We start from the raw sequence: 461,373 nt of genomic DNA on the forward strand, positions 1-461,373 counted from the left end.
GACAGGAGAAAAAAGAGCATCACGACTGTTGTCAGTGTCATCACACCTGCCCGTGGAAAAAAAACCATCAGCGCGCCTGCAATGATCGCAATCGCTGACAAGCCAATGCTTAGTAGGAATCCTCTCCAGCGTGGAATGGAAAATGACTGCAACATCTGGGCGATACCGGCTACGAACAATAAGAGACCGACGATGATATCGATGGACAGCGCCGCGACCCAAGGAAAGATCATCGCCGCGATGCCGAGTAGCAGAAAAACGATGCCTAAGCCCGTAAACCAGCCTCGGTGACGTTTGATATCCCTGATCAGTGTGTCTTGGATTCGGATTTCAAGCTTGTTCGTCGAATTAACCATGACGTCTTCCTTTTAATGCCGCGTCGATGTGAATGGGGATTGATAATCAGGAAATGGGCTCCAGTATCTGTATTTCAACTGGAAAGGTGTTTCCGAGCGTCAGAGCCAGCTTACAAAGGGCTAACTGCACGTTTCACAGGCAATCAGGCTCGTCTCGGTCAAGGGGAAGTGAAGTCACGAGCTTTCGCCTGCACAGCATCGCTCCTAGGTGAAAGATTTAGGATGGCCCCAGAAAGGTAAATTAGCCCTGAAAATAGTGGTATTAATGAGTGATTATAGAAGAGCTTTGACACATATGCAGAAGTGCTGAAAGATCGCTTTTGGCCCTGGCTATCCAGGAACAGCACGCTGAATACCTCGTGCTCGTAATCCTGCGAATCAGGATGTCGTTGCGGTAAGCGCGCTTGAAGTCGGTTGCGCCCAAAATTGGCTGTGGACCCACAGACATTGCACGGTTGGATTGCGCAAGCAACCCACCGAGGATCGTGAGCGTATGAATATTCAATCTGGAAGTCGGAAACTGCCTTTAAAAATTCACGATAGGCGCGAATCTTGAATTCCAGGGAGGTGAGGCGAGGCTTTTCTTGATCTGAGTCATTTCAGAGCGACTTTGAATTTTTGAGCACTGCTAACTTAACTTAGATCAATTCACTCCTAGTTTAGGGAAGTTACCTTGACGACATGGGGTGACGAGCAAGGATACGCTTGATATGGCCAGGAGGCCTTGCCCCATACCTGTTTCCATTGTCCTGTTTCCATTGTCCTGTTTTCTAGCCTGCCCGCAGGGCGATTTTTATTTCTAGCTCCTCTCAGCTATTTTCTCCCGACTCTAGGGAACGTTCATGATTGACCAATCCGTTCGCATTGACCTCGCTGATGGGACTTCCTGGTACTTTCCTTCGGATACCACGTTGAAGGAAAGGGCCGGCCTGGTGCTTTCACATATTCATGCCACGCTCAAAGATATTGAATTGAACTACGATAACGTCCGGCATATAACCGACGATCGACGGCGTCAGCTGCTCAAAAAACTTACCTATGAAATGGACTTTGCTACGGGACTGCTGGAAGAAGCAGCCTGATTCCTTTCTGTTTGTTCTCCTTGATTATCCACCTCAGTCAACCATCAGGCCGTTTCGGATGCTTCGGTGGCATCGCCAGTGACGTGTCGCCATGTCTCATCCGTTCGAAATGCCGCAGTTCTCACGTCCTGCCTTCGGAAATGTTGCACTGCACAAAAAACCCTGCTATTGTGCACTGCAACAGAGCGGGAATCTCCCGTTCCATCGCATTCAGAACCCGGAGGTTCTCATCATGACCAACGCATTTGACACCAAGCAGATCACCAATCAATTCGAATCCATGTTCTTCGGTCCGGCTCGCGCCTACGCCGAGCTTTCCGTGAACTACACCGAGAAGCTGGTCAACGCCCAGCAGGACGCTGTCAAGGCTTACTCCGAGACTAGCCTGACGCAGCTGCGCAACCTCATGAACGTCAAGGATGCCGAAGGCCTCCGCGAGTACATGGAAGGCCAGCAGCAAGTCGCCAAGGACCTGACCGAGCGCCTGAAGGGCGATGCCGAGAAGGTCGTGGCCCTGCAGCAGGACTTCGTCAAGGATAGCCAGAAGCTGACCGAAGAGAACGTCAAGCAGACCCAAAAGGCTGCTGAGAGCACCGCCAAGACCGCTAAATCTGCCTGATCCAGGCACCGGCATGGCCGGCGCACTGAAAGGGTAATATCAAGGGCCGCCGATCATCGATCGGCGGCCCTTTTATTGGTGAGCGCAAAGGGGTGAAAGCAAAGCGGTCTCAAGTTCCAAGTGCAGCGCTATTGAAGGTAAGCGCCGCTAAATCTGCCCACTTGACCTAAACATATTGAGCCACTTTTTTGCGACGGAGGCCATATACGTCAACAGTGGCCATGCATGGCTTGGCTTATGACGTGGCTCTGCACCAGGACTGTCTCGCTCAACAGCAAGGCGAGCGAGTGGAGGCTCTGGCCGAGGCGCCGGTGGCCTTCGGCTGCCGATTGCGTGAGATCATCCGTTTCGGTGACCAGCCCTTGGCCGGCAACCTGGTGCTTGCCGAGGTGGTCTCGATCCACGTCGACGACGCCGTCTGGAACGGTCGCCACGTCAGCGTCGAGGGCCTGCGCCCCCATCGGATGCATGGCGGGCAGTGACTATGTCCGCACCACCGACCTCTTCGCCTTGGAGCGGCCAGGCTGAGCGCGCAGCCGCTCAGTAGCCTGCCGGCGTTGGGTACCACCGGCGCCAGCCCCATTTCCTTGAGCATCCGGTAGGTGGGGCATGGGGAAAGCCTCGACGGTTCAGCGGTAGGTATCTTGGAACTGCTGGCGCAGCTGGTTCTTTTGCACCTTGCCCATGGTGTTGCGCGGCAGGCTGTCGACGAAAAAGACCCGCTTGGGCTGCTTGTACTTGGCGAGGCGGCCCTGCAGGAAGTCGAGCACTCGGGCCTCGTCCACTTGGGCATCTGCTCGCGGTACCACCACAGCGGTGACACACTCGCCTAAATCGGGGTGCGCCAGGCCAATTACCGCGGACTCCTCCACCTCGTCGAGCTCGTCGATCACCTGCTCAACCTCCTTGGGATAGACGTTGTAGCCTCCTGAGATGACCAAGTCCTTGTCGCGACCGACGATGTGCACATAGCCGTGCTCGTCGACAATCGCCAAGTCGCCGGTGACGAAGAAGCCGTCCTCAAGTAGCTCCTCGCGGGTCTTCTCGGGCATGCGCCAGTAACCGGTGAAGACGTTGGGGCCGCGCACCTCGAGCATGCCAATCTCGCCTTGGGGCAGCTCCTCATGGGTCTCACGGTCGGTGATGCGAACTTCTACTCCCGGAAGTGGCAGGCCCACGGTGCCGGCGCGACGTTCGCCATCGTAGGGGTTGGAGGTGTTCATGTTGGTCTCGGTCATGCCGTAGCGCTCGAGGATGGCGTGGCCGGTCTTCGCCTCGAAGGCCTGGTGGGTCTCGGTGGTGAGCGGGGCCGAGCCGGAGATGAACAAGCGCATGTTGGCGGTCGCCTCAGGGGTGAGGCGATCGTCGGCCACCAACCGAGTATAGAAGGTGGGCACTCCCATCATCACTGTGCCACGGGGAAGTTCCTCGAAGATCACCTCGACGTCGAACTTGGGCAGAAAGAGCATGCTGGCGCCCGCCATCAGGGTGACGTTGCAGGCCACGAAGAGGCCGTGGGTGTGGAATATCGGCAGCGCATGGATCAGCCGATCCGTCTCGGTGAAGCGCCACACCTCGGCCAGCGTCTCGGCGTTGGAGGCGAGGTTGCGATGGGTGAGCATAGCGCCCTTGGATCGCCCGGTGGTGCCAGACGTGTAGAGGATGGCCGCCAGGTCGTTGGCGTCGCGGGGCTCGATCGCCTCCCGAGGCTCAGCATGAGCGGCGGTCTCCATCAGGCTGCCGTCGGCATGGCTGCCCAGGGTCGCCACCTGGGGACAGCCGGTTTCGGCGGTAATGCGCTGGGCCTCGTCGAGACTACCCGGGCGGCAGACAAACAGCGCTGGCTCGGCGTCGCCGAGGAAGTAGCGAATCTCCTCCCCAGTGTAGCCGGTGTTGAGCGGCAGATAGACACCGCCCACCTGTAGGCAGGCGAGATAGAGCAAGACCGTTTCCGGGCTCTTGTCGACTTGCACCGCCACCCGGTCTCCCGGGGTTACCCCCAGCTCGGAGAGGGCAGCGGCTAGATGAGCGGTGGTCGCCAGCGCCTGAGCATAGGAGTAGCCGCGTGCCTCGCGGGTGGTGATGAAATCAGCGTCGCCGCGCTGTTGCATCCGGCGGGCGAAGGTAGCAAAGAGGTTATGGTTCATTTGACGGTGTCTCCCTTGAGCAGCTTGCGGGCCCTGCGACCCAAGTCGCGCACGCCTGAGGAACGGGCGATCGTGCCGTTGGTGGTGTATTGCTCGTGGTTGCGTTCGATCTCCTCGAGCACATAGAGGTAATTGACCATCAGTCCGGCGGACTGCTGCATGCCCTTGCGCGAGGTGTCGCCCAGCCAGTTGAGGCGATGTAACTCGGCACCGTTACCCAGGTGGAAGCGAGCAACGGGATTATGCGGTAACCCTTTGGCGTTCTTCTCGTGAAGCAGATAGTAAGCGGCCAGCGGCATGATAAGCTCGCGCAGCTTGGCTGAGCGCTCCGGATCATCGGGCCAACCAGGGTCGTCGAGCTGGGCCAGCAGCGCCCGTGCCTCGGGCTCCAGGGGGCTGTCGTCGCCACGATAGGCGCTCTCCAGCCACTGGCGGAAGCCGGGCACCGGCGACAGGGTGACGAAATATCTCAAACCGGGCAGTTCCTGCTTGAGCTCCTGCACGACCTGTTTAATCAGAAAGTTGCCAAAGGAGATGCCGCGAAGCCCCGTCTGGCAATTGCTGATGCCGAAGAAGGCGGCGGTGTCGGCGGCCTCGGCGTCCTCGATATCGTGGGTGTCGCTGTCGAGGATCGCCTGGATCTGGTCCGGCAACCCCTTGTGCAGCGCCACCTCGACGAAGATCAGCGGCTCGTCGCCGAGCGCTGGATGAAAGAAGCCAAAACAGCGGCGGTCGCGGGAATCCAGGCGTCGGCGCAGGTCGTCCCAGTCCTGGATCTCGTGAACCGCCTCGTAGCGGATGATCTTCTCCAGTATCGCTGCCGGGGTAGTATTCCAGTCGATGCGCTTGAGTACCAAAAAGCCACGGTTGAACCAGGAGCCGAACAGGTGGGCGAAGTCGGCATCCAGGGCCCTGAGTTCGGGATTGTCGCGCAGTAGCCCCAGCAGATCTTCGCGCATGCGCACCATCTCGTGGGTCCCGCCGCTGGTGAGGTTGAGGCGGCGCAGCAATTCCTGGCGACTGGGTTCGCAGGCATCGAACAGCACCTGGAGGTCGCGGTTGTCGCGCGAGTCCCGGTAGGCGGCGTAGGCCGTGTCGACGCGCTCGGGGTCGGCGGAGAACTCCACGGTCAGTCGCTCGAAGAAGCGCTGCTTCTCGGTGACGTCGAGCCGCGCATAGATAGCCAGGACGCGGCTGGCCAGAGCGATACTGGATGCCTCGCCGTCGCTGTTCAGAAGTGCGTGACACGCCTTGAGCAGGTGGGTGTGGTCGAAATGAATACGATCGTCGGTGCGTCGCCTGAGTAGGGCATCACGTCGGGTGATGCTGCTGAAGAGCTCCTGCAGGAAAGTTATGTTCATGTTCGAGTGTTCTCCTTCAGCCCATGAGTAGATTGGGTAGCCACAGCGCAATTTCCGGGAAGAGACACAGCAGCAAAATGGCCAGTACCATGCACAGCGCATAGGGCAGGCTGCCCATCAGCACGTCGCGCAGCGAGATGTCCGGCGCAATGCTGTTGATGATGAACAGGTTCAGCCCCACCGGTGGCGTTATCAGGCCGATCTCCAGGTTGATGGTCAGTATCACGGCGAACCAGTAGGGGTCGAAGTTGGCGGACAGGATGATCGGCATCAGGATCGGCGCGGTCATCACGATTACCGCCACGGGGGGCAGGAAGAAGCCGGCCACCAGCAGGAAGACGTTGACCACTCCCATCAGTACCCAGCGGTTGACCTCGAGGTCGGCGATGGCGCCAGCCACGGTCTGGGTGATGAACAGCGATGACAGGGCATAGGCGAACACCTCGGCGGCGGCGATGATCAGCATGATCATTACGCTTTCGCGTAGAGAGTCGCGCATGATCAGTTTGATGGGCTTCACCTGCCACATGCGATAGATGATGATCGCCAGCGCCAGACACAGGAAGGCACCCACGCCGGCCGCTTCCGAGGGCGTTGCCACACCGCCGTAAAGGGCGAAGAGAATACCGATCACCACGCCCAGAAAAGGCAGTACCCGCACCAAAGCCTTGAGATTGGCATCGACGTTCTCGCGGACTGTCTTCTTGATGCTTTCGGAGGCGATCTCCATGGGATTGCCGTAGCCGCCAGCCAGCTTGCAGGCGATCAGGGTCCAGACCATGAACAGCCCGGCGAGCATGAAGCCAGGGACCACGCCGGCGATGAACAGTCGTCCAATCGAGGTCTCGGTGGAGATGCCGTAGATGATCATGGTCACCGAAGGCGGGATCAGGATGCCTAGGGTGCCACCTGCGGCGATGCAGCCGGCGGCGACGCCGTCGGGATAGCCGCGCTTGCGCATCTCGGGGATGCCCATCTTGCCGATGGCCGCGCAAGTGGCGGGTGACGAGCCAGAAAGGGCGGCGAAGATCGAGCAGGCGCCGATGTTGGAGATCGCCAGTCCGCCGGGCAGCTTTCCCAGCCACAGGTCCAGCGAGCGATAAAGGTCGCGTCCGGTGGGCGATGATGCCACGGCCGCCCCCATCATGATGAACATGGGGATGGCGACGAAGCCGAACTCGGCAATGCGATCGAAGAAGGTCTCGCCGAAGTAGGTCAGTTCAGACACACCGCGGTCGGCGACTAGGGCGATCAGCGAAACGCCGCCTAAGGCGAAGGCGATGGGCGTACCGATGGCCATCAGTACGACTAGGCCGATGGCAACGGCGATGCCGGCAGTAACAGGATCCATGGTCAGACCTCCCCGCGCATGATTTCGGCAACGTACTGTAGCGTTAGCAATGTGCTGCCCACAGCCATGGGCAGCACCGCCGGCCACAGAGGAGGATTCCACACCGTGCCGGTGGTCCAGCCACCGTGCCAGGCCTCGGCAACATAGACCCAGGAGGCGTAGGCCAGGGCAGCGCAGAAGCCGAGCCCGACCAGCGAGGCGGCTAGTCGCATGAGGCGGCGCGGCAGACCCGAGAGGCTGTCGGGCAGCACAGTGACGGCGACATGGCCGCCGGTCATCAGGACATAGGGGCTACCCAACAGCATGGCGGCGGTCACGGAAAAGACCGTGAACTCGGTCTGCCAGCTGGTACTCTCGCCGAGGATGTAGCGCACGAACACCATCTGGCAGACGACCACTACCCCGGCGATGAACAGCACCGCGGCGAGATAGGCGGTGGCGCCGGAGAGCCTGTCCATCAGGCGTATATAGCCGCCGACGAGCCCGCCGGGCGTCGTGGCGTCAGTGTGGGAGTGTTCCATGAAGCCCTCCGATATAACGGGATGGCCGCCCTCGCAGGGCGGCCGGTCGGGTCCGAGTGGATCGCAACGTCGGCGTCATTCCACCGCGAGGGCGGCGTCGATAAGGGCTTGGCCGTTCTCGACATTATCGGCGAAGTTCTTGTAGGAACTCTGTTTGGCTATCTCCAGCCAGGCGTTGTAGTCCTCCTCGCTCATGCTGACCACCTCGACGCCGTTCTCCTCGAATACCTCGACCATCTGCTGGTCGATGGCTGCGGCCTCGGTGGCGAAGAATTCCTCGGCCTCCTGGCCGGCCGTTTTCAGGGCCTGTTGTTGCGCCTCGTCGAGCCCTTGCCAGACCTGCTCGGAGATCAGGACCGGCTCGTACATGAACCACAGGGCGTGCTCGCCGGGTTCGGTCAGGCAGTCCACCTGCTCGTAGAGGCGGTAGGAGATGAAGGACATGGAGGAGGTGTTGGCAGCATCTAGCACGCCGGTCTGCATGGCGGTGTAGATTTCGGAGGAGGGCATGGAGGCGATCGAGGCCCCGGCGGCTTCCAGCATCTGCTCGAAGGCGGGCCCGGCGGCGCGGAAGTTCTGGCCTTCCACGGTCTCCGGTGAGGTGATGCAGTTCTGGCTGGACGCGAAGGCCCCCGAGAGCCAGGCATCGGCCAGTACCCGGGCGCCGCCTTCCTGGATGACCTCCTTGATCATGTCCATGAACTCGGAGTCGTTGAGGCGCTGAGCGTGCTCATGGTTGCGTACCAGACCGGGCATCAGGGTGGCAGAGAACTCGGGATGGCGACCGCTGGCGTAGTCCAGCGGCAGTGCGGTGATGTCCAGGCGTCCGCGAACCAGCGCGCCCCACTGCTCCTTGGCCTTGAACAGCGATTGGCCGGGGTAGACCTCGATCTCCAGGCCGACATCGGCCTCGGCAACCTTGTCAGCCATCATCTGCACCATTTCGTCGCGCACGTCGCCCTGGCCGCCAGGGAACTGGTGGGAGGCTCGCAGCACGGTCTGAGCGGAGGCGGCACTACTGAAGGCGATGGCAGCCAAGGTCAAGGCAGCGATAGTGGGGGTGAGTGAACGTGTCATAGTATCTCTCCAGTGCATTGTTGTTGTAGTGTTGAAATATCTATCAGGTAGTCTGATATATACATCAATACACCGTGGATTATACTAGTGTCAATTTCGATGGGTTAGACAAAGGTGTAAATTTGGCCTTGCCCGGCATGACACAATAGGACAAGAAAAGAGGGACGATATGAAACGATCCAGTGCTCAGCGGCTTCGGGATGCCTTGGAGGACGACATTATCAATGGCCGCCGCCTCCCCGGCGAGCGGCTCGACCCGGACGCCCTGTGTCGGGAGTTCGATGTGTCGCGTACGCCGGTGCGCGAGGCCGTCCAGCAACTGGTGGCCAGCGGTCTAGTCACTGTCTCGCCCAAGAAGGGCACCTTCGTGGCTCGGGTGGGTCTCGACGAGCTGGTTGAGATGTTCGAGGTGATGGCCGAGCTGGAAGGGATGTGTGGGCGACTCGCCGCGCGGCGCATCACCGAGGAAGAATTCGCCAAGCTGGAGCGGGCTCACGCGCGCTGCGAGGCCGCTGCCTTGGCCGGCGATACCGACGAGTACTACTACGAGAACGAGGGCTTCCACCAGGCCATCTACGCGGCGAGCCACAACCGCTATCTCGCCGACGAGGCCAGCCAGCTCAAACAGCGCCTCAAGCCCTACCGACGCCTGCAACTGCAGGTGCGACACCGCATGGGCACCTCCCTGGCTGAGCACCGCGGAATTCTGGCCGCCATCGAGAACGGCGACACCGGAGCTGCAGAGCGTCTTATGCGCAACCACGTGCTGATTCAGGGCGAGCGTTTCAGCGACTTTGTGGTCAGCGTCAAGCGCCTCGACGGTGCCTTGACAAGGACCGATTGAGTGTCGTGCGGCGATGTCATCCTTTCGTGTATTGGCGCACGGTCCAGCGCATGACAGCAAGGAAGGCTCGGCGCTGATGGCGATTATATGGGCTTTAGTGAAACGAGAGTTTTCTTGATCTGAGTCATTTTTAGGTGAGGTTGAATTTTTAAATGCTGTTAACTTAACTTGGGTTAATTCGCTCCTAGGTCAGGGGGATTATCTTGAAAATATGGGGTAACGAGCAAGGATACGCTCGATATGGCCAGGAGGCCTTGCCCCATACCTGTTTCTATTGCCCTGTTTTTTAGCCTGTCCGCAGGGCAATTTTTATTTCTCGTCCTTTCATTCGAAATCGCGGTTCCCACGCCCTGCCTTCCGAAATGTTGCACTGCACAAAAAGCCCTGCTATTGTTGCACTGCAACAGGGCGGGAATCTCCCGTTCCATCGCATTCAGAACCCGGAGGTTCTCATCATGACCAACGCATTTGACACCAAGCAGATCACCAATCAATTCGAATCCATGTTCTTCGGTCCGGCTCGCGCCTACGCCGAACTTTCCGTGAACTACACCGAGAAGCTGGTCAACGCCCAGCAGGACGCTGTCAAGGCTTACTCCGAGACTAGCCTGACGCAGCTGCGCAACCTCATGAACGTCAAGGATGCCGAAGGCCTCCGCGAGTACATGGAAGGCCAGCAGCAAGTCGCCAAGGGCCTGACCGAGCGCCTGAAGGGCGATGCCGAGAAGGTCGTGGCCCTGCAGCAGGACTTCGTCAAGGATAGCCAGAAGCTGACCGAAGAGAACGTCAAGCAGACCCAAAAGGCTGCTGAGAGCACCGCCAAGACCGCTAAATCTGCCTGATCCAGGCGCCGGCATGGCCGGCGCACTGAAAGGGTAATATCAAGGGCCGCCGATCATCGATCGGCGGCCCTTTTATTGGTCAGCACCTGATTACGCATGTTGATCAGCTATCATGCCGCCCCGGGGCTATATTGGAATCATATGGACGGTCAAGGAGTTAGTGTCATTGCTCAAAATCCCATTCAGTGTCATCACTGCCATCATCAAACCTCGCTCACCGCTGGTACCATTCTGGCCGAGGTTCGAGTACCGCTTCAATCGGCGCTATGACCTCAAGGCCATGTCCCGCGCTTTCTGACAGTGGCGGTGAGAACATCGCCGATGTCGTACCGGCTCTTATGGAGACCTTCGATGCCCCGGCCGTTGCAAAACCTCGAAGAACTGCTCGATCGAATTGGCGAATTGGCACGCGACAACGATCAGGTCTCTATCGGGATGGTCGTCGAGTCGATTGGCAGTCGCTCTTTCGGGCCGCTGTTGATGCTCATCGGTATCACCCTTTTTTCACCGCTGAGTGGTGTGCCGGGCATGTCGGTCTTCATGGCGTCGTTCGTATTGCTGATAGCCGTACAGATGCTGATTGGCCGAAAGCAGTTCTGGTTGCCACATTACATCCTCAACCGTTCGGTTGAGCGTGGCAAGCTGCAGAAGGCGCTGGACTGGCTCAACAAGCCGGCGCGGGGCATAGACCGGGTTCTCAAGCCGCGGCTGACATTTCTGGTGCATAATAAAGGCGGCAGCTACGGAGTTGCCGCGCTATGTGTGGTCGTCGGCCTGTGCATGCCGTTCATGGAGCTGGTACCGTTTTCAGCCTCGGCCGCTGGCCTGGCGCTGCTGACACTGGGGCTTGCACTAGTCGTGCACGACGGCTTGTTGGTACTGCTTGCGCTTGTGGTATTGGGCACAACTTTCACGTTTGTCTTTGTCAACATACTGTGATTCGCCCCACCTGCTGACCGACGCGATATTTTTCAGTTGTAGCCTCTCTCGTCAAAGTTTTCATGATGCTTCTCATGCCACGGTAGGCTAATGAACATATGGAAATTCCCCGCAGGGAGTCGGCATGGTGACTGGCTGAATGACCTTTCCCGCGCCCTGTCACCCAAAGATAAATTCGATGGGTATCTTGCCATGGATGACACACCATGAATCGGCCGCTCGGGCCGATAATTGCTTGTGGAAAATAAATAACCATAGGCGATTAAGATCATGATTGTCAGCTCATTAAATTATATACGCAGCGCTGCCCAGTGTTGAGATGCTACCGCCTGTCGTTCGGTGGCGCTGCGGAGGGTCCGACCCCCACCGATGGCCGCAGGGATGATGACTGACCCAGGAAACCGAACCGGGAGGAGGCTTATTCGCAAGAGCAGGACCAAACGGCCTGCGCTTGGTTAACAATTGGCCTGTTCAGGCTTATTTGTCTGTGGTTTTCAGTCCGCATTGTAATGCCAGGTGCGGTTATAGTTGGTTTTGCCGAATATCAATGAGTTCGCGCAATCAATTGAATGCTACAACAAGAAAGGTAACCAGCATGGCAAATGTTACGTCAAGAAAGATAATCAGCATGGAAAAAGAAGATGATTTTGGCTTCGGAACACAGATCCGAAAGTCCCCCTACTTTGACGCAACAGTCCGTTGGGGGGCAAAAGGTTTTTCAGTATACAACCACATGTATATCCCGCGTGACTTCGGGGATCCGGAACAGAATTTCTGGAACCTCGTGAATGAGGCTATCCTTTGCGATGTTGCCGGCGAACGGCAGGTAGAAATCACCGGCCCGGATGCGGCGAAATTCATGCAGAGCCTAACCCCGCGTGATTTGTCGGAGATGGCTGTTGGGCAGTGCAAATATATACTGATCACCAATGCGGACGGTGGCATTCTGAACGACCCGATTCTGCTACGGCTGGCAGAAAATCACTTCTGGATCTCTCTGGCTGACAGCGACATCCTTTTGTGGGCGCAAGGTGTTGCGGTTCATGCCGGGCTGGATGTGAGTATTCGCGAACCTGATGTTTCCCCCTTGCAATTGCAGGGTCCGAAGTCGGGCGAGGTGATGAAGAAACTCTTTGGCGAGAGCATCATGGATCTGCGCTACTACTGGTTGCGCGAGGTCGAACTTGACGGCATCCCACTGATTGTCTCGCGCACCGGCTGGTCGAGCGAACTGGGCTATGAACTTTATCTGCGTGACGGCACTCGAGGGGACGAACTCTGGGAAAAGATCATGGCTGCAGGTGCGCCCTTTGGGTTGAAACCTGGTCATACCTCTACGATTCGCCGCATCGAAGGTGGGATGCTTTCCTATCACGCTGACGCGGACATCAACACCAACCCTTACGAACTTGGGATGGACCGTCTGGTGAACCCCGACATGGAGGCCGAGTTTATCGGCAAGGCCGCATTGCAGCGCATCCGTGAAAATGGCGTGAGTCGCAAGCAGGTCGGACTGTGTATCGACATGGCGCCCCTCAAAGGACCCAACACTACATTCTGGCCGCTTAGCAAAGATGGCGAAACAGTCGGCAAGGTGACGTCTGCGGTTTATTCCCCACGTCTTGAACAGAATATTGCTCTGGCCATGGTTGCTATTGAACATGCCAGGATTGGCAATGAACTGGAAGTTCAAACCCTATCCGGGCCAGTGCAAGCTGTTGTTGTCGAAAAGCCTTTCTTCGACCCCAAAAAGAAGATCGCTATATCCGCTTGAACGCCAGCCCGTTATGCGGGCGCCTGAGTGTGTGCTCGAGTACGACGACAGCGGCAATAATTGGCTCCACGGCGGTGCTGCCGTGGTAGGAGAGGCTTGTGTATTCTGTTCGTCTTTGGGCCGTGCGGCACGCGAGATTTTTTGAGGTCATCTACCGAATATTCGAACCGGTGATCGTCAAGTTGCACCCGCTGTGGAAGTCGGTAGGTTACCAGCGCGCCGAAAAGCCGGTGGGCATGCTGGAGAAGCTCAGCAAGGGGTTGCTGTTCGACTGCAAGATGTGTGGTCAGTGTATCCTCAGCTCTACCGGGATGTCCTGCCCTATGAACTGCCCTAAAACTATGCGCAACGGTCCCTGTGGGGGAGTACGCGCCAACGGCAATTGCGAGGTCAAGCCGGAAATGAAATGCGTCTGGGTCGAAGCCTGGGAGGGAAGTCAGAAGATGAAAGGTGGCGAACAGATTCAGGTGGTGCAACTGCCGGTTGATCATAGTCAGAAGGGCAGTTCGTCTTGGTTGCGCGTGGCACGTAGGGCGTCGGATCTAAAACAACAAGAACATAAGGGGGATTCAAAGTGAGCTTTAACGATGGAGCTGATGATTGCAATCCAGTATCAAGGAAGCCGGGCTATAGCTCTGCCGGACGGCTGGAACGGGTGCTGAGGACCGGGCATTTTGCGGTCACCGCCGAACTGGCTCCGCCTGACTCGGCGAACCCGGAGGAGGTCTACGCCCGGGCCCGAGTCTTCGACGGTTACGTAGACGGCATGAACGCCACCGATGGTTCCGGCGCCAACTGTCATATGTCAAGCGTTGCGATGTGTGCGCTGCTGTCACGGGTAGGTTATGAGACGGTGATGCAGATCTCCTGCCGCGATAAAAACCGGCTTGCCATTCAGGGGGATGTGCTGGGGGGGGCAGCACTGGGTATCAACAACATCCTCTGCCTGACGGGTGATGGTGTGCAGGTGGGGGATCATCCGGAAGCCAAGCCGGTTTTTGATCTCGACTCCATTTCATTGCTGGAAACGGTAGCCAGGTTACGCGATAAGAATGAGTTTTGCAGCGGTCGAAAGATCAGTGATCCGCCGCGGGTTTTTCTCGGTGCGGCAGAAAACCCATTTGTTCCGCCCTACGATTTCCGACCTCATAGGCTGGCGAAAAAAATAGCAGCAGGTGCTCAATTTATTCAGACACAGTACTGCTTCGATCTACCGCGTTTCAGAACGTTTATGGACCGCTCGCGTGATCTGGGGTTACTGGAGAAGTGTTTTATCCTGCCCGGAGTGGGGCCGTTGGCCTCAGCGCGAACAGCAGTCTGGATGCGTAATAATGTCCCGGGAATTCACATTCCGGATGCAGTGATCAAGCGTCTGGAAGGCGCAAAGGATCAGAAAAAAGAGGGGCAGAAGATCTGTATCGAGCTCATCCAGCAGCTGCGAGAGATTGAGGGGGTTAGCGGTGTCCACGTGATGGCCCATCGCCAGGAAGATACTGTAGCAGAAATTATCGAAAAATCCGGAGTGCTTGATGAACGACTGCTATGGTCTCCCTCCTGCGACGAAGTGCTTAAGAGAGACCACGCTTAAATAATTAGTGTTTATATTCCCGGTTGAAAAGTGAATAACTCGCTAAACAATTGAGTCTGAAATTCCACTGAATCAGATGAGAGTGTTCAGGTTGTTGTCTAGCGAATCGAAAAACAATCATTAATATTTATAGGCTTTCTGTTATGACAAAAAATCTGGACCACACTAACCAATTTGTTCTTACCGTCAGCTGCGAAACTGGGCCTAATATTGTTGCCGGTATTACATCTTATCTGTCAGAGCATGGTGGCTATATCTACGAATTATCTCAATTCGATGACAAAGTCACCGGCCAGTTTTTCATGCGTACTGTGTTCAATACTCTTCCTGATTCCTGCTGCTCCTTTGAAGAGATGCGCACCGGGTTTGCTGACCTTGCAGATAAATTCGGCCTGAAGTGGGAGATGCATGAGGCCCACCGCCCGACAAAAGTCTTGATCATGGTATCTCGGTTTGATCACTGTCTGGTTGATCTTCTCTACCGTTATCACAAGGGCGAGTTAAACATCGAGATTGTCGCGGTGGTATCCAACCATCTGGACCTTAGACCGATAGCCGAGCATGAAGGCATTCGCTTTATTTACCTGCCGGTGACAAAAGAAACCAAACCGGAAAAGGAAGCTGAGCTGCTCAATATCGTCAACCAGACCGGCACCGAGCTGGTGGTGCTAGCGCGGTATATGCAAGTGTTGTCCGATAAGCTCTGTGAGAAGTTGCACGGCCGGGCTATCAATATCCATCATTCCTTCCTGCCCGGCTTTAAAGGCGGCAAACCTTATCATCAGGCGTTTGAGCGTGGCGTTAAGCTGATCGGTGCCACTGCGCATTATGTGACCGGTGACCTGGATGAAGGTCCGATTATCGAACAGGCCGTGCAGCCGGTTAACCATGCTTACTACCCGGACGAACTGGTTGCTCTAGGTCGGGATACCGAAACGATGGCGCTGGCACGCGCGGTGAAATTGCATACAGAGCACCGCGTCTTTCTCTCGGGTAACAAAACCGTTATTTTCAAATAGAAGTAGAGGGAGTCATGGCTCAATTAATTGACGGAAAACAGCTCTCGACTCAGGTTCTGCAAGATGTTGCTTCTGAAGTCGAATTGCTCAGGGCCGAGTATGGCATAGTGCCGACGCTGGCTGTGGTGCTGGTGGGCGAAGATCCTGCCAGCCAGGTGTATGTGAGAAATAAGGTAAAACGGGCGGAAGAAGCGGGGGTGTGTTCTATTGCGCACCGCCTTGACGCCGAATGCACCCAGGATGCCCTGAATCAGCTAATCGATGTTCTGAACAATGATTCTCAGGTGCACGGCATTCTGGTGCAGCTGCCACTACCCTCGCATCTCGATGAGGAGGAGGTGATAGCTGCCATCAATCCGGTCAAGGATGTTGATGGCTTTCACCCGCTAAATGTTGGAGCACTGGCTGCCGGGCGAGCGTCGCTAGTACCGTGCACGCCACAAGGTTGCATGATCATGCTGCGTCAGGTCCATTCGGATCTTAGTGGTAAAAATGCCGTGGTGGTGGGGCGCTCTAATATTGTGGGGAAGCCGATGGCTGCGCTGCTGTTGCAGGCAGACTGTACTGTCACTATTGCACATTCACGAACGAAGAATATCGAATCACTTTGCCGCAATGCCGATATTGTGGTGGCGGCGGCTGGCCGGGCGGAACTCATCAACGCTGACTGGATCAAGCCTGGTGCAACGGTCATTGATGTCGGTATCAACGCCATTGATGTTAATGGCAAGAGAAAGCTCATGGGTGATGTGGCTTTTGAATCGGTTGCCCGGGTCGCTGGTGCAATTACGCCGGTACCTGGTGGCGTGGGCCCGATGACGATCGCCTGCCTGCTTTTGAATACGACACGCGCAGCAAGGCGTCAGTTGGCCTGACCTTCAGGTCATGCCCTGATCGATTCCGACGCCGCCAAGGCGGCGTTATAGGCGAGGATCTGGAGCAGACGCTCCTTCCGGTTCAGTTCCCTGGGTCAGTCATCAGGTTAGCAAGATTGGGTTGGGTCGATTTGATCTCTCTGGTTGCGATGTAAGTCATGTAGCGGTCGATCCCCAGCTCCGCTGAAAGAAGTTCTTCCATCACGTGCTGAAAAGCGGGAAGGCTGGGCGTCACTACTTTCAAGACGTAATCCATGCCACCCCCCGTCGCTATACATTCGACGATCCCATCCACTTGACCGATATGATTCTCAAAGCGGTCGAAATCCGATTTGCGATGCTCCTTGAGCGAAACTGTGACAATCACCTTCGTGACAGCCGCGATTTTATCGAGCGCGATGTCCGCATGATATCCACGTATCAGCCCAGCTGCCTTTAATCGGTTGAAGCGAACCCAACATGGCGTCGGAGAAAGATTGACTAGCTCTGACAGCTTGATTTTGCTGAGCTGCCCATGCTGTTGCACTGCGCAAAGAATGCGAATGTCCGCAGCATCAATAGCAATTTTTCTCATTTATTAGCAGCCTTCATTGTGATCCCAAAACCCAGCACGGTCTTGGCCCCGTTGAAGGCGGGGATCTGCGCGCTGGCACGGCCACTGACGGTGATGAGGCGCCCATGCTGGAACTGGATGAAGTTACGGGCCATGGCGCTAAATCCTTGACTGACAAGAGGGTTCCAGTATAGCTCAGACTGTCGTAATAGCATGATCAGCAAGCGTAATCAGGTAACGCCTGCGCTTTTCCCGAGCGTCGATCAAAACATCCCGCAACAGCTCTTCGGCACTGGGATGGTAAATTGGCATCGATAGGACTTGCTCCGCCGTCATGCTGTGTGTGATGGCTAGGGCAAGCAGATGTGCCAAGTGTTCAGCCTGGTATCCCAGCAATTCGGCTCCTAGAATGACGCCGGTTCGCGCGTCCAGGTAGACCTGAATACGCCCTTGGATCTTGTTCCAGACCACATGGCGGGGACTGGTAAACGGCAGGTCGCCAATGACAATCTCCTGACCTTCAAGTTGCCGGAAACTCTGGCCGATGATGGCGATCTGAGGATCGGTGAAGAATACCATCAATGGCGGTCTACGCTGTGCAGGCACCGCTTCCGGGTAGTTCAGCGCATTATCGGCGGCGATACGTCCCTCATCGAAGGCTTCGTGCCACACCGGCAGGTGGTCGGTCGCATCTCCGGCAATAAAAACGGGATGGCCAGAGCAGCGCATCGTCTGCGGATCGACTGTCACCACGCCGGCTTCATCGAGTTCCATGCCGCTATGCTCCATGCCCAATCGGTCTACGTTGGAGACCCGCCCCGTGGCGACCAGTACCTTGTCGAACACCTTGATGACCCGCTGGCCATTCGACTGCTCGTACTCGATCCAGGCGCCTTCAGCATCCTCCCAGGTGCTCATCACCAAGCCGCTGGGGTAGATATCCAGTTCGGTGGCGAGGCTACCAAGCGCTTCCTGCTGCATGGCCGGGTGGGTGAGGGCGTTGATCGTTCCGGAGCGGCCATAGATTGTCGTTTCGACGCCCAGTCGATGGAGTGCCTGCCCAAGTTCCAGCGCAATGACGCCCATGCCGATCACGGCTATCGAGCGGGGCAGGTCCTCCAGCTCGAAGACCGTATCGCTGGTGAGGACGCGGGCCATCACGGGCTCGAACACCTCGTTGACCGCAGGCCGGGAGCCGCAGGCGAGGATGAACTTCTTCGCATTGACCTCGACCGATTCGCCCACCCTGAGGCGGCCCGGTGCGATGAACCGGGCGCGTCCTTCCAGCTTGTGGTGGGCCGGAATCTTGTCGACGTAGCGGAGGTTGTTGGCGACGAATCGATCATCCCGCTCCCGGCGCAACCGTTCGAGGACCTTGCGGCCATCCACGCGACCCGAGGCTGGCACCCCGAAAAAATCGCTGGTGGCCAGGTGGTGCGCGTGATCGGCAGCGGTGATCAGTAGTTTGCTGGGCATGCAGCCGACCCGTGCGCAGGTGGTGCCGTAGGGACCGTCCTGGATCATCACCAGGCTATCGGTCTTGCGGCTGATCTTCGAGTAGGCGCCCAACCCCGAGGTGCCGGCGCCGATGATCGCGTATTCAACATTCAGGGTCTGCATACTAGATTCACTCATGGGACTCCTCGTCTTTTTATTGGGTGTTGTCGGTTTTGGCTTCGTCTCCTGTTTGAATGAACAAGAGCAAGTACAGACTGGCCGGGGCCTTTTACGGGGTAAAGCGATCATTTCTAAGCGTTTGACTTACTTTTCGTAATCCATGGATTGCTGCTTGGCCGGTGGGCCTCCTTCTGACCTCGTGTGAGGATACCAGCCCGCTGATAAAGCAGTTTGCAAGATTTCACATTAGCCAGACTAATCTAGCTGCTTAGAAATCGTCGTTTTACAGGTATTCCCCGGATCACTTACGGTGACGTCATTCGTAAGCAGGAGACTTATCCATGTCAGTTCATCAGTCCGCCATCAGTTGGCAGCGCAAACCCCACGAAACCGATGCAAACACCTTCTCGCGCAATCATCACGTCACGTTGAATGGTGGCCAGAAGGTCAATGTTTCCGCATCGGTCGAATTCAAAGGTGACCCGAGTTGTGCCGACCCGGAACAAATGCTGATTAGCTCGGTGTCCAGTTGCCATATGCTGTTTTTCCTGGCCATCGCCGATTTTCAGGGGTATCAGGTCGAATCCTATGAGGACGACCCAGTCGGCCATCTGGAGAGCAATGATAAAAAAGGCCTGAAGATAACGCGTATTGAATTGTCGCCCCGAATTACTTTCGGTGGTGACAAGATGCCGGATCAGAAGGCGATATCCAGAATCCACGCCAACGCCCATAAAAACTGTTTTATTCGCAATTCGATCACCGCCGAGGTGACGATCAATCATCTTTAACCAGCCATCTCTGGCGGGAGTCATCTATGAATCACAGTCAAGCGTCGGAAGACATTCTTCTCAGGGAGGACAAGGATGGGGCCGTCTATCTCACATTGAATCGGCCGGATAAATTCAACACTCTTTCCGAAACGATGCTGGCCGCCTTGCAGCAGGAGCTGGATGCGATCGCCGCCGACCCCGCTGTCCGCTGTGTGGTGATCGGTGCCAAGGGGCGGGGATTTTGCGCCGGTCACGACCTGCGGGAAATGCGTGAAAATCCCGACCACTCCTATTACCAGGCGCTGTTTCGTGGCTGCAGCCGGCTGATGCAGAGTGTCGTCGCGCTGCCGGTGCCGGTCATCGCCAAGGTCCAGGGTATGGCCACGGCGGCCGGGTGCCAGTTGGTGGCCAGCTGCGACCTGGCCATCGCCGCCCGATCGGCCAGCTTCGCGGTGTCGGGCATCAACGTGGGCCTGTTCTGCTCGACCCCCGCCGTGGCGCTGTCACGCAATGTCTCTCCCAAGCGGGCGTTCGACATGCTGGTATCAGGCCAGTTTATCGATGCGGATACTGCCCTGGAGTGGGGGCTGTTAAGTGATGTCACCGCTGACTCCGATCTGGAGGCTGCCGTGGCCGACAAGGTGGAACAGATCCTGAGCAAGAGTCCTGCGGCGGTGCGCTTTGGAAAGTCCATGTTTCATCCCCAGCGTCAGATGGCACTGGCCGACGCCTACGACTTTGCCGGCGAGGTGATGGCCGAAAACATGCTGAGTCCTGACGCAGGCGAGGGGATCGATGCCTTTCTCGGAAAGCGTAAACCCGTCTGGGCACTACCGGGCCGCTAGCGAATATGTCGCACAATAAAAACAACAGGGGAAAGACCATGAATGATATCTGCGATTTCAATGAGGCCCTCGAAAAGACAACGGCCAATTATGTTCCGCTGTCGCCCTTGAGCTTTATCAAACGGGCGGCCGCCGTTTATCCCGACCGGACGTCGCTGATCTACAACGAGAGGCGTTATAGCTGGCGGCAGACCTACTCCCGCTGTTGTCGACTGGCATCCCTGTTGAAGCATTTCGGCATTGGCCGGGGCGATACGGTGGCCGTCATGCTGCCGAATATCCCGGCCATGTACGAAGCCCACTTCGGCGTGCCCATGGTTGGAGCGGTATTGAATGCGATCAACATCCGCCTTGATCCGGAAGCCGTGGCCTTCATTCTCGATCATAGCCGCTCGCGCCTGCTGCTGGTTGATCCCGAGTACGTGGACGTGGTCGAAAAGGCCTTGGCCCGGTTAAAAGGACCGGCACCCATGGTGATCAACGTGTCCGACCCGAGTCAGGGCGAAGAGCGCTTTATCGGTAACCTGGAGTACGAGGCGTTGCTGGCCGAGCAACCGGAGCGGGACGACTGGCAGCTGCCGGCCGACGAGTGGGATGCGATTGCGCTGGGCTACACCTCCGGCACCACCGGCAACCCCAAGGGGGTCGTCAGCCACCATCGCGGCGCCTACCTGAATGCGGTCAGCAACGTCCTGTCCTGGACGCTGCCCCGGGAGGTGGTCTACCTCTGGACGCTGCCGATGTTTCACTGTAACGGCTGGTGCTTCCCGTGGACGCTGGCGGCGATCGGCGGGACCAACGTCTGTCTGCGCCGGGTCGACCCGGAGGTGATCCTGGGCCTGATCAGGCAGCATAGGATCAGCCATTACTGCGGTGCGCCCGTCGTCCACGCCATGATCGCCGATGCCGCAGTGGCTGCGCGGGAACCGATCGAGCACAAGGTGTCGGGGCTGATCGCCGGGGCGGCGCCGCCCGCATCGGTGCTGGAGCGGATGGAGAAGATCGGTTTCGAACTCACCCACGTCTACGGCCTGACCGAGACCTATGGCCCCGCTTCGGTGTGCGCCAAACAGGATGGCTGGGATCAACGTCCCCTGGAGGAGCGGGTCCGGCTCAACGGGCGTCAGGGGGTGACCTACCCGCTGCAGGAAAGCATCGCGGTGCTGGACATGGTCACGCAGGAACCCGTCCCCGCCGACGGCGAGACGGTGGGCGAGATCATGTTCCGGGGCAATATCGTCATGAAGGGCTACCTGCGCAACCAAGCCGCCACCCGCGAAGCCTTTGCCGGCGGCTGGTTTCACTCCGGGGACCTGGCCGTGGTGGAGTCGGATGGCTACATCAAGATTCGCGACCGGCTGAAGGACGTGATCATCTCGGGCGGGGAAAACATCACTTCTCTGGAGGTCGAGGACATCATCCAGCGCCACGGCGACGTCGAACTCGCGGCCGTGGTGGCGATGGCTGATGCCAAGTGGGGTGAAGTCCCAGCGGCCTTCGTCCAGCTGCGGCCCGGCAGCGAGTTGAGCGAAGCCGCGCTGATCGCTTTCTGTCAGGAGAATATCAGCCGCTTCAAGGCGCCCAAAAAGGTGATCTTCGGGCCGTTGCCGACCACCTCGACCGGGAAGATCCAGAAGTTCATGTTGCGCCAGCAGCTCGAGGCCAGTCTTTCCGCCTGAGTCGGTCGGGAAACAGAGCTTGAAACAGGGCTTGAAACAGGGCTTGAAACAGGGCTTGAAACAGGGCTTGAAACAGGGCTTGAAACAGGGCTTGAAACATAGCCATGGGGTAAGCGGTATGGCTTACGCACCAGCAGCGATTATAGTGGCCCTCAACGGGGTCACTTGATCGCGTGCCCCACCGCCATTCTTGCGAGTACTGGTCATGTTACGACGCCCACCCCTGATCGCACTCTCCTATTTCGAGGTCGCCGCGCGAACAAAGAGTTTCGCCGCGGCCGCCAAGGAGCTCAATGTCACGCCGGCGGCGATCAGCCACCAAGTCAAGGCGCTGGAGGAATATCTCGGCGTCGATCTGTTCGTCCGCCACCACCGGCGGGTCAGCCTGACCCCGGCCGCGCGCCTGGCCCTGCCGGAGCTTCAGGAAGGCTTTCAGACGCTGGGTCGCGCGGTGGACAAGATCCGCGCCTATGGCGAGGAGCGCCTGATCGTCACCGTCTGCGCCGAACCCCTGTTCGCCACCAAATGGATCGTGCAGCGCCTGCACCGTTTCTACGCCCGTTGCCCGGAGGCCGAAGTGCGGCTGCAGGCGAGCCTGCATACGGTGGACCGCACCCGTGATAGCGGCTTCGGGGTGGCCGAGCTCAAGCGCGCTGGCATCGACGTTTCCGTGCGCCTTGGCTACGGTAGCTACACGGACTTAGAGCCTCAGCGGCTGATGAGTTTGGAGCTGGTGCCCATCTGCGCACCGGAACTGGCCGCCAAGGTGGACGGTGTCGAGACACTGCGCGGGCTGCCGTTGCTGTGCGACAGCACACTCAACCGCTTCGACGAGCCCTGCGGCTGGAAGGAGTGGTTCAGGCAGCAGGGAGGTGAAATCGGCGCGTTCCGGGAGCTGCGGTTTGGCAACGGGCTGCTGGCGCTGGAGGCGGCCCTCGCCGGCCAGGGCGTCCTGCTCGGCAGCCGGGACCTCCATCAGGCGGAATTGAGTACAGGAAAGCTGGTGGTAGCCTTCGATAGCCCGCTGAACTGCGACCAGGCGTACTACGTGGTCAGCGCGGGCGCGGGCGCAGGCCTGGAACGACCCATCGCCGGACAGTTTCGTGAATGGTTGTTGGATGAGGCAAATATGCTTGCCTGATACTGCCGTCGTAACTCAATAAGCCATAACGGTGGTCGGGGTGACCAGGCTCTCGACCTGGCGATGGTGATCTATCCACTGGTTACCGGGACCCTGGAGCTCGCAGATCTCCAAGCGAGTACCTTTCTTGAAGGCACCATCCACGCCGGGGCCCAAGTCGTGGGGGCCGGCTAGATGTTCTCTGCGCCACCTCATAATCATAGCCCGACTTTTTAGTTCGGTTGACAGAGCAATTGCCTACTGTTTCTCAGTCAGCTTTACTCACGCCTTGACAGCTGGGTCATTGGCTCGCCGGTGACAGCTAATAGCCTTGCGTGACCCCACCAATTGATGAGTAGCGTCTGGTAGATAAGTACTGTCCAGAAAGGGAGCAATACGCTAGCCTCTAGTAGTTCCGTCATTTTTTGTAAACGACAGAGCTACGCAGAAACTATCAAGGGAGATTCCAAGAATGAAAAAGGAAATTTACGCGTTCATGTTGCTAGGCATGATTTCTAGCCCCGCTTTTGGGGAGGCCGCTGGAACTAGCTATGCAGGATTACAGTACGCAAAGATTAACTATGAAGATGTCTATGGTGGTGAAACTGAGCCAAGTGCAGTGATAGGCAGGGTGGGACATTTTGCGAATAATTATTTTGCCATCGAAGTTCGGGCAGGTATGGGCCTTGACGATGATGACGTAGAATGGAATGGCTATAGAACAGACGTAACGGTTGAATTAGATTACTTGTATGGCGTGTACGGCGTGGGTCACTTGCCGCTTACCGATATGCTCTCTGTCTATGCCCTAATTGGATATACAGGCGCAGAAGCGACAGCAGAGCTCTATTCCATGTCAGAGAGTGATACCGATTCAGACTTTTCCTATGGCTTAGGTGGGCAGGTGCAGTTTAATCCAATCGTCTCTGGAACGATTGAGTATGTCTCCTATTTAGACAAGTCAGAATTTGAAGTCACAGCCCTAAGCGCGGGGCTTAATTTCAAGTTCTGAAATTAATCAGAGGCAAGCCGCCTGAATCAGTTTCTTCTTAATCTCTTAAAGAGCCAGTCAAAAGCTGGCTATTTAATTACATTAACAGCCTAGACCTCAACAGCCCCTGGAAGCTTGCAGGATTTCTTACCGGCCCTCTTCGCGATCGTGCTATAAGCGAGAGACATGAACTGAATTGTCCTGACCTATGCCCATAGACCTGCAATCGCTCTACCCCAAGCTGATTCATCTAATGCTGGACACCGTCTTCGTGGTCGATGGTGACCACCAGATCGTCTTTGTGAGTGATGCCTGTGAGTCACTGCTAGGTTACCGTGCCGACGAGCTGATCGGCACCTCGATCACCGACCACATGCATCCTGACGACCTGGCGGTCACCCAGGCCTCCATTCTGCGGGTCATGAACGGTCAGCCCCACCTCGATTTCCGCAACCGCTATCTGCGCAAGGACGGCAGTATCGTACATATCCTGTGGTCTGCGCGCTGGTCCGAGGAGGAGGAGGTGCGGATCGGTGTCGCGCGGGACGTGACGGCCCTTATGCAGGCCGAGGCGGAATTGCGCTTTCTCGCCCATCATGACCCCCTGACCAAGCTGACTAACCGATCGCTGTTCTACGATCGCCTGGACTCGGGGCTGAGTGCGGCCCATCGCCACCAGAACGGCCTGGCGTTGCTTTTCCTGGATCTCAATGACTTCAAATATATCAATGATATCCATGGCCATGCGGTGGGTGATGGTGTGCTCTGTACGGTGGCACGTCGGCTGGAAAGTTGCGTACGTGAGACAGACACGCTAGCCCGCATGGGCGGTGACGAATTCACGGTTCTGTTGACCGACATCCAGTCCGCGGATGCCGTTTCGAAGAAGATTGAGCAGATTCACATGGTCATGGCCGAGCCGCTGGACGCTGAATTCGGCGGGCTCAGAATGCCGTCCTGCAGTATCGGTGTGGCCAGTTATCCCGCTGATGGGGAGGATGCCGCTACCCTGCTGAGCCGTGCGGATGACGATATGTACCGGATGAAAAGGCTCCGTTCGGTAGCGAGATGACTGCGCCCCTTGCCCCTTCCCGACTATGCGTTTTCGCGCATCCCGCCTGCCTGTGCAAGATCCTTCTATAGTGTTGCAAGATAATTCAAGCGTAACTGCTCCGTAACAGCGATGATCAATCACGTGAGCGTTCGGAAAGGCCGGCGCTCCTCAACGAAGTAACTCAAGTTGATTGGCAAACGCCTGGGAGAAGTGACATGAACAAGTTGATGCAAGGAATCGAGCGTTTCTGGAAGGATGAAGAGGGCGCAGAGACGGTGGAGTGGGTGTTGGTCTGCGCTCTTCTTGTGGCCGGGTTTGTGGCGGGTTATGCAGCACTTGGTGAGAATATTAGCGGCGTATTTACAGCAATTGCCAATAAACTTAGTACGTCAGCTACAGCTATTGGAGGATGATTTTAGTTGTTGATATTAACAGGGCACCGAAGGTTGGTGCCCTACCTTATGAAGCTACAAATTTTGGATTTTGAAAACAAAATGATAACAGCATTCTTGGTGCTTTTTATAATGCTTTGTGTTGCTGCAGCTTGGGACATTAGGCAGCGTCGCATCCCCAATTTTCTTGTTCTGTCCGGAGCTGCTGTGGGGTTTCTTCTCCAGGTAGCGCTGGCAGGCCCGGCCGGTGTTCTGGTCGCCATGTATGGATTATTGGCGGGCTTAGCGATCTTGATGCCCGGCTACCTGATGGGCTTTACCGGCGCTGGGGATGCCAAGCTGATGGCGGCGGTGGGAACCTTTCTAGGGCCATTGGGGGTCTTTCAGGCGGCATTGGCCAGTATTCTGGCGGGCTCATTGATCGCTATTGGGTATATCGTTTTTGCCGTTTTGTTTCGCCAGACGGCTTCGCCCATGGCGCGCTATGGATTGATGGCTAAGACCTTGGTAACGACGGGTAGGCCACTCTATATCGCGCCGGAAAAAGGCGAAGTGATGGGGCGAAAATTCCCCTTTGCGGTGGCCATAGCCATCGGCACAACGGCCTGGATGATCTGGCAATGGCCGCTGGGCTAATTACAACAAAAACTAGTCACGATAAAGATTAAAAGCTCAGTGATCATCGCCAGGCCATCGGATTTCTTATTTTACAATTTGTAACAATAATGCGGGGTCGACCATGCTTCAGGAAGAGGCGCTAAAATTACAAAGCGTTACCGAAGGCCAGGCGGCTGCCCGGCGGGCGCCACGCCCCGGTACGGTGGCGGAAACCGGACTGTCGCTGCTCTATCTGGGCGATCTGCTGGTCAAGCACCTCTTCGAGCAGGGCGTGCTCGACCTGCACCAACTCAGCCGCGAGAGTGCCTTGGCCGGCAGCGTGGTGGAGGAGGTGTTCCGCTTTTTGCGCGAAGAGGGGCGCGCGGAGGTGCGCGGCCAGGGTGCCAGCGGGGCGCTGCGCTTTGGCCTTACCGACCGCGGCCGTGCTTCGGCGCTGGAAGCATTCAACCGTGACGGCTACAGCGGCAAAGCGCCGGTCACGTTAGAAGCCTACAACGAGCGAGTGCGCGAACAGGCGCTCTCCAACGTGGGCATTCGCCGCGACACGGTGATGAAAGCCTTTGCCGACACCGTAATCGACCCGGCGCTGCTCGACCAGCTCGGGCCGGGACTGCACTCCGGCCGGGCCATGTTCATTCACGGCCATGCCGGCACCGGCAAGAGCTATATCGCCCGGCGCCTGGTGCGGCTGCTGGAAGGCGAGGTACTGGTGCCCCACGCCATCCTGGTGGGCGGCAAGGCAGTACGCTGTTTTGATCCCGCCGTGCACCACTCCCTGGAAGACCCGGCCGAGACGACGCCCGCCGTGCAGCTCTACCTGGAACAGGGCCACGATCCGCGCTACGTGCGCTGTCATCGCCCCTGCGTGATCACCGGCGGCGAGCTGACCCTGGAGCGCCTCGAGGTGCAGTTTGATTCTGCCACCCATATCCATCAGGCGCCGGTGCAGCTGCTGGCCAACAACGGCATGCTGGTGATCGACGACCTGGGCCGCCAGCGCATGTCGCCCACCGAACTCTTCAACCGCTGGATCGTGCCGCTGGAGGAACACCGCGACTTCCTGTCGCTTGCAAACGGCTATCACTTCAGCGTGCCTTTCGACGTGGCGCTGGTCTTCTCCACCAACCTCGACCCCCTGGCGCTGGCCGACGCTGCCTTCCTGCGCCGCATCGGCTACAAGATCCGCTTCGCGCCGCTCGAACGTAAGGCCTACCTGGCCATCTGGCAGCAGCAGTGCCAGGCGCAGGGGCTGCCCTTCGAACAGGCGCTTGCCGACTTCGTCATCGACGAGTTGCACGCCCGGGACGAGGTACCGCTGCTCGCCTGCCATCCCCGCGACATTCTGAGCCTCGCACAGGACCAGCTCGACTATCAGGGGCTAACGGCCCCAGACCGCGAGACCCTGAGCTGGGCCTGGCGGACCTATTTCGGTGACTTCTCCGACGCCGCGAACAAGGCGAACGGGAATGCCGCCAACAACCGGAGGGCCGCACCATGAAACGCAAGGGTATTTTTGCCATGTTCGCGATTTCGCTGATCATGGCGCTGGGGGCCGCCGTGGTGGCCATGAGCTGGATGCAGGAGCAGGGCGGCGACGACGAGCGCGTGGATGTGAACCAGGTGGTGGTGGCCGCGCTGCAGGTGCCCTTCGGCACCACGGTGGAGGCCTCCGACCTGAAACTGGTGAACATGCCGAAGGATGTGGTGCCGCCCAACAGCTTCACCGATATCGAAAGCGTGGTGGGGCGGGTCAGCAACCAGGTGATTTATACCGGCGAGGTGGTGCTCGAAGGGCGGGTTTCCGAGCACCTGGGCGGCAGTGCCCTGGCGGCGCTTCTCGACCCCGGCATGCGGGCGATGAGTGTGCGCGTGGATGACATAGTGGGGGTGGCTGGCTTCCTGCTGCCCGGCAACCGGGTCGACGTGGTCTCTTCCAAGCGCAACGGCAGCCGCAACAACGTCGAGTCGAAGACGGTGCTGCAGAACCTCAAGGTGCTGGCCGTGGATCAGATCACCGGCCAGGAGCGCGATGGCCCGGTGATCGTGCGCGCGGTCACCCTGGAGGTAACCTCCAAGCAGGCCGAGACCCTGGTCAATGCCACCCAGGAAGGCAAGGTGCTGCTCACCCTGCGCAACCCCCTGGAGAAGGAAGAACAGGAAGACATGATGGCGGCGCAGCGCTCGGTATTGAACCTGCCGACGCTGGAGAAGCGTGACGAACCCACACCGCCACCACGCCGGCGTGCCGCCCCGGTGCAGCATCGGGTGAGCGTGCTGCGCGGCACCCAGATGAGTTCTGTCAATGTACGTAACTAGACTAGACTAAGAATAACAGCCCAGGAGGGCTGAACAGGGGAGCATTACCATGATCATCAATAACAAGCCCAAGGGGCGCCACGGGGCCATGAAGGGGCTGGCCCTGGCGCTGGTGGCAATGCTGGCGGCAGGCTGGGGTATGCAAGTTCCGGCACAGCAGCGACCGGACATGGATAATTCCCGCCGCGTTTCCATGCCGCTGGAAGGCCGGGCAGTGTCGGTGGCCGTGGCGATCAACAAGGGGCAGGTGCTGGAGTTTCCTCGCCCGGTGCGGGTGGTCTCGGTGGGTAACCCCGAGATCGCCGACATCGTGGTGATGGGCTCGCGGCAGCTTTATGTACTGGGCAAGTCCACCGGCACCACCAATGTGGTGCTGTGGGACCGCTCCGAGAACCTCCAGGGCGTGCTCAACGTCACCGTCACCCACGACCTCGAAACACTCAAGAGCCACCTGCATGAATTGCTGCCTGGCGAGCGTATTCAGGTGCGTTCGGCCGAGGAGGGCATCGTGCTGAGTGGCGAAGTCTCCAGCGCCGCTCGGCTGGAGACCGCCATGCGCCTGGCCAACCGCTTTGCCGGCGGCGAGGAGGACAGCGTGCTCAACCTGATGCAGGTCGGCGGTGCCCAGCAGGTGATGCTGGATGTCAAGGTGGCGGAGGTGTCGCGCTCGCTGGTCAAGCGGCTCGAAGCCAATTTCAACGTCTTCAACGTCGGCTCCTCGGCACTGCGGATCGGTGGGGTCAGCGGCGGGGCCAGTTTCCCGGATGCGATTTTTGATGATTTTGATGGCGTCGGTGGCGGCCGAATGCCGGCTTTCGGTGGTGGCACACCAGTTGGGCCTGTCGTGGATGAGTTTGCACCGGCCACCGCCACCATCGCAGATACCGGCATCTTCGCCAGCTACCAGCGCGCTGACTACCTGCTCAACCTGGTGCTGGACGCGGCAAGCCGCGAGGGGGTGGCCAAGATCCTCGCCGAGCCCAACCTCACCACGCTCACCGGCCAACCGGCGCGCTTTCTGGCCGGCGGCGAGTTCCCGATTCCCGTGCCCCAGGGCGATGGCCAGGTGGCCATCGAGCACAAGGAGTTCGGCGTGGGGCTGGGCTTTCTGCCCGTGGTGCTGGACTCCGGCATCATCAATCTCAAGGTGGATGTCTCGGTTTCCAACCTGGTGTCGGCCAACAGCCTTCAGGTGGGGGTGGGAAGCGGTGTAGACACGCAGTTCTTCGTGCCGGCGCTGACCAAGCGCAGTGCCAGCTCCACCTTGGAGCTGGCCTCCGGCCAGACCATCGCCATCGCCGGCATGCTCAACGAGAGCCTGCGCGAGAACGTCTCCAAGCTGCCGGGCCTGGGTGAAGTGCCGGTGCTGGGGGCGCTGTTTCGCAGCCAGGAGTTCATCAAGGAGCAGACGGAGCTGGTGATCTTCGTCACGCCGCGCCTGGCGCGCTCCTTCAATCCCGAGCAGGTGCGCCTGCCCACCGGCTCCTTCGTGCCGCCAAGCGATCTGGAGTTCTATCTGCTGGGAAGCTTCCAGCCCGTCGCGGAGGGCGTCAGCCCGCGGCCGAGACCTTCGAGTCTCGACCTGGAGCTGATGTCAAACCGCCAGGAGGGCGGAACCGAGGGGCGCTTCGGCCATGATCTCTGATCACCCACAGGTTTCACCACTATGTCGATACAGGGTATACGCCGGCACAGGCTACGGCCCAGCCAGGGAGAACACACCATGACGAGCTTTGACACGACCAGAACGACTGCCCCGGCTAGGGGAGCTGCCAGGCGGGTCACGAACCGCGGATTCGGCGGATTGAGCGGATTGAAGGCATTAGGTGTAGCCGCCCTTGCCCTGGCGCTGGCCGGTTGCGCGCCGCGCCCGGGTGCCGACCTGCCCGCCTACGGCGACAGCGTGCGCCATACCAAGGCGCTCCAGACCTACGAGCCCGGCGACAAGGTGCCGCTGCTGCATGGCGCCAAGGCGGCCGATGCGATGCGCACCTATCGCATTTCGCCAGCCGGGGGCGGTCAGGCACCCAGTTCCACGCAGTGACCGATTCACTTTTTGATGACAGACAGGTGACATGATGCGCAAACGGCTCAAGATACTGCTGGCAGGAAGGGGGCAGGAGGAGTTGAAGGCTCTGGAGGCGCTACTATGCAGCCAAGGGGATATAGAGGTGAGTTCACGATTGATGGTCAACGGCAGTGTCGATGCGCTGCAGGGCATCGACTCCCTGCCCGATGCCCTGGTGCTGCTGGTGGGAGAATCTCAGTGGGAGGCCGAGTTGACCGCGCTCTGCGAACGCCCGGCCAGCGCGCGCCCGCCACTGATGGTGGTGGGACCCAAGGGCAATGTGGAATTGATTCGCCTGGCCATGCGCGCCGGTGCCCGCGACTTCTTCTCGCCGCCCATCGACGACAGCGAGATCATCCAGTTCCTGCGTGAACTGACTCGCGATCGTCCGGTGGAGCCGGGGCGAGCGGCGCGTACCACGGCGGTGATCAATGCCAAGGGCGGCTCCGGTGCCAGCCTGGTGGCGGCCAACCTGGCCCACCGCCTGGCCCACGATGGGCACAACACGGTGCTGGTCGATATGGACGTTCAGTTCGGTTCTTTGCCGCTCTACTTCAATCTGGTGCCCGAACATGGCCTGGTACGGGCGCTGGAGTCCGCCGACAGCCTCGATGCCCTGGCGCTGGAAGCCTACCTGAAGCGCCATGAAAGCGGCCTGGCGCTGCTCGCCTCGTCGCCGGGCGATCACCTGGGGCTCGGCGAGGTGCCCGAATCGAAGGTCGAGCAGCTACTGCAGGTGCTGGGAAGCGCCAACGAGGAAGTCGTGGTCGACCTGCCGCGCTGGCTCAACGGCGCTACCGCCTGCGTGCTGGAGCGCGCCGACAATGTGCTGATAGTGATGCAGCAGAGCGTGGCCCACCTGCACGATGCCCAGCGCCTGCGCGACATTATTGTCCACGAGCTGATGATTCCCGCCTCGCGGATCAGCGTGGTGGTCAACCGCTTCGATAAGAGAAGCGACATCGGTCTCGCTGCAATCGGTGATGCCCTGCCGGGGCTGACGCTGCGCACCCTGCCCAATGATTTCAAGCGTGCCAGCCAGAGCATCAACGTGGGCAGCCCGCTGCGCGACCTTGCCCCCAAGGCACCGCTGACACGCCAGCTCAAGGCACTTGCCGAGGCGCTGGAGGCCCCATCGCCGAGCGCTGAACCCGTCAGGAAGCGCTCATTTCTAGGCTGGGCCCTGCCGGCGAGGCACTAGCAGGACCACGAATCATCCATCAGGTCATCCATCAGGAGAACCGCCATGAACCTGCACGAGCGCACGACACCGCAAACCGATGGCGAACTGCGCGCCAGCTGGGCCAGCCGTGGCGCCGGGCGGCTGTCCCAGGAAGAGCAGGAGTACAAGCAGCAGCTCTTCCGCAAGCTGGTCAAGGTGATGGATCTCACCCTGCTGAGCAGCCTGGCTGAGCGCGAGGCTCGCCAGCAGGTGCAGCAGGTGTGCGAGTCGCTGATGAGCAAGGACACGCTGCCGTTCAACGCCGGGGCGCGCCAGCGTATCGTCACCGAACTACAGGATGAGGTGTTGGGCCTGGGCCCGCTGGAGACGCTGCTCGCCGACAAGACGATTTCGGACATCTTGGTCAACGGCACCACGCCCATCTACGTTGAGCGCCGCGGCAAGCTGGAGCAGACGGCACTGCGCTTCGACAGCGATGCGCATTTGATGAGCATCATCGACCGCATCGTCTCCGGTGTCGGCCGGCGTATCGACGAGTCCTCGCCCATGGTGGATGCGCGACTCAAGGACGGTTCGCGGGTCAATGCGGTGATTGCGCCGCTGGCCATCGACGGCCCCATGCTCTCCATTCGTCGCTTCGCCGTGGAAACCCTGGGTGTCGACAGCCTGATCGATTACGGCAGCCTCTCACCGGAGATTGCCCAGTTGATGGAGAAGGTGGTCAAGGCGCGGCTCAATGTGCTGGTCTCCGGCGGCACCGGCGCCGGCAAGACGACGCTTCTCAATGTGCTCTCGAGTTTCATTCCCCACAACGAGCGCATTGTTACCATCGAGGACTCGGCGGAGCTGCAGCTCCAGCAGCCCCACGTAGGGCGCCTGGAAACACGCCCGCCCAACATCGAGGGCAAGGGTGAGATCAGCCAGCGCGACCTGGTGCGCAACAGCCTGCGCATGCGTCCCGATCGCATCGTGGTGGGCGAGGTGCGTGGTAGTGAAGCCTTCGACATGCTGCAGGCCATGAACACCGGCCACGACGGCTCGCTCACCACCGTCCACGCCAATACCCCGCGCGACGCTCTCACGCGCATCGAGAACATGGTGGCCATGAGCGGCTATCAGCTGCCGCCCCAGGCGCTGCGTTCACAGATCGTCTCGGCCATCGACGTGGTGGTGCAGATCGAGCGCCAGGAAGATGGCGTGCGCCGCCTGGTCAGCGTGCAGGAGGTCAACGGCCAGGAAGGCGAGATCATCACCATGTCGGAGATCTTCCGCTTCGAGCGCGAAGGCCTCGATGCCGAGGGCAAGGTGATAGGCCGCTACCTGGCCACCGGCGTGGTGCCGGGCTTCCATGAACACCTCAAGCGCCGTGGTCTCGACCCGGGTCTGGAGATCTTCCAGAACACCGGGGGAGGCCAGCGGCCATGGATCTGAGCAGCCTGCTGGATATCGAGCTCTCCGACCGGATGATCGTCATCGGCATGGTGTTCATCGCCGTCTTTCTGCTGATGCAGAGCTTTCTGGTACCGGCCTTCGGCGAGAACCGCCAGGCCCAAAAGCGCCTCAAGAAGCGCCTGCGGGCGATCTCCAGTGAGGGTCAGCAGAGCAGCAGCTCGTTAATTCAGAGCAAGTACCTGAGGAAGCTGTCGCCCCTGGAGCGGATGCTGGAGCGCCTACCCGGCATGGAGCGCCTGCATCAGCTTATCGAACAGACTGGGCAGGAAATACCTGCCTATCGCGTGGTGCTCTACTCGGTCTGCCTGGGAGGCATCAGCGGGGTGGCAGGCTACCTCTTGTTGCCTCAGCCCATGCTGGGCGTGCTGCTGGGGTTGGCCGTGGCGGCGTTTCCCTTCATGCGTCTGCTACGTGCGCGGAAGCGCCGTCTGGCTCGTTTCGAGGAGCAGCTTCCCGATGCGCTGATCATCATGGCCCGTGCCCTGCGTGCCGGGCATCCTTTCAGCGATGCCATGCACCTGGTAGCCGAGGAGCTGGCCGAGCCCATCGCCGGTGAGTTTCGCATCGCTTTCATGGAGATCAACTACGGCGGTGACGTGCGCAATGCCCTGCTGGGGCTGCTGCGGCGCGTGCAGAGCGTCACGGTGATGATCTTCGTTACCTCGGTACTGATCCAGAAGGAGACCGGCGGCAACCTGGCCGAGCTGCTCGATGGTCTCGCCGCCGTGGTGCGCGACCGCTTTCGCTTTCAGCGTAAGGTGCGCACTCTCTCGGCCGAGGGGCGGATGGCTGGCTGGATTCTCTCGCTGCTGCCGTTCGGCATGGTGGGGCTCCTTACGCTGGTCAACCCGGATTTCATACCCATGCTGACCCAGGATCCCTTGGGTCGGCAGTTGGTAATCGCGGCTTTCGTGATGGTGGTCATCGGGATTCTGTGGCTGCGCAAGATCGTCCGCGTCGAGGTGTAAGGAGGAAACGAAATGGAAATACTCCTGGTATGGCTTCAGCCACTGAATGACTGGCTGGAAAACCCTGCAGCGGCACAGATGGGCTTTGCCGCTCTGCTCGGGCTGGCGATCTTTGCCCTCCTGATTGCGCTTACCATGGTGGTGATGGGTGCCTCCGATCCGCTGCGCCGGCGCCTGCGCAGCCTGGAAGCGGGTGGCACCGATGCCACGGCGAATTCGGAATCGGGCCTGCATGAATGGCTGGGTCCCATGGGCGAGCGACTGGTGCCCACCAAGGAGGAAACCCGCAGCCGCACCGCTCAGGAGTTACGCCGAGCCGGCAAGCGTTCTCCCGGCGCGATCAACCTCTTCTTCGGTGTGCGTCTGTTGCTCACGGTGGGGCCACCCCTGGTGATGTTGCTGGTGCTACCTTTCCTGCGTATTCCGCTCAACGTCGGGGCCTTGCTGATTGCATGCCTGGCGATAGCGGGCTATCTACTGCCGCGCTTCTGGCTGGAGCGAGCCATCAAGCAGCGCTCGAAGCTGCTCAGCCGCGGCCTGCCCGATGCCCTCGATCTGCTGGTGGTCTGCAGCGAGGCGGGGCTGGGCCTGGGGGCGGCCATCCAGCGCGTTGCCCGCGACCTGGAGATCAGCCACCCGGAGTTGGCTGATGAGTTGAACCTTTACACTCTTCAGACGCGTGCCGGCATGGACAACAGGACGGCACTGCGCGACCTGGAGGAGCGCACTGGTGTCGACGATATTCGTGGCCTGGTGACTACCCTGCTGCAGAGCATGCGCTTCGGTACCAGCATCGCCATGACGTTGAGGCTTTTCGCCGTGGAGCTGCGCGACAAGCGCACCCAGCAGGCCGAGGAGCGGGCCGCCAAAGTCAGTACCAAGATGCTCTTTCCTCTGATTTTCTGCATCCTGCCTAGCTTCATGCTGGTAACTCTGGGGCCGCCGATACTTGGTGTGATCGCTGCGTTCTCGCGGAATGGGTTGTGATTTTCAAGTGATCATTGCCATGACGGGGTGAGTACTTAAGGAGTTATATGATAATGAATAAAATTAACAAAGCGGGCTGTGCTGTTCTTCTGATGACCTTGGTGCTCAGTGGCTGTGCGACGACCAACCAGCAGGCAGGTTCGGATCCCTACGCGGCATTGGGCAGTGGCGGCTCTTCGGTGGAGTACAGCACGGCTTTCCCCGTGGCCTCGCCAGAGGAGGCCTACCGCAACGGGGCGACGGCGCTGCGCGCTCGAGACCCCGACCGGGCGCTCTTCGAGTACCTGCGAGGGTTGCGCATGGAAAGAACGCCCAAGGCCGACCCGCTTTATCGTGTAGGGATCATCCATCACGGCCGGGGTAACCATGATCTGGCCGAGAAGGCCTACCTCTGGGCGCTGGAGATTGATGGCAGCCACGTGGGCGCCCGCACGGCGTTGGGGGTTGCCCTGCTTGAGCAACAAGCCTTTGATGCCGCCGAGCAGCAGCTGCAGCCACTGGTTTCACGGGGCAACGCTCCCTGGCAGGCGTATAACGCTATGGGGGTGATTGCCGACATGCGCGGTGAGTACACGCTGGCACAGAGCCATTATGAGAAAGCGCTGGAGGCAAGCCCCGGCACCCCGCTGGTACTCAATAACCTAGGCTACTCGCGATACCTGGCGGGCGACTGGGAAGAGGCCCGCCGGGCGCTGCGCCGTGCGGTAGGTGTCAACCCCGGCTATGAACTGGCCTGGCGCAACCTTGGCCTGGTCTATGCCCGAGGAGGCGACTTCGAAACCGCGGTCGAGGCGGTGGCGCGCAACGGCGATCGGGCCAAGGCCTACAACGACATCGGCTATATCTCGATGCTGGAAGGTCGCTATAACGACGCCATGGGTTTCTTCGAGGAGGCGATGCGGCTCTCGCCGGCGTACTACGTTACCGCCAGCCAGAATGCCCAGAATCTGGATAGTCTGATGCGGCGCAACGGTAATAAGCTGTCTATCAACTAGTGCACAGAGGGGAGGGGCGGTCATGAAAAGGATACGGTCGTTACACAAGCAGCAAGGGGCAGAAACAGTCGAATTCGCCATAACATCAATTCTGCTGTTTATCATCCTCTTCGGAATTATCGAGTTCAGCGTGGCGCTGTATGACAAGGCCGTTTTGACTAATGCCAGCCGGGAAGGGACCAGGGAAGGGATCCTCTTCAAGCCCGGACCCCGGGATCTGACGGCGGAAGACGCCGCCATCAAACAGGCGATTCGCGACTACGCCGAGCAGTACTTGATTTCTCTGGGTGGCCCTGCAGAAATGACGATTGATATTTTACGATCCGATACCAGCATGTCACCTGGAAGTGAGGTGATCGTTACTGTTGATTACCCCTACCGTTTTCTTCTCTTGCCGGGATTTGTTGGTACCTTGGGCGGCATTATTGAGATACAGGCTATAACCAGCATGCGAGCGGAATAAACATGAAAACTTACAACCATAACGTAAGGAATAACCGCTTGGGGGGAAGCAAACATCAGCGAGGTGTGTCGACGGTGCTGGTGGCTGTTTCTCTTCTCGTGCTGTTGGGTTTTGCAGCGTTGGCGATCGATGTTGGCAATCTCTATGTGGCGCGAAATGAGTTACATAATGCCGCGGATGCGGGTTCCTTGGCAGGTGCGCGGTTTCTCTATTGCGAGGACGGTAGCAGTGTCAATGACGGGACCTGTGTCGAAGCAATATCCAGCGCCGATCAGATCGCAACTACAGCGGCACAAGCCAACCAGAGCCAGAACAGCACGGTTGAAGTCATCAGCGCGCGGCGGGGCCACTGGAGTTTCACTACCCGAGAATTTACGGCCAGCTCTTTGACAACGCCACCTGATTTGACCCAGTCAACCGCAGACTTGGATCTGAATCTCAACTTTATAAATGCTGTTGAAGTCGTCTCGGCGCGCCAGCAAACACCTGTAGAAACCTTCTTTGCCCGTGTCCTAGGTATTGACGACGTTGACGTCATGGCTCGCTCGGTCGCCTATATCGGTTTTGCCGGGGCGCTCCGCCCCGAAGATGTCGACCAGCCGATTGCCATGTGCCGCCAGGCCCTGCTTGACGGTGACTCATACTCCTGTGACGTGGGGCGGTTCATTCCCGAGGGAGACCAAACCGGTGGCTGGACGAATTTCGAGCATGACGATAGCGGTGCGACGAATGCCAATGACCTCAAGGAGCTGATTTGTGGCGATGGCAACCCTAATGAGTTGCACTTTGGAGAGGATATCGCCACTAACAATGGTCAGGTTCAGGCGGCTTTTCAAGCACTATACGATTGCTGGGTCGAGGAAACCGACAAGGAACGCCTGTGGAACCTGACACTGCCGGTCGTGGATTGTGAGGAGGGTATCGCTCCGAGTAATCCGCTGGTGGGCGCGGTAAACCTGAATATTGCCTGGATCGTCGACCAAAGTAACAAGATCGACGACGATGCCCCCTTGCAAATGGAGTTGCCCCCGGAAGACAGCGATGGGATCTCTCCCGGTACCTGGAGCAATACTGCTCCCGATGGCGTGACACGTTGGGATGATTTCGTGACCGCGATGAATATCCGTGATTCCGATGGGGGCTTGGCAACGTGGAGTAGTGATTCCCAGGAAAGTGGTTGGCGTCAGAAGAGCATCTACTTCCTGCCTAGCTGCAGCTATCACGAGCCCAAGGGCCAGACGGGCGGCGAGAACTTTGGCATTCTTGCCGAGATACCGGTACTGGTGGATTGACCAGCAGGCAGACATGCCCGTTCAGCAGAGCGCCGGCGGAGTCTTGCTCCGCCGGCGTTCCTGTTGTTTCGGCCTTTTCCGCGTCGCTTGGATGCTTGCTCTCAGGGGATGAGCGATTTCAGCAGAGGGGAGAGTTCGGGCAGTGCTGTTGGTGGGGTGGCAAATGCAGCCTTCGCCCGTGCGGTTGCCAATTCGGTGGCCTCCAGCCGGTAACGGGAAGGGGGTTTGCCGACGTAGCGCTGGAAGGTACGTGTGAAGTAGGAGAGATCGCGAAAGCCTACCGTGAAGCAGACGTCGGTAATGGAGACCTTGGGGTTGGCCAACAGCCGCATCGCCTCGCTGATGCGCCGGTGCAGCAGGTATTCCTGAAAGGTGATGCTGGTCAACCGCTTGAAGAAACGACTGAATTGAAATCCGCTCAGCCCACAGAGTTCGGCGACCTCGCCTTGGGTGATCTTGCTGTGAAGGTTCTGGTCGATGAAGGAGATGGCGCGCTGCAGACGCGCTTGCTCGTCGCCAAGTCCCGAGCAGTGGAGTCGTGCCTCTGGCGGGATGTGATTCTTGACCTCGACAACAGCGCGCTGGAGTGCCTTGGCTTTTTCCGGCAGGCGCATGCTGTAGAGCGTGCCCAACACTTCAAGGAAACGCGTCATCTCGAAGGGTTGGACGAAGTAGTCCCATACCCTGGCGCGAAATGCCCAGACCGCGAGGGACTCGGAATGGGCCTGGGTGACCATCAGCAGGGGAATGGAAGGAAATGCCTGTTTGGTTTCACGCAGGCTGGCGAGACCGTCGAGGTCCGGATAGTCGTACTGGAAGCAGGCGGCGATGGGCGGCCTGGCTTTCATCAATGGAAGCGGATCCTGTCCGGGGGCAACGATCTCGAGGTGGTATCCCTGCCGTTTCAGGGCATCATGGTATCCATCTTCGATCGGTTCCTGCAGGGTTCGCAGTACTATTAGCATGTAGTTATGAGCGATCATGAATGTTCCCCCTTGCTCACTCTATCGCTGTACGGCAGGGTGAATAATGCTTTGCTCAGCATAGTACCAGCACGCATCTGTGCGACATTTCTTTAATTTTTTTAACATTGATGTGGAAGATGGCCACTTTTCTTTTTATTTCAAATGCTTGAAATAGAAGTGTTACGCCTGTGATTCTCCAATGTTGAGAGCAAGCTCACTCATTATAGTGTAGCCATCCTGACAAGTAGTGTAGACGCCTTGACAAAAAACATGCGGTATCTGATGAGAAAGCGTGAAAATAAAGTGTGGTAAAGCTGCTTTATATAGACTTATGTATCTATATTGGCCGAGGTTTCACGTAATATAACAATACGGTTGGCTTGTGTTTGCATGAAAGCTGCCTGGACTGCCTGGAGCGACACACCCCAGCGTCATCAAGCTTTCGTTGTCTCCCGTGGCCTGGCTTAGGACGCCAGTCAGCGCATCCAGTCATGGGATGGGCAGTCTAGCGGTTGTTGAATTATGTAAGGCAGTGTCCCGCAGTGAGCTTTTGCAGCATGTCTGGGGCACTAGTTATCAGGGAGGCAGCAACGTGGTCGACGCCGTTGTGCGCACCTTGCGCCGCAAACTTGGCAGCCAGGCTGCGCGGATCGAGACGTTGACCGGCGTGGGTTATCGGCTGCGATGATCGATTATCGTCTAACATGATTTGTGTGCTTTCTTTATCAATGCCTGTGAAGAAAGCAAGGGGTTTAAACTGACTCAGTCGCTTAGCTTGAAGAGCTAGAAGGAGAACATTGTGTTCAGGACAATATTTATCTCAGCGGCGATAACCACAGCGCTCGCCGGTGCTGCTCCCGTCCTTGCGCAGCAGGACAGCCAAGGTGATTACAGTACTCAAGGAGGAGAGCAAAACTCTCAAGGCGTAACGCAAGATGCCGAAAGCTGGGATCATGAGCCAGGGCGCGAAAGCCGCAATCCAGGCCCTGATATTAGCGAGGAGGCCGAGTCGCAGCTGGAAGGCTCTCGTGAAGGAATGTCGCAAGACACCGAAAGCTGGGATCATGAGCCAGGGCGCGAAAGCCGCAATCCAGGCCCTGATATTCAAGACGAAGCCGAGGCTCAGCTGGAAAGGTCTCGAGAAGGGGTAACGCAAGATGCTGAAAGCTGGGATCATGAGCCAGGACGCGAAAGCCGAAATCCAGGCCCTGATCTTGGGGAGGAAAATGAGCCGCAAACTGAAATCCAATAAGTGACATCTATGCTCAGTAGTACCTTGAAGGCTCAGCCGAGCTCTATAAAAGGCGCGCAGAATAACTATGCGCGCCTTTTTATTGGGTGCTGAGAAGCTGGCGTAGATCGGCAAGCACGGCGTCTCTTGGATCACTTTCTCGCATCAGTAGCTGCGCCTCTCCGTCACGATTGAAGGCAAAAACCGCACTTGAGTGCGACACATCGTAGTTGCCGGCATCGTCCTTGGCTCCATAGCCGTAGGTAACGCGATAGCGGCGCGTCAGTGTTTCCAGCTGAGCCTTGTCACCGGTAAGGCCGATGAATTCAGGGCCAAAGGACTCGGTATATTCGCGTAATGTCTCAGGGTCGTCTTGGTCCGGGTCCACTGAAACAAACAGTACGCGCAGGTCATCGCGCAACTCTTTCTCCAGCTCTTCTTCCAGTTCATTCGAGACTGACGCAAGGGTGGCGAGCGTCGTCGGGCAAATATCCGGACAGTGGGTGAAGCCGAAAAACAGCAGGATGATTCGGTTTTGATAATCTGCAGCACTGACCGTTTCTCCTTGCTCGTTGGTAAGCTCGAATTCAAGCGGAGGCATGAGCCCGGAGATATCCTTGGTTTGCCAGCTTGGCTCGGAGCAGCCGCCAAGCAACATGATCCCCGCGAGCAATAGAAATTTTCTACCCCTTTGTCGGCTAGTTCGCCGCATCTTCTGTTCTCCTATCACCTTGGATAATCGGGTAGCCAGTGGAAAGCATAGCCAGTGGAAGCATAGCAATATGCCGAGAAAGGCACGCCATGGCTGGATTAGCATTCTTGGCTAGACTGACATCATAGCGTATCGACACATGCGCCTTTTTATACGCCGAAAATGGAAAGGGAATGATTCCAGGGACGCGCTCAAGGGCCATCGTAATACTGGGGGCTGGCATTGCCACACTGCTATCTGGCTGTTCCGGTTCGCAGTCGGCTCTCAATCCTGCAGGGTCGGCGGCCGACCTGATCGCGAGGCTGTGGTGGCCGGCCCTGGTCGTTGCCAGCCTCGTCACAATGCTGGTGCTCGCACTGCTGCTGGTGGCCATCTTTCGCGCCCACAAGAAAGGCGCCGCTCTTCCGCTCAGTGCACGTCAGAGCCGTAATCTGGTGATCGCCGGCGGCATCATTCTCCCGCTTGCAGCGACCATCCCCTTTGCCCTATCCAGCTTTTCCATCGGGCGCGAGATTGATGCTCCGCTTCCCGATGGCGCCCTGACCGTGGAGGTGGTGGGAAAACTGTGGTGGTGGGAGGTGCATTACCTGGACGAAACGGGAGGACGAATCGCCACGACCGCCAATGAGATCCATATCCCCGTGGATGAACCGGTTCGGTTCCTGCTGAAGTCGGACAACGTGATCCATAGCTTCTGGGTGCCCAACCTTCAGGGCAAGACGGACATGATGCCGGGCCGTACGAACGTCACCTCGGTGACGGCGAACCAGCCCGGCATTTACCGTGGGCAGTGCGCAGAGTACTGCGGTACACAACACGCCCTGATGGCGTTCTTGCTGGTCGCCGAGGAGCCGGAAGTATTCGAGGCTTGGCTGGAGGGTCAGCGACAACCGGCGATGGAGCCGGCAACGGCTCAGGAAATGCTTGGGCGTGAGGTGTTTCTAAACGAGGATTGCGCTGACTGTCATGCCATTCGCGGCACATCGGCAGAGGGGCAGGACGGCCCGGACCTGACGCATATTGCCAGCCGTCGGACGTTGGCCGCAGCCACGACTCCCAATCGTATCGGCCATCTCGGCGGCTGGATCACCGATCCTTAGCACATCAAGCCCGGCAATCAGATGCCGTCGACCGAATTGTCGCCAGCTAATCTACAGGCACTACTTAGCTACTTGGGGAGCCTGGAATGACCCTCCATAAAGCCGCCGAGCAGCGCGACATCATCGATTCGCCGGAGGAAACGGCACATCTGGCCAGGACATGGTATTCGCCTCGTGGGTTTCCCGGCTGGTTTACCCAGGTCAACCAGCGAATGATTGGTAAACGCTTCATCATCACTGCCTTCATCTTCTTTCTGCTGGCAGGGATTCTAGGCTTGCTGATGCGGCTCCAGCTGGCCGCACCCGAGCAACAGCTTCTCGGGCCGGAGCTCTACAATCAGTTTTTTACCATGCACGGGACGGTGATGATGTTTTTCTTCGCCATTCCGGTCATGGAAGGCGTTGCGATCTACATCGTGCCGCTGATGGTCGGTACCCGCGACATGGCTTTTCCCCCGGCTCAATGCCTTCGGTTATTACGTTTACCTGATTGGCGGGATTGTGCTGTTCGGGTCGCTATTGCTGGGCATGGCACCGAATGCCGGTTGGTTCAATTATGTGCCCTTGGCGGGAAAGCTCTATTCGCCCGGCTATGGGGTGGATGTCTGGACCACCATGATCACCTTTATCGAGGTCTCGGCGTTGACGGCGGCAGTGGAGCTGATCGTGACCATTCTGCGAATGCGCGCGCCGGGCATGTCGCTGAACCGTATGCCGCTGTTCGTCTGGGCGGCACTGGTGATGTCTTTCATGATCGTGTTCGCCATGCCCGCGGTGATCGTCAGTAGTACCTTGCTGATTCTCGACCGCTTGGTGGATACCCAGTTCTTTATTGTCGAAAGCAGCGGGGAGCCGCTGTTGTGGCAGCATCTCTTCTGGTATTTCGGGCATCCGGAGGTCTATATCATTCTGGTGCCGGCGTTGGGGATGATCTCGACGATCATTATCACCTTTACCGGACGCCCGATTTTCGGCTACACGGCGCTGGTGCTCTCGGTGGTGGCGATCGGCTTCGTGAGTTTCGGCCTGTGGGTGCATCATATGTTCACCACTGGTTTGCCGCAGCTCGGCATGAGTTTCTTTACCGCCGCCAGTGCGACGATTGCGATTCCCAGTGGCGTCCAGATATTTTGTTGGATCGCCTCCTTGTGGGGGGCCAAGATTCGTTTTCACACCCCTATGCTATGGGTGCTGGGTTTCTTCGCCATCTTTGTTATCGGCGGGCTTACCGGGGTGATGGTCGCCTCGATTCCCTTCGATACTCAAGCACATGACACCTTCTTCGTGGTCGCGCATTTCCACTACGTCCTGATCGGCGGGGCCGTGTTTCCATTGATCGGGGCGGTTTATTACTGGTGGCCCAAGATCGTCGGGCGGCTGATGAACGAGACGGCGGGAAAGTGGAGTTTTTGGCTGGCGTTCATCGGTTTCAACATCACCTTTTTCCCCATGCATCAATTAGGGCTCGAAGGCATGCCGCGCCGCATTTACACCTATGCCGACGAGATGGGGTGGGGGGATCTCAATATGCTGGCGACGATTGGTGCCCTGGTGTTGGCGGCCGGTTTCGGCATTACGCTGATCAATGCGCTCTGGAGTGTGTCTCGCGGCCAGCAGGCCGGCGCGAATCCGTGGACTGATGCGCGTACTGGAATCCGTCGATGTGTCGGGAATGAGCCGCTTCAATCCGGATCGGCGAGCGCCGTTGTGGTGGGGAATTCTGGGTCTGATTACCATCGAGTCGGCCGTCGTCCTGACGTTTTGCGTCAGTTATCTTTATCTGGCGGCCTATGCCGAGACTTGGCCACCGACAGGAAAGGCGCCACCGATACTCTGGCCAAGTATTAACCTGGGACTACTGTTGCTCAGCAGCTTCACCATGTATCTGGCCGGGCAGGGAATCAACCGTGGTGACAAGTGGGTTCTGGCGATCGGGGTCACTACCAGCGTGTTGCTGGCCACAGTTGTGTTAGTGCTGCGTTCGCTGGAACTCATGGCTTACGAGTTCAGCTGGAAAGATCATGCCTACGGTTCGATCGTCTGGGCCATCTCCGTTTTTCACTACGTTCACGTAACCTCCATCGTGGTGGGTAGCGCGGTGGTCGCCATCCTGGCATGGCGTGGCTACTTCACCAGGGAGCGGCAGATCGGCGTCGTGGTGGATACCAATTATTGGTACTTCGTGTGCATCGCCTGGATTCCGTTTTACCTACTACTCTATTGGGTGCCTCGTCTTTATGTCGGCTAAAGCGCGAAAAGGAGTGACTCGCCATCCCCTGCGGTTATGGACCGGCTGGGTAGTCGGGATCATCGCTTGGACATTGCACCTGATCGCAAGTTACCTCCTGGTGTCATGGGTATGTGCCACAGGCAATTACTGGGCATTGCATGGCGTGACATTAGCGACCCTGGCGATGAGTGTCGCCGGGGGATGGGTGGCCTGGCGGCAGTGGAGCGAGGTCGGACGACAGTGGCCGGACGCTGGCGACCCCCAGGCCCAGACATCAAGGATACGTTTCATGGCAGTGGGAGGCTTGATGATAAGTGGGCTATCGGCACTGCTCATCGTGGCCGAAGGCATCCCCAATTTTTTCTTGAGTGCATGCCTATGACGACGAAACCTGCTTTTTCTGTTTTGCTCATGCCCTTGTTCTTCGCCGTGGGCTGTAACGAGAGCGAGGTGATGTCGCTGCCGGGTGACCCGGCGAAAGGCAAGATGGCAATTGCCGCCTACGGCTGTGGGAGTTGCCACGCCATCCCCGGTATTCTGGGAGCGAATGGCCGTACAGGCCCGCCTCTTGAGCGTATCGCCGAACGCACTTATCTGGCGGGGGTGCTGCCGAACACACCCGAACAGATGATGCGCTGGATACGCATCCCTGAAGCGATAGATCCGCTTACGGCCATGCCGAACATGGACGTAAGCGTAAACGACGCACGCGATATCACTGCTTATCTGTACACACTGAAATGAATGATCGAGTCCCTAAGCGTTTAGTCGACCGGGCCCGCCATCGCCTAGTGGTCCGTCTCACCATCATCGGAGTGGCAGTAGCCATCGCCATGGTGGCAGGCGCGGCTACGTTCGTGTTTTGGGGAGCTTATAATGTCTCTGCATTGCAACAGCACACCGAGCCCGTTTATACCTTGCTCAATACGGCCTTGGATCGCTCCATACGTCAGCGGGCCGAAGACATTGAAGTGCCGCCTCTGGACGATCCGGCAATGGCCGAGCAGCGGCTGCGTTATTATCGGGAAAAATGCGTGCAATGCCACGGCGCTCCTGGTATCAGCCGGGACGACGTGGGTAAGGGCATGACGCCTGTTCCTTCCAATCTGGCCCATACGGCGCGCAGCCGGAGCCCCGCTGAAATATTCTGGACCATTAAACACGGTATCAAGATGACCGGTATGCCGAGCTGGCAGTTCATATTCACCGATGAGGAAATTTGGCAACTTGTGGCTTTCCTCATGCAAATGCCAAGGCTCTCTCCGGCCGACTACCAGGCATGGGTTGCCGAGGCGAGAAAGGAAAGCACCTTCGCTGCAGCGCCGGTCTCTACACCTGACCCTGAGCGCGGCCGACTGGCAATGTATGGCTATGCCTGTATCGCCTGTCACCGGATTCCGGGCTTGGTCGGGCCGCAGGTCGATGTCGGCCCCCCGTTGGAAGGCATTGGTGAGCGCCGTTACATTGCTGGCGTATTGGCCAATAATTTCGACAACATGGTGCACTGGCTTCAGCGTCCCACTGAGGTGGATCCCCTGACAGCCATGCCGGATCTAGGCGTTACCGAACAGGACGCGATGAACATCGCAGCCTATTTGAGCTTATTGGATTGAACATACGTTTATCCCTACAGGTCACTTCCCCCTCGCTGAAGCCCACGTAAGCGCGCATGAAATAGCCAAGCTGAAAAGCATCGCCATACAGAAATATGACGATGCATTAGTGCGTTTAATTTATATTTTTTTCTGTATAATCGCGCCCCTTCATTAATATGCCCCAATTAAAAACATAATTGCAGGAAGGAGTGCCCCTTGACGAACCATCCGGAAAATGCCAAGAGTAACTTGTGGCGACGTATCCCTTTGTGGCAAAAAATCCTTGCTGGCCTCGTGCTGGGTATCCTGGCGGGTGCCTTGATGGGAGAAAACGCCAGTGTCTTCAAACCTATCGGCGATATCTTCATAAATGCCATCAAGATGCTTATCGTGCCCTTGGTGTTCTCCACCCTGGTGGTGGGCATCACGGCAATGCGCGATCCGCAAAAGATGGGGCGTATCGGCGTTCGCACCATCGGGCTTTATCTAGTCACTACCGCTTTTGCGATTTCCATTGGTCTGCTCGCCTCGCTGATCTTTCAGCCTGGTGTTGGCCTGGAGATGAGTTTCGAATCCGGGGTAGAAGCCAAGGAAGCGCCGAGTCTGATTGAAATTCTGGTTGGCCTGGTGCCGCAGAACCCAATCGATGCTCTCGCCAAGGGAAACATCCTCCAGATCATTGTTTTTGCCATTGGTTTAGGCATTTCCTTGACGTTGATTGGAGAGAAGGGCGAGCCGGTCATTCGTGTTTTTGAAAGCTTCGCCGAGGCTATGTACAAGCTGACCAGCTTCGTCATGGCGCTCGCGCCGTTCGGCGTGTTCGGCCTGATTGCGCATGTCTCCGGCAGTTACGGGCTTGAAGTATTGTTGCCGTTGGCCAAGGTCATCGGCGTGGCTTATTTGGCCAGCGTGCTGCACGTATTGGTGGTTTATACCGGTTTGCTGTCATTGATCGGCCGGCTCAATCCGGTGCGTTACTTGCAAGGGATTCTCGATGCTCTGGTTGTCGCCTATTCGTCGGCTTCATCCTCGGGCACGCTGCCGGTCTCTCTGCGCTGTGCCCAGAAGAACCTTGGTGTCTCGGAAGGTGTGGCCGGTTTCGTATTGCCGGTGGGTGCCACCATCAACATGGACGGCACCGCCATCTATCAGGGCGTGGTGGCGGTATTTATCGCCCAGTTGCTGGGCGTCGATTTGAGCCTCATGGATTACGGGATGATCATTCTCACCGGTACCTTGGCGTCCATCGGGACCGCCGGTGTTCCCGGTGCAGGTCTGATCATGCTGTCCATCGTGATGGCACAGATCGGATTGCCGCTGGAAGCGATTGCGGTGATTGCGGGTATCGACCGTATCCTGGATATGGCACGTACCAGTGTGAACGTGGCGGGTGATCTGATGGTCACCACTCTGGTCGCCAAGAGCGAAGGCGAGCTCGACGAAACGATTTACAACGCCCGTCACAAGAGCTGAACCCATGCCAGCAGCACCGGTGCAAGGCCGGCGCTGCTTTTCTTGTTACTGATTTTCTTGCTGATTTCTGACCGATGTCATCGCCCGGCAAGCGTTTTAGGCGCTGGGCGGTTTCGTCTCCGCATCCGTTTCGTCTTTTTCCGGCTTGGCCGACCCTTGGTGTTGCAGGGTTCCGGCCTGGTCCAGGCGTGGGTGGTTATCCAAAAATTCACGCTGAAGGTCGGGCAGGGCATCCAAGGCCTGGAGGGTATATGTCAGCGCGTGAACGGCTGCCAGTACGTCCTGAGTATTGCCGGTTTCGGAGATGGTGTGCATGTTGCGGATCGGGAAGCCAATGGAGGTGGCGGCGCAATCCACTGCGGCCAATACCCCGGCCATGCCATCGGTGCCGGTATCCGGCCCCACCATGTCGCGCTGCATGGGAATGTCGTACTTCTTGGCGGTAGTCTCGATGATCCGGTTCAATTGCTCGCTGGCGATAGAGCCCACCGCCATGGTGAAGCCTTTGCCCATTTCCAGCGGCTGCATGCGCTTGTCACCAATGCCGGGTGCCGCCACATAATCGTGGTTTACATCCACCCCTATCACCACATCCGGCTTGAGTTCACCGGCCAACACGCGGCTACCGAAGCGGCCAATCTCCTCATAGCTTGCGATGGCGAAGAGAACGCGTACCTGTTGCGTGCCGCCTGCCTCGGCGATCAGACGCGCCACTTCGGTGGTGACAAAGCAACCCAGACCGTTATCCAGATAGGCACCATAGAAAGTGTCGGGGCTGAAGCCCGGGCGGATGGGGCGGTCCAGAATGATGGAGTCACCCGGGCGAACGCCGAGGTTCAATATCTGTTGTTTCTTGTTCTCTCCATGAATCTGCAGATCCAGGTAGATCTGTTCTTTCTTGATACCTTTATCACCCGCGCGAACCGACGGGTCGGCAAAGTGAATGGCGCCCAAGGCCTCCACCGTACCGCCTTCGATCACCCGGTAGCTGCCGGGTTGTTCCGGGTCTTCGCTGAATAGCTTGACTTCGTGGCCGACAAGCACGGTCGGCAGAAAAGAATCGGTGTTGATCCAGATCTTGCCGTCTTCGCTGATGCTGCGTACCTGCATGCGAATCTTGTCTGCATGACCGATGAGCATCACTTTGAACAGGTCGTCGCGATCCGGATGAGTATCCAGTACCACGCCGGCGCTTCCCTTGTACTGGTGCATGTGCCAGTCCTTGGGCGCGAAGGTCTCGAAATAAGGTTTGAGCACGCCGTAAGTCATGGCGCCTTCCAGGCCAACCGGGCTTGGGGCATCCAGAATGCTGCGCATCAGATTGAACTGTTGCTTCGGCATCGGTTGAGTCCAGGGCTTTTTCGCTTCGCTCATTGGGCTTACTCTTTTCGTTGATTCAGGAATAACTAGACGTTAATAACTATGCGTTCAGTTTGCCAGATTGCAATGGGGTCTGGGAGACCCGAAGGCGGTGCGCACCGTTTGAGCAGTTATTGTTTGGCAAGCAGGCACAAAAAAACCAGGCCCGCATAAGCGGGCCTGGTTTTTCGAAGCCTTTCGGCTCGAAGCTCGTAACTAAATGCTAGTTAGGCGAGCTGGATGTTTGAAGCCTGGAGGCCTTTTTTACCTTGGGTCACGTCAAAAGAAACGTTTTGACCGTCTTGCAAGGATTTGAAGCCTTCAGCTTGAATTTCTGAGAAGTGAGCGAACAGATCGTCGCCGCCGTCAGAAGGAGTAATGAAGCCGAAACCTTTAGCGTCGTTAAACCACTTAACTGTGCCAGTTGCCATGTGATAATTCCTTTGCGCTTAGCGCTGTATACAAGTTGCCGGGTTTTGCCCCGAAAAGTGTAGCGGGTAAAACAAGGGGATATGACCAGGCCACCGAAAGAATCGACTACAACTGACAATATTCACTTCTTGCTAACCAACTGCAAGTAATAGTCCCACATCTGTGGGGTGATGTCAACTTTATTGAAAGAGGACCTGACGCTGTCTCGCTGATAAGCTCTGGCTCAGTGCCGTAAGCCGCATTACGATGGCCGGTGAGAAGAGCCGATACCTGGTTGGCCGAGCGGCACGCCACGCCAAGTGAATGGCCCGCTTGGCTATTGATGAGTGGTGCTCAGATCTACGCCGATGATGCGGCAGCCTCATGCTGGTTGCCATTCATGCGCTGATACAACGCCTGGAACTGTTCGACGAACCTTTAGCCGGCGCCACGGTTGATGCTCATGATATTACCGATGATTGGAATCTGACCCCGGACTGAGAAAATGCAGCCTATGGTCATCCATTTTCGAAACGGATTATCAATCAGCGCGGAAAACCTCGTACTTCTAGTGCGAGGATGGATAGCGAGGCACCCGCCAGGGTGCCTGGTGGTTGACGCTTACAAACTTACAAAATATTTCCTATCCTGTAATCCATGATAACCGAACGCGCCTACAAATACCGATTCTACCCGACGCCCGAGCAGGCAATCCTGTTGGCGCGGACGTTTGGGTGCGTGCGGTTTGTCTGGAACGCGGTGCTGCGCTATCGCACCGACGCGTTCTATCAGCGTCAGGAAAAGGTCGGCTACAACGATGCCAGTGCGTTCTTGACGCAACTGAAAAAGGCACCGGACACCGCGTTCCTGGCCGAGGTCAGTTCGGTGCCCTTGCAGCAATGCCTGCGCCATCAGCAAACGGCGTTCAAGCATTTCTTTGCCAAGCGGGCCAACTATCCCCGCTTCAAGTCAAAGAAGCATCGCCAATCGGCCACCTTTGCCAGCTCGGCGTTTGCGTATCGTAACGGCCAGATCATGCTGGCCAAGTGCAAGGAACCCCTCAACATCTGCTGGAGCCGCGAGCTTCCGTCAGCACCCAGCGCCGTCACGGTATCCAAAGACGGGGCGGGCCGCTATTTCATTAGCTGCCTGTGCCAGGTAGAAACCGAATCACTGCCCATCACGCCGAAAATGGTGGGTATCGATCTCGGGCTAAAAGATCTGTTCGTGACCAGTAACGGCACGCGCGTCAATAACCCGCGCCACACGGCGCGTCACGCGCACAAACTGGCGCGGGCGCAGCGGCAGCTGAGCAGTAAGCAGAAGGGCTCCAACAACCGTGCCAAGGCGCGGCATACCGTGGCCAAGCGCCACGCGAAAATCGCCGATACCCGGCTTGACCACCTTCATAAACTCACCCGGCAGATCGTCAACGAGAACCAAGTGATCTGTGCTGAAAGCCTCGCGGTGAAAAACATGGTCAAGAACCGGCATCTGGCAAAAGCCATCAGCGATGTGGGCTGGGGGGAGCTGGTGCGCCAGCTTGAGTACAAGGCCGAATGGGCGGGGCGCCAGTTCGTCCAGATCGACCGCTGGTACCCCAGCAGCAAGCGCTGCCATGGCTGCGGGTTTGTGATGGAATCTCTGCCGCTCAATGTTCGCACCTGGGATTGCCCTGAGTGTGGCACCCAAGGCATTGACCGCGACGTCAACGCAGCCCGCAACATTCTACAAGCCGGCACCGCGCTGTTAGCCGGTACCGAAAGGTGAGGAGTACCGTGGGGCACACGGGAATTTACGCCTGTGGAGTCTGTGTAAGACCGGCAATGCCAAGGCATTGAGGCAATGGGCGCTGAAGCAGGAACCTGGGAGGTAACGACCAGGGGATCCCCTTCCTTTCCGCCGCAAGGCGGCAGCGCAAGCTGAGGGAGGGGAGGATGTCAACGGTAACGCTCTAATGGGCTATCTGCTCTGCCAAGGGTGGGGAAATGACCCGGACCGGCTCGCTGAACCGATAAATGAAGCCAGACACGCTGAGCACGTTGCGCCATCCCCTTCTATAGTGAAATGGCTATCGCCATTTACATGGGGAAAGTTTCAAGGAAAGTTCCGCACAAGCCGATTGGCGGTAGGTAGAAGGAAGCCTGTTATCACCGCCATTATGGATCAATAAGGAGGACACCATGTTGCCGTCCACGACGTCTCGGGTAGAGCGTAATACCGCTGCAAGCGTCAACCGGGAAATTCAGCAGAGAACAGAAGAAAATATAGCCTATTTCGCTGAAAATCCTCATAAAATAGAACTGAGGCTCCATGAGCTCGAACAAGAATGGGACATAGAACGCACGCTTGAAGCCAATGCGTCCACGCTCAATCTGGTGGGCATCACCTTGGCCGCCGCGGGCTACCGACGTTGGTTAATACTACCCGCCGCTGTCTCGGGATTCTTGCTGCAACATGCATTGCAGGGGTGGTGTCCACCTATTGTGATCCTGCGAAAGCGAGGCATTCGAACCTCCTCGGAAATTGATCTTGAGCGCTATGCGCTAAAGGCGTTACGCGGTGATTTCGGCGGACTGGAAGATACCACGACGTTGAGTACCGAGGAGCGGGTGCGAAAAGTGCTCGTGGCCTTGGGCAATAAAACGACTTTTTAAGCGCTGTCTTTAAAGAGCATTTTCCACAGACCATTTCCAGCTGTTAGCCAGTCTCTTCCATGGCGCCTAGCGTGCCAGCCACAAGCCGACCACAATGGCGCTGGTCACCGCAATCAGGAAAACCAAGTTACGGACGCGGGTATCGCGGTGTTTTTTCATGGGAGGCACCGGTGGCGAAGGGATATATTGGCTGCGCATGGTAACGCTTTCAGGCTGGTTTCGTCACCTTGAGGCCGTATACTGAAAATTTTGCAACCGGATAGTATGCTGATGATGTCGTTTCCCGAGCCTCTTCCTCTTACCTTGTGTCAGGGGCGTTTGGCGGCACTTGCTTGGGGTGATCCCCAGGCGCCCGTTTGGCTGGCGCTTCACGGCTGGCTGGATAATGCTGCCAGCTTTTCCCGTCTGGCCCCCCGATTGGCTACCCGGCTCGGGGTGCGTATCGTCGCCCTGGACTTTCGTGGGCATGGGCTTTCCCAACCGGCCCCCGAAGGGTCTGATTACGCTCTTTGGGACTATTGCCACGATCTGTTGGATGCCATGGAAGAGCTAGGCGTAGCGCGTGTGCCACTTCTGGCGCATTCCATGGGCGCAGCAGTCGCTTGCCTGATTGCCGCAGCCTTTCCGGAACGCACCGAAAAACTGGTATTGCTCGATGGGTTGGGTGCATTGAGCACGCCGGCGACAGAGACCCCTGCGCAGTTACGCAAAGGGCTTGTCTCCCATCGACGCCCGCTGTCTCTCCCTCCGCATTATCCTGATCTTGATACCGCGATTGCCGCGCGTGTCGCCGGCGGTGTCACGCCTATCGACTTTGATACCGCAGCACCTCTAGTCAAGCGTAATCTGGTGGTAGAAGACGCTGGCGGTGTCAGGCTGCGTTCCGATAGCCGATTGCTCAAGCCGTCGTTGGTACGTTTCAGCCCAGAGCAGGTGAATGGACTATTGGCAGCAATTGCCTGTCCAGTACTGTTGATCGAAGGTGATAGCGGTATTTTGGGAGAGCGCGAGTCAGCGCAACAGGCACGCCGAGTGGTCACTCGCTTGACCCGCCACGTGATGAAGGGCGGCCATCACCTACACTTGGAAAAAGGGATAGTCGATGCGGTCACGGAAGTGATCGAAGCCGATCATCAGGCGGCATTGCCGATGTGAAGCGTTTGAGCAAGGAGAGGGCATGGATAAGCTGATGGCTCCCGAAAAAGGAAATAAGGTGGCGCTGGTGTTAGGCAGTGGCGGAGCGCGCGGTTATGCCCATATCGGGGTGATTGAAGTGCTCGAAGAGCAAGGCTACGAAATTATCTCCGTGGCGGGGTGTTCCATGGGGGCGTTGATAGGCGGTATCTATGCCTCGGGAAAACTGCCGGCGTATCGTGACTGGGTGTGTGGGCTGGACTATTTCGATGTCCTCAAGCTGGTGGATGTGACCTGGAGCCCTATGGGGGCCATGCGAGCCAGCAAAATAATGAACAAGCTTGAAGCCTTGGTGGGTGATGTCTTGATTGAAGACTTGCCTATACCGGTGACCACGGTAGCCACGGATCTGGTCCGTCAGCGCGAAGTCTGGTTTCAAAGCGGACCTTTGTTGCGTGCCATTCGCGCCTCGATTGCCGTGCCTGGCGTGATCACGCCGGTGCATCTGGGCGATCAGGTGTTGGTGGATGGTGGGCTGCTCAACCCCCTTCCCATGATGCCGGTGGGGGCCGCTCATGCAGCGGACTTTGTAGTAGCGGTCAACGTCACGGCACATACTCCACAGCCGGTGATGCTGGAAGATCTGTTGCCGGATACCGACTCCCTGGCCAGCGAAGCCGAGCTTGAAAAAATGCGCCCCGTTGGGGGCTGGGTGAACGATGCCCGGGAAGCCACTAAACGATTGTGGGAAGGGTTTGGAGGCAATGGGGGCTCCCAAGATAAAGGCGAAGTCGGCAAAGAGGAAGCGCCGGAAGCTCGCAGCAAACGCGAGTGGAGCAAGCTGGCAATGATTCTTGAGTCATTTGATGTCACTCAGGCGGCGTTGGCCAAGTACAAGGTGGCCGGCTATTCCCCGGACATGCTGATTGAAATACCCAGGACGGTATGTGGCGCTTATGAGTTTCATCGCGCGAATGAGCTGATACGTCTAGGGCGCCATTTGACCGAGCAGGGGCTTTCGCGGCATATGCCGAAAGTAAAGGTAACATCTTGAAAGTTAGCGTCCCGGCTTGCGCAGTAATACATAAACCGCGCCGGTGCCGCCGTCCATGTCGATGGCGGAGCAGAAAGCCAGTACGCCGGGCCATTCGCGCAGCCAGGTATTGGTATGGCTTTTAAGTACCGGATAATCGGCAGTGGTGCCCCATGCCTTGCCGTGCACCACCAGTACGCAGCGTAATCCTTGCCCCACTGATTCACGCAGGAAGCTTTCCAGCTCGATACGCGCTTCTTCCAGGGTATAGCCGTGCAGGTCGAGCCCCGCTTGCCAGGCAGTCTGGCCGCGCTTGAGTTGGCTTAACGTACGCCAGGGCAGGTCGGGTACACTGAATTCCAGGTATTCCGAAGGTCGTACGGCTTCCACCCGGCCATCTGAGGTGCGGCCATTGGCCTGAAGCGTATTGGCTTCGACAGCAGCTTGGCGGCGCACGGCATGTGCCGAGCTATCTTTTCTTGGCTTGCCCGGGTCGGCACGGTTGGAAGGCAAGCGACGCACCCCGGCGGCTTGTAATGCCTGGCGAAAGGCATTGATCTCATCATCGTCGGGTAAAGGGGGGCGGCGTGTCATGGCAGGCTCTGGTGTAATGATTGAAGTGTCAGTGGTTCGGTCAAGTTTGTGACAAACGTGAGCGTATTGGCTCGCTAAGTCCTTCAGTCAAGTGCTTCAGTATAGCGGGCTGAGCGTAGCTGTGAACCGGGCAGCGTGAAAGGTACAATCATTGCAACCCTCATCGTTCATCTCCCCTTGGGGAGCGAGCATCCACTTTCGACTTTTGCAATGCAGGATATCCCGTGGCCGCGCCTTCCGATTCTATTTCTTCCGGTTCTATTTCTTCCGGTTCTGTCTCTTCTAGTACCGATGCTAATGCTGAACCTTGTAACGCCGGCATGTCCGCCGCCTCCACGTTGAACCTGGACGAGGCTGACATCACCAGTGACTTGATTACCCTGCGTGATTACCTGCGCTGGCTCGCCAGCGAGTTTCATCTGGCCGGCTTGCATTACGGCCATGGGACAGCCTCGGCCTGGGATGAAGCGGTAGCATTGACCCTGGGGGCGCTGCACTTGCCCTGGAATGTCGACCCGGCGGTGCTGGAAGCTCGCCTGTTGATGACCGAACGTCAGCGGATCGTGACACTGGCGCGAGAGCGTATCACTAGTCGGCGTCCTTTGCCGTATCTACTCGGGGAAGCATTTTTCGCCGGCTTCCCGTTTGATGTGGATGAGCGCGTGCTGATTCCGCGCTCACCCATCGCCGAGCTGATCGAAGACGGTTTCGAAGCCTGGTTTCCTGAGGAGCCACCGGCTCGGGTGCTGGACCTGTGTACCGGCTCGGGCTGCATCGGTATCGCCACGGCCTTGCATCTGCCTGGTTGCGAAGTGGACCTGGCCGATATCAGCCAAGATGCATTGGCCGTGGCTCGCCGCAATATCACTCGCCACGCTGTGGGAGAAAGAGTCAGAGTGGTGGCGTCAGATGTATTTTCGGGGCTGGAGGGACAACGTTATGACCTGATTGTCTCCAACCCGCCCTATGTCGATGCGCGTGATTTGCGAACCATGCCGACGGAATTTCAACACGAGCCGGCATTGGCATTGGGTGCTGGCAACGACGGACTGGATATCGTTCGTCGTATTTTGCGTGAAGCACCCGAATATCTTACCGAGAATGGCTGGCTGATCGTTGAGGTCGGCAACTCCGATCACCACCTGGAGGCCGCCTTCCCCGAGGTGCCTTTCATGTGGCTGGAATTCGAGCGTGGCGGCCAAGGTGTATTTGCCTTGAGCGCCGCTGAACTCGACGCCCATGCGGCGTCTTTCACACAAGGAAAATAACCCAGATGTCAGGCAATACCTTCGGCAAGTTGTTTACGGTGACTACATTCGGCGAAAGCCATGGTCCGGCACTGGGAGCCGTTGTGGATGGCTGCCCACCAGGGCTGGAACTGAGTGAAGCCGATCTGCAACACGATCTCGATCGTCGTCGTCCGGGTAGCTCACGCCACACCACCCAACGCAAGGAACCGGATCAAGTCCGTATTCTTTCCGGGGTGTTCGAAGGCGTTACCACCGGCTGCCCGATTGGTCTGTTGATCGAGAATACCGACCAGCGCTCCAAGGACTATTCCAAGATCAAGGACCAGTTCCGCCCGGCGCATGCCGACTATACCTACCATCATAAATATGGGGTTCGCGATTATCGCGGAGGAGGCCGCTCCAGCGCCCGGGAAACCGCCATGCGTGTTGCCGCCGGTGCCATTGCCAAGAAATACCTGGCTGCCAAAGGAATTCAGGTGCGTGGCTACATGAGCCAACTCGGCCCCTTGCCTATCGAATTCAAGAGCTGGGAGGCGGTGCAGAACAATGCTTTCTTCTGTCCTGACCCGGAAAAAGTCGCGGAACTTGAAGCCTTCATGGATCAGCTGCGCCGCGACCAGGATTCCGTGGGTGCGGAAATTACCGTGATTGCCGAGGGGGTGCCGGTGGGGCTGGGTGAGCCGGTATTCGATCGTCTGGATGCTGATCTGGCACACGGCTTGATGAGCATCAATGCGGTAAAAGGGGTGGAAATAGGGGCCGGGTTTGCCTGCGTCAGCCAACGAGGAAGTGAGCACCGTGATGAAATGACCCCGGATGGATTTCTTTCCAATCATGCGGGTGGGGTATTGGGTGGAATTTCCACGGGACAATCCCTCATTGCAAGATTAGCGCTCAAGCCTACTTCCAGCATCACCACGCCGGGCCGTTCGATCGATGTGCACGGTCAGGCGATAGACGTGATCACCAAAGGCCGCCACGACCCTTGCGTGGGCATTCGTGCCACACCGATTGCCGAAGCGATGATGGCGCTTACGTTGATGGACCACTGGTTGCGTCATCGAGCTCAAAATGCTGAGGTAAGCGTGGATACGCCGCGTTTGGAACAGTACTCGAGATAGTAGCGAGCCAACTTTCGTTGTTAGCGGATACTGCTACACTTTGATTATAGGTTTAAGGAGCTGGCCATGAAGATCAACGTTGAGTTCGATCTCACTCCTGATGAGTTTCGTCAGGCCTTGGGACTGCCGAATGTGGAAGCATTTCAGCAAAGCCTACTGGAGCAGATCCAGCAACAAATGGAATCGGGCGTGGAAGGTTACGACCCGATGACTTTGATGAGGCCTTTCATGCAACAGCCCGCGTTGCAGCAGGGTCTGTCTCAAGGAATGACCAACTTTGGCACCTACCAACAGATGATGATGGATATGCTGAAAAAGGCAGGAGCGAGCAGCTATAGCTCAAAGACTGAGAGCTCCGATAATGAAAATCCCGATGCGCAAAGCAGGCAAACCTCTGGCCATACCTCCCGGGATTCTTCAACCGACAGGAGTTCATCCACCGAAAGTGGCGGTACGGAAAGTGCTAGTGGCGCGCACAATGCCAAGGCCAATGAAAAACCTAAGCCGGCAGCGGCATCATCGCGTAGTAAGCGAAACCCCTGAACTGAGAAAGACTGACGAAAGTGTAGGCAAAGTAAACCTTAGCGCTATTGCAAAGTCTTAGGTGACACACTAATCTTTTTGCGGTGCAGCAAGTCGCTTGGTTGCAATATTTTCAGAGCGGGATTTTCAAGAGCGGGCTTGTTGTCAAGAATGAGCGTTAAGAACGACTGTCAATAACGAGTTTCGATGATAGGGCTGAGTGATTGGCCTTGAATATTGCCAGCTACTAGAGGTTGGCAAATGGTAATATTGATAATAAAGAAGGAGCCACCATGCAAGATAAAATGACGGAAGCATTCAACAACCAGACACGCCAGCTATTCGAGCCGATGCGTAAGCTCAATTCGCTGATGCTCAATAACATGGAAAAAATGACCCAGTACCAGCTGGAATCCATGAAACGTTACAGCCAAATGGGTACGGAGCGTATTCGTAGTGCCACGGAAATTGAAGATGCCGAAAGCATGCGCGACTTTGGCACGCGTCAGGCAGAAATGATGAATGAGCTTTCCCAGCAGATGCAGGAAGACGCTCGCGTCATGGGCGAAATGAGCCTTCAGTTCAAATCTGAAATGGAAAAACTGTTCAGTGAGGCGGGTCAGAAAATGACTGATCAAGCCAATGCTGCCGCCAAAGGGGAGCAAGCCGGTAAAAGCGAACAGCCTGCCAAAAGCGAACAGCCCGCCAAGTCCACCAGCCAAGGCTCACGCAAGAGTTGAGCCATGAAACAATGCGCGGCGCTTTATGCATGCGCCGCGCATTGTTTCATGTTGATGACAGGTTATGCGAATGACAGGTCAGGTTGCCTCGGCGTAATACCGCACGCCATGACATGCTAGGGGAGATAGGGTATGCAGCCAGGGTGGGATACTGCATCACAGGCTGATTTAATCGCCTGGAATGTACAGCTCAAAGAAATTGGTGAGCAATATCAAGGTTTAATGCAGGATTTTCTGACCCGAATGGAGCCTAATCAAGGTGATAGTTCCGTTCTCAAGGACATGCGTGAGAGCTTCAAGGCAGGTGCTTACTCTTTGATGCAAAATCCCGTGCTGTTATGGCAAACCCAGGCTCGTCTGGCACAGGATCAGTGGTTGCTATGGCAGCAGAGCATGCGGGCGATGGCGGGTGAAGAGGTCGAGCCGTTGATAACCCCGGCCAAGGGTGATCGTCGCTTCAATGATGAGGCATGGGTGAAAGACCCTCAGTATCTGGCGATCATGCAGCAATATCTGTTGTTTTCTCGAACCGTCGAAGAACTGATCAAGAAGCTGGATGGTCTGGACGACAAGCAAAAGCGCGACTTGGAGTTTTATGCGCGCCAATTGGTCAATGCTGTGGCGCCGACCAATTTCGTCACGACCAATCCCGAAGTCATGCGGCTTACCATGGAAACGCGGGGACAGAACCTGATTGATGGGCTGACACGCTTACGCGAGGATCTGGCCAATTCCGCAGCCGGAATCAATGTGAGTATGACCGACCGCGAGGCGTTCAAGATCGGCGATAATATTGCCGTGACGCCCGGCGCGGTGGTGTATGAAAATGAACTTATCCAGCTGATTCAATATACGCCGACCACGGAAAAAACGTTCAAGACGCCGCTACTGATCGTGCCGCCCTGGATCAACAAGTATTACATTCTCGATTTGCGTCAAGACAACTCCTTGGTCAAGTGGATGGTCGAGCAAGGTCACACGGTATTTTTGATTTCCTGGCGTAACCCCGGCCCCGAGCAGCGTGACCTCACCTGGGCTGATTACATGCAAATGGGCCTGATTGAGTCCATTGAGGCGATTGAGAAAGCCACCGGTGAAAAGTCAGTAAATCTTCTTAGTTATTGTATCGGGGGCACATTAGCGGCTTCCGCCTTGGCGTACCTGACCAGCACCCATAGAGGAAGAAAAGTTAAGTCAGTGACTTACATGGCCACGTTGCAGGATTTTCGTGACCCGGGTGAGCTCGGGGTCTTCCTCAATGAAAGGGCTTTGAGTGGCATCGAGAAGACCTTGGAAGAGAAGGGTTACCTGGATGGACGCTCGATGGCGTATACCTTCAACCTGTTGCGTGAAAATGACTTGTTCTGGTCGTTTTATGTAATGAATTACTTGAAAGGTAAAAAGCCCGCGGCCTTTGACCTCCTGTATTGGAACACCGACGGCACCAACTTGCCGGCAGGTACCCATGCCTGGTATCTGCGCCATATGTATCTGGAAAATCGATTGGTACAGCCGGACGGAATCGAGCTTGATGGGGTCAAGATAGACCTGCGCAAGATTTCCACGCCAAGCTATTTTGTATCGACGAAAGAAGACCATATTGCCCGTTGGAACAGTACCTATTACGGTGCCTTGTTGCCCAAGGGCCCGACTACCTTTGTGCTGGGAGGCTCCGGGCACATTGCGGGCATCGTCAATCCGCCCCACAAGAACAAGTACGGCTTCTGGACCAATGACGAATTGCCCGAGTCTCACGAGACCTGGCTGGAAAATGCTGACTTCAACGAAGGGTCCTGGTGGCCGCACTGGCAGCAGTGGGTAACCTCGAATGGCTATGCCGACCCGGAGAAAATGGTGCCGGCTCGTCAGCCTGGTGAAGGCGAACTGGCTATCATCGAACCGGCGCCTGGTCGCTATGTGCAACAGACTATTCCTGAAGTGCTGGGAGAAGTCGCAGAGAAAGCGTCGGCAAAAGCTCAGCAGCCAGCTGAGGAGAAAAAGGCAGCATCTTCGCAGTCCAAGTCCAGTGAGCGGTCTTCCTCGCCACACAAGCAAGAAGCTCAAGAAAAGAAGAATCTGGCTAGTGAAAAACCAACGCCAGTTGCAGACAAGCCGGACATGAAAAAAGCCACTGCAAAAAAGCCGAGTACTGAAAAGCAGGGTGCAAAAAAGCCGAGTACTGAAAAGCCGAGTACTGAAAAGCCGAGTACTGAAAAGCCGAGTACTGAAAAGCCGAGTACTGAAAAGCAGGGTGCAAAAAAGCCGAGTACTGAAAAGCAGGGTGCCGAAAAGCCGAGTACTGAAAAGCAGGGTGCAAAAAAGCCGAGTACTGAAAAGCAAAGCCCTGAAAAGCCGAGTACTGAAAAACCAGATATCGAAAAGTAGAAATGCCAACTTGGTAAATGAAAAAGGGCGATTTTTATCGCCCTTTTCATTTTTTGATACTGGATTTCAAATGCCGGATTTCAGGTCTTGTGCTTGACGAGCTTTTTGCCCTCGAAAAAAGCAAGGCTCGGTATCATCATGAGGGTGGCCAGTAGCCACACTGGCCAGCTGCCCAGCCGAGTAAACGGCGTCATGCCGTGCATGGCATGAATATCGCCGACCAGGACGGTGGTTTCAAACTGCGGTGCCCGTGTCACGAGCTCGCCCTGGGGATCGATAATGGCGGTGATGCCGTTGCTGGTGGCACGAATAACGTAACGTCCGTTTTCCAAGGCTCTCAAACGTGCCATCTGAAGGTGTTGAAGTGGACCGATAGAGGCGCCGAACCAGGTGTCATTGGAGACCGTGACCAGTACGTTACTGTCACGTGCACGATTGGCAACCAGTTGTGGATAAATAATTTCATAACAAATCGCATTGCCCAGTTTGAGGCCGGCAGCCTGCATGGGGGGTTGGTCGGTATCGCCAGCGGTGAAGCTCGACATGGGCAAATCGAAAAAATCAATCGCACCACGCAGCACGCTTTCCAGCGGCAGGTATTCACCAAAAGGCACAAGATGCTCTTTCTGGTAACTGCCTTGCGTATTGCCCACGCCGATCATGCTGTTGTAGTAACGCCCCTCTGCGTTGCGCTGAACGATTCCGGTCACCAGTGCCGTTTCCGAAGCAAGGTTGGCCTGCACCCGTTCGAGCACCGGTCGTGCCTGGGTCTCCATCATGGGTAAGGCGGTTTCCGGCCATAGGATCAAGTCGATGTCGTCATCAAGATCGCGGGTCAAGTCACTGTAGGTATTGGCGGCGACACGCTGGCCTTCCGAGGTCCATTTGATCAGCTGAGGCAAGTTGCCTTGGAGCAGGGCGACACGGGCGGGCTCAGGGCCGGGTGTGGTCCACTGGCTGGGCAAGGCGAAAGGCACAAGCCATATTGCCGCCAAGGGCGCCAGAGCCCACCAGCGTGCTCGAAGCAGCTCGACGCCTAAGGCACCGCTGAGGGCGACCAGCAAAGAAAGCAGGTAAACGCCACCTACCGGCGCCCAGGGAGCGAGCGGAGAATCCACGAGCCCGGTGCCCAGCAGCAGCCAAGGAAAACCGGTAAACAGGTAAGTACGCAGGACCTCGCCTAGCACCCAGGCCCCGGCAAAAGATAGCACCGCCCAGCGTGGGCGGGTCAGGCGGCGATACAGCCAGAACGTGGCCGCGAAGAACAAGGCCAGACAACCCACGAAGAGCAGAGTGAGAAATACCGCCAACGGCACTCCGGTATAACCGTAATCATGGATCGAGACATAGACCCAGGATGCCCCGGAACCAAACAGTGCCACGCCATATAACCACCCTTTGAAAGCGGCCTGGCCGGGAGTGAGGTTATGCACACCGGCATACATCAGCCCAGCAGCAACAGGTGCCAGCCACCACAGCTCGAAAGGCGAAGCGGTCAGGGTGGTGAAGCCTCCAGCTATCAAGGCCGCAACATAGTTGAGCACTTGGCTAAGGCCGGGGTTAAGACCGCGGGAGTCAAACGAAGTGAAAAAAGCAGCAGTGCGCGACATGTGCCTCCATACCAGACGTTACGTGGGTAAGCGGTGAGTTGTTAGCTGCTCATCGAAAGGACTAATCTTCGCGTTGAGAGGAGGAGTCACGCTGCGCTTCGAGAAGCCGGATTCGGCGGTTATCGGCATTGAGAACGGTAAAATGCCAACCCCCGAAGGAAGCATGTTCGTCGCGGCGGGGAAGGTGGCCGAATTGCTGCATGACCAGACCGCCGAGGGTATCGAACTCGTCATCGGAAAAGTTGGTGCCGAAACGTTCGTTGAAGTCCTCGATCGGGGTCAAGGCACGAATGGCGTAGCGGCCGTTCTCCAGTTCACGAATATCTTCTTCTTCGTCGATATCGTGCTCATCTTCAATATCGCCCACGATCTGTTCCAGAATATCCTCGATGGTGATGATACCGGCAGTTCCACCGTATTCATCCACCACGATAGCCATGTGATTGTGCGTGTCACGAAACTCCTTGAGCAAGCTATTCAGGCGCTTGGACTCAGGAATGAACATGGCCGGACGAATCACATCGGATAGCTGAAAGTTATCGCGCTGTTCCTGGGTCTGGGAAAGCAACGGCAAGAGATCCTTGACCAGCAGAATCCCTTTGATGTCATCGAGGTTTTCACCGATAACCGGGTAACGTGAATGCCCGGTTTCATGAATCAGCGGAAGATAGCCATCGCTGGTTTGATCCAGGGCGATAGCATTGACCTGTGAGCGGGGTATCAGAATTTCACGCACCTGTTGGTCGCTGATCTGCAGGGCACCTTCGATGATCATCATGGCATCCTGGTCAAGCTTCAACCGACTGGCGGTGTGGCGAAGGAACTCCATCAGTTCATCGCGAGAACTGGGTTCTTCGTTGTCTCCGGTAAGGGCGCCAAAGAATTTTTCGAGCCAGGATTTTTGCGTTAAATTGCTCGATCGGTCTTCGCTCATGCGTCGGTTCTCTTGTCTTTGTCTGCGTGCGTGCGAGTCATGGACTGGAGCGCTGGAATACGCCTCTCAGTGGCTTGGGTCGTCAGGAGGGAAACTCCCGCCATCCTCGGCGGTATAAGGATCTGGAATTCCCAATGTAGCCAAAATATCGCGTTCCTGCTGTTCCATGATCTCGGCTTGATCATCTTCAATATGATCGTAGCCCAGTAAATGCAAGGTGCCATGAATCACCATGTGCGCGTAATGGTGTACCGGCGTCTTGTGTTGTTCACTTGCTTCACGATTCACTATGGCAGGGCAAATCACCAGATCCCCAAGCAACGGCAAATCAATCTCCGGTGGGCTTTCAAACGGGAAGGAGAGAACGTTGGTGGGTTTGTTTCTGCCACGATAGGTGTGGTTAAGTTCACGGCTCTCATCGTCTTCAACAAAACGGATGGTCAGTTCGCCGCGTAGCTCGTCAGGATGCTGCTGCAGCACAGCGCTCACCCAATGGGTGAGCTGATTTTCAGTGGGCAGTGCCGAGGCAGGTGGTTGCTCAGCACAAGCAATTTGACGATCCACTACAATCTCGCGGTCCACTGCGTCCGTATTCTCCCTTGGGTCCATATCGCTCATTCGCGAGAAGCTCCGGATTGCCTGTTGTCACGCGCCTGAAGCCGTGCTTCGCGCTCTTCCCGACGAGCATCGTCGCGGGCACGTTCTTCGACTTCCTGCTGGGACTCGAACATATCGTAGGCTTCGATGATGCGTTGCACCAGGGGGTGGCGTACCACATCCTTGGCGGCAAAATGCGTCACTCCGATGCCTGGGGTGCCCTTGAGCACATCAAGCACCTGAATGAGCCCTGAACGCTGGCCACGCGGCAAGTCGACCTGGGTGACATCACCGGTGATCACCGCTGTGGAGCCGAAACCGATCCGCGTCAGAAACATCTTCATCTGCTCGGGAGTGGTGTTCTGACTCTCGTCCAGAATGATAAAGGCGTTGTTGAGTGTGCGCCCGCGCATATAGGCAAGAGGAGCAATTTCGATAACTTGCCGTTCGATCAGCTTGGCGACTTGCTCAAAGCCGATCATCTCGTACAGGGCGTCATACAGCGGACGCAGGTAAGGATCGATCTTCTGGGCCAGATCGCCGGGCAAAAAACCCAGTTTTTCGCCGGCTTCCACCGCCGGGCGAACCAGAAGAATACGCCGTACTTCCTGTTGATTGAGGGACTCCACAGCAGCGGCAACGGCCAGGTAGGTCTTGCCGGTGCCGGCTGGCCCGATACCGAAATTGATGTCGTGAGCCCGGATACTTTGCACGTAACGCTGCTGATTGAGACCACGCGGCTTGATCATGGTTCTCGGGGTACGCAGCACCACTTCATCGCTATCTTCCGGGGTCTCTTCATCGTCCAGGGCTTCAAGGCCGGATTCCTGTAAAAACAGGTGAACGGTGTCGGGTGAAAGTTCCTCGGCGCCCGTTTCGCGATAGAGGTGCTCAAGGACGTTGGCCGCAGCCTTGATACGATTGGCGGGACCCGCCAGTTGAAAAATGTTGCCGCGGTTGCGTAGTGTGACATCCAAGCGGCTTTCAATCAGCTTGAGATGCTCGTCCTGCTGGCCGCATAGCCCGGCAAGACGCTGGGGATCGTTGGGCTCAAGGCTCAGGGTAATAATGCGGTTGGCCTGGGTAGATGGCTGGCTCAAGACAAGGAAACCCGTAAGTTGGTGTATGTGACACTCAGCTTACTGCCCCGGCGGGTGCCGGGGCAATCATGCTGATTGATCAATAGCGCTCAGGAGAGGCAAGCTCACCGCGCAATGAGTTGGGCAACGCCTCGGTGATTTGCACATCGACAAAATAACCGATCATTTCGGTCGGGTTGGCGGCGCGAAAATTGACCACGCGGTTGTTTTCCGTGCGTCCGGAAAGCTGCCCCGGATCGCGTGGAGAAAAGCCACTCACCAGTACGCGCTGGGTACTACCCACCATGCGCCGGCTGATCTGCATGCTTTGCTGAATAATGCGGTCCTGCAGAATCGCCAGGCGCTGCTTCTTGATGCTTTCCGGGGTGTCGTCCGGTAATGCCGCCGCCGGCGTGCCGGGGCGTGCGGAATACACGAAGCTGAAGGAGTGATCAAAACCGATACGGTGGATCAGGTCCATGGTCGCTTCGAAATCTTCTTCGGTTTCCCCGGGAAAGCCAATGATGAAGTCCGATGAAAAGCTGATATCCGGGCGTTGTTCGCGGATACGCTCCATCTTGTCGACGTATTCTTCAGTGGTGTGGCCGCGCTTCATTGCGCTGAGGATACGGTCGGAGCCGGATTGCACCGGCAGATGCAAGTGGCCGACCAGTTCGGGGATCTCGCCATAAGCGTCTATCAGGCTGTCGGTGAACTCCACCGGGTGAGAGGTGGTGAAGCGTACCCGGTCGATGCCATCAACGGCGGCGACGCAAGCAATCAATTCGGCAAGGTCGATTTCGTCACCGACAAGGTTTTCGCCGCAATAGGCATTCACGTTCTGGCCCAGAAGATTGATCTCGCGCACGCCCTGGTCAGCCAGGTGAATGACTTCATCCATCACGGCTTCAAAGGGGCGAGAGACTTCTTCCCCGCGGGTATAGGGCACCACGCAGAAGGTGCAATACTTGGAACAGCCTTCCATCACCGAGACGAATGCCGTGGCTCCATCGGAAGAGGGCTTGGGCAAGTGATCGAATTTTTCGATCTCGGGGAAGGTGACATCCACGGCGGCAATTTGATTGTTGCGCCGAGCATCGAGCATCGAAGGCACTCGGTGCAGGGTTTGCGGGCCGAAGACCATATCCACGTGAGGGGCGCGCTTGCGCAGTGCCTCGCCTTCCTGGCTGGCCACGCAGCCGCCCACACCGATTACTAGATCCGGATTGGCGTCCTTGAGCTTTTTCCAGCGCCCTAGTTGGTGAAAGACCTTTTCCTGGGCTTTTTCACGAATCGAGCACGTATTCAGCAGAATGACATCGGCTTCCCGCTCGTTATCGGTCAACTCAAGCTGATGGGATACGCCGAGTAGATCCGCCATACGGGAGGAATCGTACTCGTTCATTTGGCAGCCGTGCGTTTTGATGAAGAGCTTCTTCGCCATCGGTACCTGTCGTCTGTGAGTCGTCAAAGGACGAGTGATGAATTTGCCTGCTTTTGGCAGCAGGCCGTCAACCAGGATTCGGGTGGCTTTTCGCCACTGATATGGAGATGCGCTATTATACGGACAGGGGCGATAGGGGGCCAGCATTCGAGGTCAATGAGGCTTGACCCCCAGGCTACAATACGTATACTACGCACCGTGCTTAAGGCAGATCCCCGATAGCTCAGTTGGTAGAGCAAATGACTGTTAATCATTGGGTCGCAGGTTCGAGTCCTGCTCGGGGAGCCAATTTCAACAGCACATGATGCGGATTCCATTGTTCCTCGATAGCTCAGTTGGTAGAGCAAATGACTGTTAATCATTGGGTCGCAGGTTCGAGTCCTGCTCGAGGAGCCAAGCACCGCATTTTTCTGCAAGTCGCTTAACAGCAAGTCTAGTTCACGTCAGCATAATTCCTCGATAGCTCAGTTGGTAGAGCAAATGACTGTTAATCATTGGGTCGCAGGTTCGAGTCCTGCTCGAGGAGCCAACGTGACATGTACGTCCCTTTCCGTCGCTAATCCCGCTTTTCTGATGTGATGCCCCTGGCGCTTCTCGAACGTCACCAAGTTATCGTTTACCTTCTCGCGATTGCCGTCGGCTTGTCTTATGGTGCTTTCCATCATGTGCCTGACGCTTTCGATGCTTTGTTATGGCCGCTGCTGGCTGCCTTGCTCTACGCCACCTTTAGCCAGATTCCCTTGATTCGATTGGCCGCTGCCTTCAGGGACCGCAATTTTTTCGCGGCCGCTCTGGTGGGCAATTTTGTGTGTCTGCCATTCGTGATTGCAGTACTTTTGTGGCTGGTGCCGGACGACCCCGCCTTGCGCCTGGGTGTTGGGCTGGTGTTGCTGGTGCCTTGCACCGACTGGTTCATAACGTTCAGCCAGTTGGGCGGCGGGGATACCCGGCATGCGATTGCCTTCGCCCCCTTGAGTCTCTTGCTTCAGCTGATGTTGCTACCGTTTTACCTGAGTTGGTTAGTCGGGAGTGATGGTGCGTTGGACCTCGCCCTGGGAGACACCTTTCAAGCATTTGCGCTAGTGATCCTGGTGCCCCTGGGGTTGGCGTTCCTGACCCAGCGCTGGGCGGCGGCTGGACGACACCCCGAACGAAGCGCTGAACGAGCAAAATGGCTGGCACGGCTGGGCTGGCTGCCGGTGCCGCTGCTGGGGACGGTGGTGGGAATCATCGCCTTGACTCAGGTGAGTGTTGTCCTGGAAGCAACGACACAGCTACCTCGCTTGGCGCTCGTTTTCAGCCTCTTCTTGCTGGGAGCCGGGTTTCTTGCGAGGGGCTTGGCGTGGCTTTTTCGCTTACCTGTCGCGCAGGGACGCGTGCTGGCGTTCAGCTTGGGGACGCGCAATTCCTTCGTGGTGTTACCCATCGCCCTGGCCTTGCCTGCGGGGTTCGAAATGACCGTGATCGTGGTGGTGTTTCAATCGTTGGTCGAATTGCTCGGCATGGTGGGATACCTTTATTGGGTGCCGAAAAAGCTGTTTCCGAAACCCTGTAAATAAATTTCAAGTGACTGACGATAGATAACGGTCAAGTGACTACCGAGCCGTGGCCGCTTCGCGTAGATTATCGTTTCTGGCTGTTGGCCCTTGATGAGGCAGGAGAATCCCCCGCGTGGTAACCACTTTCCGTTTTTTTAAATGCCTGAGCGACGAGACTCGCTTGATGCTGACCTTGTTGATTCGTCACGAAGAGCAGCTTTGCGTCTGTGAAATGACCCACGTGCTGCAGGAGTCCCAGCCTAAGGTCTCGCGGCATCTTGCGCAGTTGCGCAACTGCGGACTGTTGCTCGATGAACGCGAAGGGCAGTGGGTGTATTACCGCCTAGCCCCCGATCTGCCCGGCTGGGCCCATACGGTTCTGGAGGCCGCCGCGACAAGCGAGAAGGACAGGCTTTCCCGGCTACAAGCGCGACTTGGCAAGATGGGCAGCCGCCCTGAGCGGCGTGCTGCCTTGTGTTGAATGCGAATTCACTCGCTAATCAATTCTCGCATAGTGCTTGATAGGCTTCGTCCTGGGTCACTTCATGGCCAGAGGGCAGTGAGGCGTCGGGGTTTAGCAACCAGGCAAGCATATCCATCTCGGTACGTTCGCGCTGGGTGTAGCGCGTCAGCATATGATAACCCTCCGGATAAAATGCGATCCGAAACGCGTCTCGCTCCGGTAGCTGGGCGAGAAGAGCGCAGATCGCTTGCGGTGGAATGATGTCATCGGCATCACCGTAAAGAATCAGGGCCGGAGGAGGTAGGTCCGATGCGCGCTTGAGCGCTTTATCCATGGTGTGGGTTAGTCCATGCAATGTATCGACGCGGGCATGGCGCAGTATCAGTGGATCTTCAGCCAGCTTGCGCTTGATTTCGGGGTCGTCGGTGGGCTCGATACCCAAGTTGCGTACCCAGTCACCGGAAAAACGCATTGACGGAAATAGGTGTACGCCTAACCACAGCCCCAGGCGCTGATACCAGGGCATTGCCTCCCATCCCCAAACCGCCGGAGCAATCAAGACGCTACCCGCCATCGGCGGAGCATCGTCACGGCTCAGTGCCAGAATAGTCACCGCCGCTCCCATGCTCTCGCCGACCAGGTAGAGTGGAGCGTCGGGATGGCGCTTGCGTAGCAGCTCGGCAACCAGCATGGCATCGTCAACCAGGCGTCGGTGTCCGGGCCAGATGCCCCGTTGCCGGGTAGCGCCGAAGCCGCGCTGGTCGTAAGCATAGACCTCGATCCCATGAGGCGTTAAGGCGTCGGCGAGTATCGAAAAACTACCTCCATGATCGTTGAAACCATGTATTCCCAACACCACCGCTCGTGGCTGTGTTTTTGCTTCGCCGGCACGATCTTTCTCTGTTTGCCACTTATTCGATAGATCTGCATCTGCCCAATGATGCAAGGGGAGCCGGTAGCCATCTTCAGCGATGACCTGCTGCTTTTCCATGCGCGCCTTCTCGGTACCCGGCCCGGGGTGTTGTCGAGCGATTTGCGACAAGCAACCGGCCAGGGTAATCGTCATCATTACGACGGGTATCGAGAAGAGTCGCTTCATCTTATCGCGTGATGACATCTTCGAGCGCTTCATGGTTTTTGTTATTGGATATCATTCCCTTACCGACCGGATATGCGCAATGATAGGTCTCTTGCCGTGCTGCTGCCTTTCAACCTCGAACACAGAGTACTCAGGTATTGGTTGCCAGCGCTCGCTGGTTAGCGGTTCCGAGGCGAAGAGCAGTGCGTGATAGTCTTTTGTGTCTCCATCGGGAGGCTGTCCGCAAATTTCGGTATCGCGCAGTTCTGTGCGCTGAAGCATCCACAATGGCTGCTGCCAGCGGACGCCGAAAAAGCGGTTGCCGTCGCTCAACAAAAAGCTTAGCCCGAGGTTCTTGCAGGGCCCAGCGGCGGCACACCAGTCAGCCACGTCGCGAATTACTGCGGCAATGACCTCGATCGGGGGCTTGCCGGGCTGCGCGTCCAGGCGGGTGAGTAACAGCTGGAAAAGTACTTCACTGTCGGTGTTTCCACGTATCCGTGTTCGGTAATCGGGGAAGATCTCGGGCCACATCATCGCCTTAACCTGTTCGTTGAAATGGCGGATGGTGCCGTTGTGGACAAACACCCAAGGGCCCTGCACGAATGGATGGGTATTTTCAAAGCAGACATCACCGGTTGTGGCCTGCCGTACATGCGCAATCACCTGTCGCGCCCGGATCGTACGAGCAAAATTGCGATAGTCCTCGCCTTCATGAGCCGCAGCAAGGTGACGCATGACCGAGACACCGTCTTCGCCCCACTGTGCAATGCCCCAGCCATCAGCGTGGGCGAAGCCCTCAAGGTCTTCGATGCTTTGAACCAGTAACGAATGGGGCGCATCGACCAGCGCGCAACTGAGCGTGGTGGGATGGGTGGCAATGAAGCCAATCATTCGGCACACGGCGTGGCTTCCTCAGTGGGGAGAGTGGTGGGGAGAGCCGCCATGAGCGGATGATGGTGCCTGGAAGTGGCGATTATGCATCGCCATCTGCACCATGCCATATCGCCCCTCTTCTTCAAAACCGTGTCGCCGATAAAGGTCTATTGCTTTACTGTTGTCGTCGTGCACCTCTAATTTCAACTCGGGCAAGCCGAGTTCGTCAAAGCAGTAACGCTCAATGGCCTCCAGTGCCCGGTCACCGATGCCACGATGTTTGCGGGCGACCACGATACGGCGGAGAAGTACCGTCTTTTCGGGACGCTGTAACCCTTCCAGAATCGCATAGCCGGCCGCTGCCCCATCCTCATCCTCAATGATAAGGTGCTTGCAGTGCGCTTCGTGAAGAACGTCGAGGTGCTTGTCCGCGGGCCATTGCTCGACAAGATTCTGGTTCTCTGGCGCCGACTCTACCTCGCGGACGAAGGCGATATCTTCCGGTCGGGTGAGGCGGAGGCGGATGCCGCGCGCATTCACGACAGGTGACAGGGTTTTCGGGAATAGCGCCGGTGCTTTCCTCGGCGCGGCGCGGCAGCGGGCGCTACTTATAATTTGAACCAGAAAGTCCTCGTACTGGAGACCCGCAAAGCCCGCCATCTGGGCCATCATGCTCTCTGCTCCCCACTCCGGATGCGCATTCGCATCAATCAGTCGCGGCGTACCATGATCATCGGTTCGGAAATCGAAGCGAGCATAATCATGGCAACCCAGGCGCTGGTACATCTGAATACAGTGGCACTCTACGGCTTTACGGGTATCCTCCGGTAGTCCCGCTGGTACTATCACCAGTTGCTGCCAGTATGGCGAGGTTGAGTCCGCTTTTGAGTCGTGCGTCATGATTCTGGGCAGGCTTTCAGGCAGCTTACTGAAGTCGACTTCCAATGCCGGTAGACAGAATGGTGGCTGGCCAGGCTCCGAACTTCCCAGTACGGCTACGCTGAACTCGCGGCCGTCGAGGTATTCCTCTGCCACCACCCACTCGGAGTGCGGGCTCTCCCGAGCCAGTTTCGAGAGTCGTTCCGAGGCTTGCTGCTGATCTCTAACCACCGAGCCGGTGGAAATGCCCATGCTGCCACTGCCCTCATTGAGTTTCAAAATGGCGGGATAGCGCTGCGGCAGGTCAGCAGTGCTCAGGCGCAACAATTCCATGCCTGGAACCGGGATATGAAGCTTCGAGGCTGCAGCATTAATTGAAGCTTTGTCATGGCACTTCGCCAGGCAGGTGGCATCCGCTCCGGCGAACGCCAGACCGAACATTTCCAGCAACGCTGGCACATGCATCTGTAATTCGGGCTGGTTGCCGAAACCGGCATTGCAAAAGTTCAGAACAAGATCGGGATTGATCCGACGCAGCTCGTCGACCAGGAAACGATGATTGTCCAGGTAGGTGATGTGATTATCTTCGATCAGCCGGCTCATGGCTTTTTTCAGCCGCAAAACATCGCTGCGGTCGTGCGCCTTTTGCGCCTCGTTTGCATGGTAGGGATTGTCAAGCCGGGGATCAGCCAGCACGATGACGAGATTGAGCTCGTTAATCGACAGAAATTTGTCGTCCATGTATGTTCCCCCTACTCCTGGTCCCGTGCTGCTATCGAGTGACTTTTGAAAAGGCTAGACCGGTTCACTGTTTCGTCAAGTTTGCTCGCGCTTCGCTATCCTGTTCGGTCTGGGCCGCGCCGCGCTCACCATCGAAAAGTTGTATTTCGACAGTATCGGCTTCTGAATTGACGGCAATGACGTGGAATCGTTGGCCTTTGCCCTGCTTTGAATAGAACAGCGAAGCCGTCTACTTTTAAAATACAAGATAAGTGGAAATATAAGCGGAAAGACTATCTGAACTTGTCGGCAGTATGGAGGCAACATGACTTGGAATGTTTTCGTAGTGGGATATGACGACTTGGGCAAGGAATTATTGCCCAAGCTGCGCCATGTGGAGGACTACCATTTCCGTGGTCTATTGCCACTGGATGAAGTGGCACATGCCGCCGAATATGATTTCGATCAGCTGGTAGCAGATGCCAGGCGGGAGCTGGAAGATTTTTCCGGCGTGGTGGATGCCATCGTGGGTTACTGGGATTTCCCTACCAGCGCCTTACTCCCGGTACTCCGAGAGAACTTGGGACTACCGGGACCCTCGCTGGAGGCAGTGTTAAAATGCGAGCATAAGTATTGGAGTCGTCTTGAGCAGTCCAGGGCTGTGCCGGACTGCGTGCCGCCGTTTCAGGCGGTCGACCCCTTCGATGAAAATGCTGTCGATACCATCGAGATTGACTATCCGTTCTGGATAAAGCCCGTGAAGGCGCACTCGTCATACCTCGGCTTTCTGATCGAAAATGCCGAGCAGCTTGAATCCGTGCTGCCCACCATCCGCAAGGGAATTGGTAACTTCGGAAAGCCGTTGAATCAGGTGATGAAATATCTCGACTTGCCCGATGACATCGCGCCGGTGACAGGGAATCAATGTATCGCCGAGGGGATTATCTCCGCTGGCTGGCAATGCACCTTGGAAGGGTTCGTGCAAAATGGCGAGATCCAGGTGACCGGAATGATTGATTCTGTGCGGAAGGGTCATCGCTCGGTGTTGCTGCGTTACGAGTATCCCTCTGCGCTTCCCGATGACGTCCAGCAACGGATCATCGACTATGCCCGGCGGGTGATGACCCAGATTGGTTACGATAACGCCCCCTTCAATATTGAATTCTACCATGACCAAGAGAATGACAAACTCTGGCTCCTGGAGATCAATTCGCGTTTATCACGCTCGCATGCGGCGATCTTCCAGTTGGTGGATGGTGCACCGCATTTTCAGGTGATGGTTGATCTGGGAGTGGGCATAACGCCGCGGATGCCTCGAGGTGAAGGCCGCTACCCGTTGGCAGCTAAGCAGATGCTGCGGGTTTTCGAGGATGGCATCGTGCGTCGCGTCCCCTCGGAAGAGGAAATCCAACGGGTCAAGCAAGCATTTCCGGGCACGATTTTCTATCTTAATGTACGCGAAGGCGTGCGCCTGTCGGAGCTTTTTCACCAGGATTCTTATTCTTATGAGCTTGGCGTGCTGTTTATCGGCGCCGAGAATCGAGACGACCTGGAAGAGCGGATTGAACAGTGTCGCGATATGTTGACGTTTGATATCGAGCCGTTATAGCAGGAGAAAGCTCAATGAAAGAGGTAACTGACTTTCCCCGTCGCGTTGAGTGCCGTGACCCGGTATGGATTCCCATGAGTGACGGGGTCCAACTCAATGCGCGCCTGTGGCTACCGGAAGATGCCGATGAGCGGCCGGTGCCTGCGATTCTCGAGTATATTCCTTATCGTCTGCGCGATGGGTCCGCGCGACGAGACGCCATGCACCACCATTATTTTGCTGGGCATGGCTATGCCTCGATTCGCGTCGACTTACGGGGCAGCGGTGATTCCGGTGGTTTGCTGAAAGACGAATACCTCGAGCAGGAGCTGCTCGACGGGGAGGAAATTCTGCGCTGGCTGGAAAATCAGCCTTGGTGCACCGGTCGTGTCGGAATGATCGGGATTTCCTGGGGTGGGTTCAATGGCTTGCAGCTTGCCGCCCGGCAGCCTTCCGCACTCAAGGCGGTAGTCAGTATCTGTTCTACCGATGATCGTTATGCCGATGATGTGCATTACATGGGGGGCTGTCTGCTGGGAGATAACCTTTCCTGGGCCTCCACCATGTTCGCTTATAATTCATTGCCTCCCGACCCCTCGGTGGTCGGAGATGCCTGGCGTGAAATGTGGCATGAGCGCCTGGAGGGCAATGACCCCTGGTTGATCACCTGGCTCAAACACCCTCACCGCGACGCTTACTGGAAACATGGTTCCATTTGCGAAGACTTTTCGAAAGTGAAAGTGCCCGTGCTGGCTGTCAGTGGATGGGCGGACGGCTATTCGAATGCCGTCAAGCGGCTGGTAGAGAACCTGCCCGAATTATGTAAAGGACTGATTGGCCCATGGAGCCACAAGTATCCGCATCTGGGCGAGCCTGGCCCGGCCATCGGCTTTTTGCAGGAATGCCTGCGCTGGTGGGATCAATGGCTCAAGGATGAAGAAACCGGGGTCAAGGAGGATCCGGCGGTCAGGGTCTGGATGCAGGACAGCATGCCACCCACCACCAGTTACGGCCACCGCCCTGGTCGCTGGGTGATGGAGCCGAGCTGGCCTTGTCCTGAGATTACCACTTGGTATTTGCCATTGGCACAAAGAGCATTGTCCATTGACGGCACTCGAACGGATGAAGAAACGGCGCTGACCGTACAGTCGCCGTTGAGCTGTGGACTTTTCGCTGGTAAGTGGTGCTCTTATGCGGCAGGGCCTGATTTGGCCCATGACCAGCGTGAAGAAGACGGGGGAGCCTTGACTTTCGATAGCCCGCCACTGGAGCAGACGCTGGAGCTCATGGGTGCGCCGGTGTTTGAACTGGCATTTTCGGTGGATCGGCCGGTGGCTATGGTGGCGGTGCGCCTTTCCAATGTCGCGCCTGATGATAAGGCCACGCGAGTCACCTACGGCTTGCTCAACCTGACTCACCGAGAAAGCCATGAAACACCCACGCCACTTGAGCCTGGCCGTCGTTATACTGTGCGGGTCAAGCTCAATGACGTGGCTCAGGTATTCCCTCGCGGCCATCGGCTGCGTCTATCGATTTCTACCTCCTATTGGCCGCTTGCTTGGCCACCCCCCGAGCACGTTCGTCTTTCGGTAATAGAGCGCGATAGCACCCTGGAATTACCGGTGCGAATGCCACGGGCGGAGGATAAGCAGCTGGCCTTTGAAGAAGCCGAAGCCGCTCCCACGATTCAGGCGAAGCGTCTCGAGCCCGACCATCATAATTGGTATATGCATCGTGACTTGGCCGAGGATTCCTCTACGCTTGAAGTGATCAATGACAATGGGGTCATCCGTCTGGAAGACTCGGGTCTTGAAGTGCAGACCAAAGCAGTGGAGTGCTACCGTTCGAAAGACGACGACTTCGACAGTGTGGTAGGGGAGGCACGTTGGGATCGTTCATTAAAGCGCGGTGACTGGGAGGTTAGAACCGTCACCCGGACGATACTCACCTCGAACTCGAAGGAGTTTATAGTGCATGCCACGCTGGATGCCTACGAGGGAGAGCAGCGTGTCTATTCTCAAAACTGGGATGTCAGCATACCGCGCAAGCTGGTCTAGGTAATGCCCGGCTCATCATTAATGTTCGGCTTGCAGCGTGGCGGATTCGAGGATTTCCAGGGATAACAAGTGGGGAGGAAGTAAGCCACGTTCAAGATGTTGCCAGCGAATCAAGGCGTCAGGGTCAGCACTGTCTTGCGGATAATGAGTGATATTGCTACTCGTGGTGACTTTCAGCCGCTGGCCTTCGATGGTGAAGGGCAGGCTGATAGCGTCCGCCAAGCCGCCACGCTTTAACCCAGTCGCGGGCTGTTATCCAGTGATATATCGCGGGTAACTGGTCAAGTTTGATGATGGCTTCACTACAGCAAGCCTCAAACTCTGGGATGGCAACGAGTGGCTATGGCACGACGTCGCCATCAAGGCGGTGCGCCAGCGCCATCTTCTTGGCACGGTGAAATCTCCCACGCTGGTTATCAACCGCCGCTGTCATCTTGCGGTGCAGATAAACACGCCGCATGATTCGTGGGTGCATTCACTTGGTAGGTATCGCTGAAAGCTTGCTGGTGGTCGATGACTTGATTGAACCCTCCGCCGATTCATTCACAGAATAGAGTCGCGGATTCTAATCCCTCTCACGCGCTCTGTTGCCAGAGCGTGGAGAGGGTTACCGGGGTTCTCGGTGCGTGGGTCGACGTCTGCGACCTCACACGGGCGGTCTGCTTGCGCTGACCGCCCTGGAAGTAGACATGGCCGCGAGCGGCGATGTTATAGGCGGCATTAAGATCGGCGTGATACCGCTTGCCGCTTGAAAACGTGCATTGACTGTAATTGGCAACGTCTCGTTTCACTGGCCCCGAGCCATCAAACGCTTGCCGCGACGTGCCACGCGCATACACGCGCACACGCTTTAGGCCGACTTCTTCTGCCTTGCTGTCGATACGATTAACCAGTTGGCGGTGAAACCAGCGGTGAAAGCGCGCTTTCATCGGCGTGCGCTTTTTGCCTGCTTTCGGGCGCCAGCCTTTGAGGTCTTCGACGGCCATGGCTTGGCAGTCATGATTGAGCGCCAGGTTCACCAGCTGTCGACTGATCTGATGGGCTTGGTTATCAGCCAGGTAAGTTAAACGCTGGTGATCCTGACGGCAAAAGCCCACCGGCAAACGGCACCCGTGGCGGGTGTGTTTGCGCGCAGCACGACGGATGCGTTGCATGAGCCGATACTCACGGTCTTTATCCGTGCGCGAGATAAACCCGCGTGCATGGACAGTGCCTTGAGCATCGACCACGGCCCAGGTGGCCGCCGTGTTGATACCGACATCGACCGCCAGCACCCGATTAGGCGTGCCTTTGGTGGGCGTCGGTGGGTTTTGAACTGTTCGGGTAACGAGAGCTGCCAGTGGCGACCGTTATAGGTCAGCAGCGGTGATTTCGCTTGGCCCTTGCCGCGAAAGCGGCATTGGCCCTTGAGCTGAAAGCCCATCCAGATCCAGTCGTTCTGCCAACGCACCTTAATGAAGGCATGCGTGGCCTCAGCATTCACTTTGGCGCACTGGCTGCCGTAAAGGCTGGGGAACGTATGGGTGCGGGTGGTCAGGCGTGGCGGCTTCGCGTGGGAGTGCTTGCGCTTACCGCATCGCCACTGATCGAATCGAGTGCCAAATGAACGCACTTGGCCCACGGCATCCATAATAGCCACGCGGCGAAGGTACGAAGGGAATTTGTAGTAACGTTTGGCGAAATAGGGATAGCGTACTTGCGGCCGCTGGCGGGTCGGATGAATAAGCCCTTCGATCACCTTAACGACGTCATTGCCTTTGCCAGCCCCCCCACCATCGGCCAGTGGGTATAGGCCACGGTCATCAGATCGCGCACCAGCCGTCGATACAGCCTTAGCGTATCCGCCAACGCCTGCTGCTGATCGGCATTAATGACCTGAAGAGTGAGGGTGTCAGAACGAATGATGGCCATCGGATAACTATATATCCATACAGCACTAAGAGCAAGCAAGGCTAACGCCTTGCTCTGCCTTAACTGACGCTTCATTCAGAGAATCGAATCGCAGAATGTGGCAGGATTTTGTTCAATGCCTGTAATCGCTGGGGCTCATTGGATGAAAAGATGCCGGGAGCATACGAAGCCTGTGCAGTAGCGTGCATGTTTTTGCCTACTTTCCATTAAGTTGCAGGTACTGTCTAGCCTGTCGACAAAACTGAGCGAACGGTGGAGTATGGCATTTTGCTTACTTGCGCGAGAGCTTATTGATGAGCCTGGTCGAACTTTTTTCTCGTACTTTGGATATCACTCTACCGGTATTTGCCATGGTGTTTATCGGGCTGGGGCTTAAAAAATTAGGTTGGATTGATGGCGCCTTTGTGTCCACCGCTTCGACCTTGGTATTCAAGGGAACATTGCCGGTACTGATTTTCCTCAGCCTGATAAAGGCGGACCTTCAGGTGGCTCTGGATGTGAAGCTGTTGCTGTTCTTTGCTTTTGCCACGCTAGGCCAGTTCCTGCTGAGTTGGGGTTGGGCGCATTATCGAGTGCCCGCGGCTGACAGAGGCGTCTATGTGCAAGGCGCATTTCGTGGAAATTGCGGCGTGGTGGGGCTGGCGCTAGCGGCGGGCATGTATGGCAACTATGGGCTTTCGACAGGTAGCTTGCTCTTGGGAGTGGTGATTTTGATGTATAACATTCTCTCGGTAATCGTGCTTTCCAATTACCAGCCTGAGCAGTCCACGAATTGGCGCAGCCTGTCATATAGCCTGGTGAAAAATCCCTTGATTCTGGCAGTGCTGGTGGCGCTTCCCTTTACCGCCTGGGAAATTCCATTGCCTAGTTGGCTGATGACCTCCGGCGATTATTTTGCTTCCCTGACGCTACCGCTGGCACTGATTTGTATCGGTGCCACGCTCTCGGTTAGAGAGGTGCGCAAAGGCCAGGCAGTGGCGTTCAGCGCCGCCAGCATGAAAATGCTGGTGCTGCCGATAGTGGCCACCATCGCCGCCCGGCTGTATGGCTTTTCGGGGCGCGAGTTAGGGCTGTTGTTCCTGTTCTTTGCCAGCCCGACGGCAGCGGCAAGCTTCGTGATGGTGAAAGCGATGGGGGGCAATTCAGCGCTTGCGGCCAACATCATTGCGCTCACCACCTTGATGGCCAGTCTCACGGTTACCTTGGGGATTTTCGGATTGAGCCTGCTTGGCTGGATCTAAGGCAGTGGTTGGCCTGGAGAGGGCAAGAAGTTATACTACCCGCCCGCCTAAGTCCCTGTAGCTCAGTAGGATAGAGCAGCCGCCTCCTAAGCGGCAGGTCGCAGGTTCGACTCCTGCCAGGGACGCCAGAATTACATAGCGAGGAAAACCGGAAAATTTTCCCGCGATTCCGCTTAGATAAAGAAAGGTGAGTGTCAGAGCTCAGACTGCGACCTCTCGCCTCCATCCGTGGCGATGATCCGTTGATCGCTACAAAACTCAAGATTTTCCACCTGTCGCTTTTGCCTATTGCCCAATCAGTTCGACCAGCTGTCTGGCGGAGGCCTTCACCTCTCGGATCGCCCTCTCGGTATCCAGATCATCCATCGCCACCACCCCGACGCAGGCTTCGATCCCAGCGCGCAGACGAGCGGTGGCGATGGGGCTGGCTACTCCCACGGCTCCGCGCTGTAATTGTCCGCGGGTGAGGCTGTAGCCTTCGGCGCGGGCCTGGCATACCTCGGGACTGTCATCATCCTGCGGGATTCTCCCAGCCAGGATCGCAATGCCAGCTGCGCCTTGGGTCAGCGGATGGCGGCTGCCGACTCGATAGCTCACCCGCAGCATCCCCTCGTCGGGCTCGGCGACCAGCGTCACTACGCACTCCTCTCCTTGGGCGATGGAGACGAAGGCGGTGGCACGAGTCGCTTTGGCCAGTGTTTTCAATAACGGCTGCGCCACGGCGTGCAGCTGCGGTTCGAAGCGTGAGGCGAGCAGGGTGATGCCGGCGCCTAGCCGCACAGGGCCCTCGGGGGTGCGGGTGAGCAGGGCGTGTGCCTCGAGGGTGGTGACGATGCGGTAGGCAATAGCCCGGTGCACTCCCAGCTGCTCGGCGAGCCCGGCGATGGTGATGCCCTCTTTATGCTCGGAGACGATTTCCAGGGCGAGCAGGCCGCGATCCAGGGTTTGCAGGGTGGAAGACATCGGTGGTGCACCTCGTACTGGCGTAAGAACGTGGATGGTTAGTGGTCGGCAAGCATGGCGCAGTGCATACGGCCGCAGGCATGTATTGACGACGCAGGTGACTTCGCCTATTTTGCCTATGTGCGCTAAAAGATTTTAAGTGTGCGATAAAAGTAACAAGAAAAAAAGCCCTGGCAAGCAGACTGTCCCTTGGAGCCATCATGACGATACCCTCCCATCAACCCGAGACCATGGCAGAAGGCTGCCCTTTTCATCCGCCGGGTCATGCCGACGACCAGGCGACGATGAAGTCGCCTACCGGCTGCCCGGTCTCGCCCGAGGCGGCCGCCTTCGACCCCTTCGGCGCGTCCTACCAGCTCGACCCCGCCGAGGCGCTGCGCTGGTCCCGTGAGCAGGAGCCGGTGTTCTTCAGCCCCAAGCTTGGCTATTGGGTCGTGAGCCGCTTTGATGACGTGAAGGCGGTATTTCGCGACAACATTACCTTCTCGCCATCCATCGCGTTGGAGAAGCTCACTCCGGCACCGCCCGAGGCAACGAAAATCCTCGAGAGCTACGGTTTCGCAATGCGCCGCACCATGGTCAACGAGGATGAACCGGACCACATGGAACGCCGCCGCCTGCTGATGGATGCCTTCCTGCCCGAGAATCTCGAACAGCACGAGGCATGGGTACGTGAGTTGGTGCGTGACTATATGGATCGCTTCATCGATAAGGGACGTGCGGATCTGGTGGGTGAGATGTTTCGGGAAATTCCCATGACCGTCGCACTGCGCTTCCTTGGTGTACCCCATGAAGACGCCAAGGAGCTTCGCAAGTTCTCTGTCGCTCATACGCTTAATACCTGGGGCCGCCCCTCTCCGGAGCAGCAGCTTCAGATTGCCGAGGATGTCGGCCGGTTCTGGAAGACGGCTCAGGATATCCTCGACCGCATGTATGCCGAGCCTACCGGCGAGGGTTGGATGTACGATTCGATCCGCATGCACAAGGTGCATCCCGCCATCGTCCCGGAGAGCTACCTGCGCTCGATGATGATGGCGATCCTGGTGGCTGCGCATGAAACTACCGCCTTCGCCACCACCAATGCCTTTCGTACCTTGCTATCGAACCGTGAATCCTGGAACGATATCTGTGAGAATTCCGCGCTGATTCCCAGCGCGATCGAGGAGTGTCTGCGTGTTGCCGGCTCGGTCGTGGCCTGGCGTCGTATCGCTACCGACGACACTATCGTGGGTGGAGAGAAAATTCCGAAGGGTGGCAAACTTCTGATTGTGCAGGCGTCGGCCAACCGGGATCAGAGCCACTTCGAGAATCCCGACGACTTCGATATCTACCGCCATAACGCAGCGGAGCACTTGACTTTCGGCTACGGTGCGCACCAATGCATGGGCAAGAACATTGCCCGGATGGAGATGCGTGTCATCCTCGATGAATTTGTCCGCCGTCTACCGCATGTGCATCTGGTCGAGGATCAGACATTCGAGTATCTGCCCAATACTTCGTTTCGTGGACCCACGTCGCTGTGGGTGGAATGGGAGCCGGCACAGAATCCTGAGCGGCGCACCCGCTCGGTGCTGGAGAACCCCACGCACTTCCACATTGGTGCGCCTATCAAGGATGACATCCTGCGCCGGGTCGTGGTCACCGAGGTGGAACGCGAGGCCGAGGCGGTAATCCGCATTGATCTGGTCGATCCACATGGACGTGATCTGCCCGACTGGTCCCCCGGCTCGCATATCGAGCTGGTCTCCGACGAATGGCGCCGTTACTACTCGCTGTGCGGGTCACGCGGGGATCGTAGCCGCCTGTCCTTCGCTATCCTGCGCGAGCCCGAGGGGCGCGGCGGCTCGGTACATTTCCACGATACGGTCAAGCCGGGTGATGTGCTGCATATTGCCGGTCCCAAGAACCGCTTCCATCTGGACGAGACGGCAACGCGCTATACCCTGATTGCCGGTGGTATTGGTATTACGCCGATCCTTGCCATGGCCGATCGACTCAAGGCGCTCGGCAAGCCCTATACGCTTCACTACTGCGGCGCCGGGCGGCGAACCATGGCCTTTCTTGATAGGGTCGAGCGTGACCACGGCGCAGCGCTGACTGTCCATGCGGGTGATGAAGGCTGTCGACTCGATCTGCCAAGGGTACTGGGCGGGCTATCCGAGGGTGAGCAGGTCTACTCCTGCGGCCCGGAGCGCATGCTGGAGGCGCTTGAGTCGCTGGCGGTGAATTGGCCCGAGGGGACGTTGCATGTTGAGCATTTCACCGCCCGCTCCAGCATCCTTGATCCCGCGAACGAACATGCCTTCGAAGCGGTGCTTGCGGACTCCGACCTGACGGTACAGGTCGGCAACGATCAGACCCTGCTCGAGGCGCTAACGGCGGCCGGCGTGGATGTGCCTAGCGACTGCTGCGAAGGCCTGTGTGGTACCTGCGAAGTGGCTGTGGTCGAGGGCCACATCGATCACCGTGACCTGGTGCTCAGCCGTACCGAGCGCGACGCCAATGACCGTATGATGGCCTGCTGTTCGCGCGCCAAGGACAAGCGCCTGGTGCTCTCTCTCTAATACCGACAATAATCAAAACGCCCCGAGGCGTACGCCAAACCTGAAGTGAATAACAAAGGAAATCAACAATGAAAAAATTGGCAACACTGACGACATTCTCCGCCCTGATGACCCTAGGGGCCTTCCAAGGCGCCACCGCCGCCACCGAGCTGCAGGTCAGCACCTGGGCGGGGCCTAATCACGGCGTCAATACCATCGTCTGGCCGACTTGGGGCAGTTGGGTGGAGGAGGCTACCGAGGGTCGCGTCACCGTCAACGTGATCCACGACCTGGGTCCGCCCGATGCCCAAATGGAGCTGGTGGCCGACGGGGTGGCCGACGCCACTTGGCTGTTCCACGGTCTAATGCCGGGACGCTTCGAGCTGACCAAACTGCCCGAGCTGCCCACCTTCGAGGACTTCTCCTCCGAGGACGCCTCGGTAGCCTACTGGCGCACCCATAACGATTACCTGGCCGAGGCCGGTGAGCACCGCGGCGTCGAGGTAATTGGTCTCGGGGTGCACGGACCCGGCGCGCTCTACCTCGACGAATCGATCGACAGCCTCGATGATCTTGACGGCAAGCGCGTGCGCATCGGCGGCGGGACCATGGCCGACATCTCCAACGCACTCGATCTCACCGGTGTGGCGCTGCCTCCGGCAGGCACTTACGAGGCCGCCACACAGGGCGTCATTGACGGCGCCATGCTGACGCTAGAAGGGCTCAAGAGCTTCCGCCTGGCCGAAGTGCTGCCCTACACCGTGCAGATGCCCGGTGGCTTCTACCGTGGCAGCTTCTCGCTGGTGATCAACCCCGATACTTGGGCGTCGCTCTCCGAAGAGGATCGTAAAGCCATCGAAGAGGTCTCGGGCGAGCGGCTTTCCCGCCTGTTCGGCTACATGATGGATGTGGTGGACGAGCGCGGCGTCGAGTTCGCCGAGGAGCAGGGCAACACCTTTATCGAGCTGCCTGACGAAGAAGTGGAACGCTTCCAGCAGATGGTGGCGGACCTGCCGGAGCAGTGGGAAGCCGAGGCCGGTGAGCGCGGTGTTGACGGTGAGGCCGCCCGCGCTTTCTTCCTCGAACAGCTCGAGGTGGTGGGCAATGAAGAAGGCATGAGTGAAGACGACTTGGTCGATCAGAGCACCTAAAGCTCTGCATCGCGCCATACATAATGGGCCTGACGCGAGCACGGTACCGCCGTGCTCGCTGTCGTTACGCTTGCTAGGTCGTCATAAGGGTGAATGTCTTGAGTTATTCTGTGCGACTCACGTCATAGATACATTTTCCCGCCACAAACGTCTGCTGCGGCTGTAGTTCACGGTCGAGTAGCGTCACATCGGCCTCGAAGCCGATAGCTAAACGTCCCTTGCTGGCGTGTAAACCGAGTACCCGGGCCACGTTGGTGGAAATCAGACCCAAGGCCGATTCGAGAGGTAGTACACCTTCACGAACGAGACGTTGCCAATCCGCAATCAAGGTCGTATTTTTGGCTACCTTCATTCCCAGGTACGCCCCATCGGCATCGAATTCAGGCAAACTGCCATTGCAATCGGAGCTCATGGTGATGCGCTCCGGGGCTACGCCGCGCTCCAATAGCCGAGACACCGCGTCGAAACCGGAGAGGCCGTCGCCAGCATCTTCAAAGGCGGTAACATCGACACTGGCGTTGAACGCCAAGGCATAGTCGGCGGCTTCCTCGAGCAAGGCAGGGTGGCGATTCACATGGGTGGGAATCACCTGATCGGCGGGAATCTCGGTCTCGGATAGCAATCTGCGCAGCGGCTCCAGTCCTCGCTTTCCGTCACCGATATGGAAATGACAGATACCTCGCTTGCCGGCCAGCATGGCACCGATGCGTGTATCACTGACGAGCCGTTCGATTTCATCCTGACGTGGCTGGCTCGAACGATGGTCCGAGATGGCGATTTCGCCCAGGCCGATGACTTCAGGAATCCAGGCCAGATCGCGCTGAATGTCGCCGGTCAGGGTGGGAGGTGGAACACGATACGCACCGGTATACATGAAGGCCGAGATGCCTTCGGCCCCCAGCCCCCGTACCTTGGCCAGCAGATCTGCCGGGGAGCGGCTGATGCTGTCAGTGCCAAGCACACCCACCACCGTGCCAATTCCCATCGCTGCGATTTCCCGAGCCGTAATCTCCGGGCAGCGGGTACCGCAACCGCCTTCGCCTCCGCCTCCGGTAACATGCACATGCTGGTCAATGAAGGCGGGAACGGCGATAAGGTCGCGGGCCTCCACCACACGTATAGGCCAGTCCTTGGGAATACTGAAGTCGTTTCCCAAGGCGATGATTTTTCCTCCCGCCATGAGGATATCGGTTGCCTCGAGCCGTTCGGGCGAAAAGACGCCGCCGACACGCAGCAGGGTCATGAGCCCGGGACTACACGCATTGCGGGATGTCATGGTCGGTCACCTGCATCGCTACCCGGCGCCGGTGTATCCGGCAGGAACCGGCGTCCACGCAGGCGTTCGGTGGCGCTATCGATGTCATCGATCAGCAGTACCAGCAGATCGCCTTCCCTGGCCTCATTGAACGCTCTGTCGACGGCGTGATGTTCTTTCATGACCACCTCGACTCGGCAGGTGCCGGATCCTGACTGCGCCCCAGCGCGCAGCAGGTTGACGGTTTCACCGGCGGGGCGGCCTCGCGGGTCGGTTTCATACAGAACGACAATGTCATGCATGCTGGCAAGCTGAGCGCCCAGGCTATACAGATCCTCGTCACGCCGGTTGCCCGGGGCGCTGGCCACGCAAATACGCCGCTGCGCGGGGATACGGCTCACGAGTTCGCTCAAGGCTTTAAGCGCCGGCACGTTATGGCCGTAGTCGATCAGCACTTTTATGTTGCCGGCGTCGATAAAATTGGTACGTCCCGGATTCTGCCCCGGCGTCGGGTGGAACGTCTGCAGGCCCAGCTGGATATCGGCAATGCTTAGCCCCAAGGCATAGGCCGCGGCGCTGGCGGCCAGGGCATTGGCAACATTGAAAGGGGCATGGCCTTCGAAGGTAATAGGGGCATCCACCACCGAAATGATGCTAGCTTCGACATTTCCTTGGCGCAGCACGATGCAGTCGTCATGAACCGTGAAAGCGACCCCATGGGCTTGCACATGCTGACGGACAGGCGCTGAGTCGGGATTCAGAGAAAAATAGATCACATTTCCTCTGGCCCATTCCCTGCTCGCCAGCACGCGCGGATCATCGGCATTGAGCACAGCCGTCCCTTCGGGGCTGACCGCATCGACAACTACGGTCTTGCAGCGTGCCAGCTCATCCAGGGTATGGATGTCGTTTTCCCCCAGATGATCGCTCGCAATGTTCAGCAGAACGCCGACCTGGCATTCATCGAAGCCCAAGCCGCGACGCAAGATGCCGCCTCGTGCGACTTCCAGAACGGCATACTCGACGGTGGGCTCGCGGAGCACGGTCGTGGCCGCTTGCGGCCCGCTATAATCTCCCCGCATGATGGTGTGGTTGTCGATCTCGATGGCGCCTGTGCAGGCCGTGCCGACACTGCGTCCCGCCTGGCGGAGCAAGTGCGAGATCAGGCGCACCGTGGTGGTTTTGCCATTGGTGCCGGTTACCGCAACGATGGGTATCCGCCCGTTGTCTTCGCTATCCGGAAAAAGCATCTCGATGACGTGATGACCGACATCCCGGCCCGTGCCATGGGTCGGCGAAAGATGCATCCGAAACCCCGGACCAGCGTTGACCTCGACCACCGCGGCAGACTGTTCCTCCAAGGGCATCGTCAGAGTCTCGGCGAGCAGGTCAATGCCAATGATGTCCAGTCCGACCAGGCGGGCGATGCGCTCTGCCGTGTACCTCACGTCAGGATGGACATCCTCGGTGACATCCGTCGCAGTGCCCCCGGTGCTCAGGTTCGCCGTGGACTTCAGATAGATGACCTCATCTTTCGTGATGACAGTCTCCAAGGTCAGATTCTGCTGAGCTATCAGCCGGTGCGACTGCTCGTCCAGGTGAATCTGTGTCAGCAGGTTTTCATGACCGATACCGCGGCGCGGGTCCTGATTTTCCCTGTCGATCAGTGCCTGCAGCGTCGCCTGTCCATCGCCGACCACATGTGCCGGGCGCCGCCTGGCGGCGGCGACGAGCTTGCCATCGATCACTAGCAGCCGGTGATCCTCTCCCTTGATGAACCTCTCGACGATGATCGATGAATTCTGCAGGGAGGCGATGGTAAACGCCTCCCGCAATGCCGGTTCGTCGGAGATGTCTGTGCTGATACCGCGGCCGTGATTGCCGATCAGCGGTTTTACGACAACGGGATAGCCGATATCGTGAGCGGCCTCGAGCGCTTCCTCGATCGAGTGGCAAACGCGCCCGAGCGGCACGGGAATCCCGGCCTCGCCGAGCACTTGCTTGGTCCAGTGCTTGTCATCGGCGATGCCGTGACTGATCAGGCTCGTGCGGCAAGTCACCGTCGCTTGGATGCGTTGCTGACGGCAGCCGTGCCCCAATTGGACATAACTGCTGTCCTCGTCAAGGCGGATGCAGGGAATCCCTCGGCGCACGGCGGCATCCACGATCGATGCCGTGGATGGCCCCAGCATATGCGCATCGCGCACCTGCTTGAGACGGGTGATTGCCGAGGCGATATCTATCTCGTCGCCATTGAAGAGCCGGGCGACGATATCGACGGCTTCCACGCCGGCCGCCAGACCGCAGGCCTCGTCCCGGTAACGATAGACGACGTTATAGATGCCGGTTTCGTAGGAATCGACCGTCTTGCCGTAGCCCACCGAAAAGCCGATCAGATTCTGTAGTTCGATCGCGACATGTTCTACCACATGGCCGGCCCAGGTGCCCCGCTCGAGCCGTTCCAGAAACCCGCCGGCCCGCCCCACCGAGCAGCGGTGTTCGTATAGGGTCGGCAGAAGTTCGGTGATGCGTTCTGCGATGCCGGGAACGGTATCGCTTGGCCGCTCCTCGAGCTCACCAATGTCCAGTCGCATGAAGATTGTCGGATAGCGACTATAGAAATTCGGACCGCGTAGCGCTCGATGCTCAAGAATGTTCATCGACTCTCCGCGAGAATGGCGCCAAGTTCATGAGGAACGAGATAGCGCCGGGCCTCGACATCGTAGCCTTGGCCGCTAACCAGCGCATGGAGGATCATGTGCTCGACGGACACCGGTTCACCCATGGCCAGTTCCGCGATATTGGAACTCGCCAGTTCCCGGCTATCGATGAGGATGACATGCCCCGGCCCGATGGCTTCGAGAATGCCGTGGGGATGGATGATCACGCCGGCATCCTCACCCAGGCCCACGCCTAGGTGTTCCGGGTTGCTGGCGCCAACCTCCATCAGCCGCGTAAAGCGCCCGCGCTCAAGGAAGTGGCTGTCGATGATCAGGCCTTCGATGAAATCCAAGCCAAAGGTCATGTTGACGGCGCCCTTGCGCAGGGCGTCAGCAGCGGCACCGTTATAGATCATGGTGCTTGGCATGGCCGCGGCGCCGGCACTGGTCCCAGCCACGACGGCGCCGGCCCTCAACCGCTCGCGGATGGCCTTCAGAACCGGCGAGCCGCCTAGCACATTGGTCAGGCGCAGCTGGTCACCGCCGGTGAAGAAGATGATGCCGCTCTGCTCAATCAGGTGCACCGTCTCGGCATCGGCTGCCTCCTGGCGGTCCCGGATCCCCAGCGAATGGACCTGGCTTGCGCCCAGGCGAGAGAAGGCCGCTTCGTATTCAGGCAGGATCTGGTCGGGAATGCCACTGGCCGTGGCAATGACCGCGACCTCCTGGTTACCCTCGGGGGCCAGGACGAAGACCTTCTTTAGGATTTCGAGATTGGAGGTCCTGTCCTCGGCACCGCCGATGGCGACGAGGTGGCCGGATGCCAAGAAAATTGGAGAGGCCATATTCCTTTCGTCGCCCAGCGACGCTTTTGAGGGACGCTAAATCATTACCGATACCGGCAATGTCGTATCGTATGATGCTTTAACCCGCCTCTTCACTTATAACAGCTGAAAACCGCCCTAGCCAGATTAATAATGAACCCTCGGCCTAGCTAAATCCCTCCTGTGGAATAAGTGGAGTTCCTGCTCTTTTGCGTATTTTTGCGTATTGCCCCAGCGCAGCAACGATAACCCGCTATGCTTCGATAAACGGCCTTCCCTAAGCCTTGACCGAAGGTCAGGAAGGTAAGCGCCAAACCTGCTGCGCTTAAGCGGCGAGGGCTGCGATAGCCGAGCTTGCGCCAGGAGGCGATCATGAGCGTACGGAATATTTTTGTAGTCGGGCTGGATGAATACAATCGTAAACGGCTCGAGCATTTACGTGGGGCCGAGAAGTACCGGTTCCATGGCGTGATCGAGCCAACGGAAGTCTATGATACGGAAATCTTTCCTATCGAAGAGATGCTTTCCAGAGCCGAAACCCAGTTGAAAGAATTCAGTGAGCCTATCGATGCTGTCGTTGGCTACATGGATTTTCCCGTCTCGACCATGCTGCCGCTGCTCTGCGAGCGACTGGGGACGCGTTCCACCAGTCTCGAAAGTCTGCTCAAATGCGAGCACAAGTATTGGAGTCGGCTCGTTCAGCATGAAGTGATTGCCGATTATATTCCCCGCTTTACCGCCTTTGACCCCTTTGACGCCCAGGCACTGCAGCAGATAGGGGAGGCGGGCCTGTATTTCCCCTTCTTCGTCAAACCCATCAAATCCTCAGGTTCGCGACTGGGCTTTCGCATCGAAAGCCCCGAAGACTTCGCCCATGCCGTAGCGCGGTTATGTGAAGACATCGGGACGATTTCAGAGCCTTTCAACTACGTGCTGGAGCACGCCAGCCTGCCTGACGACGTACGCTCGGTCGATGGCGGCCACTGTATGGCGGAAGAGATTATCGGCGGGTGGCAATGTACGGTCGAGGGATACGTGTTCCAAGGTGACGTCGTCCCTTATGGCATTGTCGATTCGATGCGCTATCCGCAAGTCCTTAGTTTTTTCTCTTATCGCTATCCATCCCGGCTCCCTGCCCCTATTCAGGAAAAGATGCAAGAACTGACTCGTCAAATCATGGCCCATATCGGTTACGACAATGCGGCTTTCAACATCGAGTACTTCTGGGATGAAGTGCAGGATCGCATCTGGTTGCTGGAGATCAATACCCGCATTGCACAATCGCATTGCGACCTGTTCGAAAAAGTCGATGGAATCAGTCATCAGCAAGTGACGGTGGACCTGGCGCTGGGGCAGTTGCCCGACATGCCTTACCGCCAAGGGGCATTCAAGGTCGCAGCGAAATTCTTCTATCGGGTGTTCTTCGCCGACGCCACCGTCAGCCAAGTACCGAGTGCCGAGGAGGTCGAGACACTGCAGCAAGCCTTTCCCGGCACCATGATCACGCTACAGGTCGAGGTCGGTATGCGCCTGTCATCCCTGCCTGAGCAGGACAGCTACAGTTTTGCTCTGGCTTACGTGTGGATGGGCGCAGACGACGACGTCACGCTGGAAGAGAACTATGCACGACTTGCCGAGCAGCTGCATTTCGCGTTCGAGGACATCGTCGGCTGACATGGTCTCGTCGCGGGCATGAATCATAAGAAATCCAGTGAAGAAAAAGGGAGCAGGCTCATGCATATCGTCAGCGATTTTCCCCGTGAAGTGCAGGAGGAGGAAGGCTGGATCACGCTGGCCGATGGCTGCCGGCTGGGCATACGCATCTGGCGTCCGGTGGATGCCGAAAGCGATCCGGTGCCGGCGATCCTCGAATACCTGCCTTATCGCAAGCGAGACCTGACGGCGGAGCGCGACGCTCAGACGCACACTTACTGGGCCGGCCACGGCTACGCCGGGGTGCGTGTAGACATCCGCGGCTGCGGCGAGTCGGACGGCGTGCTGACCGACGAATACTTGCAACAGGAACTCGACGATGGCGTCGAAGTCCTGCACTGGCTGGGTGAGCAACCCTGGTGTACCGGTGATGTCGGCATGATCGGCATCTCCTGGGGCGGGTTCAATGGCCTGCAGGTTGCGGCACTGCAACCGCCCGAGCTGAAGGCCGTCATCACGCTGTGCTCGACCGATGATCGCTACGCCGATGATGTCCACCACATGGGTGGCTGCCTGCTCGGCGACAACTTGTCATGGGCATCGACCATGTTCGATGGCAATACCTGCCCCCCCGACCCGCTATTGGTCGGTGAGCGCTGGCGGGACATGTGGCGTGAACGCCTTGAGGATAGTGGGCTGTGGCTGGCTACCTGGCTCCAGCATCAGCGCCGTGATGACTATTGGAAACATGGCTCGGTCTGCGAAGACTTCTCACGCATTCGCTGCCCTGTCTATGCCGTTAGCGGCTGGGCTGATGGTTACTGCAATGCCGTGTTCCGGTTGCTTGCGGGGCTCGACGTACCACGTAAGGGCCTGGTCGGCCCTTGGGCGCACATGTATCCCCACCTCGGCGTTCCGGGCCCGGCCATCGGCTTTTTGCAGGAATCGCTGCGCTGGTGGGACTATTGGTTGAAGGGTAAGGAAACGGGCATTATGGATGAGCCGATGCTGCGCGTATGGATGCAGGAATCGGTTCCGCCGTCGGCCCGCTACGAGGTACGCCCGGGACGCTGGGTTGCCGAGCCGACTTGGCCATCGCCGCGGATCGAGCCGAAGCACTTCCGCCTCACCAGTGGTCATGACCTGATGCCTGCCTTGGAGGAACCCGCGGCTTGTGTATCGGGCGATGATGTTCCTCTTGCTGTTCGCTCGCCACTATCGGTAGGACTGTTTGGCGGCAAATGGTGTTCCTACAATGCCCCGCCGGATCTGCCTCACGACCAACGCGACGAGGATGGTGGTGCGCTGATATTCCAGACGGCAAGACTCGATCAGGACATCGAGATTTGCGGACAAGCCATTGTCGAACTCGACATCGAATCAGATCAGCCGGTGGCGATGGTGGCGCTAAGGCTCAGCGACATTGCAGAAGATGACCAGGCGACCCGGATTACCTATGGCCTGCTCAACCTGACCCATCGTGACAGTGACGAATTTCCCCAGCCCCTGGAGCCCGGCAAGCGTTATCAGGTGCGTGTGCCACTTAAACACATCGCGCAGAAGTTTTCCGTCGGCAACGCCATGCGGCTCTCGCTCTCGACCAGTTACTGGCCGGTGGCCTGGCCGTCGCCAGTTCCCGTCAAGCTGACAGTGCACCCTGCCGGCTGCCGACTGATCCTGCCATGCCGCGAGCCTCGACCTCAGGAAGAAGCGGCACTGCCCCCATTTGGTCCACCCGAGGCCGCACCGCCGTTAGCGATGACTCTGATACAGCCGAGCCAGGAAGCCTGGCGAGTGATACGTGACCTGGCCAATGACCAGACCACACTCGAAGTCATCAATGACCAAGGCACCTTCCGTCTCGATGATATCAATCTCGAACTCTCGTCACGGGTCGCCGAGTGCTATACCTATGCCTACGGCAACTATGACAGCCTGAGCGGCTGGACCGAGTGGGAGCGCCGTTTCCGACGCGGCGACTGGGAAGTGCGCAGCGTGACCCGTACCTTGATGACGTCCAACGCAGCAAGCTTTCGTTTGCGTGCGACGCTGGATGCCTTTGAGGGCGATAGCCTGGTTTTTACCAAGAGTTGGGACGAGGAGATCCCGCGCGACCTTGTTTGAGCGCAGGTGTTTGAGCACAGGTATTTGAGGATAGGTGTTTGGGCGTAGATGTCGGGCTCTATTGACGTTCTTGCTGCCCGAAAAAACTACTGCCCCGGCAGTGTCAGCGGGCCCGCACGCTCTACCACGCGCTGCCACCCGGAATCGGCGGCGATACGCTCGACAAAAGCCGTAATCGCTGCGTAGTCATCAAGCGATTGAGACATCGCCAGCACCTTTAGTGGGAAGCTCATTTGCACATCGGCCCCGCTCGGCCAAGTGCTGGAGAACTGCCGGCGCTTGGCAAGATGGCTTTCTATCATGGCCAGGTGCTGGTTTAACTGCGGCGCGATGAATCGCTTATTCACCGTGTCGTTAATGCCCTTGGCAATCGGTTTGATCACCCACGGCGACTGCTTGGGCAGTTGAGCGAACACTAAGCGCATGACTAACAGCGGCATCAGCGAGCCTTCCGCGTAGTGCATCCAATAACGATAATTGGCCCACTCCGCGATATCGTCACTGCTTGGCTGGCAGCGGCCCTCACCGTAGCGGCTAAGCAGGTAGTCGATAATGGCGCCAGATTCTGCAACCGTTATTTCACCATCGGTGATGACCGGTGACTTACCCAGCGGGTGAACGCGCTTGAGGGCCTCAGGCGCAAGCTGTGTATCGCTATCACGCTGATAGGTGATGACTTCGTACTCAAGCGCTAGCGTTTCCAGCAGCCAGAGAATTCGATGTGAGCGCGACTTTTCCAGGTGATGAACGCGAATCATGGAAGCTCCAAGGATAGGCGGGTCGGTTAAAACGGCATCGATACAAGAAGAGCTTAACACCCCAATGCATTGAATCCGCATCATAGGATCCTCTGATTAGGGGCGGTCACATGCGAATGCTCACAAAATCTGGAATTTGTTGACGTCTGTCTTTGCGTCGGCTTCAGGGACGACGCTTACCGTTTCCCGAGCGCAAGCAATCAGCTTATGACATTTCTTTGGCCCCAGGGCACGCAATCGACTCATGCTCCGCGATCACGCCTTCGAGCGCTTGGCAAAAAGCCTGAAAGGCTTCACTAGAGTGCCCAGGGCGTTGGTGAAGCTCGATTTCGACATGCCCTAAGTGAGGAAGGCCCTCTTCTTCTGCCACCATCCGACAGCCTGTTGGCACGCTACGCGGTGTTTTAATAGTTACCGCAAGCCCATTTTGTACGGGAATGTTAATTCCTGTCGGGGATTGGCTGACGTAGCGAAGCTCCCAACGCTTCTCTTCACGCCCAAGCGCTGACAACGCATGCGCACGAAAAATGCAGCCCTCAGGATTTAAAGCAAGTGGTAATGTTTGCCATTGTTCAATAGACGCGTGCTCAGCGATAACCCAAACCATCGGCTCCCAGCCGAGTAGCTGCCCGGATTGTGTGGGTTTATGCCTCACCGAAAGCACAACATCTAACAAGCCTTCCTGGAATCGCTTGACCAAGTTATCGCTGATATCACACTGCACCTCTAGCTGGATATGGGGGAACTGAGCAGAGAAGCGTGGTAACAAGTCCGGCAAGTAGGCAGCTGCTTGTTCTTCAGAGGTGCCTAGCCGAATGATTTCGCCATGCGTCCCACCTCTAAGCAAGTCTTTAGCTTCATCCTCCAACTTGAGTATATGGCGTGCGTAGGGCAGTAAACGCTCTCCGGCGGCCGTCAACAACACGCTACGGCTAGTACGCTCAAACAGCGGCTGCCGCATCTTATCTTCAAGGCGCTTTATTTGCAGACTCACCGCGGATTGGGTTCGATGCAGCACTTTGCCGGCGGCGCTAAACCCTTGGCATTCCGCCACGGTGACAAAGGCGCGAAGTAAATCCGTATCCATGATAAATGAGCCTTCTAAATGGGTCGTATCTCAACTATTCATTTCTATTATGGGGTGTCTGTCACTACCCTGTCCAAAACATCTTCAACGCGACCTCATTCGACACAATATCCGTTAATTCGACAGGAGTACTTGTCATGCAAGCGACCGTGGTTACTCCATCGGCAAATGCATTAGATGGCCTTATCGATCTCAAAACGTACCCCCTTGATGCGCTGGACGGCGAAACCGGGCGTGCGTTAATCGCAGAATGCCGCCGTCAGCTAGACGAAGACGGCTGCGTGGTGCTTAAAAACTTTGTTCCTGAAGAGGCGTTAGCACGCCTTGAGCGTGAAACAGAGCGGCTATCCCCGGATGCTCACTACAACCAAACCGAGACGAACCCTTATAACAGCGAAGGAGATCCCTCACTGCCGGCAGATCACCCCAAAAACCGTTTTGACGATCGCACAAACGGCTTTGTGGCGGGAGATCGTATTGGTCGTGACACGATTATTCGTCAGGTGTACGAGAATCCTGAATTCCAGCGCTTTATAAGTGAAGTCGTGGGCATAGAAGAGATTCATCGGTACGCCGACCCGTTGGCGGATTTGGTGGTGAACGTGCTGCGTGAAGGCTGTCAGCACCCGTGGCACTACGACACAAACGAATTCATCGTCACCATGATGACGCGTCAATCCCACGGCGGGGGCCGCTTCGAGTACGCGCCGGGTATCCGGAGTCCTGAAGGCGAAAACTTCGATGAAGTGGAAAAAGTCATTGACGGTGATCGCTCACGCTTGAAAGCGCTTGATCTCCAACCGGGTGATTTACAGGTGTTCTTTGGTCGCTACTCACTTCATCGGGTCACGCCGGCTGAGGGAGATAAGGAGCGCCACACCGTGATTTTTGCTTACGCCAAAGAGCCGGATTTTGTGGGCCGCCCAGAACGTGCCCAACGTATTTTTGGCCGCATGGCGCCGGTGCACGAAAAAATCCTCAAAGAAGGCATGCAGCGCAGCGATAGCCTAGCGGACTAGCGTAGCGCCGAGAATGCCGTCTATCTAAATTCAACCCTGACACAAGAGACACCATGAGTATTGTCGAGAGTGAAAACCTTACGGATAACGAACCTGATCATATTCCGGTCGTTCCTTCAGCCCCAATGGGCAACGGTGACAGTATCCCTACCGCTTTTGATCCTAAGCAGCTGCGTGCCGGGCGACTCAAGCGCCTGCGCGCGATGATGGCGGATCAAGGCTATGCGGCGCTGGTGCTGTTTGATCCTAATAACCAGCGCTACGCGACCGGGTCGCGCAATATGTTTGGTTACTTTTTGCGCAATTCCACGCGGTATATCTATGTGCCGCTGGAAGGGCCAATTATTCTATTCGAATACCCCGGCAGCGCGCACGTTTCCACCTGGCTTGAGACCATCGATGAAGCGCGCACCTCCAAGGTGGTGTGGTCGGCGGTCAATCAACGTGATGGCATGTCTTCCGATCCTTTTGGTATCGAAATTGCTGAGCTGGTCGAGGAGCATGGCAAAGGCAACAAAAGGGTGGGCCTTGACCGCTGCGCGCTTAACCACGCGCGCGCGTTAGAAGCGCAGGGCTTGGATGTCTACGACTGCATGCAGGACACTCTGCATTGCCGCCGCATCAAAACCCCGGAAGAAATTGCCTGCTTGGCACAATCCATGGCCGCCAGCGAAGCTTCCGTGGCGGAAGTCGAAGCGGCTATAAAGCCCGGCATTAGCGAAAACGAGCTGTTTGCGATCATGTATGGCGAAGTCATCAAAGGCGGCGGTGAGTTTATCGAGACTCGCTTGCTCTCGTCTGGGCCACGCACCAACCCTTGGTTTAACGAGGCGAGTGATCGCAAGATTCGTCCTGGGGAGCTGGTGGCGCTGGATACCGATACCATCGGCTGTCACGGCTATTACTCGGATTTCTCGCGCACTTTTCATGTCGGGCCGGGCAAGCCAACGGCGTATCAATGCGAGCTCTACCGTATGGCGTATGACCAAGTACATCACAATATGAGCTTGCTCAAGCCCGGTATCAGCTATCGTGAAATCGCTGAAAAGGCTTGGAAAATCCCCGAACGCTTTATGGATCGCCGCTACCCCTCGATCATTCACGGCGTGGGAATGCACGGTGAGACGCCGCTGGTCGCCCACCACGCGGATTTTGATCGCTTCTCCAAGGACGGCATTCTAGAGCCGGGCATGGTGGTTTCGGTCGAAAGCTATATCGGCGAGGTCGGCGCCGCCGATGGGGTCAAACTCGAAGAAGAGGTGCTGATTACCGAAACTGGTATCGAGAAGCTCTCTCGCTACCCGTTTAATGAAGCGCTACTGAATAAGGAAGTATAAGCCTGTGACAGATTCATCGCTTATGACTGTGCACCATTGGATCGGAGGGGATCCTGTACAAGCGTCGCGTCACTTGCCCGTGGTTGACCCGGCATACGCAAAGCCGGTTCGCCAAGTGGCGATGGCTGATGCGTATATCGTCCACGACGCAGTGACGAAGGCGCTAGCGGCGTATACCGCCTGGCGGAATACGCCGCCCAACAAGCGCGCTCAGGTTATGTACCGCTTTAAAATGCTATTAGAGCGTGATGCCGATGCATTGTGTGAGCTGATTAGCGAAGAGCATGGCAAAGTATTGGAAGATGCCATGGGTGAACTCAAGCGCGGCATCGAAAACGTCGAATATGCATGCGGCATTCCTGAGCTGTTAAAGGGGGAGTATTCCCACAATGCTGGGCCGGGCATCGATACTTGGTCGAACCATCAGCCAGTGGGGGTTGTCGCCGGTATCACGCCGTTTAATTTCCCGGTGATGGTACCGCTGTGGATGTTTCCCATGGCGATCGCCTGTGGCAACTGTTTTATTTTGAAGCCGTCAGAGCAGGTGCCCTCTGTGGCAATCAAAATGGCGGAGCTACTTGAAGAGGCGGGACTGCCAGCCGGCGTGTTTAGCGTCGTTCAGGGTGACCGTGAAGCCGCCGATGCGCTCATTGATCATCCAAACGTTAAAGCGCTGTCGTTCGTTGGCTCGACGCCGGTGGCCAAAGCGATTTATCAGCGTGGTGCGGCACTGGGCAAACGCGTGCAGGCGCTGGGTGGAGCAAAAAATCATGCCGTAGTGTTGCCTGATGCCGACCTTGAAAATGCTGCCAATACTTTGATTGGCGCCGCTTACGGTAGCGCAGGGGAGCGCTGCATGGCGATTTCGGTCGTTGTGTGTGTGGGCGAGCAAACCGCCGATGTGCTGTCAGACAAGATCGCTGAGAAAGCGAAACGTCTGAATATCGGACCCGGAACGAAGCCGGGGCTGGATATGGGCGCGTTGGTGAACCAAGCGCACCGTGATCGCGTGGCAGGCTATATTGCACAAGGTGAGGCGGCTGGCGCGGCATTAAGGCTCGATGGACGCAAGCATCCGCTGGTAGAAAATTCCCCCGGCTACTTTCTTGGCGCGACGTTGTTTGACCACGTCACACCAGCGATGCGAATTTACCGCGATGAGATTTTCGGCCCGGTCCTATGCGTCGTTCGTGTGGAGAGTTTTGACCAAGCCGTCGAGCTCATTAATGCGCACCAGTATGGCAATGGCACCTGCTTGTTTACCCGCGAGGGGGAAGCAGCGCGCCGTTTTGCCGATGAGATTGAAGTCGGCATGGTGGGTATCAACGTGCCGCTACCCGTGCCGGTAGCCTTTCATAGCTTTGGTGGGTGGAAAGAGTCACTGTTTGGCGACTTGCACGCCTACGGTCCGGACGCAGTACGCTTTTATACTCGACGAAAAGCGATTTCGCAGCGCTGGCCGCAGCAGAGCGCACAGGAGTCGGCGCAGTTTAGCTTTCCCTCCCACTGAGTTTTTCGTTTACCCCTTCATTTGATACTTCCTCTGGCGGGTGAGCTGGCCGTTGCTAGCGATACCCCGCCATAAGTTCCCTGACCAATGGTGTATCCGCGTCGCGATGGGTGGGTAATTCAAAGCGTGCTTTGGCGATTGCGGTGCGGGAAAGGTCCGCCACAATCAGTGCCTCTTTGTCGTCAGCCTGCGCGAGCGTTTCACCACAGGGCCCGAGAATGCGCGAGCCGCCCCAGAAGTGGCTCTCGCCCTCCGGTCCAAAGCGGTTCGCCATGATCACCGGTGTGCCGTAGGTCATGGCGTAGAAGCGCGTATTCAATGCCCAGTTTTCCTCATTGGAAAAGTCGTCGCTGACGATGCCGCTGGCCGAGTTGATCGGCGCGCAAAGCACCGTGGGGCGAGCAAGTAGGGCAGCATGCACCAGCGCTGGGTTCCATAAATCCGCACAAATCAGCTGCGAAGCCGACCAACCTGGGCAAATATCGGTGTGCGTGAGCTCGCTGCCATGAGTAAACCACTTGCCTTCTTCCAGACCACCGTAGGTCGGCAAGTTGAGCTTACGGTGCACGGCAATCAGCTGGCCGTGTTGAAAGATGGCCAGCGCGTTGTAATACTCACCGGGGCTTGCCTCTTCCACAAATCCGACCACGGTCTGCATATGGCCGCAGGCTTCGGCCAGTGCTTTAAGGCGCGGGTCTTCTAACGGCATGCCGACTTGCATTACTCGGCTTGCCAGGCGATACCCCGTTAGCGAAAGCTCGGGGAATACCAGCAGTTCCACATGGTCACGCTGTGCTTCGGCAATTAACGCCAGATGGCGCTCAAGGTTGTGATCCACGTCGCCAAGCGTGGTATTGATCTGCGCAGCGCCTACCCGAAGTTTATTTTGATAATGCATTGGTTTCCCCCATTGAAAAAGCCGCTCCAATGGAGCGGCTTTGCTGAGATGTAACGGTAAGGCATCATGCCTGTGCCATGCACGAGCGCCTAGAAAGTTAAAGCAGGTCATTCGCTTTTAGGAAGCTCTCTGCTACGTCTTCAATTGTCTCGCGCTCGACATCCACGCGGGCATTAAGCTCGGCCATGGTCGCGTCGTTTAGCAGTGCCGAAAGCGTGTTCATCTGCTCGGCAAGCTCAGGATTGGCTTCCAGCGTTTCCGTGCGTACCACCGGGGCGAGGGCGTAAGCCGGGAAAAAGCCCTGATCATCTTCGAGAACATAAAAGTTAAAGGCGGGGATGCGACCGTCGGTGGCAAACACGAGGCCGACATCGACTGCTTCATCACGCAGCGCTTGATAAACTAAGCCGGTATCCATGCGGCTCACTTCGCTGCGGCCCACGCGAAAGTCGTAGGCTTCCATCAGCGGACGCCAGCCATCTTCACGGGCATAGAACTCAGCGTTAAGCGCAAACGTTAGATCTTCGCCGGCGTTGACCGCAGCGGCCAGGTCGGACAGTGTTGCGATACCGCGTGCTTGCGCGTCTTCTTCGTGCATAGCCAATGCATAGGTGTTGTTGGCATCAGATGGTGCGAGCCAAGTCAGCCCCTTCTCCGCGTCGAGCTCCTTGACCCGTTGGTAAGTTTCTTCGGGACTCAGGCGTTCACTGATGTCGTTATAGTTGATCAGAGAGGTGCCGGTGTACTCCCAATAAAGATCAATCTGACCATTTTCCTGCGCTTGTCGCAGAATGGCTGAGCCCATGCCTGAACGGTTATCGACGTCGTAACCCAGGCCATCCAAGTACTGTGTCGTCATGGTGGAGAGGATCTGCTGCTCGGTAAAGTTCTTTCCACCAACGCTGATTTCGTTGGCGTTAGCTAGCGAGACGCTACTCGCAAGGGCAATGCTTGTCAGTGCTGTGGTTAATATTTTCATCATCGAATCCTGCTTTTGTTAGTGAAGCTTAAGTCGTGGTGATACTTAAGCGCGGCCGGGGTTGACCCCACGGGGGACAACGAGAAAAGCAATAATCGCGATCAGCGCATCAATCACGATCGCCAGCAGCGCAGTGGGAATAGCACCCGAAAGCATCATGACCGGGTCATAAAGATCAATGCCGGTGAAAATCAACTCACCGAGACCGCCAGCGCCGATCAAAAACGCCAGGGGAACCGTGCCCACATTAATCGTTAGCGCTGTGCGCATTCCCGCAAAAATGACATAGAGGGCATTGGGTAGCTCGACTTTTAAAAGCCGCTGCATCGGTGACATGCCAATGCCTGCGGCCGCCTCCATGAGTGCCGGGTTAACGCCTTTAAGGCCCGCATAGGTGTTACGGGTAATGGGCAGCAGCGTGGCCACAAAGAGGCCAAAGACGGCCGGTACCGTACCAATGCCTAAAAAACTCATCGACAGCGCGAGCACGGCGAGGGTGGGGATGGTAGTCCCTACGTTGAGCACCTGCATGAGTGACTCGGCCACGTTCGCCATTTTCGGGCGCGAAAGAACAATACCCAGCGGAATGGCGACGAGAATCGCCAAGCTACCCGACATCACCGTGAGCCAAATATGCTGCACCATCAAATACTGAACGTCAGGTAGATACCACAAAAACTCGTCGATAATGCCGCTGGACTGACTCCATACGCCGGCGAAAAAAATTGCGACCAGCACCAGTACCTTAAGCGCCCCTTTAATGGATCGAATAGGCATGGTTACTCCTTAATCGCCGCCGATGGCTTGCGATCATCCCCCTGACGCGCTCGATAGCGTGCGCCTAGATGACTGGTCATGGCGCGCTGGGTAATTTGGCCGCACACCGTTCCTGCTTTATCTACGCAGGGAAGCCAGGTCTGGTCGTGGGCAAACATCAATGAGGCGGCTTTGCGTAGGTCATCGTCGAGATCCACAACCGCAGGGACGGCTTGGAAATGATCGCGGCAGTAGCCTTTGGTGGTGCGAGCGAGAGATCGGCTAATTATACCGGCGGGCTGCTTCCGCTCATTGATCATCAGGATGGCGTTTTGATAGCCGTAATCGTCGATTTTCGCCAACGCTGTTTCTAATGTATCGCTCGGTGTGACCGTGCCGATTTCGTCAGTGACAATTTCGCGCACTTTTACCAGGTTCAAACGCTTTAGCGCGCGGTCTTCACCGAGGAAAGATTCCACAAAAGCGTTTTTGGGCGCTGCCAGCAAATCATCGGGCGTGGAGTACTGAACCAGCTTGCCCTCTCGAAAGACGGCAACACGATCACCCATCTTAATGGCTTCATCAATGTCGTGACTTACGAACATGATGGTCTTGTTGAGTTCCTGCTGCATTTTTAGAAACTCATCTTGGATGACGGCGCGGTTAATCGGGTCGATGGCTCCAAAGGGTTCATCCATCAACATCACTGGCGGGTCGGCGGCGAGGGCGCGAGCCACACCAATGCGTTGCTGTTGGCCGCCCGATAATTCACTGGGGAAGCGCTTTAGAAAAGCATCCGGCTCCAGTGCGATCATTGCCATCATTTCGCGTGCCCGTGCTTTGTATTTGGCTTTATCCCAGCCTAAGAGCTTCGGCACAATGGTAATGTTTTCCTCAATAGTCATATTGGGAAATAGGCCGATTTGCTGGATTACATAACCAATATTGCGGCGCAGTGTTTGGGTATCGAGGCCGGTTGTATCATCCCCATTGATAAAAACTTTACCGGACGTTGGCTTAATGATCCGGTTGATCATCTTGAGTGTGGTGGTTTTGCCGCAGCCCGAGGGACCTAAAAGGATACAAATTTCCCCTTCCGGCACTTCCATACTGATATGGTCAGCGGCCACCACCGCGCCTTTTGGCGTATCGAACACCTTCGTCAGGTCATCCAGTCGAATCATAGTGGTATCTCTTACGATTAGAGTTCACATCAAGAAAGAAGCGTTATGGCGTTTCTGCCGCGCGGCTCATGCCTTTGGGCGTCAAGCGCTTTTGTAAATATAAAAGTGCGTAGTCAACGATAATGGCCAGCAGGCTCACGGTGATCGCACCGACAATCAACTGGCGCGAATCGGATTGAGAAATTCCACGGCTGATGAAAGTGCCCAGGCCGCCTGCGCCGATATAGGCAGCAATCGCCATGACGCCAATGTTGAGAACGACCGCTGTGCGAACCCCAGCCATGATGACCGGCACGGCTAGCGGAATTTCGACCAAACGCAGGCGCTGATTGGGACTCATGCCAATCCCTCGTGCGGCCTCTCGTAGCGCGGGGTTGACATTATTAATGGCTGTGTACGTGTTACGGATGATCGGCAGTTGGGAGTACAGCAATACCGCGATGACTGCTGGCACATAGCCGATGCCATGCCCGATAAGCGACAGAACCGGAATCATGATCCCAAAAAGTGCGATCGAGGGGATGGTGACGATAATGGATGCAAGGTAAAGCACATTCTGAGCGACTCGCTCATTTTTGGTAATGGCGATGCCAATTGGGACACCCGTCAACGTGGCAATGCCTACGGCGACGCCGACAAGAGCAATATGCTCAACCGTGCGTGACAGCAGCAGACTTGCATTATCTAAGGCGTATTGAAGTAGCTCCAAACGCAGCCTCCTCGTTATAAAAATTAATGATGGACAGAGCGCAGTCCGTCAGAGCATGGCTCGCTTGTGTTTAGAAGGAGGGAAGCTTATCAAAAGGGTGGCGTGATTATTGGAAATTGGTATGAAGATGCGAAATAGGCTGAATCAGGACTGGTCATAGTGAACGCGCCCTATGGCAGCGGTGATCGGGAAGCGTGGGAAAGATCACTGCTCTGACGGGCTCGTTTGTTGGGCACTACTCCTGTGAATCTTCTGCGGATTATCGATTAGAGGCTGTTTGGCGCAGGGTCTCGCTCTATGTCTTACACTGAGAAGGCACCTTGTCTTGGCAGGAAAGACCCATAGCGATTTAGGAGGTTTCATGCTGGAAAGTAAACTCGACGAGAACCGAGGCATCATCACGCTCTACCCAGGCGATGAGTTGCGTGAGGCGGATTTCGAGTACGCCACGCGCCTGGCAGATGAGTTTCTGGAAAAGGGTGGAGAGATAAAGGGGGTTATCATCAATACCCGCGACTTTCCGGGCTGGGAGTCCTTCAATGCCATGCTCACGCATTTTCGCTTCATCCGCGATTACCACGAGAAGATTCCCAAAGTCGCCCTCGTCACGGATTCCGCGGTCGGCAAGGTAGGAGAAAAAGTGGCCAATCATTTTGTCGCAGCCGAGATCAGGCATTTTCCCTTTGATGATTTGAAAGATGCAGAGCAGTGGGTTCTTGAAGAGAAGGGCACGCAGCAAAGGTGAGGTCTGCAGAAGATCACAAGTAAAAGGGGCCTGCGCATCTTAAGCAGAGCCCCTTTGAAAATCCTGGCCTGATCAGCATTTCCTCGCGTCTTTCGGACAAGAAGGCGAGAGAGGTATGCCGTCACCGGAGTAGCCATCTATCTCCAGGAGTCCGTTAGCAAAGTCCATGTCATAGGCAAGCTTTTGGAGCAACGGGAACAACTGATCATTGGGCATATACCGAGCATCGTCGGATTTCAGGGTCATGTTCTCGAGAGTCTCACGGACGTGGTCAAGAATCAGATAGGCCCGTTTTTCCGGGGTGTCATCAGCGTGAAAGTACCAGGCTGATCCATCAGCAAGATCGATACGAACGCGTTGTTCAATCATGGCCATTCTCAGAAGAGTAATAAAAATTTCAGCTGACTGGTTATGTGCTAACCAGTCTCTGAGGCTCATTATCATGTCTTCTAAGATAATTTTCAGGCAACAAAAGTCATATAACTTATGTTAATTTTTTTATTAATATTAAGGTCTTAATACGAAGTAATTGCGCTAAGGCGAGATCAAGCATCATGCTTGCATGAACGTCAAGAGGTGCTGGAACAACATATCGGGTACTTCTTCAGGGATGTAATGCCCGCAAGGAAGGGGTTCTCCATCAACGTGTTTTGCGACCGAACGCCATTCCTGCAAGGGGTCGAAACAACGTTCGATGATGCCGTGCTTGCCCCAAAGAATTCGCATAGGACAACTGATTAGCCGCTCTGCAACGCGATCGTCACGATCATGCTCCAGATCGATGGTATTTGACGCTCGGTAGTCCTCACAAAGTGCATGTGCTGCGCCTGGCTGAGCCAGTGTGCGTTGATATTCGCTAATCGACACAGGATCGAAGATTTCCAAGTTGCCATGACGGCCACCCATGGTGCGTTTGATATAGTCTGCGGGAGAAGCCTCTATCAGCGTTTCCGGTAGTGGAGCAGGCTGGATCAGAAAGAACCAGTGAAAATAAGCGGTCGCAAAGGTGCGGTCAGTCTTTTCGTACATAGCAAGGGTCGGCGCAATATCCAGCAGCATCAGTTTTCTGACTGCTTGCGGGTGGTCCATGACCAGTCGATGAGCGACTCGTCCCCCTCGGTCATGCCCGCAAAGAAAAAAATCCTTGAAGCCTAATTCATCCATCACCGCTACCTGATCGGCAGCCATCGAGCGCTTGCTGTAATTGGCATGGTCGGGCTCTCCTGCCGGTTTGGAAGAATCCCCATAGCCTCTCAGGTCGGTTACCACGATGGTGTAGTGCTGAGCCAGGCGCTCAGCCAGCCGATGCCAGATAAGGTGTGTCTGGGGGTGGCCATGCAGCAGCAGGAGGGGAGGGCCTTCTCCACCGATACGCCCATGGATACGGATGCCGTCATTGTCGATATCAAAGGTACGAAAGCCCTGAAACATCATCTCTTCCTCCTGTTGCCTGATCGCTCATTGGCTTGATCTTGAAAAACGTTACTCTCGAGCAGAGGGGCAGGGAGCCCCGCATGGCGCACAGGCCGTGCTGTCTTGCTGCATCAACGTGGTTTCGACATTGCCACGTCCCATGTTGAAAGCAAAGGTGGGACTTTGCAGATGATCGGCCATAATCAGCACCAGGATCACCGCTAGGGCTATCAACATGCTGCTACGTCTGTAAACGGCTTGCATGAATCTCTCCAGTGCTCAGTTGGGTAGACGGAACCAAGGGCGTAGGCGAATGCCTACCATCGACCCCAGGAAAGCTGAAGCAAACCATATCCAGCCGTGCAGGCTGGCCGAGGCGATGCCTGAAAACAGCGCACCGATATTGCAACCAAAGCCCAGTCGCGCGCCGTATCCCAACATCAAGCCGCCTACAATAGCCGCCAGGAACTGGCGCCCTTGGGGGCGAGTGCGGCTGGCCTCATTGAAGCGGTTCGCCATGCCGGCAGCGAGCATCGCGCCCAGCAACAAGCCGAAGTTCATCACCGAGGTGATATTGACCAGCACGGAGTCGGCCAAGGCCATGGCCGGGTAATCCCACGTCCAGAATTCGAACTGGCTCATGTCGACGCCGACGGCCTGTAATGCCTTGGCACCCCAGAGATTAAAGGCAAAGGTAATGCCCCAGGGCGAACCACCGAGCACCAGGGTCAAGGTATTGCCGATGGCAAGCACGGCAATTGCCCAGAAAAACGGCCAGCGACCGGTCAGCAGGGTGCGTAAAAAACCGTTATCCCCACCGCGAAAACGCCATTCGGCACGCTCGACGTTGCCATGCGCGCGCCGTTCGATGTGCGTTACCCACCAAGCTATCGCACCCAGTGCCAGCCACTGCGCAGCCATGGCGCCGGGAATGCCCAGTCCGTCGATCAGGCTGATAGGGTCCACCGCCGGCAGGTCCAGCCACCAAGGCAGGTGGATCGAGCCGATCACCGCGCCAATGATGAAAAACAGCAGCGTGACCACCATGCGGAGATTGCCCGAACCCACGGTGAATAGCGTTCCTGAGCCGCAGCCTCCGCCCAGTTGCATGCCCACGCCGAAAATGAAGGAACCCACTATCAGAGAAGTGCCTACCGGTGCCACAGCGCCGATCAAGTCGTCGGGATTGTTACCTAACAGGGGCACCATCAGCAGCGAGGTCAGGGCGAATAATAACAGCTGGGCCCGCATTCCCGCCCCGCGTTTTTTTGTCACCAGGTTGCGCCAACCGGCAGTGAACCCAAAGGCGCCGTGGTAAAGCGCCACCCCGAGAAGCGTACCCACCGCAAACAAGACTACCAGGAAGGGGGCGGTTTCCAGCCAGATCAAAAAGCCGAGAAGGGCGAGCCCGAATAGAGACACACCGACCACGAAACGGTCGACCTGCAAGGGCTGTCGAGTGGGAGTGAGAGTACTTGCTTGACTCATGAGAGGTCTCTTCCGTAATGAAGGCCGCCCTGCATGAAGGCTCAGGCAGGGCGGAAAGCACGAAGGGCGATAGGCGTCTTAGTTGAAGAATTCGATGACGCGCGCGAGGCCACGTTTGGCGGTTTGCACCGGGCGACTGTCGCTGAGCGTCCATTCCGCCATTGAACCGTCGTACATGGAAACGTTATCAAAGCCTGCCACTTCACTGAGCACGAACCAGTCGGTCGCCGCCCAGTGCCCGGTATTGCAGAACGCTACGGTCTGAGTATTGCTGTTCAATTGCGCTTCGTTGATGCGTGCCTGCAGGTTTTGCGTATCCAGATAAAAGGCGCTGTCACGGTTTTGCATCAGCGAGTTGTGGGGCAAGCTAGTGGCACCGGGAATGGTGCCGGCGGAACGAACCGCAGGCGAGGTCATCTCGCCGGTGAAATAATCGGAAGGCCGGGCATCCACCAGTTGCGTTTGAGTGTTACGAGCGGCTTCGACTTCTTCCAGCGTGGCGATCAGTTCCTGGCGAAAATCGACATCGAAAACAGTCATCTCTCGCGAGGCCGGAGAGCCACTTGCTACCTCGTAGCCTTGCTCTTTCCAGCCATTGAACCCGCCATTGAGCACGGCAACGTCATCATGGCCGAGTACTTTGAAGGTCCAATAGATACGCGCGGCGCTGCCAAAGTCGGTCGCGCCAGTGCCTGCCGGGACAATCACCACCGAATCGTCGTTGCCGATGCCCAGGCCGCCGATCAAGCGCTTCAGTTTGTCTTCTGGAGGGAGAAGGCCTACGACATCGCCACGTTTTTCGCGCCAGCCATCATTGGTATAGCTGCTATAAAGACTGCCGGGAATATGCGACTGCTCGAAGGTCGAACGATCGCCGCCATTATCGATGCCGGAACGTACATCGAGGACCACCAGGTCATCATTTTCCAGATGATTGCTGAGCCATTCTGCGTCTACCAGGGCCGAAGGGAGTTCGATAGCCAAAGCATGCGAGGCAAACGCAGCCATGCCCAGAGCGAGCAAGGCCGGTTTGAGGAATAATTGCTTGAGCATAATCTTGATCTCTTGGGTCGGGTATAAGCATTGGTATTATCCGAGGATTATCGAGATTTTCAATATGCTTTAGAAGAATTAATAATAACTTTGCTATATTTTTTGGGAATATAAGCTCAAGTCACCCCTTCAATTTCCAAGGTCGGTATGCAAGAAGGAGCAATGTCAGCGTTGGGTCGCGCGATCGGCGATTGCCATGAAAATAGCGTCGAGTTTCTTCGCGAGTTCGAGCAGGTTTTCATCGCCTTCACCGGCATAGGGCGTGAAGACATGCGTCGGGGTTTTCCAGGATAACGTGGCCGTGCCATCGGCTTGTTCCGTGACGTAAAAACGCACAGGCGCTTCTATCATCGCCGGTACGCTGCTGCGCAGAGCTCGCACGGCAAAGTCATTGCGGAACACACCCACGACGCGGTTGCCGGGAATCGTTTCACCTCGCTGCGCGGCCGCTTCGGTGGGGCCGGCTTCCGTCACTACCGCCATGCCTTCGGCGGGAACGGCTTCACGTAGAGATTCGAGAAGTTCGGCGTAACTCTGTTGAGTGGGCATTACCTGCCAGCCTTCTTCGGGCCACTGGGTCTCGGCAGCCACTGGAAAGGCCACCGCCAGCATGAGTATGGCGGCCAGCAAGGCGGCGCCAATGTGACAGAATTTCGAATGCTGCCGAGAGGTGGATATGGATCGAGTATGGTAAGACATCAGGCACTCCTTGCAGAGGTTTCAAGCGATTCGCGTTGCCAGTGGCGCAGGGTGGAAGGGTGAACGCCAAAGGTTTCAGGGACGCGCAAGCCGAGACTTTCAGCCAACAACCCGATAAGCGCCATATGATGGATGGTATGGCTGGTGAGAAAGGCCAGTTCGCGTTCAAGGCTCGAATCGAGCGTCAAGGTGGTGAGGTCGTCAGGGTAGGTCAAGGAAAGATGCGATGTAGCTGAGCCTTGCTTCAGGGCTTGCAACCCGCGCTCAATCCACCTCAAATGCTCGACGGCCAGGGGTGGCGATTGCTCCAGCGCGACATCACGTTTGCGGTTTTCATAGTTGAGGCTAGCTGGGAAGGATGAAATGTCTTTATCCAGCAATGCATCGTAATGATCGATAATGTGGCGAACGTGTTTTCCCAGGGTATGCATTTTGCGTTCGCCCAAGACCTCCTGGTAGTGGTGAGGCGATAGGCTATTGAGGAATTGTCTGAGTTGAGCAAGGGGATGAAGGCTTTCCTCGATGAGCGCCTCCAACGCCAACGCCTTGTCATTTAATGCCATTGCACTGTCTCCCTCTGGTTTTAGGGGCCTGGTTTTAGGGGCCTGGTTTTCGGGACAGGGTTTCGACGGCGGGGTCTAGCATGGCCACGGCGATGAAAGGGAGAGGCTGAAGCTGGTCAGCACCAACCTCTCCATTGGATGCAACGGCTCGGGATCAGGAAGCTTCCGCTTCACCTTCTCCCTCACCTTCTCCCTCACCTTCTCCTTCACCCTCAGCTTCATGCTCTTCCTCGCCTTCTCCTTCGCCCTCGCCCTCGCCCTCTCCCTCAGCTTCGCCTTCGGCGTGCATACTCGCCAGCAACAGGGTTTCTTCCTGATAAGTACTAAACCCTGCTTGAGTAGCTTCATCGCCTGCCACGGCCTGGAAAGCCGCAGTGCCAGCGATAAGCGCCAATGCCGGTGCTGTATAGCCCAGTTGACGGCTCAGTCGACTCAGCAGGCTGCGGCGTTTTTGATCTTGTAATGACATGATCTATCTCCTTGGATGGTCTCGATTGACATACGGTGCATGTCGTCCTGCAATGAAGTCAGCCAGCTGGGCCGACTCCGGTTTTGCCCAGGATGAAGCTGCTTTTGCTGCATTATTCGGCTTTGGCTTCATCCTCGGCTTCTGCTCGGGCGACTGAAGGCTGAGCCTTCAGTCGCTGTGTCAGTACCTGAGTGACGTCGCTGCCGTCCTCCAGATGGATCACACTGCGCTCACATTGGGAGAGCCAGTCATTCAGGCCGGTGATGGCATCGGCATCCAGCAGTTTGCCATGGGGGGCATGACAGCAGGGCAATAACGCCCCCAGCGCATCCAGGCTTGAAAGGGGCTCGGATAAAACCGGGGAAGCTTCTTGGGCTTTTTCATGGTTGATCCATATCACCTGTCGCACTTCGCCTTTTTTGGGTAACGCTAGTAGCGAGGTTGTGGCTTCGCCCAGCTGATTGGCTGACATCGGCAGACCCAGGGGTTCTGCCTGCATGAAGGTGGTGGTATCCAGGCGGATTCCCCGCGTCAATGACAGCGCTGAAGAGGGCGCAAGCCGTTTTGCCAAGGCCCCGCCTTCTTCAGAGGAGGCAAACAGGCATAGCGCCATTGTCCCTTCCGGCGTCGTCAGCAAGCCGGTATCAATGACAAGTTGGTGTGTCGATGTGGCCTGGCGGGCCAGATAGGTAATCAGTACAGGAGCAAGCGAGGCCAGTTTCAGGCGTGAAGCCAGCACTTCTCCATGGGTGACTAGGGTGAAACCCGGCGAGTCTCGCAGGATTTCGAGGCGAGGCAGGCCCTTGACGTGGTCTTCTTCAGACATAGGCGTCAGAAGCGGCGCCAGGCGGGCCAGAACGGGGGCACTGTCAGTGTGCAGTTGCCATTGCTGGTCCTTGCCTACCAGTTTCATGGGCGGGAGTGATACCTCAGAGGCACTCGGCTGAGTCTCATCGGCAGAAGAGAAAGCGTGGCCGGAGGGAGGCTGCTCGCCCTGTTGTCTTGGAAAATGCTGTCTGAGTAAACCATTGCGACACCATTCTGAAAGGCTCGCCCATACCTCGTGACGCAACACCTGGCTATCGGCAGCTTCACCTTCGGTGAGCCCGGCGGAACAGGCGAACTGCTCGGCGATGGCGTCCGGGTCCAGGCCCTCTGTCGCCAACAGCCAGATCAAGGCGGCGCTATCGTTGAGCCGGTAGTAATGCCCGGTATGCGTGGCGTAGAGCGCAAGCTGGTCATCATCGAACACTTCTGCTGCCTGCCAACGGCACAAGGTCGGACGTGGAACAGCGTGGCTTGCCAGGGCGTCGGCCAGCTGAATATCGGCAAGTCGGGGCAGCGAGAAGTACGGCAGATAGCGTGACGCTGATTGGTTGGGGTACAGGCGCTGGAAATCACCGGCACGGGCCAGTTCCTGGTCGGCCTGTTGAGCGACTGTCTCGACGGCTTGCTGCCCGGGTGCACCAATCCCCACCAGCGCAACCATATCGTTTACCAACCCATTCTTGATTTTTTCCTCGACGATGCCGCCATCCTCGGGCTTGGCGCAGATACCCAGCGAAGGGCTGAGGTTGCATTCCAGAATCCAGGGTTTGAGGTCGGCGTCCACCATGCAATCAAGGCCCAATAGCTCATAGCAGCCTTGGGGGTCAGCGCCAAACTCGCCCGTGCGTTGGCGCATGGCATCCAGGGCGGAAATCACGGTCAGGGTGATCAAGTCATGAATTTGCTCAAAGAGCCGCTCGTCGTCATGACCTTGGTGACACAGCCATTCACGGTAGCGTTCCAAGTCGATGAACTCGACGGGAATCTCCGCTGAGGTATTCAGGGCGTTGATATCGGGGTTGGTCAGCTGGCTGTAGGGGTTGCCTGCATCGTTGACGTCATAAGGTTCCGAGGCCAGCTTGGCAAATCCCTGGCGATAGACATACAGCCGAAGCGGTTCGAGGGAAGCAATCAGCACGTAAAGGCGAAGCACGTATTTGTGGCCGCGAATGGTATGCGGGTTGGCCAGATACTCTTGAACCATCCAATTGGGTTCGAGCGGTGTCTCGCCCACGTCTTGCAGCACGCGAATACCTTTGCCCTTGGACGCATTTTTGGGTTTGAGGATCCAATGTTTCTCGGGATGCGTCAGGGCCGCCTGTTGAAGTGCATGGTAATCCTTGGGCATGGAGTAGACCTGAGGAAAGAAGGCCAGCCGCGAACTTGCTTCGTGATTCGGGCCGAAGGTCTCGTGGATGCGGGTACGCAGCGCCGCCAGGCTGTCATGCAGGCGACTTTTTACCGTCAGAGCATTGTTGCCGGGAAAATGATTGAGTTTGCGTTGCGCGGAGACATGTTTGAATTGAGCTGGGTCGGGCATGCCCGTGTACCAACCGGCATCCCATTCATCCGCATTGCCTGGCTCCCAGCCTTGAGTCTCAAGGGCTTCCCGAAAGAACCGATCCTGCTCGGCAGCACGCTTGCCCCCCAGCCAGTAACGACGCCTTGGCATTTTTTGCTCAGCCATTCCGATCCCTCCAATGACTCGGTTTTTTTATTTACTGATCCTTAGTCGTTAACTCTAGGAAGGCCTTACAGTTCTCGCCGATTTTTTTATGGCTCAATTCTGTTTGTTTGATTGCTTAACGCCTGGCCCGATTTTTGGGAACCATGTCAGTCGTCAGGTGAAGCCAACGTGCCAATCGAGAAGTAGGGCGGCGACGCAGGTAATAAGGCAGCAGTGTCATCAGTGTCAACACCGCCAGAGCTGCGGTGACTGTCAGAAAGGGATTGAGCTCGAAAGTGGTGCCCAGACCGGAAAATATGACCGTCATGGGGAGCATCCCGAGAAACGTGGCCAGGGCGAAACGCCAGGGTGTGATGGCCGTGACGCCGGCGGCGTAACTGACCAAGGCAAACGAGAAGAGTGGAATAAGCCGGGTCAGAAAGACCGTCCAGAACAACATGCGCTGCGCTCCATCCGCTGCGAAAAGAGGATGATGCGAAAGCCGTTTGCGAAGAAGCTCCCGCCCCAGCAGGCGAGCCACGAAAAAGGCCACCAGAGCGCCGATCATCGCTCCCACCGCGGCCACCAAGGTTCCCTGGAATATGCCGAATGCCAGCCCGGCGGCCGCACTGATGGGCAGGGTGGGGATAGGCCCCACCACTACCGCAAGAATCATCATCAATACGAGTAACAGCGGTCCGAGAGGGCCATGTGCATTTAGCCACTCGGAAATGGCTTGGGTCGAAAGACTGTTGGGCATTCCCAACCTATGCAACACCCACCAGATCCCTAGCATGACCAGGGTGACCGAGCCCACCATGCCGAGTTTGAATAGCCAACCTTCTCGCTTCATGTACTGATTACTCGTTGAATTATAAAAATTGGCATAGGGCGCAGGCACCGAGATGTTTTTCAGCTCAGGCTCAAGATAGCAGGCTCCTCAAGGGTCAACATTTCCTAGGCTACGCTTATCGGTATGGAGTGACACTCACGGGCTAGGAGCGCAGCGCAGCCATGATGGAAGGATTGAGCGTCTTAGCGGGCTATGTTCACCCTTGGGAGTTTTCCCCGAGTTGGTCGCTAGGTTGTCTGGCGGCTATGCTGCTCTATCTGCGTGGCCTGCGTTCAAGGCGACATAAGGGGCTGACAAACGGCTTCTGGCGGGCGACGGCTTTCCTGGTGGGAGTGGGGGCTATCTACACCGTCACTCAAACCTACTACGATTATCTCGCCCAGTTCATGTTCTTCACCCACCGCGCGCAGCACTTGGTACTACACCATGCCGCGCCTTTTTTAATTGTTTTGGCGGCGCCTCTTCCTGTACTGGCGGCGGGTATGCCCACCTGGTTGAAAAGCATCTCGGTGAACAGTTCGCTGGCCTATGTCCTCGGACGGTTTTATAGGTTGATTCAACAGCCGGCAGTGGCGGCGGTGCTTTTTGTGGGATTGATCTATTTCTGGCTAATCCCCGAGGTGCATTTTGACGCCATGCTGAGCAGGCGGCTCTATGCAGCAATGAATTGGAGCATGCTGCTCGATGGGCTGCTCTTCTGGTACCTGATGCTTGACCCTCGGCCACAAGAAGAAGGCGGCCTGGGCTATGGAGCCCGTATCTTGATTCTATGGCTGGTGGTGATTCCGCAGATCCTTCTGGGGGCGGTCATCACCTTCAGCGAGCGTCTGCTATTTGATGTTTACTCGGTGTGTGGCCGTGCCTGGCCGCTTGCTCCCCAGACTGACCAACAACTCGGTGGGCTTATCACCTGGATTCCCGCTACGATGATGAGTGTGCTGGGGGTGTTGGTCATACTGAGTTATATCTTACGCAAGACAGCGCCTGAAACAGTGCCGAAGCATATGGTGACGTGACGTACGCTAGTTCACTGCCTCCTTGGTTTTAAGCGTGTATACTGCCTTTATCTATATAAGCGATAGCTATAACTATTATAATAAGCCAAGCCGAACAAGGAGAGAGGCAGTGATTGACCCCTTGATTAATAAATTGAGTTACTACATGACTCTCTCCGAAGAAGAAAAACAGGTGCTGGCGAAGGTGGGTACCCGAAGCACTTTCGTCGAAAAAGGTGAGGTCATTATCAACGAGGGCGAGCGGCCTGACTACGTTTACCTCATAGAAAAGGGATGGGGATGTCGCTACAAACTTCTGGAAAATGGCGATAACCACATCATGGCCTACTTGATCCCCGGGGATCTATGTAATGTACATATCGCTATCCTTGAGGAAATGGACCACTCGATACGTGCGCTTACTCCCGTGACGCTGCGCAAGTTTCCAGCAAATGATATACGCCATATCATGGAAAACCATTATCGCTTGGCGCGAGCACTTTTCTGGTCGAACCTGGTTGATGAAGCCGTTTTGCGAGAATGGTTGGTTAATATGGGGACTCGCTCGGCCGAGTCGCGAGTGGCGCATGTCTTTTGTGAAATGTTGATACGCTCACGTATTGCCGGCTTTGCTGAAAACGACAGTTTTGAGTTTCCACTGACCCAGGCGGAACTCGGCGAGACGATGGGACTAACATCGGTCCATACCAACCGCGTTCTGCAAAAGCTGCGCCAGGAAGGCTTGGTATCGCTGGAAAAGAAACGTTTGACGATTCTTGATTGGGAGCGATTGAAGACGTTTTCTCAATTCGATCCTATTTACCTGCATTGCCAACACATACCTTGATAAGTCTTGGTGGAAAAGTGTGAAAGATATTGTTGCAATGCACAAATAGCATGCTATTGTTGCATTGCAACAGAGCAGGGATCTCCTGTTCGCTACTTCAAGAACCTATGGAGGTTCCTATCATGATGAACAACTTCAATTTCGATCCTAAGCAGTTCGACACCAAGCAAATCGAATCCATGATGTTCGGTCCGGCTCGTGCATACGCTGCCCTGTCCGTCGACTTCACCGAGAAACTGGTCAACGCGCAGCTGGATGCCAGCAAGGCTTATGCTGACAACGGCCTAGCCCAGCTGCGCAGCCTCATGAACGTCAAGGATGCTGAAGGCCTACGTAGCTACATGGAAGGCCAGCAACAAGCTGCCCAGGACTTGGTTGAGCGTCTGAAAAAAGATGCCGAGAAAGTGGTTTCCTTGCAGAAGGATTTTGTTCAGCAAGGCCAGAAGCTGACCGAAGAAAACGTCAAGCAAGCACAGCAGACTGCTCCCAAGACAGCCAAGTAAAACGGCTAGCCGACGTCTAGTCGGCGGGACGTTACCCAAGAAGGCCGCTGATCATCGATCAGCGGCCTTCTTGTTTGTGATTGAGCAAGTCAAAGTGGTTTAACGACGATAGATACGACTATGAAATTAACGAGTACCATGGCGACTTTCATTGCTGTGGCGCTTGCTCATGTCATTTTCCGCACCACCCTTATCCTCTGCCGGGGACCGCTACTTCGATGGTCTTGTCGACAAGTTTTCCCGGTCGTTATACAACACCCCGCGAGGAGACCTACGCCTGGCGATGCTGGATGAGTTATTACCGCAGATGCTGCGCCTGGAACAACAACCGGTGCTGGATATCGGAGGCGGTCTGGGGCAGTTGGCACAGTGGCTGGCCGCCCGTGGCCACCCGGTCACTATGACCGAACCATCCGGTGAGATGCTGGCCTATGCAGCTGAGACATTATCCACGCTCGAAACTATGACTCCCATCGAATTCGTGCAGGCGCCGCTTCAGGCTCTTCGGGCGAAAACGCCCGGCCCTTGGTCACTGATCACCTGTCATGCAGTACTTGAATGGCTGGGCAACCCGCAAGATGCCATGCGGCAGCTGACGGCACTGCTGGCGCCAGGAGGTCAGTTGTCGTTGATGGTCTTCAATCGCGATGCGCTGCGTTTTTCCAACGTGATAAAAGGCAACCTGGAAAAAGCCTTGAGTGATCGTCTGGCCGGCACCGGCCATCGCCAGCGGCTAACACCGATTTCGCCTATCTCGCACGATGAAATCACTCGCTGGGCGGCGGATAACCGGTTACAGATCGAATCGGTGGCCGGAATCCGTGTTTTTCAGGACTATCTGCGACAACCGCCGCAGACTGACGCTGAGCGTGACAATCTTCTGGCATTGGAGCGTCGGTATTGCCGCAGTGAACCGCATTGGCGCCTGGGGCGCTATCTGCTTTATACCCTGATTAAACCGGAGAAAAGTTGATGAGTGCACAAACACCGGCTTGCCAACTGTTGGAACGTCATTTTGACGCACACGCCGACCTGTGGGTGATCGCACCGCCCCAGGATGCCTGGTTGAAGACCCATGCCAACACCTTGGTAAGCGCCGATCAGACCATTCTGGATGTTTGGCGGGCACTTGGAAAATCCGCTTATAGTCCCTTTGACAGCTTGCCCGCCCCGACTGGGCCCTGCGTGCTGTTTTGGCCCAAGGCGCATCGCCTGGGACAATGGTGGCTGGCGTGGTTATGCCAAGCGCTGCCAAGCGGTACAGCGCTTGTCGTGGTGGGTGAAAACCATGGGGGAATCAAGCGGGTGCCCAAGGTGTTGGCTGAGTTGGGGCTGCAAAGCGAGAAACTGGATAGTGCGCGGCGTTGTTCGTTGTTCGTCACACGGACCGAAAAGCTTGCTAAGTCGCTGGACGATGCCTGGACAGAGTTTTCCGCCGCCGGGTTGAGATTGGCAAGCCACCCGGGTGTGTTCGGCCATGGAAAGCTGGATGAGGGCACGGCACTTTTGTTGGAAACGTTAATACAAACCCTGCCAACCAGTGTCGATAAGGTCTTGGACATGGGGTGTGGCGATGGTGTCCTGGCCGCCAGCTTGGCAAAACAAGGGCGCAGTGTGACGGCGGTGGACGTAAACCTGTTTGCGGTGGAAGCGACGCGGCGTACCTTGAGCGCCAATCAACTAGCCGGTGTAGTGCTGGCGAGTGATGTCTATCAGGCGCTGGAGGGTCGACGTTTCGATGCCATTATCAGCAACCCTCCGTTTCATCAGGAACGCGCAATTGATTATGGTCCGACCGGGCGCCTGATACAGAAAGCGCCTGGCTATTTACGCCCTGGCGGTCGCTTGATTGTCGTGGCCAATGCGTTCCTGCCTTACCCGAAACTGCTTGACGAGACGTTCGGTCATTTCACGCTGCTCGCTGATAACCGTCGTTTTCGCGTTTATCAAGCCGGTTTGGAGGCATTGGCGTAACGAATGCCGGTAATCAGATAGGTAGCCTCGCCACCCGGTGCCATCACGGTGACCTCGTCATCCAGCGTCTTGCCGAGCAGGGCGCGGGCCAGGGGAGCATCGACACTTATCCAGCGCTGTTCCGGCTTCATCTCGTCGTGCCCGACGATCCGTAAGTCGATAGTCTCGCCTTGCGCATCCTCCAGAGAAACAAAGGCCCCGAAAAACACTTTTTGGGTATCCGCCGGTAGTCGGTCCACCACACGCAGTTCGTCCAGGCGCTTGGTCAGATAGACGATGCGGGCAATTACCCGGTTAAGCTCTTTCTTGTTGTAAGTGTAATCGGCATTTTCGCTACGGTCGCCCTGGGCGGCAGCTTCGCCTACCTTGGCGGAAAGCGCTGGGCGCTTGATGCGTGAAAGGTGATCCAGAATGCCGCGCAGGCGTGCGGCGCCTTCGGCAGTTATCAGGTTACTTTTAGGTTCCTGGCGAGGATCCTTGGCGGGATCGCGCCAGCGGGTCATATTACGGCCTTTCATGTATTACTCGATCATTACAGCGGAGGGTCCAAGATACGTGATTGCAGGCTTATGGGCCAGCGATGTCTCTTGACTGGAAAATAGTTCAAACGTTCGCTTCATTTTTGAATGAGCCGTTGTTAGTGAATTTATGGGGTTGATTGGCATTCCCGGGAGCAAGCATTGATAATGTTGCGAGTCATTAACCAGGAGTGCCGTGATGTCTACGACGCCTCACACTGATGAGTTGGATATGCCGTTGCTGGGGCATGGCGATGTCGATCTGCAGCAGCGGCGCTGTTTATACCAAGGCTTCTTTCGCCTTGAGGAGCTGGAGTTGCGCCACCGCCTTTTCGATGGTGGTTGGAGCAAAACGATGCTGCGCGAAGTGCATCAACGTTTCGATGCGGTAGGGGTGCTGCTCTACGATGCTCAGCGCGACACTCTGGTACTGGTCGAGCAGTTTCGCCCTGGTGCCATTGACGATGCACGCTCGCCTTGGAAGCTCGAAGTTGTGGCGGGCTTGATCAAGGAAAGCGAATCGCTGGAAGAGGTGGCGCGTCGTGAAGCTTTCGAAGAAGCCGGCGCCGACATCAGCGAGCTGATCAAAATGCATACCTATTATCCCAGTCCCGGAGCCTGTAATGAGGAGGTCACGCTGTTTTGCGGCTTGATTGACAGCCAGGGCATGGGCGGCATTCATGGACTGGCCGAAGAGCACGAGGATATCCGCGTGCATGTGGTGAGTTACGCTCGGGCTTGGGAACTTCTCGAACAGGGTCGACTCGATAACGCCATGTGCTTGATCAGCCTGTACTGGCTGGCTGCGCAGCGTGCCTCACTCATGGCTTCATCACGGCGTTCCTCACCAAGGGACACAAGGAGCTAACATGGCAAGACATGCCTATGTCACCGACTTGAGATCCCTGCAGGGAGAATGTAGCGCCAACTATTTGCGTTTATTGCGCCTGCTGGGCGACATGGAAGCCGGTCAGCATCGTGAGATTGCGCTGGGCGGCGCCTCAGGACGCGAGTTCGGCTCACTACATCTGCACGTACAGGAACAAGCCCCCTATACCACCGTGCTGAATGTCTCTCAGTCCGGGCCACTGGACGAGATGATCGAAGCGCAGCGTATGCGCGTGCACCTTTATCATGATGCGCGCATGGCGGAAGTGACACACTTTCAGCGTGAACGCCATTTTCATGGCCGTTACCGCTACCCCAATTCCCGCATGCATCAACCGGACGAGAAGCTGCAGCTTAACCGTTTTCTCGGCGAATGGCTGGCTCACGCCCTGGCGCATGGACGCAGTCTCGATTTGCCGGAGATGCGTTGATGCGTTTGATTCAGATCACGGATGCCCATCTGCATGCCGACCCCCAAGGGCGCTCGCGTGCAGGCCTGCCGTGGCGCCAGTTTCGCACCGTGATCGAGTCGGTGATCGCCGAGCGCCCCGCTGTAGTGGTGGTAAGTGGCGATGTCAGCCAGGACGCGACTTCTGCCTCTTACATCTTGGCCAAGGAAACCCTGTCCGCCTTGCCTTGCCCATGGTTCTGGTTGCCGGGCAATCATGATCAACCGGAATTGATGAAAGCGGTACATCCCCTGCACGATGACGTGGACCTTGAACATTGGCATATGGTGCTGCTCGATACGCGTGTGGAAGGCCGGGAAGAAGGTGAACTGGGGCCGGAGCGTCTGGCCGCCTTTGCCGAATGTCTCGAGCAGGACGCCCGGCCCACTTTGGTGGTGCTGCATCATCCCCCGGTCGCGGTGGGAAGTGCCTGGATGGACCGCATTGGTTTGCAGGACCGTGAAGTGTTCTGGCAGATGCTATCGGCTTACCCGCAAGTCAAACTGGTCTTGTTCGGTCATGCTCATCAAGCCTTTGCCCACTATCAGGTGCTGAATCACAACCCTGTGGGCGTCTATGGTTGTCCGGCCACTGCCGATCAGTTTCTTGCCGGGGCCAAGGACTTCGCCCTCGACCAGGCCGCACGCCCTGGCTACCGAATAGTGGACCTGCATGATGGCGATTGGCTGACATGGGTCGAGCGTGTCGATATATGAGCTTTCAGGTTGTTAGATTTTAAAAGTCTAAAAAGATAGTTATTAATTCTTTTGGGTTATGATTGGCTCGGCGTTACCCTACGCAGATTAAATCGACAATACCATTTGATATTTGTCCTGCGAGGTAGCCGGGCCATGAGCCAGTTTTCTACTTTATCGACCACGGCCCAGCGTGGGGCGCCAAAGGCGCCTTTCGAAATCGGTGCCGAGCGTCAGACCCATCTCAAGCAGTTGGAAGCCGAGTCGATCCATATCATTCGTGAAGTGGCCGCCGAGTTTCGCAATCCGGTGATGATGTATTCCATCGGCAAGGACTCCTCGGTGATGCTGCATCTGGCGCGCAAGGCGTTCTACCCGGGAACTCCTCCTTTCCCCCTGATGCATATCGATACCACCTGGAAGTTCCGCGAAATGATCGAGTTTCGCAACCGCATGGCGTCGCAAGCGGGCATGGAATTGATCGTGCATACCAACGAAGAAGGGCGTGCCGCCAATATCAATCCTTTCGATCATGGTAGCGCCAAGTACACTGACGTCATGAAGACCTCGGCGCTCAAGCAGGCGCTGGACAAGCACGGTTTCGATGCCGCCTTTGGTGGCGCGCGACGCGACGAGGAAGCCTCGCGGGCCAAGGAACGTGTCTATTCGTTTCGTGACAAATACCATCGCTGGGACCCCAAGAATCAGCGCCCGGAACTGTGGAACGTTTACAACGCCAAGATCAACAAGGGCGAATCGATTCGCGTCTTCCCGCTTTCCAACTGGACCGAGCTGGATATCTGGCAGTACATCTATCTCGAGCAGATTCCCATCGTGCCGCTTTACTACGCCGCCCCCCGCCCGATTGTCGAGCGGGACGGCATGCAGATCATGGTCGACGACGAACGCATGCCGCTTGAGCCCGGCGAGGTGCCCGAAGACAAATGGGTGCGCTTCAGGACCCTGGGCTGTTACCCCTTGACCGGCGCGGTGGAATCGCATGCTGCCACCTTGCCCGAAATCATCCAGGAAATGCTGCTGACCCGCACCAGTGAGCGCAGCGGCCGTGCCATCGATCACGATCAGGCCGGGTCGATGGAGAAGAAAAAGCGGGAGGGCTATTTCTAATGTCACATCAGTCAACCTTGATCGCCGATAATATCGAGCAATATCTGCATGAGCATGAGAACAAGGACCTGCTGCGCTTCATCACGTGCGGCAGTGTGGATGACGGTAAATCGACCCTGATCGGTCGGCTGCTCCACGATTCCAAGATGATCTTCGAAGATCAGCTTGCCGCCATCACCCAAGCCTCAAAAACCAGCGGCACCACTGGGGATACCGTGGACCTGGCGCTGCTGGTCGATGGCCTGCAGTCAGAGCGTGAGCAAGGCATCACCATCGATGTGGCGTATCGCTTTTTCTCCACCGACAAGCGCAAGTTCATCATCGCCGACACGCCTGGGCATGAGCAGTACACCCGCAATATGGCGACCGGCGCCTCGACGGCCAGCCTAGCAATCATTCTGATCGATGCCCGTTATGGCGTGCAGACACAGACCCGTCGGCATAGCTTTATTGCCGATCTGCTAGGGATCCAGCACTTGGTGATCGCGATCAACAAGATGGACTTGGTGGGGTTCTCCGAAGCACGTTTCGAGGAAATCAAGGCCGAGTATCGCCAGTTCGCTACCAACCTCAAGGCACCCGATATTCACTTTGTGCCCATGTCGGCGCTGGAAGGCGACAACGTGGTCAACGTGAGCGAGCGGATGCCCTGGTACCAGCACAATGGCAGCCCCGGCCCGGCATTGCTCGAGTTGCTGGAAAGCGTCGAGATCGAACGCGACCAGAACCTGAGCGACATTCGTTTGCCGGTGCAGTATGTCAATCGTCCCAACCTGGATTTTCGTGGCTACTGCGGCACCCTTGCCGCCGGTGTGCTGCATCCGGGTCAGGCAGTCAAGGCGCTGCCCTCGGGCAAGAGCTCGACGGTCGAGCGTATCGTCACCTTCGATGGCGACTTGAAAGCCGCCTATCCGGGTCAGGCGATCACCGTGACCTTGACCGATGAAATCGATATTTCACGGGGCGACTGGCTGGTGGCAGTGGATGCCGAAGTGCCGCTTTCCAATCTGTTCGCGGCGGATATCGTCTGGATGCATGAGCAGGCGCTGACACCAGGCAAGCTGTTTGATTTCAAACTGGCCACGCGTGATCTATCCGGTGAAATCTCCAATATCGATTACCAGATCGATGTCAACAGCTTGGAGAAGCATCCGGCCGAGCGGCTGGAGCTTAATGCGATTGCGCGCTGCCAGGTCGAGCTTACCGCCGCGATTCCGGTGGATGACTACCGCACCAGCCCGGGTACCGGGAGCTTTATCGTGATCGACCGTTTGAGTAATGTCACGGTGGGGGCGGGCATGATTCGCGGTGTTGCCGAAAGCCGTCAGAAAGCTCAGCATCAAACCGATTGGGCAGCATTTGAATCCGATCTCAATGCATTGGTACGCAAGCATTTTCCCCACTGGGAAGCCAAGGATATAAGCAACATCCTGAAGCGCTAGGGTAAAATTCACGGCTTGACGTCGGGCTATCATGATTCACACTTCTTTAGGCGAAATACCCAAAATTGCTCAAAAGAAGGAGTCTCGAATGTCTCAGTCTCTACAAGGAAAGCGTGTGGCCATCCTGGGTACCGATGGTTTCGAGGAAGCGGAATTGAGCAGTCCGCGTGCGGCACTGCAGAAAGAAGGCGTTGAGGTGGATGTCGTTAGCCCGAAAAAGCAAGGAATTCGTGCCTGGGCAAAGACCGATTGGGGTGATGTCTATCAGGTCGACAAGGCTCTTGATGATGCCCAGCCGTCCGATTATCACGCCTTGGTGTTGCCCGGTGGGCTGTTCAATCCGGATACCTTGCGGCTGGACGAAAAAGCCTTGGCCTTCGCGCGCGGTTTCTTCGAGCAAGGCAAACCGGTCGCGGCCATCTGCCATGCACCCTGGATATTGATCAACGCGGGCCTGGTCGAAGGGCGGCGTATGACCTCGGTATCTTCCGTAAGCCAGGATCTCAGGAATGCCGGCGCAAATTGGGTCGATGAATCCGTGGTGGTCGACAACGGCTTGGTGACCAGCCGTACCCCAAAGGATTTGGAGGACTTCAATGCCAAGTTGATTGAATCGCTCGAGCAGGGCGCAGAGATGGAAAAGCACGCTTGAAGAAATTATTTCGTCATGGCGTGAGTTTCGTCCAGCGAATCATCCGTGTACTTGCCAAGCCCGTGAAGCGCGATAGCGGGCGAGGCGGAATGATGGTAAACCCCTATCGGGGGTATGGGTCTCAAAAACAGGCCTTCCTGATGGGCCGCGTGTTTCATCAGGCGTCCTTGGGACGCATGATTCCACGGCGGGGTATGCTGCGCGACACGGCGGATGTGGTGCGGCGTATCGCGCGGCGTGGCTTATCTGATGCCAGTGTCGAGATCTGTTTAGGTGATAATCGGGTGAGGGTAATCACGGACCGCGATGGTTACTTCAATGCCCACATTCCGTTGACCATTCCTCTCTCTCTGGAGGTTTCCTGGCACTATGCCGAGGTGCATGTCTCCGCCGCTGATGAGCACCCGGTAAGAACCCAGGGGGAAGTGTATGTGCCGCCTCCGGCAACGGATCTGTTAGTGATCAGCGATATCGACGATACGGTGATGTTTACCGGTGTGGCGGAGAAATTCCGCATGTTGTACCGCCTGTTTGTCGAAAAACCTCACCGTCGCACGGCATTTCCCGGCGTGGCTTCGCTTTATCAGGCGCTTCATCGGGGTGCCAGCGGGCATAGCGAACGCCCGATTCTCTACGTTTCGCGCGGGCCTTGGGCGATCTACGAAGTGCTGGAAACCTTCTTTCAGCTCAATCGTATCCCGGTAGGCCCTATCCTGTTTCTGCGGGAATGGGGCCTTACCTTGCGCCATCCCTGGCCGCGCCGCGCCGAAGATCACAAGCGTGATGTCATCAAGCATATGCTGGCGCTATTTGAAGACATGCCTTGCATTCTGATAGGCGACAGCGGCCAGCATGATCCGGAAATCTATGCTGATATCCTCAGGGCTTATCCCGACCGTATCAAGGCAATCTATATCCGGCGGGTGGATAACAAGTCCAGCCGCGAGCGCACCATTCAAAAGCTGCAAGAGCAACTGAGCCATACGGCCTGCGAATGGGTGGTGACCGATGACAGCAGCCTGATGGCCGAGCATGCCTATACAAAGGGGAATATTTCCATCTATGGGTTGCAAACCGTGCGCGAGGATGTAGCCCAAGAAAGGAAGCTGGATTGCTGAATCAGTAGGATGCTAGGGGGTCAGGGGCGCTGAGCTCCCGGTGTTGGCAGTTTGGCGCGTGGGACGGGCCACTGGACCGCCAGGATGCTTCGCTGCAGGAAAGCGCAATGTTCACCAGAGCGTAGACGGGCATGCCCGGCGTTAACCTCAGCTGTTCATGGGCGTGACGGGCGATGCGCGCGATCAGTTTCTGGTCACCGAAAGCCAGGCCCACCAGCACATGACAGGGTTGGGGGTCATCGCTTATCGATTCCACTTGTGCCGCCAGGCAATTGGAGACACTGGAACCCGCCGGTGGCCTGAGCGCGATGGCGACGTCCCGGGCTGTCACCCGTACGCGCAGGCGTTGTCCCGGCGAAGCGTTTTGTCGCGAGACCAGCAGTCGCTCGCCGCCACATTCCAGTACGCTTAAATGATGCTGTGCATCCTGATCGACCAGGGTGGCATTGAGCACGGTGGAAGCATTGCCGCTGCGGGCTAGCGGCAAGTCGGGACGGGTAAGCATTTCCTGCAGCGGTCCTTGGGCCAGAACGCGTCCGTTTTCCAATAGCAGCATATGGTCGGCCAGCCGGGCGACCTCATCGATGGAATGGCTGACGTAGACCAGGGGTATCGACAGGGACTCATGCAACCGCTCGAGCCAAGGCAGTATTTCCGCCTTGCTGGTGTCGTCCAGGGCGGCCAACGGCTCATCCATCAGCAGCAGGCGGGGGCTGGTCAGTAGCGCGCGACCGATGGAAACCCGCTGTCGCTGGCCTCCGGAGAGCTTGTCCGGATAACGCTCCAGCAGGTTTTCAAGCCCCAGCAGGGCTACCGTTTCAGCGAAGGTGACGCTGCGCTCGGCAGTGGCGACACGCTGGTAGCCGTAAAGCAGATTGCCGCGTACGCTCAGGTGAGGAAACAGGCTCGCCTCTTGAAAGACATAGCCCAGGGCACGCTGATGCACGGGCACGAAACGCTCGGCATCCTGCCATACTTCATCGCCGAGCCGTAGCCGGCTGCCGTCCAGGCGCTCTAGCCCCGCCAGGCAGCGGAGTATCGTCGTCTTGCCCGAGCCGGAGCGGCCGAACAGCGCGGTGACCCCGCATGAGGGAATTGAGAATTCCACATCCAGGGTGAAGTCGCCGTGCTCAACGTAAAACCGCGCTTGCAGCTCTGTTTGGGTCAGCAGCTCTGTTTGGGTTGTTTCGTTTTGCATCTCCCGCCTCATCAGCCTATTCCCACTACCTTGAATTTGCGGTTGAGCCCGTACACCGTCACCAGCAAGGCGAACGACAACACGACCAGAATCAGTGACAAGGTATGGGCGGAAGCGTAATCCATGGCTTCCACATGGTCGTAGATGGCGATTGAGGCGACTTGGGTGCGGCCGGGAATGTTACCCCCGAGCATGATGATGACCCCAAATTCCCCCAGCGTATGCGCGAAGGAAAGCACCGCTGCGGTTAAAAAGCCGCGGCGTGCCAGCGGCATTGCCACGCTGAAGAATCGGTCCAGCGGTGAGGCGCGCAACGTCGCCGCCACTTCCAGCATGCGCCCGCTGGTCGCCTGAAAAGCCGCGGTCAGTGGCTGCATGACGAAGGGCAGCGAATAGATCATCGAGCCGATGACCAAGCCGCTGAAACTGAACGCCAGATGGTTGAACCCCAGCGATTCCAGGGTGCCGCCGACCCAGCCGCGAGGGCCGAGCAATATCAGCAGGTAAAAGCCCAGCACGGTGGGCGGCAGCACCAGTGGCAACATGACCAGCGCTTCGATCAATGTCTTGCCACGCCAGCGGGTATGGGCCAGCCACCAGGCCAGGGGGGTACAGAGTATCAGCAGAATAAGGGTACTGGTCAGGGCGAGTTTGAAGGTGACCCACAGTGCGCCGGCATCCTGGGGCGAGAGCATGGCTTGGCTCCTGTTCTAATGGGGGACGCTGTAACCGGCGGCTTCGATGATCGCCGTTGCCTGGGGGGCACGCATCCAGCTCAAGAAACGTTGGGCAGCTTGAAGGTCTTGGGTTTCGGTGAGAATCACCGCCTGTTGGATGATAGGGGCGTAAAGTTCCGCGGGGGGAACCCAGTAGGAGCCGGGAATGCTGCCATCCTCGGCTTTGACCTGCGAAAGTGCCACGAAGCCCAGCGGCGCCGCACCCGAGGCGACCTGGCTGTAGGCCTGGCCGATGGACTGAGCGCGAATCAAACGCCCCTCTTGCGTCAGTGTCTCCCATACTCCGACTTCTTGAAGTACTTGTTGCGCGGCGGCCCCATAGGGGGCATTGCGTGGCTCGGCGATACTCAGATGACGATAATCTCCCTGTGACAATACCGTGCCGTTGCTGTCTACTCTCTGTGAGTTGGATGACCATAGCACCGGCACGCCGACAGCATAGGTGAAACGCGATGCCTCCAGCGCCAGGCTATCGGCGACCAGCCGTTCCGGGCGCCGGCTATCGGCCGAGAAGAACACATCAAACGGTGCGCCATGGTGAATCTGAGTATAAAAAGCCCCGGAGGAGCCGGAGCTCAGTATCAAGCTTTGCCCACTATGCGCCCGGTAGTGCCGAGCAAGTTCCTGCATGGTGCCGAGAAAATTGGCGGCTACCGCCACCCGCAATTCGGCGCTGGCGGAAGTGGTGGTTACCAGCAATAGGCTAAGGCCCAGCAGGAGCTTTTTAAGTTCGATCATCTTCATCGTTTTGCGCGGGAAACCCGGTTGCTTTAGCGCCGGTAGGGATAGCGCGTCGTGCGCCGCACGACTCGGGGTTCCCTGTCCGCGCCTCCTTTAGTGTTGAGCCGTGGGTATCTGGTGGTAGCCGTAGCCATCACCGCGTTGCAGCAGGGTGCAGTAGCGCCAGGAGATACCCTGGACCGCGCCTTGTTCGGTTTGAATATTGAAACTGCCGGTCTTGCGAATCGCCACGCGCCCCGTGTGGCTGCCGGTCTTCTTGCCGGTCGGGACAATTGCCCTGACCCTATCGCCGGTCTGAAAGCCCTTCACTTGCTTTTGGCGCATCAGGTAGCCACGCGGAAAGCCGTACTTGTCGAGCCGGGTGCGCTTGTAGCTGCCGCGCCCCATGGCCTTGATGACCTGGGTGGGTACCCGCCAGCCTTTCAGGGTATCGAACTTGCCGACACAGGCCGCATCCAGCGCATGGGTTTTGGGAATACCCAGGCGCTGACGGTTGTACTTGGTGCGACCGCCGCTGCCCACGGCGACGGGTAGGCCAGTGGACTTCATTGCACCGAACAGTGCCCAGCGGGTGGCATTGACAGCGGTGGCATCCCGCAGCGGTAATTTGAGCTGGCGCTGCACCCGAGCCAAGCGCATTTCCGCCGACAGGCCATTGGCTTTCAGGCGGCGCTTCAACCCCTTGTCGGTGGCAAAGAAGTCGGCAAGCGACTGATTATCCTTAGCGATATTGCAGTCGTGACAGGCGACGGTCAGGTTGCTCACACGGCTAGAGCCGTCCCGAGATTTCGCTACCACATGCTCGATTTCCAGGGGTGTATCACCGGTGCCGCAGTAGGTGCATTCCCGGCCCCATTTTTCCAGGAGGTATTCGCGCACCTCATAGCCCAGGAGCGTGCCTTGCTGGTACTCGACGCCGGAAATCTCGGGGTTTTCCATCTTCTGCATATCGAATCGCACCAGCTCCATGCTCAGGTGCGTGACCGGTGCCCAACGGCACAGCTTGTCCACCCAAGCCATGGTGGTATCGACCCGGTGTTGCAAGCTGGGCGGCAGCCAGCCCTTCTTGCGCGTCCGGTTGTCGAAGCGTGGCTTGCGATGGCGCAGGTTCTTGCTGCGACGCCGACGCCGAAAACCGGCACGTTGCTCCAAGGCTTGGCGAATCTGGAAGCCCCGATGCACCAACTGAAACAGGCAAAGCACATGGCGGGTTGCCGGTGCCTTTTCTTCCGTTGCGTTGTTTTCCAGCCGCATCAGCGCCAGCCCGGCTTCCTTGCTGCCCGGATCGGCAGCCAGCAGGGTTGGCTGCAAGGTGCAGTTACTCAGGCACCGATCACGCAGGCGGATCACGAAAGGCGTCAGGTTCACCACCGCCGCCCGTCCGCGCTCCAGCAGCAGCCGTGCGCGTTTTTCGCTACACGGCATCAACGGCTGCTTGTTCTTTCCCAATACGAAAACCGCCATGCGATCTCCTCCTAAACATTGCCCTTACGGGCCTGGTGACGCAGGTCTTCCAACCTGTCTCCCCTCGGGAATGTCTGCAACCGGCTCCTACCTTGTGGTAGCGATCAGAACCTTCGGCGCTTTACCTTTCACCAGCGTGATCCTGACCTTCCAGAGCGCCGAACTGAGCGAAGCATTCGGCGGTGGGTCTTGACGACCTATTGCAAACGTAGCGGGTTGGCTACCGCTTTCCCTGGTCAACCGGGCTTGTTGTCACAAGCCTCGCCCTTCAGAGGTTGTCGCAAATCTCCTAACGACTCATAACTAAACCGATGCTCAGCGACGTCGAAGGCTGGACGACATCATCACTCACACCCTGGCAGCCGCGATCATTTCCTTTGTTGCTAGGTAAGATAATCCCAGGCATCTCCACAACCGATCCCAGAGACGATGATAAAGGCTCAGCGCTACAGCGCGAGCCAGGTTGTAAGCCAGGGCATGCAAAGCAAACTCGCGTTTGACACCCGCCAGCCCACGGCGCCGGAAGCGAGACAGTCCCTGTTGCTGACGTAGCGCTGAAAAAACTGGCTCGACCATGGCCTTTCGCTGCCGGAATACCGCCTGGGCACCCGGGTGGGTCATGATCTGTTGCAGTGCCAGGCGTGCCTCGTCCTCCGGGTAACGTCTGATTCGGCGCCCCCGGACTGAACGGGTACAAGCGATCCGTTGCGGACAGTCCGCGCAGGTGACACAGGCATAAACCGACTGCTCACGCGAGCGTGCCGAGGCTCGCGTATGACTGATGAGCTGAAGCCGCTGCCCCGCTGGACAGTAGTAAACATCCTGTTCGGCATCGTAAGTGAACAGGTTTTTATGATACAGGCCCTTCGCTTTGTCAGTGGTACTGGGCCTGGGCGGGCAAAGCAGGCTGACATCACGAGCCAGTGTCGCGTTAATAACGCCATCATCAAAATAGCCGGCATCCAGCAGAAGCTCGCGTGGGGTCTTGGGTTCCACGCGCTCGCTCTGATCGATCAGCTCACCGACCACGCGCGTCTCGCTCGTGGGATCAACGGCGTGTGCCACGATGATCCGTGCCTCATTGGCCAGGACGGAGGGCGTATAAGCCGGCGCAAAGCCGCGTCCACGCTTCTGTCGCTGCATGGCGGCCTCTGGCTCCGTCAGGCTGACACGAACCGTATCGGTACGCTTGCCATGGCGCCGTCGTGCCGCGATCCTCGCATCAAGAACCTGTTCACAGGCGTGCGCTCTATCCAGCTGCTGCCGGGTCTCGTCCTGTTGCTCTAGAGGGGTCTGTTGATGGCGTGTCAGGGCGTCACTGACCCGGGTGCGTACCGCCTCCTCCCTGAGCAGACGATAGTGAGAGCAGGCAGCTTCGATCACAGTCCCGTCACCCGCCAGGCATGCGGTGGATGTCGCCGTCCTGGCCAGAACGGTACGTGTCAGCGCTTCGAAAAACTCCTGCGCCAAGGCCTGTTCATGCAGGCAGATAAAACGCCCGATATTGGCATGATCGGGAGCGATGCCTCCGGTCACCCACATGCATCCCAAGTCGACACGTGCCAGCCGTTCCAGCGCCCGCAGTGATGAGACCCCGTGCATTATCCCATAGAGAATCAGCCCCATCATCGCGCGTGGCGCATAGGGTGCACGTCCTGTGGCGGCATAGCGATCCTCGAAGGGTGTCCAGTCTTGGGCATCCAATAGGTCGGCCACCACAAAAGGAGCGCGAATTCCGGCCTGCCTCAGATGCTCTTCAAGCGGTGTCATGCCCAGGAAGATCGCCGTGGCATCACCGTGCAGAAAGCGTCGTCCCGACGAGGTTGCCGTGACGCGAGAGGATGGGGTGGACGAAGCAGGCGACACCTGAAAAAGCGAAAACTGCCTGTCATCAGGCGTGGGCATACATGCGGTCGTCACGGTAAGCTCTCAGGCAAAAGAGAAATCATTTTACGGCTTTATCCCTTTCGCGACACCCTCTTTAGGGCGAGGTAGTTGACGCAGATAAGCTCCAATGGGCGCAGTGACTGCGGTCGATGATAGCGCAACCGCCGACCCCATCGCCATTGGTGCAAGGCGGCCTGTGACATGAAGGCGCAGTGGTTGACGCTGGGCTTGCCGTTTTCTTGTAAGCTGGGAGACATTACCGGAATCGTATGCGGCGCGGGAGTAATGAGATGGTCGTGGTATTGCTAGGTATCGTGTTGCTGTTGTTTTTCCTGCCCAACTATTGGGCCAAATGGGTGCTCAAGCGCCATACCCGCGGGCGCGATGATTATCCGGGGACCGGCGCCGAGCTTGCCGATCATCTCTTGCGCCGTCTGGGCATCGATGAGGTCAAGGTCGAGCTGACCGAAGATGGTGACCACTACGACCCTGAAGCGCGCCGTGTGCGGCTTTCCCGGGATATCTATCATGGGCGTTCCTTGACGGCGGTGACGGTGGCCGCCCATGAGGTGGGGCATGCCATTCAGCATCACCGGGGCTACCCACCGTTGCTGGCGCGCAGCCGGATGGTGAAGGTCGCACAGAAGGCGGAAAAACTCGGCGCGCTTTTGATGATGGCCGCGCCTTTTCTGTTCCTGCTCACCCGCGTGCCCGGGGGCCTGTTGGTGGTGGTGGCCATGGCGGTCATCAGTTTCGGCACCGCGGCGCTGGTGCACCTGGTGACCTTGCCGGTGGAGTTCGACGCCAGCTTCAACCGCGCCCTGCCATTATTGAAAGAATACGTGCCACCTTACGATATGCCCGGCGCGCGCCATGTGCTTACCGCCTGTGCCTTCACCTATGTGGCGGCCTCGCTGGCCGGGATCATGAACCTGGGGCGCTGGCTGGTAATCCTCAGGCGCTAGGCTTGTTGGCGATCACCACCGCGCGACGGGGTGCCGGGTAACCTTCCAGCGTGCGGCTAGGGTCATTCGGGTCGAGAAAGTCTTCAAGCGACTGAAACGTCATCCAGTCGGTGGCGCGCTGTTCATCCAGGCGGGTCGTTGCTTCGTCGACCACGCGCACATTGTCGAACCCACAGCGCTCGATCCACTGACATAGCGCCTGGGAAGAGGGCAGAAAGTAGACGTTGGGCATGGCGGCGTAGCGCTCGCCGGGCAACAGCACCGTGGTGACGTCGCCTTCCACGACCAAAGTTTCCAGCACCATTTCGCCGCCGGGGCGCAGGGCATCTTTCAATTGTTGCAAATGCTCCAGCGGGGAAGGGCGGTGGTAGAGCACGCCCATGGAAAATACCGTATCGAAAAATGCCAGTTTTTCGGGGACGTCCTCGATGCCCACCGGCAGAAAATGCGTGCGCCCATCGTCGGCGTCACCGATAAAGTGGCGCACCGCCTGGAACTGCCAGAAAAAGCGTGGCGAGGGGTCGATCACCAGCACGAAATCAGCGCCTTCTCCCGCCATGCGCCAGGCGTGGTAACCGCTACCGCCGCCCACATCCAGCACCTTGCGATGTTTCAGCGGTGCCAGGTAGGGTGCCACACGCTGCCACTTCCAGTCCGAACGCCATTCGGTATCGATATGGATACCACCCAGGCTATAAGGACCTTTGCGCCAGGGAGCCAGTTTCCGCAGCAGGTTGTCGCACTGGCGGCGCCGGCTGTCGGAAAGCGCAAGCTCTACCGTGACGGTATCGGTGTTCAGGCTGACTTCTCGCGCCGAGGGCAGCGGGGGCAACTTGGCCACGGCTTTCTCCCAGGCGGGCAGGTCGCCGAAACGCTTGCGGTCCAGACCATGGGCGAGCTGCTCGGGTAGCCGGGCAAGCCAGCTATCCAGGCCTTGGTCGACAAACGCCTGGTACAGAGGGCGGTGAGCGGGAGGTATCGGCACGTCAGGCTTCCTTGAAGGCGATCAGCGAGGCGAAATTCAGGTATTGAAACCAGGTCAACGAGCGCGTGAAACCGGCATTTTTCAGGCGCGCATGATGAGCGTCGAGGCTGTCCGGCACCAAGATGTTTTCCAGGGCGGTGCGCTTCTGGCTGATTTCCATGTCGCTGTAGCCATTGGCACGTTTGAAGTCATGATAACGTTCCACCCGCCAGGCATTATCGCGTTCATCGGCGTCGATGATCTTTTCCGAAAGCAGCAAGACCCCGCCGGGTTCCAGGCAGTCATATAACCGCGCAAGCAGGGCGTCGCGATCCTGCGGGGGCAGGAACTGCAGGGTGAAGTTGAGAATCAGCATACCGCAGGGCTGGTAGTCGAAACGACGGATATCACTTTCCACTACCTGCATGCGATGATCGGGACATTCCGTCTCGAAGGTTTGCCGGGCACGTTCGACCATCGCCGGGGAAAGGTCCAGGCCCGTGTAGCGAAACGCATCGGGGCTGAGTTGCCCGGCGAGTGCGAGGCCGGAGGCGCCCAGCGAGCACCCCAGGTCGTACACCTGGGCGCCATGGCGCAAATGGCGCTGGGCGATTAGGCTCAACATGCCCAGTATCTGGCCGTAGCCGGGTACTGAACGGCGAATCATGTCGGGGAAGCACGCCACTACCTGCTCATCGAAAGAAAAGCGGGCCACCCGGTCAAGGGGTGTCGAAAAGATGGCGTCACGGTAAGATGCATCACTCATGGATAAGCCGGAATTTGGATTGAGGGAGAGGTATTTTACGCCCCCCAAGCCCCGGCTGCACGGATCGAAGCCTTTGGAGACAATCATGGCCTCAGCATCAAGCGCTACTCCTGATACATTGCCTGCCTGGCAAACCCTGCGTACCCACGCCAACCAACTCAAACATGTCCATCTGAAAACCTTGTTCGGCGACGACCCTGGCCGCTGGCAATGCTTTACCCGGCAAGTCGCAGGTCTGACGCTGGATCTTTCCAAGCAACGCTGGGACGAGGATACGCTGGAACACTTGTTGGCCTTGGCCGAAGAGGCCGGGGTGCGAGGGGCGATTCAAGCGCTTTTGAGCGGTAAAAGGGTCAATACCAGTGAAAATCGTCCAGCATTGCATACTGCCCTGCGTTTGCCCCGTGATGCTAGCCTGGTGGTGGACGGCGAAGACGTGGTGCCGGCGGTGCATGAAAGCCTGAAACGCATGGCGGAGCTGGTGGAAAGGCTACATGCCGGGCAATGGCGCGGCGCGACCGGCAAGCCGATTGAAGACGTGGTCAACTTGGGAGTGGGTGGCTCCGATCTAGGACCCTTGATGGTGACCCATGCGTTGGCAGACTTTCGTCCCGAGGACGTCCATCCGATCGAGGTGCATTTCGCATCGACCATGGATGGCTCGCAGATGGCGGACTATCTGAGTCGTTTCAACCCGGAAACCACGCTCTTCGTGCTGTCTTCGAAATCGTTCACCACCATCGATACCCTGTCCAACGCCAGTACCGCTCGCGACTGGCTGACCAACCGCCTCGGCCGGTATGGAAGCATGTCGGCAAGTGCGGAATTGGTGGTACGTCAGCACTTTATCGGTGTTTCCGCCTGCCCGAAAAAAATGAGCGAATGGGGCGTCGCCCCGGCTCATCAGCTCAGGTTCTGGGACTGGGTGGGAGGGCGTTATTCATTGTGGGGGGCTATCGGGCTACCGGTCGCCCTGGTGGTAGGCATGGCCAATTTCCATGAGTTGTTGGCCGGCGCCCATGCCATGGATGAGCACTTCGCCAAGGCACCCCTGGCGGACAACATGCCGGTGCTGCTGGCGCTGGCGGGAATCTGGAATGTCAATTTTCTGGATATTCGGGCCCATTCGATACTGCCTTACGATGGTCGCCTGGAGTATTTCGCCGCCTACCTCGAGCAGCTGGAAATGGAGTCCAACGGGAAGTCGGTCACGCGCCAGGGAAATCCAATCAATTATTCCACTTGCCCTGTACTATGGGGCCAGCTCGGCCCCAATGCCCAGCATGCCTTCTACCAGCTGTTGCATCAGGGTACCCAGCCAGTGGTGTGCGACTTCATCGCGCCCTTGCGCCGTTATGATGAAGTCGAAAACCGTGACACTCGGTCGCATCTCAAGGCACAGCACCGCTTGGCGCTGTCCAATTGTTTTGCTCAGTCACGGGTGCTGATGCTGGGTGATGACGCCCTTGATGACGATGGCCCGCGTCCGCAGCATAAGCGCTATCGTGGCAACCAGCCTTCCACCACGGTGCTGCTCGACAAGCTGACCCCATCAACGTTAGGGGCCTTGATTGCCATGTATGAACACAAGGTGTTCGTGCAGGCGATGATCTGGGATATCAATCCATTCGATCAATGGGGGGTGGAGCTGGGCAAGAAAATTGCCGGTGAAACCCAGAAGATCCTGGAGCATGACGGGGATATTCAAAGCCTGGATGCCTCCAGTCGTGGATTGATCGAAGCCTTCTGGGCAGCCGAGGATCACGAATGACGTGACTCCCCCTCTGGCTGTATATACAGCTTTTCGCTATGCTGTGCGGCCTGAGATGAGCGCCGGTGCTCCCGGTTGCGCTTGCGCGTAGCCAGGCCGGCGTTTCTGCGTTTGCACGAGTGGATTTACCCTTCAGGAAACGTCTTACATGACCCAGTACGATGCCTACAGTGCCAGCGCTATTGAAGTCCTGTCCGGGCTCGAGCCCGTGCGCAAGCGTCCCGGCATGTATACCGATACCTCCCGGCCCAATCACATGGTGCAGGAAGTCATCGACAACAGTGTCGATGAAGCCCTGGCCGGTCATGCCACAGAGCTCGATGTCGTGCTGCATGAGGATGGTGGGGTAGAGGTGCGCGATAACGGGCGCGGCATGCCGATCGATCTTCACCCTGAGCACGGTGTCTCCGGGGTGGAACTGATCTTGACCAAGCTGCATTCCGGCGGCAAGTTCTCCTCCTCCAGCTACCGCTTCTCCGGCGGCTTGCATGGGGTCGGGGTCTCGGTGGTCAATGCGCTCTCCACGCGCTTGGAAGTGGAAGTGGTGCGTAACGGCGAGCGACATGCGATTGCCTTCGAACACGGGGAAAAGGTCCGTGAGCTGGAGCTGATCGGCAAGGCTCCCAAGCGCATGACCGGCACCCTGGTACGTTTCTGGCCGGATGTGAGCTATTTCGATAGCCCCAAAGTGTCTCTGGCGCGCTTACGCCATTTATTGCGCGCCAAGGCGGTGTTATGTCCCGGCCTCAAGGTCACGCTGCGTGACGCCGAAGGCAACGACACCGTCTGGGAATACGCCGATGGCTTGCGCGACTATCTGGCCCAGGCAACCGATGGCTATGAGGTGTTGCCGGCGGAGCCTTTTGTCGGGCATTTCAGCGACGATGAACATGGTGTCGACTGGGCGATCCAGTGGCTGCCGGAAGGCGGCGAACCGCTCACCGAAAGCTACGTCAACCTGATCCCTACGCCCCAGGGCGGCACCCACGTCAACGGCTTTCGGGCCGGGCTTCTCGATGCACTGCGCGAGTTCTGCGAATTTCGCAGCCTGTTGCCGCGAGGCATCAAGCTTACCGCCGATGATCTGTGGGAACGGGCCTCGTTCGTGCTCTCGGTGAAAATGCTCGACCCCCAGTTCGCCGGCCAGACCAAGGAGCGGTTGTCGTCGCGCACTATTTCAGGCTTCGTGGGCGGCGTGCTCAAGGACGCCTTTTCACTGTGGCTCAATCATCATGTCGACCAGGCCGAGGCGCTGGCCGAGCTGGTGATCAATGCCGCCCAGCGGCGTCAGAAAAAAGCCAAGAAAGTGGCGCGCAAGAAGGTCACGTCGGGACCCGCCTTGCCCGGCAAGCTGGCGGACTGCTCCAGCCAGGACCCCTCCCAGGGTGAGCTGTTTCTGGTCGAAGGCGACAGCGCCGGCGGCAGCGCCAAGCAGGCCCGTAACCGCGAGACTCAGGCGATCCTGCCGCTGCGCGGCAAGATACTCAATACCTGGGAAGTCGAGACTCACGACATCTACGGCTCCCAGGAGGTGCATGATATCGCCGTGGCGATTGGTGCCGACCCGGGAAGCACCGACCTGGAAAAGCTGCGTTATCACAAGATCTGTATTCTGGCGGACGCCGACTCCGACGGCCTGCATATCGCCACGCTTTTATGCGCGCTGTTCGTGCGCCACTTTCCCGCCCTGGTGGATGCCGGTCACGTCTTCGTGGCCATGCCGCCGTTGTATCGCATCGATCTGGGCAAAGAAGTGCATTACGCCCTGGATGAAAGCGAAAAGGCGGCGATTCTCAAGAAACTGGAGAAAAAGCGCGGCACGCCCAACGTCCAGCGTTTCAAGGGGTTGGGTGAAATGAGCCCGCTGCAGTTGCGTGAAACCACCATGGCGGTGGATACCCGTCGATTGGTGCAACTTACCCAGGAAGTTGGCGACGGCACCATGGAAATGATGGACATGCTGCTGGCCAAGAAGCGCGCCAGCGACCGCAAGCGCTGGCTGGAAGACTACGGCAACCTGGCAGATATCGAGGTCTAACGATTCATGGTAATGGATATTCAAGTGGCGGAGGGTGACGTCGAACGTCTTTCCCTGCGTGACTACACCGAAAAGGCGTACCTCGACTATTCGATGTACGTGATTCTGGATCGGGCCTTGCCCAATATCGGCGACGGCATGAAGCCGGTGCAGCGGCGTATCATCTATGCCATGCGCGAGCTGGCGTTGAACGCCAGCGCCAAGTACAAGAAATCGGCGCGCACGGTGGGCGATGTGCTGGGCAAGTTTCACCCCCATGGTGACAGCGCCTGCTATGAAGCCATGGTGTTGATGGCGCAGCCGTTTAGCTACCGCTATCCACTGGTGGACGGCCAAGGCAACTGGGGGAGTCCGGACGATCCCAAGTCGTTCGCCGCCATGCGCTATACCGAAGCCAAGCTTTCCCGGTTCGCCGAAGTATTGCTGGCCGAGCTCGGCCAGGGCACGGTGGACTGGACGCCCAATTTCGACGGCACCATGAATGAGCCGGTAGTGTTGCCGGCGCGCTTGCCGCATGTGTTGCTCAATGGCGGCACCGGTATCGCCGTGGGCATGGCCACCGACATTCCGCCGCATAATGTGTCCGAAGTGGTCGAGGCGACCTGTCATCTTCTGCGCCATCCCGAGGCGACCACCACGGATCTGATGGAATTCCTGCCGGCGCCGGACTTTCCCACCGATGCGGAAATCATCACGCCCCCCAGCGATCTGAAAAAACTTTACGAAAGCGGGCGTGGTTCGGTGAAACTGCGCGGGCGTTATGTGCGCGAAGGCAGCCATATCGTGATCACCTCGCTGCCGCATCAGGTCAGCGGTGCCAAGATTCTGGAACAGATCGCCGCCCAGATGAATGCCAAGAAGCTGCCCATGGTGGCCGACCTGCGTGATGAATCGACCCACGAAGAACCCACTCGCCTGGTGATCGAGCCGCGCTCCAATCGTGTGGATGTCGAGGCGCTGATGGCGCACCTCTTCGCCACCACCGACCTGGAAAAGAGTGTTCGCGTCAACATGAACGTGATCGGGCTGGACGGCCGACCAAGCGTCATGTCGCTACCCGTCATGCTGGGAGAATGGCTGCGTTTTCGCCGTAGCACGGTGCGTCGGCGTCTCGAGCATCGGCTGGGCAAGGTGGAAGACCGCCTGCACCTTCTGGAAGGCTTGCTGACCGCCTACCTCAATCTCGACGAGGTCATTCGGATCATTCGCGAAGAAGACGAGCCCAAGGCACAACTGATAAAGGCATTCGCGCTTTCCGATCGTCAGGCGGAAGCGATTCTGGAGCTGCGCCTGCGCCATCTCGCCAAGCTCGAGGAAATGAAGATTCGCGGTGAGCAGGATGAGTTGGAAACCGAGCGCAAGCGCTTGAGCGCCTTGCTCGGCAGCGAAGCCAAACTGACCAACCTGATCGAGAAGGAAATTCGTGCGGCAGGCAAGGAGCATGGCGATGCTCGCCGCTCGCCGCTGGTCGAACGTGAAGATTCCAAGGCGCTTTCCGAAGTGGAATTGCTGGGCGCCGATCCGATCACCGTGGTGCTCTCGGAAAAGGGCTGGATTCGCGCCGCCAAGGGCCATGATATCGACCCCGAAGGGCTTTCGTACAAGGCCGGGGATCGCTTTCACCTGGTCGCTCGTGGCAAGACCAACCAACCCTTGGTGCTGCTCGATGACACCGGCCGCGCCTATACCTTGGCAGCACATAACCTGCCCAGTGCGCGCGGCCAGGGCGAACCGGTGACCGGCCGGGCCAATGTGGCGGCCGGGGCGCAAATGACGGGATTGATGTTGGGGCCTGCGCAAAGCCGCTTCCTGCTGGCATCCGACGGTGGCTACGGCTTTATCGCGACACTCGAGGCATTGACCGGCAAGAACAAGGCGGGCAAGGCCGTGCTGAGTGTGCCCAAGGGGTGCAATGTGCTGCCACCCGTACCGGTGCCTCAGGTTGAGGGCGCGGCTGAGGACGAAGCCCGAGCCTTGTGGGTGGCGGTGGTTTCCAACGAAGGGCGTCTGCTGTTGTTCCCCTTGGATGACTTGCCGCAAATGGCCAAAGGCAAGGGCAACAAGATGCTGGATATTCCCGGGCCGAGGGCGGCGCGGCGCGAAGAATTTGTGCGTGATATCACGGTGCTGGCCCGGAATGCGGCCTTGGTGCTGCATGCCGGCAAGCGCAAATTGACCCTGAAAGCAGTGGATCTGGCATATTATCGCGGTGAACGTGGCCGGCGAGGCAGTAAACTGCCGCGTGGCTTTCAGAAAGTGGATCGAATTGAGGCAGGGGACTAACCCATGGCAAAACGTCTGTTGATTCGCGCCACCGGCATGGCGCGTCCCGGCCAGCTGGCGGGGTTGGGCAAGGCACTGGCCGGCAGTGGTGCGCGGCTTCTGGATATCAATCAGAGCGTGACGTTCGGCATGCTGTCACTGGAAGCCTTGGTGGGGCTGGATCACGACAGTGCTCTTGAAGCCGCTCTCAGTGACGCCGGGGATGCCCTGGGGCTGGATGTGCAAGCGATTGCGGTAAGTGCCGAGGATTATTATCGCTGGAGCAGTGAGGCCAGCCAGCCGCGTTTGATTTTGACGCTACTCGCGCCACGCCTGCCCGCCGGCATCCTGGCCGAAGTAGGCGCCCTGACTGCCGAGTTCGGCTTGACGGTGGAGCTGATCCATCGGCTTTCCGGCCGGGAGCCGCTGGATGGCGAACCCCCCGAACTGGGTGCTTGCGTGGAATGCTGGCTGCGCGGCGAAGCCGTCGACCTGGATGCCCTGCGCGTAAAGGCCTTGGCACTGGGGGCTCAGCACGGCGTGGATATCGCTCTGCAGGAGGACTCCATCTGGCGCCGTCATCGTCGCCTGGTGTGTTTCGATATGGACTCCACCCTGATCCAGGCTGAAGTGATCGACGAGTTGGCACGGCGCCACGGCGTCGGCGATGAGGTGGCGGAAATCACCGAGCGCGCCATGCGCGGCGAGCTGGATTTCCAGCAGAGTTTTCGCCAACGCATGAGTAAGCTCAAGGGCCTGGATGAGTCGGTGCTTGCCGATATCGCCGAGAACCTGCCGCTCATGGATGGAGTCGAACGCTTGATGCGCCACCTCAAGCGCCTGGGGTATCGCACCGCGATTCTCTCCGGCGGTTTTACTTATTTCGCCCGCCATCTTCAGGAAAAGCTCGGTTTCGACGAGATTCATGCCAACGAACTTGTCATCGAGAACGGCAAGGTCACCGGTGAGGTGCGTGAACCCATACTGGATGCCAGCCGCAAGGCGGTATTGCTGGAAGAAATTGCTCACCGGGAAGGCTTCAGCCTGGAGCAGACCATTGCTGTCGGCGATGGCGCCAATGATCTTCAGATGCTGGCCAAGGCTGGGCTGGGGATTGCGTTTCGCGCCAAGCCGCTGGTACGTGCCCAGGCACGGCAGGCGATTTCAACCTTGGGAATCGACGCAGTGTTGTACTTGATCGGCTATCGTCAAGTCGATCTGGAGGAGTAAGCGGTGAGCGAAGCGCCAAAAAACGAGCCCTTCATCAGTTGGCAGGGGCGCCTTGAGCGCCTGCGCTCGAACAAGCTGTTCGAGATAGGGGTGATTTCGATCATCGTCATTTCGGCGCTGATGATCGGCGCCAAGACCTACGAGGAAACCACGCGTTTCGAGCAGTGGCTGCTGTACCTGGATGTCGCGGTTACGGTGTTTTTCCTGATCGAGATATTGATCCGTATGGCCGCCGAACCCAACCTGCTGCGCTTTTTCAAGCAGGGCTGGAATGTGTTCGATTTTCTGATCGTTACCGCCAGCCTGATTCCCATGGATGATTCGGAAATGGTGCTGTTGGCGCGCCTGCTGCGGATTTTCCGGGTGCTGAGGCTGGTGTCGATGATCCCTGAGTTGCGCATGTTGCTGGCGGCCCTGGTCAAGTCGATTCCCCGCATGGGCTACGTAGTGCTGTTGATGTTCATCATTTTTTACATCTACGGCGCCATCGGCAGCTTCCTGTTCAATGACGTGGACGAGCAGCTTTGGGGCAATATTTCCCTAGCCATGCTTACGCTGTTTCAGGTGGCGACGTTCGAGAGTTGGGCCACTGCGGTGATGTATCCGGTAATGGAAGATTACCCCTACAGCTGGATCTTCTTTCTTACTTTCATCTTTCTCAATGCTTTCATTTTCCTCAATATGATGATCGGGATTGTGCTGGATGTCATGCAAAAGGAGAGCGCTCAGATAGAGCTGGAAAGCGGGGAAGGTGAAGTGGCCGAGATGCACGGTCTACGCGACGATGTCCGGGCCTTGCAAGCTCAGCTCGACCGGATGGAAGCGGCCTGGAAAACACCGGCTGTGCAAGACGGCGGTCGGGATAGAGAAAAAGAGTCTTGACAAGTATCGCCCAGACTGATTTTCTAAGGGGTATGACTACCCCATTGAACCGCCTCGCACTAGACCTACGACTACTAGCCCGCCGCTGAAGCTTCAAGCGCCGGGCAATGCCTTCTGCATTGTCGTTTGTTTTATCAGTTGCGAGGTTTTCAATGTCTTACATCACTTTCACTATTTCAACCTGTGCCACCCGATTCTCCCGATCTTGCTGCATGAATAGCCGCTCGGGCTGTTCATCGTTTGACTCTCGCGCCCCCTCGCACATTGTTGCGATGGGGCGTTTTTGGTCTGCGCCGCCAGCGCATTCCCAGCCCTATTCCCAGCCCTATTTCGCTACCGTTTAATCAGGAGAGCCGCCATGATGTTGTCTGATCCCTCCAAGAAATATCGTCCCTTCGTCGCCATTGACCTGCCCGACCGTCAATGGCCGAGCAAGCGCATCGAAACCCCGCCCCAGTGGTGCAGTGTCGACTTGCGTGACGGCAACCAGTCGCTGATCGACCCCATGGACCAGGAGCGCAAGCAACGCTTTTTCGACTTGCTGGTGAAGATCGGCTTCAAGCAGATCGAGGTGGGCTTTCCTTCGGCCTCGCAGACCGATTTCGATTTCGTGCGCACCCTGATCGAGGAAGACCGGATCCCCGAGGACGTCACCATTCAGGTATTGACCCAGGCACGTACCCATCTGATCGATCGCTCTTTCGAGGCACTCAAGGGCGCCAAGAGCGCCATCGTGCATGTGTATAACGCCACCGACCCGATGTTCCGTCGCGTGGTGTTCAATGTCGACAAGTCCGAATGTGTCGAGATTGCGGTAGACGCCACCCGGCAGATTCGAAAGCGCATGCTCGAGGCGCCGGAAACCAACTGGACGTTCCAGTACTCGCCGGAGCTTTTCACTACCACCGAGATGGATTTTGCGGTGAAGATCGTGGAAGCGGTGATGGACGCTTATCAGCCCACGCCCGAGCACCGCATGATCGTCAATCTGCCGGCCACCGTGGAAGTCGCCACCCCCAACAATTATGCCGACCAGGTGGAGTGGTTCTGCCGCCACGTCAATAACCGCGAAAGCCTGATCGTCAGTGTGCACCCGCACAACGACCGGGGTACCGGGGTGGCCGCCGCCGAGCTGACCTTGATGGCCGGTGCCGACCGGGTTGAAGGCACCTTGTTCGCCAATGGCGAGCGTACCGGTAACGTGGATATCGTCACGCTGGCGATGAATATGTACACCCAGGGCGTGCATCCCCAGCTGGATTTTTCCAATATCACCCCGGTCATGCGTGAAGTGGAATATTGCAACCAGCTGCCGGTGCATCCACGCCACCCCTACGTGGGCGATCTGGTATTCACCGCTTTTTCCGGCTCCCACCAGGATGCGATCAAGAAAGGCATGGCCGCCCGCCGTGAAGACCCTGAGGCAATCTGGGCGGTGCCCTATCTGCCCATCGATCCTCTGGATGTGGGGCGTTCCTACGAAGCCGTGATCCGCGTCAATAGCCAATCCGGCAAAGGCGGGGTCTCGTACCTGCTGGAACAGGAGCACGGCATCGAGCTTCCACGCCGGTTGTCCATGGAGTTCAGCCAGGTGGTGCAGGAAGTCGCCGAGCGCACCGGCAAGGAGATCACCTCTCAGATGATTTACCAAGCGTTCGCCGACGAGTACCTGGAGCAGGACCGTCCGATGGCATTGGTCAATCATCGCCTGTCATCCGAGCCGGATAGCCCCAAAGTCACCCTGGAAGCCATGATCGAGTCCAATGGCGAGCGTCAGTCGCTGCAGGGTGAAGGCAACGGCCCGCTGGCCGCCTTCATCAAGGCGCTGGCCGCCGCCGGGCATGACGTGGAAATCATCGATTATCATGAGCACTCTCGCGGCCAGGGCGCCGATGCCGAAGCCATCGCCTATGTGGAAGTGCGTATCGAAGGCAAGGCGGTCTTCGGCGTGGGCACAGACGAAAGTATCACCAGCGCTTCGATGAAAGGGGTGTTGAGTGCGATCAACCGCCACCGTTCAAATCAGCTACCGGCGGCCAACGTCACGGCTGAAACGCTGGTTTCGTAGCGCAACATGCTGACTAAGCATGCTCGAAAAACGACAGCCCGAAAGGGCTGTCGTTTCCAGACATATCAGAAGTTCTTTTTCTGAGTTCAAAAAGTTTTCCTGATTACTCACCTCAGTCAGCCATCAGGTCAGCCTTGAGCTTCAATTAAAAAAATTTTATTATCAATGAGTTATCGGAATTTTTCGCAACCCTTTCCAGTTCCAACCCGGCCTGTCGCTGCCGGCCTTGATCGAACAGTACGGCACGGAAGAGCAATGCCGTGCGATCCTCTACCGGCTTTGTTGACCCAAGGGGTTCGTATGTCCCGACTGCGGCAAATGCCATCCGTGGGCAGCACGCCCCTCGCTACCCGGCCGAGTTCGAGTACCGCTTCAATCGACGCTATGACCTCAAGGCCATGATCCCGCGCTTTCTCGCGGTGGCAGTAAAAACGCCGCCGATGCCTTACCGACTGCTGAAAATGGCTGAGCCATAAGCGTAATCAGGTCTACCTGTGGAGGATGTCCTGCGTGAGCTGCTTAGTTGGCTGGATAGCCGCTAGCTCACTGCCAAGTGCAGAGGCGAATGCTCACTATCCTGCTAACTCATCAACCTGGAATCGAGAGGAAACTGCTCAACTGAAAGTGCGGCAAGGCTGGCTTCCGGGTGCCGTGGGTTAAAAAGATAGTTGCAGTTATGCGGCACAATCACCGTGGGTACTTTGAGCAGTAAAGAGCTACTTTCATTCAGCCAATTTGTACCTAGCGAGCGGGTCAGGTGCTGTTGCTGATGCCAGATTTCTGGCAAGTCATTATAAATAGACGCTTCGCTGGTTGTTGGCGGTAGCTCAACGCGCAGTAGCGTGAAGCGATCGGGTAGCTCATCAATGCTCATTTCGAAGTTAACGAGCACTTCAAGCAGTGCGGTGGCCGGTGAGTCAGCCAGATACACCACCGGCTGGCCTTTATGATGCCAGCGGCCAGCTGTGATGGTGCCCCCGATGCCCGAAAGATCTGTATGGTTTGAAATGCGCCACAGCACCTTGATCACGCCGTAAAACCATAGTGAAGCTGCTGAAGAAGCTCTTCTACCGCTTCATAGCCTGGGGTAGTGGTCACTGCCGCTAAAGCACTTATTCCCCCTAACGCACGGCGAGGTTTCTCTAACCAGCGAATCGCTTTTTCACGGTTGCCGAATACCTCTTCGGCAAGAATGACAATTCTACTCGTGCGGTAGAGGCGGTCGCCCTCGTCTTGTGTCAGTGGCTTTCCTTTGGAGCGTCGGTGATCATGAGTGCGGCGATTAATGATCCCAGCACCGTATGCATCAATGCCGTGCTCTTTACGTAGTCGATCAAGCGCATCGAGCGGTACACCTTTGCGGATCAGCTCATCCGAGCGTGTGCCTACGGAGCCGCCCATTAGCGCGATGACTTCACTTTCCACCACATCGGTACCTTCCATCGAAGCGCTCCCTTTCACCTGGCATGTCATCAAAGTATAGGTTGGATCATGCTGTTCGGCAATTTGCTCATCATATCTGCGCAAATTGCTGGATTTTTAAAAATTGTCAATTTAGCGTGTCATTTGCATAAATAGGCCGTGGCGATAAAGTCTGTTAAATAGCCTGATAGCAAAGCCTCAACGGGAGAAACGGTCATGCGTATTGGGCGGGTGATACGTACTGGGTGGTTGACAGTAGTGGTAGCCATCGTGGCAGCGGCGATGTTTTCAGCCGCAGCCTCTCACGAGCCGTTCGAGGCCAGGCTGGTACGCCTTGAGGCGCAGCGGGCACTCCCTGCGCTAGCGCCGACGCTTGCACAGGAATCGCCGGAGATCAACGCGCTGTTTCTCGGCTACGCCTCAGAGCAGGCATTATGGATGAGCGCTTCTCTGGCGATGTTGCGTTATGGAGATGTGGCCCGCGCAGTGTTGCTGGAGTACGGCCTGTTACCTCAATTTCAGCGGGTGCTGGTACGCTTTGGCGCCGATACTGTGCTCCCTGTGAGCTACTTCCGTACTCATGATGTGGCTACGCTGAGCGCGCAACACTGGATTGGTGAGCGCTATCGGCAAGTCAGCCGCTGGTGGAGTAATGAGGGTGTATCCACGAATGCGCAGTTGACCCCTTACCGCCGTGGCCAAATGGGAATTGCGCTACTCAACGACAATGGCCACGCGCTGCTTAACCAGTTTGTGGTAAGCGACCAAGGCCGGGTGGAGTGGTTACAGGGTGAGCGAGTGGTGACGGGGGTCAGCGACTTCTTCACCAGTGGCCTGCGCGATTTGGAAAGCCAGTGGCGGCGAGGTGAAGCGATTGGCTCAGGCGATCTCGGCTGGGCGGGTATGGATCTGTTAGTGATGGCCAGCACCGTCAAGGTGCTGCGGGTGGGAAGAGCCGCCCGTGCCACTCGGGTGGGCAATATGGAAGCACAGGGCGCTCGCACTGGTTTGCGCCAAGGCGCGTTGGCCACTGGCGGTCGTTTCGCGGCCTTGCCGCGTATGGCCAAAGTCGCGGCGGTGGCGACCACGGCCTATGTGGTGATTCGCCACCCCAGTCTGGTGAGCGCGTTAGGCGCCAATCTCTCAAGCTGGCTCGGCTGGCCGGTATGGTTCGGCCAGTTTCTTATCTGGCTGATCGTGCTATTGCCGGTACTGATCATTGCGCGGTTTGTCTATCGCTGGCTACTCACACCGTTGCTGTGGCTGTTGGTGCCTGTTGTGCGGCTATGTTTTAAGCGTGCAAACCGTGCGTTAGCCAAACTGTAGTGGTCCACTTATCCCAGACAGTGTTTCAAGTTTTTCTTCCGCGACCACAGGTGGCATGCCGTCATTGAATTTGTGCTTCTATGTTAAAGCGGCGTCTTGCTCAATTCGCCGGGGATCTCGCGCACCAGGCGCGGCATCAGAAATCCCGGCAGTTTGACCCTCAGGCTTGCGACCAGCTCGCGAGCCTCGTCGTCCGGGACATTGAAATGGGCGGCGCCCGTCACCGGGTCGAGCACATGCAGATAATAGGGCAGCACCCCGGCATCGAACAGACGCTCGGAAAGGATTGCCAGGGTATCGCTGTCATCGTTGACGCCGCGCAGCAGAACGCTCTGGTTGAGTAGCGTCACGCCTGCCTCCTTCAGTCGCTTGCAAGCCGCGACCACTGGCGTATCGATTTCCTGGGCATGATTGATATGCAGCACCATGACTTTTTGCAAGCGGGTGCCGCTCAGCCAGCCGAGCAGGGCGTCGTCGATGCGCTCGGGAATCACCACCGGCAAGCGGGTGTGAATGCGCAGCCGTTTTATATGCGGGATGTTTTCAAGCTGCTCGACTAACCATCCGAGTTGACGGTCGTTGGCCGCCAGGGGGTCGCCGCCGGAAAGAATCGCTTCATTGATCGAGGTGTCATCGCGCAAGTAGTCCAGGGCTTGTTGCCATTCGGCACGAGAGGGCGAATTTTCCGCATAGGGAAAATGGCGACGAAAACAGTAGCGGCAGTTGACCGCGCAAGCAGGGCTGGCAATCAACAACACTCGCCCCGGGTATTTGTGAATCAGCCCGCTGGCTGGTCGATGCTCGGCTTCGGCAAGAGGGTCGTTGACATAGCCGGGGGTGGCAAGGCTTTCCTCGTTGAGTGGCAGCACCTGGCGCAACAAGGGGTCGAAAGGGTCGCCTGGGCGCATACGGGCAGCGAATGCTTCGGGAACGCGAATCTCGAACAAGGCATGGCCTTGCTCGGCGCCGGGCAGCCAGTTTGGTTCAAGCCCAAGGCGTCGGCACAGCTCGCGAGGGTCGCGAATGGCTCCCGCCAGCTGGCGCTGCCAGCTGGCGGGAGGCGGTGCATCACTGGCGACTACCTGAGTCTTGGTCTGCACATTGGCGGGGCTTCGGGTTATCATGCGGCGCACCAGTCATTACGGGCGAAGCTTGAACTTCGCTGAATATTTATCGAGGGCAATATGGCGAACTATTCTACCAATGAATTCAAGGGCGGTTTGAAAGTCATGCTCGACGGCGATCCTTGTTCTATCGTCGAGAACGAGCTGGTCAAGCCGGGCAAGGGCCAAGCGTTCAACCGCGTCAAGCTGCGCAACCTGATGACCGGCCGCGTGGGTGAGCGTACCTTCAAATCCGGTGATTCGCTGGAAGCCGCCGATGTCATGGACCTGGAGATGGAATATCTCTATACCGACGGTGACATGTGGCATTTCATGAAAACCGACGGCTCCTTCGAGCAGTACGCTGTGGAAAAGAAAGCCTTGGGCGATACCGCCAAATGGCTCAAGGAACAGGTGCCCTATACCATCACGCTGTGGAACGACAAGGCCATTTCCGTCACCCCGCCCAACTTCATCGAGCTGGAAGTGGTCGAAACCGACCCCGGTTTGAAAGGCGATACCGCCCAGGGCGGTTCCAAGCCGGCCACGCTTTCCTCGGGTGCGGTAGTGCGAGTGCCGCTGTTCATCAACCAGGGTGAAGTGTTGAAAATAGACACCCGTAGCGGCGATTACGTTTCCCGCGCCTGATGCTTGATTGGCAACCCACTGCCACGCTAGAAACGCTGCGCGCCCGCACTCGCCTGTTGGGCGAGGTGCGGGCGTTTTTCGCTGAGCGTGATGTGTGGGAAGTGGAAACGCCGGTACTGGGGCATGGTGGCAGCACCGATGTGCAGCTGGCCTCGCTCAAGGTTACTGCCACCACCCCCGAAGGCCCTGAACGCCTGTGGTTGCAGACCTCACCGGAATTTCACATGAAGCGGCTGTTGGCCGCCGGTAGCGGGGCGATTTTTCAGTTAGCGAAAAGCTTCCGTGATGGCGAAGTCGGGCGGCGCCACAATATCGAATTCACCATGCTGGAGTGGTACCGGCCAGGGTTTTCGCTGAACCAGCTGATCAAGGAATCCGCCGCCTTGATCGTTCGGTTACTACCGCAATCGCCCGGTCCCGTGAGCCACTATCGCTATCGCGATCTGTTTCGCGAATATCTGGCCGTCGACCCTTTCAGCGCCAGTACTGCGGTACTTGGGAAGCTGGCTTCCCGGCATGCCGGCACCGACATGAGCGGAGAAAGCCGCGATACCTGCCTTGATCTGTTGATGAGCCTGGTCATCGAGCCTCGGCTGGGCCAGGGCGAACTCAGCGTCGTGGTGGATTATCCCGCCAGCCAGGCGGCACTGGCACGTCGCCATCAGGACCCTGAAGACGGCGCCTGGGTGGCGTCACGCTTCGAGCTGTACCTGGCAGGGCTGGAACTGGCCAACGGTTACGATGAGCTTACCGATGCCGAGGAGCAACGCACCCGCTTTGCCGAAGACAATCGCGAGCGCCGAGCACTCGGCTTGCCCGAGGTGGATGTCGATAGTCGTTTGTTGGCGGCGCTGGAGCACGGCCTGCCCGAAGGCGCCGGGGTGGCGCTGGGTATCGACCGGGTGATTCAGCTGGCACTAGGCAAGAACAGCGTGGCCGAGGTCATGGCCTTTGCCACGCCTCGCTGTTAGCGGTTAATTATTGAAAGTTAGTCGTTAATCCTGCCTATCGACTGGCCCATCTGCACCATGCTGTTGGGGGAAAGATCGGCAAATTCCACCGGATTGGCGAAGCAGGTCACTACCGTGGAGCCTAGCTTGAATAGCCCCATTTCCTCGCCTTTTTCCAACTGGATGGGCCGGTCGAATCGCGTGCGCTGGGGCGTGCCGGAAAGCGGGGTTACCTGGCCGGCCCAGGCGGTTTCGATCGCTGCGACGATCATCGCGCCGACGAGCACCATGGCCATGGGGCCGTGCTGGGTATCGAAAATGCACACCAGGCGTTCGTTGCGCGCAAATAGATTGGGCACGTTGGCGGCGGTGGCCTGGTTGACCGAAAAGATCCGACCGGGGACGTAGATGGTTTCGCGCAATGTCCCGGTGAGCGGCATGTGCACACGATGATAATTGCTCGGCGAGAGATACACCGTGGCGAAGCTGCCCTTGCTGAACTCTTCGGCCAGGGCGGGGTCACCGCCGAGCAGCGTCTGCGCGGAAAACCGATGGCCCTTGGCCTGCACCAGCTGCCCGTCCTCGAGCTTTCCGTATTGCGAAAGCGTGCCATCGGTGGAGCAGAGTAGCCCCTCTTCAAGCGGGCGCGCATCCGCTTTCAGCACCCGGGTGAAGAAGGCGTTGAAAGTGGCGTAGGCGGTGGGGTCGGGCTCCAGCGCCTGGCTCATGTCGACATTGAAGCGTTTGATGAATGCCTTGATCAGCGCATTCTTGAGCCAGGGCGTGGAACAGTCGGCCAGCCGCCCCACCGCACGAGAAATGGCGTGATGGGGCAGGGGATACTGGATCAGGGAAAACAGCTTCCCCGGCAGGGTGTTCCTTAGCAGCGGATTTTTCGAATGATTGGTCGTTAAATTGTCGCGCACGATAACCCTTACTTTTCGATAGGCGTGTCGTCGCGGTTGCCCCACTCGGCCCAGGAGCCGGCATAGCCGCGAATCTTGTCAAATCCTAGGGCACGACCTACCAGCCAGGTGAAGCTGCTGCGATGGTGACTCTGGCAATGGGTGGCAATTTCCATGTCGGGCGTCAGGCCCATGACTTCCAGTTCCGTGACCAGTTCCGCGTAGTCGCGAATGCGCAATGCGCGGTTGCGATCCATGGCGGCGACCCAGTCCATGTTCACCGCACCGGGAATGTGCCCAAGGTGCTTGTTGTTGCCCCGTTCGCCGTCATATTCGGCCGGTGAGCGGGCATCCCATACCGCAAAATCCCTGTCGTTGAGCCGTGCCTTAATCTCGTCGCGGTCAATTGCGACCTGCGGATTGAGAATCTCGGCGTCATAGTCGCTCGGTGTGGGCGTGTTGGGCTGAGATTCCAGGGGCAGGCCGGCATCGCGCCAGGCATGAATGCCACCATTGAGGTAGGAATAACGGCTATGGCCGATCAGTTCCAGCGTCCAGAGAAGTCGTGCCGCCCAGCCACCGCCTTCGTCGTCGTAGGCCACCACATGGGTGTCGCGGGTCAGGCCGAGACTGCTGAACAGGCGTGACAAGGCGTCTTCGCTCGGCACCTCGTTGGGCACTGGGCCTTCACCGCGCATCAGCTGGCGAAAGTCCAGAAATACCGCGCCGGGTACGTGGCCCTGGGCATAACTGTCAGCATTCGAGGGCACATCGATGATCAACAGCGACGGCTCGTCCAGGTGTTCCTGGAGCTGTTCGGGTTCAATGATTAGCGGCAAGACGTTGGTTTCGGAACTCATCTGGCAGTCTCCTGGAAAGCGGTTCAGAGTGGGCTGGGGCCTGCCTCTAGACTATCGAGTATGCGGCGATAGCTGGCAAAGCGTTCAGGATGAATTTTGCCCGCCTCAACGGCTTCGAGCAGTGCGCAGCCCGGCTCATGCCGATGGCGACAGTCGCGGAAACGACAGTAGCCCAGAAAAGGATGAAATTCGATGAAACCTTCGGTGACTGCCTGCTCGTCCAGGTGAATCAGGCCGAACTCACGAATCCCGGGAGAGTCGATCAAGTCGCCTTCTTCGACGCCACCGCCGGTCAGTGGGTAGAGCCGGGCGGTGGTGGTGGTATGGGTGCCTTTGCGTGAATCTTCGGAGAGCGCACCGATGCGCAGTTGCTCATCGGGCAGCAGAAGATCGATCAACGAGGATTTGCCCACCCCGCTCTGGCCGACGAATACCGAGGTGCGCCCTGCCAGCAACTGGCGCAACTCGTCCAGGCCGTTTTCAGTGGCGGTGGTGGTGCGTACCACCGGATAACCAATCTCGCGGTAGCGTTCAAGCAAGCGTCCCAGTTCACCACCATCTTCGGGGAGAAGGTCGGTCTTGTTGAGTACCAGTACCGGGGGAATGCCGGTCGCTTCGGCGGCGACCAGGTAGCGGTCGATCAAGTTGGCATGCGGCGCCGGTTCCACGGCAAAGACGATCAGCAGTTGATCGACATTGGCGGCCACCGGCTTGAGCTGGCCGCGCGCGTCTGGGCGCTTCAAGGCGGTATCGCGCGGTAACTGCGCCACCACTACGCCGGAGCCGTCATTGGCGGCCCGCCAGATTACCCTGTCGCCGGTGACCAGACCGTCAAGATTAGCGCGCAGTTGGCAGCGCACCGGGGAGCCGTCGGTATCGTGAACTTCCAGGGTGCGGCCGAAATGGGCGACGACACGACCGGTCTGCTCGGCGCCGTATTCACCGGCAGCGAGCTTGTCGGTCTCTTTGACGTCGAGCTTTTCCGCCCGCTTGGCGCGTTCGGCCTGGATCTTTTCGACACGCCAGCGTTGCTGACGGCTAAGTTTGCGTTTGCTCATGATTACCCGAAGGGTCGTTACAGTAGCAGCATTGTAACCACCAATTATGCCGACTGTCCTGCTGTGATCGCACTGGGCGTCAAAACGACAGCTTGTTTATTCATTAATATGCATTATGTTGCTCCATGAGCGCGCAATAGCGTGTTTCAGTGAAAAGTAACCCACCGTAAATCTCATGAATTGATGGATTAGCTACAATGCAGCACGGGATGCGCTTCGTCATGTTGGTCACCCTGTTGGTCACCGGCTGTGCTCGGCAAGGCAGTGTGGATCTGCAGGCGCCACTGCCGGAAACGGCGGCGTTACCCACAGTGCAATCCCAGCAGCTGGGTGAATGGTGTCAGGCCTACCTGCCTAGCCCATTGAAAAGCCTGACCCTTCGCGCTCTGAAGAATAATCACGACCTGTCCATCGCCCGAGCCAATCTGCGTGAAGCACAAGCCTCGGCCCGTGCCGCCGGTGCTTCACGTTTGCCCAGCCTCAATCTGGAAGGTAGTGCCTCTCGCAGTCGTCTGGCTTCTGTGGGCGGTGTCTCGGCTGCTCCCGGCAGGAGTATGGATAGCACCATCAGCCGTTACCGGCTGGGTATGGCGATGCAATACGAACTGGATTTCTGGGGGCGGGTCGCCAGCGAAGCTGAAGCGGCGGCGCTGCAGGCGGATGCCAGTTGGGATGATTTACAGGCTGCACGGGTGACCCTTTCGGCGGAAGTTGCGCAGCGCTGGTTCGAGCTTGTGGCAATGCGACAAGTTACCGACCTGCTTCAAACGGAAGTAGCGGCTCGCGAGCAGATGCTGGAGCTTGTTCAGCTACGCTTCGCGCAAGGTCAGGCGCAGGGCTTGGACGTGGTGGAGCAGCGTCAGCAAACTGAAGCCATTCAGGGGGAACTGGCGTTGACACAGGCGCAGGCAGAGGTGGTGACCAATGAATTGCAGATCCTGCTGGGAGAGTCCCCGCTAGAAACGTTCGTGTATCAGCAAGAGCGTGGCTTGCCGTCATTGATGCCATTGCCCTTGGAGGGCATTCCCGCCAATCTGCTGCAGTTGCGACCCGACCTTTCCGCTACTGGAAAGCGCATGGCCGCAGCAGATCAACAAGCCGCAGCAGCGGTGGCGGAACGGCTACCCATGGTGCAACTGACCGCAGAAGCCTTCGGGGAATCACGCACGGTAACTGAACTCTTCGAGCAGATTTTCTGGAACTTGCTGGGGTCAGTGAATGTTGTGGTGTTCGATGGCGGACGGCTCAAGGCCCAAGCTGAAATGGCCGATGCCCAGGCCGAAGCAGCCATGGAGCAGTTTGCCCAGGCTTATCTCACCGCTCTGGCGGAGGTGGGTAACGGCTTGGTGTTGGAGCAGGGACGACGCTCCCAGCTCAACAGCCTGCGGGCCCAGGCTGAAGATGCCGACCGTGCTCTGGCGCTTTCACGTACTTACTACCTTCAAGGGGTTGTGGATTATCTTCGGGTGCTCAATGCGCAGCAGCAGCGCCTGCACGTTCAGCAATCGCTGATCGAGGCGCAGCGCGAACTCCTGGCTTCACGCTTACAGACTTGTCGTGCCCTGGGTTACTCAGCCGCTGAAGCTGACCTATCCGAGGGGGTAGCACCTCCCAGCGGAGCGAGCGCGCTATGAACCCGCCTCGGCGCAAGCATTTCAAAACCTGGCTTTGGCCGCTAGGGGTTATCCTCGCCGCCGTAGGCGTGGCGGCAGCGCTGATGCTCACGCAACAGCCTCCTCCCATGGTAGAAGAGGGGCCTAGAGAGCCATTGGTGGAAACGCTCACCGTTGAGTCTGGCACCCATCAGCTCGAAATTGCGGTTCAAGGGCCGATCACCGCGGCCCGCCGTGTCATCATCCAGCCCCAGGTGGCAGGGCGCCTGGACTGGATTCATCCTGACCTGGAACCTGGCGGGGTGGTTGAGGCGGGTGAAGCGTTGCTCAGGATAGAAGACGATGACTTTCGCTTGGCCGTACAAGAACAGCAATCTCGGGTGATCGAGGCAGACGCCCAGCTGCGTCTTGAGCTCGGGCGTGGCAAAGTGGCCGAGCGTGAGCTGGAAATGTTTCGTGGCGAATTTTCTCAAGACGCAAGCCCGGACCTGGCGTTAAGAGTGCCGCAACGTGAAACGGCACGCTCGCGGCTGGATGCCGCCCGTGTGGCGCTTGAACAGGCTCGCCTGCAGCTTTCGCGAACCGAAGTGACTGCGCCCTTCACCGGATGGGTTGAGCGCGAGCAGGCGGCGTTGGGTCAGTTGGTGAGTGCCCAGGCGGACGTCGCCACCCTGGTGGCCGCCAGCCATTTCTGGCTGCAGGTGTCGGTCGAGCGTGAGCGCCTGGCGCATATCGCTATTCCCGGTGTCACGGCGGATAGCGGGGCCGAGGTCGAAATCCATTACCCTCTCGATGAGCGCACGCTTACACGCAGGGGAAAGGTCGTGCGGTTACTGGGGGATCTCAGCCCACAAGGACGCATGGCCCGCTTGTTGATCCGCATTGATGACCCGCTAAGGCTCGAACATCCCGACGATGAACTTAGAGGTATCCCGCTATTGCTGGATTCCTTCGTTGAAGCGAGCATTATCGGGCCGCGGATGGATAATCTGGTCGAGCTGCCACGCCGGGCGCTGCATGAAGGCAAGCGGGCTTACGTCGTCGAGGCGGATAACACCTTGGCGGTCCGCGATCTGGATATTGTCTGGCGCCGCCGCGAAAGCGTGCTGGTACGCTCGGGGCTAAAGGGCGGTGAAAGGGTGGTTCTCAGTCCGCTGCCTTTTGCCTTCGAAGGCATGGCGGTGAGGCACGAAGCCCCCAAAGGCCGCGTGCAGGAGGGTGGCAATGAATGAATCCTCTACTCGGATGAGCCCCCTGGAATGGGCCGCCAGGCATCCGGTTTTTGCCAATCTGGTGATGGGGCTGCTGCTGATCGGTGGGTTATTTTTGGCCTTCGATGTTGAGCAGAGCGTATTTCCCGATATCGAGCCCAACCAGGTCATCATCACCGTGCCTTACGCCGGGGCTGCTCCCGAAGAGGTAGAGCAAGGCGTGGTGCTGGCGATTGAAGAGGAGGTGCGTGGCATAGAAGGGGTCGAACGGGTTCTTTCCACTGCCGCCGAAGGCCGGGCCACCGTGGTGGCGGAGCTTTTTACCAGCGCCGATCGGGATCGGGCGCGTACCGATATTGATGCTGCCGTGGCGCGTATCGTCACCTTTCCAGCCGGTGCCGAAGACCCGGTGATTCAGGTACCCGACCCCAGGGTGCAGGTGGTATCGCTGATGGTCTCGGCGCCGCTTTCTCCCGATACCTTGCATCGCCTCGGTGAGCAGTTGCGTGAGGCACTGCTGCGCGACCCTGATATCAGCCGGGTGGAAATCGGTGGTCTGCAACCGCCGGAAATCAGCGTGGAAGTGCCTCAAGCCAACCTTCGTCGTTATAACCTGAGCCTGCCGCAGATTGCCGGTCTTATCGACCAGGCTTCCATTGATCTGCCGTCCGGCGAAATCCAGGATAGCGGAGGTGACATTTTGCTGCGCATCACCGAACAGCGTGACCGCACGCAGCAATTCGCCACCATTCCCGTGGTCAGCCTAGCCGATGGCACCCAGGTTCGATTAGGCGATATTGCCACAATTCGCGAAGACTTTAGTACCGACAAGCTTGAGGCATTTCTGGATGGACAGCCTGCCATTCGCTTGAATGTTTTCCGTGTGGGTCAGCAAACTCCCATGGACGTTTCCAAGGCGGTGCATGCTGTAATAGCGCAACAACGCCAGCTGCTGCCTGAGCAGGTTCAGCTGCTCAGCTGGGATGATAATTCCGAGATCTATGCCGATCGCATGGGCTTATTGGTACGTAACGGCTTGATCGGCCTGGGGTTGGTGTTGGTGCTGCTGGGCCTGTTTCTAATGCCCCGCCTGGCCTTCTGGGTCACTGTGGGCATGGCGGTGTCCTTCCTGGGCGCATTTGCCTTCATGCCCTTGCTCGATGTTTCCCTGAACATGATTTCTTTGTTCGCCTTCCTGCTTGCCTTGGGGATTGTGGTGGATGATGCCATTGTGGTGGGAGAGGCGGCCTTCAGCCATCGTAACCGCGGGCTGGGCTCGCTTGATGCAGCGATTGCCGGGGTTCACGAGATGGCCAAGCCGGTAACGTTTGCGGTAACCACCACGGTCATCGCCTTTTTACCCTTACTGTTCGTGCCCGGAACCTCGGGGGATTTCTTTCGCAATATTCCGCTGATCGTGATCCCCATCCTCTTGCTGTCCTTGTTCGAGTCGTTTTTCGTCCTGCCGGCGCATATCGGTCATAGCCGTCAAACTGCCGACAACCGGGTTTCGCGTTTACAGCAACGCTTTACTCAGGCGCTTGAACGCTTCATCGCCGAGCGCTATACACCGTTTTTGCGCCTGGCGATCCAATGGCGCTATTTGACCCTGGCCTTGGGTCTGGCTGTCTTGCTGGTAGTGGCGGCAATCGTTGCCAGTGAACGTATCAGTTTTACCTTCATGCCGGAAATCGAAGGGGATAAGGTCACCGTCAGCCTGGAATTTCCTTTTGGAACCCCCGCTGTACAAACTCGTGCCGCCATAGAGCGTCTGATGACTAGCGCACAGGAGGTGGATGAGGAGCTTGGCAATATCAGCCAAGGGATTTTTGCTCAGTTGGGTAGAAGGAGCGAAGAAAATGCGATGGATGCGGGAGAAGGGGTTGAGGGCGCTCATGTCGCCTATGTTCAGGTTTTTCTGGTGAAAGCTGGGCGTCGAGAGGTGGGCGCGGGGGATTTCGCCGAGCGTTGGCGTGAGCAATTGGGCGAATTGGCCGGGGTGCGTACCTTGCGTTTCAGTACCGATGTCGGACCCTCCAGCGGTGAGGCCATTGCTATCGAGCTTGCCCATCAGGATCGTGAGCGCCTTGAGGAGGCCGCTCGTGGCCTGGCTGCTGAATTAGAGCAGTATCTTGGGGTAATCGAGATCGATGACGATGTGGAATTGGGTAAGCGACAACTGGATTTGCGTCTGTCACCGGCAGGCTATGCACAGGGCTTGATGCCTCAGGATTTGGCTCAGGTACGGGGGGCTTTTTTCGGCGCCGAGCCGCAGCGTCAGCAACGTGGGCGCCATGAACTGCGTATTTTCGTGCGTCTGCCCGAGGAGGATCGTGGTACACGTCATAGCATGGAGACGCTATTTATCCAGCTTGCTGACGGCGGGGAGATGCCGCTGGAACAGGCGGCCATCATCGAAAAAAGCCGGTCACCACGCAGCATTACCCGTACTGATGGGCGTCGAACCTTGACCGTCACTGCCGATGTGCAAGCCGGTGTCATTACCCCCAATGAAGTGATTGCCGATCTGGAGGCCCAAGTGCTGCCGGGGTTGCTAAATAAGCTGCCGGGGCTTGATTATCGCCTGGCCGGTGAGTTGCGCGATCAGCAGGATGCCTTGCAGGCTCTGGGCCGGGGTATGCTGTTGGCGCTACTGGCCATGTACGCACTGATGGCGATAGCGTTTCGCAGCTACGTGGAGCCGCTGCTGGTCATGTTTGCCATACCCTTCGGGGTGGTCGGCGCCGTTATTGGCCATCTCCTGATGGGCTATAACCTCAGCCTGATAAGTTTGATGGGGCTGGTGGCTCTGGCCGGGGTCGTGGTCAACGGCACGCTGGTGTATATCCTGGCCGTCGACAACCTGCGCCAGGAGGGGCGAGACGTCGGCGATGCCATCGTGGCTGGCGGCGCCCGCCGTTTTCGACCCATCCTGATTACGTCGCTCACCACCTTCTTTGGTCTGGCGCCGATGATTTTCGAAACATCCTTACAGGCACGCTTCTTGATTCCCATGGCCATCAGCCTGGGATTTGGCGTGCTTTTTGTGACCTTGATCGTGCTGGTGCTGGTGCCGGCGGTTTATCGCATCATTGAAGATGCTCGCCAATTGCGTAAGGCGGATTGAGTTGCCTGGATTGGGATGGTGTCTGGACAGGCGGTTGGCTAATGCATTTCACTGTTATAATGATGAGAATATTCAGATTGACGAAATCGGGCCTGACACATCCTACCAGGCCATTTTTCACAAGCCATCTTTTCAAGAACCGGGAACACTGACCAATGACGGATAACCCCCAGCCGCGCAAGGATGTACTCATATGGATCGATCTGGAAATGACCGGTCTGGATCCCAATCGCGAGCGTATCATTGAAATAGCCACATTAATCACCGACAACGACTTGAATATCATCGCTGAAGGCCCAGTGCTAGCGGTCAAACAGCCGGATAGCCTGCTTGAAGGCATGGATAACTGGAATCAGAAAACCCACGGTGAGTCAGGGTTGGTGACGCGAATCAAGGAAAGTACGGTGGATACCGCTGAAGCTGAGCGTCGTACCCTGGCATTTCTTAAAATCTATGCGGTGGCAGGGGTGTCTCCCATGTGTGGCAACAGTGTCCACCAGGATCGGCGTTTCATGGAACGGGAAATGCCCGAGCTCCTGGAATTCTTCCATTACCGCAATCTGGACGTCTCCACTCTCAAGGAGCTTGCCAAACGCTGGAACCCTGGGGCCACCGCCGGCTTCAAAAAGCGCAATGTGCACTTGGCGATGGAAGATATCAAGGAGTCAGTCGAGGAACTGGCGCACTATCGCGAGACCTTCTTGCGTGTGGATAGCATGCGTGATGAAGAGGAGTAACCCTAGCGATGGGCGATCAGCGCCGGGCGTTTGGCGTCTTGTTCTACCAGCGCCCAGGCGACGTGCTCACGCACCAGGGCGCTGGGATAGCTGCGGCGAGCGATCAGTGCCGCTTCAATAGCCGTACTCCAAGGGGCGTTGCCCAGGCCAATAGCCACATTTCGCAGCCAACGCTCATAACCGATACGCCGAATGGCACTGCCGGCGGTCTTGGCGAGAAATTCTTCTTCGCTCCAGGCGAACAGGCTCAGAAGCTCGGCGCGATCCAGATCATGGCGGGGGGCGAAGTCGGCTTCCCGGCTGGCGCGGGTGAAGCGGGTGAAGGGACATACCAGTTGGCAATCGTCGCAGCCATAAATCCGGTTGCCCATGGCGCGCCGGTAACGCTCGGGAATCGCACCGTGCAGCTCGATGGTGAGATAGGAAATGCAGCGGCGCGAGTCGACCACCTTGTCATCGACGATGGCGCCGGTGGGACAAGCGGTTCGGCAAGCATTGCAGCTACCGCAGTGGTCTTTTTCGAAGGGGGCATCCACGGGCAGCGGCAGGTCGGTATACAATTCGCCAAGAAAAAACAGCGAGCCTGCCTGGGGGTTGAGCAACATGGCGTTCTTGCCGAACCAGCCAAGACCGGCTTTCTGAGCCAGGGCGCGCTCCATTACCGGGGCGGAGTCGACAAAGGCGCGGTAACCGATGCGCCCGACCTCGGCCTCGATCTGCTGGGCGAGCCGAGCCAGGCGCTTGCGCATCAGCTTATGATAGTCACGCCCCAGAGCGTAACGTGATACATAGGCACGCTTGGGTTGGCCCAATACCCGGGTAGTTTCTACCTCGGGGGGCAGATAATCCATGCGCGCACTGATCACGCGCCTTGTGCCGGGTTCAAGTTCGTCGGGGCGCGTGCGTTTGGTGCCGTGCTTGGCCATGAAGCTCATGTCGCCGTGATGGCCGGCGTCCAGCCAGTGTTGCAGATAGGCTTCATGCGCCTGCAAGTCGATATCGGTAATACCCACTTGCTGGAAACCCAGCTCGCGGCCCCAGGTCTTGATCAGTGCCGCCAGACGGTCGAGCTCGGCAGCGGATATACAGCCAGTGGAAGGCATGCTACATCACCTAGATGAAATCAGCCGCGCTATGCTAATGCATTGGACGCCAAGAAAACACGGATGAGGAGATATCGTGACTAGCTTAAGCACTTCAATGCTTCGCCCGCTCTATCGAGCAGCCCAGGTCGGTGAGCTCGACCGACGCACGATTGCCGCAGGCATAGAAGGATTCGCCCTGATGCAGCGCGCCGCCTCCAGTGCCTGGCACAGCTTTCGCGGGCGTTGGCCCCAGGTGCGTGCCGTCAGTGTGTTATGCGGAGGAGGTAACAACGGTGGCGACGGTCATGTGCTGGCTGCGCTGGCGGCGCAGGCTGGCTTGAAGGTGCAAAGAATCGTACTCAAGGAAATCAGCGAGCTGCAAGGTGACGCAGGGCGTGCGGCGCAACTGGCTACCTCGGCGGGCGTAGGCTGTGTGGCCTGGCATCCCGAACTTGAACTGACCGGCGAAGTGGTGGTGGACGCCTTGTTGGGCACCGGACTTGACGGTGAGGTCAAAGGTGATTTTCGGCGTGCCATCGAGACGCTCAATCGGAGTGGCTTGCCGGTGCTGGCCATCGACATTCCCTCGGGGTTGGCCGCAGATACTGGCGCAGTACTCGGCGTGGCGGTACAGGCCAGCCGCACGGTGACGTTTATCGGCGACAAGCTGGGGCTGCACACAGGGGCGGCGCCGGGCTATACCGGTGAGGTGGATTTTCGTCCGCTGGGCGTCAAGGCCTTGGCGTTTTTCGATATTCCTCCTGCCGCCTGGTTGTTGGATGAAACAATTCTTGCCGAAAGTTTTCCACCTCGGCAGCGCACCGCGCACAAGGGCGACATGGGCCATGTACTGATAATGGGTGGTGCACCGGGCCTGGGAGGTGCAGGAATACTTGCTTCCCAGACCGCTGCGCGCTTGGGCGCTGGCAAGATAAGCCTGGCAACGGCGCCGGAACATGTAGTGGCGAGCTTGGTACGTTGCCCGGAAGTCATGGCGCATGGGGTACGTGGTGTGGCGGATCTGGGCGAATTGCCCGCTCAGGCGGATGTGCGAGTGGTCGGCCCCGGCCTGGGAAAAGGAGCCTGGGGACAGGCGATGTTACAGAGCGCCTTGCAGGACGGCGGTTCGACAGGCAGCGTCCCCTTGGTCATCGATGCCGATGGACTCAATCTGTTGGCGACACACTGGCCGGAACTGCGCCGTGAAGACTGGATATTGACCCCGCACCCGGGGGAGGCCGCTCGGCTGTTGGGTATTTCCGCGGGCGAGGTGCAGGCTGACCGGCCGGCGGCGGCGCTGGCTTTGCAACGCCGGCGTGGTGGCGTGGTGATTCTCAAGGGGGCGGGAAGTCTGGTTGCCGGACCCAGCGGCCTGGTGGTTTGTCCCTACGGTAACCCAGGCATGGCCAGCGGTGGCATGGGCGATTCCCTGAGTGGCATACTCGGTGCTCTACTTGCCCAGCAATTGGGCCTTGAACGAAGTGCCTGGCTGGGCACTCTGATTCATGCGCTGGCCGCTGATCGTGCTGTTGCCGAAAAGGGTGAACGTGGTTTGCTGGCCGGTGATCTGGCATCCTATGCGCGAGAATTGGTCAACCCGGGTTGAAGGCGGTCACCATGCAGGTGCAATTGAATGACGAAGACGCTCAAGTGGCGTTTGGCGAAGCGTTGGGGAAGGTGTTGCAAGGCCGGGGGCGTGTTTACCTGGAAGGCGACCTGGGCGCGGGCAAGACGACGCTGACGCGCGGCATCCTGCGTGCCCATGGTCACCTGGGGGCGGTGAAAAGTCCCACCTATACCTTGGTGGAGCCCTACGAAATCGATGGGCACCAGCTGTACCATCTAGACCTGTATCGCTTGGGTGACCCTGAAGAGCTTGAGTTCATTGGTGGGCGCGACCTCCTGGATGCAGATAGCTTATGCATTATCGAGTGGCCGAGCCGCGGCGAAGGATGGTTGCCGCCAGCGGATGTACAGGTATCGTTGACAGTGCAGGACGGCGGTCGTCATATCACCCTGCAAGGCGTAAGCGCTTGGGGAAAAGACGTCCTGATGCGCCTTGAACAATCGATCTCCCAACCAACGCAAAAGAGCGATACAGACCAATGACGGTGAAGTTCAACGCTTTTGGTCGCAGTGGTGCGATGGGATGTCTTGTCTCCTTGACGTTGGCAATGCTGGCCATGGTCCCGCAAGCCAGGGCGGCGGATGTGGAAAACATGCGTCTGTGGGCTGCGCCGGATCATGCGCGCCTGGTGTTCGATCTTTCCAAGGCGGCCACGGCTAATGTGTTCACTCTGGACAATCCAGCGCGTCTGGTGATTGATCTGGACGATAGTCGCATGGCAGCTGATGCGAGTACCTTGCCATTGGAAGGCAGCGCGATTTCCGCCGTTCGCACCGGCGTACGTAACGGTGACGGGCTACGCGTGGTGCTGGAACTGAGCCGACACATCGAGCCTCGCCATTTTACCCTGGCGCCCAATGAACAGTATGGGCATCGCCTGGTAGTGGACCTGGAATATCCCGGCGAAAGTGCAGTAGAAAACCCCATCGACCCCATTGAAGCGATGATCCGCGACCAGGAAACCCAGGCCCAGCGCGCCCTTGCCCGTGCTCGGGTAAGTGGCGATGAAGCCGCTTCCGGGTCGGTACAGCGCCCGGCCCCGCAAGAAGTCCAGCCGGCGCGTTCGCACCCCAGACGCGATATCATCATCGCCATCGACGCCGGGCATGGTGGTGAAGATCCTGGCGCTATCGGACCGAGTGGCACCCGTGAAAAAGACGTGGTACTGGAGATAAGTCGCGAGCTGGCCAATACCGTCAATGCCACCGATGGTTTTCGCGGGGTGCTGATTCGCGATGGCGATTACTACCTCGGGTTGCGCCAACGCACTGAGCTTGCCCGAGAACAGAAGGCTGATTTCTTCATTTCCATTCATGCCGATGCCTTCACCAGCCCGAGGCCTCAGGGCAGTTCGGTATATGCGCTTTCCCAGCGAGGAGCGACGTCTGAAGCCGCCCAGTGGCTGGCGGATAGCGAAAACCGTTCCGACTTGATCGGCGGAGTGGACGGCAATCTTTCCTTGCGGGACAAGGATCAGGTGCTGCGCGGCGTGTTGCTGGACTTGACCATGACGGCTACCCTCAACGACTCTCTGTCGATTGGCGGTCAAGTGCTGGATCAGCTCGGCCGGGTCAATCGTCTGCACAAGTCTCGAGTCGAACAGGCTGGGTTCATGGTATTGAAATCCCCGGATATTCCTTCGCTGTTGGTCGAAGTCGGGTTTATTTCCAATCCGGATGAAGAGCGGCGCTTGCGTGATAAATCACATCAGAAAAGTCTGGCGCTTTCCATGTTCAGCGGCTTGCATGAGCATTTCCAGCGCAATCCACCGCCGGCGAGTTTGCTGGCCTGGCAGCGCAATCGTAGCCGGAGTCCGAGTGGTGATGAATACCGCATTCAAACCGGCGATACCTTGTCTGCGATTGCGGTGCGTCACGGCGTCCCTGTCAACCGCCTGAAACAAGCCAATGAGCTCAATGGCGACGTGATACGTGTCGGCCAGGTGCTGCAAATTCCGAGTTCCTGAATGTCGTTATCGAGAATCCCTTTCGAGGTGCCTGTGTCCACCGTTTCCACACCGCGTATCCATGTGCTCGACCCTCGCCTGGCCAATCAGATTGCTGCGGGCGAAGTGGTCGAACGCCCGGCGTCGGTCACCAAGGAGTTGATCGAAAACGCTATCGATGCCGGTAGTCGCCGTATCGAAGTGGATATTGATACGGGAGGAGCGCGTTTGATTCGGGTGCGCGACGATGGGCGGGGGATTGCCGAAGACGACCTACCCCTGGCCCTGGCTCGCCATGCCACCAGCAAGATACGTAGCTTGGAAGACTTGGAAGGGGTGCACTCGCTGGGCTTTCGCGGTGAGGCACTGGCCTCGATCAGTTCGGTGTCGCGCCTCGAACTGGTTTCCAATGCCCAGGATGACCCCACTCAAGGATGGCGCGTGGTGGCCGAAGGACGCGCCATGGAGTCCCGGGTGTCACCGGCGCCGCACCCACGCGGCACCACCGTGAGCGTCCGGGATCTGTTTTTCAATACGCCGGCCCGGCGTAAGTTCATGCGCACGGAAAAGACCGAGTTCGGGCATGTCGAAGAGGCCTTTCGGCGTCAGGCTCTGTCGCGTTATGACATCGCTTGGGTATTGCGACACAACCAGAAGGTGGTGCATCAATTACCCCCAGGTGACACGGCGACGGCACGTGAACGTCGCATAGCGGCACTACTTGGCAAGAACTTCATCGAGCATGCGCGTTATATTGAGCGCGAGGTCGGCGCATTGCGCCTGAGCGGCTGGGTGGGCTTGCCGACCCATTCCCGAGCTCAGGCCGACCAGCAATATTTTTTCGTCAATGGTCGGGTGGTTCGGGACCGCCTGGTGGCGCATGCCGTGCGTCAGGCATATCGCGATGTGATGTTTCACGGGCGCCAACCGGTATTCGTGCTCTATCTGGACCTTGATCCGGATGTGGTGGATGTCAATGTGCATCCTACCAAGCATGAAGTGCGTTTTCGCGATGGGCGCATGGTGCATGATTTTCTATTTTCGAGCCTGCATCATTCGCTTGCTCAATCGCAGCCGCAGGAACAGTCAGGTTCTCCCGCACCGGCTGTCGCTGAAGGGGAAACCGGCGACCCTGTGCGTGAAACCGGTGGGGATGCGGCAAGTGGTAATACGCCGGACTGGCAGCAGCAGGGCATGGCATTGCCTCAGGATGTTCAGCGAGAGGCGCGTCATCCGGGCGCCGAGCGCGTCCGGCGTTTTATGCAAGGCTATAGCGCTTTGCACCCTGAGCACGAAGAAACATTACTCACGCCTCGAACGACTGCGCCGGTTGCAGCGGATCCTCACCAGGTACGTGAAGCGCCGTTATTCCGGGGGGCGATGGAGACTGAGACCGGTGGTTCGCCACCGCTGGGCTTTGCCCTGGGGCAGTTGCATGGCATTTATATCCTGGCCCAGAACGCTCAAGGCCTGGTGCTGGTAGATATGCATGCAGCACACGAGCGGATCGTTTACGAACGGATGAAAACTCAGGTTCAGATGCAGCGCCTAGACGCCCAGCCGCTACTGGTGCCGGTGTCAATGGCGGCCAGCCGTACTCAGGTGGCCACGGCGGAAAACGAGCGTGAAGCAATCTCCCGCCTGGGTGTGGAGCTCGATGTGGCCGGGCCGGAAACCTTGTTGATACGGCAAATGCCGGCGCTGCTGGCGGGAGCCGACCCGGAGCCTCTGGTACGTGACATGCTCGCCGACCTGGAACGTTATGGGCGCTCCAATCAGGTGCAAGCGCATATCAATGAACTCTTATCGACCATGGCGTGCCATGGCAGCGTGCGGGCTAATCGGCGCCTGACCCTGGATGAAATGAATGCGCTGCTGCGTGACATGGAGCGTACCGAGCGTAGCGATCAATGCAACCACGGTCGCCCCACTTGGACACAAATGAACCTCAAGGCATTGGATCGCCTATTTCTGCGTGGCCAATGAAGGCTTTGGATAGTCAGTAGTCATCTTGTACGGATGTCATCTATACGTTTTTCTTCATTTTCAAAAGGAGCCTGCATGGCCGATACCCGACCCTGGGCGGTTTTTTTGATGGGCCCAACCGCCGCCGGTAAAACCGATGCGGCCATTGCGCTTCACGAGCGCCTGGGGGCGGAGCTGATCAGCGTTGATTCGGCTATGGTTTATCGTGGCATGGATATCGGCAGCGCCAAGCCTTCCGCCGAGGAGTTGGCGCGAGCGCCGCATCGGTTAATCGATATTCGTGACCCTGCAGAACCGTATTCCACCGCCGATTTTCGCGAGGATGCGTTGCATGAAATGCGACAAATCAGCGCAGCGGGAAAGCTGCCGCTGCTTGCCGGCGGCACCATGCTTTACTTCAAGCGCCTGGTCGAGGGCGTGGCGAATCTTCCCGCAGCCGACCCAGCCACGCGGGCGCGCCTGGAAGCTCAGGTTGCCACGCAAGGGTTGGCGGGTCTGCATGCTGAGTTGGTCCGGGTCGATCCGCTGTCGGCACGGCGTATTCATCCCAACGACCCTCAGCGGTTGATGCGCGCGCTGGAGGTCTATCATCTCAGCGGCACGCCGATGAGTGAGCTATGGGCGCAGCAACAGCCGGAAACCTTTCCTTGGCGGGTGTTGTCCATAGGACTCGCGCCCAGTGACCGCAGTGTACTGCATCGGCGTATCGAGGCGCGTTTCACTAGCATGTTGGCCCAAGGCTTGATCGATGAAGTGGCTGGTCTGAGACAGCGTGTGGATCTGCACCTGGAGTTGCCGGCGATGAAAAGTGTCGGCTATCGTCAAGTGTGGGAGTATCTGGACGGTGACTTGGATAAGGCCGCCTTGGTCGAGCGTGGTGTCATTGCCACCCGACAATTGGCCAAACGTCAATTGACCTGGCTGCGTAGTTGGCCACAATTGCACTGGATTGATGCACAGCGCCCCGATGCACTGGATGATGTGCTGAAAATCGTGCGTGAATGCGGGGCTTAGCGTAAGATAGTGGATTCGAGCGGCCGGACTATCAGGCCTTTCGGGTAACCAGATTCCGGCGTAGCACCAGCTGGGCACGCCACCCTCATAAACAACCCCAACGACAGTTTAGGGAGAGCAAAATGTCCAAAGGGCAGTCCCTCCAAGACCCGTACTTGAACATTCTGCGCAAGGAGCGCATTCCGGTGTCTATTTTCCTGGTCAATGGCATCAAGCTGCAGGGACAGATCGAATCATTCGATCAGTTCGTCATTCTGCTGCGTAATACCGTCAGCCAGATGGTCTATAAACATGCGATTTCCACCGTGGTGCCCTCGCGCAATGTGCGCTTGCCCGTACAAGATCCAGCCGCTCCAGCGGATGAAGAGGTGTAACACTGCCACCATGGATGTATCACAGCCCGTGAGGTATTGATTGTTTTTTGAACGCCCCGACGCCGGTGAAACGGCGGTACTTGTTCATGTGGACTTCCATGATGAACAGGCACGTGAAGATCCTGGCGAATTTCTCGAGCTGGTCCGTTCAGCAGGAGCTGAACCCGCCACCTTGCTCACCGCCAGCCGTCAGCGCCCCGACTCACGTACTTTCGTGGGTTCGGGAAAACTGGAGGAATTGCGTGAAACGCTAGCCGCTCACCAAGCGGAGCTGGTGATTTTCAACCATAGCTTGAAGCCTTCTCAAGAACGTAACCTTGAGCGCGAGCTGAAGTGTCGTGTGTTGGATCGCACCGGCTTGATTCTGGATATTTTCGCCCAACGGGCGAGAACCCATGAAGGTAAGCTGCAAGTCGAACTTGCCCAACTGGAATATCTTTCCACACGCCTGATTCGTGGCTGGACCCACCTGGAACGCCAAAAAGGCGGTATTGGTCTGCGTGGGCCGGGTGAAACCCAGTTGGAAACCGATCGTCGCTTGCTGCGCGAACGCATCAAGGCGATTCACAAGCGGCTAAGCAAGGTACGTAGCCAACGTGACCAGAACCGTCGTGCCCGTTCGCGTGCCGAAGTGCCCAGTGTGTCACTGGTGGGCTACACCAACGCCGGAAAATCCACGCTGTTCAATGCGTTGACTCAATCCGATGTCTATGCCGCCGACCAGTTGTTCGCCACCCTCGACCCCACTCTAAGGCGTCTTGACATCGAGGATGTGGGTACCGTGGTTTTGGCGGATACGGTGGGTTTCATCCGCCATTTGCCGCACAAGCTGGTGGAAGCTTTTCAGGCCACTTTGCAAGAGGCGACCGAAGCGACATTGTTGGTCCACGTGATCGATGCGGCAGACCCTGATCGTGACCTCAACGTTGAGCAGGTCAATCTGGTGTTGAATGAAATCGGTGCTCGAGGTGTACCGATGCTCAAGGTCATGAACAAGATCGATGCTCTCGGTAGCGCGCCGCGTATTGAACGCGATGGCGAGGGCATGCCGGAAGTCGTCTGGCTCTCGGCGCGTGAAGGGCAGGGACTCGAGCTGTTGCACCAGGCGTTATCGGAACGTCTGGCCAATGACGTGCTTGAATTCCCTGTCGTGCTCGGCCCGGAACAGGGCAAGCTGCGAGCCGGTTTACATGAGCTGGGCGCGGTCCGAGAAGAGTATTTTGACGAACAAGGCCAGTCGGTACTTGAGGTACGTTTGCCGCGGCGCGATCTCAATCAGCTGATGGCTCAGCTGGGAGAGCGTGCCGATACGTATCTGCCCAAAGCGTTGCGTGAGCCGACTGAGTGGTAGTGTGGCAATATTAAGATTCAAACAGCGATAACGCTTGAGCCGATGCCGACAGGCTTTATCTGTCGGCAAAGGTAGCAGCGAAAATTTTAGTGGAGACGACGTATGGCCTGGAACGAGCCTGGTGGTGGCAACCAGCACGACCCTTGGAGTGGTGGTGGCCGACGCGGTAGCGGTGGCAATAACAATGGCGGTGGCGGAAACGACGGTAACCGTGGGGGTAGCAATCAGGGGCCCCCGGATCTGGATGAAGCACTGAAAAAATTCCAGAACAAGCTCAATAGCCTGCTGGGTGGCAGTGGCAAGAAAGGCGGTGGCGGCAAGAAAGGTGGCGGTGGTGATAAGCCGCGCAACATCTTTGCCTTGCCCGGTCTGCTGTTGATCATTGCGTTGGCGATCTGGGCGGCCATGGGATTTTACCTGGTGGATCAGTCCGAGCGTGGTGTCGTGCTGCGTTTCGGTGAATTCCAGGAAGTGGTTACACCGGGTCTGCAATGGAACCCCCCGTTGATTGATGATGTACGTATGGTCAATGTGACGCGGGTACGTTCCTTGACCCAGACTCAATCGATGCTGACTCAGGACGAAAATATCGTCTCCGTCGAGATTTCGGCACAGTATCAGGTGGCCGATCCGCGTGACTACGTGCTCAATGTACGTAATCCGCAGCTTTCCATCGAGAACGCTCTGGATTCGGCCTTGCGTCATGTGGTCGGTGGCACTGACATGATCGAGATCCTGACTTCCGGGCGTGAAATCCTGGGTAGTTCGGTGCGCAGCCGCTTACAGTCTTACCTCGATAGTTATGGGACGGGCATGTTGCTGCAAACGATCAACGTGGAGTCCACCTCGCCTCCTACAGCGGTCCAAGATGCTTTCGATGACGTCATCCGCGCCCGTGAAGATCGTCAGCGCATCATCAACGAAGCCATGGCGTATGCCAATTCGGTGATCCCCGCCGCCCAGGGTCAGGCCCAGCGCTTTATCGAGCAGGGCCAAGGGTATCGTGAATCGGTGGTGGCCGAAGCTCAGGGTCAGTCGAATCGCTTCAATGCGCTGTTGAACCAGTATCAGGATTCTCCGGATATCATGCGCGAACGTCTCTATCTCGAGACCATGTCCACCATCTATGGCGACACGCCGAAGGTGTTGCTGGATGTGAGCGAAAATGCGCCGTTGATGTACCTGCCGTTGGATCAGATGCGGGGGGCAGGCGCCGTCACTCGTGGCAGCAGTAATGATGAAAACGAGAGTGAAGAGCTCGATCCTCGGGTGCTGGAACGCATGCGCAGTGCTCAGTCCTCTACTAACTCCAGTAATAGCAACACCCGCAGGGAGGGCCGGTAAATGATCAATAATCGTTCCCTGCTCGTCGTGGGCGGCTTGGCCGCCGTTGCCTGGCTTGCCAGCAACACCTTGTATGTGGTCGATGAAACCGAACTTGCTGTCAAGCTGCGTTTTGGTGAGATCATCGAAGAGAATATTCAACCGGGCTTGCACGCCAAGATCCCGATCACCCAGACGATCCGCAAGTTCGATATCCGGGTATTGACCCTGGATACCGATCCGAGCCGCTATCTGACCCTTGAGCAGAAAGCCGTGATCGTAGACTCCTATGTCCAGTGGCAAGTGGTCAATCCCACCCGCTACTACGAGGCAACCGCAGGCGACGAGATGATGGCTATCCGTCTGATCCAGCCGCGGGTCGACGAGAGTCTGCGCAACGAGTTCGGTCGTTTGAACCTGCAGCAGATCATCTCCGAGAAGCGTGATGATCTCATGCTCGGCCCGACCAAAGAACTCGACCGCCTGCTGCGCGATGAGCTGGGCGTGACGGTAGTGGACATTCGCGTCAAGCGTATTGACCTGCCCGAGGACGTGTCTTCGGCGGTGTATTCGCGTATGCGTTCAGAGCGTGAGCGCCAGGCGCGTGAATGGCGTGCCCAGGGCCAGGAAGAGTCCGAACGTATCCGCGCCAATGCCGACCGCCGTCGCCAGGTATTGCTGGCCCAGGCCCAGGCGCGTTCCGAAACGCTGCGTGGTGAGGGTGATGCCGAGGCAGCGGGTATCTTCTCTGAGGCTTATGGCCAGGATCAGGAGTTCTTCAGCTTCTGGCGCAGCCTCGACGCCTATCGTCAGAGCTTCGAGGGTGGGGGCAACATGCTGGTGGTGGATCCCTCCAGTGCCTTCTTCCAGTATTTCAGAAGCCCGACGTCTTCCGCAGCGGATAGCGCTGAGGAGTGAGCCCAAGGCGGGCGTTATCGCCCGCCAGTCGGGGTTTATCCCTGGCGTAAACATGGTAGACTTTACTGACCGGGCGTTGCCCGGTTTTTTTGTGGGCTTTTTTCTTGGCCTTTATCATCGTCGTCTTGCAGGATTGTTCACATGACCATCGCTGACCGCTGGCTGTTGCCCGACGGCATGGATGAGGTGCTGCCGCCTCAGGCAAGCCGCATGGAAGAGCTGCGCAGAGCGCTTCTCGACCTTTACCACTGCTGGGGTTATGACCACGTCATGCCACCCCCGGTGGAGTTTCTCGATTCCCTGCTCACCGGCACGGGCACTGACCTTGATCTGCAAACCTTCAAGCTGACCGATCAGTTGACCGGGCGGATGATGGGGGCGAGCGCCGACGTGACCCCGCAGGTGGCACGTATGGATGCTCATTCGCTAAAACGCCAAGGCCCGGTGCGTCTGTGTTATTGCACCACGGTGCTGCGCGCCAAGGCCGACCAGCACCAGGGCGGACGTAGCCCGATGCAGGTAGGCGTGGAATTGTTCGGCCATGCCGGTCTGGAAGCGGATCTGGAAATCGTCTATCTGGCCCTGGCTAGCCTGGAAGCGGCCGGTGCCGGCGAAATACATTTGGCACTCGGCCATATCGGTATCTACCGCAGCCTGGTCGAGGCGGCGGCACTTAATGTCGAGCAGGAAGCCACATTGTTTGCAGCCTTGGCGCTCAAGTCTCCCGGCGAACTGGCCGCGCAGGTGGCTGCCAGTGTTCCCGACCCGGCACTGGCGAAGATGTTTCTTGCCTTGGGTGGCTTGCACGGTGGGGCAGAGGTGCTGAGCCGGGCACGCGATGTATTTGCCGGGGCTCCGGCGTCGGTGCAGGCCGCTCTGGATCAGCTGGATGCCTTGCATCAGGGAGTACTGGCACGTTTCGATGTGGCGCTGTATTTTGACCTTGCAGAGCTGCGCGGCTATCAGTATCACACCGGAATGATGTTTGCCGCTTACGTGCCGGGGTACGGCCAGGCACTGGCCAAAGGGGGTCGTTATGACGACACCGGGCGTGCCTTCGGGCGTGCCCGACCGGCGACCGGCTTTTCCATGGACCTCAAGCTGTTGGCGACCTTGGTGCCGGGCACGCCCGAACCAGGCGCTATTTGGGCGCCTGCCGAGAGTGACGACGCCCTCAGGGCAATGATTGTTGCCTTGCGTCAGCAAGGAGAAAGGGTTATCCAAGCGCTGCCTGGGCAGCGTACCGGGCCGGCGGAGCATCACTGCGACCGCCGTCTTGAGTTTATCGACGGTCGTTGGCAGACAGCGACCCTGACACAAGAGACGAGAGCATAATGGGTAAGAATGTAGTAGTACTAGGTACCCAGTGGGGCGATGAAGGCAAGGGCAAGATCGTCGATCTGCTGACTGAATCTGCCTCAGCCGTCGTGCGCTTTCAAGGTGGGCACAATGCCGGGCACACCCTGGTCATCGACGGTGAAAAAACCGTATTGCACCTGATTCCTTCCGGTATTCTGCGCCCCGACAAGATCTGCGTTATCGGCAACGGTGTCGTGCTGTCGCCGGAGGCATTGATCAAGGAAATTCGTGAGCTGGAAGTCAAAGGCGTGCCGGTACGCAAACGTCTGCGCCTGTCGCCGGCTTGCCCGCTGATTTTGCCCTATCATGTACGCTTGGACCAAGCGCGTGAAAAAGCTCGCGGTGTTGCCAAGATCGGCACCACCGGCCGCGGTATCGGCCCGGCTTATGAAGACAAGGTGGCGCGTCGCGGCCTACGCTTGGGTGACATGCTGCACCGCGAGCGTTTTGCCTCCAAGCTTGGCGAAGTGCTCGATTATCATAACTTCGTGTTGACCCAGTACCATGGTGAACCCGCAGTGGATTTCCAGGAAGTGCTGGACACCGCCATGCAGATGGCGGAAGAGCTGCTTCCCATGGTGTGCGATACTGTTGGCCTGGTGCACAGCCTGCGCAGAAACGGCGAGAACATTCTGTTTGAAGGCGCTCAGGGATCGTTGCTGGATATCGACCACGGCACCTATCCGTTCGTCACCAGCTCCAATACCACAGCCGGGGGCACGGCAACTGGCTCCGGTGTGGGCCCGTTGTACCTGGACTATGTCTTGGGTATCACCAAGGCGTACACCACACGAGTAGGTTCCGGGCCGTTCCCTACCGAGCTGTTCGACGCTCATGGGCGGCATCTGGCCGAGAAAGGCCACGAGTTCGGTGCCACTACCGGGCGTCCGCGTCGCTGCGGCTGGTTCGATGCAGTGGCGCTACGCCATGCGGTGCAGATCAACTCGGTATCGGGTATTTGCCTGACCAAGCTGGATGTGCTCGATGGCCTGGAAAATATTCGGGTGTGCGTCGGCTACCGCAGCAAGGATGGCGAAGTACTCGATACACCGGTAGATTCCGAAGGCTACGAAGCACTCGAGCCGTTGTATCAGGATTTACCGGGCTGGAGTGAATCGACGCTGGGTATCAAGAAAGTCGAGGACTTGCCCGCCAACGCGCGTGCCTATATCAGCTTCCTGGAAGAGAAAGTCGGCACTTCCATCGATATCATTTCCACCGGACCGGATCGCCACGAGACCATCGTGCTGCGTAATCCTTTCGATAGTTGATGCGATAGCTGATAAGTTCGGTCAGTTAAGCAGTAAAGGCGCCCTCGGGCGCCTTTTTGCTTCTGGGATCCTATTATTTTGCATTAAGCGTTAGAAATCGATGCCGCGGCGTGCCTGAAGGCCGGCGTTGAATGCATGACGTACCTCCTGCATTTCGGTGACGGTGTCGGCCAGGGCGACGATATCACGGTGAGCATTACGTCCGGTGATGATCACCGTCTGTTCTGTCGGACGATTTTTCAGAGCCTGGATGACCGTCTCGATGTCCAGATAACCAAACTTGAGCATGTAGGTGATTTCATCGAGCACCACAAGGTAAATGTCGGGATCAGCCAGCATGCGCTCGGCATCGCGCCAGACTGCATGGCAGGCCTGGATATCGGCCTCCCGGTTCTGGGTGTCCCAGGTAAAACCGGTAGCCATGATCGCCACTTCCAGATTGGTGTCCGCCGCTAGGCGCTCGCGTTCACCGCACTCCCAAAGCCCCTTGATGAATTGCACCACACCCACCCGATAACCATAACCCAGCGCTCGGGTTACCGTGCCCCAGGCGGCTGTCGTCTTGCCTTTGCCGTTACCGGTATAGACCAGGATGAGGCCACGTTGCTCGGTGGCGCTGGCGACTTTTTCATCCACATGAGCCTTGAGTTTTTGCATGGAGGCCTTGTGGCGTGTTTCTCGATCGGTCATGGGTCTTCCTCGAGTGTTGGCGGTATCAATAGGATGTCTGTGGCGGTCAGGCTCCTAGGGTAAGCGATGCGTAAGGTGTTAGGAAGAGCTGTTATGTATAGGAGTTGTATAGAAAAGATTGGACTTCATTAGCGCCGACAGTGCATTCAAGAAGGGAAAACACGACAGAATTGGCCGGTAGGGGTGCGGCTGCTCTAGAATGGTGAGTCATGTTTTGCCAGGAAAGCCAAAATGCCTTCATTTGATATTGTATCCGAGTTCGATAGCCATGAAGCGGCAAACGCCGTGGACCAAGCCAACCGCGAAGTGCAGTCGCGCTTTGACTTCAAGGGAGTGGATGCCAACTTCACCCTGGAAGGCGACAAGGTGGCCCTTGAAGCTGAGGTCGATTTTCAGCTCAAGCAGATGCTGGATGTGTTGCGCAATCGATTGATTGCTCGGGGTATCGATGCGCGTTGCATGGATGTTCAGAACCCTGTGCTTTCCGGTGTGAAAGCTCGTCAGGAAGTCATTCTCAAGCAAGGGCTGGATCAGGCGGAAGCCAAGGATATCGTCAAGCGAATCAAGGCCTCCAAGCTCAAGGTTCAGGCTCAGATTCAAGGAGAGAAAGTGCGTGTGACAGGCAAGAAACGTGATGATCTACAGAGTGTGATGACGCTTCTACGCAGCGAGGAAGGGCCGGAATTACCGCTTCAATTCGATAATTTTCGCGACTGACCGGCAATTGTTGCCCATTTTACTTTAAGGTCTTTGTTTATTTTGTCGCTTTCAACAGGAGCCAACTTCATGTCCGAGCCGCAGCCGGTCTATCTGAGTGATTACCAAGCGCCTGCCTACCGGGTGTCCCATACGCAGCTGACTTTCGAGCTTGACCCGGCAGCCACCAAGGTCAAGGCTCGACTGCTTGTGGAGCGTCACCCTGAGCGCGAAACCGGCCTGCCGCTCGAGCTCGACGGTGAACATCTGAGCCTCAAGTCGATTGCCCTGGATGGAAAGCCGCTTGAAGCAGCCGACTACGAACTCACCGAGCAGGGATTGCGCATTCCCCAAGTGCCCGAACGTTTCGTGCTTGATACCGAAGTGGAAATTTCACCGCGAGACAACACCGCTCTGCAGGGTCTCTATCAGTCGAGCGGTATCTATTGCACCCAATGCGAGGCCGAGGGCTTTCGTCGAATCACCTTTTATCCCGACCGGCCGGATGTGATGGCCACCTTTTCCACCACCTTGATCGGTGATGCGACAGTTGAACCGGTACTGCTTTCCAATGGTAATCCGGTCGAGAAGGGCACCTTGGACGATGGGCGTCATTTCGTGACTTGGGAAGATCCTCATCCTAAGCCTAGCTACCTGTTTGCGCTGGTGGCGGGAGACTTGAAGAAAGTGGCGGATCGCTTTACCACCATGCACGGTCGCGAGGTGAGTCTCGAAATTTGGGTGGAAGAGGAGAACCGCGACAAGACCGACCATGCCATGGCCTCGCTCAAACGTGCCATGAAGTGGGATGAGGAAACCTATGGTCGAGAGTATGATCTTGACCTGTTCATGATCGTGGCGGTGAACGACTTCAACATGGGCGCGATGGAAAACAAGGGGTTGAATATCTTCAACTCCGCTGCCGTCTTGACCCACCCCAAGACCGCCACCGACGTCGCTTATCAAAGAGTCGAGGGTATCGTCGCGCATGAATATTTTCACAACTGGTCGGGTAATCGCGTCACTTGTCGCGACTGGTTCCAGTTATCCTTGAAGGAAGGGTTCACTGTCTTCCGCGATCAATGCTATTCGGCGGATACCAACTCGGCACCGGTCAAGCGTATTCAGGACGTGTCATTCTTCCGCACCGCTCAATTCGCCGAAGACGCCGGGCCTACGGCTCACCCCATCCGCCCGGATCACTACATCGAAATCACCAACTTCTATACCTTGACCATCTACGAAAAGGGCTCGGAAGTGGTGCGGATGTTACGCAACCTGGTGGGCTGGGAAGCCTTCCGTCGCGGAAGCGATCTGTACTTCGAGCGTTTCGATGGTCAGGCCGTGACGATCGAAGACTTCGTCGACTGCATGGCCGAAGCTTCCGGCGAAGATCTCACCCGGTTCATGCGGTGGTATTCCCAGGCAGGCACGCCGGAAATCGATGCTCATGGCGAATATGACTACGTCACCAGTGAGTACCGCCTGACCCTGCGTCAGCGCACGCCGGCCACCCCCGGCCAGCAGAATAAGCAACCGCTGCATATCCCTGTGCGCCTGGGGCTGGTGGGTACCAAATCCGGCCGGGATCTCAACATGACCTTGGACGGCGAAACCCTGGGCCGGGATGCGGTGATTCATCTGCGTGAGGATGAGCAGGAATTCTTGTTCACGGACGTGGCCGAATCGCCGGTTCCCTCCTTATTGCGTCATTTCTCGGCACCGGTCAAGCTGCACTTCCCCTATTCGCGTGAAGACCTGGCGTTCCTGTTGCAGCATGATTCCGATGGTTTCAACCGCTGGGATGCTGGCCAGCGTCTGGCACTGCTGGCATTGGATGATCTTATCGCCGCTCATCGCAACGGGGTGGAAAAGGTCATGGACAGCCGAGTGACCGATGCCTTCCGGACCCTCTTGACCAGCCGGATCGATGACAAGGCGGTACTCGCGGAAATGCTGACGCTGCCTTCGGAAGCCTATATTGCCGAGCAGCAACCGTTGGTGGATGTGGATGCGATTCATGCCGCGCGTGAATTCGTCCGTCAATCGCTGGCTCTGGCCTTGCGTGATGAGTTCCTGGCCGTCTTTGAGGCCAATCAATCAGATGCTCCTTATGCTCCCGAACCTGAGCAGATTGCCCAGCGCAGCCTGAAAAATGTGGCATTGTCCTACTTGATGGCGATCGAAGATGAGCAGGGCCTGGCGTTTGCCCAAGCCCAGTTCGATGCCGACCACAATATGACGGACGTGCGTCATGCGTTGACCCTGTTGGTGCATAGCTCCCGTGATGATTTGGCCTCTCCGGCGCTCAAGGCCTTTGGCGAAACTTGGTCGCATGATCCTTTGGTCATGGACCAATGGTTCAGCCTCCAGGTGACTCGGCCCCAGGAAGATGCGGTGGAACGTGTCAAGTTTTTGATGCAGCATCCTGCTTTCTCGCTCAAGAATCCCAACAAGGTGCGGGCGTTGATCGGTACTTTCGCTAACCAGAACCGTGTCAACTTCCATCGTCTGGACGGCGAGGGCTACAGGTTGCTAGCGGATGTGGTGATCGAGCTTAATCGCCTTAACCCGGAAATCGCCGCTCGCCTTATTACTCCCTTGACGCGCTGGCAGCGATTCGATGAACAGCGCCAGGCGCTGATGAAAGCCGAGCTTGAGCGGATCAAGGCTGAGCCTCTCTCGCCTAATGTGTATGAAGTGGTGGCTAAGGCATTGGCTTGAATAACGCAAGGAGCGCCAGGTGAACGCATCGCAGACACGCTACTTGTTAGTTGCCAATGGCAAGGCTGCCGGCAACCCTGAATTGCGTGAGGGAGTGAATGTCGCCAGGCAAGGCGGCATGTCGATCGACGTGCAAGTGACCTGGGAAGCCAGAGACGCGGTGCGCTTTGCCCGAGACGCTCAGGCGCTGGGCTTCACTCATGTGATAGCCGGAGGAGGGGACGGCACGGTCAATGAAGTAGTCAATGGGCTGATGATGTTGCCCAAGGCAAAGCGTCCGATATTGGGTGTCGTGCCTTTGGGCAGCGCCAATGATTTTGCCAACTCGATAGGACTGCCTTTAGCGCCTGATAAGGCACTGCGTGCCGTTGTCTCTCTTTCAGTGCAATGGGTGGATGTGGTGCAAGTCAGTTTTGACCCAACCAGCGATAGTGCCAAAAGCTATTATCTCAATATGGCCACGGGTGGCTTCGGTGCGGAAATTTCCTCGAGCACCCCGAAGGCGCTCAAACGCGTGCTGAGGGGGCATGCCTATTCGGTTATGGGGGCGCTCAAGGCATGGCGGCATTACCGGTATCGGGCAGACTTGTGCTGGGAAGGCGCGCAACAACAGCACAGCTCCCTGCTGATGTTGGCATTGGGCAATGCCCGCCAGGCGGGGGGTGGTCAGGTGCTGGCTCCTCAGGCCAAGCTTGACGACGGCTTGCTGGATGTCTTGCTGGTGAAGGAGTTTCCTTCGGTTAAAGAACTACCCCAGCTTGTCAGGGAGTTACGCAGTTTTCCAGCAGAGGGTCAGTTAGTCAACTATTTTACTGCCTCCTGGTTTGAATTGAGCACCTATGGCGATGAGCCACCTTGGCCGTTGGCTCTGGATGGTGAGACACATGAAGCGTTTTATTTTCGCGCGGAAGTAGTGCCAAGAGCGATCCAGGTGGCCATGCCCTCAACATGTCCCATGCTGTCCTCTTTCAAGCCTGCCTAGGCTTCCTGGGGCGAGTAAATGACATGATTTTTTATTGATACAATCGATTCAAGCAAATCAGGAGACATTGGATGGCGATGCGTATTTGGATGCCCACGGTAGCGGCATTGGCACTGTTGTTGAGTGCATGTGGGGATAATGGAACAACCGAGCCGGCTCAGGAGCAAGACTCGGCCCCTTCGGCGGTGGAGCAAGCACCGGATAGCGAAGAAGCCCCAGCGGAACCTGAACCGAGCGCCATGGATGAGCAGGCGGGCGCTGTGCAAACCGATGAGAGCGAACCAGAGCAAGCATCGCCTGCTACCGCTGAGGACATCGACGCCGGCGATGAAACCTTGGAAGTGGACGCCGCGCCGGATGTATTGGGTGAAGAGGAGGCGCTACCTGGAGAAGCCACTCGTTCGGACGTGGATGATATGATCGCCGAAACCGAACGTCGCTTCGAAGAAGCCCAGCGGCAACTCGAGGAACAGTTCGAACAAGCCGAAAGCGAAGAACCCGTACTTGAGTCGATGGAATCTTCCGGTGACTTGACTCAGGAGTGGGAGAGCCAGCTACCCGAAGATATCGGTACCACACAAGAGCTGGGCACTACGCAAGAACTAGAAAGTTTCGATGTCGATGAGATGATCGAAGATAACGAGCGTCGCTTTGAGGAAGCGCAGCGGGAACTCGAAAAGCAGTACGAGGAAATCGAACAAGGGCACGAAATGGAGTCGCTCGAACCCATGGAGCCCATGCAAGAAGACGATACTGGCGAAGCAGCTCAGTAGAATGCCCGGCATGACGCCTGAACAGAGAAAAAAAGGCCCGCCAGTGCGGGCCTTTTATCATCTCGTCACGCCTTTTCAGGCGCGTCGGATGGTATCAAGCAGGTTTAATATTGGAAGCCTGAAGGCCTTTCTTGCCTTGCGTGACGTCAAAACTGACTTTCTGACCATCTTGCAAGGTCTTGAAGCCTTCCGCTTGAATTTCGGAGAAGTGGGCGAACAGATCGTCACCGCCGTCATCAGGAGAGATGAAGCCGAAACCTTTCGTATCGTTGAACCACTTGACAGTACCGGTTGCCATTGTCGATTTCCTTAACGTGCTTAATGATGATGCGAGTGGCAATAGCGCCTGCTCGCAAACTCACTGTAGATGGAAATCGTCGGGGCGTCCAGAAACACCGCAGCTAGTTTGCGTTAGTCTTCATCTGCCACATGAGTGAGAAGAGAAAATGACACAGCTGAGTTTGTTCGATGCGCAGTTTATTCCGTTCGTGATAGCCATCACGTTGCTGACGCTGAGTCCGGGGGTCGATACCCTGCTGGTAATCAGAAATACCGCCCGGGGCGGGGTTCGCGACGGTGTACTGACCAGTGTGGCCATTTGCTGTGGTTTGTTCGTGCATGCGGCGATCTCGGCCTTGGGAATCTCCTTGATTCTGTTGCAGTCGGCCTGGGCGTTCAATTTGCTCAAACTCCTCGGTGCCATTTACTTGATTTGGCTGGGCGTGGTCAGTCTTTTGGCGGCACGCAGAGGGCAACCCCTGCCGGTGGCTAGTGTGATTCAGGACGCTGCTCCGGTCTCATTGTGGCGTCCGCTTAGGGAAGGGTTCGTCTCCAATGTGCTCAACCCCAAGACCGTGGTGTTCTACATGGCATTTCTTCCCCAGTTCATAGCGCCGTCCGATCCGGCCCTGCTCAAGTCGTTGTGGCTGGCAGGGGTACATTTCATCATCGCCAATATCTGGCAAATCAGTGTGGTAGTCATGGTGGGAAGCGCCGGGCGATGGCTGGGAAGCGCTCGCTTTGCCCAAACACTCAATACAGTCACCGGCGGTGTGTTGATAGCACTGGGGATGCGTTTAGCATTCGAGCAGCGCCCGGTGTGAAACGGGCGCTGTGTATCCGTGCAGAAATGGCTAAAGAGTGAGAAGGGGAGCGTAAAGGCTAGCGTTGCACCAGCAATGAGCGGTCGTAGCGTCCTTGCTGTTCGGCGGCGCTGAGCAATGACACGCCCTGAGTATCGCCCGCATTGGCCAGGCTCTCGAAGATGACGCGATAGCTCAGGATAGCCTGGACGTAGTCGCGTGTTTCCCAAAACGGAATGCTTTCCACAAAAAGATCGAAGGCTTCCGGGCCATCGGTTAACCAGCGGTCGACCCGGCTGGGTCCGGCATTGTAAGCGGCGGCGGCCGCCAGACGGTTGTTCTGGTAGCGTGCGAGCTTATCGCGCAAATAAGTGCTGCCCAGACGTATATTGATCGCCGGGTCGAGGATTCCGTAAGGTCCCGGATCGGATATTCCCACCTCGCGGCTCACTTGGCTTGCGGTACCCGGCATCAGTTGCATCAACCCGCGAGCCCCGGCGGGAGAAAGCGCATCGGGATTGTAGGCGCTTTCGCGGCGGGTAATCGCCATCAACAGATAAGGGTCGACCCCGGTGGCATTGCCCCAATGCAGAAACTCATTGCGATAGGCTTCGGGAAAGCGCCAGTCCAGCGCGTCCCACAAATCGGCAGCGATGGTGGTCTGTACCAGACGCGCATGCCAGCCCCGCTGAGCGGCATAGTCGGCAAGGGCGCGGGCCTGTTCAGGTGAGGCATTGCGTACCGCGTATAACCATTCGCTGTTGGCTAGCCCCGGCTCATCGATGCGCAATAGCGCCTCGGTACGTTTGACCACTGGCAGTTTGGCAATCGCCTGTCGAGCGGAGTCATCGACGTGGTTACGTTCCAGGTTGAGTTGAACGGGCTGACCGAGCCGCTCGGACGCGGCAAACCCGTAAAAATTTCGCTCTTTCGCCGCCTGCTGATAGCGTGTCTGGGCTGCCTCGGGGTTGCCTAGCTGCTCATGGGCACGCGCCAGCCAATACTGCCAACGGCTATCTTGCTGTTCGTCTGGCACCATGAGTGCAACCCAACGTATTACTGCGGGCCAATCCTGGTCGGCCAATGCACGACGCACACGTAACTCCAGTACACGCTGGCTATCAAGGGTAGGCAAGATGCTATCGACCCAGGACTGCGCCAGGGGCACCTCACGAACCAAGGCATAAAAGGCCAATTCCTCTTCGATATCGCGCTGGACGCTAGTGCTCAGGGTCAAATGGGGGGCGATGCGTTGCCAAGTGGATAAGGCGGCGGCGGTATCGGTGCGAGTGAAGCCGCGCATGGCCGTTTGGTAAAACATCGCGGTACCTGAGCACTGCGGGCCGATACAGCGTGGTGTCTGGTCCAGCGCAGTATAATCCTTCTTAACCGTCTCGGCATTTTCCAGGGCGGTCTGCCACTGGCTATCGAGCAAGCGCCCGAGATAGGTCATCAAGCCGGTTTCTCCCGCCTGCCAAGCAAGCATCTTGCGTTCCCAGATATCGGTAGCCGCAATGTCGCCGCTGGCTCTCAAACGATCAAAGAGCGCATTACAGGCATCGGGTTGTGATTTGCCGACGCGCCATAGCTTGCGTCCCCCTTCAATCGCTTGCTGAGGCTGGGTGCCGACCAGGGCCGTGTAGTAATGGCATTGGCGTGCGGCACCGGCAGGAGGGCCGTCCGCTACCGCCAGCAGGCTGCCAAAGCGTCCGGCATCACCATAGCGGCTGATGGCCTGGCCACGCATCCATTCGCTCAGGGGTGAGTCCTGGTGGCGTTGGATGAAACCCAGGATCTGGCCGGGTTCCGCTTGGGGTAACCGGCTGCGAAGGCGATGATATTCCACATATCCGCTCAGCTCATGGTCGGCCAGGTCGGCGCTATTCACGTCTTGCCATTGCTGGTTGCGTGCAGCTTCCAAAGCGTCGCGCATGGTTGAATCAGAGGCTGCCTGTGAGGTTGTCGAGGCGCCTAGCAGCAAGCCGGCGCAGAGCACCCAGGCAATTTTTTTCAACGGTAGGACGGGCATGAGCGATTCCTCTGGAGCATAAAGACAGGAGCCCCTCCACTGAACTTCGGAGGGCGAAAAAGTTCTGATATTCACATCTGAGACGGAGAATTCAATACGATGACCCCATTATCCACGTGGTGGCTCTGGCGTCGCCTTAAATCCCGCAGTTGGGCACTTAAGCGCATTGCGCGTGCCCTAAAGCTGTTTTTCCCCATGACGCGCGACGTGGTTCGCGGTGATTTTCGGCCGGTGCCCTGGAAGGCTTTCGGTTACATGGCGGCGGCTTTAGCTTACCTGGTGATGCCGTTCGATCTGATTCCCGATTTTCTGGTGCTGATAGGCCTGGTGGATGATGTGTTCATCGTTGGTTGGTTGCTCAATCAGGTGGATAAACACCTGGAACAGTATCGTGTCTGGAAAACTGCCTTAGATTCGCTTGATTCTACAGATTCGCAGTAACGCAAGCGCTCATAGTGGATTGAATCATTGCTTGAAAAGTCGTCACCCACCCCCATATCACGCTCAGGTTTTTACGCCGCAACATCATGACGATTGTCATCCGGTCATGATGTGCCGCTCCTCCCCAATGATAGACGAGGACTGATGCATGACGACTGCAACACATGAAGAAACGCTGGGTTTCCAGACCGAAGTCAAACAGCTTCTGAATTTGATGATTAATTCCCTGTATTCGAATCGGGAGATTTTCCTGCGTGAGCTGATTTCCAACGGTGCCGATGCCTGCGACAAGTTACGCTACGCCGCTCTCGACAACGATGCGTTGTATGAAAATGATAGTGAACTGCGTATCGAGATCGAACACGATCATGACACCAATACCGTGACCGTGCGTGATAACGGGATCGGCATGAACCGTGATGAGGTGATCAGTAACCTGGGCACTATCGCACGCAGCGGTACCGCCGAGTTTCTTCAGCAGCTTTCCGGTGAACAGCAAAAAGATGCCAATCTGATTGGCCAGTTCGGGGTCGGCTTCTATTCTTCCTTCATCGTCGCCGATGAAGTCACCGTTCGCACGCGCAAGGCGGGTAGTGACCATGCTGAAGGCATCGAATGGCGCTCCAAAGGCGAAGGTGAATTCACCGTTGCGCAAATCGAGCGCGAGCTCCACGGTACGGAAATCATCTTGCACCTGAAAGAGGATGCCCGGGAATTTGCCGACGATTATCGGTTGCAGGGGCTGGTGCGCAAATATTCGGACCATATCGAAGTGCCGGTGCGCATGCCCAAGCTCGAGACGGCCAAGGACGATGAAGGCAACCCCATCGAGGGCAGCGAAGTCGTCACCTGGGAGACCGTCAATGAAGCGACGGCCTTGTGGGTGCGCCCCAAGAGCGATATCAGTGACGACGAATACAAGGCCTTCTACAAGCACGTCGCCCACGACTTTAACGATCCGCTGACCTGGAGTCACAACAAGGTGGAAGGCAAGCTTGAGTACACAAGCTTGCTGTACGTTCCCAGCCGGGCACCGTTCGATCTTTACGAGCGTGATGGCGCGCGTGGCGTGAAACTCTATGTACAGCGCGTATTCATCATGGACGACGCCGAGCAGTTCCTGCCGTTGTATCTGCGCTTCATCAAGGGGGTGCTGGATACCCGCGATCTGTCGTTGAACGTGTCCCGCGAATTGCTCCAGCAGGATCCTAAGGTTGACAAGATCAAGGGCGCCTTGACCAAGCGTGGGCTGGACATGCTCGAGAAGCTTGCCAAGGACAAGGAGCAGTATCAGACCTTCTGGAATACCTTTGGCAGTGTGCTCAAGGAAGGCCCGGGTGAAGATGCCGCCAACCGCGAAAAGATCGCCAACCTGTTGCGCTTTGCCACGACGCATACCGACATCGCGATCCAGAATCAATCGCTTGCTGATTATGTCGAGCGAATGAAGGAAGGCCAGCAGAAGATCTATTACATCGTGGCGGATAGCTTCAATGCCGCCAAGAGCAGCCCGCACCTGGAAATTTTCCGCAAGAAGGGCATCGAAGTGCTGTTGCTCTCGGATCGTGTCGATGAGTGGCTGATGAACCATCTTACCGACTTTGACGGCAAATCCTTTGCCGACGTGGCCAAAGGTGAACTGGATCTCGGCGATGTAGAAGATGAGGAAGAAAAGAAGGCCCAGGAGGAAACCGCCAAATCCAAGGAAGACCTGGTCAAGCAGGTCAAGGCTGCCTTGGGAGCTAGCGTGCAAGAGGTCAAGGTGACGAATCGTCTGACCGATTCTCCCGCCTGTGTGGTGTTGCCCGAGCATGAAATGGGCTTTCAGATGCGGCGTATCATGGAAGCGGCTGGCCAGACCTTGCCTGAGGTCAAGCCGATTCTGGAACTCAACCCCTCGCATCCTCTGGTGGTGCGTCTGGAAAGCACCGAAGGCGAACGTTTCATCGAGCTTGCGCACATCCTGCTTGATCAGGCGATCATCGCCGAAGGCGGCCATCTCGATGACCCTGCAACCTATGTCAAACGCTTGAATAGCTTGCTGACTGCCTGATGTATTGCTAATGCCTATTGCGGCCCGCTTGGATCACCAAGCGGGCCGTTTGTTTTGATAAGGTAGATAATAAAATAGACACTTCGTTAAGTGAGATAGCTTCAGGAAACCGTCATGTCTGAGCAACAGATCAAGGTCGCCGTGTTGGGCGGCGGAAGTTTCGGCACCGCGCTGGCGAGCATTGCTGCCGACAATGGCGCTCGGGTGCGCCAATGGATGCGGGACGCGGCGCTGGTTGAGCAGATCAACCGCGAACATCGAAATGGGCGCTATCTACCCAATTACGCCATGAATCCGGCGGTCGAAGCATCGACCGAGATGGCTCAGGTGCTCGAAGATGCCGAGCTGGTACTGATTGCGATTCCCTCAAAAGCGTTTCGTAGCGTGGTGCAAGCTGCCAAGCCCTGGCTCAAACCGGAGCATATTCTGGTAAGTACTACCAAGGGTATCGAGCAGGATAGCTTTTTGCTGATGAGCCAAGTGCTTGAGCAGGAAACCCGCTTTACCCATATCGGGGTGATCGCCGGCCCCAACCTGGCTTCGGAAATTGCCGACAAGCAACTCACGGCTACCGTCATTGCCAGCTACGATGCCCTGACCCGCACTCGTGTCCAGCAGGCGCTTGGGTGTGGTTATTTTCGCGTCTACGCCAGCAACGACCGCCATGGGGTCGAGCTGGCGGGGGCGCTTAAGAACATCTACGCGATTGCAGCCGGCATGGCGGCTGCACTGGGCATGGGTGAAAACACCCGCAGCATGCTGATGACAAGAGCCTTGGCGGAGATGAGTCGGTTTGCCGTGGTTCAGGGTGCCAATCCCATGACGTTTCTCGGTTTGGCGGGTGTAGGCGACTTGATCGTCACCTGTTCTTCCAATCTCTCGCGTAATTATCGTGTGGGCTACGCCCTGGGAAAGGGTGATTCGCTCGAGCAGGCAGTCGAGTCTCTGGGCCAGGTCGCCGAAGGGGTCAATACCGTGCGCCTGGTATGCGCCAAGGCACGCGAAGCGGGTGTTTACATGCCGCTCGCCGAAGGCCTTTATAAAGTATTGTTCGAAGGCGTTCCCGCTCGTGACATGGCGGGTTACTTGATGCTCGGGGAGCAAAGCAGTGACGTGGAGTTCATCCTGCCTCGAGAGGCAGTCCAGCAAGCCCATCGTGAATCAGGCGAGTGGCGTGAATGAATAACCGCCGTATCAAGATGAATGGAGATGCTACCAATACGTTATTGATCATGCGACATGCAGAGGCTGCCATGGGCGTGCCGGATGTAGAACGTCGCTTGACGCTGCGCGGTGCGCAACAGGCTGAGCATATGGCCGCCTGGCTGGCTGGGCGCGCTGAGCAGGGCGAATTGGCAGGGCTGCGGCTTCTGGCAAGCCCTTATCATCGTGCCCAGCAAACCGCTCAGGCGGTCGGTAAAGCATTGAACGTAACGGTGGAAACGCTGGGACTGATCACGCCCGAGGATAACCCGTGCGAGGTCAACGAATGGTTGCTTGCCCAGCCGGAACGCCAGCCGTTGCTGCTGGTGAGTCATATGCCGTTGGTGGCTGAGCTGACCGGCTTGATGGTGGAAGGGCGGCTTGGCTGCGGGCCGGGATTCTCACCCGCCGCGATCGCCGAACTCAAGGCCGAGGTCTGGGCGTCGGGCTGTGCCACCTTGGCCGGTTTTTTCCAGCCCGAGTTGCGCTGAACGCCAAAGGCCGCCGCACGTCATGTTCGTGGCGACCTTTGGTTGTTTGCCGAAAAATTGTTTGCCGAGAAGAGTTTCGCTTGCTTACAGCAGAGCGTCGAGCTTCTCCTTGAGTAGCCCATTGACCTGCTGAGGGTTGGCCGTGCCGCGAGAGGCCTTCATTACCTGGCCGACGAAATAACCGATCATCTTGCCGCGTTTTTCCGGTTCGGCATCGCAGTACTGGGCGACCTGGGCGGGACTGTCGGCGATCACTTGGTCAATCATCGCTTCGATGGCGCCGCTGTCGGTGACCTGCTTCAACCCTTGGGCCTCAATCACGTCATCAGCCGAATGTCCCTGGCCGTTCCAGAGTGCCTGGAAGACTTGCTTGGCGGCCTTGCCGCTGATGGTGTCGTCCATCACTCGGCTAACCAGCTCCCCCAGTTGGCGAGCGGAGACCGGGCTTTGGGTAATCACCAGGTTCTCACGATTGAGCGCGCCGGAAAGCTCCCCCTGTACCCAGTTGGCCGCCTGTTTGGCATCGCCGCACACGGTTTTCACTTCTTCGAAGTATTCGGCCATGTCGCGGCTGGCCGAAAGCACGCCAGCGTCATAGGCAGAAAGCCCCAGCTCACGCTCGAAACGTTCACGCTTGGCGGCGGGAAGTTCCGGCAATTGGCCACGCAGATGCTCCACGTAGGCTTGATCAAGCACCACCGGCAAGAGGTCAGGGCAAGGGAAGTAGCGGTAGTCGTTGGCTTCTTCCTTGGTGCGCATGCTACGGGTTTCATCACGTTCAGGATCGTACAGCCGAGTTTCCTGGATGACCTTGCCGCCATCCTCGATCAGCTCGATCTGACGCTCGACCTCGAAAGCGATAGCGCGCTCGACGAAGCGAAAGGAGTTGACGTTCTTGACTTCCGCGCGGGTGCCCAGGCTGGCTTGACCCTGAGGACGTACCGAGACGTTGACGTCGCAACGCATCGAGCCTTCGGCCATGTTGCCGTTGGAGATGCCCAGATAGGTCACGATCGAGTGAATGGCCTTGAGGAAGGCGGCGGCCTCCTTGGCGTTGCACATGTCGGGTTCGGAGACGATCTCGAGCAGTGGAGTGCCGGCGCGGTTCAGGTCGATCCCGGTCATGCCGTGAAAGTCTTCATGTAATGATTTCCCGGCATCTTCCTCCAGGTGGGCATGATGAATGCGGATGGACTTGGTGCTGCCATCCTCAAGGCTGACTTCCACTTCCCCCGGGCCCACGATGGGGTGATACATCTGGCTAGTCTGGTAGCCCTTGGGCAGGTCCGGGTAGAAGTAGTTCTTGCGATCGAACACCGATACCTCGGGAATCTGTGCATGAACCGCCAGGCCGAACTGTACAGCCATGGATACGGCTGCTTCATTGAGCACCGGCAGTACCCCTGGGAGCCCTAGGTCCACTGCGCAGGCCTGAGTGTTGGGCTCGGCGCCGAACGCCGTGGAGGCACCGGAAAAGATCTTGGAGCGGGTGGCAAGTTGAACGTGGACCTCAAGCCCGATCACGGTTTCCCATTGCATCATGCGTTCTCCTTGGCAAAGGCGGGGCGTTGGCGGTGCCAGTCGGTCGCCTGTTGGAACTTGTGGGCTACGTTAAGCAGTTGCGCTTCGGCAAAGTGGGTGCCTAGAATCTGCAAGCCTACCGGACGATTGCCGACAAACCCTGCCGGTACACTGATGCCGGGAATGCCCGCCAGGTTAACGGAAATGGTGTAGATATCCTGGAGGTACATCGATACCGGGTCTTTCTTGGCGCCGAGGTCGAAAGCCGGGCTGGGGGAGGCAGGCCCCATCAGAACGTCGACCTCTTCGAAAGCATCCAGGAAATCTTGACGAATCAAGCGGCGTACCTGCTGGGCTTTCTTGTAGTAGGCATCGAAGAAACCTTCGGACAGCGTGTGGGTGCCGATCAGGATTCGACGTTTCACCTCGTCGCCAAAACCTTCATCGCGAGAGCGCTTGTAGAGATCGGTCAAGTCCAGCGGGTTTTCGCAGCGATGGCCGAAGCGCACACCGTCATAGCGCGATAGATTCGAGGAAGCTTCCGCCGGAGCAATGACGTAATAGGCCGGAATCGCGTAATGCGTATGCGGCAGGCTAACCTCGCGTACTGTGGCACCCAGGGATTCATATACCCTGACTGCTTCGCGCACGGCAGCGGCTACGTCGGCATCCAGTCCATCGCCGAAATATTCCTTGGGCAGGCCGATCTTGAGTCCGGAAAGCGGCGCGTCGAGGGTTTCCAGATAATCGGGTACCCCGCGGGCCAGACTGGTGGAATCACGCAGGTCGTGGCCGGCGATATGATTCAGCAAGTGAGCGCAATCTTCCGCAGTGCGGGCCATGGGGCCTGCCTGGTCGAGGCTCGATGCATAGGCAATGATGCCATAGCGCGATACTCGGCCGTAGGTAGGCTTGAGCCCGGTGATGCCACAGAATGCCGCTGGCTGGCGAATCGAGCCGCCGGTATCGGTGCCCATGGCGGCGGGCACCAAACCCGCCGCGACCGCCGCGGCACTGCCGCCGGAGCTACCGCCGGGTACGGCGGAAAGATCCCAGGGGTTTTTCACCGGCCCATAGAAGCTCGACTCGTTCGAGGAGCCCATGGCGAACTCATCCATGTTGGTCTTGCCCAGTGACACCGTGCCGGCGGCATTGAGTTTTTCCACCACGGTGGCGTTATAGGGGGCAATGAAGGTATCCAGCATCTTCGAGCCGCAGCTGGTCTTGACTCCCTCGGTACAGAAGATGTCCTTGAGTGCTAGCGGGATACCCGTCAACAGGCCGGCATTGCCCTTGGCGCGGGCCTGGTCAGCGGCATCTGCCGCTTTCAGGGCCTGCTCGGCGGTCACTGTGATAAAACTGTTCAGTTTGCCGTCGAGGCGTTCGATACGTTGCAGATAATGGTAGGTCAGCTCGCGGCTGGAGAGCTCGCCGCCGGTCAAGGCCGCCGCGAGTTGGGTGACTGTCTTGTCATGCATGGCCCAGAGGCTCCATCAAGGTTGCCGAAGAAAAATACAGGCAGCAAAGGCGCGTGCTCGGCGTCATTCCACCACACGCGGGACGAGGTACAGGCCGTTTTCCACGGCGGGGGCCGAGTACTGGAACGTATCGCGCTGGCTTGACTCGGTGACTTCGTCGGCGCGTAAGCGCTGGGTGGCATCCAGGGGGTGGGCCAGGGGGGCAACGCCTTCGGTGTCCAGGCCCTGGAGTTGATCGACCATCTCCAGAATACGGTTCAGGTCGTCGACGAAGCCGCGAGCCTGGTCGTCACTGACAGCGAGCCGGGCCAGGTGCGCAGCCCGACGCACATGAGAATCTTCAAGCGCCATGATCGAAATGTCCTCGCGAACGTGGGTGAAAACACATCTCCAGACGAGATGTCGAAAAATCGTGGTCAAAAGATCCTGCTCGATGGTGACATCGACTATCACAGGAAAATAACCGCAAAAGGTACCACATATTGGCCCCAACGGGCAGCGTGGCACGCGACTCATGCTTGCTGCCGGGGGGTTGCGGTGATACCGTTTGCGTCCGCACAGGGTTCCCGGTCTGCACTAGGTAATAACGTCCATGTTCAAACGCTTGAGGGGGCTGTTCTCCAGCGATCTATCGATCGATCTGGGTACGGCCAACACACTGATTTATGTACGCGGTCGGGGCATCGTGCTCGACGAACCATCCGTGGTGGCCATTCGCCAGTCCGGTAACATGCGTAGCGTGGCCGCTGTGGGTACGGATGCCAAGCGCATGTTGGGACGTACACCCGGCAATATTACCGCGATTCGTCCCATGAAAGACGGGGTCATTGCTGATTTCACCGTTACCGAGCAGATGCTTCAACACTTCATTCGCAAGGTACATCAAAGCACCTTCCTGACGCCCAGCCCGCGTGTACTGGTATGTGTGCCATGCATGTCGACCCAGGTGGAACGCCGCGCGATTCGTGAATCTGCTGAAGGCGCAGGCGCCCGTGAAGTGTTTCTGATCGAAGAGCCCATGGCGGCAGCTATCGGAGCAGGCTTGCCGGTGGATGAAGCCCAGGGCTCGATGGTAGTGGATATTGGTGGCGGTACCACCGAAATTGCGATCATCTCGCTCAATGGCGTGGTGTATTCCGAGTCGATCCGTGTCGGTGGTGACCGCTTTGATGAAGCCATCACCGCCTATGTTCGGCGCCATTTCGGCAGTTTGATCGGCGAGGCCACGGCCGAGCGCATCAAGGAAGAGATCGGATGTGCCTACCCAGGCGGCGAGCTGCGCGAGATCGACGTGCGCGGGCGCAATCTGGCCGAAGGCATTCCGCGCAGCTTTACGCTCAATTCCCATGAAATCCTGGAAGCTTTGCAGGAAACCTTGGGGTCGATTATCGCCGCAGTGAAAAGCGCTCTGGAACAATCGCCCCCCGAGCTTGCCTCCGACATCGCCGAACGTGGCCTGGTGTTGACCGGCGGTGGGGCGCTGCTGCGTGACCTTGACAAGCTGATTGCCGAAGAAACCGGCTTGCCGGTGATCGTGGCGGAAGATCCTTTGACTTGCGTGGCACGCGGCGGCGGCAAAGCGCTGGAAATGATCGACCAACATGCTTTTGAGCTGTTATCCAGCGACTAAGCGTTTAACTGCATCGATCTAGATAGCGGTCAACTGCGGGGGAACTGCCTATCAAACCGCTGTTCTCGCATGGACCACTGCCTGGCTATCGGTTGTTCTTCTGTGCTCTGGCAGCGGGTGCGTTGATGTTTGCCGACCAGCGTTTCACGCGGATGGAAGACGTGCGTGCCCAGCTTTCCATGGTGGTGGCGCCCATCCAGTGGGTGGTCAGCGTGCCTAGTGACTTGCTCAACTGGGGAGCGCTTGCGCTCTCCGATCAGCGTGCTCTGGTAGAAGAAAATCGCTATTTACGTGAGCATATCCTGACACTTTCCCATCGTGCCCAACGTATGGCCAGCCTGACCGCCGAAAATGTGCAATTACGTGAATTGTTGGGTGCAGCGCAGCATAACGATGTGCCTTATATGACGGCAGAGCTGTTATCTCTGGATAATGATCCCTTCAGCCATCAGATGGTCATTGATCGCGGGCACCGCAACGGCGCCTACGTGAGTCAACCGGTGATTGATGCCTCCGGCCTGGTGGGGCAGATTACGGCGGTATCCGCTTATTCCAGCCGAGTGTTGATGCTGGCAGATGCCAGCCATGCCTTGCCGGTACAGGTCAACCGCAATGGTCTGCGTTTCATTGTCCAGGGGGCGGGGCGTTACGGTAGCTTGAATGTGCTGCATGTGCCGGATACCGCTGATATTCGTGAAGGCGACTTGCTCATCACCTCGGGCCTGGCAGGACGGTTCCCAGCAGGATACCCGGTAGCGAAGGTCACCGAGGTTTATCACGACCCTGGCCAGCCATTCGCCCGTGTCACTGCTCAGCCGATGGCGCAGTTGCAACGTTCGCGACACTTCCTGTTACTGTTTCCGGCAAAGCAAAAACCCATAGAAGAAACTGCATGGGATGAAACCTTGATTCTCTCGGGAAATTCACTGCGTGCCGCGCTAAGGGTGGCCTCCCAACGTTCTACCGGTAACGCCGGGGAGGCGAGATAATGGCGCGTGCTCCGGTGATTTCCTGGGCGGTGATCTGGTTGAGCTTGTTGCTGGCGCTTTGCTTGCAGGTCATGCCATTGGCGGAGGGCTGGCAGGTATTTCATCCTGACTGGCTGGGGTTGACGTTAATCTATTGGTGCATGCGTACACCGGACAGAGTCGGGGTTTATCACGGCTTTGTATTGGGGATACTGCTGGACCTGATAGAAGGCACTGCCTTGGGACAAAATGCCTTGGCCCTTGCGTTGCTGGCCTTTCTATGTGCCTTGTTGTACCCGCGTTTTCGTGCTTACTCCCTACTCCAGCAAGCGGTGCTGGTGCTGGTGCTGCTGGGTATCGTGCAATTGGCGGAGCAATGGCTGCGTACCTTGATCGGCGAGTTTTCGATTCACTTGGCCTTCTTGATTCCTTCCTTGATCAGTGCTGCGCTGTGGCCGTGGTTGGCTACGTTGTTCAAGGCGCTGGAACAGCGGTTGGCAAGAACCCACTAGGAACCAGGAGCTGACATGCCGCATCCTCAATTCCCGGTGTTATGCTTGGCATCGGCATCACCGCGGCGCAAAGCATTATTGGCTTCCATCGGCGTGAAGGTGGACGTCATCGCCTGTGATGTCGATGAGACCCTGCTGCCAGGTGAGGTGAGCGTTGATTATGTGATCCGCTTGGCAATGGCCAAGGCCTCGGCGGCTATCCCGAGCACCGACTTACCAATTCTTGGTTCGGACACTGCCGTGGTGCTTGACGACTGTGTGCTGGGTAAGCCGCAGGATGCCGATCATGCGGCTGCCATGCTGCGCTCACTTTCCGGGCGCAGCCATGACGTCGTGACAGCCGTGGCGGTCCATGGACCAGGGGGAATGCTAACCGCCTGTGTCACGACTCAAGTGACGATGCGCCGTTTGAGTGAAGCTGAGATTGCAGCCTATTGGCGTACCGGCGAGCCACAGGATAAAGCCGGTGGCTATGCGATTCAGGGCAAAGCGGCGATTTTTGTCGAGCGTATCGCCGGTAGCCACTCTGCCGTGGTCGGGTTGCCGCTTTACGAAACCGCCGAGCTTTTAAGCCGGCAAGGTGTACCGCTGTGGGACGGCGCATGGGAGCATGATGCGGGCTTGCCATGCTGACGCAGCCCTGTAAATTAACCGAACCCAGAAGTGAAATCGAACCTACAAGGAATTTTGCATGAGCGGCGAAGTCCTCATCAACCTGACGCCAATGGAAACCCGGGTCGCGGTCGTCGAAAATGGCGTATTGCAAGAAGCGTTGATCGAGCGTTCACGACGTCGCGGCATTGTCGGAAATATCTACAAAGGCAAGGTGGTGCGCGTGCTTCCGGGCATGCAAGCAGCATTTATCGATATTGGCCTGGATCGTGCGGCTTTCATTCATGCCCATGAGGTCATGCCGTCAGGCACGCCCCCCGACGAACAGTTGACCATCGGCCAGTTGCTTCACGAAGGCCAGGCATTGGTGGTGCAGGTCACCAAGGACCCGATTGGTTCCAAGGGTGCTCGCCTGACCACGCATCTCTCGATTCCTTCGCGTTACCTTGTTTACATGCCGGACTCAGCCAACCACGGCGTGTCGCAACGCATCGAAGATGAATCTGAGCGCGAACGTCTTCGGGAATTGCTGATCGGCAGTGTTGCCGAGCAAACCCTGGAGGTCCAAGGGGGGTTCATTGTGCGTACCGCTGCCGAAGGGGTAAGCCAGACGGAGCTGGCCAGCGACATGTATTTCCTGTTGCGGCTTTGGCGCAAGATCAGTGAGCGCAAGATTACCGCCACTCCCGGCGCAGTGATTTATGACGACCTCCCTTTGTTCATGCGTACCCTGCGCGACGTCATGCGTGACGAGATCGAGAAGGTGCGTATCGATTCCCGGGAAAATTTTGCCAAGCTGGTGGAATTCGCCGAAGAATTCATGCCCACCGCCGTGGAACGCATCGAGTATTACCCGGGGGAACGACCGATTTTCGATCTCTACAGTGTGGAGGACGAAATACAGAAAGCCCTGGGGCGCAAGGTGCAGCTCAAGTCAGGCGGCTATCTGGTGATAGATCCTACCGAGGCCATGACTACCATTGACGTCAATACCGGCGGCTATGTTGGGCATCGCAATCTTGAAGAGACGATCTTCAAGACCAACTTGGAGGCGGCCAACGCCATTGCCCGCCAGTTACGCTTGCGTAATCTGGGGGGGATCATCATCATCGATTTCATCGATATGGAAGATACTGAACACCAGCGCCAAGTGCTGCGGGTGCTCGAGAAGGCATTGGAGCGCGACCACGCCAAGACCAAATGCACCGGTGTCACCGAGCTGGGCCTGGTGCAGTTGACGCGTAAGCGTACTCGGGAAAGCCTGGAGCAGACCCTGTGCGAGGCATGCCCCACTTGCGCCGGTCGAGGTACCTTGAAAACACCGGAAACCGTCTGTTATGAAATTTTCCGGGAAATCCTGCGGGAAGAACGCGCCTATAATGCGGATACCTACATGGTGCTGGCCTCGCAGGCGGTGGTCGATCGGCTTCTGGATGAAGAGTCAGCGGCAGTGGCCGACCTTGAAGTCTTCATTGGCAAGACCATTCGATTTCAAGTGGAGCTGCATTATTCCCAGGAGCAGTACGACATCGTGCTGATGTAATCCATGATGAGGCGTTCGCTGGTGCGTTGGGGGTTGGCACTGCTGGCTGTGGTATTGGGAGGCCTTGCGGTACTGCTAGTGGTTCTACGCCTGCTCATGAGCCAGGCGGATGCCTTGATACCCCACATCGAGACCTTGCTGGAAGCCCGCATCGGCGCTTCTGTAAAGATCGACCATCTTTCCTTGCAACTGGCCCGCAATGATCCGCTCATGCGCCTTTCCGGGGTGCATGTCACTACCGCGGAAGGTGAAACGTTGCTGGCGCTGGAGCAGGCGAAGCTGCGGCTGGATACGTTTGCCACGCTGGGCGCCATGGCGCCGGTCTTCAACGATGCCCGCATAAGCGGTCTGTCAGTGCATCTTTATCAACAGGACGAAGGCGCCCGCTGGTACTGGCCGGGCACTACCGAACTGCCGCTTGAGTATGAGCTGGATCTGGAAACGCTGGACGCCTGGGCTGCACTGATCCTGCGCCAGCGTCTATGGGTTCAGGAAACCAGCATCGTGCTGCATGGCCGTCAACGAACAGTCACCTTGCTGGCACCTGAGTTGCTGATGAGTGGGGATTATCGCCGTACCCGCCTGGAAGGTACCTTGGAAATCGTTCGGCAGGATGCGCCTGGGCAAGTCGTCGAAAATTGGCCTGCGGTACAGATGCAGGTGGAAGTACAGCCGGGAAAGCACGGTTTCCGCGATTTCTCCGCCGCCCTGCAACTGGATATGCAACTGGATAACTTGCGCACCCTGGCACAGTTGTTATTACCCGCACGAAGCCCGCAATTGCAGCATGCCAGCGGTGAGGCGCGCCTCTGGGGGCGCTGGCAGGCAGGTGCGCTTGCCGATGCCCGTATCGATCTCGATATGTCTCACTTGGCCTTGCGCCATCAAACCCAAGAGGCCGTACTGCGTGATATCCACGCTCAAGGCCAGTGGTTGCGGCGGGGCGACGGGGGTGAAGCCTGGCTGGAAGGCGACGCTGACACGGTTGACTGGATGCAACCGACAGCGTCGGGCGATGTCGGCCCGGCACTGCCGCACCATTGGTACCTGATCCATGACCCGGATGGCTGGGAAGTACGCACCAGCGAGTTTGATCTGTCGTCACTGGCGGCCTGGCGTGAGCACGTTCCGTTGCCTGAAGCCTTGTCGCGGGTAGTGGCGACACTGGCGCCGCGAGGCCAGGTGAGCGGGCTAAGTCTGGGGCATCGCCATGATCAGTGGGAAGCCACGGCAGCTATCAGCGGCCTTGAAGCATCCCCTTGGGGGCATGTGCCGGGCGGCGGCCCCCTGGATGCCTGGGTCGAAGCCCAGGATTTGCGCGGCAGGGTCTTATTCAATAGTGACGGGGCCAGTACCCTGTATTTCCCTAATATCTTTTCGGCGCCCATGGCATTGAATCATGCTCAAGGGGAAGTGCAGTGGGTCTACGATGGCCCCGACAGCCTGATCAGTGGCAGGAACCTGCTGGTTGATTGGGAAGGCGCCCGGGTCCAGGGCGGGTTCGGTCTGGTCACTGGAAAGCCGCGAGGTCACTTTGGCTTGGATATTGCCTTTCGTGACGTTGACGCCGTCGAGCGTCCCTTGGCCCAATGGCTGCCCATGGGAATTCTGGGGGAAAACTTGAGTGAATGGTTACGCAGCGACGTCGGGGGTGTTGTAAAAAAGGGAACATTTTCATTAAGCCAGCCTTTATTCGAAGGCGTTAACATAGAGGATATAGAGCTGGAATTGGCGCTGGATATTGTCGACGGCTACTTGCCCATCGCTCCCGACTGGCCGATGCTGGAAGGTATCGAGGGGCACCTGCAATTGAGTAATCAGCGCTTGCAGGCCGTCATCGACAGCGCCCATAGCCATGGAGTGAAGGCTACTTCCGCCGAGGTGCTTTTGGAAGATAATCAGCTGAGTGTCGACGGTAAGGTCGTAACTTCCGCTGAGGGAGCCAAGGGCTTTCTGCAAGCCGCCCCTCTGGAAGGCATGCAGGCGTTGGATGATTGGCAGGGAGAAGGGCGTATCAATGCCGACATCGCCTTGAACACCTTCCTTGAAGCACCCGAGGCCCTGCAACTCGAGATCAATGCCCAGCCCCAATTGTCACGGCTGACCTATGAGCCCTTGTCGTTGAACGTCGATCAGGTCGGTGGGATGCTCAGCTGGACTCAGCAAGGGCGGGACGGTGGGCTTGCCGGGCAAATGGCTGGGCGTCTCTGGGAAGGCGATGTCTCTGCGACTATCGACACTCATGAAGACCGTCTGAGCCTGCAGGGTGAGTCCGAAGCGGGAGCCCTGCTACGCTGGGCGGGAGTGCCGCCTGAGAGAACCCAGGCATTGGCGAAGGGGCGCGCCGCCTGGCAGGGGCGACTTGAACTCGAACCCAGCCTGCAGTTACAGCTGAATAGCACCCTGCAAGGCTTGGAATTGACGTTCCCCGCTCCCTTACAAAAGCCCGCTCAAGCCGCCTGGCCATGGTCGATGAAGGTTGATGTAGAGAATGGAACCATACAAAGCGAGCTGGCCAATATAGTGGATTTTCGTGGCCGGCTTCTTGACGAGGGATTGGCTGGAGCGCTCTGGTTGGGTGAGGCAACCTCTCTGCCCGTCGATTGGCCCACCCAGCCCGGCTGGACGGTGAAAGCCAATGTGCCCCGCCTGGAGCCGCTTGACTGGCTCAGCTTGGTCGAGCTCTTCAAAGAGGATATGCCGGTAGAAAACAAACCCGCGAATACTCAGCGAAGCGGTTGGCAACTGGCAGTACAGACGCCTTGCCTGACGTACCAGGATCAGTGCCTAGGGTCGGTGGAGGCTGAGGGCCGCATGAGCCCCGCAGGCATTGAACTCAACCTGAGTGGCAGTCTGGTGGCGGGCCGTGTGCACTATCGCCCTCAGGCAGAAACTCCGCTGGATATTAGCGTAGGCCGCCTGATGCTGGATGATCTGATGGTCTTGTCCGATCAGTTCACAGGTCGGGCAGACTCGGGCGAAACCGTTTCGGCTACAGCCACTGGCGACGAGCAAGTACAACCCCGTGCCTGGATGAGCGAAATCGAAACCCGTGCATCCGCTGAGCTTAGCGGGATACCCCCCTGGCTTGAGGCGCTCCCCGATGGGCGATTAAGGGTGGCGGAAATAGTGCATGAGGAAAAGCGTGTCGGGCCATTGACCGCCTATTGGAAAACGCGTGGCAATCAGTTCACTCTGTCTCCGGTAGGGCTAACGCTGGGGCAGATATCGGCGCGTGGCGAGTTGCGCTGGGAAGGCGATGCCGCCCGGAGTCGCACCCATGTGGACCTCACCTTGCAAGGCGGGGATATCGGTACTTCCTTGGCGCGGCTGGCGCAACCCAATGTCATGCACAGTCGGCGGACCGACCTGGCAACTCGGCTGAGCTGGCCGGGAGCCCCATGGGAATTGGAACTCAGCCGATCTGAAGGCGAACTGTCCATCGAGCTGCATGACGGGCGTTTTCTCAATATCGAATCGACGCCTGTAGAGCTTATCGGCCTGTTGAACTTTGATAATCTAGTGCGCCGTTTACGCCTGGACTTTTCCGATGTCATGGGTCAGGGAACCGTTTTCAACCGTGTGCACGGCAGCGTCAATATTGCCGATGGCGAATTGACCACTCAAGAGATGTTGGAAATCGATACACCAGCCACCACCTACACCATGGCGGGCACTGTCGATCTTATACGCCGGGAACTCGACCAACGCTTGGGCGTCAGATTGCCCATCAGTCAAAGCATGCCACTTGCCGCGCTCATTGCGGGAGGACCGCTGGCGGGAGGAGCCTTCTTTATCGCTCACCAGCTGTTTGGTGACGCTATCAATCGGGCGACAACGATCTATTACCGCGTGCGTGGCCCTTGGGCGGCGCCGCAAATCACTTTGGAAGGTACTCAATGACCCCAGACAATGCCATGTTGGAAACAGCCGTCACCACCTTGTTGACCCCGGGAGGCTTGGATCTCGACGCACTGGAGACGGGACTCTCGCATGCGCTGGGGGCAGGAGTGGACTATGCCGATCTATACTTTCAACGCACCTGGCAGGAAGGCTGGGTACTTGAAGACGGTGAGGTAAAAGAAGCCAGCTACAACATCGATGGCGGGGTGGGTGTGCGTGCTCTGGCCGGTGAAAAGACCGGTTTTGCCTACTCGAATCAAATCACCGCCGATGCCTTGGCGGACACCGGACGTACCGCTGCAGGTATCGTGCGTAGCGGCCAGCGGCTACCTGGCCAGGCTGTGGCCACCTCAACAGCTACGTCACGCTATACCGGCCTTGACCCTCTCGCCGGCCTGACTGCCGAAGACAAAGTGGCGATGCTCAAGCTGGCGGATCGCGTCGCGCGTAGCGCCGACCCCAGCATCAGCCAGGTAAGCGCTTCGCTTTCGGGAACCTACGAAGTCGTTCTGGTACGTGCCAGTGACGGCACCCTAGGGGCGGATATCCGTCCCTTGGTGCGTTTCAACGTCAGCGTGATCGCGGTCAAGGATGGCCGCCGTGAGCGGGGCAGTGCCGGAGGCGGAGGACGCTTTTCCATGGCCCGCTTGCGCGACGACAACGTGGCTGAAACCTATGCCCGTGAAGCGGTACGTCAGGCACTGGTCAACCTTGAGGCCGTGGCCGCCCCGGCGGGACAGATGCCGGTAGTGCTGGGTCCCGGCTGGCCGGGCATTTTGTTGCATGAAGCCGTCGGTCATGGCCTGGAAGGGGATTTCAACCGCAAGGGCAGCTCGGCATTTTCCGGGCGCATGGGCCAGCGCGTGGCCGCCAAGGGCGTGACCGTAGTGGATGATGCCACGCTCAATGGTCGTCGTGGATCGCTGAGCATGGACGACGAAGGCACGCCCGGCCAGTACACCCCCTTGATCGAAGATGGCATTCTCACCGGTTATATGCAGGACAAGGTGAACGCACGGCTCATGGGCATGGCGCCGACGGGCAATGCCCGGCGCGAGTCCTTTGCCGATCTGCCGATGCCACGCATGACCAACACCTACATGCTGGCCGGTCAGGACGAGCCGCAGGACATTATCCGGAGTGTTAAAAGAGGCATTTATGCGGTCAGCTTCGGTGGCGGCCAGGTGGATATCACCTCTGGTAAGTTCGTGTTTTCCGCAAGCGAAGCCTACCTGATCGAAGACGGCAGGATTACCGCTCCGGTCAAGGGAGCGACCTTGATCGGTAATGGCCCGGAAGCCATGGGCCGGGTCTCGATGATCGGCCACGACATGGCACTGGATACCGGTATCGGCGTATGTGGAAAGGAAGGGCAGGGCGTACCGGTGGGTGTCGGTCAGCCCACCTTGAAACTTGATGAGCTGACCGTAGGGGGCACCCAGTCTTAACGCTTTTTGCGTTACAGGGCAGCGCTTTCGCGAAGGAATTTGAACAGCTTGCGGGCACTGGTCGGTGGTTTGGCCTGGTCGCGTTCACGGCGTGCGTTGCGTATCAACTGACGGAGCGTTTGGCGATCCGTGTCGGGATAGTCTGCCATGAAGGCATCTATTGCCGAGTCGTCTTCCTCGATCAGGCGGTCGCGCCATTTTTCCAGGCGATGAAAGGCATGATCACGCTGCTGTTGTTCCTGGTCGACACTGTCAAACACCGCTTGGATCGCGACCAGGTCTTCCTTGCGGATCAGTTTGCCGACGTATTGCATGTGTCGCCGGCGCCCTTCATGGGAGCGGATGCGTGACGTTTCCTCGATGGCACGCAGCATGTCATCGGAAAGCGGAAACCGTGCCAACTCAGCGGGTTTCATGGCAATCAGGTTTTCCCCCAGTTCCTGCAGGGCGTGCATTTCACGCTTGAGCTGCGATTTGCTGGGGCGTTCTTGTTCATCGTTTTCGATGAAGTCAGGGCGTTTTTTGGACATGATGTGGCTCGTTAACGAATTCAGGTTGCGGCAGTATATCAGGCCGCAAGCGACAGCATTCACCTGCCGAGGATTCTCGGCTGAGGAAGGAGAAAAACATGACACAAGCGTTTGATGCGCCGGCGCAGCAACAGCTGCTGGAAACGCGTGCCGAAGAGGCGTTGGCACTGGCCAAACAGTTGGGTGCGGATGCCTGCGAGGTTGGGGCAAGTGTCGATCAAGGCGTGGGTGTCAGTGTGCGTCTGGGCGAAGTCGAAACCGTCGAGCTGTCCCGAGATCAAGGTATCGCCGTCACGGTATATGTCGGTATGCGCAAAGGGAGTGCTTCCTCTACCGATGCCGGGCAGGCGTCAATTCGTGCAGCGGTGGAAAAAGCCATGGCGATTGCGCGCTACACCGGCGAAGACCCAGCGGCAGGTCTGGCGGATGCTGCATTGATGGCCACGGATTTCCCCGATTTAAACGTCCATCACCCTTGGGAGCTGAGTACCGAACAGGCTATTGAAATAGCACTTGCCTGCGAAAGCGCCGGTCGCGGCGTCGAAGGCATCACCCATTCTGAGGGGGCGTCCCTTTCGACAGGAGAAGGCGTGCGGGTCTATGCCAATAGCCATGGGTTCCTGGGGAGCCAGAAAGGCAGCCGTCACTCACTCTCCTGCATGTTGATTGCCCAGGACGGCAGCGGCATGCAGCGTGACTATGATTACACCTCGGCCCGCGACCCACGACAGTTACAGGACCCCGAAGCAGTTGGGCGGCAGGCAGCTGAGCGAACGCTGCGCCGGCTTGGTGGAAGGCGTCCCAAGACCGGCCGTTTTCCGGTACTCTTCGACCCGAGCCTGGCGGCTGGTCTGGTAGGCAATCTGATGGGCGCCCTGGCCGGCGGCGCTCTGTATCGCCAAGCGTCATTCTTGTGTGACCGCCTGGGAGATCCTTTGTTTCCCGACTGGTTCTCCTTAAGCGAACGACCCATGGAGGTCGGCGCCATGGCCAGTTCGCCGTTCGATAACGAAGGTGTACAAACGCGCAATAACCGTTTTATCGATCGGGGACGCCTGGAAAGTTATATGCTCTCGAGCTATAGCGCTCGACGCCTGGAAATGCAGACCACGGGTAATGCCGGGGGAGCTCGGAATCTACGTATCTCGGCACCGTTAAGCGCACCGCAAGACTTGCTGCAAAAAATGGGGCGTGGGGTATGGGTAACGGAATTGATGGGACAAGGGGTCAATGGCGTCACCGGGGACTACTCTCGCGGTGCTACCGGCTTCTGGGTGGAAGATGGCAAGGTCCAGTATCCCATTGAAGAGTTCACCATCGCCGGTAACCTCGAACAGATGTTCAGTGGCTTGGTAGGTATCGGTAACGACACCGATACGCGAGGCAGCATTCACACCGGCAGCTGGTTGATTGATGAAATGACAGTGGCCGGCGACCAGGAAACTAGCTAGGCGTCTTCATCGAAGCGGGCGTCAAAGAGTTCCTGGATCGCTTCGAGTGCCTGTTCTGCATCGTCGCCTTCTGCGCTTATTGTAAGTTCAGTGCCACAGGGAGCGGCCAGCATCAAGAGAGCCATGATGTTGGCCGCATCTGCTTCTTGACTGGCTTTTTGAACGTGTACGCGTGCGTTGAAATCCTGGCAGCACTGCACCAGTTTGGTGGCAGCACGAGCATGCAGACCGCGTCGGTTGATAAGCGTCAGCTTGCGTTGAGGCACCGTATTTCCTTTATCTTGCGTGTGCGCTGAGTGGCGTTGATGTTGAGCCTTCATCACCGGTGAATTCTACCTGGCCTTTCTCGGCACTGAGAGTGTATTGCAGCCCCAGTTCGCGATGGCGCAGACTGATATTACCGTAATTATTCATGACTTGTCTGGCCAGGCGTTCGGCCATATAAACTGACCGATGCTGCCCACCGGTACAACCGATGGCCACCGTCATGTAACTGCGTTGACTGCTTTGATAAGCAGGTAGCCAACGTTCCAGCCAGTCATGGATATCGTTGTACATGCTATGGACGATGGGGAAGTCATCAAGAAATTCGATGATAGTGGCATCGCGTCCATTCGATTGACGTAGCCGAGGGTCCCAGTAGGGGTTGGGCAGGCAGCGTACGTCAAATACCAGATCGGCATCCAGGGGAACCCCACGCTTGTACCCAAACGACTCGAAGGTGAGCGCAAGCTGGTCACGTTGATGATGAGCCACCTGGTCGACAAGGCGGCGACGCAGGTCATGCACGGATAACCGCGAGGTGTCGATCATCAAGTCGGAAAGGTTGCGGATCTCGCTGAGAGCCTTTTCTTCCTCGGTGATGGCTTCTTCCAATGTCATGTCACTGTTGCGAGTCAATGGATGACGTCGGCGCGTCGCTGAGTAACGTTCCAGCAGGATACGGGCATCGGTGGTCAGGTAAATGACTTGGCAATCGATACCCCGTTCGCGCAATTCCATTAACAGGCTGGGAAAACGCTCCAATGCGTAGGGCAGGTTGCGTGCATCGATGCTCACCGCCAAATGGGTTCTTTCGCTTTCCTGAACCAGTTCATCCACCAGTGAACCCAGCAACATGGCGGGTAAGTTATCAATGGCGTAATAATCCAGGTCTTCCAAGGCTTGCAGAGCGATGGATTTTCCCGAGCCGGAGCGCCCGCTGATGATCACGAGTTGCATATGAATCTCCTGCTCCTGGCCAGGCGTCACCCTGCAGCGTCTAGTGAGGGGCTGCGAGGAGGCACGAAGGTATGACGGATAAGGTACTCGTAGGCTGATGCAGAAAACAATAACGTTCAGAACGTGAACAATAAAGTTCAGGAAACGTCCTGGTTTCGAATCGTCGCCATCAGTATGTCAAGCAGTTCGCGTTGGCTGGCACTCTTGCGTAACTGAGCACGGGTGTCCGCATCGTTCATGATCGTGGCTACCTGGCCGAGAAGCGCGAGGTGAGTGTCATCGGCTTGTTCCGGTACCAGCAACACAAACAGCAAGTCGACCGGGTCGCCGTCAATGGCGTCAAAATCCACCGGTTCGGCAAGCTTGAGAAAGCTGGCAATAGGCGCATCGCAGTGGGGACTGCGGGCATGAGGAATAGCGACTCCATTGCCGATTCCCGTACTGCCTAGGCGTTCTCTGCCAATGAGTCGACTGAAGACCTCTTGGCTATCCAGGCTCGGGGTATTCTGAGCAATGAAGGTGCTGAAAAATTCCAGTATACGCTTCTTGCTCCCCCCGGGCACGTCGTAAAGCACACGCTCGGGGGGCAGGATGGCTTCCAGTGACATCAGGTTAACGCACCCCGGCGCCTTGGGCGCGGGCTTGTGCTTTTTCCTTATGCTTGACGAGCTGGCGATCGATCTTATCCGCCAAGGCATCTATGGCAGCGTACATATCGACATCCGTGGCTTCGGCATGCAGTTCGTCAATACCGCCTGCATGCAGGGTACAGGCGGCTTGTTTACGTTCTTTTTCGACAGACAGGACTACTTGTACCGTGGTGATATTGTCGTAATGTCGCTCTACGCGAGCGAGCTTTTCATTGACATAGTCACGCAAGGCGTCAGTCAGTTCCACATGATGACCGGTGATATTGACTTGCATTGACGTACTCCTTCTCTGTCGGGCTGTGACTTGATTGTAACCCTTTTTCCTTTCAAGCAAAGCCCTTGGGAAAAGATTCTTGAATCTCATTGATTCAGCTCGGCTTATGCGTTGATTGCGGGCTTTGTTCAGGCTTTTTTCTGTAAGATCTTTTCTCGAGACTATCTTAATCGACGGCGTTCACTGGAAGGGGGGATTCCCATGGCTTCGCGGTATTTGGCGACTGTGCGACGTGCCACCTTGACGCCGTTTTCCTGTAGCAGTACCACGATTCGGCTATCGGAAAGGGGTTTGCCCGGAGGTTCTTCCTGAACCAGTTTCTTGAGCCGTGCGCGAATGGCGGTACTTGAATGGCTATCGCCCTGGCTTTCGCCGCCTCCCACCTGGCTGGAAAAAAAGTACTTGAGCTCGAAGACGCCACGCGGGGTATGGATGTATTTTTGCGTGGTTACTCGCGAGATGGTGGATTCGTGCATCTCAACGGCGTCGGCAATATCCGCCAGTATGAGGGGTTTCATGGCTTCCTCGCCATGCTCCAGAAAACCGATCTGCCGGATAATGATTTCGCGCCCTACGCGTAGCAGGGTGTCATTGCGGCTGGACAGGCTCTTGATCAACCAACGTGCTTCCTGGAGATGCTCCTTGAGGAACTGGTTATCGTGGCTCTTGTCAGCGCGCTTGATCAGGCTTGCGTAATCCGGTTGAATTCTCAACCGGGGAAGTGCCTCAGGGTTAAGCTCCAAGTGCCAGCCTTGCGCATCATGGCGGACTACCAGGTCGGGAATCACATAACTATCGGTCGTTTCGGAAAAGGCGCTGCCCGGCCGTGGGTCGAGACTTCGAATCAGATGAATGACCTCATTCAGCTGCTGGTCATCGAGACCCAGGCGGCGCTTGAGCAGGCGTAAATCGTCCTTGCCCAAGGCTTCCAGAAACTGACGCACCAGACGTCGTGCCTGGGGCAGCAACGGCGTCTCATCGGGTAACGTTGCCAGTTGAAGCATCAGGCATTCACGCAGATCTCGGGCGAAGACGCCGGTAGGCTCGAATTGTTGCAAGCGCAGCAGTATCCCTTCCACTTCTCGCAAGGTGATGTGCTCGACCTGCCCGCGCAATCCTTCGCGGATCTCGTTGAGCGTCTGGGTCAGGTAGCCATTGGTATCGAGGGCATCGATAAGACTTTCCGCTACCAGCTGTTCACGGTCGTCGAAATCAGTCATCGCGAGTTGCCAGAGCAAGCGGCTTTGGAGGCTTTGCCCAGCGGCCTGGCGTTCAAAATCCGGTCCTTCCGAAGTGCCGCCAACCATAGAACCCATGTCCTGGTAGGTATCCGACCAGTCGCTATCGACAGCAAGCTCGGTGGGGATATCCTCCGACCATTCCGGCTCGGGAGTTTCATTGACGGTTTGCTCGCCGAACTCATCCTCCTGTTCCAGCATCGGGTTGCTGTCGAGTGCCTGCTGAACTTCCTGTCGCAGATCAAGCGTGGATAACTGCAGCAGTGCAATGGCCTGTTGCAATTGCGGCGTCATGGTCAGCTGAGTACCCATGCGCAATTGAAGTGAGGCTTTCATGACCATAGGGAAGTCCCGCTTGCTTGATCGAAAGTTTTTACCCTAGTGCGAGCCACGACCTGACGCAACCCAGCTTTGGGTAATGATTAGCAATAAATATGCCACTAGGCTGGGAAAATATTGCCTATAAGCGGAAATCGGCACCTAGGTACACATCGCGTACTTGCTGGTTGTCTAAAATGCTTTGGGGAGGGCCATTGGCGATGATCTGGCCGTCGCCGACGATATAAGCCGTATCGCAGATGTCCAGGGTCTCACGCACGTTGTGGTCAGTGATCAAGACGCCTATATGGCGTGCCTTGAGCGCGCGGATAATGGTCTTGATCTCACCCACGGAAATAGGGTCGACTCCGGCAAAAGGTTCGTCGAGCAGTATGAACGCCGGTTCGGTAGCGAGCGCGCGGGCGATTTCCACGCGCCTGCGCTCACCACCGGAAAGGCTCATGCCCAGGTTGTCGCGTATATGGGTGACATGAAAGTCTTCGAGTAGCGCTTCCCGGCGCTGTTCGCGAGCGCTTCGATCAAGGTCCTTGCGCGTTTCCAGAATCGCCATGATGTTGTCGGCCACCGACAGCTTGCGAAATATCGAGGCTTCCTGAGGCAGATAGCCGATGCCGGCCATGGCGCGTTCGTGCATGGGGGCGCCACTGAGGTCATGCTCATCGATACTTACTTCGCCGGCATCGGCGCGTACCAGGCCGACGATCATATAAAAGGAAGTTGTCTTGCCGGCCCCATTAGGGCCCAGCAGTCCGACCACGCTACCCTGAGCGATCTCGAGACTGATATCCTTGACCACGCGCCGGCGCTTGTAGCTCTTGGCCAGATGGCGGGCATAAAGCGTTTTTATGCCAAGAGTAGACGCAGAAGCTTCACTATCGCCTGAGTGCACGGCTTGCCTCATTGTTGTTCGGGCTGCAGAGTCATGCGGATGCGTTGGGACTCCTGTCCTTCCACATCGGCGCGAGCCTGGATGACCTCTCGATCGATGAAGTATTCCAGGCGTCCTCCGGTGAAGCGGTCTCCGCCCTGAATCATTTCGGCTTTATCGATCAGTTCCACCCGGCGTTCGGCCACGTGAAAAATGACTGTGCGGGCATAACCTTCCAGAGGTTGATCCTGGCCTTCCGGGTGGTGACGAAGATAGGCGCGATCTCCGGTGGCGATAGCACGCGACAGTTCGCCTGCCGAGTTACGCTGAATTTTGACACGATCGCCTCTCAGGCGCATTTCGCCCTGACGAACTTCAACGTTACCGGCATATACCGCAGTACCGGTACGTTGATCCAGATCAAGACGGTCTGCCTCCACTTCGACCGGTGGAGGCGCTTGCTGGGCAAGTGCCACTGCCGGCAACAGGGCCAGGCTCAGCAGCGTGGCTTGCAGAAACGTTTTCATGGGGTTTCCTCTTGCTCGCGCGTTGCCGCTGGGTGGTAGCCTTGCACATCGCCGGTCAGGCGAACCTGGCTATCATTCAACCAGGTATCCATGCGCAAGGCGCGCATATGCTGGGGGGGATGTTGCAGCACCACCGGGGCGTCACTCCAGGCGTGAGCCTGACGGCTGTCATAATGCAACACTTCGCTATCCAGTTGCCAGCCGCTCTCAGGAGCGACCAGCCGAGCCGAGCCGCTGAGGGTCAAGTGATGAGCGGCGATGTCGACAGTGCCACTGTCGGCGCTGGCTAGCCATTCACGCCTTTTTTCGTCGAACAGCCTGGCTCTTGGCATCTCGACCTGGGTCAGGGAATCCTGGGGAATATGCACCAGATGGGGAGTGCGGATGGACTGCTGGATAAGCCCGTCGGCACCGAACAAGGTCATGTCGGCGCCTTCCAGTACATGGCTGGGTTCCTCGGCCTGGGCGGCGGGGTCCACCGCGACTTCCTGGGGTGCGCGAGGGTCCAGATAAACCAGCAACCCGCCGAGCAGGGCCACCATTCCGGCTATCCATAGCCAGCGCGGCAAGAAGGCTTGCCGGCTCATCTCAGCGACGGCCGTGCAGGTAGGTGTCTATGACGGCGCCCCAGTGCCCCTGCGCTTCGAGCAGGGTGTCGCAGATCTCGCGCACTGCACCATGCCCCCCATGGCGTTCGGTTACCCAGTCGGCATGTGACTGAATATAGGCAGGCGCGTGGGGTACGGTAATTCCGATGCCGGAACGTTTGATTGCCGCCAAGTCAGGCAGGTCATCGCCACAATAAGCTGCCTGATCGAGTTCGATCCCAAGGCGTTGACAGAGGTGGCGCAAGGTGGCGAGCTTATCCTCGCAGCCTTGGAACACATGAGAAATTCCCAGGGCGGCTGCACGCTGGCTGACCATTGGCGAATCACGTCCGGTAATCAGGGCGACATGAATGCCTGCGCGCTTGAGCAGTTTGAGGCCATGCCCATCCTGGGTATGAAAGGCCTTGATTTCGATACCATCGGCCTGAAAGTAGAGCCGGCCATCGGTCAGAACGCCATCCACATCCAGAGCGAGCAAGCGCACGCGGCGCAGATGGTCGAGTAAAGCAGGCGATAGGGCCATGGAACCTCCGATTGAAACGCTTCCAGGTAGAAGCATCTTTGAGTGAAAAGCCTTGTTAAATCACACCGCTGGCTAGAAGGTCGTGCATATGCAATGCGCCTACAGGATGTTCATGCTGGTCGACGACGGCCAAGGCCGTGATGCGGTTGTCTTCCATGATACGTACGGCTTCGGCGGCCAGCAGGTCAGGTGAAATGCGTTTGCCCGGACGGGTCATGACATCCTCCACGCTCAAGTTACGCAGATCATGGTGTTGATCCAGAGTGCGACGTAAATCACCGTCGGTATAGACGCCGGCCAACCGACCTTCCTTGTCTACCACGCAGGTAAATCCCAGCCCTTGTCGGGTGATTTCCAACAGAGCGTCACGCAGGGGGCTGCCCAGCGGCACCTGGGGTAAACGCGAACCGGCGTGCATCAAGTCCTTGACCCTGAGCAGGAGTCGTTTGCCCAGGCTTCCACCTGGGTGGGAAAGGGCAAAATCCTCGGCGGTGAAGCCGCGCGCTTCGAGTAAAGCCACGGCAAGTGCATCGCCCAGGGCCAATGCCGCCGTGGTGGAACTGGTGGGCGCGAGATCCAGCGGGCAGGCTTCTCGTTCCACGCCGCTGTCCAGATGGGCGTCGGCATGCCGTGCCAGGGTGGAACCGGGGCGCCCGGTCATGCTGATCAAGGGTGCGCCCATGCGCTTGAGCAAGGGCAGCAGAGCGGTCACTTCGCTGGTTTCACCGGAATTGGACAGGGCCAGCACGACATCACCACGGGTGATCATGCCTAGATCCCCATGGCTGGCTTCACCGGGATGAACGAAAAAAGCCGGGGTGCCGGTGCTGGCGAGAGTGGCGGCAATCTTGCCGGCAATATGCCCGGACTTGCCCATGCCGGTTACCACCACGCGTCCGGTACACGCCAGAATCAACTGACATGCCTGATCGAATCCGGTACCCAGTTTGCCGATCAAGGCGCCGATAGCCGCCTGCTCCACCATCAGGGTGCGCACAGCGCTTTCGCGTAGCAAGGAAGTGAGAGGGGCGGGCTGATTCATGGCGGATGGCTCAAGAAAGTGAATGAACGTCTGTACACAGGATAACATCCTCGAGGTGGGATGCCCGAAACGTAATAGCTGGATGTTTATCGCTTGACGCTAGCTATAAGGGTTAGGATACGATGTTCGATAATGTTTTTGAAATCTTGTTTTTGAAACTGTTAGTGAGCGGTTTTCTCATTCGCAACTATTCTATCGTCGACCTCGGCAATGACCTGCTGTCGACCTCAACTGCGCCATTTTCCGATAATGAGTCACCATGACTGACGTTCCTTTTGTTGAAATTGAAGATCTACACTTCACGTTCGGTGGGCGTGAAGTTTTTCGTGGCATCAACATGGCCATTCCCTACGGACGTATTACCGCCATCATGGGGCCGAGCGGGACCGGCAAAACCACCTTGCTCAAATTGATCGGAGGACAGCTGACGCCGGATAGTGGGCGGGTACTGATAGATGGTCAGGATGTACACCGCTTGTCACGCAAGGCCCTGTTCGAGCTGCGCAAGCGTATGGGCATGTTGTTTCAGAGCGGAGCACTGTTTTCCGATCTGGACGTGTTCGAAAACGTGGCTTTCCCGCTACGGGTACATACGGATTTACCTGAGCCAATGATCCGTGACTTGGTACTGCTGAAGCTTCAGTCAGTAGGCTTGCGTGGTGCCCGTACCTTGACCCCCGCTGAACTGTCGGGCGGCATGACGCGTCGGGTCGCCTTGGCGCGTGCCGTGGCGCTGGACCCGGAATTGATTCTCTACGATGAGCCTTTTGTCGGTCAGGACCCCATTTCCATGGGGGTATTGGTGGAATTGATCCGTCGCCTTAGCCAAGCGCTTGAACTGACGTCCATTGTGGTGTCCCACGACATCAAGGAAACCCTGTCGATCGCTGATTACGTTTACCTGATTTCCGATGGCAAGGTGGTGGCCGAAGGAACACCCAAGTCGCTGGATACCCATGCCGACCCTCGAGTGAGTCAGTTCGTGCATGGCGAACCTGATGGGCCGGTGCCGTTTCATTATCCGGCACCGGATTTCTATAGCGATATTCTTGACGATGCGACGGCATCCGGAGGCCATCCTTGAGTGAAAGTGGAATGACGAAAGGCATCGAAAGCCTTGCTCGCTGGGGTCGCAAGGGATGCGATGCTTCCGAGTCGCTGGGCCGCGCGGGGATTTTTCTCGCCCAGTCGGCAGTGGCGGTGCCTTCGCGTGAGGGGCTGCGCCTATGGCTGCATCAAGTATATTTCGTCGGTGTATTGTCGTTGGCGATTGTGCTGGTGTCGGGGCTGTTCATTGGCATGGTGCTGGCATTGCAAGGGTATACCATCCTGGTGGATTTCGGTGCCGAACAGGCGCTGGGGCAAATGGTGGCGCTGTCCTTGCTGAGGGAGTTGGCGCCTGTGGTCGCGGCGTTGCTGTTTGCCGGGCGAGCAGGGTCGGCCTTGACGGCGGAAATCGGCTTGATGAAAGCCACCGAGCAGCTCACCAGCATGGAGATGATCGGTGTCGACCCACTACGGCGTATCGTGGCTCCCCGATTGTGGGCCGGGTTCGTATCGCTACCCATACTTACCGTCGGCTTCAGTGTGGTCGGAATCTGGGGCGGATATTTGGTCGGGGTGGAATGGCTAGGCGTATTTGAAGGCTCTTATTGGAGCAATATGCAGGCCAGTGTTTCATTTCTTGATGATGTCGGCAACGGCATCATCAAAAGCCTGGTGTTTGCCTTGGTGGTGACCTGGATCGCAGTGTTTCAGGGCTACGATCTTGTGCCGACCTCAGAGGGTATTTCACGTGCGACGACACGTACCGTGGTGTATTCCTCACTGGCGGTACTGGGCCTCGATTTTGTGCTGACCGTGGTGATGTTCGGTGGTCTTTCTTGATTTTTTGGAGCATTTTTCAATGAAGCGCAGTAAGACAATGGAGTTAGGCGTGGGACTTTTCATGCTGGCCGGTATCCTTGGATTAGTGTTTCTGGGGTTGCGCGTCAGTGGCGTGACGCTCTCCGCCCCTGCCGAGTCCTTTCAATTGGAAGCCAACTTCGCCAATGTCGGCGGGTTGCGCCCGCGCGCGCGCGTCACCATGGCAGGAGTGACCGTGGGGAGGGTAGAAGCTATCGAACTGGATACCGAATGGTTCGATGCGCGAGTGACATTGCGCCTGGATGGCGAACTCGAGGGGCAGTTATCCCGTGATACCACTGCCGCCATACTCACTGCAGGCTTGCTGGGGGAGCAGTACGTGGGGTTGAGTGTGGGTGGCGACCCCGAAGTACTGGAGGCCGGCGATACCATTACCGATACTCAGTCTGCGCTGGTGCTTGAAGAACTAATTCAACAATTTATATCCAATATGGTCAGTGGTTGAAATTACCTTGTTTGATTGGCTTGTGCCCCAGGAGGGCTTATGAACATGAAACGTCATTTTTTGACCTTGCTAGCGATATTGCTGCTGGTAGTGCCATTGCACCTTCAGGCGCAAACGCCGAACCAGAGCCCGGAAGCATTGATTCGTGAAAATATTAACGATTTCATGAACGAGTTAGAGAAACGAGAAGATTATTACGCTGACAATATCGATGAACTCAAGGAGTTGGTTGAATCGAGTCTCGAAGAAGTGGCAGATTTCCGCTATATCGGGGCCAGCGTGATGGGTAGGTATTATCAGAACGCCACACCAGAACAGCGCAGGCGCTTTGCCGACATCTTTCGTCAGACATTGATTGATACCTACACCAAGGGCCTGGTGACATTCGATTATGATGAGCTGCGAGTGCTGGATACTCAGCAGCCGCAACGCCAAGAGGATCTGGCCAGCGTGGCAATGGAAATCGTGGCTACCGATGGCTCGGTATACCCGGTCAGCTACAGTCTGCGGCTTTCGAATGGCGAATGGCGTGTAGTGAATGTGATCGTCAATGGCATCAACTTGGGGTTAACATTCCGTAATCAGTTCGATCAAGCCATGCGTGACCATAATCGTGACTACGATGCGGTTATTAACAACTGGGCACCTGAGCTTGCCGTGGAAGAGCTTGAAGAAGGGAGAGGTGCGTGAGCTTGCTTCTTGAAGAGCCCGCATTTCGCTTGAACGCACAAGGCAATACCTTGTGCGTTCAAGGTGAGGTTGATGTTTCGGTGGCAGCGCGACTGGCTACTGCTGGAAGTCAATGGTTGAAGCAGCAAGCAGCCGGTACTGAAGTTAGCTTCGATTTCACTCAAGTTGAAAAAGCCAGCAGTGCCGCCTTGAGCGTGTTATTGCAATGGCTGCGGATCAGCCGTGATCAAAAGCTGCTTTTCCAAGAAGCTGCCTTGTCGCCGCCTCTGCGCCGACTGTCTGCCTTGGCTGAACTCGACAGCCTGATTGGCGTAACTGAGCCGTCGGAATAATCCCGCCTGCCGGTGGCGTGGGCGGTTAATGTGGCTAACTATCCACATCGCCAAGCAAGGCGCTTTTCTTTATCATGTTCCATATTGATCTGCGGGTTCGTATCGAGCACGCAGCGTATCGTATTTTTTATTCCACCAAAGGAGTGTTGAATTCCATGCAACCCAATGAAGTCAAGTCACTGCTTGAGTCACGTCTGGATGGATGTGACGTCCACGTGCAAGGCGAGGGCTGCAACTTTCAGGTTGTAGCTGTGGGTGAGGTATTCGAAGGCCTGTCCCCGGTCAAGCGTCAGCAACTGGTTTATGCAGCGCTGAGCGATGAAATTGCTTCGGGCGCGTTACACGCCGTCAGCATCAAGACATATACACCGGCGCAATGGCAAACCGCGCCGGAAAATGCCCAATAAGGGCGGCTACCATGGATAAATTGATTATTACGGGTAGTGGCCGCGTCGACGGTGAGGTTTGGGTAAGTGGCGCCAAGAATGCCGCTTTGCCAATCTTGTGTGCCAGCTTGCTGGCTGATGGGCCGGTGGTCATCGGTAACTTGCCTCATCTTCAAGACATCACTACCACGCTTGAGTTGCTCGGACGAATGGGCGTTGAGCCGGTGATGGGCGATAAAATGACCATTCAGCTCGATGGTTCTCAGGTCAAGGATTGCCATGCACCTTATGAGCTGGTCAAGAAAATGCGCGCCTCCATCCTGGTGTTGGGGCCATTGCTGGCGCATTTCGGCAAGGCGGATGTATCGCTGCCGGGTGGTTGTGCGATTGGCTCACGCCCGGTAGACCTGCATATTCGGGGTCTCGAGGCGATGGGCGCTGACATTCGTGTGGAAAATGGTTATATCCGCGCTCGTGTTGATGGACGTCTTAAAGGCGCGGCTATTTTCTTCGATACCGTGACGGTTACCGGTACCGAAAACCTGCTGATGGCGGCGACCCTGGCTGAAGGTATGACGGTGTTGGAAAATGCCGCTCGTGAACCTGAAATCGTTGACCTGGCGGAATGTCTGATCGCCATGGGTGCTGATATTCGCGGCCATGGCAGCGATACCATTACCATCAACGGTGTCGAGAAGTTGCATGGTTGTGAGCACCAAGTCATGCCTGATCGTATAGAAACCGGTACCTTTCTGGTGGCGGCGGCCATGACCGGTGGGCGCGTCAAGGTCAAGCGTACGCGAGCCAATATTCTTGATGCAGTACTCGCCAAGTTGGAAGAGGCGGGTGCCGAGATCACCACCGGGGATGATTGGATAGCGCTGGATATGCATGGCAAACGGCCTCGCGCAGTCAATATTCGCACGGCACCCTACCCGGCATTTCCTACCGATATGCAGGCACAATTCGTCGCGATGAATGCAGTGGCTGTGGGAACCTCTCGAGTGGTCGAGACGATCTTTGAAAATCGTTTCATGCACGTTCAAGAACTTAACCGCATGGGTGCCAATATCGCTCTGGAGGGTAATACCGCGATGATTACTGGCGTCGAGCGGTTATCCGGTGCCCCGGTGATGGCGACCGACCTACGCGCCTCGGCATCGCTGGTGATTGCCGCCATGATGGCGGAAGGCGAAACCCTGGTGGATCGCATCTATCATATTGACCGGGGCTATGAGTGCATCGAGGAAAAACTCCAACTGCTGGGTGCGCGTATTCGCCGTATTCCGGGCTGATCCGCTTTCAACCATTGGCGACGACATGAGCAAGCAACTGATTCTGGCCCTTTCCAAAGGGCGTATTCTCGACGAAACCTTGCCACTGCTGGCGGATGCCGGTATCACACCGATTGAAGACTTGGGCAAGAGTCGCAAACTGTTATTCGACACCAACCTGCCCGACGTCAAGCTGGTGGTGATCCGCGCAACCGACGTGCCGACCTATGTGCAGCTGGGAGCTGCGGATATGGGCGTGGCGGGAAAGGACGTGCTGCTGGAACATGGCGCTGAAGGGTTGTATGAGCCCTTGGACTTGAATATTGCCCAGTGCAAGCTGATGACCGCCGGGATGGTGGGAGCGGCACCGGCCCATGCCCGTCGCAGGGTGGCGACCAAGTTCGTTAATGTGGCGCGGCGTTATTATGCCGAGCAGGGTATCCAGGCCGAAGTGATAAAGCTCTATGGCGCTATGGAGCTTGCGCCACTGATGAACCTTGCCGATGAGATCGTGGACATTGTGGATACCGGCAATACATTGCGAGCCAATGGTATGGAACCGCGCGAGTTGATCGATATGATCAGTACGCGTCTGGTGGTCAACAAGGCAGCGATGACCATGAAGCACGACAGGATCAAGCCCCTGATCGAGCGCTTGAGCGAGGCGGTAGCCAAGCGTCGAGCGTCAGCCACTCCCGTTAACTGAATGATGCAAGGAGCACCTTCGCATGAGCGAGCAATTTCCCCCGGTAGCAATGACCCGTTTAGCCACCCAAGAAGCGGATTTCAATCAGCATCTTGATAGGTTGTTGGCGTGGGAAGGGGTCTCCGATAGTACGGTTCAGCAACGCGTTCACGACATTCTGGCGGCAGTAAAGGAGCATGGCGATAGTGCCGTGATCGAAGCCACCAATCGTTTTGACCGTCTTGCTGTAACGAGCATGGAAGAACTGACGCTGTCGGCGGAACGCTTGCAGCAGGCCTACGAGGGTTTACCCGCTGTTCAACGAGAGGCATTGACCCAGGCAGCGGAGCGGATCCGTGTTTATCATGAACGGCAAAAACCCACATCCTGGCAATATGAAGAGGCTGACGGCACTGTGCTGGGGCAAAAGGTGACGCCGCTGGACCGTGCCGGTATTTACGTGCCGGGAGGCAAGGCCGCTTATCCATCGTCGGTATTGATGAATGCCATTCCCGCCCATGTTGCCGGTGTGCGTGAGATCGTCATGGTGGTGCCCACCCCGGACGGTATTCTCAACGAGCTGGTGCTGGCCGCAGCTCATCTGGCAGGGGTTGACCATGTTTTCACTGTCGGTGGGGCTCAGGCGGTAGCCGCCCTTGCCTATGGTACCCAGACCGTGCCTCGCGTGGACAAAGTGGTCGGCCCCGGTAACATCTACGTGGCCACGGCCAAGCGTGCCGTCTTCGGGCAGGTGGGCATCGACATGATCGCAGGCCCCTCGGAAATTCTCGTCGTATCGGATGGAAAGACCGATAGTGACTGGTTGGCAATGGACCTGTTTTCTCAAGCCGAACACGATGAAGATGCCCAGGCTATCCTGGTCAGCTGGGACGCCGCCCACCTGGATGCTGTCGCTGAATCGATTGAGCGGTTGCTCCCCACCATGGAGCGCGAGGCAATCATACGGCAGTCCCTGGCTCGGCGTGGTGCCCTGATTCACTGCAATGACCCGGACGAGGCGCTTATGCTGATCAACCGGATTGCGCCGGAACACTTGGAGCTTTCTGTGGAAGCGCCGGAATCCTGGTTAAGCGAAATCCGCCATGCAGGCGCAATCTTCATGGGGCGCTATACCGCCGAAGCATTGGGCGATTACTGTGCCGGCCCCAACCATGTGTTGCCGACTTCGGGTACTGCGCGTTTTTCCTCACCGTTGGGCGTGTACGATTTCCAGAAGCGCTCTTCGATCATCCATTGCTCGGCAGCAGGTGCCTCTGAGCTTGGCAAGTTGGCCTCCACCTTGGCGCGTGGCGAATCGCTCACTGCTCACGCGCGTTCGGCTGAGTACCGTATTGGTAATTAACCCAACGGCTCAGGGTGTGGGCCCGTCTCGCTCTGCCCGGCGCTGTGTTTCCAGGTAGGGTGCCGGGCGCTCGCCTACCTCAAGTGTTATCTGCAGGCGTTCGCCACCGCGCACCACGGTAAGCGGGAGCGTGGTGCCAGGGGGGATCGAAGCGATCTCGCTCATGGTCGTGGGGGCATCCATGATAGGGCGCCCATTCACCTCAAGCAGTACATCCCCAGGTTGTAGTCCGGCTTCTGCCGCCGGGCCGCCTTCCACTACACTGGAAACAATCACTCCCTGAGGGGTGCGTAGCCCAAAAGACGCAGCCAATTCGCGGGATAATGCTTGGGCTTCAATGCCCAGCCAGCCACGAATCACCCGTCCTTGAGTGACAAGTTCATCCAGGATGCTGTGAGCCAGGTTGGCTGGAATTGCGAAGCCAATGCCTTGCGAGCCACCCGAGCGGGAAAATATTGCAGTATTGATTCCGACCAGGGCCCCCTCAGCATTGACCAGGGCGCCCCCGGAGTTGCCGGGGTTAATTGCCGCATCAGTCTGAATGAAGTCCTCATAAGCGTTAAGCCCTAGATGGTTGCGCCCTGTTGCGCTGATGATTCCCATGGTCACGGTCTGACCGACCCCAAAAGGATTGCCGATAGCCAAGGCAACGTCACCCACGGCCACTGCCGTGGAATCGGCCAATGTAATACTTGGCAAGCTCTCAAGGGGAATGCGCAACACTGCCAGGTCGCTTTCGGGGTCAGTGCCTATCACTTCGGCCAAGGTTTCTCTACCGTCACGCAGGGCCACCTGTATTTCATCGGCACCGCTGATCACGTGATGATTGGTCAATACATAACCATCTTGGCTGACGATGACGCCAGACCCAAGGCTTGACAGCATGCGTTGCTGATTAGTGGTGTCGTCACCGCCAAAAAACTGCTGGAAGAAAGGATCGGACATCAACGGATGCTGGTCGCGTTCAACGATACGTGAAGAATAGATATTGACCACCGCAGGCGCTGCCTGATTGACCGCATCGGCATAACTGACAGGCCCTTGTATGCTGGACAGTGGTGCCGCTTGGCGGATTTCAGGAGCCGAGCGAGAAAGCTCCTGCTCCGCTGTAGGCACCAAAGAAAGCGGTGGAGACGAGGGCGTTTCGGGCCTGGTAGGGCTTAATGGCGAAGATAATTGCTCGGGAAAGGCGATAAGCAGCAGGCCGGCGAGCAGAACTCCGGCAATGACGGGCCAGATATAAGGCAGCATTAAACGTGGCATGCAACGTTTCCCTTGGTCCAGGCAATGGCTCACAGTAACCATGCCGATATTTTACAATGACGTTATCGTAACACTTTCAGTTCGACGCATTCAGATCGACGAACGTTAAACAAGAAAAGACTAACCTGAGGAGAAGGTGCATGGTGGAAAGCGCTAGGTTGGTGGCTGCCTGTGATAACGAGCTGCATATAAAGCGTTTCAAAGATTTCACTCTCAATGGGTTACAGGTGTCTGGGCGCGAGCATGTGACGCGTGTCATGACGGGAGTGACTGCCTGCCAGGCCTTGCTGGACGAGGCCGTAGCTTGGAACGCCGATATGCTGTTGGTACATCATGGATATTTTTGGAAAAACGAACCGCTGGCAATTACCGGTATGAAGCAACGACGCATCAAGACGTTGTTGACCCATGATATCAATCTGGTGGCTTACCACCTGCCTCTGGATGCTCACGCCGTTCTGGGTAATAACGCTGAATTGGCGCGTCATCTTGGCTGGCAAGTCGAGGGTTGTATCGATGCTGAGCTCGGGGAAGGTCTGTTATGGAAAGGGCGTCTGCCGCAGCCTATGACAAGCGGTGAGCTTGCGCAGCAGCTGACGCAAAAGCTAGGCCGTGAACCATTGTTGATTGAAGCATCTTCCGAACAGCCCATCGAGCGCGTGGCATGGTGCACAGGAGGTGCGCAGGACATGATCGGCGCAGCATATGAAGGCGGTGCCCAGGCGTTTATCTCCGGCGAGATATCGGAACGAACCACGCATCTGGCGAGAGAGATGGGGATTCATTATCTGGCTGCTGGGCATCACGCCACTGAACGTTACGGCATTCAGGCATTAGGCGAGTGGCTATCTCGCGAGTATGGCGTCATGCACCGTTTCGTGGACATTCCAAACCCCGCCTAAGCGGGGCTGGATAGTTTGGGGTATCTGCTATAGATAGAAGGTGTCACGCTGGTAAGCGACGCTTGGCGCCAGACGCAAACGGCACTCGCTGTCACCGGACTCAATAGCGTGGCGGCTGTGGCGCTTCCTGGTTGTCTCTGAGGCCGAAGTCTTCGGAAAGCGTACCACTGCTGCCGTCCGCATAGTCGCGTGGCACGCTGGGCGGCGTTTCACCTGAAGTCGAGTCTGTCGGCTGAGAGCGCGCATCCTGTCCTGGTACGTCCAGGCGGGATGAAACACCTTCCAGTTGCCAGCGGCTGGCATCGTCATTGAGTTGATTTTCCAGTTGATCCGCTTCATGACGAATATTGTTGAGACGCTGTTGAATGCTGAGCAGGTTTTCCCCCATACCGCCCTTAAGTTCGGCTAGCTGGTGGTCTCGCTCCAGTAGTTTCTGCCTCATTTTCTGGATTTCACGGTGGCTTTTGCTAAATAAGCGATAACCGACTATTCCAATCACAATACCGATTACGATGCCGATAATGGCAAACGTCAGCTGGGTGTTTGTTTCCACGTTATTCTCCCTGGCGCCTAAACATGCCGGATACTGGTGTAATGAATATCCCGATAAAAGGGCGTTAAGTAAACCCCGGCAACACCATTATAGAGGGCAGGTTAATAGTCGGGTCAATCCAATCATGCGCTTAGCATGCAGTCGGCGTATAATTATCGCCTCTTGAGGGCGCAGCCGGAGTGACTGCGCCATCTATATTTCACGCCGTCGGGGGAAGCTGGATGAACGCAACGCCAACGACCGAGCGGGGAGCGACCAGGCCCGCTACACCAGTAGAGCGCTATCGTGCCGATCTGGCGCGGGACGACTTTGCCTACGACCCAGCTCAGGAAGCTGCTGTTGCCCATTTGCAGCGATTGTACGATGAGTTGGTGGCGACGCCCGCGCCTACACCAAAATCCGTGGTGGCGACTAAAGGATTAAAGGCCCGCATGGCGGGGTTGTTGGGAAGAAAGCCTGATACGAACGGCGCTCTTTCGGAGCCCGCAATACGTGGCTTGTATTTCTGGGGAGGAGTAGGGCGGGGCAAGACCTATCTGGTGGATACTTTCTATGAAGCCTTGCCCTTTCCCGAGAAGATGCGCACGCACTTTCATCGCTTCATGCAGCGTGTGCATAATGAATTAGGCCATTATAAGGGAGAGAAGAACCCTTTGGCCTTGATTGCCGGAAAATTTGCCTCCGAGGCGCGTGTCATTTGTTTCGATGAATTTTTCGTCAAGGACATCACCGATGCAATGATTTTGGCAAACCTTCTGGAAGCATTGCTCGAGCGTGGTGTGGTGCTGGTGACTACCTCCAATATCGTGCCTGATCAGCTCTACAAGGACGGCTTGCAGCGTGCCCGCTTTCTACCGGCAATCGAGCTGCTGAAGCGTCATTGCCGGGTAGTCAATGTCGACTCGGGTGTGGATTATCGGCTGCGAGCCCTGGAGAGGGCGGAAATCTTTCATTCGCCGCTGGATGAAGCCGCCGAAAAGGAATTGGCGCGCAGTTTTCGTGAAATTGCCGGTCACCCAGGGGAAGCTAATGCTCCTTTGGAAATCAATCATCGTGTTCTCACCGCGCGCTGTCTTCATGACGACGTAGTGTGGTTCGAGTTTGCCGAATTATGTGATGGGCCGCGAAGTCAGAACGACTATATCGAGCTTGCACGTGAGTTTCATACCGTACTGGTCTCCAATGTAAAACAAATGGATGCAAGCAAGGATGACCAGATACGGCGTTTCATCAATATGGTCGATGAGTTCTATGATCGGGGTGTCAAGCTGTTGATGTCGGCGGAAGTGCCGGTGGCGCAGCTATATCTGGATGGACGTTTGAAGTTCGAGTTCCAGCGTACGCTGTCGCGCCTGGAGGAGATGCAGTCCCACGAATATCTGGCTTTGGCTCACAAGCCTTGAGCGCCTCTTGCCGTGACGACTGAAATGTTGCTGGTTGTGCTTAACTTGGGACAAGGGTTGATGTAGAATACCGCCTCGCATTACAGCATTACGTTGTTGGCTCTAATGGCGGCAAGCCAGCAGAAGTCGCAACCAAAAAAAATAGGGACGGTTTATCCTCGGTTTATCGAGGAAAGAACCCAATACACTTAATCTGGTGATTCCATCCATGAAGACGTTCAGTGCTAAGCCGCAGTCCGTCCAGCGCGACTGGTATGTTGTCGACGCTAAGGACAAGACGCTCGGTCGTCTGGCTACCGAAATTGCTCGCCGTTTGCGCGGTAAGCACAAGCCCGAATTTACCCCTCACGTTGATACTGGCGACTACATCGTCGTGATCAACGCCGAGAAAGTCCATGTGACCGGTAACAAGGCCAAGGCGAAAACCTATTATCGCCACACCGGTTATCCGGGCGGCCTGCGTTCCATGACCTTCGACAAGATGATTGCTTACGCTCCCGAGCGCGTTATCGAGTCTGCGGTCAAGGGCATGCTGCCCAAGGGCCCCATGGGCCGTGCCATGTACACCAAGCTCAAAGTATATGCCGGTGCCGAGCATCCGCATGCTGCCCAGCAGCCGCTTGAACTGAACCTCTGAGGAAAGCTTCGCCATGACTCAACAGTATTATGGTACCGGGCGCCGCAAGACTTCCACTGCCCGTGTGTTTCTGAAGCCGGGCTCCGGCAAGATCGTCGTCAATAATCACGACCTGGATTCATATTTCGGTCGGGTTACCGGTCGTATGGTGGTTCGTCAGCCGCTCGAATTGACCGACACTTTGAACCAGTTCGACGCCTACGTCACTGTCGCCGGTGGTGGTGGTTCTTCACAGGCAGGGGCTATCCGTCACGGCATCACACGTGCCTTGATGGTGTATAACGAGGACTTCCGTCCTGCCCTGCGTGAAGCTGGTTATGTAACGCGCGATGCGCGCCAGGTTGAACGCAAGAAAGTCGGCCTGCGCAAAGCACGCCGTCGCCCGCAGTTCTCCAAGCGTTAATTTTACGCTATGCGGCAAAACGCCCGGGTCTATTGGCCTGGGCGTTTTTGTTTTAATATCAGTGGATTATGTTCTTTCTACCACCTTAGTCAAGGCTTCTTGTCCTTGTGCGAAGCGGCATGATTTTTTAACATAGAGCACATTTGATATCCGTCGCCCCGGAATGCCTTCCTTGGGGTAACGTAGCGGATAAGCTGATGGGAGAAACCTTAATGGCAGATAACGGCGTAAACAAAGGCCGGCGCCGTTTCCTCGTGGGCGCTACTACCGTGGTAGGTGCGGTAGGTGCTGTCGGGGTTGCGGTCCCCTTTGTGGTTTCCTGGCAGCCCAGTGCCAGGGCGAGAGCGGCGGGTGCGCCGGTTCGAGCAGATATTTCCAAGCTTGAAGCGGGGCAGCGGATGACCGTCGAGTGGCGTGGACGTCCCATATGGGTTATCAATCGTACGCCCGAAATGCTTGAGCGTACCTTGGGTATCGAATCGGAGCGGTTGGCTGATCCAGATTCAAGTGTTCCGCAGCAGCCTGCATATGCTTCTAGTGAGCTGCGCTCCATTCGTCCGGAAATCGGTGTTTTGATCGGTATCTGTACTCACTTGGGTTGCTCGCCTTTGTATCGCCCCGAGCCTGAAGCGGCAGTAACCGATAACTGGCCGGGTGGTTTCTTCTGTCCATGCCACGGTTCCTACTTTGACCTGGCGGGCCGTGTGTTCGTCAATGTGCCGGCACCCACCAATCTGGAAGTGCCCCCGTACCGCTTTGAAGGCGACGACATTATCGTCGGCGAAGATGAGGAGGCTGCCTGATGGGTAACCCGAACAAAGCCAAGGCGGAAAGCGGCTTCATGCGCTGGATTGATGACCGCTTTCCCGCCACACAGATGGTTCAGGAGCACCTGACCCAGTATTACGCTCCCAAGAATTTCAATTTCTTCTATATTTTCGGTGTGTTGGCCATGGTGGTGCTGGTCAATCAGATACTCACCGGTGTCTGGTTGACCATGAGCTACAACCCTTCTGCTGAAGGTGCCTTTGCCTCCGTTGAATACATCATGCGGGATGTCGAATTCGGTTGGTTGATCCGCTATATGCATTCCACCGGGGCCACGGCATTTTTTGCAGTGATCTATCTACATATGTTTCGGGCATTGATGTATGGCTCCTACAAGGCGCCGCGTGAGTTGATCTGGATCTTCGGCATGGCAATTTACCTTGCCTTGATGGCGGAAGCTTTCATGGGTTACCTCTTGCCTTGGGGGCAGATGTCCTACTGGGGAGCCCAAGTAATCATTTCGCTGTTCTCAGCGATTCCGGTGATCGGTGGAGATCTTACCCAGTGGATACGCGGTGACTTTTTGATTTCCGGCATCACTTTGAACCGCTTCTTTGCCTTGCATGTGGTGGCGTTGCCCATCGTTATTCTGGCACTGGTAGTGCTGCACATTATTGCTTTGCATGAGGTGGGTTCCAACAACCCGGATGGGGTCAATATCAAGGCTAAGAAAGATGAAACCGGCAAGCCGCTGGATGGCATTCCCTTTCATCCTTACTACACCGTGAAGGACTTGGTGGGTATTGCCATTTTCTTGTTTGTCTTCGCTGTTGTAATCTTCTACTTTCCGGAAGGTGGGGGCTATTTCCTCGAGAAGCCTAACTTTGAACCTGCCAACCCACTCGTGACCCCTGATCACATTGCGCCGGTTTGGTACTTCACGCCTTTCTACGCCATCCTGCGCGCCATTACGTTCAGCCTGTTCGGCCTGGATGCAAAGTTCCTCGGCGTTCTCTTTATGGGCGGTGCCATTGCGGTTCTGTTCGTGCTGCCATGGCTGGACCGTAGCCCGGTTCTGTCCATTCGTTACAAAGGCTGGATGTCCAAGGTGGCGCTAGCGGTATTTGCCATAAGCTTCATCATCCTGGGAATTCTCGGGGCATTGCCGACAACAGCTGCGCGCACTGTGGTGGCTCAGATTTGCACTGCCCTGTACTTCGCCTTCTTCATGCTGATGCCTATATACACCAAGCTGGAGAAGACCAAACCCGTTCCGGAAAGGGTGACTGGCTAATGAAAAAGCAACTGTTTGCACTGCTATTTGCCCTGATGCCTTTCACGGCATGGGGGGCTGGCGGAGGGGACCTTCCTCACTCGATGACGCCCGATCTGCAGGATCAGGATTCACTTCAGCGTGGGATGAAGCTTTATGTAAACTATTGCATGGGTTGTCATTCCTTGGAGCATCAACGCTTTGCGCGGGCTGCGGAAGATCTGGGGATACCACAGGATCTGGTGGAAGATAATTTAATCTTCTCGTCCAGCCTGGCCTTCAATGACCAGATGCATAACGCCATGAAGAATGAAGATGGTGAAAACTGGTTTGGTGCGCCGCCGCCGGACCTGACGCTGCGCTCAAGGGTGCGAGGCACCGATTGGATTTATTCTTACCTGCTGAGTTTCTACAAGGATCCAAGTCGTCCTTTCGGGGTCAACAATTCAGTCTTCGAGTTGGTGGCCATGCCTAACGTGCTTGAGCCCTTGCAGGGGGTTCAGGAGAAGGTCTGTGCCGCGGTGGATCGTCCTGTCGAAGGCGCTGAGCTTGATCCCTTGACGGGCAAGTACCAGGCCTGTGGCGTACTTCAAGTGACTCAGCCGGGCAGCATGGAGCCGGCTGAGTTCGAAGAAGTGGCCTACGACCTGACCAACTTTCTGGCTTACGTCGGTGAGCCTTCCAAGCTCCAGGCTCAAGCCTTGGCTCCCAAGGTGCTGATATTCATCTTTATTTTCGGAGTTATCGCTTATCTGCTCAAACGCGAGTATTGGCGAGACGTACACTGATCATTGACTGATCAGATCATCAGGGCGCACGGTGAAAACCGCGCGCCCTTTGTGTTTTTATATAGAGTGAATGCTGGTACATGTCTTCGCCTAACTTGGTGTGGGCATGTTATTATCAACGCTTGATTTGATGCGAGGATGGTTTCATGGGTGTTGTGGCCAAACGGTCGTCGATGATTTTTTATTCAGGCAGTGATGATCATTTCAGTCATCGCGTGCGTATCGTGCTGGCCGAGAAAGGCGTCGCCGTGGATATTGTGGAAGTCAACGACGAACAACCGCCGGAAGAGTTGGCTGACCTGAATCCCTATAACAGTGTTCCGACACTGCTGGATCGTGATTTAGTGTTGTATGAATCCAAGGTGATGATGGAATACCTGGATGAGCGCTTTCCGCATCCTCCGCTGCTGCCGGTATACCCGGTGGCGCGAGCGCAAAGTCGTTTGTGGATGCACCGTATCGAGCGTGAGTGGTGCCCCATGGTCGAGCAGATCCGTACGGGTGGAAAAAAAGAAGCGGACAAGGCGCGCAAGGAGCTACGGGAGAGCCTGATCGGTATTTCACCTATTTTTGAAGACATGCCGTTTTTCATGAGTGAAGAATTCACTCTGGTAGATTGCTGCTTGACGCCGATCTTGTGGCGTTTGCCCGATCTCAATATCGAGTTGCCTGAAAAGCAGGTGCAGCCATTACTGAGCTACATGAAGCGCGTTTTTGAGCGTGATGCCTTCAAGGCGTCATTGAGCGAACGTGAAAAAGAAATGCGATCCTGAACCCGTCGGCTCCGGAGAGATAGACTCAAACCGGGGCTTTCAACTCTAGGAAGGAGCGCGCGATGCATTCAAGCCGTCCTTATCTCGCCAGAGCGCTTTATCAGTGGCTACTGGACAATGAACTGACGCCTTATCTGGTGGTGGATGCGGACTTGCCCGGTGTCGAAGTGCCGCGCCAATTCGTTCAGAATGGGCAAATCGTGCTTAATGTGGCGCCCACGGCAGTGCGCGATTTCTTCATGGAAAACCAGGCTGTTGGTTTTAATGCACGCTTTGGCGGCCAGCCGATGCAAGTGATGATACCCACTGAGGCGCTGATTGCCATTTATGCGCGCGAGAATGGCGTAGGAATGGTCTTCGGTCATGAGCCGGTATTGGCTCCTTCTGGCGAGGCTAATGAAAGCGAGCCAGCATCTCGTGGAAACCGGCGCCCTGAGCTGAGTATTACCCAGCCGACCGAGGGGAATGAGGATCAAGAGGTGCCCGAGCCTGCTGAGCCGAAGGACACGGGTAGCTCCGATAGCAACAAGCCTAGTTCGGATAGCAAGGCATCCAGAAAACGCCCGACGTTGCGAGTTATAAAGTAATGGATGGAAGCTAGGATAGCTGAAAACAAAACGGGCCCTGGCAAACACATTGTCGGGGCCCGTTTTGTTGTGCTGAGCATTATTGTCTAGTGAGGGCGCTATATCTGGAAATATCAGTCCAGATAGTCGAATGCCTTGACGATGCGCTGAACGCCATTCACGTTGGAGACCGTCCGAACAATACGCTCCGCTTCTTCACGGCTGACAATGCCCATTAAATAAACACTGGCGTTTTCAGTGGTTACCTTAAGCTTGGAAGAGTCGATACGGTCGTTGGTGGCAAGTTGACTAATGACATTCGTGGTCAGCCAGGCATCTGTTAGCCGTTGGCTGGCCGACAGGTTGCCTGCCACAGTCAGCTCGTTGTGCACTTCATTCACACCGCGCAAATTTTCGGTGACTTCCTCGGCGCGTTCCTTGAGTTCCTGGCTAGGCACTTGCCCTACCAGCAATACCTTGCCATTGAAGCTGTGCGGGCGGATGCGCGCATCGTCCAGGCGAGCATCGGCGCGTGCCAAGGCGCGGCCGACTTCGCGCTCCACTGTGCTGTCAATGGCTTCTACGTCCTCGCTGCGTTGGCCATAATTGGTTTGGTCGGCCATATTGGTGGCGCAGCCGCCGATCAACAGTGACAGGCAGACGCCGGCCGCTGCCATCCATCTAGTACGTGATTGATAACTCATGCATACACTCCTTGCTACAGCGATGTTCTTGGGATTTGAAGGCGGTGTCATCAAACACGCTAGTCGGTACCACCAAATAATTGTTCATCAATCAGGTCACACAGACAGTGTATTACTAATAAATGTACTTCCTGGATGCGGGCGGTCGAGGTCGCGGGTACACGGATTTCACAGTCATCCTGACCCAGCAAGGATGCCATATTGCCACCATCTCTACCGGTCAAGGCAACCACCGTCATATCTCGGTCATGAGCGGCTTGAATCGCCTGAATGATGTTGCCGGAGTTGCCGCTGGTCGAGATGGCCAGCAGGACGTCGCCGGGCTGGCCCAGTGCGCGAATCTGTTTGGAAAACACCTCGTTGTAGCTGTAATCATTGGCAATTGACGTCAAGGTGGAAGAGTCGGTCGTCAGAGCCAATGCCGGAAGGCTGGGGCGTTCACGCTCGAATCGGTTCAATAGCTCCGAGGAAAAATGCTGGCTGTCGCCTGCACTCCCGCCATTGCCGCAGGCGAGTATCTTGCCTTCGCTAACCAAGCTCTGCACCATCATCTGACTGGCTACTTCGATGAAAGGAGGAAGCACTTCGCTGGCGTAGGTCTTGGTATCAATGCTGGCATTGAAGTGCTCGAGTATACGTGTCTGAAAGTCCATGAGGGCTTCCTGGTCCAAAGGGGGTCAAAACGCATCGAAGGCTGCCTTGACCCAGGTAAAAGACAGGTCGGGAAGCGTGCCGGTGACGGCCAAGACATCGAAGCGGCAACCACATGATAGCTTGTTGCGCGCCAGATAAAAACGCGCTGCGCGCACCAGACGCTGTTGCTTTCGCGGGGTGACGGTTTCCAATGGATGGCCGTAGCGACTAGTGACCCGATGTTTGACTTCGACAAACACCAGGGTTTCGCCGTCACGCATCACCAGGTCAAGCTCGCCGCCCTTGGCGTGCTGATTACTGGCCAGCAAGACCAAGCCTTGCTGGCCCAGCCACTGAGCGGCAATGCGTTCCATGGCCGCGCCTCGAGCGCGAGCCGTTCGTGAATCGGTTTTTGGATCAGTCGGCATGGTTCAAGCCGGGAGTCAGAATGGGGCGGGGTACGCCATTCTGGAATTTGGCCCAGGGTAGCTCACGGCGAATGCGTCCGTCAGCGGTGAGGCGCAAGGTGCCGGTGCTGCCTTGCAGGCCATTTTCCAATACGGCGGGAGTAGCAAGTCCCAACGCGATTTCCAGGGCGTCCACTCCCATTGCCATCAAGCGAAACATGGAGGCATCGGCTTTGTCTTGCAGGCTCTGGTAGGTGTTATAGAACGGTAAGGCTTCTTTACCACCCACAGCAGCGTCCGGAATCTGCCAAGGAATATCCATGAACATCACGTCATCCAGGTCTTTGTCCAGCCGTGGCTGCAGGCGACCTTCGTGTAGATGGGATGTTGCGTAAATCGGCAGGTTTTGAGCGTAATAATAGTCCAGCGTAGGCGGTACCTGGCGGGCATACTCGGGCAGGGCGAGCAAGAACAGGATGTCGATATTGCCCAGGCGAGCGCGTTCGCCGCTGACATTCAGGGCAGTGCGTACCGCAGGGGAAACGGCATTATCGGGCTGATAGCGTATTGCATTGGTGATGTCGCCGCCTTGACGTTGCCATTGATTCCAGAAGGCTTCACCGACACGGCGCCCCCACTCATTGTCGGGGACCATGAGAGCAGCTTGGCGATGGCCGTCCTGCCAGGCGCGCTCAGCGGCTTGGCGTGCTTCGTCTTCAGCAGAAAGGCCGTATTGGAATAAACGGCGTGCCTGGTTGTGCTCGCCGCTGCCATAGTTCAATGCCAGTGTAGGCAACGGAACGCTATCACGTTGCTCAAGCTGGCTGACTTTTTCCTTGTCGAGTGGACCGATCACCAGCTGGGCACCCATTTGGCGTGCGCGGTCATAGAGCGCATCCAGGCTTTCCCGAGAAGTATTCATGAAGCTTAACTGAACCGAGGTGTCGCTCAGCTGCTGATGGCGTTGCATGGCCATGGCAATCGTGTCGGCTACATTGGAAAGCGGGCCTGTTTCGGGTAGAAAGACCGCAATATGGCGAATTTCCTGGCCCTCTAATTCGGGCAATGCCAAGAGAGCAGGGTCTGGTTGGTCCAGCACAGCTCTGGCCCAGTCTCGACGTTCAGCAAGGGTTCGTTGCTGGGCGGCACTCATAGGTAATTCATCATCCAGCACTTGCGTGGCTCTAAGAACGGCTCTGGGGTCGTCTTCGCCTCTAGCCAGTTCCGAAAACAGCAATGCCCAGCGCACGCGCGCTTGTTGGGCAAGGTTGCTTTCCTCGATGTTGCCGGCAATCTCGAGGGCCTGCTCCCGCCGGCCTTGGCGAGCGAGAATATCGGCTGCTTCCAGGCGAGTTATGGCTGCTTGCTCGGGGGCCTGCTGAGCGGCTTGTTCCAATAGCTGGTTGGGATCGCCTTCGGGAAGGCGATCTACGGGGAAGGGAGGTTGTAGGGTGCAACCGGCGACCAGCAAGGTAATTAGCGTGGTGGCCAACAGGCCACGCAATGAATGTTTCATGTATCCTTCCTCAATTCCCGTTTACGCTTTCGTTGGTAAGTCACCTGTTAGTGAGCTATTGCACAAGCATAGCGCACCGTTAGTGCAAGCCATCCACAAATCAGGAGTCATGATGACACACAAGAAGGCCGGCACATTGTACGTGGTTGCCACGCCAATTGGGAATCTGGAGGACATGACGCCCCGGGCCGCACGCATTTTGGCGGAAGTGGATCGAGTGGCAGCGGAAGACACGCGCCACAGCGGCCGGCTGTTGACGCATCTCGGTGTAAAGGTTCCCATGCTGTCGCTGCATGAGCATAACGAAGCCCAGCGTGTAGAAACATTGGATGCTTACTTGGAAGCCGGCGAAAATATCGCCTTGATCAGTGATGCCGGTACTCCATTGATCAGCGACCCGGGGTTCGTGCTGGTGCGTGAATTACGAGCGCGCAACCGTCATGTCGTGCCCCTGCCGGGTGCCTGTGCCTTGGTCACGGCACTTTCCGGGGCGGGGTTGCCTACCGACCGCTTCGTGTTCTGTGGGTTTCTTCCTGCCAAGCAAGGTGCGCGTCGCCAGCAGTTGGTCGAAAGGAAAGCTCGAGCGGAAACATTGGTGTTCTATGAGTCACCGCACCGTATCCAGGCAACGTTGGAAGCCCTACATGAACAGTTCGGTGGGCGACGCATCGTGTTGGCGCGAGAACTCACCAAGACGTTTGAAACCTTCCTGCAAGGCACCGCGAGTGAATTACTGGCAACACTCGAAGAAGATCCCAATCAGGCGCGCGGCGAATTTGTAGTGATGGTCGAGGGCAACAAGGCCGAGATGGATTCGGAATGCCAGGAAATAAAGGCCCAGACGTTACTCGATGCCTTGCTTGCCGAAGGCGTTGGCGTCAAGCAGGCGGCCTCGGTGGCAGCTCGTTTGATGGGGGGACGCAAGCAAGTCTGGTATGCGCGCCTGCAAGCAATCAAAAGCGGGGATTGAGGGTAAGCCAAGGCACTGGTATGCTTGCCGCCGGAGTTGGCCAGACAGTCGCCGCTGAGGTGTTAAAACCTCAGGGGAGGAAAGTCCGGGCTCCATAGGGCAGAGTGCCAGGTAACCCCTGGGCGGCGTGAGCCGACGGAAAGTGCAGCAGAGAGTAGACCGCCTAAGCCTTTCGAGGCCGGTAAGGGTGAAAGGGTGCGGTAAGAGCGCACCGCGCGCCTGGTAACAGTGCGTGGCATGGTAAACCCCACTCGGAGCAAGACCAAATAGGAACCCGTTGGCGTGGCCCGCGCTGGGTTCGGGTAGGTTGCTTGAGCATTGTGGTGACGCAATGCCTAGAGGAATGACTGTCCACGACAGAACCCGGCTTATCGGCCGACTCCCCCTCTTATCAGGGCTGCATGCTTGTGCACCCATTCAACCGTGTGAGATGTACATGCCTTCACCTGACGCTGAACAGGTCGTTTCCGGCTTTCGCCATGCCAGTGTGTTACTGGACGGAGCCGTGGAGGCACTGGTGAATGATCCCGAGGGTGTCTATCTGGATGGCACCTTTGGTCGTGGTGGCCATTCGCGTGCCATTCTGGCGCGCCTGGGGTCTTCCGGCCGGTTGTTGGCCATGGATCGTGACCCCCAGGCAATCGAAGAAGCACGACACCTCGATGATCCGCGTTTTTTCATTACCCAGCGCGATTTTGCCCGTTTGGGTGAGTTCGCAATGGAGCAGGGCGTGCATGGCAAGCTTGCCGGCGTGCTGCTGGATGTCGGTGTATCATCCCCCCAGTTGGATGACCCCGAACGTGGTTTCAGTTTCATGCGCGATGGCCCGCTTGATATGCGCATGGACCCCTCTCATGGGCAGAGTGCCGCTGATTTCCTGGTGCGTGCCAAGGAAACGGAAATCGCTCAGGTATTCAAGACCTATGGTGAGGAGCGCTTTGCCAAACGCTTGGCGCGTGCGGTGGTGGAGCGCCGTAGTGAAAAGCCCTTTGAGCGTACTGTCGATCTGGCCGAGGTGTTGAAAGCCGCTCACCCGGCGTGGGAAAAGGGTAAACATCCAGCCACGCGGGCTTTCCAGGCCCTGCGCATTTATCTCAATCAAGAGCTTGAGCAGCTCGATGCCGCGCTTGAAGCCGCCCTTGAAGCGCTGGCTCCAGGCGGGCACCTTGTTGTAATCAGCTTTCATTCCCTGGAAGATCGCCGAGTAAAGCGTTTCATTCGCCGGCACGTACGTGGTGATACTGACGTGCCACGTGGCGTTCCGCTTCGCGATGATCAGCTCAACCGCCGCCTGGTAGGTCTGGGCAAAGGCCAGCGCCCCGGGCCGAGTGAAGTCGATGCCAATCCACGTGCGCGTAGTGCCGTCATGCGAGCGGCACGAAAACTGGCGTAAGCGGTCATGATGATACTTCTCCAGCCCGGACGTCTTCTTGCTTCCCTGCATAACGAGTGGCCTTTCAAGCTGCGGCTCAGTCTATGGTCGGCCATCATCACTGCCCTGTTCGTCGGCTGTATGGTGTCGGCCTTGGCAGTGGTGGCGACCAGCCATATGACGCGCACCCAATTTGCTCAATTGCAGCAACTAGAGCAGGAAAAAAATCAGTTGCAGACCGAATGGGGCCAGTTGCTGCTGGAAGAGGGGGCTTGGTCGACACCGGCACGTATCGAGCAGATCGCCACGCAGCGGCTGGGTATGCGTATTCCTGATGTCCATGATGTCGAGGTCATCAGGCCATGAGTATGTCGCGCCACAGTGTTACTTCCCGAGAGTCGTCGGTAGCGCCGCCGCTGGGCAGGGGTCGCATCATTTTGATGCTGGGGCTCATTCTGGTGGCGACAGCGGTATTGATGGGGCGTGTCGTGTTGCTGCAAGTGGTGGACCGGCCCTTCCTGCAAAGCCAGGGAGACGCTCGTACCCTGCGCCATGAAGCGATTCCCGCGCATCGCGGTATGATCACCGACCGTAACGGTGAGCCGTTGGCCATTTCCACGCCAGTGGTAACGCTCTGGGCCAATCCTCAGGAAATACCTGAGGATGCTATCCAGCGCATGATGCTGGCTCAGGCGCTGGGCATGTCACTAGAGAATCTCGATGCTCGGTTGGCACGCTATAGCGAGCATGAATTCATGTATTTGCGCCGGCAAATGACCCCCGATGATGCCCAGCGGGTGCTTAATCTACGCACGCCTGGGGTCTATCCTCAGCGTGAATACAAACGCTATTACCCGGCTGGCGAGGTGGCAGCCCAGTTGTTAGGGGTAACCAATGTCGATGATTTTGGTCAGGAAGGGCTAGAGCTTGCGTATCAATCTTACTTGGCAGGCCATGTGGGGCAGCGGCGAGTCATTAAAGATCGGCGGGGCCGTCTGGTGCGCGAACTGGGCGTCGTTAAAGAAGCACAGCCGGGCGGTGAGCTGACGCTTTCCATCGATCAGCGTCTGCAATACATGGCCTATCGTGAACTGCGCTCGGCAGTGGCGGAGCATGACGCCGACGGCGGCATGCTGGTGATGATGGATGCGCACACCGGTGAAGTACTGGCGATGGCCAACCTGCCTTCCTACAACCCCAACAATCGCGCAGGGCTCGACCCGCGCGGGTTGCGTAACCAAGCCATTGTCGATGTGTTCGAACCGGGTTCGGTGGTCAAGCCTCTGGCTATGGCGGCGATTCTGGAAAGTGACGTCTTCGATCGCGACGTGGTGGTGGATACCTCACCTGGGTGGATGCGTATCGATCGGTTTACCATCCATGATATCCGTGATTACGGGGAGCTGGACTTGGCAGGCATTCTGGAAAAGTCTTCCAATATTGGCATGTCACGTCTGGCCTTGGAGTTATCCGATACCACTATCTGGGAAAAGTACAATCAACTGGGTCTTGGACAAAGCCCCGGTACCGGCTTTCCGGGTGAAGCCACGGGAAGTCTGCCGGCACCGGTGCGCTGGTCGCGCAGCGAGCGTGCTGCTCTTTCCTATGGTTACGGCTTGTCGGTGTCCGCTTTGCAACTGGCCAGTGCTTACACGGCGATAGCCAATGGTGGAGAACGTTTGCCGCCCTCTCTGTTGCGCCTTTCCCAAGCGCCTGCCGGGATACCGGCAATTGAGCCAGCGATTGCCCATGATCTCCTGCAAGTCATGGAAACCTCCGTGGGAGCTTCTTCAGGGGGGCGTCGGGCACGGGTCGATGGGTATCGGGTGGGAGGCAAGACCGGCACCGTTCGCAAGAATAACAGTCAAGGTTACGCAGAAAATGCCTACCGCAGTGTTTTCGTGGGTATCGCACCGATATCCGACCCACGCATCGTGACCGTGGTGATGATCGACAACCCCAAGGCAGGGGAATTCTATGGAGGCGCAGTGGCGGCACCGGTGTTTTCCAGTGTGACCGGCAATGCGCTTCGCTTGCTGGATGTGCCGCCGGACCAACAGACGCGTTAATATCGCTTCAGGAGAACTTATGCTGCCATCCCCTAATGACCTCTTAATCGCTTTACGCTCCCTATGGCCTACCGCCACCTTCCCTTCAACTCTTCCGCCGCTACCGGACAGGGTGCGCCTGGTGATGGATTCGCGCTGCGTTAGCCAAGGCGATGTGTTCGTTGCCGTGGCCGGCACTCAATATGACGGTCGTGAGTATATCGAGGCCGCCCTGGCGGCGGGAGCGGCATTGGTGCTGGCGCATGTGAAAAGTGGCGAGGTCAAGGTGGATGGATGCGTCATTCAGTTGCCCCATCTCGGCATGCGCCTGGGGGAGCTGGGACGGGTGCTATACAAGGTGGCCGATTCACTGGATGTCATGGCCGTCACGGGGACCAACGGGAAAAGTTCGGTCACACATTATATCGCCGCTCTCAGCGAGCAGTTGGGCACGTCGGCGGGGGTAGTCGGTACCTTGGGTGTGGGTCGTTGGGGCGCTCTGATAGACAGCGGATTAACGACCCCTGGTCCCTTGGCATTGCAGGCCAGGCTGGCGGAGCTTGCCGAACAGGGCGTGACACGCATCGCGCTTGAGGCTTCCTCTCATGCGCTCGATCAGCAGCGGCTCGATGCGGTGAATGTGAAAGTCGGTGTCTTCACCAACCTGAGCCGTGATCATCTTGATTATCATGGCAGCATGGCCGCCTATGCCGCCGCCAAAGCCAAGCTGTTTCGCCGCGCCGAACTGATGCTGGCGGTGGTCAATGCCGATGACCCTCTGGCGAGATTGATGCTGGCGGGCTGCTCTAAGGACGTCAGGGTGCTGGCCGTCGGGCAGGACGAGGCCGTCACGCTACGGGTGTTGGACTGGCAGCCGCATGCGCTGGGTCAGCAGGCAATAGTGGCCACCCCGGAAGGCGAGATGGGGTTATCGCTCGCCTTGATGGGGCGCTTCAACCTGGATAACGTCTTGCTGGCGATGGCTACGCTTTATGGCTTGGGTGAGCCTTTGTCTTCGCTGTTCGCCGCTGCCGAAAAACTGTTGCCGGTACCCGGGCGCATGCAGTTGATACGTCAATCAGGCTCTCCTGGGGTGGTGATCGATTATGCCCACACGCCGGATGCGCTGGACAATGCCTTGCAGGCACTGCATGCCCATCTGGGTGACCAGGGCGCCTTGTGGTGTGTCTTCGGTTGCGGCGGTGAGCGTGACACGGGCAAGCGTGTGCAAATGGCCCGAGTTGTCGAGCAGCATGCCGACAAGATAGTGGTAACCGACGATAACCCACGTGGGGAATCCGCTGCACAGATTCGCGAGCAGATCCTAGCAGGGTTCACCCCTGAGGCGCGGGAAAACGTGTTATCCATTGCCGGTCGCCGCGAGGCAATTGCTCAGGTGCTGGCTTTGGCGGCACCCGAAGACGTTGTGTTGATTGCTGGCAAAGGCCACGAAACCTATCAGGAAGTCGATGGCGTCCGTCACCCCTATTCCGATGACGAGCAAGTACAACAGGCGCTGGCTCGGCGGCGTGCATCATGAGATTGTGGACGCTTGCAGAGGTGGCTCAAGCGCTGGCTATACCACCGCCAGCGGAGGATCTGGCATTTACCGCTATCGTCACCGACACCCGCCGGGTGGTTCCTGGGTGCTTGTTCGTGGCGCTGAAAGGCGAGCGGTTTGATGCTCATGATTTCATTGCCCAAGCGCGCGAGCAGGGTGCCGCCGCCGCCCTGGTGGCAAGGCCGGTCGCAGACATATTGCCACAAATTCAGTGTAGCGATACGCAGCTGGCGCTGGGGCTATTGGGACGTTACCGGCGCGAGTGCTGGGGCAATTCGCTGGTGGCGGTGACCGGCAATAGCGGCAAGACCACGGTCAAGGAAATTCTTGCAGTACTGCTGGGCGGCCGCGAAACGACCCTGGCCACCCAGGGTAATCTCAACAATGCTATCGGGGCGCCACTGACCCTGCTGGAGCTTGATGAGTGTCATCAATCGGCGGTAGTCGAGCTGGGCGCCAATCACTTGGGGGAAATCGCCTGGACGACTGCCATGGCCAAGCCGCAGGTGGCAGTTATCACCAATGTTACCGGCGCCCATATAGGCGAGTTTGGCGGGATGGGGAATATCGCCCAGGCCAAAGGCGAGATACTCACAGGTCTCTCGGCGGATGGAGTGGCGGTGCTCAATCTGGATGATGTCTATTACCACTTCTGGGCGGCGCTTGCCGCGCCTCGCCAAGTATGGAGTTTCGGTCTGGATGAGCGTGCCCGGGTTCACGCTCGGGCGCTTTCCTGTGATGCCTTGGGACGCTATGCTTTCACGCTGGCGGCGGCGGGGTGCGAGCTTGGTCGGGTGTCATTGCCTTTATTGGGCAAGCATAATGTGAGTAATGCACTGGCCGCTTCGGCGGCTGCGCTGGCCTTGGGAGTCGAGCCCTCTCAGGTAATTTTCCGCTTGAGTCAGGTGAGCGCCTTGCCGGGCAGGCTGTGTGCGGTAGACGGGCCGCACGGTGCATGCATTCTGGATGACAGTTACAATGCCAATCCCGGCGCGATGCAAGCCGCTCTGGAAACGCTGGCAAGCCTGCCCGGCCCGCATTGGTGTGCCTTCGGCGCCATGGGTGAGCTGGGAAGCGAGGCTGAACGTCTGCACAGCGAGGTCGGTGAGCAGGCCCAAGCTCTGGGAATCGAGGTCCTGTTGACCTTCGGTGAGGCAGCGCAGGCGGCTAGCCGGGCATTCGGCGCTGGAGGGCAACATTTCACCGATCATGCGGCGCTGGTGCGCCATGTCATTAATACTCTGCCGTCCGGAGCCAGTCTTCTGGTAAAGGGATCGCGTAGTGCGGCAATGGACACTGTCGTTGCTGCATTACGTTCGGATAAACCAAGGTAAACGCCGTTCATGTTACTTTATTTGGCGAATTTTCTAGCGCATTTTCAAAGTGCGTTTCAGGTATTCAATTATCTTACTTTGCGCGTCATTCTGGGTGCCTTGACCTCCTTGTTGATTTGCTTGTGGCTAGGGCCCTGGGTGATTCGGCGCCTGGTCGAGGGGCAGATCGGCCAAGCCGTTCGCGACGATGGTCCGCAATCGCACCTATCCAAGGCGGGAACGCCGACGATGGGCGGCGTCATGATCTTGTTGGCGATTGCCTTCAGTACGCTGATATGGGGCGACTTGAGCAGTCACTATGTATGGATCGTGCTGGGCGTCACGCTCGGCTTTGGCGCAATTGGCTGGGTCGATGATTATCGCAAGGTGGTGGAGAAGAATCCCCGCGGCTTGCCGGCCCGCTGGAAGTATCTGTGGCAGTCTGTCGTGGGGTTGGGCGCTGCGGGACTGCTGTACTTTACAGCGGCAAGTCCGGTGGAAACCAGCCTGATCCTGCCGCTGTTCAAGGACTTCGTGCTACCCCTGGGGCTGTTTTATATCGTTCTGACCTATTTCGTGATCGTGGGCAGTTCCAATGCGGTCAACTTGACCGACGGCCTTGACGGCCTGGCGATCATGCCGACGGTACTGGTGGCCATGGGACTGTCAGTATTCGCCTATGTCAGCGGTAATAGCGTCTTTGCCGACTACCTGCACATGCCGTTTATTCCAGGTGCCGGCGAACTGGCGGTATTCTGCGGCACGATCGCCGGGGCCGGGCTGGGGTTTCTCTGGTTCAATACCTATCCCGCTCAGGTGTTCATGGGTGACGTAGGTGCTTTGGCGCTGGGGGCGGCGCTAGGTGTCGTGGCGGTGATCGTGCGTCAGGAAATCGTACTGTTCATCATGGGTGGCATTTTCGTTGTGGAAACGTTGTCGGTGATACTGCAGGTGGGCTCTTACAAACTCACCGGGCGACGCATTTTCCGCATGGCCCCGCTACATCACCATTATGAACTCAAGGGCTGGCCGGAGCCTCGCGTGATCGTGCGTTTCTGGATCATCACCGTGGTACTGGTGCTGTTGGGCCTGGCGACACTCAAGCTTCGTTGAACCGCCTGTCGGGCGCCGTTCAAGGCGACAAGGAACCTTCGATGGTCAAGGTACCCAAGGGTTTGACACTGGTGGTCGGGCTTGGCATTTCTGGGCGGGCGATTTGTCGCCATCTCGAACGTTGCCAGGTCGCTTTCATGGTGGCGGATACGCGGGCCACTCCGCCGGGCATTGACGAATTTCACGTCGCTCATCCCGGCGTGAAGGTGCATTGCGGCGCGCTCTCTGAACTGGATCTTTCCGAAGTGGAAGAAGTGGTGCTCAGCCCCGGCATTGACCCCATGGCACCGGGGCTGGAAATGTTGACGGAGCAAATCAATCCCGTTACCGGGGAGCCGCGTCTGGTGGGTGAAATCGCGCTGTTCGTACGCGCTGCCAAGGCGCCGATTGCGGCGATTACCGGATCCAATGCCAAGTCCACGGTGACCACCCTGTTGGGAGAAATGGCGGTGGAATCCGGCATAAAGGCTGCCGTGGGCGGAAACCTGGGCACGCCGGCACTCGATCTGCTCGCCGATGAGCCCGAGGCACCGCTGTATATTCTGGAACTCTCCAGCTTTCAATTGGAAACCACGCCGCATCTGGGCGCGGCAAGCGCGGCCTTTCTCAACCTGAGTGAAGATCATCTCGACCGCCATGGGGATATGCAGGCATATCAGGCCACCAAGCAACGCATTTTTAACGGTGCCCAACATGGGGTGGTCAATGCCGATGATGCTTATACTTGGCCGTCTCGCCCGGTTGTTTCACAGGCGTGTTTTACCCTGAACCCCCCCGAGGGGAATCAATGGGGTATCGCCGACCAGGCAGGCGAGCCTTGGTTGATGCAAGGCGCCACGCCTTGGTTGTCGATAGCCGAGTTGAAAATGCCGGGACGCCATAATCAGGCCAATGCCTTGGCTTCTCTGGCGATGGGTCAGGCCCTGGGGTTCAAGCGCAACGCCATGCTCGAGGTGTTGAAGCGCTTCAAGGGGCTTGCTCATCGTACCGAGGTGGTGGGTGAGATCAACGGCGTCACTTGGATCAATGACTCCAAGGGCACGAATGTGGGCGCTACCCTGGCAGCCATCGAAGGGATCGGCGGTACTCTTTCCGGGCGGTTGATTCTCCTGGCGGGAGGCGTGGGCAAGGGGGCGGATTTCACGCCGCTTGCCGGCCCCTTGTCCCGCTGTGCTCGCTTGGTGCTGGTGTTCGGGACTGATGCAGAACATCTCTGCGCGGCCTTGAAAGACAGTGTCGATGTTCAAAAAATGGACCAGATGCACCAGGCCATTCAAGCTGCCCATGCCGTCGCTGAGCCAGGAGATTGTGTGTTGCTGTCTCCGGCCTGTGCGAGTCTCGATCAATTTGCCAACTATCAGGAACGTGGCGATATCTTTCGCGGCGAAGTGTCCAGGTTGGCGACCCAGGCCAGCCAGCAGGAGGCGACATGAATCGCTGGAAACGTTTTTGCCAAGCGGTTTCAACCCGCCAACTTCCGTGCGATGTGTGGTTGATCTTGGCCGCGATATTGTTAGCGGGACTGGGCTGGGTGATGGTCAGTTCGGCTTCCATCGGCTTGTTGGAAGACAGTTATCACTACAGCAAGCAACATGGAGTCTTCCTGATAGTGGCCATCGGGGCGCTGTTTTTCACGCTCTGTGTTCCCCTTGAGGTCTGGCGACAGAATGCCAGCTTGTTGCTGGTCATCAGCATCGCCATGTTGCTCCTGGTCCTGGTGATCGGTCAGGAGATCAACGGCAGCAAACGTTGGATTGCCTTGCCCGGCCCACTACCCAGTTTGCAGGTCTCCGAGTTTGCCAAGGTGGGGGTGATTATCTACATGGCCGCGTTCATGTCGCGATTTGCCTATGAGCTACGCCATCGTGCCTTCAGTTTGTGGCGCCCTCTGGCGGTGCTCGCCGTACCTATAGGGCTATTGTTTCTGGCCCCGGATTTCGGGGGCATGGTGGTATTTACCGCTTGCGTGATAGGCATGTTGATGATGGCTGGCGCTTCCTTGACGTTACTATTGGGAAGCGGTGGCTTTTTGGCTGCAGGCGCAGTGCTGCTGGTGGCCAATGAGCCCTATCGCTTGGCGCGTTGGACCAGTTTCCTCGACCCTTGGGCGGATCAATTCGCCACGGGGTATCAATTGACTCAGGCGCTGATTGCCTTCGGGCGTGGCCATGTGACCGGCACCGGCTTGGGTAACAGCGTACAGAAATTGCACTACCTACCCGAAGCGCATACCGACTTCATTTTCGCCGTGGTGGCCGAAGAGCTGGGTATGCTGGGGGCAATCAGCGTGGTGCTGCTTTTCGCCCTGCTGATTGTCCGGGCCATGTTGATCGGGCGGCGCGCGGAAATGGCCGGCCACCTGTTCGCCTCCTACATGAGTTACGGTATCGGTTTTATCATTGCCGCTCAGGCTTTCATCAACATGGCGGTGAGCTCAGGCCTATTACCTACCAAGGGATTGACGCTGCCGCTGGTGAGTTATGGCGGCTCGAGTCTATTGGTTACCGGCATCATGCTGGGACTTTTGCTGCGCGCCGATGCTGAAACTCGTCGTCAACCCCAGCGTGCATCCACCCCTTACAAGGCGCGTCATGAGCCTCGGCTGTCGCGGAGCGGTGTCAGGTCGCAATCGGTTCAAAGGAGCAAACAGTGATTACGACATCAGCTCGGCGCATTCTAATCATGGCGGGGGGAACCGGTGGCCATGTGATTCCCGCGCTTTCTCTGGCGCGCTCATTAAGCGCCCAGGGCGTTGAAGTGCAGTGGCTGGGAAGTCCAAAAGGGATTGAAAACCGTCTGGTGCCCGAAGCGGGTATTCCCTTGCATCATGTCGCTATCAGCGGCTTGAGAGGCAAGGGGCTGAGTGGTTGGCTCAAAGCACCACTCAATCTCAGCCGTGCGGTGTGGCAAGCGCGCCGAGTGATCACTGACTTCGACCCTCAACTGGTGGTGGGAATGGGAGGGTTCGCCAGCGGCCCCGGGGGGCTTGCCGCCTGGCTGTGTCGCAAACCGTTGGTGGTGCATGAGCAAAATGCCGTGGCCGGATTAACCAATCGCGTGTTGTCACGTCTGGCTCGGCAAACCTATGCGGCTTTTCCTGACGCATTCGGTGACCGGGCGGAGGTCGTCGGTAACCCGGTGCGTGAAGACATCGCCGCATTGGGGAACAGTCCCCGTACGGTCGAGGAGATGCAGAAACGCCCCTTGCGCCTGCTGGTGGTCGGGGGGTCGCTTGGGGCGGTATCGCTAAATGAACGTCTGCCGCAGGCATTGGCCGCGCTTGCCACCGAGCAGCGTCCCGAGGTATGGCATCAGGCCGGACGTGACCGGGACGAGGATACCTTGGCGCGCTACCGGAAATATGGGATGCCGGCGAAGGTCAGCGCCTTTATCGATGATATGGCGGAAGCCTACGCCTGGGCCGACCTGGTGGTGTGCCGTGCCGGTGCCTTGACGGTGGCGGAGCTGGCTGCCGCTGCCAAGCCCTCATTGCTGGTACCGTTCCCTTATGCCGTGGATGACCATCAGCGAATCAATGCCCAGGTATTGGTAAATGCCGGTGCCGCCGTCTGTGTGGTGCAATCGGCACTCTCTGAAGACGAACTCAAGAGGCAGCTGACTCAGCTGCTCAAACTAGAGACACTGGCCACCATGGCTGCCAAGGCACGCCAGGCCGCCCGCCTGGATGCCACCCAACGCCTGGCAACCGGCTGCATGGCCCTAGCATTTCAAGGAGACACCGCGTGACCGATTCTTCGATTCAGCCCCTTTCCCGGCCGATTCCCGCCACACCCCAGGGGCCGGGAATGCGCCGTATCCACCGCATTCATTTCGTGGGTATCGGCGGGGCGGGCATGTGCGGTATCGCCGAAGTTCTTGCCAACCAAGGGTATGCCGTCAGCGGCAGCGACCTCAAGGAGTCGGCGGTATTGCAGCGCCTGCGTGACTGCGCGGTTCGCGTGATGATCGGGCATGCGGAAACCCATGTCAGCGGTGCCGATGTGGTGGTGGTGTCGAGCGCGATCGATGAGAGCAATCCGGAAATACGTTGGGCCAATGAACACCGAGTGCCGGTAGTGCGCCGCGCCGAAATGCTGGCCGAACTGATGCGTTTTCGCCATGGTATCGCTGTGGCGGGAACTCATGGAAAGACCACCACGACTAGTCTGACGGCCACCTTGTTGGCGGAAGGTGGATTGGACCCGACCTTCGTGATCGGTGGCAAATTGACCAGTGCCGGGACCAATGCGCGCTTGGGAGAAGGTGATTACCTGGTGGCGGAAGCCGATGAATCGGATGCCTCCTTTCTGCATCTGCAGCCCATGATGTCGATCGTCACTAACATCGATGCCGATCACATGGCGACCTACGGCGGTGATTTCGAGCGCTTGAAAAGCACCTTCATCGAGTTTCTGCATAACCTGCCTTTCTATGGCCTGGCGGTGCTATGCATCGATGACCCCCATGTGCGCGGTCTTCGTGATCAGGTCAAGCGTCAGTTTGTTACCTATGGCTTTGACGAGGATGCCGATTATCGCATCGTTGATTTCCGCCAGGCCGGTGGCGAGGTGCAATTTACCGCCCTGCGGCCGGGGGGGGCTGCATCTCTTGACGTGCATTTGGCGATGCCGGGACGCCATAACGCCTTGAATGCCATGGCAGCGATTGTCGTGGCTACCGATGCCGGCGTGAACGACGTTGCGATCCTGCGGGGATTGGCAGGCTTTGCCGGTGTCGGCCGGCGCTTTCAGGTGCATGGAAACTTCTCCCTGCCGGGTGTCGAGGGCGAGGTCATGCTGGTGGACGACTACGGACACCACCCCCGTGAAGTGGACATGATTATCCAGGCGGTGCGCGCCGGCTGGCCGGAGCGTCGCCTGGTCATGCTGTACCAGCCTCATCGTTACAGCCGGACCCGAGATCTCTACGAAGATTTCGTGCGTGTGTTGTCGGGCGTGGATACCTTGGTACTGCTGGACGTATACAGTGCTGGAGAGGCGATGATTCCCGGAGCCGAGGGACGTACCCTGGCAGGCTCGATTCGTCAGCGTGGCGAGGTGGATCCCTTGTTTGTGGAACATAAAAACGAATTACCCCCGTTATTGGCGCGGATCTTGCGCCCAGGAGACATTCTTATCACTCAAGGCGCGGGGGATGTAGGAGGTATTGCCCAGCGCTTGGCGCAAGCGAAACTAATGATGGAGGAGGTGGTTCTGTGAGCAAATTATCGCGTTCTCAGGATTCAGGCTGGGGCGACGTCATGGTGATTTACGGCGGTCGCTCCGCCGAACGCGAGGTGTCGCTTAAAAGTGGTGCCGCAGTGCTGGAAGCGCTTCGTCGATCAGGGGTTTCAGCCTTTGGCTACGACCCGGTTGAAGGCGGCCTGGGAGGGCTGGAAACCCTGTCGCCTTCACGGGTTTTCATTGCCTTGCATGGCCGTGGCGGTGAAGACGGCACCCTTCAGGGAGCGTTGGAATTACTCGGCATTCCCTACACTGGAAGCGGTGTGCTGGCCTCCGCGCTGGGGATGGACAAGCAACGCACCAAGCAGATTTGGCAAGCACTCGGCCTGCCTACTCCGGAAAGCATCATGCTGCAGCCCGACTCGGATTGGAGCCAAGTGGTAGAGATGCTGGGCTTGCCCTTGATCGTCAAACCGGTACACGAAGGTTCCACCTTGGGAATCAGTATCGTGAAAAGCCAGGCTGCCTTGGAAGCCGCTTATCAGGATGCGGCTCGCTTCGATGCTCGAGTGATGGCCGAGCGCTTCATCCAGGGAGAGGAGTACACAGTGGCTCTGCTGGGTGATCAAGCGCTGCCGGCGATTCGAGTCGAGGTACCTGGCGGCTTCTATGATTACGAGGCCAAGTACGTTTCCAATACCACCCGTTACCACATACCCTGCGGGTTGAATGAAGCCGATGAAGCTGCGCTTGCGAGACTCTGCCAGGAGGCGTATGCCGCTACCGGCGGGGAAGGATGGGGGCGTGTGGATGTCATGCGCGATGCTCAGGGGCGCTTCTGGTTGCTGGAAGTTAATACCGTTCCGGGTATGACCGACCACAGCCTGGTGCCTCAGGCAGCCGCATACGCTGGTATCGACTTTGATGCCTTGGTTTGTCGGATACTCGAGACAGCCGGGAAGCAGGGCGGACAATGACACGGCGTAATGCCTGGTGGGGCGTGTTATTGCTGGGTCTGCTGCTAGGGGCTGGCGGCAGGGCGCTGTGGCTATGGCTGGATCGCCCGATCGAGCGAGTGTCCATTCACGGTGAATGGGAGCATGTCAGCGCAGATTATCTGCGAACCCAGCTTGCCCCCTTGGTGCAAGGGTCGACCTGGTTGTCGGTAGACTTGGGGGAGCTGCGCGAGCAAGCGCTTGAGATAGGCTGGCTGCAAGAAGTCAGGTTGTCGCGAGAGTGGCCTGATGCCTTGGCATTTGAGCTGGTGGAACAACAGCCGGTGGCACGCTGGAACGATGACTTTCTACTCAATCCAGAGGGTGAGCCCTTTGCGTTTGCGCCCTTGACAGCGCCATCCGAACTGCCCGACCTAGCGGGGCCGGCGGGCAGCGGAAAAGAAGTGTTGGTTTATTATCAACGACTTGTTCCTAGGCTTGAGTCTTTGGCATTGAAGTTGACGCAGCTTAGGCTTGAGCCGCGTGGCGCGTGGCGCTTACAAATGGATGATCGCGTTTGGGTAATGTTGGGGCGTCGTCAACATGAGGTGCGTCTGGCACGTTTGTCGGCTTCCTGGGAGCGTGAACTGCATCGTCAGGCTACCCAGATACGCTACATAGACTTGCGCTATCCTAACGGGGTGGCTGTCGCTTGGCACGGAGAAAGCGAGTTTGATTCCATTGCTGCCTCAGAGGAGGCTGTGTCTAACGATCGATAATTTGAACGTTAGACGCTAAAAAGACTTAAGTATTTAGTGGGCGAAAAATTTTAGTATTGCTAATGAGAAAGTATGCATTGAAGCGAAAATTCGAGCCATAAATTCTGTTTACTTAAAAGTAAGCAGTTGCCAACGCCCTGCGCAGGGTTTTAATTGGCTTGAAGGATCAGTATTGTAGACCGAACTAGTCGTATAGCGTCTTGGGTTCCTATACTATGGCTCTTGCAAGTTGCAAAATCTGGGTGAATCTTGTAGGCCAAGTTTATTATTGCATTGATAAAAGTTGTGCTTATTTGTCGCTGGTTATTGGCCGCCTTGCCCTTGGGTGGTTCGTCAATGCAGGTAGCTGTGCAAAACGGCTGCTAAAAATGGCCGTTGAATATCTTGTGTTAAATAAATTGTTATATTTTGTTGTCGTTAGCATCAGGGGCTAAAGACTACTATTTTGAAGTAACCAGAAGGAGAATACCCGACTCATGGCAGGCTTACCCAACGCATCCAACATGGTAGTCGGGCTGGACATTGGTACGTCCAAGGTCGTCGCAATAGTCGGCCAACGAACCGATGACGGAGGAATTGAAATTGCCGGTATTGGTTCGCATCCTTCCCGGGGTATGAAACGTGGCGTTGTTATCAATATCGAGTCCACGGTTCAATCGATTCAGCGCGCGGTCGAGGAAGCAGAATTAATGGCAGGCTGCGACATTCACTCGGTATATGTCGGGGTCGCAGGTAGTCATATCAGCTCAATGAATTCCGATGGCGTGGTGGCGATCAAAGAGCGAGAGGTCACTCCTTCGGATATAGAACGTGTCATTGATTCCGCACGTGCGCGCGCCATTTCCGAAGGTCAGCGTGTCCTTCACGTCTTGCCTCAAGAATTTTCTATCGATGCACAAGGCGGAATCCGCGAGCCACTGGGGATGTCGGGGGTGCGTCTTGAAGCGCAAGTGCATCTAGTAACAGCGGCTATGAATGCCGTGCAGAATATTGAAAAATGCGTACGGCGCTGTGGGCTTGAGGTTGATGCGATTATTCTGGAGCAACTTGCCTCAAGCATGGCGGTATTGACTGAAGATGAGCGCGAACTGGGTGTCTGCATGGTGGATATCGGGGGCGGTACCACTGACATGGCGGTGTTCAGCGAAGGCGCCATTCGACATACGGCGGTGATTCCTATTGCGGGGGACCAAGTTACCAATGATATTGCCATGGCACTTCGTACACCGACTCAGCACGCTGAAGAAATCAAGGTTAAGTACGCCTGCGCTCTGACACAACTTGCTGCTAGTGATGAAATGATCAAGGTGCCGAGTGTGGGTGATCGACCGGCGCGGGATTTGTCGCGTCAAGCGTTGGCGGAGGTGGTCGAACCGCGTTATGAAGAACTTTTTACGTTAATTCGTGACGAACTGAGGCGTAGTGGTTACGAAGATATGGTAGCCGCAGGTGTCGTATTGACCGGCGGAACATCGCGGATGGAAGGTGTCAGCGAGCTTGCCGAAGAAATCTTCCACATGCCGGTGCGTATTGCGTCACCGCAGAATGTGAAAGGGCTTGCCGATGTGGTGCGTAACCCGATTTATGCCACGGGCGTGGGTTTACTGCATTATGCTCTTAAAGAAGGGCCTAATGAGCATAGTCGGCAAAGCCAAGTGGGAGTAAGCTCGGCATCAACGGGGCGTCATGACGTCTCTCGGCGCGATGACAAGAATGGCAATACGGCGCTGGCAAGAGTCAAAGGCTGGTTCAAAGGAAATTTCTGACAGGACCGCAAGCGCGGTTCAGGAGACGGGGCTTATGTTCGAATTGATAGATAACGCACCCTCGAGCAGTGCGGTCATCAAGGTAGTGGGTGTTGGCGGTGGCGGTGGTAATGCTGTCAATCATATGGTGGAAAGCAATATTGAGGGTGTGGAGTTCATTTGCTTCAATACAGATGCTCAAGCCCTTAAGCGTGTTTCCGCCAAGACTGTGCTGCAGTTGGGCAGTGAGATAACCAAAGGGCTTGGCGCCGGAGCAAATCCCGACGTGGGGCGCCAAGCCGCGATGGAAGACCGTGATCGCATTGCCGAACTCTTGAGCGGTGCCGACATGGTGTTTATCACAGCCGGTATGGGCGGCGGCACAGGAACCGGTGGTGCGCCGGTGGTAGCTCAGGTAGCCAAGGAACTGGGTATTCTGACGGTTGCCGTTGTGACCCGGCCTTTCCCGTTTGAAGGACCGAAGCGCATGCGTGCAGCGGAAGAGGGCATGAAAGAGCTCTCCGAGCATGTCGACTCCTTGATCACGATTCCCAACGAAAAGTTACTGTCGGTATTGGGCAAGAACGCAACCCTGTTGACCGCCTTTAGTGCTGCCAACGATGTATTGCTGGGTGCCGTCCAAGGCATCGCCGAGCTGATCACCAGCCCGGGTATCATCAACGTCGACTTTGCCGACGTTCGCACGGTCATGTCGGAAATGGGCATGGCGATGATGGGAACAGGCGGTGCGACCGGTGAAAATCGTGCCCGTGAAGCGGCAGAAAAGGCCATTCGCAGCCCATTGTTGGAAGATATCGATCTGCACGGTGCTCGAGGCATCCTGGTCAATATCACTGCCGGCCCAGACTTGTCGATTGGCGAATTCAATGATGTCGGTGCGACGGTGCAAGAATTTGCTTCGCAGGAAGCCACTATCGTTGTGGGTACTTCCATCGACATGGAAATGTCCGACGAACTGCGCGTTACCGTCGTGGCAGCTGGATTGGATGGTCAGCAGACCAAGAAAACAGCGCGTGAGCCTGTCCGGCGTACCGCTGCCGATTCATCGGATTATCGCAAGCTGCAGCAGCCTACCGTAATGCGTCAGCAGGCCACGGCACGTGCAGAGGCGAAAGAGCCGGCAAAGCCGCGCCCGGAAAAGCGGCGAGCCAGTGAGGCGGACGACTATCTGGACATTCCGGCGTTTTTACGCCGTCAAGCGGATTGATCTGAGTAAAATTGATCCTTGCCAAGCAGTATATTGCAATAGCAAACGGGCGTTTCTTTTGTGGAAATGCTCGTTTGCTGTTAAAGTGAACACTGTTCGTTAAGTTGATTTTCCGTTTTTATGTCCATTTCGTCACCGTCACCAGAGTCCGGGTATCGCCCATGATCAGACAACGCACCCTGCAAAATGTCATCCGCGCCACTGGAGTGGGGCTGCACTCCGGAAAGAAGGTTCATCTGGCGCTGCGCCCTGCTCCGGTCAATACCGGTATCGTTTTCGTCAGGACCGATCTCGACCCTGTCGTTGAAGTGCCGGCACGGGCCGCACTGGTCGAAGACACCACATTGTGCACGGCTCTATCGCTTGAGGGGGTCAAGGTGGCAACCGTGGAGCACCTGATGTCGGCATTTGCCGGTTTGGGTATCGATAATGCTTATGTCGATGTTAGTGCACCTGAAGTCCCGATCATGGATGGTAGCGCCAGTCCTTTTGTATTCCTGATTCAGTCCGCGGGTATCCTGGAGCAGGACGCACCTAAAAAATTCATCCGTATCAAGCGTAAGGTGACGGTCCAGGCGGATGACAAGGAAGCCACGTTCCTGCCTCATCATGGATTCAAAGTGTCGTTCGCGATTGATTTTGATCATCCTGTATTCGATCAGCAGAAGCAGACAGCGTTGATCGATTTCTCCACGACCTCCTTTGTCAAGGAAGTCGCGCGAGCACGCACTTTTGGTTTCATGCGCGACCTTGAGTTTCTGCGCGCCAATAACCTGGCGCTCGGCGGAAGCCTGGACAATGCCATCGTGATCGATGATTATCGCATCGTGAATGAAGGTGGGTTGCGCTACGAAGATGAGTTCGTCAAACACAAGGTGCTGGATGCCATCGGCGATCTCTACCAGTTGGGGTATAGTCTGATCGGCGAATTCCGCGGCGTGAAATCAGGCCATGCATTGAATAACCAGTTGTGCCGTGAATTGTTGGCGCAACCGGATGCCTATGAAATCGTTACGTTTGAAGAGGAAAAAGCCATCGCTCCAATTTCCTATTCAGCGCCGGCGATGGCATAAGATAGCGACTTGTTTTACACATGACGTTTAAAGGCACTGCGACTTTCGCGGTGCCTTTTGCTATGTGACATTCAAGGTGGTGGTCGAATCTATGCTATGGCGGAGTCATGGTGTCCGGGAGGATGTTGCGTGGCTCGCAAGTCGTTGCAATGCGTCTTTCAGCCCAGGGTCGGCCACATCATCGGCACAGCGCACCAAAGTATCGCCTGCTGTATCGGAAAGTGTGCGGGTGTTGCGAACAGGCGCTTTCGGCGGGCGAACAGGGCGTACCTTGAGGGTCAGGCCGGTGATCGATTCGAAGCCCGGCAGTTGATGAAGCAGGGAAATCAGGCGAGATTGTTCGAAACGTAGCCAAGTCAGCCAGACGGCACGGTTGGTAATCACGGTCAAGCGCCCTTGGCTATACCCCCCTACGAAGACATATTCCCGCATTTCCTCGGGCAGGTGGGCACGTAAATGGCGCTGGGCCAGATCAATCAGGCGCGACTGGCGCATCAAGTGGCCCAGCCCGCCTGGTTCGTTCAGGAGTCGGGAGATGGGCTGGGCGCGTGAGCGCTTAACCTTTATACTCATGGCCTTGATTCCTGAGGAAACTCCCTCATCTTGTGTTCTCCGAGGTATTTTCCTGAATTTTTTTATAGGATCTGCTTTCAGAGATAGTTCTTCGAGATAGTTCTTTCGGATTCAGATTGCTTCGGTTCGGCGTGTAGCGTCGCACCGGTATTCATTCAGCGCAAGAGCCTAACACGCTCAGGAGCCAGTCCACAGCATGTCGTTGCCTTCTGTCTTGCCGGCTGCCGCACCGAGGCGCCAACGTCGCCATGGGGTTGCCCGGTGGTGGTTGGCCGGCCTACTGGTTAGCTGTTTACTGCCTGCGGGGCTTGGCCAAACCGACACCTTGCGTATTGGTGAACGCGTGGTCTCGGTATGTTTTTGGATGCCGGCTATCTTGCGGGCTCGTTCGCATTGGTTTGCCAAACGTCGCAAGGCGCATCCTCGCTCCCGTGTGTTGCGTATCCTTCCCGTACTGGCTGTGCGGCTTCCGCCGGCCTTCGGCCTCGGCATGAAATTGCCCATGCCCGCCGCTCATGATGTGTTGACACAACGCGGTCCTCCTGTCTCGACCTGATGCCATTCGGCAAAGTGACTACGACATACGAGGGTCTCGGGCCATGCCTGGGACGGACATACGTGATTTACTGGATAGTTCATGATTAATAATTTATTACGCAAAGTGGTCGGCTCCAAGAACGATCGTGAAGTTAAACGCATGCACAAGAGCGTGCATCATATCAACGTTCTGGAAGCTGAACTCGAAGCACTGAGCGATGCCGACTTGCAGGCCAGGACGGGGGAGCTGCGCAAACGATTGGATAATGGCGAACCACTGGATTCGTTGCTTCCGGCTGCCTTTGCCATCGTACGTGAAGCCAGTAAACGTGTGATGGGAATGCGTCACTTCGATGTGCAGATGATCGGTGGCATGACCCTGAACAAGGGACGTATTGCAGAGATGAAAACCGGGGAAGGCAAGACCCTGGTGGCCACATTGGCGGTATATCTCAATGCATTGCCCGGAAAAGGCGTGCATGTAGTGACCGTAAACGACTACCTGGCCCGGCGTGATGCTGAATGGATGCGTCCCCTGTACGAGTTCCTGGGGCTCTCGATCGGCGTTATCTTTTCCGGCCAGAACGGTGATGAAAAGCGCCATGCTTATCGGTGCGATATTACCTACGGCACCAATAACGAATTCGGCTTCGATTATCTGCGCGACAACATGGCGTTTTCCCTGGAAGACAAGGTTCAGCGTGGCCTGCATTATGCCATTGTCGATGAAGTGGATTCCATTCTGATCGATGAAGCGCGCACCCCCTTGATCATTTCCGGTGCCGTGGATGAGAACACCGAGCTTTACAAGGTGGCTGACCGGCTAGCGCTGGAACTGGAAAAAGGCGAGGAAATAGAAGGCGACGAGCCAACCGTGGTGGGCGACTTTCTGCTGGATGAAAAGCAGAAGCAGGTCGAGCTCACCGAGGAAGGCCACAACAAGGTAGAAGACTTGATGCGCGCCGAGAAGTTACTCGGCGAAGACGAGTCGCTTTATGCCGCTCAGAACCTGAACTTGTTGCAGCACATCCATTCCGCACTGCGTGCCCGTCATCTTTATCATCGTGATGTGGACTACATAGTCACTGAAGGTCAGGTGGTGATCGTCGATGAACATACCGGCCGCAGCATGCCGGGACGTCGTTGGTCCGAAGGCTTGCACCAGGCAGTGGAGGCCAAGGAAGGCGTCACCGTCCAGCGCGAAAGCCAGACACTGGCTTCCACCACCTTCCAGAATTACTTCCGGCTTTACGAAAAACTGGCCGGTATGACCGGGACGGCGGATACCGAAGCGTTCGAGTTTCGTCAGATCTACGGTCTGGATGTGATCGTCATTCCCACCAACCGGCCGCTGACGCGTAAAGACCTCAATGATCTCGTGTTCTTGAGCGCTGAAGAAAAGTACGAAGCCATCATAAAGGATGTAAAGACCGAAACCGAAGGGGGTCGCCCGGTTCTGGTGGGTACTGCGTCCATCGAGACCTCTGAATACCTGGCTCGTTTGATGAAAGAAGCGGGTATTCCGTTCAATGTGCTCAACGCCAAACAGCACCAGAGCGAAGCCGAAATTATTGCCCAGGCCGGTCGGCCGGGCGCGGTGACCATTGCCACCAACATGGCCGGCCGTGGTACGGATATCGTGCTCGGGGGTAACTGGGAAGCTGAAGTTGCCAAACTGGACAACCCCACCCAGGCACAAATCGACTCGCTCAAGGCTGAATGGCAGGCGCGCCATGAGGCAGTATTGGCGGCGGGCGGCTTGCACGTGGTGGGTTCGGAACGCCATGAATCACGGCGTATCGATAACCAGTTGCGCGGCCGTGCCGGGCGTCAGGGTGATCCAGGCTCGACACGCTTTTTCCTGTCGCTGGAAGATAGCCTGATGCGGCTGTTCGGCTCGGATCGCGTCAAGCGCTTGATGCAGGCGATGGGCCTTGAGCGCGGTGAAGCCATCGAACATAAAATGGTCTCCAACGCGGTGGAGCGGGCGCAAAAGAAAGTCGAAGGACGTAACTTCGATATTCGCAAGCAATTGCTGGAATACGATGATGTGGCCAACGACCAGCGCCGTGTCATCTACGAACAGCGCAACGAAATCCTCGCTTCCGACGATGTTTCCGAAGCCGTGAAGGGCATCCGTGAAGAAGTCATGGAAGCTGCCATCAGCGATTTCGTGCCGCCGCAGAGTCTGGCCGAGCAGTGGGATCTAGCCGGGCTCGAAGCCTATCTCAAGAGTGAATTTAACCTGGATGCGCCGGTAGTGGAGTGGGCGAAAGAGGATGACCGTTTCCACGAAGAGCAGCTGCGTGAGCGCTTGCAAACCATGCACCGTGAAGCGTATCAGGCCAAAATCGATTCGGCGGGTGAAACGCTGATTCGCCGCTTCGAAAAGCAGGTCATGTTGCAAGTGCTGGATACGCGCTGGAAGGAACACCTGCAGTCGATGGATCACTTGCGTCGCGGGATCCATCTGCGCGGCTACGCCCAGAAGAACCCCAAGCAGGAATACAAGCGCGAATCCTTTGAACTGTTTCAACATTTGCTGACCAACATCAAGGTGGATATCACGCGTATCCTCAGCCATGTGCAAGTGCGCCAGCCGGAAGAGGTCGAAGCTATTGAGCGCCAGCGCCGTGAGGCGTTGGCACGCGAACAGGCGACCGCCGATAGCCGCCACGACGACCCGAACGCCACTCAAGAGAGTGGCGAAGCACAGCCTGCGCGTGAAACGGCGGGGGTTGATGCGCGTCCTGTGCGCCGTGAAGGTCCCAAAGTGGGGCGAAATGACCCCTGTGTGTGCGGTTCCGGTAAAAAATATAAGCAGTGTTGCGGTAAGTTGAGCTGATTGACGGCGTTATAAGCCGAGCTGCCAAATCTTGAGGAGAAACGTTCATGGCTGTGGGTAACGCTGATTTTCCCGATATGCCACCCCTGCAAGGGGTGCGCCTGGGGACCACAATGGCGGGTATCAAGAAAGCCGGACGGCGCGATCTGGTGGTCATTGAACTACCGGATAACGCCAAGGTGGCCGCTGTCTTCACGCGCAACGCCTTTTGTGCGGCCCCGGTCACGGTGGCGCGTGAACACCTTGCTGCTTGCCAAGCCACGAGCAAGGCACCACGCTACCTGTTGATCAATACCGGCAATGCCAATGCCGGCACCGGTGAGACTGGGTTATGCGATGCCCGCGCTAGCTGTGCCGAACTTGCCCGCCTAGCCGGTGTGGCCAGCGAAAGTGTGTTGCCGTTTTCCACTGGTGTGATCGGGGAGCCGTTGCCCATGGAGCGCCTACTGGCGGGGTTGCCGGCGGCGCTGGATGCCTGTGATAGTGCCGGCGCAGCCTGGCAGTTGGCCGGCGAGGGAATACTGACCACCGATACGCGCCCCAAAGGGGCAAGCCAGACAGTGGCTATCGGTGAACATCAGGTAACCATCAACGGCATTACCAAAGGCTCGGGCATGATCAAGCCGAACATGGCCACCATGCTGGGCTTTGTGGTGACCGACGCGGCCATCGAGCGGCCTTTGCTTGAGCAATTGCTTAAAGAAGCCGTCGATCGCTCGTTCAATTGCATCACGGTGGATAGCGACACCTCCACCAACGATGCCTGCCTGCTGGTGGCCACGGGCACCGGCGCCGCGGTGGTCACCGAGGAACAGGTGGCCGTCTTTCGCAACGCCCTGCAGCGAGTGATGACCGAGCTTGCCCAGGCGATCATCCGTGACGCCGAAGGCGCGACCAAATTCGTGACCCTGCAGGTAACTAATGCGGCCAGCCGCGAAGAAGCGCTGGAGGTTGCGTTTACCGTGGCTCATTCGCCGCTGGTCAAAACGGCGCTATACGCCAGTGATGCCAACTGGGGGCGCATTCTGGCGGCGGTAGGTCGGGCCGAGGTCAGCAATTTCGATGTCAGCCGAGTGGTGATCAATCTGGGTAACGTCCATCTGGTGGAAAATGGCGGTCGTGCCGAGGGCTACACCGAGGCGGCGGGCAGCGAGGTGATGGCCCGGGATGAAATCACCATTCATATCGGCCTGGGGCGTGGGGAAGAGGCCGCCACGGTGTGGACCTCGGACCTCTCGCATGACTATGTTTCAATCAATGCCGATTACCGTAGCTGACCTGCTTCGGCGGTGAGGCCGTCCAGGTTTACGTTAAAAAGTGGACAACACAGAATGAATGCAATGGTAAAACGACGGGTACACGTAGCAGCAGCCGCAATTGTTAGCGCCGATAAAAAACAGGTGCTTATCGCTCGCCGTCCTTCCAGTGTCGACCATGGCGGGTTATGGGAATTTCCCGGTGGCAAGCTGGCGCCCTATGAAACCGGGCTGGAAGGACTGAAGCGGGAGCTACATGAAGAGTTAGGTGTGGAGATCGTTCGCGCTCAGCCACTGATCCGTGTACACCATGAATATCCGGATAAGCATATCCTGCTGGATGTATGGCAGGTACATGAGTTCTCCGGAGAGCCTTTCGGTCGCGAAGGCCAGGCAGTACGCTGGGTGGCCATGCATGAGTTGGCCAACTATCCATTTCCCGCCGCCAACTTGCCGATTCTCCAGGCCGTCAAGCTGCCCACCGAATACCTGATCACCGCGGAGGAGGATGATGAGGCGCTGTTCGACAAGCGTCTGGAGCGAGCCCTGCGGGAGGACCAGGTACGCCTGGTGCAGTTGCGCGACAAGCATTTAAGTCGAGAGGCTTACCTGGCGCGAGCGGAACGCGCGCTTGCGTTGTGCAAGGCCTACGAGGCGCGCTTGTTGCTCAATGGCGAACCTGATCTGCTCGACGACGTGGATGCTGACGGCATTCACCTCACCAGTGAGCGTTTGATGTCACTGGAGCGTCGCCCGATTGCCGACGATAAATTGCTCGCTGCTTCGACACATGATCGTGAGCAATTGCGTCAAGCGGTGGTGTTGGGTAGCAATTTCGTCACGCTTTCGCCGTTGCGTACGACACCTTCCCACCCGGAAGTGGCTCCCATGGGTTGGCACGATTTCCAGCAGCTGGTCGAACGCGCCGGTATGCCGGTGTTCGCTCTCGGCGGCATGACGCGCTTCGATGCTCACCACGCTCGCGCCGTTGGCGCCCAGGGTATTGCCTCGATTCGTGACTTTTGGAAGTAGCTTCTGGAAGTAAGCGACACGCAAACACCCCGCCAGCAACGCTGGCGGGGTGTTTTGTTTTTCTCGGAGCGGTTTTTCGCGGAGCTTTTTTGCCTGAAATGGCTTAATCGCGGTAGCGTCGGCTCAGGTCCGCATAAGCATCCACGCGCCGGTCTCTCAGGTACGGCCAGATGCGCCGGACTTCTTCACTGCGCGCCAGGTCGACTTCGACTAACAGGCGTTCCGGCCCTTCTCCGGCATGCGCCAACAGCTCCCCCTGGGGGCCGCTGATGAAGCTGCCTCCCCAGAAATCTATCCCTTCTCCGACCGCTGATTGGTCGCGCTCATGGCCGGTACGGTTGGCGACCACCACGGGCACCCCGTTAGCCACCGCATGAGAGCGTTGGATCAATGTCCAGGCGTCTTTCTGGCGGTGTTTCTCTGCCGTGTCGTCGCTCGGGCTCCAGCCGATGGCGGTTGGATAAAGCAGCAGCTCGGCACCGGCGAGGGCCATCAAGCGGGCGGCTTCCGGGTACCATTGGTCCCAGCACACCAGTACCCCTAAGCGCCCCACAGAGGTGTCGATAGGGGTGAAACCTTGATGACGTGCGGCATCCACATCGCCCGGCGTAAAATAGAATTTTTCGTAAAAGCCCGGATCGTCGGGGATGTGCATCTTGCGATAATGCCCGACACGCCCCCGGTCACGGTCGTAGACCACGGCGGTGTTGTGATACAGCCCAGCCGCACGGCGCTCGAACAGCGACCCCACTAGAACGATATTCAGCTCCTGGGCCAGACGTGCCAAGAATTGCCCGGAAGGGCCATCCAGGGGCTCGGCCAGGTCAAACAAGGCGGGATCTTCGTACTGGCAGAAATAATGCGTTGTGTGTAGTTCCTGCAGCAGTACAAGCTCGGCGCCTTGGGCGGCAAGCTCACGGATGCCCGCTTCACTTTTCGCCAGGCTTTTAGCCTTGTCCGGCCAAGCAGGTTGCTGAACCAGGCCGACGTTGAGTGTTTTCGCCATGAATGAACTCCTTGGTGGGCAATCTCAGGTAAGAGGGAGCGGGCCTTCGACCAACGTTCCTTGAGGGAGTTGCATGGTCAGGCAATGCAGGCTGCCATGCTGACGGATGACGCTAGTGCAGTCGATCGGAATGATGTCACGCTCGGGAAATGCCGGGGCCAATGCCTTGAGGGCCGCGAAGTCGGCCGGGTCGGCATAGGTGGGCACCAGAACGGCGCCATTGATGATCAGGAAGTTGGCATAGGTGGCGGGTAGGCGATGGCCATCCTCAGGGTCGAAACATGCCTGGGGCCAAGGCAGGGGAATCAGGCGGTAAGGCTTGCCATCGACCTGACGAAAAGCCTGTAATTCGGCTTCCATGGCTTTTAACGCCGGATAATGGGCATCATCGGGGTCGTCGCATTGCACATAGGCGATGGTTGTCGGGTCGCAAAAACGTGCCAAGGTATCCACGTGACTGTCGGTATCATCGCCTTCCAGATGCCCATGGCTCAGCCATAGAACACGCTGAATCCCCAATTCCCGACCAAGCCTGGCTTCGATGGCGGCGCGGTCGAGTTGCGGGTTACGGTTGGGGTTGAGCAGACAGGCCTCGGTCGTCAAGAGGGTGCCCTGACCATCGGTTTCCAGAGCGCCGCCTTCAAGGATCAGCTCGCGTCGCTCCACTGGGCAGGCGAATACACCCGCCTTGGCCAGTTGCCCGGTCAGGCGGTTGTCATGCTCGGCGGGAAACTTGCCGCCCCAGCCGGTAAAGGTGTAATCCAGCAGCAGCAGGCCATCCTCATGAGCGACCGCCAAAGGGCCGTGATCCCGCGCCCAAGTGTCGTCGGTTTCGGCCACGACGAGTTGCAGGCGCTCGGCCGGTATGCAATAAGCCTCAAAGGTTTTTTCCAGGCGCTGGCGGGTGGCGTCATCGGGAGCACTTATCAGCACTTTCTGCTTGCGGCTGATCGCCAGCGTCATGCGTTCCAGTGTCGCTTCGATACGGGCCAATAGCGTGGCCCAGTCGCCGTCGGGGCGTGGCCAGGTGAGTTGCACGCCGTCTTGCGGGTGCCATTCGGGAAGCAAGCGATAGGTCATGATGTTCCGTACTCAGGAAAACGCCGTCCGGCGATCAGGGAACCCTCGCGCCAGGCAGGGATCGAAAACCGGCGCAATGTATGTGCTGTGCCGGTGAGTTGCAAGTAAATCCCCCGCCAACTCTCGCTATTTCTCATGCAGGCCATATCAAAAAAACGTACCATGACCGCTCGTTGACAAGGAATGACCTCCATGCTTGATCGTTTACCTTTTCTGGTTGGGTTGCGCTATGTGCGAGCCGAACGCCGGAACCATTTTATTTCGTTTATTTCCCTGACGTCCATGCTGGGTTTGATGCTGGGCGTGGCGGTATTGATACTGGTGTTGTCGGTCATGAACGGCTTCGACCATGAACTGCGTACCCGCATTCTGGGGATGGTACCGCATGCCAAGATAGAAGCCCGCGACGGCCTGGTCGAGTGGGAATCGCTTGCCGAGCGTCTGGTACAGCGTGAGCGGGTGATCGGCGCTGCCCCCTTTATCGAACAGCAGGGCATGTTCTCGATGGGGGGTCGCAATGAAGGCGTCATGGCCTACGGCATCCATCCCGACTGGGAGGATCAGGTCTCGATCATCGGTCAGCACATGCTTGAAGGTGATTTGAGCGACCTGGTGCCGGGAGAATGGAATGTGGTGCTGGGCGCCATGCTGGCCCGCAACCTGGGGGTGGGTGTCGGTGATAGAGTGACCTTGTTGGTTCCTGAGGCGTCGATCACACCCGCCGGCGTCTTTCCACGCCTCAAACGCTTTACCGTGAGCGGCATTTTCAGCGTGGGAGCGGAGCTGGACGCCAACCTGGCCTATGCCCATCTCGAAGACATGCAGACGCTTGCGCGTATGGGCGATGCGGTGGATGGGGTGCGCCTGGAGCTGGATGATCTGTTCGCTGCCGGTAGCGTAACCCGAGCCATTATCAATGAGCTGGGACCCAACTACCGCGGCAGCGACTGGACGTTTTCCCATGGCAACCTCTTCCAGGCCATCCAGATGGAAAAGCGCATGATTGCGTTACTGTTGACCGTGATCATTGCCGTCGCCGCCTTCAATATCGTTTCCACCTTGGTGATGGTGGTGACCGATAAACGCGCTGATATCGCCATTTTACGCACCATCGGGGCCACACCGCGTTCGATCATGGGTATTTTCATTGTCCAAGGTCTGGCGATCGGGGTGATCGGCATTGCGGTGGGAGTGACGCTGGGGGTGGTTCTGGCGTGGACGATTTCCGATTTGATCGGCTGGGTGGAAAGTACCTTGGGTATTCAGTTCCTGGATGCCGGCGTGTATTTCATCAGTGATCTGCCGTCACGCCTGCACTGGGCGGATGTCCGCGATATCGTGTTGGCGGCCTTTGGCCTGACCTTCCTTTCCACCCTGTATCCGGCCTGGCGCGCAGCACGTGTTCAGCCGGCCGATGTTCTGCGCTATGAGTGAGGGTTCCATGACTCAGCCAACTACCGCCACGCCGACGGCCGCTGCGCCAAGTGCTTCCAGTCAGCCGGGCATCATGCTGGACTGCCAGGGTTTGACGCGTATCTACCATGAAGGGCCTCAGGATATTACCGTGCTGGATGGGCTTGATCTTCAAGTGCACGCCGGCGAGCGTGTCGCCATTGTGGGAAGCTCCGGTTCGGGCAAGACCACGCTGCTTAATTTGCTGGGCGGCCTTGATCGGCCCAGCGCCGGTCGTGTGATGATTGGCGGTGAACCCTTGGACAAACTGAAGGAGGCGGCTTTAGGCCGTTTTCGCAATCGCTATATCGGTTTCGTCTATCAGTTTCACCATCTGCTGGCGGAGTTTACCGCTGTGGAAAATGCCGCCTTGCCGTTGATTGTGCGAGGCCTGCGTAAAAAAGACGCCGAAAAGCGCGCCATGGCAATACTCGAACGAGTGGGGATGCAGGCGCGCGCCGAGCACAAGCCGGGTGAGCTTTCCGGCGGTGAGCGTCAACGTGTAGCAATTGCCCGTGCCTTGGTCACCGACCCGAGCCTAATGCTTATGGATGAGCCTACCGGCAACCTGGATCAGACCACAGCGTCAAGTATTCTGGCGATGATGGACGAGTTGGCCCGTGAAAGTGCCTGTGCTTTCGTGATCGTCACCCATGACGTCAGCTTGGCGGCGCATCAGGATCGAGTGCTCAAGCTCGATGGTGGAAAGCTGGTGGAAGAAATCGGTTAATCGTCGAATTCCGATTCGATGCACGCTCGACGTTGCTGGCGCTTCAGCCGGCGACGTTTCCAATGCTGCGTGACATGCCAGCGCCAGATCAGGCGTATGCTGACGTTGGCGGCCACGGCCAATAGCAGGGCGGTGGCTACCGAACCCAGCAGGAGTGCAGGCATGATGTCGGCCATCTGCTCGGCAATCCATTGAGTCGATACACGACTGGGCGCCTCTCGCGGCGGAGTATCGAGTAACCAGGCTCCCAGACGATAGTTGCCGAAAAAAATCAGCGGCATGGTCAGGGGGTTGGTGATCCATACCAGCCCCACGGAAAGTGCCAGATTGCAGCGACTCCACCTTGCACCCAATGCGGCCACCACCATCTGGAAGGGAATGGGCAGCATTGCGCAGAACAACCCGACGCTGAATGCATTGGCCACGCTGCGTCGCGAGAGCACCCAAAGCGCTGGATCGGCAATCAACGGCGCCATGAAGCGCAGCGAACGTTGGCGGCTGAGCGTGTCGGGTCGGGGCATGTAGCGCTGCAGGAACCGGCGCGGCATGTCAGTTACTCGCGTAGGGTGGTGGGAGCCATTATCCATATAAGGTAGGGCAACCGCCATGGATGGGATTTAACCTAGCCAGGATGCCAGGGAGGGCATATGTATATTGGATTGGCGTTGCCCCTCGCGCTGGCGGTTTTGGTAGGCAGCTGGCTAGCTTCATGGGGCAATGCCTATTGGGCACCGCCGGCACTTGTCACCGCTTTAGGGGGTGCGGCATTGGGTGTGGTTGCTTGGCGCCCGCGTAGCGGGTGGATACTGGTTATCGCAGGATTGGTGTTCGTGAGCGTTCAATCTCAGCGTGCGGGTACCTTGGCAGCTGGGCTAAGTGGCGAGAGCCTGATGGTTGACGCTCGGATATTGGCGGTCACGCCGCAACCCCGGCATTCTCGACTATTGCTGGCCGTCGAACACTGCCAGGCACCCGCCGAACGACCCGGTTGCGAGCACTTGCGCAAGATCAGGGTCAGCGCCTATGCCATGCCCGAGATCCGGGCGGGAGAACGCTGGCGCATGACGGTGCGTTTGCGCCCACCTCGAGGGTTTCGCAACCCCCATACCTTCGATTATGCCGACTGGCTTCGGCGCGAGGGCATACAGGCCACCGGCTATCTACGTGCCGAACCAGCGCCACAACGCCTTGAAACCGCCTCTTTCTCTTTACGTCGCTACGCCCTGCAGTATCTCGATGCTCAACCCTTGCCGGAGCGCACGCGTCGCTGGCTGGCTGCCTTGACCTTGGGCGAAAGCGAGCGCTTGAACACCGCCGACTGGGCACTGCTCAATGCCAGCGGCACCACGCATCTTGTGGTGGTTTCAGGCTTGCATGTCGGCTTGGTTGCAGCCTTCGTGCTGTTGTTGGGGCGGGGTGCGGCCCGCATGATATCGCCACTTCGCTGGCGCATGCAGGCCTGGCCCTGGTGGTTGGCGGCATTCGCTGCGGTAAGCTATGCCCTGCTGGCGGGCATGGCGCCGCCCGCCATGCGTGCCATGGTCATGACGCTAGTGGCATTATGGGTCGCCAGGGGACGTCATGCACCAGGGCCGTGGCAAGGCTGGTGGTTGGCATTGGCGCTCGTGGTGCTGGTCGACCCCTTGTCGCTATGGCGCCCAGGGTTATGGCTCTCATTTCTTGCCGTCGCCTGGCTGATCATGATCTGGCAAGGGCGTACTCGGCCGCGTGGGCTTCGAGGCTGGCTATGGGGACTCACGCGAACTCAACTGTTGCTGGCTCCGCTGATGGCTGCTGCGGTATTGCTGGCCTTTGCCCGCCTGGCACCGGCAGCGCCGCTGGTCAATTTGATTGCGGTGCCCTGGGTCAGCATGGTGCTGGTGCCCACGGCATTGCTGGGCTGGTTGCTGATGCCGATTCCGGGCCTGGGACAGCTGTGTTGGTGGTTGTTCGATCAAGGCTTGTCGGTATTGATCAGCTGGCTTTCCCTGGCAACTTATCTATTACCGTTATGGGTGCCCTCTCATGAAACAGTCACGCTGCTGGCATGGGGGCTGGCCTTGCTGGCACTGTGCTGGGGCTTGCCCGGGTTACCGTCCTGGTTGCGGCTGGGCGTCAGTGCTGCTCTGGTGATGCTGGTGCCGTTGCACAGCCCGTCTCCTTGGCCTGAAGGGCAGCTGCGTGTCACCGTGCATGACGTGGGGCAGGGGCAGTTGATCGAGCTGCGCAGTGCAGGCTATCGCCTGCTGTATGATACTGGCCCGCGATTTCGTTCAGGCTTCATGCCGCTTACCACCTTGTGGCCACCGGGGCAGCACTTTGACAGAGTGATCGTAAGCCATGCCGATAACGATCACGCCGGTGGCGTTGCCGCCTTGTCCGACGATCATCGAGTGGCAGACTTTCTGGCGCCGCAAGGCGAAACCATCGATGTGGATGCCGACGCTTGCATGAGAGGAAAAGCCTGGCAGCGTGATGGTGTGACGTACCGCTTGCTATGGCCGCCTCGGGCAGGCAATGACTTCTCATCCAATGATCGCTCCTGTGTGCTGGAAGTCAGCGTGGGTACGCATCGGTTGCTGATCACCGGCGATGTGACCGCCTCAATCGAACGTCGCTTCTTGCTCAAGCTCGGCGGCAAGGTGGATATCCTGCTGGCCGGCCATCATGGCAGCCGCTCAAGTTCCGGGGTGCAATTCGTGCGAGAGGTGTCGCCCGGGCATGTGATGTTCAGTGCCGGCCGCGACAATGCCTTCCAACATCCGGTGGATGAGGTGGTAAGACGCTTTTGGCATCAGGGGAGTTGCCTGTGGAGTACTGCGCAGGATGGCGCCTTGCGAGTATGGCTGGGTGGCGACGAAAAGCTTGAGGTCACGCCGATGCGCGATGTGCCCGGCAGGGCAGGGCGGTGTTGATGGAAGACGCCATGAGGTAGAATCGCGCGCAATGAACATCAAATGTCGGGAGCCTATGTGACTCACCAATCTGGTTGGACACTCTACAAACGCCTGCTGAGCTATGTGAAGCCGCATTGGCGTGCATTTGCGCTGGCCATTGTGGGGTACGTCATCTATGCCGGTTCCTCGACGGCCCTGGCGGAAATGATGAAGCGCCTGATTGACGGCATCCAGAATCCCGATGCCGGTTTTCGCCTGTTCCTGCCGCTGTTCGTGATAGGGATGTTCGCTGCGCGGGGCCTGGGCACCTTCCTGGGTACCTATTTCATGACCTCGGTGGCGCGGCATGTGATTCATGCGCTGCGTTGCAATGTTTTCGACCACTTGTTGCATCTGCCCGGCGATTTCTTCGACCAGCATTCCAGCGGTCATCTGGTTTCAAGAGTTACCTATCATGTGGAGCAGGTGGCCGGTGCCGCGACCAAGGCCGTCACCATCATATTGCGCGAAGGGTTGTTCGTCCTGGGGTTGCTGGCGTATCTGCTCTGGACGAACTGGATGTTGACGCTGTTGTTCGTGGCGGTAACCCCGCTTATCGGTGGCGTGGTCAGGTACGCCAGCAAGCGCTTTCGGCGTATTTCCCGGCGCATCCAGCACACCATGGGCGATGTGACGCATGTGGCTTCCGAAGCCCTTTCGGGATATCGGGTGGTGCGCACCCATGGTGCGGAAGCCTACGAAAAACAACGCTTTGCTCGCGTTAGTGAAGAAAATCGTCGCCAGAGCATGAAAGAGGCCATGACCAAGGCCACCAGTACGCCGGTCATCCAGCTACTGGTCGCGCTATCTTTGGCCCTGCTGGTGTGGGTGGCAATGGCACCGAGCTTGCTGGATAACATGACGCCGGGAGAGTTCGTAGCGTTCATTACCGCTGCCGCCCTGATGGCCAAACCGATACGTCAGCTCACCGAAGTCAACAGCGAAATCCAGAAGGGGATTGCCGCGGCGGACGAGTTGTTCGGTCTGCTAGGCATAATGCCGGAGCAGGACGAGGGCGATTACGTCGTTGAGCGGCTGCAAGGAAACCTGGTGCTCAAGGACGTCGGCTTTCGTTATGCCGAAGAGAAACCCGAGGTGCTCAATCACATCGACCTTGAAGTGAAATCGGGGGAGATGATCGCCATCGTCGGACGTTCCGGCAGTGGCAAGTCCACCTTGGTGAGTTTGCTGCCGCGCTTTTATCGGCCCAGCCAGGGCGATATCTACCTGGATGGTGTCGCATTGAACCGCTATCGCCTGGGGCCATTGCGCCGGCAGATCGCCTTGGTGTCCCAGCAGGTTACCTTGTTCAATGCCTCGGTCGCCGACAACATTGCCTACGGTGTGGAAAATCCCGATCCAGCCGCCATTGAAACAGCGGCACGTGCCGCTTATGCCGACGAATTCATCGAACAGCTGCCGCAGGGCTACGCGACAATCGTAGGGGAAAACGGCGTCATGCTTTCCGGCGGACAACGCCAACGGCTAGCTATCGCTCGGGCGATTTTCAAGGATGCCCCGATCCTGATTCTTGACGAGGCCACTTCAGCGCTGGACACCGAGTCGGAGCGCTATATTCAAAAGGCGCTGGAACAGGTTTGTCGGGGGCGTACTACCCTGGTGATCGCCCATCGCCTGTCAACGATTGAGCGGGCGGATCGCATTGTGGTGATGGAGCAAGGCAAAATTGTCGAACAAGGCTCGCATCATGAATTGTTGGCCAGACAAGGTGCCTATGCGGCGTTGCATCAGTTGCAGTTTCAGGACGTATCGTGAATCTGGCCGAGCGTTGGTTGCAAGCCGCTTATCAGGGGAGTCGCTGGCTGGTGGCGTTGCGCCCCTTGGCCGCTGTATACCGCCAAATTATCGCTCGCCGTGCTCAGGCTTATGCGGTGGGGCGTAAACCCATATGGCGGGCACCGGTACCGGTGATCGTGGTCGGCAATATCACTCTGGGCGGTACCGGCAAGTCACCGCTGGTGGCTTGGCTCGGGCGTTGGTTGACCGAGCAGGGTTACAAGCCGGGCATCGTTTCGCGCGGCTATGGTGGCAAGGCGCCCACCTATCCGCTGGAGGTCATCCCCGATACCTGCGTTAGCCACAGTGGTGATGAGCCATTGATGCTGGCACAGCAAACCGGGCTGCCGGTAGTGGTTGACCCGCAACGCGCCCGCGGTGCTGAATACCTGGTAGAGGCCGGCTGCACTATCATTATCAGTGACGACGGCTTGCAGCATCTGGCGTTGGGGCGGGATATCGAGCTGGTGGTGATCGATGGTGCTCGAGGGCTGGGGAATGGACAATGTCTGCCTGCCGGTCCATTACGAGAGCCGGTGACACGCCTGGCCGGGGTGGACAAGGTCATCATTAACGGTAATCAAGGCGAAGCCGGCCGTAGCAAGATCGACAATGCCCTGGAGGCAAGTGCCCAGCCTGTGACGATGAGTTTGGCGCCGAGTGCCTGGCGCAGGCTCAGTGATGGTAGGCGCCTGCCGTTATCACCGTTACCGTTTGAGTTGCCAGTATATGGGCTTGCCGGCATCGGCAATCCGCAGCGATTTTTCTCTACTCTGGAAGCCTTGGGTATAGAGGGCAGTTGGCACCCGTTGGGGGATCATCACCGTTTCAGTGCAGCTGACTTTGACTTCGGTGAGCCGCGGCCGGTGGTGATTACCGCCAAGGATGCGGTCAAATGTCATGATGTGGCTGGTTCCGAGACCTGGGTGCTGGAAGTCGAAGCGGTACTTCCGGCAGATTTTGAACATTGGCTGGCAGCGCGACTGCTGAGTATTACCTGAACTGGAGAATCACCGATGGATAAGGAACTGCTGGCGATGCTGGTTTGCCCTCTCTGCAAGGGTAAGCTGAAATACGATCGCGAAGCTCGCGAATTGCGCTGTCATTATGACGGTCTGGCCTATCCCATTCGGGACGACATTCCGGTCATGCTGCCGGAAGAGGCGCGTGTGATGGATGTCGATGAAAAGCTGCATACCTCCCCGGGACGTACAGGAGAGGCGTGATGGCCCAGGCGGATTTTATTGCCGTAGTGCCGGCGCGCTATGCTTCCACTCGGTTGCCGGGCAAGCCGCTACTGCAAATTGCCGGTGAACCCATGGTGGCGCATGTATGGCGGCGTGCCTGTGAAAGCGCCGCCAGCCGCGTGGTAGTGGCCACCGACGATGCACGCATTGAGCAAGTAATGCGCGCTTATGGGGCCGAAGTTGTGATGACGCGCGCGGATCATCCTTCAGGTACGGACCGGCTGGCTGAAGTTGCCGCTACGCTGGGGTTGGCCGATGAGGCCTTGCTGGTCAATGTGCAGGGTGACGAGCCATTGATTCCCCCTGCTCTGATCAACCAGGTCGCGGCCCGTCTGGCGGATGACGACGCGGCTTCCATTGCCACGCTTGCCGAACCCATCAGCGATATCGACACGCTATTCAATCCCAATGTGGTGAAAGTGGTGCGCGCCCTCAGCGGACGGGCACTGTATTTCTCCCGAGCCCCAATACCCTGGGATAGACAGCATTTCCAGGCTCGCCCCGAGCTTTTAAAGACCGATGCCTGGCTGCGCCATATCGGGCTCTATGCCTATCGTGCCGGGTTTCTGCGCGATTACCTTGACTGGCCGTCGGCGCCGCTGGAGCAGCTGGAGCAGTTGGAGCAACTGCGGGCGCTTCATCACGGTCATGGCATTCAGGTGGCGCTGGCCTGTGAGGTGAATCCCGCCGGTGTCGATACCGCCGAAGATCTGGTGCGGGTAAGAGCCTTGCTGGAAACATCATCCTCTTATGGAAGGCCCCTATGACTAGGCGTCTTATTTATCATGAGCGTTAACGTGCGTCAGCGAGTTTGCCTGGCACAGGCCAATACCTTGCAACTGCCCTGTGTGGCGGAGTATTTCGCTGCCCCACAAACGCTCAGCCAGCTTCGCCAGCACTTGGCGCAGGCAAGAAAAGCTGGCCAGCCGGTCAGGGTATTAGGTGACGGTAGCAATGTATTGCTTCCCGAGTTTCTTCCCGGCCTGACGGTTGCCCCGGCGATGCAACAGTGGTGGTTGGAGACCGGGGAAGACGAGGTTTATCTGCATGTAGGTGCCGGAGTTGCCTGGCATCCGCTAGTGATGGAAATGGCGGCACGAGGATTGTGGGGTATCGAAAACCTAGCGCTTATTCCCGGGCGCTGCGGGGCTTCCCCGATCCAGAATATCGGCGCCTATGGCGTCGAGTTGGCGGATGTGCTCGAAACCGTTCAAGTCATGGATATCCGCAGCGGAAAGTTGAGCTGGCTGACCCATGCGCAATGTGAGTTCGGCTATCGTGACAGCATTTTCAAGCGTGCCTTGGCTAACCGGGTGGTGATTACCCGGCTGATTGTGCGGTTGTCCCGCACACCGTCCCCTCGGCTGGGCTATGGCGATCTGGCGGCATGCCTGGGAATGCAACCTACGGCATTGGAGGTGGCTCAGGCGGTGAGTGATATTCGTCGCGAAAAGCTACCCGACCCTCAAGCGCTTGCCAATGCCGGCAGCTTTTTCAAGAACCCCTTGGTGAGTGCCGGGCAGGCCAAGTGCCTGCGTGCCAAGTACCCGTCATTACCTTGCTTTCCTCAAGCGGATGGACGCGTCAAACTGGCTGCCGGCTGGCTGATCGAGCAGTGCGGCTTGAAAGGCAGGCGCAGCGGGGCGTTCGGTGTGCATGAACGCCAAGCCTTGGTATTGGTACATTTTGGCGGAGGAACTCGCAAGGAGTTGCTTGAAGTGGCCGCCTGGGTGAGCGGTGAGGTGGAGGCAACTTTCGACGTCGCGCTTGAGCCGGAGCCACGCTTTATCGGTTGATGTCTTGTTGAACAATACCGTAAGAGTGATACAAAAGAGCCCGCAAGCAGTGCTTGCGGGCTCTTTTTCTTTCTCTTGCTGGGTATTCTAACTATTCAGCTGAATCATGCCTAGTCAGACGACCCTTCCTGCTGTTGGCTGCGCTGTACGCGCGGGTCGTTATGCGCACGCCGGCGACGGCGAGGCGGCTTGCTTTCAGTGGGCTGAGTCATTTCGCCAGACTCTATGTTGGTGCCGGCTTCGGCCTTTTCCTCCGCAGGCTTTTCCACTTCGGCAGTGGGTGCAGCTTCTGATGTTTCCTGAGTTGGCGACTGCTTAGCCTCGGCACTTTCAGGAATAGTCATTTTAGCCGCCGGTGTTTCAGTCTTGGCAACGGTCTCTTCAGGAACGGCCTCTTCAGGCATCTTTTCAGCAACAGATTCTTCCGGTGCCACTTTTTCGCCAGCTGGCGCCAGCTGGTCGGCAGAAGGCTCTTCAGTCCTTTGCTCTGAGTTTTTTTCTGGCTCAGGTTCAGACGTTTTTGGAGCGTCAGCAACCGGCGCAGGTTCCGGCGCTACTTCTGGCTTCTCGCTAACCGATTCCGGTTCAGCTGTTTCGGCAACCGGCTCAGGAACTGTCTTAACCGCTTCTTCTGCGGCTTCGGTAGTTTCTGAGGGTGCTTGCGACGCCTCGACTGCGGTTTCACTTGGCTTTGCTTCGTGCTGGGGCTCGGATGCTTCTACGGGCGTTTGCACCTCGGGCCCAGCGCTTTTCGCAGCCTCGGTTTCAATGCTGGCTTCAGCGTTGGTTTCAGTGTTGGTTTCAACTTCGGTTTTGGTTTCCGTTTCAACCTCGGTTTCAGCCTGGGGTGCCGTTTTGGGCTGGGTGTCCCCGGCGGCTTTCTCGGCTGTTGCCGGTTGCGGGGTTACAGCTGCTGCGGGTTCAGCCGGGGCGCTTTCCGTTGCCGGACTTGCTGCGGCTGCCTTGGCAGCTTCCGCAACGGCCTGAGCCTGAAGTTTTTGCTGTTCGCTTTCAGCTTCAGGGCTAATGGCGTGCTTGCGCGTACGATTACGTGGGTTGTTGCGGGTACGCTTGGGCTTGTCATCGACCTGCTTGTCATCGGCTTGCTTGGCTTTCGGCTCCGGCTTCGGCTGTTGCGTCTGAGTCGCCTGAGCATCGGCCGCTGCAGCCTGGGGCTCGTTTTTGCCGCCGCGTGCACTTTTGTCCCGTCCAGCACTGTCCTTGGAGGTATCACGACCAGGCGCTGCACGAGACGTTTCACCACGTGCACTGTCACGCCGTGAGGTATCACGCTCCTTGGGAGCGTCGCTCTCTTTGCGCACACTCTTGGGCGTGGCGTCCTGAGCCGCTTTGGGTTCTTCCTGGCGTTGCTGGCGCGCGCGGTTGTTACGTGTCCGGGCCGGACCGCTTCGCTCATCGCTGGTTGGCTTGTCAACGCGCGCTGCAGGTTGGCGCTGTTCGCGGCTGGCCGGTTGAGCCTTGGCATTGCGCTGGGTGCCCTCGCGTGAGCGCTCGGCGGGCTTCTGGGTACGCTGACGGTCTTGTTTGGCAGCGCTCTCCTGAGGAGCGGAAACGTCGGTTTCTTCGCTACCCAGGAATTTTGCCATTCCCCGAATCAAGCGGCTGAGAACGCCGGGAGAGGCTTCGTCGCGAGATGCGGGTGTGGATGGTGCGCTAGGCGCAGGGGTTCGCGACCTGCTGGGCGTGGCTACCGGAGGAGTCGGTTCCGGGGCTGGAGCCGGGGCTGGAGCCGGGGCTGGAGCCGGTGTTGGAGCCGGTGGATGATCCTTTTGCAGGGACGTCGGGGCGGGGGCACTATGCACCACACTTTTGACGGCTGCTTCGTCACGCATGGCCGGCGGGGTAAAGCCGGGGTCCGGCTCCTTGCCGACTTCGGTGTCCGTGGAAAGCTCGAAGCTTGACAGGGAAGCGCCTTCTTCGTCCATGTGATCATCGCGCAGACGTTGGACGTCGTAGTGCGGGGTGTCCATATCCGGGTTGGGCAGCAGCAAAACGCGCACGTCCTGACGTGCTTCGATATCCGCCAGAACGCTGCGTTTTTCGTTGAGCAGGTAGGTCGCTACCGGGACCGGCAGGATGGCGCGGATCTGGGCGCTACGCTCTTTCATGGCTTCTTCTTCGATCAAGCGCATGATCGAAAGCGACAATGAGCGCACGTCGCGGATGGTGCCCTGGCCGTTACAGCGTGGGCAGACCACACCGCTGGTTTCACCCAGAGAAGGCCGCAGGCGTTGACGCGACATTTCCATCAGGCCGAAACGTGAGATGCGTCCGATCTGAACCCGGGCGCGATCCAGCTTCAATGCATCGCGCATGCGATTTTCAACTTCGCGCTGGTTACGCGCCGGCCCCATGTCGATGAAGTCGATCACTACCAGGCCGCCGATATCACGCAAACGTAGCTGGCGGGCGATCTCGTCGGCCGCTTCGGAGTTGGTCTGAAGGGCGGTTTCTTCGATGTCACTGCCGCGAGTGGCGCGCGCCGAGTTGATGTCGATGGAGACCAACGCTTCGGTATGGTCGATCACGATCGAACCACCGGAAGGCAGCTTGACTTCACGCTGGTAGGCGGTCTCGATCTGGGATTCGATCTGAAAGCGCGAAAACAGCGGTACTTCGTCGACGTACAGCTTGATCTTTTGTTGATAGGAGGGCATTACCTGGCGAATGAACGCCAAGGCCTCCGCGTGTACTTCGGGGCTGTCGATCAGGACTTCGCCAATATCCTGGCGCAGGTAGTCGCGCATGGCGCGAATGATGACATTGGATTCCCGATAAATCAGGAAAGGTGCCGAGCGCTTGCTGGCTTCAGCGGTGACCGAATCCCATACCTGGGACAGGTAATCGAGATCCCACTGCAGCTCTTCGGGACTTCTACCGATACCGGCGGTGCGTACGATCAGGCCCATCTTGTCGGGCACGGCCAGATCGCCCATGGCTTCCTTGAGTTGAGCCCGCTCTTCCCCTTCAATACGCCGCGAGATACCGCCGGCGCGAGGGTTGTTGGGCATCAATACCAGAAAGCGCCCAGCCAGGCTGATGAAGGTGGTCAGGGCGGCGCCCTTGTTGCCGCGCTCTTCCTTGTCTACCTGAACGGTAACTTCCTGGCCTTCCTTGAGGACTTCCTTGATGCTGGGTCGGCCGGAAACATCCTTGAGGAAGTATTCGCGGGAAATTTCCTTGAGGGGCAAAAAGCCGTGACGCTCCGCACCGAAGTCGACAAAGGCGGCTTCAAGAGAAGGTTCTACCCGGGTAATCTTGCCACGATAGATATTGGCTTTTTTCTGTTCCCGCGCCCCGGATTCGATGTCCAGGTCGTATAGGCGTTGACCATCGACAAGCGCGACGCGCAGCTCTTCGGGCTGGGTCGCATTGATAAGCATCCGTTTCATGTTGTCTCGCATGACGTTACGTGTCGGCAGGTGCTTCCATACCGGTCATGTGTACCTGTATAGAAGAGGCCGCGCAGACGAGTCGCTGGATGCTATGTGCTTGTACTGTCATGTCGCAGATGCAAAAGCATCCGACAGTGAAGAGACATGGCGTCTTTTCAGTGCCTGATCATGTTGAGTACATGGCAAAGGCAGGACATGTTTCGGTGGGTGTCACGCCCATCCGGCCCTGCTGACTCCGCCCACACCTGGCATTCAACAACTCGCCAACGCCGGCCACCGGCACGATGTTGAGTGTGTCACCTGGCACGGACATCACCTTGTGACGTGAAGGTGGCGCCGTTCCGGGCGTTGCGTTAATCAATGACCGAGACGTTGTCAGGGTCACATAAACTTGCCGTCTGTCTGTCTTCGCTGAATCTGTTGACAGCGGGGATGGCGACATGACGGCAGACTTTACTGCATTTCGTGCTGTGTATTTTTCTATAATATACTGACACCAACGTTTGGATTACTATCCAATCACGTTGTTATCCAATGCTGCTATCCAATTACTCTTGCTCCGGCCTGCGTGTTGGTCGGGCAGGCGCGTTCTCCAGCGATGGTTTTACAACTAGCATCGCATGGAGTTAAAGCGGTTTGGAATATAACAGTAAAGCCTGTCACCAGCAATTGACGCATTACGTCGGGCACTACGTTAGAATGCCGTTTTCAGCGTTGAAGCAGGAGAGTTCGGCATGGCCGAAGGGCGTGAAGTGCAGTGGGTGGAAATCGCCCCGGAACAGGCGGGTCAACGCATTGATAATTTCTTGCTGACGCGTCTGAAAGGGGCGCCACGTGCCCTGATTTATCGGATTGTGCGTAAAGGCGAAGTGCGAGTTAACAAAAAGCGCATCAAGGCTGACTATCGGTTGGTAGCGGGTGATCTATTGCGCATTCCGCCCTTGCGTCTGGCGCCTCGGGAGGCGGTAAAGGAAGTCAGTGACAATCTGCGAGACCTTCTCGTGGGCAGTGTGATCATGGAAGGTCCGCAGTGGATGGTGCTCAATAAGCCTTCGGGTCTTGCCGTGCACGGTGGCAGTGGAGTCAAAATCGGTTTGATTGAAGCCTTGCGCCAGGTGCGCGACGATCTGGATTTTCTGGAGTTGGTGCATCGTCTGGACCGAGATACCTCGGGATGCCTGCTATTGGCCAAGTCGCGCGACGCTCTATTGACGCTCAATGAAGCGTTGAAAAAGCATGCCATGGACAAGCGTTATCTTGCCCTGGTTGCAGGGCGCTGGCCGGCGCGCAAGAGTTATGTCAGCGGGCGTCTGGAACGTTTTGAATTGGGTAATGGCGAACGCCGAGTGCGTGTCGACCCCGAGGGCAAGGTGGCGCGCACCCACTTTGCCGTGGTGGAAACCTTCGAAAATGCCACCTTGGTGGAAGTGGAGCCGGTGACGGGGCGTACCCACCAGATTCGAGTGCATGCCGCTCACGCTGGCTACCCCTTGTTGGGGGACAGCAAGTACGGCGTTCGGGGCAGTGAGCAAATAGCCGCGCGACTGGGAGTGGACCGCTTGTTCCTGCATGCGCGTTCCTTGACCTTTCCTGAGCCCAATAATGGACGCCCGGTCACTGTGAAGGCGCCATTGCCTGAGGTGCTGGAATCGGTTCTGGCACGGGCACGCGGCAAGCAAAGGATCTGATATGCGCTACGAACTGATCATCTTCGACTGGGACGGTACCCTGATGGATTCGGTGCCGCGTATTGTTTCCTGCATGCAGGCCGCTGCGCTTGAAGCCGAGTGGGGCGAGTTGGAAAGTGCGGCGGTGCGCGACATCATCGGCCTGGGTCTGCCGGAAGCGATTGCGATTCTATGCCCGGGCATTCAGGCTGCGCAAGCGCAACGTCTTCATGAACGTTATGCGCAACATTTCGTTGAACTCGATACGACCCCCATGGCGTTTTTCGACGGCGTGGCGACCGGAGTCGCGCGGCTTCGCAAGCGCCAGCAGCAGCGTTTGGCCGTGGCCACGGGCAAGAGCCGGCGCGGGCTTGACCGGATATTTACCGAGACCGCCAGCGGAGGCTGGTTTCATGGGAGCCGCACGGCGGATAAAACCCGTTCCAAGCCACATCCGCAAATGCTCGAAGAGCTCCTCGATGAGTTGGCGGTTCCGGTGGAGCGTGCGGTGATGGTCGGCGATACTGAATATGATCTGGAAATGGCGCGAGCCATGGGAATGGATCGTGTCGCCGTCACTTACGGGGTGCATGCGCCGGAACGTTTGGCCGTCAGTCGTCCGGTATATGTGGCGGAAAATGTGGGTGAGCTGTTCGATTGGCTGCATGGCTGATGCCGGCCCGTTTCCTCTGATTCGATAAGGATATTTCATGAGCGACGATACCTCGACCGTAGGCGATGCCCGTAACCGTAAAGACACCGACCGCGCAACAGAGATGGACGATGGCAATGAAGATCCGTGGACTGAAGGCCCTCAGGTTTCGCTGAAAAACTCGCGCAAGGGAAAATCAGGCAAGTCCGATGAGGCGACCGGTTTTCCTGGCGATGACGCTGAAACGCTGCGTGAGCGCCAGCGTCTGGCTCAGTTGGGTATGCTCGACCATTGGATTGGAGGCGTGCTCGCCGAGCAGCGACGCAGTCGCCGCTGGAAGTTGTTTTTTCGTTTCTTGTTGGTCGCGTTGGTCGCAGCCCTGTTGTTCGCTCCCTTTTACCGCTTTTTTTGGGAAGGGCCGGGAGGCGCGGAATTCGGTCGCGACCATTTGGGCGTGGTGGAGATCCAGGGGGTCATTGCCAGAGATTCACCGGCCAGTGCCGAGCGCATCATCGAAGGGATGACGCGTGCCTGGGAGGCGGAAAATAGCGTTGCGGTAATATTGCATATCGATAGCCCGGGAGGCAGCCCTGTGCAGTCTCAGCGTGTCTACGCTGAAGTGATGCGGCTGCGTGAGGCGGGAGACAAGCCGATCATGGCGGTCATCGAGGATATCGGGGCCAGTGGCGGTTATTATATTGCCTCTGCCGCCGATGAAATCGTGGCATCTCCAGCCAGTTTAGTGGGTTCCATCGGCGTAGTTTATTCCGGGTTCGGCTTCGAAGAGGCCATATCCGAGCTGGGTGTCGAGCGTCGCTTGTTGACAGCCGGAGAAAACAAGGGGTTTCTCGACCCTTTTCAGGCGCTCGAGGAAGAAGACAAGCAATTCTGGCAGGCGGTGCTGAATGATACGCACCAGCAATTCATCAATGCCGTTCGCGCCGGCCGCGGTGACCGCTTGAGTGACAACGAGGCGCTGTTCTCCGGCCTGGTCTGGAGCGGCTCTCAGAGCCTCGAATTAGGCCTGATCGATACACTGGCCACCATGGAAGAGGTAGGTCGCCAGCTTTTGCCTGAGCCCCAGTGGGTGGATTATACGCCTCAGCTTGACCCCTTCGAGCGTTTCACGCGTGGCTTTACCCGCACTGCCGCCCAAGTGCTGGGGCTGGAAGTATCCGCGTCACCGTTACGCTTTCAAGCCCGTTAAAACCTCAGGGATCATCTGCGCCAAGGGGGTCGAGCCCGGCTTGGCGCAGCATGTCGCATAGTGCGATCAACGGCAGGCCGACTAATGCATTGGGGTCGCGCCCTTCCAGCTTTTCAAACAGAGCGATGCCCAGTCCTTCCATGCGAAAACTGCCGGCGCTATCCAGGGGCTGTTCTTTCTCGACATAACGCTGAATCTCAGCCTCTGTGAGGCTGCGAAACACCACCTCGAATGGCTCGACATGTACCTGATGGCGTGAGTGGCGCGTATCCAGCAGCGCCAGTCCCGTGAGAAACGTCACCCTTTGACCGGAAAAGCGCGCCAGGTTGTTTCGGGCGCGTTGCTTGGTGTGCGGTTTGCCCAGAATCTCGCCCTCGAACACCGCGACTTGGTCAGAGCCGATGATGCAATGCGCGGGATAGCGTTCGGCAACAGCATGCGCTTTGCTCATTGCCAGGCGGTGGACGAGTGCCCGTGGCGTTTCCCCTGGATGGGGCGTTTCGTCGATATCAGGGCTATGGCACTGATAAGGTAGCCGCAGGCGATCGAGTAAGCCGCGTCGCCAGGGCGAACTGGAGGCGAGTACCAGGGGTGGATTGGGCAAGGGCTGGGTGAAAGACAAGGCGAACCTCCTGAGAATAAAAGGATAGCGTCAAGCGCATCAGGATAAGGGGCGAGGCGAATTGGCGATAGTCTATCTCAAGATTTGTCCGCGATGGCTTTGACAGGGGAAGGGTGAGTGCCTATCATTGCGCGCCTATGTTGACCTCACAACTCCCCAGCCGGGTTGAGCCTTATAAGCTTGCAGCCCGCCGCGAACGACTGGAAGGCAGCGTGGCAATGAATCAGTTGCCACGTCTTGCCGATGAAGTCGGCCCTCAAACCGGCGACTGTCATGTCGTACTGGAATTTGGTGCTGATGCCCAGGGACGCCGCGAAATACGTGGACACCTTCAAGCGACGCTGGCATTGCCTTGCCGCCGTTGCATGGAGCCTATGGCCCAAGCGGTCGAAAGTGACTTCCTGTTGGGGATGGTGACCAGCGATACGCTTGCTGCTGACTTGCCTGCCAGTCACGAACCAGTGCTGGTGGAAAACGAACAGCTGGACCTGCTGACGGTAATCGAGGATGAACTTATCCTCAGTTTGCCGCAGGTGGTTTATCACGATGAGGCTGATTGTCATGTCTCGGCGGAGCAGTTGGTCAGCAAAACGGACAGCGAAGTGGCGAAGCCGGCTGCCGAAAATCCATTTGCGGTACTCAAAGCCTTGAAAGACAAGAACTTGAAAGGCAAGAAGTAACGCATTTTTACGCTATATATCTTGGAGTAATGACTCATGGCAGTTCAAAAGAACCGTAAAACCCGTTCCAAGCGCGGCATGCGTCGTAGCCACGATGCGCTGAGCGCACCGACCCTGTCCCAGGACAAGGAAACCGGTACGACTCACCTGCGTCACCATGTTGCCTCGGACGGCTTCTACCGCGGTCGCAAGGTAGTCGAGGTCTAAGCCTCTCTTCAGAATGGCCGATTGCAGGGGTTGAATCGTGCGCATCGCTATTGATGTCATGGGGGGTGATGAAGCGCCTCATGCCACGATCGTCGGAGCCGCCCGAGCTGCCCTGGATAATCCAGCGCTGGAGCTTTTGCTGTTCGGCCCTTTTCAGCGCTTGCACGCCGAACTTTCACGCTTGCCGCGGCCCATGGCCGCGGCAACGTCACGTCTGGTGCTGTGCGATGCCCCCGATGTTATCGGTCAGGGGGCTACTGCTGCTTGGGCGTTACGCCATGGCAAGCAGACAAGCATGGCGCGAATGCTGCAAAGCCTGGCTGATGGCCAGGCCCAGGCCGGCGTCAGTGCGGGCAATACAGCGGCACTGGTAGCTCTTTCGCGGCAGGCACTGGGTACGGTAGCTGGCATTTCCCGGCCGGCAATCAGTACAGCGATTCCTGCCCGTGGTGATAGGCGTTGTTATCTGCTTGACTTGGGGGCGAACGTCGATTCACCGGCGACCCGCCTTGTCGACTTTGCCTTGATGGGGGCAGTCATGGCACGCCATGTGGATGCTGTCGCCATGCCGCGGATCGCCTTGCTCAATGTCGGGGCGGAGGCAACCAAGGGCAGTGCCAGTGTACGCCAGGCAGATACGCTGCTAAGGGCTTATCCAGCTGAGGGGGCTTTTACCTACCAAGGCTATGCCGAGGGCGGCGACCTGTTTAGTGGCAAGCTGGACGTGGTGGTGTGCGATGGTTTTGTGGGTAATGCCGTGCTCAAGGCCAGTGAAGGATTGGCGGGTATGCTGGTAGAGCGTGTCCAGGCAGCCTTTGATGCCCATTGGAGTGGCCGTCTGGCGAGCCTGCTGGCGCGCCCGGTATTGAAGCGCCTCAAGCGCGAGCTGGACCCGGTGCGCTATAACGGTGCCAGTTTGCTGGGGCTTGATGGCATCGTAGTGAAAAGCCATGGGGGTACGGGTGCCGATGGATTTCACTATGCTATCAAGCGTGCCGTGCAAGAGGTTGAACAAAACTTGCCTGGTCAGTTGGCGACACAATTAATGGCGCATTCGGCTACCTTGAATTGAACGGTAACCGATGACGCTTTTGCATTTTTTTTCGATTTTTTTAATGGAGTTGACTCTGCGGTGCAGGAATACCGCGGTCAGGTCTTATCGCTCACAAGAGCAAATGCTAACAAGAGCAAAGGTGATCGACATGTCTCAACCCCTTGCCCTCATCTTTCCCGGGCAGGGCTCTCAGCAGCTGGGAATGCTGCGGGAGCTGGCCGAGCGCTATAGCGTAGTAGGTACGACCTTCGAAGAAGCATCGGAGGCATTAGGCTACGATTTGTGGAAGCTCGTGCAGGAAGGCCCGGAAGAGAGGCTCAATGCGACGGCCTGCACCCAGCCGGCGCTATTGACGTCCAGTGTTGCGATCTGGCGGGTCTGGCAGGAGCTTGAAGGTCCACGGCCGGGAGTAATGGCTGGACACAGCTTGGGGGAATACAGCGCCATGGTCTGTGCCGGCGTGATGGGCTTTGCTGAAGGCGTTCAGCTTGTCAAGCTGCGCGGTGAAGCCATGCAGCAAGCCGTACCGGCAGGAGAAGGGGGCATGGCCGCTATCTTGGGGCTTGAAGGTGCTGTGGTTGAAGAGGCTTGCGCCAAGGCCGCTCAGGGCGAGGTGGTGGCCGCGGTCAATTACAATGCGCCAGGCCAGGTAGTCATCGCCGGCACCAAGGCGGCTGTGGAACGGGCGATTATCGCTTGCCAGGAAGTGGGCGCCAAACGTGCGCTACCCTTGCCGGTCTCTGTGCCTTCGCATTGTGAATTGATGCGCCCGGCAGCGGAACAGCTGGCGCAAGCGATGGTGGGTATCAATATGCGTCCGCCACGCTATACCGTGATCCAGAATGTCGATGCCCAGGCGCATGCCGACGTTGAAACATTGCGTACGCGTCTGGTCGAGCAGCTGTATCAGCCGGTACGCTGGACTTCTTGCGTGGAAACGATGGCCGAGCAAGGTGCCCGTGTGTTTATCGAATGCGGTCCCGGCAAGGTGCTTACCGGCCTAAATAAGCGCATCGTGCGTGGCAGCAAAGGATTGGCGGTCAATGATCCGGATAGCCTGGAAGCTGCATTGGAACTGGCCCGTGAAACGTTGGCTGGGGACGCCTGATCGGCATGGCTGTTAAGCTATGCTTGCTTGTTCATCCCGTTGAAGGCAGTAAATTATGACACAGGAATGTAGGGTCGCTCTGGTGACCGGGGCCAGTCGTGGTATCGGCCGCGCCATTGCTCATGAGCTCGGGCGCCAAGGGCGTATCGTTATCGGGACGGCGACCAGTGAATCCGGCGCTGAAAAAATCGAGGCGGATCTCAAGGAGCAAGGCATCCAGGGCGGTGGGCGCTGTCTGAACGTGACCGACCAGGCGAGTATCGACTCCCTGCTCAAGGAGATCGGCGAAAGCTTCGGCGCGCCTACCATTCTGGTCAATAATGCCGGCATTACCCGCGATAATCTGCTTATGCGCATGAAGGAAGATGAGTGGGACTCGGTAATGGAGACCAATCTCAAATCAGTCTATCGCGTGAGTAAGGCTTGCCTAAGGGGCATGACCAAGGCACGCTTCGGGCGTATCGTGTCGATCAGTTCGGTGGTGGCGACTATGGGCAATTCAGGCCAAACCAATTATGCTGCCGCCAAAGCAGGCATGGAAGGCTTTAGCCGGGCATTGGCTCGGGAGGTCGCTTCACGGGCCATTACGGTCAATGCGGTGGCGCCGGGCTTCATCGCCACCGACATGACTCAGGCGCTGCCGCAAGCACAGCACGATATGCTGATCAATCAGATTCCGCTGTCGCGTCTGGGAGCACCGGAAGAAATCGCTGCCGCCGTGGGTTTTTTGACCAGTGAAAGCGCTGGCTATATCACCGGCGAGACATTGCATGTCAATGGCGGCATGAATATGCGTTGATGGCCGACGGTTGCGTCGACCTGAGGGCGTCTATAAACTACCCCGCAGCTTTTGGCTTGCGGTTTCCAAACGGCTCGTTATCAAAACGACTTGTGTGAACGACTGGAGTACGTCAATGAGTACCATCGAAGAGCGCGTGAAGAAGGTTGTGGCTGAGCGCCTGAACGTCAAGGAAGAGGATATCCAGAACAGCTCTTCCTTTACCGAAGACCTGGGTGCCGATTCTCTTGATACCGTTGAGCTGGTCATGGCTCTGGAAGAAGAATTCGATACCGAAATTCCTGATGAAGAAGCGGAAAAAATCACCACGGTTCAAGAAGCAATCGATTACGTGAACACCCACCAGTAAGGGCTGTGACGACTGCGTCTAACCATTGTGGGCCATTTTGGTCTGCATCCAGAGGGCCGTCCTGCATGCAGGGCGGCCCTCTGCTTTTACGCTCACAATGAACCCAATGACGATTGTTCGTTATAATGGGCAGCAAATGACCCTGCCGGGTCGTGTCACCAAGGATGCCTGGAGGAAAAATGATGGGGCGAAAAAGGGTAGTGGTAACCGGGCTAGGCCTGGTAACCCCAGTGGGCAATACCGTCGACGAGTCATGGTCGAACATCGTGGCGGGCAAGAGCGGTATCGCAACGATCGAGGATTTTGATACCAGCGGTTTCAGCACGCGTTTCGGTGGATCGGTCAAGGACTTCGATATTCGTCCTTATCTCAATCCCAAGGAGGCCCGCAAGATGGACATGTTCATCCAATACGGCATGGCCGCGGGCGCCCAGGCGATCAACGACTCCGGTATTGAATGCACCGATGGCAATGCCGACCGTATCGGCGTTGCCATCGGTTCCGGCATCGGCGGCCTATCGATGATCGAGCATAATCACAATGCCATGCTCAAGGGCGGCCCGCGGCGTATTTCACCGTTTTTCGTGCCCGGTTCGATCATCAACATGATTTCCGGCAACCTGGCTATTCAGCATGGCTTTCGCGGACCTAACATCGCCATTACCACTGCCTGCACCACCGGTACTCACAATATTGGCTACAGCGCACGTACCATCGCCTATGGCGATGCCGATGTGATGGTGTGTGGCGGCGCTGAAATGGCCACCACCCCGCTGGGCTTGGGTGGGTTTGCGGCAGCGCGAGCACTCTCCACGCGCAACGATGATCCTGAAGCCGCTAGCCGTCCCTGGGACCGGGATCGCGATGGTTTCGTGCTTTCCGACGGGGCAGGCATCCTGGTGCTGGAAGAGTATGAACACGCCAAGGCGCGTGGCGCCAATATTTATGCCGAGCTGGTAGGGTTCGGTATGAGTGATGATGCCTATCACATGACAGCCCCCCCGGAGGATGGCAGCGGCGCGGCATTGTCGATGAAAAATGCGATCAAGGACGCGCAACTCGACCCCACCCAGGTAGATTATATCAATGCTCATGGTACCTCCACCGCCGCTGGAGATTTGGCGGAAAGTCGCGCCATCGAAAGACTCATGGGCGATGCCGCTCAACAGGTAGCGGTGAGTTCGACCAAATCGATGATCGGTCATCTGCTGGGTGCTGCCGGCGCCGTGGAAGCGATTTTCAGTGTACTGGCCATTCGTGACCAGGTAGCGCCGCCGACCATCAATCTGGACAACCCGCAGCAAGGTTGCCGGTTGGACTACGTGCCGCATACGGCGCGTGACATGCCGATCAACGTAGCGCTGTCGAATTCCTTCGGGTTTGGTGGCACTAACGGGTCGCTGCTGTTCAAGCGGGTCTAGACTCGGGATGGAAGTGCCTCAGGTACCCTTCGACGACCGCGGCCTGGCTTATGGCGATGGCCTGTTTGAAACCGTGTTGCTGCGTGACGGTAGGCCGTTGCTGTGGGATTACCATCTCGCCAGGTTGAAGCGAGGCTGTCGCCTTCTCGATATTCCATGCCCGGCTCAAGGTGCATTGGAAGCTGCCATGCGTGTGGACGGTGAAGGGCTCGAAGTGCTCAAGTTGATCGTTACCCGTGGCAGTGGCGGGCGAGGGTATGCCTGTCCTGAAAAGGTGGTTCCGCGACTGCTCAGCAGCCGGACGCCGTTTCACGCCCAGGAGCAGCACTGGCGCAACGGCGTCCGGGTTCGGTTGTGCGAGTTGCGCCTGGGGCATCAACCCAGGCTGGCGGGCATCAAGCATCTCAATCGGCTGGAAAACGTATTGGCCAGAAACGAATGGCAGACCCCTGATATTGTCGAAGGCTTGGTCGCGGACCATAACGGCCGTGTGATAGAAGCGACCAGCATGAATCTGTTCTGGTGCCACAAAGGACAATATTTCACCCCGTACCTGGACCAGTGCGGCGTGGTCGGCACCTTGCGTGAGGCCTTGCTCGCTGCCGGTGAGGTAACCCAAGCGCACCTGGATATCGAAGAGCTGAGTGATGTCGAGGCGTTATGGATCGGCAACTCCGTCCAGGGGATGTGGCCGGTGGCCGAATTGTTGGATACTCAAGGTGCCCCTTGGCAACGTTGGTCGCTGGGGACGGCGTCACGTCGGCTTCAAGCGATGGCAAACCGCCTGCTTGGCTACCCCGAGTTCGGTTGAAAGAGTCTAGTTGAGAGAGTTCAATTGAAAAAGCCGGGTGCCGAGCATAGGCAAGACGTCTGAGAAAACGAGGTGGAATGGTGAAACGGTTATTGACCGTACTGGTCGTCGTGGTAGGGGTGGCCGGTATAGCGGCGTTTGGTGGGTACCGCTACTGGCAAGACCGCCTGGAGGAACCGTTGGCACTGGATGCTCCTTATTTGTATGAGGTGTCGCCGGGTGCCGGTTTCCATCAGGTGGTGGGTGAACTTGCCGAGCAGGAGATAATCGAGGGCGTCTGGGCGTATCGCCTGTTGTCGCGGTTGGAGCCTGAGACCGTGCCGCGTCTGCGGGTTGGCGAGTATCAGCTGGAACCCGGCATGAACGGGCGCGAGCTGATGGTGTTGCTGGGTAGCGATCAAGTGGTCACCTATTCGCTGACCGTCCCCGAAGGCTGGACTTTTCGCCAGATGCGCAGTCTCTTGAATGCTGCGCCCAAGCTGGATAAGCGTACCGCCGAGATGAGCGATGCGGAAGTCATGGTATTGCTGGGACGCGAAGGAGAGCATCCGGAAGGCTGGTTCTTCCCCGATACTTACCGTTATCACAAGGGCGTGAGTGATGTGGAACTACTGCGTCAGTCGCTCCAACGCATGGAAACTGTCCTCGAGCAAGTGTGGGCAGAGCGTCAAGACGACTTGACCATCGACTCTCCCTACGAGGCGCTGATCATGGCCTCATTGATCGAACGTGAAACCGGAGCGGCGCAAGAGCGGCGCGAAATTGCCGGGGTGTTCAAGCGGCGAATGGAAAAAGGCATGCGGCTGCAAACGGATCCTACCGTGATTTACGGTATGGGCGAACGCTATGAGGGTAGTATCACCCGGGCGGACCTGCGCCAGGCCACGCCCTACAATACCTATGTGATCGATGGCATGCCGCCGACACCCATTGCCATGCCGGGGCGTGCTGCACTGGAAGCTGCGGTAGACCCTCTGCCCGGTGAAACGCTTTATTTTGTTGCGCGTGGCGATGGCACGCACCACTTCTCGCGTACCCTGCGTGAGCATAACAATGCCGTGAATCTTTATATTCGCAATCGCTAACTTTTGAGCATCCGGAATCTTTATGCATGAGCGTGGGCGCTTTATCACTCTGGAAGGCGGCGAAGGCGTCGGCAAGTCGACCAACCTCGGCTGGGTCGTGGCATGGCTGGAATCGCAGGGAATCGAGGTGGTGCAAACTCGCGAGCCGGGAGGAACGCCGCGCGCCGAAGCCATTCGGCAATTATTGCTGGACCCCTCTCCGGTCGAACCATTGGATGCCGATGCCGAACTGTTGCTGATGTTCGCCGCCCGAGCCCAACATCTCGCCCAGAAAATTCGTCCGGCCCTGGCGCGTGGTGCCTGGGTGGTTTGCGATCGCTTCACCGACGCCACCTTTGCCTACCAGGGAGGCGGGCGCGGCATTGCCGAGGCCCGCATTGCCACCTTGGAAACCTTCGTGCAGCAAGGGTTGGCCCCTGACTTGACCTTGCTGTTCGACATGACACCAGAGGCCGCCCGTTGGCGTCTAGAGACCCGGCTGCAGACAAGAGGCGAACAAAAAGATCGCTTTGAACGTGAACAGACGGCATTTTTCGATGCGGTACGCCGCGGCTATCTCAAGCGCGCCCTGGCAGAACCTGAGCGGTTTGCCGTGATCGATGCCGAGCCCGCCTTGAAAGAGGTGCAGGCTCAATTGGCAAGCGTCCTGCAAGAGCGGGTGCACGCATGGCGCTAGCCTCGGCATTACCTTGGCATCAGTCGCTATGGGCGCAGCTGAGCGCTTTGGCGAATAGCCAGCGCCTGCCCCATGCGCTACTTTTCAGTGGTCCTCATGGTGTCGGCAAGCAACAACTCGCCGATGCCTTGGTGGCAGGAGCGCTCTGTACCCGACCCGGCATTCAGGCATGTGGCCAATGCCATGGCTGTCATATGCTGGCTTCGGGCTATCATCCCGATCTGATGCGTGTGTCGCCGGAAGAGGGCAAACGCCAGATACGCATCGACCCGGTACGCGAAATCAATCGGTTTGTCTCGCAAACAGCACAGCAGAGCGGCTATCGCGTCATCGTGATTACCCCGGCGGAAGCCATGAACATTGCCGCGGCCAATGCGCTGTTGAAAAGTCTGGAAGAGCCGGGTGCCAATACCTTATTCATCTTGTTGGCGGATAGCCCCTCACGAGTATTGCCGACCATTCGCTCGCGCTGCCAGCACTGGCCATTGCCCAGGGTATCGCTTGCAGCGTCTCGCGCCTGGTTGAGCGAACGTCTGGGCAGTGAAGAGGAGGCTTGCTTCTGGTGGCAAGTTGCTGGTGGGTTGCCGTTGTTAGCGGTAGAACTGGCGGCGCCGGAGGCGCGTGCCTTGCGACATCAAACCCACGACTGCTTTGAGCAGCTGGTGCGTGGTGCCGAGCCGGTTTCAGAGGCCGCCCGGCTGGACCGCCAAGCGATAGATGCCATCTTGTGGTACGGTATCGCCTGGCTGGAGGACTTGATTAGGCTGGGACTTTCCGGCGACGCTGGCACCCTGCATAACCCCGATTTGCTGCCTCTCTACCGTCAGGCGGTGAAAAATGCCCGCGTCCAGGACTGGTTTCGTTTGCTCGATTACGCCCGTGAACAACGACGCTTGCTGAGTTCAGGCGCTAACCCCAACCCTCAGCTGGTATTGGAGGCATGGCTGGTGCGCTGGTCCGCGTTATTGCGCTCTTGATGTACTCAGTATCCGCTTTGCAAGGAGATCATGATGGCGACTCAGAAAGCGCTTTCACTGACCATCAAGGATGTGCCGACGCTGCTTTTAGCTTATATGCCCTTTCTTGACCGGGGGGGAATGTTCATTCCCACTCGCGAGCGTTACAGTCTGGGACAGGAAGTGTTTCTTTTGCTCCTGCTGCCGGGAGAAAGCGAGCGCTTGTCGGTATCCGGTCATGTCATTTGGGTGTCGCCCGAAGGGATCTCGGGTCGTCGGGTTCCCGGCATCGGGGTGCATTTCAGCCAGCAGGATTATACGGTCCGCGACCGCATAGAAACCTTGCTGGCCGGCCAGCTAGATAAGAGCGCGCCGACCTATACCCTCTAATTAGTCGATTTTTCCGTGCGGCCGTTAGTGGCTGCATTTTCGCTGTTTTCTGCTGTCGAGATTAGCATGTTCGTCGATTCTCATTGTCACCTGGACCGTCTCTCGGAAACCACGCATGGGGGGAGCCTGGCGGCTGCTCTGGACGCTGCCCGCGCTCGGCGGGTTACCCAGTTTCTGGCGATCTCCGTGACGCTGGAAGAGCTGCCCGGGCTTGCCGAGATTGCTCGCGCTCATGCGGATGTGGTGATCTCCGCGGGTGTGCATCCGCTGCATACTGTGGTCGAAGAACCTGGCGTCGAGGCAATCAAGGCCGCTGCCGAGCGATTCGACGCCGTGGCGATCGGCGAGACCGGGCTGGATTACCATTATCTGGGCAAAGATAACATGCCTGGCCGTGAGTGCCAGCATGAGCGCTTTCGAAGCCATTTGATCGCCGCCCGTGAACTTGAACTTCCGGTCATCGTGCATACGCGAGATGCCAAGGCGGATACCCTGGCGTTGTTGCGGGAACATACCGACCCACGTATCGGCGGTGTACTGCATTGCTTTACCGAAGATATCGAGATGGCGCGTGAAGCGGTACGCCTGGGCTTTTATATTTCGCTTTCGGGCATCGTCACCTTTGTCAATGCCGAAGCGCTGCGTGACTTGGCGCGCCAGTTACCACTGGATCGTTTATTGATCGAAACCGACAGCCCTTACCTTGCGCCGGTTCCTCATCGGGGCAAGCCCAACGAGCCGGCTTGGGTGGTGGAAGTCGCTGAATGTATCGCTCAGGTACGCGATATCAGTGTGGATGAAGTCGCCATGCAGACTACCGCCAATTTCTACCGCCTATTTCAGCAAGCCGCTCCGCAGGCAAGCCCCGAGGTACGTGATGCGCTCACGCAAGCCGGGCTGCTATAGTCCTTGAAGAACGGTCCTTGAAAAACAGCCCTTGAAGAACGGTGCTTGGAGACAAGCCTTGTTGAATGCTACGCAGCAGAGGAGAGGTCGATGAATTTCGATAGATTGTTGGGTCAGTTGGGTCCCGCTGACCGTATTCCTTCTCTGGAATCCTGGCAGCCGGCGCTTTCCGGTGACATGGATCTATGCATTGCCGCCGACGGCCGCTGGTGGCACGAGGACGAGCCCATCTCAAGACCTAAGTTGGTGCGCCTTCTGGCCACGTTGTTGCGTCGTGACCCGGAAGGCTATTGCCTGGTAACCCCGGTGGAGCGCTGGCGTATCCAGGTGGAAGACCTGCCGCTGGTGATTGTCGAGGCGAACCTTGAAAATGGTGACTGGTGGTTGACCACGCAATTGGGCGATCGCGTCCGATTAGACAGCGAGCATCCTTTGCGAGTCACTCAAACCCCCCAGGGCGAGTGGGTGCCGGAAGTGCCGATACGTTACGGGCTTTCCGCACGGCTCAATCGCAACGTCTACTATCAACTGGTGGAAGCCGCTACCTTGCGTTCGCACGATGAAGGAAGCAGCGAGCTAGGCGTGGAAAGCGCCGGCCACTGGCATCCGGTGGGCTGGATAGATGACGAAACATCTTCCAGCGAGGCACTGTGAAATTAACCGCTGAACAACGCGCGGTCATTGCCCATGGCCACGGCCATGCGCGGGTGGCAGCAGTGGCGGGAGCGGGCAAAACCACCACGATGGCAGCGCGCGTGCTGCATCTACTTGATCAGGACGTGCCCGCCAAGCGCATGCTGGTGCTGATGTTCAATCGTGCCGCCCGAGAGGATTTTCAAAGCCGTTTACAGCAAATGGCCCAAGCCCGCCAGACGCTACCCGATGTACGCACTTTTCATTCCCTAGGGCATCGCTTGACCCAGAGCCTATGTCGGTGGGGCGCCTTGACGCCTCGTCAGCTACTCTCGGCCGACTGGCAAGTGGAACGCCTGTTGCGCCAGGCCACGCTCAATGTACTGGCACATAGCCGTGAACGTCGCGATGCTGCGCTGGAAGGCGAGCGTCTGGAAGCCTTGGCGCATTATTGCGGGTTGATCAAGGCGGAAGTGGCCGAGCCCGGCGAGCTTTATGCTCGCCTGGATTTCGATGCCGATACCGATTATTTTCCTGCCGCCTTCGAGGAAGCCGAACGTCTGCTGGCTCAGGAAAATGTCATGACCTACGCCGATCTGCTGTATCGGCCATTATTGGCGCTCGAAGCCAGTGAGTCATCTCAAGCGCGGGTCCAAGGCTTCCTCGATCATGTGATCGTGGATGAGTACCAGGACATCAATGCCGCGCAGCAGCGCTTGTTGGCGGTATTGGCAGGCAAGCAGGCGGCGGTAATGGCGGTGGGGGATGCCAACCAATGCATCTATGAATGGCGCGGTGCTCGCCCGGATACCATGCTGGAGAATTTCACTGCCACCTTTGGTGATGCAACCGATTACCCGCTTTCCACGACCTTTCGGCATGGCCATGCGCTGGCACTGGCAGCCAACCATGCGATTGCCGCCAATCAGCGTCGCCCGGACCAGCTTTGTCTGGCGGCCCCCGGCAATCCTGTTACCCGGATTGAGGCAGGCCAAGGCAACCGGGCATTACTCGAAACCTTGAGCGAATGGCAAAAGCAGGGGCGCGGGCTGAATGAAGCCTGCCTGCTGGTGCGCAGCTGGGCGCTTTCAGTGCCGGTGCAGCTGGCGTTGCTGCAAGCGGGGCAGCCGTTCCAGCTATCTCGCGATGACCGTTTCGTGTTTCGCTTGCCGCTAGTGCAGGCGCTTGCCGGCTACCTCAAGTTGTCGCGTTATCCGGCACTGCTCCAAGACCCCGCTCACCTTGCCTTGTTGTTCTCGCAGCCCACTCCTTTTGTCGCCCGTGACCGCCTCGTCAGCCTTGCCCGGCAACTGGCCCAGACGCAGCATTGGCCGGAGCGCCATGACCCCGCACTGGCCGATCTCAAGCCTCTCCAGCGACGTAATCTCAAGCGCCGCTGGGAGCTGCTGTGTGAGTTGCCTAAACTGCGCGCCTGGCCGCCGGCCAAATTGCTGGCCCATGTGGTGAAAGCCATCGACGCTGAGAAGATACTCAAGCGTGCCGCGGCGCGTCGCGACAAGGGTGAGGAAGACGTACGGCTGCTGGATGTACTGATCGAACAGGCCGAGGACGTCAGCGATCCGGATGCCTTCATCGAACTGCTCGAACGGCCGGTCGAAAACCATGCCGAGGGCATACTGATTACCACGGTACACGGCGCCAAGGGATTGGAGTGGCCGCTGGTGGCGGTGGCGGGCGTCAACGAAGAGGATTTTCCGCATTATAGCCGGGACAACCCCTTGAGCGAGGCACGTCTGGAAGAAGAACGCCGTTTGTTCTACGTAGCGATCACCCGGGCGCGTGAGCGCTTGTTGCTGCTGCATGATGGCGGAGAGCATCGTCCCAGTCGGTTTGTTGCGGAAAGTGCCTGGCAGGATAGCGTCTGCGTGGCTGAAGCCTTGCAAGCCTCGGAAAACAGTCGCCCCGTCCCGGTACGTTCGGTGGCCTTGGTCGAGCGCTATCTTGATGGCGTAGGGGCCGAGCTGAAGGTAGAGGTCGCCGCACCGCCAGCGGTAGCTGAGCCGGGCGCAGGGTATGGGCCCACCACTACTTTTCGGGTAGGCCAACGCTTGCATCATGCGGTATTCGGTGAAGGCGCGGTGCTTAGCGTGGAGAACGCGCCGGATAACCCTGTTCTAGAGGTGCAGTTCGTCAAAGCCGGCAAGCGTCGTTTGGTGGCCAATCGCGCGCCTATCGAACCCCTGAATGCCGAGCGGGCATGAAGGGCGGTTAGGCATCTTTTCTGACAGACAGCCGCTACGACTGCCACTACGCTTACGCTAAAGGGACAAGCGAAGCCGAGGAGGGCAGGGATGAATTTTGCGTTGATTGGAGCGGCCGGCTACATCGCGCCACGCCACATGCAGGCGATAAAGGACTGCGGCCATAATCTGGTCGCCGCCTATGATCTCAATGATTCAGTCGGCATTTGGCGTCGTGACTGAAATCGGCATCCATTTTTTCGACATGCTGCATCAGGTTTTCGGCAAGCTCGAGAAGCAGGTGCTTCACTATCGTGATGATCATAAAGCCGCCGGTTATCTGGAGTATGAAAAAGCCCGCGTACGTTGGTTCTTGTCTATCGATGCTGAAGACCTGCCGGAGAATGTCCCTGAACGGCAGTCGACCTATCGCAGCCTCACTTGCGATGGACAGCAATTCGAGTTTTCCAGTGGCTTTGCCGAACTGCATACGGTCAGCTATCGCGAAATACTCGACGGGCGCGGTTTTGGTATCGATACCGTGCACCACTGCTTGGAAACCGTGGCAAGCCTGAACCGTGTACAACCCGAAACGCCGCGTCAGGACCAGATGCATCCTCAGCTGCTGACGATGGGCTTCGGCTCTGGAGAAGGATAAAATATACAGTCCATTGATCTGGCCGCTCAGCAAGCCCGGTTGGGAACACGGCTTGAAAATGCCATCCAGACCGTGCTCGCCCATGGCCGTTTTGTACTCGGCCCGGAGGTGGAAACCCTGGAGCACCGCCTGGCGGCGCGGGTGGGCGTGGCCCATTGCATCAGCTGTGCCAGCGGTACCGATGCCTTGCAGATTGCCCTGATGGCGCTGGATATCGGCCCGGTGACGAGGTCATCGTGCCTGGGTTCAGCTTCATTGCTACTGCCGAGAGTGTGATGCTGACCGGCGCCACGCCGGTCTACGTGGATATCGAACCACATACCTGCCTGATTGACCCTTCGGCGATTGAAGCGGCAGTCACGCCACGTACCCAGGCTATCATGCCGGTGTCGCTGTTCGGTCAATGTGCTGACATGCAGGCAATCTACGTTGCAAGCGGCGATCTTGCTGGCCAAGCTGGAGCTTTTCGATGAAGAAATCATCTTGCGCCGAACCGTAGCCGAACGCTATGACCGGCTGCTGGCACCGTTGGCGATCGAGCGTCCGATGCTTTTGGAGGGCAATACCAGCGTTCATGCCCAATATAGCATCCAGCTATCCGAGCGTGGCCGCATTCAGGCGCGGCTGAGTGAGACCGGTATTCCTACCATGATCCATTATCCTGTACCGTTAAATCGCCAACCCGCCGTAGCCGATACGTCTTGCTCGCTGCCTGTCTGTGAAACGGTTTGTGAGCGTATTCTCAGCTTGCCCATGCATCCTTATCTGCAGGAAACGCAGCAACATCTGCAGGAAACGCAGCAACGCCAAGTGGTGAAAGCGCTCGAAAAGATACTGTAAAAATAGCCGCCGCTGTCATGAACACGAGGCTAAAAAATATAAGGACATGCCGTGGCATGCCCTTTTTGCAGCCTGGTAAAGGCGCTCTTACATATTGGGGTAATTCGGCCCGCCGCCGCCTTCAGGCGCGATCCAGTTGATGTTCTGGGCCGGGTCCTTGATGTCGCAAGTCTTGCAATGCACGCAGTTCTGGAAATTGATCTGGAACTGCGGCTTGCCGCGTTCGTCCTCGACGACTTCATATACCCCGGCCGGGCAGTAGCGCTGTGCCGGTTCGGCGTAAATGGGCAGGTTCTCGCGAATGGGTAGCTCGGGATCCTTGAGCTTCAAGTGACAAGGTTGGTCTTCTTCATGGTTGGTATTGGACAGGAATACCGAGGAGAGCTTGTCGAAGGAGAGCTTGCCATCCGGCTTGGGATAAGTGATTTTTTCGAATTCCGCCGCCGGCTTGAGGGCGCCATGGTCGGTGGTGGTGTCATGCAGGTTAGGCAGTTTGCCGCCCAGCAGTTGATCGACGAAATTATAGGCGCCACCCCCCACGGTGCCATACTTGTGAAGCGCCGGACCGAAGCTGGCGCTTTCCTCAAGCTCCTGGTACGCCCAGCTTTTCTCCCACTGTGCGGTGAAATCCGTCAATTCCTTGCCGCCTTCGTCACCGGTCTTGATAGCGTCGAACACGGTGTCAGCCGCAACCAGGCCGGATTTCATGGCCGTGTGAAGGCCTTTGATCTTGGAAAAATTCAGCGTGCCTGCATCACAGCCGATCAATAGGCCCCCCGGGAATGTCATCTTGGGCAGGCAGTTCAGGCCACCTTTGGTGATGGCTCGCGCCCCGTAAGCCACGCGCTTGCCATCCTTGAGGTGCCGGCTAATCACGGGATGGTGTTTCATCCCCTGGAATTCATCGAACGGCGACAGCCAGGGGTTCTGGTAGGAAAGATCCATGATCAGGCCCACGACCACCTGCTGGTTTTCGGCATGATAGAGAAACCAGCCGCCGTGGGTGTGTTTGTCCAGTGGCCAGCCGGAACCGTGCAGTACCAGGCCCGGTTGGTGTATTTCGGCGGGCACGTCCCACAGCTCTTTCAAACCGATGCCGTAATGCTGGGGATCCTTGTCTTCGTCGAGATGAAAAGTACTGATCAAATGCTTGCCTAGATGGCCGCGTGAGCCTTCGGCAAAAAGGGTGTACTTGGCGCGCAGCTCCATGCCCGGCATATAGCTGTCCTTGGGGGTGCCATCCGCGGCAACCCCCATGTCGCCGATAATGATGCCGCGCACGATGTCACTTTCATCGATAATAGCTTCCTGAGCCGCAAAACCGGGGAAAATTTCCACACCCAGTTCTTCGGCCTGCTCGCCGAGCCAGCGGCACAGGTTGCCGGCGCTTATCACATAGCGGGTCTGGTCGCCGCCGGTGTTGTGCATGCTTTTGGGAACCAGGGCGTTAGGTATCTTTTGGGCCTTCTGGGCATCCTTGAGAAGATAGACCTCATCACGCGTGGCCGGGGTGGTTAGTGGTGCACCCCGGTCTTTCCAGTCGGGAAAAAGCTCGTTCAAGGCGCGTGGCTCGAATACAGCCCCGGAGAGAATATGGGCGCCCACTTCGGAGCCTTTCTCGACGACACAAACCGTCAGTTCCTGTTCAGCGTCGTTGGCTTGTTGCATCAAGCGACAAGCAGCGGAAAGCCCTGCCGGTCCTGCACCGACAATGACCACATCAAAATCCATCACATCGCGTTCAACGTTTTCCACCCTGGCTTCTCCTCATTCGGTACGCACCGCATGGAAGTGATGCGTCGACAAATTTAAAACGGTCGTTTGCTTCTGGTTGTCTCCCATAATAGGCATAATACCCTTGTAAGGTCACCCCTACGATGCCAAAAGCCTGTGCTGCTGCCAATTTTAGCTAATCGAGCCATGGTCTCGAGGCAGGATGGTACGTTGGCGATTATGTTTAAATATGATCTAAGACCAAGGCCGTACTTACCGGGTGTTGTTGGAAGTGCGGTGCTTATGGCAGATTAGAAGAGTTTTTTACTTAAGCACCTATCAAACGCTTGCATGAATTCATATGTTGGGCAACAAACATCATTGATGTCTGGCGTTGCCGAATTTTTTCACCACGAGGCGCTCGGTAGTTGTTGCCGAGATACTCATCAGGTTAAAGGCTCTGAAACGAGCCAAGCGAGGAAAGCATGAAAGTACTCGTCGCGGTCAAACGCGTCATCGACTACAACGTCAAGATCCGGGTCAAGCCGGACCACAGCGATGTCGACCTCACCAACGTCAAGATGGCTATGAACCCCTTCTGCGAAATTGCCGTGGAAGAAGCCGTGCGCCTGAAGGAAAAAGGCGTGGCCACCGAAGTGGTGGCGGTGACGATCGGCCCCAAGGCTGCCCAGGAGCAACTGCGTACCGCCTTGGCGCTGGGCGCGGATCGCGCGATTCATGTGCAGACCGACGAACGCGTCGAGTCGCTTGCCGTGGCCAAGCTGCTGGCCAAGGTGGTCGAGGACGAGCAACCGGGCCTGGTGATTCTCGGCAAGCAGGCCATCGACACCGACAACAACCAGACCGGCCAGATGCTGGCGGCCCTGACCCATCTTCCTCAGGGCACCTTCGCCTCCGAGGTGGTGGTGGAAGGCGACAAGCTGCAGGTGACCCGGGAGATCGACGGTGGCCTCCAGACCCTGGAGCTCACGCTTCCCGCCATCATCACCTCGGACCTGCGCCTGAATGAGCCGCGCTACGCCAAGCTGCCCGATATCATGAAGGCCAAGAAAAAGCCCATGGACATCAAGACGCCGGAAGAGATGGGCGTCGAGACAGCCTCCCGGGTCAGCCTGGTCAAGGTCGAATCCCCGGCCGAGCGCAAGGGCGGCATCAAGGTGAGCTCGGTGGACGAGCTGGTCGATAAACTCAAGAACGAAGCCAAGGTGATCTCATGAGCATTCTGGTCCTTGCCGAACATCACGACGGCCAACTGGCCGCCGCCACTGCCCATGTCGTGGCCGCAGCGCAACAGATCCAGCAAGCCGGCGGCGGTGATATCGATGTCCTGGTGGCGGGTGAAGGCGTCGACGCCGTGGCCCAGGCCGCTGCGAAGCTCGACGGCGTGGCCAAGGTGCGCGTCGCCGATCATGCGGTCTACGCCCATCAGCTGGCCGAGCCGCTGGGTGACTTGATCACCCAGCTGGCCGGTGATTACAGCCACGTCCTGGCGGTGGCCTCGACCACAGGCAAGAACGTCATGCCACGTGTCGCCGCGCTCAAGGACGTGTCGCAGCTGTCCGAGATCGTCGAAGTCGACGATGCCGACACCTTCAAGCGGCCGATCTATGCCGGTAACGCCATTGCCACGGTCAAGAGCGCCGATGCTCTCAAGGTGATCACCGTGCGCAGCACCGGTTTCGATGCTGTGGGGAAAGGGGGCAGTGCCGCCATCGAAGCGGTGGATAGCGTGGTGGACAACACCCAGTCGCGCTTTATCAAGGAAGAACTGGCCCAGAGCGACCGGCCGGAGCTGGGGGGCGCCAAGGTAGTGATTTCCGGCGGCCGCGGCATGGGCAACGGCGAGAACTTCAAGCTGCTCGACGGCATTGCTGACAAGCTGGGCGCGGCGGTAGGGGCCTCGCGGGCGGCGGTGGACGCAGGCTTCGTGCCCAACGACATGCAGGTCGGCCAGACCGGCAAGATCGTCGCGCCGGACCTGTACATCGCAGTGGGCATCAGCGGTGCCATTCAGCACTTGGCGGGCATGAAGGACTCCAAGGTGATCGTGGCGATCAACAAGGACGAGGAGGCGCCGATCTTCCAGGTCGCGGATTACGGCCTGGTGGGGGATCTGTTCGAGATCCTGCCGGAGCTTGAAAGCAAGTTGTGAAAATGCGCTAAGTAAGACAGGCGGTACTCGCAGCAGCCGGCATCTTGAAGATGCCGGCTGTTTTTGTATGCTTGAGTAGTTTTTGTTAGCGTAGTCGTCAAACAGCTGCCATCCTGAGAAATGCTTGAAACGCTATTATCACTGTGAGTGATTAATTAAAGGAGGAGTAATCATGCCGCATACACTTCCCGAATTGCCCTACGCTTACGACGCGCTTGAACCGCACATTGATGCGATGACTATGGAAATTCACCATTCGCGCCACCACCAGACGTATGTTGACAAGCTCAACACTGCGCTTGAAGGCACCGGTCTGGAAGATGTGCCGGTGGAAGAGTTGATGGCGAATGTCGATCGTGTGCCGGAAAGCAAGCGCCAGGCGGTTATCAACAATGGCGGCGGCCATGTCAATCATTCCATGTTCTGGCAAATGATGTCTCCCCAAGGTGGCGGTAAGCCCAAGGGTGAGGTTGCCCAGGCAATCGACAATGAGTTGGGTGGTTTTGACGCCTTCAAGGAAGACTTCAAGCAAGCCGCACTGGGTCGCTTCGGTAGTGGCTGGGCCTGGCTCAGCGTGACCCCACAAGAGAAGCTGGTGGTGGAAAACACCCTCAACCAGGACACCCCGTTGATGCACGGCAATACACCGATTCTGGGGCTGGATGTGTGGGAGCATGCCTACTACCTCAAGTACCAGAATAAGCGTCCCGATTACGTGGAAGCTTTTTTCAATGTGATCAACTGGGATGATGTCGAGCGTCGTTATCAGCAAGCCCCCTGATAAGCCTTATGACTTGATTGCTGATAAAAGCCGCGCCTTTGCAAGGCGCGGCTTTTTTGCGTGCAAAAGACAGTGCACAAAGGATATAAGGCTCCTAGGAGGTGTTGCGGTCTGGAGTTAATGATAACTATTGTCATTTATTGGTTTGCTGTTACCCTAGCCGCCTGCTAAAAATGAATGCCAATCATTCCTGTTTTCCTTTTGATGGAAATGTCGCCGCCCTGGGATGGGTAACTTGGTGTGTTGCCCGGATTATTAATGTGGTTTATTAACATGGGTTATTGCTATGAGCTTTTGGAGAAATTCCTCGCGGGCCAGGCGGTTGTTGCCTACCTATGGGTTGTTACTCGCCATGCTGTGGGTGTTGCCGTTAGCCGCGCAGGAAGAATCCGTCATTGGCGAGGCGCTGGATGCCCAGCAAGCCCAAACTGCCCTGCAAGAACGTATTGATGCAACAGACGAGACCACGCGCGAAATGCTCGAGGAACTTCGTCGCCTTGAAAAAGATACGCAGCAGCTGGAGCGGCAAAATTCCCAGCTAGCGGCTCGGTTGGTAGAGCAGGCACAAAGACAGCAGCAGCGAGAAGCGGCGCTTTCCACGCTGGCGCAAACGCGTCAGGCCCTGCCAGGTTTCGAACGTGAGATCGCCGCTCAGTTGCAGCGTTGGGTGGAACAGGATCTGCCCTTCTTGCAGGATCAGCGTCTTGCACGTGCGGCGAGTTTACAGCCGGACGGCACAGCAACCTTTTCAAGTGCCGAGCGCATCGAACGCTTGCTTGAAGCATGGCGAACCGAACTCGAGTATGGCCGTGAAGTGGACGCCTGGCGTGGGAGGATTGTCAGCGAAGAAGGCGGCGCGCGGGAAGTGGACTACCTGAGAATCGGCCGTGTGGGATTGTATTATCTTACCCCGAGCGGCCGTCAAGGCGGCGTGTGGCAGGCCGAATCCGGCCGTTGGGAAGCGCTGAGCGATTCACAGCGCAGCCAAGTGCGAGAAGGGCTGCGTCTGGCGCGTGACCAACGCGCGCCAGAGCTTCTGACGCTGCCGATCTCCCAGCCCTTGACTGCCCCGGAGACTTCCGCATGACGATTGGACAACGGCTGAAAGCATTGGCCCTCGTCAGCTTGATCATGCTGACAGCGGGCAGCGTTCATGGCGACCCCTTAACCACCTTGCGTGAAGCTCGGGAAGCTGCGCAAGCCCGGGATGACGCTCGCTTGAGTGCGCTGCTGGAAGATCGGGAGGCCTTGCAAGCCGCCCTGGACGAGGCTCGGGAAGCACATCAAAAAGCCCAGCGGGAACAGGAAGCCCTGGCAGTTCAACAAGCGCAGCAACAGGCGCTGGACGCCCTCCAGCAAGAGCAAGGGGCGGATTTCGATCGTATCCTGTCTGCCCTGTCACAGCACAGTTCCGGGCTTCGTGACAGCTTGAATGATAGCTGGATCACGCTCGGCGAGATCTCCTTGCCCCCACTACTGGATGAAAACGAGGTGCTGGAAAGCCGGCACATCGAGCAAGTGGTCGACAGCCTGATGGCGTTGACCGCGGAAACCGCCAGGGTAGTGCGCCTCGAGGCCGAGGTGGCGGATGCCGACGGGATGATCTCGCAACAAGAGATCATCCGGCTGGGTGACTTTGCCGCTTTCAGCGAAAGCGACCTGTTGCAGCGAGGCGAGGGGGAGGGAACGCTCTCCGTAGTGCCTCGCACACCGCCGGACATGGCTGAGACCTTGGCTGCCTTTCATGCCGGTGAGAGCCGCACTCTGGCAATCGATCCTACCCAGGGCCAAGTGATAGCGGCCATGGCCCAACAGCCAAGTTTGCTAGAGCGGTTTCATCAAGGTGGGGCCGTCGGTTATGTGGTCGTAACGCTGGGTATCTTCGGGTTGTTGGTGGCCTTGTTGCAGTACGCTTATCTTCTGGGGGTCACGTTCAAGGTGCGTCGTCAACGCCGGCAACTGGATGCGCTGAGCGATAACAATCCTCTGGGTCGCGTCCTGTTGCGCTTTCAAGCCATGGACAGTCATCAGGCGCCCGAAGCACTCGAGGCTCGCCTGGATGAAGCCGTGCTGGCGGAATTGCCGCGCCTGGAACGTGGTCAGCCCATCGTCAAGCTGCTAGCGGCCGTGGCGCCGCTGTTGGGGCTATTAGGCACGGTCACCGGGATGATCGTCACCTTTCAGGCGATTACCGTGTTCGGTACCGGTGATCCGCAAATGATGGCGGGCGGTATCAGCCAAGCCCTGGTGACGACCGTGCTGGGCCTGGTGACCGCGGTGCCCTTGCTGTTCGCCCAGACGGCGCTTTCCGGGCGTAGCCGGTATCTGGCCAATGTGGTGGAAGGTCAGGCCAGTGCCACGCTAGCCGAGCATCTGGAGGCGCGTTTGCCACACCAACCTCGAACGGTGAACGAAGATGCAAAAGTTAATGCAATGGCTTGAGCCGCTGGAACGTTTGCTCGATGCCGGTGGCTGGGTATTGGTGGTGTTGGCGGTGGTCGCGGTGGTGTTGTTTGCCATAGCGTTCGAGCGCTGGTGGTACTACCGCGTAACCTGGCGCCTGGCGCGTCGTTCCCTGATCAAGCGCTGGACGGCACGCGAGGAGCACCGTAGCTGGAGCGCCGGGATTCTCCGCCAGGTATGGGCTGATGAGTTGATCATGCGCTTGCGTCGCCCCTTGCCATGGTTGAAGTTGCTGGTCGCCCTGTGCCCGTTGTTGGGTCTGTTGGGGACAGTCACCGGCATGATCGTGGTATTCGATAGCCTGGCGCTGAGCGATACCCACCAGGCCCGGGCCATGGCCGACGGCGTGGCGCGGGCAACCTTGCCTACCCTGACCGGGATGGCCGTGGCCGTGGTGGGGTTGCTGTTCATCAGCCGACTGGAACATGTCATCCGACGAGAGGACCAGCGTCTTCACGACCGTTTGGCACGCGCTGTGGAGGATACCCATGCGTAGACGTCGCACCAGTGCGAACAATGACGAAAGCAATGAAATCAACCTGACCCCCATGCTGGATGTGGTATTCATCATGTTGATATTTTTCATTGTGACCACCAGCTTCATCAAGGAAAGCGGTATCGAGATTCAGCGTCCCGAGTCCAGTGCCGCCACGCCTCGCCCGGATGCTCAGGTATTGGTGGCGATTACCCCGGGAGGGGCGGTCTGGGTGGATGGGCAGCCGATAGACATGCACCGGCTGGGCAAAGCGGTTGCCGATTTGGTCAGCGATGATGGCTCGGTGGTGATACAGGCGGATCGTGACGCCACTACAGGAATATTGATCGAAGTAATGGATCGGCTGCGTGAGGCAGGCATCGACCAAGTTGCCGTTGCGGCTAGCCGGAGCGCCTCATGACGCGGGTGCCTTTTTCGTTGCTGGGTGGAGCAGGGTTGGCGTTGATGCTGTTCTGGTTGCTGGCGGTACTGGTGTCGCCCCCGGGAAATCCGCTCGAAGAACCGGAAGTGCCGATGAGCATGACAATGGTGGAAGCACTCGAGGTAGTGGGGGAGGTGGCGCAGGAGCCCGCCGAACCGGTTGCCCAGCCTCAGGCCCCGCCGATACCGCCACCTCAAGTGCCGGAACCGTTACCCGAATTACAAAGCTCCATCGCCATGCCGGAACCTGAGCTGCCGCCACAGGAGTTGGCGCTTGCCGAACTGGACAGCAGCTTGCCCGAGCTATCCGAAATAGAGCCCCAGCCGGAACCGGCGCCTGAGCCGAGGCCGAAGCCCGAGCCCACTCCTGAGCCTGAACCCGCGCCGGTAGTCCAATCACAGCCAGTAGAAGCCTCAGCAAGCCCAGCAGCTGCTACAGGCGAGACAGAAAGTGCCCAAGCAGCCAGTCAGGAACCCGTGGATGTCGGCTCGCCTACACCTTTGAATCAGATCCCGCCGGAGTATCCTTCTCGAGCGCAACGCCGGGGTCTGGAGGGCCATGTAGAGCTTAAGTTCTTGATTCGCCGGGACGGCAGTGTCGACGCCTCGTCCATTGAAGTGGTGCGTGCCCAGCCGCGCAGGGTCTTCGACCAGGCTGCGCGCAAGGCGGTAGCGTCCTGGCAGTTCGAAGCTGCCGTCCAGGTGCGTCGGGCGCGCCAGCGTGTCGAGTTCCAGCTGAGGTGAGAAGAACATGAATGCATGGCGGCAAACATTATCGCGGCGGGTGCGGGCAGGCTTGCGCGTGTTGCTTGTGGCTATTCTAGCTACAACGCCTCTTGTTGCCGTAGCATCACCCGCCTTGCCTGCGGATATCATCGCTGATCTTGGTTCATTGCAGGAACAGCTCGAGCAAGGCGAGTATCAAGATGTTAGCCGTCTGGCACGGACCCAAGCCGAGCGCCTTGAAGGGGGCAACGCAGCCGACCGTTGGGCGAGAGCGCTTTATCTACAGCTTGCCGCGGGTGCCGAGGCCAAGTTGGAATATCATGCAACCGCGGCTGATCTTCTCTATCGTGCCAGGCAAACTCCGAGGCTCGAATCGCAGCAACATGATCGTTGGCTCTACGAGGAAGCAAACCTGCGCCTTTTGGCAGGGCAGCTTGAGCTCGCCACCCAGCGGTTGGCTGAATGGCTTGACGCTCATCCCGGTCAAGAGCGAGAGATTTGGTTGATGGTGCAGCTGCTGGTCCGTCAGCAGAAATGGGATGGCGCCGCCTCTTGGGTTGATCGAGCACTGGATGAGACGGCCACCCTGGATTCGCAGCAATCAGCGCTTGCGGTCACGGTGTATCAGCGGGCCGGGAATCTCGACAAGGCCTTGGCGGTTCTCGAATCTGGGCTGGATAGCGATGCGCCGCCTGTTGAATGGCGACGTGCCGCAGCCATGGCGCAACAGCTTGAGCAGTTCAGCTTGGCTGCTGCGATCTGGGATGCCGGTTGGCGTATCGGGGCGCTCGAAGGTGCGGAAGATTTGCTCACCCTGGTGCAGTTGCATTTACGCGCAGGCACGCCGGCCCGGGCAGCTGAATACTTAGAGCAAGCGTTGAGCCAGGGTTTGGTGAAGCAAACGCCCGCGCATCAACGCCAGTTGGCCCAGGCTTGGCAAGTGGCGAAGGATCAAGCACGGGCGCTTGAGGCCTGGCAAACCGTGGCCGAGCGCAGTGGCATGGCTGAGGACTGGTTACGATTGGGCCAGCTTGCTCATGGATGGGGCAAGACCGACGCCGCGAGGCACGCTTGGGAGCAGGCCGCGGCACTGGGGGCCGAGCAAGCCAGACGGTGGCTGGCTCGGTTGGAGTAAGTTTTCTGTGCTAGCTATTTGGCGTTGTTTCCCGCTCTGTTATTTGTTTAGCGAAAGCACCAGTTCGGTCCATACTGGGGCGTGATCCGAGGGCTTTTCCATGGCGCGCAGCTCATAATCGATCCCGGCATCGCCGACATATTCTGCCAAGGGCTGCGTCACCAGAATATAATCGATGCGCAGACCGCGTTTGGGGTCGCGCTCGAAGGCTCGCGAGCGATAGTTGAACCAGCTGAAGCGGTCGTCTATCGTGGGATAGCACACACGGTAGCTATCCACGAGGCCCCAGTCCTTGATTGTTTGCAGCCATTCGCGCTCGATGGGCTGAAAGCTGGTCTTGCCCTCGCGCAGCCAGCGCTTGCGGTTGGCCTCGCCGATACCGATATCGATATCCTCCGGCGAGACATTGAAGTCTCCCATCACCGCCAAACGCTCGTCAGGTGCGTGTTGCTGGGTAAGTAAACGCGCAAGCTGGGCGTAAAAATATCGCTTGTTGGGAAACTTGGTGGGGTGGTCTATATTTTCCCCTTGGGGAAAATAGCCATTCCATACGGTCAGCGCCTGGCCATCATCACAACGCAGACGCACCCCGATCATGCGGCGCTGGGCGCCGTCCTGGTCATCGGGAAAGCCGTGAAACACCTGCTCGGGTTCCTGGCGACACAGGATAGCCACCCCGTAATGGCCTTTCTGGCCATGGAAGAATACGTGGTAACCCATCGCCTCCAGCGTTTCGCGGGGAAACTCACTGTCCTGCACCTTGGTTTCCTGCAGGCCGATCACGTCCGGCTGGTGCTGATCGATCACTGCCTGCAACTGGTGAAACCTGGCGCGCAATCCATTGATGTTGAATGACACCAGACGCATCAGTCATTATCTCCCTTGTCGCGTGAAGAATGAGAGTCACCGGCGGGGTGAATGCTGATCGACTGGCCGGATTGCTGGCGCTCCTGCTTGCGTACCGCTTGCAGTTTGCGTTGCTGCTGTTTCTTGGCCACAAGCCGCCGAGAAGGGGTTACTTGATCGGGGTTGTCGTGGCGCCACTTCTTGTAATCCTTGCGCCGTCCGGTACGAATGGTCACCTTGTCGGCGATTGAACGGGTCTTTTTCTTACGCGTCATGTCGCGCTCCTTTCCGAATATGGTGCTTATACTAACAGTCCTGTCGGCTCCTTCGACAGCTGAACGCGCCCTTGGCGCCAAGGGCTGGTACAATAGCCTTTTCTTGAAGCCCAACATCCACTGCAACGGATAGATAGATAGCCTATGAGCGAGTCGGAACAGACCACAGCATCGGCCCAGAACCGCAAGCCCAAGCGCCGCCGTCGGAAACCGCGTCGCCGCCAGTCCAACTGGGATCTCCGTCAGTTTCAGGTATCGGCCGTGGCCGGAAAGTGGCGCTTTCATGACTTTGACCTGCCACTGCCCTTGATGCGTGCCATTCATGCCCAAGGCTTTGAGTATTGTACGCCAATACAAGCAGAAGCCTTGCGTCAGACCCTCCTGGGTGGCGATATCGTGGGCAAGGCGCAGACAGGTACCGGCAAGACGGCTGCTTTTCTGATTTCCCTGATGGCCTATTTCCTGGAAGAACCGGCACCCGAGGGGCAGAAACCTGGTGCTCCGCGTGCCTTGATCATTGCACCGACGCGAGAGCTGGCGCTGCAGATCGAAAAGGATGCCAAGGCATTGGCCCGCTTCACCTCGCTGAGCGTATCAAGCGTCGTGGGTGGCATGGATTATCAGAAACAGCGCGATGGACTGGGCAAGAAAGTCGATATTCTGGTGGCGACACCGGGGCGTTTGCTGGACTTTCACCAGAAGCGAGACATCGACCTTTCCGAGCTGGAAGTGCTGGTACTGGATGAGGCCGATCGAATGTTGTCGATGGGCTTCATTCCCGATGTGAAGCGTATTATTCGCTATACCCCCAAGAAGGAAGAGCGTCAGACGTTCTTGTTCTCCGCCACTTTCACCGAGGACATTCTCGAACTGGCTAGCCAGTGGACGCAGAATCCTGCGCATGTCGAGATTGAAAATACGGTAGAGAATCAGGCGGACATCGACCAGCGCGTCTATCTGGTCTCGGATGACGACAAACAACGCCTGTTGGTCAATCTTCTTGAACAGGAAAACTTCGATCGGGTCATGGTGTTCGGCAACAGGCGCGACCTGGTACGCAAGCTTGACGAGGCCCTGAAGAAAGCCGGGATCAATGCAGCGATGCTTTCCGGCGATGTGCCGCAGAATCAGCGCATCAAGACTCTGGAAAGTTTCCGCGAAGGCGAGCTCCAGGTACTGGTGGCAACGGATGTGGCCGGGCGTGGCATTCATATCGAAGATGTCAGCCATGTGATCAACTACACCTTGCCGGAAGATCCGGAAGATTACGTCCATCGTATCGGGCGTACCGGCCGCGCCGGCGCCAAGGGTGTCTCGATCAGCTTCGTCGGCGAAGAAGATGCGTTTTCGTTACCCGAAATCGAGCGTTATCTGAATGCCAAATTGCCTTGTGAACATCCGCCGGAAGGGCTCTTGTAAGCCGCATGCTGGACAAGACGCTCAAAGACGAGATCCAGGCAGCCTACCGCCAGGTAGTGGAACGGCTGGATTTGACGCCACGTTACGGGCAACGGCTGATGATCGCCGAAATTGCCCGTACGTTGGGGGAGATTCAAAGTGATGATGACGGCAAACGCACCAACGACACCCATGTGTGCGTCCTGGAAGCAGGAACGGGCACCGGCAAGACCCTAGCCTATCTGCTGGCGGCGCTACCGATCGCCAAGGCGCGTGGCAAGCGCTTGGTGATTTCCACCGCCACCGTGGCACTTCAGGAGCAGGTGCTCAATCAGGACCTGCCTTCCTTGGCAGAGCACAGCGGTATTGCATTTCGCTACGCTTTGGCCAAGGGGCGTGGGCGTTATGTATGCGTTGCCCGTCTGGACCAGGCGTTGGATGGCGTGGTGCCCAACCCGACGTTGTCGCTTTTCGAGCAGTCACTGCAGGAGCAGAGTGCCGACTTTACCGGGTTGGCGACGCGCATGGGCGAGGCTTACGGTCAAGGTGAGTGGGAAGGCGACCGAGATACGTGGCGTGAAGCCATCGATGACCAGTATTGGCGTCGTTTGACCGTGGACCATCGCCAGTGCACTGGGCGTCGTTGTGGTCATTTCGCTGCCTGCGCTTTTTTTCGTGCCCGCCGTGAACTGGAAAATGCCGATATCATCGTGGCCAACCATGACCTGGTACTGGCTGACCTTGCCCTGGGTGGCGGAGCGATACTCCCCGATCCGGCGGATTGTGTGTATGTGTTCGATGAGGGGCATCATCTGCCGGACAAGGCGCTTTCGCACTTTGCCTATCGTTTTGCGGTGAATGGCTGCTTGCGCTGGTTGCAGACCTTGAAGAGCAGCTTGACGGATCTCAATCAGGCCTTGGCGGTACAGCCGACGATCGCGCGCCTACTGGCGGGCTTTCCCGAGCTGTTTCACGCCCTGGAACCGGCCCTGGGAGATATCTTCAGTAGCGGCCATCGGTTGACGCAGCGCCCCAATGGGTTGTCCGAAGGGGAGACCACCTGGCAGCAACGCTTCACCAAAGGGGAAATCCCTGACGGCCTGCATGAACAGGCAACGCAGCTGGTGGTGATGTTTGCCCAGCTATCGCGCAATCTTGAAAGCATCAGCGACATACTGCGTGAAAGCCTGGACCCGGATAAAGCCACGGGGCTCGATCGGGAGCAGGCCGAGGATTGGTTGCCGTTGATTGCGCTGGTGCATGGAAGGGCGGTAGATGCCCATGCTCTCTGGCAAGCCTACAGCGAACGTGACCCCGAGAACGAACCGCCGCGGGCGCGCTGGTTGACTCTGTCACGCGTCAATGGCGAAGCTGAATTGCAGCTTTCCGCAAGCCCGGTGTCGGCGGCGCATACGCTGGCCAAGAATCTCTGGGGGCGTTGCTATGGCGCCGTGGTCACGTCAGCCACCTTGACCGCCCTGGGGCGCTTCGAACGCATTCAGGAGCGTGCCGGACTGGCGGGGCGCTACCGTTACCAGTCATTGCCCAGCCCCTTTGATTACTCGAATGCGGTGTTAAGCATTCCGGCCGAGGCCATGGATCCTGGCGATCGCGATGCTCACGAGCAGGCTATCGTGCGCTTCGTGACCAAGCTTGGTGAGAGTGAGGCGGTGCTGGTGTTGTTTTCGTCGCGAGCGCAGTTGCGTGCGGTGGAAAAAGCCTTGCCCGAATCACTCAAGGTGCGCGTCCTGGCTCAGGATGCATTGCCCAAACGTGAGCTTATCGAGCGTCATCGTGCTGCCGTGGATCGCAGTGAAGGCAGCATCATCTTCGGCTTGGCAAGCTTTGCCGAAGGGATAGATTTGCCGGGCGATTACCTGACCCATGTGATCATTACCCGGTTACCGTTCGCCGTGCCGGATGACCCTGTCGGGGCAACGCTGGCGGAGTGGATCGAGAGCCAGGGCGGCAATCCTTTCATGCGGATCAGTGTGCCTGACGCCTCGATCAAGCTGGTGCAGGCGTGTGGCCGACTGATTCGCAAGGAAACCGACATCGGGCGTATCACCTTGCTAGACCGGCGCGTGTTGACGCGCCGCTACGGCCAGGCGCTGTTGGATGCGTTACCCCCGTTTCGGCGTGAGATCGGTGCATGAGAGCGGTGAAAGGTGTCTTGCGACTACCATGAATGCACAGCGCCCGCACGAGGCGGGCGCGCTGAAGGTCATCAAGAGCACTGTATTCAAGAGTGCCGTTCAGGCTGGCTGGGAGGCCTCAGGGGTATGACGCTTTGCCAGAACCGGCGCCAACTTCTCATTCATGCGCTTGAACGAGTCGACGGTGGTGTCCCAGTCGATGCAGGCATCGGTAATCGAGACGCCGTAAGTCAGTTGGCTCAAATCGTCGGGCACCTTCTGGTTGCCCCAGCCGATGTTGGATTCCACCATCAACCCGATGATTGTGGTATTGCCTTCGAGAATCTGGTTGGTGACGTTTTCCAGCACCAACGGCTGCAAGCCGGCATCCTTGTTCGAGTTAGCATGCGAGCAGTCGATCATGATGTTGGCGGAAATCTTGGCTTTTCTAAGCTCTTGTTCCGCCAATGCGACACTGACACTGTCATAGTTGGGTTTGCCGTTGCCGCCACGCAGGACTACATGGCCGTAAGCATTGCCGCGTGTACGAATGATGGCCACCTGGCCTGACTGGTTGATGCCCAGAAAATTGTGCGGGTGAGCCACAGATTGCAGGGCATTGATGGCCACATCCAGGCTGCCGTCGGTACCGTTCTTGAAGCCTACCGGGCAGGAAAGGCCGGAGGCCATCTCGCGGTGGGTCTGGGATTCGGTGGTACGTGCCCCGACCGCCGACCAGCTGATGCAGTCCTGCATGTACTGCGGGGAAATGGGGTCAAGCGCTTCCGTTGCTAACGGCAAACCCATTTCCGACAGATCAACCAATAGCTTGCGGGCGATATGCAACCCTTCCTCGATTTCAAACGAATCATTGAGATGGGGATCGTTGATCAGGCCTTTCCAGCCGACGGTGGTGCGTGGCTTTTCAAAATAGACGCGCATCACGATGTACAGGCTGTCCTTGACCTCATCGGCCAGGCGACGCAGACGGCGGGCGTAATCGAGGGCGGCCTCGACATCGTGAATCGAACAGGGGCCGACCACCACGAGAAGGCGAGGATCTTTGCCATCGAGTATGTTCTGTATGGTATTGCGTCCCTCGATCACGGCATGCTCGGCGGAATCGGTCAGGGGTACGGCTTCCTTGAGGGATTCCGGCGTAATGAGCACATCCTGTGCGAGAACGTTAAGGTTGTTGACCTGCTGTTGGGACATCTTGCTACCTGTAGGCTTGCGCGAGTGGCGATTATAAGGTCCTACTATGGCGCGCTCGGGTGGTAAAAATCAATTCTCATCCCACTATAGAATAACCGCGACGGTAGAATAATAGGGGCAGGCGGATAGCGATGAGAAGTCACCATTTGGCACACAGAGAGCCACCTTGCGCTTGATGAGTCGTCGGGAACACGTAACACTTGTAGATATTTTGCTATTGGCGGTTTGTGGTTACACCGCATTTTTCATTTGGTAAGTCTTGTCGCATTGCTATGCGCTTGAAGTTCAATTACCGCTTCGTTACCCACTGGATGCCCAAGGGACACTATGCTGCATGCTGCAATTGCCCATCTTTCAGGGCCAACAGGAACATTGTCCGACGCCCAGCGTCGAGCCGAAGGGAGCGCGTGAATGAGCACTCGGGAAACGGACCAACAGCTTGTCGAACGTGCTCAACAAGGGGATACCCGCGCTTTTGATTTATTGGTGAAAAAATACCAGCACAAGATCATCGGCCTTATCGGGCGCTATGTGCACGACCACTCCGAGGTTCAGGATGTCGCTCAGGAAGCGTTTATCAAGGCATACCGTGCCTTGGGGAGCTTTCGCTCCGAAAGTGCGTTTTATACCTGGATGTATCGTATCGCTATCAATACTGCGAAGAACTACCTGGTATCCAGGGCGCGCCGCCCACCGGGCAGTGACCTGGATATCGGGGATGCTGAAGTACTCGATCAGAGTGGCCGCCTGGCTGATCCGGAGTCGCCGGAATCGGCAATGGCGCGCGATCAGCTGGAAGCAGCGGTTTTCGATGCTATCGAAAAACTACCGGAAGATCTGCGCACAGCCATCACGCTGCGTGAACTCGATGGCTTGGCCTACGAAGATATCGCCCAGATCATGCAGTGCCCGGTGGGGACGGTACGGTCACGCATCTTTCGCGCCCGAGAGGCGGTCGATGAGCATATCAAGCCGTGGATATCCACTGCCCGTAACAGCCGCGAACTTTGACTGAACGAAACCGGGTGATAAATTGTGCCAGATCACATATTGCGGCTGTTTTTGATCGATGCGCTGAACTGTCCGGCGCGCATGACGTCAGAGCAATATGAGTCAGCCCGCACAGTAATCGGGTTGTTGTTGACGCGACACAGGCATTGGCCTTATCGAGTGTGAGGGTGTGAAGTATGAGTCATGACACACGGGAATCGCTTTCCGCCTTGATGGATGATGAAGGTGACGAGCTAGAATTGCGGCGGGTGCTGAAAGCATTGCCGAGCGATACAGACGCCGCGGATACTTGGCGACGCTACCATCTGGCACGTAGCCTGATGCAGCGCGAACATGGCGTGGATGTGTCTACCGACCTTTCCGCGGGCATCATGGCACGTTTGCAAGAGGAGCCTGCTCCGGCCGCACAGGCGCCGCCGCAGACTGGCCATCGCGTTTCCTTTGTTCGAGGCGCTGGCGTTGCTGCGGCGGTCTCGTTGATGGTGTTGGCTGGGGTGCAGTTCTATGGAGGCGGCGCATCGGAAGATGGCGACAATCTGGTGGCTTCTTCGCCGCAGTCTCCTTCCTTGCCTTCAGGGGACGCCGAACGCCAGGTGCGGCCCGTCAACTTGGGCACTGCTTCCGGGGCGCAATCCGCCGGCATGGCAAACAATGTGCCCATGTTCGAGCAAACCCCCTTCCGTGTGAGTGGGCAAGCAGGTCGCAGCGGCTTGATGAATGTCACCGAGAGTGGTTTTTCCGTTCCTCAGGCACCTCAAGGTCTATCGCGCCGGCAGGCGGAGCAGAGTGACATCGAACAGATCAGGTTGCTGCAATCCTACCTTGATCGCCATGCGCAAGGCGCCGCCTATGGTAGCGGTGACAGCTGGATGCCATTGCTGCGCGCCTCCTCTTCAAGCATTGAGCCGCAGAGCCAGCGTTGATGATTTTTATGGTAAGCCGTGCTTCTCTTGCTTGGCCGCAATAAAAGCCGCACCAGAAAGAAAGGAGAATGCCGGATGAGAACGCGCTTGGTGAGAGCCGTGCTGACAGGAATTGCCATCTTTATCATGGTATCTCAGGGGGTCGCTGCCCAGGAGGCCGAGCAAGCATTTGATTGTGAAATGCTACGTGAGATGGAAAAAGCGACAACCGAAGAGCAATGGCTTGAACGTACCCTGTGGGCGAGTCATTGCTATATCTTCCAGGCGCGCGCGGTCAATATCAGCGATGTAGGAGTGAGAACGCTAGCACTTTCCCATCAGATCCAGGACGGTTTGCAGCAGCAGGTCGTGCAGTTTCTGGATGGTCCCTCGGTCAATTTCGAACGTCAGGGACGTGTGGGCCTCGTCCGTTGGGCCAAAGGCTCGGATGATAGTGTAAACGCTTCTCCCACCGGCCTCGTCAATCATATAAACGATCACTACAGGCTCTCCCTGATGGGAGAGGAGCGCATTGCCGGGCGTCAGGCCGTTCGCTTGGATATCACGCCTCACGATGATTTGCGCTTTGCGCATCGTTGGTGGCTGGATAAGACAAGTGGCCTTGTGTTGAAGCAAGTGCTGGTAGATCACCAGAACCGCTTGCTGGAAACCTTTCAAATCACCCAGCTCCAGTCCCCTCGCCTTTACGAAGGCAAGGTAAAACTGGATGAACCGCGCACGAAGTTGGAGCGTTCCTGGCGCCCTCAATGGCTACCCCCGGGTTTTGTCGCTCAGCCGGTCAATACACATTCGGATCCTGACGCCTTGCTGAGGCATCAGGTATTCAGTGATGGCTTGGCAGCTATAAGTGTTTTCGTTGAACCGCTTGCCGAGCAGAGTGCTCTTGCGCCCGGGCGTCATCGTCTTGGGGTTTCCATTGCCACTGTGCATCAACGCGAGCATCAAGGTGATGTCTGGCAACTGGTGGTGATAGGAGAGGTACCTGCCCCTGTACTGGAACGTGTGGCGCAATCCATCGAATTATCCGAATCAGTGACACCCCCATGAACAGTGCGCCCCATGGCAACCCCGGCCAGGAGAACCTTGAACCTGCTGTGGGTATCGCCCGCTGCCAGGGTTCACTCCTGGTGCGGGCGGCTCAGGTGGTGGAATGCAAGGGGAATAGGGTAATCGTCGAGGTGATGGGGCAGGAAGGCTGCGCGCGGTGTGAGCAAGGCGGTGGCTGTGGAGCGGGCCTGTTCATTCGCTCGCAACGCTGGCGTCTGGAAGTGGTTGCGCCGAAACCGCTCGCAATCGGGGAGGTGGTAAGCCTGGCCCTGCCACGCAAGACGCTTTCTCTGCTGGCAGCCACCGTCTATGCGCTACCGCTGGTATTCGCCTTGATTATTGCTGGAGTGGGGCAGGGCCTGTTCGAAACTCCCTGGATGGCGCCTGTCGGTTTCTTTGTCGGTTTGCTGGGTAGCATCTTGGGACTACACTATTTTCTGAAGGAACAAAGGGAACGCTTCCGGCCGCGATTGGTTTTTTGAGATTGTCCTCCGGAGCTGTATTTTCTCCGAGACTGTATTTTTCCAAGACACTGTCTTTTCAAGGCAACCCTCTGCTCTGGAAAGCGTCTTGGGGACTAGGTCCAATCATGAAAAGGAGCTTTACATGAGCATAAAGCGTTTGATTTACCCCTCAGTTTTCTGGGTCTGTCTTGTCGCGCTGCTACTGATGGGACAAGGTGTCCAGGCACAAGAAGCGCGCGGCCTGCCTGACTTTATCGAACTGGTCGAAAAAGCCGCGCCGGGTGTGGTGAATATTTCCACCAGCCGTACGGTGCAACGCCAGGGCGGCCCCGTATTCCATGGCTTTGGAGAACAGGAAATTCCTGAAATCTTCCGGCATTTTTTTGGTGACCGCTTTCCAATGCCACCGGGTGGAGAAGGGGGTGGCCAAGGCCGTGGCTATGAGCGCCAATCCCTGGGATCCGGCTTCATTATCAGCGAAGACGGTTACATCATGACCAGTGCCCATGTGGTGGAAGGGGCGGATGAAATACTGGTGCGCTTGGACGATCATCGTGAACTGGAGGCGACCCTGGTGGGAAGCGATCCCCAGACTGACGTGGCATTGGTGAAGGTGGAAGCGAGCGGTCTTCCGATGCTCCCGATGGGGGATTCCGACAAGATGCAAGTCGGTGAGTGGGTGGCGGCGATCGGTTCTCCGTTTGGTTTCGATCACTCGGTTACCGCAGGCATCATCAGCGCGATCAATCGCACCTTGCCGCGTGATGCCTATGTGCCTTTCATTCAGACCGACGTGGCGATTAACCCGGGCAATTCCGGTGGGCCACTATTCAACCTTGATGGCGAAGTAATTGGTATCAACTCCCAGATATTGACTCGCAGCGGTGGTTTCATGGGACTGTCGTTCACCATCCCCATCAATGTCGCCATGGACGTGGCCGAGCAATTGCGTGAGGAAGGCCGTGTCGAGCGTGGCTGGCTAGGGGTTATGATTCAGCCGGTATCACGTGATCTGGCTGAATCCTTTGGTATGGAAAGTGCCAGTGGTGCACTGATTGCCGATCTGGATCCTAATGGACCGGCAGCTCAGGGTGGCCTGCAAGCGGGCGATGTGATCCTTGAAGTCGACGGCGAGGAAGTGGAGCGTTCCAGCAGCTTGCCGCGCCTGATCGGTCGTGTCGACCCAGGTGAAGAAGTCACCCTGACGTTGATGCGTGATGGGGAACAGATGACTCAAGAAGTGACACTGGGTGAATGGCCGCGCGAAGAGGAAACTGCGGCCACCACCGGCGGGGAAGACAGCCCGGCGCGCCTCGGCATTGCAGTCGCCGAACTGGATGACGCCCTGCGTGAGCGCCTGGGGATTCCCGGCGGCGTTCTGGTGCGTCATGTTGAGCCGCAAGGTGCCGCGGCGCAGGCTGGGATACTTGCAGGTGATATTCTAGTAAGTATCGATAACCGTCCGGTGTCGACCCCTCAAGAGCTTGCTGAAGTGGTTGAGAACTTGCCCACCGACAGAGTGGTACCGATTCGCCTATACCGTGACGGCCGTTCGCTGTTCGTGGCATTACGCCTGAATGGTGAATAGTCGCTGCCAAACGTGCCAATGAACCGTCATTACTTACCTTGATAACGAGATCCGGCGGCCTTGTGCCGCCGGACTGCTGTTCCTATCACGCGCATATCGCTACAATGGCGCCATTCTTTCGCCGGTAATGTGACGCCATTCCTTGGTAGCCTTTCCGAGCTTCGAACCTATTTCCCCCCGACCGTCGGATTTGGCCGGTGGTGAACTGACAAGGTAGAACAGATTCGATGTCCCACGACGCATCCAAAGGCAAGCTTAGCCACATTCGCAATTTTTCGATCATTGCCCACATCGATCATGGTAAGTCGACCCTCTCGGATCGTTTGATCCAGACCTGCGGTGGCTTGACCAATCGCGAGTTGAAAGAGCAAGTGCTTGATTCCATGGATATCGAGCGTGAGCGAGGTATCACCATCAAGGCGCAATCAGTCACCCTTGATTACATGGCTCTTGATGGTCATACCTATCAGTTGAACTTCATCGATACACCCGGGCACGTGGATTTTTCCTACGAAGTGTCACGTTCGCTGTATGCCTGCGAAGGGGCCTTGCTGGTGGTCGATGCCGCCCAAGGCGTGGAAGCTCAGTCGGTGGCGAACTGCTATACCGCCGTCGAGCAGGGTCTTGAAGTGTTACCCGTGCTCAACAAGATCGATCTGCCCCAGGCGGATCCGGATCGGGTGGCCCAGGAAATCGAGGAAATTATCGGCCTTGACGCCGTCGATGCCTGTCAGGTCTCCGCCAAGAGCGGTATCGGTATCGATGCACTGCTGGAACGGCTGGTGCGTGATATTCCACCGCCCCAGGGCGACCCCGAAGCGCCGCTTCAGGCACTGATCATTGACTCCTGGTTCGATAACTATCTGGGTGTGGTGTCTCTGGTACGGGTATTTGACGGCACCTTGCGCAAGGGCGAGAAGATTCGCATCGTTTCCACCGGGCGCGACTGGGGGGCAACCGAAGTGGGTATCTTCACCCCCCTGCGCAAGCAGACCGACATTCTGCGGGCGGGAGAAGTCGGGTTTCTGGTGGCGGGTATCAAGGAAATCCACGGCGCGCCGGTGGGCGATACCATCACCCATACCAAGACGCCTGATGTCAAACGCCTGCCGGGCTTTCAGAAGATCAAGCCGCAAGTCTACGCGGGGATGTTCCCGGTTAGCGCCGATGACTACGAAGACTTCCGCGATGCCTTGGAAAAACTCGCCCTCAACGATGCTTCGCTGCAATATGAACCGGAAAACTCCGACGCTCTAGGCTTCGGCTTCCGGGTGGGGTTTTTGGGCACCTTGCACATGGAAATCGTTCAGGAGCGGCTGGAGCGTGAATACAACCTGGATCTGCTGACCACTGCACCCACCGTGGTTTACGAACTGGCCATGAAAAATGGCGAGGTGGTCTACGTTTCCAACCCGTCCAAATTGCCCGACATGGCAGATGTGGACGAAATGCGAGAACCGGTGGTGAGAGCGGGTATCCTGGTGCCTCAGGAATATGTCGGCAACGTGATTACCGAGTGTGAGCAGCGTCGTGGCACTCAGCTCGACATGCAGTTTTTGGGTAATCAGATTCAACTGGTCTATGAATTGCCCATGAGCGAAGTAGTCATGGACTTTTTTGATCGATTGAAATCGATTTCCAAGGGCTATGCCTCACTGGAATATAATTTTGAGCGCTTCGAAGCCGCCAAATTGGTACGTCTGGACGTACTGATTAATGGTGACAAGGTAGACGCCCTGGCGGTCATCATTCACCGGGACCATGCACATGGACGTGGACGCCTGCTGGTCGAGAAAATGAAGGAGTTGATTCCACGCCAGATGTTCGATGTGGCGATTCAAGCCGCCATCGGCGGACAGGTGGTGGCGCGCGCCACGGTCAAGGCATTGCGCAAGAACGTCACCGCGAAATGTTATGGTGGCGATGTCTCGCGCAAGAAAAAGCTGCTGGAAAAACAAAAAGCTGGCAAGAAGCGCATGAAGCAGGTCGGCCGGGTGGAAATTCCCCAGGACGCCTTTCTGGCCGTACTCAGGGTCAACGACTAGGGAATCTCATCAACCATGGATTTTTCACTTCTTCTGGTTCTGGCAGTGGCCGTTTCGGGGATTGTTTATTTACTCGATGTTGTATGGTGGCGTCCCAAACGTCGCCGAGAGCTTGCCATTGCCGAGACGGCCACCACGGAAGGCCTGGATCAACCCACGCGGGAAAAACTGCTCAAGGAGCCGTGGCCGGTCGATTACTCGCGCTCGTTCTTTCCAGTATTGCTGGTGGTGCTCGTGGTGCGCAGTTTTGTCGTGGAGCCCTTTCAGATACCGTCCGGCTCGATGCGCCCCACGCTGGAAATAGGCGACTTCATCCTGGTCAACAAGTATGCCTACGGCTTACGGTTGCCGGTATTGCATACTCGCATCCTGGAAGTCGGTGACCCCGAACGGGGCGATGTGATGGTGTTTCGTTTCCCCGATCAGCCTTCGGTCAACTTTATCAAGCGTGTCATCGGTATGCCGGGAGACCGGGTTCGCTATGAAGGCAAACAGTTATATGTCAACGGCGAGCCGGTCCCCAAGCAGTTGTTGGAAGAAGGCCCGCCGCTGGCGCCGCGTGAATTATTACTTGAGGAGTTTCTCGATGAAACGCCTCACAACATTTATAACAACCCGCGTGATCCCGGCCCGCAAATGCGTGAGATCGTAGTGCCTGAAGGGCATTACTTCACCATGGGTGACAATCGTGATCATTCCAACGATAGTCGCTACTGGGGCGTGGTTCCGGAAGCCAACATTGTCGGCCGTGCCTTTGCTGTCTGGATGCACTGGGATGATGGTTTGCCCAGCTTTACCAGCGTGCGACGCATACAATGATCGCTTATGTTTTTCATCCTTTTTTATTGTCGAGAATGACCCAGGAGCCCCGTGAGTAACTCCCTAACCCCTTTTTGCCGACGAATCGGCTATACCTTTAGCGATGATGCGCTATTGGAACTGGCCATGACCCACCGTAGCTTTGGGGGGCGTAATAATGAGCGCCTGGAGTTTCTAGGCGATTCCATTGTCAATTTCGTGATTGCCGAAGCACTTTACCAACGTTTTCCGCAAGCTCGCGAAGGTCAGTTGTCGCGCTTGCGTGCCCGTCTGGTGAAAGGCCAGACCTTGGCGGAACTGGCGCGTGAAATGTCCTTTGGTGAGTGTTTGCGCCTGGGTTCCGGCGAAATGAAAAGCGGTGGGCATCGGCGAGAATCGATTCTCGCCGATGCCGTCGAAGCAATAATTGGGGCTATCTATCTGGATGCGGGCATGGACAGTGTGCGAGAACGCGTACTGGCCTGGTACGCCGAGCGTCTGGAAAATATTTCCCTGCAAGATACGCAGAAAGATCCCAAGACCCGGCTGCAGGAATTTCTGCAGTCGCGTCAAGCCGGTTTGCCGCGTTATGACGTGGTTCTAGTGAAAGGTGAGGCACACGCCCAGATGTTTACAGTGGAATGCTATATTGACCTGCTCGACGAGCACACCACCGGCAAGGGGCCGAGCCGCCGCCATGCTGAACAACAGGCTGCCGAGGATGCCCTCTTGCACCTGGAAACCAGCAAGGGAGACAAGCAATGACGCAGACCTGTGGATTCGTGGCGATCGTTGGACGTCCTAACGTAGGCAAATCGACGTTGATGAACCGTATCCTGGGGCAAAAGGTGTCGATTACCACGCGCCGCCCCCAGACGACCCGGCATCAGGTCAGAGGCATCAAGACCCAGGAAGACGCCCAGTTCATTTACGTCGACACGCCGGGCATGCACATCATGTCGAAGGATCGCAATAAGGCGATCAATCGATTCATGAACCAGGCAGCCACCCAGGCATTGCGTGATGTGGATTGCGTGGTCTTCATCATCGACCGCACCCGCTGGTCGGAGGAGGACCAGGCTGTCCTTGCGCGTCTTGAACACGTCAAGGCACCGGTGATCCTGGCGGTCAACAAGGTGGATCGCCTGACCGATAAAAGCGGTCTCATGCCTTGGTTGGCTGAAGTGGGCGCACGACGCGATTTTGCCGCGATCGTGCCGATTTCCGCCAAGCACGGCACCAATGTCGATGAGCTTGAAGCAGAAGTGGCCAAGCACCTGCCGCAAAGCGAGCATTTCTTCCCGGAAGATCAGATCACCGACAAGAGCATGCGCTTTCTGGCCGCGGAACTGGTACGTGAAAAAGTCATGCGTCAGTTAGGCGATGAGCTACCTTACCAGATGACCGTGGAAATCGAGGAGTTTCGGGAAACCGAGCGTGTCACGCATATCAGCGCCTTGATTCTGGTCGAACGCCAAGGGCAGAAGATAATTCTGATAGGCGAGAATGGTGAGCGGATCAAGAGTATTGGACGTGAAGCGCGTCTGGACATGGAGCGCGCGCTGGATACCAAGGTGATGCTGAATCTCTGGGTCAAGGTCAAGCGCGGCTGGTCGGATGATGAGCGTGCCCTCAAGAGTTTGGGCTACGACCTCGACTGAGGTATGGCTCAAGACCGAGGTATCGCATGCAGCCGGAGCCCGCTTTTCTGCTTCATCGCAGACCCTATCGGGAAACCAGCGCCCTGGTGGATCTTCTTACTCTCGACCAAGGGCGCATACGCGCCGTAGCCCGAGGCGCTCAGCGACCGAGCTCGCGTAGCCGTCAGCGTTTGCAGCCATTCACGCCGCTGTATGTGAGCTGGCAAGGCAAGCATGAACTCAAGCGTCTGGTAGTGATGGAATCGCGGGGGCAGACAGCGTTACTGGTGGGAGAGGGCTTGCTTTGCGGGTTTTATGCCAATGAATTAGCCACTCGACTGCTGCCCAACGAGCTGCCGGTCCCCGAAGTGTTTGCATTTTATTCAGCGCTACTCGAAGCATTGCCGGTGCCTGCCGAACGGGCGCCGGCCTTGCGTCGCTATGAGTTTGCCTTGCTTGATGCTCTAGACGCTACTCCCCGTTTCACGACCCCGGACGGTGGCGCCCTGGATATGCCGGTGCGTTATCGATTCGAGCCCGTCAGCCGAGCGTTTATTCCCGGCTCTCGCGGTATCGATGGCCGCACGTTGCGGCTGGTTGCCCAGGGAGACTGGCAAGTGCCGGGCCTGGCAGGGCCGGTCAAGGCGGTGATGCGGGCGGCGTTGGCGCCCTTGTTAGGCGCCCGCCCGCTACGCTCGCGCGAGCTGATGATGGCACTGGCCCGACGCCGTCATCAATCCACTTAAAAAGGAGTTTGTATGCATCCCCCACGTATTCTTTTAGGTGTCAATATCGACCATATCGCCACGTTGCGTCAGGCACGTGGGACGCGTTATCCGGACCCTGTCCAGGCGGCGATGTTAGCCGAAGAGGCGGGTGCCGACGGCATCACGGTGCATCTGCGCGAAGACCGGCGCCACATCCAGCCGCGTGATGTGCACCTGTTGGCTGAGATATTGGCCACACGCATGAATCTGGAAATGGCGGTGACCGAAGAGATGCTGTCGTTGGCTGAAGCCCTGCGCCCGGCCCATGTATGCCTGGTGCCGGAAAAACGCGAAGAATTGACCACCGAGGGCGGGCTGGATGTCGTCGGCGGTTTCGATGCCCTGGCTTGTGCCTGTGAGCGTTTGAAGGCCGCCGGCTGTGATGTGTCCTTGTTTATCGACCCTGACATTGAACAGATCGATGCCGCCGCCCGCCTCGGGGTACCGACCGTTGAATTGCATACCGGTGCCTATGCTGAAGCTGTGGTGGGTAGCACAGACGCTATCCAGGAATATCATCGTCTGAGCGATGCCGCCATTCATGCGGTAGCGGTGGGACTGGTGGTTAATGCCGGCCATGGGCTGAATTACCATAACGTGGAAGCGGTTGCCGCGATTCCCGGCCTCAATGAGTTGAATATCGGTCATGCGATCATCGCGCGTGCGATGTTTGTGGGATTGAAAGAAGCGGTACGCGAGATGAAGCGATTGATCATTGCCGGTCAGGAAGCCGGTCTGGTGGCCTCGCTTGAAGTTCACGACCACGACCACGATCACTGAGCGCGACGATGATTAGTGGCATCGGCTCTGACATTGCCCGGATAGAACGCTTTTCCCTGGCCCTTGAACGCCACGGCTCACGTTTCGCCAAGCGTATTCTGGGGCCTCTCGAACAGGCGTACTATCCTCACAAGGTGCCACCGGCGGCCTTTCTGGCCAAACGCTTTGCTGCCAAGGAGGCATTTGTCAAAGCGCTGGGTACCGGCTTGCGCCACGGCATGTGCTGGAACGAGATTCAGGTAGTCAATGACGACCGAGGCAAGCCTTGTCTTCAGCTGAGTGGCCAAGCTGAGGTGCTTTATCAGGCAGCCGGTATTACCGGCTGCCATCTTTCCTTGAGTGATGAAGATGCCTATGCTCTGGCGTTCGTAGTGTTGGAATGCGCGCTCTGAGCGTTTTAGTCGCACCGTTATCACTGCTACGGAGCTATAAGTCGTCCCCCTGAGCGCGTAGCCGCGTCATGGCTGAATAAAGATCGTCGAGTAACGTCGCAGCACTTTCGATGCTGCCTGATCGAAGGCGTGTTTCCAGGGTTTCCACCAACAGCGCCAATTCCGGTGCGCCACAATAGCGACTCGCACCGTTAAGTGCATGCACGGCATCCAGCAGAGCGGCCGCGTCTGATGCGGCATAGGCGTGTCGAATGGCATCTTCCGTGTCATCGAGACTATTAATCAAGCCGCGGAGTTGCTCCCGAGCAATGCTTTGCCGGCCTCCCGCCAGACGGGTGCCGAGTGCCAGATCAACCACCGCCAGGCGTGATGGGAGAGGGGTGGGTAACCCAGCCTGGGTCCGTGAAGAGGGCGAGGGCAAGAGGTCGGGTTGGGCGGCGCCTAGAAAGCGTTGGACCAAATGGTGTAATTGAGTTTCATCAATGGGCTTGATCAACACCTCATCCAGGCCATCGGCCAGCCATTGCTGACGCTCGGGCAACATGGCGTGTGCGGTAACGGCGACAATCGGACAACTGGCCCAGCCATTGCCCAGTCGTCGCAAGGCCTGGGTGGTCTGCACGCCATTCATGCCCGGCATGCGAATATCCATCAGCACGAGATCAAATAGTCTGCCACGGGCAAACTCCAATGCCTGTTCGCCACTTTCCGCCAAGCTTACCGTTACGCCATCAGTTGTCAGCAGTGCCTTGAGAAGTTGACGGTTGGGCGCGTTGTCATCCACGACCAGCAGCTGCAAGGGCTGTGCTTGATGAGGCGTGGTCAATGCGGTGTCTTGCTTGGATGGCGTTAGCGGAGCGGTAACCAGGTGGCGTTTGACGGCAGCAGCCAGCTTTGCTCGGGGAAGTGGTTTGCACATGATCTCCCCGCCATGCGGCAGCGTGAAGGAGGGAAGTTCAAAGGGGGTAAGGTTGACCAATACCAAGGCGGGAGAAGCGGCATTGTTGATGGCTTCTTGCCAGCGTTGTTGCTGCTCTCGGGAGAGTGTCTCGTTACTTAATCCAATCACTAGCAGTGAGGCCGATTCCACAGCGGCCAAGCTTGAGACCTCAGCCCCCCAACGTCTCAGTAGATGTTCGTAGACATGATGAGTGAGGGTGTGCGCTTCGTGAAGGCATATCCGTTGCCCGCTTAATATCAGCTCAGGAGGGCGTTCTAAAGCGGCATGAGCTAGAAGCGGCAGGGCGAACGAGAATGTCGCGCCTTGATCGAGCTGACTCATTACGCTGATCTCCCCTCCCATCCGTTCTACCAATTGGCGACAAATACTCAGCCCCAGTCCGCTGCCCCCAAAATGGCGACTGTGGCTGGGTTTGGCTTGAGAAAATGCCTTGAATAGCTGTTCCTGTTGGGCATCGCTCAGGCCGATGCCGGTGTCGCTGACATTGACACGTAGCGTCAGACGCTGCTCTTCATGGGTTTCGAGCATCACCCGGACGACTACGTCGCCCTGTGAGGTGAACTTGATGGCATTGCTTATCAGATTGCTGAGAACCTGATGAATGCGCAGGGGATCGCCACTGAGAGGGGTGGGAATATCGTCATAGACCAAGGCCAGCAGATTGAGCTGCTTGCGCTGGGCCTCCGGTGCATGTAAACCCAGTACTTCATCCACCAGGGCGACAATATCCACATCGACCTGCTCGAGTGTGAGCTGGTTGGCTTCAAGCTTGGAAAAATCGAGAACATCGTTGACCAACATCAGCAGGTTGTCACAGGCGCGATGCACGTGTTGGAGCCATTCGCGTTGGCGCGTGTCCAGGGAGGAGCGCCCCAGTAGACGGCAGAAACCGATAATACCATTCAGTGGGGTGCGGATTTCATGGCTCATGTTGGCGAGAAACTCTGACTTGACCGCATTGGCCTGCACCGCTGTACGATGCGCGAAGTCCAGTTTTATATTCTGTTCTTCGATGGTTTCCATGGACTCTTCCAGCTCGCTGGTGGTCTGTTCTATCTGGGTCTGCATATCCACTTGCGCTTGTTGAAGATGAGTGGCCAGGGCATTGATTCCGTTAGCCAGCCGCTGTTGCTCAGGCGGGGTCGGTGGTGCCAGTCGATAGCGATAATCGCCCTTGGTGAGGCGATAGAGCATGGCATTGGCCTCTTCCATGGGGCGTGTCACGTACCGGCTGAGAGTGAAGGCCACCAGGAACAGGAACAGCCCCAGCAGCAGGCCGCCCAAGCTCAGGCTGGCTATCAATTGGTAGCGCTGAAGTGTCAGGTTACGGGTGTCGAATTGTGCTTCCAGCCAGCCTTGGGCCGCAGCAGGGGAGTTGTCATTGGTCAATATCGCCTGAGATGGTTCAAGAGGTACCTGCAGGCGCCACACGTTCTGTTCGGTGGCTAATCCCGGGGCTATCGACGAGGCCTGCTCGGGAGCGGGTAGCGTGGGTCGGCCCAAGGAGAGCAAGCGGTTGTGCTCAGCGTCGTAAAGGGTCACGGCAAGTAGCCCTTCACGTTCGAGTAAACGACGCGCCGTGGCTTTCATGTGCTGGTTGTCTTGCGCCAGGATGGCATTGCCCAGTTCCGGAGCTAATAAGTTGCCTGCGCTCTCCAGTCGGTACTGCAAGGCTTGACGCGACTGATGATGGTCCTTGATCACCAGCAATGTCGCCATCAGGGCATAGACAAGCAATGGAATGCCCAGCAAGGCAAGCAGGAGTCGAGTGTTGAGTGACATGGGTGCGCCTTCAATATTCAAATGGTGTGCCTGTCCAGTCTGCACCGGCGTCGATATAATGCAGCACAATGGTCACTAGAAGGAATGCGTTATGGATTTTTCCACTCTGGAAGATGTGGTCGGCAATACGCCGCTGGTGCGCTTGAAGCGAATCAGCGCAGGGCGTAACAATACCCTGTTAGCCAAGTTGGAAGGCAATAACCCGGCGGGGTCGGTCAAGGACCGTCCGGCACTTTCGATGCTGACTGAAGCCGAGGCGAGAGGTGACATCGCGCCCGGAGACACCTTGATTGAAGCAACCTCGGGCAATACCGGTATCGCTCTGGCCATGGCGGCGGCGATCAAGGGCTACCGCATGGTGTTGATCATGCCGGAAAACGCTTCGAGTGAACGCAAGCAAGCGATGGCTGCCTATGGTGCCAAGCTGATTGGCGTGAGCAAGGAAGGCGGGATGGAGGAAGCGCGTGACATGGCGGATGCCATGATTGCGCGAGGTGAAGGCAAGCCGCTGGATCAGTTCGCCAATCCGGATAACCCCTTGGCGCATTATCGCACCACCGGCCCGGAAATCTGGCAGCAAACGGAAGGTCGGGTGACGCACTTCGTCAGCTCCATGGGCACCACAGGCACTATCATGGGCGTCTCACGCTATCTCAAGGAAAAGAATCCCGCTATTCAGATCGTCGGGTTGCAGCCCGCCGATGGGGCGAGCATTCCCGGTATTCGGCGCTGGCCAGAAGCCTACCTTCCCGCGATTTTCGAAGCCCCTCGGGTGGATGTCACCCTGGATATCGGCCAGCAGGAAGCCGAAGAGCACATGCGCCGTCTGGCGCGTGAAGAAGGCATTTTGGCCGGAGTCTCGTCCGGGGGCGGCCTGGCCGGTGCATTGCGCATTGCCGAACAATGTGAAAATGCCGTCATTGCGTTCATCGTTTGCGACCGCGGCGACCGCTATCTGTCAACCGGGCTTTTCGCCCCGGAGGTTTAATGGCCATGCTTGGCAAACGACGCCCATCACGGCGTCATTCAGGGCATTCGGGCTTGGCTCGTTCGCCCGCAGCAGCTTCTGCGCAGGCGTCTCCCGCTGAGGAAGACAATCGCGTCACTATCGAGCGCCTGGCACACGATGGACGTGGCGTGGCGCATCTGGCTTCCGGAAAAACGCTGTTCGTGGATCAGGCCCTACCCGGAGAAACCGTCAAGGTGGCGATACATCGCACGCGTAAGCGTTTCGATGAGGCCCACCTCAAGGTGATCGAGGTGGCATCGCCGCAACGAATCGAGCCCCCCTGTGCGCATTTCGGCCACTGCGGTGGTTGTGACTTGCAGCACCTGAGCATCGATGCCCAGCGTGCCCACAAACGGCAGGTGGTCAGCGAACTGTTCGCCCGCCAAGGTGTGGCACTGGACAGGCCCGTTCAGGCACTGGATACCCAGACGCAAGCCTACCGGCGCCGAGCGCGCCTGGGCGTGAAGGTCGACTCCCATGGCAAGGTTCTGTTGGGGTTTCGGGCCAAGGACACGCACCGCCTGGTGAACATTCATACCTGCATGGTGCTGGTGCCGGCGTTACAGGCGCTATTGGCGCCATTGCATGAGCTTTTGGGGCAGCTTGAAGCGCCTCGGCATGTGGGCCATATCGAGCTTATCGCTACCCGAGATAGCTGTGTGGTAGTGATCAGGCAGCTGCGCGAGCATGCGGCGGATAAAGTGCGCTGGCAGGCCTTCGCCGATAGCCAGGCATTGGCTTTGGGCACCTTGTTGGGGCGGGAGGCACCTGAATTGAACTGGTATGGTGCACCCCCGGTTCTGCAGGATATCCACGATGACCTGGTGCTGACCTTCGCCCCGGGCGATTTTCTTCAGGTCAATGCCGAGGTCAATCAGAAGGTCATTGCCCAGGTGTTGGCATGGCTGGCGATTACGCCCGATCAACAGGTGTTGGATCTATTCGCGGGTATCGGTAACTTCAGTTTGCCCTTGGCCGCTGCCGGTGCCGACGTACAGGCGGTGGAAGGAAGTGCCACCATGGTGGCGAGAATCACCGCCAATGCCCACACTAACCATTTGGCGGTAGCCGCGATGCAAGCGGACTTGAACCAGCCCGAGGCGGTGGCGGCCTTGCTTGCCGAGCGACGACTGGATGCCGTGGTGCTGGACCCGCCACGCAGCGGTGCGGAGACCGTTTGCCAAGCGCTGGGTCGCCACCCAGTCAAGCGAGTGGTGTATGTTTCCTGTGATCCGGCCACCTTGGCACGTGATGCGGCACAACTCGTGCAAGCAGGCTATCGCATCGTTGAGGTAGCCGTGGCGGATATGTTCTTGCATACCGCGCACATGGAAACGCTGGTGTTATTCGAGCATCGACATGGTTGACAGCCAATATGGTTAAAGTGCGTGACGAACAGCCGCTGACAGCGAGCGGCAGGGTGGACGTCCAACAATGGTTGGCGCGAGTTCAGGAAGAGGTGCGCCTGAAGGAGCCGGATCGGCTGGCGCAGGCTTGTGAATGGGCGCAACAGCTTGAGTTGGAAGCGCCTCAAACTCATCGCACTTGGCTGTCGCCGGGTTCGAGCTTCCGGATGGGCTTGGAAATGGTCGATATCCTGGCGGGGTTGAAGCTGGATCAGCCGACGTTGGAGGCGGCTGTGCTCTATCGAGCCGTGCGCGAGGAAAGGACCACCTTGGAGATGGTCGGCAAGCGCTTCGGTGATGAAGTGGCGAGCCTGATCGAAGGGGTACTGCAGATGGCTGCCATCAGCTATCCGCAGACCTCCAATCATGGCATGAGCCAGCATAATCAGCAGGAAAATCTGCGCAAGATGCTGGTCAACATGATCAGCGATGTACGGGTGGCGTTGATCAAGATTGCCGAGCGTACCTGTGCGTTGCGTCAGGTGAAGGATGCCCCCCGGGAAAAAAGTCTGCAGGTGGCCCGGGAGGTCTTCGATATCTACGCCCCCTTGGCGCATCGTCTGGGAATCGGGCAAATCAAATGGGAGCTGGAAGACCTTTCGTTTCGCTATTTGCATGAAGCCGAATACAAGACGATTGCCAAGTTGTTGGCGGAGAAGCGTCTCGACCGTGACCACTACATCAACGATGTCGTGGAAACACTCAAACGGCTGATGGAAGCTCAGCATATCCATGACTACGACATCGACGGTCGTGCCAAGCATATCTATTCGATTTGGCGCAAGATGAAACGTAAGGGCATCGATTTCTCCCAGGTTCACGATATTCGCGCGGTACGTATCCTGGTGCCGGAAGTGACCGATTGTTATACGGTGCTGGGGATCGTGCATTCGCGCTGGCATCATGTGCCCAACGAGTTCGACGACTACATCGCCAACCCCAAGAAAAATGGTTATCAGTCCTTGCACACGGCGGTAATGGGGCCGGAAAACAAGGTGCTGGAAATCCAGATTCGCACCTTTGCCATGCACGATGAGGCTGAACTCGGGGTATGCGCACACTGGCGTTACAAGGGCCATGACACCAACACTAAGAGCCGCGGCTACGAGGAAAAGATCGCCTGGCTGCGTCAGGTGCTGGAATGGCAGGATGAAATCGGCGATTACGCTGACTTGCGCGAAGGGCTTTCCAGCGATGTGACCTCGGACCGTATCTATGTGTTCACCCCTGATGGGCATGTGATCGACCTGCCGCATGTCGCGACACCGATTGATTTTGCCTACCGGGTGCATACCGAAATCGGCCACCGCTGTCGTGGCGCCAAGGTCAATGGGCGCATCGTGCCCTTGACCTACAAGCTCAAGACCGGCCAGCAGGTGGAAATCCTCAATGCCACACGAGGCGGTCCCAGCCGTGACTGGCTCAACCCCAGCCTGGGTTACGTCTGTACCTCCCGGGCGCGGGCCAAGATCCAGGCCTGGTTCAAGCACCAGGCCCGCGACCAGAACCTGGAAGAAGGCCGGGCGCTGTTCGAACGGGAAATGAAACGCCTGGACGTCGAAGATCTGGATTTGAAGCGCTTGGCCAAGGCAGTCAACTACGTGAGTGCCGATGACATGTACGCCGCCCTGGGCGCCGGGGATTTGCGTATCGGGCAGGTGCTCAATCAGGCCCAGCACCTGTTCGGGGAAACCGATGACCAGGAACAGCTGGACCGATTGCTGGCCAAGCCCAAACACCGCAAGAGCCAGACCGGCAAGAGTAACATTACCGTGCTGGGCGTAGGAAATCTCAAGACCAGCATGGCCAACTGCTGCCGCCCGGTGCCGGGTGATGCGATTGTCGGCTTCATCACCCAAGGGCGCGGGGTGACCATTCATCGTCAGGATTGTCCCAATATTCTGCAATTGCGCATAGATGAGCCGCAACGCATCATCGAGGTCGAATGGGGGGAGCGAGCACATTCCCGCTACCCGGTCAATATCGAGATACAGGCATGGGATCGTTCCGGGCTGTTGCGCGATGTTACCGGTGTGCTGAGCAGCGACAAGGTCAATGTGCTGGCGGTAAATACCTTGACAGATACCCAGGAAGGTATCGCTAGGGTGGGGATCACCCTGGAAGTGGATGGCCTGGAAACCCTGGGGCGGCTGTTCTCGCGCATTCAGCAGTTACCCAACGTGACCGAAGTACGACGCTTGCGCAATGCCACCGAACCCGCCAAGCAAGCCCGCAAAGGACTCTCATAAGGACTCTCATGATATCTCACCCCCGCTATACTCTGGATGATCTTCTGAGCCTGATGGCAGCACTGCGTGATCCTCGCCAGGGCTGCCCCTGGGATGTCGCCCAGAACTGGGATTCGATCGTGCCGCATACCCTGGAAGAAGCCTATGAAGTGGCGGATGCCATAGAGCGGCGTGCCTTTGAGGAGCTGCCGTCCGAGCTCGGCGACTTGCTGTTTCAGGTGGTGTACTACAGCCAGTTCGGAGCCGAGCAGCAGCGGTTTGATTTTCATGACGTGGTGCATGCCCTGACCGCCAAGATGCTACGCCGTCATCCGCATGTATTTCCCGATGCCACCTTGAGCTCTCGGCGTCCGGCAGGGGTAAGCGCGGCGGATGTCGAAACACGCCAGGTAACTACCCGCTGGGAGACATTGAAGGCCGAAGAGCGTGCTGAACGTGGCGTTGAGCAGCAGCAGCCTTCCGTGCTGGACGACGTCCCCTTGGCATTGCCCGCGCTTGCCCGGGCAGCAAAACTTTCCAAGCGTGCCGCCCGGGTCGGGTTCGACTGGCCCGACAACCAGGGCGTGATCGCCAAGATCCGTGAAGAACTCACGGAAGTCGAAGAAGCCCTAGCCGCAGGTGATCACCTTCATGCTCGGCAAGAGGTGGGAGATTTGCTGTTTGCCGTGACCAACTTAGCGCGCGCCTTGAAGACCGACCCGGAACAGTGCCTGCGGGCCACGAATGCCAAGTTCGAAAGACGCTTTCGCTATGTGGAAAAGCGCCTGCACGAAACAGGAAAAACCCCCCAGCAAGCCGGGCTTGCGGGCATGGAACAGCATTGGCAAGCCGCCAAGGTCGAAGAGGTCGATGGAAACTGATTTATCTGATTTTTTTCAAGGAGGCTGCTGGCCATGAGTCACGACCTGCACGAATCACTGCGTGATAACGTCCGTATTCTGGGTGACAGCCTGGGACGTACCATTGCTGACGACCTGGGTCAGGGGTTTGTCGATAAGATTGAAACCATTCGCGCCCATGCCAAGAAAGGGCGCCAGGGTGATGTGTTGCATCAACGTGAGCTGATCGACTATCTGCGTCAGTTACCCGAACAGGACCTCTTGCCGGTTACCCGCGCTTTCAATCAGTTCTTGAACCTGGCGAATATCGCCGAGCAGCACTATCGCGCACGTTTTCGCCGGGTAGAGGATTACAAGCCTGGTTCGCAACCGGTGTTAGGCGAGCTTTTGGCGCGTGCCCGCGAGGCGGGTAAGTCCCCGCGCAAGTTAGTCGAAACCTTGGCCAGCATGCGGGTCGAGCTGGTGCTGACCGCGCATCCGACCGAAGTCATTCGCCGCACCTTGATCCAGAAGTACGACGCGATAGATGAATGTCTCTCGGCTATCGAGGGCTCGGAGGATTACCCCGAGCGTGGAACACGGGCCCAGGGCCGTTTGGAAGAGCTGATAAGCCAGGCTTGGCACACCGACGAGATTCGCCACGAAAGGCCCACCCCAGTGGATGAAGCCAAGTGGGGCTTCGCGGTGATCGAAAACTCCTTGTGGCAGGCGGTACCGGATTTTCATCGCGATCTGGATAATCTGCTGCTCGAGACGGCGGGTGAACGGTTGCCGCTGGATGCCGCGCCACTGCGCTATGCCTCCTGGATGGGTGGAGACCGTGACGGAAATCCCAACGTCACGGCGCGAGTCACCCGTGAAGTCTTGTTGCTGGGGCGCTGGATGGCGGCGGACCTGTATCTGCGCGACCTGGAAAAGCTCAAGACCGAGCTCTCCATGTGGAAGGCCAATAGTGCGTTGAAGGCGGAAGCGGGCGATGTGGCCGAGCCTTACCGCGAACTCCTCAAGCGGTTGTTGACGCGAATGGAGGCCACGCGTGACTGGGCCAAGGCCAAGCTGGACGGCACCAACCACACTGGCGGCCCCATCATTGAAACCCGTGATCAGCTGTATGCACCGCTTCTCGCCTGTTATCGCTCGCTGTGCGATGTAGGCCTGGACACCATCGCCAACGGTGCGCTTCTGGATACGCTGCGCCGTGTCGCGGTGTTCGGCGTTACCCTGACCAAACTCGACCTGCGCCAGGAAGCCAGTCGGCATGCCCAGGTACTGGAAGAGCTGACCGAGGCGCTGGCGCTGGGGCATTATCGCGATTGGGATGAAGAACAACGCCAGGCGTTTTTGCTGGATGAGCTGACATCACGCCGGCCCTTGATCCCGCGGCGTTGGGAGTGTTCGGCGGAATCCCGTGAGGTGCTGGATACCTTCAAGGTCATCGCCCAGGAACATCGCGAAGCCCTGGGTACCTATATCATCTCGATGGCGGCCCAGCCGTCGGATGTGCTCACGGTAGCGCTGTTGATGAAAGAAGTCGGCGGAGACGTCAGCCTGCCGATTGCGCCCTTGTTCGAGACGCTCAACGACCTGGATCATGCGGGAGCGGTCATCGATAGATTGCTGGCACTGCCGGGGTATCGTGCACTGATAGACGACCGTCAGGAAGTGATGATCGGTTATTCGGACTCGGCCAAGGATGCCGGCCAGCTAGCGGCCGCCTGGGCGCAATACCGTGCTCAGGAATCCTTGGTGAATGTGTGTGAATCGCATGAGGTGGACCTTACTCTGTTCCATGGCCGGGGGGGCACCGTGGGGCGTGGCGGCGGCCCGGCTCATGCGGCGATACTTTCCCAGCCACCGGGGTCGGTGAATGGCAGCCTGAGGGTGACCGAGCAGGGTGAGATGATTCGCTTCAAGTTCGGCCAGCCTGAAATCGCCCTGCGCTCCATGGAAATCTATGCCTGCGCGGTATTGGAAGCCACATTATTGCCCCCGCCCGCTCCTGAACCTCAATGGCGCGAGGAAATGGACCAACTGGCCAGCGTGGCGCATCGGGCTTATGTCAGTGTGGTGCGCGAAGATCCGGATTTTGTGCCTTATTTCCGGGCTGTCACGCCAGAAGGCGTGCTGGGCCGTCTGCCGTTGGGCTCGCGCCCTACCAAGCGTCGCCAAGAGGGTGGCGTGGAAACCCTGCGGGCGATCCCGTGGATTTTCGCCTGGACCCAGATTCGTTTGATGTTGCCCGCCTGGTTGGGCAGTGGCGAAGCCTTTACCCGCCGACTGGAGCAGCCCGGCGGGCGTGAGGTGCTTCAGGAAATGCGCAACCACTGGCCGTTTTTCGGCACTTACCTGGACATGCTGGAAATGCTCTTGGCCAAGGCGGATGTGAGCATCGCCGCTTACTATGAGCATCGTCTGGTTGACGAGCCGGCCCTGAAGGCATTGGGCAGCAAGCTGCGTGAGCGATTCACGCAACTGGAAGTGGCGGTATTGGATGTGCTGCAACAGGAAAGGTTACTGGAAAATACCCCCTTGATCCGTCAGGCAATCGATGTACGCAACCCCTATATCGATCCGCTGCACGGCTTGCAGGCGGAGTTGCTACAGCGCAACCGCGATGCCGATGGCGTCATCAGCGCCGACCTTTCCCGTGCGTTGATGGTGACCATGGCAGGTATTGCCGCCGGCCTGCGCAATACGGGTTAGAAGAACGGGGCTAAAAGACATGAGCTAAAAAACAGCCTAAAAAGTACCGATGCGGCGGGAGCAGCTAAGCTATTCCCGCCGCGTTAGCATGCCAGGTTCTTGGGTTATCGGTTTTAGGGGCGTTGCAGTGCTTCCAAGGTTCTTTCCGCCAAACCGATACCCGCACCTGCCATTATCAAGTAGGTCTGGTTGACTCCCGCCTTTATCAGTACATCCGCCTCATCCTCGTAAGTAGTGCCCGCAATGATGGTCCCCGTAAACCCTACCTTACGCAATTGGCGGGTTGCCATGAGCTTACTTTCCAGATCGGGTATGGCCAGGGTGACGGCACTGAGCTGCGAAATATTCAGTCCGTGCCAGAAGCCGACATCCTCGGCATCTGCATACAAGACATGTCGCTTATCGTGCGTCTCTTGTTTTGCCACTTTATTGGGATCGGCATCGATACCGACGACATCCAGCGCATGGTCGTGGAAAAAGTCATAGGCAGCTGACCCCGTTCGTCCCATACCCAATACCATAACGGTAGCGGTACCGAGGGAAACTGGCTGCTCATCAGGGTGGCACGTCTTACGCTCAGTACGCATCAGATGGTTTTCAAGTCGGTCAAACAGCGGGTGGGCAAAGCGGTTCAGGGGGGCGGCGATAACAAAAGACACAGCGACGGTAATGGCTAAAGGGACCAGCCATTGCTCAAGCACGCCGGAAGCAACGATAAGCCCGAATTCGCTGTATGCCGTGAGAGTCAGGCCACCCAGAAAGGCGTTACGTGAGCGTACTTTGAAAGCGATTAGTAAAAAATAGAACAATATGCCTTTGAGCGGCAAAATCAACGCCATTACAAGTGCGAAGAGCAATGCCTGGGTGTCGGGTAATCCGGTCATGCCGATTTGCAGGAAAAAGCTGATCAGCAAGACTTCCTTCAAGCCCCAAAGCGACTGGGCAAGCTCCTGAGCACGGGGGTGATTGGAAAGCAGTACACCCATCACCAGAGCGCCTACTTCAGAGCTCAACCCAACAACTTCAAACCCCATGCCACCTACTGACACGGCAAGCACGACGCCCATTAATACAAGCAGCTCGTCATGTCGGGCCATATCCATCAGCCAATACAGCACAGGGCGCAATAGCGGCAAGGCGAAAATCCACAGGGCCCAGATAGTCGGTGATTGCCCGCCGGCGATGCTGAGTACCGCGAGTGCAATCAAGTCCTGAATAATCAGAATGCCGATGGCTATCCGGCCGTGAAAGGCACGCAGTTCCCGCTTGGCTTCGAGAACCTTGGCCGCCAGCACGGTACTGGAAAAGGACAGGGCGATGCCCAGTAAAAGGGCCGTTTCGGTTGCTATTCCGGCCAGCCAGATAAATCCGCCCGTAAAAATGCCCACGGTCAGAATAAAATGAATCAAGGCCCCGCCCACCACAACGGGTTCAATCAAGTTGCGCAACTTGAGCTTCAAGCCAACCGTGAACAGGAGCAGCAGCACGCCAAGGTGGGCGACATGTTCGAGAATAGGCCCGGCGTCACTGGGCAAGCCGACAAGCGGGCCGTAAGCATTGAGTGCAAAGCCGGCGGCTAGAAATCCCACCAAAGGAGGAAGGCCGATCTGACGAACGAGAATGCCGAATATGAAGGCAAAAGAGAGGGAGACGGCTTCTAGCACGATAGAAATTCCTTGGGGAATTAAGGTTGGCTCAATGGTGGGGAGGAATGTTGAATTTCCAGTGTTTCTGCATTTCAATAAAAGTGAAGGATGCAGACCAGGTGATGAGAACAAAGCCTGTCAAAGCCAGCGTGCCATACAAGAAGCGCACCGGGCCTAGTGCATATATATCACCGTACCCCACAGTGGTGTAACTCACTGCGGAAAAGAACACATAATCGATGAATATGAAGGTTTCATAGCCAGCAAGTTGACCGATTCCAGCTATTTCCGTCAGCCACCACCCAGTAAAGCCAAATAGCCAGATCTCTCCTATATGAAGGAGCAAGACGCCAAAGACCATTGATAAAATGCGCTGTCGATGAGGACGCTTTGAGTTCTCTATGCCACTCGATAAGAGAAGAAGCGATTCGTAATGCAGCAAGACAGCAATGATGACTGCAAAGGTAGTGGCAAATGTCACTATAATATAGTCAAAATAAGGCACTAAATAACCCGAATTTAGCACGCCAAGCGTCGCCCAGCATAAAGCTTGATAGTACTACAGCCCTTGGGAGCGATAAATCAAGTTTGACGATTTCATGCATTTTCCCACAGACTTTACTAGGCTTTGTTGCATCGCAGCGTAAACTGTCCATTGCAAGCAATGAAAGGAGTCTCCGTTTTGAATTCTCATCCTTTTTCCATGCAAGGAAAGGTGGGCATCGTCGCCGGCCTGGCTAATGAAGACAGTATCGCTTACGGCTGTGCCAAGGCGCTCCATGCAGCGGGAGCGGAAATGCTTGTGACTTGCGCCTCCTCCAAAGCTAAGCGCTTCGTAACGCCACTATTATCCGATATGGGCGATCCCGAGCTTGTGGTTTGCGACGTTCAGCAAGATGAGCAACTAAGCGCTCTGTTCGAGCGTGCCGATCAACATTGGGGAAGGGTCGATTTCTTTATCCATTGCATTGCCTTTGCCCCGCTTGATGACCTTCATGGGCGGGTAGTGGATTGTTCGCGCGATGGCTTCTTGCAAGCGATGGATATTTCCTGCCATTCCTTTATGCGGATGAGCAAACTGGCCGAGCCTTTGATGAAGGACGGAGGCAGTTTGATCAGCATGACCTATTATGGTGCTGATAAGGTGGTGGATAGCTACAACCTGATGGGCCCGGTCAAGGCGGCGCTGGAAGCCGCGACTCGCTACATGGCGGCAGAGCTGGGGCCGAAAGGTATCCGGGTGCATGCGATATCCCCGGGGGTGATTCGTACCCGAGCGGCGTCGGGATTGAAAGAGCTTGAAGCGCTGACTAGAGACACCGAAGACCGCGCCCCCCTCAAACGCTTGGCGACGATAGAAGATGTCGGTAATGCCGTGGTGTATTTAGCGGCACGCTCTGGTGCGGCCCTTTCCGGAATGACGCATTACGTGGATGCGGGCTATCACATTCGCGCTTGATTCACCCCTGCCACTACGTTAGGAGTCGAAATATGTCACAGACAAAGGAAAACGGTTTCATTGAGAATCGCACCTTCGATGAAATTCAAGTAGGGGATCAGGCACATTTGGAAAAGCGCCTGACCATGGAGGACATCAAGCTCTTTGCGGTCATGTCGGGAGACATCAATCCTTCCCATGTGGATGATGAATTTGCCAAGAGCAGCACCTTTCATGAAGTGATTGCCCATGGAATGTGGGGAGGGGCGCTGATCTCCACTGTGCTGGGCACCCAGTTGCCCGGGCCGGGAACGGTTTATGTCGGGCAGACGTTGGCCTTCAAGGCGCCGGTGAATCTGGGTGACGTGCTCAAGGTAAGCGTCAAGGCCGTCGAAAAGAAAGACGAAAAGCATCATATCCGCTTTGATTGCCGCTGTGAGAACCAGAAAGGCAAGGTGGTTATCGAAGGCGAGGCCTGGGTATTGGCACCTACGCAAAAGATCCGGCGTCCGCGCACCGCCATGCCCCGGGTGCGCCTGGCCGAGCGTGGGCGGCTGCATGAGATACTCACCGCTGCCGATCATCCGGATGCCGTGCGTATGGCGGTGGTCCATCCGGTGGATGAAGTTTCCATTCTGGGGGCGACTGAGTCCGCCGAGCAGGGCTTGATCATACCGGTGCTGGTGGGGCCGAAAGCCAAGATCGAGGCGGCCGCCGACGAAGCGGAAGTGGACATTGCCAATTTCGAACTGGTCGATGTGCCTCACAGTCATGCGGCAGCGGAAAAAGCGGTCGCCATGACACGTGAAGGCCAGGTCGACTCCTTGATGAAGGGAGCCCTGCATACCGATGAACTATTGCGCCAAGTGCTCAAGCGAGAAGGCGGATTGCGTACCGAGCGGTGTATTAGCCATGTCATGGCATTTGATGTGCCCACTTATCCTCGGCCGCTATTCATCACCGATGCAGCGATTAACATCTCCCCCAATCTCGAAACCAAGCGCGATATCGTGCAGAACGTGATCGAGCTTGCCCACGCCCTGGGAAATACCGACCCCAAGGTGGCGATTCTTTCGGCTGTGGAGACGGTTAATTCCAAGATCAGTTCGACCTTGGATGCGGCAGCGCTGTGCAAGATGGCGGATCGTGGCCAGATCACCGGTGGCACCCTGGATGGCCCTCTGGCATTCGACAATGCCGTTTCTGAAGCGGCCGCCGAAACCAAGAAAATCGTCTCGCCGGTGGCAGGGAGAGCCGATATTCTGATCGCACCCGACCTTGAGGCGGCCAACATGCTGATGAAGCAACTGACCTATCTCGCCGATGCCACAGGGGCTGGTCTGGTTGTCGGCGCCCGGGTGCCGATCGTGCTCACCAGCCGGGCCGATGATGCCATAACGCGCATGGCCTCCTGCGCTTTGGCGCTATTGTTGTTCGATTATCGAAAGAAGAATACGCGGTTGTCATCATAAGGAGCGGTTTAATGAAGGATATTCTGGTCATCAACAGTGGTTCTTCCAGCATCAAGTTCGCTCTGTATGCGCATGGAGATGACGACGACAGCCTGGCGCGTTTTCAGATGCGTTATCAGGGTCACTTTTCGGGTCTCGGTCAGACGCCGCGCTTTTCCCTCAAGGATGGTCAGGGCGAGCCGGTGGAAACCGAGCAGGCGCGCGAACTGCCTGAAGGAATGGAACATCACGCTGCCCTTGAGCGTTTGCTGAAATGGATCGAACAACAGCCCGACCTCGAAGATATCGCCGTGGTCGGGCATCGGGTAGTGCATGGTGGGCGTGATTATCATGCGCCGGTAGTGCTGGATGAGAAAAATACCCAGGCACTTGAAACCCTGATTTCTCTGGCGCCACTGCATCAGCCGTTTTGTCTGGCGCCGGTCAAGATGCTTACCGAGCAGCGCCCGGACCTGGTACAGGTGGCGTGCTTCGATACCGCTTTTCATACCACGCAACCCGAGGTGTCCCAGCACTTTGCCATTCCGCGAGAGTTGACCGAAAAAGGCCTGGTGCGTTACGGCTTTCATGGGCTTTCCTACGATTATATCAATCGCGTCTTGCCGGGTTATCTAGAAAGCCATCTAGAAGACGCCTCAGCTGAACGGGTGATCGTGGCTCACTTGGGAAATGGGGCAAGCATGTGCGCCATTCACAATGGCAGGAGTGTAACCTCCACCATGGGCTTTACCGCCGTGGATGGGCTGCCCATGGGGACGCGTTGCGGCAATATTGACCCGGGCCTGGTGCTGCATCTGCTGGAAGAAGAAAAAATGAGTGTCGATGAAGTCAGCGAGCTGCTCTACAAGCGCTCCGGCTTGCTCGGGGTGTCGGGAGGCATCAGCAGCGATATGCGTGAGCTTCTGGCAAGCGATGCCCCTGAGGCACAGGAAGCCATCGATCTGTTCATTTATCGTATTGTTCGGGAAGTCGGTAGTCTGGCGGCTGCCATGGGAGGGCTGGACCAGTTGGTGTTCACCGCAGGTATCGGTGAGAAAGCGGCTGCAGTGCGAGAAGGGGTTTGTCATGGCTGTGAATGGTTGGGAGTTACCCTGGATACCGAAGCTAATCAGCAAAATGCCCCACGCATCAGTCATCCTGAAAGCCGGGTAGGCGCCTGGGTGATACCCACCGATGAGGAACGCATGATTGCCTGGCACAGTGCGAAGCATCTGCAAGCCGAGTCAGCAAAGGCGAACGCCGAGTAGCAGATAAGTGCCTGCCTGGTAACTGGTTTATTGAGAAACCACTTGGATAACGGGGCGCTGCAAGGGCGCCTCGCTGATGAACCAGTGCAGGGCGGCGGCTATTACCGAAAGCAGGATGGCGATCTGCCAGACCAGATCATAATGGCCGGTCAGATCGTAAAGATAGCCGCCCATCCAGACGCCCATGAACGATCCCAGCTGATGGAAAAGAAACACGATGCCACCCAGCATGGAGAGGTGGCGTACACCGAACACCGAGGCCACGATGCCATTGGTCAAGGGCACGGTGGAAAGCCACAATAGTCCGATGGCGATACCGAACAGGTAGGCGCTGATGGGGCTCAACGGCAGAAAGACAAAGGCGGCAATTACCCCTCCACGAATCAAATACAACCAACTCAGCAGATGCGGCTTGGAAAAGTGTCCTCCCAGCCAGCCCGCCAGGTAGGTGCCGAAAATATTGAACAGCCCTACCAGTGCCAGGACAGTACTGCCCACCTGTATCGCCAAGCCATTATCAAATAAGTAACTCGGCAAATGAACGGCAATGAACACCACCTGAAAGCCACACACGAAAAACCCCAGGCACAGCATCCAAAAGCCTCGCTGGCCGGCGGCTTCATTTAGTGCGGCTTTCAGGCTGAGTTCTCCGGCCTGGTGCGCCATAGGCTTATCCCGCAGTATGGCGCCCAGCGGTACCATCAAGGCCGCCATGCAACCCATGGCCAATAGTGCCGCCGACCAGCCCAGCCATTCGAGCAGACCCAGGGTGCCGGGCAGCATGGCAAACTGGCCGAAGGAGCCCGCCGCGCTCACGATACCCATGGCCATGCTGCGCTTTTCCGGTGCCACCGCACGTCCGACTGCCCCCAGGATCACCGAAAAAGTGGTACCCGAAAGGCCCAGGCCGATCAACACCCCGGCGCTCAGGGTCATGCTCAAGGCCGAGCCTGAAAGCCCCATCATCACCAGGCCCAAGGCATAGAGTGCGCCACAGATCACAATGACCCGAGCCGCGCCGAAGCGATCCGCCAAGGCGCCGGTAAACGGCTGGGTCAGCCCCCATATCAGGTTTTGCAGGGCCAGGGCAAAGGCGAAAACTTCACGCCCCCAGCCAAAATCGTTGCTCATGGGCGCCATGAAAAGCCCAAAGCCATGGCGCAGCCCCATGGCGGTGGCGATCACCATGCTCCCCAGGATGATCAGCAAAAGCACATGATGGCGCGTGACGGCCAGGGTCGGTGTAGCAGGCATGATGGTTATCTCATTTGTTCGCAGGCTAATTGATTGTCTCTACTATGGCATGTGTTTCAATGCTTGTCTTCCTCGGGGGCCAGAGCGTTGAGCAGGCCACGCAGCAAGGAAAGCTCCTTGCGACTGGGTTGGGCACGGGTAAACAGCGCCTGAAGCTGTTGTTGGGTGTGCGCGTGGGGTTGTGTAAGAAAGCCACTTTGCTGCATCACTCGCGTCAGATGCGCCTGAAAATGCATGAACTGCTCACGGCTGGGGGGCGTATCTTCCAGCGGGCGCTGATAAGTGAAGGCACTGTCGGCAGACTTGCGCCAGGCACGATGAACTTCATAGGCGAGAATCTGCACCGCCTGGGAAAGGTTGAGGATGCCGTACTCAGGGTTGGCGGGAATGCTGACTTGATGGGTGCAATGGCGGATTTCGTCATTGGTCAGCCCCGAGCGCTCACGGCCGAACACGAGAGCAACCGGTGCCTGATGGGCATTCTGGACCACCGTCTGAGCCATGTCGTCGGGTTCATCGAAATGCGGCAGCGGCAGGCTACGCAGTCGGGCACTGGCGCCGACCACCTGAACGCAGTCGTTTACCGCCTCTTCCAGGGAGGTAACGACACGCGCCCGGGCTACCAGGTCATCGGCACCGGCTGCCAGGCGTGTGGCTTCTTCGTCAGGGAAGGCGCGTGGATTCACCAGCACCAGGTCGGTCAATCCCATGGTTTTCATCGCCCGCGCGGAAGCGCCGATGTTGCCGGGATGAAACGTCTGAACCAGGACAATGCGTATGCGGCTGAATATGGGGGAAGGAAGCATGGGAGGCGCCAGATTGAAAACGCCGATAGTAACAAAAAACCGGTAATAGAATACGTAGCAGCCAAAAACAAGCCCCGCATGGGCGGGGCTTGAGTCGACGAGACGTCGGGGTGAAAGGCGCTTAGGCCAGCATTACATCATGCCGCCCATGCCTCCCATTCCACCCATGCCGCCCATGTCCGGGCCGGCTTCTTTCTCTTCGGGATCATCGGCGATCATGGCTTCGGTGGTGATCATAAGACCGGCCACGGAACCAGCCGACTGCAAGGCACTGCGCGTTACCTTGGCCGGATCGAGAACGCCCATTTCGAACAGGTCGCCGTATTCACCCGTTTGAGCATTGTAGCCGAAGTTTCCTTCGCCATCCTTGACCCGGTTGATGACCACGGCGGCTTCTTCACCGGCATTGGCAACGATCTGACGCAGCGGCGCCTGGAGGGCGCGCAACGCCATGTTGATACCGTGGTTCTGGTCTTCGTTGTCACCGGTCAGGCCAGTGAGCTTGGCCATGACGCGAACCAGAGCGGTACCGCCACCCGGCACGACGCCTTCTTCAACGGCGGCGCGAGTCGAATGCAGCGCATCTTCGACGCGAGCTTTCTTCTCTTTCATTTCTACTTCGGTGGCGGCCCCTACACGGATGACCGCAACGCCGCCGGCAAGCTTGGCAACGCGTTCCTGAAGCTTCTCTTTGTCGTAATCAGACGAGGTGTCTTCAATCTGGGTACGAATCTGGTTGACGCGCGCCTCGATCTCGTTTTCAGCACCGGCACCATCGATGATGGTGGTGTTTTCCTTGGACATGGTCATGCGCTTGGCAGTACCCAGGTGATCCAGGGTGGTCTGTTCCAGCGTCAGGCCGACTTCTTCGGAAATCACGGTGCCGTTGGTCAGGATAGCGATATCCTGCAGCATGGCCTTGCGACGGTCGCCGAAGCCGGGTGCCTTGGCAGCAGCTACCTTGACGATACCGCGCATGGTGTTGACCACCAGTGTTGCGAGAGCTTCACCTTCGATATCTTCGGCGATGATGGCCAGCGGCTTGCCCGCCTTGGCCACGGCTTCCAGCACCGGCAACAATTCGCGGATGTTGGAGATCTTCTTGTCGACCAGCAGCAGGTAGGGATCTTCCAGTTCTACCGTCATGGTGTCCTGGTTGGTCACAAAGTACGGTGACAGGTAGCCGCGATCGAATTGCATGCCTTCGACAACTTCCAGCTCGTCTTCAAAGCCACGACCTTCGTCGACCGTGATGACGCCTTCCTTGCCGACCTTCTCCATCGCTTCGGCAATGATCTCACCGATGCGCTTGTCGCCGTTGGCGGAAATGGTGCCGACCTGAGCGATTGCCTTGGTGTCGGTGCAAGGAACGGACAGTGCCTGAATTTCCTTGACCGCTGCAGCGATGGCCTGGTCTATACCGCGTTTGAGATCCATCGGGTTCATGCCCGCGGTCACGCCCTTGAGGCCTTCGGTCACGATAGCGTGAGCCAGAACAGTGGCGGTAGTGGTGCCATCACCTGCAACATCGGAAGTCTGTGAGGCGACTTCCTTGACCATCTGCGCACCCATGTTCTCGAACTTGTCTTTCAGTTCGATTTCCTTGGCAACGGAAACGCCGTCCTTGGTGATGGTGGGTGAACCGAAGGATTTTTCGATGACGACATTACGGCCTTTCGGGCCGAGGGTGACCTTGACTGCATTGGCCAGGATATCGACGCCACGCGCCATACGCTTGCGAGCATCATCGGAAAACTTAATTTGCTTAGCTGCCATGTTGATTATTTCCTAAAATCGAGTTCGTGAAACGTGATGGTGAAGAAAAGCAGTCGCTTAGCCTTCAACAACCGCAAGAATGTCGGATTCGCTCATGATCAGGACTTCTTCGCCATCGATCTTCTGTTTCTCGACCCCGAAGCTATCCTTGAAAATCACGTTGTCGCCAACCTTGACGTCGAGCGGGCGAACTTCACCATTTTCCAGAATGCGTCCGTTACCTACTGCCAGAATTTCACCACGAGTGGGCTTTTCCTGTGCATTGCCCGGAAGCACGATGCCGCCAGCAGTTTTCTGTTCTTCTTCCACGCGACGGATAACGACGCGATCGTGCAAAGGACGGATGTTCATGCTCACGTTCTCCTAACTAGTATCAAGGCCCACATGGGCGGTTATCTAAGTGTCATTCCCTCAGGGGGTGCCTGCCGGGAAGTGAAGGTGCCTGGGGCGCCTTCCTTGTCGATGGTGATACCGCGGATAACTGCGTTATCACCTGAACTGTGTGCTGCCACAAAAGTGGGGGCTGGACGTAGTCTTTCAAGGGGTTGGCACAAAAAAAATCCCTGTTCGCTGAAATGACCAGAGTATTCATGAGCACCGACGAAGAGTATCCCTTAGCGCCGATGAAAAGGTTCGTCACGGCTGATGAAGTCGCCTTCAAGAGGCTGGCTGTTCGATGCCGAAGCCTGGTCATGAGGCTCCTGTTCACGGCGTGGCTGGCGATCCCGTTGAGTGAAATTAGTCTCCTGGTCGTGATGGGGAGCGCGCTTCTTGCCTCCGGCACGCAGTCCCAGCCAAGTCAGTACCTTGAGCAATAGCTGACGTGCAGCAGGTATCAGGCAGGCAAAGCCCAGGGCGTCGGAAAGAAACCCGGGTGCCATCAGCAGGGCACCTCCGAAAATCAATGCCGCACCGGTTAGCAATTCACCGGAGGGAAGTTCTCCTGCATTCATGCGTTGTCTGGCACGAGCCAAGGTGGCCACGCCTTCCTTGCGAATAAGGTGCAAGCCGGCAACGCCGGTGAGTAATATCAGAACCAGGGTAGTCAGGAGGCCGATTTGACTACCCACTGAAAATAGAATGACAAAATCAATAAGGGTAAATAATGAAATAAATAACAAGATGGGCATGCTGGCTCCGAATATAACGTGCTTGATCAATGTGGTGGCATTCCACCAAAAAACAAGTGTGGGGGTTGCTCGATTTTTTATAGGTCATGCGCTATGCTGCGATGCACAATGAATGAGTACTGTGATTGGCGATAAAGAAGCATAGAGTCGATGATAAATTGTTGAAGTGAAAGGAGACGCAAAATGGAATTGGCAAATACAGTCATTGCAATTACCGGTGGTGCCCAAGGGTTGGGTCTCGCCATGGCGAGACGACTCGGTAAGCAAAAGGCAAGGTTGGCGCTGTTGGATATCAGTGCCGAGACGCTGGACAATGCCGTTTCTCAATTACGTGAAGAAGGTATCGAGGCCGAGAGATTTGTTATCGATGTGAGCAATGAAGATTCGGTCATACAAGGATTTGCCGATATTGCCAGGCAGATGGGGTCCATCAACGGCTTGGTCAATAACGCCGGTATCACTAAGGACGCCTTGTTGGTTAAAGCCAAGGAAGGTGAGGTGGACAAACGGATGTCGTTGAAGGATTGGCAGCAGGTTATCGACATCAATCTGACCGGTGTTTTTCTGTGTGGTCGTGAAGCCGCCACCCAGATGATCGAAGCTGGCCATGAAGGGGTAATCGTCAATATTTCCAGTATTTCCCAAGCGGGGAACATGGGCCAGAGCAATTACGCCGCAGCCAAAGCCGGCATTTCGTCGCTTACCGTCACTTGGGCGAACGAGCTGGCCCGCTATGGTATCCGCGTAGGAGGTGTGGCTCCTGGTTTCATGAAGACGGAAATGACCGAATCAATGCGATCGGACATGCTGGAAAGAATTACTTCGAGTGTGCCTCTGAAGCGCTTGGGTGAGCCTGATAATATTGCACAAAGCGTGGAGTTTATTTTTACAAACGATTATTACACCGGCCGTATTCTGGAATGCGATGGGGGTTTGCGCCTTTAATGCCTTGCGCCTTAACATCTGGGATCAAAGGATAACTGCAGTGCTCAAAGTCGGCCTGACCAGGCCGACTTTCACATTGTTGGTGTGGTTGGCGCTTTAAAATGGGTTTTAAAAAAAGTCTCGGTCAAATTCACGGTGAAAATACATCTCCAGGCGCAGTGTCATGGCCCAGCGAGGGTGGTAATCCTCTTCACGCGCAAAGTGCAGTTCAGGGATTACGTCGGCGTAAAGAATGCCCTTGTGCAGGTTGCGACGATAGCGGGTCTGGAGATAGTAATCGTTCAAGCGCGGGTCAGAAACGCTTTCTCCCAAGGCAATGGCCGAGTAACGCAGCGCACTGCGGCGATTGATTCGATGATTGAGTTCGGCGGTTTCGCTATATTCCAGGGTGTCGTGCTCTTCGCGCCACTGAACATTGGTGATAAAGCGTAGGTGCCGGCTGCTGCTGAGCGGCCGACCCATGTCCCAGCGAGTTCTCGCCGAGTAACCATCGTGGCTAAACCAGGAAAGCCGATTGTTGGATTCCAGTTGCCAAGGGCTTTCATTCAAGCTCCAGAGCCGTTCGTTGGTAAAACGAAGATAAGGGTCGAGAGGTAACCGCAAACGCACCCCGCTATCCACACGGTTGTTCCATGTTTCGCGTTTGTCACGCTTTTCTAGCCAGGCGAGGCCCAGGGTGGAGGTGCTCCGGTCGCGCTGATCCCTGGCCAAGCGTCCGGAACCTTGTTCTTCCAAGGTACCCTGGGCTTCTTCCGGGTCACTTTCGATAAGCAGCCTGAGACGTTCTTCCGAGGTAGGCAGATCAAGTCGATAACGTAGGTTGAGCTCGACATCAGTGCCTTCTCCCTCTCGCCAGTCGACTTCCTGACCGATACGCAGGTAAGACTCGTTATCGACTTCTTGATAATCATCGGTGCCGAAAAATCTATCGATGTTTCGTGACGTGGTATCTACCCATCGCGCCACGTTTGCATGGGCCGGAGAAAAATGGCGGTCTGCCCATTCGGGTAGGTCGCTATCGTTAACAGGTTCTGCTTGAGCCATGGAGCTGAAAATTCCACATAGCCAAGCGCTGAATATCTTCTTCATTGAACGTCTCGTTGCATGAGCGACCGGCTCTCCGTCAGTGAACGGTCTCAATTAAGCTGTTGCGTTTCAATACCGTAAATCCAATTTTTTACTTGCCGCGGAGCCTTCCAATCCATAAATGGCAATGACCCCAGGCTCGAGAATGACAGGCTCTTTGCTCTGGAAGAGAGTCATTTCCTCCAGTACCCAGTGTTGCATGATCTGATGTGTGATACGCCAAAAAGATTGGCGGTTTCAAGTCCCAGGTGCAACGCTATTGAAGGGTGCTTGGACCGGCGACCGTTTTCTTGAGCATCTCGGCGTAGACTTTCAGCGGCGTTTGCCAGTCCAGTGTCTTGCGTGGTCGTATTTCAGTGAGTCGGCAAGATCGTCGAGCTCTACCTGGCTGTAGACGGAGAGGTCCGTACCCTCGGGTAGGTACTGCCGCAACAGGCCATGGTAATGATGGCTTGAACAAATAGCGATGCGTTCCTACTGTTTACTAATTAGCTGGTTATGAACCGGAGAATAAGTGTGGATCCAATACGTTTACGCTTTGAGGTAATGCGTGACCTTTATCAGTCACAGCGTGATCGTCGCGAGCAGATTCGAAGTAGCGTGGCCACACCAGTATCCGCGATGGCTTTCACTGTGTTCAATTTGTCGACGTTAGCCACACATCTAAATTTAGAAAATTGGTCTTACCCGGCAAACATGGCAATTTCTATTATGTTTTTTATAAGCATTGTCCTTTTGCTCTCTGGAGCAATACTTATAGTCAGGCTTGAGAGAAGTTTTATATACGTAGATCCCCCCGATCTGGAAGAGCTTGTAAGCGCAGAAAAAATACTTAGATACAGTGAAAATAGTGATGAGGCTGTAGCTGGCCAGCTGCAGGAAATGATGTCGGGTAGCTATGATATAGTCTATCGCTGGTATTTTGCCGCAAATGAACAGGCTGCTAGAGACCGTACCCATGGGCTACATCTAATTTTATTTTCTCTCATTATAATTGTTATTTCTTATGCATTTTTACCTTTTCAGATGTAAGGAAGGATGCTATGAAAAAATTTTTTAGAGGTTTGTTTAGCCACGTACGTCTCCATCATAAGCCTCAAGAAATGCCCCATTGGGTGCGTAAGCGTCTATATGACAATCTTCTTCTCTTAATGGATGAAGAAGAAAATGCACGGCAATTACTCAAACTTCCTATAAAACCTCGCTTGAGTATCGTTGATGAGGAGCGCGTTGTGATGATCTGCCCTTCTGATCGGAAATCACTCAGGCTTGATGAACAAATGCAGCAAGCCCGTAAAGACAAGCAGGAAGCAGACGAGCCAAAAGAATAGACAGTGATCAAAAAAATATGCATGAGTATTTATGCTGAGCATAACCATGTTCCTGCTACCTCATACAGTAGGAGAAAACCAAACTGCATCAGCTAGATTAATCAGCATCTTATTTGAGCGTGCTTGCTGGCGATTCTTTGATAGCTGTGTACGTCCGAACTTGGGCCGTTACAACGAAATCTACGGATCGCTGGGCGCCGTTATCATCCTGCTGATGTGGTTCTGGTTTTCCGCGTTCGTCGTCTTCGATGCCCGCGCCGGTATGTACAATCAACGCATCAAGCTCGTTGAGGAGCTTCGACAGTACCTTCTGGCCCTGCTCGGCGCTGGACACCGAGGGACTGTTCGATACGATGCGGGTGTTGACGCGCATGACTGGCTGATGCCGGCATGGGACCACAGACAGGGGTAGTCACCTGCTTGGCTGGTGACGGTGTTGCTGTCAGCGTGTTCCTGGTGGGGGGTCGGGCCCGTATGCGTTGGATCACCTGCCTGGCCGGTCTACCTGGTTAGGCAATGAACGGGGCCTCAGCTACCAGCGGGAGATCGTTGTACCAGATCTCGATTGCTTCTTGGTTGCGTGCGAAGACAAAGAAGCTGTTGTCCGTTGCCGCCCCCACGGCATGGTACGGCATCTGGGGGTCACTCATGTTGTCGTCCGGATTCGTGCTGGTGACGATCCGCGTGCCGCCATCCTGGGAGTCGAAGATCAGATCATCGGTGAAGGAGGTCTTGAAGAAGATATCGCCCAAGGGGTTGTGGGTTTTCTCCTGGTAGAATACGAAGAGCAGGTCCTTGTCCTCATCGAAGGCCAGGGTCGGCCGACTGGCATTATGCGAGGCTTCATGGACCACGACGGGGGTCTCCCAGGCGCCCGGCAGGCCTTTGAGCGCCCAGACTGCATTCTGGTCGTCCTTCATGGTGACAATGATATCGTTGCCATCCCACAGAGCCGCGAGATGGTCGTCGAGGCTCACGGCATCGGTGACGGTATCGATCGTCCAGCCGCTGCCGTAATCGGCGGGCGACGCGGGGGTTGCCTGGTAGGCGAACTGCCAGAGCCCGGTGGCATCGTCTCCATAGACGAGCCCCATATGATCGATCCCGTTCTGCTGGAAAGCCACGATGTCGACCTTGTCGTTACCGTTGCTGCCGCCGTTGGAGGTTGGCCCGGAGGCGATGTTACTCACGGCCCAGGTGGAGAGGCCACTAGAGAGAGGGTACGCCAACTTCAGCCCCTGCTCGCCACCGGCCGCCGAGGGGCCGATGAGGGATAAGACCGGATGGCCGTTCTGGTCGAGACCGAGTGCCATATCGGCGTTCCGCTGCCACTCGGCACCCGTCAGTTTGCCACCTGATCCGGCGATCTGGATGTTGTCCGCGATCTGGAACGTTCCCGTTGGGGCCTCGTATTGCAGCTTGAAAAGGCGAGGCTGGGATTCAGTCGGGCCATAATTGATGACGTAGAGCGTATCGGTTTCATCGTGCCAGGCGATGTCGGCACGTCGGCCGCTGCTCAGCATGGTGGGGCTTGACTTGGTCCAGCCCCCCAGCGTGCCAGGCTCGGGAAGCGGACCGTCGAAGCGGTAGACATGCCATCCCGTTTCCTCCGGCAACACCCCCCACCAGGCACCATCGTGATAGAAGCTCTTGGTGGCGTTGGTGTGCTCGAAGTTGCGCTGGTCGCTCGTGCTGAAGGCCGTCGCGATGTACGAGGTCTCCAGCGGCAAGGGAGGGGGATCATCCGACTGGATGACGGTGATGCTGACCGTGGCGGGATCACTGAGAAGTTCTCCGTCGGAGGCGCGATAGGTGAAGCTGTCCTCGCCGTAGAAGTACGTGTCCGGGGTATAGGTGAGGGTGCCATCAGTGTTGAACGTGAGGCTGCCGTTGTCGGGCAGGGTGAGCGAGCCCACGCTCAGGACATCGCCATCGGGGTCACTGTCGTTGGCCAGCACATCGATCTGTACCTGGTTACCCTGGACTATCTCTGCGCTGTCATTGGTGGCCAACGGCGGGTTGTTGGTCAGATCGTCATCCGGAGCGCTGTACTCGACGATTAGCTTGGGTGGGGTGGTGCCTTCCGCCGAATCGAAGAACCAACCGTCGGAACCGGTGGGCAGAAAGGCCCATCCGAGGTTCAGCTGGCCGTCGGCCCAGGCCTGCAGGCTGGTGGCGACGTCAAGGCGTGTCGTGCCGATCTCGACGAAGCCGGTGTCGACGTCTGCATCGGCCAGGGCTTCGACGCCGTTGGCCTGGATGCCGCTCCCCAGGCTGTTCCAGGTGTCGGTATCACGCCAGGGCTGGAGCATGCGGTGGAGCTTGGCGCCGTCGCCCGCATTAGTGGTCTGCAGTTCCAGGGTGGCGGAGAGGATGGTGGCACCCAGGGGAATCTGCCCATTGGTGCTGCCGAAGAGGTTGTCGAAGCGCAGCAGTGCCTGCACGTTGCTGCCATTAACATTACCGCTATCGTAACTATCGACCTCGAGTGTCGTCGCTGTGGCTCTGCTCGCGTCGGGCTGCGCCTGGTGCAGCTCGGTGTCTGCCACGCCCGCATAGCCATCCTGGTCCTGCTGGAACTGGATGATTTTCTCGTCACTGGCCGCCTCGACGGTGATGCTGACCGTGGCGGGATCACTGAGAAGTTCTCCGTCGGAGGCCCGGTAGGTGAAGCTGTCCTCACCGTAGAAGTACGTGTCCGGGGTATAGGTGAGGGTGCCGTCGGCGTTGAGCGTGAGACTGCCGTTGTCGGGCAGGGTGAGCGTGCCCACGCTCAGCGCATCGCCGTCGGGGTCACTGTCATTGGCCAGCACGTCGATCTGTACCTGGTTACCCTGGAGGGTGGTGGCGCTGTCGGCGCTAGCCAGCGGCGGGTTGTTGTCCGGTTCTTGTGGCATATGGTTGTACTCGACGATCAGCTTGGGTGAGGTCGTGCCTTCCGCCGAATCGAAGAACCAACCGTCGGAACCGGTGGGCAGGAAGGTCCATCCGAGGTTCAGCTGGCCGTCGGCCCAGGCCTGCAGGCTGGTGGCGACGTCCAGGCGTGTCGTTCCGACGCCGACGAAGCCGGTATCGAGATCGGCTTGGGTCAGGGCTTGGACGCTATCGGCCTGGATGCCGCTCCCCAGGCTGTTCCAGGTGTCGGTATCACGCCAGGGCTGGAGCATGCGGTGGAGCTTGGCGCCGTCGCCCGCGTTGGTGGTCTGCAGTTCCAGGGTGGCGGAGAGGATGGTGGCACCCAGGGGAATCTGCCCATTAGTGCTGCCGAAGAGGTTGTCGAAGCGCAGCAGTGCCTGCACGTTGCTGCCATTAACGTTACCGCTATCGTAACTATCGACCTCGAGTGTCGTCACTGTGGCTCGGCTCGTGTCGGGCTGCGCCTGGTGCAGCTCGGTGTCTGCCACGCCTGCATAGCCATCCTGGCCCTGCTGGAACTGGACGACCGGAGGTGCCTCGACGCTAACGCTGACCGTGACCGGGTCGCTCTCCAGCGCGCCATCGAAGGCCTGGTAGGTAAAGCTGTCCGCGCCAACGAAGCCCGGCGCCGGGGTGTAGCTGAGGGTGTCGTCGGCGTTGAGGGTGACGCTGCCATTGGCGGGCTGGGTGACGGTGCCCACGCTCAGCGCATCGCCGTCGGGGTCGCTGTCGTTGGCCAGCACGGCGACCTGCACCGCGGTGTCCTGGACGGTGGTGGCGCTGTCGGCGCTGGCGATGGGCGCGGCGTTGGGCGCCTCGACGGTGACGCTGACGGTGACCGGGTCGCTCTCCAGCGCGCCATCGGAGGCCTGGTAGGTAAAGCTGTCCGCGCCAACGAAGCCCGGCGCCGGGGTGTAGCTGAGGGTGTCGTCGGCGTTGAGGGTGACGCTGCCATTGGCGGGCTGGGTGACGGTGCCCACGCTCAGCGCATCGCCGTCGGGGTCGCTGTCGTTGGCCAGCACGGCGACCTGCACCGCGGTGTCCTGGACGGTGGTGGCGCTGTCGGCGCTGGCGATGGGCGCGGCGTTGGGCGCCTCGACGGTGACGCTGACGGTGACCGGGTCGCTCTCCAGCGCGCCATCGAAGGCCCGGTAGGTAAAGCTGTCCGCGCCGGTGAAGCCCGGCGCCGGGGTGTAGCTGAGGGTGTCATCGGCGTTGAGGGTGACGCTGCCATTGGCGGGCTGGGTGACGGTGCCCACGCTCAGCGCATCGCCGTCGGGGTCGCTGTCGTTGGCCAGCACGGCGATCTGCACCGCGGTGTCCTGGACGGTGGTGGCGCTGTCGGCGCTGGCGATGGGCGCGGCGTTGGGCGCCTCGACGGTGACGCTGACGGTGACCGGGTCGCTCTCCAGCGCGCCATCGAAGGCCCGGTAGGTAAAGCTGTCCGCGCCGGTGAAGCCCGGCGCCGGGGTGTAGCTGAGGGTGTCATCGGCGTTGAGGGTGACGCTGCCATTGGCGGGCTGGGTGACGGTGCCCACGCTCAGCGCATCGCCGTCGGGGTCGCTGTCGTTGGCCAGCACGGCGACCTGCACCGCGGTGTCCTGGACGGTGGTGGCGCTGTCGGCGCTGGCGATGGGCGCGGCGTTGGGCGCCTCGACGGTGACGCTGACGGTGACCGGGTCGCTCTCCAGCGCGCCATCGAAGGCCCGGTAGGTAAAGCTGTCCGCGCCGGTGAAGCCCGGCGCCGGGGTGTAGCTGAGGGTGTCGTCGGCGTTGAGGGTGACGCTGCCATTGGCGGGCTGGGTGACGGTGCCCACGCTCAGCGCATCGCCGTCGGGGTCGCTGTCGTTGGCCAGCACGGCGATCTGCACCGCGGTGTCCTGGACGGTGGTGGCGCTGTCGGCGCTGGCGATGGGGGCGGCGTTGGGCGCCTCGACGGTGACGCTGACGGTGACCGGGTCGCTCTCCAGCGCGCCGTCGAAGGCCCGGTAGGTAAAGCTGTCCGCGCCGGTGAAGCCCGGCGCCGGGGTGTAGCTGAGGGTGTCATCGGCGTTGAGGGTGACGCTGCCATTGGCGGGCTGGGTGACGGTGCCCACGCTCAGCGCATCGCCGTCGGGGTCGCTGTCGTTGGCCAGCACGGCGATCTGCACCGCGGTGTCCTGGACGGTGGTGGCGCTGTCGGCGCTGGCGATGGGCGCGGCGTTGGGCGCCTCGACGGTGACGCTGACGGTGACCGGGTCGCTCTCCAGCGCGCCATCGAAGGCCCGGTAGGTAAAGCTGTCCGCGCCGGTGAAGCCCGGCGCCGGGGTGTAGCTGAGGGTGTCATCGGCGTTGAGGGTGACGCTGCCATTGGCGGGCTGGGTGACGCGCTCTCAGCGCATCGCCGTCGGGGTCGCTGTCGTTGGCCAGCACGGCGATCTGCACCGCGGTGTCCTGGACGGTGGTGGCGCTGTCGGCGCTGGCGATGGGCGCGGCGTTGGGCGCCTCGACGGTGACGCTGACGGTGACCGGGTCGCTCTCCAGCGCGCCATCGAAGGCCCGGTAGGTAAAGCTGTCCGCGCCGGTGAAGCCCGGCGCCGGGGTGTAGCTGAGGGTGTCGTCGGCGTTGAGGGTGACGCTGCCATTGGCGGGCTGGGTGACGGTGCCCACGCTCAGCGCATCGCCGTCGGGGTCGCTGTCGTTGGCCAGCACGGCGATCTGCACCGCGGTGTCCTGGACGGTGGTGGCGCTGTCGGCGCTGGCGATGGGGGCGGCGTTGGGCGCCTCGACGGTGACGCTGACGGTGACCGGGTCGCTCTCCAGCGCGCCGTCGAAGGCCCGGTAGGTAAAGCTGTCCGCGCCGGTGAAGCCCGGCGCCGGGGTGTAGCTGAGGGTGTCATCGGCGTTGAGGGTGACGCTGCCATTGGCGGGCTGGGTGACGGTGCCCACGCTCAGCGCATCGCCGTCGGGGTCGCTGTCGTTGGCCAGCACGGCGATCTGCACCGCGGTGTCCTGGACGGTGGTGGCGCTGTCGGCGCTGGCGATGGGCGCGGCATTGGGCGTTGGAAGGCTGTACTCGACGATCAGCTTGGGTGGGATCGTTCCTTCGGCCGAGTCGAACTCCCAGTCGTCTGGTCCAAGGGGCAGAAATGCCCAGCCGTAGTTTGCCTCTCCATCGGCCCAGGCTTGCAGACTCGTCGTGACATCCAGCAGAGTGGTGCCGGCCTCGATTACACCGGTGTCGAGGTCGTTTTGTGGCGCGGCCTCCACACCGTTGGCCTGGATGCCGTTCTCGAGGCTGTCCCAAGTCTCTCCATCGCTCCAAGGATGAAGCATGCGGTGGAGTTGTGCCCCGTCACCCGGAATGATCGTCTGTAACTCCAGAGTGGCGGAGATGATGGTAGCGCCCAGCGGAATCTGTCCAGTGTCGTCGCCGAAAATATCCTGGAAGCTGAGCAGTGCCTGAGCCTCACCTTGCGGGTCATCGCCGTCGACGGTGAGTGTTTTAAATTTCGCCCGGTTGGCTCGAGATTGCCCCTCGTACAGAAAAGTGTCCACCACTCCCGCATAGCCGTCATTGCCATGCTGGAACTGGACGGTGGTCGACTCCACTTCACTGTTGGCAGTTGAATCTTCCATCAGTGCCCCTTCACCGCAGACGGGCGGTGTCACTGTTGTTACACAGGGTATGAGTCAAGAGATCCTTTCATGACTCTGGGCTGGCTGGCAGGGGGCTTCACTGCAAGGTTCGGAAAGGAACTCTAGTCTAAGTTAAAAAGATAGATTCTTCGGGAGATTACCGTGAGATTAAAAACGCCACCACTGCCGGCTCAAATAAACCAGTCCCGTTACTCCTCTGATAATGAGGATAACTAATCCAAGAGCGCTTGCCTGGAATCCGAATCCTTGAACCTGGCACCTCAAATGGCTGCTAACCCGCTGACGTGCATGGTAATGTAGCCAGATCAGCCCTTTACCCGTACTGTATCATGCCCAACATCCAGTTCCGCGCCAGTGGTCGCACCCTCACTAGCCATGCCGGCCTCTCAATCATCGGCCAGTGTTTCGATCTTGCCGGTATCGACAGCCTCGACGCTCGCTTCCCAACCTCCCAGAGGTGGCGACCAGCAACATCGTCAAGGCCTATCTGCGCCTGTGTGTCCGGCAAACTATAGCCACTTCATACCATATCAAAATGGGATGTCATGCGAGCCTACCGGTTGGTAAAAGCCAACCAAGGTAGCGCAGGGATTGACGGAGAGTCACTGAGTGACTTTGACCTCAATCTGAAAAGGAACCTGTACAAGATCTGGAACCATCTGTCCTCAGGTACCTACTTCCCACCGCCGGTGATGGCAGTGGCCATCCCCAAGAAAACGGGTGGGGAGCGTATCCTGGGCATACCCATCGTCAGGGATCGAATTGCTCAGATGGTCGTCAAGCTTGCATTTGAGCCCTCAGTAGAACGCATCTTTCTCTCGGATTCCTATGGCTACAGGCCGGGAAAGTCGGCACTGTATGCGGTCGGCATCACGCGCGAAAGCGATGCTGGCAATTCGATTGGGTGCTGGAGTTTGACATCAAAGGGCTGTTCGACAATATTCGTCATGGCTTTCTGATGAAGACCGTCGAGAAACATTCGGACTTACCGTGGGTCAAGTTATATATTGAACACTGATTGACTGCACCACTGCAATGAAAGGACGGAGAACGGGTTGTCAGAACACAGGGAACGCCTCAAGGAGGCGTCGTCAGTCCTGTACTGGCAAATCTCTTTCTGCACTACGTTTTTGACAAGTGGTTAGAGAGACACTATCCAAGCGTCAAGTGGTGCCGTCACGCGGATGACGGTCTTATACACTGCCACTCCCGTGAAGAAGCGGAGCACATGCTCTCGGTTCTGCGGAGTCATTTTGCAGAATGTGGTCTGGAGTTGCATCCTATCAAGACCAAGGTCGCATACTGCAAAGATGGCAGCCGGAAAGGTAATCATGAACATACATAGTTTGACTTTCTGGGGTATACGTTTCGACGGCGTGTCGTCAAAAACCGAACACGCAACAGCCTATTTCTCAGCTTAACACCCGCAGTGAGCAAGTCATCATTAAAAGGCATGCAGTAGAAGATCAGGGAGTTGCGCGTTCGGTCCCGCACGGAGCTAAGCATTGCCCAAATGGCAAAATGGCTGAACCCGGTCCTGAATGGCTGGCTCGCCTACTACGGAGCCTTCTATCGATCGGTGTTGTATGTCATTTTTCGGCATTTCAACAAAGCGTTGGTGCGATGGGCGAGAAGAAAATTCAAGCCATTGAGACGATACAAGATACAAGCATCGAAATTCATGGAAAGGATTTCGGAGCAGTGCCCCACTTATTTGCCCACTGGCGGCAGGGTATGCGTGGATCGGAAGATGCCTGCAAAATCCACCGTGGATAGGCCGCTGAAAACCTCGCAAGAGTGCGCCATATCGTGCTGAATTATCTAAAAGACGAAACAAGTTTTAAAGGGGGTATCCGGCGTAAACAGAAAAAAGCGGCACTGGATGAAAGTTACTTGGCAACCGTTCTCGCGGTATGAAAGTTTTCGCGCGTTTTCCCGGTAGACCATATTAGGGACAGTTTTAAGGGGAGGTAAAGCTAATAGGTTGAAAATTAGCAAGTAACTGGTGCGGATGGGGAGACTCGAACTCCCACGCCTTACGGCACTAGAAAATCCTCTATAAATCAAGGGCCTTCGTGTTAGCGCCCGCTAGCCAATTGAGTGGAAGTGTGACACCCAACGGTGAGTTGGTTGTTGATGCTCATCGTAGCGACGTGTATTCGATACAGCAAGGTATAACCCTTATCAGTTCCCCACTGAATTACACGGGGTGAGCGGCACAGGTCTGTGAGAAATAGGGGGCTTACTGGAACGGTTTTAATGGCCGAGCCAGTTATTTTGTATGAGTGACAACACATAGATAGCTGCGTAGGCTCTAAGAATAACGAACTAATGGCTCTACGGGAGCCAGCACGCAGGGAACAACGTCACATGGCCTTCGATCAGACCTATTGCATGAAAACCCTCACTGCTGCCACTCGGGCTGATACCGACCACAGTGAATTCATCTACGCTTTTCTCGATGCCTACGCCTTTCCAAAGGCAACCATCACCCAGATTCGCAACGGTAGTCAGCGCAACGTGGCCAGTCGGAAGGACGATGGGCACGTCGCCCTGAAGAACTGGCTCTACTTTATGCCGGTGCGCCAAGGGGAGAGCACTCACGAGGCATTGCAGGTGCTGGCGGACGAAGATGACCCAGCTCGTCACAAGTGCCGCTTCCTGGTTGTCACGGACTACCGGGAACTGACAGCACTCGATACCAAGACAGACGAGCGTCTGGAGGTCGTTTTGAGTGATCTTCCCACGCAATACCTCTTCTTCGCCCCGATGGCTGGCTTGGAGCGCACCAAGCACTTCGATGAGGCGTCTGCTGACCTGAAGGCGGCTGCGAAGATGGGGCGGCTGTTTGATCGCTTGAAGGAAGTCAACGAATTCAGCGCGCCCGAGCAGCTCCATTCACTGAATGTCTTCCTGACTCGTCTATTGTTCTGCTACTTCGCAGAAGACACCGGCATCTTCCCCAAGAACGCCTTCACCAACGTCATCACCGAGGCCAGCAGTGAGAACGGGGAGGGGTTGCCTGATCTGCTTGCGCAGCTGTTCCGGGTGATGAATCAGCCGGAGAGTGAGCGTTCGGCAGATCTTCCTGCCCATATCGCCCAGTTCCCCTACGTCAATGGCGGCCTGTTCCGTGATGATTTGCCTATGCCGGAGATTCGCGGCAAGGGGCGACGCATGATGATCGAATGCGGCCAGCTCGCTTGGGAGGCGGTGAACCCCGACATCTTCGGTTCTATGTTCCAGGCAGTCGTGGATGAAAAGAGCCGAGACGCGCTTGGCCAACACTACACCTCTGTGCCTAACATTATGAAGGTAATTCGCCCACTGTTCCTCGACAAGCTCTATGTCGAGCTGCACAAGGCCAAGGGCAATCGCAAGAAACTTGAGGCGCTGCTGGAGAGGCTGACGCGGATTAGTATATTCGACCCGGCGATGGGTTCAGGCAATTTTCTGATCATTTCCTACAAGGAGCTTCGCCGCTTAGAGATGGCGGTGTTTCGTGCGCTACAGGAGGTCTCTGATCAGCAAGAGATGTTCATGAGTGGGATTCGGCTTAACCAGTTCTATGGAATCGAGATCAATGACCTCGCTCATGAAATCGCTCAACTTTCTCTTTGGCTTGCTGAGCATCAAATGAATATTTTTTTTCGTGAGCAGTTTGGGTATTCGAAGCCGCCTTTGCCCTTGCAGAATGTAGAGAATCTGGTCTTTGGGAACAGTCTCCATATTGATTGGGAGGTGGTTTGTCCTAAAGGTAGTGATCAGAAGGTTTATGTGGTCGGTAATCCGCCTTACAGGGGAAGCAAGAACAGAACAAAAGAGCAAACACTCGACATGGGTATTGCTTTTAAAGGTGTTAAAGGTTTTAAGAATTTAGATTTTATATCTGCATGGTTTTGGAAAGCAGCGCTCTACTCAGGGGAGAATGTAAAGACTGCTTTTGTAAGCACGAACTCAATTTGCCAAGGAGAGCAAGTGTCCCTTCTTTGGAAGCCAGTCCTAGACCTAGGTGTAGAGATTGAGTTTGCTTATCAACCATTTGTCTGGGATAACAAGGCGAGGGATAAGGCAAATGTGCATGTGGTTATTATTTGCTTTGGAGTAAATGTAGAAAAAAAGAAAATATACCATAGGCTAGAGGGTAGCTGGCACTGTAAGGAGGTGAAGAATATTAGCCCCTATTTGGTCGAGGGTGATAATACGATTGTAAGCTCAAGGAGAGTGCCTCTTTCTGCAGTTCCAAAGATTAGATTTGGTAGTATGGCGAACGATGGTGGTGCGCTTTTTCTCAGCACTGACGAAAAAAACGGAATCATATCAGTAACTCCTTTTGCAAAAAGGTTTATCCGGAAATTCTTGGGGTCAAGTGAGTATTTTCATGGAAAGGAAAGGTGGTGCATATGGGTCGATGAGGTAGATTGTGAGGAGGCTATTAATATTGCTTCTTTTAGCCGGAGGTTTAAAAGTGTTGAGTCACATAGGCTTGCAAGTGATCGTGAAGCAACAAAAAATTTGGCGAAATTTCCATACCGCTTTGGAGAGGTTCGTCAGCCTAATGATGAATACATAATTGTGCCAAGGCATAGCTCTATACTAAGAGATACAATTCCGTTGTCCATTGTGAAGAGTGAGGTAGTTTGTGGTGATCATAATCTACTGATCCCGACAAGTAGTCTTTTTGTTTTTGGAGTGTTAAGTAGTGCCATGCATGTCGCATGGTTAAAAATTGCCGGAGCTAAAATAAAGAGTGATTACAGGTATTCGGCAGGATTGGTTTACAACACCTTCGTATGGCCTGAATCCAGTAAGGCGCAGAGTAGTGAAGTTGAAAAGCTAGCAAGAAAAGTCATTTTGGAGCGCGCAGCCTCTCCTGATAAGACCCTTGCAGAACTATATGATCCAGGCAAGATGCCCATTAAACTCCTAGAAACTCATCAGGCGCTGGATAGTGCCGTGGAGAAGCTCTATCGCGACCGTCCTTTCCGCGATACCACTGAGCGCCAGGAGTATCTTCTGGCCCGCTACGAGGCGTTAATCGAGGCCGAGAAGGCGTCAAAGCCAAGTCGAACCAAGAAATCTCGCAACGCTGTTATCGAGGAGGGCTAAGGCATGGCGGAACTGATCAAGGTCGAGTATGCCCAGACCGGCAAGAGCTCCAGCAGCGACGCGTTGGGGATGCGCGAGATGCAAGCACGAGCCTACGAAAAGCGCGATAGCCAATATCTGCTTCTCAAAGCGCCTCCGGCATCCGGTAAGTCGCGGGCACTGATGTTCTTGGCCCTGCATAAGCTGAACCATCTTGGGCTTCGTAAGGCCATCGTGGCGGTGCCTGAGATGTCTATTGGTGCGTCATTCAAGAACACTGATCTTACTTCGCACGGTTTCCAGTGGGATTGGCACGTCAACGATCACTATGACCTGTGTCGTGCCGGCAGTGACACTGGCAAGGTAGACACCTTCTGCCGCTTTTTAGCCGACCCGCAAAGCCGCACGTTGGTTTGCACTCATGCCACGCTGCGCTACGCCTTCGCCAAGCTGAAGTCCTCGGACTTCGACAACTGCCTGGTGGCCATCGACGAGTTCCACCACGTCTCTGTCGACGAGAGCAACCGGCTCGGTGGGTTAATCGATAATGTGATGAACGGCTCCAACGCCCACATCGTCGCCATGACCGGCAGCTATTTTCGAGGCGACGCCGCGCCGATCCTGCTGCCCGACGATGAAGCTCGCTTCGACAAGGTAACCTACACCTACTACGAGCAGCTCAACGGATACCGTTATTTGAAGTCCCTGGGCATCGGCTATCACTTCTACCAAGGGCCATACATCAATGCGGTCCACGAAGTCTTGGACCCGGCCAAGAAGACCATCGTCCACATCCCTAACGTCAACAGCGGCGAGAGCACCAAGGACAAGTATGGCGAGGTAGATCACATCCTCGATGCGCTGGGCGATGTCGAGGTGCAGGACAGCCGCACCGGCATCGTTACCGTGCGCCATTCCAGCGGCAAGCTGCTGAAGGTGGCCGATCTGGTGACCGACACCCCCATCCGGCGCGACGTCCAGGAATACCTGCGCAACGTTACCAAGCCCGAGGACGTCGACGTCATCATCGCCCTGGGCATGGCTAAGGAAGGTTTCGACTGGCCCTTCTGCGAGCATGTCTTGACTATCGGTTATCGCAACTCGATGACCGAGATCGTCCAGATTATTGGCCGTGCCACTCGCGACAGCGAAGGCAAGAGCCATGCGCAGTTCACCAACCTGATCGCCGAGCCAAATGCTGACGACGAGGATGTGAAGGTCAGCGTCAACAACTTACTCAAGGCGATTACAGTGTCGTTGCTCATGGAGCAAGTGCTGGCCCCTAGCGTGTCCTTCAAGCCTCGTTCGCGAATGCAGGCGGGGGAGAAGGCCGAACCTGGGACTGTGATCATTGAAGACACCCAGGCGCCGGTCTCCGACAAGGTATTGAGCATCTTGGAGTCAGGGGGGCAAGAGGACATCATCGCAGCACTGCTCCAGAAGCCGGAGGTGGCGGCTGCAGCGGTGACGGAGGCCGTCGAGCCGGAAGTGATCAATGAGGTTGAGCTGCCCAAGGTAATCGAGCGCCTCCATCCGGACCTGGACGATTGTGAGCGCGAGCTGCTGCGTGAGACGGTGCTGACCACCATCGGCGCTCGTGCGACAGGCGGTTTATTCAGCGAAGATGAGCTGCCCGAAGGAGCTGAGATTCACGAGCCAAAACAGGTCTATGGAACCGATGGGGCAGGGCAATCCGTCGATCCGGATGCGGCGCCTGATGGCCGCGACCTCGGTGAGAATGCAGATAACAGCCAGCCCACGGGCACCCGGCAGTTTCTCAAGATCGGTGAGAAGTTCGTCAATATCGAGCATCTCAATATTGACTTGATCAACCAGATTAATCCCTTCCAGGGAGCCTATGAGATCCTCTCCAAAGCGTTGACTGCTTCGGTGCTCAAGACCATTCAGGACACTGTGGTGGGTAACCGCACGCAGATGACCGAGGAAGAAGCGGTGATTCTGTGGCCCAAGATCAACGCTTTTGCCAAGGAGAAGGGCCGTCCGCCCTCGGCGCATAGCGATGATCACATGGAGGTTCGCTACGCAGAAGCGCTGGCTTATATCCAGCGGAAGAAGCGGGAAAAGATGCTGGGAGCTTCTGCATGATTCGCACGCATCGAGATCCATCCAAGCAGCCAACACTAGACGATATCTTCGATGAACCTGATGAACTTGGCCTTCTGAACGTTGCACCAAGGCCAGCTTCTACACCGAGCGCTGATCAGCGCCTTGTCGCGACTCTTCATGGCATTGAAGCGTTCGTGCGTGATTTCGGTCGTGAACCACAGCAGGACGCGGATGACCTGTCAGAAGCCATGCTGGCGGTGCAGCTAGCCGCTCTGCGAGGGAACCCTGAGCATGCAGAACTTCTGGTCGGCTGGGATACCTACGGTCTTCTACGGGCCTCTGAGGATGATCTGGAGTCAGCTAGGCCAGATGGCAGCGCTACAGGCTCGGAGGGGAAGGACTCTGGGGAAGACGAGAAAACTTATCGCATGCCCTCCGATGCAGTGCCTGCTCCAGCTGCGAGAGAGGTGGCTTCGCCTGAAGCTGTCACTTCGCTGGATGATATCTGGGATAGCGACCCCCTTGGACTCCTGGGCGGTGGAGAAGAGAGCGCAGAATCCATCTTCGATCTGACGCATGTGCCCGAGACAAGTGAGCGGGACATGCCTAACGAGATCGCACAGCGCACACATTGTGATGACTTCTACCGTTTCGAGGGCCTGTTTGAGCAGGTGCGTGAGGAGCTGCGCGAAGGAGATGCCGAGGCGGTGCCTTTCCAGAAGGAATCGCAAATCAACGAAGGTGAGGTATTCGTGCTCAACGGCATGCTGTGTATTACCGACCAGGTAGGCACAGAGAGCGTCGGAGCCGGTCGCAAGTTCAATCCCCGTCTTCGCGTTGTGTTTGACAACGGCACCGAGTCCAACCTGCTGCTTCGTTCGCTAGCAAGAGCGCTTTACAAGGACGAGACAGGGCGTCGAATCCTTCGCCCTGACAGCACTTTCGATTCTATGCAGGGCATCACGCATCACGACAAGCGCACCGGGATCATCTACATCCTACGCTCGCTCAGCAACGATCCGGCGCTGAAGGGTATTCGCAACCTCCATAAGATTGGCTACACCGAGAAGGCCCTGGAGAGTCGGCTATCAGGCGCTGAGCGTCAGCAGACCTACCTGGAAGCACCTGTCCAGGTCGTCGCTTCGTTCGACTGCTACAACCTCGATCCGAGGCGGTTCGAGCACCTGGTTCACGCAATGCTTCATCAACAGCGCGTTAATGTCCTGCTGCACAGTCGAGATGGCGGCACTTACCGGCCTCGAGAGTGGTTTGACGTCGAGCTGAATGCCGCACGCGAGACCGTTATGCGGATCGTGGATGGGACGATTGCTCAGTATCGGATAGATAACACGACGGGTCGGTTAATAAAAAAATAAAGCAATAATTACAAGGAGTTGATTATGGGGTGCAATGCATCGAACCATCCGCCAGATTGCCGGTGTGGATGGGGTGGTGATGGCCATAAAGGGAAAAGTCCTGGTGGAAGAAGGGGCTATTATGCTCATCTGCCACAATCTCAGCGAAACATAACTAGTAAGGTCGATACCGCCAATAGATTAACGCGTTGCCCAAAATGCCAAAGCGAGGTTTTTTTCATCAAATATAACGGTGGCTCTATCTGGCTTGATCCACCTCTCGGTCCTCCATGGTATAAGCACGCTTGCTTTGACACAGGCCACTCAACAAGTGGTAGAGGTAGGCTTAAGACAAGTTTTGATGGTCTTGAAAAAGGCTTTGGTTCAACTATTAAAATTGTTGTTGTTGCCTCGTGTGTTTATAATAATTACAGTGGCACAACTAGCTTAAAGGCTCAATTTGATGATAGTGAAACTTACTCTTTCTCAGTGAGGGGTGACGCTAGAATATTTGTTGGTCGCCTGTGTTTTGTCGACCCACCAACTAAAGCTGTTTGGCCCGTAGATGATCATGGAAAGCGTTTATATTACCAAGGTGCTTTTTCGAAACACTTAAGCAGTAGCTTTCCTGTGAATGGCAAAACTTTTAACCAAAAGGTTGCTGAAAATAAAAGCGTTAGCGAAAAAGATGATTTTAAAAATATAAAATGTAAGATTTGTAGTAGCTGGTTAAGAGATCAAAAAAACTATAAGCGGCACTTACGGAAGATTCATGGCGTTATTGAGCTAAGCTTTTTTGGAAAAGCCACTGGATTCTTGGTTTATGATGAAAGTGAATTGAAGAATTTTGAAGGCCTCTATGATAATGAAAGTGAAAGAAATAAAAAGAGTTTTTCAAAAGAAGAGTTGAGTAACAGTGATGAAATTTATTCCTTGATTACTTCTTCGATTAAAGCTAAGTCAGATAATAAAGGATGGGCGAATTTAGCAAATGTTGGTGACTGGATTTACCTACAAGACCCGCTTTTTAAGCCAAAAAATCACGGGTTCAAGAATCTCTCTGGTTTAATTGAATCGCTAGATTATGTTGAGGTGCTCAAGACCCCAGTGAAGAATAATCCTGGACTATTTGTAGTATATGTTAGAAATAAATAGATAAGGAATCGTAAAATCCATCGCGGATGACACGATTACGAAGTGTCGTTTAGACAAAGCCAAGAGTCACCTTGTGTAAGAATGATAGGCGAAATTGATCTGGGATTACGTAATGGCAACTAAAAAGCGCCGGAAAACGAGAACTACGGATGTAGAGCGATTGCACTCTCAGCTCGGTTCGTTGAAGAAGAACTTGCCAAACTGCAAGAGCGAAGAGTCAAGGTCGAGGACAAAGCTAAAAATTCATGAGGTCGAACGTAAGCTGAAGATCGCTAAGGGAAATGTCCAGTCCGGTCTGGCTGGAAGAAGGGTAGGCATCGTTCGGGGAGGTAGTCCAGGGCTTGGGAAGAGAAGGTGAAACCGTAGCCTAGGTATTAGGCTACGATAACAGGGTGTTGAAGCTGTTGGTTTCCATCAGCTTGTGCCGACCAATTTGGTTTCAAACTTCAACGAAGCCAAGGGATTTCGTTGATCCGCCCCATAGTTCGCGGCCGAAGAAAGAGCATACAGGCTTGATTCCTTGACTTCTCAGTTCCTTCGCTAGTGCGGGCAGCATATAGTTGGCCTCGCTATTGTAGCTACATGCGCGCGAATTGGTCGCCAGGAATAGATTGTCATGCTTTCCAGGAATGGATTGGTCAGGCCGGTGGTCTAGCACCTCACCACACCTGCTCGGCATAGAAAACGAGGCGTTCAGCGTTTCGATTCGTTTGATTCCTTAGTCTGTCGGAGCGGGCCGTCTTCCGCTGCTCATGCGCCTCTCTCAGGTTACTGAAGCATATAACGAACCATCCAGTCACCTACCTCACCCGGCTCGTCAGCAGCGATCTTCATCGTGATGGCCGTAAGGTCGCAGAGCGCTTGATCCGACATGGCGTTGAGGTTGTCTAGGCCGACCCACATTTCTTCCCCGTTGGGGTGGGCATCCAGAGCATCTGCCAGACGTTGGCCCATCACCTGATCGAGTATCTGACGCTGAGAGGGGCCAACAGTCTTCACTGATGGGTAGTCACTCAGCTCCGCGATCATTGACTCGCGGAGAGTCCCGAGGTAGCTACGGACCTCTGAGGGAGGGCGAGTCACCAGATAGCCGATTTCCAAGCGGGCTGACTCAGGGGCAGTCAGCTCGTCAAATACGGCGGCGCGACAGAGCGCTGGCGGGCTGTTCTCGAATAGACCCTGGGCGACCTTGAGGTGGATGCGAATCTTGTCGCTATCCAGGCGCAAGATGCCTTTCATGGCCTTCTCTTGGAACCATGCAGCTGAGTAGTGCATGCCGAACTCTCGGGCATCGTTGCGGTTATCCAGGTTCATGGCGGGAATGATTGCCGTCACCTCATCGACAATGGCTTTGACGACGAGATCGTTGCCCCATAGTTTCTCCATGTGGTCTCGATAAACGTCATAGTGGGGAGCCGGAAGGTTAAATTCCTGGAGCGCATTGGAGACCATCTCTTCGCTTTGCAGAACCTTGGTCAGCTCAGCCTTGAATCTTGCTTTATCAAAGGCTTGAGCGACATAGTGACTCTGGAAGTTCAAGGTGCCGCCGGTGTTGCTGTGGGTGACGATAGAACCATCCAACAACACAACGGATGCCAGCAAACATACACCACCGACTGCCTTCCTGAGCTTGACCTTCATGATCCCCTCCCTCTGCGCTTGTGGTTCGCTGTTCATCCAGCGCTGTTGCCACGGTGCCGCTGAATGGTGCCACTTAGGCAACCCTACACGGGTTGTCTAGCTCAACCTAGCTCTGGGGCAAAGAGCGGGGCAGGTGCGGTTCCGGGATCAGCAGGCAGCCTCTCTGTCCGAAGCGATCAACGAGTGCCTGATAGCCCTGACGTATTCGTAGTTCACGGTGATCTGCGGCACCGTGGCAACCGACATTCCGCTGATTGCCGGCAGGTTTATCTTGCGGACATTTAAGTAAGGGACGACGGTCTCCGGTAGCCGGTCTTTGCAGCAGTGCTTGGTAACTTGAGAACGCTCTGATAAAACTGATATTCGATCAAAATGCCAGCTTGACCAGTATCCAGCAGAACAGAATGATCGGCGAGAGCGTGAAGAGCATGACGGTCAGCCTGCCCAGCAAGCCCATGAACTTGTCGAAGCTAGCACAGAGCTTCAGAAGCCACATCGTCGCGTTCTCCAGGTCAATGTCTAGCTCGTGATTACGGCACAGCTGCCTTGAAAGATGGAGCTATCAGTTAGCGTCCACCGTTACTTTTGGGGGTGACTCAATATCGTTGTGGCTGACAAGTTCAGCTTGCCTGTTGCGAGTCGCGAGGTAGCGTTCTATGAAAGACTCCGCGCGTCGTGTAGTTGCTCAGGATCAATAATGTCCCAACTTGATTTGACCCAACGTGAACCGCCGGATTTCAGTATTCGTCGCGTCGCTTACGCTTATACTTGCATGTCAGTGCGTGAGTCTAGCGGAGGTTGAGCATGGCCGAGAAAGAGACGAGTAAACGAGTGGTGACTGCGGTCAAAGAGGAGTATGAGCTTGAAGTGAAGTCTTTCGAAGTCCGGATGTCTGCGGGTGTCAATGTCACGCCGGACTCAGGGTGCTCTTTTATTTCTCTTGATGATCCGCTCTACGATGCCCATTTGCAACTGGAGATCATGTCCACGTGTCTTGGCCCAGCGCGTTTCAAAGGTGACGATTGCAAGGTGATCATGTTTACCTACGACCGAAATGACTGGTCAGAACTGTGCGTTGCCGACGTCCAGAATGAAGACGAACATATGAGTCCCAAATATCTCAAGCGTGGGCGCAGTGCCATCCCTGACTTCGAACCGCCGCACGGTATCGGTGAAGTGTGGCGGAGCAGAAGAATTGATCCCTGGATGGCTCCTATCGGTGTTCCGTTTTTTGTCGTCCAAGAGTTTCGGACGGCCTTGTCGCGAGGACAGGCCCCCCGTCTCTTCCTGGAAGTTCGAAGAACTGGCCGTGAACGACTGATCCAGCGTGTGGCCTACAGCACGCCGGGGCTTTTCGAAGGATGACGCTGTCGAGTATGGCTGATACACAGTATCGGAATCTCTCTTCCGTCAGCCGTGCTTGAAGCAGGCTAAACCGTTCAGCCTGTATCCTGAAAGCTACGAGCTTGTTGACACTCAGCATCTGAGGACCACACGTGGGCGACCGGCTGAAGTGACCCGGAAGTTGCTCTGGGTAGTGGCGAACGATGCTCCGTTGCCGGTGATCCACGTTCATATCCGGTCGCAGCTCACTCATGCCCCAGAGAGCGTCTGTAGTGCACTTTAGTCTTCGAGCATGGGTTTTAGCTATTCCTTGACGCCTACGACGCTCACAGGGGCGTCTACGAACGTTCGGAGGCGTATCAAGCAGGGCAGGGGTAAGTGTGGCCCAATCATCGCTGTCGCTGAGCATGTTGTCGGTGTTGACGAGAGACAGAACAGACGACGGTTTCGTCATCACCGAGATCATGGTGCTATCGTCTGACGCTTTACTGTCAGGCTGGTGGAGCGTGAAGGGTAGCGCTGCCGAGAGTTCTCCAGCATGCTCGGCAATCAGCCGAGAAAGCTCAGACAGCCCCTCCTGTCGGATGAACGCCATGACGTCATCGTCTGTCTCGTCTAGGCCGACCTCCTCAAGCTCCGATGACATGCAGCGTTGCTGATCAAGGAAGGCACCGACCTCCAACATGAGCAGATCGTATTCACGCTCGGTGCGTTGCTGCGCTTTCCACTGTTGACGGGCCAGGAACGACGCTTCCGAGACGGTCCGCTCGTATTCGTGCTCGCTGGGCTCGCGTGACTTGAGTTCCCTGGCCCAAGCAGCTTCATCGGCAAGGACAGCCAGCTCGTAGTCACCCTCCGAAGTCTCGGTAGCCATGAAGTCCTCGACTTCGAGGTAGTCGTCCAGCTCAACGTCGCCGTCTTCATACTGCCAATCATAAGCAGGCGAACTATTTCGGAAGTCTTCCCAGGCCATCAGCTCGTCGACCTCCGACGTCTGCTGCTCGTATTGCAGGTCATCCTCAGGGTCGATCACAGGTATCCAGCCACGGTTCAGGTAGGTCATAGCTTGGTGGAGCGAGTGGAGATTGACCCTTAAATACGTTAGGATTTTATATTTAAAATCAGGCTGTTAATTAAAACATTTAGATATGGTGAACTATATGTTATACGACATTGAAAAGAGTGCAGATAAAATCGTTGAGGTTGCTAAGGATAAATTTATAAAGGCTAATGCCTTGCTTACTCAGAAGAGTCCCCTTGTTGTGCTTTATGGTCCGTCTGGCTCTGGCAAAAAAACCGCTGTAAAGCTTGCGAATAAAAATTTGTCAGAAGAGGGAAAACACTATGCAAGCTACGAGATAAGGAGATTAAGGGATTCCGAAGAGGTATATAAAGTAATAAAGAAGAACCAAGAAGATGGTGCTTGCTACGCGGGTTTTCCGAATATATGTTATACCACTACCTTTCAAGAAGTTGCAGATGGACTTGCAGAAAAAGATGATGTTTCTGTTATAAAGATGGTGCCTCACCAGACACCAATTAGGTAGATCATGGTAATGACATCGGCGAGTCACGCGGTCATTGCTTGCGTTGGATATATAGATGCCCACTTAGAAATAGGTAGGCAGCTAATGTCATAAGCTTCCGATGAAAAGTGGCTCTGCCAAGGGCCTCGCTAAGGTGGTGCCGTCTGTAAGCCCCACGTTGTTGATTAGGGCCGCGCGCCCGGTCACTACCCAATATTCTCAAAGGCTTGCTTAGATGACTTGCTGGTCTGATCGCCCAAACGGTGGCGTGATACCATCCTTCTAGCCTCTTCTGTAGATCGGTAACTTGCACCAGATACGTGTTATCATTCTCTATGTCCAGGGGTAGTGATTTGACGCTCTAAGAAGCTCTTGAAGCGTGATTCGTAATCAGGTATAGCCTTGCTCTATACCCAGATATTATCGAAGCTCACAGGAGCGTTTATGGGCGCTCTGGAGTGATTCAGAGAGTTGTCTGGAAGAGCTTGATGCTAGAGACTTCACCAGCTAGCTGAAGCTGTCTGGCACAAACCGCATATTGCAAATGGTTATGTTATGTCAGACAGCGCAGACAATTATGCCTCGTCAAGGAATTCTGGGTAGAACTGGCTGAGTAGCAGGACTTCCCGAAGGGTCAGATCACCAAGGCGGTGTTTAGCTTTTTGAACTTGCCTGAATAGAGCTCTTCGTTGTTCATAAGAAAACTTTGCTATTTTTTTCAGGTCATTGGGAGCGTATAGCCTGTTACGGCCTGTCTCCATGAAAGGACATGGCTGATTGATATGCTTGCTGAGGTAGTCTGCTGCTCCGACGTTGATCGGACCACCGTTGTATTCTGTATCCCAGCTCATGGAGTTCTTTGCTAGACTTTTGTCCTTCCTGAAGACTTCCTTGAGCAAATCCTTGTCTTCTCTGTGGTAAGCCACAATGCAGTGAGTATGCATCCCGGAGTATGGGTTGGTTAGGAAATCAACTCTTCTCGGATTCCGTTGATAGCCTATGATGCCAAACCAAGCTGCAGGTATTCCCCTATCACTCAACCTCTTGTTAATCAGAAGTTCATACACTCCAGCAATGGATCGTCGATTCTCAGTGGTGCCTATAGATGAAGATTTTTGGACAAGGCGCTGTGCAGCTTCCTGACTGAAGCTCACCATTACCGCTGCAAGCTCACAGTCTGTATGTTCTTCTCTTAGGTTATTCAAGACCGAAAAGTAGGCTCTCAATTCTCTTGATAGATACAGTGAGCCGCACAGCTGCTCCACCAGTTTCTTCTCTTTCCAAGATGGTATAGGTCTGTAGGTTAAAGCATGTAATGGTTGAAGGTCATCGTAGACAGCATAGCGATAAGCCCGAGACCGCGTGGTTGCTGGATTTATGCTGTGTGAGGCATGGTCATTCGGCGTTATAAAAGTTGCATTTTTTCCGGTCTCTTTCGGAATAACAGAGAGCTCGGTGTGATGAGAAGTTTCTTTTTTCCTATCCTGGTCGTTCTGGATGGATGCATCCCTTGTTTCGTGAATCCAATCAGATTCCATTGTATAATTGCCTCGTGATCTTTAATTGCCGACCTCTCATGGGGTCGGCTTTTTTTTGGTTGAAAGTGGCTGTGTGTAAAATGTAAAAATTTGTTAATAATGGCCGCATGTAACGCTGCCCAAGAATTTCGCTGGTTCACAGCGTTCACTTTTTGATCTACTTCTCTCCAGCGCAGCTTGCCAGGATCACTAATGTGATAATGCTTTGATCCAGCTATTTTACTGTGATCTAACTATTTGACCATATAAGGATTGGAGAAAAAGCGATGGGAGCGGTCATTGGTTATGTGAGAGTCAGCACCGACGAACAGGCGACAGGTGCACAGCGGCATCAGATTGAGTCTAAGTATAAGGTTGGGCGTTGGTTTGCCGACGACGCGGTATCAGGGGCGACGAAGGCGGCCAGTCGTGAGGGGTTCGCTAATCTACTGAGCTACATTCGTGAAGGCGATATTTTGGTCGTTTACGCGATTGATCGCCTGGGGCGAGACACCGTCGATGTCTTGGAAACGGTCGAGCGGCTTCAGGCGGAAGGTGTAGCAGTTGTTTCTATAAGGGAAGGGTTCGAGTTGGGAACGCCGGTAGGTAAGGCGATGTTGACGATGCTCGCTGCGATCGGTGAATTAGAGCGAAGCAACATCAAGGCCCGGCAGATGGCCGGTATAACAAAGGCGAGGGCAGAGGGGCGCCGTCTGGGGCGTGAGAAGCGAATCGATGATCAGGCCGTTGCGCTCTGGCGTTGGGAGCACAATGAGACGATCGCCAAGACCGCCGAGCACTTTGGTATCTCAACGCCGTCAGTCAAGCGAGCGTGGCGCAGGGCGAGGGCAGAGGGCTGGCTGAAAGAAAAGAAACCTTCGGCGAAACGAGCTTCATGATTTTGTATGTTTAAAGAAAATATTATCTGCTAAGCGCTCATATCGGCCGTGTGAGCGCTTTTCCTTTGCTGGGGTAAGATAGGGTGTCTTCGGAGTTAAATTGTCACCTGTGCGATTCTAGAGCGATTCGAGTCATTTTATGTTCCATTTACATCGCTGGCTTATTAGTGGTATCAAGCACTATGGTCACCTCGCACACATCAGAATCAAGCGCGTCACGAATGTAATTGATATGTCGTTCAACGATAATCCCTTGGTAGCATGGCTCGGATAAGTTGCCCTGTGCGTCACCCTCGGCATATCCCAAGAAGTCTCCGACTGAGGGCAGATCGGCCAATGAATTAATGTCCCAATATGACCACCGGCTGTTTCGCTGGGCAACCTTGTCGGTTTGAAGAAACTCTACATAAGCGTTGATAATCATGGCATGGCTCTTAAGCAGAAACGGAACAGCCTAAACCACTTGCCCTATAACTCAAACAAATGAACATTCGAAGGTGCCCATCACACAGCCGCTCGCTGTATCTGTTGTTCCAGCCTTAGCTTTCAATGCTGTTCTTCCGTAAATGGTCCTGCCGTTAGCTATGTGAGAGCTATGTATTACATTTGGCAGCAACAAAAACATTACTTGGATGGCCGAGCACTTCAGTATCTCCATGCCGCCTGTGAAAAGCACTTATTGAAAAGCCGAGCCGAATTTTGGCTGGATTTCAGTGAACGATAAGCAGCTTATTCACCTCTATAAGGTTTGGTGTTCAGGGGGTGAACCGAATAGGTAGCAATGCACAGAGCAGTCAAAATTCTTTCTAGGGGTTCTGCGTGAGCTGTTTAACTTTGATGCTCTATACGGGCGCGTCTTGCAGCGTGAGCGCATTTTCTAGTCGAAGGGTAGGTAATGCGAGACTGCTGAAGAAGAGGCTTCCGGGAGGCGCTGCGGGCGTTGTATCAGGTGTTTCTGACTAATGACGGTGAAGCTGTGTTTCACTGGGAACGTCGTATTGAATACCGAGATGTTGCTTACGTCTTAATTCAGGGTCGCAGGTGAATGTGCAGTTATTGGTGTGTCGAGCACAAGTTATGTCGAAATTGATAAGTTCAACTCCGAAATTTTTGGATAATATTTTACTGTTAATATACTGTTTTTATTGGAGTTTTATTATCTTGGGAGTCTTTAAGGCAAAGTTCCCCCTTATGCAAACCGCTCGGTGAGCGGTTTTGCATAAGAGGTATGCCTCCCTAAAAGCCCCTCCAGTTGAAAGATTCGAGTTACCGAACAAGACCCTCGGATGAGGAGTGGTGTCTCTATCAAGACCAGACTCCGAAGATTCTGCATCTCGATTTCACGGTAACTCCAGGGTCTCTCTGGTCCTCAACCACTGGAAAAGGTTCATCCGATCACACCTCGGATTAGGGGTTGACATGGTCAGGCTGCTCAAGCCTCCCTGGATTTATGTAAACCAGGGTTTCGGGTAACCATGCCGCACTACGTCAGAAACACGCTGCGAGGATAAGTGCTTTAGGCTCTCCCCACACCGTTGCGACTCCCGTCTGACGACCCGCGATGTTGCCATCACGAGCATTCCTCGGGCATACCGGGCTGTGTCGCTTTCACTTTACCCGCGAGTGCTGAACCTACTCCAATCGTCGACGAGCTCATGCGCTGAAGTGCTACGGGGAGCAGGGTCTTGCTGTCAGTGCGCCTACGGTTCGACGGTTTCAGTTCATCACTCTCATACTCTCATGGACCCAGCCATACGGGTCACCGACCTGCCCATGAGGAACTCTACTTCACCACATTCTGATTATGCCACGAATGCGAAATATTAACAATGGAGATTTTTTGTCTCCGTGTCGTTTGTGACTGAAAACTCGGCGTTCGTATGAGAGCGAGATTCGATCCTGCCGGAAATATCTTACAGGACGTATCCAACGACGCTATCAACAGCCGGACTGAAGCCGCTAGAGTCAACAATCACACTAGCAAATCGCGACTATCAGTCTCATTAATGCGTCGAAAGAAAGGCTTCTCTCCCTTGAATTGATGGATCAGTTGCGCTTGCTGATTTTTGAGCGTGGCTGTTTTGGAGGGTCTCTGCTTATACTTGGCATGCTGGTAGCGAACGTAGTAGTGAGATCGAAACTCGCGAACCAACGCTGCCGCCCTTCAGTGCATGGGCGCCGGGAGCATAGCACCTGTGGCCAAGGAAATGGGTAGCAGGTCACTACCTCTATGGCGCTCCCTTATCTACTGATATACCCGAGGCTCTAGGCATCACTATACAAGGCGAGCCTTTCCCAATTTGCCATGTTTCGACCCGCGACAATGCCCGCGGCCCCCGATAGCGATATGTAGGCAGAGCCTTTCCCGATTTTTTCGGCAGTGCAAGGTTCGGCGGCGGGACAGTCGCGATGACAAAGGCGGCAATCCCCAGTTACCTGACCTCCCGATCTCGCTAATGTCGTCGGCTTGTATCTGACCTTTGTATTGCCGCAGGTATGTGTGCCCTGAACTCATTCCCCATTTACTGGCATCGTTCGTGAAGCGCTTTTTTTGGTTGCCCATGCCCTGTTCATGTATCCAAAGTCATAGTGATTAATGTGCCACGGTGCAAGGCTTGCCGGCCTCGCTTGCTACCGGTCTACCATGGGACTCACACCGCTAGATGAACGTATCTTTGGAGTATTTTGCCTTTCAGAGCTGCCTGTGGATTCTGATGCGGTTATATGGAAAATATTTCCATTCCATAGAGGTGGCCGGCTACTCTAGATTATTAATTGAACTCTGTTCTTACCGTTGGATGGTTGTTGGTCCTCGGTGGCATGCCGGCCTCAAGCGACTGAAACAACGTAAGATCAGGCGATAGCTTGGACGGAAAGTGACTTAGCCGGTTGAGGTTTTCGCCTGAGCCTACGAGGGGAGTAGACCGTCTCATCCAAGGATCAGACAGGCTGAGGCAGAGTTTTTGTAGTAAATGCCTTATTCCCTCTATTAAACACCTCTCTCCGAAGAACATAGATATACAGATAGACAGAGAGATAGGGCTGAGCCGTGGAGAGTGAAACTAGGCGGGGCGGCGGGAGCCTGACCCTGGCTTGGGCAGGCCAACCTTAATCCTGTGGTGTTCAAAAGTTGCGAGTAACTGGTCCTAATTTGACGCTTCGATCCCTATTCTCGTGCTGATCCGGAGAGTGGATCGCTCGACTGTAGCGTGAGCGTGTCGGAATCGAGCTGGGATATGTCTCTGAGCTGCGTTCTCTTTTGAGCTGTCTAGTTTATCACGTTTGAGCTAGAAAGCGCTTAGACGCGCTTTTAGAGCATTTCCCGCTGAGTGTGGATTTTTTGACGTTGCTGTGACGTATCCGGAGCGCAAACGGAGTGCCGTTAGATTTGTCGGGAAGTCCCAGTGATCCTGCGTTTGAGGTCTGTTTGACAGTGCCTTACAGGGAGATCATCAAGGCTCTTATACTTGGAGGGTAAAGGTCAGAAAAATTGACGTTTCGATTACTGTCTGCAATTGCTATCGAGTGCTTCAAGAGACGGAGACTAGAAATGGGAAGGGGTTCTTGCTTCGATTAAAGCAGCTTTCTGGATCTTTTAACGTTCACTAAGACCGTCGCGGAACTCAGGTGGTAGGGCGCAATGGATAAAAACGAATAACTTTAGTTTTGTCTTCTCTTCATAAATAGACGTTTCTGCCAGAACACTATGAGTCATCATGTTTTTGTGTTGAATGACTTGAAAAAGAGAGTAGATATGGCTGAAAGAGTTGCAGATTTCGTTGTAAGGCGTCAAGCGGAATTGGGCATGACGAACCGGGAGCTTGCAGGTGAAATTAACTACCATAATCCGAATATTATTACGATGATTAGAAAGGGGAGAACCAGGCTTCCGGTTGATAAAGTGGAGCTATTCGCAAATGCACTTGGTGTAGACCCGGTGTGGCTGCTTCGACTCGTGATGCAGGAGTATATCCCTGAGACATTGAAGGTTGTTGAGCAGTGCTTCGGGCCTCTAGCGACGAGCAATGAGCGTTGCGTTCTGGAGGTCTGGCGTCATTCAACAGAGGGAAGTGACCCCGAAGTTGGCGATGACCTGCGTAAGGGGTTCGCGCAGATCTTGAAGCTTGGCAGAAGTGCAGATGCTGGCTAACGTTACTATTAGACCTTGGGTGAAATGCCAGCCCTATAGTAGGGCTGGCTTTGAACATAGCAGGTCAGGTCAGTATGTGTTTCCGCCTTCAAAGCCCATGAAAATTAGTCCACGAAATCCTATTGTTGAAAACTGAGCAGTAAGCTGCCCACTCATGCCGTCTTTGGAGTAATTCTCCATGAAAGTGGTGAACGGCTTATCATCGAGTGCTTCCATATTCGCGCTGTATCCAATTCCGAGATCAACAAAATTGGATAGTGGTCCTGATGGTAGGAGGGCGGTGAATGGGTCAATTTCTTCGTCATCCATGATGGCATTACTTGAAGCAATCTCCCCGCTGAAATGGTCATCCAAGGGGTATTCACAAATGTCGGGAACTTGATTTAACGCCTCTCCAACTTCCCATTCAATGATCAAGTCGGGAGTGAAGCGATCACGCCATTCGAGCTGGATTCCCTGTAGGAATGCATCATTCAGCTCAGCGTTGGCATTGTGGCCAAGCTTGAGAGCGCGATGATCGAAAGTCTGCTGATCGAGAACAAAGAGTGCTTCTTGGAAGTCACCTTCTTCGAATTCTTGCTTCCAAGCATTTTTAAGCGAGGCAAAGCTTTTGAAGCCTAGAGATGCAGCCAGCAGTTCGCGCACATGTCCCACTTTCAACGGGAGCCCGCTGTCGTTGAGATAGCGCTGAATACCATATATTGACTGGCTAATCATAGTCAGGTTAGTCATTACAGACTCCATCACGTGTAGGGCATATTGGTGCAAGTGGAGAACGTTTAAACACTAGCTTTGAGCCCTGGCTAGTGAGATGTCTGGCTACTAACGTATGGTTATCGCTGCCTGAGTGAGCCGTTCACAACTCCGGGAGGCACCCTTACTAAAAAGGCTATCCTTTTCAGTAGAGGTTTGCAAGCATCGTCCAAGGTCTCTGCGAAATGTAGGGATGGTTGTTCGCATTGCATAGTGACTATCCTCAATGCTACCAAGCACTGCGCCTAGATCTAGAGTTGGCCGGTGGATCTCCTCGAACTAACTCCTTGCTATAGTGTGTCGCCTGGGCCTGTGCAGGAACCTGATGTTCAGTCTGCTTTTTGACAGCAATACAATCAGTCTGATGCGGTTAGGATCGGCCAGGACTTGCCTGCCTCTGTAATCAATTAGCTAATATAAATTTTCATGCATCAGTCACTTGGGTGTGACATTTTAGGATTTTCTTGAATGGTCGGTGGTGGTTAAGTTATTGAAATTCCACCGTTGGAAACAGTGTATCTGTTCGAGCCCGACCATTGGGTCAAATGACTTTGGGAGTCAGTAGTCTTAAGTTTTTTCTTCAGGTATTGACCGAGCTGATGCACCACTTGGTCTTGAATGCTTCCCACTGGATCGAATCGAGGTCTACCTCAGGGTAGGTTACTGCTTGCACCATAGCTTTCAGGAACTCCATGTCATGGCCGTGGCCATATCTTGATGTCATGGATGCACTGCCATGCCCGAGTATCCAGCGGATATCTTCGTCGCGGATAGCCTCTCCCCCTGGGAGTTTTCCGCGCCGGGCAGCATCAGCGAACGTATGGCGGAAGGAATGGAACGACACGCTCGAGCCATCCTCTCGCTGATCGGGCCGACAGGCGACGCCACGTCGATCAAGGTATCCATAGCGATAGCGATGCTTCCCGTGTCTGTCTACTCCGTTGGGGCCCCCTTTAAACCACTCAGTGATTTTCTTGCCTTTGGGCTGGGCGCCTCGGCAATACTGGTCGAAGAGTCCAATGGGAGTTGATGGGTGCTTTCGTCTTTCCCGAACATAATCCAGCAAGCCGATGGTAATGAGCGTCGAATGGATGGGCACACGCCGGCGGGAACTCTTTGTCTTCAGCTCTTTTCCACTACTCTCGTTGGAGCTTTCGGTAGTGATATCGAAGAACCAGATACCGTCTTCGTTCTTGATGTCGCCGAGCTCCAGCTGAATGATTTCACCAAGACGAGCCCCGGACAGCAGAGCAATCAATGGCGTCCAGAACTTGGCGGCATCGTAGCCAGGCTCTCTGCTGGTTGGCTTTGGAAAGAAGCCCTCTCCGTAACTTGCTCCGGGGAAGATTTTTTGCAGCTCTCCGGTGCCGAAGGGGTGTTTGTCGACGTCGTTGGTTCCGCGCCTCTGTTTTGTGTCGATGACCTCTGTAGGGTTTGAACTGATCCAGCCATATTTGACTGCGTGGGCAAAAACCTTCTTGAGTGTATGAAGCCGCGTCTTGGTGGCCTGCGCGCCAGTTGTCGGCCTTCCATGCTCCGTCCGGCACATAGCGGCGGCGACTTTAGCATCAACGTTCTTTGGATAGTTGCGACAGTGCTTTTCTGCCTCTCGACAATCGGGAATGCCGATACCCTGAAGGTCCCGTCCTTCGAAGTAGTGCTTCCAGAAGGTGGCGTCACGGGACGCTTTATCATATGTGCTCATCCGGAGTGTGTTGTCGTATTCACGGTCGCGGCGATACTGATCGAGATAGTCATCAGCAGCTTCAGCAAACGGCTTTCGCGTCGACTCTGGGTGACTGGCCTGCTCGGGAGTGGGGGAGGTATCGCTAATGGGACCAAGTCGGCGATCAATGTCATCCATGAAGTCCCTGACTGCGGCCTGATCGATCTTTGGACATCCGGAATCGGATTCGAACACCTGGCCACGGTAGACGCTCTTCACGTAGCGGAAGATCAGTCCGTCTTCCGACATGTCAACGATTGGGTCAGAAGCTACCTGAGGGGGCAGGAAGGCTTGAGATGGCTCTGTGGGGCGTTCTGGGGGCGTTTGAGATGGGCTATTGCTCCGGTTATTTATTCCCCGGAGAAGCTCATTCAGGGCGGCTAGCGCGCCCTGAGAGGTGTTGAAATCGTCCACTGACTGATCATTCCTCAAGGCATCAAAGAAATCCTGGAAGGTCAGCCATATTTTCATTGCACGGCGCTTGGCTGTGGCCTTGCAGGCGGTTCTTAAGCTGTGTCTGACTTCTCGCTTTCCACCGAACTGTCTACGCAGATCTGCCGGTATGACGATCCGTGCATAGAAGGTTGTCTGGTGACGACTTCGAGTCAGGTAACTTCCGTAGGCCATGTGTGGTTCCGAATGTCGCACCGAAGTGTGACACCTTCCACGGCATGAAGCCTTTTAGACTCAATAAGTTATGATTTAGAGGGGCTTAGAATAACCTGGTGCGGATGGGGAGACTCGAACTCCCACGCCTTACGGCACTAGAACCTAAATCTAGCGTGTCTACCAATTCCACCACATCCGCATAATCGAAGCGAATTCTACTGGTTTTAAAGAAAAAGTCAATTTGAAAATGCTGCCTTGGGTAGTGAGTTCGCCGCTATATTTGGCTAAGGTGCTAATATAAGCAAACAGCAACTATAAGCAAAGAGTAAGACGATGGGGCGCTATGCTAGGGAGACCTGATGCACCAGACACTGGCAGGATGCCGGAGCCGCGCAGCAGCTATTCAAGAGTGGTTGAAGGCTCAGCGATGGCAAGAAGCGGCTCAGGGTTGGCTACGACGCAGCTTGCCGGGCTATTGTGAATTTTGCTTGACGGCAACCGCAGCAGGATCGCCTTGGTGTCAGGCGTGCTATCGAGGACTGGCCTGGAATCACACCGCTTGCTACCAATGTGCCGAACCCCTAGGGCCAAATATAAGCGTTGGCACATCGAGTTTTCGACGCCGCTGCGGGCATTGTCTGCTATCAGCACCACAATTCGACACTGCCGATGTGCCCTTGTTGTATCAGGGCGCTGTGGGTGCCTTGCTCAAGGCCTTCAAGTTCCAGGCGTCTCCGCGTGCGGGAAATTTGCTCCTTGAGCTTTTCTTGAGTGGTCGAAAGGAGGGAGGCTTGCCCGATGCCTTGTTGCCTGTTCCCTTGCACATGAGCCGGGCACGCGAGCGAGGCTTCAACCAAGCGGCGTGGTTGGCAGAGAAATTAGCCGGTGAGTATTGCTTGCCTTTGATCCATGCTGAGCGCCTGCACAGCACCCAGAGTCAGCGTGCCTTCAATCGGCGGCAACGTTTCAAGAATTTGCAGGGGGCATTTTATCTTGAGGCGCCGCTTCCGTTGCATGTAACGATTGTCGATGACGTGATGACGACCGGCGCCACGGTCAATGCGCTGGCAGCCGCTGCCAAGCAAGCCGGTGCCGAGCGAGTCGATGTGTGGGCAATTGCTCGAACACCCTTGCAGCAGGCCTGATACGATAGAGCAATTAGCACAGGATAGGCTGACGGATAATGTCTCAAGTAATTCATCCTTTTGGCGAGCTTTCGCCCGAGTATGTCATGGCCGCTGCCGAGTCAGTGGGTATATGGCCGGAAAGAGAGCCGTTCGCACTGAACAGTTACGAAAATCGTGTGTTGTTGTTTCGTGATGAAAAAGGACAGGGCTGGGTGATCAAGTTCTACCGTCCCCAGCGCTGGAGCGACGCCTGTATCCAGGAAGAGCATGATTTTCTGCTGGAGCTGGCAGCGGCAGGGGTTTCGGTAGCAGCTCCCTGGAAAGATGAGCAAGGCCGCACCTTGCATCATTTTCGAACGTTTCGATTTGCCTTGTTCGCTCAGAAAGTTGGCCAGGCGCCGGAATTGGATAACCCTGCTCATCTCTATGCCTTGGGGGAGCTCTTGGGGAGCTTGCACCAGGTCTCCCGACGCAAACGTTTTCAGTACCGGCCGGTACTCGACCTGGATAGCCAGGTTATCGAGGCCCAGCAACGGGTACTTGCCAGTGACTGGCTGGGGCGTCATCAGCGCCGTGCCTATGAGACCATTACCAATAATTTACATAATGTGCTGAAGGATATTGCCTGGCCTGCCGACCAATTGATTCGCTGTCATGGCGATTGCCACCTGGGCAATATTCTCGGACGGGGCGAAGATTTTACCTTGGTGGATTTCGATGATTGCCTGATGGGGCCAGCCATACAGGATATATGGATGTTGTTGCCTATCGGCGACCCGGCAGAGTGGCGCGCCCAATTGAGTGAAATGGCGGAAGGATATGAACAGGCTGGTGAATTTCCGCATGGCCAATTGGCACTGATCGAACCCCTGCGCAGTCTCCGCTTGATTCGTCACAGTGCCTGGCTGGTTTCACGCTGGTCTGACCCGGCTTTTCCGGCAGCGTTTCCTTGGTTGGCTGACAGTGGCTATTGGGATCAGCATATTCGCCAATTGGAACAGCAGCGGCTGGTGCTCGATCGACACCAGCCGTGGTTGGCTTGAGGAGGCTTGGCGGTTATTCGGCGTCTGGGTCACCAAGCGCTTCAATAGCTGTTTCAGGAGAGGGACTGTCGGCGGGGATCGGGTTAGCCACACCGGTACCATCAGCTTGGCGCCGTTCTTGATTGATTTTGGCGGAAACGTTTTCTTGTGCCTCGATTGCTACATCCTCGGATAAGTGCAGGAGAAAGCCTTGGCCAGGTTTTAACGTACAGCCATTATCGCCACAGGGCAGAGCATAGCGCCCGTCTTCTGCATAGGCAGCGGCACTGATTTCTCCCGAAAAAATCTCACTCTCGTTGGACGTCGCTTTGATGCAGGTGACGTCTTGCGTGGTGATACGCACCCGCTGGTTTTCAAAGCGTGCATTTGCCACTAGCACACAATAATCTGGAAGTGTGTGTGAGGTCCCGGCAACTTCCGCAGGATGCAGCAATATTTCGTTGTGTTCGGGCGTAGATGCACTCAGGCTCAGAGTATTGATGACTTCAACGCCAATCCGAGCATCGCTGGGCAATGTTAACGTCGCTCCTGCGGCATTCAAGGGCAAGGCAAGCAGTGAAACGCTCAGAGCGGATAACCAGAGGGAAGGAGATATTGGCATCATGACGGACTCTCGATAGTGAAACCTGTATCTAAGCTGCACAAAGATCAATGAACGCAAGCTTAGTGTATGCAAAATAATGATAGCACAGGCCAAGTCGATGGGGCTGCCATGGCGCGGCACTCTGCCACAGACAGGTAAGGTGCGTTAGAATAATCAGAAGAACACTGTTTTATTATACAATAATAAATTAAGGTATAGTTATTGTATGGTAAAAAAATGAGTGGTGCTCGCATGAAGCACCGCCTGACACAGCATTACCTATGCCGATTGCAGTGAACCGGGCTAAATGGTTCATTGTGTCGCAGCGTAATCCCAAGAGGCCCGACATGACCGATGAACTTGCCCACCACTATCGCCATATCATTGCGGGGTTGGGAGAAAATCCTGACCGGGAGGGCTTGAGAGAGACCCCCAAACGAGCTGCCAAGGCAATGCAGTTTCTCAACGCTGGTTATCATCAGTCACTCGAGCAAATCGTCAATGGAGCAGTATTTGCCTCCCAGACCGATGAAATGGTGCTGGTAAAAGATATTGAGTTGTACTCCATGTGTGAGCACCATCTGTTGCCCTTTATTGGAAAATGTCACATTGCTTACTTGCCTGATGGCAAGGTGCTGGGACTCTCCAAGTTTGCGCGAATCGTCGACATGTTCGCTCGGCGCATGCAGATCCAAGAAAATCTTACCCGCGAGATTGCCGAAGCTGTTCAGCAAGTGACACAAGGAAGAGGGGTCGCTGTGGTCATCGAAGCGCGTCATCTATGCATGATGATGCGCGGCGTGGAAAAGCAAAACTCAAGCATGACCTCCTCGGTGATGTTGGGTGCTTTTCGTGATGACCAGGCAACGCGTCACGAATTCCTCATGTTGGTGAATTGAGGGTGGAATAGGGCTGGGTGTCGGGCCATGCTGTAAAGCAGAACTTGGTTCAACACCGGTTTTCGTCTTAGCATGAGAAGACCAATTTGCCGTTAGGCCTCAACCCGGCCAGGAGTTTTTCATGGAAGCCCTCAAGGAAACACAGCTATATTGCCCCTTTGCCTATATAGACGGCAGTTGGGTAGCCGCTGACAGCGGCGAGCAGATCAACGTGCTCAACCCGGCCACCGGTGAGCAGGTGGGAGATGTTCCTCGCTTGGGCCGGGCGGAAACCGAGCGAGCTATTGCCGCAGCGAATGCCGCCCTGCCTGCCTGGAGGGGATTGACTGCGCAAGAACGTGCCGACATGTTGCTGAAATGGCATGACCTGATGCTGGAACACCAGCAGGATCTTGCCATGTTGATGACCTTTGAGCAGGGTAAGCCTCTCAAGGAGGCTGCGGGGGAGATTGCCTATGCGGCCAGTTTCCTGCGCTGGTTTGCCGAAGAAGGCCGGCGTGTGTATGGCGAAACCGTGCCAGCGGCCAATCCCAATCAGCGCATTGTGGTGACCAAGCAAGCGGTAGGAGTGGTGGGGGCGATCACTCCCTGGAACTTCCCTGCGGCGATGATAACGCGCAAAGCAGGCGCGGCCTTGGCCGCGGGTTGCACCATTGTGGTCAAACCGGCCAGCCAGACTCCGTTTTCCGCAACCGCGCTTGCGTATCTTGCTGAACGGGCAGGCATTCCTCGCGGCGTCTTCAATGTGGTGCCGGGAAAGGCGAGCGAAATAGCCCAGGCATTAACGGAGTCACCGTTAGTTCGCAAGATCACTTTCACCGGTTCCACTGAAGTCGGTCGTAAATTGATGGCTCAAGCTTCGCAGCATATCCAGAAAATTTCGCTGGAACTGGGCGGCAATGCGCCTTTTATCGTTTTTGAAGATGCTGACCTGGATGCCGCAGTGGAAGGCGCAATGGCCGCTAAATTCCGTAATGCAGGGCAAACCTGCGTCTGTACCAACCGCTTTCTGGTGCAGTCGAGCGTGGTGAATGCATTCTGTGAGAAACTCGCCGTCGCCATGAACAGCGAATTGAAAGTCGGTGATGGCACGCAATCCGGTGTCAACATTGGCCCGCTAATCGATGAAGACGGCGTGAAGAAGGTCAGTGAGCATGTTCAGGATGCGGTCGATCGCGGGGCCGAGCTGTTGCTGGGCGGCCATCCTCATCCTTTGGGCGGGAATTTCTTCACCCCCACGCTGGTCAGCTTTGCCACCTCTGACATGAAAGTGGCCAAGGAGGAAACATTCGGTCCCTTGGCGGCAGTTTTTCCTTTTGATGACGAAGAAACGGCCGTGGAAATGGCCAACGATACTCAGTTTGGCCTGGCCTCGTATTTTTACTCTCGGGACATGGCACGCGTATGGCGTGTGGCAGAAGCGTTGGAATACGGCATGGTGGGTATCAATACCGGCTTGATTTCCAATGCGGCGGCGCCTTTCGGTGGGGTCAAGGCATCGGGCTTGGGCCGTGAAGGCGGCCATCAAGGTCTGGAGGAATATCTGGAAACCAAGTACATGTGCATCGATCTGGGCTAGTCAAAGGTTCTTGTTTCTAGAAAATTCTTGTTCAAGAGATTTTGGTTCAAACACCTTGCCCATAAAAAACCTCCCGTCGCGTGCTCGACGGGAGGTTTTTAGGTCCGCTTACTTGAGTGGCGAAAATGTCTTGATAGCAAAAATTGCTTAATGGCGGAAATGACGCATGCCGGTGAAGACCATGGCAATACCCGCTTCGTTGGCGGCGTCGATGACTTCCCGGTCACGCATGGAACCCCCCGGCTGGATGACCGCTGTAATGCCGGCAGCGGCAGCGGCATCGATGCCATCGCGGAAGGGGAAGAAAGCATCACTCGCCATCACGGAGCCGGGTACCGACAAGCCCTCGTCGGCGGCCTTGATGCCCGCGATCTTCGCAGAGTAGACGCGACTCATCTGTCCGGCACCGACACCGATGGTTTGACCGTTCATGGCATAGACAATTGCATTGGACTTGACGAATTTGGCTACCCGCCAGGCAAATGCCAGGTCGCGGAGTTCCTGCTCGGTGGGTGCGCGCTGGCTGACCACGGTGAGTTCTTCCCGGGTGACCATGCCCACATCACGTTCCTGTACCAGCAAGCCGCCATTGACTCGCTTGAAGTCCAGTCCAGCTTGCTGAGTGCCTGGCCAGTGAGCACTGACATCCAGTAAGCGCACGTTCTTCTTTTCCGCCACGATGCTTGCGGCTTCTTGCGAGACCCCCGGGGCAATAATCACTTCCACGAACTGGCGATCGACAATCGCCCGGGCTGTGTCGGCATCCAGTGGCACATTGAAAGCGATAATGCCGCCAAAGGCACTGGTGGGGTCGGTGGCAAATGCCTTGTCATAGGCATCCAGCGCCGTATTGCCTACTGCAACGCCACAAGGATTGGCATGCTTGACGATCACGCAAGCAGTGTCGTTGAACGCCTTGACGCACTCAAACGCTGCATCGGTGTCCGCTACATTGTTGAATGACAAGGGCTTGCCTTGCAGGATTTCGGCGGTTGCCACGCTCGGCGCTTGAGCGTTTTCATCGACATAAAAAGCGGCGCGCTGGTGGGGGTTTTCTCCGTAGCGCATGGTCTGCTTTTTATGTAGCTGCATGTTAAAGGTGCGAGGAAAGTTTTCTTCGCCCTCGGCGACTCGGCGGCCCAGATAGTCTGCAATGGCACCATCATAACCGGCGGTATGCTCGAAAGCCTTGACCGCTAGATCAAAGCGCGTTGCATCGCTGACGCTGCCATCCAGAGCGGCAAGCTCGCCCAGTACGCGGGCATAGTCACCTGTATTTACCACAATCGTCGTGTAAGCGTGATTCTTGGCACAGGCGCGGACCATGGTAGGTCCACCGATATCGATGTTTTCGATGGCGTCTTCCAGACTGCAGTCTGGCTTGGCCACGGTATCGGCAAAGGGATACAGGTTCACCACGACCATATCAATCGGGACGATATCGTTCTCGGCCATCACGGCATCGTCCTGGCCGCGACGAGCCAGAATGCCGCCGTGAATTTTGGGATGCAGGGTTTTGACTCGGCCATCCATGATTTCCGGAAAACCGGTATGCTCGGAAACTTCCTTTACCGCAATACCCTGCTGTTGCAGCAAGCGGAAGGTGCCGCCGGTAGATAGCAATTCAATACCACGCTCGCTCAATCCGCGAGCGAATTCCACAATGCCGTTTTTGTCGGAGACGCTGATCAGGGCGCGGCGAACAGGAGATGGGGTGGTTTCAGCCATGAAGGTGCTCGTGTGAGACGATGAAAGAAAAGCAAAGGCCTGGCTCGCGTCAATTTGCGATCAGGGCGCTTCGCTGTCGATGAGTCCGTAATGTTTCAGCTTCTTGCGCAAGGTACCGCGGTTCAACCCCAGCACGTTGGCGGCGCGCGTCTGATTGCCTTGGGTGTGTTCCAGTACACAGGCCAGCAAGGGGGCTTCGACTTCCGCCATTACCATGGCGTAAAGGTCACTTGCCTCGCTGCCGTCAAGATGTTCGAAGTAACGTCGCATGGACACTTCGACCGCTTCACGAAGAGGCTGAGGGCGTGGTGCGAGGGGGGATGTCACCATCGTTTCCGGCGTATCACTGGAAGACGGCGCACTCGACAGAGCTTGGCGGTGTGTCATGCAGCATGGCTTCCTTTGGGTAATAGACGCGAACTAGGATCCTCAGCCATGACGGCCTGAATCCAGTCAAGTTGCGCAAGGGGCGTGTCAATGGCATTGAAATGACATTTGAGGCTGTGTTGCTGAGTGGGGCTAAACTGTGGATCAGCCATCAGATACCAGCCTAGATGCTTACGCGCGATACGCACACCCATATGGTTGCCGTAAAATGTATGCAGAGCAGTAATATGTTCGCTCAGCACAGTGCGGCGTTCGCGCAAAGAGGGCGCCGCCCAGTGATTGCCGTGTGCCAGAAAATGTTCGATTTGGCGAAAAATCCAGGGGTTGCCTTGAGCTCCTCGCCCGATCATGAGGGCATCGGCCTGGGTATAAGCCAGTACTTCGGCAGCTTTTTCGGGGCTGTCGATATCGCCATTGGCGAATACCGGGATCGACACCCGGGATTTGATGTCGGCGATGGTGTCGTATTCGGCTTGCCCGGTGTAGCGCTGCTGGCGATGCCGGCCATGGACGGCAAGAGCCTGTATGCCTGCCTGCTCGGCAAGACGCGCAATCACTACGCCATTATTGCTCTGTTCGCACCAGCCCGTGCGAATTTTCAAGGTGACGGGAATATCCACGGCAGCGACCACCGCTTCAAGGATTTCGGCCACTAGGGTTTCATCACGCAACAGGGCCGATCCTGCTGCCTTATTGCAGACTTTCTTGGCCGGGCAGCCCATGTTGATGTCAATGATCTGGGCACCCTGAGCGGCATTGAGGCGAGCGGCCTCGGCCAGCATGGCCGCATCGCCACCGGCAATCTGAATGATGCGCGGCGAGGGTTCGCCCTGGTGATCCATGCGCAGGCGTGATTTGCGGGTATGCCATAGGCTGGGGTCCGAGGTCACCATTTCCCCCACCACCAGCCCAGCCCCCAGGCGCCGACATAATTGACGGAACGGGCGGTCAGTGACACCGGCCATCGGCGCTAGAATAACCCGGTTGGGAAGCGCATAAGGGCCAATGGCGGGTACGGCAGGGCTTGCAAGACTCATGGCGTTAGTAGCTATGTAATTGAAGGGCAGGTGGGTTTCAAGGAAACGTATGATACGCCGACTGGGCAGCAGGGTGAAGGCCGGAGCGTCTGCTCTGCTGTCCAGCAACGGGGTTCCTTTAGCTTGAAAGCCGGTTCAGTTCAGGACGGCGCGATGCCCGGTGAGACGTGCCCAGCCTTCGCGAATGGCGGGATCATCCATGATCAAGCCTTGGGCCCTGTAAGCGGTGATCACTTCATCGGCCTGATGGGCCAGAATTCCCGAAAGTGCCAGGTAGCCGCCCGCTGCCACGTGGCCCACAATCGTAGGGGCCAGTTGTATCAGCGGTCCTGCCAGGATATTCGCCAGCACAACCGGATAAACATCGCCGGACAGCTGTTCGGGGTAGCACAGCGTCAAGCTGCTTTCCGGCAATGTGTTACGCAGGGCGTTATCGCGGCTGGCCTGAAGTGCTTGGGGATCGATATCGGTGCCCTGGGCATGGGCGGCACCCAATTTCAGGGCGGCAATGGCCAGAATTCCCGAGCCACAGCCTACATCGAGCACCCGTTTGCCTTCGAGCTCGCCGTTGACGGCCAGGGAGTCCAGCCATTCCAGGCACAGGGCCGTCGTAGGGTGGGTTCCGGTGCCGAAGGCCAATCCGGGATCGAGCACCAGATTGACCGCCTCGGCGTCGGGTGGTTCGTGCCAGCTGGGTACAATCCATAGACGCTGACCCATCCGCAGCGGCTGGAAGTCGTCCATCCACTCTCGCTCCCAATCGCGGTCGGCGAGCAATTCATACTCGATTTCCGGGCACGGTTCTTGTGGCAGCTGTACAGACCAGGCGGCGTTCAGACGTTCGAGCATGCTGTCTACCGCTTCCAGGTCATCGTAAAGCGCGGTCAGGATAGTATCCTGCCATAAGGGGGTGGTGCCCCGCTCGGGCTCGAATACCGGGTCGTCATGAGCGTCCTGCAAGCTGATGGCGGTGGCGCCTTCGGCAAGCAGCAACTCTTCCAGACGGTCGGCCTGCTCCGGTGCGACGCGGGCTTTCAACTGCAGCCAGGCCATGGGTGATCTCCCTATGAAACGAGCGATAAGACGGCGACGCTTGCCAGACTAGCTTTTATACGAAAAGTTAGGAGGCGAGCTTTTTTTCCAGATAATGGATATTGACTCCGCCTTGGCGGAAGTAGCCGTCACGCACCAGGTCTTTCTGCAAATCGATATTAGTCTTGATGCCTTCCACCAACAGCTCGTCCAGCGCATTGCGCATACGGGTCAGGGCAATGTCGCGGCTCGCTCCCCAGGTGATCAGCTTGCCGATCAGGGAGTCGTAGTGGGGCGGTACCGTGTAACCGGTGTAAAGATGCGAGTCCATGCGCACTCCCAGGCCGCCTGGGGCGTGATACAAGGTGACCTTGCCGGGAGACGGCATGAAGGTACGGGCATCTTCGGCGTTGATACGGCATTCGAAAGCGTGGCCGTTGAGCGTGATGTCTTCCTGGCGATAGGAAAGTGGCTGGCCGGAAGCAATCAGTAACTGCTCCTTGACGATATCCACACCGGTTACCATTTCGGTGACCGGATGCTCGACCTGAACGCGAGTGTTCATTTCGATAAAGAAGAATTTACCATCTTCGTAAAGAAACTCGAAAGTGCCGGCGCCGCGATAATTGAGCGTGATACAGGCTTGGCGACAGGCTTCGAGCACCTTGGCGCGCGCCTCGGGGTCGATGCCGGGGGCGGGGGCTTCTTCGAGGACTTTCTGATGACGACGCTGCAAGGAGCAGTCACGGTCATACAGATGGATAGCGTTGCCCTGGCCGTCGGCAAGTACCTGAACTTCCACGTGGCGTGGCTTTTCCAGGAATTTCTCCATATATACCGTGCCATCACCAAACGCCGAATGGGCTTCGGTGCGAGTGACATTGACCGCGGAAAGCAGGTGGGCCTCGGTATGTACCACCCGCATGCCGCGCCCACCACCACCGGAAGCAGCCTTGATGATGACAGGATAACCAATGCGTTGCGCGGTTTCCAGAGTGGCGCTTTCATCGTCGCCCAAAGGGCCGTCAGACCCCGGCACCGTGGGTACACCGGCTTTTTTCATCGATTCGATGGCACTGACTTTATCACCCATCAGGCGAATGGTATCGGCGCGTGGTCCGATGAAAGTAAAGCCGGAGCGTTCCACCTGTTCGGCAAAGTTGGCATTTTCCGAAAGAAAGCCATACCCGGGATGAATGGCACTTGCGTCGGTCACTTCGGCCGCACTGATTAGCGCCGGGATATTGAGATAGGATTGGGCCGAGGAGGCGGGGCCGATACAGACAGCCTCATCCGCCAGGCGAACGTGCATCAACTCGCGGTCCGCCTTGGAATGTACCGCAACGGTCTTGATGCCCAGTTCTTTACAGGCCCGCAGGATGCGCAGAGCAATCTCGCCACGATTGGCGATAAGTACCTTGTCGAGCATGGGAGAATCCACCCGTGTCAGAAATGAAAGATCAGGCAATCACGATCATCGGCTGATCGAATTCGACCGGCTCGCCATCCTCGACCAGAATGGCTTCCACGACACCGTCGCGATCCACTTCGATCTGGTTCATCATTTTCATGGCTTCCACGATACAGACGGTGTCGCCTTTCTTGACGGTGTCGCCAACTTCGACAAACGATTTGGAACCCGGCGCCGGGCTACGGTAGAAGGTGCCTACCATGGGTGACTTGAGCGCTTCGCCACGATATTGCTGTTCTGCCGGCTCGGCATCTGCAGGCATGGGTGCCGCAGGCATGGGTGAAGTGGGTGCCGGATAGTGCGGCATCGGCTGCGATTGCCAGTTGGTGCCATTGGGGTGTCGGCTGATGCGAACGGATTCTTCACCTTCCTGAATTTCGATTTCGCTGATATTGGATTCTTCGAGTAACTCAATCAGTTTTTTGACTTTGCGAATATCCATCTCATTATCCCAGTTAGGTGGTAGCGAGTGTAGCTTCATGGGTTGAACAAGGCATGGCCCATGATTACGTCATGTTGGAACGAGTTCTAAACTCGCAGTAAACCGGCATCAAATTTGAAGAGAAACCTGCAAGATGATGCACATTGCTTGGTAGTCCGCTCTAAAAGCCGTACTTTACCTTGAAATATGGCAGCCGAGTTTGCCGAAAAATACCCATGATGTCCAGTCGTGCAAGAGCATGACCTGATATGTGCTTTTGGCGTGCGTTTGGCGAAGATTGTGCGTTGGGTCGCTCTGGCGAACGACTTGAAGCTAGCTGGCCAGCCAGGTGTTCAGATTATCCAGATGCTCGCTCAGGTGGTCGGCATTCACCTCGCCCTGAATTCGCGCATCACGAATTTCCTCGCCGCCATGAAAGAATAATAGGCTGGGGGGACCGAAAAGACTGAAATGATCGAGTAATTCACGGCTGACGGGGTCTGTCTGGGTAACGTCCACATTGATTCGCACATAGCGTGCCATGGCTTGAACAACTCTCGGGTCGGGATAGACATTGCGCTCCATCAGTTTGCAGGAAATGCACCAGTCGGCAGTAAAATGCACGAACGCTGGGCGCCCTTGCTGCTGGGCGCGTGCCAGTTCCCGTTCCAAGGCGTCGAGGCGGTTCACGGTAATGGCTTCAACAGGCACTGCTTTAGCGTTTCCCTCTGTGCTGCCCGTCATCTGGTTGCCTAGAGGGCGTAGTGGGTCATGGCCCCCTTGTGCGGCCCCGACAAGCAGCACGACGCCCCAAGTCAGCAATACAATGCCGAGCGCTTGACGCACGCGCGGCCACCCTTGGGGCTGATTGAAGGTCAAGGCGCCCAGCGCCAGAGCCGTACCGATAGCCAATGCCGCCCAAAGAAGCATGACCAGCGGAGCGGGAAGCAAGCGTTCCACCATCCATATCGCCACGCCTAGCAGCAGGATGCCGAAGGTGATCTTGATGCCATTCATCCAGGCACCGGAGCGCGGCAAGAAGGTAGCGCCGAAGGTGCCCACCAATAGCAACGGCACCCCCATGCCCAGGCCGAGCGCCAACAGTACGCCACCGCCCATGAGGGCATCGCCGGTGCTGGAGATGAAGACAAGGGTCCCGGCCAAGGGCGCGGTCACGCAAGGCGAGACCACCAGCACCGAAAGCGCGCCGGCGACGGCAAGCCCGGCAGGCCCGCTGCGTTGGGCACGATTCTGCCAAGCATCGATGCGCCCGGTCAGTCGGGGAGAAAGGCGCAGGTCAAACGCCCCGAACATGGCCAGGGCAAAGAGGCTGAACAAGACACTGAAGGTGATCAGCACCGGTGCGGATTGCAGGTGAGCCTGCAAATTGAGCCCGGCACCGAACAATCCCATCAAGACGCCCACCAAGGCGTAGGTAAAGGCCATCCCGAGGACGTAGCTTGCCGAAAGCACGAAAGCTCTGGGTCGTGAAGGATTCTGGCCGACAATAATCGAGGAAAGAATCGGAATCATGGGGAGTACGCAGGGAGTGAACGTCAACCCTAGCCCGGCGAGAAAGAACAGCCCCAACGCCAGCGGTAAGCTGGCGTCATGTATCAGTGCACTGAAACGACCGTCTTCACTTTGCGGGGGAGCAAAGCTGTTGCTGTCTCGACTCGGTGATGATTGCTTAACCGCAGAAGAAGACGATGCCTGGGGAGTCCAGTCGGTAAAGGCGGGGGGCGCACCGGTCTGAGCCGCCTGCAATGTGGTGCGTTCCGGCGGATAGCAGAGGCCTGCGTCCGCACAGCCCTGAAAGGTCAGTTGCAGCTCGAATGGCCCGGAGTGGCTGTCTTGTAAAGGTGTCTCGAAGACCAGGGTGTCGCGGAAGACGTAAACATCGCCTAGAAATTCATCGGTGGTGAAGTTGCCTTCCGGTAGCTGAGGTTCACCTAGGATGACTTCTTCATCAAGACTTTCCACCGCGAACTGGTGCCGGTAGAGGTAATACCCTTCGGCACTTTGCATGCCGATATATAACGTCTCTCCGTCATGCCAGGCGCTAGGCTGAAATGCTTGCATCACAGGCAGGAAATCATCCTCGCCACCCGACGAATTGAACCATTGAGCCTGAACCAGAAGCGGAACAAAAAGCAGTAACAGGCAGGTAAGACGTTTAACTATCGACACAGCGTTTCCTTAAACCGAAAGCTTGACAGGGTAGCTGACTTAGGCATTGCTGACTTGGGCATTTAAAACTCAACGTTTTTAATGCTCATTATCCAAAAGCCGGCGTGCTTTCGAAATACATAAGCTCGGGAGGTTCCCTTCAACTGCATCAGAATACCGCAGCCAGGCGCAATACGCAGGCGATGCGCGCTCATGTCGCGGGAGCGTCTTTTCTAGCGATTTAATACATGGAAGCCGCCCTTGGGCGGCTTCCATAGCGATATTCAATCTCGAAAATCAGCTTAATTCAGGTTTTTTCGTAAGCGATCACTGATTTTTCGATTGCCTTGCGCGCGGCCTCAGCACCTTCCCAGGACTCGACCTTGACCCATTTGCCTTTTTCGAGATCCTTGTAGTTCTCGAAGAAGTGGGCGATCTGCTGGCGCAGAAGCTCGGGAAGGTCGGTAACTTCCTGAACGTCGTCGTAAAGACTGCTCAGCTTGGCGTGAGGTACACACACCAGCTTGGCGTCTTCACCGGCTTCATCGGTCATATTGAGAATGCCGATCGGGCGAGCACGAATGATGCAGCCGGGCTGAACAGGGTGGGGTGTTACCACCAGCGCATCCAGGGCATCGCCGTCATCGGCCAGGGTGTGAGGAATAAATCCGTAGTTGGCCGGGTAGAACATCGGGGTGGCCATGAAGCGGTCCACCAGCAAGGCGCCCATGTCCTTGTCGATCTCGTACTTGATAGGCGAATGATGGGCCGGAATCTCAATCACCACATAGACGTCATTGGGAAGTTCTTTACCGGCGGGAATGTTATCGAAGTTCATCGTGAATTCCTTGCTGTTGCAGGGGCTCGAGGAGTGCGCGAGTCGGCGTTAATTGGCAAGGATTATACGAACATGACTGCGGGATTACCAATGCGACATAGGTTGGGATGAATAAGCTGGCGATAGATAGGATAGTGAGTGGGGCTGGGAGCATCGTTTCCAGGCAACGACGTGTATCATGATGCCCACTGTCAGGTGCAATCGCCGGTAAATTAGGCGCATTTGCTGTTAAATCGAGGAGGATGGCTTGGCACATGCCCAGTTATTGTTGAGTTACGGCCAGGCATTCGTGGCACCGGAACGGCGAAAACATCGCAGTTCGATGGCGGTGCGGATGCCGGAGCCGACCTTGTTGCGAACCAAGGGGGCATGTGCGGTGATCAGTGATTCCGTGTCGCGCAATGTCATGGCCAAGCAAGCCGGCGACCTGAGTGTAAGAGGCTTTCTGGCTGATTATTTTTCCACTCCCGACCACTGGGAGGTTAAAACATCAGCCACCCGGGTGCTGCGGTCACTCAATAGTTGGTGTTACAGCCAGAGTCAGCATGTCAAGGAAGGCAGTTTCGTTTCCTCGCTTTCCGCATTGGTATTCCGCGGGCGTGAGGCACATCTGTTTCACATGGGTGATACCTTGGTATTTCGCCTGCGTGGGGCTGAGTTCGAGCAACTTTCGCAGGACCATGTGACTGATCTCGGGGGCTATCGTTATCCCTCTCGAGCGCTGGGCATGGATTGCAGCCTGGAGATTGACTACAGCCGGATGCCGCTCAAGCAGGGGGATATTTTCCTGTTCACGACTCAGGCGGTGCGCGGCACCTTACTGCCTTCCGATTATGTGCGTCTGATTCGGTTGGATGCCAGTGATCTGGACGCTGCCTGTGACCGTCTGGCGGATGAAGCTCGGACACGGGCCCAGGACCGTGGCTATGGTGGTGACCAGTTCTGCTTTCAGCTGGTGCGAATCGATGAGCTGCCCGAAGAGGAGGAGGATCATCCCGGCCGGTTGTACGGTGATTTGCCAATTCCGCCGGAGCTATCGCCGGGTGAACGCCTGGATGGGCTGGAAGTGCAGGAGGTGCTTTCTAGAACCGCCCAATCACGTGTCTACCGGGTGCGCGATATTCATACTGAGCGCGAAATGGTGATGAAGGCCCCCAGTCCGGAGCTTTCGTTGCGCAATGCCTATCTGGAGCACTTTCTGTTACAGCAATGGGTGGTGGAGCGAATCAATTCACCCTTTGTGGTGCGGGTCATGGAGCCTTCCCGGCCACGTCGCTATCTGTACTATCTCATGGCGCACGTGGAGGGCGAGACGTTGCGTCAATGGGCCGAACGCCATCCTCAGGCGAGCTTGAACCAGCGTCTGGATATTGCCAATCAACTAGGCAAGGCCGTCAAGGCATTGCACCATCGTGATGTGCTGCATCAGCAGATTCATCCTGACAATGTGTTGATCGATAATCATGGGAAGGTGGTGCTGGCGGATTTCAGTGCCTGCCATTTTCGTGAAATAGACAATCAGCGTCAGTCTCGGGAGCTGCTCGGGCAAGTCGGTATCAACGAACATAGCGCGCCGGAGTATGCGCTTGGGGACAGCTTGGGAAGGCGCAGTGACCAGTATGCCTTGGCGTCGACGACCTATTGGTTATTGACCGGTGAGCTGCCTTACGTCCTGACCCCCAATCGGTTGCGCAGCCATACCGACCTGGAGCAGCTAAGCTACCGCAGCGCACGTAGTTTCAATCCCGAGATCACCCAGGCCCTGGATGATGCGTTGCGCCGAGCCTTGGACCCGCAACGGGCGCTGCGCTTTCGTCGAATGTCGGAGTTTCTGCATGCTCTGCAGGTATCGCTGGGGCGCAAGGAAGATAAGGAGATTCAAAGCCGGGAACCACGCCGCTTCTGGCAGGGCGTGGCCGGTATTCTATTATTGCTGTTGGTGCTTTCCTGGCTGCTGCGCTAGCTCAGGAAAGGTTTGGTGCGGAAGCCTCGGCCCAGGATTTAGAGCGTGAAGAATTAAAGCGTAAAATCAGGCAGTTTGCGTTCCGCCAGGGTCAGCGAAAGACGAGCGACCTTGGGCAAGCCGTTTTCAAACGGCGGGAAGTCTTCGCCTTGGATCAAGGGCAGCAGATACTGGCGGCAATCCGGTGTAATGCCGAAACCATCCTCGGTAATAAACGAGGGTGGCATGAATTTTTCGCGGTTGGCGACATCGGCCAGCGGTGTCGCAATGATATCCCACTGATAGGGCGTTTCGCTGAGACGGCGAATCGCCGGCATCATCGAGTTCTTGCCGGCCAACGCCAGTGCGACGGCTTCGCGGCCGACTGCATAGGCCTGCTCAACGTCGGTTTTCGACGCAAGATGCCGTGCGGAGCGTTGCAGGTAGTCGGCGACCGCCCAGTGATATTTATAGCCCAGGTCCTGCTTGATCATACCGGCAAGCGTGGGTGCCACACCGCCCAGCTGACGGTGGCCGAACGCATCGGTGTTGCCGGCATCGGCAAGGAAGGTACCGTCTTCGTAGCGAGCCCCTTCGGAGACTACGATCACGCAGTAACCGTAGCGTTTGACGCTTTCATCCACTCGCGCCATCGCTTTCTTACGGTCAAATGCCACTTCCGGGAAGATGATCATATGCGGCGGCTCGCCTTCCGCTTCACCGGCCAGCCCGCCCGCGGCGGCAATCCAGCCTGCATGGCGCCCCATCACTTCGAGCACGAATACCTTGGTCGAGGTGGCACACATCGAGGCGATGTCGAGAGACGCTTCAAGAGTGGAGGTGGCGATATACTTGGCGACGCTGCCGAACCCGGGACTGTTATCGGTCACCGGCAGATCGTTATCCACGGTCTTGGGCACATGAATAGCGGTTAATGAATAACCCATTTTTTCTGAGAGTTGAGAGACCTTCAGGCAGGTATCCGCGCTATCGCCGCCCCCATTATAAAAGAAATAACGAATGTCATGTGCCTTGAATACCTCGATAAGGCGTTCATATTGGGCGCGATGGGTTTCGATGTCCTTGAGCTTGTAGCGACAGGACCCAAACGCCCCGCCCGGGGTGTGGCGCAGGGCGGCGATTGCCTCATCGCTTTCCTGATTGACGTCGATCAGGTCTTCGGTCAAGGCGCCGATAATCCCATTGTGGCCGGCGTAGACCTTGCCGATCTGGTCGGGCGCCTGGCGGCAGGCTTCAATGACACCGCAAGCAGTGGCGTTGATTACGGCGGTAACGCCGCCGGATTGGGCATAAAAGGCATTGTGCTGGGCCATGGGGACGTCTGATGCTCCTGAGACAGTAAAGACGGTAGTAAGGACGATGTTAATAACGACAATGCTAGTAAAGGCAATCGAACCGGTGCTGCACCGCAAGGCGAAAGGTCAAAATGCGGGAGTTTAGCGCAAAGCCTGGGTGCCTGCATCCGCTCAGTCGGTGTCTTCCATGCCCTGTTCACGCTGGGCCAGTTGCCATCCACCCAGATCCTTGTAGCGATTTACCATGGCGCAAAACAGTTCAGCGGTGCGTTCGGTATCGTAACGCGCTGAATGTGCTGCCTGGTTGTCGAACTCGATACCTGCGGCTCGACAGGCACGCGCCAGTACGGTCTGGCCATAGACCAGTCCGGCCAGAGAGGCGGTGTCGAAGCTCGAAAACGGATGAAACGGATTGCGCTTGATGCCACAGCGATTCACCGCGGCATTCAGGAAACCATGGTCAAAGGCGGCGTTATGGCCAACCAACACCGCCCTTGTGCAGCCATGCGCCTTGAGTGCCTTGCGTACCGGGCGAAAGATCTCTCCCAGGGCCTGAGCTTCGGTCAGCGCGACTTGACGCCGCAAGGGATCATCCAAGTTTATCCCGGTAAAATCGAGCGCCGACTGCTCCACATTGGCCCCCTCGAAGGGGTGGGTGTGGTAGGAATAGGTGGCGTCGGGTAGCAGATTGCCTTCCGGGTCCATGGTCAGCGTGACCGCGGCAATCTCCAGAATTGCATCCCCTTGGGCATTGAAACCGCCGGTTTCCAGGTCGATCACGACCGGCAAATAACTGCGAAAACGTTGGGCCATTAAGTCGCGGGCGATTGCCTCGCTCATGCAGCTCTCCTTGTGAGGCGGGGTAACGAGTCGGCGGATGATGAGTGGCGCGAATCCGCGCCTCGGTAATCGATTCTAGCAGCTTTGATGCAGGATCGTCGTCGGCGGTATTCGCTGAGCATTCAGAGCGCTATACTTGGGGTTTATCCCAATGTCCTGACACCGCTACTAGGGGTGTCGGTTTCCGGTGAACGAAGGAGCAAAGAATGTCCGATGTCAAGAAGGTAGTGCTGGCCTATTCAGGAGGTCTCGACACTTCCGTTATCGTCAAGTGGTTGCAAGAAACCTACAACTGCGAGGTGGTGACCTTTACTGCCGACATCGGCCAGGGGGAAGAAGTGGCACCGGCGCGCGCCAAGGCGGAAAAGCTGGGCGTCAAGGAAATCTACATCGAAGACCTGCGTGAAGAATTCGCGCGCGATTATGTCTTCCCGATGTTCCGGGCCAACACCATCTATGAAGGTGAGTACCTGCTGGGCACCTCGATCGCCCGCCCGCTGATCGCCAAGCGCCTGATCGAAATTGCCAACGAGACCGGTGCCGACGCCATTTCTCACGGCGCCACCGGCAAGGGCAACGACCAGGTACGCTTCGAGTTGGGCGCCTATGCGCTCAAGCCCGGTGTCAAGGTAATCGCCCCCTGGCGCGAATGGGACCTGACGTCCCGCGAAAAGCTGATGGCTTACTGCGAACAGCACGAAATCCCGGTGGATTTTTCCAGTGGCAAGAAAAAATCGCCGTATTCCATGGATGCCAACCTGCTGCACATTTCCTATGAGGGCGGCATTCTCGAAGATCCTTGGGCCGAAGCCGAGGAAGATATGTGGCGCTGGAGTGTCTCTCCGGAAACCGCGCCGGATCAGCCGACTTACGTTGAACTGACGTTCGAAAAAGGCGATATCGTGGCGATTGACAGCACTGCCATGAAAGCCCACGAGGTACTCGAACACCTGAATAAGGTGGGTGGTGACAACGGCATCGGCCGATTGGATATCGTCGAGAACCGTTATGTGGGCATGAAGTCGCGGGGTTGCTACGAAACACCGGGCGGCAGCATCATGCTGCGCGCTCACCGCGCGATTGAATCCCTGACGCTCGACCGGGAAGAAGCGCACCTGAAAGACGAGCTGATGCCCAAGTACGCCGAAGTGATTTACAACGGCTACTGGTGGAGCCCGGAACGCCGGATGCTGCAAGCGGCGATCGATGAAACGCAGAAAAACGTTTCCGGCGTGGTCCGCATGAAACTCTACAAGGGCAATGCGATTCCGGTGGGCCGCAAGTCCGAGCAATCGCTGTTCGATGAGTCGATTGCCACCTTTGAAGATGACGCCGGTGCCTACGATCAGAAAGACGCAGAAGGCTTCATCAAGCTCAATGCCTTGCGCTTGCGTATCGCTGCCGGAAAGGGTCGCCTGCAAGACTGATCCGTTGCCTTGATGCCTGCATCGGTGGGGTTGCCCGCCGATGCAGCCGGCGACATGGAGGGTAGGATGCTGAAAAAACTTTTTTCCGGCTTGTTCAACGCCGAAAGCAGTGCGCAAAGCCCCGAAGCGGCCGAGCCGGTGGCCTACAAGGGCTACCTGATCATCTCGCAGCCTGAAGAGCAAGGTGGGCAGTTTCGGGTCAGTGGCTGGATCCAATATCCGCAGACAGAGGGGCATACGCTCGAACATCGATTTGAGCGTTCCGACAGCCTTCCCGGACGCGAGGCCTGCGATGCCTTGATGGTGAGCAAGGCACAGCGTTATATCGATGAAGTCGGCGATGCGATGTTCGAACCCGATCCTCGTCAGCAAGGCTCATCCGCTCAAGCAGGCTCCCCCGAAGGCAGCTAGCAAACGTCAGCGAAGGAGTAGCGCATGCGTCTCATGCATCGGGCTTCCCCTTGGCGGGCGCTTTTTTCGGAGCATGGCCAACTCAATCGGCAGGCTTTCATGGGGCCGCTAGAAAGTATCTTTTCCACACAATCCTTGTTGGACGTCACGGAACTTGCCGATGCTCACGCCTGGCAACCTCACCTGGTGGATGTTCTGGTGCGTTACGAGTTGCCTGCCTGGCGGATTAGCCAGGTCATCAGCGACCATAATGACTGGCTCTACCGCGAAGCTATTTCACTTTCTCTCAATGAAATGCAAGGACAGGGCTGGGGCTTGCCCCCGGTGTCGTTCTGTGTCTTGACCCTGGGCTCCGTCGCGCGTCACGAAAGCTTGCTGGGACCGGATCAGGACAATGCCATGATCATCGAGAATTATCCTGACTCACGCCACCTTGAAATTGATGGCTACTTTCAGGCCCTGGGTGAACGTTTTACTCAACGGCTGGATGAGGCAGGAATTCCCTTGTGTCATGGGCATGTGATGGCGCGTTGGCCAATGTGGCGTAAGCGTGCGCATGAATGGCACGAGCAGCTTGCCTTGTGGAGCGATGATAGGCGTGTCAAAAGGGTGCAGCAGACCAATATCCTGCTGGACTTTTTTCCGGTATATGGCGAGCAAGGCCTGGCAACCCGGCTAAGCGACAGTGTGATGACGCTATTGCCTGTGGCCAAGTTGTTCCTGGATGAAATGGCGGCGCTGCTCAATGAACTGCCTGTGGCGCTGGACAGGTTGGGGCGAATCAGTGCAATTCACGATGCTCAGGCACCGCATGAAAATGCCCTGAATCTCAAGCGCCAAGGCTTGATGCCACTGGTCAGTGCGGTGCGTTTACTGGCTCTGGTGTATGGCTGTCGAGAGATATCCACCCACAAGCGCTTGATAGTGCTGGGTAACCAGTGCGATGCGCTTTCGACCTCGCAGGCGAGCACTTTGCGGGCGGGATTCGAGCGCTTGCAACAACTGCTTCTCGACCAGCAACGTCGCAACCTTAAGCTGGGGCAGATGGCGGATGGCTGGGTGGATATGGCACGGCTGCGGGACGATCAACGGCATATGCTCAAGTTCGATCTTCAGCAGATCAAGCGGCTGGTGAGTATCGCTCAGGAACAGGCGCATCGTCGTTAGGTGACGGTTGGCTTTTCCGAAGACGCAGGCTCTTTCGGCGGTGCTTCGGGTAGCTCCATGATCAAGCTGGCGCCGCCTAGGGAAGCGGCGTTTTCCACCCAGAGACGCCCTCCGAGTTGTGCGACGATACCTCGGCTGATCGGCAAGCCCAGACCGCTGCCTTTGGGTCTCCCACGGGTTTTTTCCTCTTCGTGCTGCTGAATCTGGTGAAACTTTTCGAACACGCGTTCGCGCTCGTCTTCACTGATGCCGGGGCCGTTGTCTTCCACGCTCAGACGATAGTGTTTCTTGTGGCGGTAAACCCTCAGCAAGACTTCAGGGGCTGTGTCATCGGCAAACTTGCCGGCATTGTCGAGTAGATTGATGATGACCTGTTCGAGGCGGTCCGGATCGCCGATGATCGGTGCCGGTTCCGCCTCCAATTGCATTTCCAGCCTGACCCCACGATTTTCCTGCAGCCGCGCGATGGCATCCACGCTGTGGCGTGCCAGGTGCGCCAGATCCAGCGGTTGGGGGTTCAAGGTCAGGCGTCCACTTTCCAGTCGCGCCAGATCGAGAATCTCTTCTATCAACCGCGATAGGCGCTGGCTTTCATGCACGATAACGCCTAGAAAATGACGTCTCTTCTCGTCGGGAAGGTTCTCGCCGTCACGCAGGATTTCGGCAAAGGCACGTATCGAGGTCAGTGGTGTGCGCAACTCATGGCTGACCATGGCCACAAACTCATCCTTCAAACGGTCGAGTTCCCGCAGTCGCTCGTTGGCGCCGCGCAATTCCTCGCCGATACGCGCCAGCTCCTGGGATTTTTGCTCCAGGCGACGATTATACTCTAGCGTTTGCGAGGTAGTATCGAGAATGCTGAGAATCGATTCCAGGTCGAGGGCTTCACCGCGCACCACCGAATTGATCAGCACACGGGCCGAAGCACTGCCCAAAGAGCCGGCCAATGCCTGCTCGGCGCGCGTGATAAGTTCGGTGGAAGCCGGTTGCTCATTGTCGTCCAAGGTAGGGAAAAGCGATGTCGTGGCCTGGTTGGTTGAAACGGAAAACACACGCCGGGTGGCGGGCATGCCCAGATAACGGCTCAGCAGCTCACGTAACTCGCCCTGCGTGGTCTTGCCATGCCACAGAGAGGTAGCCTGAAGGTTGGGGTTCATCGCCTCTGTGAACAGCGCCGCCTGGGTCTGTTCCAGGGGCGTCTGGCGAGTGAACAAGGAAACGCCGGCGAGCAGGCCGACGTTGGCCAACAGGCTCCAGAGCAGTGAATGGGTGTAAATATCCCAGCCTTCCAGACCGAACAAGGCATAGGGCCGTAACCAGCCAATTCCCCAGGGGCCTTGGTTGATCAAGCCGGCATCCAACCAGCCGGATTGAACGAAGCCGGGTATCAACAGGGTATAGGCCCATGCCATGAAGCCGACGATAAGGCCGAGTGTCGCTCCCTGATGGGTGGCGCCACGCCAATAAAGACCGATAAGCAGCGCCGGAGCGAATTGCGCCACGCCGGCGAATGAAACCAATCCAATCGTCACCAGGCTATAAGCATCACCGATCAGGGCGTGATACAGATACCCCAGCAGCAAGATCAATACGATCGCCACCCGGCGTATGCCCAGCAGCCATCCGGCCAGCTCTCCTTTGGTGCCCAGGTGTAGACGTTTTGAGCGCAACAACAACGGCATGATCAGCTGGTTGCTGACCATGGTCGAAAGCGCAATGGTCTCGACGATCACCATACCGGTAGCCGCCGAGAGCCCGCCGATAAATACCAGCAAAGGCAAGCCTTCCGAACCGGTGGAAAGCGGCAGGGTGAGCACGAAACTGTCCGGGTCACCGCTGAGACCGCCAAGCAGCAGACCTGCCATGGCGATAGGGATCACGAACAGGTTGATTGCCAGCAGATAAAGCGGAAACAGCCAGCTGGCACGCTTCAGATGCTGTTCATCGACATTTTCCACCACCAGCACCTGGAATTGGCGTGGCAGGGTAAAAAATGCCAGAAACGCTAGCAGTAACATCCCGACCCAGCCGGTGGCGCCACCGGGAACCGCTTCAAGGCTCATGGCTTGGGCCAATTCCGGCGTGGCGGCAACCTGGCTAAACAGCTCGCCGGGGCCTTCGAACATGACGAATACCACGAAGATGCCCACTGCCAGAAAGGCGATGAGTTTGACCAGGGATTCCAGGGCAATGGCCGCGACCATGCCTTCATGACGCTCACTGGCATCCAGGTGCCGAGTTCCAAACAGGATGATGAACACCGCCAGCACCAAGGCTACCCAAAAGGACTTGTCCATCCAGAAGGCTTCATTGATCAGGCTGGTATCGGCAGAATCGGGATAATTGACCAGAACTGCATGACTGACGGTAATGGCTTTCAGCTGCAAGGCAATATAAGGCGTGATGGTCACCAGGGCGAACAAGGCGACCAGGGCACCCAGGCTTGAGCTTTTGCCATAACGCGCGCTGATGAAATCGGCGATCGAGGTAATGCGTTGGCGGGCGGCGATGCGTACCATCTTGCGTATCAGCAGTGGCGCCATCAGCATGGCGAGTGTCGGGCCGAGGTAAATCAACAGGAAGCTGGGGCCGTGCTCGGCGGCGCGGCCGACACTGCCGTAAAACGTCCAGGCAGTGCAGTAAACCGCGATCGAAAGGGCGTAAACGGTGGGGGAGCCGATTAACGAGCGACCCTGTTCGGCGCGCCGGTCTCCCCAGGCCGCCACCACGAATAGCAATGCCAGGTAGCCGAAGGCAACGCTTAAGATGACCGGATCAGTACGCATATCAGTGCTTTGAACCGTCTTCCATCAACCAGGCGGTCAAGCCGATCAGCGTGGCCCAGGCGATAAAAATATACAGTGGCAACCAGGACAATCCTGCGGCGGGCAGGGCGTCTATCACCAACAGCAACGGCGGGCAAAACAGCAGCAAAGCGACGATGATCAGCGCGACAAGACGCTCCTGAACGCGACGCGGCCGTTGTTGTGGTGTGATGCTCATGAGGCACTGGCGTCCTGCTTGTCGAAGGCATTGGACTGAAGCGCAAGCAATTGCTCCAGGGTGTCGATGCCACGCGCTTCCAGACGGGGTAGCAAGGCCAGCCAAAGCTCAGCGGTAACTCGCGCATCGCCCAAGGCAGTGTGGCGCGTGCCGGGCGGAAACTCCAAGTCGTAACGCTGGGACAGGCTGTCCAGGTCATGCCCGTCGATAGCCTCGTCGAGCGCCCGCGAAATCAGCAGGGTATCGAGTACCGGAATATCGAAATCGACACCCTTCTGGCTGATGGCAAGCATGTCGAAGGCCGCATTATGCGCCAGCAGAACGGCCTCGCCCACGTAATCGCGAAAGCGTGCCAGAACGATGTCCAGCGGGGGTGCCCCGGCGACATCGGCATCGGTCAGCCCGTGAATCGCGGTGCTGGCCGGCGGGATAGGACGCTTGGGATCGACTTTCTGATCGAATACCTCGCTTGCCAGCAAGCGCGCATTGACCACCCGGCAGGCGCCCAGGCTGATCACGCTATCGCCCCGGCGTAACTCCAGTCCGGTGGTTTCGGTATCGAAGGCGACGACTTCCAGGCTGCGCAGGCTGCGGTTGGCCAAGGCTTCATCGGGGTGCGGCAGGTCGGCAATACCGAAATCGTGAAATTCCGGGCGGGGTGGGGTTTGCTGCCGGGGGGCGCCGACGCGCTCGGTAGCCGGCAAGGGCAGACGCAACCGGGCGTATTCGCCACCCGGGTCGGCCAGGCTCCAGATATCGCTGGCATGTTGGCGCAGCACGTCGCTGACCTTGGGGTTGAGCGGAAGCGACGGTAAGTCTTGCTGGCACCAGTTGGCCAATTCACGCTCGGGAATCGGCTTGCCACGCCATATAATATCCAGGTAAACCCGCTTGTTGCCAAGACAGACCTCGCCCTCGAACCCGTTGTCCGGCAGATAGGCGCTCAGATACTGCACCAGGGAATCCAGCAGCGCGATCAAGGCCGGGGCGTCACCGCGAAACCAGGACGGCATGCCGATCGGGGTGATCAAGCGATGCTCAGGATCGAGGCGCTCATCGAGTGCCTGCCAGAAATCATTGGACCACATGGGTGTAAGGCGTTCGCCCTGCTGGTGCATTGCCTCGAGCAGTGCGCCCATCCGGGCAACGTTCTCGCCCAGGGTCTGGCTTTCTTCATCGATGACACTTTCCAGACGCTGACGCAGCGTTGTGCTTTGCGTTCCCTGTTCGCGTAGCTGGATCAAGGCATCGGCGGCGCTGGTCAAGCTGGCACTGTGGCGGCGCAGGGGAGGCAGCATTTCGGCAAGTTCGGCGCGTATTCCCATTTCACGCGACCAGGCGGCGGTGGCGTCGTTGAAGGTCAGGAGGGTTTCGCCATCACTGCCGGGAACCCGGCGCAGCACCACTCTCAGCCAACGTTCTTCACAGGGAGTCAACAATTCGCGTGGAGAACCGTCGGCGGGCAGTTGGCTGAGCACCTCCTGCAGGCTGGCTACCGGAAGAAGGGCTTCAAGGCGCTTGCCTAACCCCAGGCTGGTATTGCCATCGAAAAAATCTTCCGCAGCCTGGTTGAAGAGCATCAAGCGGCGATGTTGGTCGCACAGCAATAACGGCGTGTCCAATACTTGCAACAAGGTTTCCAGTTCCTGACGAATCCGGGCGGCGCTCCGGGCGCCTTCGGTATGGGCCGTGGCTAAACGGCTACGATCCGCACGCCAGCTTTCTCTGACGCGACGTAAATCGGGACCCAGACTTTTCAACCAGCCTTCCGGAGGGTATTCATCCCGGGCATCCGGGTTGGCCACCAGCCGGGCCAGTTGCACCTGTAGGTGACGCAGGGGAGTGAACAGCATGCGTTCGAGCAACAAACCCACCAGGAAAATCGTTCCGCCACCGGAAAAACTGCCTAGCCATAACGCGAGGCGAGTGATGCCTTCGGGTTGTAGCTGGGCGTCGAGCCACATGGCGAAAACGGCACCGCCAAAAATACTGACCCCGCTGAGAGCCAGCCACAGGCCGATCAGCTTCTGACGTTTGGGCAGGCCGCGTGAGGTCATTTATCCGTCTCGGCGAGTAGCGCCTTGACCTTGCTGACCAGCGCCTGGGTGGAAAATGGCTTGGTGATGTAATCATCGGCACCCAATGCCATGCCTTTTTCACGTTCGATCTCGCGGCCATGGGCGGTAAGCATGATGATGGGCAAATGCGCCTTGTCGCTGTCAGCACGAAGCTGCTCGAGGACATCGAAGCCGCTGATCCCGGGCAAGCTGATATCGAGCAGAATCAAATCCGGTACTGTGTCCTTGACGCATGCCAGGGCACTTTCCCCATCTTCGGCAGTGACTACATCAAACCCAGCCTGTTCCATCAGAAATTCCAGCGAGAGTACGATGTTGGGTTCATCGTCGACCACTAGCACTCTGGCCATTGAGGTTCTCCCGGTGTTGTTCATTATTAGGATGTGGCTTTATTCAAGGAGTCTAGAGGCTCAGGCAATATGGGCCAAGACGACCTTGGCCAAATGAGTACGCCGTTTCATGGCTTGGGTTACTTGGCCGGTCTTAATTTCGGTCCCAGTGGCCCGAGCCATAACCATACTTGCAAGACCACCAATACCGGCAGTAACCAGGCTGGCGCCCCGGTTACCGAGGCCAGAACATAGTGGATCATGAAAGCGGCAATACCGCCCAATAACCCGATTATGGGAAACAGAAAAGGACGTTGGTAGCCGGCGCGCCGAGTCAGGCGGAACAGCGAGCCGGTAAAGGCACCGAAAGAGGCGGCGAGTAAAAAGGGGAGCCAGATATCTTGCATGGAAACCTCGAAAATGAAACAACAATTCCCAGCAGACTAGCGCCTTGACCCGGGGCGAGGCTCTACGACTTTCGGGCTAAACTGGCTATAAAAGTGAGTTTTCAGGTTTTAAGCGTAAATTTTCAAGTTTTTTCAATCAAGTCAGCTCGGTCTTGTCCGGGTACTCGCAGAGATCTTCGATGATGCAGCTGCCGCAGCGCGGCTTGCGGGCAACGCAGGTATAACGGCCGTGTAGAATCAACCAATGGTGGGCATCGTGGAGAAATTTCTTGGGTACATGACGCAACAGTTTCTGCTCCACTTCCGTCACATTCTTGCCCTTGGCGATGCCGGTACGGTTGGCGACACGAAAGATATGCGTATCCACTGCAATGGTGGGTTCGCCGAAGGCGGTATTGAGAATCACATTGGCTGTCTTGCGCCCTACGCCGGGCAGGGCTTCGAGATCCTCCCGGCGCCGGGGCACTTCGCCAGCGTGTTTTTCGAGCAGAAGACGGCAGGTTTTCATCAGGTTGTTGGCCTTGGTGTTGTAAAGGCCGATGGTCTTGATGTGCTCTTTCAGGCCGTCGAGGCCCAGATCGACAATGCCCTGGGGGGTATTGGCCACGGGAAACAATCTGTCCATGGCTTTGTTGACCCCCACATCCGTGGCCTGTGCGGAAAGCAATACGGCGACCAGCAATTCGAACGGGCTTTTCCATTTCAATTCGGTGGTGGGGTTGGGGTTTTCCGCTTTCAGGCGCGCGAAAATCTCGTGGCGTTTTTCGGCATTCATGGGCTGACTCTCTGCTGGCTCTATTTGATCGTGCCGGTGACCCGCACGCGACGCTCCGGCCGTTCGCTGGGCACGGCTTGGCGTCGCTTTTGGCCACGCTCATCCAGAAGGTTCTTCCCGGCAATCAAAAGGCCGGTGACGAAGAAGGCCCCGGGCGGCAAGACGAAAAACAGGAACTGATAATCGGCGATCAGGGTGAGCTCCCAACCGGCGGCCATGGGGCCGAACAGTAACGGCATGCCGCGGAACAGGGTGCCCTGGCCGAGCACTTCGCGTAAGGCACCGAGCACTAGCAGTACCGCAGCGAACCCCAGTCCCATCATCAGGCCGTCGGTGGCTGCAGGCAGTACCGGGTTACGCGAGGCGAAGGCATCGGCGCGTCCGAGAATCGCGCAGTTGGTCACGATCAGCGGAATGAAGATGCCCAGTATCTGGTAAAGCGCGTAGGTGTAAGCCGCCATCAGCAATTCGGCGCAGGTCACGAAGGCGGCGATGATCATCACGAATGCCGGCAGGCGCACCGAGGCGGGAACCTGGTGGCGAATTAGGGAGACCGCGGTGCTGGCGCCCACCAGCACCAGAAGCGTGGCCAACCCCAGCCCCAGGGCATTGACCACGCTATTGGTGACCGCCAGCAACGGGCACAACCCCAGCAGTTGCACCAGCGCCGGGTTGTTTGACCACAAGCCATTGCGGGCCAAGTCATTGAACTGGCTCATGGCGAACTCTCCTCAAATGTATCCAGCAACTGATGTTCCTCGACATAGAGCAGGGCTTGATGCACCGCCGACACCACTGCACGCGGTGTGATGGTGGCGCCACTGAAACCGTCGAAAGCGCCACCGTCCTTGTCCACCGCCCAGCCGGAAGGCGTCAGGCTTTCCAGAGACAATCCATCGAAGCGGGTAATCCAGGCGCTCTTGCGTCGCTCTATCTTGTCACCCAGGCCGGGCGTTTCCTGATGATATGTCACCCGCACCCCGCTGATACGAGCGTTTTGATCGAGTCCCACCAGCAGATGAATTGCTCCGCTGTAGCCTTGCCGGCTCACCACCGGCAAGATCAGCGCTTGGTGGTTGCCTTCATGGACTCGCCAGCCTTCTACGGTCTCGGCCTCCTTATGGCCCAGGGAGCTAGCCTCCGGCAGCCGAAAAGCGCCATCGAGCAGGGTATGTCCTTCAAGCTGGGCCAAGGGGTCAGGCAGCACCTCACGTAGCTGTCGATGCTGGAACGCAAGCTGGTTGGTCTCGATACGTTCAGCGGTGAGGGCCCGGGTGAGGCCGACACTCCCGGCGGTAATCAAGGCAAAGCAGCCGAGTGCCAAAGCGCCTCTGAGCATCGCTTGAGCGATTGTCATGAACGATCCTCCGGCGGTGGCTGATAACCGCGTGTCGGTGCCGAGTGACCCAGGGGGCGAGGGTCGCTGTAGTAATCCAGCAAGGGGGCCGCCAGGTTCATCAACAGAACGGAAAATGCCACGGCGTCCGGGTAGGCGCCGTAAGTACGTAGCAAGATTACCAATAGCCCGATGGCCGCGCCGTATATCAGCTTGCCCTTGCGGCTGGTGGCGGCTGAAACCGGGTCTGTCGCGATAAAGAACGCCCCGAGCATGGCGCCGCTGGTGAAAAGATGAAACGCAGGTGAGCCATGATGGCTGGGATCGCCCGCATATAACAAGGTGGCAAGCGCCAGCATGCTGCCGAGCATGGCCAGCGGAATGTGCCAGCTGATGATGCGCTTGTAGAGTAGCAGAATGCCTCCCGCCAACCAGGCCAGGGCGACGTGCTGCCAGGCAAGCAGCGTACCCGGTGGCAACGGATTAGCCGCCCAGAATTCACTGGCCATGAGGGCTTCACCCTTGTGCTTGAAGGCATCCAAGGGTGTCGCCCCGCTTAATGCATCCAGCTCAGTGGCCGACATCATCCCCATGAATTGACGCAAGGTAGCAAAAACATCTTCCCCCATGCCGGTGGGAGGCGACCATAAGGTCATTTGAGTGGGAAAAGACACCAGCAGCAGGGCGTAGCCGACCATTGCCGGGTTGAAGGGGTTATGGCCCAGGCCGCCGTAAAGATGCTTGGCAACCACAATGGCCGCGATCATGCCTACGCCAATCAACCACCAGGGGCTGGCGGGAGGCAGCGAGACGCCCAGCAGAACGCCGCTCAGCAGGGCGCTATGATCGTTCAAGGCCGGGCGGATGCTGCGCTTTCTCAGGCGTAGCATCAAAGCTTCAAGCCCCATGCCCAGCAAGCCTGCCAGGAGGATGTTGCTAAGCACGCCGATACCGAAATGCCAGGTCATGACGCCAATGCCCGGCAGCATCGCCAGCAGCACCCAACGCATCAGCCGGGCGGTATCCGGCGGTGTGGTGCGGCTGGCAAGGCCGGTGTCGGCGTGAGATGAGGCATGCATCATGCTCATGAGGCGCCCTTGTCGGTCTGGGGAGTATCAGAAGCGGTTTCGGCGCGTGCCGACGCCAGGCGAGCCTCGGCGGCTTCAAGGTTTTCACGGGCGGTGGCCACCTGGGTTTCCAGGTCGCTGAGATTCTGATGAGGGTCCTGCTGTGCGGTGCGCGCCAGGGCCTTTTCGGCTTTCTTCACTGCTGCCTTGGCGGCCACCTGGGCAATACGCAAGCCCTGCAAGTCGGCTTGCCCCGCGGCCGGCGAAGGCGCAGGGGTTGCGCGGCCGGCGTTGCGGCGCGCTTCACGCCGGGCCTGCTTTTCGGCTTCCTCGCGGGCTAGCCGCGCCTGGCGGAATTCGAAGCGATGGCGTGCATGTTCTGCCTTGGCCGTTTCGAGTCGCTGATGGCGGATGCGTTGCTTGGCGTTGCGGTAGTCTTCGATCAGCGGAATGTGACTGGGGCAGACGTAGCTGCAGGCGCCACATTCAATGCAGTCGAATAGATGGTAGCGGGACAGGCGTTCGTCCTGTTCGGCTCGGGCGTACCAATGCAGCTGCTGGGGAAGCAGCGCTGCCGGGCAGACCTCTTCACAGGCACCGCAGCGGATGCAGGGCTGCTCGGGCGGCGATGGCGCAAGTTCTTCCTGGGTGGCGGCAATCAGGCAGTTGGTGGCCTTGGTGACCGGCAGTTCAAGGCTTTCCAGGAGTGCCCCCATCATCGGACCACCCTGAATCAGGCGAAACAGGCGTTTTTCCTCCAGCCCGGCGGCCTGGAGCAGATCCTCAATAGAGGTACCCAGTCGGGCGATCACATTAGCCGGTCGCGCAAGCGCCTCTCCGGTCAAGGTCAGGATACGCGACACCAGGGGCGTGCCATCGCGCACCGCCTGCAAGGCGGCCAGCAAGGTGCCCGGATTATGGCAAAGCACGCCCACATCCGCCGGCAATCCACCGCTGGGCACTTCTCTGTCGAGGAGTTTCTTGATCAACTGGCGCTCACCGCCGCTGGGGTAGCGGGTGGCGATGACCTTGAGTTCCACCGGCAGGGGTATGCTATGGTTTAGCGCCTGGTTCAGGACGGCGATGGCTTCAGGCTTGTTGTCTTCGATACCGATCAGGATGCGTTTGGCACCCGCCAGATGCGCCATCAGCTGGGCACCCTCCAGAACATCCAGCGCAAAGGTACGCAACGTCATGTCGTCGGCGGTGATGTAAGGTTCACACTCCGCGGCATTGACGATCAAGGTATCCAGCGCATGACGCTCACGTACTCGAGCCTTGATGTGAGTGGGAAAGCCCGCGCCACCCAATCCCACCACGCCGCTTTCATCCAGCCGTTCGCGCAGTATTCGCGAGTCGGTAGTGCGCCAGTCAAGGACGGACATGAGCAGCCATTCATCACAGCCGTCACCCTCTATGGTTATTTGTGTGTCCGTGAGCTCAGATACATGGCCGCTGATGCTGGCATGCACGTCGGCGGAAATCATGCCGTCACGCCGGGCGATGCATTCACCAGTACGCACGTATTGGCCAGGCTCGACACAGGCAAGGGCGGCATTGCCACTGTGCTGTTTCAGCGGCAATACCACCCGTGACGGAAGCGAAGCAGCACTCAACGGTACCGAGGTGGACGATGTCTTGCGCTCAGGGGGATGAATGCCGCCGGGAAATTCAAAGGCGCGCGCCATGGTTGGCTCCTTCTTGCTCCAGCGGTAATAAGGTTACCGGTTGCCAGGCATCCAGCCGGGGAAGCATATCGATACAGTCCACCGGGCAGGGGTCGATACACAGATCGCAACCGGTGCATTCAGCCGCAATGACCGTATGCATTTGTTTAGAGGCACCCAGAATGGCATCCACCGGGCACGCCTGAATGCATTTGGTGCAGCCGATGCATTCCTCTTCGCGGATAAAAGCCACCTTGGGAGTATCCTGGGCGACACCGTCCAAGGGTGTAGGCTCACGCCCCAATAAATCAGCCAAGGCCTGGATGGTGTCCTCGCCACCGGGCGGGCACTTGTTGATGTCATCGCCGGCGCTGATCGCTTCGGCGTAAGGACGACAGCCCGGATAGCCGCATTGGCCACACTGCGTCTGAGGGAGCAAGGAATCGATCTTCTCGACGACCGGGTCGCCCTGTACCTTGAAGCGCTCACCGACAAAGCCCAGCACGGCGCCGAAAACCACCGCCATGCCGACCAATACGACAATCGCGCTGATAAGGGTATTATCAGTCAACCATTGGATCATGACGTTTTCAGCCTTGTGCCAGCCCGGAAAAGCCCAGAAATGCCAGCGACATCAGGCTGGCGGTCACCATGGCGATTGCCGCTCCGCGAAACGGCCTGGGTATATCGGCATCGGCCAGACGTTCGCGCATGGCGGCGAACAGCACCAGTACCAGGGAAAATCCCATGGCTGCGCCCAGGCCGTAAAGGGTGGTGTGCAAGAAACTCAACTGACGATTGAGCGACAAAAGCGCCACGCCTAGCACCGCACAATTGGTGGTGATCAACGGCAGAAAAATTCCCAGTACCTGATGCAGCATGGGGCTCAGCTTGCGCACCATGACCTCGGTGAATTGCACCACGGCGGCAATCACCACGATAAAGGCAATAGTGCGCAGGTATTCGACGCCCAAGGGTACCAATAGCGCGTGATACACCACGTAGCTTGCCGCCGAAGCCAGGGTTAAAACAAAGGTGGTCGCTAGCGACATGCCCATGGCGGGTTCCAGTTTGCTGGAAACTCCCATGAAGGGGCATAGCCCTAGGAACTGGACCAGGACGAAATTGTTGACCAACGCCGTACCGATCAGAATCAGTAACAGTTCATTCATCAGGAGAAGTAGTAGCGACGTTATTGGTTGATGGCGTATTGAAGAGTTTCACACGATTGCGCCCTGCGTGCTTTGCTTGGTAAAGCGCTTGATCCGCAGCGCGCATCAATGAAGAAGTATTGGATCGATTATTCGGTTCGTATGAAGCGATACCGATGCTCACGGTAATATATGGCGCTACGGGGGAAAGCGCATGAGGATAAACCAGGCTGTAGATGGTATCACGCAATTTTTGCGCAATCTCAACAAGCGCTAGTTCGCTGTGGTTGGGTAATATCGCGCTGAACTCCTCGCCTCCCGTGCGGGCGATCAAAACGTCATTAAGCGTGGCGAACTGTTGCATGCAATCGGCGATGGTTACCAAACACTTATCTCCCTCTGGGTGACCATGTTGGTCGTTGAACAGCTTGAAATGGTCAATATCCAACATCATTACCCCTAAAGGGGTGTGAGTGTTGTGAGCATTACTGACGGCTTCGGCAAGTTTGGCATCGAACAACCGGCGATTGGGAAGGCCGGTAAGGGCATCGTGAGTGGAAAGTTCGCGAAGTCCATCGGTGAGATGCTGTTGGCGTTGCAGCTGTGCTTCGAAGCCGCGGGCCAGCATCCCGATTTCGTCATTGCGGGCTTTTAATCGTTGGGTGAGTCTTGGCGGCTGTTCACAAAACTGCAAGCGATGGGTAAATTTCGTGAGGGTGCGAAGAGACTTGAGCACCATGCATTCCAACAGCAGCAATACGGTAACAATCACCAGTAACATCAAGGCGCCCGTCCAGAGAAGGGCATACACAAAGGTGGTGAAGCTGGCACGATAATGGTCGCGGTGAAGGCGGGTACCCAAGGCGAGCATGATGCCTTCCTGAGCAGTAGGCAGAAGGCGCCGTGCATGCATGATGCTTCCCTCAATGCTATGCAAGGCGTGATCCTTGACATCGGCAGCCACAGTGTCCAGCGTTATTTCAAGACCGATAAGTGATTGCATTCTCGCCTTGAATTCTGAGTCCATCTTTTGCACTTTGAACAGCCAGCCTTGTGCCGGGCCACTTTCATCCGTATGCAAGATAGAATTGGTGGCGACGAGGGCAAGGCCGGGCTGGATATATACGCTGCTTAGGCCTTGCTCAGGAATGCTGGCCAGTGACGCCTGCATCGGCTGTAGAAAAGGCGCCGCCCATGCGCAAGCGTCACTGGCCGTGCTGCAGCTGGTGTAATCGCCACTCTGCGGGTCGAGACCCGCCACCCAGTAAACTTCCTGGTCAGCATTGAAGAAGACCGTCAACTGGTAACCCATCTCCTCGAACATGTTTTGGCTAAAATTGACTTGGGCGTAGCGAGGGTTGTTTCCCTGCACGAAGTCGTAGGTATCATCCCACGTCGCCCAATCCCGCACTTGGGCCAGTAATTGTTTTTGATTCAAATTCAGGCTGCGTTCGAGCTGGTCAAGCTCTTGGGAAGCCAAGCTGCGTTCTTCTTCCAAAAGAGCAGGAAGGATGATCCATTTTCCCACCATGACCAGCGCAAATAGCGCTCCTAGCAACACCCCGCCTAATGCCAGAAAAAAACGCGTGCGTAGAGACGCAATGAAGGGTAAAGCCATGGGTAGCATCCGGCGGCAAACTTTAATTAATTTTGTCAGCTAAGCAGAATGCGTACTAATAAAAAAGCATTAAAATAAATGAGGGTAGGTAACTGTGCCTACCCTAGTTGTTAGCATGACAGGATGTTCAGATGACACGTTGCCCTGGTTCGGCGCCTGCGTCCGGCGAGAGCAGGTAAATGCCCGCGTCGTTGCCAGCGGCCAGTACCATGCCTTCGGAAATGCCGAAACGCATCTTGCGAGGTGCCAGGTTGGCCACCATGACAGTCAGGCGTCCTTCCAAGGCTTCCGGAGCGTAGGCGGAGCGAATGCCCGAGAACACCGTGCGGGTCTCGCCGCCAAGGTCGAGTGTCAGTTTAAGCAGCTTGTCGGCACCTTCGACGTACTCAGCCTTGGCGATCCGCACGATACGCAGGTCAACCTTGCTGAAATCTTCAAAACCTATCTCGGGAGCGATCGGCTCTTCAGTCAGCGGTCCCTTGGCGGTTTCCTTTAGCTTTTGCTCGACCACCAGATCCTCCTTCGAGGCTTCGATCATGGCGTCAATCCTGTCCCGCTCCACCCGCGTCATCAGCGGCTTGAACTTCTTGATTTCATGGGCCAGCAAGACGTCATGTCGGCTATGCCAATCGAGAGTTTCCAGGTTCAGAAACTCGCGTGCCTGTTCGGCCATGGCCGGCACCACCGGTGCCAGGTAGACCATTAATTGGCGGAAAAGGTTGATGCCTACCGAACAGATTTCCAGCACGTCCTGTTCGTGGCCGGGTTGTTTGGCCAGCACCCAGGGTTCTTTTTCGGCAATATACGTATTGGCTTCATCGGCGAGCTCCATCACTTTACGCATGGCGCGTCCGAAATCGCGCGCTTCAAAGTCCTCGGCGATGACGTCACCGGCGGCAATGAAACGTGCCAGCATATCCGGTTGCGTGCAATGCGCCGAAAGCGTGCCATCGCCGAGCTTCTTGACGAAGCCTGCGCAGCGGCTGGCGATGTTGACTACCTTGCCCACCAGGTCTGAATTCACCCGGGCGGCAAAGTCGCTGAGATTCAAGTCAAGATCATCGACACCCGACGTCAATTTGGCTGCAAAATAATAGCGCAGGTATTCCGGGTTCAGGTGGTCGGCATAGGTGGCCGCCTTGATGAAAGTCCCGCGAGACTTGGACATCTTGGCACCGTCCACGGTCACGAACCCATGGCAATTGACCGCCGTGGGGGTGCGGAAATCGGCGCCATGCAGCATGGCCGGCCAGAACAACGCATGAAAATAGACAATGTCCTTGCCGATGAAATGATAGATCTCGGCATCGGAGCCTGGCGCCCAATAGCTGTCGAAATCGATGCCTTCGCGGTCACAGAGGTTCTTGAAGCTGGCCAGGTAACCGATCGGAGCGTCCAGCCACACATAAAAGTACTTGCCCGGTGCATCGGGAATTTCAAAGCCGAAGTAAGGGGCATCGCGGGAAATGTCCCATTCGTTAAAGCCGGACTCGAACCATTCCATCAGCTTGTTGCGAATCTGGGGCTGAACATGGCCGGCGTCGATCCAGCGCTGCAGGAACTCGACGAAGTCCGGCAGCTTGAAGAAATAGTGGCTCGAGCGTCTGATTTCCGGCGTGGCGCCGGAAATGGCCGAGACTGGATTGATCAATTCAGCCGGGGTGTAAGTCGCGCCACAAGCTTCGCAATTGTCGCCGTATTGATCCTCGGCACGGCATTTGGGGCAGGTGCCCTTGATGAAACGGTCCGCCAGGAACAGGCCTTTCTGGGGATCATACATCTGCTCGATGTCGCGAATGGCGATATGGCCCTTGTCGCGCAGACGCGTGTAGATCAACTCACTAAAATAACGATTTTCGTCTGAATGCGTGGAATGGTAGTTATCGAATGCCACCCCGAAGCGGGCGAAATCTTCCTGATGGTCCCGCGAGACGCGCTCGATCAAGGCCTGTGAGGTAATGCCTTCCTGTTCCGCACGCAGCATGATGGCGGTGCCGTGGGCGTCGTCGGCGCATACATAATGGCATTGCTGGCCGCGGCTTTTCTGGAAACGCACCCAGATATCGGTCTGGATGTATTCCAGCAAGTGGCCGAGGTGGATGGCGCCGTTGGCATAGGGCAGGGCGCTGGTGACCAGTATCTTGCGCGTGGCGGTATTCGACATGGTGATTGACACTTCCGTTGGCATCAGACGGTAACAAAAAAGGGGGCGAAGATTGTAGCGATCTTCGCCCGTGGTTGCATTCAGCCACTCAAACCCCGGGTCGGGTCAGTACAAGCCTTGCTCTTCCTGGACCACTTCTTTCAGCAATTCGAGATAAAGCTTATCCGCTTCGGAATGCTCGGCCGGGTCTTCAGGAATATGCACGCTGGTGGTATCGGAAATATCATTGGCGATACGCGCCATGACGTCGGCGCTGCTGCCTTCTTCCGCTAAATGCTTGCGAGCGATGTCGAGCGACTGATCCAGGATTTTAGGATCTTGCAGTAGTTTGCGTACAAAATCGCGCAGCTCATTGATAATGCGGGTTTTTTGAATTTCAGATGCGGACATGACAATCTCCTTGTAGTCGCAGCCGGCGGTGAGACAAGGCAGTGCCGGTCAATTTGCTGACCATAGCATTTTTTCTGTTGGCCGGCATGGCGAGGTTGCGCCTTGTCCGCCACTTGCTGCTTAGGGGGTTAGGCGTCCTGCTTTATGTTTTACCGGGTTGGCGTATTGCGCCAGCCACCAGGGGCGTAATTCCTCCGGCACCTCGGCTAGCCGTTGATTGAAGCGTTCACGGTCGGCGGGGGTGATGACGTTGCGCGCCACCAGTTCGGGCGCATCTCCCAGCGCTTCGAGTGCCAGGTAGTGGCTGGGAAACAAACGATAGCCGCCGATCACCTGACGATCGATTTCCGCTGCGGCTTCATCCGGAGTGGCGATGTCGGAGCCGATGGGGCTACCGAAACGCAGCTGCACGCGACCTTTCGCGCCGGTAATCCCGGTCACGATCGAGCTGATGTCCTCGAATTCGCTCTTGGCATACTCGCCCTGGGTATGAATGGCGTGTAACTCCTGCGCCTTCTGCATATCGCAGGGATCGTATTCGTAGCTGATCGAGATCGGTACCAGCTTGAGTTCCTTGACGGCTTCGCCGAAATCAACGTTACGCTCAGCGGTGCGCCTGGCCATGGTCAGCATCTTGATGATGGCCGGGTCAGTGCGGTCAATGCCGTTTTTGGCGCGGCCTTCGCGCTGGGCCATCCATATCGAGTGATTGTCTTCGAGAATCGAGTGACGGATATAGGACGAAAGCGTCTGATAAGCCGCCAGCATGGCGCGCTTGCCCCTTGCGCTACGCGGCACGATGAAGCTCTTGTTCAAGCGCATCAGGTCGGTAACGTAGGGCTTTTTCAAGAGGTTATCACCGATGGCAATACGTACCGTATCGCGATCGGCCTGATACAGCGCATAGTTGACGAATGCCGGGTCGAGGGCAATATCGCGGTGATTACCGATGAACAGATAAGCACTGTCAGCGTCGAGCTTTTCCAGTCCTTCGACCTGAAAGGCATCGGTAGTGGTGCGAATCATGCGGTCCATGTAATGCGCGATACGCATTTGAAAATCACGCACCGTGGTCACGCCCCTGACCTCACGGCGTATGGCAACGCTTGCCAAGGTGCGGGCCAAGGGCGGTGCCCAACGTGCCAGGCGAGGCAAGCGAAATTGCGTCAACGCATCGAGCAGTTCGGCATCGTGTGACAGGCGCGTGAGGACATCAGCCACCTCGTGATCCATGTAAGGTCGGACGTCGGCCCATGGGTCTTGTGTGGCATCGGCAGAAAGGGCATCAGGGGTATGAGTCATGCGATCCGTAGGCTGGTGCCAAAATAAGAGTTAGCGAAAAGGGCGTGCAAGCATGTCGGTAAAAAAGGCCTGTGCAGGAAACGATTCATGCAAGAAGCCAGTCACGCAGGAAAGCTGTCGCGTCCTGTCTCGGCTTCGCCGCCGAGCCATTCGATCAATCGGGTGATGTCATCCGATAACGCCTGTGCCATCAGGATGAAATCCGTTTCCAGGCGTACCAGGGCGTCGTCACCGTCTTCAGCATGATCGGCTTCCTCGATCAAGGCATCGCTGAAGCGCAGCGACTTGAGCGCCAGGTCGTCATGCAGAATGAATCGAAGCCGACCCGCCAGATTTACCGCCAGTTTACTGGCTTGGCGGCCGCTTGCCAGTAGCTGCTGAATTTCATCGCTGTCCAGATCCACCTGGCGGGCACGCAGCACACCATCATCGCCCTTGGCCTTGAGCTCGACCTGATCACCGAGTTCCAGGTCGCTGGGGCGGCTTTCCGGGTCGCCGAGCCAAGTGGTCATGGCGCGAATTGGCAATGCCTGAGTGGCGAGAGGCGTGACCTTGAGACTCCCCAGCGTTTCACGCAGCAGGTCGAGCACATCTTCGGCCCGCGTACGGCTGCTGGCGTTGATGCCGATCAAGTTGCGCCTTGTGTCCCACCATAAATCGATTTTCTGACTGCGTATGAAAGCCTGCGGTAATAGTGTTTCGGTTACCTGCTCCTTGATGGCGGTCTTTTCCTTGCGCGTAAGCTTGCGACCTTCGCGTGATTCGATGTCGCTGACCTGTTCCTCGACTTCTTCGCGCACCACCGACGCAGGCAGCAAGCGCTCCTGGCGCAAGGCACTGAGCAATCGGTGGCCTTGAAGTTCATGCAGGTAATGGCCGCTTCCCAGTCGTCCCGCCGGAGCACACCAGCCTAATCGGCGTGCTTGTGTGCCACCTAATGGCTGACTGGCCTGGTCGGCAAGGGCTTGTTCCAGCGCCTCTGGCGGCATGTCCGGGGCGCCGTGCAAGCGATAAAGGTGCAAGTGCTTGAACCACATGGAGCATATCCTGTGCAAAGGGCTGCTCATTATGGCGAAAGCCGGCGATACGTACCAGTGCTGCGAACCGGATCAGGTATTAAAGCCTGTGCGGTGAAGGGTCAAATATGGGGGCAGTGCTGACGGCATTGATGATAGTCGAATCGGCGTTAACGCCCTTCTGAGCCGCTCAGAGCGTTTTTGGCTGTATTTGTGTGGGTGTGCTGCGGCTGCCCTTGCCGCCTGTGCAGTGGTATGATGTCCAGGTAATTGCGCGCCGTGCCCCGGCATCTTGTTGCGCTTTCAACTCTCGCAATGCAAATGCAGTGCAAAGGATCTGACTTTCATGGGTGACATCGCCAGAGAAATCCTGCCCGTCAATATCGAAGACGAGCTTAAACAGTCGTATCTCGACTACGCGATGAGTGTCATTATCGGTCGCGCTCTTCCCGACGTGCGCGACGGCCTCAAGCCGGTTCATCGGCGTGTGTTGTTTGCCATGCATGAACTGAGTAATGACTGGAACAAACCGTACAAGAAATCGGCGCGTGTGGTCGGCGATGTCATCGGTAAATATCACCCCCATGGTGACAGTGCCGTTTATGACACCATCGTCCGCATGGCCCAGCATTTCTCGATGCGCCACGTTCTGGTCGATGGCCAAGGGAACTTCGGTTCGATAGACGGCGATAGTGCCGCCGCCATGCGTTACACCGAAGTGCGCATGTCCAAGCTGGCGCATGAGCTTCTCGCCGACCTGGAAAAGGATACCGTCGATTGGGTCGACAACTACGACGGTACCGAGCGTATTCCCGACGTTATGCCGACCAAAGTGCCCAATCTGTTGATTAACGGCTCTTCGGGGATCGCCGTAGGCATGGCGACCAATATTCCCCCGCACAATATGCGCGAAGTCATCGATGGCTGTCTGGCATTGATCGATGACTACACCTTGTCGATCGATGATTTGATGCATTACATCCCCGGCCCGGATTTCCCCACCGGGGCCATCATCAATGGCCGTGCGGGCATCATCGATGCCTATCACACCGGGCGTGGGCGCATTTATGTGCGGGCCTGTCACACCATCGAGCACGACGATAAATCCGGCCGCGACCATATCATCATCAGCGAACTGCCTTATCAGGTGAACAAGGCGCGGTTGATCGAAAAGATCGCCGAGCTGGTGAAAGACAAGAAAATCGAAGGCATTGCCGAATTGCGCGACGAATCCGACAAGGATGGCTTGCGCGTCGTGATCGAGGTCAAGCGCGGCGAGTCGGGCGAGGTCGTGGTCAATAACCTCTTTGCCCAGACTCAGCTGCAAAACGTGTTCGGTATCAATATGGTGGCGTTGGAAAACGGCCAGCCGCGCACGCTGAACCTCAAGCAAATGCTGGAAGCCTTTATCCGTCACCGCCGCGAGGTAGTGACCCGGCGTACGCTGTTCGAGCTCAAGAAAGCCCGTGAGCGCGGCCATATCCTGGAAGGTTTGGCGGTAGCGATTTCCAATATCGACCAGGTTATCGAGCTGATCAAGGCATCGCCCAACGCCGCTGAAGCCCGCGAAAAGCTACTGGCCAAGAACTGGGAGCCGGGACAGGTCACCGGCATGCTGGAGCGTGCCGGGGCTACCTCGTGCAAGCCCGAAGAGCTGGAAGAGGGTTACGGTCTCAATCCTTCCGCGACGCAGTATCGGTTGTCTCAAGCCCAGGCCCAGGCGATCCTGGAGTTACGCCTGCATCGTTTGACCGGGCTGGAAACCGAAAAACTGCTGGATGAATACCTCGCCATCCTCGAAAAAATCGCCGAATTGACGCGGATTCTGGCCTCGGCCGATCGCTTGATGGAAGTGATTCGCGAAGAGTTGCACGCGGTACGCGACCAGTTCGGCAATGATCGGCGCAGCGAGATCCAGTTCAGCCATCTGGACTTGAGCATGGAAGACCTGATTGCCGAGGAAGACATGGTGGTCACGGTGTCACGCTCGGGTTACGCCAAGACGCAGCCGCTTTCCGACTATCAGGCGCAGCGCCGTGGTGGGCGCGGAAAATCCGCTACCGCCATGAAAGACGAGGACGTCATCGAGCACCTGCTGGTGGCCTCGACGCATGACACCATCCTGCTGTTTTCCAACCGTGGCAAGGTCTATTGGCTCAAGGTCTATGAGATGCCCAATGCCAGCCGTGGGTCGCGCGGCAAGCCATTGGTCAATTTGCTGCCGCTGGACGAAGGCGAGGTGATCAGCACCATCCTGCCGGTGCGCGGCTACGACCCCGAACATTACATTTTCTTCGCCACCGCCAAGGGTACCGTCAAGCGTACCAGCCTGGAGCAGTTCTCACGGCCGCGTAGCGTGGGCCTGATCGCCATCGACCTGGAAGAAGACGACCGCCTGGTGGGCGCGGCGATTACCTCCGGTGTCGATCATGCCATGATGCTGTCTTCCAATGGCAAGGCGATTCGTTTCGAGGAAGGCAACGTTCGCGCCATGGGGCGCACGGCGCGTGGCGTGCGCGGTATGCGCCTGGCCAAGGGCGCCGAGGTGATCAGCCTGATCATTCCCCAGAGCCAGAAGATCGATGTGGAAGAAGAGGCTGAAAACGAAGCAGCCGTTGAATCTGCAGGCGAAAGCAGCAATGCAGGACAGATCTACATCTTGACCGCCAGCGAAAATGGCTATGGCAAACGTACCCGTCTGGAAGAATTCCCGCTGCGCGGGCGCGGTGGTCAAGGCGTTATCGCGATGCAGACCAGCGAGCGCAACGGCTCACTGGTAGCGGCCATGCAGGTCTATCCCAGCGATGAAATGATGCTGATTACCGATCGTGGCACCCTGGTGCGTACCCGTGTGGAAGAGGTCTCGTCCACATCGCGTAACACCCAGGGCGTCATGCTGATTCGTCTGGGTGTAAACGAAAAGCTGGTCAAGACCGTGCGCATCGATGAGCTGGAAGACGCGCCGCTGGAAACAGACGAGGCCCTGGAAGCACCGCTGTCGGGGGAAGCGCAGGCGCAAGAAGCGCCGCTGAGCGCAGAGCCGAACAGCGATTTACAGGACGATTCAGGGGAAGGGCAGTCTGATGACACGTCACTATAATTTCTGCGCCGGACCGGCGGCGCTACCTCAGGCGGTACTCGAACGCGCCCAGCGCGAGTTGCTCGATTACCAGGGGCATGGGCTTTCGATAATGGAAATGAGCCATCGCAGTGATGAGTTCGTCGCCATTGCCGAAAAGGCCGAGGCGGACCTGCGGGAATTGTTGCAGCTGCCTGATAACTATCGCGTCCTGTTCCTGCAGGGGGGCGCCAGCCTGCAGTTTGCCATGTTGCCGATGAACCTCTTGGGTAATGGTGGCAGTGCCAATTTCATCCATACCGGCATCTGGGGCAAGAAGGCGATCGCCGAGGCGAGGCATCTCGGGTTTGATTACTATGTGGCCGCCAGCAGTGAGGCCAATGGCCAGACAGCCGTACCTCGGCCCTCGGCGCTAAAATTAAGCGACCAGGCGGCTTATCTGCATTACACCGCCAATGAAACCATCGGCGGGCTCGAATTCGATTACACTCCAGAGGCTGTTCGCCCGGACGGTGTCGAGGTGCCGCTGGTCTGTGACATGTCGTCGAGTATTCTTGCCGCTCCTCTGGATGTGTCGAAATTCGGCATCATCTACGCCGGTGCACAGAAGAATATCGGCCCGGCGGGATTGACGCTGGTAATCGTGCGCGATGATCTGCTCGATCAAGCCTGTAAGGCCATTCCTTCCTTGTTCGATTACAAGGCGATGGCGGAGGGCGGCTCAATGGTCAATACGCCACCTACTTATGCCTGGTACCTTGCCGGGCTGGTGTTCCAATGGCTGAAAGCCGATATCGGCGGGCTGGATGCCATGGGGGCTATCAATGCTCGTAAAGCCGCCAAGCTGTATGCCGCGATCGATACCAGCGGCCTTTATTCCAACCCCATAGTGGCGGCCAACCGCTCACGCATGAATGTTCCGTTCGTGCTGGCGGATAGCCGTCTGGACGCGGACTTTCTGAGCGAAGCGAATGCCGCCGGGTTGCTGAACCTCAAAGGCCACCGCAGCGTGGGGGGGATGCGGGCTAGCTTGTACAATGCCGTGCCTGAAGACGCCGTGGATACGTTGATCGCCTTCATGGCGGATTTCGAACAAAGAAGGGGCTAATCACCATGTCTGACTCCCCCAGCAACACTGACTCCTCCAACAATCTGGACGAGTTGCGCGAGACGATCGACCAGCTGGATACGGACATTCTGCGCCTGATCAGTGAGCGAGCGGCCTGTGCCCAGCATGTGGCCAAGGTGAAGCTGAGTCGCGACAAGGGCACGGTATTCTATCGCCCGGAACGTGAGGCACAGGTGCTCAGGCGAATCATGGCGCTGAATCCGGGGCCGCTGGACAGCGAGGAGATGGCGCGACTGTTTCGTGAAATCATGTCTGCCTGTCTGGCGCTCGAGCAGCCGATCAAGGTGTCTTATTTAGGCCCTGAAGGCACTTTTACCCAGCAGGCGGCGCTCAAGCATTTCGGTGAGAGTGCGATCAGCCTGCCCATGGCGGCAATCGATGAAGTGTTTCGCGAAGTGGAAGCCGGTGCGGTCAATTATGGCGTCGTGCCGGTCGAGAATTCCACGGAAGGGGTGGTCAATCACACCCTGGATTCGTTCATGGATTCCTCGATTCGTATCTGCGGCGAAGTCGTGCTGCGTATCCATCATCATCTGTTGGTGGCGGATACCACGCGTCGCGATAAAGTGTCGCGTATCTACTCGCACCCGCAGTCGTTTGCCCAATGTCGCAAATGGTTGGATGCCCACTTTCCGCATGCCGAGCGCGTGCCGGTTGCCTCCAATGCCGAAGCCGCCAAACTGGTCAAGACCGAATGGCACAGTGCCGCGATTGCCGGCGACATGGCCGCCAAGCTTTACGGCCTGACCCTGTTGACGGAAAAGATCGAAGACCGCCCGGATAATTCCACGCGTTTCTTGATCATCGGTAATCAGGATGTGCCCCGCTCGGGTGACGACAAGACCTCCCTGGTCGTCGCCATGCGCAACCAGCCCGGTGCCCTGCATGACCTCCTTGAGCCCTTCCATCGTCATCAGATCGACCTGACGCGCCTGGAAACGCGACCGTCGCGCAGCGGTGTCTGGAATTACGTCTTCTTCATCGACTTCAAGGGGCATCATGAAGAGCCGCAGGTGGCGGCCATGCTCGAGGAAGTCAGGCTGCGAGCGGCCGAGGTCAAGGTGCTGGGTTCCTACCCTCAGGGTGTGCTGTGAGCCTGAAGGTAACCGAATCAAGGTTGTTGATTGTCGGCTTGGGCTTGATCGGCGGCTCCTTGGCTGCCGCCTTGCGTGAAGCGGGTTTCGGCCGCGAAGGCGCTCGGGGTGAAATCGTGGCCTGCGACCCGGATGCCGAGGAAGTTGCCCGCGGTGTGGCCATGGGCTTGATCGATTCAGGCGACACCCGGCTTGGCCCCATGGTCAAGGATGCCTCCATGATCCTGTTGGCAGTCCCGGTATTGGCCATGGAAGGCGTGATGCGCGAATTGGCCGAGCACCTGGACAAGGCCGCGGCTGACGTGGTGATTACCGACGTGGGCAGCACCAAGGCGGCGATTCGGCAGGCCGCCGAGCGTGCTTTCGGCGGCCTGCCGAACAATCTGGTGCTGGGCCATCCGATTGCCGGTTCGGAGAAAAGCGGCGTGGCGGCCTCCAATCCCCGGCTTTACCAAAACCACAAGGTCATCTTGACGCCTGCCGAGACCACGCGGCCCGATGCCGTGGCGCGAGTGCGTCGCCTGTGGGAAGCCTGTGGTGCCGAGGTTCTGGAAATGGCCGTAGAGCGTCACGATCAGGTACTGGCACGCACCAGCCATTTGCCGCATTTGTTGGCGTTCTCGCTGGTGGATAGTCTGGCGCGCCAGGACGAGCGCCTAGAGATCTTTCGTTACGCGGCGGGTGGTTTTCGAGACTTTACCCGTATCGCCGGCAGTGACCCGGTAATGTGGCGCGACATTTTCGTCGCCAACCGCGAGGCGGTACTGGCCTCGCTGGACGATTTCGAAGCAGGGCTGGCACGGCTGCGCCAGGCGGTAGAGAGCTCGGATAGCGACGCCATGCTGGCGACGTTCGACCGGGCCAGCCACGCCCGGCATTATTTTGAATCGCTTTTGAACAAGACCAGTTATCAGGCGGAATACCACATGCAACCACAAGGCAAGCTGACCTATCGGGTAAGTCCCGGCGGGAATGCCCAGGGGCGTTTGCGCGTGCCCGGCGACAAGTCCATTTCACACCGCTCGATCATGCTCGGCGCTCTGGCCGAAGGCGTGACCGAGGTAAAAGGGTTTCTCGAAGGGGAGGACAGCCTGGCAACGCTTCAGGCATTTCGTGAAATGGGCGTGGCCATCGAAGGGCCGCACCAAGGCCGTGTGACTATCCATGGGGTGGGCATGCACGGTTTGAAAGCGCCTTCCGGCCCCTTGTATGTCGGTAACTCGGGTACCGCCATGCGCTTGTTTTCCGGCTTGTTGGCAGGCCAGGCATTCGATAGCGAGCTCACCGGTGACGACTCCCTGACCAAGCGGCCCATGAACCGTGTGGCCGATCCGTTGCGTCTGATGGGCGCCCGGATCGAAACCGCCGAGGGTGGGCGTCCGCCGCTCAAGATCAGTGGTGGCGCCAAGCTTGAAGGCATCGAATACGCTATGCCCATGGCCAGTGCCCAGGTGAAATCCTGCCTGCTGCTGGCGGGGCTTTACGCCGAGGGCGAGACCCGAGTGCGCGAACCGGCGCCCACCCGCGATCACACCGAACGCATGCTCAACGGCTTCGGTTACCCCGTTTCGCGCCAAGGTGACACCTGCTGGCTTGAAGGCGGCAATAAACTGGTTGCCGGGCCGATCGATGTGCCTTCGGATATTTCTTCGGCCACCTTTTTCCTGGTTGCCGCGGCGATTACGCCGGGCTCGGATCTCCTTCTGGAACACGTGGGCATCAACCCGACACGTATCGGCGTGATCAATATTCTCAAGCTGATGGGCGCCGACCTGACTCTGGAGAATAGCCGTGAAGTGGGGGGGGAGCCGGTCGCCGAGATCCGTGTTCGCTATGCACCGCTCAAGGGTATCGATATTCCGGTGGAGCAGGTGCCGCTGGCGATCGACGAATTTCCCGCCCTGTTCATCGCCGCTGCCAATGCCGAAGGCAGGACGCGCCTGCGCGGTGCCGAAGAGTTGCGCGTCAAGGAATCGGATCGAATTCAGGCCATGGCCGATGGCTTGGCGGTGCTGGGCGTTGAACACAGCGTGGTGAAAGACGGCATTGATATTGTCGGCAACGGGGCCTCGGGCCCCAGCTATGGCGGCGGGCGTGTCGACAGTCTGGGTGATCACCGTATTGCGATGGCCTTTGCGATTGCGGCGCTGCGCGCCAGTGAGGATATCGTGATCGATGATTGTGCCAATGTCGCCACGTCATTTCCCGATTTCATCACGCTGGCAGGCCGGATAGGCCTGAACGTGACAGAAGAGAGGGTGACGGAAGAGAGGGCGACGGAGAAAGCCGGGGAGGTTGGCCATGAGTGACGCCGTGCCCGTGCTGACTGTCGATGGCCCCGGGGGTGCCGGCAAAGGCACCATAAGTGGCCTGGTCGCCGAGCGGTTGGGTTGGCATCTGCTGGATAGCGGCGCCTTGTATCGTCTCACCGCCCAGGCGGCGGTCAAGCATGGTGTGGCGCTGGATGACGAACCCCAGCTTGCACGCCTGGCAGCCGAGCTTGATGTGGCATTTCCGGTAGAAGAAGGGCGCCCCCTGGTGCTTCTGGAAGGCGAGGACGTCACCCGGGTGATTCGCCGGGAAACGGTCGGGGAGCGCGCCTCTCAAATAGCGGCGCTGCCCGAGGTCCGGCAAGCGTTGTTACAGCGTCAGCGAGATTTCCGGAAAGCCCCCGGCTTGGTGGCAGATGGTCGCGATATGGGCACGGTGGTGTTTCCCGAGGCCCCCTTGAAAATATTTCTTACCGCCAGTGCGCAAGAGCGTGCCCGGCGGCGACATCTTCAGTTGCAAAAAGCTGGAGTGGATGCTAGTCTTTCGAGTCTTTTAAAGGAGATTCAGGCGCGCGATGCACGCGACATGCAGCGCAGCGTGGCACCTCTCAAGCCGGCAGACGATGCCATTACGCTTGATACCACGCGCCTGAGTATACCGGAAGTGGTAGAACGGCTGACCGAACTGCTTGTCCAGCGTGGCATGGTACAAGGCACCTGATTCTCCCTTGCGGCGCCTTTGGTGAGATGTCATGACGTGGCAGGGCACTACTATCACATCATCCGTGAGCCCGGTCAGGTCGAACCAGCGTTAACATCCCCGAAGGCAGAGCACATAGGCCCGCACTTGCTGGTGGTGCGGAGAAGGCATTAATGCCTCAACAACGTTGATCACGTAGGAACACCATGAGCGAAAGCTTTGCTGAACTGTTTGAACAGTCTCTTAACGACATCAACATGGAGCCGGGCGCCATCGTTTTGGCCCAGGTTGTGGACATTGACGGCGATTGGGTTACTGTCAATGCCGGTCTGAAATCCGAAGGCCAGATCCCCGCTTCACAATTCCGCGATGAAAATGGCGAGCTGAACATTGCCATCGGTGACGAAGTGCACGTTGCGCTGGAAGCCGTGGAAGATGGCTTCGGCGAAACGCGTTTGTCACGCGAAAAAGCCAAGCGCGCCGAAGCGTGGAAGATCCTGGAAGCAGCCTTCGAGAAAGACGAAATCATCAAGGGCGTGATCAACGGCAAAGTCAAAGGTGGCTTTACTGTCGAGGTCGACTCTATTCGTGCTTTCCTGCCGGGCTCTCTGGTCGATGTGCGTCCGGTGCGCGACACGGCCCACCTGGAAAACAAAGAGCTCGATTTCAAGGTCATCAAGCTCGATCCCAAGCGTAATAACGTGGTGGTTTCGCGTCGCGCCGTTCTCGAAGCCGAGAACAGTGCAGAACGCGAAGCGCTGCTGGCGACGCTTCAGGAAGGTCAGCAGATTAAGGGTATCGTTAAGAACCTCACCGACTACGGCGCGTTCGTGGATCTGGGTGGCGTCGACGGCCTGCTGCACATCACCGATATGGCCTGGAAGCGCATCAAGCATCCGTCCGAAATCGTGGCTGTCGGCGACGAGATCAATGTCAAGGTGCTCAAGTTCGATCGTGAACGCAATCGCGTATCACTGGGCTTGAAGCAGCTGGGCGAAGATCCGTGGGTCAACATCAAGGCACGTTATCCGGAAAGCACCAAGGTGCACGCCAAGGTCACCAATCTTACCGACTACGGCTGCTTTGCCGAGCTGGAAGAAGGTGTCGAAGGCCTGGTTCACGTCTCTGAAATGGACTGGACCAACAAGAACATCCATCCGTCGAAAGTCGTTCAAGTGGGCGATGACGTCGACGTCATGGTGCTGGATATCGACGAAGAGCGTCGTCGTATCTCCCTGGGCATCAAGCAGTGCACCGCTAATCCTTGGGAAACCTTCAACGCCGAGTACAACAAGGGCGACCGTGTTTCCGGTACCATCAAGTCGATCACCGACTTCGGTATCTTCATCGGTCTGGAAGGCGGCATCGACGGTTTGGTTCACCTGTCCGACATCTCTTGGACGGAAACCGGTGAAGAAGCCGTGCGCCACTTCAAGAAGGGCGACGAAGCTGAAGCGGTTATCCTGTCTATCGACCCGGAGCGTGAGCGTATCTCCCTGGGTATCAAGCAGATGGACACAGACCCGGTTGCCGAATTCCTGGCAGTCAATGATAAAGGCAGTCTCGTGACTGGCCGTATCATTGAAGTTGATGCCAAGGAAGCGCAAGTGGAGCTGGCGACTGATGTCGTGGCGGTACTCAAGGCGTCTGAAATCAGCGCAGACCGTGTCGAAGACGCGCGTAATGTCCTGAACGAAGGCGACAGCGTTGAAGCTCGCATTGTCGGAGTGGATCGCAAGAACCGTCAGATCAATCTGTCTATCAAGGCCAAAGAGCAGGATGATACGCGTCAGAATCTGAAGAAGATCCGCGAGGAAGCACCGGAAACCGGTGGTCCGACCACCATTGGTGAATTGATCAAGCAGCAGATGGGCCAAGACTGATTGGTTTGATTCGCCGCTGAGTCAAGTGCTGTAGAAGCGCCGCCTGAAAAGGCGGCGCTTTTTTGATGGGGTCTTTTAACTGGATTCTTATGGATTTTTTCTGGATTAGCAGCAAGATATCTAAATTTAACGAAGAAACGTGTTCTGATCTCTGCATCCTTCCATTGTATTTAAATAATCTATCGTCAAGTAAGAGAAAAGCTTTTAACGATTTTTAATCTTAAAAGTTCATAAAAAATTAACTAGCCTGTTGTCTATTGAAGCAATTGCAGGAATAATAACACCGTATTCTCCGAGCTAAAGCGTGTTTCTGAGTTTCTTGGCTGCTAGATGGCCGCCATTTCTATCTTCTTGGCCACTAGCTGCTGACTTATAAGCCCTGCCTATTTTTATCCAACTAAGGAACATTCCATGTCACTTCTGAATGAATATATCCAAAAAGAACAGCAACTAAAGCAGTTGCAGGAAGAGCTTCAGCGCTTGGAAGGCGATCAACGTCTGAAAGGCGAGCTCGAATTTAAAGAGCGTCTCGAAGCGCTAATGGACGAATTCGAGAAAAGTGCCGCTGACGTTATTGCGTTGCTGGACCCCAGCACTGATCGTGCCGCTACCAAAGCGACCGGCGCTCCAGCCACTGGTCGGCGTAAGCGTCGTCTCAAGATTTACAAGAATCCTCATACCGGTGAGATAATTGAAACTCGCGGTGGAAATCACAAGGGGCTGCGCAGCTGGAAGGATCAATACGGTGATGAAACCGTGGAATCCTGGTTGGTCCGTATGGAAGACTGATAGCTGCTCTAATCGAACACCCTTGCCAGTAAGGGTGTCGGCACAGTGGCTTGTTTGAAAAATCCGTATTGTAGATTCATGTTTAGAGGTTCAGGCACTTTGGCGCATTCAGTCAATGCCTTCTAATTTGTGTTCTTCCACCAGGGGGATTCTTAACTCAAGGTGGTCCGGATACCAAAGAATCTGAGGTGGCTCCCCGCTGATTTGAAGAGGAGTCACCTTGCCCAGCACTAACTGGTAAAGCACTTGATTAAGAACATGATGAAAATGGTCTGTCTTCTGATAAAGCGTTTTTGCGTAGTAATGTGAACCCAGGTCAAGACGTCGATAAGGTATGGGCAAGGCCATATCGGAAGCTGTTTGGTCGCTGTTCAAGTACAGCCCGACATCTGTACGTGCAGCGGGGGTAGGGTAAGCATTACCCATTAAACCTTCCAGTTCGCCAACCTTGGCGGCCAGTGCATCCGGTAGCGCCACAATCGGTGTGGCAGAGGCCAGGCGAGAGGTGAGGCTCTCCAGATTGTCCGCATGTCGGGCGCTATTGCCGAGCCCTTCTATTTGCTCCAGGGGTTGATAGAGACGCATCATGACCGTTTGCCTTGCCGCGCACTTTTCAATTGAAGTGATACAATCGACCGGAGGTGTGTAGCCGATCGACGTGGCGGGGGCGTAAAGCTCCTGGCTCAAGTTGCGTCGTAGAGCATGGCGGAAATTGCGAGGACTTACGCCATGCTGGCGCTGAAATGCCCGGGAAAAGGAAGAATGATTGGAGTAGCCGCAATAATGTGCAATCTGCGCTATATTTTTCAGGGTAAAGGCCAGCAGAACGGTAGCACGTTCAAGACGGCGTTTTTCCCGATAGGCATTAGGTGATGTATGAAAGCATTGCCGAAATTGACGGCGTACCTGTGAGGGAGAATACCCTAGATGTTCCGCCAAGGCTTCAATCCCCAGTGGCTTATCCAGGTTCTCTTGCAGCCAGATTTCAGCTCTTACCATGGCATTGAACATTATCTAGCCTTCTGTGCTGAGTTATGCAGGCGAGGTGTGGCACAAGCCTGCAGGCACCTTCCCGGTGCCATTGATGCAATTGCGTAGCTAGGCCTCATCCAATGATGCGGTAGATGAGCTCGGCGTATTTTTCGTCAATTCATGTAGCGTTTTTGTTGTGAAGCTGCTTGCAAGCGGTTAAAAAAAACGGTTTCCTACTTCAAGCAAAAAAGATGCTGCCTTTATGCTGATAATAAAGCATGAAGGCAAGTTTAATTAGGCTGTATAAGCGTTTGGGCACAGTTTTGTTTTAATGGTCTTACGATAGGGTGTTAATTGGACGTCAATGAAATATCAAAAAGCCCACAAAGTGTTGGATGAGCGCGACAAGCTGCGCCGGTTTCGCGAACTCGATGATGCGTTCGGAGAAGCGCTGCGCCAGCTCGACGACCCCAATAATTCGTTTAATATCCCGACCGGCCCCCCGGTGAGATCGCTCCAGACGTTGGAGGATGACGATAAAGAGCTAGAGGTCGAGAAGCGCCAGGCGCAACGCGAAGAGCAGTTTCAGCAGCGCCTGGAGGCCTTGATGAGCGAATATCAACAGTCTGGAGAAAGCGTCAAGCAGTTGCTTGATACGCTGCTGCGTTTCGGCCTATGCAAATGAAGGGCTAAATGCTTGGTTGCCGGTAACGATAAGCACGTAGGCTGGGAAGGAAGGCATCGTCTTCGAGTTTTTCGTCACGACGACGGGCGCGGGTGCGCTGGCTGGGTGGGTGGGCCGGAGGAATGTTGTAATCCGGCAGGCGTTGTTCCGGTGCAGGCACAAACAAGGGAAGTGCGACATTGAGTGCCCGGCGGGTATGACCGTCTTCCAGAGGCTCCACATAGAACAGGTTGGCCCGCATCAAGGGTGCCTGGGCCTGTACCTGGGCCAGTATTTCCTGGCTGGGTAATCCTGCAAGCTTACGCAGCTGGATCTGCACATGAGCGGCTTGCGTATCCAGCTGAAGCAGCTTTGCCTCTGCCTCTTGAACGCTCAAACGCTTGATCGAGCGTCCGCTGGAATACCAGGCGAGCCTTACGCGGGCGACCGGCGCCTGAGCCACCGGCAACTGTCTCCAGCATTGCTTGAGATGCAGCTTGGCAAGCCCACCGCGGCGCAGCAGGCTATTAACCTGCGGATGGCGCTGAGGTAACAGTGCCTTCGCTTCACTCAAGGCGTGCGGTGTGGTTTGTTTGATGCGCTGCAAGAGGTCGCTGATTCTGGCCTTGGCCTGGTTGGCCTTGACGACTTCTTCGATCAATGGCGCATCGGCAGCAATCAAGCCAATGTAATTGCGCGTCTCCCTGCCATCCTGGCCTTCTTCATGCCACATGTCCATCAATGCCTGCCTGAGCCAGGCGGCATCCGCAACGGGTTCGGCAAAGGCCCAGGCGGGGCAGTCACTGCGCTCGAAGGTGATTACCACCTGTTCCAGCTGCGCGAGTAACGTATCAAACGCCGCTTCCAATTCGGCCAGAAGGCGGTAGCTGGCGGGAGGCATCTCGGGCATGGTCGCGGCGTCTCGATCGGTCAGTGGGCTCAGGGAGCGGGTATCCGGATTCTAGGGGTCGATTCAGGACAGGGGGGCATCACGGTCAGCCTGAGCCAGCAGTGTCTCGATATCCGCTTCATCCATGGCCGATTCGCCACGGATGCGGTGAGACTCTTCTGCCCAGGCACCCAGATCCAGCAGCTGGCAACGCTTGCTGCAAAAGGGCCGGTAGAGACTTTGCGCCTGCCAGGCAACCTTGTTACCACATTGGGGACAGGCGACTTCAAAGGGTGTGTCGTTGGCGGGAATGGACATCTAGACTCCGGTGAAAAACAGGCAAGTGAAATAATTCAGGGCTGGGACAGCTGTCGGTAGCGTCGGTCGAGCTGAGCGACCTGCTCACGCATTTCAGCCTCACTGCAACTATTGTCGATCACATCGTCGGCTCTGGAAAGACGTTCCTGGCGAGATAGTTGTACGGCAAGAATCGCCCGGACCTGAGATTCACTGACATCATCGCGCGCCTGGGTGCGTTGAAGCTGTAGCGCCTCGGGGACATCGACCACCACGCAGCGATCCACCAGGGCATCCTGGCCGGATTCGAACAACAAGGGCGAGACCAGCATCACGTAGGCTGGCTGGGAGGCTTGAAGCCTCGCCAGGTGCTCAAGCAAGCGCTCGCGTACCCGGGGATGGGTGACCGACTCGAGCCACAGGCGCTGCTCGGGGTCGTTGAAGATGATGTCGCGTAGTTTACGCCGATCGAGGCTGCCACTCTCTTGGAGCACGCAGGGCCCGAAACGTTCGGCAATTGCTTCGAGGGCCGGCTCTCCCGGCTGAACCACTTCCCGGGCGACGTCATCGGCATCCACCCAGGGGACGCCCAGCGATTCAAAGGCGCGCACCACGGTGGACTTTCCCGAGGCGATACCCCCCGTCAGACCGATAATCATCGAGCGCTCCTGTCGGTTCTTATCAGCAGTTTTCAATACAGTACCCCTGCATAAACGGCCATCAATTCTTCACCGACCAGCAAGGCCACCCAGCCGGACAATGCCAGGTAGGGGCCGAATGGCATGGGCGCACCGCGCAAGCGCGGCAAGGCCAACTGGACGATGATGCCAATGATAGCGCCCAGGCCCGCCGAGAGCACCAGAATCAGCGGCAGGTAGGACCAGCCCAGCCAGGCTCCCAGTGCCGCGAGTAATTTGAAGTCGCCATAGCCCATCCCTTCCTTGCCGGTCGCCAGCTTGAATAGCCAGAAAAAGCTCCACAGCGCTAGATAGCCTGCCATGGCACCGATCACCGCCGAGGTCAGCATGAAAGGCTGAAAGCTTAACTGGTAGATGAACCCGGCCCAGAGCAGGGGCAGGGTGAGAATATCCGGCAGCAGCTGAGTGCGAAAATCGATGACGGCCAGCACCAGCAGCGTCATGCAGGCGGCATAGATAAACCCGCTTTCAAGCGTCACGCCGTGCAGCGCCACCACGGCAATCGCCAGGATGGCGCCGGCCAGCTCGACCAGCGGATACTGGATGCTGATGAAGGCGTCGCACTGGGCACAGCGCCCGCGGCGTTTCAGCCAGCCCAGCAGGGGAATATTGTCGTGCCAGGCGATGGGGGCTTCACAGCCCGGGCACATGGATGCCGGCGTCGCCAGGTTGAAGGTGGCCTGGGGCTCCTCCTCCAGGGCCAGGGCGTCACGAGCCTCGGCGCGCCAGGCTTGCATCAGCATGACCGGCAGGCGGGTTATCACCACATTCAGAAAGCTGCCGAAACACAGCCCCAGTACGCCCACCAGGGGCCACAAGATAAGCGGAGGGTAATCCATCCATATGCCTTTTATGAGAAATTCAAATAGTGACGCTTACATTACCGAGCCCATCTCGAAGATCGGCAGGTACATTGCCACCACGACGCCACCCACTAATACGCCCAGCACCACGATGATGATGGGTTCCATCAAGGAAGTCAGGGCATCGACCTTGTTGTCGACTTCTTCTTCGTAGTAATCCGCCACCCGGTTGAGCATCGCGTCCAGGGAACCGGCTTCTTCGCCGATACTCACCATCTGCACCGCCAGTGCAGGGAATTGATTGGTCATGCGCATGGAAAAATGCAGTTGCTGGCCGGTCGCCACGTCACTGCGTATCTGCTGAACCGCGCGCTCATACACCTTGTTGCCGGTCGCCCCTGCCGAGGTATCCAGGCCTTCCACCAAGGGCACACCGGCGGCAAAGGTGGTCGCCAGAGTACGCGAAAAGCGCGCAACCGCCGACTTGTCCAGTATATCGCCGACCACCGGCAGGTGCAGCAACAGCGCGTCCATTTGGTACGCCAGCCTGGGGGAGCGTTTGACCCCTTCGCGCAGCAACATGATAAAGACGAACAGCGCGCCGAAGGCATGCAGCCAATAGGCTTGGGCCATCTCGGACAGGTTGACCGTCATTTGCGTCAAGGCCGGCAACTCCGCCCCGAAACTGTTGAACATGCTTTCGAATTGCGGCACCACCTTGATCAACAGCAGCAGGGTCACGCCCATGCCAACACACATCACGGCCGCGGGGTACCAGAGCGCTTTCTTGACCCTAGCCTTGAGCGACTCGACCTTTTCCTTGTAGATGGCCACCCGGTCGAGCATCTTGTCCAGGGCACCGGCTTGTTCGCCGGCCTCGACCAGGTTGACGAACAAGCGGTCGAACTGTTTCGGATGACGGCGCAAGGCATCCGAAAAACTCGACCCGCCGGAAACCTCGCTCATCATCTGCTGCACCAAGGAGGCCATGGCAGGCTTTTTCAAGCTCTGCGCCACGACTTCAAAAGCCTGCAGCAACGGAATGCCCGACCGAATCATGGTGGCCATCTGGCGGGCGAACACCATCACATCCTTGGGATTGATGCTCCCACCCCCTCCCAGGCTACCTTTCTTGCGTAGCTTGCGTACCGCGATGTGCTGGCTCTTGAGTTCGGCACTGACTTCCGCCTTGCTGCGCCCGACCATTTCGCCGCTGATAGTGCGATTGGTCGGCCCCATGCCCGACCACTTCCAACGATACAGCTTGATGGGTGCCGTGCGTTTGCGTTTGGCCATGTGGGTTACTCCTTGCTGACCCGGTTGACTTCTTCCAGGCTGGTGATGCCCTGCATGACCTTCAACAGCCCGCTGCGGTGCAGGCTGGGGTAGCCTTCCTGGCGCGCCTGGGCGTCGATCTCAAAGGAATTGGCATCGCGCATGACCAGTTGGCGCATGCTGTCGGTGATCGGCACGACTTCGTAAATTCCCACGCGGCCCTTGTAGCCTTGGGTGCAGTGCTTGCAGCCCACCGGCTTGTAGATGGTGGCAGTGGCGATTTCTTCCGGGGTAAGGCCCTGTTTTTCCAAGGCTTCATGGGGGATTTCAACCGCCTCCTTGCAATGCTTGCACAGCTTGCGAGCCAGGCGCTGGGCGATGATCAGGCTCACCGCGCTGGCGATATTGAAGGAGGAAACCCCCATGTTGGCTAGGCGGGTCAGGGTTTCCGCGGCCGAATTGGTGTGGACGGTGGAAAGTACCAAATGGCCGGTCTGGGCCGCCTTGACCGCGATTTCGGCGGTCTCGAGATCGCGAATTTCCCCCACCATGACCACGTCCGGATCCTGGCGTAGAAAGGCGCGCAGGGCGCTGGCGAAATCCAGCCCGATCTTGGGCAGCACATTGACCTGATTGACTCCGGTCACCTTGATTTCCACCGGGTCTTCCGCGGTACAGATGTTACGTTCTATCTGGTTGAGAATATTGATGCCGGTATACAGCGAAACGGTCTTGCCGCTCCCCGTGGGGCCGGTGACCAGAATCATGCCCTGGGGCTGCTTGAGCGCGGTTTCGTAATAGCCGCGCTGGGCATCGCTAAACCCCAGTTGCTCGATACCCAGCTGAGCGGCAGCGGGATCGAGAATCCGCAGTACCAGCTTTTCGCCATACACCGTGGGCAGCGAATTGACGCGAAAATCCAGCGAGCGGGTGCGCGAAAGCTTGAGCTTGATCGCGCCATCCTGGGGCAGGCGACGTTCGGAAATATCCAGCCGCGCCATGATCTTCAGGCGTGCCGCAATCCGGTTGCGCATGCCGAAGGGCGGCCGGGCGACTTCGAGCAATATGCCGTCTACCCGAAAGCGCACCCGGCAATAGGTCTCGTAGGGCTCGAAATGAATGTCCGAGGCACCCCGGCGGATGGCGTCCAGCAGAACCTTGTTGACGAACTTGACGATGGGGGCGTCATCGTTGTCCTGCTGGGCGTCTTCCAGGGGCACTTCATTGTCCTGGCCCTCCTGTACCACGTCCAACGCGCCGATGGCGTCGTCCACGCCTTCCAGGTCGTTGAACATGTTGCGTTCATTCTGGGCCAGGTAGCTTTCCAGGACCGTGGCCAACTGGTCCACCGGCGCGAGTACGCCTTCCACACTCAGGCCGGTGGCGAACTGCAATTCATCCAGGTGGGTCAGGGTGGCGGGGTAGGGCACCGCCACGGTCAGGCGGTGCCCATGGCACGCCAGCGGCAGCACGTTCAGTTTCTGCAGTATCTTGGTGGGATAATCCGCCGCGGGGGGCAGGGCATCCAGGCGCAGGGCATTCAGGTCGATGACCGGCAGGCCGTACTCCCAGCCCGCCGCCACCGCCGCCGCCGCAGGGTCTACCTTGCCGCTTTCGATCAGGTACTGCAGCAAGGAGATATCCTGCGCAAGGGCAGTGGCTTCGGCCGTGGCGGCCTGGGCATCGGTGAGCAAGCCATGCTTGACCAGGCGCTGGGCAATGCCGCGCAACCCACCGCGCGCCGCGGCATGGCTGAGAGTGGATTCGTAGGAAGGATGGCTCATTCGGCACCTTGAAACACTGAAGCGTTTTTGTAGGCACCTTGTACCACAATCCTGATCCTATCGACACGGCATGCGTGGTTTACTGGCCTTGCAAAGGCTGGGCAGCGTCAGTCGATAACTTGAAGCTAGGCGTAGGAAAATTGATTGTGTATTGACTAAGCGTAAGCTATTGTAATTCTCACTAATCTAACGTTGCATAGCCCATGCAGCCTTGATTATTTCCCCGCTCCAGGAGCTTTGCCATGCGCAATACCCAAACCAGAAAAATTCAAAACAGCCGCCAGGGCGGTTTCACCCTGATCGAATTGATGGTCGTGATTGCGATCATTGGTATATTGGCGGCCATTGGTGTCCCCCAGTACCAGAATTACATAGCGCGCGCTGAAGCCTCTTCCGGGTTGTCAACGGTAAGCGCCTACAAGACTGAAGTCGATGACCAGATCTATGCAGGCGGTAAAACAATGGCTGAAGTCTCAATTAAGGATGATGGTACTGAGGCAGCTGTTGAAGAAGCGGTTTCCTCGTCATTGGGCGCGGTGTTATGGAATAGTACAGGCACTTTAACTTATACCTTTGCTAGCGGAGTACACGTTGGTGATACAGCTGGCACGATTGTATTGACAAGAGCCGATAATGGGACATGGAAATGCGAATTCGAGAATCTTGCCGTCGACGAACTTCGCGGATGTAAAGTTCCAGCTCCTACAGGTGATTAATATTTACTACTTGGTATGACTAAGTGTTAACTTCTAAGGGCCTTTCGAGGCCCTTTTTTATTTCCTCACTGCCTGCACAATAACCGCTTACACTCGAAGCTTCCGCAACATTGAAGGAGCCAGTGATGAAAATTAAAACCGTCTGGATAAGTGGGGTCCTGTTCTCCGCCCTGGTACTGAGTGCCTCCGTTACTGCTCAGCCGCCGGAACACGCCCAGGCCCAGGGGGCGCGTGACAAGGGCAAGGCTGGCGCTTCTGGTCATGAGCGTAATGATCGCCATGAGCAGCGCTCGCCTGAATCGCGTTCTTCGGAGCGCTATTACGCCGAGCCCCGCTCAGTTCGTGAAAGAGCTCAGGAAAGCCGCCCGTATATCGATGAACGCCAGGTGCGCCGTATCTTGCAGCGCCACGACATTCACCAAATGGACAGCTTGCCCCCGGGGATTCGCAAGAATCTGGAGCGTGGCAAGCCGCTGCCGCCGGGCATCGCCAAGCGCTTCGAGGGAAGGGTGGCGGAAGAGTTGCCGCAGTATCCCGGTTACGAGTGGGAGCGCGTCGGCAGCGATGTGATCCTGATCGAGGCCGCGACGCGGGTGGTGGTGGATATTCTCGCCAACGTCTTGCGCTGAGGCGAGGCTCTCAAACGGAGCTATTCAAGAAGAACTATCGGACTCCCTCTGCCAGGAAGTCGTCGAGAAATACCATGAAGGCGTCCCAGGAGCGATGGTCGGCGCGTTCGTGGTAGGCGTCGCTACCGAAGACGCTGAAGGCGTGCGGCGCCCCTGAGTAGACGCCGATTTCGTAGGTCACTTGCGCCTCTTCAAGTTCATTGGCCAGTTGCGTCACGTCCTCCATGCTCACCATGCTGTCGGCGCCGCCATGCGCAATCAGGATTGGCGGGGTGTCGCTGGCGTATTGCTGGCCCTCCGGGGTATCCAGCCCGCCGTGAAAACTGGCGTAGCCCTGAATGTCCTCGGCTTCACCCCAGCGGGCGAATTCCAGCGCGGCGGCGCCGCCAAAGCAATAGCCGATCACCACGGTTTCTTCACTTGCACCCTGGGCGCGAGCCTCTTCAAGCCCGGCGAGGATCAGCTGGCGCATGCGCTCGCGGTCCTCGTACAAGCGATTGGTGGCCGCCTGCTTGTCTTCCAGGGCTTCGGGGCGGTTGCCCTGGCCGAAAAGATCCAGCGCAAAGGCATCAAAGCCATGTTCGGCAAGCATGTCGGCACGCAAGCGCTCGTAATCGTCGAGCCCGTCCCAGTCGTGAATGATCAGCACGGTGCCGCGGGAGTCACCTTCGGCCGGGGAGAAGTAGCCGGCGAACGTCTCATCCTCGACGCTATAAGTGGTGTCTTCTCGGATCAGTTCATATGCCTGGGCGGTGCCCACCAGAAAGAAGGCGGCGGCGAGTGGGGTCAAGAGTAGGCGTGTGCTGTTCATGGATATCTCCGTAAGTAGTAAGTAGGCTGATTCACGAAATCCGCTTGTATTCCCGGCGCGAGCCGCCCGGTTGGTCGATATGATTTGAGATTGGGACAGAAAATCGCCCCTTGCAAGTATTTGCAAGGGGCACTGGCGTGGGGCAAGCTTGGGTGTTTTGCCACGGGATAAGGCAAAATACCAACCCGAGTGAATAACAGGGCAAGGAACCTCTGATGGCCGCATCACCCTCCGCGTTGGAAAACAACAGCCGTGAACGACTCGAGCAGCGTATTCTGGCGTCTGCCGAGCAGGTATTCGCACGCCATGGTTACCGGGGCGCCAGCCTTCAGGCTATCGCCGATGCCGTCGGGCTACCCAAGGCCAATGTGCTGTATTACATGGGCAGCAAACAGGCCTTATACGTGCGGCTGTTGAATCGCATGATGAAGCGCTGGAACGCGGTGCTTGAGGATATCACCCCGGAAAGCGATCCCGGCGAGGTGTTGAGCCACTTTATTCGCACCAAGATGGTGCTCGGGCAGCGCTACCCGGAAGGCTCGAAACTGTTTGCCGCGGAAATTCTCGGCGGCGCGCCCTTTCTGCAAGACTACCTGAGCGGCGAGCTGAGAGACTGGGTGGAGACCCGCGCCGCCATCATTCGCCAGTGGGCCGAGCGCGGCAAGATGGACGCCGTGGAGCCGCGCTGGCTGATTTTCCTGATCTGGTCGGCCACTCAGCACTACACCGATTACAGCGCTCAAGTGCTGGGGATCACCGGTCGCCGCGCGCTATCCCAGCAGGATATCGATGAGATCACCGGCTTTCTGGTCCAGGTGATTCTCAAGGGCTGCGGGATCACGCCGCCGTCGGGTCAGGCCTTGGCGACGCCTTCGGCAAGGCCAGGCTGATCAGCAGCGTGGCCACGAGCATGGCGCTGGACACCCAGAGCGTGGCGCCAAGCCCGGCGCTCATGTAGAGCCAGCCGGAGAGCAGGGTACCCATCAGGCGGCCCATGGCGTTGGCCATGTAATAAAAGCCGACATCCAGCGAGACGCCGTCGCTGCGCGCCAGCTTGACGATCAGAAAGCTATGCAGGCTGGAATTGACCGCAAACAGCGCCCCGAACAGCAGCAGCCCGCCCAGCAGCACCGGCCGGGGTTGCCACTCCAGGCCCAGCGCGATCAGCGCCGGAATCAGCGCAAGTGCCGCGACCCAGCCTATCGCCGCGCCGCGCCCGGCATATCGGCCGGTAATCCGCGGGGCCAGGGCTTGCACCGCACCGTAACCGATGACCCAGAGCGCCAGAAAGCCGCCCACCTGCCAGTGCTCCCAGCCGAACTGCGTGGCCAGAAACACCGGCAGGGCGACCACGAACCACACATCCCGGGCGCCGAACAGAAACATCCGTGCGGCGGAAAGAATATTGATGGCGCGGCTCTTGGAAAGTATCTCGCGAAATTTCGGCTTGGCCTTGGCACGCCCCAGATCCCCTTTGAGCTTGCTCAGGGAAAGCCCGAGCACCAGGACGAGCATGGCCGCCATGAGCGCAATCGCGCCTTGAAAACCCACCAGGGTGAGCAGCAAACCACCCATGAAGAAGCCCACGCCTTTCAGGGCGTTCTTCGAACCGGTGAGCACGGCAATCCAGCGATACAGCGCCTGATGGCCCCCTTCGCCTTGCGGCACCAAGGTCTTGATCGCGCTCTTGGCACTCATCTTGTTGAGATCCTTGGCGATCCCCGAAAGCGCCTGGGCGGCCATTACCCAGGCCACGGTGAGCCAGGTCGCCGGTACCAGCAGCATCGCCAGGGCCAGGATCTGCATGCCCAGCCCCAGGTTCATGGTGCGGTTGAGGCCCAGCCGCGCCCCCAGCCAACCGCCCACCAGGTTGGTCACCACCCCGAAAAACTCGTAGAACACAAACAGCAACGCCACTTCCAGCGCCGAATAGCCCAGGCCGTAGAAGTACAGCACCACCAGCATGCGCAGGGCGCCATCGGTGAGCGTGAAGGCCCAGTAATTGCCGGTGACCACCAGGTATTGGCGGACTTCCTCGGGCAAATCGGCGAGACGTGCGCTGATCGGTCCCCTCATCCGCTCAGCCCCACCTTGACCGCCAGTTGCATGGTGCGACAGGCGTAACCGTACTCGTTGTCATACCAGGCGTAGAGCTTGACCTGGGTGCCGGCCACCACCAGGGTCGAGAGGGCATCGATGATCGAGCTGCGCGCATCGGAGCGGTAATCGATCGAGACCAGCGGGCGTGCTTCATACCCCAGAATGCCGCGAAGCTCACCCTCGGCGGCCTCTTTCAACAGCGCATTGACTTCCTCTGCGCTGGTTTCGCGTTTGACTTCGAATACCATGTCGGTCAGCGAGGCATTGGCCAGAGGGACGCGCACCGCATGCCCGTTGAGCTTGCCTTCAAGCTCGGGGAAAATGGCGGTGATCGCCTTGGCCGACCCGGTGGTGGTGGGAATCAGGCTCATGCCGCAGGCCCGGGCTCGGCGCAAGTCCTTGTGCGGCGCATCGAGGATGGTCTGGGTATTGGTGATGTCATGAAGGGTGGTCATGGAGCCGTGGCGAATGCCGATTTTTTCGTGGATCACCTTGACCACCGGTGCCAGGCAGTTGGTGGTGCAGCTGGCGGCGGTGACAATAGGGTGCTGCTGGGGGTCGAACAGCTGATCGTTCACCCCCATCACCACATTGAGCACGCTGGCTTCCTTGACCGGCGCGCTGACTACTACGCGCTTGACGCCTTGATCCAGGTAGGCTTGCAGCTTGTTGGTGGTCTTCATCTTGCCGGAGGCTTCGATTACCACATCGCACCGCGACCAGTCGGTCTCGGCAATTTCGCGGTTGCCGCTGAAGCCAATGCGCTTGCCGGCCACGTTCAGGGCGCTATCGCTTGCCGTGATATCATCGCCGCCGCCGGTCCAGTGGCCGTGTACCGAGTCGAACTGCAGCAGATGGGCGAAGGTCGCGGCATCGCCACCGGGATCGTTGATCTGAACGAAGTCGATATCCGGGTGGTTCCAGCCGGCGCGAAGCACCAGCCGCCCAATGCGGCCAAAGCCATTGATACCGATATTGATTGCCATGCCTGGCTCCTTGTCGTCGGGATGCTGAAACTATATATGGTATAGCGTATATGTGTAGAGGTGACATTACGATGACAGCTTCATGATCGATGAATTGCCAGCCACCGAGCTACCTATCGAGTCGCGCCTTGAGGCCGTCTGTGACGCCCTGGCCCGGCACAATCGTGCCTTGCTGGTGGCGCAACCCGGCGCGGGCAAGACCACCCGAGTGCCGCTGGCGCTATTGCAGCAACCCTGGTGCCAGGGTAGCAAGCTCCTGCTGCTGGAACCACGCCGGGTGGCCGCGCGCCTGGCCGCAGGCTTCATGGCCGACATGCTCGGGGAAACGCTCGGCGAAACCGTGGGTTATCGCATGCGCGGTGAAAGCCGGGTGGGGCCGAACACCCGCCTGGAGGTGGTCACCCAGGGCGTGCTGACGCGCATGCTGCAGGACGACCCCATGCTCGAAGGTGTGGCGGGTATCCTGTTCGATGAATTTCACGAGCGCAGCCTGGACGCGGACCTGGGCCTGGCGTTGACGCTGGATGTGCAGCAAGGCCTGCGCGAGGATCTGCGCCTGCTGGTGATGTCGGCGACCCTGGATGTCGAGGCGCTCCGCCAGGTGCTGGGGGCGGATACCCCGCTGATAGACTGCCCGGGGCGCCAGTACCCGGTGACCACGCATTACCGCCCGCTGAATCAGCGCAAGGAGCTAGCCGCCCAGCAAGCGGAGGTGGTGGAGGAAGCCCTGGCCACCAGCGGCGGCGATGTGCTGGTGATTCTGCCGGGCGTTGCGGAAATCCATCGTCTGCAACGTGAACTTCAGCGCCGCCAGCCTGAGGTGCCACTCAAGCCGCTGCACGGGCGTTTGCCCTTGAGCGAGCAGCGTGACGCCCTGGTGCCGGTGGCCGGGCAACGGGTGGTGCTGGCCACGGCAATTGCCGAGTCCAGCGTGACGGTAAACGGGGTGAAGGCGGTGGTCGATGCGGGCCTTGAGCGAGTGCCGGTATTCCAGGCGCGTAGCGGGCTTACGCGCCTGGAAACGCGCCGGGTCAATCGCGCCAGTGCCGACCAGCGCCGAGGGCGTGCCGGTCGCCAGGGGCCGGGTGGGTGCTTTCGGCTATGGGCGGAAGAGCAGCCCTTGGTGGCCCACGCCGAGCCGGAAATGCGCCAGAGCGATCTTGCGCCGCTGGCATTCGAGCTGGCGCGCTGGGGCGTTGCACAGCCTGAACAGCTGAGCTGGGTCACGCCGCCCGCCAAGGGCGTGCTGGAGGCCGGGCGCGACTTGCTCAGGCGCCTGGGTATGCTCGATGACAAGCATCAGCTTACCTCCTTGGGTCGCCGGTGCGCTCGCTGGCCGGTGCATCCGCGGCTGGCGGTAATGCTGGAGCGGGCAGGGCAGTTCGATGCCCAACCCCTGGCCTGCGCCCTGGCTGCCTTGCTGGAAGGCGGTGACCGGCAGCGCGAACCCGATCTGGCGAAGGCATTGCAACAACGCCTGAACGCGCCGCGGGACTATCAATGGCAAAGTGACTATCGCCAATGGCAGCGTGACGCCAGGCGCCTGGCCAGGCTGGCGGGCTGTTCGCTTGAAGTGACGAATGTTACGGCGATGGGGGCGCTGTTGGCACTGGCCTATCCCGAGCGCATTGCCCAGCGCCTCGAACCGGGGCGTTTTCGCCTGGCCGGTGGCGGCTTGGCGACTTTGGCAGTGGAGCATCCGCTGGCGCATGCCGCTTTTCTGGTGGCGGTGGAGCTGGACGGCGACCCCAGCCAGGCCCGCATCTTCAAGGCTGCAGCGCTTGAGCAGCAACGCCTGGAAGCGCTGTATCCCGAAACGCGCCACTGGCAAGCCCGCCTGGAATGGTCACCCGCTCAGGGGCGTTTGCTCGGCGAGGAGGTTCAGGCCTTGGGGGCGGTGATTCTGGCGCGTCGGCCGCTAAGCAAGCTGCCTGCGGAGGCGGTACGCAGTGCATTGCTCGAAGCGCTGCGGCGGCGTGGCACCCTGGTGCTGGATGAAAGGAGCCAGCAGCTGCTGGGCCGTATGGCGCTGTTGCGCCGCGAGCAGGGCGACCAATGGCCGGACTGGTCGCAGGCGGCGCTGCTTGAAACGCTGGAAGAGTGGCTGAGCCCGAGGCTTGACGGCATCACCCGTCTGGACGCTGTGGACCGGCTGCCATTGGCAACCTTTCTTCTGGAAAGCTTGCCCTGGTCGCTTCGCACCCGGATGGAGGAGCTGGTTCCCGACCGTTTGGCGGTGCCCAGCGGCTCCCAGGTTCGCCTCGATTACACAGCTTGTTCGGAAGGCGGCGAGCCGGTGCTGGCGGTCAAGCTGCAGGAGGTGTTCGGCTGGCAGTCATCGCCTGCCGTGGTGCAGGGCCGGGTGGGGGTGGTGTTGCACCTGTTATCCCCCGCCCGGCGACCGCTGCAGGTGACTCGGGATTTGGCCAGCTTCTGGTCCAATGGCTACGTGGAAGTGCGCAAGGAAATGCGCGGCCGCTACCCCAAGCATCCCTGGCCGGAAGATCCGCTCAACGCTCCGGCCAGTGCCAGGACCAAGCGCCGTTCATGAGCTTTCATGAGCGGCGGTTTCATCGTGCTGCTGCCTGGGTGAAGACTCGCTGCCGACCAGATTCCAGTGGCGTAGCACCCATTTCTCAAACTCGACAATCAGGAAAAGTGCCAGGCCGATAGCAACGATGATCGCCCAATGGAAGGGGCTGATTGCCTCGCTTTCGAAAATCGCTTGCATGAAGGGCAGATAGGTCCAGCCAAGCTGGATGGCCACCACCAACCCGATGGCGATCCACACCGGGCGGCTACCGAAGAGTCCGGCGATGCTCAGGGAATTATTGATCAGGAAGCGGCTGTTGAGCAGGTAGACGATTTCCCCGACTACCAGCATGTTCACCGCCCCGGAACGCGCCAATTCAATGCTGTTGCCCTGGCCATGATAAAGCCAGAAGAACATGCCGAAGACCGCGGCCACCAGCAGCAAGGAGACAAAGATCACCCGCCATAGCATGAAAAGATTAAGCAAGGGGGCATCCGGGTCGCGCGGCTCACGGCGCATCACGTCTGCTTCGGCGGCCTCGAATACCAGGGCCATGCCCAGGGTGACGGCGGTGACCATGTTGACCCACAGGATCTGGAGCCCGGTTATCGGCAGCATCAGCCCCCCGAGCATGGCAATCAGCACACCGAGGCTTTCCGCCCCGTTGGTCGGGAGCAGGAAAGTGATGGTCTTGCGAATATTGTCGTAGACCTTGCGGCCTTCCTCGATGGCATTGACGATCGTGGCGAAATTATCGTCGGCCAACACCATTTCCGCAGCCTCCTTGGCCGCCTCGGTGCCCTGGATGCCCATGGCCACGCCGACATCAGCGCGTTTAAGGGCCGGGCCGTCGTTGACACCGTCGCCGGTCATGGCGCAGATGCCGCCCTTGGCCTGCATGGCCTTGACCAGGCGTAGCTTGTGCTCCGGCGCGGCGCGGGCATAGACATCCACTTTATTGATATTGTCTTCCAGTTCCGCATCCGACATGTCTTCCACGTCGCGGCCGGTGAGGGCCTTGTCGGTATGGGCGAAGCCCAGCTGTTCGGCAATGGCCCGTGCCGTCACGGGGTGATCCCCCGTGACCATCACCGGGCGAACCCCGGCTCTCAGGCAATGCTTTACCGCCTCGACAGCCGTCTCTCGGGGCGGGTCGAGCAGGCCCACCATGCCCAGCAGTACCAGGCCGTTCTCGACGGCATCAGTGCTGAGCTCACCGAGGTCTTGATCGGCTTTTTTCTCGGCTACCGCCAGCACGCGCAAGCCGCGGGCGGACAGGGTCTGGATGCGTTGTTCCCATTCATCGCGATCCAATTCCACGTCGTCGTCACCGCTGCGCATCCGGTCGCACATTTCCAACAGCCGATCCGGCGCTCCCTTGACCAGAATATAATCGCTGCCGTCGATCTCGTTGAGCGTCGCCATGTAGCGATTTTCGGATTCAAAGGGAATACTGTCTCGGCGCGGGTACTCATCGCGCAGCTCGGCAATCTGCATACCGGCTTTTGCCGCAGCAACCACCAGGGCGCCTTCGGTCGGGTCGCCATGAATGGCCCAGCGCTGCTTTTCCTGTTCCTGTTCCTGTTCCTGGTTCTGGTCGTCTTGCTTGTCGCCATCTTGTTGCTTTGCGTTGCGCTCTTGCTGGGCAAGCTCGGCTTCGTTGCACAATACCCCGGTGAGCAGAAAGTGTTTCAGCAACGGGTTGTCGTCCAGCGAGAGTTCCTCGCCCGGCTCGTCACTTTCGGGATCCTGGGGTGCCTCGTGCAGCTTGCCTTCGGGCGAGAAGCCCACCCCTGACAGCCGGACTTCCTTTTCGGTGAGCCAGATGGCCTGGGCGGTCATCTCGTTACGCGTCAGGGTGCCGGTCTTGTCGGAAAAGATGGTCGAAATCGACCCCAGGGTTTCCACCGCCGGCAAGCGGCGCACGATGGCATTGCGCTTGGCCATGGCCTGAACACCCAAGGCCAGGCCGATCGTCACGATAGCGGGCAGACCTTGCGGAATCGCGGCCACCGCCAATGCCACCGCGGCCATGAACATCTCACTGGGCGGTTGGTCGTGTATAAATACGCCCAGAAAGGCCGAGATGGTGGCGGCACTGACGATGAAGATGGCCAGGACATTGCCGGCACGATCGAGTTGCGCCAGCAGGGGGGTCTTGAGCTTTTCCACGCCACGCAGCATTTCGGAAATCTTGCCGATTTCGCTATGCCGGCCGGTTTCCACCACCAGCCCCTTGGCGGTACCTTGCACGACCAGGGTGCCGGCATACGCCATGGCGCTACGTTCCGCCAGAGGGGTGTCTTCGTCAACGGGGTCGGTGCCCTTGTCGACCGGTTCGGATTCACCGGTCAAGGGGGCTTCCTGGCTGCGAAAACGCTGTGTCTTGATAAGACGAAGGTCGGCGGGGATACGGTCACCGCTTTCGAGCTGCACGATATCCCCCGGTACCAGCGCCTCGGCATCAATGGTGTCACGCCGGCCATCGCGCAGTACCTTCGCCTTGGGCGAGAGCATGGTGCGAATGCTATCCAGTGCCCGCTCGGCCTTGCCCTCCTGAAAGAAGCCGATCAGGGCGATGATGATCACCACCGCCAGAATGACCGCGGCGTCCAGCGTATGGCCGAGAAATTGGCTGGCTATCGCGGCGACAATCAGAATCAGCATCAGGACGTTGTTGAACTGATCGAGCAACCGCTTGTACCAGGGACGGCCTTGCTGTCTCTCCAGCTTGTTGGGGCCATGTTTGTCTAGCCGGGCTTTTGCTTCGCTTTGCGAGAGTCCTTGCTCATTGCTTTCCAATTTATCCAGGGCGTCATCGCCGGCAAGGCTGTGCCAAGCGATATCATGGGGTGCGTCCTGGTTATTTTGGTCGGCCATCCGTTACCTCCAATTCAAGCAAACATGACGTTTAACCAATAGCACACATTTGTTTTTCCACACGTAGAGGGGCGGCATTTTTAATGCCTGATGGGTGCGGCCTTGCGCCTGCGCCAGACTGCTTTTTCCAGTTCGATCAGCAAGTAGATGACAATGCTGCCAACGCCGATGACCAGCCAGTGCCCCAGCCCCAATGCTGCGCTGCCGAAGATCAGTTGCATGAAGGGTAGGTAAGTAAATGCCAGTTGCAACAGCATGATCAGCCCGATGGAAATCCATACCGGGCGGCTGCCGAAAATGCCTTCCAGGGAAAGGGTACTGTTGACCAGAAAGCGGCTGTTGATCAGGTAAGCCGCGCTGCCGGTAACCAGCATGTTCACCGCGCCTGCCCGGGCCAGGGCTTCACTGCCCCCCTGGGCCAGGATCCAGCTGAACATGCCGAACACCCCCGCCAGCAGCAGCATGGAAACGAAGATCACCCGCCAGAGCAGAAACATGTCCAGCAAGGGCGCGTCGGGGTCGCGTGGCTGACGCTGCATCAGGTCCTTTTCGCCTTCTTCGAAGGCCAGTGCCAGGCCCAGTGTCACGGCGACCACCATGTTGACCCAGAGCGCCTGCAGCGGGGTGATCGGCAGAATGGAGCCGGCCAGTACGGCGAGCATGATCGCCAAGCCCTGGGCGCCGTTGGTCGGCAGAATGAAGGTGACTGTCTTGCGGATATTGTCGTAGACCTTGCGGCCTTCCCGGATGGCATTGACGATACTCGCGAAGTTGTCATCGGCAAGCACCATTTCCGAGGCGTCCTTGGCCGCCTCGGTGCCCTGGATGCCCATCGCCACGCCGACATCGGCACGCTTGAGCGCCGGGCCGTCGTTGACGCCGTCGCCGGTCATCGAGCAGACCCCGCCACGCGCCTGCATGGCTTTGACCAGGCGTAACTTGTGCTCCGGCGAGGCGCGTGCATAGACATCGACCTCCAGGATGACGTCTTCGAGCTCGGCGTCGGACATGACCTCGATCTCCCGCCCGGTCAACGCTTTCTCGGTGTGAGAAAAGCCCAGTTGCTTGGCGATGGCAAGGGCTGTGGTGGCATGGTCGCCGGTGATCATCACCGGACGAATCCCTGCCTGACGACATACCTTTACCGCCTCGATGGCTTCGTCCCGGGGTGGGTCGAGCAGGCCGACGATACCCAGCAGGGTGCTGCCTTCCTGAACGTGGTCGTGCTCCAGGGCATCGATTCCCTCGGCGGATTTTTCGGCAATCGCCAGCACGCGCAAGCCCCGCGAAGACAACTCATGAATGCGGGTTTCCCACTTTTCGACATCCAGATCGACAATGCCTTCAGGGGTACGGACGTAGCGGCACATTTCCAGCAACCGGTCCGGGGCTCCCTTGAACAGTAAACGGCGCTGGTCATCCATATAAGTAACGATAGCCATGTACTTGTGCTCGGATTCGAAGGGAATCGCATCCAGACGCTCATATGTCCTGCGCAGGGCATGGGGGTCGATACCGGCTTTGGCGGCGGCTACCACCAGTGCCCCTTCGGTGGGGTCGCCGAGGATATGATAGCGATCATTTTGCTTGTCTCTGGCGAGTTCGGCATCGTTGCACAGCACCCCCACCTTGAGAAAATATTCAAGCTCGGGGTGCTTGTCGATATCGATTGCCTGGCCTGATTCGCCATCCTGCGCCAGGCGAAACTTGCCTTCGGGCGTAAAGCCCACCCCATCGATGCGGTATTGCTGATCGCCCAGCCAGATGGCCTGGGCGGTCATCTGGTTGCGCGTCAAGGTGCCGGTCTTGTCGGAAAAGATCGTGGAGATCGACCCCAGCGTTTCCACTGCCGGCAGGCGGCGGATAATCGCATTGCGCTTGGCCATGCTCTGAACGCCCAAGGCCAGGCTGATCGTCACGATGGCAGGCAGGCCTTCGGGGATGGCGGCGACCGCCAGGCCCACCGCAGCCATGAACATCTCACCCAGCGGTTGGTCGTGAATCAGCGCGCCAAGTACCGCAGTGATGGCGGCGGCGCCCAGGATGAATATCGCCAGCACTCGCCCGGCGCGGTCGAGTTGTTCCAGAAGCGGGGTCTTGAGTTGCTCCACACTGCGCAGCATTTCGGAAATCTTGCCGATTTCAGTACGGCTGCCGGTCTCCACCACCAGCCCCTTGGCGGTGCCTTGGACCACGATGGTACCGGCGTAGGCCATGGAGCCTCGCTCGGCAAGCTCGGCATCTTCCTGCACCGCCTGGGTGGTCTTGTCCACCGGCTCGGATTCACCGGTCAGCGGCGCTTCATCGGTGCGAAATCGGCGTGCTTCGATAAGGCGCAGGTCGGCGGGCACCCGGTTACCGCTTTCCACCAGCACGATATCGCCGGGTACCACGGCTTTTGCAGCAATGGTGGCGCGCTTGCCATCGCGCAATACATTGGCCTGGGGGGACAACATGTTGCGAATGCCTTCCAGTGCCTGTTCCGCCTTGCCCTCCTGAAAGAAGCCGATCAGCGCGATGATGAGCACTACCGCGACAATGGCCCCGGCATCCAGGCTATGGCCGAGCAACAGGCTTGCCGCTGCCGCCACCAGCAGGATCAGCATCAGGATATTGTTGAACTGATCCAGCAGGCGCCTGTACCAGGGGCGCGCCTGTTCTCTGCGCAACTTGTTGGGGCCGTATTTATCGAGACGTGTTTCGGCTTCATTGCTCGAAAGGCCGCTCTGGGTACTTTGCTGCCGAGTCAGGGCGTCATCGCAGGATAGGCTATGCCAGGCGACGTCTTCAGGACTTCGTTCACCACTCGACCGTTGTTCGGCCATCCCTTACCTCCAGGCGTTAATGTGAAAGACAGAAAAGCGCGATGGCATTAGTCGGCGTTGGGTTCCGGTACTTTCCCGGGGATGCGATAACGTACACCTTCGGGTTGCCGCTCTTCTTCGTAGCGGCGATTTTCCTCTTCTGCGGGAACGCCGAGTACGGTTTCCTGAGAACCATCCGGCCAGGTATAGGTGGTGCAGCCGCCAAGGCCGCCGATCAGCAGGACGAGAAGTAACACAGGGAACTTGGAAACAGGAAACTTGGGCATGGTGACTCTCCAGAAAGCGAAAAATAGACAGTAAAGTAAAACGGCTGACAGCGCCGGAAAGCGCCTAACGATATCCTTCGGCCTGTAGCCTGAACAGGCTTGCATAGCGGCCATCGTCAGCAAGCAGGACGTCATGGCTGCCTTGCTCGATGATACGCCCGTTCTGCATGACCAGGATGTGGTCCGCTGCGCGTACCGTCGAGAAGCGGTGTGAAATCAGTATGGTCATCTTGTCGCGGCGATGCTCACGAAAATCGGCATAGACGGCGGCTTCCGCCGCGGCGTCCATGGCAGCGGTGGGTTCATCGAGTACCACAATGTCGGCACTTTCACGCATGTAGGCGCGGGAAAGGGCGATTTTCTGCCATTGGCCGCCGGAAAGCTCTTGCCCGCCCTTGAACCAACGCCCCAGCTGGGTGTGATAACCCCCCGGCATCTCATTGATGAATTCATCGGCCAGGCCGCGCCGTGCGGCTTCCTGCCAGCGGGCTTCTTCATCGAAGGCCACAACGTCTCCGGCCCCCAGGTTCTCGCCGACCTTGAGCTGGTAACGCACGAAGTCCTGAAAGATTACCCCGATACGTCGGCGCAAGGTGGCGACATCCCAGTCTCGCAAGTCGCTGCCATCGAGCAGGATGCGGCCTTCGCTGGGGCTGTAAAGCCGAGTAAGTAGCTTGATCAAGGTGGTCTTGCCCGAGCCATTCTGACCCACCAGGGCCAAACTTTCCCCGGGACGTACATGCAATGAAATCGCCGAAAGGGCAGGGGTTTCGGCGCCGGGGTAGAAGAAACTCACGTTTTCGAAGCGTATGCCGTCGCCGGGCTGGGCGCCCTGGGTCAAGCTGCCCTGTTCCGACGCCACCGGCTGTTCCAGGTATTCATAGAGATTCGACAGGTAAAGATTGTCTTCGTACATGCCGCTGATCGAGGTCAGGCTGGCGGAAAGAGCGCTCTGGCCCTGCTTGAATACCATCAGGTACATGGTCATCTGGCCGAGGGTCAATTGACCGACAACGGTTTCGACGACCACCCAGGCGTAGGCGCCGTAGAACGCCAGGGTGCCGAGCAAGCCCAGCACGAATCCCCAGCTTTCGCGGCGTAAGGTGAGCCGGCGATCTTCCCCATACAGGGTGTGGAAAATATCGCGGTATCGGGACAGCAGCAAAGGCTCCAGGCCGAATAGCTTGACCTCCTTGATGCTGTCCTCACGCGCCAGCACGGTTTCCAGATACATCTGCATGCGGGTATGCGGCGAGCGCCTGCGAAACAGTTGAAAGGCATCGCCGGAGAACTTGGCTTCGGAGAAGAAGGCCGGCAGGGCGCCGACCAGCAGCACCAGCAGTGCCCAGGGGGAGAACTGGATCAGCAGCACCCCGAAGCTCACCAGCGAAATGGCATTCTGCAACAAGGAAAATGTCTTGTTGACCAGCCCCAGCGGGCGTGTCGAGGCTTCACGCCGGGCACGGGTGAGCTTGTCGTAGAATTCCGAGTCCTCGAACTGGGTCAGCGATAGGGTGCCGGCCTTTTCCAGAATCATCACGTTGACCTTCTGGCCGAGCAGGGCGCGCAACAGCGACTGCTGCGCCGAAAGACCGCGCTGAGCCAGGGCGATGCCGGCGATCACCCCGGCCTCCGCCAGCACATAACGCATCACCGGCCACAGGGTCTGCCAGGAGGCGGGGGCATCGGTTTCACGGTGATAGGCCATGGCGTCGACTACCGAGTCGACGATCAGTTGCCCCAGCCAGGCGGCAACCGCAGGCAAGACCCCGGCGACCAGAGTACATATCGCCAGGCCGATGGTCAGGGCGCGGGAGGTCTGCCATACCAGTGAAAGGGCACGGCCACTGTAGCGAAATACGCCGAAAAAACGTCTGATGATAGTCATGATGTAGTCGATGGGTAGTGAAAGAAGGGGCGTCTCATTAAGTTCCTGACTGAATCGAAGTTTGTTGCCAAGCGAGAATGCGCTAACGTGAATACGCCCTGTCTGGCTGACCGCTAAACGTTGGTTGACCCACAGAGCCAAACCCACTTGCTCTACCGTGAAAAGGATACCTTATGTCGGCACTTTCCCTGGCTGAACGTCTTGAATTAACGGTGGCTATTGCTCGTGAGGCGGGCCGAATGATCGTTACCGCACGTGAGCAACAAGGGTTCGATCATCGCTACAAATTGGGCGACGAACTGGTCACCGATATCGATGTTCAAGTGGATACCTTTATCAAACAGCGCCTGAATGCCGCTTTTCCCGATGATGCCATCCTGAGCGAAGAACTTTCTCCGAAACAGGATGGCCTGGCGGAAGCCGAGGCGCTTTGGGTGGTGGACCCGATAGACGGCACCGTGAACTTTGCCCATGGGTTACGCCATGTGGCGGTCTCCATCGCCTGGGCCGTGAAGGGGCATACCCAGCTCGGCGTGGTGCATGCGCCGTTTCTGGATGAAACCTTCGCCGGCATGCTCGGCCAGGGCGCTTTCTGCAATCAACAGCCGATTCGCGCCAGCCAAGCCACTGAGCTTTCTCGCGCCTTGGTGGCCACGGGGTTCCCGCATCGTCGCAGTGAACGCGCTGCATTGATCCAGCGATTGACCGCAACGCTGAATCATTGCCAGGACGTAAGGCGTAACGGCTCGGCAGCGCTGGATCTGTGTGATGTTGCCTGTGGACGCCTGGATGCCTATTACGAAAGCGTCTCGCCCTGGGATTCCGCCGCCGGCTGGCTGATCGCCCGGGAGGCGGGGGCCACGGTTTCACACCGTTACCCCTGCCCGGAAGACATGCCGCCGGATCTTTACAGCAAGCATCTGCTGGTCACCGCCCCCGGCATTCATCAGGCGCTTGAGCAACTGCTGCGCGAGGCTGACGATGCTGCTTGAGCAAGGTCCTGCAGCATCAATTGTTCTTGTAGCGTTCATCACTGGAAACCGGGGTCGGGCCGGTACCCGCATCGCCCAGGTCGGCCCAAGGCTCACGCGGCGCTTCGGCACGTTCACCGGTACGCGCTGCGTAGCGTTCGCGATTCAGTGCTTTCAACAACCCCACCATCATCAGTATGACGATAACCGAAAAGGGCAAAGCAGCCATGATGACGGCGGACTGCAACGTCTCCAGACCTCCGGCAAGCAACAGCACGGCAGTCAGCAATCCCAGCACCGCGCCCCAGATGATCCGGTGAGCGGTTGGGGGGTCTGGGTCGCCACCCGAGAGAATCGTATTGATGACCAGGGTGCCGGCATTGGCCGAGGTGATCAGATAAGTGGCGATCAACACGACCAGGCCCGCGGAAACCCCGATGCCGACTATTCCCATACCCATGGCGTTGATGGTCGCGAACAGGGCCGTGGCGACTTCCTCGTCCACCGCTTGAACGATGCCTCCGATACCGAACAGCTCATGGTAAAGCGCGGTGCCACCAAACAGCCCGATCCAGATGATGTTAATGATGGTAGGCACCAGCAGTACCCCCATGACGAATTCGCGGAAGGTGCGCCCGCGCGACACCCGTGCGATGAACATGCCGACGAACGGCGACCAGGCCAGCCACCAACCCCAGAAGAACACCGTCCATTCCGCCTGCCAGTCATCGTCTATGGTGGCGTTGGTATGAAAGGTCATGCTCATCAGGTTCTGGATGTAGTCACCGGCGGATTCGATGGTGATGGCGATCAGGTATTGCGTGGGGCCGAACACCAGCAGGAAAAGCACTACCGTGATGCTTAACCAGAAATTGGCTTCCGAAAGCAGCCGTACCCCACGCTTGACCCCCGAGACAACCGATAGGGTGGCCACGCTCATGATGATGGCAGTGATGATGACCTGTAATGTGGTGGAGGTGGGCAGTCCAAACACGGCATTCAGCCCCGCATTCATCTGCTGAACGCCCAGCCCCAGGGTGGTGGCGATACCGAATACCGTGCCGAATACCGCCAGCAGATCCACCAGATCGCCGAGAAAGCCATGGTTGCGTTTGCCGAGTACCGGCTCCAACCCTGAGCGAATAGTCAATGGCAGTTGCCGCCGATAGGCGAAGTAGGCCAGCACGATGGCGACGAACGAAAAGATCGCCCAGCCATTCAGCCCCCAATGAAAATAGCTCAGGCGCATGGCCACCCGAGCGGCATCCGGTGACATGCCTTCATCAATGAAGGGATTTTCCTGAAACTGCAGGATGGGTTGGGCCACTGCCCAAAACAGGATGCCTACCCCGGTACCGGCGGCAAACAACATGGAAATCCATGAAAAATAAGTGAACTCGGGCTGCTCGTAATCCCCGCCCAAGCGTACGTTCTTGTAGCGACCCGTGCCCAGCCATACCATGAAAAACAGTAGAACAGTGACCAGCAACACATAGTACCACTCAAGAAAAGGATTCAAGTATGTGCGGGCCACATCCAGACCGAACGCTAAACGCTCGGTAAAAAAGACGCCGTAAGCCAGTGCGGTGGCGATCATGACCATAGCCATTATCGTGACTCGCGCATTCATTCCTTTGAAAAGTCCCGATGCCTCCTGGCGATACATGCTGATTCCTTTTGGTAAAGCTGATTCTGCCGATGGTATCACTGCCTGTTGATGTCAAGGCAAGACGCTGAAAAGAAAGCGCAAAAAGGGCTTTGCATTTGGCGCTCAAAACGCTAGTATACGCACCGTCTTGAGGCGCAATTGATGCGCTAAAAAACAAGGCATTCGGAGCGTGGCGCAGCTTGGTAGCGCGTTGCAATGGGGTTGCAAAGGTCGCAGGTTCGAATCCTGTCGCTCCGACCACTTATATCAAGGAGTTAGCGCACACCAAAACCAGTTTGCCAGCTAATCGCGAGCGACTGTTCCAGTGCTGCTCCAACAAAAAAGCCCTCTCGACATGGCGGACAAGCCACATCGGGAGGGTTTTTTTCATTTTGCACACATGCATTATTGGATTGCTTCACTAAAAGAGCAAGTCGTTCACTTTATGCTAGGGCGCTACCATTAGCACCATCAAGTATACCTTCAGCTAAAATATTGACCTTGCATAAGCGATTACCATCTGCCAAGCTAGCCGGTGTGTATTGATAGCAACATGCTAACGTAATTAAAATAAAAAACCCTCAAACTCCATATAGCCAAAAAATTATGCTAATTATTTACAGTAAAATTTACACACCAACCACTCTCAGTGCTATATTTTCGTTATTCATTATTCTGTGGTCGCAACCAATTTTAGCACAAACAGAATCTTCCCCAAACAAAAAACTTGATACCAACTTGGAATCACTTGATACCAACTTGGAAACGCTAAAGAGTAAAGACAAAAAAATAGCTGCTAGCACTAACAGCCTTTGCATTGAGCTAGGGAAGTCTGGTTGCAAACTAATAAAAAATGCTTGCAACGGCTCACTACTTCCAAACTTTTGCTTCAATCGATCCTTTTTATTTTCCATAATGGATGTGGCCACATGTGAGAGCAACGACTTTGAGGCGTGCAGCCGAGAGAGAGAGAATTATGAAAATAAATTTATTGAATTTTCTGAAAGCTACGCTAACGAACCAGGCATTGCTAGGGCAGCAGTAAACATATGCGCACCATTTCATAAAGAGAGTATTTCTCACCCAACCGCCAAAATAGCAAAGCAAAATCTTGACAAGGTTATAGAAGGGGCGGGCGTTTATTACAACTTCAAAGAACTGTATTCCTGCATCGAAGAGAGTTATCAAGAAATGGCAAAAGGTGCTTTGTCACCTAAAAAATAAATATATGATCCTCTACTTTTCCAAAGCAACCAACACGGACCTGATATGCTCAGTTGTCAGATGGCCGTAGTGCTCAATCGTTGTTGCGATATCGCGATGTCCCATCAGCTTCATGACCGCCATCAGATCGGCCCCTGACATAATGAGTTGGGAAGCGAAATTGTGTCGTAGTGTGTAAAGGTCGAGGTCAGAGTCCAGCCCGCCCAGCTTCTTGATGATAGGCCATGGTCGCCGCCCCAGTGCGCCAGCTGACAACCGCCTGCCCGTCCTGGGAGACGGAAAAACATAGCCTGTCCTGGGTCGACCATTCTCGACCCACCATATCCGAAGCGCCTCCAACAAACGTTCCGAGATGGGAAAGCTGGTCGGCCTGGTGCTGTGATGCGCCGTCTTCTCGATCACCTTGGTGATCGTCTTGGTCTCGAAGTTTACGTTTTCCCATCGCAGTCCGTATACATCTCCAGGGCGGAATCCTGCATAGTAAATAACGAGAATAGCCGGAACCACATAGTCGACATAAGTTAAATGATCCCAGTCGGGAAGATGGCGGTTAGATTTTTTCGCACGCGATCGACGTCGCATATCCTTTCGATTTCGGGTGTAGGCGTCAAACCCTCGAAATAGGCCAACTACTTCGTCATTAGTTAGCGCACGACGGGAGCGAATGATATCAATTCCGTGATCATCGCCAGTAATTGGTCTTCTAAGTCGGACGCTTTTGATCGGGTTTTCTGCGATAAATCTTTCCTCCACCGCCATATTGAGCATATTCTGGAGCACGTCATAGGATCGCTTGATGGTCAGAAACGCCAGCCCCTTCTTTTCAAGTCCGTGATGCCAGCGCGTCACATCAGACTTGCTCAGCTCGGTCATTCGTTTCCGATACCACGACCTGAAATGCCGGTCGAGCCGGTCGAGGTCCTCTTGCCCTCTCTTCATACGCTCCTTGTGTGGGCGGTAAACCGTATCCAGAAACGTCTCGATGATTGTGGCATCCTCTCGCCGTCGCTGCTCTTCCTTACGGCTCTGGGCCTCCTTGGCGGCCTCTTCGACCAGACGCGGCTCTATGCCCTGTGAGAGCCCTACCGACATCTTCCTCGCGATCTCCCTAGCCTCGTCAACCGAGACAGTCGGATAACGGCCGATCTTCACCGTTGGCCTCTTTCCGGTTAACTTAGAGCGATAGCGAAACGAGAAGGTCGTGACATTGCGATTGTAAAGCGTGCACAGGAAGCCACTGATCACGGTGTCATAGATCGTTCGTATCTCCTTGCGTCTCCCATGCTTGATAGCAGAATCGGTGATCTTCCGTTTCAGAGTGTAGTCAGTCATCTCGGCAGCGCCCCCCGGTGTAGTGTCAATCCGATCGGACGCCTGAGGCTGGCGGAGTGGTCGACTCAGCGAGTCGTCCGCAACGGCTCCAGATGATGCCGTAATCGCATACCTGGACCAGTAGGTGCCGTCATCAGTGTCCAGAAACAGATTACCGTCGACATGATGCGGCGATCAAAATATTTATTGGATCAATATCTTATTGCACAGGACTGCGTTCGGAGCCGGTGCGCCTAAGGGAGCGCGAGCAGGATGGGGTTGCAAAGGTCGCAGGTTCGAATCCTGTCGCTCCGACCAGATTATCTCCTTAGAAAACCGCCGCTTACGGGTCAAACCGAGCGGCGGTTTTTTTATTGGGTCAAAAAACTTCGAAGTATTTTCGTAAAACTCTTGGCTTAACGGCGGGGGTAAGGCTCGGTTAACTGACTACGGATGGCCAATTTCTCGTCTATCCTGTGCCTTATGTGTGGAAGATTCGCTTTATTCAGCCCGTATTCGCAGCTGGCCCGCAAGGTCGGTGCGATCATGCCTGAGCGTGAGCCTAGCCCGCGTTACAATGTGGCGCCCGGCACGTGGATACCTGTCTTCCGGCGGTCTCCAGAGAATTCGGCACCGCTTCTTGATGAGCTGTGGTGGGGGTATCGACCATCCTGGGCCAACGGCAAAAGCAGCCAGCCCATCAACGCCCGGGCCGAGACGGTGGCGACCAGCGGTTACTTCAAGTCGGCCTTTGCCAAGCACCGGTGCCTGGTGCCAGCGAACGGGTGGTACGAGTGGATCAAGAGCACGTCCCCCAAGCAGCCGCATTTCCTGTGTCGCGAGGATCGAGAACCGTTGTTCTTAGCCGGAATCTACGCCGAGCGTGAGGACGGTAGCCTGGGCTGTGCCATCATCACCGAGCCGGCCCGGGGAAGTGCTGCAGAGGTGCACGACCGTATGCCGCTGATCCTCGACGACGACAGCCTTGAGTCGTGGCTTGACCCTGACCTCACGGACCGAGAGACGATCCGCAACGTGGTGCGACATATCGATGCCGAGCTGATTGAACACTGGCCGGTCAGCACTGCAGTCAACAAACCGACAGAGGGGCAGGGCGCCGAGCTGATCAATCCTGTGTGATTGCGGGAGACTATTTTTATCCGCGCCCTTAACTTAGGTTATTTCCCAGGCGGTACTGGGTTGGCAATCTATTTGTACTGAGTCAGGGAGGCTCATCAGGGAAGGACGAGTCAGGATGACTTAAGCTCAAGGATGCGCAGGCAGGAAGCCTACGATGGAATACAAGGAAGGGAAGACACAGCCCGGCTACTGGCCGGGCTTCTTTGTATCTCGCCTCTCACTTTATCCGCACGACTGGCAGCTCATCCCACCTGGTGGTGTACCGCGGCGGCGCTGCTATAAACTTGGCTTTCTTGTGACCGTGCAGTGGCACACATCGCCATCGATGCGATCAATGCGAACAACAAGCGGGCGATCCTCAGCCGCATCTTCTCTAAAAGGGAGCCAGGTATTTGAATCGAGCTGCCGCACATATTCCCTACCCACCTCAGGCCCCTGCACCTGATCCGTGCCAATCTGTGTTTTCATGCCAACGTCAAGATGATTTATATCTTGCATGGACTTCTCCTGTGTCAAATAAAATAGAGTAACATCTGCGCATACTCATGCCATCGATTCCTCGGGGTTCCAGAGCAAACGCACGTGCTCGCCTGAATCATCGAGCGGAATTATCGTCACGTGGCCGAGCGTGCCCAGTTCTTCCAATAACTGGCGCCAATCATCTGAGTTTTCATCTGGCTGGCGCGAAATCTCTGCACACTTTTGCGATTGAGCCTTGGGCAAGTTGATCATGCGCTGGATGCAGTAGGTGTTTGGTTAGGAAATTGCGATTTTACCCATGGTTGCGGGTCAATTTAAGCATTGCGACCTAACCAATTTTTTGTTGAAAAAAACCGCTTTTTCTCTCTTCCATGCCTGTCATACTGCCTTGATCTATATAAGCGATAGCTACATCGATAGCTACATTTATAAATAAGCCAAACCAGACAGAGGAGAGAGGCAGTGATTGAGGCACTGGTTAATAAGCTGAGTTACTACATGACTCTCTCCAACGAAGAAAAACAGGTGCTGATGAAGGCGGCTACCCGAAGCTTTCATGTGGACAAAGGTGAGATCATCATCGAAGAGGGCGAGCGACCTGAGTACGTCTATCTCATAGAAAAGGGATGGGCATGTCGCTACAAACTTCTGAAAAGTGGTGATGTATGCATCATGACCTACCTGATCCCGGGAGATCCATGCGATGTGCACATCATCATCCTTGAGGTGATGGATCACTCGATACGTGCGCTTACTCCAATGATATTGATTGAGTTTCCAGCAGATGAAATGCGCAATATCATGGAAAACCATTCTCGCCTGGCGCGAGCGCTTTTCTGGTGCACCCTAGTGGATGAAGCCATTTTGCGAGAATGGTTGGTCAACATGGGAACTCGGCCGGCCGAGCCACGCCTGGCGCATGTCTTTTGTGAAATGCTGATACGTTTGCGTATTGCCGGCTGCGCTGAAGATCACAGTTTTGAATTTCCACTGACCCAGGCGGAACTCGGCGAGTCGATGGGGCTAACACCGGTACATACCAATCGTGTTCTTAGAAAATTGCGACAGGAGGGCTTGGTGTCGCTGGAAAAGAAACGTTTGACGATTCTCGACTGGGAGCGATTGAAGCAATTTTCTCAATTCGACCCGATTTACTTACATTGCCAAAACCTACCTTGCTAAAACCTGCCTCGATGAGCTTTTCCCCCGGCAATGCGCTTAGCGGCGCTGAAAGAGGAGGGGCCATCAAAGCGCTGGCCACAGCTGTGAAAAATTGTCGTTATCTTTAGCTGAAAACTTCCTTGTAACTTATTGATATTTATAGAGCGAATTAGCCGTATCGGCTGGTGCTGAATAAGGCAGGTATTTATTTAAAATCAACAGGATACTGGGCGAGGCGCGGCAAAATGGGGTTGCAAAGGTCGCAGGTTCGAATTCTGTCGTTCCGACCAAAAAGATTATTAAAAACGGCCACTTAGCTAGCTAGCGAGGTGGCCGTTTTTCGTTGGGCATCGTTCTAGGTTCCAAATACGTGGCACGTGCCGACAACAGCCAGCCACCTTGATGGCACTCCTCATCTACGACTCCTGTGTTTCAGTCGGGCAAACGCCGATTTCATGCCAGCAAGGCGAGCAATGCTTTTGCGGCATTTTCCGAGCTGGCAGGATTCTGGCCGGTGACCAGGAGACCGTCTGTCACTACATGTGGCTGCCAGTCTGCCCCTTTCTCGTAATGGCCGCCCAGGCGCTTAAACTCATCCTCTATCAAGAATGGCACGACGTTGCTCAGGCCGACCGCCTCTTCTTCGCTATTGGTAAAACCGGTGACGCTACGCCCGGACACCAATGGCTGACCCTCGGCATCGCGAACCTTGACCAACGCCCCGGGGGCGTGGCACACCAAGCCCATAGCCTTGCCGGCCCGATCGAAGGCTTCTATCAGGTCAATGGACGTCTGATCGTTCGCCAGGTCCCACAACGGGCCATGGCCGCCCGGGTAGAAAACGGCATCGAATTCGGCAGGGTTGATGTCCTGCAATGGAATGGTTGAGGCGAGTTGAGCCTGTGCTGCTGGGTCCTGGCGAAAACGTTCGGTTGCCGGGGTCTGTGCTTCCGGTGCGTCGCTGGTGGGGTCGATCGGAGGCTGGCCGCCTGCCGGAGAGGCTAATGTAACCTGGGCCCCGGCATCCTTGAACACATAGTAGGGTGACGCGAATTCCTCGAGCCAGAAACCGGTTTTCTTGCCAGTGTCACCAAGTTGGTCGTGTGAGGTCAGTACTAGCAGAATCTTCATGGCAACTATCCTTCTTCAGCATTAGTTTCAAGTGAATTGACCAATTGCCGATGCAAGTCAGCAGTTGGTCTGTGGTTTTTAAGGCCTGACATAAAGGCTTGGCCGAAGGCCTCCGTCCAGACCGGTGCGCACCGCCACAGCAATAGCCGGGATAGGAAGGCCCGGGGGGCGGTGAGCTGAGTTATCGAAAGTGTAGAAGCGCTTCATGAATCGTGCCCGAAGTTGCCCCTAGTGCGTGGTCACCAGCATCACCACGCTGAGAGCAGCCGAGACCCACATGGCTGGCTTGATCTCCTCGATGCGCCCGGTGAACAGCTTGATCAGCACGAAGCTGAGGAAGCCAAAGGCGATGCCTAGGGTGATCGAATAGGTCAGCGGCATCAAGATGATGGCCAGGAAGGCCGGGAAGGCCTGGTCGAACTTTGTCCACTCGATCTTGCTGATCGGGGCCAGCATGAACAGCCCCACCAGCACCAGCGCTGGCGCAGTGGCGATACTCGGTACCAGCGAAAGCAGCGGTGACAGGAACAGGAAGGGCAGAAACAGCAAGGCGATGGTTACCGCCACCAGGCCGGTCCGGCCGCCCTGGGCGACGCCGGCGCCGGATTCGATGAAGGTCTGGGCCGCGCTGGTACCCAAGGGAGCAGCAATCATCGAGGCGAAGGCATCGACGGTCATGGAGCGCTTCAGGTTGCGCGGGTTGCCATCCTTGTCCTTGAGGTCGGCCGATTCGGAGAGGGCCATGAAGCACGACAAGGCATCGAAGAAGTTGGTGAACAGCATCACGAAGATGAACGGCAGATAGGCAACCTTCAGCGCTCCCCAGATGTCCACCTGCATCACTGCGCTGAAGTCTGGCCAGGCCGCCAGGCCGCTCCACTCCACCACCACGTCACCGCCCCACAGCCGACCCATGGGCGATGCCAGCAGGGTGGTCAGGGCGATACCCAGAATCAGCGCGCCGTTGAAACGCAGGATGACCAGGATCGCTGTCGCCATCATGCCGATGAAGAAGGTGACCATGCTGGCATCCATATTGCCCAGCGTCACCAGCGTAGCGTCGCTGCCGACGATGAAGCCCGCATTCTTGAAGCCGATAAAGGTGATGAACAGGCCGATGCCGCAGGTGATCGCATAGCGCAGAGAGGAGGGAATGGCCTCGATGATTGCCTTACGGACGTTGAACATGGCCAGGATGGCGAACAGCACCCCGGACCAAAATACGCAGCCCAGTGCCACTTCCCAGGAGAGCCCCGCGCCCTGTACCAGGGTATAGGTGAACAGGGCGTTCATGCCCATGCCCGGCGCGACCAGGATCGGGTTACGGGCATAGAGCCCCATGGCCAGGCTGCTCATGAAGCTGATCAGCACCGTGGCCGAGAGGGCGGCGGAGAAGGGGATGCCGGCATCGTTGAGAATCGCCGGGTTGACCACGATGATGTACATGGAGGCCAGGAAGGTGGCGATCCCGGCGAGAATTTCGGTGCGCAGCGACGAGCCACGACGCGTCACGCCGAAATAGTGGTCCAGCCAGTTGGCAGGTCTGGCGACCTGCCCATCGGACCCTGCGGTGCCCTTGTCGGTAAGGGAGGAGGCGTTCGGTTCCATATCGGTGATCCCATTGTTGTTAGAAATTGTTGTTAGAAATTGTTGTTAGAAATTGTTGGAAATCGGGTATCAATCCAAGAGGCGTTTTCTATGTTGATCGCCTGGCTGACCAAGTGGTCAATCAGGCATGGAGACAGACTAAACAACATTTGACCACTTGGACAGGTAGCTATGACCATTGTCGTAGATGACACCCTTGCAAGGGTTGAAGGCAGTCAGTCCCTGGCGTGTTGACGCCGCCCGCCCGCCCAGGTTTCCAGTACGCTGCGGTCGTCGCCCAGCATCATCAGTGCGAACAGGCGCTCGCCAAGGGTACGACAGCGGGCATGACGCCTTGACAGCAGCGGTGTGGCATCGAGGTCGAGCACCACGAAGTCGGCCTCCATTCCGGGTGCCAGGCGGCCGATCTCGCTATCCAGCGACAAGGCTCGCGCATTGCCCAGTGTCAGGCCGTACAGCCCTTGCCAGGCCGTCAGGGGCTGACCGCGCAATTGGCCGACTTGGTAGGCGGCCTTGAGGGTCGCCAGCCCGGAAAGGTCGGTACCACCGCCGACGTCGCTGGCATAGGTCAGATTGAGCCCGACGTCGCGTGCGGCGTGGCGGTCGAACAGGCCGCTACCCAGGAACAGATTGGAGCTGGGGCAGAAGGCCAGGTTGGCGCCACGGTCCGCCAGCCGCTGCCGCATCTCCTGGTCGAGATGGATGCCGTGGGCGAAGGTACTGCGCGGCCCCACTAGCCCGGATTGCTCGTAGACCTCAAGGTAGTCGCGGCTCTGCGGAAACAGCTCGGCAACCCAGTCCAGCTCGCCAGTATTTTCGGAAAGGTGGGTCTGCAGCCACAGGCTCGGGTCGTTGCGCAACAGCCCACCCGTCGCGTCCAGTTGCTCCCGGGTCGAGGTGGGGGCGAAGCGTGGTGTGAGGCTGTAACCGAGGCGTGCCGTGCCGTGCCAGTCGCTGATCAGCCGCTCGGCGTCGCGAATGCCGCCCTGGGTGTCGTCGCAGAGTGCTTCCGGGGCGTGGCGATTCATGTGTACCTTGCCGGCCAGCATGCGCAGGTTGCGCTTGCGGCTGGCAGTGAAGAAGGCATCCACGGAATTGGGGTGGCTGGAGCAGAACACCTGAGCGGTGGTGGTGCCGACCCGCAGCATCTCATCGAGAAAAACATCAGAAAGTGTCAAGGCATGAGCGTACTGGGCGAAGCGACACTCTTCGGGAAAGGTATAGTCGTTGAGCCAGTCGAGCAGCTGGCGCCCGTAGGAGGCCATGATCTCGAGCTGAACGTAATGCACGTGGCTGTCGATGAAGCCGGGCATCAGCAGCTTGCCACGGTGGTCGATCACCTCGATTCCCGGGGGCAGGTCCGGTGCGAGTCGCGCATAGTCATCGAGGGCGCGGATGCGGCCATCCTCGATCCACAGGGCGGCGTCTTCGATATGGCGAACGCTGCCCTCGGCGGGGGTGTCGCCCTCGCCGGGGTCGGCATTGAAGCTCAGCAGTTCGGCGCGTATCACGCGCGGGTCGTTTGTCGTCATTATAGGGGCTCGTTATCGGTAAAAACTTGGACTTATCTGAGCTTGGCTCCCGTCGCAAGAAAGCACTAGTCGAATACCTGGCGCAGTTCCGCCGGGTCGAGGCCGCGCCGGTCGGCATGTTCGGCGCTGCCCATCAGCGGCAGCAGCTCGGCCAGGGCGGCCAGGGCAATGGCATAGGGCGTCTTGTCGCCGCCTGTGCCACCACTGGCCATGCCGATGGGGCAGCGCACCCTGGCCAGTGTCGCTTCGTCATGGCCGGCATCGGTCAGCCGCGAGCGGAAGCTGGCCCATTTGCTGTGTGATCCGATCAGGCCGATCGACGCCATGTCATCACGACGCAGCAGGGCATCCACCAGCTCGCGGTCTTCGGCGTGGTCATGGGTCAGCACCAGCGCGTGGCTGTTCGCAGGCAGGGCGGCCACAGCGTCCCGAAGGTCAGTCGCGTGACGACAGGTCAGACGCGGCTGCGCCTCGGCCCAGTCGGGGAAGACGCCGTCGCGGCTGTCGTGCCACAGCACCTGCCAGGGCAGCGGGGCGGCCAGGCGGACCAGCTCGCTACCCACATGGCCGGCGCCGAAGATGGCCAGGGTTGCCGCACTGCCGGGGAAGATCTCCAGCAGCACGTTGACGAAGCCGCCGCAACATTGCCCGCTGCGCCCGCCCAGGGCGAAGGCCTCGAGGCTCATGCCGAGCGCTCCTGATGCCAGCCGTTCGCGGGCCGCGTCGATCACCTGGAATTCGAAGGTGCCGCCGCCTAGGGTGTCGTGGACGGCGTCAACGGTGATCACCATCCGAGCGCCGGGCTCCCGGGGCGTGGAGCCGGCGCTGGTCACCACGGTGGCCAGCGCATGGGGCAGGCCGTTCCGCTGCAAGCGGTGCAGGGCCTCATGCCAGCTTTCGGGGCGCTGGACGTTCATCAGTCGCCACCCTTTTCCAGCGGCCGTGTATCGTGCCGGGTACCGTACTTGGCGCGCAGGGTCTCGGCGGCCATCAGCACGCGTTCCGGGGTGGCCGGCGTGTCGAGTCGCGGTGCCTCAGCGTAGTCGGCAAGGCTCGCCAGGGCGTCACGCAAGGCCGACCACACCGCCATGCCGAGCATGAAGGGAGGTTCCCCCACGGCCTTGGAGCGGTAGATGCTGGCCATGGAGTTGGGGTGTCCCTCCAGCAGCTTGACGTTGAACACCGGTGGCAGGTCGCCGTAGGTGGGAATCTTGTAGGTTGCCGGGCCGTCGGAGATCAGCCGTCCGGCCTCGTTCCACTTAAGCTCCTCGCTGGTCAGCCAGCCCATCCCCTGGATGAAACCGCCCTCCACCTGGCCGATGTCGATGGCCGGATTGAGCGAGTCGCCCACGTCGTGAAGGATATCGACCCGGTCGACCTGGTATTCGCCGCTGAGGATATCCACGCTGACTTCCGCCACGGCGGCGCCGAAGGCGTAGTAGTAGAAGGGCCGACCCTGGCCGATGTTGCGGTCGTAGTGGATCAGCGGCGTGGCGTAGAAACCCTTCTCCGAGAGCGAGATGCGGTTGAGGTAGGCGGACTGGACCAGCTCGCCCCAAGGAATGCGTTGCTCGCTCTCGCCGTGGCCGGCAATCAGGTGTCCGGCTTCCAGGCGCATGTCTTCGCGGTCGAGCCCCTGATCCGGATAGAGGTGCTCATGGGCGAAGTCGAACAGGCGCTGCTTGAGCTTCATACAGGCATCGCGTGCCGCCTGGCCGTTGAGGTCGGTGCCACTGGAGGCGGCGGTGGGCGAGGTGTTGGGCACCTTGTCGGTGCGCGTGGCGGTGATGCGGACTTCCTCGGTATCGAGGCCCAGCTCACGGGCGGCCACCTGACAGATCTTGGTGTGCAGGCCCTGGCCCATTTCGGTGCCGCCGTGATTGATCATCACGCTGCCGTCGGTATAGACGTGCAGCAGGGCGCCGGCCTGATTGAGATGCTTGGCGGTGAAGGAAATACCGAACTTCACCGGCGTCAGCGCCAGGCCGCGCTTGACGATGGGGCTCTCGGCGTTGAACTCGGTGATCGCGCGGCGGCGTTCCCAGTAGTCGCTGCTGGTCTCGAGCTGGTCGACCAGATCATGTAACAGGCCGATCTGGTCCACCTGCTGGCCATAGTGAGTGATATCCCGGCGAGTCGTCTGGCGGCCAGCGCGGTAGAAGTTGCGCTTGCGTACCGTCAGCGGGTCCTCGCCGATGCGCCGTGCGATGTCGTCCATCGCCGCCTCGATCACCATCATGCCTTGGGGGCCGCCGAAGCCGCGAAAGGCGGTATTCGATGCAGTATGGGTGCGGGCACGGTGGCCGGTCACCCGGGCATCACCCAGCGAATAGGCGTTGTCGCTGTGGAACATGGCGCGATCGACGATGGCATCCGAGAGGTCCGGCGAATAGCCGCAGTCGCCGATCAAGGTGATCTCGCCACCCAGGATCACACCCTGGTCGTCGACGCCTAACCGGTAGCGGTTATGGAAGGGATGGCGCTTGCCCGTTGCGCGCATGTCCTCGGCGCGGGGCAGGCGTACCCGGGTGGTGCGGCCGGTGCGCCGGGCAATCAGCGCGGCGATGCAGGCCCAGGGCGAGGCCTGGGTCTCCTTGCCGCCGAAGCCACCGCCCATGCGGCGCACCTCCACGGTCACGGCGTGGAACGGAATGCCCAGCACCTCGGCCACCAGTTTCTGGGTCTCGCTGGGGTGCTGGTTGGAGGTGAAGACCACCACGCCCTCGTCCTCGGTGGGCTGCACCAGGCAGGCCTGGCCTTCCAGGTAGAAATGCTCCTGGCCGCCGACAAACTGCTCGTCTTCCACGACAAGCGCGGCGTCCTTCAGCGCCTGCTCCCAGTCACCGCTCTGCTGGACATGGCTGGGGCGCACGAACTCTTCCCGCTCGGCGGCGGCGACCGGATCCAGGCAGGCCGGTTGCTCGTCGATCTCCACGACTGCCGCCTGGACGGCTTCCCGCGCAGCACGATGACTCTCGGCCGCCACGGCGAAGATGACCTGGCCGACGTAGCTGATCGTATCCGAAACGAAGATCGGGTCGCCGGGGAAGACCGGGCCGATATCGGTATGACCGGGCACATCACCCACGGCAATCACATCCACCACGCCGGGCATGGCGCGGACCTTGTCCAGGTCGAGGCGGGTCAGGCGGCCATGGGCGACGGGAGAGAGGCCCAGGGCCACATGCAGGGTGTTAGCAGGGGCGCTCAGGTCGTCGATGTAGGCCGCCCGCCCGGTGACATGCTTGACCGCGCTCTCATGGGCCTGGGAATGCGGGTGAGTATTGGAATAAGGAACCGTTTCGCGGGCCAGGGGGCCGTCACCCTTGATGCGTCCATCGAGCTCGTGACGGGCAGCCGCCGAGTCGGCGCCCACGTCGGCGGTGGCTTCTTTGTTGGATGCTGGCGCGGTTCCGGGCGCCGTAGAGAGCTTAGTGAGCGTACGCATGGAGCATCACCTCCCGAGGGCTGTCTGTGGCATCCTGCGCCTGGTTTTCAATAATAAGCACCAGACGCAGGCGTTCGAGCAGGTTGGCGGCAGAAACCTGACGATAGTGGGCGCTGCCGCGCACATCCGACATGGGCTGGAAATCCTGGGACAGCGCCAGCCGTGCCTCCTGGAAGGCAGCCGCTGAGGGCGCCTTGCCCTCGAGCGCCGCTTCGGCCCGGGCCGCACGCTTGGGAATGGCGGCCATGCCGCCAAAGGCCAGGCGGACGTCGCGCAATACGCCATCCTCCAGGCGCCAAGCGAAGGCCCCGAGCACCGCGGAAATATCGTCCTCACGCCGTTTGGACAGCTTCCACACCTTGAGCGTTTCTCCCTCGATAGGGTGAGGCAGGAATAGGGCGCGGATCGCTTCACCCTGCTGCAGGGCGGTACGCTTGTAGTCGAGGAAGAAGTCCTCAAGCGGCAGTTCGCGCTCGCCCTCGGGACCTACCAGCTTGAGGCGTGAACCCAATGCCAGCAGTACCGGCGGGGTGTCACCGATGGGCGAGGCATTGGCCACGTTGCCGCCCAGGGTGCCGCGATTGCGAATCTGGGAAGAACCCAAGCGATGCAGCAGGTGGGCGAAGGCATCAAAATGTTCCTCGAGCAGCGGCTCGAGTCGGGCATAGGTCACGGCAGCGCCGATCCACCAGCCGTGACGGCCGTCTTCGAGGGTGGTCTCTTCGATCACGTTCAGCTCGGCAACGCGGGTGACATCGATCAGTCGCTCGAAGCGTACCAGGCGTTGGGTGCTTTCCAGCCACAGGTCGGTGGCCCCGGCAACCAGCCGCGCATCGGGGTGGCACTCCAGGCACTCGATCAACTCGGCGAGCGTGGTGGGCTGGACAAAAAGGCTGTCACTAACGACCGGTCCTGCTTTCGGCTCAGGAGCGGCGGCGTCCATCCACAGCGGGCGATGCTCGGGGTGTTCATGCATGGTTAGCGCAGCATCGCGTATCGGGCGGTAGCCGGTACAGCGACATAGATTGCCCCCCAGGGCGGCCTCGAGGCGCTGCGGCGTCAGTGGTGCCAGGGCCTTGTCTTGCTCCCTACGCTGCTGCTCGTGAAGGGTGAACAGCGACATGACGATGCCCGGGGTACAGAAGCCGCACTGGCTGCCGTGGCATTCGACCATGGCGGCCTGGGCGGGGTGCAGCTTGTCGCCGTCGGCGAGGCCATCCACGGTCACCAGATGGCGTCCATGCAGCTGATGGGCCGGGGTGATGCAGGCATTGGCGCTGTGATAGCGCAGCTCGCCGTCGGCACCGGTTTCGCCAATGGCGACGGTGCAGGCGCCGCAGTCACCGGAGGCGCAACCCTCCTTGGTACCCGTTTCGCCGAGGGTTTCGCGCAGCAGTTCAAGCACACTGGTTTCGGGTGTCGCCTCGCAATGGCGGGGCTGCCCGTTGAGGAGGAAGTCGATCATCGCCGTGTCTCTTGTTGACTTTGTTAAGGGGAGCGTTTGTCGCAAGAGGTTGACCAAGTGGTCAGGATTTTTCCAGCATGTGCCAGGATGTCGCACTTTGCAAGCCCGAGATCGCCTCGCCGTCGAGCCGTGCCCACGTCGTTAGGATCGGTGTTCGCAACCGAGGGTCCGTAACAGCGCGCCAGTGTGCCCCAACGCCGCGGGGCCTGCGCTAAGGCAGGCCCCGGGTGCTGTCGGCGAAGCGAGCCGGTGATTACAGTCGGCTGGCCACGGCGTCGAGGAAGCCATTCATGTCGACCAGGGTCTCGCCTTCCGGATCGTTGGTCTTGCCCTTGAGGTCGCCGGTGATGATCCCGGCGCCCACGGTATCGATCAGCGCTGCCTTGAGGCGGTGGGCGTAGTCGATCAGAGCGTCGTTTACCTGGCGCTCGCCCAAGGTCTCCAGGGCGTTGGCCACGGCGAACAGCAGGGCCGAGGAGTTGAAGTGGGCCTGCTTGCCATCGGTTTCCAGGTAGGTGAGGTAAAGGTCGTGGGCAGTGCCGTGGGGCGCCTCGAACAGCATGGTGCCGTCCTTGCTCTCTATGATCGAGCTGGCGGTGGCCAGGCTGCCGCCGAGGGCCGCGGAGATATCGGAGAAGATGTCGCCGTCCAGATTCTGCGCCGGATAGAGGGCGTTGCGGGGCGGGTCGGTGATCATCTTGGTGAGCTGGCTGGAGGGTCGCATGATCATGAACGATGGCGGCGGGGTGCCGGTCTCGGCGAGCTCACGGCGCACGTCGGTGATCGCCGTGCTGAACACCTCGTCGTACTCCATGTACTCGCGCTTGAGGCCGAAGTAGACTTCCTTCTCCTTGCGCGAGGCATCCCGGAACACCTGAAACACCCAGTCCTTGATCGCCGCCTGGTCGTTGGACATCAGCAGGATGGGGTCGCCCTTCTTGACTCTTCGCGCGTGTTTTTCCTCGCCGTCGACAATCACCTTGAGGATGCCGTCTTCCGAGGCCGGGGCGTTGAAGCTGCCGTACTGGTCACCGCCGCCGGCGCTCATGCGCGAGATGGAGACCTGGGCCTTGCGGTCGGGAATGCCGTAGCGCTTGAGCTGCTCCACCAGCTTGTAGAGCTTACGACCGGTGGTATTGTCCGGCACGCCCCACAGGGCGCGCTCCGGCGGGTTGGCGACCAGGCGTGCGGCCTGGGCGTCGATCAGTTCATAGAAGTAGTCGAGCCCCAGCGCCTCCACCTGCGCGCGGTAGTCGCGATCAAAGATATCCTCGATGGCGGCTCGCATCACGCCGTCGTAGCCGGCGATCACGGTGTCCTTGA

Annotated in this window: 417 protein-coding genes, 6 tRNA genes, 1 other RNA gene and 11 pseudogenes (2 of these 435 only partly in view); 263 read left to right on the forward strand and 172 right to left on the reverse strand. The window is 57.4% G+C overall.

What is annotated here, in order from left to right:
- Positions 1-356 carry the 5' portion of an HdeD family acid-resistance protein gene (locus LG290_RS04700; RefSeq protein WP_499836441.1) on the reverse strand. Its footprint begins 217 nt before the window's first position, so the window shows 356 of its 573 coding nt (coding positions 1-356); its start codon is at positions 354-356; the stop codon falls past the left edge of the window.
- Between the two features lie 842 nt (positions 357-1,198).
- On the opposite strand from LG290_RS04700, the gene LG290_RS04705 reads away from it, so the two are divergent.
- From LG290_RS04705 to LG290_RS04715, 3 genes are all read left to right on the forward strand, one after another.
- Positions 1,199-1,438 (forward strand): hypothetical protein, encoded by a 240-nt coding sequence (locus tag LG290_RS04705; RefSeq protein ID WP_499836442.1) that lies wholly within the window; start codon positions 1,199-1,201, stop codon positions 1,436-1,438.
- A 232-nt stretch (positions 1,439-1,670) separates the two neighbouring features.
- Positions 1,671-2,057: a phasin family protein gene (locus tag LG290_RS04710; RefSeq protein WP_499836443.1), complete on the forward strand. Its 387-nt coding sequence runs from the start codon at positions 1,671-1,673 to the stop codon at positions 2,055-2,057.
- 221 nt (positions 2,058-2,278) lie between these two features.
- A complete protein-coding gene (locus tag LG290_RS04715) occupies positions 2,279-2,539 on the forward strand; it encodes a hypothetical protein (RefSeq protein ID WP_499836444.1) in 261 nt (86 codons plus the stop codon).
- 147 nt (positions 2,540-2,686) lie between these two features.
- On the opposite strand, the gene LG290_RS04720 is transcribed toward LG290_RS04715, so the two are convergent.
- The 5 genes from LG290_RS04720 to LG290_RS04740 all read right to left on the reverse strand — a co-directional run bounded on the left by LG290_RS04720 (position 2,687) and on the right by LG290_RS04740 (position 8,514).
- Entirely contained in the window at positions 2,687-4,204 is a 1,518-nt protein-coding gene (locus LG290_RS04720) for a malonate--CoA ligase (RefSeq protein ID WP_160417209.1), read from the reverse strand.
- A complete protein-coding gene (locus LG290_RS04725; RefSeq protein ID WP_499836445.1) occupies positions 4,201-5,565 on the reverse strand; it encodes a malonyl-CoA decarboxylase in 1,365 nt (454 codons plus the stop codon). Before LG290_RS04725 ends, LG290_RS04720 begins: the two co-directional genes overlap by 4 nt.
- Before the next feature lie 16 nt (positions 5,566-5,581).
- The gene (locus tag LG290_RS04730; protein ID WP_499836446.1) at positions 5,582-6,916 is read right to left on the reverse strand and encodes a TRAP transporter large permease; all 1,335 of its coding nucleotides are present in this window, start codon (positions 6,914-6,916) and stop codon (positions 5,582-5,584) included.
- 2 nt (positions 6,917-6,918) lie between these two features.
- Positions 6,919-7,437 (reverse strand): TRAP transporter small permease subunit, encoded by a 519-nt coding sequence (locus LG290_RS04735; protein WP_499836447.1) that lies wholly within the window; start codon positions 7,435-7,437, stop codon positions 6,919-6,921.
- A 75-nt stretch (positions 7,438-7,512) separates the two neighbouring features.
- A complete protein-coding gene (locus LG290_RS04740; RefSeq protein WP_499836448.1) occupies positions 7,513-8,514 on the reverse strand; it encodes a TRAP transporter substrate-binding protein in 1,002 nt (333 codons plus the stop codon).
- Between the two features lie 169 nt (positions 8,515-8,683).
- On the opposite strand from LG290_RS04740, the gene LG290_RS04745 reads away from it, so the two are divergent.
- From LG290_RS04745 to folD, 9 genes and pseudogenes are all read left to right on the forward strand, one after another.
- Positions 8,684-9,358 carry a GntR family transcriptional regulator gene (locus LG290_RS04745; RefSeq protein WP_499836449.1) on the forward strand — a complete coding sequence of 225 codons (675 nt, stop codon included), beginning with the start codon at positions 8,684-8,686 and terminating at the stop codon, positions 9,356-9,358.
- 455 nt (positions 9,359-9,813) lie between these two features.
- A complete protein-coding gene (locus LG290_RS04750; RefSeq protein ID WP_499836450.1) occupies positions 9,814-10,200 on the forward strand; it encodes a phasin family protein in 387 nt (128 codons plus the stop codon).
- 241 nt (positions 10,201-10,441) lie between these two features.
- Positions 10,442-10,539, forward strand: a pseudogene (locus tag LG290_RS04755) (IS1595 family transposase); the annotation flags it as partial.
- Between the two features lie 12 nt (positions 10,540-10,551).
- Positions 10,552-11,139: an exopolysaccharide biosynthesis protein gene (locus LG290_RS04760; RefSeq protein WP_499837029.1), complete on the forward strand. Its 588-nt coding sequence runs from the start codon at positions 10,552-10,554 to the stop codon at positions 11,137-11,139.
- 628 nt (positions 11,140-11,767) lie between these two features.
- On the forward strand, positions 11,768-12,913 hold the full coding sequence (locus tag LG290_RS04765; RefSeq protein ID WP_499836451.1) for a glycine cleavage T C-terminal barrel domain-containing protein: 1,146 nt from the start codon (positions 11,768-11,770) through the stop codon (positions 12,911-12,913).
- A gap of 98 nt (positions 12,914-13,011) precedes the next feature.
- Positions 13,012-13,491, forward strand: a complete 480-nt coding sequence (locus tag LG290_RS04770) for a methylenetetrahydrofolate reductase C-terminal domain-containing protein (protein WP_499836452.1) — start codon at positions 13,012-13,014, stop codon at positions 13,489-13,491.
- Positions 13,488-14,501: a methylenetetrahydrofolate reductase gene (locus LG290_RS04775; RefSeq protein ID WP_499836453.1), complete on the forward strand. Its 1,014-nt coding sequence runs from the start codon at positions 13,488-13,490 to the stop codon at positions 14,499-14,501. The genes LG290_RS04770 and LG290_RS04775 overlap by 4 nt, the downstream gene beginning before the upstream one ends.
- 143 nt (positions 14,502-14,644) lie before the next feature.
- Positions 14,645-15,520 carry a formyltetrahydrofolate deformylase gene (gene purU / locus LG290_RS04780; protein ID WP_160417200.1) on the forward strand — a complete coding sequence of 292 codons (876 nt, stop codon included), beginning with the start codon at positions 14,645-14,647 and terminating at the stop codon, positions 15,518-15,520.
- Positions 15,521-15,534: 14 nt separating this feature from the next.
- Positions 15,535-16,395, forward strand: coding sequence for a bifunctional methylenetetrahydrofolate dehydrogenase/methenyltetrahydrofolate cyclohydrolase FolD (gene folD, locus LG290_RS04785; RefSeq protein ID WP_499836454.1), 861 nt, complete (start codon positions 15,535-15,537; stop codon positions 16,393-16,395).
- Between the two features lie 82 nt (positions 16,396-16,477).
- Here folD and LG290_RS04790 read toward each other — a convergent pair whose 3' ends face one another.
- Genes LG290_RS04790 through LG290_RS04800 form a run of 3 tightly spaced genes read right to left on the reverse strand, consistent with a single transcriptional unit; the run spans position 16,478 to position 18,583 of the window.
- Positions 16,478-16,969: an Lrp/AsnC family transcriptional regulator gene (locus tag LG290_RS04790; RefSeq protein WP_499836455.1), complete on the reverse strand. Its 492-nt coding sequence runs from the start codon at positions 16,967-16,969 to the stop codon at positions 16,478-16,480.
- Positions 16,966-17,103 carry a hypothetical protein gene (locus LG290_RS04795; RefSeq protein ID WP_160417197.1) on the reverse strand — a complete coding sequence of 46 codons (138 nt, stop codon included), beginning with the start codon at positions 17,101-17,103 and terminating at the stop codon, positions 16,966-16,968. The genes LG290_RS04790 and LG290_RS04795 overlap by 4 nt, the downstream gene beginning before the upstream one ends.
- A gap of 40 nt (positions 17,104-17,143) precedes the next feature.
- On the reverse strand, positions 17,144-18,583 hold the full coding sequence (locus LG290_RS04800; protein ID WP_499836456.1) for a dihydrolipoyl dehydrogenase: 1,440 nt from the start codon (positions 18,581-18,583) through the stop codon (positions 17,144-17,146).
- A gap of 323 nt (positions 18,584-18,906) precedes the next feature.
- Between LG290_RS04800 and LG290_RS04805 the strand changes: the two genes are divergently transcribed.
- The 4 genes from LG290_RS04805 (at position 18,907) to LG290_RS04820 (ending at position 23,003) form a co-directional block, all read left to right on the forward strand.
- Positions 18,907-19,356, forward strand: coding sequence for an OsmC family protein (locus LG290_RS04805; protein ID WP_499836457.1), 450 nt, complete (start codon positions 18,907-18,909; stop codon positions 19,354-19,356).
- Positions 19,357-19,382: 26 nt separating this feature from the next.
- Positions 19,383-20,183 (forward strand): enoyl-CoA hydratase, encoded by an 801-nt coding sequence (locus LG290_RS04810; RefSeq protein ID WP_499836458.1) that lies wholly within the window; start codon positions 19,383-19,385, stop codon positions 20,181-20,183.
- A 38-nt stretch (positions 20,184-20,221) separates the two neighbouring features.
- Positions 20,222-21,862, forward strand: a complete 1,641-nt coding sequence (locus LG290_RS04815) for an acyl-CoA synthetase (protein ID WP_499836459.1) — start codon at positions 20,222-20,224, stop codon at positions 21,860-21,862.
- A 205-nt stretch (positions 21,863-22,067) separates the two neighbouring features.
- A complete protein-coding gene (locus tag LG290_RS04820; protein WP_499836460.1) occupies positions 22,068-23,003 on the forward strand; it encodes a LysR family transcriptional regulator in 936 nt (311 codons plus the stop codon).
- Between the two features lie 15 nt (positions 23,004-23,018).
- Here LG290_RS04820 and LG290_RS04825 read toward each other — a convergent pair whose 3' ends face one another.
- On the reverse strand, positions 23,019-23,198 hold the full coding sequence (locus LG290_RS04825) for a hypothetical protein (protein WP_499836461.1): 180 nt from the start codon (positions 23,196-23,198) through the stop codon (positions 23,019-23,021).
- 256 nt (positions 23,199-23,454) lie between these two features.
- On the opposite strand from LG290_RS04825, the gene LG290_RS04830 reads away from it, so the two are divergent.
- The 15 genes from LG290_RS04830 (at position 23,455) to LG290_RS04900 (ending at position 37,761) form a co-directional block, all read left to right on the forward strand.
- Positions 23,455-23,994 (forward strand): porin family protein, encoded by a 540-nt coding sequence (locus LG290_RS04830; RefSeq protein ID WP_499836462.1) that lies wholly within the window; start codon positions 23,455-23,457, stop codon positions 23,992-23,994.
- Positions 23,995-24,181: 187 nt separating this feature from the next.
- Positions 24,182-25,045 (forward strand): diguanylate cyclase domain-containing protein, encoded by an 864-nt coding sequence (locus LG290_RS04835; RefSeq protein WP_499836463.1) that lies wholly within the window; start codon positions 24,182-24,184, stop codon positions 25,043-25,045.
- 197 nt (positions 25,046-25,242) lie between these two features.
- Positions 25,243-25,440, forward strand: a complete 198-nt coding sequence (locus tag LG290_RS04840) for a Flp family type IVb pilin (RefSeq protein ID WP_499836464.1) — start codon at positions 25,243-25,245, stop codon at positions 25,438-25,440.
- Between the two features lie 111 nt (positions 25,441-25,551).
- On the forward strand, positions 25,552-26,055 hold the full coding sequence (locus LG290_RS04845) for an A24 family peptidase (protein ID WP_499837030.1): 504 nt from the start codon (positions 25,552-25,554) through the stop codon (positions 26,053-26,055).
- 103 nt (positions 26,056-26,158) lie between these two features.
- Positions 26,159-27,535, forward strand: coding sequence for a DUF8689 domain-containing protein (locus LG290_RS04850; protein ID WP_499836465.1), 1,377 nt, complete (start codon positions 26,159-26,161; stop codon positions 27,533-27,535).
- Complete coding sequence (gene cpaB / locus LG290_RS04855) at positions 27,532-28,353, forward strand: Flp pilus assembly protein CpaB (RefSeq protein ID WP_499836466.1); 822 nt, start codon at positions 27,532-27,534, stop codon at positions 28,351-28,353. Before LG290_RS04850 ends, cpaB begins: the two co-directional genes overlap by 4 nt.
- A gap of 49 nt (positions 28,354-28,402) precedes the next feature.
- Positions 28,403-29,998 (forward strand): type II and III secretion system protein family protein, encoded by a 1,596-nt coding sequence (locus tag LG290_RS04860; RefSeq protein ID WP_499836467.1) that lies wholly within the window; start codon positions 28,403-28,405, stop codon positions 29,996-29,998.
- 159 nt (positions 29,999-30,157) lie between these two features.
- Positions 30,158-30,397 (forward strand): hypothetical protein, encoded by a 240-nt coding sequence (locus LG290_RS04865; protein WP_499836468.1) that lies wholly within the window; start codon positions 30,158-30,160, stop codon positions 30,395-30,397.
- 31 nt (positions 30,398-30,428) lie between these two features.
- A complete protein-coding gene (locus LG290_RS04870) occupies positions 30,429-31,622 on the forward strand; it encodes a CpaE/TadZ family protein (RefSeq protein WP_499836469.1) in 1,194 nt (397 codons plus the stop codon).
- A gap of 45 nt (positions 31,623-31,667) precedes the next feature.
- Positions 31,668-33,035, forward strand: a complete 1,368-nt coding sequence (locus LG290_RS04875; RefSeq protein ID WP_499836470.1) for a TadA family conjugal transfer-associated ATPase — start codon at positions 31,668-31,670, stop codon at positions 33,033-33,035.
- On the forward strand, positions 33,026-34,024 hold the full coding sequence (locus LG290_RS04880; RefSeq protein WP_499836471.1) for a type II secretion system F family protein: 999 nt from the start codon (positions 33,026-33,028) through the stop codon (positions 34,022-34,024). Before LG290_RS04875 ends, LG290_RS04880 begins: the two co-directional genes overlap by 10 nt.
- Positions 34,025-34,036: 12 nt before the next feature.
- The gene (locus tag LG290_RS04885) at positions 34,037-35,011 is read left to right on the forward strand and encodes a type II secretion system F family protein (protein ID WP_499836472.1); all 975 of its coding nucleotides are present in this window, start codon (positions 34,037-34,039) and stop codon (positions 35,009-35,011) included.
- A gap of 53 nt (positions 35,012-35,064) precedes the next feature.
- Complete coding sequence (locus tag LG290_RS04890; RefSeq protein ID WP_499836473.1) at positions 35,065-36,006, forward strand: tetratricopeptide repeat protein; 942 nt, start codon at positions 35,065-35,067, stop codon at positions 36,004-36,006.
- Positions 36,007-36,028: 22 nt separating this feature from the next.
- Positions 36,029-36,469, forward strand: a complete 441-nt coding sequence (locus LG290_RS04895; RefSeq protein ID WP_499836474.1) for a TadE/TadG family type IV pilus assembly protein — start codon at positions 36,029-36,031, stop codon at positions 36,467-36,469.
- 2 nt (positions 36,470-36,471) lie between these two features.
- Complete coding sequence (locus tag LG290_RS04900; RefSeq protein ID WP_499836475.1) at positions 36,472-37,761, forward strand: pilus assembly protein TadG-related protein; 1,290 nt, start codon at positions 36,472-36,474, stop codon at positions 37,759-37,761.
- Positions 37,762-37,862: 101 nt separating this feature from the next.
- Here the strand turns inward: LG290_RS04900 and LG290_RS04905 are convergent, their stop codons facing one another.
- On the reverse strand, positions 37,863-38,744 hold the full coding sequence (locus LG290_RS04905) for a helix-turn-helix transcriptional regulator (protein WP_499836476.1): 882 nt from the start codon (positions 38,742-38,744) through the stop codon (positions 37,863-37,865).
- Positions 38,745-39,222: 478 nt separating this feature from the next.
- Between LG290_RS04905 and LG290_RS04910 the strand changes: the two genes are divergently transcribed.
- Together LG290_RS04910 and LG290_RS04915 are read left to right on the forward strand one after the other, a co-directional pair.
- Complete coding sequence (locus LG290_RS04910; protein WP_499836477.1) at positions 39,223-39,414, forward strand: winged helix-turn-helix domain-containing protein; 192 nt, start codon at positions 39,223-39,225, stop codon at positions 39,412-39,414.
- A 111-nt stretch (positions 39,415-39,525) separates the two neighbouring features.
- The gene (locus LG290_RS04915) at positions 39,526-39,978 is read left to right on the forward strand and encodes a hypothetical protein (protein ID WP_499836478.1); all 453 of its coding nucleotides are present in this window, start codon (positions 39,526-39,528) and stop codon (positions 39,976-39,978) included.
- Between the two features lie 79 nt (positions 39,979-40,057).
- On the opposite strand, the gene LG290_RS04920 is transcribed toward LG290_RS04915, so the two are convergent.
- On the reverse strand, positions 40,058-40,558 hold the full coding sequence (locus LG290_RS04920; RefSeq protein ID WP_499836479.1) for an SCO family protein: 501 nt from the start codon (positions 40,556-40,558) through the stop codon (positions 40,058-40,060).
- Between the two features lie 284 nt (positions 40,559-40,842).
- On the opposite strand from LG290_RS04920, the gene coxB reads away from it, so the two are divergent.
- The 8 genes and pseudogenes from coxB to LG290_RS04960 all read left to right on the forward strand — a co-directional run bounded on the left by coxB (position 40,843) and on the right by LG290_RS04960 (position 47,067).
- Positions 40,843-41,769 (forward strand): cytochrome c oxidase subunit II, encoded by a 927-nt coding sequence (gene coxB, locus LG290_RS04925; RefSeq protein ID WP_499836480.1) that lies wholly within the window; start codon positions 40,843-40,845, stop codon positions 41,767-41,769.
- 212 nt (positions 41,770-41,981) lie between these two features.
- Positions 41,982-42,152 (forward strand): annotated as a pseudogene (locus tag LG290_RS04930) (cbb3-type cytochrome c oxidase subunit I); the annotation flags it as partial.
- Between the two features lie 118 nt (positions 42,153-42,270).
- Entirely contained in the window at positions 42,271-43,617 is a 1,347-nt protein-coding gene (locus LG290_RS04935) for a cbb3-type cytochrome c oxidase subunit I (protein ID WP_499836481.1), read from the forward strand.
- On the forward strand, positions 43,613-44,017 hold the full coding sequence (locus tag LG290_RS04940) for a cytochrome c oxidase subunit 3 (RefSeq protein ID WP_499837031.1): 405 nt from the start codon (positions 43,613-43,615) through the stop codon (positions 44,015-44,017). The genes LG290_RS04935 and LG290_RS04940 overlap by 5 nt, the downstream gene beginning before the upstream one ends.
- A gap of 13 nt (positions 44,018-44,030) precedes the next feature.
- On the forward strand, positions 44,031-44,381 hold the full coding sequence (locus LG290_RS04945) for a hypothetical protein (protein ID WP_160417176.1): 351 nt from the start codon (positions 44,031-44,033) through the stop codon (positions 44,379-44,381).
- Positions 44,378-44,743: a c-type cytochrome gene (locus LG290_RS04950; RefSeq protein WP_202114629.1), complete on the forward strand. Its 366-nt coding sequence runs from the start codon at positions 44,378-44,380 to the stop codon at positions 44,741-44,743. Before LG290_RS04945 ends, LG290_RS04950 begins: the two co-directional genes overlap by 4 nt.
- Complete coding sequence (locus tag LG290_RS04955; protein ID WP_499836482.1) at positions 44,740-45,612, forward strand: c-type cytochrome; 873 nt, start codon at positions 44,740-44,742, stop codon at positions 45,610-45,612. The genes LG290_RS04950 and LG290_RS04955 overlap by 4 nt, the downstream gene beginning before the upstream one ends.
- Positions 45,613-45,810: 198 nt before the next feature.
- On the forward strand, positions 45,811-47,067 hold the full coding sequence (locus tag LG290_RS04960; protein ID WP_499836483.1) for a dicarboxylate/amino acid:cation symporter: 1,257 nt from the start codon (positions 45,811-45,813) through the stop codon (positions 47,065-47,067).
- Between the two features lie 96 nt (positions 47,068-47,163).
- Here the strand turns inward: LG290_RS04960 and LG290_RS04965 are convergent, their stop codons facing one another.
- Together LG290_RS04965 and LG290_RS04970 are read right to left on the reverse strand one after the other, a co-directional pair.
- The gene (locus LG290_RS04965) at positions 47,164-48,441 is read right to left on the reverse strand and encodes a M20/M25/M40 family metallo-hydrolase (protein ID WP_499836484.1); all 1,278 of its coding nucleotides are present in this window, start codon (positions 48,439-48,441) and stop codon (positions 47,164-47,166) included.
- A gap of 212 nt (positions 48,442-48,653) precedes the next feature.
- Entirely contained in the window at positions 48,654-48,857 is a 204-nt protein-coding gene (locus LG290_RS04970) for a cold-shock protein (RefSeq protein ID WP_160417171.1), read from the reverse strand.
- Between the two features lie 637 nt (positions 48,858-49,494).
- Between LG290_RS04970 and LG290_RS04975 the strand changes: the two genes are divergently transcribed.
- The 4 genes from LG290_RS04975 to LG290_RS04990 all read left to right on the forward strand — a co-directional run bounded on the left by LG290_RS04975 (position 49,495) and on the right by LG290_RS04990 (position 53,682).
- Positions 49,495-50,607 (forward strand): RNA-guided endonuclease InsQ/TnpB family protein, encoded by a 1,113-nt coding sequence (locus LG290_RS04975; RefSeq protein WP_499836485.1) that lies wholly within the window; start codon positions 49,495-49,497, stop codon positions 50,605-50,607.
- 413 nt (positions 50,608-51,020) lie between these two features.
- On the forward strand, positions 51,021-51,494 hold the full coding sequence (locus LG290_RS04980; protein ID WP_499836486.1) for a hypothetical protein: 474 nt from the start codon (positions 51,021-51,023) through the stop codon (positions 51,492-51,494).
- 270 nt (positions 51,495-51,764) lie between these two features.
- A complete protein-coding gene (locus LG290_RS04985) occupies positions 51,765-52,649 on the forward strand; it encodes an alpha/beta fold hydrolase (protein ID WP_499836487.1) in 885 nt (294 codons plus the stop codon).
- 22 nt (positions 52,650-52,671) lie between these two features.
- Complete coding sequence (locus LG290_RS04990; RefSeq protein ID WP_499836488.1) at positions 52,672-53,682, forward strand: patatin-like phospholipase family protein; 1,011 nt, start codon at positions 52,672-52,674, stop codon at positions 53,680-53,682.
- A 3-nt stretch (positions 53,683-53,685) separates the two neighbouring features.
- On the opposite strand, the gene LG290_RS04995 is transcribed toward LG290_RS04990, so the two are convergent.
- The gene (locus tag LG290_RS04995) at positions 53,686-54,255 is read right to left on the reverse strand and encodes a Smr/MutS family protein (protein WP_499836490.1); all 570 of its coding nucleotides are present in this window, start codon (positions 54,253-54,255) and stop codon (positions 53,686-53,688) included.
- Between the two features lie 320 nt (positions 54,256-54,575).
- Here LG290_RS04995 and prmB point away from each other — a divergent pair, with 320 nt between their 5' ends.
- The 5 genes and pseudogenes from prmB to phaC form a co-directional block, all read left to right on the forward strand.
- Positions 54,576-55,523, forward strand: a complete 948-nt coding sequence (gene prmB, locus LG290_RS05000; protein ID WP_499837032.1) for a 50S ribosomal protein L3 N(5)-glutamine methyltransferase — start codon at positions 54,576-54,578, stop codon at positions 55,521-55,523.
- A 5-nt stretch (positions 55,524-55,528) separates the two neighbouring features.
- Positions 55,529-56,626 carry a chorismate synthase gene (gene aroC, locus LG290_RS05005; RefSeq protein ID WP_499836491.1) on the forward strand — a complete coding sequence of 366 codons (1,098 nt, stop codon included), beginning with the start codon at positions 55,529-55,531 and terminating at the stop codon, positions 56,624-56,626.
- Between the two features lie 66 nt (positions 56,627-56,692).
- Positions 56,693-57,169: a hypothetical protein gene (locus tag LG290_RS05010; RefSeq protein ID WP_499836492.1), complete on the forward strand. Its 477-nt coding sequence runs from the start codon at positions 56,693-56,695 to the stop codon at positions 57,167-57,169.
- A 272-nt stretch (positions 57,170-57,441) separates the two neighbouring features.
- Entirely contained in the window at positions 57,442-57,888 is a 447-nt protein-coding gene (locus LG290_RS05015; RefSeq protein ID WP_499836493.1) for a phasin family protein, read from the forward strand.
- A gap of 132 nt (positions 57,889-58,020) precedes the next feature.
- Positions 58,021-59,841: pseudogene (gene phaC, locus LG290_RS05020) on the forward strand (class I poly(R)-hydroxyalkanoic acid synthase); the annotation flags it as partial.
- 512 nt (positions 59,842-60,353) lie between these two features.
- Here the strand turns inward: phaC and lnt are convergent.
- The 5 genes from lnt to miaB all read right to left on the reverse strand — a co-directional run bounded on the left by lnt (position 60,354) and on the right by miaB (position 65,937).
- The gene (gene lnt, locus LG290_RS05025; protein ID WP_499836494.1) at positions 60,354-61,883 is read right to left on the reverse strand and encodes an apolipoprotein N-acyltransferase; all 1,530 of its coding nucleotides are present in this window, start codon (positions 61,881-61,883) and stop codon (positions 60,354-60,356) included.
- 61 nt (positions 61,884-61,944) lie between these two features.
- On the reverse strand, positions 61,945-62,817 hold the full coding sequence (locus LG290_RS05030) for a CorC family transporter (protein WP_160417163.1): 873 nt from the start codon (positions 62,815-62,817) through the stop codon (positions 61,945-61,947).
- Between the two features lie 66 nt (positions 62,818-62,883).
- Complete coding sequence (gene ybeY, locus LG290_RS05035) at positions 62,884-63,435, reverse strand: rRNA maturation RNase YbeY (protein ID WP_227842051.1); 552 nt, start codon at positions 63,433-63,435, stop codon at positions 62,884-62,886.
- Positions 63,432-64,514: a PhoH family protein gene (locus LG290_RS05040; protein WP_160417162.1), complete on the reverse strand. Its 1,083-nt coding sequence runs from the start codon at positions 64,512-64,514 to the stop codon at positions 63,432-63,434. Before LG290_RS05040 ends, ybeY begins: the two co-directional genes overlap by 4 nt.
- A gap of 79 nt (positions 64,515-64,593) precedes the next feature.
- Complete coding sequence (gene miaB, locus LG290_RS05045; protein WP_499836495.1) at positions 64,594-65,937, reverse strand: tRNA (N6-isopentenyl adenosine(37)-C2)-methylthiotransferase MiaB; 1,344 nt, start codon at positions 65,935-65,937, stop codon at positions 64,594-64,596.
- A 212-nt stretch (positions 65,938-66,149) separates the two neighbouring features.
- On the opposite strand from miaB, the gene LG290_RS05050 reads away from it, so the two are divergent.
- The 5 genes from LG290_RS05050 (at position 66,150) to LG290_RS05070 (ending at position 67,956) form a co-directional block, all read left to right on the forward strand.
- Positions 66,150-66,225 (forward strand) — tRNA-Asn (locus LG290_RS05050).
- 32 nt (positions 66,226-66,257) lie between these two features.
- Positions 66,258-66,333 (forward strand) — tRNA-Asn (locus LG290_RS05055).
- A 57-nt stretch (positions 66,334-66,390) separates the two neighbouring features.
- Positions 66,391-66,466 (forward strand) — tRNA-Asn (locus tag LG290_RS05060).
- 49 nt (positions 66,467-66,515) lie between these two features.
- Positions 66,516-67,496, forward strand: coding sequence for an arsenic resistance protein (locus LG290_RS05065; RefSeq protein ID WP_499836496.1), 981 nt, complete (start codon positions 66,516-66,518; stop codon positions 67,494-67,496).
- A gap of 163 nt (positions 67,497-67,659) precedes the next feature.
- On the forward strand, positions 67,660-67,956 hold the full coding sequence (locus LG290_RS05070) for a metalloregulator ArsR/SmtB family transcription factor (protein ID WP_499837033.1): 297 nt from the start codon (positions 67,660-67,662) through the stop codon (positions 67,954-67,956).
- 19 nt (positions 67,957-67,975) lie between these two features.
- On the opposite strand, the gene LG290_RS05075 is transcribed toward LG290_RS05070, so the two are convergent.
- The 4 genes from LG290_RS05075 to LG290_RS05090 form a co-directional block, all read right to left on the reverse strand.
- Entirely contained in the window at positions 67,976-69,055 is a 1,080-nt protein-coding gene (locus LG290_RS05075) for an alpha/beta hydrolase (protein ID WP_499836497.1), read from the reverse strand.
- A 33-nt stretch (positions 69,056-69,088) separates the two neighbouring features.
- A complete protein-coding gene (locus tag LG290_RS05080; RefSeq protein ID WP_499836498.1) occupies positions 69,089-69,910 on the reverse strand; it encodes a class II glutamine amidotransferase in 822 nt (273 codons plus the stop codon).
- A gap of 21 nt (positions 69,911-69,931) precedes the next feature.
- Positions 69,932-71,512: a GNAT family N-acetyltransferase gene (locus LG290_RS05085; protein ID WP_499836499.1), complete on the reverse strand. Its 1,581-nt coding sequence runs from the start codon at positions 71,510-71,512 to the stop codon at positions 69,932-69,934.
- A gap of 64 nt (positions 71,513-71,576) precedes the next feature.
- Complete coding sequence (locus tag LG290_RS05090; protein ID WP_499837034.1) at positions 71,577-71,732, reverse strand: DUF6763 family protein; 156 nt, start codon at positions 71,730-71,732, stop codon at positions 71,577-71,579.
- 84 nt (positions 71,733-71,816) lie between these two features.
- On the opposite strand from LG290_RS05090, the gene LG290_RS05095 reads away from it, so the two are divergent.
- Both LG290_RS05095 and LG290_RS05100 read left to right on the forward strand, forming a co-directional pair.
- On the forward strand, positions 71,817-73,100 hold the full coding sequence (locus LG290_RS05095) for an ATP-grasp domain-containing protein (protein ID WP_499836500.1): 1,284 nt from the start codon (positions 71,817-71,819) through the stop codon (positions 73,098-73,100).
- A gap of 14 nt (positions 73,101-73,114) precedes the next feature.
- Positions 73,115-75,136 (forward strand): CocE/NonD family hydrolase, encoded by a 2,022-nt coding sequence (locus tag LG290_RS05100; protein WP_499836501.1) that lies wholly within the window; start codon positions 73,115-73,117, stop codon positions 75,134-75,136.
- Between the two features lie 18 nt (positions 75,137-75,154).
- Here LG290_RS05100 and LG290_RS05105 read toward each other — a convergent pair whose 3' ends face one another.
- The 4 genes and pseudogenes from LG290_RS05105 to LG290_RS05120 form a co-directional block, all read right to left on the reverse strand.
- Positions 75,155-75,358 carry a hypothetical protein gene (locus LG290_RS05105; protein ID WP_499836502.1) on the reverse strand — a complete coding sequence of 68 codons (204 nt, stop codon included), beginning with the start codon at positions 75,356-75,358 and terminating at the stop codon, positions 75,155-75,157.
- A 353-nt stretch (positions 75,359-75,711) separates the two neighbouring features.
- Entirely contained in the window at positions 75,712-76,410 is a 699-nt protein-coding gene (locus LG290_RS05110; protein WP_499836503.1) for an IS200/IS605 family accessory protein TnpB-related protein, read from the reverse strand.
- Positions 76,411-76,643: 233 nt separating this feature from the next.
- Positions 76,644-76,874, reverse strand: a pseudogene (locus LG290_RS05115) (IS200/IS605 family accessory protein TnpB-related protein); the annotation flags it as partial.
- Positions 76,871-77,047: a hypothetical protein gene (locus LG290_RS05120; RefSeq protein WP_499836504.1), complete on the reverse strand. Its 177-nt coding sequence runs from the start codon at positions 77,045-77,047 to the stop codon at positions 76,871-76,873. The pseudogene LG290_RS05115 and the gene LG290_RS05120, both read right to left, overlap by 4 nt.
- Positions 77,048-77,340: 293 nt before the next feature.
- Between LG290_RS05120 and LG290_RS05125 the strand changes: the two genes are divergently transcribed.
- Positions 77,341-78,288, forward strand: a complete 948-nt coding sequence (locus tag LG290_RS05125) for an AEC family transporter (protein ID WP_499836505.1) — start codon at positions 77,341-77,343, stop codon at positions 78,286-78,288.
- Positions 78,289-78,339: 51 nt separating this feature from the next.
- A tRNA-Arg gene (locus LG290_RS05130) sits at positions 78,340-78,416 on the forward strand.
- 157 nt (positions 78,417-78,573) lie between these two features.
- Here the strand turns inward: LG290_RS05130 and LG290_RS05135 are convergent.
- Positions 78,574-79,251 carry an IclR family transcriptional regulator gene (locus LG290_RS05135; protein ID WP_499836506.1) on the reverse strand — a complete coding sequence of 226 codons (678 nt, stop codon included), beginning with the start codon at positions 79,249-79,251 and terminating at the stop codon, positions 78,574-78,576.
- A 200-nt stretch (positions 79,252-79,451) separates the two neighbouring features.
- On the opposite strand from LG290_RS05135, the gene LG290_RS05140 reads away from it, so the two are divergent.
- Both LG290_RS05140 and LG290_RS05145 read left to right on the forward strand, forming a co-directional pair.
- On the forward strand, positions 79,452-81,815 hold the full coding sequence (locus LG290_RS05140; protein WP_499836507.1) for a cytochrome P450/oxidoreductase: 2,364 nt from the start codon (positions 79,452-79,454) through the stop codon (positions 81,813-81,815).
- 68 nt (positions 81,816-81,883) lie between these two features.
- On the forward strand, positions 81,884-82,945 hold the full coding sequence (locus LG290_RS05145) for a TRAP transporter substrate-binding protein (RefSeq protein WP_499836508.1): 1,062 nt from the start codon (positions 81,884-81,886) through the stop codon (positions 82,943-82,945).
- A gap of 103 nt (positions 82,946-83,048) precedes the next feature.
- On the opposite strand, the gene iadA is transcribed toward LG290_RS05145, so the two are convergent.
- Genes iadA through LG290_RS05160 form a run of 3 tightly spaced genes read right to left on the reverse strand, consistent with a single transcriptional unit; the run spans position 83,049 to position 87,705 of the window.
- Positions 83,049-84,221, reverse strand: a complete 1,173-nt coding sequence (gene iadA / locus LG290_RS05150; RefSeq protein ID WP_499836509.1) for a beta-aspartyl-peptidase — start codon at positions 84,219-84,221, stop codon at positions 83,049-83,051.
- A complete protein-coding gene (cphA, locus tag LG290_RS05155; protein ID WP_160417151.1) occupies positions 84,218-86,860 on the reverse strand; it encodes a cyanophycin synthetase in 2,643 nt (880 codons plus the stop codon). Before cphA ends, iadA begins: the two co-directional genes overlap by 4 nt.
- Positions 86,857-87,705 (reverse strand): cyanophycinase, encoded by an 849-nt coding sequence (locus LG290_RS05160; RefSeq protein WP_160417150.1) that lies wholly within the window; start codon positions 87,703-87,705, stop codon positions 86,857-86,859. The genes cphA and LG290_RS05160 overlap by 4 nt, the downstream gene beginning before the upstream one ends.
- Before the next feature lie 351 nt (positions 87,706-88,056).
- On the opposite strand from LG290_RS05160, the gene LG290_RS05165 reads away from it, so the two are divergent.
- Together LG290_RS05165 and LG290_RS05170 are read left to right on the forward strand one after the other, a co-directional pair.
- Positions 88,057-89,358 carry an ATP-grasp domain-containing protein gene (locus LG290_RS05165; protein ID WP_160417149.1) on the forward strand — a complete coding sequence of 434 codons (1,302 nt, stop codon included), beginning with the start codon at positions 88,057-88,059 and terminating at the stop codon, positions 89,356-89,358.
- 60 nt (positions 89,359-89,418) lie between these two features.
- Complete coding sequence (locus tag LG290_RS05170; RefSeq protein ID WP_499836510.1) at positions 89,419-91,461, forward strand: CocE/NonD family hydrolase; 2,043 nt, start codon at positions 89,419-89,421, stop codon at positions 91,459-91,461.
- Between the two features lie 86 nt (positions 91,462-91,547).
- Here LG290_RS05170 and LG290_RS05175 read toward each other — a convergent pair whose 3' ends face one another.
- Both LG290_RS05175 and LG290_RS05180 read right to left on the reverse strand, forming a co-directional pair.
- A complete protein-coding gene (locus LG290_RS05175) occupies positions 91,548-92,219 on the reverse strand; it encodes a glutathione S-transferase (RefSeq protein ID WP_499836511.1) in 672 nt (223 codons plus the stop codon).
- Positions 92,220-92,424: 205 nt separating this feature from the next.
- The gene (locus LG290_RS05180) at positions 92,425-93,306 is read right to left on the reverse strand and encodes a LysR family transcriptional regulator (protein WP_499836512.1); all 882 of its coding nucleotides are present in this window, start codon (positions 93,304-93,306) and stop codon (positions 92,425-92,427) included.
- A gap of 137 nt (positions 93,307-93,443) precedes the next feature.
- Between LG290_RS05180 and LG290_RS05185 the strand changes: the two genes are divergently transcribed.
- From LG290_RS05185 to LG290_RS05195, 3 genes are read left to right on the forward strand one after another with little or no spacing between them, the layout of a single operon-like run.
- The gene (locus tag LG290_RS05185) at positions 93,444-94,325 is read left to right on the forward strand and encodes a HalD/BesD family halogenase (protein ID WP_499836513.1); all 882 of its coding nucleotides are present in this window, start codon (positions 93,444-93,446) and stop codon (positions 94,323-94,325) included.
- A 53-nt stretch (positions 94,326-94,378) separates the two neighbouring features.
- Positions 94,379-95,662, forward strand: a complete 1,284-nt coding sequence (locus tag LG290_RS05190) for a M24 family metallopeptidase (RefSeq protein ID WP_499836514.1) — start codon at positions 94,379-94,381, stop codon at positions 95,660-95,662.
- Between the two features lie 22 nt (positions 95,663-95,684).
- A complete protein-coding gene (locus LG290_RS05195; protein WP_499837035.1) occupies positions 95,685-97,172 on the forward strand; it encodes a CoA-acylating methylmalonate-semialdehyde dehydrogenase in 1,488 nt (495 codons plus the stop codon).
- A 55-nt stretch (positions 97,173-97,227) separates the two neighbouring features.
- On the opposite strand, the gene LG290_RS05200 is transcribed toward LG290_RS05195, so the two are convergent.
- From LG290_RS05200 to LG290_RS05220, 5 genes are all read right to left on the reverse strand, one after another.
- Positions 97,228-98,070, reverse strand: coding sequence for a nitrilase-related carbon-nitrogen hydrolase (locus LG290_RS05200; protein ID WP_499836515.1), 843 nt, complete (start codon positions 98,068-98,070; stop codon positions 97,228-97,230).
- Positions 98,071-98,167: 97 nt separating this feature from the next.
- Positions 98,168-99,049: a glycine betaine ABC transporter substrate-binding protein gene (locus LG290_RS05205; RefSeq protein ID WP_499837036.1), complete on the reverse strand. Its 882-nt coding sequence runs from the start codon at positions 99,047-99,049 to the stop codon at positions 98,168-98,170.
- Between the two features lie 45 nt (positions 99,050-99,094).
- Positions 99,095-99,826, reverse strand: coding sequence for an ABC transporter permease (locus LG290_RS05210; protein ID WP_499836516.1), 732 nt, complete (start codon positions 99,824-99,826; stop codon positions 99,095-99,097).
- A gap of 2 nt (positions 99,827-99,828) precedes the next feature.
- Positions 99,829-100,989: an ABC transporter ATP-binding protein gene (locus tag LG290_RS05215; RefSeq protein WP_499836517.1), complete on the reverse strand. Its 1,161-nt coding sequence runs from the start codon at positions 100,987-100,989 to the stop codon at positions 99,829-99,831.
- 43 nt (positions 100,990-101,032) lie between these two features.
- Positions 101,033-101,698 carry an ABC transporter permease gene (locus LG290_RS05220; RefSeq protein ID WP_499836518.1) on the reverse strand — a complete coding sequence of 222 codons (666 nt, stop codon included), beginning with the start codon at positions 101,696-101,698 and terminating at the stop codon, positions 101,033-101,035.
- Positions 101,699-102,059: 361 nt separating this feature from the next.
- On the opposite strand from LG290_RS05220, the gene LG290_RS05225 reads away from it, so the two are divergent.
- The gene (locus LG290_RS05225; protein WP_499836519.1) at positions 102,060-102,443 is read left to right on the forward strand and encodes a SpoIIAA family protein; all 384 of its coding nucleotides are present in this window, start codon (positions 102,060-102,062) and stop codon (positions 102,441-102,443) included.
- A 72-nt stretch (positions 102,444-102,515) separates the two neighbouring features.
- On the opposite strand, the gene LG290_RS05230 is transcribed toward LG290_RS05225, so the two are convergent.
- The 10 genes from LG290_RS05230 to LG290_RS05275 form a co-directional block, all read right to left on the reverse strand.
- Entirely contained in the window at positions 102,516-102,812 is a 297-nt protein-coding gene (locus LG290_RS05230; protein WP_499836521.1) for a hypothetical protein, read from the reverse strand.
- Positions 102,813-102,995: 183 nt separating this feature from the next.
- Positions 102,996-103,877, reverse strand: coding sequence for an alpha/beta fold hydrolase (locus LG290_RS05235; RefSeq protein ID WP_499836522.1), 882 nt, complete (start codon positions 103,875-103,877; stop codon positions 102,996-102,998).
- 48 nt (positions 103,878-103,925) lie between these two features.
- On the reverse strand, positions 103,926-104,120 hold the full coding sequence (locus tag LG290_RS05240) for a hypothetical protein (RefSeq protein ID WP_499836523.1): 195 nt from the start codon (positions 104,118-104,120) through the stop codon (positions 103,926-103,928).
- Between the two features lie 15 nt (positions 104,121-104,135).
- Complete coding sequence (locus LG290_RS05245; protein ID WP_499836524.1) at positions 104,136-105,344, reverse strand: YeeE/YedE family protein; 1,209 nt, start codon at positions 105,342-105,344, stop codon at positions 104,136-104,138.
- A 78-nt stretch (positions 105,345-105,422) separates the two neighbouring features.
- Positions 105,423-106,397 carry a sulfurtransferase gene (locus tag LG290_RS05250; RefSeq protein WP_499836525.1) on the reverse strand — a complete coding sequence of 325 codons (975 nt, stop codon included), beginning with the start codon at positions 106,395-106,397 and terminating at the stop codon, positions 105,423-105,425.
- Between the two features lie 165 nt (positions 106,398-106,562).
- Positions 106,563-107,096 carry a DUF302 domain-containing protein gene (locus tag LG290_RS05255; RefSeq protein ID WP_499836526.1) on the reverse strand — a complete coding sequence of 178 codons (534 nt, stop codon included), beginning with the start codon at positions 107,094-107,096 and terminating at the stop codon, positions 106,563-106,565.
- Positions 107,096-107,659: a DinB family protein gene (locus LG290_RS05260; protein ID WP_499836527.1), complete on the reverse strand. Its 564-nt coding sequence runs from the start codon at positions 107,657-107,659 to the stop codon at positions 107,096-107,098. Before LG290_RS05260 ends, LG290_RS05255 begins: the two co-directional genes overlap by 1 nt.
- Before the next feature lie 154 nt (positions 107,660-107,813).
- Complete coding sequence (locus LG290_RS05265) at positions 107,814-108,128, reverse strand: hypothetical protein (protein ID WP_499836529.1); 315 nt, start codon at positions 108,126-108,128, stop codon at positions 107,814-107,816.
- A gap of 112 nt (positions 108,129-108,240) precedes the next feature.
- Positions 108,241-110,643, reverse strand: a complete 2,403-nt coding sequence (locus tag LG290_RS05270; protein ID WP_499836530.1) for a hypothetical protein — start codon at positions 110,641-110,643, stop codon at positions 108,241-108,243.
- Positions 110,644-110,758: 115 nt separating this feature from the next.
- The gene (locus tag LG290_RS05275; RefSeq protein ID WP_499836531.1) at positions 110,759-111,475 is read right to left on the reverse strand and encodes a TVP38/TMEM64 family protein; all 717 of its coding nucleotides are present in this window, start codon (positions 111,473-111,475) and stop codon (positions 110,759-110,761) included.
- A 161-nt stretch (positions 111,476-111,636) separates the two neighbouring features.
- Here LG290_RS05275 and LG290_RS05280 point away from each other — a divergent pair, with 161 nt between their 5' ends.
- The 5 genes from LG290_RS05280 to LG290_RS05300 all read left to right on the forward strand — a co-directional run bounded on the left by LG290_RS05280 (position 111,637) and on the right by LG290_RS05300 (position 115,794).
- Entirely contained in the window at positions 111,637-112,491 is an 855-nt protein-coding gene (locus LG290_RS05280) for a cytochrome c oxidase assembly protein (RefSeq protein ID WP_499836532.1), read from the forward strand.
- A 109-nt stretch (positions 112,492-112,600) separates the two neighbouring features.
- The gene (locus tag LG290_RS05285; protein ID WP_499836533.1) at positions 112,601-113,317 is read left to right on the forward strand and encodes a Crp/Fnr family transcriptional regulator; all 717 of its coding nucleotides are present in this window, start codon (positions 112,601-112,603) and stop codon (positions 113,315-113,317) included.
- Positions 113,318-113,439: 122 nt separating this feature from the next.
- On the forward strand, positions 113,440-113,820 hold the full coding sequence (locus LG290_RS05290; RefSeq protein WP_499836534.1) for a phasin family protein: 381 nt from the start codon (positions 113,440-113,442) through the stop codon (positions 113,818-113,820).
- A gap of 169 nt (positions 113,821-113,989) precedes the next feature.
- Positions 113,990-114,793, forward strand: coding sequence for a methyltransferase domain-containing protein (locus LG290_RS05295; RefSeq protein WP_499836535.1), 804 nt, complete (start codon positions 113,990-113,992; stop codon positions 114,791-114,793).
- A complete protein-coding gene (locus LG290_RS05300) occupies positions 114,793-115,794 on the forward strand; it encodes a methyltransferase (RefSeq protein ID WP_499836536.1) in 1,002 nt (333 codons plus the stop codon). Before LG290_RS05295 ends, LG290_RS05300 begins: the two co-directional genes overlap by 1 nt.
- Here the strand turns inward: LG290_RS05300 and greB are convergent.
- Positions 115,767-116,312, reverse strand: coding sequence for a transcription elongation factor GreB (gene greB / locus LG290_RS05305; RefSeq protein ID WP_499836537.1), 546 nt, complete (start codon positions 116,310-116,312; stop codon positions 115,767-115,769). The two genes, LG290_RS05300 and greB, sit on opposite strands and share 28 nt — an antisense overlap.
- Before the next feature lie 199 nt (positions 116,313-116,511).
- On the opposite strand from greB, the gene LG290_RS05310 reads away from it, so the two are divergent.
- The 7 genes from LG290_RS05310 to LG290_RS05340 all read left to right on the forward strand — a co-directional run bounded on the left by LG290_RS05310 (position 116,512) and on the right by LG290_RS05340 (position 122,684).
- Positions 116,512-117,180, forward strand: coding sequence for an NUDIX domain-containing protein (locus tag LG290_RS05310; RefSeq protein WP_499836538.1), 669 nt, complete (start codon positions 116,512-116,514; stop codon positions 117,178-117,180).
- Between the two features lies 1 nt (position 117,181).
- Positions 117,182-117,631 (forward strand): DUF1249 domain-containing protein, encoded by a 450-nt coding sequence (locus tag LG290_RS05315; RefSeq protein ID WP_160417131.1) that lies wholly within the window; start codon positions 117,182-117,184, stop codon positions 117,629-117,631.
- Positions 117,631-118,365: a metallophosphoesterase gene (locus LG290_RS05320; protein ID WP_499836539.1), complete on the forward strand. Its 735-nt coding sequence runs from the start codon at positions 117,631-117,633 to the stop codon at positions 118,363-118,365. The genes LG290_RS05315 and LG290_RS05320 overlap by 1 nt, the downstream gene beginning before the upstream one ends.
- A 135-nt stretch (positions 118,366-118,500) precedes the next feature.
- Positions 118,501-119,472 (forward strand): sulfate adenylyltransferase subunit CysD, encoded by a 972-nt coding sequence (gene cysD / locus LG290_RS05325; RefSeq protein WP_499836540.1) that lies wholly within the window; start codon positions 118,501-118,503, stop codon positions 119,470-119,472.
- On the forward strand, positions 119,472-120,914 hold the full coding sequence (gene cysN / locus LG290_RS05330; protein ID WP_499836541.1) for a sulfate adenylyltransferase subunit CysN: 1,443 nt from the start codon (positions 119,472-119,474) through the stop codon (positions 120,912-120,914). The genes cysD and cysN overlap by 1 nt, the downstream gene beginning before the upstream one ends.
- Positions 120,915-121,002: 88 nt before the next feature.
- Positions 121,003-121,566: a type 1 glutamine amidotransferase domain-containing protein gene (locus LG290_RS05335; RefSeq protein WP_499836542.1), complete on the forward strand. Its 564-nt coding sequence runs from the start codon at positions 121,003-121,005 to the stop codon at positions 121,564-121,566.
- Positions 121,567-121,655: 89 nt separating this feature from the next.
- On the forward strand, positions 121,656-122,684 hold the full coding sequence (locus LG290_RS05340) for an App1 family protein phosphatidate phosphatase (protein WP_499837037.1): 1,029 nt from the start codon (positions 121,656-121,658) through the stop codon (positions 122,682-122,684).
- 1 nt (position 122,685) lies between these two features.
- Here the strand turns inward: LG290_RS05340 and modC are convergent, their stop codons facing one another.
- From modC to LG290_RS05365, 5 genes are all read right to left on the reverse strand, one after another.
- Positions 122,686-123,882, reverse strand: coding sequence for a molybdenum ABC transporter ATP-binding protein (gene modC / locus LG290_RS05345; protein ID WP_499836543.1), 1,197 nt, complete (start codon positions 123,880-123,882; stop codon positions 122,686-122,688).
- 11 nt (positions 123,883-123,893) lie between these two features.
- Complete coding sequence (gene modB, locus LG290_RS05350; RefSeq protein WP_499836544.1) at positions 123,894-124,577, reverse strand: molybdate ABC transporter permease subunit; 684 nt, start codon at positions 124,575-124,577, stop codon at positions 123,894-123,896.
- A gap of 15 nt (positions 124,578-124,592) precedes the next feature.
- Positions 124,593-125,357, reverse strand: a complete 765-nt coding sequence (gene modA / locus LG290_RS05355; RefSeq protein WP_499836545.1) for a molybdate ABC transporter substrate-binding protein — start codon at positions 125,355-125,357, stop codon at positions 124,593-124,595.
- Between the two features lie 96 nt (positions 125,358-125,453).
- Positions 125,454-126,824, reverse strand: coding sequence for an RNA-guided endonuclease IscB (iscB, locus tag LG290_RS05360; RefSeq protein ID WP_499836546.1), 1,371 nt, complete (start codon positions 126,822-126,824; stop codon positions 125,454-125,456).
- Positions 126,825-127,172: 348 nt separating this feature from the next.
- Positions 127,173-128,729: an IS1182 family transposase gene (locus tag LG290_RS05365; protein WP_499834726.1), complete on the reverse strand. Its 1,557-nt coding sequence runs from the start codon at positions 128,727-128,729 to the stop codon at positions 127,173-127,175.
- A gap of 272 nt (positions 128,730-129,001) precedes the next feature.
- Here LG290_RS05365 and LG290_RS05370 point away from each other — a divergent pair, with 272 nt between their 5' ends.
- Positions 129,002-129,676, forward strand: coding sequence for a zinc metallopeptidase (locus tag LG290_RS05370; RefSeq protein ID WP_499836548.1), 675 nt, complete (start codon positions 129,002-129,004; stop codon positions 129,674-129,676).
- On the opposite strand, the gene cmoB is transcribed toward LG290_RS05370, so the two are convergent.
- Together cmoB and cmoA are read right to left on the reverse strand one after the other, a co-directional pair.
- Complete coding sequence (gene cmoB, locus LG290_RS05375; RefSeq protein ID WP_499836550.1) at positions 129,666-130,661, reverse strand: tRNA 5-methoxyuridine(34)/uridine 5-oxyacetic acid(34) synthase CmoB; 996 nt, start codon at positions 130,659-130,661, stop codon at positions 129,666-129,668. The genes LG290_RS05370 and cmoB overlap by 11 nt on opposite strands.
- Before the next feature lies 1 nt (position 130,662).
- Positions 130,663-131,406, reverse strand: a complete 744-nt coding sequence (gene cmoA, locus LG290_RS05380; protein WP_499836552.1) for a carboxy-S-adenosyl-L-methionine synthase CmoA — start codon at positions 131,404-131,406, stop codon at positions 130,663-130,665.
- Between the two features lie 85 nt (positions 131,407-131,491).
- Here cmoA and pgi point away from each other — a divergent pair, with 85 nt between their 5' ends.
- From pgi to LG290_RS05415, 7 genes and pseudogenes are all read left to right on the forward strand, one after another.
- Positions 131,492-133,177 carry a glucose-6-phosphate isomerase gene (gene pgi, locus LG290_RS05385; protein WP_499836554.1) on the forward strand — a complete coding sequence of 562 codons (1,686 nt, stop codon included), beginning with the start codon at positions 131,492-131,494 and terminating at the stop codon, positions 133,175-133,177.
- 148 nt (positions 133,178-133,325) lie between these two features.
- Complete coding sequence (gene parE, locus LG290_RS05390) at positions 133,326-135,215, forward strand: DNA topoisomerase IV subunit B (protein ID WP_499836555.1); 1,890 nt, start codon at positions 133,326-133,328, stop codon at positions 135,213-135,215.
- 6 nt (positions 135,216-135,221) lie between these two features.
- The gene (gene parC / locus LG290_RS05395) at positions 135,222-137,498 is read left to right on the forward strand and encodes a DNA topoisomerase IV subunit A (RefSeq protein ID WP_499836557.1); all 2,277 of its coding nucleotides are present in this window, start codon (positions 135,222-135,224) and stop codon (positions 137,496-137,498) included.
- 3 nt (positions 137,499-137,501) lie between these two features.
- A complete protein-coding gene (gene serB, locus LG290_RS05400; RefSeq protein WP_499836558.1) occupies positions 137,502-138,707 on the forward strand; it encodes a phosphoserine phosphatase SerB in 1,206 nt (401 codons plus the stop codon).
- A 3-nt stretch (positions 138,708-138,710) separates the two neighbouring features.
- On the forward strand, positions 138,711-139,589 hold the full coding sequence (locus LG290_RS05405) for an ion transporter (RefSeq protein WP_499836560.1): 879 nt from the start codon (positions 138,711-138,713) through the stop codon (positions 139,587-139,589).
- A gap of 358 nt (positions 139,590-139,947) precedes the next feature.
- A complete protein-coding gene (gene leuA / locus LG290_RS05410) occupies positions 139,948-141,657 on the forward strand; it encodes a 2-isopropylmalate synthase (RefSeq protein WP_499836561.1) in 1,710 nt (569 codons plus the stop codon).
- 317 nt (positions 141,658-141,974) lie between these two features.
- A pseudogene (locus LG290_RS05415) lies at positions 141,975-142,133 on the forward strand (IS1595 family transposase); the annotation flags it as partial.
- Between the two features lie 104 nt (positions 142,134-142,237).
- Here LG290_RS05415 and LG290_RS05420 read toward each other — a convergent pair.
- The gene (locus LG290_RS05420; RefSeq protein WP_499836562.1) at positions 142,238-142,687 is read right to left on the reverse strand and encodes an RES family NAD+ phosphorylase; all 450 of its coding nucleotides are present in this window, start codon (positions 142,685-142,687) and stop codon (positions 142,238-142,240) included.
- Positions 142,684-143,100, reverse strand: coding sequence for an Xre family toxin-antitoxin system antitoxin (locus LG290_RS05425; protein ID WP_499836563.1), 417 nt, complete (start codon positions 143,098-143,100; stop codon positions 142,684-142,686). The genes LG290_RS05420 and LG290_RS05425 overlap by 4 nt, the downstream gene beginning before the upstream one ends.
- Positions 143,101-143,295: 195 nt before the next feature.
- Here LG290_RS05425 and LG290_RS05430 point away from each other — a divergent pair, with 195 nt between their 5' ends.
- Positions 143,296-144,405: a hypothetical protein gene (locus tag LG290_RS05430; protein WP_499836564.1), complete on the forward strand. Its 1,110-nt coding sequence runs from the start codon at positions 143,296-143,298 to the stop codon at positions 144,403-144,405.
- An 83-nt stretch (positions 144,406-144,488) separates the two neighbouring features.
- Here the strand turns inward: LG290_RS05430 and epmB are convergent, their stop codons facing one another.
- Positions 144,489-145,529 (reverse strand): EF-P beta-lysylation protein EpmB, encoded by a 1,041-nt coding sequence (gene epmB / locus LG290_RS05435; protein ID WP_499836565.1) that lies wholly within the window; start codon positions 145,527-145,529, stop codon positions 144,489-144,491.
- 60 nt (positions 145,530-145,589) lie between these two features.
- Between epmB and efp the strand changes: the two genes are divergently transcribed.
- On the forward strand, positions 145,590-146,156 hold the full coding sequence (efp, locus tag LG290_RS05440) for an elongation factor P (RefSeq protein WP_499836566.1): 567 nt from the start codon (positions 145,590-145,592) through the stop codon (positions 146,154-146,156).
- A complete protein-coding gene (epmA, locus tag LG290_RS05445; RefSeq protein ID WP_499837038.1) occupies positions 146,153-147,127 on the forward strand; it encodes an EF-P lysine aminoacylase EpmA in 975 nt (324 codons plus the stop codon). The genes efp and epmA overlap by 4 nt, the downstream gene beginning before the upstream one ends.
- Positions 147,128-147,144: 17 nt before the next feature.
- On the opposite strand, the gene asd is transcribed toward epmA, so the two are convergent.
- From asd to rsgA, 3 genes are read right to left on the reverse strand one after another with little or no spacing between them, the layout of a single operon-like run.
- Positions 147,145-148,032 (reverse strand): archaetidylserine decarboxylase, encoded by an 888-nt coding sequence (gene asd, locus LG290_RS05450; RefSeq protein ID WP_499836567.1) that lies wholly within the window; start codon positions 148,030-148,032, stop codon positions 147,145-147,147.
- A gap of 8 nt (positions 148,033-148,040) precedes the next feature.
- Positions 148,041-148,871 (reverse strand): sulfurtransferase, encoded by an 831-nt coding sequence (locus LG290_RS05455; RefSeq protein ID WP_499836568.1) that lies wholly within the window; start codon positions 148,869-148,871, stop codon positions 148,041-148,043.
- A gap of 23 nt (positions 148,872-148,894) precedes the next feature.
- Entirely contained in the window at positions 148,895-149,929 is a 1,035-nt protein-coding gene (rsgA, locus tag LG290_RS05460) for a small ribosomal subunit biogenesis GTPase RsgA (protein WP_499836569.1), read from the reverse strand.
- A gap of 197 nt (positions 149,930-150,126) precedes the next feature.
- Between rsgA and LG290_RS05465 the strand changes: the two genes are divergently transcribed.
- The 4 genes from LG290_RS05465 to orn all read left to right on the forward strand — a co-directional run bounded on the left by LG290_RS05465 (position 150,127) and on the right by orn (position 156,617).
- Positions 150,127-151,563: an efflux transporter outer membrane subunit gene (locus tag LG290_RS05465; protein WP_499836570.1), complete on the forward strand. Its 1,437-nt coding sequence runs from the start codon at positions 150,127-150,129 to the stop codon at positions 151,561-151,563.
- A complete protein-coding gene (locus tag LG290_RS05470) occupies positions 151,560-152,774 on the forward strand; it encodes an efflux RND transporter periplasmic adaptor subunit (RefSeq protein WP_499836571.1) in 1,215 nt (404 codons plus the stop codon). Before LG290_RS05465 ends, LG290_RS05470 begins: the two co-directional genes overlap by 4 nt.
- Positions 152,767-155,880, forward strand: a complete 3,114-nt coding sequence (locus LG290_RS05475) for an efflux RND transporter permease subunit (RefSeq protein WP_499836573.1) — start codon at positions 152,767-152,769, stop codon at positions 155,878-155,880. The genes LG290_RS05470 and LG290_RS05475 overlap by 8 nt, the downstream gene beginning before the upstream one ends.
- Positions 155,881-156,035: 155 nt before the next feature.
- Positions 156,036-156,617 (forward strand): oligoribonuclease, encoded by a 582-nt coding sequence (orn, locus tag LG290_RS05480; protein ID WP_499836574.1) that lies wholly within the window; start codon positions 156,036-156,038, stop codon positions 156,615-156,617.
- Between the two features lie 2 nt (positions 156,618-156,619).
- Here orn and queG read toward each other — a convergent pair whose 3' ends face one another.
- Positions 156,620-157,720, reverse strand: coding sequence for a tRNA epoxyqueuosine(34) reductase QueG (gene queG / locus LG290_RS05485; RefSeq protein WP_499836575.1), 1,101 nt, complete (start codon positions 157,718-157,720; stop codon positions 156,620-156,622).
- A 76-nt stretch (positions 157,721-157,796) separates the two neighbouring features.
- On the opposite strand from queG, the gene LG290_RS05490 reads away from it, so the two are divergent.
- The 11 genes from LG290_RS05490 (at position 157,797) to LG290_RS05540 (ending at position 170,870) form a co-directional block, all read left to right on the forward strand.
- Positions 157,797-159,308 carry an NAD(P)H-hydrate dehydratase gene (locus tag LG290_RS05490; protein ID WP_499836576.1) on the forward strand — a complete coding sequence of 504 codons (1,512 nt, stop codon included), beginning with the start codon at positions 157,797-157,799 and terminating at the stop codon, positions 159,306-159,308.
- A gap of 11 nt (positions 159,309-159,319) precedes the next feature.
- Entirely contained in the window at positions 159,320-159,811 is a 492-nt protein-coding gene (tsaE, locus tag LG290_RS05495) for a tRNA (adenosine(37)-N6)-threonylcarbamoyltransferase complex ATPase subunit type 1 TsaE (RefSeq protein ID WP_499836578.1), read from the forward strand.
- Positions 159,812-159,846: 35 nt separating this feature from the next.
- On the forward strand, positions 159,847-161,295 hold the full coding sequence (locus LG290_RS05500; RefSeq protein ID WP_499837039.1) for an N-acetylmuramoyl-L-alanine amidase: 1,449 nt from the start codon (positions 159,847-159,849) through the stop codon (positions 161,293-161,295).
- Positions 161,296-163,260 carry a DNA mismatch repair endonuclease MutL gene (gene mutL / locus LG290_RS05505; RefSeq protein WP_499836579.1) on the forward strand — a complete coding sequence of 655 codons (1,965 nt, stop codon included), beginning with the start codon at positions 161,296-161,298 and terminating at the stop codon, positions 163,258-163,260.
- A 75-nt stretch (positions 163,261-163,335) separates the two neighbouring features.
- Complete coding sequence (gene miaA, locus LG290_RS05510) at positions 163,336-164,274, forward strand: tRNA (adenosine(37)-N6)-dimethylallyltransferase MiaA (protein WP_499836580.1); 939 nt, start codon at positions 163,336-163,338, stop codon at positions 164,272-164,274.
- Positions 164,275-164,396: 122 nt separating this feature from the next.
- Complete coding sequence (hfq, locus tag LG290_RS05515; protein ID WP_114486590.1) at positions 164,397-164,648, forward strand: RNA chaperone Hfq; 252 nt, start codon at positions 164,397-164,399, stop codon at positions 164,646-164,648.
- A gap of 40 nt (positions 164,649-164,688) precedes the next feature.
- On the forward strand, positions 164,689-165,999 hold the full coding sequence (hflX, locus tag LG290_RS05520) for a ribosome rescue GTPase HflX (protein WP_499836581.1): 1,311 nt from the start codon (positions 164,689-164,691) through the stop codon (positions 165,997-165,999).
- A 102-nt stretch (positions 166,000-166,101) separates the two neighbouring features.
- Positions 166,102-167,343, forward strand: a complete 1,242-nt coding sequence (hflK, locus tag LG290_RS05525; RefSeq protein WP_160417101.1) for an FtsH protease activity modulator HflK — start codon at positions 166,102-166,104, stop codon at positions 167,341-167,343.
- Positions 167,344-168,240, forward strand: a complete 897-nt coding sequence (hflC, locus tag LG290_RS05530) for a protease modulator HflC (RefSeq protein ID WP_499836582.1) — start codon at positions 167,344-167,346, stop codon at positions 168,238-168,240. It abuts the gene before it with no gap.
- 141 nt (positions 168,241-168,381) lie between these two features.
- The gene (locus LG290_RS05535) at positions 168,382-169,575 is read left to right on the forward strand and encodes an ATP phosphoribosyltransferase regulatory subunit (RefSeq protein WP_499836583.1); all 1,194 of its coding nucleotides are present in this window, start codon (positions 168,382-168,384) and stop codon (positions 169,573-169,575) included.
- Positions 169,575-170,870: an adenylosuccinate synthase gene (locus tag LG290_RS05540; protein WP_499836584.1), complete on the forward strand. Its 1,296-nt coding sequence runs from the start codon at positions 169,575-169,577 to the stop codon at positions 170,868-170,870. Before LG290_RS05535 ends, LG290_RS05540 begins: the two co-directional genes overlap by 1 nt.
- Positions 170,871-170,960: 90 nt before the next feature.
- Here LG290_RS05540 and cobO read toward each other — a convergent pair whose 3' ends face one another.
- Entirely contained in the window at positions 170,961-171,560 is a 600-nt protein-coding gene (gene cobO, locus LG290_RS05545; protein ID WP_499836585.1) for a cob(I)yrinic acid a,c-diamide adenosyltransferase, read from the reverse strand.
- A 231-nt stretch (positions 171,561-171,791) separates the two neighbouring features.
- Here cobO and LG290_RS05550 point away from each other — a divergent pair, with 231 nt between their 5' ends.
- The 4 genes from LG290_RS05550 (at position 171,792) to LG290_RS05565 (ending at position 176,735) form a co-directional block, all read left to right on the forward strand.
- Positions 171,792-172,277, forward strand: a complete 486-nt coding sequence (locus LG290_RS05550) for a YajQ family cyclic di-GMP-binding protein (RefSeq protein WP_499836586.1) — start codon at positions 171,792-171,794, stop codon at positions 172,275-172,277.
- Between the two features lie 69 nt (positions 172,278-172,346).
- On the forward strand, positions 172,347-174,980 hold the full coding sequence (gene pepN, locus LG290_RS05555; protein WP_499836587.1) for an aminopeptidase N: 2,634 nt from the start codon (positions 172,347-172,349) through the stop codon (positions 174,978-174,980).
- Positions 174,981-174,999: 19 nt separating this feature from the next.
- A complete protein-coding gene (yegS, locus tag LG290_RS05560; protein WP_499836588.1) occupies positions 175,000-175,962 on the forward strand; it encodes a lipid kinase YegS in 963 nt (320 codons plus the stop codon).
- Between the two features lie 71 nt (positions 175,963-176,033).
- Complete coding sequence (locus tag LG290_RS05565; RefSeq protein WP_499836589.1) at positions 176,034-176,735, forward strand: hypothetical protein; 702 nt, start codon at positions 176,034-176,036, stop codon at positions 176,733-176,735.
- 94 nt (positions 176,736-176,829) lie between these two features.
- Here the strand turns inward: LG290_RS05565 and LG290_RS05570 are convergent, their stop codons facing one another.
- The gene (locus LG290_RS05570) at positions 176,830-177,033 is read right to left on the reverse strand and encodes a cold-shock protein (protein ID WP_114486580.1); all 204 of its coding nucleotides are present in this window, start codon (positions 177,031-177,033) and stop codon (positions 176,830-176,832) included.
- Between the two features lie 148 nt (positions 177,034-177,181).
- Between LG290_RS05570 and LG290_RS05575 the strand changes: the two genes are divergently transcribed.
- Positions 177,182-177,838 carry a LysE family translocator gene (locus LG290_RS05575; RefSeq protein ID WP_499836590.1) on the forward strand — a complete coding sequence of 219 codons (657 nt, stop codon included), beginning with the start codon at positions 177,182-177,184 and terminating at the stop codon, positions 177,836-177,838.
- A 58-nt stretch (positions 177,839-177,896) separates the two neighbouring features.
- Here the strand turns inward: LG290_RS05575 and LG290_RS05580 are convergent, their stop codons facing one another.
- Positions 177,897-179,846: a transglycosylase SLT domain-containing protein gene (locus tag LG290_RS05580; protein ID WP_499836592.1), complete on the reverse strand. Its 1,950-nt coding sequence runs from the start codon at positions 179,844-179,846 to the stop codon at positions 177,897-177,899.
- Between the two features lie 99 nt (positions 179,847-179,945).
- Here LG290_RS05580 and LG290_RS05585 point away from each other — a divergent pair, with 99 nt between their 5' ends.
- From LG290_RS05585 to sixA, 4 genes are all read left to right on the forward strand, one after another.
- Complete coding sequence (locus tag LG290_RS05585; protein WP_160417090.1) at positions 179,946-180,287, forward strand: YkvA family protein; 342 nt, start codon at positions 179,946-179,948, stop codon at positions 180,285-180,287.
- Between the two features lie 148 nt (positions 180,288-180,435).
- Positions 180,436-182,340: a molecular chaperone HtpG gene (gene htpG / locus LG290_RS05590; protein ID WP_499836593.1), complete on the forward strand. Its 1,905-nt coding sequence runs from the start codon at positions 180,436-180,438 to the stop codon at positions 182,338-182,340.
- 114 nt (positions 182,341-182,454) lie between these two features.
- A complete protein-coding gene (locus tag LG290_RS05595; RefSeq protein WP_499836594.1) occupies positions 182,455-183,522 on the forward strand; it encodes an NAD(P)H-dependent glycerol-3-phosphate dehydrogenase in 1,068 nt (355 codons plus the stop codon).
- Positions 183,519-184,034, forward strand: a complete 516-nt coding sequence (gene sixA, locus LG290_RS05600; RefSeq protein ID WP_499836595.1) for a phosphohistidine phosphatase SixA — start codon at positions 183,519-183,521, stop codon at positions 184,032-184,034. The genes LG290_RS05595 and sixA overlap by 4 nt, the downstream gene beginning before the upstream one ends.
- Positions 184,035-184,118: 84 nt before the next feature.
- Here sixA and gatB read toward each other — a convergent pair whose 3' ends face one another.
- From gatB to gatC, 3 genes are all read right to left on the reverse strand, one after another.
- Positions 184,119-185,573, reverse strand: a complete 1,455-nt coding sequence (gatB, locus tag LG290_RS05605) for an Asp-tRNA(Asn)/Glu-tRNA(Gln) amidotransferase subunit GatB (protein ID WP_499837040.1) — start codon at positions 185,571-185,573, stop codon at positions 184,119-184,121.
- Positions 185,573-187,033, reverse strand: a complete 1,461-nt coding sequence (gene gatA, locus LG290_RS05610) for an Asp-tRNA(Asn)/Glu-tRNA(Gln) amidotransferase subunit GatA (RefSeq protein WP_499836596.1) — start codon at positions 187,031-187,033, stop codon at positions 185,573-185,575. Before gatA ends, gatB begins: the two co-directional genes overlap by 1 nt.
- A gap of 63 nt (positions 187,034-187,096) precedes the next feature.
- The gene (gene gatC, locus LG290_RS05615; protein ID WP_499837041.1) at positions 187,097-187,384 is read right to left on the reverse strand and encodes an Asp-tRNA(Asn)/Glu-tRNA(Gln) amidotransferase subunit GatC; all 288 of its coding nucleotides are present in this window, start codon (positions 187,382-187,384) and stop codon (positions 187,097-187,099) included.
- A gap of 241 nt (positions 187,385-187,625) precedes the next feature.
- Here gatC and LG290_RS05620 point away from each other — a divergent pair, with 241 nt between their 5' ends.
- From LG290_RS05620 to tldD, 7 genes are read left to right on the forward strand one after another with little or no spacing between them, the layout of a single operon-like run.
- A complete protein-coding gene (locus LG290_RS05620) occupies positions 187,626-188,663 on the forward strand; it encodes a rod shape-determining protein (RefSeq protein ID WP_160417085.1) in 1,038 nt (345 codons plus the stop codon).
- Between the two features lie 44 nt (positions 188,664-188,707).
- On the forward strand, positions 188,708-189,652 hold the full coding sequence (gene mreC, locus LG290_RS05625) for a rod shape-determining protein MreC (RefSeq protein ID WP_499837042.1): 945 nt from the start codon (positions 188,708-188,710) through the stop codon (positions 189,650-189,652).
- Complete coding sequence (gene mreD, locus LG290_RS05630) at positions 189,652-190,143, forward strand: rod shape-determining protein MreD (protein ID WP_160417084.1); 492 nt, start codon at positions 189,652-189,654, stop codon at positions 190,141-190,143. The genes mreC and mreD overlap by 1 nt, the downstream gene beginning before the upstream one ends.
- Positions 190,144-190,158: 15 nt before the next feature.
- A complete protein-coding gene (locus LG290_RS05635; RefSeq protein ID WP_499836597.1) occupies positions 190,159-190,776 on the forward strand; it encodes a Maf family protein in 618 nt (205 codons plus the stop codon).
- 58 nt (positions 190,777-190,834) lie between these two features.
- A complete protein-coding gene (rng, locus tag LG290_RS05640; RefSeq protein WP_160417082.1) occupies positions 190,835-192,298 on the forward strand; it encodes a ribonuclease G in 1,464 nt (487 codons plus the stop codon).
- A 3-nt stretch (positions 192,299-192,301) separates the two neighbouring features.
- On the forward strand, positions 192,302-196,201 hold the full coding sequence (locus LG290_RS05645) for a YhdP family phospholipid transporter (protein ID WP_499836598.1): 3,900 nt from the start codon (positions 192,302-192,304) through the stop codon (positions 196,199-196,201).
- The gene (gene tldD / locus LG290_RS05650) at positions 196,198-197,649 is read left to right on the forward strand and encodes a metalloprotease TldD (RefSeq protein WP_499836599.1); all 1,452 of its coding nucleotides are present in this window, start codon (positions 196,198-196,200) and stop codon (positions 197,647-197,649) included. The genes LG290_RS05645 and tldD overlap by 4 nt, the downstream gene beginning before the upstream one ends.
- An 11-nt stretch (positions 197,650-197,660) precedes the next feature.
- Here the strand turns inward: tldD and yjgA are convergent, their stop codons facing one another.
- Entirely contained in the window at positions 197,661-198,179 is a 519-nt protein-coding gene (yjgA, locus tag LG290_RS05655) for a ribosome biogenesis factor YjgA (protein WP_499836600.1), read from the reverse strand.
- Positions 198,180-198,277: 98 nt separating this feature from the next.
- Between yjgA and pmbA the strand changes: the two genes are divergently transcribed.
- A complete protein-coding gene (gene pmbA / locus LG290_RS05660) occupies positions 198,278-199,630 on the forward strand; it encodes a metalloprotease PmbA (RefSeq protein WP_499836601.1) in 1,353 nt (450 codons plus the stop codon).
- Here the strand turns inward: pmbA and LG290_RS05665 are convergent.
- The 10 genes from LG290_RS05665 to LG290_RS05710 form a co-directional block, all read right to left on the reverse strand.
- Positions 199,627-199,896, reverse strand: coding sequence for an HPr family phosphocarrier protein (locus LG290_RS05665; protein ID WP_160417077.1), 270 nt, complete (start codon positions 199,894-199,896; stop codon positions 199,627-199,629). The two genes, pmbA and LG290_RS05665, sit on opposite strands and share 4 nt — an antisense overlap.
- Before the next feature lie 10 nt (positions 199,897-199,906).
- Complete coding sequence (rapZ, locus tag LG290_RS05670) at positions 199,907-200,851, reverse strand: RNase adapter RapZ (protein WP_160417076.1); 945 nt, start codon at positions 200,849-200,851, stop codon at positions 199,907-199,909.
- 137 nt (positions 200,852-200,988) lie between these two features.
- On the reverse strand, positions 200,989-201,459 hold the full coding sequence (gene ptsN / locus LG290_RS05675; protein ID WP_499836602.1) for a PTS IIA-like nitrogen regulatory protein PtsN: 471 nt from the start codon (positions 201,457-201,459) through the stop codon (positions 200,989-200,991).
- A gap of 4 nt (positions 201,460-201,463) precedes the next feature.
- Positions 201,464-201,775, reverse strand: a complete 312-nt coding sequence (gene hpf / locus LG290_RS05680; protein ID WP_160417074.1) for a ribosome hibernation-promoting factor, HPF/YfiA family — start codon at positions 201,773-201,775, stop codon at positions 201,464-201,466.
- Positions 201,776-201,936: 161 nt separating this feature from the next.
- Entirely contained in the window at positions 201,937-203,355 is a 1,419-nt protein-coding gene (locus tag LG290_RS05685) for an RNA polymerase factor sigma-54 (protein WP_499836603.1), read from the reverse strand.
- A 118-nt stretch (positions 203,356-203,473) separates the two neighbouring features.
- Positions 203,474-204,253: an LPS export ABC transporter ATP-binding protein gene (gene lptB / locus LG290_RS05690; protein WP_499836604.1), complete on the reverse strand. Its 780-nt coding sequence runs from the start codon at positions 204,251-204,253 to the stop codon at positions 203,474-203,476.
- Positions 204,250-204,747: a lipopolysaccharide transport periplasmic protein LptA gene (gene lptA, locus LG290_RS05695; protein ID WP_499836605.1), complete on the reverse strand. Its 498-nt coding sequence runs from the start codon at positions 204,745-204,747 to the stop codon at positions 204,250-204,252. Before lptA ends, lptB begins: the two co-directional genes overlap by 4 nt.
- The gene (gene lptC / locus LG290_RS05700; RefSeq protein WP_499836606.1) at positions 204,744-205,334 is read right to left on the reverse strand and encodes an LPS export ABC transporter periplasmic protein LptC; all 591 of its coding nucleotides are present in this window, start codon (positions 205,332-205,334) and stop codon (positions 204,744-204,746) included. The genes lptA and lptC overlap by 4 nt, the downstream gene beginning before the upstream one ends.
- A 1-nt stretch (position 205,335) precedes the next feature.
- Positions 205,336-205,878 carry a KdsC family phosphatase gene (locus LG290_RS05705; protein WP_499836607.1) on the reverse strand — a complete coding sequence of 181 codons (543 nt, stop codon included), beginning with the start codon at positions 205,876-205,878 and terminating at the stop codon, positions 205,336-205,338.
- Between the two features lie 55 nt (positions 205,879-205,933).
- Positions 205,934-206,920, reverse strand: coding sequence for a KpsF/GutQ family sugar-phosphate isomerase (locus LG290_RS05710; protein ID WP_499836608.1), 987 nt, complete (start codon positions 206,918-206,920; stop codon positions 205,934-205,936).
- Positions 206,921-207,179: 259 nt separating this feature from the next.
- Between LG290_RS05710 and LG290_RS05715 the strand changes: the two genes are divergently transcribed.
- The 9 genes from LG290_RS05715 to hisD all read left to right on the forward strand — a co-directional run bounded on the left by LG290_RS05715 (position 207,180) and on the right by hisD (position 214,021).
- Entirely contained in the window at positions 207,180-208,004 is an 825-nt protein-coding gene (locus LG290_RS05715) for an ABC transporter ATP-binding protein (protein WP_499836609.1), read from the forward strand.
- 11 nt (positions 208,005-208,015) lie between these two features.
- Positions 208,016-208,807: a lipid asymmetry maintenance ABC transporter permease subunit MlaE gene (mlaE, locus tag LG290_RS05720; protein ID WP_160417068.1), complete on the forward strand. Its 792-nt coding sequence runs from the start codon at positions 208,016-208,018 to the stop codon at positions 208,805-208,807.
- Positions 208,808-208,826: 19 nt separating this feature from the next.
- On the forward strand, positions 208,827-209,291 hold the full coding sequence (gene mlaD, locus LG290_RS05725; RefSeq protein ID WP_160417067.1) for an outer membrane lipid asymmetry maintenance protein MlaD: 465 nt from the start codon (positions 208,827-208,829) through the stop codon (positions 209,289-209,291).
- Between the two features lie 45 nt (positions 209,292-209,336).
- The gene (locus LG290_RS05730) at positions 209,337-209,981 is read left to right on the forward strand and encodes an MlaC/ttg2D family ABC transporter substrate-binding protein (protein WP_499836610.1); all 645 of its coding nucleotides are present in this window, start codon (positions 209,337-209,339) and stop codon (positions 209,979-209,981) included.
- Positions 209,978-210,313: an STAS domain-containing protein gene (locus LG290_RS05735; protein WP_499836611.1), complete on the forward strand. Its 336-nt coding sequence runs from the start codon at positions 209,978-209,980 to the stop codon at positions 210,311-210,313. The genes LG290_RS05730 and LG290_RS05735 overlap by 4 nt, the downstream gene beginning before the upstream one ends.
- A 155-nt stretch (positions 210,314-210,468) precedes the next feature.
- The gene (locus LG290_RS05740) at positions 210,469-210,720 is read left to right on the forward strand and encodes a BolA family protein (RefSeq protein WP_499836612.1); all 252 of its coding nucleotides are present in this window, start codon (positions 210,469-210,471) and stop codon (positions 210,718-210,720) included.
- Positions 210,721-210,731: 11 nt separating this feature from the next.
- The gene (gene murA / locus LG290_RS05745) at positions 210,732-211,994 is read left to right on the forward strand and encodes a UDP-N-acetylglucosamine 1-carboxyvinyltransferase (RefSeq protein WP_499836613.1); all 1,263 of its coding nucleotides are present in this window, start codon (positions 210,732-210,734) and stop codon (positions 211,992-211,994) included.
- Between the two features lie 25 nt (positions 211,995-212,019).
- Positions 212,020-212,679 (forward strand): ATP phosphoribosyltransferase, encoded by a 660-nt coding sequence (gene hisG / locus LG290_RS05750; protein WP_499836614.1) that lies wholly within the window; start codon positions 212,020-212,022, stop codon positions 212,677-212,679.
- 22 nt (positions 212,680-212,701) lie between these two features.
- A complete protein-coding gene (hisD, locus tag LG290_RS05755; protein ID WP_499836615.1) occupies positions 212,702-214,021 on the forward strand; it encodes a histidinol dehydrogenase in 1,320 nt (439 codons plus the stop codon).
- Positions 214,022-214,030: 9 nt separating this feature from the next.
- On the opposite strand, the gene LG290_RS05760 is transcribed toward hisD, so the two are convergent.
- Positions 214,031-215,284, reverse strand: a complete 1,254-nt coding sequence (locus LG290_RS05760) for a Do family serine endopeptidase (protein ID WP_499836616.1) — start codon at positions 215,282-215,284, stop codon at positions 214,031-214,033.
- A gap of 140 nt (positions 215,285-215,424) precedes the next feature.
- Between LG290_RS05760 and LG290_RS05765 the strand changes: the two genes are divergently transcribed.
- Positions 215,425-216,186 (forward strand): Nif3-like dinuclear metal center hexameric protein, encoded by a 762-nt coding sequence (locus tag LG290_RS05765; RefSeq protein WP_160417059.1) that lies wholly within the window; start codon positions 215,425-215,427, stop codon positions 216,184-216,186.
- Positions 216,187-216,286: 100 nt separating this feature from the next.
- On the opposite strand, the gene LG290_RS05770 is transcribed toward LG290_RS05765, so the two are convergent.
- Positions 216,287-216,739 (reverse strand): ZapG family protein, encoded by a 453-nt coding sequence (locus tag LG290_RS05770; protein ID WP_499836617.1) that lies wholly within the window; start codon positions 216,737-216,739, stop codon positions 216,287-216,289.
- Positions 216,740-216,960: 221 nt separating this feature from the next.
- On the opposite strand from LG290_RS05770, the gene zapE reads away from it, so the two are divergent.
- The 8 genes from zapE to LG290_RS05810 all read left to right on the forward strand — a co-directional run bounded on the left by zapE (position 216,961) and on the right by LG290_RS05810 (position 223,371).
- Positions 216,961-218,142 (forward strand): cell division protein ZapE, encoded by a 1,182-nt coding sequence (zapE, locus tag LG290_RS05775; RefSeq protein ID WP_499836618.1) that lies wholly within the window; start codon positions 216,961-216,963, stop codon positions 218,140-218,142.
- A 208-nt stretch (positions 218,143-218,350) separates the two neighbouring features.
- Positions 218,351-218,779, forward strand: a complete 429-nt coding sequence (gene rplM, locus LG290_RS05780; RefSeq protein WP_114487672.1) for a 50S ribosomal protein L13 — start codon at positions 218,351-218,353, stop codon at positions 218,777-218,779.
- A 13-nt stretch (positions 218,780-218,792) separates the two neighbouring features.
- Positions 218,793-219,182: a 30S ribosomal protein S9 gene (gene rpsI / locus LG290_RS05785; RefSeq protein ID WP_114487671.1), complete on the forward strand. Its 390-nt coding sequence runs from the start codon at positions 218,793-218,795 to the stop codon at positions 219,180-219,182.
- Positions 219,183-219,394: 212 nt separating this feature from the next.
- A complete protein-coding gene (gene petA / locus LG290_RS05790) occupies positions 219,395-219,985 on the forward strand; it encodes a ubiquinol-cytochrome c reductase iron-sulfur subunit (protein ID WP_499837043.1) in 591 nt (196 codons plus the stop codon).
- The gene (locus tag LG290_RS05795) at positions 219,985-221,244 is read left to right on the forward strand and encodes a cytochrome b (RefSeq protein ID WP_499836619.1); all 1,260 of its coding nucleotides are present in this window, start codon (positions 219,985-219,987) and stop codon (positions 221,242-221,244) included. The genes petA and LG290_RS05795 overlap by 1 nt, the downstream gene beginning before the upstream one ends.
- Complete coding sequence (locus LG290_RS05800) at positions 221,244-222,011, forward strand: cytochrome c1 (protein WP_499836620.1); 768 nt, start codon at positions 221,244-221,246, stop codon at positions 222,009-222,011. Before LG290_RS05795 ends, LG290_RS05800 begins: the two co-directional genes overlap by 1 nt.
- 146 nt (positions 222,012-222,157) lie before the next feature.
- Positions 222,158-222,784 carry a stringent starvation protein SspA gene (sspA, locus tag LG290_RS05805; protein ID WP_114487668.1) on the forward strand — a complete coding sequence of 209 codons (627 nt, stop codon included), beginning with the start codon at positions 222,158-222,160 and terminating at the stop codon, positions 222,782-222,784.
- Positions 222,785-222,846: 62 nt separating this feature from the next.
- Positions 222,847-223,371, forward strand: a complete 525-nt coding sequence (locus tag LG290_RS05810; RefSeq protein WP_499836621.1) for a ClpXP protease specificity-enhancing factor — start codon at positions 222,847-222,849, stop codon at positions 223,369-223,371.
- A 113-nt stretch (positions 223,372-223,484) separates the two neighbouring features.
- Here LG290_RS05810 and LG290_RS05815 read toward each other — a convergent pair whose 3' ends face one another.
- The 4 genes from LG290_RS05815 to LG290_RS05830 are packed head-to-tail and all read right to left on the reverse strand — an operon-like array spanning position 223,485 to position 226,610.
- Positions 223,485-224,054: a BON domain-containing protein gene (locus tag LG290_RS05815; protein WP_499836622.1), complete on the reverse strand. Its 570-nt coding sequence runs from the start codon at positions 224,052-224,054 to the stop codon at positions 223,485-223,487.
- A gap of 59 nt (positions 224,055-224,113) precedes the next feature.
- A complete protein-coding gene (locus tag LG290_RS05820; RefSeq protein WP_160417052.1) occupies positions 224,114-224,707 on the reverse strand; it encodes a phosphoheptose isomerase in 594 nt (197 codons plus the stop codon).
- 24 nt (positions 224,708-224,731) lie between these two features.
- Positions 224,732-225,115, reverse strand: a complete 384-nt coding sequence (locus LG290_RS05825) for a YraN family protein (protein WP_160417051.1) — start codon at positions 225,113-225,115, stop codon at positions 224,732-224,734.
- The gene (locus tag LG290_RS05830; protein ID WP_499836623.1) at positions 225,105-226,610 is read right to left on the reverse strand and encodes a penicillin-binding protein activator; all 1,506 of its coding nucleotides are present in this window, start codon (positions 226,608-226,610) and stop codon (positions 225,105-225,107) included. Before LG290_RS05830 ends, LG290_RS05825 begins: the two co-directional genes overlap by 11 nt.
- A gap of 112 nt (positions 226,611-226,722) precedes the next feature.
- On the opposite strand from LG290_RS05830, the gene rsmI reads away from it, so the two are divergent.
- From rsmI to lpxC, 17 genes are all read left to right on the forward strand, one after another.
- Positions 226,723-227,580, forward strand: a complete 858-nt coding sequence (gene rsmI / locus LG290_RS05835; RefSeq protein ID WP_499837044.1) for a 16S rRNA (cytidine(1402)-2'-O)-methyltransferase — start codon at positions 226,723-226,725, stop codon at positions 227,578-227,580.
- A gap of 32 nt (positions 227,581-227,612) precedes the next feature.
- Positions 227,613-227,967: RNase P RNA component class A (gene rnpB, locus LG290_RS05840), an RNA gene on the forward strand.
- Positions 227,968-228,016: 49 nt separating this feature from the next.
- Complete coding sequence (gene rsmH, locus LG290_RS05845) at positions 228,017-228,973, forward strand: 16S rRNA (cytosine(1402)-N(4))-methyltransferase RsmH (protein WP_499836624.1); 957 nt, start codon at positions 228,017-228,019, stop codon at positions 228,971-228,973.
- 9 nt (positions 228,974-228,982) lie between these two features.
- On the forward strand, positions 228,983-229,318 hold the full coding sequence (ftsL, locus tag LG290_RS05850) for a cell division protein FtsL (RefSeq protein WP_160417258.1): 336 nt from the start codon (positions 228,983-228,985) through the stop codon (positions 229,316-229,318).
- On the forward strand, positions 229,315-231,021 hold the full coding sequence (locus LG290_RS05855) for a peptidoglycan D,D-transpeptidase FtsI family protein (RefSeq protein WP_160417047.1): 1,707 nt from the start codon (positions 229,315-229,317) through the stop codon (positions 231,019-231,021). The genes ftsL and LG290_RS05855 overlap by 4 nt, the downstream gene beginning before the upstream one ends.
- A 19-nt stretch (positions 231,022-231,040) precedes the next feature.
- Entirely contained in the window at positions 231,041-232,540 is a 1,500-nt protein-coding gene (locus tag LG290_RS05860) for a UDP-N-acetylmuramoyl-L-alanyl-D-glutamate--2,6-diaminopimelate ligase (protein ID WP_499836625.1), read from the forward strand.
- The gene (locus LG290_RS05865; protein ID WP_499836626.1) at positions 232,537-233,895 is read left to right on the forward strand and encodes a UDP-N-acetylmuramoyl-tripeptide--D-alanyl-D-alanine ligase; all 1,359 of its coding nucleotides are present in this window, start codon (positions 232,537-232,539) and stop codon (positions 233,893-233,895) included. The genes LG290_RS05860 and LG290_RS05865 overlap by 4 nt, the downstream gene beginning before the upstream one ends.
- A 9-nt stretch (positions 233,896-233,904) precedes the next feature.
- Positions 233,905-234,987 carry a phospho-N-acetylmuramoyl-pentapeptide-transferase gene (gene mraY / locus LG290_RS05870; RefSeq protein ID WP_499836627.1) on the forward strand — a complete coding sequence of 361 codons (1,083 nt, stop codon included), beginning with the start codon at positions 233,905-233,907 and terminating at the stop codon, positions 234,985-234,987.
- Positions 234,988-235,028: 41 nt separating this feature from the next.
- A complete protein-coding gene (murD, locus tag LG290_RS05875) occupies positions 235,029-236,420 on the forward strand; it encodes a UDP-N-acetylmuramoyl-L-alanine--D-glutamate ligase (RefSeq protein WP_499836628.1) in 1,392 nt (463 codons plus the stop codon).
- Positions 236,417-237,640, forward strand: a complete 1,224-nt coding sequence (gene ftsW / locus LG290_RS05880; RefSeq protein WP_499836629.1) for a putative lipid II flippase FtsW — start codon at positions 236,417-236,419, stop codon at positions 237,638-237,640. Before murD ends, ftsW begins: the two co-directional genes overlap by 4 nt.
- Before the next feature lie 29 nt (positions 237,641-237,669).
- A complete protein-coding gene (murG, locus tag LG290_RS05885) occupies positions 237,670-238,734 on the forward strand; it encodes an undecaprenyldiphospho-muramoylpentapeptide beta-N-acetylglucosaminyltransferase (protein WP_499837045.1) in 1,065 nt (354 codons plus the stop codon).
- 59 nt (positions 238,735-238,793) lie between these two features.
- Positions 238,794-240,206 carry a UDP-N-acetylmuramate--L-alanine ligase gene (murC, locus tag LG290_RS05890; RefSeq protein ID WP_499837046.1) on the forward strand — a complete coding sequence of 471 codons (1,413 nt, stop codon included), beginning with the start codon at positions 238,794-238,796 and terminating at the stop codon, positions 240,204-240,206.
- Positions 240,207-240,247: 41 nt separating this feature from the next.
- Positions 240,248-241,147 carry a D-alanine--D-alanine ligase gene (locus LG290_RS05895; RefSeq protein WP_499837047.1) on the forward strand — a complete coding sequence of 300 codons (900 nt, stop codon included), beginning with the start codon at positions 240,248-240,250 and terminating at the stop codon, positions 241,145-241,147.
- A complete protein-coding gene (locus LG290_RS05900; RefSeq protein ID WP_499836630.1) occupies positions 241,144-241,884 on the forward strand; it encodes a cell division protein FtsQ/DivIB in 741 nt (246 codons plus the stop codon). The genes LG290_RS05895 and LG290_RS05900 overlap by 4 nt, the downstream gene beginning before the upstream one ends.
- A 476-nt stretch (positions 241,885-242,360) precedes the next feature.
- Entirely contained in the window at positions 242,361-243,650 is a 1,290-nt protein-coding gene (gene ftsA / locus LG290_RS05905) for a cell division protein FtsA (protein ID WP_160417039.1), read from the forward strand.
- Positions 243,651-243,684: 34 nt separating this feature from the next.
- Entirely contained in the window at positions 243,685-244,857 is a 1,173-nt protein-coding gene (ftsZ, locus tag LG290_RS05910; protein ID WP_114487651.1) for a cell division protein FtsZ, read from the forward strand.
- A 161-nt stretch (positions 244,858-245,018) separates the two neighbouring features.
- Positions 245,019-245,930 (forward strand): UDP-3-O-acyl-N-acetylglucosamine deacetylase, encoded by a 912-nt coding sequence (gene lpxC / locus LG290_RS05915; RefSeq protein ID WP_499836631.1) that lies wholly within the window; start codon positions 245,019-245,021, stop codon positions 245,928-245,930.
- A 105-nt stretch (positions 245,931-246,035) separates the two neighbouring features.
- On the opposite strand, the gene LG290_RS05920 is transcribed toward lpxC, so the two are convergent.
- Positions 246,036-246,503, reverse strand: coding sequence for a DUF721 domain-containing protein (locus LG290_RS05920; protein WP_160417037.1), 468 nt, complete (start codon positions 246,501-246,503; stop codon positions 246,036-246,038).
- Positions 246,504-246,699: 196 nt separating this feature from the next.
- Between LG290_RS05920 and LG290_RS05925 the strand changes: the two genes are divergently transcribed.
- The 4 genes from LG290_RS05925 (at position 246,700) to LG290_RS05940 (ending at position 252,173) form a co-directional block, all read left to right on the forward strand.
- Entirely contained in the window at positions 246,700-247,059 is a 360-nt protein-coding gene (locus LG290_RS05925; RefSeq protein WP_160417036.1) for a hypothetical protein, read from the forward strand.
- A gap of 81 nt (positions 247,060-247,140) precedes the next feature.
- Positions 247,141-249,885, forward strand: a complete 2,745-nt coding sequence (secA, locus tag LG290_RS05930; RefSeq protein ID WP_160417035.1) for a preprotein translocase subunit SecA — start codon at positions 247,141-247,143, stop codon at positions 249,883-249,885.
- A gap of 47 nt (positions 249,886-249,932) precedes the next feature.
- Complete coding sequence (argJ, locus tag LG290_RS05935) at positions 249,933-251,162, forward strand: bifunctional glutamate N-acetyltransferase/amino-acid acetyltransferase ArgJ (RefSeq protein ID WP_499836632.1); 1,230 nt, start codon at positions 249,933-249,935, stop codon at positions 251,160-251,162.
- A 54-nt stretch (positions 251,163-251,216) separates the two neighbouring features.
- On the forward strand, positions 251,217-252,173 hold the full coding sequence (locus LG290_RS05940; protein ID WP_227842045.1) for a Nudix family hydrolase: 957 nt from the start codon (positions 251,217-251,219) through the stop codon (positions 252,171-252,173).
- A 103-nt stretch (positions 252,174-252,276) separates the two neighbouring features.
- On the opposite strand, the gene LG290_RS05945 is transcribed toward LG290_RS05940, so the two are convergent.
- The gene (locus tag LG290_RS05945; protein ID WP_499836633.1) at positions 252,277-253,179 is read right to left on the reverse strand and encodes a carbon-nitrogen hydrolase; all 903 of its coding nucleotides are present in this window, start codon (positions 253,177-253,179) and stop codon (positions 252,277-252,279) included.
- A gap of 24 nt (positions 253,180-253,203) precedes the next feature.
- On the reverse strand, positions 253,204-254,259 hold the full coding sequence (locus LG290_RS05950; RefSeq protein WP_499836634.1) for an agmatine deiminase family protein: 1,056 nt from the start codon (positions 254,257-254,259) through the stop codon (positions 253,204-253,206).
- A gap of 192 nt (positions 254,260-254,451) precedes the next feature.
- Here LG290_RS05950 and LG290_RS05955 point away from each other — a divergent pair, with 192 nt between their 5' ends.
- On the forward strand, positions 254,452-255,693 hold the full coding sequence (locus tag LG290_RS05955) for a lipoprotein-releasing ABC transporter permease subunit (RefSeq protein WP_499836636.1): 1,242 nt from the start codon (positions 254,452-254,454) through the stop codon (positions 255,691-255,693).
- A 7-nt stretch (positions 255,694-255,700) separates the two neighbouring features.
- Complete coding sequence (locus LG290_RS05960) at positions 255,701-256,441, forward strand: ABC transporter ATP-binding protein (RefSeq protein ID WP_499836637.1); 741 nt, start codon at positions 255,701-255,703, stop codon at positions 256,439-256,441.
- Here the strand turns inward: LG290_RS05960 and LG290_RS05965 are convergent.
- Positions 256,438-256,989 carry a DUF2062 domain-containing protein gene (locus LG290_RS05965; RefSeq protein ID WP_499836638.1) on the reverse strand — a complete coding sequence of 184 codons (552 nt, stop codon included), beginning with the start codon at positions 256,987-256,989 and terminating at the stop codon, positions 256,438-256,440. The two genes, LG290_RS05960 and LG290_RS05965, sit on opposite strands and share 4 nt — an antisense overlap.
- Positions 256,990-257,088: 99 nt before the next feature.
- On the opposite strand from LG290_RS05965, the gene LG290_RS05970 reads away from it, so the two are divergent.
- Genes LG290_RS05970 through murB form a run of 6 tightly spaced genes read left to right on the forward strand, consistent with a single transcriptional unit; the run spans position 257,089 to position 264,217 of the window.
- Positions 257,089-259,356 carry a DNA internalization-related competence protein ComEC/Rec2 gene (locus LG290_RS05970; RefSeq protein WP_499836639.1) on the forward strand — a complete coding sequence of 756 codons (2,268 nt, stop codon included), beginning with the start codon at positions 257,089-257,091 and terminating at the stop codon, positions 259,354-259,356.
- 57 nt (positions 259,357-259,413) lie between these two features.
- On the forward strand, positions 259,414-261,153 hold the full coding sequence (gene msbA / locus LG290_RS05975; protein WP_499836640.1) for a lipid A export permease/ATP-binding protein MsbA: 1,740 nt from the start codon (positions 259,414-259,416) through the stop codon (positions 261,151-261,153).
- The gene (gene lpxK, locus LG290_RS05980; protein WP_499836641.1) at positions 261,150-262,175 is read left to right on the forward strand and encodes a tetraacyldisaccharide 4'-kinase; all 1,026 of its coding nucleotides are present in this window, start codon (positions 261,150-261,152) and stop codon (positions 262,173-262,175) included. Before msbA ends, lpxK begins: the two co-directional genes overlap by 4 nt.
- Before the next feature lie 15 nt (positions 262,176-262,190).
- A complete protein-coding gene (locus tag LG290_RS05985) occupies positions 262,191-262,400 on the forward strand; it encodes a Trm112 family protein (protein ID WP_114488064.1) in 210 nt (69 codons plus the stop codon).
- Positions 262,400-263,188: a 3-deoxy-manno-octulosonate cytidylyltransferase gene (gene kdsB, locus LG290_RS05990; RefSeq protein WP_499836642.1), complete on the forward strand. Its 789-nt coding sequence runs from the start codon at positions 262,400-262,402 to the stop codon at positions 263,186-263,188. Before LG290_RS05985 ends, kdsB begins: the two co-directional genes overlap by 1 nt.
- Positions 263,189-263,206: 18 nt before the next feature.
- Positions 263,207-264,217, forward strand: a complete 1,011-nt coding sequence (gene murB / locus LG290_RS05995) for a UDP-N-acetylmuramate dehydrogenase (RefSeq protein WP_499836643.1) — start codon at positions 263,207-263,209, stop codon at positions 264,215-264,217.
- Between the two features lie 110 nt (positions 264,218-264,327).
- On the opposite strand, the gene rne is transcribed toward murB, so the two are convergent.
- Complete coding sequence (rne, locus tag LG290_RS06000) at positions 264,328-267,630, reverse strand: ribonuclease E (RefSeq protein ID WP_499836644.1); 3,303 nt, start codon at positions 267,628-267,630, stop codon at positions 264,328-264,330.
- Between the two features lie 737 nt (positions 267,631-268,367).
- Here rne and LG290_RS06005 point away from each other — a divergent pair.
- From LG290_RS06005 to sppA, 3 genes are read left to right on the forward strand one after another with little or no spacing between them, the layout of a single operon-like run.
- The gene (locus tag LG290_RS06005) at positions 268,368-269,321 is read left to right on the forward strand and encodes an RluA family pseudouridine synthase (protein ID WP_499836645.1); all 954 of its coding nucleotides are present in this window, start codon (positions 268,368-268,370) and stop codon (positions 269,319-269,321) included.
- Position 269,322: 1 nt separating this feature from the next.
- Positions 269,323-269,973: an HAD-IA family hydrolase gene (locus LG290_RS06010; protein ID WP_499836646.1), complete on the forward strand. Its 651-nt coding sequence runs from the start codon at positions 269,323-269,325 to the stop codon at positions 269,971-269,973.
- A 37-nt stretch (positions 269,974-270,010) separates the two neighbouring features.
- Positions 270,011-271,159, forward strand: a complete 1,149-nt coding sequence (gene sppA / locus LG290_RS06015) for a signal peptide peptidase SppA (protein ID WP_499836647.1) — start codon at positions 270,011-270,013, stop codon at positions 271,157-271,159.
- Between the two features lie 4 nt (positions 271,160-271,163).
- Here sppA and LG290_RS06020 read toward each other — a convergent pair whose 3' ends face one another.
- Positions 271,164-271,781, reverse strand: coding sequence for a Maf family protein (locus tag LG290_RS06020; protein WP_499836649.1), 618 nt, complete (start codon positions 271,779-271,781; stop codon positions 271,164-271,166).
- 137 nt (positions 271,782-271,918) lie between these two features.
- Here LG290_RS06020 and LG290_RS06025 point away from each other — a divergent pair, with 137 nt between their 5' ends.
- The 19 genes and pseudogenes from LG290_RS06025 (at position 271,919) to LG290_RS06115 (ending at position 286,555) form a co-directional block, all read left to right on the forward strand.
- Entirely contained in the window at positions 271,919-272,461 is a 543-nt protein-coding gene (locus LG290_RS06025; protein WP_160417020.1) for a YceD family protein, read from the forward strand.
- 36 nt (positions 272,462-272,497) lie between these two features.
- Positions 272,498-272,668 carry a 50S ribosomal protein L32 gene (gene rpmF / locus LG290_RS06030; RefSeq protein WP_114488056.1) on the forward strand — a complete coding sequence of 57 codons (171 nt, stop codon included), beginning with the start codon at positions 272,498-272,500 and terminating at the stop codon, positions 272,666-272,668.
- Between the two features lie 37 nt (positions 272,669-272,705).
- Positions 272,706-273,740, forward strand: coding sequence for a phosphate acyltransferase PlsX (gene plsX / locus LG290_RS06035; protein WP_160417019.1), 1,035 nt, complete (start codon positions 272,706-272,708; stop codon positions 273,738-273,740).
- Between the two features lie 130 nt (positions 273,741-273,870).
- The gene (fabD, locus tag LG290_RS06040) at positions 273,871-274,830 is read left to right on the forward strand and encodes an ACP S-malonyltransferase (protein ID WP_499836650.1); all 960 of its coding nucleotides are present in this window, start codon (positions 273,871-273,873) and stop codon (positions 274,828-274,830) included.
- A gap of 55 nt (positions 274,831-274,885) precedes the next feature.
- Positions 274,886-275,629 carry a 3-oxoacyl-ACP reductase FabG gene (gene fabG, locus LG290_RS06045; protein WP_499836651.1) on the forward strand — a complete coding sequence of 248 codons (744 nt, stop codon included), beginning with the start codon at positions 274,886-274,888 and terminating at the stop codon, positions 275,627-275,629.
- A 115-nt stretch (positions 275,630-275,744) separates the two neighbouring features.
- Positions 275,745-275,978 (forward strand): acyl carrier protein, encoded by a 234-nt coding sequence (gene acpP, locus LG290_RS06050; RefSeq protein WP_083005609.1) that lies wholly within the window; start codon positions 275,745-275,747, stop codon positions 275,976-275,978.
- Between the two features lie 182 nt (positions 275,979-276,160).
- A complete protein-coding gene (gene fabF / locus LG290_RS06055; RefSeq protein WP_160417252.1) occupies positions 276,161-277,399 on the forward strand; it encodes a beta-ketoacyl-ACP synthase II in 1,239 nt (412 codons plus the stop codon).
- A 7-nt stretch (positions 277,400-277,406) separates the two neighbouring features.
- Positions 277,407-278,210, forward strand: a complete 804-nt coding sequence (pabC, locus tag LG290_RS06060) for an aminodeoxychorismate lyase (RefSeq protein ID WP_499836652.1) — start codon at positions 277,407-277,409, stop codon at positions 278,208-278,210.
- A 77-nt stretch (positions 278,211-278,287) separates the two neighbouring features.
- Positions 278,288-279,295, forward strand: coding sequence for an endolytic transglycosylase MltG (gene mltG / locus LG290_RS06065; RefSeq protein ID WP_499836653.1), 1,008 nt, complete (start codon positions 278,288-278,290; stop codon positions 279,293-279,295).
- 22 nt (positions 279,296-279,317) lie between these two features.
- The gene (gene tmk / locus LG290_RS06070) at positions 279,318-279,971 is read left to right on the forward strand and encodes a dTMP kinase (RefSeq protein WP_499836654.1); all 654 of its coding nucleotides are present in this window, start codon (positions 279,318-279,320) and stop codon (positions 279,969-279,971) included.
- The gene (locus tag LG290_RS06075) at positions 279,962-280,948 is read left to right on the forward strand and encodes a DNA polymerase III subunit delta' (RefSeq protein WP_499836655.1); all 987 of its coding nucleotides are present in this window, start codon (positions 279,962-279,964) and stop codon (positions 280,946-280,948) included. Before tmk ends, LG290_RS06075 begins: the two co-directional genes overlap by 10 nt.
- Positions 280,949-280,981: 33 nt before the next feature.
- On the forward strand, positions 280,982-281,317 hold the full coding sequence (locus LG290_RS06080; protein WP_160417012.1) for a PilZ domain-containing protein: 336 nt from the start codon (positions 280,982-280,984) through the stop codon (positions 281,315-281,317).
- 66 nt (positions 281,318-281,383) lie between these two features.
- Entirely contained in the window at positions 281,384-282,223 is an 840-nt protein-coding gene (locus tag LG290_RS06085; protein ID WP_499836656.1) for a TatD family hydrolase, read from the forward strand.
- 90 nt (positions 282,224-282,313) lie between these two features.
- Positions 282,314-282,877, forward strand: a complete 564-nt coding sequence (locus LG290_RS06090) for a DUF1285 domain-containing protein (protein ID WP_499836657.1) — start codon at positions 282,314-282,316, stop codon at positions 282,875-282,877.
- Complete coding sequence (locus tag LG290_RS06095; RefSeq protein ID WP_499836658.1) at positions 282,874-285,078, forward strand: ATP-dependent helicase; 2,205 nt, start codon at positions 282,874-282,876, stop codon at positions 285,076-285,078. The genes LG290_RS06090 and LG290_RS06095 overlap by 4 nt, the downstream gene beginning before the upstream one ends.
- A 90-nt stretch (positions 285,079-285,168) precedes the next feature.
- Complete coding sequence (locus tag LG290_RS06100; RefSeq protein ID WP_499836660.1) at positions 285,169-285,300, forward strand: hypothetical protein; 132 nt, start codon at positions 285,169-285,171, stop codon at positions 285,298-285,300.
- Positions 285,260-285,715, forward strand: a complete 456-nt coding sequence (locus LG290_RS06105) for a Gfo/Idh/MocA family oxidoreductase (protein ID WP_499836661.1) — start codon at positions 285,260-285,262, stop codon at positions 285,713-285,715. The genes LG290_RS06100 and LG290_RS06105 overlap by 41 nt, the downstream gene beginning before the upstream one ends.
- Positions 285,716-285,823: 108 nt before the next feature.
- Positions 285,824-286,188, forward strand: a pseudogene (locus LG290_RS06110) (aminotransferase class I/II-fold pyridoxal phosphate-dependent enzyme).
- Entirely contained in the window at positions 286,145-286,555 is a 411-nt protein-coding gene (locus LG290_RS06115; protein WP_499836662.1) for a DegT/DnrJ/EryC1/StrS family aminotransferase, read from the forward strand. Before LG290_RS06110 ends, LG290_RS06115 begins: the two are co-directional and overlap by 44 nt.
- Positions 286,556-286,642: 87 nt before the next feature.
- On the opposite strand, the gene LG290_RS06120 is transcribed toward LG290_RS06115, so the two are convergent.
- The gene (locus tag LG290_RS06120) at positions 286,643-288,310 is read right to left on the reverse strand and encodes an electron transfer flavoprotein-ubiquinone oxidoreductase (protein WP_499836663.1); all 1,668 of its coding nucleotides are present in this window, start codon (positions 288,308-288,310) and stop codon (positions 286,643-286,645) included.
- A 443-nt stretch (positions 288,311-288,753) separates the two neighbouring features.
- On the opposite strand from LG290_RS06120, the gene LG290_RS06125 reads away from it, so the two are divergent.
- The 9 genes from LG290_RS06125 to LG290_RS06165 all read left to right on the forward strand — a co-directional run bounded on the left by LG290_RS06125 (position 288,754) and on the right by LG290_RS06165 (position 296,462).
- Positions 288,754-289,506 carry an electron transfer flavoprotein subunit beta/FixA family protein gene (locus tag LG290_RS06125; RefSeq protein ID WP_499836664.1) on the forward strand — a complete coding sequence of 251 codons (753 nt, stop codon included), beginning with the start codon at positions 288,754-288,756 and terminating at the stop codon, positions 289,504-289,506.
- Complete coding sequence (locus tag LG290_RS06130) at positions 289,503-290,441, forward strand: electron transfer flavoprotein subunit alpha/FixB family protein (RefSeq protein WP_499836665.1); 939 nt, start codon at positions 289,503-289,505, stop codon at positions 290,439-290,441. The genes LG290_RS06125 and LG290_RS06130 overlap by 4 nt, the downstream gene beginning before the upstream one ends.
- Before the next feature lie 172 nt (positions 290,442-290,613).
- The gene (locus LG290_RS06135) at positions 290,614-291,222 is read left to right on the forward strand and encodes a superoxide dismutase (RefSeq protein ID WP_160417005.1); all 609 of its coding nucleotides are present in this window, start codon (positions 290,614-290,616) and stop codon (positions 291,220-291,222) included.
- 286 nt (positions 291,223-291,508) lie between these two features.
- Entirely contained in the window at positions 291,509-292,309 is an 801-nt protein-coding gene (locus LG290_RS06140) for a DUF3450 domain-containing protein (protein WP_499836666.1), read from the forward strand.
- The gene (locus LG290_RS06145; protein WP_499836667.1) at positions 292,306-293,664 is read left to right on the forward strand and encodes a MotA/TolQ/ExbB proton channel family protein; all 1,359 of its coding nucleotides are present in this window, start codon (positions 292,306-292,308) and stop codon (positions 293,662-293,664) included. The genes LG290_RS06140 and LG290_RS06145 overlap by 4 nt, the downstream gene beginning before the upstream one ends.
- Complete coding sequence (locus LG290_RS06150; RefSeq protein WP_499836668.1) at positions 293,639-294,181, forward strand: MotA/TolQ/ExbB proton channel family protein; 543 nt, start codon at positions 293,639-293,641, stop codon at positions 294,179-294,181. Before LG290_RS06145 ends, LG290_RS06150 begins: the two co-directional genes overlap by 26 nt.
- Positions 294,174-294,581, forward strand: coding sequence for an ExbD/TolR family protein (locus LG290_RS06155; protein WP_499836669.1), 408 nt, complete (start codon positions 294,174-294,176; stop codon positions 294,579-294,581). Before LG290_RS06150 ends, LG290_RS06155 begins: the two co-directional genes overlap by 8 nt.
- Positions 294,578-295,345 carry an energy transducer TonB gene (locus LG290_RS06160; RefSeq protein ID WP_499836670.1) on the forward strand — a complete coding sequence of 256 codons (768 nt, stop codon included), beginning with the start codon at positions 294,578-294,580 and terminating at the stop codon, positions 295,343-295,345. The genes LG290_RS06155 and LG290_RS06160 overlap by 4 nt, the downstream gene beginning before the upstream one ends.
- A gap of 7 nt (positions 295,346-295,352) precedes the next feature.
- On the forward strand, positions 295,353-296,462 hold the full coding sequence (locus LG290_RS06165) for a tetratricopeptide repeat protein (protein ID WP_499836671.1): 1,110 nt from the start codon (positions 295,353-295,355) through the stop codon (positions 296,460-296,462).
- A 39-nt stretch (positions 296,463-296,501) separates the two neighbouring features.
- Here LG290_RS06165 and xthA read toward each other — a convergent pair whose 3' ends face one another.
- Both xthA and LG290_RS06175 read right to left on the reverse strand, forming a co-directional pair.
- The gene (xthA, locus tag LG290_RS06170; RefSeq protein ID WP_499836672.1) at positions 296,502-297,329 is read right to left on the reverse strand and encodes an exodeoxyribonuclease III; all 828 of its coding nucleotides are present in this window, start codon (positions 297,327-297,329) and stop codon (positions 296,502-296,504) included.
- Complete coding sequence (locus LG290_RS06175) at positions 297,329-297,583, reverse strand: hypothetical protein (protein ID WP_499836673.1); 255 nt, start codon at positions 297,581-297,583, stop codon at positions 297,329-297,331. The genes xthA and LG290_RS06175 overlap by 1 nt, the downstream gene beginning before the upstream one ends.
- Before the next feature lie 144 nt (positions 297,584-297,727).
- On the opposite strand from LG290_RS06175, the gene rhlB reads away from it, so the two are divergent.
- Positions 297,728-299,002: an ATP-dependent RNA helicase RhlB gene (gene rhlB / locus LG290_RS06180; protein ID WP_499836674.1), complete on the forward strand. Its 1,275-nt coding sequence runs from the start codon at positions 297,728-297,730 to the stop codon at positions 299,000-299,002.
- 5 nt (positions 299,003-299,007) lie between these two features.
- Positions 299,008-301,137, forward strand: a complete 2,130-nt coding sequence (dinG, locus tag LG290_RS06185) for an ATP-dependent DNA helicase DinG (protein ID WP_499836675.1) — start codon at positions 299,008-299,010, stop codon at positions 301,135-301,137.
- Between the two features lie 99 nt (positions 301,138-301,236).
- Here dinG and LG290_RS06190 read toward each other — a convergent pair whose 3' ends face one another.
- Positions 301,237-302,331 (reverse strand): 3-deoxy-7-phosphoheptulonate synthase, encoded by a 1,095-nt coding sequence (locus LG290_RS06190; RefSeq protein ID WP_499836676.1) that lies wholly within the window; start codon positions 302,329-302,331, stop codon positions 301,237-301,239.
- A gap of 411 nt (positions 302,332-302,742) precedes the next feature.
- Here LG290_RS06190 and rpoE point away from each other — a divergent pair, with 411 nt between their 5' ends.
- The 12 genes from rpoE (at position 302,743) to acpS (ending at position 313,786) form a co-directional block, all read left to right on the forward strand.
- Positions 302,743-303,342: an RNA polymerase sigma factor RpoE gene (rpoE, locus tag LG290_RS06195; RefSeq protein WP_160416994.1), complete on the forward strand. Its 600-nt coding sequence runs from the start codon at positions 302,743-302,745 to the stop codon at positions 303,340-303,342.
- A 176-nt stretch (positions 303,343-303,518) separates the two neighbouring features.
- Positions 303,519-304,265, forward strand: a complete 747-nt coding sequence (locus LG290_RS06200) for a sigma-E factor negative regulatory protein (RefSeq protein ID WP_499836677.1) — start codon at positions 303,519-303,521, stop codon at positions 304,263-304,265.
- Between the two features lie 75 nt (positions 304,266-304,340).
- Positions 304,341-305,312: a MucB/RseB C-terminal domain-containing protein gene (locus tag LG290_RS06205; RefSeq protein WP_499836678.1), complete on the forward strand. Its 972-nt coding sequence runs from the start codon at positions 304,341-304,343 to the stop codon at positions 305,310-305,312.
- Positions 305,309-305,794, forward strand: coding sequence for a SoxR reducing system RseC family protein (locus LG290_RS06210; RefSeq protein ID WP_499836679.1), 486 nt, complete (start codon positions 305,309-305,311; stop codon positions 305,792-305,794). Before LG290_RS06205 ends, LG290_RS06210 begins: the two co-directional genes overlap by 4 nt.
- A 130-nt stretch (positions 305,795-305,924) precedes the next feature.
- A complete protein-coding gene (locus LG290_RS06215; RefSeq protein WP_499837048.1) occupies positions 305,925-307,364 on the forward strand; it encodes a DegQ family serine endoprotease in 1,440 nt (479 codons plus the stop codon).
- A gap of 227 nt (positions 307,365-307,591) precedes the next feature.
- Complete coding sequence (gene lepA / locus LG290_RS06220) at positions 307,592-309,409, forward strand: translation elongation factor 4 (RefSeq protein ID WP_499836680.1); 1,818 nt, start codon at positions 307,592-307,594, stop codon at positions 309,407-309,409.
- Positions 309,410-309,424: 15 nt separating this feature from the next.
- A complete protein-coding gene (gene lepB, locus LG290_RS06225; RefSeq protein ID WP_499836681.1) occupies positions 309,425-310,228 on the forward strand; it encodes a signal peptidase I in 804 nt (267 codons plus the stop codon).
- 51 nt (positions 310,229-310,279) lie between these two features.
- Complete coding sequence (rnc, locus tag LG290_RS06230) at positions 310,280-310,972, forward strand: ribonuclease III (protein WP_160416988.1); 693 nt, start codon at positions 310,280-310,282, stop codon at positions 310,970-310,972.
- The gene (era, locus tag LG290_RS06235) at positions 310,969-311,868 is read left to right on the forward strand and encodes a GTPase Era (protein WP_160416987.1); all 900 of its coding nucleotides are present in this window, start codon (positions 310,969-310,971) and stop codon (positions 311,866-311,868) included. Before rnc ends, era begins: the two co-directional genes overlap by 4 nt.
- Before the next feature lie 26 nt (positions 311,869-311,894).
- Positions 311,895-312,593, forward strand: coding sequence for a DNA repair protein RecO (recO, locus tag LG290_RS06240; protein WP_160416986.1), 699 nt, complete (start codon positions 311,895-311,897; stop codon positions 312,591-312,593).
- Between the two features lie 12 nt (positions 312,594-312,605).
- Positions 312,606-313,394 carry a pyridoxine 5'-phosphate synthase gene (gene pdxJ, locus LG290_RS06245; protein WP_499836682.1) on the forward strand — a complete coding sequence of 263 codons (789 nt, stop codon included), beginning with the start codon at positions 312,606-312,608 and terminating at the stop codon, positions 313,392-313,394.
- A gap of 8 nt (positions 313,395-313,402) precedes the next feature.
- Positions 313,403-313,786 carry a holo-ACP synthase gene (acpS, locus tag LG290_RS06250; protein ID WP_499836683.1) on the forward strand — a complete coding sequence of 128 codons (384 nt, stop codon included), beginning with the start codon at positions 313,403-313,405 and terminating at the stop codon, positions 313,784-313,786.
- 34 nt (positions 313,787-313,820) lie between these two features.
- On the opposite strand, the gene LG290_RS06255 is transcribed toward acpS, so the two are convergent.
- The gene (locus tag LG290_RS06255) at positions 313,821-316,529 is read right to left on the reverse strand and encodes an ATP-binding protein (protein WP_499836684.1); all 2,709 of its coding nucleotides are present in this window, start codon (positions 316,527-316,529) and stop codon (positions 313,821-313,823) included.
- Between the two features lie 91 nt (positions 316,530-316,620).
- Here LG290_RS06255 and cysM point away from each other — a divergent pair, with 91 nt between their 5' ends.
- The 5 genes from cysM to ppc are packed head-to-tail and all read left to right on the forward strand — an operon-like array spanning position 316,621 to position 324,735.
- On the forward strand, positions 316,621-317,517 hold the full coding sequence (cysM, locus tag LG290_RS06260) for a cysteine synthase CysM (protein WP_499836685.1): 897 nt from the start codon (positions 316,621-316,623) through the stop codon (positions 317,515-317,517).
- Complete coding sequence (gene rlmD / locus LG290_RS06265) at positions 317,517-318,905, forward strand: 23S rRNA (uracil(1939)-C(5))-methyltransferase RlmD (RefSeq protein ID WP_499836686.1); 1,389 nt, start codon at positions 317,517-317,519, stop codon at positions 318,903-318,905. The genes cysM and rlmD overlap by 1 nt, the downstream gene beginning before the upstream one ends.
- Positions 318,906-318,913: 8 nt before the next feature.
- Positions 318,914-321,193 carry a GTP diphosphokinase gene (gene relA, locus LG290_RS06270; RefSeq protein ID WP_499836687.1) on the forward strand — a complete coding sequence of 760 codons (2,280 nt, stop codon included), beginning with the start codon at positions 318,914-318,916 and terminating at the stop codon, positions 321,191-321,193.
- 8 nt (positions 321,194-321,201) lie between these two features.
- Positions 321,202-322,053, forward strand: a complete 852-nt coding sequence (mazG, locus tag LG290_RS06275; protein WP_499836688.1) for a nucleoside triphosphate pyrophosphohydrolase — start codon at positions 321,202-321,204, stop codon at positions 322,051-322,053.
- 33 nt (positions 322,054-322,086) lie between these two features.
- Positions 322,087-324,735, forward strand: a complete 2,649-nt coding sequence (gene ppc, locus LG290_RS06280; protein ID WP_499836689.1) for a phosphoenolpyruvate carboxylase — start codon at positions 322,087-322,089, stop codon at positions 324,733-324,735.
- 113 nt (positions 324,736-324,848) lie between these two features.
- On the opposite strand, the gene LG290_RS06285 is transcribed toward ppc, so the two are convergent.
- Both LG290_RS06285 and LG290_RS06290 read right to left on the reverse strand, forming a co-directional pair.
- Positions 324,849-326,399, reverse strand: a complete 1,551-nt coding sequence (locus LG290_RS06285; protein ID WP_499836690.1) for a cation:proton antiporter domain-containing protein — start codon at positions 326,397-326,399, stop codon at positions 324,849-324,851.
- A gap of 31 nt (positions 326,400-326,430) precedes the next feature.
- Positions 326,431-326,886: an ion channel gene (locus LG290_RS06290; protein WP_499836691.1), complete on the reverse strand. Its 456-nt coding sequence runs from the start codon at positions 326,884-326,886 to the stop codon at positions 326,431-326,433.
- 177 nt (positions 326,887-327,063) lie between these two features.
- On the opposite strand from LG290_RS06290, the gene fabI reads away from it, so the two are divergent.
- The 3 genes from fabI to LG290_RS06305 are packed head-to-tail and all read left to right on the forward strand — an operon-like array spanning position 327,064 to position 330,538.
- Positions 327,064-327,840: an enoyl-ACP reductase FabI gene (gene fabI, locus LG290_RS06295; RefSeq protein WP_499836692.1), complete on the forward strand. Its 777-nt coding sequence runs from the start codon at positions 327,064-327,066 to the stop codon at positions 327,838-327,840.
- 32 nt (positions 327,841-327,872) lie between these two features.
- Positions 327,873-329,291: a bifunctional enoyl-CoA hydratase/phosphate acetyltransferase gene (locus tag LG290_RS06300; protein WP_499836693.1), complete on the forward strand. Its 1,419-nt coding sequence runs from the start codon at positions 327,873-327,875 to the stop codon at positions 329,289-329,291.
- A gap of 11 nt (positions 329,292-329,302) precedes the next feature.
- A complete protein-coding gene (locus tag LG290_RS06305) occupies positions 329,303-330,538 on the forward strand; it encodes an acetate/propionate family kinase (RefSeq protein WP_499836694.1) in 1,236 nt (411 codons plus the stop codon).
- Positions 330,539-330,565: 27 nt separating this feature from the next.
- Here the strand turns inward: LG290_RS06305 and LG290_RS06310 are convergent, their stop codons facing one another.
- The 5 genes from LG290_RS06310 to LG290_RS06330 all read right to left on the reverse strand — a co-directional run bounded on the left by LG290_RS06310 (position 330,566) and on the right by LG290_RS06330 (position 335,504).
- Positions 330,566-331,792 (reverse strand): MFS transporter, encoded by a 1,227-nt coding sequence (locus tag LG290_RS06310; protein ID WP_499836695.1) that lies wholly within the window; start codon positions 331,790-331,792, stop codon positions 330,566-330,568.
- A gap of 56 nt (positions 331,793-331,848) precedes the next feature.
- The gene (locus LG290_RS06315) at positions 331,849-332,583 is read right to left on the reverse strand and encodes an RNA methyltransferase (protein ID WP_499837049.1); all 735 of its coding nucleotides are present in this window, start codon (positions 332,581-332,583) and stop codon (positions 331,849-331,851) included.
- A 147-nt stretch (positions 332,584-332,730) separates the two neighbouring features.
- Entirely contained in the window at positions 332,731-334,374 is a 1,644-nt protein-coding gene (gene groL / locus LG290_RS06320) for a chaperonin GroEL (RefSeq protein WP_499836696.1), read from the reverse strand.
- A gap of 57 nt (positions 334,375-334,431) precedes the next feature.
- Entirely contained in the window at positions 334,432-334,725 is a 294-nt protein-coding gene (locus LG290_RS06325; protein ID WP_160416972.1) for a co-chaperone GroES, read from the reverse strand.
- Between the two features lie 263 nt (positions 334,726-334,988).
- Positions 334,989-335,504, reverse strand: a complete 516-nt coding sequence (locus LG290_RS06330; RefSeq protein ID WP_499836697.1) for an FxsA family protein — start codon at positions 335,502-335,504, stop codon at positions 334,989-334,991.
- Positions 335,505-335,687: 183 nt separating this feature from the next.
- Between LG290_RS06330 and LG290_RS06335 the strand changes: the two genes are divergently transcribed.
- Positions 335,688-336,449: an SDR family oxidoreductase gene (locus tag LG290_RS06335; protein ID WP_499836698.1), complete on the forward strand. Its 762-nt coding sequence runs from the start codon at positions 335,688-335,690 to the stop codon at positions 336,447-336,449.
- 108 nt (positions 336,450-336,557) lie between these two features.
- Here LG290_RS06335 and LG290_RS06340 read toward each other — a convergent pair whose 3' ends face one another.
- Both LG290_RS06340 and LG290_RS06345 read right to left on the reverse strand, forming a co-directional pair.
- A complete protein-coding gene (locus tag LG290_RS06340; RefSeq protein WP_371829343.1) occupies positions 336,558-337,493 on the reverse strand; it encodes a hypothetical protein in 936 nt (311 codons plus the stop codon).
- A gap of 298 nt (positions 337,494-337,791) precedes the next feature.
- A pseudogene (locus LG290_RS06345) lies at positions 337,792-337,976 on the reverse strand (IS30 family transposase); the annotation flags it as partial.
- Between the two features lie 75 nt (positions 337,977-338,051).
- On the opposite strand from LG290_RS06345, the gene LG290_RS06350 reads away from it, so the two are divergent.
- Genes LG290_RS06350 through LG290_RS06360 form a run of 3 tightly spaced genes read left to right on the forward strand, consistent with a single transcriptional unit; the run spans position 338,052 to position 339,278 of the window.
- Positions 338,052-338,567, forward strand: coding sequence for a hypothetical protein (locus LG290_RS06350; RefSeq protein WP_160416968.1), 516 nt, complete (start codon positions 338,052-338,054; stop codon positions 338,565-338,567).
- A gap of 11 nt (positions 338,568-338,578) precedes the next feature.
- The gene (locus LG290_RS06355) at positions 338,579-338,866 is read left to right on the forward strand and encodes a hypothetical protein (protein WP_499836699.1); all 288 of its coding nucleotides are present in this window, start codon (positions 338,579-338,581) and stop codon (positions 338,864-338,866) included.
- A gap of 46 nt (positions 338,867-338,912) precedes the next feature.
- Positions 338,913-339,278, forward strand: a complete 366-nt coding sequence (locus LG290_RS06360) for a YhjD/YihY/BrkB family envelope integrity protein (RefSeq protein ID WP_499837050.1) — start codon at positions 338,913-338,915, stop codon at positions 339,276-339,278.
- Positions 339,279-339,375: 97 nt separating this feature from the next.
- Here LG290_RS06360 and LG290_RS06365 read toward each other — a convergent pair whose 3' ends face one another.
- The 3 genes and pseudogenes from LG290_RS06365 to LG290_RS06375 all read right to left on the reverse strand — a co-directional run bounded on the left by LG290_RS06365 (position 339,376) and on the right by LG290_RS06375 (position 345,400).
- Positions 339,376-343,932, reverse strand: coding sequence for an Ig-like domain-containing protein (locus LG290_RS06365; protein WP_499836700.1), 4,557 nt, complete (start codon positions 343,930-343,932; stop codon positions 339,376-339,378).
- A gap of 84 nt (positions 343,933-344,016) precedes the next feature.
- A pseudogene (locus tag LG290_RS06370) lies at positions 344,017-344,088 on the reverse strand (hypothetical protein); the annotation flags it as partial.
- A gap of 16 nt (positions 344,089-344,104) precedes the next feature.
- Positions 344,105-345,400, reverse strand: coding sequence for an Ig-like domain-containing protein (locus LG290_RS06375; protein WP_499836701.1), 1,296 nt, complete (start codon positions 345,398-345,400; stop codon positions 344,105-344,107).
- A gap of 350 nt (positions 345,401-345,750) precedes the next feature.
- Here LG290_RS06375 and LG290_RS06380 point away from each other — a divergent pair.
- From LG290_RS06380 to LG290_RS06395, 4 genes and pseudogenes are all read left to right on the forward strand, one after another.
- Positions 345,751-345,917: pseudogene (locus LG290_RS06380) on the forward strand (IS1380 family transposase); the annotation flags it as partial.
- A 49-nt stretch (positions 345,918-345,966) separates the two neighbouring features.
- Entirely contained in the window at positions 345,967-346,380 is a 414-nt protein-coding gene (locus tag LG290_RS06385; RefSeq protein ID WP_499836702.1) for an RNA-directed DNA polymerase, read from the forward strand.
- A gap of 143 nt (positions 346,381-346,523) precedes the next feature.
- The gene (locus LG290_RS06390; protein ID WP_499837051.1) at positions 346,524-346,766 is read left to right on the forward strand and encodes a reverse transcriptase domain-containing protein; all 243 of its coding nucleotides are present in this window, start codon (positions 346,524-346,526) and stop codon (positions 346,764-346,766) included.
- A gap of 168 nt (positions 346,767-346,934) precedes the next feature.
- Positions 346,935-347,237: a group II intron maturase-specific domain-containing protein gene (locus tag LG290_RS06395; protein WP_499836703.1), complete on the forward strand. Its 303-nt coding sequence runs from the start codon at positions 346,935-346,937 to the stop codon at positions 347,235-347,237.
- Between the two features lie 187 nt (positions 347,238-347,424).
- On the opposite strand, the pseudogene LG290_RS06400 reads toward LG290_RS06395, so the two are convergent.
- Positions 347,425-347,510 (reverse strand): annotated as a pseudogene (locus LG290_RS06400).
- 281 nt (positions 347,511-347,791) lie between these two features.
- Between LG290_RS06400 and LG290_RS06405 the strand changes: the two are divergent.
- From LG290_RS06405 to LG290_RS06420, 4 genes are read left to right on the forward strand one after another with little or no spacing between them, the layout of a single operon-like run.
- A complete protein-coding gene (locus tag LG290_RS06405; RefSeq protein WP_499836705.1) occupies positions 347,792-350,530 on the forward strand; it encodes a DNA methyltransferase in 2,739 nt (912 codons plus the stop codon).
- A gap of 3 nt (positions 350,531-350,533) precedes the next feature.
- Positions 350,534-352,615 (forward strand): DEAD/DEAH box helicase, encoded by a 2,082-nt coding sequence (locus LG290_RS06410; protein WP_499836706.1) that lies wholly within the window; start codon positions 350,534-350,536, stop codon positions 352,613-352,615.
- A complete protein-coding gene (locus LG290_RS06415; RefSeq protein ID WP_499836707.1) occupies positions 352,612-353,952 on the forward strand; it encodes a GIY-YIG nuclease family protein in 1,341 nt (446 codons plus the stop codon). The genes LG290_RS06410 and LG290_RS06415 overlap by 4 nt, the downstream gene beginning before the upstream one ends.
- Before the next feature lie 24 nt (positions 353,953-353,976).
- Positions 353,977-355,086, forward strand: a complete 1,110-nt coding sequence (locus LG290_RS06420; protein ID WP_499836708.1) for an OST-HTH/LOTUS domain-containing protein — start codon at positions 353,977-353,979, stop codon at positions 355,084-355,086.
- 768 nt (positions 355,087-355,854) lie between these two features.
- On the opposite strand, the gene LG290_RS06425 is transcribed toward LG290_RS06420, so the two are convergent.
- Both LG290_RS06425 and LG290_RS06430 read right to left on the reverse strand, forming a co-directional pair.
- Positions 355,855-356,727: a hypothetical protein gene (locus LG290_RS06425; RefSeq protein WP_499836709.1), complete on the reverse strand. Its 873-nt coding sequence runs from the start codon at positions 356,725-356,727 to the stop codon at positions 355,855-355,857.
- 367 nt (positions 356,728-357,094) lie between these two features.
- Positions 357,095-357,223 (reverse strand): hypothetical protein, encoded by a 129-nt coding sequence (locus LG290_RS06430; RefSeq protein WP_499836710.1) that lies wholly within the window; start codon positions 357,221-357,223, stop codon positions 357,095-357,097.
- Between the two features lie 308 nt (positions 357,224-357,531).
- Here LG290_RS06430 and LG290_RS06435 point away from each other — a divergent pair, with 308 nt between their 5' ends.
- Both LG290_RS06435 and LG290_RS06440 read left to right on the forward strand, forming a co-directional pair.
- Positions 357,532-358,092, forward strand: a complete 561-nt coding sequence (locus LG290_RS06435) for a hypothetical protein (RefSeq protein WP_499836711.1) — start codon at positions 357,532-357,534, stop codon at positions 358,090-358,092.
- Positions 358,093-359,231: 1,139 nt separating this feature from the next.
- Positions 359,232-359,618 (forward strand): hypothetical protein, encoded by a 387-nt coding sequence (locus LG290_RS06440; RefSeq protein WP_499836712.1) that lies wholly within the window; start codon positions 359,232-359,234, stop codon positions 359,616-359,618.
- A 554-nt stretch (positions 359,619-360,172) separates the two neighbouring features.
- Here LG290_RS06440 and LG290_RS06445 read toward each other — a convergent pair.
- Positions 360,173-361,135, reverse strand: coding sequence for a hypothetical protein (locus LG290_RS06445; protein WP_499836713.1), 963 nt, complete (start codon positions 361,133-361,135; stop codon positions 360,173-360,175).
- A 266-nt stretch (positions 361,136-361,401) separates the two neighbouring features.
- Between LG290_RS06445 and LG290_RS06450 the strand changes: the two genes are divergently transcribed.
- Positions 361,402-362,013 (forward strand): recombinase family protein, encoded by a 612-nt coding sequence (locus LG290_RS06450; protein WP_499836714.1) that lies wholly within the window; start codon positions 361,402-361,404, stop codon positions 362,011-362,013.
- Between the two features lie 148 nt (positions 362,014-362,161).
- Here LG290_RS06450 and LG290_RS06455 read toward each other — a convergent pair whose 3' ends face one another.
- Complete coding sequence (locus LG290_RS06455; RefSeq protein ID WP_499836715.1) at positions 362,162-362,437, reverse strand: hypothetical protein; 276 nt, start codon at positions 362,435-362,437, stop codon at positions 362,162-362,164.
- 3,330 nt (positions 362,438-365,767) lie between these two features.
- Between LG290_RS06455 and LG290_RS06460 the strand changes: the two genes are divergently transcribed.
- Positions 365,768-366,163, forward strand: coding sequence for a helix-turn-helix domain-containing protein (locus LG290_RS06460; RefSeq protein WP_499836716.1), 396 nt, complete (start codon positions 365,768-365,770; stop codon positions 366,161-366,163).
- A 69-nt stretch (positions 366,164-366,232) separates the two neighbouring features.
- Here LG290_RS06460 and LG290_RS06465 read toward each other — a convergent pair whose 3' ends face one another.
- From LG290_RS06465 to LG290_RS06480, 4 genes and pseudogenes are all read right to left on the reverse strand, one after another.
- Entirely contained in the window at positions 366,233-366,895 is a 663-nt protein-coding gene (locus LG290_RS06465) for a hypothetical protein (protein WP_499836717.1), read from the reverse strand.
- Positions 366,896-367,496: 601 nt separating this feature from the next.
- Positions 367,497-369,113, reverse strand: coding sequence for a hypothetical protein (locus tag LG290_RS06470; protein ID WP_499837135.1), 1,617 nt, complete (start codon positions 369,111-369,113; stop codon positions 367,497-367,499).
- A 12-nt stretch (positions 369,114-369,125) separates the two neighbouring features.
- A pseudogene (locus LG290_RS06475) lies at positions 369,126-369,269 on the reverse strand (DUF6538 domain-containing protein); the annotation flags it as partial.
- Between the two features lie 96 nt (positions 369,270-369,365).
- Positions 369,366-369,450, reverse strand: a tRNA-Leu gene (locus LG290_RS06480).
- A gap of 592 nt (positions 369,451-370,042) precedes the next feature.
- Between LG290_RS06480 and LG290_RS06485 the strand changes: the two genes are divergently transcribed.
- A complete protein-coding gene (locus LG290_RS06485; RefSeq protein ID WP_499836718.1) occupies positions 370,043-370,396 on the forward strand; it encodes a ComF family protein in 354 nt (117 codons plus the stop codon).
- 38 nt (positions 370,397-370,434) lie between these two features.
- Positions 370,435-371,421: a serine/threonine protein kinase gene (locus tag LG290_RS06490; RefSeq protein ID WP_499836719.1), complete on the forward strand. Its 987-nt coding sequence runs from the start codon at positions 370,435-370,437 to the stop codon at positions 371,419-371,421.
- A gap of 13 nt (positions 371,422-371,434) precedes the next feature.
- Here LG290_RS06490 and LG290_RS06495 read toward each other — a convergent pair whose 3' ends face one another.
- On the reverse strand, positions 371,435-372,025 hold the full coding sequence (locus LG290_RS06495; RefSeq protein WP_499836720.1) for a hypothetical protein: 591 nt from the start codon (positions 372,023-372,025) through the stop codon (positions 371,435-371,437).
- Positions 372,026-372,351: 326 nt separating this feature from the next.
- Here LG290_RS06495 and folE point away from each other — a divergent pair, with 326 nt between their 5' ends.
- Both folE and LG290_RS06505 read left to right on the forward strand, forming a co-directional pair.
- A complete protein-coding gene (gene folE / locus LG290_RS06500) occupies positions 372,352-372,903 on the forward strand; it encodes a GTP cyclohydrolase I FolE (protein WP_160416956.1) in 552 nt (183 codons plus the stop codon).
- A 121-nt stretch (positions 372,904-373,024) separates the two neighbouring features.
- On the forward strand, positions 373,025-374,482 hold the full coding sequence (locus tag LG290_RS06505) for an NAD-dependent succinate-semialdehyde dehydrogenase (protein ID WP_160416955.1): 1,458 nt from the start codon (positions 373,025-373,027) through the stop codon (positions 374,480-374,482).
- Between the two features lie 147 nt (positions 374,483-374,629).
- Here the strand turns inward: LG290_RS06505 and purH are convergent, their stop codons facing one another.
- From purH to ppa, 8 genes are all read right to left on the reverse strand, one after another.
- Positions 374,630-376,210: a bifunctional phosphoribosylaminoimidazolecarboxamide formyltransferase/IMP cyclohydrolase gene (gene purH, locus LG290_RS06510; RefSeq protein ID WP_499836721.1), complete on the reverse strand. Its 1,581-nt coding sequence runs from the start codon at positions 376,208-376,210 to the stop codon at positions 374,630-374,632.
- A gap of 60 nt (positions 376,211-376,270) precedes the next feature.
- Positions 376,271-376,597 (reverse strand): DNA-binding transcriptional regulator Fis, encoded by a 327-nt coding sequence (gene fis, locus LG290_RS06515; RefSeq protein ID WP_499836722.1) that lies wholly within the window; start codon positions 376,595-376,597, stop codon positions 376,271-376,273.
- Positions 376,594-377,634 (reverse strand): tRNA dihydrouridine synthase DusB, encoded by a 1,041-nt coding sequence (dusB, locus tag LG290_RS06520; protein ID WP_499837052.1) that lies wholly within the window; start codon positions 377,632-377,634, stop codon positions 376,594-376,596. The genes fis and dusB overlap by 4 nt, the downstream gene beginning before the upstream one ends.
- A 135-nt stretch (positions 377,635-377,769) precedes the next feature.
- Positions 377,770-378,687 carry a 50S ribosomal protein L11 methyltransferase gene (gene prmA / locus LG290_RS06525; protein WP_499836723.1) on the reverse strand — a complete coding sequence of 306 codons (918 nt, stop codon included), beginning with the start codon at positions 378,685-378,687 and terminating at the stop codon, positions 377,770-377,772.
- 67 nt (positions 378,688-378,754) lie between these two features.
- Entirely contained in the window at positions 378,755-380,095 is a 1,341-nt protein-coding gene (gene accC / locus LG290_RS06530) for an acetyl-CoA carboxylase biotin carboxylase subunit (RefSeq protein WP_499836725.1), read from the reverse strand.
- Between the two features lie 31 nt (positions 380,096-380,126).
- Positions 380,127-380,579, reverse strand: coding sequence for an acetyl-CoA carboxylase biotin carboxyl carrier protein (accB, locus tag LG290_RS06535; protein WP_160416952.1), 453 nt, complete (start codon positions 380,577-380,579; stop codon positions 380,127-380,129).
- 312 nt (positions 380,580-380,891) lie between these two features.
- Complete coding sequence (gene dsbD / locus LG290_RS06540; protein ID WP_499836726.1) at positions 380,892-382,748, reverse strand: protein-disulfide reductase DsbD; 1,857 nt, start codon at positions 382,746-382,748, stop codon at positions 380,892-380,894.
- Positions 382,749-383,034: 286 nt separating this feature from the next.
- Positions 383,035-383,565, reverse strand: coding sequence for an inorganic diphosphatase (gene ppa / locus LG290_RS06545; RefSeq protein ID WP_160416950.1), 531 nt, complete (start codon positions 383,563-383,565; stop codon positions 383,035-383,037).
- Positions 383,566-383,812: 247 nt separating this feature from the next.
- Here ppa and LG290_RS06550 point away from each other — a divergent pair, with 247 nt between their 5' ends.
- Positions 383,813-385,528 carry a bifunctional protein-serine/threonine kinase/phosphatase gene (locus LG290_RS06550; protein WP_499836727.1) on the forward strand — a complete coding sequence of 572 codons (1,716 nt, stop codon included), beginning with the start codon at positions 383,813-383,815 and terminating at the stop codon, positions 385,526-385,528.
- A gap of 53 nt (positions 385,529-385,581) precedes the next feature.
- Here the strand turns inward: LG290_RS06550 and LG290_RS06555 are convergent, their stop codons facing one another.
- Together LG290_RS06555 and rnt are read right to left on the reverse strand one after the other, a co-directional pair.
- Positions 385,582-386,841: a 6-phosphofructokinase gene (locus LG290_RS06555; protein ID WP_499836728.1), complete on the reverse strand. Its 1,260-nt coding sequence runs from the start codon at positions 386,839-386,841 to the stop codon at positions 385,582-385,584.
- A gap of 153 nt (positions 386,842-386,994) precedes the next feature.
- Complete coding sequence (rnt, locus tag LG290_RS06560) at positions 386,995-387,663, reverse strand: ribonuclease T (protein WP_114486233.1); 669 nt, start codon at positions 387,661-387,663, stop codon at positions 386,995-386,997.
- A gap of 206 nt (positions 387,664-387,869) precedes the next feature.
- Here rnt and LG290_RS06565 point away from each other — a divergent pair, with 206 nt between their 5' ends.
- From LG290_RS06565 to LG290_RS06575, 3 genes are all read left to right on the forward strand, one after another.
- A complete protein-coding gene (locus LG290_RS06565; RefSeq protein WP_499836729.1) occupies positions 387,870-389,090 on the forward strand; it encodes an argininosuccinate synthase in 1,221 nt (406 codons plus the stop codon).
- Positions 389,091-389,156: 66 nt separating this feature from the next.
- Positions 389,157-389,501, forward strand: a complete 345-nt coding sequence (locus tag LG290_RS06570; RefSeq protein ID WP_499836730.1) for an HlyU family transcriptional regulator — start codon at positions 389,157-389,159, stop codon at positions 389,499-389,501.
- 24 nt (positions 389,502-389,525) lie between these two features.
- Positions 389,526-390,668, forward strand: coding sequence for a DUF294 nucleotidyltransferase-like domain-containing protein (locus tag LG290_RS06575; protein WP_499836731.1), 1,143 nt, complete (start codon positions 389,526-389,528; stop codon positions 390,666-390,668).
- Here the strand turns inward: LG290_RS06575 and LG290_RS06580 are convergent.
- The 17 genes from LG290_RS06580 to LG290_RS06660 form a co-directional block, all read right to left on the reverse strand.
- A complete protein-coding gene (locus LG290_RS06580; RefSeq protein ID WP_499836732.1) occupies positions 390,665-393,454 on the reverse strand; it encodes an ATP-binding protein in 2,790 nt (929 codons plus the stop codon). The genes LG290_RS06575 and LG290_RS06580 overlap by 4 nt on opposite strands.
- A 1-nt stretch (position 393,455) precedes the next feature.
- Positions 393,456-393,671, reverse strand: coding sequence for a hypothetical protein (locus LG290_RS06585; protein WP_499836733.1), 216 nt, complete (start codon positions 393,669-393,671; stop codon positions 393,456-393,458).
- Entirely contained in the window at positions 393,668-395,728 is a 2,061-nt protein-coding gene (locus LG290_RS06590; protein ID WP_499836734.1) for a 3'-5' exonuclease, read from the reverse strand. The genes LG290_RS06585 and LG290_RS06590 overlap by 4 nt, the downstream gene beginning before the upstream one ends.
- Positions 395,725-396,099: a response regulator transcription factor gene (locus tag LG290_RS06595; RefSeq protein WP_499836735.1), complete on the reverse strand. Its 375-nt coding sequence runs from the start codon at positions 396,097-396,099 to the stop codon at positions 395,725-395,727. The genes LG290_RS06590 and LG290_RS06595 overlap by 4 nt, the downstream gene beginning before the upstream one ends.
- Before the next feature lie 119 nt (positions 396,100-396,218).
- Positions 396,219-396,485, reverse strand: a complete 267-nt coding sequence (locus tag LG290_RS06600) for a hypothetical protein (RefSeq protein WP_499836736.1) — start codon at positions 396,483-396,485, stop codon at positions 396,219-396,221.
- A gap of 136 nt (positions 396,486-396,621) precedes the next feature.
- Positions 396,622-397,260, reverse strand: coding sequence for an endonuclease III (nth, locus tag LG290_RS06605; protein WP_499836737.1), 639 nt, complete (start codon positions 397,258-397,260; stop codon positions 396,622-396,624).
- A gap of 20 nt (positions 397,261-397,280) precedes the next feature.
- Positions 397,281-397,979 carry an electron transport complex subunit E gene (locus tag LG290_RS06610; protein WP_499836738.1) on the reverse strand — a complete coding sequence of 233 codons (699 nt, stop codon included), beginning with the start codon at positions 397,977-397,979 and terminating at the stop codon, positions 397,281-397,283.
- Entirely contained in the window at positions 397,976-398,617 is a 642-nt protein-coding gene (locus tag LG290_RS06615) for an RnfABCDGE type electron transport complex subunit G (RefSeq protein ID WP_499836739.1), read from the reverse strand. Before LG290_RS06615 ends, LG290_RS06610 begins: the two co-directional genes overlap by 4 nt.
- The gene (locus tag LG290_RS06620; protein ID WP_499836740.1) at positions 398,614-399,684 is read right to left on the reverse strand and encodes an RnfABCDGE type electron transport complex subunit D; all 1,071 of its coding nucleotides are present in this window, start codon (positions 399,682-399,684) and stop codon (positions 398,614-398,616) included. Before LG290_RS06620 ends, LG290_RS06615 begins: the two co-directional genes overlap by 4 nt.
- Positions 399,681-401,351: an electron transport complex subunit RsxC gene (gene rsxC, locus LG290_RS06625; RefSeq protein ID WP_499836741.1), complete on the reverse strand. Its 1,671-nt coding sequence runs from the start codon at positions 401,349-401,351 to the stop codon at positions 399,681-399,683. Before rsxC ends, LG290_RS06620 begins: the two co-directional genes overlap by 4 nt.
- Positions 401,335-401,913 (reverse strand): electron transport complex subunit RsxB, encoded by a 579-nt coding sequence (gene rsxB / locus LG290_RS06630; protein WP_160416932.1) that lies wholly within the window; start codon positions 401,911-401,913, stop codon positions 401,335-401,337. The genes rsxC and rsxB overlap by 17 nt, the downstream gene beginning before the upstream one ends.
- A gap of 7 nt (positions 401,914-401,920) precedes the next feature.
- Complete coding sequence (rsxA, locus tag LG290_RS06635) at positions 401,921-402,502, reverse strand: electron transport complex subunit RsxA (protein ID WP_160416931.1); 582 nt, start codon at positions 402,500-402,502, stop codon at positions 401,921-401,923.
- The gene (locus LG290_RS06640; protein WP_499836742.1) at positions 402,495-404,099 is read right to left on the reverse strand and encodes a sensor domain-containing diguanylate cyclase; all 1,605 of its coding nucleotides are present in this window, start codon (positions 404,097-404,099) and stop codon (positions 402,495-402,497) included. Before LG290_RS06640 ends, rsxA begins: the two co-directional genes overlap by 8 nt.
- Positions 404,100-404,226: 127 nt before the next feature.
- Positions 404,227-406,263: a methionine--tRNA ligase gene (gene metG / locus LG290_RS06645; RefSeq protein ID WP_499836743.1), complete on the reverse strand. Its 2,037-nt coding sequence runs from the start codon at positions 406,261-406,263 to the stop codon at positions 404,227-404,229.
- A 105-nt stretch (positions 406,264-406,368) separates the two neighbouring features.
- On the reverse strand, positions 406,369-406,653 hold the full coding sequence (locus LG290_RS06650) for a hypothetical protein (protein WP_160416929.1): 285 nt from the start codon (positions 406,651-406,653) through the stop codon (positions 406,369-406,371).
- A gap of 120 nt (positions 406,654-406,773) precedes the next feature.
- Complete coding sequence (locus tag LG290_RS06655; RefSeq protein ID WP_160416928.1) at positions 406,774-407,955, reverse strand: 1-acyl-sn-glycerol-3-phosphate acyltransferase; 1,182 nt, start codon at positions 407,953-407,955, stop codon at positions 406,774-406,776.
- Positions 407,956-408,056: 101 nt separating this feature from the next.
- Complete coding sequence (locus LG290_RS06660) at positions 408,057-408,992, reverse strand: recombination-associated protein RdgC (protein ID WP_499836744.1); 936 nt, start codon at positions 408,990-408,992, stop codon at positions 408,057-408,059.
- Positions 408,993-409,317: 325 nt separating this feature from the next.
- Here LG290_RS06660 and gyrA point away from each other — a divergent pair, with 325 nt between their 5' ends.
- From gyrA to LG290_RS06695, 7 genes are all read left to right on the forward strand, one after another.
- Complete coding sequence (gyrA, locus tag LG290_RS06665; protein WP_499836745.1) at positions 409,318-412,071, forward strand: DNA gyrase subunit A; 2,754 nt, start codon at positions 409,318-409,320, stop codon at positions 412,069-412,071.
- Positions 412,055-413,158: a 3-phosphoserine/phosphohydroxythreonine transaminase gene (gene serC / locus LG290_RS06670; RefSeq protein WP_499836746.1), complete on the forward strand. Its 1,104-nt coding sequence runs from the start codon at positions 412,055-412,057 to the stop codon at positions 413,156-413,158. The genes gyrA and serC overlap by 17 nt, the downstream gene beginning before the upstream one ends.
- A gap of 5 nt (positions 413,159-413,163) precedes the next feature.
- Positions 413,164-414,273, forward strand: coding sequence for a prephenate dehydratase (gene pheA, locus LG290_RS06675; protein WP_499836747.1), 1,110 nt, complete (start codon positions 413,164-413,166; stop codon positions 414,271-414,273).
- A complete protein-coding gene (locus LG290_RS06680; protein ID WP_499836748.1) occupies positions 414,270-416,582 on the forward strand; it encodes a bifunctional prephenate dehydrogenase/3-phosphoshikimate 1-carboxyvinyltransferase in 2,313 nt (770 codons plus the stop codon). Before pheA ends, LG290_RS06680 begins: the two co-directional genes overlap by 4 nt.
- A complete protein-coding gene (cmk, locus tag LG290_RS06685) occupies positions 416,575-417,264 on the forward strand; it encodes a (d)CMP kinase (RefSeq protein WP_499836749.1) in 690 nt (229 codons plus the stop codon). The genes LG290_RS06680 and cmk overlap by 8 nt, the downstream gene beginning before the upstream one ends.
- Positions 417,265-417,449: 185 nt before the next feature.
- Positions 417,450-419,126, forward strand: a complete 1,677-nt coding sequence (gene rpsA, locus LG290_RS06690; RefSeq protein ID WP_499836750.1) for a 30S ribosomal protein S1 — start codon at positions 417,450-417,452, stop codon at positions 419,124-419,126.
- Between the two features lie 411 nt (positions 419,127-419,537).
- Positions 419,538-419,915, forward strand: coding sequence for a histone-like nucleoid-structuring protein, MvaT/MvaU family (locus LG290_RS06695; RefSeq protein ID WP_160416921.1), 378 nt, complete (start codon positions 419,538-419,540; stop codon positions 419,913-419,915).
- A 108-nt stretch (positions 419,916-420,023) separates the two neighbouring features.
- On the opposite strand, the gene LG290_RS06700 is transcribed toward LG290_RS06695, so the two are convergent.
- Positions 420,024-420,926: a helix-turn-helix transcriptional regulator gene (locus tag LG290_RS06700; RefSeq protein WP_499836751.1), complete on the reverse strand. Its 903-nt coding sequence runs from the start codon at positions 420,924-420,926 to the stop codon at positions 420,024-420,026.
- 325 nt (positions 420,927-421,251) lie between these two features.
- On the opposite strand from LG290_RS06700, the gene LG290_RS06705 reads away from it, so the two are divergent.
- Positions 421,252-421,572: a hypothetical protein gene (locus tag LG290_RS06705; RefSeq protein WP_160416919.1), complete on the forward strand. Its 321-nt coding sequence runs from the start codon at positions 421,252-421,254 to the stop codon at positions 421,570-421,572.
- 4 nt (positions 421,573-421,576) lie between these two features.
- On the opposite strand, the gene LG290_RS06710 is transcribed toward LG290_RS06705, so the two are convergent.
- From LG290_RS06710 to pilB, 6 genes are all read right to left on the reverse strand, one after another.
- Positions 421,577-422,461 (reverse strand): DNA replication terminus site-binding protein, encoded by an 885-nt coding sequence (locus tag LG290_RS06710; protein WP_160416918.1) that lies wholly within the window; start codon positions 422,459-422,461, stop codon positions 421,577-421,579.
- 63 nt (positions 422,462-422,524) lie between these two features.
- Positions 422,525-422,758: a DNA gyrase inhibitor YacG gene (gene yacG / locus LG290_RS06715; RefSeq protein WP_499836752.1), complete on the reverse strand. Its 234-nt coding sequence runs from the start codon at positions 422,756-422,758 to the stop codon at positions 422,525-422,527.
- A gap of 35 nt (positions 422,759-422,793) precedes the next feature.
- A complete protein-coding gene (gene coaE, locus LG290_RS06720; RefSeq protein WP_499836754.1) occupies positions 422,794-423,396 on the reverse strand; it encodes a dephospho-CoA kinase in 603 nt (200 codons plus the stop codon).
- A gap of 32 nt (positions 423,397-423,428) precedes the next feature.
- Entirely contained in the window at positions 423,429-424,274 is an 846-nt protein-coding gene (locus tag LG290_RS06725) for a prepilin peptidase (RefSeq protein WP_499836755.1), read from the reverse strand.
- Between the two features lie 36 nt (positions 424,275-424,310).
- Entirely contained in the window at positions 424,311-425,534 is a 1,224-nt protein-coding gene (locus LG290_RS06730; protein WP_499836756.1) for a type II secretion system F family protein, read from the reverse strand.
- A 5-nt stretch (positions 425,535-425,539) separates the two neighbouring features.
- Complete coding sequence (gene pilB / locus LG290_RS06735) at positions 425,540-427,297, reverse strand: type IV-A pilus assembly ATPase PilB (protein WP_499836757.1); 1,758 nt, start codon at positions 427,295-427,297, stop codon at positions 425,540-425,542.
- A gap of 242 nt (positions 427,298-427,539) precedes the next feature.
- On the opposite strand from pilB, the gene LG290_RS06740 reads away from it, so the two are divergent.
- Positions 427,540-428,013: a pilin gene (locus tag LG290_RS06740; protein ID WP_499836758.1), complete on the forward strand. Its 474-nt coding sequence runs from the start codon at positions 427,540-427,542 to the stop codon at positions 428,011-428,013.
- Positions 428,014-428,138: 125 nt separating this feature from the next.
- Complete coding sequence (locus tag LG290_RS06745) at positions 428,139-428,642, forward strand: anti-virulence regulator CigR family protein (protein ID WP_499836759.1); 504 nt, start codon at positions 428,139-428,141, stop codon at positions 428,640-428,642.
- Between the two features lie 34 nt (positions 428,643-428,676).
- Here the strand turns inward: LG290_RS06745 and LG290_RS06750 are convergent, their stop codons facing one another.
- Entirely contained in the window at positions 428,677-429,453 is a 777-nt protein-coding gene (locus LG290_RS06750; protein WP_499836760.1) for a dienelactone hydrolase family protein, read from the reverse strand.
- Positions 429,454-429,668: 215 nt separating this feature from the next.
- Between LG290_RS06750 and LG290_RS06755 the strand changes: the two genes are divergently transcribed.
- A complete protein-coding gene (locus LG290_RS06755; RefSeq protein WP_499836761.1) occupies positions 429,669-430,343 on the forward strand; it encodes a TetR/AcrR family transcriptional regulator in 675 nt (224 codons plus the stop codon).
- Here the strand turns inward: LG290_RS06755 and arsJ are convergent.
- A complete protein-coding gene (gene arsJ / locus LG290_RS06760) occupies positions 430,291-431,529 on the reverse strand; it encodes an organoarsenical effux MFS transporter ArsJ (protein WP_499836762.1) in 1,239 nt (412 codons plus the stop codon). The genes LG290_RS06755 and arsJ overlap by 53 nt on opposite strands.
- Positions 431,526-432,539 (reverse strand): ArsJ-associated glyceraldehyde-3-phosphate dehydrogenase, encoded by a 1,014-nt coding sequence (locus LG290_RS06765; RefSeq protein ID WP_499836763.1) that lies wholly within the window; start codon positions 432,537-432,539, stop codon positions 431,526-431,528. The genes arsJ and LG290_RS06765 overlap by 4 nt, the downstream gene beginning before the upstream one ends.
- Before the next feature lie 82 nt (positions 432,540-432,621).
- On the opposite strand from LG290_RS06765, the gene hrpB reads away from it, so the two are divergent.
- Positions 432,622-435,090, forward strand: a complete 2,469-nt coding sequence (hrpB, locus tag LG290_RS06770) for an ATP-dependent helicase HrpB (protein WP_499836764.1) — start codon at positions 432,622-432,624, stop codon at positions 435,088-435,090.
- Here the strand turns inward: hrpB and LG290_RS06775 are convergent.
- From LG290_RS06775 to LG290_RS06790, 4 genes are all read right to left on the reverse strand, one after another.
- Positions 435,085-437,952: a cation-translocating P-type ATPase gene (locus LG290_RS06775; protein ID WP_499836765.1), complete on the reverse strand. Its 2,868-nt coding sequence runs from the start codon at positions 437,950-437,952 to the stop codon at positions 435,085-435,087. The genes hrpB and LG290_RS06775 overlap by 6 nt on opposite strands.
- A gap of 80 nt (positions 437,953-438,032) precedes the next feature.
- Positions 438,033-440,777: a cation-translocating P-type ATPase gene (locus LG290_RS06780; protein WP_499836766.1), complete on the reverse strand. Its 2,745-nt coding sequence runs from the start codon at positions 440,775-440,777 to the stop codon at positions 438,033-438,035.
- Positions 440,778-440,824: 47 nt separating this feature from the next.
- Positions 440,825-441,043: a hypothetical protein gene (locus LG290_RS06785; protein WP_499836767.1), complete on the reverse strand. Its 219-nt coding sequence runs from the start codon at positions 441,041-441,043 to the stop codon at positions 440,825-440,827.
- Positions 441,044-441,107: 64 nt separating this feature from the next.
- A complete protein-coding gene (locus tag LG290_RS06790) occupies positions 441,108-442,931 on the reverse strand; it encodes an ABC transporter ATP-binding protein (protein ID WP_499836768.1) in 1,824 nt (607 codons plus the stop codon).
- A gap of 173 nt (positions 442,932-443,104) precedes the next feature.
- On the opposite strand from LG290_RS06790, the gene LG290_RS06795 reads away from it, so the two are divergent.
- On the forward strand, positions 443,105-443,923 hold the full coding sequence (locus LG290_RS06795; RefSeq protein WP_160416901.1) for an inositol monophosphatase family protein: 819 nt from the start codon (positions 443,105-443,107) through the stop codon (positions 443,921-443,923).
- Between the two features lie 16 nt (positions 443,924-443,939).
- On the opposite strand, the gene LG290_RS06800 is transcribed toward LG290_RS06795, so the two are convergent.
- Positions 443,940-445,511 (reverse strand): BCCT family transporter, encoded by a 1,572-nt coding sequence (locus LG290_RS06800; RefSeq protein WP_499836769.1) that lies wholly within the window; start codon positions 445,509-445,511, stop codon positions 443,940-443,942.
- 223 nt (positions 445,512-445,734) lie between these two features.
- Here LG290_RS06800 and LG290_RS06805 point away from each other — a divergent pair.
- Together LG290_RS06805 and LG290_RS06810 are read left to right on the forward strand one after the other, a co-directional pair.
- Positions 445,735-445,811 (forward strand) — tRNA-Pro (locus LG290_RS06805).
- 477 nt (positions 445,812-446,288) lie between these two features.
- On the forward strand, positions 446,289-446,774 hold the full coding sequence (locus LG290_RS06810; protein WP_499836770.1) for a hypothetical protein: 486 nt from the start codon (positions 446,289-446,291) through the stop codon (positions 446,772-446,774).
- A 12-nt stretch (positions 446,775-446,786) separates the two neighbouring features.
- On the opposite strand, the gene LG290_RS06815 is transcribed toward LG290_RS06810, so the two are convergent.
- Positions 446,787-448,106, reverse strand: a complete 1,320-nt coding sequence (locus tag LG290_RS06815; RefSeq protein WP_499836772.1) for a site-specific integrase — start codon at positions 448,104-448,106, stop codon at positions 446,787-446,789.
- A 462-nt stretch (positions 448,107-448,568) separates the two neighbouring features.
- On the opposite strand from LG290_RS06815, the gene LG290_RS06820 reads away from it, so the two are divergent.
- The gene (locus LG290_RS06820) at positions 448,569-449,225 is read left to right on the forward strand and encodes an SOS response-associated peptidase (protein ID WP_499836773.1); all 657 of its coding nucleotides are present in this window, start codon (positions 448,569-448,571) and stop codon (positions 449,223-449,225) included.
- A 276-nt stretch (positions 449,226-449,501) separates the two neighbouring features.
- Here the strand turns inward: LG290_RS06820 and LG290_RS06825 are convergent, their stop codons facing one another.
- Complete coding sequence (locus tag LG290_RS06825; protein ID WP_499836774.1) at positions 449,502-449,723, reverse strand: hypothetical protein; 222 nt, start codon at positions 449,721-449,723, stop codon at positions 449,502-449,504.
- A gap of 45 nt (positions 449,724-449,768) precedes the next feature.
- Complete coding sequence (locus tag LG290_RS06830) at positions 449,769-449,957, reverse strand: DUF1654 domain-containing protein (RefSeq protein WP_499836775.1); 189 nt, start codon at positions 449,955-449,957, stop codon at positions 449,769-449,771.
- 210 nt (positions 449,958-450,167) lie between these two features.
- Between LG290_RS06830 and LG290_RS06835 the strand changes: the two genes are divergently transcribed.
- Positions 450,168-450,887, forward strand: a complete 720-nt coding sequence (locus tag LG290_RS06835; protein ID WP_499836776.1) for a Crp/Fnr family transcriptional regulator — start codon at positions 450,168-450,170, stop codon at positions 450,885-450,887.
- 432 nt (positions 450,888-451,319) lie between these two features.
- Here LG290_RS06835 and LG290_RS06840 read toward each other — a convergent pair whose 3' ends face one another.
- The 7 genes from LG290_RS06840 to LG290_RS06870 all read right to left on the reverse strand — a co-directional run.
- Positions 451,320-451,997, reverse strand: a complete 678-nt coding sequence (locus tag LG290_RS06840; RefSeq protein ID WP_499836777.1) for a type 1 glutamine amidotransferase domain-containing protein — start codon at positions 451,995-451,997, stop codon at positions 451,320-451,322.
- 228 nt (positions 451,998-452,225) lie between these two features.
- Positions 452,226-453,605 carry an NCS2 family permease gene (locus LG290_RS06845; protein WP_499836778.1) on the reverse strand — a complete coding sequence of 460 codons (1,380 nt, stop codon included), beginning with the start codon at positions 453,603-453,605 and terminating at the stop codon, positions 452,226-452,228.
- A gap of 215 nt (positions 453,606-453,820) precedes the next feature.
- On the reverse strand, positions 453,821-455,137 hold the full coding sequence (guaD, locus tag LG290_RS06850; RefSeq protein WP_499836779.1) for a guanine deaminase: 1,317 nt from the start codon (positions 455,135-455,137) through the stop codon (positions 453,821-453,823).
- A 65-nt stretch (positions 455,138-455,202) separates the two neighbouring features.
- Positions 455,203-456,054 (reverse strand): xanthine dehydrogenase accessory protein XdhC, encoded by an 852-nt coding sequence (xdhC, locus tag LG290_RS06855; protein ID WP_499836780.1) that lies wholly within the window; start codon positions 456,052-456,054, stop codon positions 455,203-455,205.
- A complete protein-coding gene (gene xdhB, locus LG290_RS06860) occupies positions 456,054-458,585 on the reverse strand; it encodes a xanthine dehydrogenase molybdopterin binding subunit (RefSeq protein ID WP_499836781.1) in 2,532 nt (843 codons plus the stop codon). Before xdhB ends, xdhC begins: the two co-directional genes overlap by 1 nt.
- Positions 458,569-460,050, reverse strand: coding sequence for a xanthine dehydrogenase small subunit (gene xdhA / locus LG290_RS06865; protein ID WP_499836783.1), 1,482 nt, complete (start codon positions 460,048-460,050; stop codon positions 458,569-458,571). The genes xdhB and xdhA overlap by 17 nt, the downstream gene beginning before the upstream one ends.
- Before the next feature lie 253 nt (positions 460,051-460,303).
- On the reverse strand, positions 460,304-461,373 hold the 3' portion of the coding sequence (locus tag LG290_RS06870) for an isocitrate/isopropylmalate family dehydrogenase (RefSeq protein ID WP_499836784.1). Its footprint extends 664 nt past the window's final position; only the last 1,070 of its 1,734 coding nucleotides appear in the window; its start codon lies beyond the right edge, outside the window — the gene reads right to left on this strand; its stop codon occupies positions 460,304-460,306.

This window comes from Halomonas sediminis (genome assembly GCF_044871105.1).
Taxonomy (GTDB): domain Bacteria; phylum Pseudomonadota; class Gammaproteobacteria; order Pseudomonadales; family Halomonadaceae; genus Vreelandella; species Vreelandella zhuhanensis.

Coding starts and splice junctions, on each gene's coding strand:
- LG290_RS06600 (WP_499836736.1), bottom strand. CDS start 396,485: ATGCAAGATATCTGGCTCCCCTTTTTACTCGCCGCCTCTTTCGGTGCC.
- cphA (WP_160417151.1), bottom strand. CDS start 86,860: ATGAACATTCTTGAGCATCGAGCGCTACGCGGTCCGAATTTCTATAGT.
- greB (WP_499836537.1), bottom strand. CDS start 116,312: ATGAAAGGCCGTAATATGACCCGCTGGCGCGATCCCGCCAAGGATCCT.
- LG290_RS06650 (WP_160416929.1), bottom strand. CDS start 406,653: ATGTCCGCATCTGAAATTCAAAAAACCCGCATTATCAATGAGCTGCGC.
- coxB (WP_499836480.1), top strand. CDS start 40,843: ATGATTCCAGGGACGCGCTCAAGGGCCATCGTAATACTGGGGGCTGGC.
- LG290_RS06465 (WP_499836717.1), bottom strand. CDS start 366,895: ATGACTAACCTGACTATGATTAGCCAGTCAATATATGGTATTCAGCGC.
- LG290_RS06455 (WP_499836715.1), bottom strand. CDS start 362,437: ATGATTATCAACGCTTATGTAGAGTTTCTTCAAACCGACAAGGTTGCC.
- LG290_RS06615 (WP_499836739.1), bottom strand. CDS start 398,617: ATGACAATCGCTCAAGCGATGCTCAGAGGCGCTTTGGCACTCGGCTGC.
- LG290_RS04730 (WP_499836446.1), bottom strand. CDS start 6,916: ATGGATCCTGTTACTGCCGGCATCGCCGTTGCCATCGGCCTAGTCGTA.
- cysM (WP_499836685.1), top strand. CDS start 316,621: ATGGATTTTTCCACTCTGGAAGATGTGGTCGGCAATACGCCGCTGGTG.
- miaA (WP_499836580.1), top strand. CDS start 163,336: ATGGCCGATACCCGACCCTGGGCGGTTTTTTTGATGGGCCCAACCGCC.
- serB (WP_499836558.1), top strand. CDS start 137,502: ATGGCAAAACGTCTGTTGATTCGCGCCACCGGCATGGCGCGTCCCGGC.
- LG290_RS05210 (WP_499836516.1), bottom strand. CDS start 99,826: ATGCCTATTCGATCCATTAAAGGGGCGCTTAAGGTACTGGTGCTGGTC.
- LG290_RS04805 (WP_499836457.1), top strand. CDS start 18,907: ATGTCAGTTCATCAGTCCGCCATCAGTTGGCAGCGCAAACCCCACGAA.
- lnt (WP_499836494.1), bottom strand. CDS start 61,883: ATGTCGCGCACTGCTGCTTTTTTCACTTCGTTTGACTCCCGCGGTCTT.
- fis (WP_499836722.1), bottom strand. CDS start 376,597: ATGACACACCGCCAAGCTCTGTCGAGTGCGCCGTCTTCCAGTGATACG.
- rpsI (WP_114487671.1), top strand. CDS start 218,793: ATGACTCAACAGTATTATGGTACCGGGCGCCGCAAGACTTCCACTGCC.
- LG290_RS06010 (WP_499836646.1), top strand. CDS start 269,323: ATGCGCTACGAACTGATCATCTTCGACTGGGACGGTACCCTGATGGAT.
- LG290_RS06310 (WP_499836695.1), bottom strand. CDS start 331,792: ATGCCTGCTACACCGACCCTGGCCGTCACGCGCCATCATGTGCTTTTG.
- LG290_RS05275 (WP_499836531.1), bottom strand. CDS start 111,475: ATGAAGCGAGAAGGTTGGCTATTCAAACTCGGCATGGTGGGCTCGGTC.
- pmbA (WP_499836601.1), top strand. CDS start 198,278: ATGACACAAGCGTTTGATGCGCCGGCGCAGCAACAGCTGCTGGAAACG.
- kdsB (WP_499836642.1), top strand. CDS start 262,400: ATGGCCCAGGCGGATTTTATTGCCGTAGTGCCGGCGCGCTATGCTTCC.
- petA (WP_499837043.1), top strand. CDS start 219,395: ATGGCAGATAACGGCGTAAACAAAGGCCGGCGCCGTTTCCTCGTGGGC.
- LG290_RS05960 (WP_499836637.1), top strand. CDS start 255,701: ATGACTCAGCCAACTACCGCCACGCCGACGGCCGCTGCGCCAAGTGCT.
- LG290_RS06305 (WP_499836694.1), top strand. CDS start 329,303: ATGAAGGATATTCTGGTCATCAACAGTGGTTCTTCCAGCATCAAGTTC.
- LG290_RS05645 (WP_499836598.1), top strand. CDS start 192,302: ATGATGAGGCGTTCGCTGGTGCGTTGGGGGTTGGCACTGCTGGCTGTG.
- sixA (WP_499836595.1), top strand. CDS start 183,519: ATGAATAACCGCCGTATCAAGATGAATGGAGATGCTACCAATACGTTA.
- LG290_RS04885 (WP_499836472.1), top strand. CDS start 34,037: ATGGAAATACTCCTGGTATGGCTTCAGCCACTGAATGACTGGCTGGAA.
- LG290_RS06785 (WP_499836767.1), bottom strand. CDS start 441,043: ATGCCCAAGTTTCCTGTTTCCAAGTTCCCTGTGTTACTTCTCGTCCTG.
- LG290_RS05860 (WP_499836625.1), top strand. CDS start 231,041: ATGCTGCCATCCCCTAATGACCTCTTAATCGCTTTACGCTCCCTATGG.
- LG290_RS06025 (WP_160417020.1), top strand. CDS start 271,919: ATGTTGACCTCACAACTCCCCAGCCGGGTTGAGCCTTATAAGCTTGCA.
- LG290_RS06335 (WP_499836698.1), top strand. CDS start 335,688: ATGGAATTGGCAAATACAGTCATTGCAATTACCGGTGGTGCCCAAGGG.
- LG290_RS05205 (WP_499837036.1), bottom strand. CDS start 99,049: ATGAAAATATTAACCACAGCACTGACAAGCATTGCCCTTGCGAGTAGC.
- LG290_RS05535 (WP_499836583.1), top strand. CDS start 168,382: ATGACCATCGCTGACCGCTGGCTGTTGCCCGACGGCATGGATGAGGTG.
- lptC (WP_499836606.1), bottom strand. CDS start 205,334: ATGAGCCGGCAAGCCTTCTTGCCGCGCTGGCTATGGATAGCCGGAATG.
- LG290_RS06425 (WP_499836709.1), bottom strand. CDS start 356,727: ATGAAGGTCAAGCTCAGGAAGGCAGTCGGTGGTGTATGTTTGCTGGCA.
- LG290_RS04720 (WP_160417209.1), bottom strand. CDS start 4,204: ATGAACCATAACCTCTTTGCTACCTTCGCCCGCCGGATGCAACAGCGC.
- LG290_RS05225 (WP_499836519.1), top strand. CDS start 102,060: ATGCTGGAAAGTAAACTCGACGAGAACCGAGGCATCATCACGCTCTAC.
- LG290_RS06100 (WP_499836660.1), top strand. CDS start 285,169: ATGAATTTTGCGTTGATTGGAGCGGCCGGCTACATCGCGCCACGCCAC.
- LG290_RS05070 (WP_499837033.1), top strand. CDS start 67,660: ATGCTGACCTTGTTGATTCGTCACGAAGAGCAGCTTTGCGTCTGTGAA.
- LG290_RS05170 (WP_499836510.1), top strand. CDS start 89,419: ATGCATATCGTCAGCGATTTTCCCCGTGAAGTGCAGGAGGAGGAAGGC.
- parC (WP_499836557.1), top strand. CDS start 135,222: ATGGTAATGGATATTCAAGTGGCGGAGGGTGACGTCGAACGTCTTTCC.
- mazG (WP_499836688.1), top strand. CDS start 321,202: ATGATATCTCACCCCCGCTATACTCTGGATGATCTTCTGAGCCTGATG.
- LG290_RS06695 (WP_160416921.1), top strand. CDS start 419,538: ATGTCACTTCTGAATGAATATATCCAAAAAGAACAGCAACTAAAGCAG.
- LG290_RS04905 (WP_499836476.1), bottom strand. CDS start 38,744: ATGATCGCTCATAACTACATGCTAATAGTACTGCGAACCCTGCAGGAA.
- LG290_RS06300 (WP_499836693.1), top strand. CDS start 327,873: ATGTCACAGACAAAGGAAAACGGTTTCATTGAGAATCGCACCTTCGAT.
- epmB (WP_499836565.1), bottom strand. CDS start 145,529: ATGATAACCCGAAGCCCCGCCAATGTGCAGACCAAGACTCAGGTAGTC.
- hfq (WP_114486590.1), top strand. CDS start 164,397: ATGTCCAAAGGGCAGTCCCTCCAAGACCCGTACTTGAACATTCTGCGC.
- LG290_RS06440 (WP_499836712.1), top strand. CDS start 359,232: ATGTTATACGACATTGAAAAGAGTGCAGATAAAATCGTTGAGGTTGCT.
- LG290_RS05685 (WP_499836603.1), bottom strand. CDS start 203,355: ATGGTCATGAAAGCCTCACTTCAATTGCGCATGGGTACTCAGCTGACC.
- LG290_RS05715 (WP_499836609.1), top strand. CDS start 207,180: ATGACTGACGTTCCTTTTGTTGAAATTGAAGATCTACACTTCACGTTC.
- rne (WP_499836644.1), bottom strand. CDS start 267,630: ATGAAACGGATGCTTATCAATGCGACCCAGCCCGAAGAGCTGCGCGTC.
- LG290_RS06830 (WP_499836775.1), bottom strand. CDS start 449,957: ATGATCAACTTGCCCAAGGCTCAATCGCAAAAGTGTGCAGAGATTTCG.
- cmk (WP_499836749.1), top strand. CDS start 416,575: ATGAGTGACGCCGTGCCCGTGCTGACTGTCGATGGCCCCGGGGGTGCC.
- LG290_RS04740 (WP_499836448.1), bottom strand. CDS start 8,514: ATGACACGTTCACTCACCCCCACTATCGCTGCCTTGACCTTGGCTGCC.
- LG290_RS06135 (WP_160417005.1), top strand. CDS start 290,614: ATGCCGCATACACTTCCCGAATTGCCCTACGCTTACGACGCGCTTGAA.
- ftsZ (WP_114487651.1), top strand. CDS start 243,685: ATGTTCGAATTGATAGATAACGCACCCTCGAGCAGTGCGGTCATCAAG.
- LG290_RS06090 (WP_499836657.1), top strand. CDS start 282,314: ATGAATTTCGATAGATTGTTGGGTCAGTTGGGTCCCGCTGACCGTATT.
- LG290_RS06325 (WP_160416972.1), bottom strand. CDS start 334,725: ATGAACATCCGTCCTTTGCACGATCGCGTCGTTATCCGTCGCGTGGAA.
- LG290_RS06190 (WP_499836676.1), bottom strand. CDS start 302,331: ATGTCCCAACAGCAGGTCAACAACCTTAACGTTCTCGCACAGGATGTG.
- LG290_RS05250 (WP_499836525.1), bottom strand. CDS start 106,397: ATGCTCAAGCAATTATTCCTCAAACCGGCCTTGCTCGCTCTGGGCATG.
- LG290_RS05575 (WP_499836590.1), top strand. CDS start 177,182: ATGACACAGCTGAGTTTGTTCGATGCGCAGTTTATTCCGTTCGTGATA.
- xthA (WP_499836672.1), bottom strand. CDS start 297,329: ATGCGTCTGGTGTCATTCAACATCAATGGATTGCGCGCCAGGTTTCAC.
- LG290_RS06205 (WP_499836678.1), top strand. CDS start 304,341: ATGAGAACGCGCTTGGTGAGAGCCGTGCTGACAGGAATTGCCATCTTT.
- LG290_RS06565 (WP_499836729.1), top strand. CDS start 387,870: ATGTCCGATGTCAAGAAGGTAGTGCTGGCCTATTCAGGAGGTCTCGAC.
- modA (WP_499836545.1), bottom strand. CDS start 125,357: ATGATCGAACTTAAAAAGCTCCTGCTGGGCCTTAGCCTATTGCTGGTA.
- LG290_RS06405 (WP_499836705.1), top strand. CDS start 347,792: ATGGCCTTCGATCAGACCTATTGCATGAAAACCCTCACTGCTGCCACT.
- rpmF (WP_114488056.1), top strand. CDS start 272,498: ATGGCAGTTCAAAAGAACCGTAAAACCCGTTCCAAGCGCGGCATGCGT.
- LG290_RS05215 (WP_499836517.1), bottom strand. CDS start 100,989: ATGATTCGACTGGATGACCTGACGAAGGTGTTCGATACGCCAAAAGGC.
- LG290_RS04810 (WP_499836458.1), top strand. CDS start 19,383: ATGAATCACAGTCAAGCGTCGGAAGACATTCTTCTCAGGGAGGACAAG.
- LG290_RS06730 (WP_499836756.1), bottom strand. CDS start 425,534: ATGGCCAAACGCAAACGCACGGCACCCATCAAGCTGTATCGTTGGAAG.
- hrpB (WP_499836764.1), top strand. CDS start 432,622: ATGATCGATGAATTGCCAGCCACCGAGCTACCTATCGAGTCGCGCCTT.
- LG290_RS04750 (WP_499836450.1), top strand. CDS start 9,814: ATGACCAACGCATTTGACACCAAGCAGATCACCAATCAATTCGAATCC.
- lpxC (WP_499836631.1), top strand. CDS start 245,019: ATGATCAGACAACGCACCCTGCAAAATGTCATCCGCGCCACTGGAGTG.
- LG290_RS05075 (WP_499836497.1), bottom strand. CDS start 69,055: ATGTCATCACGCGATAAGATGAAGCGACTCTTCTCGATACCCGTCGTA.
- mraY (WP_499836627.1), top strand. CDS start 233,905: ATGTTACTTTATTTGGCGAATTTTCTAGCGCATTTTCAAAGTGCGTTT.
- accB (WP_160416952.1), bottom strand. CDS start 380,579: ATGGATATTCGCAAAGTCAAAAAACTGATTGAGTTACTCGAAGAATCC.
- rsmI (WP_499837044.1), top strand. CDS start 226,723: ATGACACACAAGAAGGCCGGCACATTGTACGTGGTTGCCACGCCAATT.
- murB (WP_499836643.1), top strand. CDS start 263,207: ATGAGCGTTAACGTGCGTCAGCGAGTTTGCCTGGCACAGGCCAATACC.
- yjgA (WP_499836600.1), bottom strand. CDS start 198,179: ATGTCCAAAAAACGCCCTGACTTCATCGAAAACGATGAACAAGAACGC.
- LG290_RS05540 (WP_499836584.1), top strand. CDS start 169,575: ATGGGTAAGAATGTAGTAGTACTAGGTACCCAGTGGGGCGATGAAGGC.
- LG290_RS06580 (WP_499836732.1), bottom strand. CDS start 393,454: ATGCGTACTGATCCGGTCATCTTAAGCGTTGCCTTCGGCTACCTGGCA.
- xdhC (WP_499836780.1), bottom strand. CDS start 456,054: ATGAACGTCCAGCGCCCCGAAAGCTGGCATGAGGCCCTGCACCGCTTG.
- LG290_RS04705 (WP_499836442.1), top strand. CDS start 1,199: ATGATTGACCAATCCGTTCGCATTGACCTCGCTGATGGGACTTCCTGG.
- pdxJ (WP_499836682.1), top strand. CDS start 312,606: ATGCATCCCCCACGTATTCTTTTAGGTGTCAATATCGACCATATCGCC.
- hpf (WP_160417074.1), bottom strand. CDS start 201,775: ATGCAAGTCAATATCACCGGTCATCATGTGGAACTGACTGACGCCTTG.
- pepN (WP_499836587.1), top strand. CDS start 172,347: ATGTCCGAGCCGCAGCCGGTCTATCTGAGTGATTACCAAGCGCCTGCC.
- argJ (WP_499836632.1), top strand. CDS start 249,933: ATGGCTGTGGGTAACGCTGATTTTCCCGATATGCCACCCCTGCAAGGG.
- LG290_RS05340 (WP_499837037.1), top strand. CDS start 121,656: ATGATGGTAAACCCCTATCGGGGGTATGGGTCTCAAAAACAGGCCTTC.
- LG290_RS05195 (WP_499837035.1), top strand. CDS start 95,685: ATGACTGTGCACCATTGGATCGGAGGGGATCCTGTACAAGCGTCGCGT.
- LG290_RS05955 (WP_499836636.1), top strand. CDS start 254,452: ATGCTTGATCGTTTACCTTTTCTGGTTGGGTTGCGCTATGTGCGAGCC.
- gatC (WP_499837041.1), bottom strand. CDS start 187,384: ATGGCGCTTGAAGATTCTCATGTGCGTCGGGCTGCGCACCTGGCCCGG.
- gatA (WP_499836596.1), bottom strand. CDS start 187,033: ATGCATGACAAGACAGTCACCCAACTCGCGGCGGCCTTGACCGGCGGC.
- LG290_RS06085 (WP_499836656.1), top strand. CDS start 281,384: ATGTTCGTCGATTCTCATTGTCACCTGGACCGTCTCTCGGAAACCACG.
- murA (WP_499836613.1), top strand. CDS start 210,732: ATGGATAAATTGATTATTACGGGTAGTGGCCGCGTCGACGGTGAGGTT.
- LG290_RS04765 (WP_499836451.1), top strand. CDS start 11,768: ATGGAAAAAGAAGATGATTTTGGCTTCGGAACACAGATCCGAAAGTCC.
- LG290_RS06375 (WP_499836701.1), bottom strand. CDS start 345,400: ATGGAAGATTCAACTGCCAACAGTGAAGTGGAGTCGACCACCGTCCAG.
- LG290_RS04725 (WP_499836445.1), bottom strand. CDS start 5,565: ATGAACATAACTTTCCTGCAGGAGCTCTTCAGCAGCATCACCCGACGT.
- LG290_RS06080 (WP_160417012.1), top strand. CDS start 280,982: ATGGCGACTCAGAAAGCGCTTTCACTGACCATCAAGGATGTGCCGACG.
- LG290_RS04910 (WP_499836477.1), top strand. CDS start 39,223: ATGGGCAGTCTAGCGGTTGTTGAATTATGTAAGGCAGTGTCCCGCAGT.
- LG290_RS06660 (WP_499836744.1), bottom strand. CDS start 408,992: ATGTGGTTCAAGCACTTGCACCTTTATCGCTTGCACGGCGCCCCGGAC.
- tsaE (WP_499836578.1), top strand. CDS start 159,320: ATGCAGGTGCAATTGAATGACGAAGACGCTCAAGTGGCGTTTGGCGAA.
- LG290_RS05295 (WP_499836535.1), top strand. CDS start 113,990: ATGTCATTTTCCGCACCACCCTTATCCTCTGCCGGGGACCGCTACTTC.
- LG290_RS05945 (WP_499836633.1), bottom strand. CDS start 253,179: ATGGCGAAAACACTCAACGTCGGCCTGGTTCAGCAACCTGCTTGGCCG.
- acpP (WP_083005609.1), top strand. CDS start 275,745: ATGAGTACCATCGAAGAGCGCGTGAAGAAGGTTGTGGCTGAGCGCCTG.
- folD (WP_499836454.1), top strand. CDS start 15,535: ATGGCTCAATTAATTGACGGAAAACAGCTCTCGACTCAGGTTCTGCAA.
- LG290_RS05240 (WP_499836523.1), bottom strand. CDS start 104,120: ATGCAAGCCGTTTACAGACGTAGCAGCATGTTGATAGCCCTAGCGGTG.
- LG290_RS06800 (WP_499836769.1), bottom strand. CDS start 445,511: ATGGCTATGGTCATGATCGCCACCGCACTGGCTTACGGCGTCTTTTTT.
- pabC (WP_499836652.1), top strand. CDS start 277,407: ATGGAAGTGCCTCAGGTACCCTTCGACGACCGCGGCCTGGCTTATGGC.
- LG290_RS04875 (WP_499836470.1), top strand. CDS start 31,668: ATGAACCTGCACGAGCGCACGACACCGCAAACCGATGGCGAACTGCGC.
- LG290_RS05475 (WP_499836573.1), top strand. CDS start 152,767: ATGAATGAATCCTCTACTCGGATGAGCCCCCTGGAATGGGCCGCCAGG.
- LG290_RS05180 (WP_499836512.1), bottom strand. CDS start 93,306: ATGGATACGGATTTACTTCGCGCCTTTGTCACCGTGGCGGAATGCCAA.
- LG290_RS05300 (WP_499836536.1), top strand. CDS start 114,793: ATGAGTGCACAAACACCGGCTTGCCAACTGTTGGAACGTCATTTTGAC.
- purH (WP_499836721.1), bottom strand. CDS start 376,210: ATGGCTGAAACCACCCCATCTCCTGTTCGCCGCGCCCTGATCAGCGTC.
- rhlB (WP_499836674.1), top strand. CDS start 297,728: ATGAGCGAGTCGGAACAGACCACAGCATCGGCCCAGAACCGCAAGCCC.
- LG290_RS04760 (WP_499837029.1), top strand. CDS start 10,552: ATGCCCCGGCCGTTGCAAAACCTCGAAGAACTGCTCGATCGAATTGGC.
- LG290_RS05165 (WP_160417149.1), top strand. CDS start 88,057: ATGAGCGTACGGAATATTTTTGTAGTCGGGCTGGATGAATACAATCGT.
- LG290_RS06155 (WP_499836669.1), top strand. CDS start 294,174: ATGCGTAGACGTCGCACCAGTGCGAACAATGACGAAAGCAATGAAATC.
- LG290_RS06130 (WP_499836665.1), top strand. CDS start 289,503: ATGAGCATTCTGGTCCTTGCCGAACATCACGACGGCCAACTGGCCGCC.
- LG290_RS06555 (WP_499836728.1), bottom strand. CDS start 386,841: ATGGCCCAGCACAATGCCTTTTATGCCCAATCCGGCGGCGTTACCGCC.
- LG290_RS05730 (WP_499836610.1), top strand. CDS start 209,337: ATGAAACGTCATTTTTTGACCTTGCTAGCGATATTGCTGCTGGTAGTG.
- LG290_RS06640 (WP_499836742.1), bottom strand. CDS start 404,099: ATGGCTTTACCCTTCATTGCGTCTCTACGCACGCGTTTTTTTCTGGCA.
- LG290_RS05095 (WP_499836500.1), top strand. CDS start 71,817: ATGACTTGGAATGTTTTCGTAGTGGGATATGACGACTTGGGCAAGGAA.
- LG290_RS04825 (WP_499836461.1), bottom strand. CDS start 23,198: ATGAGGTGGCGCAGAGAACATCTAGCCGGCCCCCACGACTTGGGCCCC.
- LG290_RS06490 (WP_499836719.1), top strand. CDS start 370,435: ATGTCTCAAGTAATTCATCCTTTTGGCGAGCTTTCGCCCGAGTATGTC.
- LG290_RS06340 (WP_371829343.1), bottom strand. CDS start 337,493: ATGGCTCAAGCAGAACCTGTTAACGATAGCGACCTACCCGAATGGGCA.
- LG290_RS05365 (WP_499834726.1), bottom strand. CDS start 128,729: ATGCCCACGCCTGATGACAGGCAGTTTTCGCTTTTTCAGGTGTCGCCT.
- LG290_RS04715 (WP_499836444.1), top strand. CDS start 2,279: ATGCATGGCTTGGCTTATGACGTGGCTCTGCACCAGGACTGTCTCGCT.
- LG290_RS05430 (WP_499836564.1), top strand. CDS start 143,296: ATGCGTATTGGGCGGGTGATACGTACTGGGTGGTTGACAGTAGTGGTA.
- LG290_RS06585 (WP_499836733.1), bottom strand. CDS start 393,671: ATGAGCATCACACCACAACAACGGCCGCGTCGCGTTCAGGAGCGTCTT.
- LG290_RS05175 (WP_499836511.1), bottom strand. CDS start 92,219: ATGATTCGCGTTCATCACCTGGAAAAGTCGCGCTCACATCGAATTCTC.
- LG290_RS04900 (WP_499836475.1), top strand. CDS start 36,472: ATGAAAACTTACAACCATAACGTAAGGAATAACCGCTTGGGGGGAAGC.
- LG290_RS04850 (WP_499836465.1), top strand. CDS start 26,159: ATGCTTCAGGAAGAGGCGCTAAAATTACAAAGCGTTACCGAAGGCCAG.
- LG290_RS06840 (WP_499836777.1), bottom strand. CDS start 451,997: ATGAAGATTCTGCTAGTACTGACCTCACACGACCAACTTGGTGACACT.
- dinG (WP_499836675.1), top strand. CDS start 299,008: ATGCTGGACAAGACGCTCAAAGACGAGATCCAGGCAGCCTACCGCCAG.
- cysN (WP_499836541.1), top strand. CDS start 119,472: ATGTCACATCAGTCAACCTTGATCGCCGATAATATCGAGCAATATCTG.
- LG290_RS06590 (WP_499836734.1), bottom strand. CDS start 395,728: ATGACCTCACGCGGCCTGCCCAAACGTCAGAAGCTGATCGGCCTGTGG.
- yacG (WP_499836752.1), bottom strand. CDS start 422,758: ATGTCCATTCCCGCCAACGACACACCCTTTGAAGTCGCCTGTCCCCAA.
- LG290_RS05795 (WP_499836619.1), top strand. CDS start 219,985: ATGGGTAACCCGAACAAAGCCAAGGCGGAAAGCGGCTTCATGCGCTGG.
- LG290_RS06330 (WP_499836697.1), bottom strand. CDS start 335,504: ATGCCCATCTTGTTATTTATTTCATTATTTACCCTTATTGATTTTGTC.
- LG290_RS04860 (WP_499836467.1), top strand. CDS start 28,403: ATGATCATCAATAACAAGCCCAAGGGGCGCCACGGGGCCATGAAGGGG.
- LG290_RS05270 (WP_499836530.1), bottom strand. CDS start 110,643: ATGGCTGAGCAAAAAATGCCAAGGCGTCGTTACTGGCTGGGGGGCAAG.
- groL (WP_499836696.1), bottom strand. CDS start 334,374: ATGGCAGCTAAGCAAATTAAGTTTTCCGATGATGCTCGCAAGCGTATG.
- accC (WP_499836725.1), bottom strand. CDS start 380,095: ATGCTCGACAAGGTACTTATCGCCAATCGTGGCGAGATTGCTCTGCGC.
- LG290_RS05950 (WP_499836634.1), bottom strand. CDS start 254,259: ATGACCTATCGCTTGCTTCCCGAATGGCACCCGCAAGACGGCGTGCAA.
- orn (WP_499836574.1), top strand. CDS start 156,036: ATGACGGATAACCCCCAGCCGCGCAAGGATGTACTCATATGGATCGAT.
- secA (WP_160417035.1), top strand. CDS start 247,141: ATGATTAATAATTTATTACGCAAAGTGGTCGGCTCCAAGAACGATCGT.
- cysD (WP_499836540.1), top strand. CDS start 118,501: ATGAGCCAGTTTTCTACTTTATCGACCACGGCCCAGCGTGGGGCGCCA.
- murC (WP_499837046.1), top strand. CDS start 238,794: ATGCGCCGTATCCACCGCATTCATTTCGTGGGTATCGGCGGGGCGGGC.
- LG290_RS05245 (WP_499836524.1), bottom strand. CDS start 105,344: ATGAGTCAAGCAAGTACTCTCACTCCCACTCGACAGCCCTTGCAGGTC.
- LG290_RS05865 (WP_499836626.1), top strand. CDS start 232,537: ATGAGATTGTGGACGCTTGCAGAGGTGGCTCAAGCGCTGGCTATACCA.
- purU (WP_160417200.1), top strand. CDS start 14,645: ATGACAAAAAATCTGGACCACACTAACCAATTTGTTCTTACCGTCAGC.
- mutL (WP_499836579.1), top strand. CDS start 161,296: ATGTCGTTATCGAGAATCCCTTTCGAGGTGCCTGTGTCCACCGTTTCC.
- guaD (WP_499836779.1), bottom strand. CDS start 455,137: ATGACGACAAACGACCCGCGCGTGATACGCGCCGAACTGCTGAGCTTC.
- tmk (WP_499836654.1), top strand. CDS start 279,318: ATGCATGAGCGTGGGCGCTTTATCACTCTGGAAGGCGGCGAAGGCGTC.
- rsxA (WP_160416931.1), bottom strand. CDS start 402,502: ATGAATGAACTGTTACTGATTCTGATCGGTACGGCGTTGGTCAACAAT.
- LG290_RS06420 (WP_499836708.1), top strand. CDS start 353,977: ATGGGGTGCAATGCATCGAACCATCCGCCAGATTGCCGGTGTGGATGG.
- LG290_RS05370 (WP_499836548.1), top strand. CDS start 129,002: ATGGTCGTGGTATTGCTAGGTATCGTGTTGCTGTTGTTTTTCCTGCCC.
- LG290_RS06175 (WP_499836673.1), bottom strand. CDS start 297,583: ATGACGCGTAAGAAAAAGACCCGTTCAATCGCCGACAAGGTGACCATT.
- LG290_RS06495 (WP_499836720.1), bottom strand. CDS start 372,025: ATGATGCCAATATCTCCTTCCCTCTGGTTATCCGCTCTGAGCGTTTCA.
- hisG (WP_499836614.1), top strand. CDS start 212,020: ATGAGCAAGCAACTGATTCTGGCCCTTTCCAAAGGGCGTATTCTCGAC.
- LG290_RS05895 (WP_499837047.1), top strand. CDS start 240,248: ATGGTGATTTACGGCGGTCGCTCCGCCGAACGCGAGGTGTCGCTTAAA.
- LG290_RS05015 (WP_499836493.1), top strand. CDS start 57,442: ATGCAAGATAAAATGACGGAAGCATTCAACAACCAGACACGCCAGCTA.
- LG290_RS05135 (WP_499836506.1), bottom strand. CDS start 79,251: ATGTCTTCCACCCTGCAAACCCTGGATCGCGGCCTGCTCGCCCTGGAA.
- cmoA (WP_499836552.1), bottom strand. CDS start 131,406: ATGAGTGATGCATCTTACCGTGACGCCATCTTTTCGACACCCCTTGAC.
- LG290_RS06795 (WP_160416901.1), top strand. CDS start 443,105: ATGTCGGCACTTTCCCTGGCTGAACGTCTTGAATTAACGGTGGCTATT.
- rnt (WP_114486233.1), bottom strand. CDS start 387,663: ATGAGCGAGGCAATCGCCCGCGACTTAATGGCCCAACGTTTTCGCAGT.
- iadA (WP_499836509.1), bottom strand. CDS start 84,221: ATGACATCCCGCAATGCGTGTAGTCCCGGGCTCATGACCCTGCTGCGT.
- LG290_RS06395 (WP_499836703.1), top strand. CDS start 346,935: ATGGCAAAATGGCTGAACCCGGTCCTGAATGGCTGGCTCGCCTACTAC.
- LG290_RS04840 (WP_499836464.1), top strand. CDS start 25,243: ATGAACAAGTTGATGCAAGGAATCGAGCGTTTCTGGAAGGATGAAGAG.
- cobO (WP_499836585.1), bottom strand. CDS start 171,560: ATGACCGATCGAGAAACACGCCACAAGGCCTCCATGCAAAAACTCAAG.
- LG290_RS06655 (WP_160416928.1), bottom strand. CDS start 407,955: ATGACTCATACCCCTGATGCCCTTTCTGCCGATGCCACACAAGACCCA.
- LG290_RS06430 (WP_499836710.1), bottom strand. CDS start 357,223: ATGTGGCTTCTGAAGCTCTGTGCTAGCTTCGACAAGTTCATGGGCTTG.
- LG290_RS04965 (WP_499836484.1), bottom strand. CDS start 48,441: ATGAGCGAAGCGAAAAAGCCCTGGACTCAACCGATGCCGAAGCAACAG.
- LG290_RS04870 (WP_499836469.1), top strand. CDS start 30,429: ATGATGCGCAAACGGCTCAAGATACTGCTGGCAGGAAGGGGGCAGGAG.
- LG290_RS04835 (WP_499836463.1), top strand. CDS start 24,182: ATGCCCATAGACCTGCAATCGCTCTACCCCAAGCTGATTCATCTAATG.
- LG290_RS05595 (WP_499836594.1), top strand. CDS start 182,455: ATGTCTGAGCAACAGATCAAGGTCGCCGTGTTGGGCGGCGGAAGTTTC.
- LG290_RS06745 (WP_499836759.1), top strand. CDS start 428,139: ATGAAAATTAAAACCGTCTGGATAAGTGGGGTCCTGTTCTCCGCCCTG.
- LG290_RS06460 (WP_499836716.1), top strand. CDS start 365,768: ATGGCTGAAAGAGTTGCAGATTTCGTTGTAAGGCGTCAAGCGGAATTG.
- LG290_RS04800 (WP_499836456.1), bottom strand. CDS start 18,583: ATGAGTGAATCTAGTATGCAGACCCTGAATGTTGAATACGCGATCATC.
- relA (WP_499836687.1), top strand. CDS start 318,914: ATGGTTAAAGTGCGTGACGAACAGCCGCTGACAGCGAGCGGCAGGGTG.
- sspA (WP_114487668.1), top strand. CDS start 222,158: ATGGGTGTTGTGGCCAAACGGTCGTCGATGATTTTTTATTCAGGCAGT.
- nth (WP_499836737.1), bottom strand. CDS start 397,260: ATGAATGCCGAAAAACGCCACGAGATTTTCGCGCGCCTGAAAGCGGAA.
- LG290_RS04995 (WP_499836490.1), bottom strand. CDS start 54,255: ATGACACGCCGCCCCCCTTTACCCGACGATGATGAGATCAATGCCTTT.
- LG290_RS04985 (WP_499836487.1), top strand. CDS start 51,765: ATGATGTCGTTTCCCGAGCCTCTTCCTCTTACCTTGTGTCAGGGGCGT.
- LG290_RS04955 (WP_499836482.1), top strand. CDS start 44,740: ATGAATGATCGAGTCCCTAAGCGTTTAGTCGACCGGGCCCGCCATCGC.
- LG290_RS04890 (WP_499836473.1), top strand. CDS start 35,065: ATGAATAAAATTAACAAAGCGGGCTGTGCTGTTCTTCTGATGACCTTG.
- LG290_RS05425 (WP_499836563.1), bottom strand. CDS start 143,100: ATGGAAGGTACCGATGTGGTGGAAAGTGAAGTCATCGCGCTAATGGGC.
- LG290_RS04745 (WP_499836449.1), top strand. CDS start 8,684: ATGAAACGATCCAGTGCTCAGCGGCTTCGGGATGCCTTGGAGGACGAC.
- LG290_RS05825 (WP_160417051.1), bottom strand. CDS start 225,115: ATGCCGACTGATCCAAAAACCGATTCACGAACGGCTCGCGCTCGAGGC.
- LG290_RS06845 (WP_499836778.1), bottom strand. CDS start 453,605: ATGGAACCGAACGCCTCCTCCCTTACCGACAAGGGCACCGCAGGGTCC.
- LG290_RS05085 (WP_499836499.1), bottom strand. CDS start 71,512: ATGGACGACAAATTTCTGTCGATTAACGAGCTCAATCTCGTCATCGTG.
- hflC (WP_499836582.1), top strand. CDS start 167,344: ATGATCAATAATCGTTCCCTGCTCGTCGTGGGCGGCTTGGCCGCCGTT.
- prmB (WP_499837032.1), top strand. CDS start 54,576: ATGTCCGCCGCCTCCACGTTGAACCTGGACGAGGCTGACATCACCAGT.
- LG290_RS05585 (WP_160417090.1), top strand. CDS start 179,946: ATGACCCCATTATCCACGTGGTGGCTCTGGCGTCGCCTTAAATCCCGC.
- LG290_RS06255 (WP_499836684.1), bottom strand. CDS start 316,529: ATGTCACTCAACACTCGACTCCTGCTTGCCTTGCTGGGCATTCCATTG.
- LG290_RS05760 (WP_499836616.1), bottom strand. CDS start 215,284: ATGCCACGTTTAATGCTGCCTTATATCTGGCCCGTCATTGCCGGAGTT.
- LG290_RS06790 (WP_499836768.1), bottom strand. CDS start 442,931: ATGACTATCATCAGACGTTTTTTCGGCGTATTTCGCTACAGTGGCCGT.
- gatB (WP_499837040.1), bottom strand. CDS start 185,573: ATGCAATGGGAAACCGTGATCGGGCTTGAGGTCCACGTTCAACTTGCC.
- iscB (WP_499836546.1), bottom strand. CDS start 126,824: ATGGCGGTTTTCGTATTGGGAAAGAACAAGCAGCCGTTGATGCCGTGT.
- LG290_RS06750 (WP_499836760.1), bottom strand. CDS start 429,453: ATGAACAGCACACGCCTACTCTTGACCCCACTCGCCGCCGCCTTCTTT.
- LG290_RS04975 (WP_499836485.1), top strand. CDS start 49,495: ATGATAACCGAACGCGCCTACAAATACCGATTCTACCCGACGCCCGAG.
- LG290_RS06210 (WP_499836679.1), top strand. CDS start 305,309: ATGAACAGTGCGCCCCATGGCAACCCCGGCCAGGAGAACCTTGAACCT.
- LG290_RS05080 (WP_499836498.1), bottom strand. CDS start 69,910: ATGATTGGCTTCATTGCCACCCATCCCACCACGCTCAGTTGCGCGCTG.
- LG290_RS05705 (WP_499836607.1), bottom strand. CDS start 205,878: ATGGCCCTATCGCCTGCTTTACTCGACCATCTGCGCCGCGTGCGCTTG.
- metG (WP_499836743.1), bottom strand. CDS start 406,263: ATGTCGAATACCGCCACGCGCAAGATACTGGTCACCAGCGCCCTGCCC.
- LG290_RS05235 (WP_499836522.1), bottom strand. CDS start 103,877: ATGATGTTTCAGGGCTTTCGTACCTTTGATATCGACAATGACGGCATC.
- coaE (WP_499836754.1), bottom strand. CDS start 423,396: ATGATTATCGGTCTGACGGGGGGTATCGCCTCGGGAAAGTCCACCGTG.
- LG290_RS05620 (WP_160417085.1), top strand. CDS start 187,626: ATGTTCAAACGCTTGAGGGGGCTGTTCTCCAGCGATCTATCGATCGAT.
- pgi (WP_499836554.1), top strand. CDS start 131,492: ATGGCCTCAGCATCAAGCGCTACTCCTGATACATTGCCTGCCTGGCAA.
- pheA (WP_499836747.1), top strand. CDS start 413,164: ATGTCTGACTCCCCCAGCAACACTGACTCCTCCAACAATCTGGACGAG.
- LG290_RS05200 (WP_499836515.1), bottom strand. CDS start 98,070: ATGCATTATCAAAATAAACTTCGGGTAGGCGCTGCGCAGATCAATACC.
- LG290_RS06105 (WP_499836661.1), top strand. CDS start 285,260: ATGATCTCAATGATTCAGTCGGCATTTGGCGTCGTGACTGAAATCGGC.
- LG290_RS05500 (WP_499837039.1), top strand. CDS start 159,847: ATGGGATGTCTTGTCTCCTTGACGTTGGCAATGCTGGCCATGGTCCCG.
- LG290_RS04820 (WP_499836460.1), top strand. CDS start 22,068: ATGTTACGACGCCCACCCCTGATCGCACTCTCCTATTTCGAGGTCGCC.
- LG290_RS05765 (WP_160417059.1), top strand. CDS start 215,425: ATGGTGGAAAGCGCTAGGTTGGTGGCTGCCTGTGATAACGAGCTGCAT.
- murD (WP_499836628.1), top strand. CDS start 235,029: ATGGTCAAGGTACCCAAGGGTTTGACACTGGTGGTCGGGCTTGGCATT.
- LG290_RS06150 (WP_499836668.1), top strand. CDS start 293,639: ATGCAAAAGTTAATGCAATGGCTTGAGCCGCTGGAACGTTTGCTCGAT.
- LG290_RS06470 (WP_499837135.1), bottom strand. CDS start 369,113: ATGAAAATATGGCTGACCTTCCAGGATTTCTTTGATGCCTTGAGGAAT.
- lptB (WP_499836604.1), bottom strand. CDS start 204,253: ATGAGGCAAGCCGTGCACTCAGGCGATAGTGAAGCTTCTGCGTCTACT.
- LG290_RS05030 (WP_160417163.1), bottom strand. CDS start 62,817: ATGAGCGAAGACCGATCGAGCAATTTAACGCAAAAATCCTGGCTCGAA.
- rsgA (WP_499836569.1), bottom strand. CDS start 149,929: ATGAGCAAACGCAAACTTAGCCGTCAGCAACGCTGGCGTGTCGAAAAG.
- era (WP_160416987.1), top strand. CDS start 310,969: ATGACGCAGACCTGTGGATTCGTGGCGATCGTTGGACGTCCTAACGTA.
- xdhA (WP_499836783.1), bottom strand. CDS start 460,050: ATGATCGACTTCCTCCTCAACGGGCAGCCCCGCCATTGCGAGGCGACA.
- LG290_RS06005 (WP_499836645.1), top strand. CDS start 268,368: ATGGCCGAAGGGCGTGAAGTGCAGTGGGTGGAAATCGCCCCGGAACAG.
- prmA (WP_499836723.1), bottom strand. CDS start 378,687: ATGGCCTGGCTGCAGTTGAAAGCCCGCGTCGCACCGGAGCAGGCCGAC.
- rlmD (WP_499836686.1), top strand. CDS start 317,517: ATGGCCATGCTTGGCAAACGACGCCCATCACGGCGTCATTCAGGGCAT.
- LG290_RS06200 (WP_499836677.1), top strand. CDS start 303,519: ATGAGTCATGACACACGGGAATCGCTTTCCGCCTTGATGGATGATGAA.
- LG290_RS06160 (WP_499836670.1), top strand. CDS start 294,578: ATGACGCGGGTGCCTTTTTCGTTGCTGGGTGGAGCAGGGTTGGCGTTG.
- mlaE (WP_160417068.1), top strand. CDS start 208,016: ATGACGAAAGGCATCGAAAGCCTTGCTCGCTGGGGTCGCAAGGGATGC.
- LG290_RS05900 (WP_499836630.1), top strand. CDS start 241,144: ATGACACGGCGTAATGCCTGGTGGGGCGTGTTATTGCTGGGTCTGCTG.
- folE (WP_160416956.1), top strand. CDS start 372,352: ATGACCGATGAACTTGCCCACCACTATCGCCATATCATTGCGGGGTTG.
- LG290_RS05925 (WP_160417036.1), top strand. CDS start 246,700: ATGTCGTTGCCTTCTGTCTTGCCGGCTGCCGCACCGAGGCGCCAACGT.
- ybeY (WP_227842051.1), bottom strand. CDS start 63,435: ATGAGCGATATGGACCCAAGGGAGAATACGGACGCAGTGGACCGCGAG.
- LG290_RS05310 (WP_499836538.1), top strand. CDS start 116,512: ATGTCTACGACGCCTCACACTGATGAGTTGGATATGCCGTTGCTGGGG.
- LG290_RS05470 (WP_499836571.1), top strand. CDS start 151,560: ATGAACCCGCCTCGGCGCAAGCATTTCAAAACCTGGCTTTGGCCGCTA.
- LG290_RS04710 (WP_499836443.1), top strand. CDS start 1,671: ATGACCAACGCATTTGACACCAAGCAGATCACCAATCAATTCGAATCC.
- LG290_RS06820 (WP_499836773.1), top strand. CDS start 448,569: ATGTGTGGAAGATTCGCTTTATTCAGCCCGTATTCGCAGCTGGCCCGC.
- LG290_RS05290 (WP_499836534.1), top strand. CDS start 113,440: ATGATGAACAACTTCAATTTCGATCCTAAGCAGTTCGACACCAAGCAA.
- LG290_RS06740 (WP_499836758.1), top strand. CDS start 427,540: ATGCGCAATACCCAAACCAGAAAAATTCAAAACAGCCGCCAGGGCGGT.
- LG290_RS04990 (WP_499836488.1), top strand. CDS start 52,672: ATGGATAAGCTGATGGCTCCCGAAAAAGGAAATAAGGTGGCGCTGGTG.
- cpaB (WP_499836466.1), top strand. CDS start 27,532: ATGAAACGCAAGGGTATTTTTGCCATGTTCGCGATTTCGCTGATCATG.
- LG290_RS04735 (WP_499836447.1), bottom strand. CDS start 7,437: ATGGAACACTCCCACACTGACGCCACGACGCCCGGCGGGCTCGTCGGC.
- rapZ (WP_160417076.1), bottom strand. CDS start 200,851: ATGCAACTCGTGATCATCAGCGGGCGCTCCGGCTCGGGAAAATCCATC.
- dusB (WP_499837052.1), bottom strand. CDS start 377,634: ATGAGTCTTGCAAGCCCTGCCGTACCCGCCATTGGCCCTTATGCGCTT.
- LG290_RS04950 (WP_202114629.1), top strand. CDS start 44,378: ATGACGACGAAACCTGCTTTTTCTGTTTTGCTCATGCCCTTGTTCTTC.
- mreD (WP_160417084.1), top strand. CDS start 189,652: ATGGCGCGTGCTCCGGTGATTTCCTGGGCGGTGATCTGGTTGAGCTTG.
- LG290_RS05815 (WP_499836622.1), bottom strand. CDS start 224,054: ATGAGTTATCAATCACGTACTAGATGGATGGCAGCGGCCGGCGTCTGC.
- LG290_RS05265 (WP_499836529.1), bottom strand. CDS start 108,128: ATGTCATTACAAGATCAAAAACGCCGCAGCCTGCTGAGTCGACTGAGC.
- LG290_RS05160 (WP_160417150.1), bottom strand. CDS start 87,705: ATGGCCTCTCCAATTTTCTTGGCATCCGGCCACCTCGTCGCCATCGGC.
- rng (WP_160417082.1), top strand. CDS start 190,835: ATGAGCGGCGAAGTCCTCATCAACCTGACGCCAATGGAAACCCGGGTC.
- miaB (WP_499836495.1), bottom strand. CDS start 65,937: ATGGCGAAGAAGCTCTTCATCAAAACGCACGGCTGCCAAATGAACGAG.
- ftsW (WP_499836629.1), top strand. CDS start 236,417: ATGAATCGCTGGAAACGTTTTTGCCAAGCGGTTTCAACCCGCCAACTT.
- hisD (WP_499836615.1), top strand. CDS start 212,702: ATGAGCGAGCAATTTCCCCCGGTAGCAATGACCCGTTTAGCCACCCAA.
- pilB (WP_499836757.1), bottom strand. CDS start 427,297: ATGAGCCATCCTTCCTACGAATCCACTCTCAGCCATGCCGCGGCGCGC.
- LG290_RS05800 (WP_499836620.1), top strand. CDS start 221,244: ATGAAAAAGCAACTGTTTGCACTGCTATTTGCCCTGATGCCTTTCACG.
- LG290_RS05920 (WP_160417037.1), bottom strand. CDS start 246,503: ATGAGTATAAAGGTTAAGCGCTCACGCGCCCAGCCCATCTCCCGACTC.
- aroC (WP_499836491.1), top strand. CDS start 55,529: ATGTCAGGCAATACCTTCGGCAAGTTGTTTACGGTGACTACATTCGGC.
- LG290_RS05580 (WP_499836592.1), bottom strand. CDS start 179,846: ATGCCCGTCCTACCGTTGAAAAAAATTGCCTGGGTGCTCTGCGCCGGC.
- recO (WP_160416986.1), top strand. CDS start 311,895: ATGCAGCCGGAGCCCGCTTTTCTGCTTCATCGCAGACCCTATCGGGAA.
- LG290_RS05255 (WP_499836526.1), bottom strand. CDS start 107,096: ATGTCTTACCATACTCGATCCATATCCACCTCTCGGCAGCATTCGAAA.
- LG290_RS06825 (WP_499836774.1), bottom strand. CDS start 449,723: ATGCAAGATATAAATCATCTTGACGTTGGCATGAAAACACAGATTGGC.
- LG290_RS05125 (WP_499836505.1), top strand. CDS start 77,341: ATGAGCCTGGTCGAACTTTTTTCTCGTACTTTGGATATCACTCTACCG.
- lepA (WP_499836680.1), top strand. CDS start 307,592: ATGTCCCACGACGCATCCAAAGGCAAGCTTAGCCACATTCGCAATTTT.
- acpS (WP_499836683.1), top strand. CDS start 313,403: ATGATTAGTGGCATCGGCTCTGACATTGCCCGGATAGAACGCTTTTCC.
- LG290_RS05280 (WP_499836532.1), top strand. CDS start 111,637: ATGATGGAAGGATTGAGCGTCTTAGCGGGCTATGTTCACCCTTGGGAG.
- LG290_RS05230 (WP_499836521.1), bottom strand. CDS start 102,812: ATGATTGAACAACGCGTTCGTATCGATCTTGCTGATGGATCAGCCTGG.
- LG290_RS06775 (WP_499836765.1), bottom strand. CDS start 437,952: ATGGCCGACCAAAATAACCAGGACGCACCCCATGATATCGCTTGGCAC.
- rpsA (WP_499836750.1), top strand. CDS start 417,450: ATGAGCGAAAGCTTTGCTGAACTGTTTGAACAGTCTCTTAACGACATC.
- LG290_RS05970 (WP_499836639.1), top strand. CDS start 257,089: ATGTATATTGGATTGGCGTTGCCCCTCGCGCTGGCGGTTTTGGTAGGC.
- LG290_RS06145 (WP_499836667.1), top strand. CDS start 292,306: ATGACGATTGGACAACGGCTGAAAGCATTGGCCCTCGTCAGCTTGATC.
- rsmH (WP_499836624.1), top strand. CDS start 228,017: ATGCCTTCACCTGACGCTGAACAGGTCGTTTCCGGCTTTCGCCATGCC.
- zapE (WP_499836618.1), top strand. CDS start 216,961: ATGAACGCAACGCCAACGACCGAGCGGGGAGCGACCAGGCCCGCTACA.
- fabF (WP_160417252.1), top strand. CDS start 276,161: ATGGGGCGAAAAAGGGTAGTGGTAACCGGGCTAGGCCTGGTAACCCCA.
- ppc (WP_499836689.1), top strand. CDS start 322,087: ATGAGTCACGACCTGCACGAATCACTGCGTGATAACGTCCGTATTCTG.
- parE (WP_499836555.1), top strand. CDS start 133,326: ATGACCCAGTACGATGCCTACAGTGCCAGCGCTATTGAAGTCCTGTCC.
- LG290_RS04815 (WP_499836459.1), top strand. CDS start 20,222: ATGAATGATATCTGCGATTTCAATGAGGCCCTCGAAAAGACAACGGCC.
- LG290_RS05985 (WP_114488064.1), top strand. CDS start 262,191: ATGGATAAGGAACTGCTGGCGATGCTGGTTTGCCCTCTCTGCAAGGGT.
- LG290_RS04795 (WP_160417197.1), bottom strand. CDS start 17,103: ATGGCCCGTAACTTCATCCAGTTCCAGCATGGGCGCCTCATCACCGTC.
- LG290_RS05570 (WP_114486580.1), bottom strand. CDS start 177,033: ATGGCAACCGGTACTGTCAAGTGGTTCAACGATACGAAAGGTTTCGGC.
- LG290_RS06140 (WP_499836666.1), top strand. CDS start 291,509: ATGAGCTTTTGGAGAAATTCCTCGCGGGCCAGGCGGTTGTTGCCTACC.
- LG290_RS04880 (WP_499836471.1), top strand. CDS start 33,026: ATGGATCTGAGCAGCCTGCTGGATATCGAGCTCTCCGACCGGATGATC.
- LG290_RS05100 (WP_499836501.1), top strand. CDS start 73,115: ATGAAAGAGGTAACTGACTTTCCCCGTCGCGTTGAGTGCCGTGACCCG.
- LG290_RS05260 (WP_499836527.1), bottom strand. CDS start 107,659: ATGGCATTAAATGACAAGGCGTTGGCGTTGGAGGCGCTCATCGAGGAA.
- hflK (WP_160417101.1), top strand. CDS start 166,102: ATGGCCTGGAACGAGCCTGGTGGTGGCAACCAGCACGACCCTTGGAGT.
- mltG (WP_499836653.1), top strand. CDS start 278,288: ATGGTGAAACGGTTATTGACCGTACTGGTCGTCGTGGTAGGGGTGGCC.
- LG290_RS06780 (WP_499836766.1), bottom strand. CDS start 440,777: ATGGCCGAACAACGGTCGAGTGGTGAACGAAGTCCTGAAGACGTCGCC.
- rsxC (WP_499836741.1), bottom strand. CDS start 401,351: ATGGCGCGCGCCTTTGAATTTCCCGGCGGCATTCATCCCCCTGAGCGC.
- LG290_RS05810 (WP_499836621.1), top strand. CDS start 222,847: ATGCATTCAAGCCGTCCTTATCTCGCCAGAGCGCTTTATCAGTGGCTA.
- ftsL (WP_160417258.1), top strand. CDS start 228,983: ATGATACTTCTCCAGCCCGGACGTCTTCTTGCTTCCCTGCATAACGAG.
- LG290_RS06435 (WP_499836711.1), top strand. CDS start 357,532: ATGGCCGAGAAAGAGACGAGTAAACGAGTGGTGACTGCGGTCAAAGAG.
- LG290_RS05190 (WP_499836514.1), top strand. CDS start 94,379: ATGAGTATTGTCGAGAGTGAAAACCTTACGGATAACGAACCTGATCAT.
- lptA (WP_499836605.1), bottom strand. CDS start 204,747: ATGAAAACGTTTCTGCAAGCCACGCTGCTGAGCCTGGCCCTGTTGCCG.
- LG290_RS06385 (WP_499836702.1), top strand. CDS start 345,967: ATGCGAGCCTACCGGTTGGTAAAAGCCAACCAAGGTAGCGCAGGGATT.
- efp (WP_499836566.1), top strand. CDS start 145,590: ATGGCGAACTATTCTACCAATGAATTCAAGGGCGGTTTGAAAGTCATG.
- xdhB (WP_499836781.1), bottom strand. CDS start 458,585: ATGCGTACGCTCACTAAGCTCTCTACGGCGCCCGGAACCGCGCCAGCA.
- tldD (WP_499836599.1), top strand. CDS start 196,198: ATGACCCCAGACAATGCCATGTTGGAAACAGCCGTCACCACCTTGTTG.
- htpG (WP_499836593.1), top strand. CDS start 180,436: ATGACGACTGCAACACATGAAGAAACGCTGGGTTTCCAGACCGAAGTC.
- LG290_RS06595 (WP_499836735.1), bottom strand. CDS start 396,099: ATGGCCAGAGTGCTAGTGGTCGACGATGAACCCAACATCGTACTCTCG.
- LG290_RS05855 (WP_160417047.1), top strand. CDS start 229,315: ATGAGTATGTCGCGCCACAGTGTTACTTCCCGAGAGTCGTCGGTAGCG.
- arsJ (WP_499836762.1), bottom strand. CDS start 431,529: ATGAGGGGACCGATCAGCGCACGTCTCGCCGATTTGCCCGAGGAAGTC.
- LG290_RS05335 (WP_499836542.1), top strand. CDS start 121,003: ATGTCTCAGTCTCTACAAGGAAAGCGTGTGGCCATCCTGGGTACCGAT.
- LG290_RS06360 (WP_499837050.1), top strand. CDS start 338,913: ATGTTCCTGCTACCTCATACAGTAGGAGAAAACCAAACTGCATCAGCT.
- queG (WP_499836575.1), bottom strand. CDS start 157,720: ATGCCTTCCACTGGCTGTATATCCGCTGCCGAGCTCGACCGTCTGGCG.
- LG290_RS05320 (WP_499836539.1), top strand. CDS start 117,631: ATGCGTTTGATTCAGATCACGGATGCCCATCTGCATGCCGACCCCCAA.
- serC (WP_499836746.1), top strand. CDS start 412,055: ATGACACGTCACTATAATTTCTGCGCCGGACCGGCGGCGCTACCTCAG.
- LG290_RS05565 (WP_499836589.1), top strand. CDS start 176,034: ATGGCGATGCGTATTTGGATGCCCACGGTAGCGGCATTGGCACTGTTG.
- LG290_RS05455 (WP_499836568.1), bottom strand. CDS start 148,871: ATGAGTTCCGAAACCAACGTCTTGCCGCTAATCATTGAACCCGAACAG.
- LG290_RS05635 (WP_499836597.1), top strand. CDS start 190,159: ATGCCGCATCCTCAATTCCCGGTGTTATGCTTGGCATCGGCATCACCG.
- LG290_RS05820 (WP_160417052.1), bottom strand. CDS start 224,707: ATGGACTTTCAGACACGTATACTCGAGCACTTCAATGCCAGCATTGAT.
- LG290_RS05185 (WP_499836513.1), top strand. CDS start 93,444: ATGCAAGCGACCGTGGTTACTCCATCGGCAAATGCATTAGATGGCCTT.
- LG290_RS06075 (WP_499836655.1), top strand. CDS start 279,962: ATGGCGCTAGCCTCGGCATTACCTTGGCATCAGTCGCTATGGGCGCAG.
- LG290_RS05965 (WP_499836638.1), bottom strand. CDS start 256,989: ATGCCGCGCCGGTTCCTGCAGCGCTACATGCCCCGACCCGACACGCTC.
- LG290_RS06165 (WP_499836671.1), top strand. CDS start 295,353: ATGAATGCATGGCGGCAAACATTATCGCGGCGGGTGCGGGCAGGCTTG.
- LG290_RS06710 (WP_160416918.1), bottom strand. CDS start 422,461: ATGCCCGAGATGCCTCCCGCCAGCTACCGCCTTCTGGCCGAATTGGAA.
- LG290_RS04895 (WP_499836474.1), top strand. CDS start 36,029: ATGAAAAGGATACGGTCGTTACACAAGCAGCAAGGGGCAGAAACAGTC.
- LG290_RS05315 (WP_160417131.1), top strand. CDS start 117,182: ATGGCAAGACATGCCTATGTCACCGACTTGAGATCCCTGCAGGGAGAA.
- LG290_RS06620 (WP_499836740.1), bottom strand. CDS start 399,684: ATGAGCATGATGCATGCCTCATCTCACGCCGACACCGGCCTTGCCAGC.
- LG290_RS04845 (WP_499837030.1), top strand. CDS start 25,552: ATGCTTTGTGTTGCTGCAGCTTGGGACATTAGGCAGCGTCGCATCCCC.
- sppA (WP_499836647.1), top strand. CDS start 270,011: ATGAGCGACGATACCTCGACCGTAGGCGATGCCCGTAACCGTAAAGAC.
- LG290_RS05940 (WP_227842045.1), top strand. CDS start 251,217: ATGAATGCAATGGTAAAACGACGGGTACACGTAGCAGCAGCCGCAATT.
- LG290_RS06700 (WP_499836751.1), bottom strand. CDS start 420,926: ATGTTCAATGCCATGGTAAGAGCTGAAATCTGGCTGCAAGAGAACCTG.
- leuA (WP_499836561.1), top strand. CDS start 139,948: ATGATGTTGTCTGATCCCTCCAAGAAATATCGTCCCTTCGTCGCCATT.
- LG290_RS06575 (WP_499836731.1), top strand. CDS start 389,526: ATGCGTCTCATGCATCGGGCTTCCCCTTGGCGGGCGCTTTTTTCGGAG.
- ftsA (WP_160417039.1), top strand. CDS start 242,361: ATGGCAGGCTTACCCAACGCATCCAACATGGTAGTCGGGCTGGACATT.
- rpoE (WP_160416994.1), top strand. CDS start 302,743: ATGAGCACTCGGGAAACGGACCAACAGCTTGTCGAACGTGCTCAACAA.
- LG290_RS05740 (WP_499836612.1), top strand. CDS start 210,469: ATGCAACCCAATGAAGTCAAGTCACTGCTTGAGTCACGTCTGGATGGA.
- ppa (WP_160416950.1), bottom strand. CDS start 383,565: ATGAACTTCGATAACATTCCCGCCGGTAAAGAACTTCCCAATGACGTC.
- LG290_RS06570 (WP_499836730.1), top strand. CDS start 389,157: ATGCTGAAAAAACTTTTTTCCGGCTTGTTCAACGCCGAAAGCAGTGCG.
- LG290_RS06355 (WP_499836699.1), top strand. CDS start 338,579: ATGAAAAAATTTTTTAGAGGTTTGTTTAGCCACGTACGTCTCCATCAT.
- mlaD (WP_160417067.1), top strand. CDS start 208,827: ATGAAGCGCAGTAAGACAATGGAGTTAGGCGTGGGACTTTTCATGCTG.
- gyrA (WP_499836745.1), top strand. CDS start 409,318: ATGGGTGACATCGCCAGAGAAATCCTGCCCGTCAATATCGAAGACGAG.
- LG290_RS05145 (WP_499836508.1), top strand. CDS start 81,884: ATGAAAAAATTGGCAACACTGACGACATTCTCCGCCCTGATGACCCTA.
- LG290_RS05140 (WP_499836507.1), top strand. CDS start 79,452: ATGACGATACCCTCCCATCAACCCGAGACCATGGCAGAAGGCTGCCCT.
- LG290_RS04970 (WP_160417171.1), bottom strand. CDS start 48,857: ATGGCAACTGGCACAGTTAAGTGGTTTAACGACGCTAAAGGTTTCGGC.
- rsxB (WP_160416932.1), bottom strand. CDS start 401,913: ATGATCCAATGGTTGACTGATAATACCCTTATCAGCGCGATTGTCGTA.
- LG290_RS06765 (WP_499836763.1), bottom strand. CDS start 432,539: ATGGCAATCAATATCGGTATCAATGGCTTTGGCCGCATTGGGCGGCTG.
- ptsN (WP_499836602.1), bottom strand. CDS start 201,459: ATGTCACTGGAAGCCATCCTGCCCCCCGAGCGTGTGCTTTACGACGTG.
- LG290_RS04790 (WP_499836455.1), bottom strand. CDS start 16,969: ATGAGAAAAATTGCTATTGATGCTGCGGACATTCGCATTCTTTGCGCA.
- fabG (WP_499836651.1), top strand. CDS start 274,886: ATGACACAGGAATGTAGGGTCGCTCTGGTGACCGGGGCCAGTCGTGGT.
- LG290_RS06415 (WP_499836707.1), top strand. CDS start 352,612: ATGATTCGCACGCATCGAGATCCATCCAAGCAGCCAACACTAGACGAT.
- LG290_RS06445 (WP_499836713.1), bottom strand. CDS start 361,135: ATGGAATCTGATTGGATTCACGAAACAAGGGATGCATCCATCCAGAAC.
- LG290_RS06755 (WP_499836761.1), top strand. CDS start 429,669: ATGGCCGCATCACCCTCCGCGTTGGAAAACAACAGCCGTGAACGACTC.
- LG290_RS05010 (WP_499836492.1), top strand. CDS start 56,693: ATGAAGATCAACGTTGAGTTCGATCTCACTCCTGATGAGTTTCGTCAG.
- rplM (WP_114487672.1), top strand. CDS start 218,351: ATGAAGACGTTCAGTGCTAAGCCGCAGTCCGTCCAGCGCGACTGGTAT.
- LG290_RS05830 (WP_499836623.1), bottom strand. CDS start 226,610: ATGAAACATTCATTGCGTGGCCTGTTGGCCACCACGCTAATTACCTTG.
- modB (WP_499836544.1), bottom strand. CDS start 124,577: ATGCTCTCGCCCCAGGATGCCGGCGCACTGTGGGTCACCTTCAAACTC.
- LG290_RS06505 (WP_160416955.1), top strand. CDS start 373,025: ATGGAAGCCCTCAAGGAAACACAGCTATATTGCCCCTTTGCCTATATA.
- LG290_RS04980 (WP_499836486.1), top strand. CDS start 51,021: ATGTTGCCGTCCACGACGTCTCGGGTAGAGCGTAATACCGCTGCAAGC.
- LG290_RS05465 (WP_499836570.1), top strand. CDS start 150,127: ATGCAGCACGGGATGCGCTTCGTCATGTTGGTCACCCTGTTGGTCACC.
- LG290_RS06725 (WP_499836755.1), bottom strand. CDS start 424,274: ATGGATTACCCTCCGCTTATCTTGTGGCCCCTGGTGGGCGTACTGGGG.
- murG (WP_499837045.1), top strand. CDS start 237,670: ATGGCGGGGGGAACCGGTGGCCATGTGATTCCCGCGCTTTCTCTGGCG.
- LG290_RS06450 (WP_499836714.1), top strand. CDS start 361,402: ATGGGAGCGGTCATTGGTTATGTGAGAGTCAGCACCGACGAACAGGCG.
- fabD (WP_499836650.1), top strand. CDS start 273,871: ATGTCTCAACCCCTTGCCCTCATCTTTCCCGGGCAGGGCTCTCAGCAG.
- LG290_RS04920 (WP_499836479.1), bottom strand. CDS start 40,558: ATGCCTCCGCTTGAATTCGAGCTTACCAACGAGCAAGGAGAAACGGTC.
- lepB (WP_499836681.1), top strand. CDS start 309,425: ATGGATTTTTCACTTCTTCTGGTTCTGGCAGTGGCCGTTTCGGGGATT.
- LG290_RS05550 (WP_499836586.1), top strand. CDS start 171,792: ATGCCTTCATTTGATATTGTATCCGAGTTCGATAGCCATGAAGCGGCA.
- modC (WP_499836543.1), bottom strand. CDS start 123,882: ATGCAAAACGAAACAACCCAAACAGAGCTGCTGACCCAAACAGAGCTG.
- LG290_RS06125 (WP_499836664.1), top strand. CDS start 288,754: ATGAAAGTACTCGTCGCGGTCAAACGCGTCATCGACTACAACGTCAAG.
- LG290_RS04830 (WP_499836462.1), top strand. CDS start 23,455: ATGAAAAAGGAAATTTACGCGTTCATGTTGCTAGGCATGATTTCTAGC.
- LG290_RS05065 (WP_499836496.1), top strand. CDS start 66,516: ATGCCCCTGGCGCTTCTCGAACGTCACCAAGTTATCGTTTACCTTCTC.
- LG290_RS05120 (WP_499836504.1), bottom strand. CDS start 77,047: ATGGCCATCATTCGTTCTGACACCCTCACTCTTCAGGTCATTAATGCC.
- LG290_RS05710 (WP_499836608.1), bottom strand. CDS start 206,920: ATGAATCAGCCCGCCCCTCTCACTTCCTTGCTACGCGAAAGCGCTGTG.
- LG290_RS06705 (WP_160416919.1), top strand. CDS start 421,252: ATGAAATATCAAAAAGCCCACAAAGTGTTGGATGAGCGCGACAAGCTG.
- LG290_RS06815 (WP_499836772.1), bottom strand. CDS start 448,106: ATGACTGACTACACTCTGAAACGGAAGATCACCGATTCTGCTATCAAG.
- LG290_RS06410 (WP_499836706.1), top strand. CDS start 350,534: ATGGCGGAACTGATCAAGGTCGAGTATGCCCAGACCGGCAAGAGCTCC.
- LG290_RS06610 (WP_499836738.1), bottom strand. CDS start 397,979: ATGAGCCAGTTCAATGACTTGGCCCGCAATGGCTTGTGGTCAAACAAC.